Source organism: Salinispora vitiensis, assembly GCF_000378825.1.
Taxonomy (GTDB): Bacteria; Actinomycetota; Actinomycetes; order Mycobacteriales; family Micromonosporaceae; genus Micromonospora; species Micromonospora vitiensis.
Genome location: NZ_KB900388.1, coordinates 4,441,126 through 4,902,498, shown reverse-complemented (window position 1 = coordinate 4,902,498; position 461,373 = coordinate 4,441,126). Strand labels below are relative to the sequence as shown.

Genomic DNA, 461,373 nt, shown 5'->3' with positions numbered 1-461,373 from the left:
GCCGGTTGAGCAGCTCGTCCACGAGCACCGCGGTGGCCGCCGCCCCCGGCTCCACCAGATTGATCGCGCCGAAGCCGGGGTTCGACGCGTGGTGGTCGAGCACCAACGTGCTGCCGGCGGTCGTCAACCGGTCAGCCAGCTCCCCCAACCGGGACTCGCTCGCCGCGTCGAAGCTGATCAGAAGGTCCGGATCGGCAACCGCCTCCGCCGCCGGAACCAGCAGCTGCTCACCGGGCAGCCCGCGCAGCGGCTCCGGGAGCTGCGGCGGGCCGGGAAAGGCGGCCTGTACCTGTCGCAGACCAAGCCGGCGCAGGCCGAGAGCGAAGCCGAGCATGCTGCCGAGGGCATCGCCGTCCGGGTTCACATGACAGACCAGCAGCACCCGCCCTGCGGCCGGCACTGCCCGGACCGCGGCCACCGCCGCCGCCCAGTCGGCCTCCGTCGGCGCGGACCGCGCCCCGGCGGCGGAGTCGGTCACCGTTGCTCCCCGCCCGGCGGCGGCACCTCGTCCCCGGCCGCCTCGGACTCCTCCTCCAGCCGGTACGGCTGGGACTCACCCGCATACTCGGCCCGGGTGGCGAGGCGCTGCACCTCGGCATCCGCGTGGCGGGCCTGGGCGAGCAGGTCGTCAATGTGCTTGACCTGGTCCTGAACGTCATCCAGGACGAAGGTCAGCGTCGGCGAGTGGCGCAGCCCCAGCGCCTTCCCCACGGTGCTGCGTAACATGCCCTTGGCGCTCTCCAACGCCGCGGCGGTGCTCGCCTGGGCGGCCGCATCGCCGAGCACCGTGTAGAAAACTGTGGCGTCGCGGAGGTCGGCGGTGATCCGCGCATCCGTGATGGTGATCATGCCAAGCCGGGGATCCTTGATCTGGCTACGCACCACCGACGCCACCAGCTCACGCACCCGCTCCGCGTGCCGGCGCACCTTGGCCGGATCCGACATCTCGCCACCTCCAGGCGTACCGCTCCCGGCCGCCGGGCACCCGGAGTGCCCAAACCGCCGGCCATCACCACGAACACTACCCGCGCCGCCGGTCCGCCCGTACGTCGCCGGTGCGGTGACCGCCCACGGGGCAGCCCCGCAGCGACGCCAGTGGATCAGTCGTCCGCGCCGTACAGTCGCCGCCGCATCGACAACAGCTCCACCTCGGGACGGGAGGCAACCAGGCGCTCACACGAGTCGAGCACCTCGCGTACGTGCGCCGCCGTCGCGGCCACCACCGCGACGCCAATCTCCGCCCGCCCGTGCAGGTCGAGCGCCCCCACCTCGGCGGTGGAGACCTCGACGCGGCGCAGCGCCGCCACGATCGGCCGAACGTAGGACCTCTTGGCCTTCAGCGACCGGGAGTCGCCCGGCAGGAGAAGGTCGAATACCGCAGTTCCGGTGAACATCGTCCCGGAGACTACGGACGAAGCCGGACATGATCAAGGGGTTTACGCCGCCTGGCGTAAACCCCTTGACCTGTGTCCCTACCGGATCAGGCGCGCGCCTTCTCCCGCATCTCGAAGGTCTCGATCACATCGCCGACCTGGACGTTGTTGAAACCGGCCAGGGTCAGACCGCACTCGAAGCCCTCGCGCACCTCGGTCGCGTCGTCCTTGAACCGCTTGAGCGAGCTGATGGTGACGTTGTCCGCCACCACCGCGCCGTCGCGTAGCAGTCGGGCCTTGGCGTTGCGTCGGAGCAGACCCGACCGGACGATGCAACCGGAGATGTTGCCGACCTTGGACGAACGGAACACCTCGCGGACCTCCGCGGTGCCCAGCTCGACCTCCTCGTACTCCGGCTTGAGCAGGCCCTTGAGCGCCGCCTCGATCTCCTCGATGGCCTGGTAGATGACGGTGTAGTACCGCATCTCCACGCCCTCGCGGTCGGCCATCTCGCGGACCTTGTTGGCGGCCCGCACGTTGAAGCCGATGATCGTGACCGCCTCCGACGAGGCGCTCGCGAGCATGACGTCGCTCTCGGTGATCGCCCCAACGCCCCGGTGGATGATCCGTAGCTGGACCTCCTCGGGGATGTCGAGGTTGAACAGGGCATCCTCGAGCGCCTCCACGGAACCGGAGACGTCGCCCTTGAGCACCAGGTTGAGCGAGGTCTTCTCGCCCGCCTTGAGCTGCTCCATGAGCGTCTCGAGGGTGGCCCGACCGCGGGAGTTGGCGAACGCCGCCGCCCGCCGCCGCGCCTGCCGCTGCTCGGCGATCTGCCGTACGGTGCGGTCGTCCTCGGCGGCCAGGAACGTGTCGCCCGCCCCCGGCACCGCGGTCAGACCCAGCACCAGCACCGGACGAGACGGACCCGCCTCGGCGACCTGGTTACCGTTCTCGTCGAGCATCGCCCGAACCCGGCCGTGCGCCCCACCGGCGACGATCGAGTCGCCCGCCCGCAGGGTGCCCTTCTGCACCAGCACCGTCGCCACCGCGCCCCGGCCCTTGTCCAGGTGCGCCTCGATCGCCACACCCTGCGCCGGGCCGTCGGTCGGAGCGGTCAACTCCAGCGACGCGTCCGCGGTCAGCAGGACCGCCTCGAGCAGGCTGTCGATCCCGGTACCGGGCTTGGCCGCCACGTTGACGAACATGGTGTCGCCGCCGTACTCCTCGGCGACCAGTCCGTACTCGGTCAGCTGTTGGCGAACCTTGTCCGGGTTGGCGTCCGGCTTGTCGACCTTGTTGACCGCCACCACGATCGGCACGTCGGCCGCCTTGGCGTGGTTCAACGCCTCGATCGTCTGCGGCATCACCCCGTCGTCGGCCGCAACGACCAGGATCACGATGTCGGTGACCTGGGCGCCACGGGCACGCATGGCGGTGAACGCCTCGTGACCGGGGGTGTCGATGAAGGTGATCGCCCGGTCCTGGTCCTCGTGCGGTACGTGGACCTGGTAGGCGCCGATGTGCTGGGTGATGCCACCCGCCTCGCCGGCCACCACGTTCGCCTTCCGGATCGCGTCCAGAAGCTTCGTCTTACCGTGGTCGACGTGACCCATGACGGTCACCACCGGCGGCCGGCTGACCAGACGGTCCTCCGCCACCTCGGCGTCGAGGTCGATGTTGAACTGCGCGAGCAGCTCGCGGTCCTCGTCCTCCGGGCTGACGATCTGGACGACGAAGCCCAGGTGCTCACCCAACAGCAACAGGGTGTCGTCGGAGCAGGACTGGGTCGCGGTCACCATCTCGCCCAGGTTGAACATCTCCTGGACCAGCGAACCCGGGTTGGCGTTGATCTTGTCGGCGAAGTCCGACAGCGAGGCGCCGCGGGACAACCGGACGGTCTGACCCTGGCCCCGGGGCGCACCCGAGGACATGGTCGGGGCCGACAGGTTGTCGAACTCCTGTCTGCGCTGCTTCTTCGACTTGCGACCGCGAGTCGGCCGACCACCGGGACGCCCGAAGGCACCCGCGGCACCGCCACCGCGACCACGGCCACCGCCACCGGGACGACCGCCACCGGGGCCGCCGCGGAAACCGCCGCCGCCACCACCGGGGCCGCCGCGGTAACCACCACCGCCGCCGCCACCGCCGCCGGGGCCGCCGCGGTAACCACCACCGCCGCCACCGCCGCCGCCGCCGCGGTAACCACCACCGCCGCCGCCGGGACGACCGGCGCCGCCACCACCACCGGGACGACCGGAACCGGGACCGCCGGGGCGGCCGGGACGCTGGCTCGGCATGGAGGCCGGGCTCGGCCGCGGCGGCATGGAGGCCGGGCTCGGCCGCGGCGGCATGGAGGCCGGGCTCGGCCGCGGGCCACCCGCACCGGCGGCCGGGGGACGCTGCTGGCCGCCCTGGATGCCGAACGGGTTGTTACCGGCGCCACGCGCCGGCGGACGACCGCCGGACCGGGGCCCGGGGCCCGGAGTGGGCCCGCCGGAACGTCCGGCGGCCGGAGAGCCGGGCCGGGGCGGCATCGTGCCGGGACCGGGGCGGGGACCCGGGCGCGGACCACCCTCGGTGGGCGGCTCCCGCCGGACGTTCTCCCGCTGCTGCTGCCGGGCAGCCTGCGCGGCCTTGACCGCGGCCTCCTGCTCGGCCTTCAGCGCGGCGGCACGCGCCTCGGCGGCCGCCACCTCAATGTCGTGGGCGCTCGCCGGCTTGGCGGCCGGTGTCGCGGCCTGCGGCGGACCCGGAACCGGACCCTTGGGTTTCGGGCCGGGCGTCGGGGCACCCGGCCGCCGCGGCGGCATGGGCTTGGCCGTGACGCGGGATCCGCCCGGAGGCGGCGCCGGGGTCGGGGCCCGGGGAGGGGTTGGGGTTGGGGTCGGGGTCGGGGTCGGCGGGGTCGCCGCCGGCGGGGCTGCCGGCGCGGGCGAGCCGGCGTTGTTGACGAACGCGTTACGCAACCGTCGGGCGACCGGCGCCTCGACAGTGCTGGACGCGGACTTCACGAACTCGCCCATCTCCTTGAGCTTGGCGAGAACGGTCTTGCTTTCGACCCCGAGCTCCTTGGCGAGCTCGTGTACGCGGGCCTTTCCTGCCACTGCACTCCTCATTCCGAGGTCGTGCGGGCAGCACCCGCAGCGACCTCACTCGTGCACTTGAAGCCTGGTCATTTCTGCGACTTCATCGTGTGCTCATGTCGGTCGTCCTACCTTGCTAGCGACCCGCGTCCGGTCGGGTTGGCCGGACGTCGTGGTTGGCGCATCGAGATGCCTCGCAAGCTCACCGTGGTCGGGGACCCCGGTGACGCGCAGCGCCCGCCCGAAAGCACGACGCCGCACCGCCTGCGTGAAGCAGGCCGGGTCTGGGTGCACGTGCGCCCCCCGACCCGGCATTCTGCGGGCTGGGTCGGGACGGAGGCTGTGACCAGCCCCGGCACCCACCGCGACAACCCGCAGCAGTTCCTTGGTTGACGCTCGAGACCGGCAACCCACACAGGTGCGCTCCGGCAGCGCGCGTCGTACCACTGGGAAAGTCTACCCCTAGCCCCCGGAGATCGCGCGGCCCGGCTCCGGGACGTGATCGACATCGGCGTCGCCCGCCGGACGGGCCGGCTCGACGTCGGAGCGAATATCAATCCGCCAACCGGTCAACCGGGCGGCAAGCCGGGCGTTCTGCCCTTCTCGCCCAATAGCCAGTGAAAGTTGGAAATCCGGCACCGTCACCCGGGCGGTACGGGAGGCCAGGTCAACCACCTCCACCCGGAGGGCCTTGGCTGGCGAGAGCGCGTTGCCGACGAAGGCCGCCGGGTCCTCCGACCAGTCAATAATGTCGATCTTCTCCCCGTGCAGCTCGCCCATGACCGCCCGCACCCGCTGACCCATTGGCCCGATGCAGGCGCCCTTGGCGTTCACCCCCGCCGCGGTGGAGCGGACGGCGATCTTCGTGCGGTGGCCTGCCTCACGGGCGATCGCGGTGATCTCCACCGTGCCGTCGGCGATCTCCGGCACCTCGAGGGCGAAGAGCTTCTTCACCAACGCCGGGTGCGAGCGGGACAGGGTCACCTGCGGACCGCGTACGCCCTTGGCCACGTGCACCACGACGCAGCGCACCCGCTCGCCGTGCGCGTACTGCTCACCGGGGACCTGCTCGGACTGGGGCAGTACCCCCTCCAGCTTGCCCAGGTCCACGCTGACGATGCCCTTCTCGGCACGCGCCTCGTGCGCCTGGACCACCCCGGTCACCAGGTCCCCGTCCCGGCCCACGTACTCGCCGAAATGCACCTCGTCGGTGGCCTCCCGCAGCCGCTGAAGAATCACCTGCTTGGCGGTCATCGCCGCGATCCGACCGAAGTCGTGCGGGGTGTCGTCCCACTCCCGCACCACACCGCCGTCGGGCTCCACCTCCTGGGCGAAGACCAAGGCCGCGCCCGTCTTACGGTCGATCTCCACCCGGGCGTGCGGCTGCGCACCCTCGGTGTGCCGGTACGCCGTCAGCAGCGCGGTCTCAATCGCCGCGAGGATCGTGTCGAACGGGATTTCCCGCTCACGCTCCAGTGCGCGCAGCGCCGCGAGGTCGATGTTCACCTCTCCTCGCCCTCCACATCATCATCGTCGTCGTCGAAATCGCCGGCCTCGTCAGCGCCGTCAGCGCCATCCGCCTCGCCCGGGCGGGTGAACTCGATCTGCACCCGTCCTGGGCCCAACTCGGCGTAGCGCCACGCCGTCCGGCCGGCGTCGGTCTCCAACATCACCTGCTCATCGTCCGCCTCGACCACCCGGCCGGTAACCTGGCGGTCGCCGGCGTCCGGCCCACCCCGCACCAGGACCCGTACCAGCCGGCCGGCGTTCCGCCGCCAGTGCCGGGGGAGGGTGAGCGGGCGGGACACGCCCGGCGAGCTGACCTCGAGTTGGTACTCGCCGGCCACGAGGTCCCCGCGCTCCTCCTCGGCCGCGTCCAGGGCGGCGGAGACGGCCCGCGAGACGTCGGCGACGCCGTCCAGGTCGATACCACCGTCGGCGTCGACAATCACCTGCACCACGTGGCGCCGGCCGGCCCGGGAGATCGACAGCTCCTCCAGGTCGTATCCGGCCGCACCGATGACTGGTTCGACGACCTCGTGCAACCGAGCCCGCCGGCTGGCGAGATCACCGCCGCGGCCGACCCGACCGGCGCTGCGCTGGCCACCCGTACGCCGCGGTCGCGCCGTCGGCCCGGTGGGCCTGGTGGCCCGGCCACGCTGGCTCATCTAGCGCCCCTATCTGCTGTTGGCGGCGCCCGGTCGGTCGCCATAGCCACACGCCACCGGGGCGGACGCGCCGGTGGTTGCGCAGAGCGTAACGCGCTGCCCGTCAGTCGGATGGGCCGGCGCACCGACTCCTGCCAACGCGAGGGGGGCCAACATGGTGTTGACTTGGACGGTGATGGGCAAAACGACGCAGCCGGACCCACTTCCGGACCGAACAATGAGACATTCCCGACGAAAAGTGCTACGAGTAGGCGCCCTCCTGACCCTCGGTAGCGCCGTACCGTCGCTCACCGGCTGTGACCCGTTCAACCAGGAACCAACCCCACCTGACCCACTCGCCCCCATGGTGGATGAGGCGCTCGCGCTCGCCGCGACCTACCGGGACGCCGCCACGACGCACCCCACGCTGGCCGGCCGGCTGGCGCCGATCGCCGAAGCGCACGCCGCGCACGCGGCGGAGCTGGCCCGGATCACCAAGGTGGCCCTACCGTCGGCCACCCCGACCACCAGCACCCCCGCCGACGCCGACGCCGACGCGACCCTCACCGGGCTACGCGAACGCGAGCAGACAGCCGGCGACTCGGCCGCCCGGGCCTGCCTGGCCGCACCGGCCGGGCGGGCCGCGCTGCTCGCCAGCATCGCCGCCGCCCGCGCCAGCCACCTGGAGGCGCTGCAGTGAACACCCCCACCCCGGGCGCGAGTTCCGCCCACGCCGCGGCCCTGACCGCCGAATACGCCGCCATCTGGGCCTACGGCCCGATCGGCGTACGCCTGACCGGCCCCGCCCAGGAGGCGGCCCGCGATGCCGAGGCGACACACCGGCGCCGCCGAGACGACCTGGTGCTGCACCTCACCGACGCCGGTGCCAGCCTCCCGGCCGACCAGGCCGGCTACGCCCTGCCGTTCCCCGTCACCGACGAGGCGAGCGCCCTCCGGCTCGCCGTTGCCGTCGAGGAACGGACGGCGGGGTTCTGGCAGGCGGCGGTGGCCGCCACCAGCGGCGCCGAGCGAGAACGTGCGCTCGCGGCGCTGGTTGACTGTGCGGTGCGGGCCACCCGCTGGCGGCGAACCGCGGGGATCACCCCCCTGACCACGTCCTTCCCCGGAAGGACCGCCTGACCCCGTTCGGCGACGGTCACCGACCGCGGGCCCGGAGCATCGACGCGGGCCGCAGGTCGGCAGAATGCTCCCATGTCCATTCTGGGTTCCCTCACCCGCCGGGTCGGCCACCACCGCTGGTTCAGCACCGCCGCCCGGCTCCTCGTCCCAATCGACCGCGCGGTCGGGCGGCTCAGCCGCGGGCGGGTGGTCGCCCTCGGGCTTCTCCCGTCGCTGGTCATCACCACGACCGGCCGTCGCTCCGGCCAGCCCCGCAGCAACCCCCTGCTGTACGTGCCGGACGGAGACGGCTACGTGGTGGTCGGGTCGAACTGGGGACAGACCCACCAGCCCGCCTGGGCGTTGAACCTGCTCGCCAGCCCCCACGCCGAGGTGGACATCAAGGGGCGCCGCTTTCCGGTACGCGCCGACACGCCCGAGGGCGCCGAGCGGGACCGACTCTGGCAGCTACTGGTGACCGAGTGGCCGGCCTACCAGACCTACGTGCAGCGGGCCGGCGACCGCGAGATCCACCTCTTCCGGCTGGTACCCGTGGCCGGGTAGCCGCCTCCTCCTAAAGCCCGCCCTGAATACCGATCAGCGTGCCGATGCCGTAGGTCGCGGCGGCGGCGAGGCCACCCAGCAGCAGCTGACGCAGGCCCGCCGCCCACCAGCGCCGGCTGGTGAACCGGGCGACGATCGCGCCGGCCAGGAAGAGGCCGAGGCCGCCGACGCCGAGCGCCGGCCAGAGACTGGTGCTGCCGAGCAGATAGGGCAGCAGCGGCACCAGGGCGCCGACGGAGAAGCAGACAAACGACGAGAACGCCGCCGCCCACGGGCTCGGCTGGTCGTCCGGGTTGACGCCCAACTCCTCCCGGACGTGCACCCGCAACGCCTCCTCGGGGTTGCGCCGCACCGCCTCCGCGACCTGCGTCGCGAGCTCCCGGGGCAGGCCGCGGGCCACCCAGGTGTCCGCCAGTTCGCGCGCCTCGACCTCGGGGTGCCGTTCCAGCTCCCGCCGCTCCTTGGCCACCTCCGCGGCGACCTGTTCGTTGGCCGACCGGACGCTGGTGTATTCCCCCAGCCCCATCGAGATGGCGCCGGCAACCAGGCCGGCGGTGCCGGTGAGGAGCACGGCCCGCGCCGACACCCCACCGCCCCCCACCCCCGCGATCAGGGCGATGTTGGTGACCAGCCCGTCCATCGCCCCGAAGACCGCGGGGCGCAGCCAGCCTCCGGAGACGTCCGCGTGGTGTGCCTCCCGCAGCGCCGCCGGAGTCTCGGTCACGGCAGGGTGAGGATCTCGTAGCCGTCGTCGGTCACGAGAATCGTGTGCTCGAACTGGGCGGTCCACTTCCGGTCCTTGGTCACCACGGTCCAGCCGTCATCCCACATGTCGTACTGGTAGGTGCCGAGGGTGATCATCGGCTCGATGGTGAAGGTCATACCCGGCTCCATCACGTCGGTGGGCCGCGGGCTGTCGTAGTGCGGCACGTAGAGCCCGCTGTGGAACGCCTCGCCGATGCCGTGCCCGGTGAAGTCCCGCACCACGCCGTAGCCGAAGCGCTTCGCGTACGACTCGATCACCCGACCGATCACGTTGATCTGCCGACCGGGGGCGACCGCCCGGATGCCTCGCATCGTCGCCTTGTGGGTCCGCTCGACGAGCAACCGGACCTCCTCGCTCACCTCACCCACACAGAAGGTGGCATCGGTGTCGCCGTGCACCCCGTCGAGGAAGGCAGTGACATCGACGTTGATGATGTCACCGTCCTGGAGCACCGTCGAGTCGGGGATGCCGTGGCAGATAACCTCGTTCAGGCTGGTGCAGCAGGACTTGGGGAATCCCCGGTAGCCCAGCGTTGACGGGTAGGCGCCGTGGTCACAGAGGAACTCGTGCACCACCCTGTCGATCTCGTCGGTGGAGATCCCCGGCTTGCAGTGTTCGCCCGCGAGCACAATGGCCTGTGCCGCCAACCGTCCGGCGGCCCGCATCCGCTCGATGGTCTCCGGCGTCTGCACGTGTGATCCACGCCACTGCTTGGGCTCTTTCTTGCCCACGTACTCGGGTCGGGGAATGTGGGCGGGCACCTGTCGCCAGGGAGAGAGCGTGCCAGGGGTCAACGGCGCACGGACGGTCATGGCGCAAGCCTAACGCCGCGACCTCGACACCGCGTGGCGCCCATCGCGCTCCGGACCCTCCCGGACCGGCACTTGCCGCCCGAAATGATTTGCCCCACTGCCCGCCCCGGCCGCATCCTGACTGCGGTGACCAGGCCCGGTCCGGACGGGCCAGCGCCGGGCGCTCGGCAACGCCCGGCGGAGCGGTGGCGCGGGATCCGACCTCTCTCTCACGTACGGTGATCTGCCGTACCCGATGGGTTCCGCGCCACCGCTCCCCGCTCACGGAGCCGGGCCGTGATCTCACCCGCCGGCCCCGGCACACCAAACCAGTAGCCCTGCCCGGTGTCGCACCGCAGTGCCCGCAGCCGCTCGGCCTGCACCCCGGTCTCCACCGCCTCCGCGGTGACCGACAACCCGAGCGCCCGCGCCAGCCGCACCAGGGCGTCCACGATCTGCTCGTCCCGATGGCCGGCCGCCTGCTCCGTTCCGCCCTCGCGAAGTCCCTCCACGAACGGGCCCGCCAACTTCAGCGACCGGATCGGCAACCGGCGCAGGTACGCCAGATTCGAGTAGCCGGTGCCGAAGTCGTCGATGGCCAGCCCCACCCCCAGCCCGGCGAGCCGGTGCAACGCCCGCAGCGGCTCCCCCGCGGTACCCATCACGGCGCTCTCGGTCAGCTCCAGCTGCAGGAGCTCGGCGGGGAGCCCACTGTCGGTCAACGCCTCCGCCACCACGTCCACGATGCCGGGGTGTTCCACCTGACGCGCGGCGAGATTGACGCTGACGACCAGGCGGGTCTCCGGAACCTCGCGTCGCCAGGCGTCGGCGTCCCGGCACGCCCGGCGCAGCACCCACTCCCCCAGTTGGACGATCAACCCGGTCTCCTCGGCCAGCCCGATGAACCGGGCTGGGCCAAGCCGACCCAGCTTGGGATGCTGCCAGCGGACGAGCGCCTCCACCGCCAGCATCGAACCGTCCTGCAGGGAGACGATCGGCTGGTAGTCCAGCACGAACTCATCCCGCTCCAGGGCCGCCGGCAGTCCGGCGGCCAACGTGGATCGGGCGATCTCCCGCGCGCTTCGCTCCCGGTCCCAGACCGCCCACCGGCCACGCCCCTCGGCCTTGGCCCAGTACAGCGTGGTGTCGGCGGCCTTCATCAGCTCCGACGGGTCGGTCGTATGCACCGGGCACTCGACGATGCCGATGCTCGCCGACACCATGAGCTGATGGTCACCGATCCGGATCGGTGCGGCCACGGCCGCGAGTGCGGCCTCCGCGACGCTCACCACGTCGTCGAGGGACTCCCCGTCGTCGACCAGGATGACGAACTCGTCGCCTCCCATCCGGGCCACCAGATGCCCGAACCCGGCGACGCAGTCCGACAACCGGTCGGCGATCACCACGAGCAGCTGGTCGCCCAGATCGTGACCGAGGCTGTCGTTGACCGCCTTGAACCCGTCCAGATCCAGGAAGCAGACCCCGACCGGGTGACCGGCGCCGGCGTTGTCGAAGACCGTCCCGAGGGTGTCGAAGAAGAGGGTCCGGTTGGGCAGGCCGGTGAGCGGGTCGTGCAGTGCCTGAAACCGGAGCCGCTGCTGGAGCTCGTAGCGCTCGGTGATGTCCTCGACCACCGCGACGGTGAACCGGGGTCGGCCGTCGTCAAATCGAACCAGGGACACCGCCAAGTCGGTCCAGACGGTGGTGCCGTCCTTGCGGTAGTACCGCTTCTCGAGCCGGACGGTGTCCCGCTTGCCCTCGATGACCTCCTGGTACAGCTCCCAGATTCCGGCCGCGTCGTCGGGGTGGAACAGCGACGCCACGTTGCGCCGCCGCAACTCCTCGATCGGGTAGCCGAGCATGTCGGCGAAGGCCTGGTTGACGTCGATGATCTGGCCATCGACCAGACCGATGCCGATCCCGATGGCGGCACCGGAGAAGACCGCGCGGAACCGGGCCTCGCTGTCCCGCAACGCCTGTTCCACCTCGTCCCGCGCCTGCCAGGCCGAGCGGGCGATCCGCTCCTGCTGGGTGAAGGTGCGGTCCCGGAGCGCGCCGGCGAAACCGGCTGCCATCGCGCCCTGCAACGCCGCGACCCGGGTCGCCGCCTCCTCCGTACCGACCAAGTCGGGCAGCACCCGGGCGAGGAACCGGTCACCGAGCGCCCGGACCGACCAGTCGAGCACCCCCGGCTCGGTCAGGTGCGCCTCGGCCAGCGCCTGGCCGACCTGGGCCGCGGGCTGGGACGAGAACGGCTCGGCGCGCAGCGCCTGGGCCAGCCGGACGGTGTGCAGGTGCAGCAGCCGCTGGGTCTCCGCAGCACTGAACGGGACGAAGCCGAGCCGGCGTACGGCGCGGGCCCACTCGGCCGCGTACTCCTCGGCGCCGGCCCGGCTACGGTCACGCCCTCCCGACTCCAGGACGACGGCCACCGCGATCAGCCGCCCGGTTGGTCGTGCCGGGCAACCCCGCCGAAGGCACCGAACTGCGCCGGATTGTCATCCACGTCGGAGGCGGAGTCCGGCCGCCACAACGGCATGTGGACCACCCCCGGCTCCAGCAGGGTCCAGTCCCCGAAGAAGCCGGTGATCTCGGCACGGGACCGAAGGGTGATCTCGGTGTCGGTACGCGCCGACAACCGCTGGGCATCGAGCATCTCCTGGGGCTGGTCCTCGAAGGTGGAGTGTGAGAGCACCAGACAACTTCCGGGCGCGGCGGCGGCCCGGAGCGTGGCGAGGAGGTCGCCCGGGCGATCGTCGTCGCCGATGAAGTGCACCACCCCGGCGAGCAGAATGCCCATCGGCCGGTCAAAGTCCAGCAGCTTCAGCTCCCGGGCCTGCGCCAGGATCTGCTCGGGACCGCGCAAATCGGCGTGGATGACCCCGGTCCGGTCGTTGCCCAGCAGCAGCTCCCGACTGTGCGCCACCGCGACCGGGTCGATGTCGACGTAGACGATCCGGGCGTTCGGGTTGACCGCCTGGGCCACCTCGTGCACGTTACCGACGGTCGGGATACCGGAGCCGATGTCGAGGAACTGGTCGATGCCCTCGTGCAGCAGCACCCGGACCGCGCGGCGGAGAAACTCACGGCCTGCGCGCATGGTGCCGGCGAGGTTCGGCGTCATGCTGGCGATCTGCTCGGCGAGTTGCCGATCGATCTCGAAATTGTGGGCCCCGCCGAGAAAGTAGTCATACACCCGGGCCGCGCTCGGGCGAGAAAGGTCTATCTCAGCGGGAAGTCCATCCTGCTTCTGCACAGTGCTACACCCCAGTTCGTCGCCGCGGTGCGGGAGGGTACCGGTGTCGAGGGCGCGTGCGGACACGCGGAGGTCACCGGCCGACCCGCGGATCATCAGGTGCCCACAACTGTAGGCGTGCGTCAATGCGGGCGGGAGGGCGTGGGCGGGTCACCGGTCATCCCGCCGACTCCAACAGCAGCGAGATGCCCTGGCCCACCCCGACACACATGGTGGCCAGCGCCCGCCGGCCGCCCCGGCGCCGCAGCTCCAGGGCAGCGGTCAGCGCCAGCCGGGCCCCACTCGCGCCGAGCGGATGCCCCAACGCGATCGCGCCCCCGTTCGGGTTGACCTGCTCGGCGTCCGCCGGCAGACCCAGTTCCCGCAGGACCGCCACCGCCTGCGCCGCGAACGCCTCGTTCAGCTCGACCACGTCCAGGTCGCCCACCGCCAGGCCGAACCGGTCGAGGAGCCGGCGGGTGGCGGGCACCGGGCCGACGCCCATCACCCGCGGCGGTACACCGGCTGCGGCGGAGCCGACGACCCGGGCCAACGGGTTCAGGTCGTACCGGGTCAATGCCGCCTCGGAGGCCACCAGCAGCGCCACCGCGCCGTCGTTGACACCGGACGAGTTACCGGCGGTGATCGTGCCCCCCGCCCGGAACGGGGTGGGCAGCGCGGCCAGTTTCGCCAGCGACGTCTCCCGCGGATGTTCGTCGACCTCGATCAGCGTCGTCCCCCGCCGACCGGCCGGAGCCGACACCGGCACGATCTCCTCGGCGAGCCGACCGTCGGCCTGGGCCTTGGCCGCGCGCTGCTGGGAGCGGTACGCGAACTCGTCCTGGGTGGCCCGCGCGACACCGTACTCGGCGGCCACGTTCTCCGCGGTCTCCGGCATCGAGTCGATACCCCACCCCTGTTCCAGCAACGGGTTGACCAGCCGCCAGCCGATGGTGGTGTCGTAGACCTCCGCGTTACGGGAGAACGCGGTCTCGGCCTTGGGCAACACGAACGGCGCCCGGCTCATGCTCTCCACCCCGCCGGCCAGCACCAGGTCGGCCTCGCCAGCGACGATGGAACGGGCGGCGAGGGCGAGGGCGTCCAGGCCAGAGCCGCAGAGCCGGTTGACCGTGCTGCCGGGGACCTGCTCGGGCAGCCCGCCGAGCAGCGCCGCCATCCGGGCCACGTTGCGGTTGTCCTCGCCGGCCTGGTTCGCGCAGCCCAGGATCACGTCGTCGGTCCGGGCCCAGTCCACCGTCGGGTATCGCGTCACCAACTCCCGGATCACGTGGGCGGCTAGGTCGTCGGGGCGGACGCCGGCGAGCGCCCCGCCGTATCTCCCGATCGGGGTACGGACACCAGCCACCAGATATGCCACGGTCATCGCGAGTCCTTCGGGGGTGGGAAGGTCGGGGGATGGAACGGACCCGGATCCCGGGCAACGCTCCGGCGTCAGAATATCGACGCCCGGACCAGCGGGGTCGCAGGTACCCGAGCCACCCGGGTGGGGATGGTCACCGGTCAGCTACTCCCCGGATCACGGAGAACGGTGTATCGTCATCCGGCAATGACCAACGTCTGGAATCTCACCGTGCGCTTGTACGTCGACCTTCGACGGCAGGCCAGCGGTATCTGTCCGGCGCGGCCGCAGCTCTGACGCCGCCCGTACTTTCGTTCTTCCAGACTTGGACATTTTATGCGCAAAATCCCTTTTTCCGTGCAGATCCTGCTCGGCCTCGCCCTCGGCGTGGCCCTCGGCTACCTCGCCCGGGCCGGTGAGCTGAGCTGGCTGGCCACCGGCCTCGACACCGTCGGTGGCCTCTTCGTCCAGCTGCTCAAACTCGCCGTGCCACCCCTGGTCTTCACCGCCATCGTGATCAGCGTGGTCAGTCTGCGGGGCGTGGCCAACGCCGCCCGGCTGGCGCTGCGCACGCTGCTCTGGTTTGGTGCCACCGCGCTCATCGCGGTCAGCGTCGGCATCGGCCTCGGGCTCCTCACCAACCCCGGCCGCGGGGTCACCCTGGACCTGGCTGACGCCACCGCCCCGACCAGGACCGGCTCCTGGACCGACTTCCTCACCGGCATCATCCCGACCAACCCGGTCGGCGCGTTCGTCGAGGGCAACGTCCTCCAGATCGTCTTCCTCGCCCTCGTCATCGGCGCGGCGGCCCTGCTGGTCGGCCCGCCCGCCGAGCCGTTCGTCGAACTCAACCGGGCCCTCCTGACGATCGTCCAGAAGGCGCTGTGGTGGGTGATCCGGCTCGCCCCGATCGGGACCCTGGGCCTGATCGGTAACGCCGTCGCCACCTACGGCTGGGACCTGCTGGCCCCGCTGGCCCGCTTCACCACCGCCGTCTACGTCGGCTGCGCGATCGTGCTGTTCGTGGTCTACCCGCTGCTGCTGCTCGGCGCCGGCCGGCTCAACCCGCTGCGCTTCTTCGCTGGCGCCGCACCGGCGATCCAGCTGGCCTTCGTCTCCCGCTCCTCGGTCGGCACCATGCCGGTGACCCAGCGCGCGGTGGAGCGGCTGGGGGTCCCCCGCGAGTACGCCTCGTTCGCGGTCCCGTTCGGCGCCACCACGAAGATGGACGGCTGCGCGGCGATCTACCCGGCCCTGGCCGCGATCTTCGTGGCGCAGGTCTTCGGGGTGGAGCTGGGCGTCACCGACTACCTGCTGATCGCCTTCGTCTCCGTGGTCGGCTCGGCGGCGACCGCCGGCCTCACCGGCGCGATCGTCATGCTCACGCTGACGCTGAGCACACTCGGCCTGCCACTGGCCGGCGCGGGCCTGCTGCTGGCCATCGACCCCATCCTGGACATGGTCCGCACCGCGACCAACGTCGCCGGGCAGGCGCTCGTACCGACGATCGTGGCGGCCCGGGAGGGCACCCTGGACCGGACCGCGTACGACGCGGCCGGCCGCCGGAGCCTGATTGACGAGGACCCGGCCGAGCGCGACTCCGGGCCCGGCCAACACGAGGAACCGGCCCTGGCCCCCGCCTGAGCGGATCCCCACCCGGCTCCGCCCTGATGCTGGGGCGGAGCCGGCGTCGGTCCCGACGGGCTCGGCCGGCACCGCCCAGCACCGGGGCTTCCCGTCAGCCGGCCAGATGGGACCACTGATTCGCCAGTTCATCCCAACGCCCCTGGTCGGCCACCCGCCCGTCCTCCAACACCAGGACGTGGTCGGCGCGGAGCAACGCCGCCCGTTTCGAGGTCGACCCCAACACCGTGACCCCGTGCCGTCGCAGCGCCGCCCAGAGCGCCAGCTCCGTGGTGACATCCAGCGCGGAGGAGACGTCGTCGGCGACCAGCAACTCGCTTCCCGGGGCGAGCGCCCGGGCCAGTGCGAGCCGCTGCAGCTGCCCGCCCGACAGCCGGGTGCCCTTGTGCCCGATGACCAGCCCGAGACCGGCCCCGGTGGCCGCCAGGTCCGGCTCGAGCTGGGCGGTCGACGCCGCCGCGCCAGCGTCCACTGGGAAGCCGAGGGTGATGTTGTCGCCGACCGTCCCGGAGAGCACCCGGGGTTGCTGACCGACGTAGCTGACCTGGTGCGGGCGGAGAAACAGCTCCGGCTCCGTCACCGTTACGCCGTTCCACAGCAGCCGGCCGGTGTGCGGCACGATCCCGGCGAGGGCCCGCAGCAGCGACGACTTGCCCGACCCGACCGGACCGACCACCAAGACGAGCTGGCCGCGTTCGACCGTCAGGTCGACATCGCGGACCACCGTCACCCCATCCCGGTGGCGAACCCCGAACCCGGCCAACTCGAGCCGACGCAGCGGGTGCCGGGCCGGTGGCGACGGCGACGGAGCGCTACCGGCGGCCGGGTCGACCCCCGGCAGCCCCGCCGAGTACACCGGCGCCCCGGTCATCGCCACCGTCCGCTGGGTCCACACCCGAGCCGACGGCACCTGGGAGAGCAGCGACGCCGCGGTCCAGGCGATCCAGCGCGCCGCGACGAGGGTGGAGACGGCGACCAGGGTCGCGCCGGCCGACAGAACACCGGCCAGGAACAGCGCCCACGCGCCGATCGGTAGCAGCCCGCTGACCACCGACGGCGTGGAGCGGGACCACACCTGGGTGGATATCTCCCGACGCTGGCGCTCGCTGCGGACAGCGTCCAGGCCGGCGAGGTGGTCGAGCACCGGCCCGGTCGCGCCGGCCAGCTTCACCGTCCGCGCGGCGGAGAGCCCGGAGACCAACGCGGTCGCGTACGCGGCCCGCGCCGTCACCGTCGCCCGTGCGCTGCGCTCCAGGGCCGGGCCGAACAGGGCGGCGACCAGCGCGGACACCAGCATCGTCCCGAGGAAGAAGAGTCCGGGTACGACGCTGCCGGAGATAACGGTCATCGCCACCAGCAGGGCCAGGCCGAAGAGCTGGTCCACCATGTTGTCGGCCAGCTCCACGACCCGTTCGGTGTCACCGCCCTGGGCAACCACCTCGGCGGGGGTGTAGCCGCTGACCCGCCGGGGCCCGGTCTGCCCATGCACCAGCCGGAGGTTGATCCGCAGCATCTGCCGCACCCACCAGTACTGGAACCACAGCGTCGTGTACCAGTGGAAGGGCAGCGTGACCAGCAGCCCGGCCGCGATGCCGAGCGCCGGCAGCCACGGCTCGCCGACCCCGTCAACCACGTCCGCCCAGAGCCACGGCAGCACCGGGCCGTCCAGGCCGACCAACACCAGCACCACGAAGGGCACCATGGCCGCCAGCCCGTACCGTGGGTCGTTGCCGAGCAGCCGGAAGACCTCCCGCAGCGTTCGGCCGAGGGACGCCACCGCTGGCGGCGAGGTATCCCCCGCCGGCGGCCCGCCTTCTCCGGCGGTCGGCGAGCCATCCACGACGGACGGCGGGAGGTCCACGGGGGGCGGCGAGACGTCCACAGCTGGGGATGGGACGTCCACGGGGGGCGGCGAGGTGGGCTTCGCCGGGACGGTGACCGGGCCGAGTTCGGGTCGGGCGTCCGGCTTCGGGCCGTTCAGCAGCCCGACCCCGCTACCGCTGGCAGGGCCGGGGCCACCGCCGCCAACGCCGACCTGGACGGGCGTGTGGACGCCGGTGCTGACGGGAGTGATAGCCGGGGTGACGTCGTCGCTGGTGACGTCGTCGCTGATGACGGCGGCGGGCGTGACGGCGGCGGGGGTGACGGCGTCACTGATGGCCAGCAGTTCGGCGAAGCGCCCCGACTCCCGCAGCGGTCCGGCCTCCAGCACCGCGCCGTCCGCCAGCACCACCACCTCGTCGCAGTGCCGGACCGAGGAGAGCCGGTGCGCGATGACGATCCCGATCCGGTCGCGCAGCAGCCGTTCGGTGGCCGCCTGCACCCGCGACTCGGTGACCGGGTCGAGCCGGGCGGTCGCCTCGTCCAGGATCACCACCTGCGGGTCCCGCACCAAAATCCGGGCGAACGCGACCAGCTGCTCCTGACCGGCGGAGAGGACGTGCCCACCCTCGCCGAGCCGGGTCCGCAGCCCGTCGGGGAGTTCCGTGGCCCAGCCGTCCAGGCCCAGTTCGCGTAGGGCATCGGCGGCGGCGTCGATAAGATCCGGGTCGAAGAGGGCAATGTTCTCCGCGAGGGTGCCGGCCAGAATCTCGGTACGCTGCGGCACCACCGCCACCCAGCGACGCAGCTTCTCGACATCGATGTCGCGCAGATCCCGGCCACCGAGCAGGACCGTCCCAGCCGGTACGTCGACCGCCCGGGTGAGCACCTTCGCCAGCGTGGACTTACCCGAACCGGTCCGACCGACCAGGGCGTACGACCGGCCGCGGGTGAAGGTGAGGTGGATGTCGCGCAGGGCCGGCCCACCGCTGCCCTCGGCCACCGGGTACTCGAAGGTCAGACCCCGCACCGTCAGGTCGCCGTCAACCGGGGCCAGCCCGCCCACCGGCTCCTGCGGGGAACCCGCCAGCAGCCGTACGCGGCCCCAGGCACCGAGGGCGTACTGCAGCTCCGGCACCAGCCGGCTGACGTGCTCGACGGTCGCGCCGAAAGCGACGGCGAGCAGCCACACGGCGGTCAGCCGGGCGCCGTCCACCCGACCGCTGGCCAGCGCCCACGCTCCGGCGAGCACCACCGCGGCGATCCCGACGCTGGTGACACCGACCGCGGTGGTGGTGACCCGGGCCGACATCCGCCACACCGGCATCCCCCGGGCGAGCACGGCCGCCGCCCGCGTGGCCCAGAGCCGCAGCACGTACGGCTGGGCGAGGCTGGTCCGCACGTCATCCTGGCCGTGGACGGCCTCCTCCATCACCGCGGCCAGGTCGGACCAGGCCGCCTCCTCGGCCATCCGGGCTGGGACAATACGCGCGGTGGGCCGGCGCAGGCCGACGGCGAGGACACCGGCGAGCAGCAGCATGGTCAGCCCGGCCGGCCACCAGACGCCCAGTGCGACGACCGCGGAGAGCAGGCCCGCGGTCAGCATCTGGGCGATGCGGATACCCTGCGATCGGATTCCGGCGGCAACGTCATAGACGTCGCCGTCGATCCGGTCAAGCAGCTCGCCGACCGGCGTCGCCTCCAAGGTGGGCAGGTCCTGCCCGAAGGCGACCCGGCAGAGCCGGCGTCGGACGGCGGCGGACCAGTCGGCGGTCACCCCGGCCAGCACCAGATTGACCACGAGGGCGCTGACCACGGCGGCGACCAGCGCCACCGCGAGTAAGACGAAGGCGCCGACGGAGCGGTGCACCAGGACCGGTCCGGCCAAGGCGGCGGCAGCGGCCTGACCGCCGGCCCCGAGCAGGACCAGGATGCCCACGATCGTCATGCGGCGGGGCGCGGTGGCCCACAGGTCACGGAGCAGACGCACGGGAAGCCCTAACGACGAGCGGCGCTGGAACGCCCAGCCTCGCCCGGCGGGGACCCGTCGCTCAACGCATTTTGGGCCCCGTCAACGGGAGCCCCCGTCGGAAGCACCAGCCAAATTGACTGCGAGAGCCGGATCGGCAGCAGATCACGCTCCGCATTGTCTGGGGGCTCTTTAGCGCGAAATTTCCTGGTGTCTGGTTGATATCGGTCTGGGGTGTGACCGGGGGCATCGTGGTGGTGGAATCTCGGCGGGCGTCGCGGCGTTACACCTTGCGTACGGCCGTGGAGGTGGCCCGCTCGGGCGGGTGACACCGGGTGAGGTCGCCGGGAATGCTGGTGGCCGGTCGGTCGTTACATCTGGACCCGGCGCCGTGTGTGCCCCCTGTGCGGCCCGTGGTCGCCGACCCCCTCTTCTTTCTTTTCTTTGAGCGCCGGACGGTGCTTGCACCCCTCTTTTGCCGCCTGATCCCCCCTTTTTCGGGCGTGTGGGGTGTCGACCCCCGAATGGAGCAACCCCCATGAACACGATTCTGCGTCGTAGTGTCCTTGGTATCGCTGGTCTGGCCCTGTCCACCGGTGTCGTCGCCGGCCCCCTGGCCACCCTGACCGACACCACCCCCGCAGCGGCTGCTGGCGTGGTGCGGGCCGACAAGCCGGACATGGACACGCTGATCCCGCACGGCACCCAGGGTGAGCAGTCGCGCATCGACCTGGGCGACGAGCAGACCGGCAACGTGAAGGCCATCATCGAGGCCACGAAGAAGGCCGGCATGGACGAGCGCGCCGCCGTCGTGGCCATCGGTACCAGCTTGCAGGAGTCGAAGCTGGAGAACCTGGGACACCTAGGCGAGCGGAACGACCACGACTCGCAGGGCCTGTTCCAGCAGCGCCCCTCCTCCGGTTGGGGCAGCGTGGAGCAGATCACCGACCCCGAGTACTCCACCACCGCCTTCCTCAAGGGTTTGAAGCAGGTCGAGGGCTGGCAGGAACTACCCCTGACCGAAGCCGCCCAGAAGGTCCAGGTGTCGGCGTACCCGTTCCACTACGCCCAGTGGGAAACCCAGGCCGCCGACCTCGTCGCCGAGCACTGGACCAGCTGACCCCACCCCCACCCGAAGACCTGACCCACAAAGGGGGAAAGAAACTGTTGGCCGGCACCCGAAACCGGGTGCCGGCCAACAGCCGTCTCCGGATGTCCTGGACAGCTAGCTATTGCCCCCTGCGCCCATCGATGCACTCGCGAAGAAGGTCGGCGTGCCCTAGGTGGCGGGCGTACTCCTCGATCAGGTGGACCAGGACCACACGTAGCTCCACATCGTCTTTCCCCCGGGCGTCCAGCTCCGTTCGCGCGACGAACTCGTCGGCGGCATCGCACTGCCGTTGCCATTCCTGGAAGGCCGCCTCGACGTCGGAATCCGTGGGCATCGGAAAGCTGAACTCCTCGCTGTGCACCCCGTTGGGGCGGAAGGGGCGAGGGCCGCTGTCGCCCTGCATCACCCGCTGAAACCACCCGTGCTCGACCGCGGCCAGGTGCCGGACAAGCCCCAGCAGCGTCAGCTCCGACGGAGGCACCACGGGGCTCGCAAGCTGCTCCGGTGTCAGCCCCGCACATTTGAGCCGCACCGTCTGCCGCTGAAAACTCAGGTAGCGGAGGAGCACGTCTCGCTCGCCGTGGACGGTGTCTTGGTCCCGCGGGTCCTGCGCGGGCGGGACGAACATGTTCTGCCAACCGAAGCCCTTGCCTGCCCATTGATCAGTCATGAAGGGAGTCTGCCGACCGGTCAGGGGTGGTGCAACGCGGTTTGCCAAGCGCCCGTCCTCGGCTCGGCATGGCCCCGTGCGCCACCGGCGTCAAGGTCAGGAGGTAGCGCGCTCGATGAGGGTGGCGGCTCCGCCTCCGGTGAGCTCGTCGGGTGCGACCGGCCGACCGGAGACCGCGAGCAGGAGAGCGAGGGCCGTCCCACGCACCTCGGATCCGACTCCACTGTCTACTGAAGCGTCCGAGGTAACCAGTCGCAGCCCACTCGCGCGCTCCTTGCCGCCGCCCAGCTGCACCGTCGTCCGTAGTTGGAAGGTCAGTGCCGCCGCCACCTGCTCGACCGGGTAGTCGCCGCGAAGCCCCACTGCCCGTCGGATGTCCTCGCCGTGCACGAACGCCTCGACGAGGCGGGTGACGATCGCGGCCGGTGGGGTGCTGGTGCGGGTCACGACGGCGCGGAGGGCGGCGAGGGTGTCCACCGGGTCCGCGCGCCGCTCGCGGGCGAGACCCATCGCGTTCTGGCGGTCGAAGTCGAAGCGGGCGGTGACCATGTCCCGGACGAAGCGAAGCCGCGTCGTCTTCGCCGTGTCGACCAGGTGGGCCACGACGTCGTGGACGTCCCACCCGGGGCAGGCGGTCGGGGCAGCCCACTGCTCGGGCCCGAGGCTCTCCAGGCTGCGCGCAAGAGCTGCGCGCTCGTGGTGAACGACAGTCCACACCGCAGCATGCCGGCTGTTCATGCCGCTACCCAAGCAGCAGGGACTGACACTCCGGGCTGAGCTGGCGGTCCTGACAGCCGGCGAAGCGGAGGTGGTGAGCGCCGGCCACCCCGAGCTGCGGGGTGGCCGGCGGCGGGTCAGCGCCGGACGGTCACCTGCTCGCCGATGGCCACGACCTGATCCGGGGTCATGAAGAGCGGCGCCTGCAGGTTGAACACCGAGCCGTCGGGCAGCGGGACCTGGAGGAACCAGATCTCGTCGGCCCGGACGAGGTGAGCCTCTCGCCCGTTGACCTGGACCGTGCTCACCTCCTGGGCTCCCATAACGGTGTGCAGAAGGTCCGGCTGGGGCCGCTCTGCCAAATGAACGTTCATCGTGGCATCCGAGTTCTCGTCCTTCAGGGTGAGGATCCGGTCGTCCTTGAAGGCGAACACCTCCCAACCCGCCGGCGCGAGGCGGACCTGCAACGGCACCTCCTGTGGCCGCTCGACGATCGTGTCCGCGAGGGCTAGGACGGCCACCTCGGTGCCGAATCGCCCTCGGCCCGTGACCTCCACCCACTGGCCCGGCTCCCGCTCCCAGATCACGGACACATAGTTGGGCCCGTTCTGCGGACGGTCCTCCGACAATTCGCCGGGTTGGCCATGCACGGTCACCGGTCTGGTGCTCCCGTGCAACTCGGGTTGCCGGTCATAAACGCTCAGGTAGACATCGCTGTCCCCGGCCGTATCCTGGTGCACCGCGAGGAAACGGCTGTCGTGGAGGCTGAACGACGGGGCTTGCAGACCGGCCGGCACCGGATCGAGGGCGAGCGGGAAGACCGGCATCTCGAACGCGACCAGGGTGACAGCGACCGGCGGTTGGTCCGACGACTGCTCGGCGGAAATCACACCGCCGACCACGACCGAAAAGACGAAGAGCGCACTGGCCGCGATGACAGTCATGGCCAGTCGCCGGCCCCGCTGGAAGCCGTGCTGGCGGTGCAGTCCCGCCCACCCCTGCCGGGGTTCGGTCGACGCGTCGGCGATCTCGGTCAGCAGCCGGTGGCGGGCAGAGTTCAGCACGCTCTCGGTGGCGGGTGCCGAATCGGGACCGTGTTCCTGGAGCAGAGTGATCTCGTTCATGCGCGTTCCTCGCTGGTGATAGTGATGCTGAGGGCCGCACGAGTCACCCGTCGCGCCCGGTTCAGGCGGGACCGCACGGTGCCGACGGGGATGTCCAGCACCGCCGCGATCTCGTTGTACGACAGCTCCGCCCACGCGGACAGGAGCAGGACGTCCCGGTCGCCGCGCTTGAGTGCGGCCAGCGCGTCAGCCAGGTCCCGGCGCAGTGACTGGGCCTCCAGCCGCCCGAGCGCATCGTCGGTGGCGTACGCCTCCCCGCCGGGATCCGCTGGGACCCGGGCCAGGGCCCGGTACCGCCGCTTCTCCTGCCGCGCGTGTCGGCGCAGCACGTTGGTGGCGATACCGAACAGCCAGGGACGTACGTTGACGTGCAGCTTCCGGTACGTCGCCCGTTGCCGGAACGCGATCAGGAACGTCTCGGCCAACAGGTCGTCGGCATCCGCCCCGATCCGCCGGGCCAGATACCGGTGTACGGCGCTGGCGTGCCGGTCGAACAGCGGCCCGAACCGCTCCGCGACCAGCAGGGACTGCTGGATCAGCACCTCGTCGGGGGGCTGGTCGACCGGAGAACCGTCGAGCGCCCCGGTGGGGAGTTGGTCGGCCGGGGAACCGTCCAGCACCCGGTCGGGGACCTGGTCGGCCGGGGAACCGTCCAGCACCCGTTCGGGGACCTGGTCGGCCGGGGGTCCGTCGGCGGGCGACGGTCTACCAGCCGGGCTCCCCGGTTCACGTTGACGGGCTTGCAACCCTTGTTTGATGGTCACACTTCCTCATGCCCGATCGCCGTCCCGGGGTTCACGCCCACTCAGAACAGAACGGTGGCCAGGGTGCCCACTGGGCGGAAGCCGCAGCGCTCGTAGACCCGCCGGGCGGCCTGGTTGAAGTCGTTGACGTAGAGGCTCACCGTGGGCGCGAAGCGGTGCAGCGCGTCGCGGACGACGGCGGCCATCGCCGCAGCAGCGATCCCCCGGCCCCGCCACTCGGGGGCCACCCAGACCCCCTGCACCTGGGCGGTACGCCGGGTCACCACCGCCAGCTCGGCCTTGAAGACGACCTCGCCGTTGACGATGCGGACGTACGCCCGACCGGACCGAACCAGGTCCTGGACCCGACGGTAGTAGCCACGCCCGGCGTCCTCGGACAGCGGCGAGACCCCGACCTCCTCGGTGTACATGGCCACCGCGGCCGGGAAGAGCAGGTCCACCTCGCCGCGGCGTACGTGGCGCACCTGCGGGTCCGGGGCCACCGCGGGCACGGTGTCGGTGGCGAGCAACGGCTGGTTGGGGCGGACGTCGCGGGCCGGGCCCCAGGTCGAGGCGAGCCGCTCCCAGAGGCCGAGCACCGCGTCGGCCCGGCCGACGATGGACGAGCAGAGTCGCTCCTGCCCGGCGAGTAGGTCGGCGTAGGCGGCGATGGCCGGCTCGGTCGCGAGCACCGGAGTGAGGTTGCCGCCCAGCCAGCAGACAGATTCCAGACTTCGACGGGGGCCGTAGCCGAGGACCCGGCCCTCGGACCGCCACCAGCCGAGCCCGCGCGCGGCGACCCGCTCGGCGACCTGTGCGCCCGCGTACGGGTCGAGGTCGAGCAGCTGCTCAACTGCGCGACGCTCCGATTCCCCGAGTTGCCGTACCGGCGTCGTCAGCACGGTTTTCAGCCTGCCAGATCGGCGGAGTTGGCGTTGGCCGACCGGCCTACTCGGCGGCCGGCCTACTCGCTCCGGCGGTCCCGTGGTGTCCGGACTGTCGCCGGCCGGACGCCGGGGAACGCCCCGCGCCTGGCCGATCCCACCCGAATGGGTCAGTGCACGGTGACGGTGGCGCCGCCGGCCAGGCTCCGCAGCTCCTCGGGGAGCTCGGCGCCCATCTCCTCGGCGAGGCGGAGCGCCTCCTCGATGAGGGTCTCCACGATCTGGCCCTCCGGGACGGTCTTGATGACCTGGCCCTTGACGAAGATCTGGCCCTTGCCGTTGCCGGAGGCCACCCCCAAGTCGGCCTCCCGGGCCTCACCGGGGCCGTTGACGACACAGCCCATCACGGCGACCCGCAGCGGCACCGGCAGCCCTTCCAGGCCGGCGGTGACCTCCTCGGCGAGCTTGTACACGTCGACCTGGGCCCGACCGCAGGACGGGCAGGAGACGATCTCCAGGCCGCGCTCGCGCAGGCCGAGTGACTCCAGGATCGCGGCGCCGACCTTGATCTCCTCCACCGGTGGGGCGGAGAGCGACACCCGGATGGTGTCCCCGATCCCCTCGGCGAGCAGCGCGCCGAAGGCCACCGCCGACTTGATGGTGCCCTGGAACGCCGGCCCGGCCTCGGTGACCCCGAGGTGCAGCGGGTAGTCACACGCCTCGGCGAGCTGCCGGTAGGCACGGACCATCACCACCGGGTCGTTGTGCTTCACCGAGATCTTGATGTCCCGGAAGCCGTGCTCCTCGAAGAGCGAGCACTCCCAGAGCGCCGACTCGACCAGCGCCTCCGCGGTCGCCTTACCGTGCTTGGCCAGCAGCCGCTTGTCCAGCGAGCCGGCGTTAACGCCGATCCGGATCGGTACGCCCGCGTCGCCGGCGGCCTTCGCGATCTCCTTGACCTTGTCGTCGAACTGCCGGATGTTGCCCGGGTTCACCCGTACCGCCGCGCAGCCCGCCTCGATCGCGGCGAAGACGTACCGGGGCTGGAAGTGGATGTCGGCGATCACCGGGAGCTGCGACTTGCGGGCGATCGCCGGCAGGGCCTCGACGTCGTCCTGGCTGGGTACGGCGACCCGGACGATCTGACAGCCGGCGGCGGTCAGCTCGGCGATCTGCTGGAGCGTGGCGTTCACGTCGGCGGTGAGTGTGGTGGTCATCGACTGCACCGACACCGGTGCGCCCCCACCGACCGGCACCGGACCGACCATGATCTGACGGCTCGTGCGACGGGGCGCGAGCGGCGGCGGCGGTACGGCGGGGATACCGAGACTGACAGCGGTCACTTCAGGCACTCACCTTGTGAAGAGCGTGATCGGGTTGACGACGTCCGCGGTGACGGTCAGCAGCATGAACGCGCCGCCGATCAGGATCACCCCGTACGTCACGGGCATCAGCTTGAGATAGTCGACCCGGCCCGGGTCGGGGCGGCGCAGCCCGGCGTAGACCCAGGAGCGGGCCCGTTCGAACCAGGCGATGGCGATGTGGCCGCCGTCCAGCGGCAGCAGCGGCAGCAGGTTGAACACGCCGATGAAGAAGTTCAGCGAGACGAAGAGCATGAAGAAGAGCAACCAGGCGTTGTTCTCCACCGCCTCGCCACCGATCCGGCTCGCGCCGACCACGCTGATCGGGGTGTCGATGTCCCGCTCGCCACCGGTGATCGCCGTCCAGAGCGCCGGCACCTTCTGCGGGATCCGCTTCATCGCCTCGTACGTGTTCACCGCCATGGTGCCGGTGAACTCGGCGGTGCCGCCGATGGCGCCGATCGGGCCGTACTCGATCCGGCTGGGGGTGCTGGGGATGAGCCCGACGCCGAGCGCGGCGACCGGCCCGACGGTGCCCTCCGGGTCGTCCAGCGGCGGGCGTTGGGTTTGCCCGAGCGTCACGGTGGTGCTGCCCGGCTGGTCGTCCCGCAGGTACTCGACCTGCGCCGGCTGCCCCGGCTGCTGGGCGCGCAGGGCGACGAGCAGGTCACCGTAGCTGGTGACGGAGGTGCCGTTGACCGCGGTGATCTCGTCGCCGTCGCGCAGCTCGCCCTGGGCGGCCGGGCTGGCCGGGTCGGCGTCGGTGCAGGCCCGGGCCTCGTTCTCCGGGACGACGCAGTTGGCGAGCTGAATGACCGCCGGCTCCTGCCGGACCTGCGCCAGGGTGCTGGGGAAGTTCGGGTTGGGCAGACCGGCGGTGATCGCGATGATCCAGAGCGCGATCAGGGCCAGCGCGAAGTGCGTGATCGAACCGGCGGACATCACGATCGTCCGCTTCCAGACCGGGAACCGCCACATCGCCCGCGGCTGGTCGGCCGGGTCGACGTCGTCGTCCTGCGGGGTCATCCCGACGATCTTGCAGAAGCCGCCGAGCGGGATGCCCTTGAGGCCGTACTCCGTCTCGCCCCGCTTGAACGACCAGAGGGTCGGGCCGAAGCCGACGAAGTAGCGGGTCACCTTCATGCCGAAGGCCTTCGCCGTCAGCAGGTGCCCCGCTTCGTGCAGACTCACCGAGATCAGGATGGCGAGGGCGAAGAGCGTCACCCCGAGCAGGTAGGCCATCAAGTTCCTTCCACTGACTTCTCGATGATTGTCTGCGCGTGCCCGCGCGCCCACGACTCGGCCGCGAGCACGTCCTCGACGGTACCTGGTTCGCCGAAGTCAGGAGCCTCGGCCAGCACCTGCTCCAAGGTGTCGACGATGCCGAGGAAGGGCAGCCGTCCGGCGACGAACGCCGCCACACACTCCTCGTTGGCCGCGTTGTAGATCGCCGGTCGGCAGCACCCGGCCTCGCCGGCCGCCTTGGCGAGCGCGACCGCCGGGAACGCCTCGTCATCCAGCGGGGCGAACTCCCAGGTGTGGCTGGTCGTCCAGTCAACGGCGGGGGCGGCGTCGGCGACCCGGTCCGGCCAGCCGAGGCCGAGCGCGATCGGCAGCCGCATGTCCGGCGGGCTGGCCTGGGCGATGGTGGAGCCGTCCACGAACTCGACCATCGAGTGGATCACCGAGGTCGGGTGGACCAGCACGGTGATGTCGGCGTACGGCACGTCGAAGAGCTCGTGCGCCTCGATCACCTCCAGCGCCTTGTTGACCATCGTGGCGGAGTTGATCGTGACGACCGGCCCCATGTTCCAGGTCGGGTGGGCGAGCGCCTGCTCCGGGGTGACCTGGGTCAACTCGTCGCGCCGCCGCCCCCGGAACGGGCCGCCGCTGGCGGTGACGAGCAACCGGCGTACCTCGGGGCGGGACCCGGAGCGCAGACACTGGGCGAGCGCGGTGTGCTCGGAGTCGACCGGGACGATCTGCCCCGGCCGGGTCACCGCGGCCCGCACCAGGGGGCCGCCGGCGACCAGCGACTCCTTGTTGGCGAGGGCGAGGGTACGCCCGGCGCGCAGCGCGGCCAGGGTCGGCGCGAGCCCGAGCGAGCCGACCACCCCGTTGAGCACCACGTCGCTACGCCACTGGGCCAGCTCGGTCATCGCGTCCGGCCCGGCGATGATCTTCGGCAGCTTGACCTCGCCCCGGTCCCAGCCGCGGCGGCTCGCCTCCGCGTAGAAGGCGAGCTGGAGGTCCTGGGCGGCGGACGCCCGCGCCACGCCGACCGCCTCCACCCCGAGCTCCAGGGCCTGCGCGGCGAGCAGCCCGACGTTGCCGCCGCCGGCGCCGAGCGCCACCACTCGGAAGCGGTCCGGGTTACGGCGCACGATGTCGATGGCCTGGGTGCCGATCGAACCGGTGGAGCCGAGCAGCACGACGTCGCGGGGAGAAGTCACCCCGCCATTGTTCCCCAGCCGGTTGAGCGCCCGCCGGGAGCCTCAGCCGATCCGCCGAATGCCGGTGCCGACGCCCCGCCGGGAGCCTCAGTCGACGCGCCGAAGGCCGGTGCCGGCATCCCGCCGACACCGGCCAACCGCAGCTCAGAGCTGCTGGTCGCGCTCCCCGGCCGGGACGGCGGCGACGAACCGGGTCCAGGCCGCCGAGCCGAAGCTCAGCGCCGGACCGGGCCGGTCCTTGCTGTCCCGTACGCCGACAACGCCGTCTCCTGCGCCGACAGCACTGTTCCGTGCGCCGGCCAACGCCGCCACCTCGACGCAGTTACCCTCGCCACCGGACCGGGACGACTTACGCCACACCCCGTCACGCCTCATCGGTCATCTCCCTCGCAATCGCCATGATCAACTCACGGGACTCGGCAACACCCCGCGTCCGCTCACTGAGCGAGCGCCAGGCGTCCTCGTAGGTCTGGATCTCGTGGGCCTTGTCAAGGTAGACCGCCCCGCACGGCCCGTCCGTGTAGATGGTGGTCGGCTCTGACTCCCGCACGTCGGTCGGGAACTCCAGCATGGTGAAGGTGCCCGCCTGCGCCCAGCGGAACACCCCGGCACTCAGCGGCAGCACCCGGAGGCCGACGTTGTGCCGCTCCCCGGTGACGAGCAGCGCCTCGAGTTGGCGCACCATCGCCGACCGGTCGCGCAGTGGCCGTCGCAGCACCGCCTCGTTCAGGACCACCTCGAGCTGGGGTGCCCGCGGGATCGCCCGCGTTAACAACCGCTGCCGGTGCAGGCGGACCTCCACCTTCGCCTGGCGCTCCGCCGCGCTGAGCTGCGGATGATCGGTGGCGATCACCTCGGTCATGTACTCCACGGTCTGCAACAAGCCCGGTACCAGGTTGACCTCATAGTGTCGGATCCGGGTCGCGGCGGCTTCCAGGCCGACGTACAGCTTGAACCAGTCCTTGATCGCCGAGCCGTAGCTGTGCCACCAGCCGTGCGCCTTGGTCTCCCGGGCCAGCGCCCGCATCGTCTCGATCGTCTCCCGGGCCGCCCCGTAGACCCGGCACATGGCCTCCACGTCGTTGGGGTGCATGGGGACCTGGCCGGTCTCGTACCGCCAGATCCGGGGTGCAGACCACTCCAGTTCCTTCGCGGCGGCCGATACCGTGACATACGCGTTTTCTCGAAGCTCTCGCAGATATCTCCCGAGTTGCCTACGCGGAACGGTGCTCCCCGAGTCGTCCACGCTATCTCCTTTACTGTCGTCGCGTTAGGCACCTCATCCCTTGGCCCGCATCCTCCCGCGAGACATTGCATCAAGCCAGGGTTGCAATAAATCTTGTCTGGGACCGGCCACATATTGGCTCCGGTCACCCCCGGGGCGGGCGCTCCCCTCACCTCATCCAGGCGCCCGCCCCGGCCTCGACAGCAACCGGAAGGAGCACCCGTGGACGCCATCGACGACGGTTCGGCCACCCATCCGAAGGCGGCCCAATGATGATCTGTCCGAGCCCGGGAGCGGGCGCGAAAATGGACAAATCGAGGCAAAGCTTGCGACCCCGGAAACAACAATGCGTACACGAAACGCTTTGTGTCATTTGTTTCAAATTTGTTAACACATTCGGCTGGATCAGTCCTGCCACGGCCACGGCTAATGAAACAGTTAGGCGGGGCGAGAGCCTTCGACCACCAGTTTGCGCTACCCAGTTCGCCGGCTCGCTGTCGAGCTGCCCATAAGATGGGGCACGGCTCCACCCGGCCTCAGACCCACTGGTGGGGCAGCTCGAGAGCTCAAGGAGATGTCAAGCAGGGCCCACCCTCGGGGATCGGCAGACACCTTGGGGGCGGCAGACACCTTTGGGTCGGGCAGCACACCGCGAATCCGGCAGACACCCCACGGAACCGGCAGACACCCCGCGGATGCGGAGCGCGTCAGCGCACACTCCTGACGAAGACCGTGCGGGCCAGATCGTCGGGGGCGGCGCCCGCCTCGGCGAGCAGTTCCCCGGCGGCGGACCAGATGCCCGAGCGGCCGGACGTTTGGGCGAAGCCGCCACCGGTCGGCCCGGCGAAGGCCGCCGTGGCCACCCAGACGCCATGGTCCGCGGCGACCCGACGGGCCCGCTCGCCGTGCAGCTCGGCCTCGTCCTCGGCGTGCACGACCCCCGCCACGTAACCGTCGATCCCGAGCGCGGCCGTCTGCGCGGCGTGCTCGGGAATACCGGTGTCGCGGCAGACGGCGAGCCCCAGCCGCCACCCATCCACGTCGAGCACGGCCGGCTCGCCGGGGACGAAGTGGAGAGCTTCCCGACCGTGCAGGTGAACCTTCCGGTAGGCCACCCGCGCGCCCTCCCCGTCCACCGCCAGCACGCCGATGCCCGGCCCCGGCACCGGGGCGCCGACGAGTGCGAGCGCCCCGGTGTCGGCACAGGCGTTGACGATGGGGGTCAGCCGTTCATCGCTGGGGGCGACCGGCAGCGCGTCCAACTCGTAGCCGGTCAGCGACAGCTCGGGAAACACCACCACCCGTGCGTCCGCCGCCCGGACAGCCGCCGCGTGCGCCGCCGCGTTGGCCAGCACGTCGTACGCGATGCATCGTGGTTGTGCCACCGCGATGCGCAACGGCCGCCCCATCGTGTCTCCCCTCTCCGCCTCGCCTAGCTCTTGCGGGTGAGCGCGGCGAGTGCGCCCTGGATCGCGGCCTCCGTCCCTTCCTTGTCCAGGCCGAGGCCGGTTAGCACGCCGTCGCCGTCCTCCTCCTCGAGCAGGGCGAGCAGGATGTGCTCGGTACCGATGTAATTGTGGCCGAGCCGAAGCCCCTCGCGGAAGGTGAGCTCCAGCGCCTTCTTGCCTCGGGCGTCGTACGGGATCAGGTCCGGGATCTGCTCCACGCGCGGCGGCAGGGTCGCCGCGACCCCGTCCCGGAACCGATCCAGGGACACTCCGCGCGCCTTGATCAGTTGCGGGGCGAGCGCGTCCGGGTCGACCAGCAGACCCAACGCCAGGTGCGCCGGACCGATCTCGGCGTTTCCGGCGGCGCGCGCCTGCTCCTGGGAGGCGATGACGACGTTGCGGGCCCGGGTGGTGAACCGGCTGAAGCCGCCATCCGACTCCAGCGCCGCGGCCGTCGCCACCTTCGCCATCGAACGCTTCTGGGCGGCCTGCTTGCTGACGCCCATGCTGCGGCCGATCTCGGTCCACGAGGCGCCCGAGCGTCGGGCCTGGTCGACGAAGTGACCGATCAGGTGGTCGGCCACCTCGCCGAGGTGCTCGCCGGCCAGGACCGCGTCGGCGAGTTGGTCCAGCGCGCTGTTGCGCCCCTGCTTGATGTGGTCGATCAGCTCGTCGAGGCGTACCGGGTGGGTCATCATCAATGGTTCAGTCATGCGTCAACCATAGGTTGACGCGCTCGGATCGTCAACCAGAAGTTGACGCTGACTCCGGAATCCGGCGCCCGCCGCCCTTCGATGAACCACCAACCAGAGTGGATTGCGCGTGTAGATACCGCGTATATATAGTCCCGGACGTGGACAACACGACAACCCTCCTCGGCCTCCTCGGCACCGGTGCGAGCTACGGCTACGACCTGAAAAGCCGGTACGACCGCTGGTTCGGGCTGAAGAAACCACTGGCGTTCGGGCAGGTCTACACCACGCTGACCCGGCTGATGCGCAACGGCTGGATCGTGGCGATCGGCGCCGAGGCGGGCGCCGGCCCGGAGCGCAAGCGCTACGGGATCACCCCCGCCGGCCGGGCCCGGGTGCTGGAGTGGATCTTCACTCCCGAGGTGCCGTCGGAGACCCTGCAGAGCGACCTCTTCGCCAAGACAATCATCGCGCTGCTCCTCGGCGACGACGCCGGCCGACTGCTGGACCTGCAACGAAGCCGGCACATGGCGCGGATGCGGGAGTTGACCAACGAGAAGCGGGGAGCGGGCCTCGCCGTCGTTCTCGCCTGCGACCACGCCCTGTTCCACATCGAGGCGGACCTGCGCTGGATCGACCTGACCGCGGCCCGCCTGTCCCAGCTACAAGCCGAGGTAAAAAAGTGAACAAGGTAGAGACCATCAGCATGTCGGCGCGCGCCCCCGAGAACGGGTCGGCTCCCCTCCTCTCGGCGCGAGGGCTGCGGCTGGCGTTCGGGCTGACCGAAGCCCTACGCGGCATCGACCTGGACTGCCACGCCGGCGAGATCATCGCGGTGACCGGCCCCTCCGGGTCCGGAAAGTCCACCCTCCTGCACGTACTCGCCGGGGTCCTGGTCCCGGACGAGGGCACCGTGGACTACGACACCGTTCGCCTCACCGACCTCGACGAGGCGGGCAGGTCGCGGCTCCGCCTGGACAAATTCGGATTCGTCTTTCAATACGGGCAGCTCCTGCCCGACCTGAACGCGGTGGACAACGTGACGATTCCCCTCCTGCTTGCCGGCGTCAAACGCCGCGAAGCCCGCCGCCGGGCTGACGCCTGGCTCGACCGGCTCGGTCTGGGCGAGTGCTCCCGGAAACTGCCGGGGCAGCTCTCCGGCGGGCAGGCGCAGCGGGTCGCCATCGCCCGTGCCCTGGCCACCAAGCCGACCCTGCTCTTCACCGACGAGCCGACCGGATCGCTGGACTCACTCGCCGCCGAGACGGTGATGCTCGCCCTCACCGAGGCCGCCCGCGACGCCAACACCGCCGTCATCCTCACCACCCACGACCCACGTACGGCCGCCTACGCCGACCGGGAGGTCGTCGTCCGCGATGGACAGATCACGATCGGAGGGGCGTACGGATGAGGCTGTTCACCCTGACCAGACTCGTCACGGCGGAGGGCCGTAGGGCATCCGGGCGGCTGATCGGCATGGCCGGCGGCATCGCGGTCGGGGTCGCCCTACTGCTGTTGCTCCTGGGCGGCTACGACGGAGTCACCTCCCGCTCCGAACGCCTCAGCTGGCCCTCCCTGTCCCACGGAGAGTCGACCGAGCTCCGGGACCCCGCTGCCGCCGCGCCAACCGACGAGTCCGTGCTGGCGGCGACCAACCTGGAGCACTTCGACGGGCAAGAGATCATCCGGGTCGACATCGTCGCGACCCCGGACTCGACCGTGGTCGTACCCGGAGTCGGGAGGCCCCCGGCGGCCGGCACCTACCACGCCTCCCCCGCGCTGATCGCCCTCATCGAGGCGAACCCCACCGACACCCTCGGTTCCCGGTACGGCACCCGGGCCGGCGTCATTGACACCGCGGGCCTGGCGGGCCCGGACTCGCTGGTTGTCGTGACCGGGACGACGACCGAGAACCTACGGGGGCCATCGGTTGGCATGGTGGGAAGCGTCTTCCTCAGTGGAAACGTCTGGTCGGTCACGGAGTTCCGCGGGGTTTCCTATCCAAACAGCAACTACCGCGCCCTCACCATCATCGGCGCCATCGCGATTCTGCTGCCCGTCCTGATCCTGGTCGGCATCGTTACCCGCCTCGGCGCGGCCACCCGCGCCGAACGCTTCGCCGCCCTGCGCCTCATCGGCGCCACCCCCCGCCGGGTCGCCGCCATCGCCGCCACCGAGGCCGGGGTGACCAGCCTCGTGGGCGCCCTGACCGGAGTGGCCCTGGCATGGCTGCTCATCCCGGTCGCCGCCCTGGTCGAGATGGAAGACGGCCGGTTCTTCCGCGCCGACCTGACCGTGCCGCCGAGCACCGTGCTCATCGTCGTCGCGGGTGTCGTGGCCGGCTGCACCGCTGTCGCCGGGTGGCGCACCAGCCGGGCCAGAATCGGTCCCCTCGGTGGCAGCCGCGAGCGTACCGAGCGTCGCCCCTCCGCCCTCGGCGTGGTGCCGCTCATCGCCGGTGTGGTGGTGCTGCTGGGCGCCACGACCGCCGCCCTGCGGCACGGCCCGCTCCCCCGTACCGACCAGGTCCTCATCGCCGGATTCCTCCTGCTCCTGGTCGGGCTGATCGCCGCCGGGCCGGTGCTCACCTACTGGATCTCTCGGGTCGCGGCCCGCCGCGCGCACCGCACCGCCGGGGTGATCGCGATGAACCGCATCCAACAACACCCACGGGCCACGTTCCGCGCGGTCAGCGGCCTGGTCGCCGCCGTCTTCCTGGTCTCGTTCTTCTCCGCCGGGATCACCACCCTCGCCGAGGAACCCCCCACTGAAGACTCCGAGTATCTCTCATCCTCCACCCTGGTCGCCTGGTTCAGTCCACCACCGCCGGACGATGCCAACGCAGTGGCGTCCAATATCACCGCGGTCGCCGCCGCGGCAGCCCGGATCGCCCGCACCGACGGGGTCACCGCGACCGCGATTGGCTCCTCCCACCCCGAGACCGGAGCCGTCTTCACCGCCGCTGACGCCGCCCGCGTCGGCCTGTCCAATCACGACAGCGCCAGCCATATCCAGGTCACCGGCAGCGCCTTCGGCGACGGCTCGCTGGTCACCCGCCCAGCGACCGCACCGGGCACCACGCCGAGGACTCTGCTCGTCGCCACCGACGGCACGACGCACTCGGTCGAACGTGCCCGCACCGCCATCCTCGGCAGCGAACTGCGCCTGCAATCTCCGACCATGACCCAGGCCGATCACGAGAGCGCCCGGTCGCGAACCTGGGCCGACCGCTACGCCAACCTCGGCCACCTGGCCGTGCTCGTGGCCACCCTGATCTCCGCGGTCTCCCTCGCCGTCTCCAGCATCGCCGCCATCCTGGACCGCAAACGGGTACTCGGCCTGCTCCGCCTCATGGGAATGCCCGTATCGACGGTGCGTCGCGTCATCGTCGCCGAAGCAGCCCTGCCGCTCGCCACGGTCTTCGCACTCTGCGTCGGGCTCGGGATCCTCACCGCCTGGTTCATCGTCGCCGGCCTCACCGAAGGCCGACGAACGATCAACTGGCTACCTCCGTCGTACTACCTGATCCTCGCCACGAGCCTCGTGCTCGCCGCGACCGCGGTGCTCGCCACCTTCCGTACGGCGCGGACGAGCACCACCATCGAAGCGACCCGGATCGGATAGGTGCCCGCTGTCGTCCCCGCCCGGCCGGTAGGCAGACCAGCCTGGCCATCGACGGTCAGGCATGGACGGAGTGCCACCGTCGGGCTAGCCTGGGGCCGAGCGGGCGGGGACAACATCCACTTCTGCGAGGTGACGATCACCATGACAGAGACTGCCTCGATCACTACAGCGGGGGCTTCCTCGACTGCCACGTCAGGGCCGGGCTCCGGCGAGGTCACCGACGCCGAGTTTCCCGTCGAACGTGGATGCCCCTTCAGCACACCCGCCGAATACGAACAGATCAGGGAGCATGCCCCGCTCGCGAAGGTCCGCCTGACGACCGGCCGCGAAGCGTGGTGGATCGCCGGGCACGAGCTGGCCCGCGCTGTCCTGGCCGACCGGCGGTTCTCCTCCGACCGCCGCCGGGACAACTTCCCGTTCGTCAGCACCGACCCGGAGACCAGAAAACAGCTGCAGGACCAGCCCATCTCCATGCTCGGCATGGACGGCGCCGAGCACGCCCAGGCGCGGCGGGCCCTGATGGGTGAGTTCACCGTGCGGCGGATGGCCGGGCTGCGGCCACGGATCCAGCAGATCGTCGACCAGCACATCGACGAGATGCTGTCTTCCGAGCAACGCTCCGCCGACTTGGTCGAAGCGCTGTCGCTGCCGGTGCCATCGTTGGTCATCTGCGAGCTACTCGGCGTCCCCTACGCCGACCACGACTTCTTCCAGGCGCACACCGGCCCCCTGGTCCGGCACAACACACCATCGCAGGTCCGGGTCCGCATCCAGGAGGAGCTGAACACCTACCTCGGCGGGCTGATCGACCGCAAGGTCGCCGACCCCACCGACGACCTGCTCAGCCGGCAGATCGCCAAACAGCGCGCGGCCGGCACCTTCGATCGCACGAGCATGGTCAGTATGGCCTTCCTCCTGCTCATCGCCGGTCACGAGACCACTGCAAACATGATCTCCCTCGGCGTTGTGGGGCTGCTCCAACACCCCGACCAGCTCGCCAAGATCAAAGAGGACCCGGAGAAGACACCGCCGGCCGTTGAGGAGCTACTGCGCTACTTCAGCATCACCGACACGGTCACCGCCCGCGTGGCCACCGAGGACGTACAGCTCGGCGACACCACCATCAACGCCGGCGACGGAGTCGTCATCTCCGGGCTGGCCGCCGACCACGACCCCACGGTCTTCACCGACCCAACCCGGATCGACCTCGAACGCGGCGCGCGCCACCACGTCGCCTTCGGCTTCGGCCCACACCAGTGCATCGGCCAAACCCTGGCTCGCCTGGAGCTGCAAATCGTCTTCGACACCCTGTTCCGCCGCATCCCCACCCTCCGCCTGGCCGCACCGCTCGACGACATCCCGTTCAAGTCCGACGCCATCATCTACGGCGCCGAAGAACTCCCCGTCGCCTGGTAACGGAGGACCACATGCGAATCGAGGCGAACACCGACGTCTGCATCGGGGCCGGCCAGTGCGTCCTGACCGACCCAACCGTGTTCGACCAGCACGACGACGGCATCGTCATGCTCGTCACCAAACACCCCGAAGGCGAAGCCGCCCAACGAGCCCGCGACGCCGTCCAACTCTGCCCATCAGGCGCGCTCTCCCTGATCGAGGAGCCAAGCGAGGTTTAGTCCGTGTTTCGCCTCGTAAGAGCCTTCGGCTGGTGAGGTGGGACCGATGCATCGGTAATCGATAAAGGTTGGGGTCTTGGATAGATCGGTTAACGGCCCGCGCGCGCCCACCATGGGTTAGCCACGAGGCGCAACTACGGAAGGGATGACAGTAGGCCCATCCAAGCGTCGAAGTTTGTCGAACATATTCCGCGACGACCTCGATTCGCGTTTGACCCGACAGCAACCCACGGGTACGACCGTGACCGCCAGTGCACAGCGACGCCCCGGGACTACACTACGCAATCACGCAATTCCCTTGCTTAAGGTATCTACGGTCAATCGAATGTAGTCAAGAGTGAACGATATTCTTCACTTCCAGAATCTAGGGACATTTCGATTACGAAGTCCGACAGTGCACTCGTCGTTGGCTTCCCGTCTGGATCAGCAGTGCCGGGCTCAGCCTTCCAATCAATCAAGTGAATGGTGACGGCGTAACGCCCTGGATCCGTCGGCAGCACCAAGGGATCAATACCCGAGTATTGACCAACAGCCTCCAGACCACCCAGTGCAGTTTGCCCCCTAGCAATCAGCAAATACGGCTTCGATGAAACCAGCCGGTACCGGCCTTCACGCTCCGTCAAGCCACCAGCTTGGTCGCCGTACCGGACGGTGAATTGATAGGCACCACCCCCGCCAAAATTGATCGGGACGAAAACCCCAGCCTCAATGTTGCGGAGAAGCGCCGCGCCCTCGGACACCTCATCTTCCCACTCGTCCAGGCTGGTCACACCTGTGAAGCGCTCAGGCTGCCAGACGCCGAACATCCCAGCGTCGGTCCTGACAGCCCGAGTCAGCTCCCATCCCTCCGGAGGCACATCAGCTCCTAACATCGCGCCGAGATCGTGACTCTACAGACTATATCCCCAGGCTTCAGCCCCTGACCCTTCAGCTTTGCAGAGATCTGAGCGCCGAGGCTTCTGTTCACCGAGGAATCGAGTGGCCACATGTTATCGATGTGATCGGCACCGCCCAGCTGAAGATCAATCTTGTGATCGATGTCGGTGCCGGAGATGGTTTGCCTCCCATTTGCGCGCCATACAGCCGCCGCGCTCCCCGACCGTTGCACTTGAGTAACTACAAGCCGATCGGCAGAATTGAGTGCCGCCACCTTCGCATCGGCAGCCGCCCTCTGTCCGGCAGTCCAGCTGTCCTTGTACTTGAGGTCAAGCGTAGCCCCGTTGCAATTGTGTACGAGGACCGGGGTGGTGCCGGCTACCACATAGTAGGTGTGGATGTTGGCGACGGTGAGGTTGTGGACGGTGGCCTGCAGGACGTCCCAGCGGTCGATGGCCGTGATCTGCACGTACGTGCCGGAGCTGGTCCGCAGCCACTGGCCGGAGCGCAGGTCGGTGGCGTCGATCCACTCGCCTAGCTCCGGCACCCAGAACGGGTGGCCGTCGGTCGCGGTGATCTCGGCGGTCTCCGTACCACGGTCGCCGTCGGTGTCGATGGTGACCTTCACCAGCTTTTTGACGCCGTCGCCCTTGATCGCCGCGGTGACCGTCTCGGTCACGGTCTCGCCCGTCTCCGGGTCGGTGACCAGGACTTCGTCGCCCGGCTGCACATCCTCCACCGGCTTGGTGGAGCCATCCGCCATCAGGACCCTGGTGCCAGGAACGAAACTGTTGTTCTTGCAGTCTGCGCCGCTTGAGCCGCCGTTGCCGCGCGTCGTCGCGCCGGAGTCCCCGCCGCCCTTGGAGTCGCCCTTGCCGGAGCCGCCACCGGATTTGCCGGAGCCACCACTGGACTTGCCGGAGCCGCCACCGGATTTGCCGGATTTGCCGGCGCCGCTGGAGGCCGCTGAGGAGCCCTTCGGGTTGGATTTCGCCTGGGCGTTCTTTTGGGCTGAGTTGCCGGTCTTCTTTGTGGCGTTGGCTGCCTTGTTACTTGTTGTTTGGGCTTTTTGGGCGGCTTTTTTCTTCGCGGCTTGGGCGGCCTTCTTTGCCTTTTCGATGGCCAGCTTCTTGGCGTTGAGTGCCGCTGTCTCCGCTGCCTTGGCGGCGCGTAGCACCCCTTCGGCGACACGTTTCGCCGTACGCCATGCTTGGATCGCGGAGATTGTCCGTTTGACTGCCTTGAGTACGCCCGGGATCTTGGCGACCTTCGTCCAGGGAATCGCCCCGACGATGAGGCTGCCGCACGCCCACATGTCACCGCCGAAGCAGTTCATGGCGTCGTTGATGCCGATGAACTCCTTCAGCATGTACCAGGCTGAGTCGAGGATCACCGACATCAGCGAGCGGCCCATCGTGGCCTGGGCCTGGGCGACCTGCGCCGCCGACAGGCCAGCGCCCGCGAGCGCTGCCGCCTTCTCCGAGGGAGTCAACGACACCGACAGGCCCGTCGGATCGGAGTGGGTCACCGGGTTGTTGTGGGCGTACGCGTACCCGTTGGACTGCATCGGGTCGGCGATGTCCAGCACCGGGTCGGCGGAGAGGAACCGGCCTACCACCGGGTCGTAGAGCCGCGCGCCGAGCGGGATGAAGCCGGAGGCGTCGTCCCGCTGGGCACCGAGGAACCCGGTGTGGGTCTGCATGTTGACGCCGATGGGCGCGGCGCCACGTTGGTTGCCGAACGGGTCCTGCTTACGGACCCGCACCGGCATCTCGCCTTGGAGGCCGACCTCAGCGTACGGACTGCCCTGGTGGTCACCGGCGAGCGCGACAAGTCCGGTACTGCCGGTGGCGAGATGCAAGTACCGCATCACGACACCACCCGGTGCGGGGTAGGAACGCTGGGTGTTGACCAGCGTCCCGCCTCGCTGCACGGTCAGCACCGACTCGCCGAGGTACAGCGTCGCCTGCTGGTCCTGGAAGGTGAGCAGGCGGCTGCCGTCGGGTCCGTAGAGGTGCCGGGTCTCGTTCTGTGCCTCCCACTGCTGGGCGGCGGAGTCCGCGTCGCAGGTCGCGAGCACCAGCGGGGTGAGGTCGTCGGTGGCCTCGTCCTTGACCGCGAGGCACAGGCCGGAGGCGGGGTGCTTGAGCTGCCCGGTGGAGAGGCGCTCCAGGTGCTGATCGGTCGACCCGGAGCATTCCTGCGTTGTGAAGGCGGACCCGGCGGTGTTGCCGTCTGGCTGGACGCACCAGTCGTCATACACGGACAGGGTGCCCAGATTCGCATCAGCCTGGCCGGGTACGGGAGCGAACGTCCACTTCTGCGCGATCGTGCCGTTGCACGAGAACAGCTGCATTGGATTACCCGGGACGGCCAGGCTCAGGTCGATGCACTTGTCGGCCAACCCGACGTAGGCGGTCTTGCCCCGGCTGCCCGCGCCGGTGATCCGGTCGACCTTGCCGTCGTAGGTCCAGGAGAGCACCTGCTGGTCGCCGTTTTCCACGGAGGTGACGACCTTGGTTTCGCCGGTCATTTCATACAGGCGTTCGGCGACGGCGGTGATCTCCGCGCCGTCCGGGGTGACGTAGTCCTTGGTGACTTTGGTGAGGGTGCGCGGCTGCGTGCCGTCGGCCTTGCCGTAGTCGTAGCTGGTGGTGGCGTCCTTGTCGGTGTCGCCGGTGAGGTCTTTTTCGACCAGCTTCGTGCGGTTGCCGAGCAGGTCGTACTCGTACTCCTGCCAGTAGCCGGTGCCGTCGGTGCCGGCGGTGACGGTGTCGCCGGCGGGGCTGGCGGCGCAGGACTCCTGGTCGGTCGCCGTCCACGCTGTGCTCAGCTGGCCGATCGGGTCGTAGGTGAAGCACTGTCGTTCCTCGAGGCCGAGGGAGCGCTCGCGGATTGAGGTGACGTTGCCGGCGTCGTCGTAGCCGTAGGAGCGGTGCGACACCAGGTTGGCGGCGACGATGCTCTGGTCGTCGGTTTGTTCGCGGTGGACCTGCTGGTCGGTGAGGGCGCCGCTGGCGTTGTCGTAGGAGGCGGTGGTCCACACCCGGTAGGGCTGGGCGCCGAGGGTGGAGCGCAGCACCTGCCCGTACGGCGAGTAGACGGTTTCGGCGCCGTACCAGTCCTTACCCGACACCGACAGGGGCAGCCCGTCACTGGTGTAGCGGACCAGCAGCTTCTCGGCGGGGAGGGTCCCGACGGCCGGCAGCATGGTCGACTCGGGCAGACCGGTGTCGGTGTAGGTGTAGTCGTACCGGTAGGAGGTTTTCAGGCCCCAGGTGTCGGCGATGGACTCCGGTAGCGTCAGGGTGGTGGAGGTGGGCTGGTAGTCGTCGGTGTACCCGCCGATCTCCTGGGTGTAGGCCAGTTCGTCGGTGTAGCGGGTGGCCGTCGCTGGTAGCCCCTTGCCGCCTGGGACGCTGTCGTAGGTGTAGGCCGCCAGTAGGGTGCCGTCGCTGATGCCGAGCCGCTGCTCGGTGGGGCGGTGCAGCTTGTCGTAGCTGTTCCAGACGGTGATGTTGCGGCCGTTGGTGACGCTTTCCTGCCGGTCGAACCGGTCATACGTGAGCTGGGTGGTGCCGCTGTTGGGGTCCACGGCGGTGACGAGTCGCCCGCGCTGGTCGTAGGTCCAGGTCCACGGGTGGGTTTCGTCGGCGGAGTTGGTGGCCTGCACCAGGTGCCCGCGCGCGTCGTACTCGTACCGCATCGAGGTGAACTCGGTGTGGCCGCTGTCGGTGAAGGTGTCCAGCCGGGTGTTCCGGCCCATGGCGTCGCTGAAGATGCGGTAGGACGCGGCGCCGGCGGGGTTGACGACCGTGGAGTGGTCTTCTCCGTAGGTGTAGCTGGTGGCCCGTGCTGGTGTCTCGACGCCGTCTAGGACCGGCAGCTCCCGGGTGACCCGGCCGAGACCGTCGTAGGTGTAGCGGGTGGCGTTGGGCACGGCGGTGTCGGCCAGCGGCGTGAACAGCTGCCCGATCGGTGATCCGTCGGCGGGGTAGGCGTTGCGGGTCTGCCACACCTCGCCGGAGCTGTTGTAGAGCGTGTCGGTGATCAGACGGCCGCCGCCGACGGCCTCCGTCTGACTCTGCCGCTCCCGGCCCATGCCGTCGTAGAGCGTGACCGAGGTTTCGATGCGGCCCTCGTGCCCCCGCGCGAAGGTGGTGATGTATGGGGGTTTGCCTTCCGGGACGGCGTACTCGGCCCGGAAGTCCGCCACGGCCCCGGTGGAGGGGGTACGGCCGGGCGCCCACGCCTCGACGAGGCGGCCCAACGGGTCGTACCTGGCCTCGCTGACCAGTCCGTTGACGTCGGTGGTCTTGAGGGAGACGGCCCGGCCCGGCTCCACCTCCCGGGTCTGCCGGTGGCCCAGCGCGTTTTCCTCGGAGACGGCGAAGGCCTGACCGGTGGCGGGGGTGTAGGTGATCGTCGACGTTTCGCCGTCCACGTCGGTTCGGGTCACGACGCGGCCGATGGCGTCGAAGCCGGTGGTGCCGTCGGCCTGGAAGCCGGAGCCGTCGCCGTTGAGCGACCAGGTCTCGGTGGCGATTCCGCGGGTGCCGTCGCCGAGGTCGACGCCGTAGTCCGCGCTGTCGTAGGCGACCCGACTGGCCGAGCTCAGCGTCGTCAGGTCATCGAAGGTGGCCTCGGCGCAGGTGGTCGGGCTGGAACGGACCTGCTTGGTCAGCCCGATCAGGTTTTTGTCCAGCCGGTGGTGATACTCGAGGAAGGTGCACGACTCGTCGCCGGTCTGCTCGGTGTCACCGAGGGACTCCACGTGCGTGGGCAGCCCATGCGTCGTCTCGAAGGTGGTCTTCGTCTCGACGACCCGCTCGGTGCGGGTGTCGTCGCCGGTGCCCGAGGAGCGGGCATGGGCCACCTGCCGCGCCTCGGTGACCCGCCAGGCTTCCAACGGGCTGAGACCGTCGTCACGGTCACGGCTGGCGAGAAGCTGCGCGGCGGGATACGTGACGCTGCGGGTCAGCCACTGCTCATCGGCGTCCTCGGCGCTGGTGTAGGTCAGCTCCTCAGCGATTCGGCCGGCGAAAGGCTTGCGGTCCTTGGCGATCTCGGCGCCAGTGATGTCCTGCACCGAGACGGTGTCACCAAGACCCCGGAAGTAGCGGGTGACGGTCTTGGTCTTCGCGCTGCCGATATCGGGATCGTCGTCACCGGTGTAGACGGCGACCTGCGCGAAGCCGGCGAACTGGGAGTACGTGCGAGTCGACTTCTTGGTGAACTCCCGCTCGGCGAGCCGCCAGGCCGCAGTCCCGTAGTCGTAGCGGGTGACGGTGGCGACGGAAGCGCCGTCGATCGCGGGCAGCTCCTCAATACTGTCGACAACATACTTGTGGAACCAGTCGATGTCCTCGGCTTCCGGATCCGGATGCCAGTACGACGGATAACACAGCCGGGTATTGGCCTTCAGATCGGCGGTGTCGTCCTTGCCAGGCAGATCGGTGCCCGTGGCGCAGTCCCCGGTGGGCTCCTTGTAGCTGACGACCGTCTCGCCGCCGTACTCGTTGATGACCCGAGCGATACGCAGCCGCGAGAAGCCGGGGCGGTGATCCTGCTTGACCCGGTTCGGCATGTCCTCGACGTTGTGCTCGAAACGCACCGGGTTGAGGGTGACCTTCTCGTCGGAGGTGCCGTTACGGGCATACCCGGTACGAGTGATCGACTCCAACCACAGCGCGGTGTTCGGCCCGGTCAGCAGAATCGGGAAGGACTGCGTGAGCTGATACTCGTCCACCGCCTGCAGCGTGGTGTCACCACTGCGCCGCTGAGCCGACGTAGTGATCTTGTCAAGGCGCTTACGGGTGAAAAAGGACGGCCCCGCGTTCCAACACTTCTCGCCCGCGGCGCACCGCAGATTAGCCGGAGTGTCATACCAGATCCGGTAGTCCCCGGGGTTGGAACTGGTGAAGTTCTCCTCACTACAGGTCAACTCCCCCTCGTCGAAACAGCGCTCGGCGACGGTGAATCCAACCCGGGCCAAGGGCGCTGCACTGAAAAGGGTGTCCCGACGCTGCCCGTACTCGATGCGGGAGAGATAGCCGCCCCGGTCGTACTTGACCGGGTCCTTGAAGTTGAAGTTACGGGCGTAGTAGTTACTCTCCTTGCCCCACCACAGCGACATCGCGTTGCCGTTGATGTCCTCGACGTAGTCGAGACCCCATCGCCAGGCCTGGGTGCAGAACGAGCCCGCCCAGTTGCCCGCCTTGTAGCAGGGCTCCCCGGCGTGGTTGCCGTAGACCGGCACCGTGAGGACCGAGTTCGTCACCGGGTCGTCGGCATCCGAGCCGTTGTCAGACCACCCGGGCAGACGGTGCAGACCGAAGTGGTAGCGGGTGCCGTCGCGGGTGGTGACGACCCAGTACTCGCCGTCGGCGTCCCCGTTGGCCCGGCCGGTGTCCGTGCGCAACTCCACGGTGGAGCCATCACCGTTGGCGGTGAACCAGCGCTCCTTGTCCTCGTCCCACACCAACTCCGTGGTCATACCGCCAAGCGACAACGTCGCGTTCGGCGAGCCCCAGCACAGGTCAGCGGTCCGGTGCGTGGAGTTGTTCGACCCCGGCTTCTTCGAATCCTGCCGGCAGTTGGCGTAGCTGCGAGTGATCGCCCCCGCGTTGTAGTCCCAGCCGTCACCGATCCACGACGCCTGGTTGTTCGTGGCCGAGGTACGGCCGTCCACCGACTGCGAAGAGTAGGAAAGGTTCACCTTCGGCATCAGGCCACCGGCAGTCTCCGGCACCTGCACCTGATACCCGTAAGTAAACGCACCGGAAGAGGAACCCGCCGCCCAGGACCCCGAGGACAGCAGCGGCGTGGCAGTGAAATCACCAGCCGTGGAAGCACCAGTGTCCAACACACCCACCACACTCGAGCCCGCCGACGACGTGGCGGCGCCCGTCGCAGCAGCGGTCTCGGCGCCCGCCTCGGCGGCGGTGTCAGCGCCGAGCAGTGAGGCGACGGGAACCGTACCGGTAACCACCCGCCGCGTCGGCTCGTCCTCAGCCCCGGAGTTGTTGGTCGGCGCCTCGCCAGCCGGCACCAGCTCGACCTCACTCGGCACCACCGACGCGGCAGTGCCAGTCACGGCCTTCCGCGCCTGCCCACCATCGGTCGCACAATCCCCGCCGTCCGGGTCCTCATAGACACAGTCCGGCAGCAGCACAACCCCGAAACGGTCGGCCGCCTGCGGGCCATACAGGTCAGCGAAGGGTGTGTAGTCAACGCTGAGCGCAACTTCGGCCGCCGGATCCGCGGTCTCCGGCGGGGTCAACTTCATGATCAGGCCCGCGACCCCCGCGTCCTGCGACGCCTCAGGCGCGGCCAGGTCCACCGCCCACGTGCCGGCGAGATCGGCTGGATCGCCTTCCTCCGGCACGCCAAGAGCAATCGGAAGATCATCCACCGGTCGGCTGTCGCCCGCCGCCAGACCGGTCAGGTCCACCACGCCGCTGTCCTGCTGCCAAGGGTCAACCGCCTGCGGCACATACGGATCAATCGGCACCTCAGGAGCCGTAGTCAGATCCGTCTCGGCACCCTCGTCCCGGTCAACCCGCTCGATCTCCGGCAGATCGGGCAACTCGACCTGCTCTCGGGTCATGCCCGATCCGGGTACCGCGAACGCGACGGCGGGCAGGCTGGTCACCGCCAGGATCGCCGTGAGCGCCAAGACGAAGGCCCGGCGGGTCGGCCCCGCCAAACGGCCCAACTCCGTCGGAGTCCGCCGGCCAGACGGCCGTCGGAACAACAAACCGGTACCACGCATACCCGTCGACTCCCGCGAGGACGAAAGAGAAGGCACGGATTAAACCGCACAGAACACGCGTCGGGCGTGACACGTGCGTGTGCACTCTGCGGCATAAGCCCGCCCCACTCAAGGGCGGCAGTCAGACCAAGATCCAACCCAAGTGATCTTGACCACGGGATACTCCTGACACCAAGCTGGTAAAGCTCGAATAGCACCATAGAGGCGTGAATTAGACCAAACTCCGCATACAGCATGGACAAATCCCGTCATAACGGTTATTTATCCTGACCCCGCCTTTGAGCTACGACACTGGGTTACAGGTCAATAAAGTTCGCGGATCACCCGACTCGCTCGTTTCCGTGCGATCGTGTGCCCGCGTTCTGTCCCCGACCCACCCTTCGGGGCTGCTTGCCGCGCCTTTCTGTCCGCCCGGCCATCAAGGGAGTGGATCGCCGTGACCACGCCTCGCCTACTCAGCCCCTTCGTGCGTACACGCACCCGGCTGACCCTCACCCTCGGTCTCCTCCTGACCGCCGTCATCGCCGCCCTACTGCCGTGGTGGCCGGGAAGCGACGAATCCCCACAGGGGGTCCCCCGCATCGCGGCCGTCCCGCTGAAGGACGAGGCCGCCGCGATGGCACTAGCACTCCGCACCGGTGAGGAGGTGCTCGTCGAGACCGCCACCACCGCCACCGCACAGACCTGGGCACTGCCCAACGGGCAACTCCGCTCCGCCTTCAACGCCACGCCACAGCGAACAAAGAACGCCGCCGGCCGCTGGTCGCCGATCGACACCACGCTGACCCGTACCGATGCGACTCCCGACGGCCTAAACATCCGGCCGGTCAACGCCGCCTCCCCCGTCCGCTTCTCCGCGGGCAGCAGCGCAGCCGACAAACCCGACAGCTCCGACAGCTCCGGCGGCTCCGGCGGCTCCGGCGGGGGCCAGACGCAGGCTGGCGACAGCGAAACCATCCTGGCCGAGGCGGAGGTGGACGGCCACACCGTCGCCTTCACCTGGCCCGGCCAGCTACCAGAACCGGTCCTCGACGGCCCACGAGCGCTCTACCCCGACGTCCTACCCGGCGTTGACCTACTCATCGTCGCCCGCGACGTGGGCGGATTCAGCCAGCTGCTGGTCGTCAAGAACCGCGCGGCCGCAACAATCAAGGCCGCCAGCGCGGTGACCTACGGGCTGACGTCCCAGACCGCGCGCTTCCGCCACGACGCGGTCACCGGGGGGATCCAGATCCTGGACCAGACCGACCAGGAGGTCGGCTCAATCCCCACCCCGTTCGCCTGGGACTCCGCTGGCCAGGAGAGCCCGGATGCCGAGATCCGCACCGCGGTGGACACCCCCGCCGACGTACTGAACCTCAGCGGACTCACCGGCAACGAGGCCGGCGCCCAGAGCGCCCAACTCCCCACCCAGGTGGACGGCGACGGCACCGGCACGCTCCGCCTGCACCTGGATGCCGCTGCCACCGGACTCCTGACCAACCCGGAGACACTCTTCCCCGTCTTCCTGGACCCGACCCTCAACAGCGGGGTGGTCGACTGGGCGACCGTCTACGCACAGCACCCCAACACCAACACCTGGAACGGCACCAACTTCAACAAGGGAACGACCGTCGCGCGCGTGGGATACGACGAGTCCACTCCGCTCCGGACCCGCTCGTTCTGGCGGATGGGCTTCAGCAGCTCCCTGCGCGGCGCTACGGTCAGCTCGGCGACCTTCAAGGTGTACAACGAATACTCGTACAACTGCACCAAACGGGAGATGCAGCTGTGGCTCGTCGGCGCCATCTCCTCCGGCACCACCTGGAACGCCCAACCCAGCTACATGACCCTGCAGCAGAAGCTGGCGTTCGCCCACGGCTACAGCGGCTGCGCTGGGGACTTCGTAAAATTCGACGTGAAAAACGCGGCCCAACAGGGGGCCGACAACGGGTGGTCGAACATCAACCTGGGCATGCGGGCCACCAGTGAGTCCGACAAGTTGACCTGGCGCAAGTTCACGGCGAAGTCCGCGACGCTGTCGGTCACGTACAACCGCAAGCCCAACACCCCCACCAACCTCACCACCTCCCCCGGGGGCGCATGCGCCCCCGCAGGGGTCAGGGTCGCCAAAACCGACCTCACCCTGTCAGCGAAGGCCACCGACCCCGACGGCAACCTCAAGGGCCTGCGCTTCCGCTTCTGGAAGAGTGGCGCCACCGTTCCCACCGGCACCCTGGTCACCGCCGCCAGCGACGGCAAGGCCAGCCTGACGATCCCCAGCAGCACCCTGGTTGACGAGGACATCTACCTGTGGAACGTCCGGGCCGAGGACACCTCCAACGCGCCCTCCGACTGGAACCCGCCCAGCACACCCTGCCAGCTCATCATCGACGCCTCCGCGCCACCGGCGCCCGACGTCAACAGCGACGTCTTCCTGGAAGCCACCCCCGACGGCGCCACCTGGGCAACCGTCAAGTTCGGAGAAACCGGGCCGATCACCTTCACCGCCGCGGATGCAGCAAGATTCAGCTACGCCTTTGAGGCGATCGACGCCACGTACGTGGACGCCACCGACGGCACCGCGACCGTGCCGGATCTGAAACCCCGGCACGCCGGCCCCACCACCCTGCACGTCTACGCCTACGACGATGTCGGAAACAAGAGCGCCCGGACGGACTACAACTTCTACGTACCGCCCCGCGATACCGCCGACGGGCCCGGAGACACCGGTGGCGATGGGATCCCCGACCTACTCCTCATCGACTCCACCGGCAACCTCCGGAACTACGCGGGTGACGTGGACGGCGAACTGTACGCCTGGCAGGCCGCCTCCTACACCGGACCAGGAACGCTCAACCCGCCCGGCCACTGGTACGACCCGGAAACGGGCGAGTCCGCGCTGATCGCCAAACACTCCGACGTATACCCGGGCGACGGCTCCACCGACCTGTTCGCCCGAACCCCAGACGGCGGCTTCTGGCTCTACCCCGGCGACGGGTACGGCACCTTCAACGTTGACGACCGACTCCCTGTCCTACTTCCGCCAGACACACCCGACCCCACAACCTGGACCCAGATCAAGGCGCTCGGCGACATCACCGGCGATGGGCGGCCCGATCTGGCCCTGCGGGCCGGGACGGCGTTCTGGACGCTGAGCGGCTACACCGGCGCCAGCTTCCAGGAAGCCATCCTGATGAACGAGAACGCCTGGGAACGCCGGGACATCGTCAACGTCGCCGACATCGACCTCGACAGCACACCCGATCTGCTCTGGCGCAACCTGGACAACGGCAACATGTACGTCCGCCACGGGAAGCCGGGCGCAGTAGCCGGCAGCGTCGATCTGGATTCGATCAAACTCGCGGCGAACTCCCAGAATGGTGACGTCCTCTACGGCACCAACTGGACCGAAGCCAACATCAACGCGGTGATCGGTATCCCGGACGTGAACGGGGACAGCGTCCCGGACCTGTGGGCCCGTTTCGGGGAGGACGGCATGATGCGGATCTACCATCCGTCCACCACCGATGCCAAAGACCCAGTGAAGATCGTGCTGGGGGACGACTGGAACAGCGTCAAGGCCTTCGGCTGAACGCCTCGCGCGGGCCCGGCAGCTGACCGGGCCCGCGCCCCCATCCCCAACCCGCGCCCCACCACGCGCGGTGCTGGGGTAGCCCAGGGGCAGATCGACAGTTATCTTCGCTGCATGGATCGGCAGGCGACCTCAACGTCACGGGATCGACCGCAGACCAAGCTCCCGCGGCGGGTGGACGTCGCCGTCGTCGGCGCCGGGCACAACGGGCTGGTGTCGGCGATCCTGCTGGCCCGAGCCGGGCTGGACGTGCTGGTGCTGGAGGCGGCCGACGTGGTCGGCGGCGCGGCCCGCACCGAGACGCCGTTTCCCCGGGTGCCGGGGCTGCGCCACTCCACCGGGTCGTACCTGCTCGGGCTGATGCCCCCGGAGCTACTCGCCCGCCTCGACGTCCGCATCCCGGTGCTGCGGCGCGACCCGCACTACTTCCTGCCCACCCCGGGCGGACCCGGCTCGCCGTACCTGCTCTTCGGCGGTGACCCGGCCGCGACCCAGCGGCAGTTCGCCGAGTTCTTCTCCCCCGCCGATGTCGCCGCCGACGCCGCGCTTCAGGCCGAGCTGGCGGCGCTGCGCGCGGACCTGGCGCCGGCCTGGCTGGCCGAACCGCTGCCGGTCGAGGAGACCGCCGAACGGTACGTCCGGCCAGCGCTGCGCCAGATCTTCGTCGACCTGGTTCGCGGCTCGGTCGTCGACTACCTGGCCCGCTTCGACTTCCACTCCGAGCTGCTAATCAGCATGTATGCGGTGACCGACGGCCTCTCCGGGGTCAACGCCGGCCCGGACGACCCTGGCACCGGGCACAACTTCCTGGTGCACAACATGTGCCGCCTTCCCGGCTCCGACGGCACCTGGATGATCGCCAAGGGGGGCATGGGCACCGTCTCCCGGACCTTCGCCGACGCCGCGCGGGCCGCCGGCGCCACCATCCGCACCGGTACGCCGGTCGACGCGATCACCCTCGACGGGGGTGCCGCCTCCGGTGTCCGGCTCGCCGACGGGCAGAGCGTTGCCGCGTCCGTGGTGTTGGGGGCCTGCGACCCGTACCGGCTGGCGGAGCTGCTCCCCGACGGCGCGCTGCCGGCGTCGCTGACCGACCGGATGGCGACGGTCCGCCGCCCCGGCACCACGCTCAAGCTCAACCTGGCGCTGACCGGGTTGCCGCGCTTCTCCTGTCTGCCGGAAGACGCCCCCAGCCCGTTCGGGTCCACCATCCACCTGCTGCCCGGCTCCGACCCCGCCTCGGACACTCCGCTGGCGGGGCTGCGCGCGATGTGGGCCGACGTGCGGGCCGGGCGGCTGCCGCCGGAGCCGACGATCGAGTGGTACCTGCACACCACCGTCGACCCGACGCTCTCCGACGCCGCCGGGCACCACTCGTCGGCGCTCTTCGTGCAGTCGGTGCCGTACGAGTTGGCGGGCACCACCTGGGACGAGGCGCTACCCGGGTACGTGGCGCGGCTGGTCGCGATCTGCGAGCGATACGCCCCCGGCACCGGGGCCCTGATCGCCGACGCCGTACCGCTGGCCCCACCCGGCATCGAGGCGCACTTCGGCATCACCGGTGGGCACATCCACCACGTGGACAACACGGTCTCGTTCACCGACCGGATGCCGTACGCCACCGGGGTCGACGGCGTGTACGCGGGCAGCGCCGGCTGTCACCCCGCCGGGAGTGTCATCGGTGCCTCCGGGCACAACGCCGCCCGGCGCATCCTCACCGACCTCGGGCGGTGAGAATGCGCCGGGCCGAAGAGCCGCCGGGCCGGCGACCGCGGAACACTTCACTGGGGCGCAGCCGGAGCTGGGTGGGACCGGTGCTCTTCATCGAACGGGCCGCTGTGTGAGCGGTGATCAGGTCGTCGTCTCGATGACCGAGGCGGTGATCAGGTCGTCGTCTCGACGACCGGGGCGGGGGTCTGCTCGTCGGCGCGCTGGGCGCGGATCTTGTGGCCGACGCTGGTCAGGCACCGCCCACTGGCCAGGTCGAAACGCCAACCGTGTAGCTGGCAGGTGAGCTGGTCCTCCGCCACGACGCCGAACCGGCTCAGGTCCGCCTTGAGGTGCGGGCAACGCCGCTGCACCACCCAGTCGCCGAGGGTGATGTCCTCCGCGTCGACCGCGCGCTCGTGCTCGTCGTACCAGCCCTCGGCGTACTGCAACCGCTCCTGGGAGAGGCACTTGAAGAAGGCGTAGACGAACTCGTTGTACTGGCCGATCCGCGCCGCGGAGAACCGGCAGGACAGGAAGAGCGAGTTGACCCAGTCCACCTCGCCGATGTGCAGTAGGTGCTCGACCAGCGCCCGCTCGGTGCGGAACCGGTAGCGCACCTTCTCGTCGGCGTACGGGCGGACCTGCTTGCCGGGGAAGTCCACCACGATCGACTCGACGGTCTCCGTACCCGCGTCGTCAACATCGACCAGGTCGAAGCGGACCGGGCCGCCGACCCCCTCGGCCAGATAGATCGACTCGTTCAGCAACGGCTCGATGCGGCGCTGCAGCTCCCCCAGGACGTCCACCTCCGGGTGCCGCCAGGACGCCTTCTCCGCCGCGATGATCGGCCGCTTGCGCTCCCGCATCTCTTCGAGGTGGGCGACCTTGTCGGCGAAGAACTCCGCCACCGGCACCGGGTGGGTGGTCTCGCAACCGTCGGCGGTGACCTCGGCGACGCTGCCCGGCAGCAACACCACCCCGTTGGTGCCACCGACCTTGGCGTACTCGTCCAGGAACACCGACTGGTCGGGGAAGATGTTGCCCTCGTCGCCGTGGATGTCGTTGAACTGCCACAGCGTGTCGTCGAGGAAGCACGGCGGGCCGGCGATCGGGAAGACGTGGTCGGCCTTCAGGTCGTCGATGTAGCGCCAGGTTCGGTCGAACTGCCGGTCCCGCTTCTGCTTGCCGAACGCGGTCTTGGCGGCGTTCGGCAGCTCGTAGACCATGGGATACCAGATCGCACCGGAGAACTGGAGCATGTGCGCGTGCACGTGGCCCAGCTCGGTGAAGACGCTGAGGTCGGTGGGGCGGGCATCGTTCTGGTTGAGCAGCCGGACCCCGTCGTGCTCCACCCACAGCGACGAGTCCCCGATCGGACCGTCGGTCGGGCTGGTCAGCGCCTGGATCATGACCTTGAGGCCGCCGCCCAGGTCGACGACCTCCTCGTTCGGCGCCTTCAGGAACTGGGTGAAGCCCAGCTCCCGCAGTTCGTCTTCCATCTCCGAGGTCGGGAAGGCGGGCAGCAGTACGGTGGCCCGCTTCGACACGTACCGCTTCAGGTGCGCCGCATCGAAGTGGTCCCGGTGCAGGTGCGAGACGTAGAGGTAGTCAACGTCGCCCAGCGCCGCCCAGTCGAGTTGGGAGTTGTCGGGGAACGGAAACCACGAAGCGAAGTACGCCGGGTTGACCCAAGGGTCGCACAGGATGCTCCCCGCGGGAGTGTCGATCCGCATGCTGGCGTGCCCGGTACCGGTCACTCGCACCGCAGTTCCCCCCTTTAGCAGCCATAACAAGGTTCACGTCCGAACCTACCGGAGCCACTCTCACCATCACGCCATGACGCCGGTAGTGCCGTCCATGGGCGACAACGCCCTCCGTTCCGGCCGGCATGGGCTCCCGGCGTCCCAACGAGCCGGCCCGGGAGATGGTCGGACCCAGCGCCGGGGCCGGTACAAGGCGTGCCAGACTTGACCGCGGATCAGATCACGAGGGAAGGACCGACAGTGGCAGGAAGCGAGCCGGTTACGTCTCCGGACCAACACAAGCCCGGGCACCGCAGGTCCGGACGGATCGGCGCGGTGGTCGTTGCGCTGTCGCTGCTGGCAATGATCTGCGGTAACCACGAGGGCAGGGTCGAGGACCTCTGGCTGATCGGCCTCGCCGTTCTGCTGCTGGCCATCGTCGTCGGCGACATCGTGCTTCGGCGCAACGGGCTTCGCCCGTAGCGCGCACCGTCAGCCACAAGACTGTGGCCCGCTCCCCGGAATCAGGGAGCGGGCCACAGTCTTGTTCCGGGTCAACCCGGTGTTGTCCGGAGTCAACGACCGAGCAGAACGTCCTGCACATTCTTCAGGGCGGCGTCAACTTCCTCCTCGAAGTAGCCGCCCTGTACCAGGCCGAAGCGGAGCGTACCCAGGTCGTGCGGGTTCACCGGCATCGGATTCCGCCCCTGCATCCCGCCAAGCAGGCTGTCGAAGAAGCGGTCGACCTGGTCCGGGTCGTACCCGCTGCCGAAGCGGCGAACCTGGAAACTACGGCGAATCTGGTCAACCTGGTAGAGGTCGCTGCCCGGCGGCCCAGCCATAGGCGGCCCAGCCACCGGCGGCCCAGCCACAGGCGGCCCTCCCCTTGACGGATCAACCCCCCTGGGCGGAGCCGCCATCGGCGGCCCGGAGACCTCCGGTGAGCCGGCGAAGCCGGGCTGCGGCGCCGGCAGACCGTCCATCTCCCGCCCGCGCTCCGGCATCCGCATCTCGGTCGTCATGTCGGCACGCCCGTGTCGACCGGCCTCGAACCCGTCAAACCGCGGCTCGCCGGGGCCGTAGCCGCCGGTAGCTGGCTCCCTCGACGGGCCACCGGGACCGAGCGGACCACCGGGACCATGCGGGCCACCGGGGCCGTGCGGGGCGGCCGGACCGCGTGGCGGTTCATAGCCGCCGCGGGGGGCATCGTGGCCGCCGGAGAAAGACCCGGTGGTTTCGTCGTGCCGGCTGTACGGAGCACCGGGCGGCGCCGGCGCGAACCGGGGCGGCATCGGCTGCTGCTCCGGGGCGACGCCGCGCTCGTCGGGTGGACCCATCCGCCCCGGCGGGCCGAACTGTTCGGGCGGACCCATCCGATCCGGCGGACCCATCCGCCCCGGCGGACCGAACTGTTCGGGCGGACCCATCCGATCCGGCGGGCCCATCCGCCCCGGCGGACCGAACTGTTCGGGCGGACCCATCCGATCCGGCGGACCGAACTGTTCGGGCGGACCCATCCGATCCGGCGGACCCATCCGATCCGGCGGACCCATCCGCTCGGGCTGGTGGAGGTCAGCGGCCGGAGCCGGACGGCCGCCCTGTTCCTCCACGTCGGCGAGCTGCCGTTCGACCCGGTCGAGGTGAAGATCGACCTGCCACTCGTCATAGCCGTTGAATCGGACCCGGAAGACGACGTCGTGGACCTCCTGCGCGGCCACGGGCGCGCCCACCGGCTGCCCCTCCAGCGTGGCCTCGACCCGGTCGAGGAAGGCATCCACCTCGTCAACCTTGTATCCCCGGCGCAGCGACTTACGCCGGAAACGCTGACCCTGACTCGCCACTATGTCTCCTGGTCTCGTTCGCTCCGCCGGGTCGCTCTCCCCGGCCCCCACGCTCTCATTGCCCCTCGGCCGCGGCGAGCTGACCACACGCTCCGTCGATCTCACGTCCCCGGGTGTCCCGCACTGTCGTGGAGACCCCGGCGGCGCGCAACCGCCGGACGAACTCCCGCTCAACCGGCTTCGGGCTCGCATCCCAGCGGCTACCCGGAGTGGGGTTGAGCGGGATCAGGTTCACATGGGCCAACCGGCCGGCCAGCAACCGACCAAGCAGGTCGGCTCGCCACGGCTGGTCGTTCACGTCCTTGATCATTGCGTATTCGATCGACACGCGACGTCTCGTGTGGGCCGCGTACTCCCAGGCCGCCTCCAGCACCTCGGACACCTTCCAGCGCTGGTTCACGGGCACGAGTTCGTCGCGCAGCTCATCATCGGGCGCGTGCAGCGACAACGCAAGGGTCACAGGGAGGTCTTCGCTGGCCAGTCGACGGATAGCAGGGACCAGCCCCACCGTGGAAACGGTGATGTGCCGCTGGGACAGCCCCAACCCTTCTGGCGCGGGCGCCACTAGCCGGCGAATCGCCGCCACCACCCGGTTGTAGTTGGCCAGCGGCTCCCCCATCCCCATGAACACCACGCGAGACAGTCGCGGTGGGGACCCGGCGACAGCGCCAGAGGCGGCCACACCGGCCAGGTAGACCGCCTGGTCGACGATCTCAGCGGTGGAGAGGTTGCGGGTCAGGCCCGCCTGGCCGGTCGCGCAGAAGGGGCAGGCCATCCCGCACCCCGCCTGGCTGGAGAGACAGACCGTCACCCGGTCCGGATAGCCCATCAGCACACTCTCGACCAGCGAGCCGTCGTGCAGCCGCCAGAGCGCCTTGTGGGTGGCACCGTCGTCACACGCCAGCTCCCGCACCGGTGTCAACAGCGTGGGCAGCAGCTGGCCGGCCAGCTTCTCCCGGGTGGCCGACGGCAGATCAGTCATCTGCTCCGGATCGCGGACCAGACGGCCGAAATAGTGAGTCGAGACCTGCCGTGCCCGGAACCGCGGCTCGCCCAGTTCCTCGGCCAGAGCCTGACGGCCGGCGAGATCGAAGTCGGCGAGGTGCCGCGGGGGCATCGCCGCGCGGCGGGCGGGGGCGTCAGGGTTGACCGGGGTCAAGGGCAGGTTCGTCATGACCCATCCAGTCTGTCACGCCCGGCCCGGACCGCGCCGCTGTGGATCCGCCGGCCTCGTCCCGGACCCACCGGCAACGCTGGTGGCGGCGGGGCGTGCCCGGCGGTGGGCACCGGGTAACCCACGCCTCAGCCCGTCACCGGAACGAAGAGCGCAAGCAGCAGATACGCCGTCGGGAGGGCGAAGAGAACCGAGTCGAGCCGGTCCATCAGGCCGCCATGCCCCGGCAGCAAGTTACTCATGTCCTTCACCCCGAGGTCTCGTTTGATCATGGACTCGGCCAGATCGCCCAGGACGGCCGCGGCGGAGACGGCGACTCCGAAGAGCGCCCCCCACCAGGGCGCAACATCGAAGAGCAGCCAGATCAGCAGGGCACCGCCGAGGGCCGCCGCGCCAAGCGAACCCGCCAGCCCTTCCCAGGACTTCTTCGGACTGATTGTCGGAGCCATCGGATGCCGGCCGAAGTTGGCTCCGGCCGCGTACCCACCGGTGTCGGAGAGCACCACCGCGGCCAATGTCACCAACACCCGCAGCGCCCCGTCCTCCGGCGCCGCCAGTAACGCGGCGAACCCACCGAGAAACGGTACGTAGACAGCGATCAGGGTGGCCGCGAGGGCGTCCCGGCGGAATCCGGCCAGCCCGTCGCCCAGTCGCCACACCAGGGCACCGAGCACCGTGACGGCCACGCCGAGGGTCAACGCATCGGGCCCGACGAACCAGGCCAGCCCCACCACCAGCACACTGCCCCCGGCCAGCGGGATCAGCGGCGGGTGGAGGCCCGCACGACCGAACGCCCGGGTCATCTCCCAACAGCCGACCGCCAGCGCCCCCGCGACGACCACCACGAAGGCGAACGGGTAGAGAAAGAGAGGCACCAGGACGAGGGCGCCAAGGCCAACCCCTACGCCGATGGCCGCCGGCAGGTTACGGCCGGCCTTGCCGGACGACCGCGGTCGGGCAGCGGCGCCGGTGGCACGACGCCGTCCCGCCCGACGCCGCCCCCGCCCCCGCGGCTGCGTGGCCGGATCGTCGTCCCGGACCGGCTGGAGTTGGGCGGTCGGGTGCTCGGACCCGGCCGGGGCGTCCGGGACCGGGTTCTGTCGCGCGGTCGGGTAGTCCCGGTCTTCGGCGGGGGCTTGGTGGCCGTTACTCGGAATTCGGCTAGGCCCACCCGTCGACTCCGCTGGCGACCGGCCATTCCGGCTGGGATCGCGATGGTCGTAACCAGGGGTTTCTCGATGCCGAACCGTTGCACCGACGTCGCGGGGTACCGCACCGGAATCCGCCTGCGGAACGCCACGCGATTCGGCGGGCCGTTCCCAACCGTGCGGTTCAGGGCTGCGGTGAGGGTCAACGGGGGACATCACGCACCTGGAGGAAAGACGAAACCGACTACCAGACACACAACCACAACCATGTCCCCTACCCGAATGATGTTCCCTCTGGTTGACCGACGGGTCGGCCAGTCGATTCCCGCCATTCACCGCCGGGTGCCCGAGAATCGAGCCGAGCCTACTGCACCCGCTACCCCGGCATCCGAAACCGCCTCCGCCGGCCCGACCCAGCACCGTCAGGACGGCCGGTACGCGCTGGCGGGGCAGCGCCGGCGGACGCCCACCAGACAAGCCTTGCGTGCGGCCTTTGTGCGCCGGTACAGCCTTCGCGTGCGGCCTTTGTGCGCCGGTACGGCGACAAGCCGCGACAGAAAGGCGGCACCGGCGGCCCCGAAGGGCGTGTTCGCCGGTGCCGCGCGCGTCAGCAGTCGGACAGCGAGGTCAGACCTCGAGCAGCTCGGCTTCCTTATGCTTGATCAGCTCGTCCACGGTACCGACGAAGCGCTGAGTCAGATCGTCCAGCTCCTTCTCGGCACGGCGCCCGTCGTCCTCGCCGACCTCGCCAGCCTTGACCAGCCGATCCAGCTCCTCCTTGGCCTTGCGGCGGATGTTACGGACCGCCACCTTGGCCTCCTCCCCCTTGTGCCGAGCCACCTTGATCATCTCGCGGCGGCGCTCCTCGGTCATCTGCGGGAGCAGAATGCGCAGCTGGTTACCCTCATTGTTGGGGTTTACCCCAAGGTCGGAGTCGCGGATCGCCTTTTCCATGGCGTTGGTCTGCGAGGTGTCGTACGGCTTGATGATGACCATACGGGGCTCCGGTACCCCGATCGACGCCATCTGCGGCAACGGGGTCGGGCTGCCGTAGTAGTCGATTATGATCTTGGAGAACATGGCGGCGTTGGCGCGGCCCGTACGGATGGCCCCGAACTCCTCCTTGGCGTGCTCGATGGCACGCTCCATCTTCTCCTCGGCCTCGAGGAGGGTGTCGTCGATCACCGTTCTCCTCGCCTCCTTCTATGCTCGTCGTGGCTGGTCGTGTCGGAGGACCGTCGAGGTCGAACCGCTCAGGTGGTGATCAGGGTACCGATCTTGTCGCCACCCACGGCCCGAGTGATGGTGTCGTCGCCCTGGGCGCCGAAGACCAACATCGGCAGGCCGTTCTCCATGCAGAGGCTGAACGCGGCGGCGTCCGCGACCCGCAGATTTCGACGAAGCACCTCGGAGAAGGTGATCGAGTCGAACTTACTGGCGGTCGAGTCGATGCGCGGATCCGCCGTGTAGACGCCGTCCACGCCGTTCTTGCTCATCAGCACCACATCTGCCCGGATCTCCAGTGCACGCTGCGCGGCGACGGTGTCGGTGGAGAAGTAGGGCATGCCAGCACCGGCCCCGAAGATCACCACTCGCCCCTTCTCAAGGTGCCGGATGGCGCGCAGCGGAATGTAGGACTCGGCGACCTGGGCCATCGTGATGGCGCTCTGCACCCGGGTCTCGATGCCCTCCTTCTCCAGGAAGTCCTGGAGGGCGAGACAGTTCATTACCGTACCGAGCATGCCCATATAGTCGGCCCGGGCCCGGTCCATCCCCCGCTTCTGCAGCTCGGCGCCCCGGAAGAAGTTGCCTCCACCGACCACCACCGAGACCTGCACACCGCGCCGAACCACGGTCGCGATCTGCTGGGCGATGGCCTGAACCACATCGGGATCGACACCGATCGCGCCCCCGCCGAACACCTCGCCGGAGAGCTTCAGCACCACTCGCCGCGCCCGGCCAGGAGGCGGCGCCGTCGGATCCTCCGCCAGCAGACTCCGGTCACTCACAACCTGTGTCATCCTCCCCGCCCTTCACCATGCGTACGCCGCACACGCCGCAAATTTGCCGCCACCGACCCTATGTGACGAGGAGGCCGCGGTGCTTGACACGTACACCGGCGACCTCCTCGTCCACGTTCCCGTCCCGAGCGCCGGCAAGCGCTCAGGATCGGCTCAGGCCTGGCCGACCTCGAACCGAACGAAGCGGGTGACCTCAACGCCGGCCTCGGCCAGCACCTGCCGCACCGGCTTCTTGTTGTCGGTGACCGACGCCTGCTCCAGCAGGACGAAGTCCTTGAAGAAGGAGTTCACCCGGCCCTCAACGATCTTCGGCAGCGCCGCCTCGGGCTTGTTCTCCTCCCGGGCGGTCTGCTCGGCGATGCGCCGCTCGGACTCGACGACCTCCGCCGGCACCTCGTCCCGGCTCAGGTACTGCGGGCGCATCGCGGCGATCTGCATCGCCACACCGCGCGCGTCGGCGTCCCCGGCCTCGTCGGTCTTGCCGGTGTACTGCACCAGCACACCGACGGCCGGCGGCAGATCCTGCGCCTTACGGTGCAGGTAGACCGCGACGGTGCCGTCCAGCTTCGCGAACCGGTTCAGCACCAGCTTCTCGCCGATCTTGGCGGACTGCTCCTGGACCAGCTCGGCGACGCCCTTGCCGTCGATCGCACTGGCCAGCAGCTCCTCGGCGTTACTGACACCGGTGCGCTCGCCGTGCTCGACCAGCTGCTGGGCCAGCGCGACGAAGCTGTCGGTCTTGGCGACGAAGTCCGTCTCGCAGTTCAGCTCCAGCAGGGCCTTGCCGGAGTGTGCGACCAAGCCGTTGGCGGCGGTCCGGCCAGCCCGCTTGCCGACGTCCTTGGCGCCCTTGACGCGCAGAACCTCGACAGCCTTGTCGAAGTCGCCCTCGGCCTCGGTCAACGCCTTCTTGCTGTCCATCATGCCGGCGCCGGTGAGGTCGCGGAGCTTCTTGACATCCGCGGCGGTGAAGTTGGACATGACTCTCTCTTCAGTGGTGAGACTGCGGGTGGGTGGTCTGGATGGCGATGTACCCCGGAGCCCCGGCCATACGGCCGGGGCGGGCGGTCACTCCGCGGCGGCTGCCGCCGGCTGCTCTTCAGCCTTCGCCGGCTGCTCGTCGCTCTTCGCCGGCTGCTCTTCAGCCTTCGCCGGCTGCTCGTCGCTCTTCTTCGGCTCCTCGAGCAGCTCGCGCTCCCACTCGGCCAGCGGCTCGTCGGCGGCGACCCCCGCCTCCGGCTTCTCGTCGGTGCCCCGACGGCGGCCCGAACGGGCGATCAGGCCGTCGGCGACGGCGGCGGCCACAACCTTGGTCAGCAGCTCCGCCGAGCGGATCGCGTCGTCGTTACCCGGAATGGGGTAGTCGACCTCGTCCGGGTCACAGTTGGTGTCGAGCACCGCAATGACCGGAATGCCCAGCTTGCGGGCCTCGTCAACGGCGATGTGCTCCTTCTTCGTGTCGACCACCCAGATCGCGGCCGGGAGCTTCTGCATGTCCCGCAGACCCCCGAGGGTACGCGACAGCTTCCCCTTCTCCCGGTTGAGCTGCAGCGTCTCCTTCTTGGTGTAGCCGGCTGCGGTGCCACTCAGGTCACCGAGGGCCTCCAGCTCCTTCATCCGCTGGAGCCGCTTGTACACCGTCTGGAAGTTGGTCAGCATGCCGCCGAGCCAGCGGTGGTTGACGTACGGCTGACCGACCCGGGTCGCCTGCTCGGCGATCGCCTCCTGCGCCTGCTTCTTGGTCCCGACGAAGAGGATGCTGCCCCCCTCGGCGACCGTCCCGCGCACGAACTCGTACGCCTTCTCGATGTAGTCGAGAGTCTGGCGCAGGTCGATGATGTAGATACCGTTGCGCTCGGTGAAGATGAAGCGCTTCATCTTCGGGTTCCAGCGCCGGGTCTGGTGCCCGAAGTGGACACCACTCTCGAGCAGCTGGCGCATGGTCACGACGGCCATGGTTACTCCTTGCGTCCCTGGTTGTTCCGCCCGGCCGGCGGCTGGGCGGCCTGGCGCCCGGTCGTCGGCCGTGGTGGGCCCGACCCAGCGGTCGGGACCAGGGAGCCGCCGCCCCACAGCAAGCCGCGGGGAGGGCGCGCGAGGTCGACCGCGCAAGGCGGTCGCCAGTCGACCAGTGTACGCCACCTCCCACTAACCCCGCGTTCGGGAGCAAGAGCCGCAACACCGGGATTGTCGTGGGCCCCAACAGCCGCCGGACCGGAGTTGGCCGGCCGCCAGACCAGGGTTGGCTGACCGCCAGACCAGGGTTGGCTGACCGCCAGGCCGGGGTTGGCTGACCGCCAAACCGGGCGGATCAGCCGACCGCGAGCGCCGCCGCCACGAAGAGCACCAGGCCGGCGGTGAGGTAGGCCGTGGGCGGACGCAGCCAACCGCGACCATCCGGCAACGACAACCCACCGGCACGCAGCCCGTACAGGCCAACGGCGAAGATTGGCACTCCCCCGACGAGGAACATCCCGGCCAGCACGTTCGCCGCCGCCAACCCCCCGGTCAACCCGTCCAGCAGCACCCACAGCGCCGGCACCTCGAAGGCCAGCACCAGGACGGCGAAGATCACCGCCAGCGCTGGGCGGCGCGTCCGATACACACCGTCGCTCGCCGGGGGCGCCGACGACAGATCCTCACGTGGCCCGACCGGCGGCAGATCATCACGTGGCCCGACCGGCGGCATCGGTCCGGTCGGCAGCTCCAGCGGGTTCACCGCCTCCTCGGTGGGACGGTTCGACTCCACGATCGGGTACCCGCCCAGCGCGCCCGACCGCCCCGGCTCCGCGACCGGGCCGGCCGCGCCGAACACGTCCGCACCGGAGGCCGAGAGTTGGTCACGCGCCTCCCGTGAGCGCCGCCCCGGCCGGTCACCAGTGGAGTCACCGGTGCTCTCCGAGTCAGTCTCGGCCCACCGGGAGCGGCTCGCCCGGTAGCCCTCGGTCTCGGATCGAGCATCGCCGTACGCACCCGTGGCGCTGAAACGCCCGGAATCGTCCTCGCTGATCCGGAATGCACCGGAGTCCTCCGGTTTAACGGTCCCGCCCCGCCCGTCGCCAAAACCGTCGTACCGGTGTCCCCCACCCCCCTGCTCGGGGCCCCGGAGATCCTCCTCGCCGTAGCGGCTCTCCCCCCGCCATGTCGGCTCCCCGTAACCCCGCTCCCGGTCACCGGGGTACCAGCGCGACTCCTGATCTTCGGTGAAACTCCGTCGTCCGTCCACGTCGGCACCGTATGCGACCGACTGCGCGGACGCCATTCGCCGAGCAGTCCGGCCTCGGCCTGCACCAACCCACCAACCTCGGTTATCCGAACGTCACTCTCCGTGCTCAACGAGGTGCGCCAGTTCACCTGACGCCGGTGGGAGGCCACGATCGCGACGCCGAAGGTGATGTCCGCCGAAGGCGATGTCCTTAGCACGGCGAGAGCTTGATCGTCCGCTCGTCCACAGGTGGGCTCGTCGTCCACAGGTCCGCACCGCCGAACCACGCCCCGGAGCCAGCCCCGGCACCGTGCCGGGAATGAGCAGACACAACCAGTCGGTGGGTGCCTACGGGGAACGCTGCGCACTCCGACACCTGATCACTGCGGGGCTACGGCCGGTGGCCCGCAACTGGCGCTGCCAGCACGGCGAGATCGACATCATCGCCTGGGACGGCCCGGTCCTCGCCGTCTGCGAGGTCAAGACCCGGAGCACCGACACCTTCGGCACCCCCACCGCAGCCATAACCCGCACCAAGGCCCGCCGGTTGCGTCTCCTCACCGCCCGTTGGCTCGCCGAGACCGGCACCCGGGCCGACGAGGTCCGCTTCGACGTGCTCGCCATCCGCCTCACCGGTGGTCCGCCTCGCATCGAGCACCTGAAGGGTGCGTTTTGACATGGGAGCACACCGATGAGCTACGCCCGGGTCCGCTGCGTCGGCCTGGTCGGCGTTACCGGGCATGTGCTGCAGGTCGAAGCCGACCTCGCCCCCGGCCTGCCCACCGTGGCGATCACCGGCCTACCGGACACCGCCCTACACGAGGCGCGGGACCGCGTCCGCGCCGCAGTGGTCAACTCCGGTCGGGCCTGGCCCAACCGCCGGATCACCATCAACCTGCTCCCCGCCACCCTGCCTAAACACGGCTCCAGCCTCGACCTCGCGATCGCGGTAGCGGTGCTGGGCAGCGCCGGGGAGCTGCCCCTGGCCCCCCTGGATCGGGTGGTGCTTCTCGGCGAGTTGGGCCTGGACGGCACCGTCCGCCCCGTCCGCGGTGCCCTACCCATGGTCGCGGCGGCGGCCCGCGCCGGGCACCACCGGGTGGTCGTTCCCCTCGAAAATGCCACCGAGGCGGGCATGATCCCCAGCATCCAGGTCCACGCTGTCCGCAGCCTCCGCCAGTTGGCCGCTTTCCTCACCGACGGCACCCCGCTGCCGCAGCCGCCCCCGGCCACCCCGGCAGACCCCACCCCCACCCTCGACCTAGCCGACATCGCCGGCCAGAGCCTGGGCCGGCGGGCCCTGGAGATTGCCGCCGCCGGCGGACACCACCTCGCCTTACTCGGCCCACCCGGCGCTGGCAAGACCATGCTCGCCGAACGGCTGCCATCGGTCCTACCCGAGCTGCCCGACGACGCCGCGATGGAGGTGACCTCGCTGCACTCGATCGCCGGCCTGCTGCCCTCCGGTGGGCAGTTGATCCGACGACCACCGTTCCAGGCGCCGCACCACACCGCCACCGTCTCGGCGCTGGTCGGTGGTGGCTCCGGCCTCGCCCGCCCCGGCGCGGTGTCTCTGGCCCACCGGGGCGTACTGCTGCTAGATGAAGCTCCCGAGTTCCAACGGCGCGCTCTGGACGCCCTCCGGCAGCCGCTCGAGCACGGCCGGGTCCGGTTGGCCCGCTCCCACGGCACCGCCGAATACCCGGCCCAGGTGCAGCTTGTCCTAGCCGCCAATCCCTGCCCCTGCGCCAAACCAGCCGGCGACGTCTCCTGCGACTGCACCCCGCTCGCCCGACGCCGCTATCTCGGCCGCCTCTCCGGCCCGCTCCTGGACCGGGTCGACATCCAGGTGACCGTGCGACCGGTACGCGCCGCCGAGCTGGTGCAGGTTAGCTCCGGCGGCGAGCCCTCCAGCGTGGTGGCCGCCCGGGTCGCGACGGCCCGCGCGGCGGCCCGCGAGCGCTGGTCCCGCCTCGGCCAGCGGAGTAACGCCGAACTCCCCGGCCCGGTGCTGCGGCGGCCACCCTGGTGCCTGCCCGGCCCGGTCATCCGGGAGCTACGTGCCCGGCTCGACCGAGGATCGCTCTCGGCCCGGGGCTTCGACCGGGTCCTCCGGTTGGCGTGGACGATCGCCGACCTGGACGGTCGGCAGCGCCCCGACGCCGAGGACGTCCGAGAGGCGATCGGCCTGCGCACCGGGGAGGCACTGTGACCACCCGGGGAGAGGCCGGCGGGGGGTTCGGGCCAGCGGGAAGCCCGGAGCAGGCCGGGATGAGGCACCCCACCAGTGGCCCGCCAGCAGTGACAGCACTCGATGCCGACCGCCTCGCGCGGGTGGCGTTGACCTGGATTGCCGAACCGGGTAACCGGTCCGTCTCCAGTTTGGTCGAGCAGCATGGCGCGGTTGGCGCGCTGGCCCTGCTGCGGGAGGGCGGCGCCCCCGAGGAGGCACTGCGGCAAACCGTGACAGCCCGGCTGTCGGCCGGAGATCCGCTGGCAGTAGCCACGGAGGCGATGGAGCGTGCCGACCGCCTCGGTGCCCGGCTGGTAACACCAGCCGACGACGAGTGGCCACTGCCCGTCGACGACCTACACCGCCTCGTCCTGGCGAGTTCGACCCGCCGGGTCGACCGGGAGACCGCCCCACCGCTCTGCTTCTGGGTGCGGGGTGGGCACTCCCTGGCCGAGACGCTGGACCGGTCGGTCGCGCTGGTGGGCGCCCGGGCCGCGACCGGCTACGGCATCCACGTGGGCACCGAGCTGGCGTACGGACTGGCGGAGCGGGGTTGGACGATCGTCTCGGGCGGGGCGTTCGGCATCGACGCCGCCGCGCACCGGGGAGCGCTGACCGCCGGTGGGCTGACCGTCTCCGTGCTCGCCTGCGGCCTGGACCGGCCTTACCCGATGGGCAATGCCGCCCTCTTCGAGCGGATCGCCGACACCGGGCTGCTGATCAGCGAGTGGGTACCGGGGGCGGATCCGCTGCGGCCCCGATTCCTGATCCGCAACCGGGTGATCGCCGCGGCGACCCGGGGCAGTGTGCTGGTCGAGGCCGCCGCCCGCAGCGGAGCGACCCAGACGATGCACCGGGCCCTGGCGATCGCCCGGCCGGCGATGGTGGTGCCCGGCCCGGTCACCTCCACCATGTCTGTCGGAGCGCATGAGCTGCTCCGGCAGTACCCAGAAGCCCGGCTGGTCACCTCCCCCGCGCAGGTGCTCGAGGAGGTGGGTCGCATCGGTGGGGACCTGGCACCACAGGTACGTGGTCCGGCGCGGGTACGGGACCAACTAGACGACGAGTCCACGATGGTGTTGGAGGCGCTGCCCCGGCGAGGCGTACGCGGAGTTGACGACATCGCAGCCCGGTCCGGGGTGATGGCACGGACAGCGCTGCGCAAGCTGGCCCTCCTTGAGGAGCTGGGCCTGGTCAGCCGACGCGGCGACGGGTACGCGCTCTCGCCCCCGCTGACGCCGCAGAAGCCATCGACGCCGCAGGAGCCGTCGGGACCGTAGGAGCCGTCGGGACCGCAGGAGCAGGCAAGGCGCCCGTAGGCTGGTCGGGTGCAACGCCGACCAGCTGGTCACCATCGGTCCGCCGGACCGATGGGTGACCAGCTGACACGAGGCCCGGCAGTGAAGCGAGGTCAGGCAGTGAAGCGAGGCGAAGCGACCCGGGCCCGGCATGCGGCGCTCCCTGCGCCGCTACGCGAGGCGGCGGACGACTTCGCGACCCAGCTGGCCCAGGTCCAGAACCGCTCCGCCCACACCGTCCGGGCGTACGTCGCCGATGTCATCAGCCTGCTCGACCACGCCGTACGGGCGGGAGCCCAGGCCCCCGCTGGCCTCACGCTGACACAGATCCGCAGCTGGCTGGCCCGACACCGCACGACGGGAGCCGCTCGGTCCACACTGGCCCGAAGGTCCGCCGCGGCCCGCACCTTCAGCACCTGGGCGCACCGCGACGGCCGGCTACCGACCGACGTCGCCGCCGGCCTGGCCAGTCCCCGCGCCCACCGGGAGCTACCCGCCGTACTCCCGGTTGATCAGGCCGCTGCCCTGTTGGAGGCGGCGCACGCGGCGCCCCAAGACCAGCCGACCGATGACGTCCAGTCGGGTGCCGCCGACCCGGTCCGGCTGCGAGACCAACTGCTGCTGGAGCTGCTGTACGCGACCGGGGTCCGGGTCAGTGAGGCGTGCGGGCTGGACGTCGCCGACGTGGACCCGGGCCGGCGGGTGCTCCGGGTGCTCGGCAAAGGGGGCCGGGAACGCAGCGTGCCGTACGGAGTCCCGGCGCAACGGGCGTGCGACGCGTGGCTACGCGACGGCCGTCCCCGGCTGGTCGGCGCCCGATCAGGGACTGCGCTGCTGCTCGGGGCGCGGGGCGGCCGGCTCAACCCGACCACCGCGCGGAAGATCGTCGGGCGATACGCGACCGCGGCGGGCCTACCCCGGACCAGCCCGCACGGGCTACGGCACGCGGCGGCCACCCACCTGTTGGAGGGGGGCGCTGACCTGCGGGCGGTGCAGGAACTGCTCGGGCACTCCTCGCTGGCCAGTACCCAGATCTACACCCACGTCTCGGTCGAGCGGCTGCGGGCCGCATACCGGCAGGCCCACCCTCGGGCGTGAGCCGGCGGTCCCGCCGCGCTGTTCGCCTGCAGATCCTGCGGGTGCGCCAGAGCGGGCACCGGTCACGACCATCCCCGCGGGTCACAGCGATAGCCACGGAGGCGAACGGGCTACGCACCCACTCGGCGTGGGGACGTAGCCCGTGCTTGGCAGGTTCCCGTTACTCCGGGACAACACCCCCCTCATTCAAAGTGGCGCTCTCCTCGGTGGGAAGCGCCCACTCCTCAGTCCGCAGGAGCCCCTCCTCGGTCGGGAGCTCCCAGTCCTCGGTCCACAGTGGCCCAGTGCCGTTCGGCGCAGCCCACTCGTCGGTCCACAGCGGCCCGGTAGTCGACGCTGCCCAGTCCTCGGTCGACAGCGGCCCGGTGCCGTTCGGCGCAGCCCATTCGTCGGTCCACAGCGGCCCGGTAGTCGACGCTGCCCGGTCCTCGGTCCGCCGGGGCCCCTCCTCGTTCAGAAGGACATCCCGGTCGGTCCACCCATCTCCGCCAACGGCCTGAAGAATCGCATGCTGGTAGCGGCCCGCCGCCTCCCTACTCGTGAAACCCGTGCACGAGGTGACCTGCCGGGTTTCGGTGATCTCAGGCGAGAACCAGTCGTAGATATCTGTTTCCCCGGCCTCCGCTGTCGCTGGCGATCCGGTCTTCAGTCGATAGCCTGCCTGCTGACATACCTGGTCTTGCGGCCGAATCAGATGCCATACGGCGGCGGCGTCAAAAATCGGGTACGCGGGGCCGAATTCTATCTCCTTCAGCAACTCCAGGCGCGGCATCGACGACTCGCCGTAGAAACGCGCAAGCGGGTCCGTACTGGTGGCCAGCCGCTCCAACTCCGGGATCGGGATCGGCGCCAGCGAGGAGAGGTCGAAGGTGATGGCCGTGAAAGGAATGTTCGTTTCGTCCAGGAGGATCTGCTCGGCACGCGGGTCCATGATGTAGTTGAAGTCAACCAACGGGGTGCCGAAAATCTCGAACACTGTCGTCGGCTTACTGCCGACAAGGGCGACGATCCGGGAGATGAGGGCGGCCTCTTCCGGAAAGTTCATCGTCAGACATGCCACGTCAGTCAACGGACCGATCGCCAGGATCGTCAGCCCGCCGGTCTCCCGCAGCTGGTCAGCCATGAACCGGACGCCGTCGTTGACGCAGGTACTGGTCAGATCCGCGCCACCGGTCGTCTGCTGGGCCTCGACCGGCAACCAAACCTCCGCCCCCTGGACCACGGGTATATCCGCACCGAGGGCGTCAACCGTCGCCTGCGCCGTTACCACCGTCGATCCAGCCATCGAATTTCCCATGGTCACCACGACGCCTCGCACATCAACCCCGTGAGCCAACGCAAGGGCGAGCGCGTACGAGTCGTCAATATCCGGGGCCGAGGTGGACATACCGTTACGGGAACCCGTGGTCAGCCCCATCGACATATCGGTAGAGAAAATTACTGGCTCACGTTGCCGATCACCCCGATGCTGAGGCTCCACGGAAGGGGGAACCGACGGGACAAAACCGCTGCGATCGGGGGCACCCAAACCGTCATCGTGCACTGTCGGGGAGCTCTCCGGCGCTAACGGCGACGTGGGATCCGCGAGCGCGTGTGGCATACTGCCGACCACACCGGCAGCCACGGTACAGGCAAGCGCCCCGGCAGCGATCGTGGACGCGCGCCTTTTCGTCGGACGTACCATTTTCCACATCAGCATCACTTCCTGGGTGTAGAGATTTCGCGCTCGGACCTTGCTCCATCCGGCGCGAAGGATTCGAAGGTTCGCCGGCACCAAGCGATACCGTTAGTGCACACCGCACGAGAACGGGCCGGATAGGCAGCTGTGCGAGGTTTACCCACGAGCGCCGTCAGAGGTCACAGTATCCGAGCTTTTGGCGATATCGTGGGTTTCTCTCGGGTTTGCCCGGATCAGGCAAGCGTTCGGGGGGCACCGCCGAGGTTCCCGTCCGCCGTGACCGACCAGCACGGCATCGATGCATGTTGGCCTGCTTCGGAGGGCTGGGACACCCACTACCGAGGCGCGCCCTCGAGTGGCAGCAGCCGCATCGGCCCCCGACCGAGCAGCGCCAACGGGTCCAGGTAGGTGTCGCCGCGACGCAGACCCCAGTGCAGGCACGCCGCAGCAGCACAGCCCGGGTGGCCGGCCTGCAGCCGGCCGATCGCCACTCCGGCCAGGACCGGTGTGCCCACCTCGACATCGGAGTGCACCGGCTCATAGGTGGTCCGTAGGCCGGCGGCGTGCGTCACGGTGAGCACCGGGCGGCCAGCCACGGCACCGGCGAAGGTGACCACACCATCGCCCGCCGCCAACACTGGCGTGCCCGGGGCGGCTGCCAGGTCAACCCCGCGGTGGCCGGGCAGCCAGGGCTGCGGCGGCGGATCGAACCGTCGCACGACCGGCGGCTCCCCGGGCAACGGCCACTGGAAAGCCGGGACCGCCGTGGGCGACGAGGAGCCCGCCGCAACCGGCGTGGAACCAACCCCAAGCGCGGACCTCACCACCGGCGACGCGGGCCCCACCAACGGCGACATGGACTCCACCACCGGCGACGCGGGCCCCACCAACGGCGACCTGGACCCCACCGACGGCGGTGCGGGCACGGCGGGCATGGTGACCAGCTCGGCGCTGAGCAGGATGGCGAGGATCGGGGACGGCTCCATGGCCGCAGCCTGCCCGGACAGCCGGTCGACGGCCACCCTCACCCAGCGCACCTGTGGATAGCCACAACACTGTGGGCAAGAGCGCGGGAAGCGCTTCGATCTGCTATACCAAGGCCGGCCAGGGGATCAGGGTGACGTGCGGTCGGGACGTCAGGGGTGCGGTCAGGGCCGCAGGAGCTGGGCCCGCTGGGGAAACGGGAGGATCAGCGAGGTCCGGAGGTCAGTTGCCGAACCCTGAGTCGGCCGGCAGCGAGATATCCGGCTTCTCCAGCTCTTCCACATTGACGTCTTTAAACGTCATTACCCGGACGTTCTTGACGAACCGGGCAGGACGATACATGTCCCACACCCAGGCGTCATGCATCTCGACCTCGAAGTAGACCTCACCGTCCGAGTTACGCACGTGCAGGTCGACCTGGTTCGCCAGATAGAACCGACGCTCGGTCTCCACGACGTAGGAGAACTGGCGGACGATGTCGCGGTACTCCCGGTAGAGCTGCAGCTCCATCTCCGTCTCGTACTTTTCGAGATCTTCCGCGCTCATCCCATCCCGCCTTCCATGGCCACATCATTCCCCACCGACGCCGCAGCCCAGGGCCGGTCGCCCAACGCCACGCCGACGGTACCCTCTACCACCCCAGCGCGTTCCATCGCCTCGTCGGCCGCGGCGACCAGCGGTCGACGAGCCCGAGGCGGGGCCCCGTGCCGGCCGGAGACGGTCGCGACATTGACGTACGAAAACCGGTGTTCCGGGCATGGCCCGCGTTCCCGCAGCGCAGCCGAGTGCTCGGCGGTGATGTAACCCTTGTGCTCCGCGAACCCGTACCCGGGGAACTCCAGGTCCAGCTCCACCATGATCCGATCTCGGGTGACCTTGGCCAGCACGCTGGCTGCCGCGACGCAGGCCGCCACCCGGTCACCCTTCCAGACCGCCAACCCGGGCACGTCCAGCCCGTCCACCCCGAAGCCGTCGGTCAGCACGTACTCCGGCCGGGTGACCAGCGACGCCAGCGCACGACGCATCGCCGCCAGGTTGCACACGTGCAGTCCGCGCAGGTCCACCTCCGCCGCCGGGATCACCACCACCGCGTACGCCGACGCCCGAGCGACGACCTCCGCGTACACCCGTTCCCGGCTGGCCGGGGTGAGCAGCTTGGAGTCGGCGAGTCCGTCGATCTCCCCGCGCCGCCCCGGTGGCAGGATGGCGGCGGCGGCCACCAGAGGGCCGGCGCAGGCGCCCCGACCGGCCTCGTCGGCGCCGGCCACCTGCTGAAATCCGCGTCGTTGCAGGGCACGCTCCAGCGCGTAGAGCCCGCCGTCGCGGCGGACCACGGTACGCGGCGGCGTCAGCACGGCCCACCCCTGTCCGCGCTCATCCAGGGCTCGACGAGCAGCCGACGGCCGGGCACGGCGACGAGCAGCACCCGGGTGCGGCGACGGAGGGCGTGGGCGACGGTCACCTTCCCAGCCTGCCAGACGCCTTCGCCATCGCCTACCGGGCCTACCTGGCCCACCTGGCCCACCGGCTCACGTTCCGGGCCGGGGAATGGGGCCGTACTGCTCGGGCACACTCAGCCAGCGGGCCCGGTCCAGCGGCCAGAAGATCGTGAAGGCACGGCCGACGAGACGATCCTCCGGGACGGTCGCCTGGTGGACGTTCTCCCCCGACTGCTGCCAGTGCTGCAACGAGTCTCCCGAGGCCGACCGGTGATCGCCCATCACCCACAGCCGCCCCCGCGGGACGGTGATATCAAAGTCCTGGTCGGCGGGCTGGTCCCGCTCGCCGCCGACGGAGTAGAGGTACGGCTCGTCCAGGGCGACCCCGTTGATCGTGATCCGCCCCTGTTCGTCGCAGCAGACCACGTGGTCGCCGCCGGTGCCGATGACCCGCTTGATGAAGTCCTCCTCGTCTGAGCTCCACGAGGTCGGCGCCTTGAAGACGACCACCTCGCCGCGTTTCGGCGAACGGAAGTCGTACACCAGCTTGTTGACCAGCACCCGATCATCGATCTGGAGGGTGTTCTCCATCGACGGCGACGGGATGAAGAAGGTCTGCAGCACAAAGGCACGTACCAGCACCGCGACCAGAATCGCCACGCCCAGGAGAATCGGCAGCTCCTTCCAGAAGGAGTTGCGGGACTTGTCGGTCTGCTCGTCAATCACGGAATGGAGCCTACGTTGCCGAGCTGGGCGGCACCGGACGGAACGCGCGAGAACTGAGCCACGCGGCCGGGAGCGGAAGGAGCAGCAACGCGCCACCGTCAGGGCTCGGCCTAACCGGCGGCGGCGCACTGGTCGGGGAACCCGCCGGCACCGGAACGTTCTCGAAGACCTCCGGAGTGGAGAGTGCAGCCCACCGCGACGACGGCCACACCACGCCGACCGCCCGTCCGACCACATTGTCAATCGGCACCGGACCCTGACACCGGGCGTCCTGGGAGACCAGCCGGTTGTCACCCAGCACGAAGAGCTGCCCGGGTGGGACGATCACCTCGTCGAAGCGACGCGCACGGCACTCCCCCGGGTTCGGTGGGAGGTCCAGCGGCGAGTCGCGCCACACGTACGGCTCGTTGATGGCGATGCCGTTGACGAGCACTCGCCCCTGCTCGTCGCAGCAGCTCACCCGGTCGCCCGGCAGCCCGATCACCCGCTTGATGAAGTCCTGCTCGCCGGGGCCGCCGGCCCCCACCAGGTCAGCGAAGGTGGTGGTGAGCCGGCGCAGGAATCCCGGGTCGGGTTCCTCGTCGAGTTGGTCGGCCCACCGCTCGGGGCCGTGGAAGACCACCACCTCGCCCCGCACCGGGTCCCGTACGTCGTAGACGATCTTGTTGACCAGCACCCGGTCCCCGACGAGCAGCGTCTCGGTCATCGAGCCGGATGGGATGAAGAACACCTGAAGCAGGAAGGTCCGGATCAGCACCGCGAGGCAGAAGGTGACCGTCAGCAGCAGCGGCAGCTCCTGCCAGAGCGGCAACGGGCGGCGGCGTCGCCGGGCCCGACCACGGCGTGGATCGACCGCGCCGTCCTCATCGCGCCTCTGCACCACGCCTCCCCGGTCCGCCGCAACGACACTGCCGCCCGGGGGCCTGGTCGAGGCCTCCGGGCGGCAGTGGACACCTGCCCCGCCGCTGGGCGGGGGCATCCGGCTGCGCTGGTACGTCCCGGGTGGTGCCCTCCGGTTCGTACACCATACGTGCAGCTCAGGACGGGTGGTGCAGCACGATTCAGCTCGGCTGCTTCTCCCGCTTCTCCTTGATCTTCGCCTTCTTGCCACGCAGCTCGCGGAGGTAGTAGAGCTTGGCCCTCCGGACGTCACCGCGGGTCACGACCTCAATGCGGTCGATGGCCGGGCTGTTGATCGGGTAGGTGCGCTCGACCCCCACCCCAAAGCTGATCTTGCGAACCAGGAAGGTCTCCCGCAGACCGTCACCCTGACGACGGATGACGACGCCCTGGAAGATCTGGACCCGGGACCGGTTTCCCTCGACGACCCGTGCGTGCACCTTGACGGTGTCACCGGCGCGGAAATCGGGAACGTCGGTCCGCTTCGACTGGGCGTCAAGCGCGTCCAGGATGTTCATCGCTGCGTCCTCGCGAGGCTCACGGCGCATCGTCAGTCGATGCGCGAATGGGTGATTCTGACCCCCGGGTGGCCGCCGGCAACCGCCGGCCCCGGTCGAGGGTCCTCGCAGCCACCCGCGGCGCGGTCGACTGCGGCAACCCCTTATTTTGCCACACCCCCGGGGACGGCCGGAAACCCGGCCCGCTCCAACATCGCCCGGTCCTGCCGGTCCAGGTCCTCCGGAGCCAGCGCGGCGATCATGTCGGGCCGCCGGGCGACCGTCCGCGCCAGGGCCTCATCCCGGCGCCAACGCGCAATCTTCCCGTGGTCCCCCGAGCGAAGCACCGCCGGCACTTCCTGGCCCCGCCAGGCGGCCGGCTTGGTGTACATCGGCGCCTCCAGCAGCCCGTGGGCGTGCGACTCGTCCTCCAGCGAGCCAACGTTGCCGAGCACTCCGGGTAGCAGCCGGGTCACCGCCTCCAGGATCACCAGCACCGCCACCTCGCCGCCGAAGAGCACGTAGTCGCCGAGGGAGACCTCGGTGACCGGCATCCGGCTCGCGGCGTGCTCGAGCACCCGCTGGTCGATCCCCTCGTACCGACCACAGGCGAAGAGGAGGTGCGGCTCGGCGGCCAGTTCGTGGGCCAACGCCTGGGTGAACGGAACACCGGCCGGCGTGGGCACCAACAGCCGAGGCGGGTCACCTCCCGGCGGGGCGAGCGCGTCCAGCGCCTCCCCCCACGGCTCCGGCCGCATCACCATCCCCGGCCCCCCACCGTACGGGGTGTCGTCGACCGTCCGGTGCACGTCGTGGGTCCAGGTACGGAGGTCGTGCACGGCGAGCTGGAGGGTGCCACTGGCCCGGGCCCTGCCGATCAGCGACAGGTCCAGCGGACCGAAGTACTCCGGGAAGATCGACACGACGTCAACGCGCATTGCGGGGGCTCCAACAGCTGTGCGGTGCGGCAACCCGGGCCACCGGTCGACCAGGTTTCCGGGTCAGAGGTCAAGCAGACCGCTGGGCGGATCCACGACCACGCGACCGCCGGCGAGATCGACGTCGGGAACGATCGCCCGGACAAACGGAATCAACACGTCCCGGCGGCCGGGGCGGCGCAGCACCAACAGGTCCGCGGCGGGGGCGTGGTCGATCCGGGCGACCTCACCCAGCCGTTCCCCAGCCGGGGTGACCACGGCCAAGCCGACCAGCTGATGATCGTGGAACTCCTCAGGATCCGTCGGCGGGGCCACGTCAGCGAGGTCCACCCCGACCAGGGTGCCGCGGAGCGCCTCGGCGACATTGCGGTCGAGCACCCCCTCGAACGCCACCAGCAGCACCCGCCCTTGATGCCACCGCGCTGCCTCGACGGTCAGTTCACCCGGCACCCGGTACGCGCCGGGGTGGTCGGGCACGTTCGCCCTGGGCAGGTTCGCCCCGGGCTCGGTGCGCAGCACCGAGCCCGGGGCGAACCGCGTCTCAGGTTCGTCGGTCCGCACCTCCACGGTCACCTCACCGCGGATCCCGTGCGGTTTGCCGATCCTGCCGACGACGAGCATCAGTACGAGTCGACGATGTCGACGCGTACGCCGCGTCCACCGATGGAACCGATGACCTGGCGCAGCGCCTTGGCGGTCCGCCCGGACCGCCCGATCACCGTGCCGAGGTCCTCCGGGTGCACGCGGACTTCGAGCCGCTTGCCCCGCCGGGAGTCGACCAGCCGGACGCGGACATCGTCGGGGTTGTCGACGATGCCCTTGACCAGATGCTCCAGCGCCGGACGCAGTGCCATGTCAGCCCTGCTCGCCGGAGCCCGCACCGGCCTGCTCCTCGGTCTTCGGCGCCGCCTCGTCGGTCTTCGGCGCCGCCTCGGCCTTGGCAGCCTTCTTCGCCGGCTTGGTCGGAGCCTCCGCCAGACCAGCGGCGGCCTTCGCCTCAGCCTCGTAGGCCGCCTTGCGGTCGACCCGCTCGGGGGCGACCTTCAGCGGCTCGGGGGCCGGCAGGCCCTTGAACTTCTGCCAGTCGCCGGTCTTCTCCAGCAGGCGCTGCACCGCCTCGCTCGGCTGCGCGCCCACGGAGAGCCAGTACTGCACCCGGTCCGACTTGACCTCGATCACCGAAGGGTCGTGCTTCGGCTGGTAGATCCCGACGAACTCGATCGCCCGGCCGTCACGCTTGGTGCGCGAGTCGGCGATGACGATGCGGTACTGCGGGTTGCGGATCTTGCCCATCCGCAGGAGCCGGATCTTTACGGCCACAGTGTTTTCGCTCCTGTTGTTTCCACCACCCATGGACGGGCGGTGCACGGGTGAGCGCGCTCTCCGGCACAGTGGGGTTGGGCCGGAGACTGCTCGGGTGGACTGACGTGGTGCCCGGGTAGAGGGCGCCGGACCCACGTCGGATACCAGCCAGCCATTCTGCCAGATCGGACCGAGAAGCCTCACATCGGACCGCCCGACTCACCATTCGCCTATGACGAAGGGCACACTGGTTCGGTCGGATGGGCCGGCCGCGCTCCGGGAAGTCGGTTTCGGGCAGCCGGGTGGGCGCTGTCGGTTCCGGCAACCGGGTGGGCGCCGTCAGCGCGCCGGCGGCCGGTCCCACCCGGGCGGCAGGTCCAGCGGGGCCGCCCACTCGGCCGGCGGCACGAAGTCACACCAGGTGCCATCGAACGGGAACTCACCCGCCTCGGCCCGGGCGATCACCCGTTTCCCCTCGGCCCAGACCGCGTCCGGGTCGGGTACCCAGTAGTGCGCCGGGAAGTCGAGCCGCTCGGCGAACTCGTCCTCGTCCTTCCACGTCCAGCGGCGGTCCGCGTGGATCAACACGTCAAGATCCTGGTCCACCACGTCAACGCCAGCGAGCCCACCGTCGTCCCAGCGAACACCGTGCTCCTCGAGGTTGACGTACCAATGGGCGAATTGCCCTTGCTCGTCCTGGAAGAACCAGACCGAGTGCGCGGCCCCGGCGGGCAGGAACTTCAGCAGGGGTGGCCCCTGCCACCGCGCGGGTGTCAGCCGGTACGCGGAGACGATCCACTCGGCGAACGGAATCGCCCGCATCCCGACCCCGGCGTCGGTGGTCTCGCTTGCCACCTCGGAGCCCCGGGGGATCCAGAGCAGCAACCCCCGGTCGTCATCGCTGACCACACGCGCCGGACGAACCCAACCGATCCGCCCCCGCCGTACGTTGCGGTGCACCACCAACCGCCCAGGCTCGAACCTCACCTGGCCGACCCTACCGCCCGCCGATGACCGGTCGGAGCGCCGATGGCGGGGCGAGGACTCCGATGGCGGCGCGATGGCTCCCCGTGTCGGTGGGGTCGCCGGTTCGTTCCGCCTGCTGTCGAGCTGCCCCATCTGTGCGCCCGAGCCAGCTCCGGCCGGACCGGGTCGATGCGGTACCGGGCCGGTGACGTACCGACCGCCCGGGTCCGTGACGGTACCGACCGCGTGGACGCAGCTCAGTAGGCCCGGGACAGGATGGCGACCAGGTCCGGCTCGTCCTCGCTGTCCGGCACCGAGCCGTCGGCCCGGATCAGGCACCGCACGGTGACACCCTGGGCGTTCGCCTCTGCCTCGCCCTTGGTGCCGACCACCGACCACGGCACCCGGGCCCAGCCCGTCGCCGCCGCCTCGATCGCCTCGGTGAGCGTCCCCACCTCGTGGGTCCGCGCCTGCCGGCTGGCGAGCGCCTGGTCGTGCAGCGCCTGCTGGTCGGCGTCGAGCGCCGCGCGTACCACACCGACCACGTCCGCCACCGGAACCGGGGACTTCGAGCCATCCGTCCGCCGAACCACGACCGCGTTCCCCGCGGCCAAGTCGCGGGGGCCGATCTCGACGCGGATCGGGTAGCCGCGCAACTCCGCGTCGACCGCACGACGCCCGAAGGGAGTGTCGGTCCGGTCGTCGAGGGCGACCCGGACGCCGGCATCCCGCAGCGCGTCGTGCAGCCGCGTCGCGGCCTCGCCGACCCCCTCGCCATCCTTGACGACCATGACGTACGCCTGGACCGGCGCGAGCTTCGGCGGCACCCGCAGGCCGTTGTCGTCACCGTGACACATGATCAGACCACCCAGCATCCGGGTGGAGGTGCCCCACGAGGTGGTCCAGGCGTGTTCCCGTCCCCCCTCGGCCGAGGTGTAGCTGATGTCGAAGGCGCGGCCGAAGTTTTGCCCCAGCTCGTGGCTGGTGCCCAGCTGGAGCGCCTTGCCGTCACCCATCATGCCCTCGAGGGTGTAGGTGGCGGTCGCACCGGCGAACCGCTCCCGGGCGGTCTTGAGACCGACCTGCACCGGGATGGCGAGAACGTTGACCAGCAGGTCCTCGTACGCCTCGTGCAGAATCCGCCGCGCGTAGGCGCGGGCGTCCTCGCGGGTCGTGTGCGCGGTGTGCCCCTCCTGCCAGAGGAACTCGCTGGTCCGCAGGAAGATGCGGGGGCGTAGCTCCCAGCGGACCACGTTCGCCCACTGGTTAAGCAGCAACGGCAGGTCCCGGTACGAGTCGACCCACTTGGCCATGAACTCGCCGATGACGGTCTCGCTGGTCGGGCGGACCACGACCGGCTCGGCGAGCTGCTTGCCGCCACCGTGGGTGACCACCGCCAGCTCCGGCGAGAAGCCCTCGACGTGCTCGGCTTCCCGTTTGAGGTGGCCCTCGGGGATGAAGAGCGGGAAGTACGCGTTCTCCGCGCCGGCAGCCTTGATCCGGTTGTCCATCTCGGCCTGCATCCGCTCCCAGATGGCGTAGCCGGCTGGTCGGATCACCATGGTCCCGCGGACCGGGCCGTTGTCGGCCAGCTTCGCCTTGGCGATCAGGTCCTGGTACCAGCGGGGAAAGTCCTCCGCACGGGGAGTGAGCACGCGCGCCATGACCGCACATCCTATGTGCCGACGGGGCGGTCGCCGCCAGCGGGCGGTCGCTCCACCCCGGCCAACTGGCCGAGCCGGGGTGGATCAGCGCCAGACCCGGCCGCGGAGGACGACCCGGGTGGATCAGCGCCGGACCGGGGCCGCGGAGGACGACCCGGGTGGGTCAGTGCGGGACCGGGGCCGCGAAGGACGACCCGGGCGGGTCAGTGCAGGACCCGGCCGCGGAGGACGACCCGGGCGGGCGACCGGACGACGCGGAGGTCGCGCCGCGGGTCCTGCGGGTAGACGACCAGATCGGCCAGGCCCCCCTCGACCAGGCCGGGGAAGCCGAGCCACTCGCGGGCCCGCCAGGAGGCGGCGGCGAGGACGGCCTCGGCGGGCATCCCGGCCTTCTCGTGCAGCAGCAGCATCTCCTCGGCGGCCAGACCGTGCGCGATGCCACCGCCGGCATCCGTGCCGACGTAGATCGGCACGCCGGCCTGGTAGGCGGCGCGGACCACCTCGGGGAAGCGGTCTCGCAGGGCGAGCATATGGTCGGCGTAGCTGGGGAACTTCGCCCGCGCCTGGTCCGCGATGCCGCCGAAGGTACGTATGTTGATCATGGTGGGTACGAGCGCGGTGCCCTGCCGGGCCATCACGTCGATCAGGTCCAGGCTCAGGCCGGTGCCGTGTTCCACCGAGTCGACCCCGGCCCGCACCATGGTCTCCACGGCGGACTCGGAGAAGGTGTGCACCGCGGCGCGGACCCCGGCGGCGTGCGCGGCCCGAACCGCGGCGGTCATGGTCTCCGCGTCCCAGGCCGGGGCGAGGTCGCCGACGCCACGATCGATCCAGTCGCCGACCAGCTTGACCCAGCCGTTGCCGGCGTCGGCCTGCGCGGTGACGGTCGCGGCCACCTCTGCCGCGCCGACCTCCACCCCGACGCCGCGCAGGTAGCGCTTCGGTGGGGCGACGTGCCGTCCGGCCCGAGCCAGCCGCGGCAGGTCCGGGGCGTCGTCGAGCTCCGGGTACGGGTACGGGGAGCCGGCATCCCGGATGGCGAGCACCCCGGCGTCGCGGTTGACCTGGGCCAGCTCGCGGGCTTGGTCGAGCGAGGTGATCGGCGCCCCGCCCCGGGCGATGCCGAGGTGGCAGTGCGCGTCGGTCAGGCCGGGGAGCAGGAAGCCACCGTCGGCGATGGTCTCCGCGCCGGCCACCGGCTCGAAGGTCACCCGGTCACCGACCAGCCAGATATCCCGGACCTCGTCTTCGGGCAGGAGCACACCGCGCACGTGCAAAGCCATACGCTCAGTCCTACCGGATCGCCCGCCGGGGCGTGCGGGCAGCCCACCACCGACGGGACACGGCCGACGCCGGAACAACCACGGCCGAGACCGGATCAGCCACGGACGACGACGCCCGATCAGCCGCGGCCGACGCCCGATCAGCCGCGATCAGCACCGACCCGGCCCGCTTCGACCCGGGTCATCGGGGGCGCTGATCCCCCTTGCCGAGCTTGTTGAAGTCGATCTTCGGGAGCTTGAATCCCGGTGGGAGCCCCTGGCCGGCCAAGTCGTCGGGCCCCAGGCCGGGCGGCAGCTGCGGCATGCCAGCGGGGAAGCCGCCCCGCGCACCCGCGCCGGCCCGCGACCGACCGCCGCCCTTCCCGCCCTTGCGCTTGTTCTTCGGCGACTTGGTCGCCTTTCGGCCGCCACCGGGCAGGCCCATCATGCCGCCCATCTGCTTCATCATTTTCTGGGCGTCGGTGAAGCGGTTGAGTAGCTGGTTGACGTCCATCACGGTGACCCCGGAGCCGTTGGCGATGCGGGCCCGGCGCGAACCGTTAATGATCTTCGGATTGGTACGCTCGGCCGGGGTCATCGACCGGATGATGGCGGTGACCCGGTCGAAGTGCTTGTCGTCCACATCGGCGAGCTGATCCTTCATCTGCCCCATGCCGGGCATCATGGCCAGCACGTTGGCGATCGGACCCATCCGCCGAACCGCGATGAGCTGGTCGAGGAAGTCCTCCAGGGTGAACTTCTCACCGCCCATCAGCTTGGCGGTCATCTTCTCTTTCTGGTCGATGTCGAAGGCCTGTTCGGCCTGCTCGATCAGAGTGAGAACGTCCCCCATGCCGAGAATCCGGCTGGCCATCCGGTCCGGGTGGAAGACATCGAAGTCCTCCAGCTTCTCACCGGTGGAGGCGAAGAGAATCGGCTGGCCGGTGACCTCCCGGACCGACAGTGCGGCACCACCACGGGCGTCACCGTCGAGCTTGGAGAGGACCACCCCGGTGATGCCGACGCCGTCCCGGAACGCCTCCGCGGTGCGCACCGCGTCCTGGCCGACCATCGCGTCGATGACGAAGATGACCTCGTCCGGGTTGACCGCGTCCCGGATGTCGGCGGCCTGCTGCATCATCTCGGCGTCGATACCGAGGCGGCCGGCCGTGTCCACGATGACGATGTCCCGGGCAGCCCGACGGGCGTGCTCGATCGAGGCGCGAGCCACCTGCACCGGGTCGCCGACGCCGTTGCCGGGCTCCGGGGAGTAGACCTCGACGCCGGCGCGACCACCGAGCACCTGGAGCTGCCCGACGGCGTTGGGGCGCTGCAGGTCGGCGGCGACCAGCAGCGGCTGGTGGCCCTGGCCGCGCAGCCAGCTGGCCAGCTTGCCGGCGAGCGTGGTCTTGCCGGAGCCCTGTAGACCGGCCAGCATGATCACGGTCGGCGGCTGCTTGGCGAACTGAAGCCGCCGCGCCTCGCCACCGAGGACGTTGACCAACTCCTCGTTGACGATCTTGACGATCTGCTGGGCCGGGTTCAGCGCCTGGGAGACCTCGGCGCCCCGCGCCCGCTCCTTGACCCGCGCGATGAAGCCCTTGACCACCGGCAGCGCCACATCCGCCTCCAGCAACGCGAGGCGAATCTCGCGGGCGGTGGCGTCGATGTCGGCGTCGGTGAGCCGTCCCTTACCGCGGAGCTTGGTGAAGATCCCGGACAGGCGGTCACTCAAGGTGTCAAACACGCGAACATCCCGTTTGTCAGAGTCTGATGAGCACGAGCACGGCCAGACGAACTGTCCAGCCACCGCTAGGGTATCCGGCCCGGGATCCACCCGCTTCCGGCCGGCACACCCGACGCCGCCCGCGTACCCGCCGTCCGGCCGACGGCATTCGCCCCCTCATCGCGCCGCAGCCAGGACAGCGGCCGAAATCCGAGCCTGGTCCTCGACGTCCAGCCCGGCGCCGACCAGGTAAAACGCGTCTACAGCCGCAGCACCGAGGGTGGAGATCCGCGCCGCCCGTAGCTGCACTCCCACCTCGTCCAGCGCCGCACTGACCCGGTGGAGCAGACCGGCGGCGTCGGCCGCCCGCAGCTCCAACACCACCGCGTCGGTGGCCGCCTCCCGGTACCACCGCACCTGGGGCGCCGGCTCCGCACCATCGGCCGCGACGGCCCGCTCCCGCAGCCGCGGGATCACCGGCCCGTCGCCGGCTACGGCCCGGCGCAGGTCGGCGCCGAGCGCTACCGGATCCGGCGCGAGGCCGTACCGGGGTTGGACCCGGAACTCGACCAACGCCCGCCCGGACACCGTCGAGGCGTCCGCGGAGATCACATCGAGCCGGTGCCGGGCCAGGCAACCGGCCACCGTTGTGAGCAGGCCACGCCGGTGGGCCGCCGCCACCGCCACCTCGTCCCCCGTCAGCCGGACCACCGGCAGCGGGCCGGCGACCAACGCCGGATCCGGTACCGGCGGTTCGGGTAGCCGGCCGGTGTCCAGGGCGGTACGGACCCGAGCCACCAGATCGGCGACGAGCCGTTCCTTCCAGCGCGACCAGGCCGCCGGGCCGGTGGCCGCCGCGTCGGCCCGGACCAGGGCGTGCAGCAGCTCCAGAGTGCCGGTGTCGACGACCTTCGCCGCCACGCCGGCGACGGTCACCGGATCGGCGAGGTCGCGCCGGGTCGCCACCTCGGGCAGGAGCAGGTGCAGCCGGACCAGCCGCCCGATCAGCGCCACCTCGGCCGCGGGCAGGCCGACCCGGGCGGCGACCGCCTCCGCGATCGGCGCGCCGACCTGACTGTGGTCACCGGGTAGCCCCTTGCCCACGTCGTGCAGGAGGGCGCCGAGCAGCAGCAGGTCGGGCCGGTCCACCTCCCGGGTACGCCGGCTGGCCTCGTACGCGGTCTGCACCAGGTGCCGGTCGAGGGTGAACCGGTGCACCGGGTGGTGCTGTGGCAGGCTCCGGATCCGGGTCCACTCCGGCAGCCAGCCGTCCACCAGCCCGTACCGGTCGCACGTCTCCCACGCCGACACCAGCCCCGGCCCCGCGCCCAGGAGCGTGACCAGGGCGGTACGCGCCGCGGCCGGCCAGGGCGTCGGCAGCGGCGGGCAATACGCGGCCAACCACTCGCAGGTGGCCGCCGCGATCGGCAGACCGGTGGTCGCCGCCGCGGCGGCGACCCGCAGGGACAGGCTCGGCTCCGGGCGTACCCCGATCACCGCGCGGGCGAGCACCAGTTCACCGTCGTGCTCGACCACGTCCCGGGCCACCGGCCGACGGAGCGGTCGCCCGTCGGCGCCCCGGCGCCGGACGCGGAGCCGGCCGGCCGCCCGGAAGGCGTCGTCCAAGGCGTGACTGACGGTCCGGGCGTCGTTGGCGACCCGGCGCAGCAGCAGGTCCCCCTCGTCCACCGGCTCCGCCGCCGGGTCGGTCCGCGGCGCGCGCAGCCCGAGCAGGGCGGCGACCCCGTCGCGTTCCGGGGCGACCAGCCGGTCCACCCGCCGCCCGGCCCGCAGGTGCAGCGCGTCGCGGGTGTCCAGTAGCCGCAGGTGGGCGGCGCGGACCGCGGGCCGGAGCGCGGTGGTGACGCCGGCACGGGCGATCGCCCGGAGGAGCCCCGCGTCGCGAAGCCCACCGGCGGCCTCCTTGAGGTCCCCCTCGAGCAGGAAGGCCAGCTCCCCGTGGGCCGCCCACCGGGCCTCGGTCAGCTCGCGCAGCCCCGGTAGTCGGCGCACCGCGCTCCGTCGCCAGTGGTCGGCGGCCGAACGAACCAGCCGGTCGGCCAGCGCCTCGTCACCCGCGACGAGGCGGGCGTCGAGCAGGCCGAGCGCCACCCGGACATCATCCTGGGCGACCGCGAGGGCCTCGGGGACGGTTCGTACCGAGTGGTCGAGGCGCAGCCCGGCGTCCCAGACCGGATACCAGATGCCGGCGGCCAGCTCGTCCACCTCGGGTACGTCGGCGTGCAGCAGCAGCAGGTCGAGGTCCCCGTACGGGGCGCACTGACGACGGCCGAGCCCGCCCACCGCGACCAGCGCGACCCCGTCGGGCCGGGGCAGCAGCCCGGCGAGCCAGTTGTCGATGGACGCAGCCCGGGCCGCCCGCGCGGCGGCGTCGGTCCCGCCGGGAGCACCGGTGACCTCGTTGATCAGGAGGCCCGGTCCGGCCGTACGCCTCTTGCTCAACGAGGTCATCGGTACCTCCTCCCGCCGGTTGGGCGCCTACACGGCGTCGAGGCCGCGTTCACCCGTCCGGACCCGGACGACCTCCTCGACGGCGGTGACCCACACCTTGCCGTCACCGATCTTGCCGGTCCGGGCGGCGGCGACGACGGCATCGACGATCTTGGCGACATCCAGCTCGTCGGTGAGTACCTCCACCCGGATCTTGGGCAGAAACTCCACCGTGTACTCGGCACCCCGATACACCTCGGTGTGCCCCTTCTGGCGGCCGTAGCCCTGGACCTCGCTCACGGTCAGGCCAGCCACCCCGAGCGCGTGCAGGGCCTCCTTCACCGCGTCCAGCTGGTACGGCTTGATGACCGCGGTCACCAGCTTCATGTCCAACCCCTCCATTCCCGAAACGTTAACCAGCGACCTGCGCGACGGCGGGCCCGCCGCTCACCCTCGACCGCCCGCAGCCGGCGCCGACGCGACCTGCTCCGCGGCACCAGTCCCCCCGGCCGGCTTCCCACCGGCCAGGCCCGCCGCTGCGAACGCGCTGCCGCCGGCCGAACCGGCGGCGGGAGAGAGGTCGTAGCCGCTCTCGGCGTGCTCGGCGATGTCGATCCCCTCGACCTCGGCCTCCTTGCTGACCCGGAAGCCGATCGTCTTCTCTAGGACGAGGGCGAGGACGAGCGCCACCGCGAAGGAGTAGCCGGTGACGATCAACGCGCTGAGCGCCTGGACACCCAGCTGGGCCACCCCACCCCCGTAGAAGAGGCCCTCGTCGCTGACCAACGAGCTGACCGACGACGTGCCGAAGAGACCGATCCACAGACAGCCGATCCAGCCACCGACGAAGTGCACGCCGACGACGTCGAGCGAGTCGTCGAAGCCCAGCCGGTACTTCAGGCTCACCGCCAACGCACAGACCGCACCGGCGACTAGGCCGAGCAGCACCGCGGCCCACGGCGTGATGAACGCACAGGCCGGGGTGATCGCAACCAGCCCGGCGATGGCGCCGGAGGAGGCGCCGACCAGGGTGGGCCGGCCGTCCCGCGCCCGCTCCACCAGCAACCAGCCGAGTACGGCGGCGGCGGTCGCCACCTGGGTGTTGACGAAGGCCAGACCCGTGGTCAGGTCCGCGGTCAGCTCGGAGCCGGCGTTGAAGCCGAACCAGCCGAACCAGAGCAGGCCAGCGCCGAGCGCGACCATGGGGACGTTGTGCGGCTTCATTGTCTCCCGGGGCCAGCCGAGCCGCCGGCCCAGCACCAGCACCAGGGCCAGCGCGGCCGCCCCGGCGTTGATGTGCACCGCGGTGCCACCGGCGAAGTCGAGCGCACCGAGCTCCGCACCGATGAATCCGCCGCCCCACACCCAGTGGGCGACCGGGAAGTAGACCAGGCTCGCCCAGCCGACGACGAACAACAGCCAGCCGGAGAACTTGGCCCGGTCGGAGATCGCACCACTGATCAGGGCGACCGTGATGACCGCGAACATCATCTGGAACGCCATGAAGACGTAGAGCGGGATGCCGGTCTCACCCCACAGGTCGGTCTCTGCCATGAAGGTCTTGGTGCCGAGGTACTGGCCGAGGTCGCCGATGACCCCACCGCGGTCCGCGCCAAACGCGGCGGAGAAACCGTAGAACAACCAGAGAATGCTGACGAGCCCGATCGCGGAAAAGCTCATCATAATCATATTGAGGACACCCTTGGCCCGGTTCAGGCCGCCGTAGAACAGCGCCAGTCCGGGCGTCATGAGCAACACGATCGCGCTCGACACCAACAACCACGCGGTGTTGCCGGTGTCGATGGTCGGTGCTTCGGGCACGCTGGCCTCCTAAAGTGAAGTTCCCTCCCTGACGGCTTCCGCGGCAGCACTGCCCGTCCACCGGTTAGTCGGAAGCCTGCTCGCCCCCTGTTTCCTGCAACGTCACCCGTCGATTTCCAATCGATGACGACTTGTTTCGTATGTGTGAAGCAGGCCTCGACCAGCCGAACGGGGGATGCCGTGACCAGCCGATCGCCGGCCCGGTGCACCCCAGGGCCGGGCTCACGCTGGGCACCTGCCCTGTCGACCCAGCACAACAGCGGCCCCGTTCCCGCCGGAAAACCGGCGGGAACGGGGCCCCTGATAGATCCGACGCCTCCGGTCCGCTACCCGGAGCAGCCGGGTACGTTGACGCAGTTGTTCGGCCGGTTCTTCACCACGATGGTGCCGGTGGCGGTGTTCAGGTTCACCGTTCCACCCATCTCGTTGAAGATACCGCCGCCGTCGGTGACAGCGATGTTCTTGATTACCTTGGAGGTGAACAGGGTGGCCGTACCGGTGGCGGAGTTGAAGATTCCACCACCCTCCTCACCCGCCTGGTTGCCGGCGACCGACGTCCGCCGCAGTACCACCTGCCCGGCGTTGAGGATTCCCCCACCGTCGGTGGCAGCGGTGTTGCCCTCGATCCGGCTGTCCTCGAGGACCGCCACGGGCGGCACCGGAAGCCCCGGCGCGACGAAGAGCCCGCCCGCGGTGAACCCGGTCGCAGTGTTGTTGATGATGCCGACGCGTCGCATCGTGGTCTGACCGAATACCGCGACGCCTCCCGTCTCGCCGGCGGTGTTGTCCGCAATCTTCGAATCGGCGATGTAGCCGATCCCCTCCAGTTGGATGCCTCCGATACTGGTTTCGGCCTGGTTTCCCGTGATGGAGCTGTGTTCAATGCGGATCGCACCGCCAGGGGCACTTCCAATACCAGCCCCGTTGCTGGCCGTGTTCTTGTCCACCCGGGAGGACCTGACCGTGAGTTGACCGGTGGTGTAGACACCACCACCATTCACGGCGGCGATGTTGCGGCTGATGCCGGAGTGTTCGACAACAACCGTTCCACTGTTGGCCACACCGCCACCGTTCTGGTCGGACACGTTGTTCACGACCTCGACGTGCTTCAGGGTGGCGCGGCCGCCAGCGTTCACCAGGAGGCCACCACCGTCACCTCCGGCGGTCTGCCCGCCGGTGACGGTGAGGTGTTTGAGGGTGAGGTCACCACCGACGTCCACGGCGAGAATTCGGAACGGGTCCACCGCGGCGGCGCGTTTGATGATGGTGTGTTTTCCGCCGTTGAGGGTGATTGGGGTGGTGATGGTGGGGAGGCCGGCATCGTCGAGTTCGGCGGTGAGCAGATAGGTGCAATCCTTGGCGAGGTCGAGGACAGCACCGCCGCGGGCGTTGGCGAGGGTGATCGCGGCGATCAGCTTGTCCGCGTCGCAGGGGACGGGGATGCCCGTCGGGTGGTCTCCCTTGGTGGCACCGGGGCGCCCGTCCGCGCCAGCAGCGGAGGCGGCGATGCCAATGGTGGCGGTGAGGGCCAGGCCGGTCACACCGGCGAGGCCGAAGGCCCACCACCGTGATCTCGCCCGACCCCGTCCGGGGCGAGCAGGTGCATGGGTGCGGTGCTGATGGTTCATGTCGTTTCGGTGTCCCTTCCCCCGTCATGGACGAGGAACGCACCGCCCGGGTAGCCCGGTTGGCGTTCCTCGGCTACCAGGCAGGCAGTAGCAGCCACCACCGAGCAAAACCGACATCACGCCCAGATAAACATGAACCCGAAAAAACTCCCCATATGAACTAGCAGCCACTCTCCCGGCACACCTACCCCGGAGCCCGAAGCGCGTCCTCAAGGAGGTGCTGCTCGTAGTCGAGCAGGCGCAGGTCCCGCAGTGGGCGACGGAGGTGCCCACGGTTGACGATCCGCACGAAGGCCGGGTCACCGGCAGCGGCCATCCGCCGGATGCCCGCCACATGGTCGACGATCCGCTTGCGGATGGTACGGACCAGCCGATGCCGGTCGCGCGGAATGAGCCCGTACGCGTCGGCGAAGAGCCGCAGCCGCCGCGGCCGGTCCGGACGCTGCCAGCCGAGGGTGATCGAGTCCCGGTCGGCGAAGACCGGCACCCAGGTCCACGCCGCGTAGGCGACGTCGTAGATGCGGGAGCCCGGCGAGGCAAGATCGAAGTCGATCATTCCGAGGGTGCCGTCCGAGCGCCAGATCACATTGTGCGGTGCGGCGTCGTGGTGGCAGATCACCTCGCTCTCCGGCGACGGCCCGAAGGAACGCCACACCGCCCCTTCCGGCGGGACGAAGCCGTACTGCGCGTCGTGAAACATCCGCAGCATCGTGGCGACCGTCACCAGCGCCTCGTCGGTGACCCAGTGCGGGGCCAGCGGGTACTCCCCGCACTCCCCCTCCAGGTACGACAGCACCTCACGGTTACGCTCATCCATCCCCAGGGCCCGGGGCGCGCCGGTGAAGCCCACGAATTCCAGGTGCCGCAGCAGGGCGTGCACCGACGGGGTCCACGGGCCGGCGTTGCGCCGGACCGTGTCCCCGACCCGGACCACCGTGCTCACATTGCCGCCGTGCAGCGGGATCTCCCGGGCCGTCACATAGGGCCGCCCGAGGCGGGAGGTCGGGCGACGCGGGTCGCGCCAACCGGGGTGGGCGCGATCGTTGGTCATCACCGTGGCGTTACGCGTCCGACCCGGCCTCGGCGCCCAGCAACGCGTCCACGAACTGCGCGGGGTCGAAGGGAGCCAGATCGTCCTTCCCCTCGCCGAGACCGACCAGCTTCACCGGGATGCCCAGCTTGCGCTGCACGGAGATCACGATGCCGCCCTTGGCGGTGCCGTCGAGCTTGGTGAGCGCGACGCCGGTCACGTCCACCGCCTCGGTGAAGACCCGCGCCTGCTCCAGACCGTTCTGGCCGGTGGTGGCGTCGAGGATCAGCAGCGTCTCGTCGATCGGGCCATGCTTCTCCACCACCCGCTTGACCTTGCCCAGCTCGTCCATCAGGCCGACCTTGTTCTGCAGCCGGCCGGCGGTGTCGACCAACACCGTGTCCACCCCGGTCTCGATCCCGCGTTTGACCGCGTCAAAGGCGACGCTGGCCGGATCTGCCCCCTCCGGGCCCCGGACGGTCTCCGCCCCGACCCGGCCGGCCCAGGTCTCCAGCTGGTCCGCGGCGGCGGCGCGGAACGTGTCGGCCGCGCCGAGGATCACACTCCGGCCATCCGCCACCAGCACCCGAGCGACCTTGCCACAGGTGGTGGTCTTCCCGGCCCCGTTGACCCCCACCACCAACAGCACCGCCGGCACGCCGTCCTTCGGCGCCGTGTGCAGGGCCCGGTCCAGCTCCGGGTCGAGGGCGTTGACCAGCTCGGCGGCGAGCAGCGCACGCAGCTCGGCGACGGTGCGGGTGCCGAGCACCCGGGTCCGCTCGCGGAGCCGGTCCACGATCTCCCGGGTGGAGTCGATGCCGACGTCCGCGGTGATCAGGCTGTCCTCGATCTCCTCCCAGGTCTCCTCGTCGAGGCGATCCCGGCTGAGCAGGCCCAACAGCCCCTTGCCGAACACGCTCTGCGAGCGGGACAGCCGGGAGCGAAGCCGAACCAACCGGCCGGCGGTCGGCTCCGGGACCTCAACCGGGACCTCCGGCACCTGCACCGGGGGAGCCGGCGGCGGCTCGACCAGGATCCCGGCGGGCGGCTCCGCCTCGGCCGCCTCGGCCGCCTCGACCGGCGGTCCGGCAAGGTCCTCCTCGGCGCGGGTCTCGACCTCCGTCGTCGGCAACGGGGGCTCCCGACGGCGACGCAGCTTCGGTGCCACCAGCCCGACGGTGCCGAGAATCAGCACGCCGAGCAGGGCAAGTGCGATGAGGAGGTAATCCGTCATGCCCGAAATCCTGTCAGACGCGAGCGACCGCGTCTGCACCACCGCACCCCCACCGGAAACCGGTGGGCAATAGGCTCGTCCGCACCCACTGCTGCGCCCGCCGGCCGGACAGCAGGGACGACACGCTGATCGGGAGGACCACCATGCCCGCCGCAGACCTGCTCGTCGGCCCGCTGCTCCGCCGGGTGGTCGGCACGCAGGCCACCATCTGGGTGGAGACCAGCGCCCCGGCGACCGTCACCGTCCGTACCGCCGACGACGCCACCGGCACCGCACCCACCTTCTCCGCCTACCAGCACCACTACGCCCTGGTCGTGGTCTCCGGGCTGACCCCCGACACCGTCAGCAGCTACGAGGTACTGCTCGACGGGGAGCCCGTCTGGCCACTGCCCGGCCCGTACCGGCCCAGCGTCATCCGTACCCGGGCCGCCGACGACCAAGACCAGCCGGTACGCCTGGTGTTCGGCTCGTGCCGGGAAGCCACCCAGCACGCCACCGACCGCGAACTGCCCCCGGACGCGCTCGACGCGTACGCCCGCGGGCTGGCAGCCACCCCCGACCCGGCGGACCTGCCCGACCTGCTGGTGCTCCTCGGCGACCAGGTGTACGCCGACGAGACCTCACCGACCGTACGACGGCTGCTCCGGCGGCGCCGCCGGCGGCCGGTGGGCGCGCCGGTGGACCAGGTGGTCAGCTTCGACGAGTACACCAAGCTCTACCTGGAGTCGTGGCGCGCCCCGGAGACCCGCTGGCTGCTCTCCACCGTGCCGAGCGTCATGATCTTCGACGATCACGAGATCGTGGATGACTGGAACACCTCCGCCGCCTGGCGCGCCCACGCCCGGGCCCAGCCGTGGTGGGGCGAGCGCATCAGCAGTGGGCTGGCCTCCTACTGGGTCTACCAGCACCTCGGCAACCTCGCCCCGGCGGAGCTCGCGGCCGACCCGCTCTACGCGAAGGTGACCGCGGCCGAGGACGCCACCGACACGCTCCGCGAATTCGGTCACCAGGTCGACCGGGAATCCGGCCTCGCGCCCGACCCCGACCAGTGGCGGGCGGTGCGGTACCGGTGGAGCTTCGCGCTCGATGTCGGCCGGACCCGCTTGGTCATGCTCGACAACCGGTGCGGCCGGGTGCTGGAGCCGGGCCGGCGGGCGATGCTACCGCCGGGCGAGTGGTCCTGGCTGGTCGACCAGGCCCACGGTAGCTACGACCATCTGGTCGTGGGCTCGTCCCTGCCCTGGCTGCTGCCGCCCGCCATCCACCACGTGGAAGCGTGGAACGAGGTGCTCGCCGACTCGCACCGGCACTGGGTGGCCGACGCGGCGGAGAAGCTGCGCCGCGCCGTCGACCTCGAGCACTGGGCGGCGTTCCGGCGCTCCTTCGACGCGCTCGGCGCCCTCTTCGCCCGCATCGGTGGCGGCACACCGGACGGGGCGACCCGGCCTCGCCGTGAGCCGAGTGAGCCGAGTGAGCCAGGTGGGCCGAGTGGGCCGAGTGAGCCGAATGAGCCGGATGGGCCGAGTGAGCCGGGGCAGCCCGGGCCGCCCGGGCCGCCCGGTGAGCCGGGGCAGCCGGCCGAGCGTGCCCCAGGCACCGCGCCGGCGTCGATCAGTGTCCTCAGCGGCGACGTGCACCACTCGTACCTGGCCCGGGCCCGGTTCGCCGATCCCGCGATGGTCACCCCGGTGCACCAGCTCACCTGCTCCCCGCTGCACAACCAGGTGCCGGACGCGATGCGGCTACCGCTGCGGCTGGGCTGGTCACCTGCCCTGGCCATGGCCGCCCGAGCGCTGTACCGCACCGCCGGAACCGGCCGGCCGGCGCTGTGCTGGACGAAGCTGGCCGGCCCGTACTTCGGCAACGCCATCGGCACCCTGCGACACGACGGGCGGACGGCCGAGGTGACGATCGCGGGCACCACTAGCGCGGGTGCGCTGCAGGAGGTGATGCGCCACCAGCTCACCAGCGGCTGACGCGGAAGCCGCGGTCCCAGCTCGGCGGGAAATGCGCTCGCCCCGGACCCGGACCGGACGCGAGGATACGGGCATGACCTGGACAGCACCGCAGATCGACCGCCGGCACGAGCCCTTCCTCGGTACGGAACGTGCCCTGCTCACCGGCTGGCTCGATTACCACCGAGACACGTTGCTACACAAGTGCGCGGGCCTGACCGCCGACCAGCTACGCACCGCGAGCGTCGGACCGTCCCCGCTCTCCCTCCTCGGCCTGGTTCGGCACATGACCTACGTCGAGCGGGCGTGGTTCCGAAAGCGTTTCGCCGGACAGGACCTGCCCGACCCGTTCGACTTCAGCACTGATCCGGACGCGGAGTTCCGGGTGGAGACCGCCGACCCGGAGGCCGGTTTCGCGGCCTTCCGGGCCGAGATCGCGGCCGCCGACGCCGCCGCCGCCGGACGCGACCTCGACGAGGAGTTCACGCTGCGCCGACGGGACGGCAGCAGCGACCAGCTCAGCCTGCGCTGGGTCTACCTCCACATGATCGAGGAGTACGCCCGGCACAATGGCCACGCCGACCTGATCCGGGAACGCCTCGACGGCGTCACCGGAGACTGAACGTCAGCCGGCCGGGGCCAGGGCGGCGCGCAGGTAGCGCAGGTCGCCGGGGCCGCTCCAGCGGTGCGCCGACAGGCCGGCCACCCGCGCCCCCGCGACCACCCGGTCGTTGTCGTCAACGAGCAGCACCCGCGACGGCGAGGTGCGCAGCGCCTCGCAGGCCGCCTCGAAGTACTCCTTCGCCGGCTTGTGCGTGCCGACGACCGACGAGTTGATCACGACATCCAGCTCACCCTCGAGCCCGAGGGCGGCGAGGTCGGCATCGAGTACGTCGGTGGCGTTCGTGGCGAGCCCGACCGGGACCCCGGACGCCCGGACCTCCCGGACAAACGCCAGCACCTGCGGGTCGACCTCGCCCCGGTAGCGCTGCCACTCGTCCACGGCCGCCTGCGCCTGCTGCTCCCCCACCGACGGGGTCAGCGCCGCGACCACGCTGGCCATCCACTCGGCGTGGCTCACCCGGCCGGTCAGTACCGGCTGGAGCAACCCCCAGGACATCGCGATCTCGTCGAGGACACCTTCGGTGAGCCCGTACGCCCGCTCGACGCCGACGGCGACCGCCGGGTCCCAGCGGCGCAGCACCCCGTCGAAGTCCACCAACAACGCCGTCGCTCGTTCCCGACTCACTCGCTATCCTCCTGCCCGCCCCCGGCTCGGTCGAGCCGCTGGCTGATTACCTGGGTAACGCCGTTTCGCATGGTCACGCCGTAGAGCGCGTCCGCGACCTCCATCGTCCGTTTCTGGTGCGTGATGACGATCAGCTGGCTCTTCTCCCGCAGCTGCGTGAGCAGCGTGAGCAGGCGACCCAGGTTCACGTCATCGAGCGCCGCCTCCACCTCGTCCATGATGTAGAAGGGGCTGGGCCGGGCCCGGAAGATCGCCACCAGCATCGCCACCGCGGTCAGCGACCGCTCCCCGCCGGAGAGCAGCGACAACCGTTTGATCTTCTTGCTCGGTGGGCGGGCCTCCACCTCGACGCCGGTGGTGAGCAGGTCGTCCGGTTCGGTGAGGACCAGCCGCCCCGCGCCACCGGGGAAGAGCACGCCGAAGACCTGCTCAAACTCCCGGGCGGTGTCGGCGAAGGCGTCGGCGAAGACCGACAGGATCCGGTCGTCCACATCCTTGACCACGGTCAACAGGTCCCGCCGGGTCGCCTTCAGGTCCTCCAGCTGCTCGGTCAGGAACTTGTAGCGCTCCTCCAGCGCCGCGAACTCCTCCAGCGCGAGGGGATTGACCTTGCCGAGCAGGGTCAGCTCCCGCTCCGCCTTGGCGGCCCGCTTCTCCTGCACCGCCCGCTCGTACCCGACCGGCTCGGGCACGGGCTGGCCGTCCCGTTCGGCGGCGGCGACCTCGGCGTCGGTCGGCGGAACCGGCTGGTCCGGACCGTACTCGGCGATCAGGGTCGCCAGGTCCAGGCCGAAGTCCTCGGCCGCCTTCGCCTCCAGCTGCTCGATCCGCAGCCGTTGCTCGGCGCGGGCGACCTCGTCGCGATGCACCTGGCCGGTCAGCCGCTCCAGCTCCGCCCCGAGGCGCTTGGCGGCGCCGCGCACCTCGGCGAGCTCGGCCTCCCGGGCCGCGCGCTGGCTGGCGACGGCGTCCCGCTGCTGCGCCGCCTGGTCGATGGAGACCTCGAGCCGGGCCAGCGCCGTGTGCGCTGCGGCGGCCACCGCCCCGGCGACCGCGGCGCCCCGGGTACGTACCGCCCGCCGTGCCGCCGCCCGCTCCCGGGCGGCCCGCTCCGCCGTGGCCTGCCGGCGTAGCGAGTCGGCCCGGCCGGCGATCGAGGAGACCCGCTCCTCGGCGGTACGCACCGCCAGCCGTACCTCCATCTCGTTCTGCCGAGATCGGGGGAGGGCCGCGGCGAGCTCGTCGCGCTCCTCGGTGGAGGGTTCGGCGTCCACCGGCGCCTCCTCGGCCAGCCGCAGCCGCTCGGCTAGCTCGGTCAGGCTGGTGAGGTCCCGCTCGCGGGCCTCGACGGCGCGGGAACGGGCCGCACCGAGCCGTTCGGTCTCGGCCTGCGCCGAGCGGGCCGCGGCCCCCAGCTCGGCGAGGCGGCGAGCGGCGGCGTTGCGGTGCCCCTCAGCCTCCCGCTTCGCGGCGGCGGCCTGCTGCACCGCCTCTTTCGCCACCGTCACCTCGGCCCGGGCCTGCACCAGCTGCTCGCGCAGCTGCGCGGCGGTCTCCTCGGCGGCGGCGCGATGGGTCCGCGCCTCCTCCACGGCGGCCTGTACCTCGATGAAGCTCGGCGCCTTGGCCGACCCGCCGGCGGCGGCGTACGCCCCGAGCACGTCCCCCTCGGGGGTCACCGCCCGCAGCTCGGAGTTGTCGCCGATGACCTCGGCGGCGGTGGCGAGGTCGGGGACGAGGACGACGTCCCGCAGTGCCCGGTGTACGGCCGGACGGATCTGCGGGTCGCACTCCACCAGGTCCGGCGCCCACTGGGCCCGGTCCGGCAGCTTGGGGCGCAGCGCGTCGGCCGGGCCGGTCATGCCGGGGCCGGCCGGGCTGCCCACCAGCAGACCAGCGCGACCAGCATCGGAGATTTTCAGTAGCCGGATCGCTTCGGCCGCCTCGTCCACGCCGCTGACCACGACGGCGTCGGCGAGCCCGTCCAACGCAGCCGCGAGCGCGGCCTCGTGCCCGGGCGCGACGGTGAGCAGCCCGGCGAGGCCGCCGAGCAGCCCCGGCACCTCACCCGCGCGAGCCAGCAGGGCACCCGCGCCATCCTTTCGGCGCAGGCCCAGGGCGAGCGCCTCCTCGCGGGCCTTCCAGGTGGCGGCTTCCTTCTCCGCGGATCGCTCGGCGTCGCTGCACGACCGAACCCCCGCCTGTGCCTGCTCCTGGGCGGCGACCGCCTCCGCGTGGCGGGCGTCCAAGCCGGCGTTGTCCCGATCGGCCTCGGTGGACTGCTCCGCCACGGCGTCCAGCTCGGCCTGGGCCCGCTGGGCCCGGGCCAGGGCGTCGGCGTGCGCGGTGCTGAGACGCTCGATCTCCTCGCCGGCGGTGGCCGTACGGGCACGGGCGGAGTTGACCTGCCCCGCCAGCCGGGCCAGCCCCTCCCGCCGGTCGGCGATGGCCTTCGCCGCCGTCACCAGCGCCCGCTCGGCGGCGGCGAGCTGCCGCTCCAGCTCCTGGCGGTGCTCCACCGCCTCGGCCAGCCGGACCTGGTCGTCGGTGAGCGCCGCGCGGAGCTCCTCCTCCTGCTCGCGGACGTGCTCCGCCTCCGCCTCGAGCTGGTCCGGGTCCCGCCCCGGCCGCTCATCGTCCGGCGTGGCGCTCAGGTGACGCCGCCGCTCCCGGGCCAGCTGCTCCATCGACCGGAACCGCTCCTGCAGGGCCGAGAGCCGGTACCAGGTGTCCTGGGCGGCGGCGAGCAGCGGGGCGTCCTCGGCGAGCGCCGCCTCCAGCTCGCCGAGGCGGGCCTGCACCTCGGCATGCTCGGCCTCTGTTCGCTCGCGCCGCTCGCGCAGCGCGGTCTCATCCGCGATCTCCTTCGCCAGGGTGCTGCGTAGGGTGGCGAGGTCGTCGGCGAGCAGTCGGAGCCGGGAGTCCCGCAGGTTCGCCTGGATAACCGCGGCCCGGCGGGCCACCTCGGCCTGCCGGCCGAGTGGCTTGAGCTGGCGGCGCAGTTCGGCGGTGAGGTCGGTGAGCCGGTTGAGGTTGGTCTGCATCGCGTCGAGCTTCCGCAGCGCCTTCTCCTTGCGCTTGCGGTGTTTGAGGACGCCGGCCGCCTCCTCGATGAAGGCGCGCCGGTCTTCCGGCTTGGCATGCAGCATGCCGTCGAGCCGACCCTGCCCGACGATGATGTGCATCTCCCGGCCGATGCCGGAGTCGCTGAGCAGCTCCTGGATGTCGAGCAACCGGCAGGAGTCGCCGTTGATCTCGTACTCGCTCTCGCCGGAGCGGAACATCCGGCGGGTGATCGAAACCTCGGTGTACTCGATGGGCAGCGCGCCGTCGGTGTTGTCGATGGTGAGGGTCACCTCGGCCCGGCCCAGCGGTGCCCGACCGGCGGTGCCGGCGAAGATGACATCTTCCATCTTGCCGCCCCGCAGTGCCTTCGCGCCCTGCTCGCCGAGGACCCAGGCGATGGCGTCGACAACGTTGGACTTGCCGGAGCCGTTCGGACCCACCACGCAGGTGATGCCCGGCTCCAGCTTCAGCGTCGTCGCTGAGGCGAAGGACTTGAAGCCCTTGACCGTCAGGCTCTTGAGATACACCTTCTCGATCCTCGTCCGGTGGCCGCCGTACCGTCGCCCGGCCGCGCGGACCTGGTGAACCCGCAGACTATCCCGCAGTCGACAGCCACCGCGCACGCGACCCGCCTGCGACGCCGCCACCGGGCAGCTCCGATTCAGGTTTCCCGCCCGAGCCGAGCGAGGCGCGGTGACTCGGGTCCTTGATCGATGCCCTACACCGAGTCAGGTGACGGTTCACACAGGTGACGGGAGGCACAGGTAGCGGATACACCCTGAGGGTGGGCGCCGGGTGACGGGGAACACAGAACCGCGCGCCGGCACGGTCGTGTCGGCGCGCTTCTTGCCTGGTGCGATTCGGTTTTCTACGGACTGCGGACCAGTGCGGACCTGGGGATCAGGTCAGCGCGGGCTCAGCGAGACGGAGTAGGTCATCCGCCTCGGCCGCCGCCGCCGCGAGCCGATCGTTTTCGGCACGCAACCGCGTGATCTCGAACTCAAGTGCCTGAACCGTGGCACGCAGTCGGGTGACCTCGTCGAGCAGGCGCCGATCGGGCGCCGCACCTACGTGGCCGTACAGGGCCTTCGCCATGTTGACTCCTTGTAATGCGCTGCCGGAAGAGCCGGCCAACGCGCGCCCAGTTAGTACGCGACTGTCAATCCAGCAAATTCTGGGCATGACCGGGCGCGACTGGCGACACCTACATATTGAGCTGACACCCCCTCCTTCGTCAAGTTGCTACAGGCCGTGACCATCTCCACGTCGACCTGTCCACCTAACGGGGGCTGCCTCTCGGCGCGGACATGCACTGTCCGGACCACCCAACTGTACGCACTACTTCCGCCAACTCCCCACCCCGCGAGTCTGGTTCCCCTTAACTCTTTCTTAGCCACGTTGCCGCAGGCAGCGGCCGCGACGTAGCGTCGCCCCGGCCCGCACCTCAACCCGTGGAGGCGACCGTCGTGTACGGCTGGAACGACCCGAGGAACCCGGACGGTAGTCGTCGGCAACCAGAACCGCCGGCAGACGAACCAACGTGGCCGACGGATCGCCCGGAGCCGCGCTCCGCCTACCTGTTCGGTGACGAGCCGGACAACTCCTCCGGCGGCTGGGAGCAGCCCACCGAACGGTGGAACCGGCCCGCCGGTCAGTGGGAGCAGCCCACTGGCCAGTGGGACCAGCCCGCCGGCCAATGGGACCACTCCCCCGGCCAGTGGGACCAGCCCGCCAACGAGTGGGACCAGCAGCAGCCGACCGCGCGCTGGGGGCCCGACTCCGAACCCAACCGGGGCTGGGGAGCCGCAGAGCACCCGCACTACGGACGCGTCGGTGACCCACACCACGAGCAGCCGAGGCAGGGCTGGGAAGCCACCCCGAGTTGGCAGCACGAAGGGCCCACCCAGAGCTGGCAGCCCGACCAGCCGGGCGACTGGCGCGACCAGCGGTTCGCGGGCCGGCAGGACGAACCCACCGGTAGCTGGCACGGCGCGGCCACCCCCGCCGGAGGGCCCGAACCCACCGGCCAGTGGCCGGCCCCGAAGCCCACCGGCTGGTACGCCGACGAACCGACGAGCAGCATGCCGCCCGTCGCGGAGGCCACCGCACCAACCGGTGACCTGCCGGCCGGCGAGGATCGGCCCGGCCGGCGGAACCGGCGACCGCTACTCATCGGCGGAGCCGCGGCGGCAGCCACACTGGTGGTGAGCCTCGGGGTCGGCGCCGTCGCCCTCTCCGGTGGCGGTACGGCCAGCCCCACCTCGGCCGTCGACGACATCGTGGCGACCAGCCCGACCAAGGACAGTGGGTTCCCCTACGCATCACCGAACTCCGCCAGCCCAAGCGCCACACCGACCACGACGTCGCCCACGCCGTCGCCGTCGGTCTCCCCCAGCCGCAAGCCGAGCCCGACGGCGTCGCGCTCCACCGCCACCTCCCAGCCCGCCCCGACCCGCACCACCGCGCCCCCCAACAGCAGCACCGCCACCACGCCCGCCAACGGCGACGTCAGCGAAGACGCCGCCGAGGTGGTTCGCCTGGCCAATGTTGAGCGCGCGAAGGCCGGCTGCGCGGCGTTGAGCATCGACGACAAGCTGATGACCGCCGCCCAGCGACACAGCCAGGACCAAGCCGACAACAAGAAAATGTCACACGACGGCAGCAACGGCAGTGACCCCGGCGAACGAATCAACGATGCCGGCTACCAGTGGAGCACCTACGGAGAGAATGTCGCCTGGAACCAGCAGTCGCCGGCTGCGGTGATGCAGGCCTGGATGAACAGCGACGGCCACCGGAAGAACATTCTGAACTGCTCCTTCACCGAGATCGGTGTTGGCATCGCGGACAGTAACGGGCCGTACTGGACGCAGGTCTTCGCCGCGCCCCGTTGACCACGGGTCGTCGTCCGACCCCACCTGAGTGCCCGGTTGAGGTACGCCGCTCGGCGTACCTCAACCGGGCGCTTTCGGTTCAGCCGCACGGCCGCCGGGGAAGTAGCCGCGATGGCGCGGCGTTCACGCTGCCGACCCACGCGGCCGCGGCTGGCAGCGCGGGCAGCTGAACGACGACCGGTTCATGAACGCCTCGCGGCGCACCGGCGCACCGCACCGCCGGCACGGCTGGTCCGCCCGCCCGTAAACGTTCAGCGCCCGGTCGAAGTAACCACTCTCGCCGTTGACGTTGACGTACAGGGCGTCGAAGCTCGTTCCGCCCTCCTTGATCGCCTCGCCAAGCACGTCCCGGACGTGCCCGAGCAGGCGCAGGGCGGCCGGACCCGTCAAACCGTCGGCCGGCCGGGCGCCGTGCAGCTGAGCCCGCCAGAGCGCCTCGTCGGCGTAGATGTTGCCCACGCCGGAGAGCAGCGTCTGGTCCAGCAGCGCCCGCTTGATCTCGGAACGGCGGCGGCGTAACGCCGCGACGAAGGTGGCGTCGGAGAACTCCGGGTCCAACGGGTCCCGGGCGATGTGTGCGATCTCCGTGGGTAGTTCCGCGCCCCCGGCGCTGACCGACAACCCGCCGAACGTTCGCTGGTCGACGAAGCGCAACTCGGGTCCGTCATCCGCGAACCGGAACCGGACCCGCAGGTGGGTTTCGTCCGGCGCCCCGGAGGGCTGCAGGAGCAGCTGCCCCGACATACCGAGGTGCCCGACCACCGCATCGCCACTGTCCAGCGGTAGCCACAGGTACTTTCCGCGCCGCCGCACGTCCCGGACCGTCGTCCCGACGAGCACGTCGGCGAAGTGGGCGGCGCCCGCCGGGTGTCGGCGTACCGCACGCGGGTGCAGCACCCGCACCTCGGCGATCCGCCGGCCGATCACCCACTGCGCCAGCCCCTGCCGGACGGTTTCGACCTCCGGCAGCTCAGGCACTGCCGGCCGCCCCGCTGCCGGCGCTGGCCGGTTCCTGCTCCGCCTCCTCGGTCAGCGTCCGCCAGGCCGCTTCGGCGGCCCGCTGCTCGGCTTCCTTCTTGCTCCGCCCCTCCGCGCCGCCGTACCGCCGGCCCGCCACCACCACCCAGGCGGTGAAGGTCTTCAGGTGGTCCGGTCCGGTGCCCTCGATTCGGTACTCCGGGACGCCCAACCCCTGCGCGGCGGTCAGCTCCTGCAGGCTGGTCTTCCAGTCCAACGCCGCGCCCCGCCCGGCCGACTCGGCCATCAGCGGGTCGAAGAGCCGGTGGATGACGCCCGCCACGGTTTCCAGGCCGCTCTCCAGATAGATCGCGCCGAGCAGCGCCTCCAGCGTGTCGGCGAGGATGCTCGCCTTGTCCCGCCCGCCGGTGCTCTCCTCCCCCTTGCCGAGCAGCAGGTACGGGCCGAGGCCGGTGGGTCCCAGGCCGCGGGCCACCTCGGCGAGGGCCCGCATGTTGACCACGCTGGCGCGCAGCTTTGCCAGCTGCCCCTCGGGCAGGTCCGGGTGGTTGTGGAACAACGCGGTCGTGATCACCACGCCGAGCACCGAGTCGCCGAGAAACTCCAGCCGCTCGTTGGTGGGCAGACCGCCGTTCTCGTACGCGTACGAGCGGTGCGTCAACGCCCGCTCCAGCAACTCCGGGTCCAGCGCCACGCCGAACGCCGCCTCCAGGTGTCCGACGGCCGGTCGCCGACGCTTGTCGATGCTCATGATGTGCGTACCTCGGTGTCGGTGATGCGGTCGTTGCGGTCCGTGGGAGCTTCCGTGCCGAGATCGGTGAGAAGCCCACGGACCTGGTCGGTGGCCTCGCGCCGGGCCAGGTGGGCGGCCAGCGCGATACCCGAGGCGATGTCCCCTCCGTGGGCAGCACCATGGCACACCACCACCGTGCCGGCGACGCCGAGCAGGGCAGCGGCCCGGGGAGCCCGGCCGCCAGCCGCTGGGCCACCGGTCAACGCGTACGCGCCCTCGATCGCCTTGAGCAGCACGTTACCGGTGAATCCATCAGTGACCACCACATCGGCGCGCGCGCCGGACGCGACGTCGTACCCCTCGACCAGGCCGACGTAGCGAGCGGCGCACGGCAGCGGCACGGTGGCGAGGGCGGGATCGGCCAAGCGTCGCGCGCGGTCGCCCTTGCCGGGCTCGGTGCCGATCGAGAGCAGCCCGACCCGCGGCGACTCGAGCGCGTGCGTGACCACGGCGTAGGCGGCACCGAGCGCCGCGTGCCGGGCGAGGGTAGCCGGGCGGGGTTCCAACGAGCCGCCGACGTCTAGGAGGACCACCGGGCCGTTCACCCCGGGCAGGGTGGCGGCCAGAGCGGGCTGCCGGACGTGGGGCCAGCGGCCAAGCCCGAGGGCGGCAGCCGTGACGGTGGCACCGGTCGAACCAGCGGAGACGAGCGCGTCGGCGGCGCCGTCCCGGACGGCGTCCACCGCGGCGCCAACAGTGGAGTTGGCTCGGGACGTGGTGGTGTCTCCCCGCTCAGCGGGGTAAGCCTCGATCCGGACACGTTGCGCCGGATCGAGGGTGGCAGTCAGCTCGCCGACGGCCTCGGGCGGGCCGACGAGCAGGACGTGTAGATCGGGGTCGGCGCGGACGGCCCGCAGAACGCCGTCAACCACGACGGCGGGAGCGTCGTCCCCGCCGAGGAGGTCGACGGCGATCCGCACGATGCCCGGCTCCACCGGGACCTCGACCGGAACAGGCCGGCCGGTGGCGGTGGGAGCCGGGGCATCGGGCGAGCGCCGGGGCACACGCGCCGCCCGACCAGAGGTCGGGGGCGTCACTCGTCGTCCAGGTCAGACCTCAAGGACCTGGCGGCCGTTGTAGGTGCCGCAGACGGAGCAGGCGGCGTGCGGCAGCTTGGCGGACTTGCACTGCGGGCAGGCCACGGTCGCAACCGCCGCGGTCTTCCACTGCGCCCGACGGGACCGGGTGTTGCTGCGCGACATCTTGCGCTTGGGGACGGCCACGGTTCTTACTCCTCTTTACGGGTCAGTTGCGACAGGGCCGCCCAACGCGGGTCGACCTGCTGGTGGCTGTGATCGGCCGGCAGCTCGGCCCAGCCCACCCCGCAGTCGGGGCAGAGGCCTGGGCAGTCCTCCCGGCAGAGCGGGTTGGTCGGCAGCGTCAACACCACCGCGTCCCGCAGCACCGGCTCCAGGTCGATCAGATCGCCCTGCATCCGGCCCACCTCGTCCTCGCCGGCCGTCATGTCCGTGGTGCTGTTCTCGTACGCGTACAGCTCCTGGACCGGGACGGCCACGACGTCGTCGATCTCGCGCAGGCAGCGGCTGCACTCGCCCTTGATGGGAACCCTGATGGTCCCGGAGACGAGCACCCCCTCGGACACCGACTCCAGCCTCAGGTCGAGGTCGAGATCAGCACCCGCCGGCACGCCGATCAACTCCACGCCGAGGTCCGCCGGTGCCGCCGCTACCCGCCGGACCGTACGCAACGCGCCAGGTCGACGCGGCAGGTCCCTCGTGTCGAGGACCAGCGGCGACCTGGGGTCGAGTGGTGCAGGCGTGTGCTTGGGCATAGTTAGACTCCGGCCGGTAGGAGGGCCGACACCCGAGATTACCTGGGTGGTCGCCGCAGGGTCGAACCGGGGGCGTTTCCACCCCACGGCAGCGGCACACCGCGCCTGTTCGGCACGGCTCGACCCGCGGTCCTGACCGCCGGCCCTAGAAGTTCAACGGCCGCTCGGCCTCTTCTCCGCTGAACGTACCGATCTCCCGGAGCGCGTGCATCTTGTCCCGACCCCGCTCGATCGAGGCGAGGGCTCGGGTGAGGAACTGCTCGAAGTTGGCGAGCGCGGTGTCGACGTAGTCGTCCACCTCGTCCCGGAGCCGCTGCGCCTCGGCCCGCGCCTCGGCGACGATCCGCGCCCCCTCGTGCTCGGCCGAGACGGTGATCTCGTTCACCGACACGAGCCGGGCGTGCTCCGTCTCCCCCTCGGCGATGATCCGGTCGGCCTCCCGCTTCCCGGCCTCCATGATCTTGTCTCGCTCATCGAGCAACGCGGCGGCCCGACGCAGGTCCGCGGGCAACTCGACACGCAGTTCGTCGAGGACAGCGATCATCTCACCCCGGTCGAACATGCAGTTGTTGCGGGACATGGGCACGGAGCGGGCCTGCTCCACCATGGTGATCAGTTCGTCGATTCGATCGAGCGGGTCCACCGGTACCTCACTCCTGTTGTTCGTCGGCCGATCTCAATGATGCGGGTTGAACCCGGATTCGGCGCCCCCACACATGATGCGCCGTGCTGTCCACCGGCGCATCATGCCCCCTCCCGGCGCGTCGCCGGGACGGGTGACGGCGGCGGACCGGAACCGAGACACCGACCCCTGAACCGAGACACCGGCGACGAAACCGAGACACCGACTGGGGTCAGGGACGCGACGGCGGGTCGAGGCGGGCCAGCAGGGCTTCGCGGACCACCTCCGGCACGTGGGCGGAGATGTCACCACCCCACTTCGCCACATCCTTGACCAGGCTCGAGGAGAGGAACGAGTAGAGCGGGTTGGTCGGCATGAAGAGGGTCTCGACGCCGGCCAGGCCGATGTTCATCTGGGCCATCTGCAACTCGTAGTCGAAGTCACTGACCGCCCGGAGCCCTTTGATCAAAACACTGGCCCGCTGGGCGTGACAGAAGTCGACCAACAGGCCGCGGAACGACTCCACCCGGACGTTGTCGTACGACGAGATCACCTCGCGGAGCATGTCGATGCGCTCGTCAACGGTGAACAGACCGGTCTTCGACTGGTTGATCAGCACTCCGACGATCACTTCATCGAAGAGCCGACTGGCTCGGCCGATGATGTCGAGGTGACCGTTGGTGACCGGGTCGAACGAGCCGGGACAGACCGCACGCCTCATGATCGGCGACCGTACCAAAGAATGGTTTCGCCGTACCGGCGGCTGCGCTCACCGGTGACACCTGGCACCCAGCCGACCGGGCCGCTGCGACTCGACCGCTCCACCACGACGAGGGCCTCGGGCGCCAACCACCCGTTGCCGGCGAGCGCGGCGAGCATGGCCGAGACCTCCTCGTCCGACACCGGGTAGGGCGGGTCGGCGAAGACCACGTCGTACGGGTCGCCTTCGGGGCCGGCGGCGAGCACGGTGGCGACCTTCCCGGTTGCCAGGCGGGCAGCTGGACCGGCCTGCAGGGCGGCCAGGTTCGCCCGGATCGTCCGGGCGGCCCGCGGGTTCGACTCGACCAACAGCACGTGCGCGGCGCCCCGGGAGAGCGCCTCCAGCCCCACCGCCCCGGACCCGGCGTAGAGGTCGGCGAACCGGGCCCCCTCCAGTTCGGCTGCCGCCGCAACGGCGCTGAACAGCGCCTCCCGGACCCGGTCAGAGGTGGGCCGCGTGCCGGCGCCGGGCGGGGTGGCGATGCGGCGTCCACCGAGCGCACCCGCCACGATGCGCGTCAACGCCTACTCCTGGTCATGCTGCGACGCTACGTCACCTGCGCCCAGCCGAGCGCGTCCGGGCCGAATCGGGCTGAGGTTACTCGTCCGCACACATCGGATAGTCATCATCCGACAACCCTCCGCCGATCAATGATCACGAATCAACAACATCATGTGAGCCCTCTCATCCCGACTCCCGAGATAGATCAAAAGCCAGTACAGTCACCATTCGTGCGCCCGCTCTGGCGAGCGCAGCCTGTGCCCAGGCGAGCGCCGTGAGCCCGCGGTCCACGCCAACGTCGCCGCATCTCCCGTCCGCCCGGCACGTCGTCCGATCCCTCATTCAGGAGCAGACGTGAACCGTCTCCATGCCCTATTCCGGCGTGCCAGCGCCGTCGCCGCTGGCACCCTGCTCGGTCTCACCGGAGTGGCGATCTTCGCCGCCCCCGCCAGCGCCCACCACAGCGAAGTCACGGGTAAGGCCAAGTGCGACGTTGCCACCGGCGAGTGGATTGTCGACTGGTCCATCAAGAGCTACGCCCCCAAGGACGTCAAGAAGTACAAGCTGGTCGAGGTCGTGGCCAAGACCTACGTCGGCGGGAAAGCCACCGAGGTCACCATCCCCGAATTCACCGTCACCGACGGTGACACGTACCCGCACTTGGTCAAGGATGCGCTGACCGCCTCCCTGCGGGTGGACAGCGACGTCACGATGGCCTCACTGGCCATCCGGGCCGAGTGGGACAACGGTTTGATCGAGGACCGGGTGCGCACGGCCAAGGTCAAGTTCTGCGGCACCTGCGAGGCGCCGAAGCCGAAGCCGACTCCGACGAACCCCGAGCCGCCGACCCCGACGGTTCCCAACCCCTCGGCGAGCATCCAGTCTGACTGCGAGGGCATCGCCCACGTCACGCTCAACAACGCCGACGACGCGACCGCGCCGGCGAAGTTCACCGTCGAGGGCGGCGACGACTTCGTCGAGAATGTAAGCGTTCAGCCCGGCGAGAGCACCTCTGTGGAGGTTCCGGCGGAGCAGGCGACCACCATTAAGGTGACCGCCAAGGGTGTCGACGAGCCGCTCTTCGAAGGTACGCCGGAGCCGGCCGACAACTGCGTCAAGCCGGGCGAGCCGACCGGCGCCTACAAGTCCACCTGCGACGAGCTGATCTTCGAGATCAACAACCCCGAGGACGGCAAGACCGTCACCGCGACCTTCACCCCGAACAAGGGTGAGCCGCAGACGCTGACCGTCGAGCCGGGCATGAGCGGCACCGTGTCCTTCCCGGCCGAGGAGGGCCTGACCGTCACGCCGAGCGGCGAGGGCATCGAGAACCCCGAGCCGATCGCCTGGGAGAAGCCCGAGGACTGCACCCCCGGTGAGGGCGGCGGCGAGCCGAGCCTGCCGCTGACCGGTGCCGCGGCGGGCGGCATCGCTGCCGGCGCCGCCGTGCTGCTGGCCGTCGGTGGTGGCCTGTTCGTCATGGCCCGTCGTCGCAAGCTCCGGTTCACCGCCTGAGCTAAGGGTTACTGACCGCTGAGGGCGGGCCGACCAGCTGGTCGGCCCGCCCTTCGCCGTTGTCGGGACCCGATCCCGCGCGGGCCTGCCGGGCCGGACCCGATCCGGCGCGGGCCTGCCGGGCCGGACCCGATCCGGCGCGGGCCTGCCGGGCCGGACCCAATCCCGCCGGACCAGCTCTACCGGACCAATCCCGCTCTGGTCTGCGCCGCCGTCGCTGGCGCGGCTACCCCTTTTCCAGGTACTCGGCGCGGTCCGCGTCCACTAGGGCCGCCACCGACGCCGCCAACGCCGGATGGCGCACCAGCTCCGGATCCTCCTCGACCAGGTTGATCGCCTCGGTCCGGGCGTCGCGGATCAGGTCCGCGTCCCGCAGCAGCGACAGCAGCCGCAGATGCGAGCGACGACCGGACTGGGTGGCGCCGAGCACATCGCCCTCGCGGCGCTGCTCCAGATCGAGCTCGGCGAGCTTGAAACCATCCGTTGTCGACCCCACCGCGTCCAACCGCTCCCGCGCCGGACTGCCCTCCAGCGCCTCGGTCACCAGCAGACAGAGCCCCGCCGCGGCGCCACGGCCGACCCGACCGCGCAGCTGATGCAGCTGGGACACCCCGAACCGGTCGGCGTCCAGCACGATCATCACGGTGGCGTTCGGCACGTCCACTCCGACCTCGACCACGGTGGTGGCCACCAGCACATCGAGCTCACCAGCGGCGAAGGAACGCATCACCGCGTCCTTCTCCTCCGCGGGAAGCCGCCCGTGCAGCACCCCGATCCGCAGCCCGTGCAGCGGCCCCTCGGCGAGCAGCGGCGCCACCTCGGTCACCGCGAGCGGTGGCCGACGCGCGGTGTCGTCCGCCGGCGCCGCCTCCTCGTCGGCGGCGGGGCCGTCGCCGATGCGCGGGCAGACCACGTACGCCTGGTGGCCGGCGGCGACTTCCTCCCGCAGCCGGCGCCACGCCCGGTCCAGGAAAGCCGGCTTCTCCGCGGCCGGAACCACGTGCGACGCGATCGGCGACCGCCCCCGCGGCAGCTGCGACAGGGTGGAGACCTCCAGGTCTCCGTAGACGGTCATGGCCACCGTACGGGGGATCGGGGTGGCCGTCATGACCAGTACGTGTGGTGGCTGGTCCGCCTTCGCCCGCAGCGCGTCCCGCTGCTCGACGCCGAAGCGGTGCTGCTCGTCCACCACCACCAGCCCGAGGTCGGCGAAGTCGACGCCCTCGTACAGCAGGGCGTGCGTGCCCAGCACGATGCCGGCGGCGCCGCTGCGCACCTCGCCCAGGGCCCGGCGGCGGGCCGCGGCACCCAGCGACCCGGTGACCAGCTCCACCCGGGTGGCGTGCTCGGCGGCGCCCAGCTCGCCCGCCCGCCCCAGCGGTCCGAGCAGGTCGAGGATGCCGCGGTGGTGCTGGGCGGCGAGCACCTCGGTCGGGGCCAGCAGCGCGGCCTGCCCACCGGCGTCCACCACCTGCAGCATCGCGCGCAGCGCGACCACCGTCTTGCCGGAACCGACCTCGCCTTGGAGCAGCCGGTGCATCGGGTGGGCGGTGGCCAGGTCGGTGGCGATCTCGTTGCCGACCTCCCGCTGGCCGGCCGTCAGCTGATACGGCAGGCGGGCGTCGAAGGCGTCCCGCAGACCACCGTCCACCCCGGGTCGTGGTCGGGCCGGACGGTCGGCGGCCTGCCGCTTGCGTCGCACCAGGGTGAGCTGCACCGCGAAGGCCTCGTCCCACTTGAGCCGGCGGCGGGCCCGGTAGAGCGCCTCCTTACTGGCCGGCCGGTGCACCTCGCGCAGGGCGGTGCCGAGGCCGACCAGGTTACGAGCGCTCCGCACGGTAGCCGGCACCGGATCCGCCGGTGGGTCGACAGTGTCCAGTACGACCCGCACGCACCGGGCGATCACCCACGTCGGCACCGCCGCGGCGGCCGGGTAGACCGGGATCAACGCGCCCGCGAACTCCTCGACCTCCTCGCTGGCCGCCACCTCGCCCTCAGCACCGTCGCCGAGGAGCACGTACTCCGGGCCGTTGAGCTGCCGGCGGCCCCGAAACTCGGTGACCTTGCCGGCGAACAGCCCCCACCGGCCGGGGCGCAGGTCCCGCTCGCGCCAGACCTGGTTGCCGAAGAAGGTCAGGGTCAGCGCACCCCCCGAGCCGTCACCGACCGTCACCTCCAGCAGATTCCCGCGGCGCTGGCGCATCGGACGTACGGCGGTGCGCTGCACCTGGGCCAGGACGGTGACCTGCTCGCCGACATCCAGCGACCGAATGTCGGTGTGCTCACCGCGCTCGTCGTACCGGCGGGGGACGTGGTAGAGCAGGTCGCCCGCGGTGTACAGGTCGAGGTGGGTGGCGAGCGCCTTGGCCGTCTTCGCCCCGACCAGTTTGCCCAACGGAGTGTCGACGGTGGCCTGGTCGGAGGTCATTCGACCCCCACCAGAAGCGGGTGGTGCGGCTGCCCGCCCAGGTACACCTGCACCTCGACGAACGGCCAGGAGCGGACCACGTGCTCGCGTACCGCCTCGGTCAGGCCGGCGGGGGCGTCCGCCCCGACCAGCAGGGTCACCAGCTCACCACCGCCGCCGAGCATCCGGTCGACCACGGCGGTGCAGGTGTCGAGCAGGTCCGCCCCGATGAGGTGTACCTCACCGTCAACCAGGGCGAGCACGTCCCCCGGCCGGCAGGGGCCGGCGACGGTCAGGGCCGCCCGGCTGGCGTGGCAGACCTCCGCGTACCGGCAGGCACCGGCGGCCTCGGCCATCGCGATCACGTCGTCCTCGAAGGGTCGACCCGGGTCCCGGACGGCGAGCGCGGCGAGCGCCTGCACCGGCGACCGGGTCGGGACCACGCTGACCTTGACACCGAGTTCGGACGCCGCTCGGGCCACGTCGTTCGCCATCGCCCGGGTCTCCGGATCGTTGGGCAGCACCACGACGTGGGCCGCACCGGTGGCGCGGACGACGGTCAACAGCTCATCGGTGGAGGAGACGCCCTCCAGCACCGTCGCCTCCGCCGCGGTGCAGAGTTCGACGATGCCATCCCCGGTGGCCACCACCACCGCCGCCCGCGTCGCCGGTGCCGGCTCCGGCCCCGGCGACGTGGGCGGCCGGGGCGGGTCGGCGAAGCGGGTCACCACGATCCGGTGCGGACGACCAGCGACCACTCCCGCCTCGATCGCCGCGCCGACATCGTCCACGTGCACGTGCACGTTCCAGGTGCCGCCGGAGACCGCGCCGTCGCCGACGACCGCCAGCGAGTCGCCCAGAGCGCCGAGCTCCTCGCGCAGCCGGGCCACCGCCGCCGGTTCGGCGTCGAGCAGGTACTGCACCTCGTAGGCGTACGTTGACCCGCTGCGCTCGCGGGAATCGTCGGCCGGCGGGTGGGGCGAGCGGCCGGTGAGCTCCGCACGCGCCGGGCGCTCCCCGGTGACCACCTCGACCAGGGCGTCGAGTAGCAGACAGAGGCCCCGCCCACCGGCGTCAACCACCCTGGCGCGGGCCAGGGCCGGTAGCTGCTGGGGCGTTCGGCCGAGGGCTTGGGTGGCCTCGTCGGCGGCGGCCCGGGCCACGGCGCCCAACTCGTCCCGGCCGGCCCGCTCGGCGGCGCGCGCCGCGGCGGCGACCACGCTGAGCAGCGTCCCCTCGACCGGAGCGGCGACGGCGGCGTAGGCGGCGGTGGCGGCGGCGCGCAGGGCGGCGGCCAGCGCCCGGCCCCGCACCACCGGGACCGCGGCCAGCGCGTCCGCGAAGCCGCGCAGGATCTGCGCCAGGATCACTCCCGAGTTGCCCCGGGCTCCGAGCAGCGCACCCCGGGCCATCAGCCGGAGCGCCTGACCGTGCGGGGTGGGCCCGTCGTCAGGCAGCTTGTCCCGCTCCATCGCCAACGCCTGCTGCGCCGAGGTGAGGGTGAGGACCAGGTTGGTGCCGGTGTCACCGTCGGGCACCGGGTAGACATTGAGGTGGTCGATCTCGCCCTGGTGGCGTTTCAACGCGACCAGCCCACCCGCGCACCAACGGCGGACCGCGGCGGCATCGAGGGTGTCCAGCACGGTGAGTAGCCTACTGGCGCGCTCTGACCCGCGTCTGGCCCGGCGGCGCTGGCCGGGCGTGTCCACGCAACGCGGACGGGTCCGCGCGGGGCCGGGGCGGTGCACGCCGGGGCGAGGCGGAAGGGGCGGGGATGCGCAGGGCCGGGACGGGGCAGAGGGGGGTTGGGCACCGCGAGCAGGCATCGGGTAACCTGGCCGGGTTGCCCGGGCAGCGCCTGGTGACGACCTCATGAACGGATCAATCCCAGGAGTATCCCGTGGCTAGCGTGTGCGACGTCTGTGGCAAGGGGCCGGGCTTCGGCCACAACGTGTCCCACTCGCACCGGCGGACCAACCGCCGCTGGAACCCGAACATCCAGTCTGTGCGCACCCCGGCCGGTGGTGGCACCACCAAGAAGCTGAAGGCCTGCACGTCCTGCATCAAGGCCGGCAAGGTCACCCGCGCCTGACGCGGTAGCCCAGCCAGACCGCACCGGTGGACCCGTCAGGGTCCGCCGGTTTTGCGTTGGTGGGGCCGGGCGCTGGCTGGACAGAGCCGGGAGCGGGACGCCCGCCGAGCGGAGCGCGGATTCAGAGGGCCCGGCCGAACGAGACGCAGCCCGGGGCATCCTTGTAGAAGCCAAAGTTCGGGATCCGCGCATAGCCGGATGAATGGTACAGCGCGAGCGCCTCGGGTTGCCGATCGCCGCACTCCAGGACGATCCGCTGCCGGCCCTGCTCGCGCGCGGACTGTTCCACCGCCGCCAGGATGGCTCGGGCCACGCCCCGCCCCCGGACGTGCGGTGCCACGTACATCCGCTTCAGCTCGGCTGTCTCGACCGACCCGTCGTGGCTGCGCCAGCCGCCACAGGCCACGGACTCGCCGTCGAGCTCGGCGACGAGGAAGGTCCCAGCGGGCGGCTCGAACTCGGCCGCGTCCACCGGGGTGTCGTCGCCGCTGCCGCCATATCGCACGCCCAGCTCGGCGAGGGCCGCCTGGATCAGCCGCTGTGCCGTCGGCGAGTCGAATCGGGTGAGGTGGATCTGCAGGTTCCGCACCAGTGCAGGGTACGACCGGCGGGTGCGCCTACCGGAAGTGGTCCCAGCCGGCGGAGCCCTCCCACTGCCGCTGGTCAACGGTCACCCCGGAGCCGGCGGTCACCGCGCCGATCGGCTGCCAACCCGCCGGCAACACCGCCGTCGGGGGGAAGGTGGCCGCGAGGGCGTGATCGTCCCCGCCGGTCAACAGCCAGGTGTACGGATCGACGCCGAGCGCCTGGGCCGCGTCGCGCATCTGCCGGGGCACCGCGAAGGCATCCCGCCGCACGTCCACCGCCACCCCGCTCGCCTGGGCCACATGCCCCAGATCGGCGAGGAGCCCATCCGAAGCATCGATCATCGCGGTCGCACCGGCGGCGGCCGCGGCCGGTCCGGCCGGGTACGGCACCTCCGGTCGTCGGTACGCCTCGACCAGCAGCCGCGGGGTCCGGAAGCCTCGGGACAGGACGGTGAGGCCGGCTGCCGCGTACCCGGTCCGGCCGGCGAGCGCCAGGACGTCACCGGGCTGGGCCCCGGCCCGGGTCACCGGCGATCGGCCACCGAGATCACCGAGTGCGGTCACCGCGATGGTCAGGGTGGGACTCGCCGACATGTCCCCGCCCACCACGCTGGCCCCCACGATGGCGGCCTCCGCGGCTAGGCCGTCGGCCAGCTCCTCCGCCCACCCGGGCGACAGCTCCGGTGGCATGCAGAGGGCGACCAGCAGGGCGGTCGGTCGCGCACCCATCGCCGCGATGTCGGCGAGGTTCGCCGCAGCTGCCCGGTGGCCGATGTCCTGCGCTCCGGACCAGTCCCGCCGGAAATGCCGCCCCTCCACCAGCACATCGGTGGAGGCGACAACCCGGGCGTCGGCGGCGGCCACCACCGCCGCATCGTCCCCGGGGCCGAGCAGGACCGTCGGTCCGTAGGACAACCGAGCGGTAACCCGGTCGATCAGACCGAACTCACCCAGCCCCACGACGCCGTTGCCGCGTTCGCTCACCGCTTCTCCTTCTCCGCCGATCGGAATCCGGCCTGGTCGGTAGGGTATTTTCTCCCTTCAGGCCGCTCATCCGGCGGCGACGGAGGGAGGTCGAACGTGGTACAGGCGTACATACTCATCCAGACAGAGGTCGGCCAAGCGCGTGACGTGGCCGGTCAGATCGCGAAGATTACCGGGGTTGTCCGCGTCGACGCCGTGACCGGGCCCTACGACGTGGTGCTGCTCTGCGAAGCGCCGACCGTGGACGAGCTCGGCGACCTCATCGTCAGCAAGGTGCAGATGGTGCCGGGAATCACCCGTACGCTCACCTGTTCGGTGGTGCGTCTCTAAGTGAGCAGGCTGCCCGAATCCTCTGAAACCACCACCGCCCCCGACGCCGCACCCACCCTCGGGGACGACACCGCCGCCCGCCCGACGGCCGTCGACGGGCCTCCGGAGGGCGGCCGGGACCGCTCCAACCGCGGCGCGGCCCTGATCGCGACGGCGGTCGCGCTCCCGGCCACCGTGCTGGCCGGCGTCCTGGCGTTCAACCAGTTCGCCCCGGATCAGCCGGAATCCGAGCCGAGTGCGTCGGCGACGGCCCCCGGGCCGCTCTCCACCGCCCCGGTGGAGATGGCCGCTCCGGCTCTGGCCGAGCGCCCCGCCACCGTCTGCCGCGCCCTGCTCTCCCAGCTTCCACCGGCGATCCGGGAGCTGCCGCAGCGTCCGGTCACCGCCGGCCCCGAGCAGAATGCCGCGTACGGTGACCCCGCCCTCACCGTTGCCTGCGGCGGTGCCGCACCGACCTTCGCCGACACCGACAAGCTCTGGCTGGTCAACCGGGTCTGCTGGTACGGCAACGAGGCGGAGGGCGGCACCGTGCTGAGCACCGTCGACCGGGAGACGACAGTCACGGTCCGGGTGCCCGACGACTACGACCAGCCGCTCCAGTGGGTCTCCCCCGTCTCAGAGACGATCACCGCTACGGTTCCCTCCGTTGACGACGCCCCGACGGGCTGCCGCCCCGCGTAACCCCCGTCACCGGGCCGCCGCCGCGACCGGGCCTGCCGGCCCGCCGGCGGCGGCGAGGCCGTTCAGCGCAGCCCGGTCCCACGGTGCAGGGCGGTCCGGATGAGGCGGTTGACCAGCTTCGGGTACTCCAGGCCGGCGGCCGCCCACATCCGCGGGAACATCGACGACGGAGTGAAGCCGGGCATCGTGTTGATCTCGTTGAGGTAGACATCCAGCTCGGGGGTGACGAAGAAGTCAGCCCGAGCCAGCCCGGCGCAGTCGAGCGCGGTGAAGGCGCGGACCGCGTACTCCTGGACCTGACGGGTCACCCGCTCCGGCAGGTCGGCGGGGACGTCATACTCCGAGGCGAGATCAGCGTCGATATACTTCGCCTCGAAGTCGTAGAAGTCGTGCTCCCCGACCACCCGGATCTCGGCGAGCACGGACGCTTCCGGAGTCCCACCGGCCTCGCCCTCCAACACTCCACATTCGATCTCACGGCCGACGACCGCACCCTCGACGAGGACCTTGGAATCGATTTTCCGGGCGGTGGCGACCGCGTCGTCCAACTCCGCCCAGTCGCTGATCTTGGTGATCCCGAAGGATGAGCCGGCTCGGGAGGGCTTGACGAAGACCGGCAGGCCGAGGCGCTGCTTGTCCTGCTCGGTCAGGGTCATGCCGCTGCGCAGCACCGCGTACGGGCCAACCGGAATCCCCTCGGCGGCGCAGAGCTTCTTGGTGAACTCCTTGTCCATGGCGGCGGCGGAGGCGAAGACGTTCGCCCCGACGTACGGGATGCCGGCCATCTCCAGCATTCCCTGAATACTGCCGTCCTCCCCGTACGCTCCGTGCAGGACCGGAAACACCACGTCCACGTTGGCGAGGGCCCGGGGGCCTGCGGTGGCGTCGAGTACCAGCAGCCCCCGGTTACTCGGGTCGGCGTTCAGCATGATGGTGTCCCCGCACTCGGCGGTGATCTCCGGCAACTGCCGGGCATTGATCGCGAGCTGGTCCGGATCGCCCCCGGTCAACACCCACTGGCCGGCGCGGCTGATCCCCACCGGCACGACCTCGTATTCGTCGGGGTCAAGCGCCGCCAGCACGCTACCGGCGCTGACACAGGAAATGCCGTGCTCCGGGCTACGCCCGCCGAACACGACCGCCACGCGGGTCTTGCCTGGGGTGGTCACTGGCCCTCACCTCTTCGTCGGCTCGTCGCATCTGCCGGGGCGCTCACCTTGGTGACCTTACTGTGCGTGGTGAACGTCGGCGGGCGATACCCCGTTGAGAGCGCGAGGGCTCGGCAACTAGCCGCCCCACAATACGGTGGGTAATCGGATTTTGGGGATGTATCGGTTTAGCTCGGTAGGAAGGAGACGGCCCGCTTGTTTCCGGCAGCCCGATGAGCCGTCGCCTATCCGCGAGTATGCCGCCGGCCGATCGCGATCAGCTTGACCCGCTGCCGGCCCGCCCGCACCATCCCCAGCGCCATGAACGCTCCCGCGATGCGCTCGGCCGCCTCGCGACTACTCGCGCCCACCACCTGCCGGCGCCGCTCCGGGCTGGCCCGCTCGTCCCGGCCACGGTCCTGGGAGCGCACATCGGTGAGCACCACCAGGAATCGGGTCAGCGCCACCTGGCCGGGCTCGGTGGCGCCACGGCGCTGTCGGGGCAACCGGGCAGTTCGCATGTCGATCCCTCCGGACGGCGAGCCATCGGGGCAGCACGCGGCAATCGGATCCGGGGGAGGGAACCCGACCACCGCGCGCCTCATCCCTCCGAGTCGCTCGCCACCACCGTCGCCACGACAACCGCCAGCGAGGACCTGACAACAGAGTGACACCGCGACAGCCGTGAATGCAACTCTCACCCACGTTCTCTCATTTACCGCCTCCCAAAGATGTGCAAGGATCGATACATGGCCCCGAAAACCGCCCGCGCCCGCCGGCTGGGCATCGCCCTGCGCACGCACCGGGAGGCCGCCGGCCTCACCCTGGAGTCCGCAGCGGACGAAATCAGCAGCACCCGCAGCACCCTGTCCCGGTACGAGAACGCACAGACGCTGGTGAGCCCGGCGGTCGTCCGCGCGCTCCTGACCCTCTACGGTGTCGCGCCAGACGAGATCGCGGCAGCGGCACAGCTCGCCAAGGACGCGCGTAAGCCCGGTTGGTGGGTCTCCTACTCGTACCTTCTAGACCGGCGCACCATCGACTTCATCGCGCTGGAGGCCGAGGCCACCGGGATCGCCAACTTCGAGCCCTCTGTGGTGCCCGGCCTGCTCCAGACCGCCGACTACATCCGTGGCGTGATGCGGGGCGGCCCGCACACCCTGACTGATGACGAGGTCGAGCAGCGGGTCCAGCTTCGACTCGACCGGCAGCAGCGGCTCACCGCACCGCACCCGCCGATCCTCGACGCCATCATCGACGAAGGCGCCCTACTCCGACCGGTCGGCGACCGGACGGTGATGGCGGCGCAGCTGGTCCACCTGCTGAAGGCAAGCGAGCTGCCCAACGTCACCGTCCAGGTGATCCCACTGACCGCCGGCTACCACCGCGGCACCCGCGGCTCCCTGCACATCCTGGAGTTCGCGGACCCCGAAGACCCCGTCATCGCCTCGGTGGAGACGGTCGCCGGCCAGATGGTCCTCGACCGCCCCGGCGACCTCCGTACCTGCACCAAGATCATGGAGCACCTGCGGAGCGTGGCCCTCAGCCCGGCAGACAGCCGGGACCAGCTTCGGCACCTCATGGAGGGACGGTAGGACGATGACCCCAACGATCGGCTCGGAGCTGACCCGGGCCCACTGGCGCACCAGCAGCCACAGCGGAGACGAGGGGGCGTGCGTCGAGATCGCGACGCTGCCGCAGGTGGTGGGCGTGCGCGACTCGAAGGACCGCAACGGCCCGGCGCTGCTCTTCGCCCCCGCGGCCTGGACGGCCTTCACCGCCGCGCCACCACCCCGGTGACCGGTCGGGCGGCGGTACTGGTCCCACCGTCGCCCGACCACCGGAAGCCAGCTCCGGCCACCCGTTATCGCCCCGGTGCCGACCACCCCCGCAGCGCCGCCAGGGCCGCCCCCCGGGCCCCGGCCATGTCCCGCTCCGGCACCAGCGCGAAGTTCGCCACCGCCGCCTGCTCCTTCCGCAGCACGGTGTGCTCGCGGACAGTGGCGAGGAACCAGTCGCGGAACTCCGGGGCCGCCTCCACCACGCCCCCGCCGACGAAGTAGGCGTGCGGATCGGCCAGATTCGCCACGAGGGTGAACAGCCGGCCGATCGCCTTCGCCTGCTGGGTGAAGATCTCCCGGGCCAGTGGGTCGCCCCGCTCGCCAAGCCCACGGACCAGCTTCGCGGCCCGCACCAGCGGCTGCGCGGTCAGCGGATGCCCGGGGAATCGGGTCAGCCAGTACGGCAGCAGGTTCCGGGCGATCCCGGTCAGCGACGCGAGGCTCTCCGCGTCCCCGACGAACCCACAACCGCAGACCGGATCCGGCTGACCGGGGCCGAGCAGGCCGGTCAGCGGTAGCTGCACGTGCCCCAACTCACCCGCCATGCCGGCCGCACCGGCGATCACCCGCCCGCCGTCAACCAACCCGCCACCGAGACCGGTACCGACCACCACCGAGGCCGACGAGCGACGCGCCGCATCCGCACCAAAGTACGAGTGGTGCGCGTACAGGGCGGCGGCGTTGCCGTCGTTGAGATACACCACCGGCAGGCCGAGCCGCCGCTCAAGTGCACCCCGTACGTCGTAACCCCGCCACTGTGGCTGGGAGAAGTTGGTCGAACCACGCGAAGAGATCACCCCGGCGGCGCTGGCCGGACCGGGGGTGTCCAGCCCCACCGCCTGGACCAGATCCCGGGCTACCCCGGCCGACGACAATGCACCGGCAAAGGCGGCCGCGAGGGCCTCGATCGCCGCCTGCGGACCGGCCTGGACCTCGCTCGGGCTCTCCAGCAGCCCGTCCACAAGGAAGCGTCCATCCACCGTCAGAACGGTGGCGTTGTTGCTGGTGCCGCCGTTGTCCAAACCAACGACCACCGGCGTTGCCGCGCTGCCCACGTCTGCCCTCCCACTCCGGAGACGATGACGTGAGGCTAGTTCCCGCGCCGGTGACCCGCCATGGGGAACCGGCGGCGGTCAGCCGTTGACGGCCCGCAGCGCGGCGGCCACGTCGGCGACCAGGTCGGCGGTGTCCTCGACGCCGCAGGAGAGCCGGACGAAGCCGGGCGGGGTGTCGTCCCCCCACTGGGCCCGCCGGTCGGCCGTGGTGTGCAGCCCGCCGAACGAGGTGGCCGCCGCCACCAGCCGAGCCGCGGCGACGAAGCGGGCGACCCGGTCGGCGTCGCCGAGATCAAACGAGAGCACCCCCGGCATCCGGCGCAGCTGCGCCACGGCCACCGGGTAGGCCGGGTCCTCCGGTCGGCCCGGCCAGCGCAGCCCGGTCACTCCCGGTTGCTCCGCCAGCAACCCGGCGAGGGCCGCGGCGTTCGCGGTCTGCCGGGCCAGCCGCAGGTCGAGGGTGGCCAGGGATCGGTGCGCCAGCCAGGCGTCGAAGGCGCCCGGGACCGCACCGGTGTGGTCCCGCCACCGGGTCACCGCCGTGAGCAACTCGGCCGACCGGGTGCCGACATACCCGAGCAGCAGGTCCGAGTGGCCGGTGAGTGCCTTCGTGCCCGAGGCCACCACCAGGTCGGCGCCGAGGTCCAACGGACGCAGCCCGAGCGGGGTGGCGGTGGTGTTGTCCACCACCAACAGCGCCCCCGCCGCCCGCGCCCGCGCCGCCAACGCGGGCAGGTCCACGACGTCCAGGCCCGGGTTGGCCGGGGACTCCACCATCACCAGACGTACGCCGGTGAGCTCCGGATACGGCCCGGCGGTCGGCGCGAGGAGCACCCGTACCCCGAGGCCGGCCAGGGTCTCGGTGGCGAAAGCCCGCACCGAGAAGTAGCCGTCGGCGGGGAGCAGCACCGTGTCGCCGGAACGCAACACACTCAGCAGCAGCCCGGTGATCGCCGCCTGGCCGCTGGCGAAGACCCGGCAGTCGCCCCCCTCCAGCTCACCGATCGCCGCCTCCAGCCGCCGCCGGGTCGGGTTGTCCGTCCGACCGTAGCCGTTCGGCGCGCCCGCCGGCCCGGCCTCCGGATCGAGGTGGTACGGCGCGGCAAAGACCGGGCCGGGCAGGAACGGATCCCCGGGCACCGGCTCCGGCAGCCCGGCGCGGACACAGCGGGTTCCGTCGTTGTCGCCCGGCACCGACTCACTCCGGCTTCGTCGTACGGCTCATCAGCGCCGCGACCGCACGTCGCGGGTCCCCGCCCTCGTGGCAGACCAGCTCGACCTGCTCGGTGATCGGCATCTCGATCTCGTGTGCCCGGGCCAGATCCCGGATGGCCAGCGCGCTCTTGACCCCCTCGGCGGTCTGCCGGGTGGCGATCCGGGCCTCCTCCAGGGTTGCCCCCCGGCCGAGGTGCTCGCCGAAGGTGCGGTTGCGGGCCGACGGGGAGGAGCAGGACGCCACCAGATCACCCATGCCGGCGAGGCCGGCGAAGGTGAGCGGGTCGGCGCCGAGCGCCACCCCGAGCCGGGCGGTCTCGGCCAGCCCGCGGGTGACCAGCATCGCCCGGGTGTTGTGGCCGAAGCCCATCGCGGTCGCGATCCCGTAGGCGAGAGCGATGACGTTCTTGACCGCGCCCCCCAGCTCGCAGCCGATCACGTCGTCGTTGGTGTACGGGCGGAAGTACGGGGTGGTGATCGACCGCTGCACGAGGGTGGCCCGGTCCACGTCGGGGCAGGCGACCACCGTGGCGGCGGGCTGCTCGGCGACGATCTCGGGCGCCAGGTTCGGCCCGGAGACCACGACCACCCGGTCGGCGGGGACGCGGGCCGTCTCCATGACCACCTCGCTCATCCGCTTGGTGGTGCCGAGTTCGATCCCCTTCATCAGGGAGACCAGGGTGGCGTCGCCGTGCAGGTACGGGAGCCACTCGGCGAGATTGCCGCGCAGCGTCTGCGACGGGACCGCCAGCACCACCAGCTCAGCACCCGTGATCGCCTCCCCGGCGTCACCGGTGGCCGTCACCCGCTCTGGCAGGACCAGACCCGGCAGGTACTCCGGATTACTCCGCTCGGCCCGCAGCGCCGCCACGACCGACTGTCGTCGGGCCCAGAGGGTGACCTCCCGGCCCGCGTCACCGAGGATCTTGGCGAAGGCTGTCCCCCAGGACCCGGCCCCCAACACGGCGACGTGCCCGCTCATGTCGCCGCTCCCGGGCGTTCGGGGCGGCGGGGGCGTTCCCAGAGCGCCGGCGGGTCGGCCTGCCGGATCTCGGCCAGCAGATCGCGCAGACGCAGCATGATGACCTCGGTCATCTCCTCAAGCACCGCCTTCGTCGGAGGGACGCCGGCCCACCGGTCCAGGTCGACCGGGGGCCCGGCGACGACGGTCACCGGAATTCGGGGACGCGGGTTCAGCCGGGAGGTCCGGGGATCGAACATCCGCTCGGGCCCCCACATCGCCACCGGAATGACCGGGGCGCCAGTGGCCAGGGCGAGCCGCGCCGCTCCGGTCTTGGCCTTCATCGGCCACAGCTCGGGTTCCCGGGTTGTGGTCCCCTCCGGGTAGATCACCACCGCACCGCCGCTGTTCACCACCTCGACCAGGCGGTCCAACGACTGCACCGCGGCCGTGGTGCCGCGCTCGACCGGGATCTGCCAGCAGCGGCGCAGGATCCCGCCGACCAGCGGAATTCGGAACAAGCTGGCCTTGCCGAGGAAGCGCGGCCAACGTCCGGAGTCGTAGATGAAGTGCGCGGCGACCAGCGGGTCAGCGTGCGAGATGTGGTTCGGCACGAGGATCATCCCGCCGGAACGACGGAGGTGTTCCATGCCGCGCCAACTCCGCCGCGTCCAGATCGTCATCACGGATTTGATCAGCACCACAGCGAACCGTGGCCAGAACCCGCTCCTGCGCCGCGCCACCCAACGCCTCCTTCTACCGCCACCGTCCGGCCCGCCGGTACACCCCACCGGGTTCAACGCCCGCGAGGTGAAATCATGCCTGCTCGCCCCGGGTCCGGCCAGTGAGCGTACCGGCACCGGGCTGGCAGGATGGCGGGGTGACCCAGGTGTGGACCGTAGTGGTGCCGGTGAAGCGGCTGGACGCGGCGAAGAGCCGGCTCCGCGGCGCGCTGCCCGGCCAGCCCCACGAGGCGTTGGCGCTGGCGTTGGCGGTCGACACGATCGAGGCGGTACGGGCCTGTCCGGTGGTCGCCGGGGTGGTGGTGGTGACGGACGATCCGGCGGTGACGGCGGCGGCCGGGGCGGCCGGCGCCCGGGTGGTGCCCGACCACCCCACCGCCGGGCTCAACCCCGCCTTCCGGTACGGCGCGGCAGTCGCCGGGGTCGGCTGGGTCGCGGGCCTCACCGCGGACCTGCCCGCGCTACGCCCGGTCGAGCTGGCGGCCGCCCTGTCGGCGGCGCGGTCCGGCCCCACGACCCGCCGGTACGTACCCGACGCCCCCGGCACCGGCACCGTGCTGCTGGCCGCGCCGCCCGGCGTACCGCTGGATCCCCGCTTCGGGGGCGGCTCCGCGGCCGCGCACGCGGCCAGTGGTGCGCTTCCCCTGCTCGACGCCGGGCCGAGCCTGCGCCGGGATGTCGACACCGCCGCCGACCTGGCCGCGGCCACCCGGCTCGGGCTGGGGGCGCACACCGCGTCGTTGTGCGGCACGGCCGTCCCCACGGCTGGCCGGCCGGTGTAGCGTGCCGGTCATGCAGGGCACGGTGGCCACCTATGACGCGACGACCCGCAGCGGCGTGCTCCTCCTCGACGACGGCACCGAGCTGGCGTTTCCGGCGCCGGCCTTCGACGCCTCCGGCCTGCGGCTGCTCCGCCTCGGCCAACGGCTGCGGGTGGAGACCGACGGGGCGGGAACGGTGATTCGCGTGACGTTGCCGACGATGAGCTGAGCAACCCGACCAAGTTCATTTGGCGTTAACCGGGCTCAGGTCAAGATGGGCGGGTGAGCACCCCTGGCGAGCACCCCGCTGACTCCGCCGCCGGCCAACCGGCGGTTCCATCCCACAACGGGTCCCGCCCCCGCGGGGCCAACGGCCGCTTCCTGTCCGCCCGGGGCACCGATACCGCCGACTATCCGGCCGAGCCGACCAGCGCCGAACCGGCCGAGCCGACGGGCGCCGAACCGGCCGACGGCGCAGCCGGTCTGGAGGAAGTACTCGACCCGGTGCCGGACCAGCCGGCGCTGCCCGTCGAACCGCCCGCCGCGCAACCACTGCCCGACGACCGGTTCCTCAACCGCGAGCTCTCCTGGCTGGACTTCAATGCGCGGGTCCTCGCGCTCGCCGAGGACCCGCGCACCCCGCTGCTGGAACGGGCGAAGTTTCTCGCCATCTTCGCCAGCAACCTCGACGAGTTCTACATGGTGCGGGTCGCCGGCCTGAAGCGACGGCTCTCCGCGGGGCTGCCGGTCCGCGGTGGCGACCGGATGCCGCTGCGCACCCAACTCGAGCTGATCGCGGAGAAGACCGCCACCCTGGTTTCCCGGCAGGCTGCCTGCTTCGTCGACGACCTCCTGCCGAAGCTGGCCGCCACCGGCCTGCACATCCTCCGCTGGGGTGAGCTGACCGACGCCGAGCAGACCCGGTTGTGCACCTACTTCGGTGAGCACATCTTTCCCGTACTCACCCCGCTCGCGGTTGACCCGGCTCACCCGTTCCCGTACATCTCCGGGCGTTCCCTCAACCTGGCGGTCTCCGTCTGCGCCCCGGACGGCGGACCGGAGCTGTTCGCGCGGGTCAAGGTGCCCAACAACGTGCCCCGGTTCGTCCGCGTCCACCGCGACCAGCCCGGCCTCCAGGTGCTGCCGGTGGAGGATCTGATCTCGGTGCACCTGGGCCAGCTCTTCTCCGGGATGCAGGTGGTGGAGTGCCACCTGTTCCGGGTGACCCGCAACGCCGAGGTGGAGGTTGACGAGGACCGGGACGAGGACCTGTTGCAGGCCCTCGAACGGGAACTCGCCCGGCGTCGGTTCGGCCCATCGGTACGCCTGGAGGTGGCCGCCTCGATCTCCGAGCACATGTTGGAGCTCCTCGTCCGCGAACTGGACATGGATATCCAGGACGTCCAGCGGGTCAACGGACTGCTCGACCTGTCGGCGCTGTGGCAGCTCTACGGCGAGGCGGATCGGCCGGACCTGAAGGATCCGCCGTTCGTGCCGGCCACCCACCCACGGCTCGCCGAGGGCGAGGTGCCACGCAGTGTCTTCGCCACCCTGCGCGACGGTGACGTGCTGGTACACCACCCGTACCGCTCCTTCGCCACCAGCGTGCAGCGCTTCGTCGAGCAGGCCGCCGCCGATCCGAACGTGCTGGCCATCAAGCAGACCCTCTACCGCACCAGCGGCGACTCCCCCATCGTGGACGCCTTGGTGGACGCGGCGGAGGCCGGCAAGCAGGTGGTGGTGCTGGTCGAGTTGAAGGCCCGCTTCGACGAGATCGCCAACATCGGCTGGGCGCGGACGCTCGAGCGCGCCGGCTGCCACGTCGTCTACGGCCTGGTGGGCCTCAAGACGCACTGCAAGACGGCACTGGTGGTCCGGCAGGAGGGCAACCAGATCCGCCGCTACTGCCATATCGGCACCGGCAACTACCATCCCAAGACCGCCCGGCTCTACGAGGACTTCGGTCTACTCACCGCCGACCCGGAGGTCGGTGCCGACCTGACCGACCTGTTCAACGTGCTGACCGGCTACAGCCGGCAGACGACGTACCGGCAGCTGCTGGTGGCGCCGCAGGGAATCCGTAGCGGCCTGGTCGAGCGGATCGAGCGGGAGGTCGCCAACGTTCGGCTCGGCCAGTCGGGACTGGTCCAGTTCAAGGTGAACTCGCTGGTCGACGAGGAGATAACCGACGCGCTCTACCGGGCCTCCCAGGCCGGCGTCCACGTCGACCTGCTGATTCGGGGCATGTGCACGCTCCGCCCCGGCGTTCCGGGCCTGTCGGAGAACATCCGGGTCCGATCGGTCCTCGGCCGGTTCCTGGAGCATTCGCGGGTCTTCCGGTTCGGCAACGACGGCGACGCCGAGTTCTGGATGGGCTCGGCCGATCTGATGCACCGCAACCTGGACCGGCGGGTCGAAGCCCTGGTGCGGGTCAATGACCCGGTGGCCCGGGCCGAGCTGGATCACGTGCTGACCGCCGCGTTCAGCCCCGACGTGGAGGCGTTCGAGCTGGACGCGGAGGGCAGCTGGCACCGGCGCGTGGGCACCGGGGACGCCCCCCGGGCACACCTGCAGGAGTTGCTGCTACGCCGAGTTGCCGGCACGGCCGTACGCTGACCGGATGGTGAGCGGGATCCGGTCGGCCGGCGGTGTCCTCTGGCGGCCGGGCGAGGGCGGTATCGAGGTCTGCCTGGTGCACCGCCCCCGCTACGGCGACTGGTCGCTGCCGAAGGGAAAGCTCGAGCCGGGCGAGCACCCGCTCCGCGCCGCCCTCCGGGAGGTCGCCGAGGAGACCGGCGTACCGGCAGTGCCGCAGGCCCGGCTGCCGAGCGTGCGCTACCGCAGCCAGGGCCGGCCGAAGGTGGTCGACTACTGGTCGATGCGGGCGGTCGCGCCCGGTGGCCTTCCGGCCGACAACGAGGTTGACGAGGTGCACTGGCTCCCAGTGGACCAAGCGGTGCAGCTGGTCAGTTACCCACACGACGCGGCGGTGGTCCGCGCGTTCGCGGCCCTGCCACCGGTGACCGCGACGGTCATGCTGGTGCGGCCGGCGCACACGGTTGGGCGGAGCAGTTGGGCGGGGTCCCGGAGCGGCCGGCCGCTCTCCGTTGCCGGCTGGGCCCAGGCCCGACGGCTCGCGCCGCTGGTGGCCGTGGTGGCGCCGGTACGCCTGCTCGCCGCGTCGGCCCGGTGCTGCGTCCAGACCCTCGGCCCGGTGGCGGACCTGCTCGACCTGCCCGTTGAGGTAACGGAAGAACTGGACGAGCCGCGGGCGGGCCAGAGCCAGGACGAGTGCGCGTTGGCCGCTGCCGCCCGCCTAGCCGCCTTCGGCACCGCCGCTACGTCGGCGGTGGTGTGTAGCCAGCGCCCGGTCATTTCGGGGGCGCTGGAGCGCCTCTCCGGCCGCTGCGTGGACCTCACCACCTCGCACACCGGCGGTTGGCTGCTCGCCTTCGCCGGCGCGACTCTCCTCGCTCCCGACCCCTTGTAGCGCATCGGGGGCGCCCACCGTGTTGGTGGACGCCCCCGATGGTGCCGGCTCAGCGCGTGGTCGCCCGCTTCGCCGGCGCCTTCCGTGCGGTGGCCTTCGTGGCCGCCGCGCTCTTCCGGGCCGCCGTGGACTTCGTGGCGGGCGCCGCCTTCTTCGTCGCGGACTTCCGCGCCACGGTGGCCCTCGTCGCGGTGGCGCGCTTCGCCGGAGCGGTCTTGGCCGCAGCGGTCCGCTTCGCCGCGGTCCTCTTCGCCGGAGTGGCCTTGACCGCGGCGGTCTTCTTCGCCGCGGTCTTCTTCGCCGGAGTGGCCTTGGCCGCGCTGGCGCGCTTCGCCGGAGTGGCCTTGGCCGCGGCGGTCTTCTTCGCCGCGGTGGCCTTCGCGGCAGTCGTCTTCTTGGCGGCGGTGGTCTTCGTCGCCTTCGCCGCGGTGGTCTTCTTGGCCGCGGCGCCAGTGGTTCTGGCCCCGGCCGCCTTGGCGGCGGTGGTCTTCTTCGCCGCTGTGGCCTTCGGCGCCTTGCCGCTGGCCACCATCTCCTTGAACCCGGTACCCGGGCGGAACGTCGGGACGGAGGTCTTCTTGACCTTCACCGCCTCGCCGGTCCGTGGATTGCGCGCTGTTCGGGCGCCCCGGACACGCTTCTCGAACGCTCCGAAGCCGGTGATCGATACCTTCTCACCCTTGGTAACCGCCGCCTGGACCTCAGTGAGGACCGCGTCGAGCGCGGCCGTCGCCGTCTTCCGGTCCCCCAGGCGAACGGCGAGCGTCTCGATTAGCTCGGCCTTGTTCACGACTTCCTCCCGATTGTGCAACTGACTCGACGCGAGCCATTCTGCGCGCACGTTATGCCCTGTGCTGGCGCTACACAAACATTCGACAGAAAAAGACCCTTGTGTCGCAACAGATTCGCCCCCACCAGCGACGCCGGTGGGGGCGACTTTCCCTCGCGGGGCGGGGCGGGCGGCTATGTGATGGTCGGTAGGAACGGCCGCCGAGACGCCTCGAAGGCACCGATCAGGGGTTCGTGCCGAAGCGTGAGTCCAATGTCGTCCATACCCTCCATCAGCCGCCAGCGGCTGAACTCGTCCAGCGGGAACGCCCAGGTCGCATCCGCGACCTGGACCCGGCGGGCGGCGAGGTCGACGGTGATCGGCGTGCGCGGATCGGCCTCGACGCGATCCCAGATCTCTTCGACCACGTCCAATTCCAACTCGACCGGCAGCAGCCCGCCCTTGAGCGCGTTGCCCCGGAAGATGTCGCCGAAGCGCGGGGACAGCACGACCCGGAAGCCCCAGTCCCGCAAGGCCCAGACGGCATGCTCCCGGGACGAGCCGGTGCCAAACTCGGGACCAGCAACAAGAATCGAGGCACCAGAATATGATTCATTGTTGAGGACGAACGCCCGATCCTCCCGCCAGGCACTGAACAAGGCATCCGCGAAACCTGTTCGCGTTACCCGCTTCAAATGCACGGCCGGAATGATCTGGTCGGTATCCACATTCGAATGACGCAGTGGCACGGCAGTGCCGGTGTGGATGGTGAACTTCTCCATCAGCGGTGTCCCTTGCTACAGATCGGCGGGGGCCGCCAGCCGGCCCGCCACCGCGGTGGCCGCGGCGACCGGCGGGGAGACCAGGTGGGTACGTCCGCCCCGGCCCTGGCGGCCCTCGAAGTTACGGTTCGAGGTCGAGGCGGCGCGCTGGCCCGGCCGGAGCGTGTCCGGGTTCATCCCCAGACACATCGAGCAGCCCGCGAAGCGCCATTCAGCACCGGCTTCGGCGAAGACCTTGTCCAGCCCTTCCGCCTCGGCGCTCTCCCGCACCGCGGCGGAGCCCGGCACGACGAGCATCCGCACGCCCGGGGCCACCCGGCGCCCGCGTAGCACGTCGGCAGTCGCACGCAGGTCCTCGAGGCGGCCATTGGTGCAGGAGCCGACGAAGACCACGTCAACGGTGAGGTCCCGGAGCGGGGTGCCCACGGCGAGGTCCATGTACTCCAACGCCCGGCGGGCGGCGGCCCGCTCCGGCTCGGTGCCGAACTCCTCCGGGTCTGGCACCCGGGCGTCCAACGGCGCCCCTTGCCCCGGGTTGGTGCCCCAGGTCACGAACGGTGTGACCCGGCTCGCGTCCAGGGTGACCTCGGAGTCGAACGTCGCACCCGCGTCGGTGGGTAGCGTCCGCCAGTGCGCGACCGCCGCCTCCCAGTCGGCGCCGGAGGGGGCGTTCGGCCTCCCCCGGAGGTAGTCGAACGTCGTCTCGTCCGGGGCGATCAGCCCCGCCTTGGCACCCCACTCGATGGACATGTTGGCGACGGTCATCCGCCCCTCCATGGACAGCTTCCGGATCGCCTCGCCTCGATACTCCACCACATGGCCACGGCCACCACCGGTACCGACCTGGGCGATCAGCGCGAGCACCAGATCCTTCGCGGTAACACCCGGCGCGAGGTCACCGACGACGTTTACCGCCATCGTCTTCGGTCGGGCCTGCGGCAGCGTCTGGGTGGCGAGCACGTGCTCGACCTCACTGGTGCCGATTCCGAAGGCCAGCGCACCGAAGGCCCCGTGGGTGGCGGTGTGCGAGTCACCGCAGACGATCGTCATCCCGGGTTGGGTCAGGCCCAACTGCGGGCCGATGACGTGGACGATTCCCTGGTTCCGGTCGCCCAACGGATGCAGCCGCACCCCGAACTCGGCACAGTTGCGGCGCAGCGTCTCGAGCTGCGTCCGAGAGGTGGGATCGGTGATTGTCAACAGGTCGCCGCGGCGGGACTGGTACGACGGGTCCGCGTACCCGGTGGGGGTGTTGTGATCCTCGGTCGCGATCGTCAGATCGGTGCGGCGGACGCGGCGGCCGGCGAGGCGCAGCCCGTCGAAGGCTTGCGGGCTGGTCACCTCGTGGAGCAGGTGCAGGTCGATGAAGAGCAGGTCGGGCTCGCCCTCGGCGGATCGGACGACGTGCGAGGCCCAGACCTTCTCGGCCAGGGTCCTCGGCTCAGGAGTGACTCCCACCATCTGGACATCCTAAATTCTGGGAGGTAGGTTTCGGTTTGTGGGACACAGTATGAGCGGTGTTGGCGTTCTCGACAAGGCGGTGGTCATCCTGGCCGCCTGCGTGGACGGCGCCAGCCTGGCCGAACTCGTTGAACGCACCAAGCTGCCCCGGGCAACCGCACACCGGTTGGCGCAGGCACTGGAGATCCACCGAATGTTGGTACGCGACACCCAGGGACGGTGGCGCCCCGGACCTCGCCTAGGTGAGCTGGCCAACGCCGCGCCCGACGTGCTGCTGACCGCGGCCGAGCCCCTGCTCAGCGCGCTCCGGGACGCCACCGGGGAGAGCGCGCAGCTCTACCTGCGCCGGGCCGACGAGCGGGTCTGCGTCGCCGCCGCCGAGCGGGCCAGCGGCCTGCGGGACACCGTGCCGGTCGGCTCGGTACTACCCATGACCGCCGGCTCCGCGGCGCAGATCCTGCTGGCCTGGGAGCCACCGGAGGCGGTCATGCCGCTCCTGCCCCGCTCGAAGTTCACCGGCCGAGCGCTCGCCGAGGTCCGGCGCCGCGGCTGGGCGCAGAGCGTGGCGGAGCGGGAGGCGGGGGTGGCGAGCGTCTCCGCGCCGATCCGGGATCGCACCGGACGAGTCATCGCCGCCGTCAGCGTCAGCGGCCCCATCGAACGGCTCGGCCGCCGTCCCGGCGAACGCCACGCGATGGCGGTGGTCCGAGCCGGCCAGCGGCTCTCCGGCCTGTAGCCCACCGCTCTGGTAACCGAAGCAACAGGCCCGGCTCGCGATGGCGAGCCGGGCCTGTTGCGAATGAGTAGCCCCGACCGGATTCGAACCGGCGCTACCGCCTTGAGAGGGCGGCGTCCTGGGCCGCTAGACGACGGGGCCAGGAATTTTCCCAAACGACCACTCAACTGAGCGGTACGGAGATAGTCTACCGGCACCGGCCGGACCACCCACGCCCGGGGCCGGATAACCCACGCCCGGGGGCGGCCCACCCCGGATGGGACGGTGCACCACGCCGGGCAACACACCCCGGAACGGGACGAAGACCGGTCCGGGACACTGGGACGAACCCGGTCCGAGGGGAATCAGTCAACCCGGTTGGAAAACGGAAAAGCCCGCCCCGACAACGGGACGGGCTCACACCGCTTCTGTAGCCCCGACCGGATTCGAACCGGCGCTACCGCCTTGAGAGGGCGGCGTCCTGGGCCGCTAGACGACGGGGCCAGAACCTAATGCTTCCCACCCGCTTGGGTGGGAAGCATTACACCGGAGGCGAAAACCTCCGCTGCAAACCAGCGGTAACGACTCAACCGAGCCGAGACAGCGCTGGGGTACCAGGACTCGAACCTAGACTAACTGAACCAGAATCAGTCGGGCTGCCAATTACCCCATACCCCATCGGCGCCTCGCAGCGCCGGGCACAAACATTACCCTCCCCCCGCCGCAGGGCCAAATCGCCCCCGACAGAACGTCCTTGAGCTGCAGAAACCTCGCACCGGATCAGCTGGCCGGCAGCACCGGGTTGGTCAGCTCACCGACCCCCTCGATCCGTACGGTGACCGTATCCCCGTCCGCGAGCGGACTAACCCCGGCCGGCGTGCCGGTCAGGATCACATCACCGGGAAGCAGCGTCATCACATGTGAGACGTACGACACCAGGGCCGGCACGTCGAAGACCATGTCCCGGGTCCGGCCCAGCTGGCGGACCTCCATCTCCTCCGGATCGCGACCCACCTCACACCGGATCTCCAGATCGGCGACGTCAAGGCCGGTGGTGATCCAGGGACCGATCGGGCAGAACGAGTCGAAGCCCTTGGCCCGGGTCCACTGCCCGTCCGCCCGCTGCAGGTCCCGCGCGGTGACATCGTTGGCGCAGGTGTAGCCGAAGACCGCGCGGGCGGCGGCGGCCCGATCGGCCCGCCGGGCACCGGGTGCTCCGATCACCACGGCCAACTCGGCCTCGTGCTCGACCTGCTTCGACAGCGCCGGCAGCCGGATCGCGTCTCGCGGCCCGATCACCGAGGTGGACGGCTTGAGAAAGAGCAACGGTTCCTGGGGCACCTCGGCGCCGTGCTCCGCCGCGTGCTCGGCGTAGTTACGGCCGACGCAGACGACTTTGCTCGGCAGGATCGGCGAGAGCAGACGGACGTCAGAGAGGGCCCACCGGGCGCCGGAGAAGGTGATCCGTCCGAACGGATGCCCCTCGACCTCGGCGATGGTCAGCCCCTGCGGACCCGCCTCCGGCTCCCCCTCCACAACTCCGAACGACATTCCCTTGGTATGAGCGAAACGAGCGATACGCACCGGAACAATCTATCCCCGTCCCGGTGCACGGGCGCAGCCGCAGGTCGGATGCCGCGTGGCGCGCCGCGCACCCTACGCCATCAGCACCCGCCGGGGGCCGGCTTCGCCACTTCTTACCGCCCGGCGTGACACCGCCCTAACGTCGGCTCCGGAGGTTCGTTCGTATGCCTGCATCGACACGACACCACAGGGCCCTCGCAGTGTTCATCTACTGCCTCGGCATCCTCGCCGCCGTGCCGGCGCTACCCGGCCCGGCCGCCGCACAGCCGCCGGTCGCCGCACAGCCGCCGGTCGCCCGACCGCCGGCCCCGGCCGCGGCAGCCACGGCGCCGGCCGGCCAGCCGTCCGCGGAGCCCTCCGCGGGGCCGGACCGGCCATCCGCGCCGCCGGCGCTGCCGGTCCCGACCCGGGCGGCGGTCCCACCACCGAAGCCGCCGGTCACCGTACAGGTCGCGTCGGAGAACACCGCCGCGCCGAAGTACCGGATCCAGGTCCGCAACGACGGGAACCGCCCGATCTCCACCACCGTCCGGCAGGAGCTCCCGCCGGGCACCTCGGCGACCTCGATCACCGACGGCGGCCGTCCCAGCCACCACGGCGGTACGGCCGGAACAGAGGTCACCTGGGACCTGCGGCTGCCCGCCCGCAGCACCACCACGCTCCGTACCGAGCTCTCCGCGCCAGCGGGTGCGCCCCTGACGGCGCCCGCCTGCGCCTTCGCCGCCGACGGCGAACGCCCGTACGACTGCGCGACCGCGACCTGGCAGTCCGGGTCAACGCCGGCGGCGGCCGAGCCGGAACCACCGCTGTGGCAGCGGCCGGCCGCACTGCTCACCGGCTTCGGTGGGCTCGCCGCGCTCGCTGTCGGCGGCTGGTGGACCTGGCAGCGGCGGCGGCGCCCAACGCAGGTCCCGCTGCCGGACCCGGAAAGTCGCGGAAGTATCTATCCGCGACCGGCGGCACCGACCGCTCCGGCACGCCGCCGGCGGCCCTCGACCTGGCTGCTCATCCCGGTCGCCGCGGTGGTGCTGGTCGGCACCGGGGGCGCAGCGGCCTGGACAGCCACCCGGAAGGCCGCCGCCGTCGACACCGACTCCAATCCCAGCAGCGGCGCCTGGATCGGCACCGCGGCCGCGGGCGCGGTCGGGGAGCCGCTCCGCGAGGCCGCGTTCGAGTTCACTGTCTACCGGATCAGCTGCCAGCGGGCCTCGGCGGCACACACCTGCGCCGCGACCGTCGGGGTCCACAACCGCACCCCGGAACAGCAGAGCTGGCACGGTCAACTCCAGCGGGCCTACCTCGCCGACGGCAACTTCGTCAACACCGACGAGCCGGCGACCCGTCGGGTGAACCAGGGCCGGGACGTGTTCGCCAAGCCACTGGCCGGCGGCAGCCGAATGGTCCTCCCGCTGGTCTTCCGGGTGCCCGGCCAGCAACCACCGACCCAACTCGAGCTACGCAGTGGGGTGTTCTCCGCTGGCGTTCGGGTGGACGTGCCCTGACGCCGGCGCGGCCCACGGTCGTGACGTTCGGGCCGTTCAGCTGGCCGCAGCCGATGGCTCCGGCAGGTACGTCTGGTACTTCTTCTTGATCAACGAATTGTAGGCGTAACCCCAGATCCGGGTCCCCCGGAAGGTCCAGACCCGGCCGGCCCGGACATCCACGACGGCCGGCTGGGCCATCGCCCCGAAGCCGGACAGATTCAGCCGGTACGCCTGCTGGGTCAACGCCGTCGCCGCGGGGTCGGCGGCCTCCGTGACCAGGACCGGCAGCACGAGGACGCCCGACTGCACGCCGCGCCACTGGCCCTTGCGGTCCAGTCCGAGCCGCACCACGTCATCAACGAAGGTCCGCAGATCGCGCTCCTGCACCCGGTCCATCTTCGCGACGACCGTGAAGACGTGGATCCTGGCCAGCAGCCGAACCTGGGACCGGTAGCCGACCACGACCGGCGAGGCGCCGAGGCACTCATCGGTCACCGCGCAGCCGTCGGCCACCAGCCGTTGCCGAACCGTCGCCACGTAAGCATTTCGCGCTACCATCGCACGCTGGCCCCCTTACCGACTCGCCATCGATCGAGCATAGAAAGGTCGGCACCCGAAGGGCCGGTGTCTGCCCTTTCTCGCACTTCTTGGGGACCGCCTGCCGACCGGTCCCGGGCTGACGTGCCCGAACCGGAGGGCGAAAGCAGCCGTACCCTGGGCGGGTGACCGCCGCCGCCTCGCCCCCACCGGAGACCGTACTTGACCTGCCGACCTGGCAGGCCCGACGCCGGGCGCACCAGGAGCGGATCGACGGGTGGCTGGCCCCCCACCTGGCCCGCCGCCGCCGGGGCGAGAAGCATCCGGTGCAGGACTTCCTCTTCACCTACTACTCGCACCGGCCAGCCCGGCTCCGCCGCTGGCACCCCGGCGCGGGAGTGGTGCTGCGCGACGCGGACCCGGCCGACTTCGGGCCGGACTACCGCGCCGACGCCGCCGGCGCCACCCTCGACACCCCGGCGGTACGCGCCCGACGGGCCGAATCGATCACCTGGATCCGGGCCCTGTTGGCGGCCACGGCCGGCCGACCGGCACAGTTCGGCTGCTTCGGCATGCACGAGTGGGCGATGGTTTACCGGCAGACCCAGGACGAGGTCCGGCACAACGCTTGGCCGCTGCGGATGAGCCCGGCGCAGGTCGCCACGGTCGTCGAGGAGCGGGGAGTGCGGTGCAGCCACTTCGACGCGTACCGCTTCTTCACCGCGCCGGCCCGACCGCTGAACCTCCTCCAGCCGACCCGGGACAGCCAGCATGACCTGGAGCAGCCCGGCTGCCTGCACGCCAACATGGATCTCTACAAGTGGGCGTACAAACTCTCCCCGCTGGTGCCGTCCGAGTTGGTGGCGGAGTGCTTCGAACTGGCAGGGCAGATCCGCACCCTCGACATGCGTGCCTCGCCGTACGACCTGGCCGCCTTGGGCTACCCCCCGGTTGCGGTCGAGACCGCACCGGGACGGGTGGAGTACGCCTCCGCCCAGCGCGGTTTCGCCGAACGGGCCGCCCGGCTGCGCACCCGGCTACTGGACTCGATTGACCGGTGCGACATGTAGTGACGGAGGTGATACCTTTACCGCCGCCGTGCATGACCACTGCCTGAGGAGGTGAGTCCGATCAACGCTGTGACAGGTCGGGACTCCCTCCCCCGCATGGCCTAGGGAGCGCCCGCACAAGGCACCCTCGAAAGGCCCATATCGGCATGTCCATTCGCGAGGAATTCTTCTCCGTCAACGGCGTTCCCGCAGTCCGGTGGACCGCGGAGACTGACCCCACCACCGCCGGCCGCCCCCTGATCCTCATTGGCCACGGCGGTGGTCACCACAAAACCCACCCCGCCGTCCGCCACCGTGCCCACCACTTCGTACGCAACGGCTTCGCGGTCGTCTCGGTTGATGTCCCGAACCACGGCGACCGCCCGACCGACGACCACTACCAGCGCATGGCCACCGAGATTCGGACCCGCACCGAGTCCGGGGCAGAGCTGGCCCCGCTGCTCACCGCCTTCCATGCCCGAGTCGCCAAGCAGACCGTTGGGGAGTGGCAGGCCGTCCTGGACCACCTCGAATGCGGACCCGTCGGCTACTGGGGAGTCTCGCTGGGCTGCGGGCTCGGCGTGCCGTTCGTCGCCGCCGAGCCCCGGGTCCGCGCGGCGGTCCTCGGCCTGGGTGGAGCCACGGCCCCGGCGCTCCGGGAAGCCGCCGCCCAGATCACCGTACCGATCGAGTTTCTGGTCCAGTGGGACGACGAGCGAGTGCCCCGCGAGCAGAGTGTGGCCCTCTTCGACGCGTTCGGCTCCGCCGACAAAACCCTGCACGCCAATCCGGGGCGGCACGGCGACCGGCTCCCCGAACACGAGCTGGACAGCGCGGTCCGGTTCTTCACCCGGCACCTGACGCCGCCGGTGACCGGCGCCGCCGAAGCGGCGCCACCCGCTGGCTGACCCGGCTGATCCGGTCAGTCGCCGTCGACGCGGCGGTCCCGCTTGCGTTGGGACCGCCGCTTCTTCTCGGCCAGTCGACGCTCCTTGGCGGCGCGGGAGGGCCGGGTCGGGCGACGACGCTTCGGTGGCGGTGCGATCGCCGCACGGAGCAGCGCGGCCATCCGCTCCCGGGCGGCCTCCCGGTTGGCGAGTTGGGCGCGGTGCTCGCTGGCGGTCACGGTGAGAACGCCGTTGACGAGTCGCCCGGCGAGGCGGTCGAGGGCCCGGGCCCGCAGCGGGTCCGGGAGCCCCGGTGAGGCAGCCAGATCGAAACTCAGCTCCACCCGGGAGTCGGTCGTGTTGACCCCCTGGCCGCCGGGCCCGGACGACCGGGAGAAGCGTTCCCGCAGCTCGGCCTCGGGCACCACCCAGCGATCGTGCACCCGCAGCCCACTGTCCACGCTTCCGAGGCTAGCGCCTGGGCCCCGGTACGCACCGGGCAGGCGGGTGCACCGGGCAGGCGGGGGCGTTCCGGGTCCGGCCCCGCCTGACCTCAGCCCCCCTTACCGATGATCGTGTCGGCGGTCTGCTGCACCTGATCGATCGGGATGGCGAACCCGATCCCGATCGAGCCGTTACCGTCGATCGTGGCGATCGCCGTGTTCACCCCGACCACCTCACCGCGGGCGTTCACCAGCGGCCCGCCGGAGTTCCCCGGGTTGATCGAGGCATCGGTCTGTACCGCCGTGTGCCGGTTGTCACCGAGGCGCACCTGCCGGTCCACCGCGCTCACGATGCCGGCGGTCACCGTACCGGCGAGACCGAGGGGCGAGCCCACCGCCAGCACCGGCTCACCGACCCGGGTCGTCCCCGGCTTGGCCAGCGGCAACGCCGTCAGCCCCGCGGACGACGGGATCCGCAGTACCGCGAGGTCGCTGCCGGGCTCCCGGCCCGCCACCTCGGCGGCGAACCGTCGCCCGTCCGGCAACTCCACCGTCACCGAACCAGTTCCCCCCTTGGCCAGGATGTGGTCGTTGGTGATGATGTGCTGCTCGTCGTCGACGGCGAAGCCGGAGCCGGTCGCGGAGGCGCCGTCGTCGCCAGCGGCCAACACCGAGACCACTCCCGGGACGGTCTGCTCGGCGGCGGTCACCAGCTCCGCGGGGACCGCCGCGGCCGAGGCGGCTTCCGCACCGGGTGACCCGTCCTGGCTCGCCACCAGGCCACCGGCCGCGGCGCCGGAGACGCTGGAGATGGCCACCAGCGCCAACCCGAGCAGCAGCCGGTGCTGCCAGCGGCGCGCCCCGCCCGCCCGGGCCCAGCCGGACTCGTCCGGCCAGGGCCGCCCCTCCGGGCCCAGTTCGGGCGAGATGAACCAGGGGCCACGCGGTTCGCCCAGCCCGCTCTGCACTGCCATACCCACGCTCCTCGTGTCGATCGGCCACCTGCACCCAGCCACCCGGCGGGGCTCAGGGCAGGCGGGAGAACCAACGCATTGAGCCGGCCGCCGCTCCGAGCGCGAAGACCAGGCTGAGGCCGATGAACCGGGCCGAGACGTCCTGCCGCTTGGTGCGGTACCCCACCGAGCTGCCGATGTCGTCGTATACCGCGCGCAACTCCTCGACGCTGACCGCCTCGTGGAACTGTCCGCCGGTCTCCCGGGCGACCGCGTCGAGGGTCTGCCCGTCGACCGGCACCTGGATCGGCCGGCCGCCCCGGTCCACGTAGCCGGAGGCGGTGCCGAAGGCGATGGTGTGCACGGGGACCTCCATCTCCACCGCGTCGGCCGCCGCCTCCATCGGGTCCATACCGGAGGTGTTGGCCCCGTCGGAGAGCAGCACGATTCGGGCCGGCGGCGGGTCCGTCGCCGCCTCCCCGTCCAGCGCCTTCACCGCTCCGAGCGAGGTGTTGATCGCCTCTCCGATCGCGGTGCCCTGCACCCCGGTCGCCCCCTCGAGCAGCCGATCGATCCCCTCGTCCAGCGCCTCCCGGTCGGTGTCCGGCGGCACCAGGACAGCGGCGCTGCCGGCGAAGGCGACCAGGCCCACGTTGAACTCGTCGGGGAGACCGTCCACGAAGCGACGGGCCGACTCCTTGGCGGCGCTGAGCCGGTCCGGCTCCACGTCCCCGGCGAGCATCGAGGTGGAGACGTCCACCGCCACCATCACGGTCGCCCGTTCCCGGGGAACCCGCACCTCGGCGGTGGGCCGGGCGAAGCCGACCACCAGTAACGCCAGCATCGCCAGGAAGAGCCCGGCCGGCACGTGCCGGCGCCAGGCCGGTCGCTGTGGTGCCACCCGGTCCAGCAGCCGCAGGTTCGTGAACCGCACCGCGTACTGGCTCCGGCGACGCTGTAGCAGGACGTAGCCGGCGACCAGTCCGAGCACGGCGAGCAGCAGCCACAGCCGGGTCGGCGACAGCCAGATCACCCGCCACCTCCCCTCCCGGCGGGGACCCCGACGGTCGCCAGCCGGCGTTGTTGGTGCACGTGCCGCACGATGTCGGCGACCCAGTCCCGGTCGGTCCGCAGCGGCAGGTGCGCCGCACCGCCACGGCGGAGCGCCTGGCGTACCTGGTCCCGCTGGGCGGCGGCCGCCGCGGCGTACCGCTGGCGCAGCCCGGGGTCGCCGGTCCAGACCTCCCGCCGCCGGCCGCTCTCCGGGTCCACCAGGGTGACCAGGCCAACGTCGGGCAGCTCCCACTCCCGCGGGTCGGTCACCTCCACGGCGAGCACCTGATGCCGAACGGCGAGCCGCCGCAGGAGCTGCTCCCAGGGGGCGGGCTGCCCGGGCGATTCGGGGAGGCCGTCCAGGAAGTCCGAGATCACCACCACCAGCCCGCGGCGGGTCGCCACCCGGCGTAGGCCGTCCAGCGCGGTGGCCAGGTCGGGGGGCGCGAGCGGTGCGGTGTCCTGGTCGTACCCGCCGTGCCGGGGAGCGGCCAGCAGCATTCGAAGCAGCCCGAAGAGATGGGTACGGCCGCTGCCGGGAGCGTGGCGGCGGAGTCCGGTCGGAGTGAGCACCGACGCGCCGAGCCGGTTGCCCACTCCGGCGGTGAGGAAGCCCACCGCCGCGACGGCGGCTACCGCGAGTTCCCGCTTGTCCAGCTCGGCCGTGCCGTACTCCATACTGACGCTGGCGTCTACCAGGAGCCAGGTGGTGAGTTCCCGGTCGGCGTCGAGCTGACGCACGTGCGGCACGGTGGTCCGCGCGGTCACCGCCCAGTCCATCCGGCGGACCTCGTCCTCACCGGGCCGGTACTCCCGACTGCCGGCCGGTTCGCTGCCCGGCCCGGGGAGCAGCCCTTGGTACTGGCCGTGCAGCAGGCCGTCGAGCCGCCGGGTCACGGCCAGCTCGAGCCGGCGGAGCCGCCGGTCCCCGGCCAGGTCGGTCAGGCCGGGGTCCGGCGGCACCGGGCCAGCGGGCCGACCGCGCCACTTCACGCCGCCGCCAGGTTGGGCGCGGCCTCGGTTACCCCGGCGACCCGGGGCGGCGGTACCGCGTTGACCAGCCGCCGGATGACCGACTCGGCCGACACTCCGTCGGCGACCGCGTCGAAGGAGAGGACCAGCCGGTGGGCGAGCACGTCGGGGGCCAACTCGCGGACATCTTCGGGCAGCACGTACTCCCGGCCACGCAGCAGGGCCTGGGCTCGGGCGGCGGCGACCAGGCCGAGGGTGGCGCGGGGACTCGCCCCGTAGGTGAGCAGCGGGGCGACGTCGGGCAGGCCGAACCGGACCGGGTCCCGGGTGGCCAGGATCAGCCGGACCACGTACTCGGCGAGCGCGTGGTGCACGAAGACCCGACTCGCCCGGGCCTGGAGGTCGAGCAGCCGTTGCGGGTCGAGCACCGGCTGGGCTGTCGGCCGGTCGCTGCTCATCCGGTAGAGGATGGCGAGTTCGTCGGCGTCGCTCGGGTAGTCCACCGTCACCTTCATCAGGAACCGGTCTCGCTGCGCCTCCGGCAGCTGGTACACCCCCTCGGACTCGATCGGGTTCTGGGTGGCCAACACCAGGAACGGCGCCGGGACCTCCCAGCTCCGCCCGCCGATCGAGACCTGGCGTTCGGCCATCGCCTCCAGCAGCGCGGACTGCACCTTCGCCGGAGCGCGATTGATCTCGTCGGCGAGGACCAGGTTGGCCATGACCGGACCCAGCTCGACATCGAACGTCTCCCGGGACGCCCGATAGACACGGGTGCCGACGATGTCGGAGGGAACCAGGTCGGGAGTGAACTGGATGCGGGAGAAGCTGCCGCCGACGACGGTGGCGAGGGTCTGCGCGGCAAGCGTCTTCGCGACGCCGGGCACCCCTTCCAGGAGGCAGTGTCCGTCGGCGATCAGTGCGGTGAGTAGGCGTTCCACGAGCCGGTCCTGCCCAACGATCACGCGCTGGACCTCGGCGAGAGTCTGTCGTAGCTCGGTGCCAGCTGCGTCGGGATCGACCGAGCTGGGCTCGGGGGCCAAGGTGTCCGAGATGTCCGTCACGGTGCTTGCTTCCCGCGCCAACCGCCGGCAAACCTCGGACTTAACGCACTGGATGGCCTAATTCCCCTCGATACTGGACAAAGAACCTATTGAACGCCGAATACCTGCACCAGCTGCGGCCCAGGGGTTGGGCAGGCCGGTGTGCCCTAGGCTGCGGGCGTGACGGAGACAGGTACCCCCCTTCGGCGGCCGACAGCTTTGACCGTGGCCGGTTGGCTGGCCGTCACACCGGGTGCCGCCTGGGCGGCCGTCCGCCTGCTCGGCCTCGACCACGGGCCCCTCGTCCAGCTACTGGCCTTCACCCCGTACGCCGCCGCGGCCAGCCTGCTGCCCCTGATCCTGCTCCTCGCGTTGCGCCGCTGGCGGCCGGCGGCCGTGGCGGCGGTGACGACCGTGGCGCTGGTCGCCGTGGTGGCACCGCGGACGTTCGCATCCACCCCGCCGGCCGCCACCGGCCCGCCGGTACGGCTGCTGACCGCCAACCTGCTGGCCGGCGCCGCCGACGCCGAGGCACTGGTTGACCTCGTCCGCCGGCACTCGGTGGAGGTCTTGGCAGTACAGGAGTTCACCCCGGCCACCGCGGCCGAGTTGGACCGGTTGGGGCTCGACCAGCTCCTGCCGTACCGGGAACTACACCCCGCCGAGGGGACCCCCGGCTCCGGGCTGTACGCGCGCTACCCGATCAGCGGGGGCGGCGTCCGGCACAGCAGCAACGGCTGGGGCTTCCGCCAGACCTACGGAACGATCCTCGTCCCGGCGGCACCGCCGGTCCAGGTCGAGTCGGTGCACCCCTCCGCCCCGTACGCGCTCGACCAAGTCGGAAACTGGCGCCGGGACCTCGCCGCCCAACCCCCCGCCACCCCGGACGGACAGCTACGCATCCTCGCCGGCGACTTCAACGCCACCCTCGACCACGCCCCGCTGCGCGCCCTGCTGGACACCGGGTACGTGGACGCGGCGGACGCTGCCGGGACCGGGCTCACCGGCACCTGGGGGCCGTACGACGGTGACCTGATTCCGCCGGTGACCATCGACCACGTACTGGTGGACCGACGGATCGCGGTCGCGTCCACCGCGGTCTACGCGATCCCGGGCAGCGACCACCGCGCGGTCTTCACCGACCTCCGTCTCCCGCCGGCCGGTTGAGTCAGGACCGCCCGCCCTGGGCCTGGTCCAGCCCGTAGGTCAAGGCGTCGACCAACGCGTCCCAACTCGCCTCCACCACGTTCGGGTGCACGCCCACCGTGGTCCAGTCCCGACCGTTGCGATCCGACGTCTGCACCAGCACCCGGGTCACCGCCCCGGTGCCGTGGCTGCCCGCCAGAATCCCCACCTTGTAGTCGGCCAACTCGAAGCCGCGCAGCTCGGGGTAGTGCCCGACCAGACCAGTGCGCAGCGCCTCGTCGAGCGCGTTGACCGGGCCGTTCCCCTCCGCGGTGGCGATCACCCGCTCGCCGCGTACCCGGATCTTGACGGTCGCCTCGGAGACCACCGCGCCGTCCTCGCGGTGCTCGACCAGGATCCGGTAGGACTCCAGGGTGAACGGTCGGGGCGGCGCCGCGTCCGGCAGCTCGGAGCGGACCAGCAGCTCGAACGAGGCGTCGGCGGCCTCGAACGACCAGCCCTCGGCCTCCAACTCCTTGACCCGCTTGGTGACCCGGTCCAGCGTCTCCGGGTGGTCGGCCAGGTCGAGGCCCAGCTCCCGGCTCTTGAGTTCGATGCTGGCCCGACCGGCCATCTCGGTGACGAGGATGCGCATCCGGTTCCCCACCAGCTGCGGCTCGATGTGGTTGTAGAACAACGGATCCACCTTGATCGCACTCGCGTGCAGCCCCGCCTTGTGGGCGAAGGCTGCCGCCCCGACGTACGCCTGGTGGTCGTCGGGGACGATGGTGGCGAGTTCGGCGATGCCGCGGGACACCCGCACCATCTGCTCCAGGCAACCCTCGGGTAGGACTGGCAGCCCGAGCTTGAGTTGCAGGTTCGCCACCACGGCGAAGAGGTCGGCGTTGCCGGGTCGCTCGCCGTACCCGTTGGCGGTGCCCTGCACGTGCCGCACGCCCGCCTCCACCGCGGCGATGGTGTTGGCGACCGCGCAGGCGGTGTCGTCCTGGGTGTGGATGCCGAGTTGCTCGGCCGCCACCTCCAGCCGGGCGGTGAGGTCGGCGATCACGGCGGTGACCTGGGATGGAAGCATGCCACCGTTGGTGTCACAGAGCACGAACCGCTCGGCACCGGCGGCGAGTGCGGCCCCGACCACCGACGAGGTGTACCCGGGGTCGTCGCGGTAGCCGTCGAAGAAGTGCTCCCCGTCGACGAAGACCCGCCGCCCCTGCGCCACCAGGTGCGTCACGGTGTCGTGGACCATCGCCAGGTTCTCGTCGGCGGTGGTGCGTAAGGCCCCCCGCACGTGCCGCAGGTCGGCCTTGGCGACCAGCGTGACGGCAGGGGTCTCGGCGGCGAGCAGGCTGCGCACCTGCGGGTCGTCGTCGGCCTGTCGGCCGGCGCGCCGGGTGGCGCCGAAGGCCACCAGCACCGCATGGCGCAGGTCGAGTTCGGTACGGGCCCGGCGGAAGAACTCGGTGTCCTTCGGTACCGCGCCCGGCCACCCTCCCTCGATGAAGCCCACCCCGAACTCGTCGAGGAGCCGGGCCACCGCGAGCTTGTCGGCCACCGTGTAGCTGAGCCCCTCGCGCTGGGCGCCGTCACGCAAGGTCGTGTCGTAGACCTGGAAGGTCATCAGGATCCTCTCTGCGGCAACAAAAAGACCCCCCACGAACGTGGGAGGTCTGCGCGCTCGGCGGACGGGAGGCCGGCGCGCTAACGGCGAATAATCAGGACGGTGTGGTGCACAGAGCTCACTGTGCCAGTCACGGGCCCGGTGGGGCAGCCGAATCCGCATTCCGGGACGACTTTCGGAGGTCGTCGGCGTCGATGGCGGTCGGTTCCGCGGCACCGTCCTCCCCGTCGTGGCGGCGGTGTACCCAGCCCGACACCGGGTACCAACCCCGCGTTGGCCTGACGCCGGCCCCAGGGGGAAGGAGGCGCCATGGCACGGCGCGACGCACATCCGGCCCGTCCGGCGCCGAGCCCACCCGGCACCGGCGGTCCGAGCAGCGGCTCCGACGGCCAGCCCGGCAACGCCTTCGACCCGTGGCGCTACCGCGCCGACACCGCCGTGACCGACCTCGACCTGGCGGGCTACCAGGTCGAGGCGAGTGACGGTGGAATCGGGAAGGTGGACCAGGCCAGCCACGCGGTCAACTCCAGCTACCTCGTGGTGGACACCGGCCCGTGGTTCTTCGGCCGCCGGGTCATGCTCCCCGCCGGCACCGTAAACCACGTCGACCACAACAAGCGGAAGGTCCACGTCGACCGGAGCAAGGACCAGATCAGGGCCGCGCCGGAGTACGACGAGACCGCGGACACCGATCCGGCGTACCGGGACCGGCTCGGTGGCTACTACAGCGACACGTACTCGGCCATCCCACCGGGCACGGCCCGAAAGGGGTGATCGATGGGACACCTTCGGCACGCACGCTTCAGCGCGGAGCCGCAGCGACCGACGCCGGTTGCGCCGGACCGGACGGGAGTACCCGCATCGTGCGCAGCGGCGAGAAAAAGATCGGGACCCAGGCCACGGCCATCCCGATCGTGCCGCACCACAACGCCGCACGCAGCGACCCGTACTCCCCGACGAAACCGGCGAGCACCGAACCGATCGGCAGCGCGCCGGAGAGTACGAAACGCATCGTGGCGTTCATCCGGCCCAGCATCCGGTCCGGGGTGATGGCCTGCCGGAAGCTCACCAACAGCACGTTGTCGATCGACGCCTTCGCCATCATCAACAGGTAGGCCAGCGCGGCGAGCCACAGCCAGACACCCCGATCGGCGAAGGGCAGCAGAAGGTAGACGGGTGCTATGCCGGCCGCGGCGACGGTGAGGGTCCGCCCGTAGCCGAAACGCGACGCGAGGCGCCGGGCAGCCATCGTGCCCAGGACCGCGCCGACCCCGCCCACGGCGAAGAAGACGCCGACCAGCCCTTCCGGCAGCCGCAACTCCCGGACGATCAGCAACGGAACGATGACGAGAACTACCGTGGCCGCCAGGTTCACCAGCGCTCCGGCCGCGGCGACGGCGCGCAGTGCGGGCTGCCCGGCGACGAAACGCAGGCCCTCACCGATCTCCCTTCCCAGCTGCCCGGAACCACCGGAGAGGCGAGGTGCCGGCTCGGGAGTACGGATCAGCCACAGGCAGAGGAACGACCACAGGTACGTGACCGCGTCGATGGCGATCGCGACCGGCGCTGTCAACACCTGCACGAGCGCACCACCGGCTCCTCTGCCGGCGATCCGGGAGACTGCTTCGGTGCCGGCGAGGCGGGCGTTACCGGCGACTAGGCCTTCGCGCCCCACCACGGTCGGGAGATAGCTCTGCGCCGCCACGTCCGAGAAGACCCGACCTATCCCTACCAGGAAGGCGACGACGAAAAGCTGCGCCAGCGTGAGGATCCCCCACCACCACGCCAACGGCACCCAGGCCAGCAGGAGGAAGCGAACGAGGTCAACGCCGAGTAGGACCGGACGTCTACGCATCCGATCAATCCACACTCCGGCGGGCAGGCCGATCAGCAGGAAGGCGGCGGTGGTGGCCGCGTTGAGCAGGCCGACCTGCTCTGCACCGGCGTCCAGGGCCACGATCGCCGCCAGCGGGAAGGCAACGTAGCTGATCTCGCTGCCGAGCCGGCTCACCGCCGTGCTCGCGAAGAGCAGTTCGAAGTCTCGGTTCGCCATGTCGAGAGCATGGTGCGAATGGGCCGCCAGCTCGATAGATTCAGCTGGACCTAAATCCAGGAGTGCGATGCTGACCATTGGGTTCTCCGCACATGACCTCGCGGTGATGCGGTTCGCGTTCTCGCCGATGCAGGAGATCGTGGCGAGCGTCCGGGTGCTGAAGGACCCGGCGGCACACGCCCTGCACCTGCCATGGGTCAACCGGGTCGCACCCCGGGTGGCAGCGGCGGCGGGGGCATTCGACCTGCTGTTCGCCCTGGTACCAGTACCGAGCTGGTATATCCCCGACTTCGTCACGCCTCCCCCGACCACGCCGGTTCCCGACCTGGAGACCGAGCTGGCGAACCTGCGCCGGACCAGCGGAGAGCGGGTGCGCACGGACCTGAAAAGGTTGGAGACACTGCTGGATTCGGTGCCACCGGGCACGTTGACCAGTTCGGACCTCGCTCGGGAAGAAACGGGCAACGCCGAGCTGGGCGCCTTCTGCCGGGACCCGGCGGCGGGCCTGGCCCGCCTCGCCGACCAAATGCGCGGCTACTGGGAACTGGCCGTCAGCCAGTACTGGCCCCGGCTCCGCAGCCTGCTGGCGGCCGACGTGGTCCACCGAGCCCGAAGTCTGGCCAACGGGGGCGCGGTAAGCCTCTTCGCCGACCTGGCGCCCTCCGTGAGCTGGCGCGACAACCTACTCTCGGTCGCCCACCCGCGGTTCACCGGTCACCGCCAACTCGACGGCGAGGGCTTGTTGCTCGTCCCGTCGGCGTTCGTGTGGCCGACCGTCTTCTCCAGCACCCTGCCACCTTGGCAGCCGACCCTGACCTATCCCGTGCGGGGCGTGGCGACCCTGTGGGAGAAACGGACAGCCGCGACCGTCCCCGCACTCGCGCACGTGCTCGGCCGGTCGCGGACCCGACTACTGCTGGAGCTGGAGGTGCCGGCCTCCACGACGGAGTTGGCCTACCGCACCGGGCTGAGCCCGGGGGCCGTGTCGCAGCACCTGAGCCGATTGCGTTCCGCCGGCCTGGTGAACGCCGCGCGCAGTGGTCGCCTGGTGCTGTACTTCCGGACCGATGCGAGCGAGATCCTGCTGACCGGAGTACCCACCTGACGCCTAATTGGTAGGACCACAGGCGCCGGGTCTACCGCTACCGTGTCAGGGTGGATCCCCTCGAAGTAAATCAATTCGACAGTCTGTTCAACTTCCGCGACGTCGGCGGGCCCACCGGCCACGACGGGCGCATCGTCCGAAGTGGCCGGCTCTTCCGCTCGGACACCCCGCACCGACTAGCCGGCGCCGACCGGACGGCGTTCGCCGCGTTCGGCGTCCGCACCGTGCTCGACCTACGCCGACCACACGAAGTGGACCGAGACGGCCGGATCCCGGACTTTGCGGGGCTGACCTGGCGGCACATCCACCCAGAACACGCCGAATGGGCCAACACCCCGTACCAGCCCGGTGTCGACCTCGCCCGCTACCTCGCCGACCGGTACGCCGACCTGGCCTCGACCGGCACCGCGGGCCTGGCCGCCGCGATCGGGCTGATCGCGGACGAGACCAACGCCCCGCTCCTGGTGCACTGCGTCGCCGGCAAGGATCGAACCGGCGTTGTCTGCGGTCTCACCCTGGCCGTGTTGGGCGTCTCCGACGCTGACATCGCCACCGACTACGCGTTGAGCACCGCGGCCGGCGAGCGCTTCCGGGCCTGGTTCGCCACGACGGGCGAGACGTTGCACCCTGCGCTGCCGCCGCTGGGCTGCCCCGAGGAGGCGATGCTGCTGTTCCTCGCCGAACTGCGCGACCGCTACGGCACGGTCGAGGGATACCTGCGCCACGCGGGCGTCACCGACGCCCAGGTGGCCGCGCTCCGCGACCACCTGCTGGAGTAGCCGCACACCTCAGAGCACGTGGTGGACCCAGTTCTGCGGATCCGCGGCCTTGCCCCGCTGAATGTCGACGAGTTGCTGGCGCAGGGCCATGGTGACCGGGCCGGTTTCACCGCCACCGATGCGGAACTCACCATCGGGAGAGCGGACCGCGCCGACCGGATTGATCACCGCGGCCGTGCCGCAGGCGAAGACCTCGCGGAGTCGACCGCTCGCCGCGTCGGCCTGCCAGTCGGCGAAGGCCACCGGCTGCTCCGCCACCCGGTGGCCGGCGGCGGCGGCGAGCGTGAGCACCGACTCCCGGGTGATGCCGGGCAGGATGGTCCCGGTCAGCGGCGGGGTGACCAGGGTGCCGTCGTCGTAGACGAAGAAGAGGTTCATCCCGCCCAGTTCCTCGACGAAGCGGCGCTCCACCGCGTCCAGGAAGACGACCTGGTCGCAGCCGTGCTCGATCGCCTCCGCCTGGGCCACCAGCGAGCTGGCGTAGTTGCCGCCGCACTTGGCCGCGCCGGTACCCCCGGGCGCGGCCCGGGTGTAGTCCGGCGAGGCCCAGACGGTCACCGGCTTCACCCCACCGGAGAAGTACGCACCGACCGGGGAGGCGATCACCGCGTAGAGGTATTCGTTGGCGGGCCGCACACCGAGGAAGACCTCGCTGGCGAACATGAACGGCCGCAGGTAGAGGCTGCCGTCCTCCCCCTCGGGGATCCAGTCCCGGTCCACCTCGATCAGCCGCTGCAGCGAGTCGACGAAGGCCTGCTCGGGGAGGGGGGGCATCGCCATCCGCCGGGCGGACGCGGCGAACCGGGCGGCGTTGGCGTACGGCCGGAACATCGTCACGCCGCCGCTGGCGGTGCGGTACGCCTTCATACCCTCGAAGATTTCCTGGGCGTAGTGCAGGACCGCGGCGGCCGGGTCCATCGGGATCGGCGCCCGTGCCTCGACCCGGGCGTCGTACCAGCCCTTCCCGGCGGCGTAGCGGATAGTAACCATGTGGTCGGTGAAGACCCGTCCGAAGCCGGGGTTGGCCAGCAGCGCGCCCCGGTCCGCCGCGGATACCGGCGCGGAATTCGGACGGATCTCGAACTCGAGCTTGTCACCACCGCTCATCGCGCTGACCTCCCTGGAATGGATGATGACGGCATGCGGCCCCGCGTGCCGAGCTGGTGCGAGCAAACTTACCCCGAACGGTCGTTCAGCGGGTAGCGGCATCCGCAGCGGCCCGCTCCGACGGGCGCACCGGCCGCCGGATCGCGGTACGGGTGGCTCGTCCCGGCCGCCCACCGGGAGGGCTGGGTTGTCGACCACCTACCCACCGTGACCGAACGCGGGCCGCGGCGGTGGCTGACGGTTCAGCCGGCCGCGTAACCTGCCAGCCGATCGCCGACCTCGGCGGTGCGGATCGGCGCACCCGGCGCCCGCCCGGCCAGCTCTGCCGCCACCGCGGCGGTGATCCGGGCTGCCGGCTCGGCGTGACCGAGTTGGTCGAGCAGGAGCGCGGCGGAGAGGACCGCTGCCACCGGGTCGGCCAGATCGCGACCGGCGATGTCCGGCGCGGAGCCGTGCACCGGCTCGAACATCGACGGGTACGCGCGCTCCGGGTTGATGCTGCCGCTGGCCGCGAGCCCGATTCCGCCGGTGGCGGCGGCGGCGATGTCGGTGAGGATGTCACCGAAGAGGTTGTCGGTGACCAGCACGTCGTATCGCTGGGGCTGGGTCACCAGGAACATCGCTGCGGCGTCGACATGCTGGTATTCGGTGGTCACGTCCGGGTGCTCGGCGGCGACGTCGGCGAAGGCACGGGCCCAGAGCGAGCCGGCGTGGGTGAGCACGTTGGTCTTGTGTACGAGGGTGACCTTGCGCTGTTCCCGCCGTTCCGCCCGGTGGAACGCGTCTCGGATCACCCGCTCGACGCCGTGCCGGGTGTTCAGGCTCTCCTCGGTGGCGATCTCGGCCGCGGTACCGCGGTGCAGTGCGCCGCCCGCGCCGGCGTACAGCCCCTCGGTGCCTTCGCGGACCACCACCAGGTCGACCTCGCCGGCTTTGACGCCGCCGAGGGGGCTGCTCGTGCCGGCCCAGAGCCGGGCGGGGCGTAGGTTGACGTACTGGTCGAAGGCGAACCGCAGCCGCAGCAGCAGGCCCCGCTCCAACACGCCGGGCGGGACGCTCGGGTCACCGACGGCACCCAGCAGAATGGCGTCATGCCCGGCCAGTTCCGCGAGGACCGAGTCGGGCAGCACCTCGCCGGTGCGGTGGTACCGCGCGGCGCCCAGGTCGTACTCGGTGGCCTGCACCTTCGGGAGCACCGCATCGATGACCTTGCGGGCCTGCGCGACCACCTCGGGGCCGATTCCGTCCCCGGCGACCACCGCGATCCGTGCCACGTCAACTCCTCCGCCTAGCTTGCTCGGCTCCGACCGTACGCCCTGGTCCCGAGCATCGGTACGACTCTTCCACTATTCGGGAAAACGGATGTACAGGAGGCTTCCAGGTGACATTCATTCAGCGGTGATCTCCGCTGCCTATCCTGATCAGCAGCGGGGGCGACGGGCCACATACCAGGGCCCACACCAAGACCGCGGCGCAACGGGGCCGTCGGCCGGGAGGCGGGATGAGAATGAGGATCGACGAACAGCAACGCAGCCACTGGAGCGGCTCGTCGCTACTCCGCCCACAGCCGCGTCCGGACCTTCGCCTCGGCGGCAACCAGCGGCGGGTCGACGGAGCAGGTCCGGCAACCGGGGAACGGATCGCCGTCGCACACACCGTCCGCACCACCATCGCCGAATACACGTTGCTGTTCAACGCACCGGACTGGCTGGGCCGCCGGGGCGTCAGCGCGGCGCTTCGAGACGCCGTCGCGGAGCTACGCGCGATCGACCTGGCCTACGGACCGAACCGGCCGGAGAGCCTGGTCTCCCGGTTACGGCGGGGGGAGGTCAGCCCCGAGTCGTACCCGCCGCTGACCGACCTGGTAGACCGCTGCACCGCGATGCGGGCCGCGACCGACGGCTGGTTCGACGCCTGGGCGGTGCCCGGCGGCTTCGACCCGGGAGGACTCCTGGGTGGCTGGGCAGTAGAACAGGCCGCTACCCGGTTGCGGGCCGGGGGCATCAACGACTACGCCGTGCTCACCGGCGCCGACCTCGTCGTACGTGGGCACGCCGCGCACGGGGGACCGTGGCGGGTGGCCGTACACCACCCCACCAACCGGCGCCACGCACCGCTGGTGTTGGAGATGACCGCCGGCGCGATCGGCACCTCCGGGGTGACCGGACGACGGGGACACGTGGTGGATCCGCACACCGGGGAACCCGCCGACCAGTTCATCGCCGCCACCGTCGTCGGACCGGACCTCGCCGTCGCCGACGCCTACGCCACCGCGCTCTACGCCGCCGGCCCGGTCGGCCTAGCCTGGTTCCACAGCGGAACGGACTATCGAGTCCTGCACGCTCACCGCCACTGATTGCCACTCCGGGGCGCCATCCGTGCCCCGGCCGCAGCGGGGGTCACGATCGGCCCCCACGGTTTCGGCAACTACCGTGAGGGCCGGTCAGCGACGATTGCGCGTGGCTCGCGCATCCGAGGGGTGCGGACCAGCAGGGCCGGACGTCAACCTCGTCACCCGAAGACGGGACCACGTCACGGAATCAACCAGTAACCGCATCAGTACGCTAGCGAATTGCCACAACTCCACGCAAGAGGCTCCACTGCCGACTCTCCTGAAAGGAGAATCGGCAGTTCGGGGAAGGGCGATTTCGACACGGCAACCGACAACTGGCACGCTGTCCGCCGTGAGTTTCGATCTAAGCGTGTGGGCCCTGATACCCGGGGCAACGCCCGAGGACGTACGAACAGCCGTACAGCGGTGCCGGGTAGGCCAGCACACCGATCGCCAACCTGATCCCCGGGTCGTCGGCTTCTATCGGGCGATCACCGCCGCGTACCCGGAGCGACCGGACCTGACGGACACCCCCTGGGCGTCGACACCGCTACACACCGCCAGCGACCACATCGAACTGAACCTGCATCCGACCTGCGCGGACCAGGTGCTGCTGGACATCGAGCGACTGGCCGGCGAACACCAACTGATGCTCTTCGACGTCCAGGACGGCTCGGTCTATCCACCGCCCCAACACACCGACGGCTGACCAGACCGGCACGCGGCCCGTGCCCGGTACCGCCCACGCCACGGAGGGCCCGCCGGGCAGGCCGAGCCCTCCGTGGCTCGCGATCACTCCTCCCGCAGGTCAGCAGCGCTGGCCGAGGTCGCACCGACCGAACCGGCGACCGAGGTGAGCAGATCGGCGCCGAGCGCCTGGTCAACGGTGAGGGTCATCAGCGTCTCCCCACCAGCCTCCCGGCGGGCCACCTGCATTGCGGCGATATTGACGCCGGCCTCCCCGAGCAGGGTGCCGACCGCACCGACCACACCGGGCCGGTCGGCGTAACGGAGAAAGACCAGGATGCCCTCCGCCCCGATCTCCACGTCGAAGCCGTCCACCTCGGTCAGCTTGTTGACGTCCCGGGCACCGGTGACGCTGGTGCCGGAGACGCTCACGGTCCGGCCGTCCGGCAGGGCACCACGGATGGTGACCAGCAGCGCCTCCTCAGCCGTCTCGGGCCTGGTGACCAGCGACACCTCCACCCCGCGCTCGGCCGCCAGGTGCGGGGCGTTGACGTAGGTGACCTGCTCCTCCACCACCGAGCTGAACAGCCCCTTGGTCGCCGCGAGCTTGAGCACCGAGACGTCGTTGCTGACCACCTCGCCCCGCACGTCCACGGTCACGCTCGCGGCGATCCCACCGGCCACCGCGGTGAAGGCCCGGCCGAGCTTCTCGGCCAGCGGCAGCAACGGCCGGACGTCCTCGGCGACCACGCCACCGGTCTGTACGTTCACCGCGTCCGGCACGAACTCGCCCTGCAACGCCAGCTTCACACTGCGCGCCACGGCGAGGCCCGCCTTGTCCTGCGCCTCGTGCGTGGAGGCGCCCAGGTGTGGGGTCGCCACCACGTTGTCGAAGGCGAACAGCGGCGATGAGGTGCAGGGCTCCTTGGCGTACACGTCAACGCCGGCCCCGGCGACCCGCCCCTCGGCGATGGCGTCCGCGAGGGCCTGCTCGTCCACGAGGCCACCCCGCGCGGCGTTGACGATCCGCACCCCGGGCTTGACGATCGCCAGCTCCTTCTCCCCGATCAAACCCACCGTCTCCGCCGTCTTCGGCAGGTGGATGGAGATGAAGTCGCTCTGGCGCAGCAGCTCATCCAGGCCGACGAGGCGGACGCCGAGCTGCGCCGCCCGCGCCGGCTGGATGTAGGGGTCGTAGGCGATCAGCCGGGTACCGAACGCGGCGATCCGCTGTGCGAAGAGGACACCGATGCGCCCCAGGCCGACCACCCCGACGGTCTTGCCCTGCACCTCCACCCCGGTGTACTTCGACCGCTTCCACTCCCCCACCTTCAGCGCCGTGCTGGCGCTGGCGGTGTTCCGCGCGACCGCCAGCAGGAGGGCGACCGCCTGCTCGGCCGCGGAGACGATGTTGGAGGTGGGGGCGTTGACGACCATGACGCCGCGGGTGGTGGCCGCCGGCACCTCGACGTTGTCCAGGCCGACGCCGGCCCGGGCGACCACCTTGAGTCGTGGTGCCGCGGCGATCGCCTCGGCGTCGATTCGGGTCGCACTGCGGACAATGACCGCGTCCGCCTCGGAGAGCGCCGAGAGCAGGGCCGGACGGTCGGTGCCATCCACATGTCGGACGTCGAAGTCGTGGGCGAGCACCTCGATGGCGGCGGGAGCGAGTTCTTCGGCGATCAGTACGACGGGATTCATTGGTCCTCTAAATGTCGTCTAAAGCGGTCGGCCGGGCGGCGGGGGCAGCACTGCGCCCCGCCGGCAGTCCAGCCATGGCCGTCAGGTGCCGGCTACGGGCACCTAACAGGGATCGTAGGGGGCCGATCGGGGCCGGCGCTCCGGTGATCAGGGTGAGTGCCCTCACAGCGACCGCCCGGCACGGCCAACTGCACATCCGTCGTCGGTGCCGGAGCGCAACCGCCGGACGCCCGGGACCCGACGCCGGGGAGGGAGAGCGTCAGGTCACGGGCGCACGCGGTCCCCGGAGAGTCCCGCACCGGGGCGCCCGGGAGCTTCCTGGGTCAGGCGGTCTCGGTGATGGGCCGGTCCACCCAGCTCATCATGGCCCGCAGCTTGCCGCCGGTCTCCTCGATCGGATGTGCCGCGCCCTCCGCCCGCCACTTGGCGAAGTTGGGGCGGCCGGCCTCGTCCTCGGCAACCCACTCCCGGGCGAACTCACCGGACTGAATCTCGCCCAGGATCGCCCGCATCCGCTCCTTGACCCGGGAGTCGATGACGCGGGGGCCACGGGAGAGGTCGCCGTACTCGGCCGTGTCCGAGATGCTGTACCGCATCCGGGCGATGCCGCCCTCGTACATGAGGTCCACGATGAGCTTCAGCTCGTGCAGGCACTCGAAGTAGGCCACCTCGGGGGCGTAGCCGGCCTCGGTGAGCACCTCGAAGCCGGTCTGCACCAGCGCCGCCGCACCGCCACAGAGCACCGCCTGCTCGCCGAAGAGGTCGGTCTCGGTCTCCTCGGTGAAGGTGGTCCTGATGGCGCCGGCCCGAGTACCGCCGATGGCCTTGGCGTACGCCAGGGCCAGGCCGAACGCGCTACCGCTGGCGTCCTGCTCGACGGCGACCAGGCAGGGCACGCCCTTGCCGTCGACGTACTGCCGACGGACCAGGTGGCCGGGGCCCTTCGGGGCGATCATCGCCACGTCCACCTCGGCCGGCGGCGTGATCAGCCCGTACCGGATGTTGAATCCGTGCCCGAACAGGAGCGCCTTACCCGCGGTGAGGTGCGGCGCGATCGACTCGGTGTAGAGGGTGCGCTGGGCCGTGTCCGGCGCCAGGATCATGATGATGTCGGCCTCGGCCGCCGCCTCGGCCGGGGTCTGCACCCGTAGCCCCTGCTCCTCCGCCTTCGGCCGGCTCTTCGACCCGGCGGGCAGACCGATCACCACCGCGACACCGGAGTCGCGCAGCGACAGCGCGTGGGCGTGGCCCTGACTGCCGTACCCGATCACGGCGACCGTGCGGCCCTGGATCAGACCCAGGTCGGCGTCGTCGTCGTAGAACACCTCAATGCTCATGGAACTTCCCTTTCGTACGGCCGCGCCCGGCGGCCGATCGGAGATCTGGTGGGGTACGGATCAGGCGGCCCGAAGCGCCGGGCCGGCGGTGATGGAGCGGGACCCACGGCCGATGGCGACCGTGCCGGACTGCACCATCTCCTTGATCCCGAAGGCCTCGAGGTCCCGGAGCAGGGCGGCCAGCTTGTCCGGGGTGCCGGTCGCCTCGACGGTCAGCGTTTCCGGGGCGACGTCCACGACCCGGGCGCGGAACAGGTTCACCGTCTCCAGCACCTGACCGCGCGCGCTGCGGTCCGCGCGGACCTTCACCAGCAGCAGTTCCCGGGCCACCGACACCTGGGGGTCCAGCTCAACGATCTTGATTATGTTCACCAACTTGTTGAGCTGCTTGGTGACCTGCTCCAGCGGGGAGGAGTCGGCGTTGACCACAATGGTGATCCGGGAGACATCCGGGTTCTCGGTCTCCCCCACGGCCAGACTGCCGATGTTGAAGCCACGCCGGGAGAAGAGCCCGGACACCCGGGCCAGGACCCCGGGCTTATTCTCCACGAGTACGGAGAGCGTATGCATGGTCACGGTGATGCCTTCCTCGTCTGGTTCTCCCGACCCCTGCGGTGCCCGGTGTGGTGGGCCATGACTACACCTCGTCCTCATCGAAGACCGGCCGGACCCCGCGGGCAAACATGATCTCGTCGTTGCTGGTGCCGGCGGCGACCATCGGCCACACCATGGCGTCCTTGCCGACCACGAAGTCGATGACCACCGGGGCGTCGTTGATGGACATCGCGGCCTCGATCGTCCGGTCGACGTCCTCCGCTGTCTCACAGCGCAGCCCGACGCAGCCGAGCGCCTCGGCGAGCTTGACGAAGTCCGGAATGCGATGCTTGTGGGTACCGAGATCGGTGTTGGAGTAGCGCTCCCCGTAGAAGAGGGCCTGCCACTGCCGCACCATGCCGAGATTGCCGTTGTTGATCACGGCGATCTTGACAGGTATCCCTTCCAGGGCACAGGTCGCCAGCTCCTGGCTGGTCATCTGGAAGCAGCCGTCGCCGTCGATCCCCCAGACCACCGTCTCCGGCCGACCAACCTTGGCGCCCATCGCCGCCGGCACCGCGTACCCCATGGTGCCGAGGCCGCCGGAGTTCAACCAGGTGCGGGGCTTCTCGTACGAGATGAACTGGGAAGCCCACATCTGGTGCTGGCCCACACCCGCCACGTACACCGCCTCCGGGCCGACGATCTCGCCGAGCCGGCGGAGCACGTACTGCGGGGAGAGCGTGCCGTCGGCCGGATCGTCGTACCCCAGCGGGTAACGCCTGCGCAGCTCCTGCAGCTGGGACCACCAGTCGTCGAGGTCAGGCCGGTGACCGGCCGACTGCTCGACGGTGACCGCGCCGACCAGTTCGTCGATGACGTGCCGGGCATCCCCCACGATCGGGACGTCCGCGTGCCGGTTCTTGCCGATCTCGGCCGGGTCGATGTCGGCGTGCACCACGGCCGCGTCGGGAGCGAACGAGTCCAGCTGGCCGGTCACCCGGTCATCGAACCTCGCCCCCAGCGCGACGATCAGATCCGCCTTCTGCAGACCGTGGACCGCCGCGACCGTACCGTGCATGCCGGGCATGCCCAGGTGCTGCGGGTGCGAGTCGGGGAACGCCCCGAGCGCCATCAGGGTGGTGACCACCGGAATTCCGGTCAGCTCGGCGAGCTGGCGCAGCCCGTCGGTCGCGCCGGCCTTGAGCACCCCGCCACCGACGTAGAGCACCGGCCGGCGGGCGATGGCCATCAGCCGGGCCGCCTCCCGGATCTGCTTTCCGTGCGGGTGCAGCGTCGGCCGATAGCCGGGTAGATCTAGCGTCGGTGGCCAGGCGAAGACGGTTGACGCCTGGAGGACGTCCTTGGGGATGTCCACCAGCACCGGGCCGGGCCGGCCGGTCGCGGCGAGGTGGAACGCCTCGGCGAGCACCCGCGGCAGCTCCTCGGCGCTCTGGACCAGGAAGTTGTGCTTGGTGATCGGCAGCGTGATGCCCTGGATGTCCGCCTCCTGGAAGGCGTCCGTCCCGATCGACGGCCGGGCGACCTGGCCGGTGATCGCCACCAGCGGCACCGAATCCATGTACGCGTCGGCGATCGGCGTCACCAGGTTGGTCGCGCCGGGCCCGGAGGTGGCGACACAGACGCCGACCCGCCCGGTCGCCTGCGCGTACCCGGTCGCCGCGTGTCCAGCACCCTGCTCGTGCCGGACCAGGATGTGCCGGACGGTGGAGTCGTACAACGGGTCGTAGGCCGGCAGGATCGCGCCGCCGGGGATGCCGAAGATGACCTCGACGCCGAGCGCTTCGAGAGAACGCACGAGGGACCCGGCACCGGAGACCTGGGCGGGGGCGGAAACGGGAGTGCGTACCGCCGGGACGGTCGGCGTGGCCGTCCCGCGGGGCCGGTCGGCGTCGCGGGCCTGCTCGACGGCCGCGCGGGCCCGCCGGGCGGAGTTGGCGAGGGTCTCGGGTGTGGGTCTCGTCATGGCGGTTCAGGCCTTCGGCTGGAGGGTGCGGTGGGTTCTGCGGTGGAACGCCGGCGGGGTGCCCGACGGGATCTGACGGCAACAAAAAAAGCCCGCGTGCGGGATGCACGGGGCCAGCGCACTCTCAGTGGGAGAGTGCGCTCAGGTAAGTACTCGCAGCGACCGATACGACGACATGGGGAACAGCATGACGGATCTCAAGCAATGAGTCAACCAGTCCCATATGCTGGTTAACGGATCGGTCGGAATTCCCCACCTCGGGACAGTCGACGCCACCGACCCGGTCCCCGTGCCGACCCAACCCCGCTCCGGCCCAGCCAGTTCGACCCAGCCAGTTCGACCCGACCCGCCCGACCTGGCCAGACGAAGCTCAGGCTGCTCCGACCGGCACCGGCTACTTCGACCGGGCTACTCCGGCACCGGCTGTCCGGGCCCGGGCCGGGGCAACGGCCGCCGGGGCGGCGGCGGGCCGGAGGCCAGCACGGGCGGCACCGACATGGCGACCGGCGGGGCGTGCGACGAGGTGGCCGCCTCCAACATCGCCTCCAGGTGCTCGGCCGGCACCCCCCAGCCGAGGAGCGCGCCCTGGCCGAAGTGGCAGCCCGCGGCGACCACTTCGGCCAGCTCGGTCGGAGTCGTAACCCCCTCGGCGATAACCCCCAGACCCAACTGATGGCCAAGCCGCATGACAATGTCGACCATCGGGGCGAACGCCGGGCCGTCGGCATCCACCGGACGAACCGGCTCATGCCCGGCGACGAGACTGTGGTCGATCTTGAGAATGTCGAGCGGAAGCCGCCGAAGCTGGCCGAGGGAGGAGTAGCCGGCGCCGAAGTCGTCCAACGCGATCCGAACCCCGGTACGGCGCAGCGCGGTCAACCGCCGGATCAGCTCGTCCAAGTCGGTGGCGACGGCGTGCTCGGTGACCTCCAGCACCAGGCGCTGCGGCGGAACCCGATGTGCGCGCAGTGCGTCAGCGACCTGAACAACGTAGGCCGGGGCGTGTAGCTCTCGAGGAGAGACGTTGACCGACACCCACACGTCGTGCCCGTCGGCAAGCCAACGGGCGAGCTGCTGGCAGGCCTCGTCCAACACCCACGCCCCCAGCTTGGCGATCATGCCGCACTCCTCGGCGAGCGGGATGAACTCATCCGGGCGGACCGCACCCAGCTCCGGATGGCGCCATCGGAGCAACGCCTCGGCACCGACCGGGCGCACCGACGGCAGCGACGCCACCGGTTGGAACACCAGCCGCAGCTCGTCGCGTTCGATCGCCCCCCGCAGCTCGTGCTCAAGCGTGGCCCGTCGGCTCAACAGCTGGTCGTAGGAGACGTCGTACCGCTCGATCCGGTTCTTGCCGCGCTGCTTGGCGTAGCGCAGGGCTAGGTCGGCGTGGCGCAGCAGCAGCTCGACGTCGGGTTGGCGGGCCCAACCGGCGATGCCGATGCTCGCTGAGAGGAAGACGGGCCCCTCGGGCAGTTCGTACGCGGCCGCCACCGCCCCGAGGAGTTGCTCCCCCCGCTGATCGAGGGCGGCCGGCGAGCCGGGCAGCAGGACGGCGAACTCGTCCCCGCCGAGTCGGGCCGCCAACTCGCCGGAGCCCAGGGCGGCGCGTAGCCGCCGGCCCACCTCGGCTAGGACGGCGTCCCCGGCGTCGTGACCGCGCACATCGTTGACGTTTTTGAAGCCGTCCAGGTCGAGCAGGAGCAGGACGCACGGGGTGCCCTGCTCCGCGCATCGGTGCAGGGCCCGCAGCAGTCCCCGCCGGTTCGCCAGGCCGGTCAGGGCGTCGGTGTGCGCCAACTCCCGGAAGTGCGCCTCCCCCTCGACCAGCCGGCGCGCGTACCGGCGGACATCGTGCAGGGTCAGGTACTGCCGGGCGACCAGGGCGAAGACCTCGATGCTGACAGCGGCCACGCCGCACGGGTCGAAGCTGCCATCCTGGAGAAAGTGGTACGCCGCCGCGCCCGCCATCACCAGGATCGGCAGGACGGCGTGCTCACCTTCGCGACGGGTCGGGTCGATGTCCGACCGGCAGGGACGATCGCACCCATGAAGCATCAGGGCCACGGTCAGCAGGCCGGCGACGGCCACTGTCGCGCCACCGAACGCCAACCCCGCCTCAGCCTTCAGCAGCCCGGCGGCAACGCCGAGCCCACCGAGGGCCGTCGCGGCGGAACCCGCGCCGAACGCGGCGAGGCGGCGCCGCGGCGACGAGACCCGAAACACCACGACGGTGGCGAGGCCCGCGATCAGCGCCGCGCTGGCGGTGGCGAGCAGGATCGGCGCACCGACCGCCGGAGCGGATCCGAGTAGGCGGGTCGGCTCGACGAGGAGCACCCAACCCACGAACCAGAGCGCGGTAGCGATGATCACACCATCCAGCAACAGCCGGGTGGCCACGCCGATGGTCGGGGCCATGCCGGGGAGCCGGAGCAGCCCGGCCCCGAAGAGCAGCCCGCTGGTCGCGGCGACCAGGGCGACCACCTCGGCCCAGCCGACCGAAGGGACCAGCTCGGGCCGCCCGGCAGCGGTCAGCAGCACCGCCACGCCGGCCACGACCGCGACCAGTCCGATGACGGCGGCCACGGCGAGGAGGAGGAACGCTGCGGGCCGGCGGGCACCGCCCACCGCCGGGATGGCAGCCGGCTTGCGGGTGAACCCGCTGCGCACCGCGCCGCGAAACCGACTCGTGGGTAACAACACAGCCCAACTCTGCCGGATGAACGCGGGGTACGGGGGGTCGGGTTGCGCATCTGTTGGGACACGTCCGGCGCGGGCTCCGGTAACCCCCACGACGGTGCCAGACTGGTACGCATGCCTGAGCTGCGGTCGAGGACCTCCACCCACGGTCGGACGATGGCCGGCGCCCGAGCCCTCTGGCGGGCCACCGGGATGACCGACGACGACTTCGGCAAGCCGATCGTCGCCATCGCCAACAGCTTCACCCAGTTCGTTCCGGGGCATGTCCACCTCAAGGACCTCGGTGGCCTGGTGGCCGAGGCGGTAGCCGAGTCCGGCGGGGTGGGCCGGGAGTTCAACACCATCGCCGTGGACGACGGCATCGCGATGGGCCACGGCGGCATGCTCTACTCGCTGCCCAGCCGGGAGCTGATCGCTGACGCCGTCGAGTACATGGTCAATGCCCACTGCGCCGACGCTCTGGTCTGCATCTCCAACTGCGACAAGATCACTCCTGGGATGCTGCTGGCCGCGCTGCGGCTGAACATCCCGACCGTCTTCGTCTCCGGCGGCCCGATGGAGGCCGGCAAGACCGTCGCGATCGAGGGCGTCGTGCACTCCAAAATCGACCTGATCGACGCGATGATCGCCGCGTCCAACGAGGCGGTCACCGACGACCAGCTCGACCAGATCGAACGCTCGGCCTGCCCCACCTGTGGCTCCTGCTCCGGGATGTTCACCGCCAACTCGATGAACTGCCTCACCGAGGCGATCGGCCTGGCCCTGCCCGGCAACGGGTCAACACTGGCGACCCACGCCGCCCGCCGGTCACTCTTCGTCGAGGCCGGCCGCACCGTCGTCCAGATCGCCAGGCGCTGGTACGACGGGGACGACGCCACGGTGCTGCCCCGCGCGGTCGCCAGCCGCGCCGCCTTCGACAACGCGGTCGCCCTCGACGTCGCGATGGGTGGTTCGACGAACACCATCCTGCACCTGCTCGCCGCCGCCCGCGAGGCCGAGCTGGATTTCGGGGTGCTGGACATCGACGCCATCTCCCGGCGGGTGCCCTGCCTGGCCAAGGTCGCACCGAACTCCCCCAACTACCACATGGAGGACGTCCACCGGGCGGGCGGAATCCCGGCCATCCTCGGCGAGCTGGACCGGGCCGGCCTGCTCAACCGGGAGGTCCACGCGGTGCACTCCCCCTCGCTGGAGCGCTGGCTCGCCGACTGGGACGTTCGCGGCGGCGCCGCGACACCGAAGGCGATCGAGCTGTTCCACGCCGCGCCGGGCGGGGTACGCACCACCGAGCCGTTCTCCACCACCAACCGCTGGTCCACGTTGGATACCGATGCGGTCGGTGGCTGCATACGGGACCGGGCGCACGCGTACACCGCGGACGGGGGACTGGCCATCCTGCACGGCAACCTGGCACCGGAGGGCTGCGTGGTGAAGACCGCCGGGGTGCCCGAGGAGTGCCTGACCTTCCGCGGCCCGGCCCGGGTCTACGAGTCCCAGGACGACGCGGTCACCGCCATCCTGGCCAAGGAGGTCACCGCGGGGGACGTGGTGGTGATCCGCTACGAAGGCCCCCGGGGCGGGCCCGGAATGCAGGAGATGCTCTACCCCACCTCGTTCCTCAAGGGCCGGGGGTTGGGGCGGGCCTGCGCACTGCTCACCGATGGCCGGTTCTCCGGCGGCACCTCCGGGTTGTCGGTTGGGCACGTCTCACCGGAGGCGGCGGCCGGTGGGCTGATCGCCCTGGTCGAATCAGGCGACGAGATCGTCGTCGACATCCCGAACCGGGCCATCGAGTTGGCCGTACCGGCCGAGGTGTTGGACGCCCGCCGGGTCGCGCAGGAGAAACGAGACCGGCCGTACACGCCAGCGGAGCGGCAGCGCCCCGTCTCGGCGGCGCTGCGCGCATACGCCGTCATGGCGACGTCCGCCAGCGACGGCGCCTACCGCCGCGTCCCCGAGTAGCCGGAGTTCGGGGCGCGACCTCGAGGGCCGCGCCCCGAGATAGCCCGGGAACGGAGCTAGACCCGAGATTCACCGGTGGCGGTGGAGGTCTTTTCTTGCCGCTCAGTCCCTGGATCGGTTGGATTGGCGAACCCCGTCACGGCAATTACAACAACAGCGACCAGTCTTACGACCTTTTGAATCGTCACGTCGTCCTCCTCGTCTGCCGGTCGGCAATGCCGCGGCGGAGAAGCCGGAACTCGCCTCCGCCGCACCGATGTTGACTCTACCGACCACTCCCCCACATTCACAGACATCTAGCTATAGGCCAGCCCCAGAATCACCTTAATAACTCTTAAATTCGAACACTCGGCAGTTAATCGAGCACTTTACGTTACGCCAATCGAGACCGCCTTTCTGAAATGACTTCGCGCCGCACGCAGCCGCAGACCCAGCGTCACCCAACCAACGTCTCCGTCCGACGCCAACAGCCTGAGCCGCCTGGCGGCCCCTCCGGGCGCGCGGCGGGCGCCCACCGCGTCGGCCAGCCCTTGGACGAGGCGGGCGGGAGCGGCCGACCCGCAGGAGCAGTTGTCTGTTTTGGGCATGTTTTTCGGGTTCATGTTCATTTGGCTTGTTTGTCGGTTTAGCGTCCGGGGTGGCCGCTACCGCCCGCTCGGTAGCCGAGGAACCCACCCGGTCCGGCACCACCGGGCGGACGGCTCCTCGTCGTTCACGGGGGAAGGACACCGACACCGCGATGAACCAGCAGGAACACATCCAGACACCCGAACCGGAGGACCGCCCCGGCGGGCACCGGGCGAGGTCACGGCGGCGCTGGTGGGCCGCCGGGCTGGCCGGGGTGACCGGCCTGGCCCTCACCGCCGCCGGCATCACCGTCACCCCAATCGGGGATGCGGTCGGACGCGCCATCAGCAGTAGCGACGACCGACCCGGGGGAGATCGGGGCACCCCCTCCACCGGAGGTGACTACCACGACGAGCGAGCCAAGGGGGACGGGAGCGCCCACGACGGCAGGGGCAAGAAATCGAAGGGCATCCCGGTCCCCTGCGACACGGACAAGCTAATCGCCGCGATCACCCTCGCCAACGCCCGCGGCGGCGCCACCCTCGACCTCGCCAGCAAGTGCACCTACCTACTCACCGCAATCATCGACGACGCCGGCCTCCCCGCCATCACCACCCCCATCACCCTCAACGGCGGCAAACACACCGTCATCGAACGTGCCGCCGCCGTCGAACAGTTCAGAATCCTCACCGTCGATGTCGGTGGCGACCTCACCCTCAACCACCTCACCATCACCGGCGGATACGCCGACACCGACGGCGGCGGCATCCTCGTCAACACCGGTGGCGCACTCACCACCAACCACAGCACCATCACCCGCAACATCGCCAACGGAAACGGTGGCGGTATTTACAGCGCCGGCGTCACCACCGTGCGACACACCACCGTGAGTCGTAATACCGCCATCGCCACCGGGGGCGGTATCGCTAACTCCGGGGGGCGGGTGACTCTGGAGAAAGCAGCGGTGAAGGCAAATACCGCAGGCGCCGTGGGCGGTGTGTTGAGCATCGGTTCCTCCGCCGTCGTGACGATCCGGCACAGCCTTATCGCCGACAACAACTCCGGGGGAGCCGGCGGCCTGCTGATCCTCAACGACGGAATCGGCACAGTCGTCGACAGCACGATCACCGGTAACCGCTCGAGCAATTTTGCCGGGATCCAGGTTGACGGACAGCTCACCCTCAAGCGGGTGAAGATCACCAACAACACCGCCTCCACCGGGTTTGCCGGTGGCCTGTTCGTCGGCCCCGACTCCACCGCTGTGGTCGAGGAAGGCCTAATCCAGGACAACACCTCCCTCTCGAACTTCGGCGGCGGCGTGTACAACTTCAGCGTGCTGGTGATGCGCAACACGAAGGTCATCGGCAACCAGGCCGAGGAGGGCGGCGGCATCTACAACGCCGGGGGCATGGTGACGCTGTACAACACGCAGGTGGTGAAGAACATCGCCACGGTCGATGGCGGCGGCATCGTCAACGACGGTGGGACGGTTGACCTGAACACCGCCACCGGCACCATCGTGATCAAGAACCGGCCCAACAACTGCGTCGGCGACGTTCCCGACTGCCCAGCCTGAACCGGCACCCACGCGGGGCTCCGACCCGCCGCAAAAGCGGCGGGTCGGAGCCCCGCACTCCTGGCGGTGATCGACCGTGCCACGACCCGCGGCGCACGGGACCACCCCGTCCCGACACCGCTGGGGACCAGGTGGGATCATCACAGGGTGAGCCGCTCCGACACCCTCCGCTTCCGGCACAACCAAGCCCTGCTGGTGGCCGCGGTGGTCGCCTTCTTCGGCGCCCTGCCCCTGGCCGCCGCCCGGTGGTACCTGTTGCCGGTGCTCCTCGTACCGCTCCTGGTCGGCGGGTGGGCCTGGCGGGCCGGCACCGACGTCACCGCACAGGGGCTGTGCCTGCGGGCGCTCGCCGGCCAGCACCGAATCCGCTGGGACCAGATCGTCGAGCTGGGCGCGGACCCAGCGGGCCGGGCGGTCGCTCGGCTCATCGGCGGTCAGACCGTCCCGCTGCCCGCCGTCCGCCCGGACGACCTGCCCCGGCTCGTCGCGGTCACCGAGCGGCCCGAACCCGGTTCGGCCGACCAGTCGACTCAGTAACCCGCCACCACCACGTTGGTCGGCGGCTCGCCCGCGGCGCAGCGGCGAATCTGATCGCCCACCAGCCGGTACGCCCGCGGAAGCAGACCCTGTACCGAGCCCGCGACATGCGGGGTGAGTAGCACGTTCGGCATCGCCCACAGCGGGTTGTCGGCGGGCAGCGGCTCGGGGTCGGTTACGTCCAGTACGGCCGAGATCCGGCCGGTGCCGAGCTCGGCGACGAGCGCCTCGGTCTGCGCCACCGGCCCCCGCGCGGCGTTGACCAGCAGGGCGCCGTCGCACATCGCCGCGAGGAAGCCCTCGTCCACGAGGCCACGGGTCTGCTCGGTCAACGGCACCAGCAGCACCACCACATCCGCCTCCGGCAGCAGCCGGGGCAGTTCCGCGACGGCGTGTACGCCGGGCCGCGCGGTCCGGGCCACCCGGGTGAGGCGTACCTCGAACGGGGCGAGGCGTGCCTCGAGCGCCGTGCCGATCGAGCCGGCGCCGACGATCAGCACCCGCTTGCCGGCCAGTTCGTCGGTGGGCGCCACCTCGCGGTAGGCCCACTCCCGACGGTCCTGTGCCCGGACCAGGGTGGGAAAGGAGCGCAGGTGCGCCAGGATCGCGGCGACGACCCACTCCGAGGTGGCCTGGTCGTGCACTCCGCGCGCGTCACAGAGCGTCACGCCCGGCGGCATCCGGCCAGCCCACGCGTCCGCACCGGCGGTCAACAGCTGCACCACTTCCAGATCCGGGAGTTCCCGCAACAGGTCGGTGGTGTCCGCCTCGGCCAGGAACGGCGGAACCCAGAACCGGACGTCGGTCACCGGGGACGGGAGCCGGTCCGGCTCCGCCACCTCCACCGTGACACCCGCCGGCAGGTCACCGAGGAGGGACGTGCCGTCCTCATGGGGGATCCACACCTTCACACCCGCCGACGATAGAGCCTCGGGCCGGCCCGCCCGTTTCCGGGGCCCGCACCGGCCCACCGGCCGCTACCCTGGTCCCGGTGAGCGCCCGTCCCGCGCACCCGCGCACCCGCCGCTTTCGGGCTACCCTCGCGGCGTCGTGCGCGGCGCTGCTGATCACCACCGGTTGCAGCTTCGGCGAGCCCGGGCCCGACCCGGCCGGCGAACCCCCCACCTTCCCCACCCCGACCATCTCCGACCCGGGAAGCACCGGGCCGGAGGTGGTGGCCACCGTGTTAGCGAAGGGCCTACGAGTCCCGTGGGGCATCGCCTTCCTCCCGGACGGGGGCGCGCTGGTGACCGAGCGGGACTCCGGCCGGATCCTCCAGGTCGGGCCGGAGTCCGACCCCGACGGGCTGCGGGTGACCGTGGTCCAGACCCTCGCCGAGGTGACGGCAGGTGGCGAGGGCGGGCTGATGGGGATCGCCGTCTCCCCGGACTACCAGCGGGACCAGACGGTCTTCGTCTACTACACCGCCGAGCAGGACAACCGGGTCGCCCGGCTGGCCCTCGGCGAGCCGCCGCGTCCGATCCTGACCGGCATCCCGAAGGCGCGCACCCACAACGGCGGTGGCCTCGCCTTCGGCCCGGACGGGCAGCTCTACGCCAGCACCGGCGACGCCGGCGATCGGGAGCAGGCGCAGGATGGCGACCGGCTCGGCGGAAAGATCTTGCGAATCACCACCGACGGCGAGCCGGCACCGGACAACCCCTTCCCCGACTCGCCCGTCTGGTCGCTGGGACACCGGAACGTGCAGGGCTTCACCTGGGCCGCCGACGGTCGGATGTACGCCGTCGAGTTCGGCCAGAACACCTGGGACGAGATCAACGAGATCGAGCCGGGCGGCAACTACGGATGGCCGGAGGTCGAGGGCCGCTCCGACGACAGTCGGTACGTCAACCCGATCGTCTGGTGGCCGCCGGCGGAAGCCTCCTGCTCCGGGCTGGCCCGGACCGAGCAGCTCCTCGTTACGGCCTGCCTGCGCGGACAACGGCTCTGGCTGGTCGAGTTGACCGATACCGCAACGCTCGGCCAGCCGCGCGACCTGCTCACTAAGCAGTACGGCCGGTTGCGGGCAGTCGCCACGGCACCGGACGGCTCGCTCTGGGTGGGCACCTCGAACCACGACGGGCGCGGAGCTCCGGTGGCGGAGGACGACCGTCTCCTGCGACTGGTGTTCGCGGACGGCGAAGCCGGACGAAGCTGACCGCGAACCCAGGTAAACCTGACCGCGAGACCCGGACGAAGCTGACCACAAGACCAGGTAGACCTGACCGCGAGACCAGGTAAAGCTGACCGGGAAGCCGGTTGACGTCGACGGCGAGACCGGACAAAGCCGGCAGCGAAGCCGGATTAAGTCGACGACGGGCAACACCCGGCCCAGATTTTCCCGAGCCTTTCGACTCAGCGAGTCAGAATTTCAGCATGGACGGTCAGGAGAACGAGCAGCAGGACAGCCGAGGCGGCCAGCCGCCGGAGACTGGCTGGGGTCGGCGGCTCCAGCGACGGCACCGGCGAACCGGCGGCCGTTCGAACCGCTGGCGGGCGCTGCGAGCCGTCGGGGTGACCCTGGCCGTACTCGCCGTAACCCTGGCCGGGGTGTTGATCGGCACGCTGGCCGGCGGCCGGGTCAGCACCGAGGTCGGGCCGTTCCAGGCGAACCTGACGGTGACGCCGGCGCTGCACGGCGGCACCACCATCGACATCCCGCCGCTGGGCGCGCTGCTGCTGGACAGCCACGACGGGCCGACCGAACTGACCGTGCAGTTCGGCGCCCTCGATCAGGACCGCACCGAGGCGTTGCTGCACGACCCGGAGAGCCTCGACCGGGCGAGCCAGAGCGCCGTCGACGACATTCGGGAAGGCGTCCTGCGCCTCGGTGCCCGTACGGTCGCCGCCACGGTGCTGGTCACCCTGCTGCTGGCTCTGCTGGTGTTCCGCGACACCCGCCGTACGGCCTGGGCGGGGGTGCTCGCGCTCGCGATCACCGCGGGCAGCCTGGGCACCGCGGCGGCCACCCTGCGACCGCAGGCGATCGAAGAACCCCGCTACGAGGGGCTGCTGGTCAACGCGCCGGCGCTCGTCGGCGACGTCCAGCGGATCGCCAACGACTACACCCGCTACGCGGAGCAGCTCCAGCGCCTGGTCGGCAACGTCAGCCAGCTCTACTCCACCGTCTCGGAGCTGCCGGTCTTCGAGCCGCAGCCCGGCACCACCCGGGTGCTGCACATCTCCGACCTGCACCTGAACCCGGCCGCCTGGCAGGTCATCCAGACGGTGGTGGAGCAGTTCGGGATCGATGTCGTGGTCGACACCGGCGACATCACCGACTGGGGCAGCGAGCCGGAGGCGAACTACGTCGACTCGATCGGGCTCCTCCGCAAGCCCTACGTCTACATCCGCGGCAACCACGACTCGGGGGGCACGACCGCGGCCGTGGCCCAGCAGCGCAACGCCATCGTGTTGGACAACACGACCACCGTGGTCGCCGGGCTGACCATCGCCGGCATCGGGGACCCGCGCTTCACGCCGGACAAGAGCACCTCACCGGCGGGCAGCAACCTGACCGGGGAGACAGCCGACCAGCTCATCGACACCGGCGAACAGTTGGCGGCCACCGCCCGTAGCGCACCCCGGCCGGTGGACATGGCACTGGTGCACGACCCCGCCTCGGCGGGGCCCCTCTCCGGCGCCACCCCGCTGGTACTCGCCGGACACACCCACAACCGCGAGGTGTACCGGCTGCCCCAGCAGCCGGACCAAACCCCCACCCTGTTGATGGTGCAGGGCTCGACCGGTGGCGCCGGCCTGCGCGGCCTGGAGGGCGAGGAGCCCACCCCGCTGTCGATGACCGTCCTCTACTTCGACGAGGAGAAACTGCTCCAGGCGTACGACGACATCACGGTCGGCGGCACCGGCCAAGCCCAGGTGAACCTCGAACGGCACATCGTGCCGGACCCGAAGGCCGGGGCTCCCGCCCCGGTCACCCCCACCCCGACCCGCTGACCGGACCGCCGGACGAGCCGACGGTCACCGACCGGTCAGCGCAGGGCGAGCGCGGCGAGGGCGGCGTTCACGATGCTGCCCGGCAACAGGTCGTGGAGCTCGTACAGCTCGGCGACACTGCCGGACTGCCCGAACTCGTCCACGCCGAGAGGCACCGCCGGAGCGCCCACCGCCGAGCCGAGCCACGCCATCGCGTGTGACGCGGCGTCGTGCACGGTGACCACCGGCACCCGGTCGACGAAGGCCGACCGCAGCGCCCCCGGAACGCTCGGCACGGTGGCGGTGCGGACCCCCTGGCGCAGGGTGCGCTGCCAGGCCCGGTAGAGGCGGTCCAGGCTCGTCACGTCCACGACGTGCGCGGCGATCCCCTCCTCGGCCAGCTCGGCCGCGGCGGCGAGCACCTCGGGCAGGACGGCACCGGAGGCGGCGAGCTGCACGACCGGGGCGTCGGCGAGCTGCGGGTACGCCTGGTGGGCGTCGACCAGCCGGTAGGCGCCGGCGAGCACCTGCCGACGCAGTACCGCGTCGCCGAGCCGGCTCCGGGCCGCCGCGAACGGAGCCTGGTCAACCGGGCGGGTACTGAGTCGGAAGTAGTAGCCGCCGTCCTCCCCGGGCGCGGCGGTCGCGGCCGGCGCCGTACCCCCGGCGATCTGCCCCAACGCGTCACAGAGCAGCCAGTCCAGGGTGGTGGCGTAGGCGGGCTCGACGAAGGTGACCCCGGGCAGCTCCAAGCCGACGCTGGCGGTGAGCGTCGACTGGTGTGCGCCCCCCTCCGGCGCCAGGGTGACCCCCGAGGGGGTGCCCGCGACCACGAACCGGGCGCCGGAGTAGGTGCCGTGAAGGAAGGCGTCCAGGCCCCGCAGCACGAACGGGTCGTAGACGGTGCCGACCGGCAGCAGCGGCTGCCCGGAGTGATCCCAGGCCAGGCCGAGCTGGCCGAGCAGCAGGAACAGGTTCATCTCCGAGATGCCCAGCTCGATGTGCTGACCGGCCGGGCTCTCCGTCCACCGCAGCATCCGGTCCTCGGACCACTCGCGCTGCGAGGTGGGCGCGAACACCCCGGACCGGTTGATGAACCCGGCCAGGTTGGTCGAGGTGGCCACATCCGGTGCGGTGGTGACGAGGTAACGCCCGACCTGCGGGTCACGGGACAGGTCGACCAGGACCCGACCGAAGACCTCCTGGGTGGAGACCGGCTTGTTCGCGCGTACCCGGGTCGTCTCCGGGACGCTGACGCCCAGTGCCCGCGTGCGTGGTGCCCGGGACAGCGCCTCCCGGCGCTCCCCGGCCCGGACGCCGGCCGCCGACGCCGGGTCGAGCCGGTCCCACTCGGTGTCCCGGGTGTGGCCGTGCGCGGTCCGCAACGCGTCCACCTGCGCGGTGGTGAGCAGCGCCGAGTGGTTGCGGGGGTTACCGGCGATCGGCAGCCCCCAGCCCTTCACCGTGTACGCGAAGACCACGCTGGGCCGGTCGGTGACCGCGTCGCACTGGGCGTAGGCGTCCAGCATCGCCGCCAGGTCGTGCCCGCCGAGGTCGGTGACGAGCGGGCCCAGCTCGTCGTCGGGGATGTCGGCGATGAACTCCGCGACTCCCGCCGGCGCGCCGTCGAGGAACTGCTTGCGCAGCAGCGGCCCGGCGAGGCCGAAGAGCGACTGGTACTGCTCGTTCGGCATCCGGTCGATCCAGTCCCGCAGCGCCGCCCCGCCTGGACGGGCGTACGCGGCGGCGAGCCGGCGACCGTACTTGACCTCCACGACGTGCCAGCCGGCGGCCTCGAACTGGCCCCGCCACTGATCGATCCGGATGCCCGGTACGACCCGGTCCAGCGACTGGCGGTTGAAGTCGACCAGCCACATCACATTGCCCAGCCCGGCGGTGGCCGGGTCGGCGACCGCCTCCCAGATGTTGCCCTCGTCCAGTTCGGCGTCACCGATGAGGGCGACGAACCGGGACCGGGGACGGGCGCCGAAGTGCGCGTCCACGTAGCGGCGGGTGACCGCCGCGAAGAGCGGCGCCGCCGCGCCCAGACCCACCGAGCCGGTGGAGAAGTCGACCTCGTCCGGGTCCTTCGTCCGGGACGGGTACGACTGGAGGCCACCCCGGGCACGCAGCCGGGTCAGGTACGACCGGTCCAGGTTGCCGAGCAGGTACTGGATGGCGTGGAACACCGGGGAGGCGTGCGGCTTCACCGCGACCCGGTCCTCGGCGTCGAGGTGCGCGAACCACAGCGCCGTCATCGCGGTGACCAGCGAGGCGCTGGACGCCTGGTGCCCGCCGACCTTCACGCCGTCGCCGGTGTCCCGGTCGTGGTTGGCCGCGTCCACGATGCGGGTGGCGAGCCACAGCACCCGGCGTTGGATCTCGTCGAGGACAGCAAGGTCGTGCTGGTTCACGGGGGGACTCCATCCGGGCGCCGCCGTTGGCGCCCTCCGAGGGGTGGGCAGGAAGGGCCCGTCGAGGGGTGGCAGCGGAGGGCCCGCCGAGGGTGGCAGCGGAGGGCCCGCCGAGGGGTGGGCAGGAAGGGCCCGCCGGCAGCCAGCCGGCGGGCCCTTCTCGGATGTCAGCCCTGGACGCCGAGGCGCTCCAGGATCAGCTCACGCACGGTCTTGGCGTCAGCCTGGCCACGGGTGGTCTTCATGACCGCGCCGACCAGGGCACCGGCCGCGGCCACCTTGCCGCCGCGGACCTTGTCGGCGATGGCGGGGTTGGCGGCGATCGCCTCGTCCACCGCCGCGGTCAGCGCGCCGGTGTCGGAGACCACCTCCAGCTTGCGGTCGGCCATGATCTTGGCCGGCGAACCCTCGCCCGCGACCACGTGCTCCAGCACCGTACGGGCCAGCTTGTCGGTGAGCTTGCCGGCGTCAACCAGGCCCTGCAACTCGGCGACCTGCTGCGGGGTGGCACCGATGTCGGCCAGCTCCACCCCGGTCTCGTTGGCCCGGCGGGACAGCTCGCCCAGCCACCACTTGCGGGCGGCGGTCGGGGTGGTGCCCGCCGCGATGGTCGCCTCGATCAGCTCGACCGCGCCCGCGTTCAGGATCGACTGCATGTCCAGGTCGGACAGGCCCCACTCCTGCTGGAGGCGGCGCCGGTGCAACCGCGGCAGCTCCGGCAGCGCGGCCTTCAACTCGGCCACCCAGGTCGGGTCCGGGGCGACCGGCACCAGGTCCGGCTCCGGGAAGTACCGGTAGTCGGTCGCGGTCTCCTTGGACCGGCCGGAGGTGGTGTCCCCGGTGTCCTCGTGGAAGTGTCGGGTCTCCTGGGTGATCCGGCTGCCCGCGGTGAGCACCGACGCCTGCCGGATGATCTCGGAGCGCACCGCGCGCTCCACCGACCGCAGTGAGTTGACGTTCTTCGTCTCGGTCCGGGTGCCCCACTGCTCACCCGGGAGGTTGAGGGAGGTGTTGACGTCGCAGCGCAGCGACCCCTCCTCCATCCGGACGTCGGAGACGCCGAGCGAGCGGAGCACGTCGCGCAGCTCGGTGACGTACGCCCGGGCCACCTCCGGCGCCATCGCGCCAGCGCCGGGGATCGGCTTGGTGACGATCTCGACCAGCGGGATGCCGGCCCGGTTGTAGTCGACCAGCGACTCGGTCGCGCCGTGGATGCGGCCGGTGGCCCCGCCCACGTGCAGGGACTTGCCGGTGTCCTCCTCCATGTGCACCCGTTCGATGCTGATCCGCACCGGTTCGCCGTTCACCTCGACATCCAGGTAGCCGTCCACGCAGAGCGGCTCGTCGTACTGGCTGATCTGGTAGTTCTTCGGCATGTCCGGGTAGTAGTAGTTCTTCCGGGCAAACCGGCACCACTGCGCGATCGAGCAGTTCAGCGCGAGCCCGATCCGGATGGTCGCCTCCACGGCCGCCCGGTTGGCCACCGGAAGCGAGCCGGGCAGCCCCAGGCAGACCGGGCAGACCCGGGTGTTCGGCGCCCCACCGAAGTCGGTCGGGCAGCCACAGAACATCTTGGTGTTCGTACCCAGCTCGACGTGGGTCTCCAGGCCGATCACCGGTTCGTAGCGCGCGACGACCTCGTCGTACGCGGGCAGTGTCGTCGTCATCGGTGCTCCTGCCTCACAGTGCCGGTGGGGTGAACGGGCCGACAGCGCTCTCCAGCGCGGCCGCGACCCGGTACATCCGGTCGTCGGCCATCGTCGGTGCCATGACCTGCAGGCCGACCGGGAGCCCGTCGGCGAGGCCACAGGGCACCGAGATGCCCGGCCCGCCGTACAGGTTGCTCGGAATGGTGAACAGGTCGGCCAGGTACATCTGGTACGGGTCGGCGGTGCGCGCCCCGACCGGGAACGCGACGAACGGCGTCGTCGGCGAGATCAGGGCGTCGACCTGCTCGAAGGCGGTGGTGAAGTCCCGGCTGATCAGGGTGCGCACCTTCTGCGCCTGACCGTAGTACGCGTCGTAGTAGCCCGACGAGAGGGCGTACGTGCCGAGCATGACCCGCCGCTTGACCTCGGGGCCGAAACCGGCCTCCCGGGTCGCCGACATGACCTCCTCCAGCGACCGGACGCCGTCGTCACCGACCCGCAGGCCGAACCGGACCCCGTCGAAGCGGGCCAGGTTCGACGAGCACTCGCTCGGGGCGATCAGGTAGTAGGCCGGCAGCGCGTACTGGAAGTGCGGGCAGGAGACCTCGACGACCTCGGCGCCCAGCTTGGTGAGCGTCTCCACCGCCGCCCGGAAGGCCGCCAGCACACCCGGCTCGGCGCCCTCCCCGGCGAACTCCCGGACCACACCCAGCCGCACCCCGGTCAGGTCGCCGCTGGCACCGAGCCGGGCCGCAGCCGCCACGTCCGGCACCGGCGCGGGGATCGAGGTCGAGTCGAGCGGGTCGTGGCCACCGATCGCCTCGTGCAGCAGCGCGGCGTCGAGCACCGTACGGGCGCAGGGGCCGGGGGTGTCCAGCGAAGACGAGAAGGCCACCAGGCCGTACCGGGAGGTCCCCCCGTAGGTGGGCTTGACGCCGACGGTGCCGGTGACGGCCCCGGGCTGCCGGATCGAGCCGCCGGTGTCCGAACCGATCGACAGGGGCGTCTCGTACGCGGCCAGGGCGGCCGAGCTGCCGCCGCCGGAGCCGCCCGGGATCCGGCTCAGGTCCCACGGGTTGTGGGTCGGCCCGAAGGCCGAGTACTCGGTGGAGGAGCCCATTGCGAACTCGTCCATGTTGGTCTTGCCCAACATCACCGTGCCGGCCGCCCGCAGCCGCCGCACGATCGTGGAGTCGTAGGGCGGGCGCCAGTCGGCCAGGATCTTCGACCCGGCGGTGGTCGGTACGCCCTTCGTGGTGAGCACATCCTTGACCGCCACCGGCACACCGGCCAGCGGGCCGAGCGGCTCACCGGCGGCGCGGCGCGAATCCACGTCGCGGGCGGCGGCGAGGGCACCCTCCGTGTCGACGTGCAGAAAGGCGTGCACCCGGTCGTCAACGGCCGAGATCCGGTCCAGGTGCGCCTGGGTGACCTCGACCGCCGAGGACTCGCCGCGCGCCACCAGGCCGGCGAGTTCGGCGGCGGAGAAGCTGGTCAGGTCGGTCATGAAGCCACATCCTCGTCCAGAATCCGCGGTACGCGGAACCGCTGCTCGGCGGCGTCGGGCGCGCCCGACAGCGCCTCCTCGGGCGTCAGGCACGACGCCACCACGTCGTCGCGCAGCACGTTGGTCAGCGGCACGGAGTGCGACGTCGGCGGGATGTCCGCCGCGGTCACCTCGCCGACCTGGGCGACTGCTTGGAGGATCACGTCGAGTTGGCCGGCGAGGGTGGCCAGCTCCTCCTCGGTCACGGCGAGCCGCGACAGTCGCGCCAGGTGCGCGACCTCCTCGCGGGAGATGGCGGCCATCGGTGCCCCCTTCGTGGCTGTCCTGCTGATCTGTCCGCGCCGACCACGGGCGGTGCTGCACTACCCGCGGTGACCGCAGCGAGTCTATTGCTCCCGCCCGGCGCCGCTGCCTCGACTCCCCCCTCGGCGGCGAGGCCGGCAGGTGGGTTGAGGGTCAACGGGCCGGGTGCTGCCGGACGGCGGCCTCCGGGGCCGTCGCCGTCGGGCGGACCGGACGATGCCGGGTCAGCCAGGCGACAAGCTCCTCGGCCGGCATCGGCCGGGCATAGAACCAGCCCTGCGCGGCGTCGCAGCCGATCGCGTGCAGCATCCGCCAGGTCCGTTCGTCCTCCACCCCTTCGGCGACCGCCCGTAGCCCGAGCGCCCGGGCCAACTCGACCACCGAGGTGACGATCGCCGCGTCGTCGGCGTCCTCGGTCATCCCGAGCACGAAGGAGCGGTCCACCTTCACCTCGGTGAGCGGTAGCCGCCGCAGGTGTTGCAGGGAGGAGAAGCCGGTGCCGAAGTCGTCCAGGGCGATCCCCACGCCGAGCCGGTGCAGCCGGGTGATGGTGGCGAGCACCCGCCGCGGGTCGGCCATCAACGCCCCCTCGGTGATCTCCAGCTGGAGGCGCTGCGGCGGTACGTCGTGCCGGGTGAGTCGCTCCGCGATCCGGTCGGCGATCTCCCCGGTGTGTAGGTCCCGGACGCTGACGTTCAGGGCGGCCCGGAGGACCACACCCGCCGCCTGCCACCGTCCCAGCTGTGCCACCACGTCGTCGATGACCCGGAAGGTGAGCAGGCGCATCACCGCGCTCTGCTCGGCCACCCGGATCAGCTCCTCCGGGTCGACCATCCCGCGCCGGGGGTGCCGCCAGCGCAGCAGCGCCTCGACCCCGACCACCTCCCCGGTCGCGATGGCGACCTGCGGCTGGTAGTACATGGTGATCTCACCCGCGCCGGCCGGGTCAGCCAGACCACCGGCGCGCCCCACCGCTGCGGCGAGCTCCCGCCCCCCGGCTCCGTCGGTGGCGGCGGCGACCGGTGCAACGGTCTCGCCAGGGGCCGGCAGGCCGGCCGGGCCGACGATCGTACGGCGGCGAATCGGGTCGGCCGCGGTGACGATCCGCTGGATCAGCTCGTCGGAGTGGACCAGGTGTACGCGCTGCCGTCGGCCCCACCGCGACCACCGGCCCGGGCTCGTCCCGCTGGTGCCCGGCAGCACCGCGCCGGCGCCGAGCATCGGACGCGCCGAACCGTTGCGCCCCGGGTCCGCCCCACCGCCGTCCGCATCGGGGCGGAGCCCGGAGGCGAGGACCCGACGCAGGTCGGCCAGGAGACCCAGCCGCTCGGGCGAATTGTGGTCGGACTCGGCCACGTAGACGGCGACCGTGTCGTTGCGCTGCTTCGCGTCGTACATGGCCACATCGGCGTGGCGCATCAGGGTGGTGAAATCCATGCCGTGGTCGGGGAAGAGCGCAACCCCGATCGACCCGCCGACATCCAGCGGCAGCCCGTCCAGCGTGACCGGCTCGGCCAGCGCGGCCACCACCCGGCCCGCCCGGTCACGTGCCTCGGCGACGTCGGTCAGCCCGGTCAGCACGATGGCGAACTCGTCCCCGCCGAGCCGGGCCACCAGGTCCCCGTCGGCGACCTCGGTCAGCCGGGCGCTCACCTCGACCAGCAGCCGATCACCGACGGCGTGCCCGAGCGCGTCGTTGACGTGCTTGAACCGGTCCAGGTCAAGCAGCAGCAGCGCAATTCGGGCCGGCGCCGAGCCATCCGCGGCCAGCTCCGCGTGCCGGTGCAGCCGCGCGCCGACCTCGGCGACCAGCGCCTTCCGGTTGGGCAGGCCGGTGAGGGGGTCGAGGGAGGCGAGCTGCTGCTGCTCGGCGCTGAGCCGGGCCATCTGGTAGACCGCGAACAGCGGCGCCAGCACCAGCGGGACCAGCGCCGCGCTCGCCTGGGCCGCGGTGACCAGGACCGGCGCGAGCAGCAGCAGCGAAGCGGTGGAGAGCAGCTCGAAACCCATCCCCGGCCGCCAAGGTGCCCCGAAGCGCAGCCACACCGCCGCGCTGACCAGCCCGTAGTTGACGGTGAACCAGGCGAGCATCGCGCCACCGACCGCGATCACGTCGGTCCCGCTCAGCTGCCCGCCGCCGAGCAGGTCGCCCGGGCCGAGGCCGATCAGGACATGGGCGGCGGCGAGGGCACCGGCGTACTGACCGGCGTTGAAGGCGATACGCCAGCTGGCGTGCCCCATGCGGACTCCGGCCACCACGACCGCCACCGCCTGCACGGCGACCGCCGGGCCGAGCCCCCAGCCGAGCAGGATGGCGAAGGTGAAGCAGATTGACGGAAACATGACCGAGGACCGCCGCCGCCCCGGCGGGACGAACGGCCACGCGTCTCCGGCGACCGCCAGCACCGCCATGGTCCAGAACGCGGCGGGCAGCCGGAACACCTGGTCGGGAAGGGCCAGCAACGGAGCCGCCGACGTCAGCGCGGCCACGGCGAGGACCACCGCCACGAAGGCGAAGAACGGCGCGCTCCGTCCTGGTGGGACGAAGTTGCGCGGGTCGGCCGTCGCCATCAATCCTCCCGCGGGTCAGGTCGGCGCACCCAGGTGTACGCCGTGTCCCCCATGTAACGCCCCAGGAGCCGGAATTCCCCGTACGACAGTCACGAATCGGTCGTAGTCGTAATTAAGTTGGTATACGCGCCCACGGCCGCCGGTCAGCCCTCGACCCGGGCCGCCGCCTGAGCCGCCTCGGGGCCCGCGTCGAGCAACACCGCGAAACCTGCTTCGTCCAGCACCGGCACCTTCAGGCTCGCCGCCTTCTCCGCCTTCGTCCCCGGGTTGTCACCGACCACCACAAAGGCGGTCTTCTTCGAGACCGAGCCGGTGACCTTGCCGCCGCGCGACTTGATCGCCTCGGCCGCCTGGTCCCGGGAAAAGCCGGCGAGTGTCCCGGTCACCACCACGGTCACCCCCTCCAGCGGACGCGGCCCCTGCTCGACGGCCTCCTCCGCCATCCGCACCCCGGCCTCGGCCCACTTCCGCACCACCTCGCGGTGCCAGCCCACGGCGAACCACTCCCGCACGCTCGCCGCGATGGTCGGCCCGACCCCGTCCACCGCCGACAGCTCCTCCTCCCCGGCCTGGTCAATCGCCTCGACCGACCGGAAGTGCCGGGCCAGTGCCTGCGCCGCGGTCGGGCCGACGTGCCGGATGGAGAGCGCCACCAGCACCCGCCAGAGCTCACGCTCCCTGGCCACGGCCAGGTTCTCCAGCAACTTGACCGCGTTGCTGCCGAGGCTGCCGTCCTTGTTGACGAAGAACGGGGACCGCGCCAACTGCGCGGTGTCGAGAGTGAACAGATCACCCTCGTCGGTGATGATCTGGGCGTCGAGCAACGCGGCGGCCCCCTTGTAGCCCAGGACCTCGATGTCGAAGGCCCCCCGCCCAGCGAGGTGGAAGACCCGCTCCCGGAGCTGGGCCGGGCAGCTACGCGTGTTGGGGCAACGGATGTCGATGTCGCCCTCCTTCGCCGGCGCCAGCGGGGTGTCGCAGCACGGGCACCGGCTCGGCATCACGAACGGCCGAGCCTCCGGTGGGCGCAGCTCGACCACCGGGCCGAGCACCTCTGGAATGACGTCACCGGCCTTCCGGATCACCACCGTGTCGCCGATCAACACCCCCTTGCGCTCCACCTCGCGGGCGTTGTGCAGGGTGGCCAGCGCCACCGTCGACCCGGCCACCCGGACCGGCTCCAGGACCGCGAACGGAGTGACCCGGCCGGTGCGCCCGACGTTCACGTCGATGTCGAGCAGCCGGGTGTTGACCTCCTCCGGCGGATACTTGAACGCGATCGCCCAACGCGGTGCCCGGCTGGTCGAACCCAGCCGGCCCTGAATCGCCACCGGGTCAACCTTCACCACCACGCCATCAATCTCGTGCTCGACGTCGTGCCGGTGCGCGGCGTAGTGCGCGATGTACTCCGCGACGCCGGCCAGCCCCGGCACCACCCGCCACCGATCGCTGGTCGGCAGCCCCCAGGCCCGCAACGCCGCGTACGACTCGGACTGGGTGCTCGGCGCCCAGCCCCGGCGGGCCCCGAAGCCGTGCACGACCAGCCGCAGCGGCCGGGACGCGGTGACCCGTGGATCCTTCTGCCGCAGGCTGCCGGCGGCCGCGTTACGCGGGTTGGCGAAGGGCGCCCGCCCCTGCTCGACCAGCCCGGCGTTCAGATCCGCGAAGCTGGCGACCGGAAAGTAAATCTCACCGCGAACCTCGAGGAAAGCGGGAAGCTCCGGAAACTCGGCCGACGGCGTCAGCTCCCCCGGCACGTCCCGAATGCTGCGGACATTCGCCGTCACGTCCTCGCCGGTGCGGCCGTCGCCGCGGGTGGCCGCCCGGACCAGGCGCCCCTGCTCGTAGGTCAGGTTGATCGCGAGGCCGTCCACCTTCAGCTCGCAGAGGTAGGGCACCGGGCCACCGGCATCCCGCTCGACCCGCTCGGCCCAGGCCGCCAGCTCCTCGTCGGAGAAGGCGTTGTCGAGCGACATCATCCGCTCGGCGTGCGCCACCGGGGTGAAGTCGGTGGAGAAGGCGCCCCCCACCCGCTGCGTCGGCGAGTCCGGCGTGCGCAAGGCCGGGAACTCCGCCTCCAGCGCCGCCAGCTCCCGCAGCTGCTCGTCGAAGGCCGCGTCGGAGATGGTCGGCGCGTCGAGCACGTAGTAGCGGTATTGGTGCTCGGTCAGCTCCCGGCTAAGCGTCGCATGCCGCTCGCGCGCCGCAGGGGTCGGCTCCGCGCCGGCCGCCGCCTCCTGCGCCGCAGGAACCTGCTGGCCGATGGCATCCTCGGACATCGCCCTGACCTCCCAATCTTCCCACTACCCCGGGAACGGTATCGAGGCGGTGAGACATTGCGCCGGGCACCCGCCCGCGCCGGTCACCCCTGCTCGCTCAACCGCCGTCCCGCGTCCCGGCAGGCGGTGAGGACCGCTCGGGTGTGCCCTCCGGTGGCATTCGCCAACCCACACGCCGGCGTGATGACAACCTGCTCGGCGAGCTGCCGACGGGGGAACCCGAGGCGGTCCCAGAGCCGGCGGACCCGCTCGGCGAGCTGCGCCGACGTCGGTGCGTCGCCGGCCGACGCCGCTCGCGTGGGCGCGGCACCGGCCAGGAGGCCCAACCCGGCGTCGATCGCCTCACCCAGCGGATCCAGGTCGGTGACCAGGTCGAGATCGAGGGCCGCGCCGACCGCGCCGACCTCCCGAATCAGCTCCAGCGGCACGTCCGGAGCGCAGCAGTGCACCACGACCGGTACCGCGGCGGCGGCGACGACCTCGCGCAGCAGACTGCGGGCCCGGCCCGGCTCCACCGGCCGGTACGTCCCGAACCCACTCTCGGTCGGCACCCGCCCGGCGAGCACCGCCGGCAACGACGGCTCGTCCAGCTGCAGCAGCACCGAGGCCCGCGGTAGCCGACGCGCGACGGCGGCGACGTGCTCCCGTACCCCCTCGGCCAGGGAGCCGGCCAGGTCCCGCACCGCGCCGGGGTCGCGTACCAACCGGCCGCCCACCGGCAGCTCCACCGACGCGGCCAGGGTCAGCGGCCCGGCGACCTGGACCTTGACCGGCCCGGCGTACGCCTCGGCCTGCGCGGCGAGTTGGTCCAGATCCCGCTCCATCAGGTCCCGGGCCCGGCGCCGGTCCCGACCCGGACGGGAGGCGACGCGCCACCGGGCGGCGTAGAGCTCGACCGGCAGCTCCACCAGCAACCCGGCGGTCCGGCCGATCAGCTCCGCGCCCGGGCCGCGGGCGGGTAACTCGGGCAGGTGCGGAAGGAGGGGCAGCTCACCGAGGACGACCCGCTGGGCCTCCGCGATGTCGGTGCCGGGGAGCGACCCGACGCCGGTCGCCGCACCCGCGGGCCACGGCCACGGCTGATCACTCACGGTCGAAGACTATCGGATTCGCGGACGGCCGCCGCCGGGCCACCGGGTGGCTCAGCCAGCGATGGTGGCGGAGCCGAGCACGATGTCGCCCGCCGGGTCCGGTCGGTAGGCCACGATCGCCTGACCGGCCGCCACCCCGCGGACCGGCTGATGCAGCTCGGCCCGGAGCCCGTCGCCGGTCACCGCCACGGTCGCCGGCACCACGGCACCGTGCGCGCGCAACTGCACCTCGCACTCGACCGGGTCGGCCGGCCGGGGCCCGCCGATCCACACCGGGCTCTCCGCCTGCACCTGGGACACCGCCAGCGCCTCGGCCGGGCCCACCGTCACCGTGTTGGTCTTCGGGGTGATCGACAGGACGTAGCGGGGGCGACCGTCCGGGGCCGGGCGGTCCAGGTGCAGCCCGCGCCGCTGCCCGACGGTGTAGGCGTACGCCCCGGTGTGCCGGCCCACCACCTCGCCGGTGGCACCGTCAACGACATCGCCGGGCGCCGCACCCAGCCGCTGGGCGAGGAAACCACGGGTGTCCCCGTCGGCGATGAAGCAGATGTCGTGCGAGTCCGGCTTGTCGGCCACGGCTAGGCCGCGCCGGGTCGCCTCCGCTCGGACCTGCGTCTTCGTCGAATCCCCCAGTGGGAACATCGACCGGCCCAGCTGCTCGCGGGTGAGCACGCCGAGCACGTAGGACTGGTCCTTCGCGAGATCGACGCTCCGGCGTAGCAAACCGTCGGCGCCGAGGCGCGCGTGGTGGCCGGTGACCACGGCGTCGAAGCCCAGGGCCACCGCCCGGTCCAGCACCGCGGCAAACTTGATCTTCTCGTTGCAGCGAAGGCAGGGATTCGGGGTACGGCCGGCCGCGTACTCGGCGACGAAGTCATCCACCACGTCGGCCTGGAACCGCTCGGCCATGTCCCACACATAGAACGGGATGCCGAGCATGTCGGCGGCCCGCCGGGCGTCCCGGGAATCCTCCAGCGTGCAGCAGCCCCGGGCGCCGGTGCGATAGGTCTTCGGGTTCCGGGCCAGCGCCAGGTGCACCCCGGTCACGTCATGCCCCGCCTCGGCGGCCCGCGCCGCCGCGACCGCGGAGTCCACGCCGCCCGACATCGCCGCCAGCACCCGCACCCCGACCACCTTCTCCGCACCGTCCGGCACCGCGGTGGTGCCCGGACGAGCGTAACCACCCTGGCCGCCGCCCCCAAACCCAGCGCGCCCCGCTCTCCGCCGAGGGTGCCCACGGAGCGAACCGCTGCCGCCGGGCGGCTACGGAGTCAGCGCGAAGCGCGGAGGCTGCCGGCCCGCCGGGCCCGGTCGACCGCCTCCGGCAGGGCCGCGATCAGCGCGTCAACCTCCTCCGGTGTGCTGGTGTGACCGAGCGTGAAGCGCAGCGAAGAGCCGGCACGGGCGCTGTCGGCGCCCATCGCGAGCAGCACATGACTCGGCTGGGCGACCCCCGCCGAGCAGGCCGAGCCGGTGGAGCAGGCGATGCCCTGCGCATCGAGCAGGAGCAGCAACGCATCGCCGGCACAGCCGGGAAAGGAGAAGTGGGCGTTGCCGGGCAGGCGATCGCTCGGGTCCCCGTTGAGCACCGCCTCCGGCACCGCCTGCCGCACCCGCGCCACGAGGTCGTCCCGGAGCGCGGCGACCCGGGCCGCGTACTCCTGCTGGTGTCGGACCGCCGTCTCTAGGGCGACCGCGAAAGCGACGATTCCGGCCGTGTCCAAGGTCCCCGAGCGGACGTCCCGCTCTTGGCCGCCGCCGTGCAGCAGCGGGGTCACCGCGACGTCCCGGGCGAGCACCAGGGCGCCCACCCCGGCCGGCCCGCCGAGCTTGTGCCCGGTCACGGTCAGCGCCGAGACGCCGCTGGCGGCGAAGTCCACCGGCACCTGACCGACCGCCTGGATCGCGTCGGTGTGCAGCGGCACCCCGTGCTCGGCGGCCACCGCGGCCAACTCGGCGACCGGCTGGACCGTACCCACCTCGTTACTGGCCCACATCGTCGTGATCACCGCCACCTGGTCGGCGGCGGTGGCCAACTCGGCACGCAGCCGCTGCGGGGTGACCCGGCCGAGGGCATCGACCGGAAGCCAGCTCACCTCGGCGCCCTCCTGCGCGGCCAGCCAGTCGACGGCGTCGAGCACCGCGTGGTGCTCGACCGCGCTGGACACCACCCGGGTCCGTCGGCGATCGGCGGACCGGCGGGCCCAGAAGATGCCCTTGACCGCGAGGTTGTCACTCTCGGTGCCGCCCCCCGTGAAGATCACCTCGGCGGGGCGGGCACCCAACGCGGCGGCCACCCGCTCGCGCGACTCCTCCACTCGGCGGCGGGCCTGGCGACCCGCCCCGTGCAGGGCGGAGGCGTTGCCGACCTCGCGCGCGGTGGCGACGTACGCCTCCAACGCCACGTCGAGCATCGGAGTGGTCGCCGCATGATCCAAATAAGCCATCAGGTTCAGCCTAACGACCGGATCGGGGTCAACCGGAAGCCGGAGGGCTTCCGGGAAGTGCCGCGCCGGACCGGGTGGGCAAGCTGCGGCAGCTCAACCGAGTCGGCGGCCGAACCAACCGAACCGCTTGTCGAGTGCCACGACGGCACCGGCCACGAGGGCGACACCCAGGATCCGCAGCCACGTTCCGGCGCCGATGGGCGCCGTCCGGAACAACGTGTTCAACACCGGCAGGTAGGTGAGCGCCACCTGGCCGAGGGCCTGCAGCAGCACCCCACCGATCAGCCAGCGGTTGGAGAACAACCCCAACCGCCACGCCGAGTGGCGCAACGACCGGCAGCTGAACAGATAGAAAATCTGCACGGCGACGACGAGGTTCACCGCCGCGGTACGGGCCTCCGCCAGCTCCGCGCCACCGCTGCGCTCCCACTCGAACACCCACCAGGCGCCGGCCACGACCAGGGCGGAGACGAGCAGAATCCGCACCACCAGAGCGCCGGTCAGCAGCGGCTGGGCCGGATCCCGGGGCGGCCGGGACATGATTCCGCTCTCCTTCGGCTCGAATGCGAGCGTCAGCCCGAGCAGCACCGCCGAGGTCATGTTGATCCAGAGGATCTGGCTGGGCAGGATGGGCAGCGCGGTGCCGAGCACGATGGCGACGAGGACCAGCATGCCCTCCGCCGCGTTGGTGGGCAGCGTCCAGGTGATGAACTTGGTGAGGTTGGCGAAGACGCCCCGCCCCTCCTCGACGGCCGCCTCGATCGTGGTGAAGTCGTCATCGGTGAGGATGATGTCCGACGCCTCCTTCGCCACCTCGGTGCCGCTGCGTCCCATCGCCACCCCGATGTCGGCCTGCCGCAGGGCCGGCGCGTCGTTCACGCCGTCCCCGGTCATGGCCACCACCTGCCCATCGGCCTGCAACGCCTCCACCAGTCGCAGCTTCTGCTCCGGCGACACCCGGGCGAAGACCGCCGCCCGGTCCACCGCCGCCGGGCTGTCAGCGGGCGAGAGCCGCGCGAGGTCGGCGCCGGAGAGCACCGCGCCGGGACCCGGCTCCGCAGCCAGCAGTCCGAGGCGACCGGCGATGGCGCGCGCGGTGTGCTGGTGGTCGCCGGTGATCATCTTCACCGAGATTCCGGCTCGCTGGCTGGCGGCGACCGCGTCGGCGACCGCCGCCCGGGGCGGATCAAGCATGGCGTGCAGACCGGTGAGGACCAGGCTGCCCGGCAACTCCTGCTCCGCCAGCTCGGCCGCGCCGTCCAGCCGCACCTGCGCCGTGGCCAGTACCCGTAGCCCCTCGCCGGCGAGCGCACCGGCGGCGGCCAGCATCTCGTCCCGGTCCAGTGGCACCGGTCGCCCCTGCTCGTCCAGCGCCGCGACGCTCCACTCCACCAGCCGCTCGACCGCGCCCTTGACCAGCACCACCCGTCCGCCGTCCCCGGTGTCGTGCAGAGTCGCCATAAAACGCCGCTCCGAGGTGAACGGAATCGACGCGACCCGGGGCAGCTCCTCGGCCACCGCGGCGGCCCACAGGCCACCCTTGGCCGCCACCACCAGCATCGCGCCCTCGGTCGGGTCGCCGAGCACCACGTACTCCTCGTCCCGCTCGACCAGCCGGGCGTCGTTGCAGGCCACCCCGGCGAGCAGCGACCAGCGCAGCGCCCCGGCACCCGAGATCCGGGCGGCCTCGCCGTCGGGACCCCGGAGCTCACCCGCGGGCCGGTATCCGCTGCCGGTGACCTCGTACCGGCCGGCGACTGTCCAGAGCGCCCGTACCGTCATCTGGTTCTCGGTCAGGGTGCCGGTCTTGTCCGTACAGATCACCGTCGTGCTGCCCAGCGTCTCCACCGCCGGCAGCCGCCGGATCACCGCTCGCCGGCGGGCCATCCGCCCCACCCCGATCGCCAGCGTGATCGTCACCGCCGCCGGCAGCCCTTCGGGAATGGCCCCCACCGCCAACGCCACGGCGGCGGTGAACATCTCGCTGCCGCTCTCCCCCCGGAGGATGCCGACTCCGAAGGCCAACCCGGCGAGCACCAGGATCACGACGGTGAGCAGCCGGCTGAATCGGGCCAGCTTGGTCGTGAGCGGGGTGTCCAGCACTTGGGCGCTGCCGACCAGGCGATGAATCCGACCCAGCTCCGTCTCGGCCCCGGTGGCCGTGACCAGACCGGCCGCCGAGCCGCTGGTGACGAGCGTGCCGGAGTAGAGCACGTTGCGACGATCGGCCACCGGCGTCCCGTCCGGGACGACGGTCTCGTCCTTGCGGACGGGCTGCGACTCACCGGTCAGGGTCGACTCGTCGACCCTGACCTCGTCGGCCCGGGCCAGGCGCAGGTCGGCGGGGACCTTCTCCCCCGCCTCGACCAGCACCAGGTCCCCGGGGACCACCTCCGCCGACGGCACCCGCCGCGATTGGCCGTCCCGGACCACCCGGGTCTCGGTCCGCACCATCGACCGCAACGCGTCCAGCGCGGCCTCGGCCTTGGACTCCTGCAGGAACCCGACCAGGGCGTTGACCAGAACCACACCGAAGATCACGACCGAGTCGACGTACTCGGCGAGCAGCAGCGTGACCAGGCCGGCGCCCACCAACACGTACACGAGGGGGTTCTGGAACTGGCGAAGCAGCCGGCGGGGCAGGCCGCCGCGACTGGCGGCCGGTAGGACGTTGGCTCCGAAGTGCTCCCGGCGGTCGGCCGCCGCCGCGTCGCTCAGGCCACGCTCGGTGTCGGTCTCGAGCCGCTGCACGACCTCGGGCAGGGCCAACGCGTGGTGACCCCGGTCGGGCGTCCTCGGCATCCGCGCTCCTCGTTCCCTGCCTCGGCCGCGGTGCGTACGGGGCACGCAGGCCATCCTCGCAGGTTGGCGCGGCGGCGGTGCGCGGACGCCGATACGACCAGCGCCGGGAACCCCACGGGTTCCCGGCGCTGGTCGTGGCCGACGCGTCAACTCACCGGCGCTTGCGGATCTCCTCGGCGGTCTGCGGTACGACCTTGAACAGGTCGCCCACCACGCCGAAGTCGGCGAGCTCAAAGATCGGCGCCTCACCGTCCTTGTTGACCGCGACGATCGTCTTCGAGGTCTGCATGCCGGCCCGGTGCTGGATCGCACCGGAGATACCGAGCGCGATGTAGAGCTGCGGGGAGACCGTCTTGCCGGTCTGACCCACCTGGAACTGGTGCGGGTAGTAGCCCGAGTCAACGGCGGCGCGAGATGCGCCGACAGCCCCACCGAGCAGGTCCGCCAGCTCCTCGACGAGCTTGAAGTTGTCGGCGGTGCCGACCCCACGGCCGCCGGAGACCACGACCGAAGCCTCGGTCAGCTCCGGACGGCTGCCCTTCTGCTCGGCGACCCGGTTGACGACCCGGGCGAGCTTGTCGGCGGCCGGGACCGAGACGGTGAGCTGCTCGACGGCCGGGGTGGCCGCGGCCGGTTCCGGGGTGACCGAGTTCGGCCGGACGGTGACCAGCGGCAGGCCCCGGGTGACCTTGGACTTCACGATGGTGGAGCCGGCGAAGACGACCTGCGTCGCGGTGCCGTCGGCGTCCAGCCCGACCACGTCGGTCAGGATGCCGTTGTCGAGCTTCACCGCGAGCCGGGCGGCGATCTCCTTGCCCTCCTGGGCGGAGGCGAGCAGCACCGCGGCGGGCTGCACCCGCGTAACCAACTCGGCCAGGACGGTGGCCTTGGGCGCGACCAGGTAGCCGTCGATCTCCGCACTCTCGGCGGCGTAGATCTTCGCTGCCCCGTACTCACCCAGCTTCGCGCTCAGCGCCTCGGCTGCGCCGGGGCCGCCGAGCACGACCGCGCTCGGCGTACCCAGGCCACGGGCGAGGGTGAGCATCTCCAGGGTGACCTTCTTGACGCCGAACTCCTGGGTGGCTTCGACGACGACGAGAACCTCAGACATGTCCAGACCTGCTCTCACACGAACTTCTCGGTGGCGAGGAACTCGACCAGCTGCGTGCCGCCGGCGCCCTCGTCGGTGACCTTCGTGCCGCTGGAGCGCGGCGGGCGCTTGCTGTGCTCCAGCACGGCGCTGGTCGCGCCGGCGTGGCCCACCTCGGCCGGGGCGACACCGAGGTCGGCCAGGGGCAGGGTCTGCACCGGCTTCTTCTTGGCGGCCATGATGCCCTTGAAGGAGGGGTAGCGCGGCTCGTTGATGGTGTCCCAGACGGAGACCACGGCGGGGGCCTCGGCGGTGACCACCTCGTAGCCCTCCTCGGTCTGCCGCTCGATGGTGAGCGTGCCGCCGTCGACGGTGAGCTTCCGAGCACCGGTCAGCGCGGCGACGCCGAGCCGCTCGGCGATCATGTGCGGCAGGACCTGGACCCGGCCGTCGGTGGACTCGGCACCGCAGAGCACCAGATCGGCGTTCAGCTGCCCGAGCGCGGTGCTGAGCACCTTGGAGGTGGTCACCGCGCAGGACCCGGCCAGGGCGTCGTCCAGGACGTGTACGGCCTTGTCCGGCCCCATGGAGAGCGCCTTGCGGATCGACTCGGTCGCCTGGTCGGGCCCCATGGTCAGGATGGTGACCTCGCCGCCGTGCGCCTCCTTGATCTTCAACGCCTCCTCGATGGCGTACTCGTCCATCTCGTTGATGACGTTGTTCGCCGAACCGCGGTCGACGGTGTTGTCGTCAGTACGCAGGTTGCGGTCCGCGCCCGAATCGGGCACCTGCTTGACGAGTACGACGATATTCATCGCGCTTCGACGACCCTCCTGTGGTTGATGCGATTCGCTCGCCCGGTATGGGGCGCAGCCTCCCGCGTAACTCAACGCGCGGTCAACCGCGGACGCTGTGCGGTTGACCACGACGTCATGTTACCCACAAGTAGCTTCCACCCCCGGGGCCCGTATGGTGACACAGCTCACCAAAGGCGACTCAGACCGGCTCCACCAGCGCACCCCGGATGCGCTCGATCATCGCTGTCTCCCGCGGGGTGACCCCCCGGTGCGCCCCGGCCGCCTGGTCGGCGGCGGCCAACACCACCTCCCGGTAGGTCCGCACGTCCGGTGGCGACTTCTCCCGCAGAATCGCCACCGCCCGGGTCAGCGCCGGCAGCACCACAGACTCGATCTCGAGCTCCGAATCGCGCGGCAGCCGGGGCAGGGGACCACTGGTCAGCACGGCCTTGACCATCCCACTGGAGTCAGCCAGCGCGGCGGAGGCGGCGAAGCTCTCCCGTACCAGCGCCAGCACACCGGGCTCCACATTTGACACGAGGACGACCGCGCCGAAGGCGCCCGTCTTGAGGGTCAGCCGCTCCTCGGCCGTCAACCGCTGCTCCATGATCACGGAGTGTAGATGTCGCCCCCGCCGTGGGGTGTGGCAACAACCACCGGTACGTCATGATGGTCTCATGGCTCGGCTGTACGTTCTCCTCTTCCTCGCGCAGGTCATCCTCGCCGTCATCGCGTTGATCAGCTGTCTCTCGGCCGAGGAGGGCGACATCCGCACCCTGCCCCGGATCGCCTGGGTGCTGATCATCCTTCTCTTCCCGCTGGTCGGCTCGATCGCTTGGTTCGTCGCCGGCCGCGAGACCAGAGCCGGTCAGCCCGGGGCCGGCCGGCCAGCCGGCTACGGTCTCACCGGGCGCCGGCACCGCCCGATCGCACCGGACGACGACCCGGAGTTTCTCCGTTCGGTCGAGGAACGCACCGAGAGCCAGGCCGACCGGGAGCTCTTCCGCCGCTGGGAGGAAGACCTGCGCCGCCGCGAGGACGATCTGCGCCGCGGGGACGGTGAGCAGAAGCGACCCGAGGGCTGACCCGCTCAGGCGAGATTCGACGACCGGGGGTACGCGTCAGCCGGGTCGGTCACCACGTTGACCAGATACGGCACCCCGGCCGCGAAGGCCCGTCGCAGCGCCGGCCCAAGGTCGGCGGCCCTCGTCACGGTCTCGCCCGCACCGCCCAACGCCTGGACCACCTGGTCGTAACGGAGCTCCGGCTGGAGGTCGGCGGCCACGTCGTAGCCGTACAGCGCGCGCATCGGATGCTTCTCCAGCCCCCAGATGCCGTTGTTGCCGACGACGATCACCACCGGCAACCGCTGCCGGACCAACGACTCCACGTCCAGCAGGGAGAAGCCGGCCGCGCCGTCCCCCATCAAGACGCAGATCTGCCGGTCGGGGTGGGTGACCCGGGCACCCATGGCGTAGCCCATCCCGGTGCCGAGGCAGCCGTACGGACCGGGGTCGAGCCAGGTGCCGGGCTGGGCGGGCTCCAGGTACCGGCCCGCGTACGAGACGAAGTCGCCACCGTCGCCGATGGTGACCGCGTCCCGGGCCAGTACCCGGCGCAGTTCGCCGTAGACCCGGGCGGGCCGAATCGGGTCGGTCTCCGCGCCCATCTCCGCGGCGTCGCGGGTCCGGGCGGCATCCTCGGCGGCCCGCAACTCGGCGACCCACTCCGTGTGGTCGACGCGGTCGCCGGGGTGGTCGGCGAAGGCGGACAGGATCAGTCGCAGGTCGCCGGCGGGTGCGGCGGCCGGCCGGCGGTGCCCGGCACGCTCACCCGGCGCGTCCACGACGTGCACCACCGCCGCGGCGCCGAAGTCGCCGAAGTTGAGCCGGAAGTCCAACGGCGTGCCGACGACCACCACCACGTCGGCCTGCTGCAACGCCACCCGGCGGGACTTGGTGAAGGCGAGCGGGTGGTCCGGCGGCAGCGCGCCCCGGCCCATGCCGTTGGTGAAGACCGGCACCGCGAAGGCCTCGGCCGCCGCGCGCAGCGCGGCAACGGCGTCGCCGGCGTAGACGTCGGAGCCGGCGATGAGCACGGGTCGCTGACCGCGGGCGATCAGGTCGGCGGCCTTCGCCACCTCCGCCGGGTCCGCCTCGATCGCCTCGATCGCAGCGACGGCCGGCAGGGCGGCGGCGGCCACCGAGAAGGCCACCTCTAGGGGGAGGTCCACAAAGACCGGGCCACGATGCGGGGTCAGCGCCGTGGTCAACGCGCCGCTCACCACGTGTGGGATGTCCTCGGGGCGCAGGACCGTCTCGGCGTGCTTTGTCACCGGGGTGACCAACGGCAGGTGATCCAGCTCCTGGAGACTGCCCGCCCCCCACCGAAACTGTGGTGCTCGCCCACCGAGCACCAGGATCGGTGACGCGTTGAAGAAGGCGCTGGTCAGCCCGGAGATGCCGTTGGTGACGCCCGGCCCGGCGGTCAGTACGGCGAGGCCGGGGCGGCGCTGCAGCTTTGCGACCGCCTCGGCGGCGAAGACCGCCGACTGCTCGTGCCGGACGTCATAGATCGGAAACCCGAGCTGGTGCGCGGCGTCGTAGAGCGGGAAGACGTGCCCTCCGGAGAGGGTGAACATCTCCCGCACCCCGTGTGCCCGCAGCGCCGCCAGTGCTAGCGCCCCGCCGTGCCCCTCGATCCGCTCCGACATGACCAGCTCCCCTGATCGCGGAAGATCCGGGCATACGCTACCCAGCGGTAGCCGGAAAGGGAACGCCCCGGATCAACGTCCGGTGAAGTCCGGCTTGCGTTTCTCCACGAAGGCCGCCATGCCCTCCCGCCGGTCGTCGGTGGCGAACAGCGCCGCGAAGAGCTGGCTCTCCCAGGCGAGGCCGGAGGTCAGGTCCATCTCCAGGCCACCGTCGACCGCCAGCTTCGCCGCGCGCAGGGCCTGCACCGGGCCGGTCAGGTACGGCTGCACCAGGGCCACCGCAGCGGCATAGACCTCGGCGGCGGGGGCCACCCGGTCGGCCAGCCCGATCCGGAGCGCCTCCGCCGCGTCCACCATCCGGCCCGACATGATCAGATCCTTGGCTCGGGCCGGGCCGACCAGGCGGGCCAGCCGCTGGGTGCCACCGGCGCCGGGAATGACGCCGAGCTTGATCTCCGGCTGGCCGAGCTTGGCGTCCTCGGCCACCACCCGCCAGTCGCAGGCGAGGGCCAGCTCGCAGCCGCCACCGAGGGCGTACCCGGTGATCGCGGCGACTACCGGCTTGGGGATCTGGGCGATCGCACCCAGCGCACTGGAGAGGGCGGCTGCCCGCTCGGACATGTCCACGTAGGACATGTCGGCCATCTCCTTGATGTCCGCCCCGGCGGCGAAGACCCGGTCCCCGCCGTACACGATGACCGCGCGGACGGCCGGGTCGCCCCCCGCCTGGGTCGCCGCGGCGCGCAGCTCCTCCTGCACCTGGGTGTTCAGCGCATTCATCGGCGGCCGCTCCAACCGAATGGTGCCGATCCCGTCCTTGATCTCCAGCCGCACGAACTCGCCCACGCCGTCCCTCACTTCCTCGTCGAAGTAGCGTGCCAACCTTACGGCCCGGCCGCTGGGGCCGTAGTCTGGCGCCAGCCCCGTAACCGGGAGTTTGGAAATGGTCACGCATTACCACGATAAATCGATACAAGTAACATCAACGACTATCCAGGTGCTGCACCAGACCTTCCCGCTGGCCGAGATCAGCGCCGTGTGGCACCACCGCGGCAGCCGCTCCTGGCGCGTGCTCGTCGGCCGCGGCGCGATCGGCGCGGCCCTGGCCGGTCCGCTGGTCGCCGCGGTGGCGGGCATCGCGCTCGCGCTCTGGCTCGGCCGCTCCCCCACCGTCACCATCGCCATCATCGGCACCTCGGTGCTGGTCGGGCTCGCGGTCGGGCCGGTCGCCGACTTCCTCTTCGAACACCTAGACCGCTCGTACGCCCGGGGCAGCCGCCGGCTGGAGATCTGGGTCCGCTGGCAGGGCCGGCCAACGCTGCTGCTGGCGACCGCGGACGCGGTGCGGTTCGGGCAGATCTACCGAGCCCTGCAGCGCGCCATTGAAAACAGCCAACCAGCCCTCCAACCGCCGCACCCGGCAGCGAGAGCGGCCCACTCCCGGGCCAGCAGCCGGAGCGGCCCGGCACCGAAGTAGGGCCCGGTACCCGACCCGATCAGGCCGACCCGCACCGATCGACCCCGGTTAGAGTTAATGATGACCCTCTATTACCGGGACGACGCGGTGCAGGTGACCTCCGAGGCGATCCGGTCGGGTGGGCTCCGGGTACCGATAGCCGAGATCAGGTACGTCTGGCACGCGAAGGGGCGAACCACCCTCGCCGTCCGCGGGCGGCTACTCAGCCGCGGTGTCCTGGTGCTGCTGTTGTCGCTGCCGCCACTGGCGGCAGTGCTCTGTGCACTCGCGCTGGTCTGGTCAGCGCCGGAGCGAGGGTGGCTGCCGGTGCTGCTCACCCTCGCCGGGTGCCTGCTGCTCGCGTTGGCCGTGGCGCCCTTCCTGGAGCTCCCGCTCAGCTGGCTGGACCGCTCCTACGAGCGGGGCAACCGGGTGCACGAGCTGTGGGTGCAGGCACAGGGCCGCGAGTTACTGCTCCTGCGCACGCCGGACGCGCTCCGGTTCGGCCAGATCTACCGCGCCGTACAACGCGCTGTCGAACAGCAGACCTACGACCGGTGACTCGGCCGACCCGCCGTCGCGGCCGCCACCGCCGCCCTGGCGTGCGGCGCGGGAAGAGTCAGCCCGGCTGGTACAGCTCGTCGATCTCGTCCCGGCTGGGCAACGCCACCGAAGCGCCGAGCCGCCGGACACACGCCGCGCCGGCGCCCGTCGCCCACCGCACCGCGTCCACCAGGTCGCGCCCCTCACCCCAGGCGACCGCGAGCGCGGCCGAGAACGCGTCGCCGGCCGCCGTCGAGTCAACGGTCTCGACCGGCACCGCCGGGACACACGCCCGGCCGCCATCCCGGTCGCCGTACCAGGCGCCGGAGACGCCGAGCGTGAGCACCGCCCGGGGGGTCAACTCCAGCAGGGCCGCCGGGGTGTCCCGACCGTGACCGGTGAACGTCTGCGCCTCGCTCTCGTTGACCACCAGCACATCGGTGGCGGCGAAGAGCTCCGGCGGCACGGTCCGGGCGGGGGCGGCGTTGAGCACCACTCGGGTACCGGCGGCACGCGCCGCCACCGCCGCCTCGGTGACGGTCTCCACCGGGATCTCCAACTGGGCGACCAGCACATCCGCTTCGCGGATGGCGGCCAGTTCCGGCTCGGTCAGCCCGGTCATCGTGGCGTTGGCGCCGGGACTGACCACGATGGCGTTCTCCCCCTCGGCGTTCACCATCACCAGGGCGACCCCGGAGGCACCGTACGCGACCCGCAGCTGACTGGTGTCCACTCCGGCCGCGGTGATGCGGGCGCGCAGGGTGACGCCGAAGGCGTCGGAGCCGATGGCACCGAGGAACGTGCAGGCCGCGCCGGCCCGGGCTGCCCCGATGGCCTGGTTGGCACCCTTGCCGCCCGGCACCATGACGAAGTCCGCGCCGAGCAGCGTCTCCCCCGGCCGTGGCAGCGCCGCAGCGGTCGCCACGAGGTCCATGTTGGCGCTACCCAGGACGACCACCCGGGTCTGTGGCATCGAGCACCTCCGGTTGTGCGGGTTGGGGGCTGCGGGATCCCTACCCGGTCCGGGCGTGGGCCACGCCGTGCCTCAACCGGCACGGGCGGTGTAGCGGTCGCCGTGCCGCTCCACCACCAGGGACAGCCCGAACGTCTTGCTGAGATTGTCCCCGGTGAGGACATCGGTCAGCAGGCCCTGCGCCATCACGTCCCCGTCGCGCAGTAGCAGCGCGTGGGTGAAGCCGGGCGGGATCTCCTCCACGTGGTGGGTGACCAGCACCAACGCCGGGGCATCCGGGTCCGACGCCAGCTCCGCGAGCCGAGCCACCAGCTCTTCGCGGCCCCCCAGGTCAAGCCCGGCCGCGGGCTCATCGAGCAGCAACAACTCCGGGTCGGTCATCAGCGCCCGGGCGATCTGTACCCGCTTACGTTCCCCCTCGGAGAGGGTGCCGTACCGGCGGTCGGCGAGATCTCCGACGCCGAGCTGGCCGAGCAGGGCTCGGGCCCGGGTCTCGTCGCCGCTGTCGTACTCCTCCCGCCAGCGGCCCACCACGGACCAGGACGCGGTCACCACCACGTCCACGACCCGCTCCTCGGTCGGGATCCGCTCGGCGAGGGCCGCGGTGGAGAGCCCGATCCGCGTGCGCAGCTCGGTCAGGTCGGTCCGGCCGATCTGCTCGCCCAACACGTGGGCGAGCCCGGCGGTCGGATGCAGTCGACCACCGGCCAGGTTGAGCAGCGTGGTCTTGCCGGCGCCGTTGGGACCGAGCACAACCCAGCGCTCGTCCAGCTCGACCCGCCAGTCCACGTCGTGTAGCAGGGCCGCACCAGCGCGGCGCACGGTCACGCCGTCGAGGCTGACCACCAGATCCGCGTCCACGGAGGCGGGGGCGGGGGCGGCACCGGCGGGGCCGGGGATCAAGGCACCAGTCACGACCCCATCCAACCACGCACCGGTCAGCCACACCCGAGCCCCCGAAGGAGCTACCGGAGCGAAGCGCGGTGGACCGGCGGAGCGTCGGCCGACCACACCACCACACCGCCCCGCCGGTCAGCTCGTCGTGGAGCCGAACACCTCGTCCCGGACCGCCGCCAGGGCGGTGTGCAGCGCGCCGCGCAGAATCGGCTCCTCGGTCAGGCCGGTCGGCACCACCCGTGGCCGGACCAGAGCGATCGCCGCCACCTCTCGCTGCACTCGTTCGGCCAACGCCGCCCCGCCGGCCCCGCCGACCGCACCAGCCAGAACCACCAGCGGTGGATCCAACACCACACAGGTGCTCGTCACCCCGAGTGCGAGCCGACGGGCCAGTTCGTCCAGCATCGGGGCACCCGCCGCGCCGTCGGCGACCGCCGCGGAGACCCCGCCGGCCGCCGTGGCGTCGGGGTACCCGTGCTCCCGGGCGAGCGCGCGAACCGCCTCCGCGCCGACGAGCTGCTGGAAAGCGGGCTTGGTACGAAGGGCAGCGGCACGCGGAATCGGCACCCCGGGCACCGGCAGCCAGCCGATCTCGCCGGCGGCGCCGGTGCTGCCGTGGTGCAGCCGCCCGCCAATTACGATCGCCAGGCCGATGCCGGCGTCCACCCAGGCCAAGACGAAGTCGGCCACGCCCTGCGCCGCTCCCGACCGCGCCTCCGCCATCGCCGCCAGGTTGACGTCGTTCTCGAAGACCAGGGGGGTACGCAGGTCGTCCCGGAGCGCACCGAGCAGGCCGGCGTGCCACCGCGGCAGGTTGAACGCGAAGGTGATGTCACCACTGGCCGGATCCACCAGACCAGGGGCGCCCAGGACGACCCGGCGTACGGTCGCCAGTGGCGCCCCGGCGCTGCTCGCGGCTTCGACGACGGCGTCGTGCACCACACCGACCGGGTCCTCGGTATCGCCAGTTGCCTGCTCGGAGCGGCCGACCACCGTCCCGGTGATGTCCGCGCAGGCGGCGACCACCCGGTCGGCCCCGAAATCGACCCCGACCACGTGAGCGCTGCCCGGGCGGACGGCATAGAGCTGGGCGTTCGGACCCCGCCCGCCCGCCTGCTCACCAACCCGAGTGACGAGCCCTCGTTCCTCGAGGCGCTCGACCAGCTGAGACGCGGTTACCTTGGACAGGCCGGTCAGCTCGCCCAGCCGCGCCCGGGTCAGCGGACCCTGCTCCAGTAGCAGCTCCAGCGCCGCGCGGTCGTTGAGCGCCCGCAACAGGCGAGGAGTGCCGGGGAGCCGGGTCATAGACATGCCAGTCCTCGAGGATTCATGAAACCAGCCACACGCAACGATGAAAGAGGTGAGCGTAGCGTAACGACCACCGATCGAGCGGGTAACTGGCCGTACCGACAGAGACAGGGGAGCAGATGAGGCCGGATCCAGGAATTCGCCGCCTCGCGCTGGGCACGCTGCTCGCCGCGTACCCGGGGCCGGTCCCACCACAGTGGGCCGTTGACCTGGTCGGCGACGGACTCGCCGGACACACGCTCTTCGGCACCAACGTGCACGACCCCGAACAGGTGGCGGCGAGCACCGCCGCGTTGCGTACCGCCCGCTCCGACGTTCTGATCGCGATCGACGAGGAGGGTGGCGACATCACCCGCCTCGCGCACGCGACCGGAAGCCCGTACCCCGGCAACGCCGCGCTCGGCGCGATCGGCGACGTGGCGCTGACCCGACAGGTCCACGAGGCCATCGGGGCGGAGTTAGCCGCCCTCGGCATCACCGTCAACCTCGCCCCGGTCGTCGATGTCAACAGCGCCGACGAGAACCCGGTGATCGGCACCCGTTCCTTCGGTCGCGACCCGGATCGGGTGGCCGCACACGCCGCCGCCGCGGTGGCCGGCCTGCAAGACGGCGGCGTCGCCGCCTGCGCCAAGCACTTCCCCGGCCACGGCGCCTCGGTCACCGACTCCCACCACGAACTGCCCACGGTCGACGTCCCGCTGGCGCTCCTCCGCCAGCGGGACCTACCGCCGTTCGCGGCCGTCGTCGACGCCGGCACCCGGGCGGTGATGACCGCGCACATCCGGATCCCGGCCCTGACCGGGGCTGGCCCGGCGACCTTCAGCCGGGCGGCCCTGGTTGACCTACTACGCCACCAGTACGGCTTCACCGGGGCGGTCGTCACCGATGCCCTCGAGATGAGGGGCGCCGTGTTGGCCGCGGGCGGGGTGGGCCCGGCCGCGGTCGCGGCGCTCGCCGCCGGGGCGGACCTACTCTGCCTCGGCGCGCGGGTCGACGCCGGCCGGGTCGAACAGGTGGCCGGCGAGATCGGGACGGCGCTCACCGACGGCCGGCTGAAGCGGGCCCGGGTCGAGGAGGCGGCCGGCCGTACCGCCGAACTCGCCGCCTGGACCCGGACCACCGACGCCGCCAGCCCCCTGCCCACCCAGCTCGGGTACGCCGCCGCCCGCCGGGCCGTCCGGGTGGAGGGCACCCTGGCCGGGCTCGGCCGCCCCCTGGTGGTGCAGCTGCAGGCCAGCTCGACAGTCGCCGAGGCACGGGTGCCGTGGGGACTCGGCCCACACCTCAGCGGCGTCGAGCAGCTGCGGGTCGTCGCCACCGCCACGGACCCGGCGACCCTGCGCCGGATCGCCGGCACGCGGACGATCGTCCTGGTCGGCCGGCGGCTACACCTGCTCCCCGGCGCCGCCGACCTGGTGACCGCGCTCGCCGCCCAGCACCCGGTGGCGGTGGTCGAGATGGGCTGGCCCGGGTCGTGGCGGCCGCCAGGAGTCGACGCCTTCGTCACCACGTACGGTGCCAGCCACGCCAACGGCCGCGCCGCCGCCGAACTCCTCGGGCTGACCGCCGGACGCGCCTAGTACGCTCCGTCACCGTCCACGCCAGTCGGCCGTACAGCTTCTTACTGCAGTTCAGAGTCCAGTTTTCGACACACCAACACCTCCGATCACCCCTTGCCCACCCGCCACTAAATACGTAGCGTCACAACTGCATCCAGCGATCCGCCCCCGGGCGGCCAGCGGGGGCCTGGGGGAAGGACGCGGACCGGGGTTCCGGCCCGGGAGCTCCGGTCCGCGCCCTACCCACTTCGCCCGACCCACTTCGCCCTACCCACTTCCGGCGGCACGCGCCGGCCGCCGCTGCACCTCTGCCCCGATGCGGGTCGCGCTCCAATTCAGCCCGGGTAGACCCCGAACGACCGCCAGCCCCGGTCGGGGAACCCGGCCGCCTCAGCCACCCGGGCCGACGCCCGGTTCCGCCGACTGTGCAGGTACGTCGGCACCGCCCCCTCGGCGAGGACCCGGCGGGCCGCCTGGGCGACCAGCTGACGGGCCAGCCCTTGCCCCCGGGCTGCCGGGACGGTGCCCACCGCCAGCTCCCGGCCGTACGCGTCATGCCGCTTGACGCCGACCCCGGCCTGGTACTCGCCGCGGTCGTCGCGCACCACCAGCACCGGCCGATCGAACAGTCGGAGCCAGGACGGTAGGCCGGGCGAGGTCGGCGGGATCCACTCACCGACCTCCGGCAGCGGTGCGGGATCCTCGGTCCACCGAAACACATCGTCGTGCACCACCCAGTCGGGGTGACCGACAGCTGCCGGCAGGTCGGCGAGGAGCCGCCGGGACGAGCCCCGGGCCAGTTCCCGGACGGCTGCGACCCGTTCCGGCGCTACGGAGAGCACCTGGTGCTCCCCAGCGGAGACGGCGATCGCCGGCCGGAGCCGACCGTCCCAGGCGGGTTCGGCCCGGCGCCGCGCGGCGACCACGTGCTGCCCCGGGCCAGCCGGCCACTGCCCCAGCCAGGTGGCCAGGTGCAGGTGAAGCCGCCGGCTGCCCATCGCACTCCTTCAAGGTCTACTCGTCGCGCTCCGCCTACCCGGTCCCCCTCGAGTCGCGGACCACCGTCACTGTCGACGACCGTAACCGGCTCGCAAGATCTTAAGCTGATCACCGCGGCTACGCTGGGCAACGACGAGGGAGGCCCGGTGACGCAACGGGTACTGGTCGTTGACGACGACCGAACAGTCAGTGACGTGGTCTGTCGCTACCTGGTGCACGCCGGCTACCAGGTGCGGCATGTCGGCGACGGCGATTCGGTGCTCGCCGCGGTCGCCGCCGAACCACCGGACCTGGTCGTGCTGGATCTGATGCTGCCCGGGCTCGACGGCCTGGAGGTGTGCCGGCGGTTACGCGCCAAGCCGGGCGGGGTGCCCATCATCATGCTCACCGCGCGCGGTGACGAGGCGGACCGCGTCCTCGGCCTGCAGCTTGGTGCCGATGACTACCTCAGCAAGCCGTTCTCGCCCCGGGAGTTGGTGCTGCGGGTCGGATCGGTGCTGCGGCGCAGCGGTGAGCCGCGGACAGCACCGGCCACCGTGCTCCGCGACGGCGCGCTCGTGGTCGAGACCGGCCCCCGGGTGGCCCGGCTGCACGGCCACGAACTGACCCTCACCGTACGCGAGTTCGACCTGCTGGCGTACCTGATGCGACACCCCGACCGGGCGTTGGGCCGGGCCGAGCTGCTGGAGCGGGTGTGGGGCTGGAACTTCGGTGACCAGTCAACGGTGACCGTCCATGTTCGCCGGCTACGGGAGAAGGTGGAGGCCGATCCCGCGAACCCACGCCGGATCGTGACGGTCTGGGGCATCGGCTACCGATACGAGCCGACCGATGGGTGAACTGGCGCTGATCTTCGCGTTCGCGCTCGGTCCGGCGCTCTGTGTCGGCGCGTTCGGCGCCCTCGCCCTGCGCCTGCTGCGCGGACGCTCGGTGACGGTACACATCGTCACCCTGCTGGTCGTCGCGGTGACCGCGATGGTCGCCGCGGTGGCGATGGTCGCCGACCAGATGTTCCTCTCCCCGCACGACCGGAACGTGGTGCTGATCACGGTGGCGGCGGCGGCCCTGGTGGTTCTCACGGTCGGCTGGCTCTTCGGGCGCCGCCTGGCCGCCGCCGCGGTCTGGGCCGACCAGGCCCGGCAACGGGAACGCCAGATCGAACAGGGTCGGCGGGACCTCGTCGCCTGGGTGTCGCACGATCTGCGAACCCCACTGGCCGGGCTGCGCGCGATGGCTGAGGCGCTGGAGGACCGGGTGGTCGACGATCCCGCGACGGTGAGCGAGTACCACCGCCGGATCCGGGTGGAGACCGATCGGATGACCCGGCTGGTCGACGACCTCTTCGAGCTCTCCCGAATCAACGCCGGCGCCCTGCGCCTGACCCTGTCGGCGGTGCCCCTGGGCGATGTCGTGTCGGACGCCGTGGCCAGCACCGCACCGCTGGCCGCGGCCTGCCGGGTCCGGCTGCTGGCACCCGACTCGGGCTGGCCCACCGTACTGGCCAGTGAGCCCGAGCTGGCCCGGGTGGTGGGGAACCTCCTACTCAACGCCGTCCGCTACACCCCGTCGGAGGGGACCGTCCGGGTCGAGGCCGGGGCGGAGACCGACTGCGCCTGGTTGGCGGTCGCGGACACCTGCGGCGGCATCCCCGAGGCGGATCTACCCCGCGTCTTCGAGGTCGCCTTCCGCGGGGAGCGAGCCCGCACCCCCTGCCCCAGCACCGGGGAACTGGCCAGCTCCGGAGGGCTGGGACTGGCGATCGTACGAGGGCTGGTGGAGGCGCACGGCGGCCGGGTGCAGGTTCGCAACACCACCGGTGGGTGTCGGTTCGAGGTCCGGCTACCTCTTCCGGGAGCCGCCTAGCCCATCGACTGTTACCGCTATATTTAATAGACGTACACCATTCTCTGGGATGGTGGGGTCATGTCGAACCCGCCGCAGCACCGCCGCCACGACTCCAGCGCACTCTGGCCAACCGCCTGGGTTGCCGGGGAGCGCTTTCCGGCCCAGCCACCACACCGCGGCATCCGCGCCTCGCCGCTGCTCACCTGGGTTGAGCTGAACCACCGTCCCACCCGCCGCCCCAACACCCACTGACCTCCGTCGGGCCCCGGGGCGGCACCCGGGGATCAACGCCACCACCGCAGCGACCGGCGAGCCGGCGCCGACATTCGCACACCTGTCGGGTAACGTCTGCTGGTCCTCCAGACCGGGCTACGACAGGAGAAGTTCCGCGCATGGGCAAGAAGACGATCCGCGTCTCCGACTTCAGCGGCCGGGTGCTCCAGCCCGACGACGAGGCCACCCGGGTGGTCGTCCTGGAGCACCCGGACCTGGTTGCCGGGCCCGTACAGTTGGACGCCACCCCGGCCGAGGTGGAGAACATCGACGACGCGGCCCTGGACGTCGCGATCGTGGAGATCCACGACAGCCACGGTGGGGGCGAGCCGCGCCGGGTGGTGCTGACCGCCAGTGAGTTCGACGCGATGGCCACCGACACCCCGATGGCGCAGCTGCTGCGGACCGCCGAGCGGGTTCGTCCGCCGAAGAGCCGCCGCGCCGCCGAGAAGGTCGACTACGGCACCATCGAGCACGCGGGCCGGCCGCACCGGGGCCGGGTCACCGAGGAGGAGGCCCGGCTGGTGCGGGAGCGGCTGGACGAGGTCAACAAGCGTCTCGCCGACTCCGGCGTACGCCAGATCGACCCGGCCGATCCGGAGCACGCCGCCCGGTACGGCTTCCCCACTCCGGACTGACCTGCTCGCTTCCGGCGGGTGGGACCGGCGAAGGGATACCGCGTGCGGCTCCAGGTGGGATGCGCGATGTGGACGCACAAGGCGTGGCAAGGGCGCCTGGTGGCGCACCCGCTACCGGCGCCCGAACGCCTGCGGCACTACGCCGGGTGGTGCAACGCGGTGGAGGGGAACACCACCTTCTACGCGACCCCCGCCCGGGAGACGGTGTCCGGCTGGGCGCAGCAGACCGACCCGAGTTTCGGCTTTGTGCTCAAGCTGCCCCGGGTTGTCACGCACGAGCGACGCCTCGGTGCGGTGGACGAACCGCTGCGTGCCTTCCTCGACGCGATCGAGCCCCTGGGCCCTCGGGCCCAGGCTCTCTGGATCCAGCTGCCCGGTTCCTTCGCTCCCGGCGATGTGGCCACCCTCGCCCGATTCCTACGGCGCCTTCCCCCGACCTACCGGTACGCGGTCGAGGTGCGCCACCCCGCGTTCTTCGTCGACTCCGGCGCGACCCAGCTGTTGGTCCGGACCCTGGCCGCCACCGGCACCGAGTGGATTCCCTTCGACACCACCACGTTCTTCGCCCACCCCCCGACCAGCGACGCGGAGCGGGATGCCTGGACGAAGAAGCCACGGCTGCCGCTCCGCTCGGCGGCGCTGACCGACCGGCCGGTTGTCCGTTACCTCGGCCGGGACGACCCCGACCAGACCGGTGCGGGTTGGCGGCGCTGGGTCGACACCGTCGCCGGCTGGCTCCACGAGGGCCGCTCGCCCACTTTCTTCGTCCACACTCCAGATAACGCCGACGCCCCGGTGCTCGCCCGCCGTTTCCACGACGAGGTACGCCTCCGCGTCCCGGCGCTCGAGCCGCTGCCCCGGCCGGCTCCGGTGCAGCCGCTGACGCTCTTCTGAGCGCCGCCGCCGCGAAGCGCAGCCCTTCCTGAGCGCCGCCGCTGCCGGCACTGACCCACGTCGCGGAAGCCGAGTCAATCGTCCTTTTGCCCGGACCGACACCCTTAACGCCCGGCGTGCGTTGATCCTGGCGGTAGAGACATTTCTCCCCGCGCAGGGTTATAGGTGGCTAAAGGTGGCTGCTGCCCTATTAGCGGTCATTTGTCGGCTCGGAGGTATGCACGATGCAAGGAATCGGTCAACGGCTCAGCCGAGGCGTTGGAGGGCAACAGACTAGGCGCACCGCCGCCAGCTGGCTCTCCCTCGCGCTGGCCGTGACGGTCACGCAGGCGCTCGTCGTGTCACCCGCGTTCGCGCAGAACAAGCCACCGACGACCGCCGCCGTGACAGACGCCGCCCTGTCCTGGGGAGACAACAAGGCGGGGCAGCTGGGCAACGGGAACAACGAGAACAGCACCGTGCCGGGCGAGGTCAGCCTCCCCGCAGGCACCCTGGTCACCGCCATCGCCGGCGGCGGCGCCCACAGCCTGGCGTTGACCAACACCGGCACCCTGCTCGCCTGGGGCGACAACTCCTCCGGCCAGCTCGGCGACGGCACCACGACCAGCAGCAACACCCCCGTCGCGGTCGACCTACCCGCCGGAACCGAAGTCACCGCCATCGCCGCCGGCGGCGCCCACAGCTTGGCGTTGACCTCCAGTGGCACCGTCTTCGCCTGGGGCGGCAACTCCTCCGGCCAGCTCGGTGACGGGAGCACCGACAACACCAGCACCCCCGTCGCCGTCGGCCTGCCCACGAACACCACGGCCACCGCCATCGCCGCCGGCGACAGTCACAGCCTGTCGCTGACCGCCACTGGCAGCGCCTTCGCCTGGGGGGACAACGCCCAGGGCCAGCTCGGGGACGAGAGCACCAACAGCACCAGCAAACCGAGTAACGTCGCGCTGGTGCCGGGCACCACGCTCACCGCGATCGCCGGCGGCGCCGCCCACAGCCTCGCGTTGACCTCCGAAAACACCGCCCTCGCCTGGGGGGACAACTCCCAGGGCCAGCTCGGCGACGGGAGCAAAGACGACGCCCTAGCGCCGGTCAACGTCGCCCTGGCACCGGGCACCGAGGTCACCGCCGTCGCCGCCGGCAACCGCCACAGTGTGGCGCTGCTCGGCAACGGCACCGCCGCCGCCTGGGGTAACAACTCCCAGGGGCAGCTGGGCAACGGAAACAACGTCAGCAGCGGCACCCCGGTCCCGGTCGTCCTGCCCAACGACACCACACTCACCGCCATCGCCGCCAACAACAGCAACCACACCGTGGCGATAACCGACGCCGAAACCGCCCTCGCCTGGGGCGACAACTCCTACGGTCAGCTCGGCGCCGAGACCGACGACCCGCCCGACCCCGAAGGCCCCAGCATCGCCAGCAGCAGCAACACCCCGATCCCGGTCAACCTGCCCACCGGTACCACCGTGACCACCGCCGCCGTCGGCAGCAGCCATAGCCTGGCCCTGCCCACGCTCCAGGCGACCTCCGCCACGGGCCTGCAGGTCTCGCCGCCGGACCCGACCACGGATCAGGACGTCACCCTCACCGCCACCGTCACCTGCGACCCCGGACCCGCGACCGGCAGCGTCACCTTCCGCAACAACAACACCGACCTCGCCACCGTGCCCCTGGACAGCACCAGCACCGCCACCCACACCCTCCGGCTCCCCGCCGGCACCAACACCTTCACCGCCGACTACACAAGCGACACCGTTGTCTGCCCCAACAGTCAGTCCGAGGCCGTCACCGTCACGGTCACGGACCCGACCGATCCCGACCTACCCATCACCGGGGCCAGCCTGCCCAGCCTGCTCGGCACCGCCACCCTGCTCCTCCTCGTCGGCGCCAGCTTCATCTTCCTCACCCGCCGGAACCGGTCCACCCACCACCAGAAGTAGCAGGTAGCACACAGCCGGCCGGGGCTGCTCGTCGCCGACAGCGACGAGCAGCCCCGGCCGGAGCGTCAGTGCCGGTGGTAGTTGTCCGGCTGGTTCGGGTCGCCCGGGTGCTCCAGCCCCTGCACCAGCCGAAGCCGGTGCGCGCGGGCGTGGTCGAGCCACCGGACAAAGGCGATCCGACGCGCGGAGTCGTTGATCCGATCAGTCGGATCAAGAGCCGGATCGACCAACTCCCGGCGCCCCCGAAGCACCACCGTCCACGAGTCGACGGTGACCGTCTCCCCCGGCGCGGCCGAGCGCAGCGCCTCCGCCAACGCCACCGGCAACGAATCCGGGGTCGCCTCGAAGTCGCCATCCGCGGAGGACAACTGCCAGACGACTCCGGCCGACCGTGCCGCGGTCGCCGCCCGATAGGCGGCGATCTGCTCGGCTGGCGCGGTGACCTCAGCGGTCAGCGCCGCATACAGGGACCGGACCGCGGCGCAGCCCTCGAACGCCGCCGCGGTGATGGATCCGAACTCGACGGCGGCCAGCTGGTCCAACCGGACCAGTGGCGCATCCGTCACGTCGAGACCACGGGACTCGGCCTCCGCGATGCAGAGCTGCTCAGTCAGGATCACCTGCGCCACCCAGCGGGTCAGCTGCCGGTCCTCCGCGCTCCCGGGCACCGGCAGTGCGGAGGACCGCAGCCCGCCGCGCAGGGCGGCGAGCCGGCGGTCGAGTTCCGTACGGTCCAGTGGCCGTCCGTCGAGCCAGCCCAGCACCGACTCGTCGAGCTGCGCGGTGGTCATGGCTCCAGCACCAGTTCAACCGTCGGGGCGTACTGGCAACGGCCGAACCACATCACCTTCACCAGGGCCCAGAAGCGGCCCGGGTCGACGTCCCGCGGGGGAACGACGTCGAAGGTGATCGTGTTGGACTCGCCCGCGGCCAACGCGACGCCGCGGATCGGCTCGGCGATGGCGTCCCAGGTGCCCCAGGGCGAGACGAGCTGGAGCTCAGCCCGAATCTCCCCCCGGGTGCGGTTGTGCATCGACACGCCGATGGTCGCCCGCCCGCCGGGAGCGACGGTGACCGAGGTGGTGGTGACGTCCACCGTGAGCCCGGTGTCGCGTCCCGTCTCGGCCGTCGTGCCCTGCATCGCGTCCGCGTCCTCCGGAATGTCTCCGGGCACCGGCAGCAGCGCGGGCAGCTCGCCGACCGCGACCGTGGCGACATCCTCGATCGTCTGCCCGAGGTGCTCGGTCCGCGCCGTGATGAAGTACAGCCCGGACTCCACCCCGGCCGGCGGCGTCACCGTGACGTCGAAGCGGAGCTGACCATCGGGGTCGAGCCGGTACGGGCGGCTGCCCAGCGAGGCCGTCCACCCCTCCGGTACGAGGACGTTGACGGTCCCCTCGACGGCCGCGTCCCGCAGGTGCGAGGCGAGCACCACGGAGACCTCGACCGGCTCGTTGACGGTCCGCAGCAGCCCCGGTGAGACGCCCACGGAGACCGGTAGGTAGCCCATCGGCGCCGGACCCCGGTTGTGCAACCAGTACCGGGAGTGCACCGGCTGGGCGATCTCGACCTCGGGTCCGAGCGGCTCCTCGCTGCGCGGGGCCGCGGCCGGTACCCCGACGACCGTGGTGACCTGCGAACCCGCCAACTCGATCGAGTCCGCGAGCGGCGCACCACGACGTTCCAACAGGTCGGCCTGGTGCTTGTCGGACAGGGCCAGCGCGCCGGTCAGGGTCGCGGAGCGGCCGAGCCCGGTGGACTCCAGCAGCCGCAGGCTGACCGCGTCCGCCGGGTCCGAGGAGGCGGCGGCGCCGTGCGCGATCGGGTTACCGGTCGGCTTGAGCGTGCCGATCAGCACCTCCCGGGCGGGCTCCACGCCCAGGTAGGAGTGCGTCGCCGGCTTCGTGCCCGGGTGGTTCTCCACGACCCGGCCGTACAGCGGGTGGTTGAACTCCTGGCCCTGTGCGGGCAGGGTGAGCGCCCGCCAGTCACCGTCGCCACTGGTCACCGCGTAGTTGAACTCGTGGGTCCAGTGCTGCAGCTGGAACGAGGCGCCGTCGGGCAGGGTCCGCTTCGGCGGGTCAATCCAGACGCCGGACGGCCAGCCGGTGCAGGAACGCATCAGCGACAGGTGCAGCGCGCCGGTCGGGTCGACGGCGAAGCCGGGCAGCCCGTAGGTGAGCATCGCCACGGTGTGGTTGACCAGCAGCTCCGAGGCCGGCACCGAACCCGGGCAGGGCGCCTGGATCTGGGCGTCCGCGACATCCTCGGTGAGCGCGGCGACGTCGGTGACCACGAGCGCCGGCAGCGCCCGCAGGTCCCGCAGGTCGGCGTTGGGCTGCCACACCTCGTGCAGCGCCTTCTCCGCGGGAATCCAGACCCGGCCGTGCTGCTCCAGCGCCTCGACGTACTCCGGGCCCGCCCGCTCCAGCAGCTCCCGGGTGGCGTCGTTGGTCTGCGCCCCACCGATGAGAATGCGGAAGTCCGGCAGGTTCGAGTCGACGTCGAGCCAGCCGTACCGTGCCCAGTCAGCGCTGGCGGTCGTCACCGTGACACCAACCGCGGCCAGCGCGACGACCAGGTCGCGGGCGTCGGCCGCCTCCTCGAGGGTGGGGGTGACCACCTCGGCGACACCGAGGGCGCGGTCCCCCACCGGGGCACCGGCGGCGTCGGTGAGCGAGACCCGCGCGGTGGAGCCGAGCCCGAACCAGGTGTTGGCCGGGTTGTCCAGCGTCCAGGGCGCGGTCGCGGCGTCCACGTCCGGTAGCGCGAACCCACGGCCGACGACCGCGGCGGCAACCTCGGAGACCGGCAGGGCACCGGGCAGGTCGACCGGGAAACGCACCCGAACCAGCCGGTCGGCGCCGGCGAAGTCGACGATGCGGGTACGGCAGTCCACCCGCCGCACACCGTGCCAGAGCGTGATCGTCTGCTCGTAGCCGATCTCCTCCACGACGCCGGTGACCACCAGGCGGGTGCCGATCGGGCTGGTCTCGACGCGGACCGTCGCCCCCGCCGCCGAGCTGCCCACGACCGGGCCCTTCGGGAGCAGGTGCCACGGACCCTCGCCGAAGTCGGGGTGGGTCGGGTACTCCTCGTAGATCCGCAGCTCGTTACCGAGGTGGTCGGTGCGGATCAGTTCGCGGTCCGAGATCTTGTCGTAGATGCTGTCGAGCCCGCCACCGCGCTCGGCGTCGGCGGTGACCCGGTAGTAGGCGTTCTCGATCGCGGCACCGTCGGCGGGTGTCCAGGCCGGCTCGGCGCTGGAGACGCCCGGCAGCAGCCGCCAGGTCCGCCAGCCCAGGGCGGGGACGTCGGCGGCGTGGAAGCGCACCGTGCCCCGGTCCACGACTGCCGGCACCTCGGCGCCGGTGTCGTCGATCACCCGGCCACCGTCGTGGCCCTCGGGAAGCCGGACCGACACCAGGTCGGAGCGGACGAAGGAGAGGGTGTTCGTGACGACGATCGGGGTTCCGTCACCGGTGGTGTCGACCGTCCCGACGAGCGCCTCCAACGACCGGTCCCGGACGGTGGCCGCCAGGTCGTACGCCTCCCGCCAGCCGGAGAGCAGGTCGATGTAGACCTGGTCGGACTCCGACCCGGTGATGGCGTCGTGGTGGGCGCCGTAGGCGAGCTGCCGCCAGACCTTGTCCAGCGCGGCGTCGGGGTACCGACCGAGCCCTTCCAGCGCGGCCAGCGTCGCCAGCTTCTCGGCGTCCACGGCGGCGACCTCGCCGGCCCGCTGCGCCTGCTTGGTGTCGATGTAGGAGACGTCCTTGCCCGTGTAGACCGGGTTCATGTCCCGCGTCTGTGGGCTGGGGCGGCGTCCGGCTTCGGCCAGCTCCGCGCGGACGGCCGAGAGGAAGTCCCGGGGGTTACCGCAGACGAAGCGGGGCCAGACGTACTTCTCGGCCCACGAGCGGTGGATCTCGGTGACCCACTTGTTCGGCGGGGTGTAGTCGGTGCCCACCGGCAGCAGCAGGTTCTTCGTCGCGCCGACCGGCTTGAGGCGCTGGTACAGCTCGTAGACGGCCTTCTCGGCGCTGGCCAGGTCCGGCGAGGAGTCCATCCACCAGCCGGCCGAGTAGTGGTGCGGCATGAAGTGGGTGAGGACACCGAGCCCCGACGGCGAGATCCACTCGAACTCGCTCGGGAACTGCATCACCGTCGCGTCGTTCTTGGCCTCGCGGAAGTTCTTCTGGATCGGCCCCCACTGGTGGAACGGGCCGCGGGCCCAGGCCGAACCGGTCAGCCCGGCGTCGGCGAGGTAGCCCGGGAACTGCGGGTCGTGCCCGAACACGTCGAGCTGCCAGGCCGTCTGCGGGTCACCGCCGAGGATGTCCCGCTGGTAGCCGACACCGTAGATGATGTTCCGGATGGTGGTCTCGGCGCCGGTGAGGTTGGTGTTGGGCTCGTTGTAGGTGCCGCCGATCAGCTCCACCTGGCCGCGCTCGATCAGCAGACGCAGGTCCGCCCGACGCTCGGGGTGCAGATCGAAGTACGGCTTCAGGTAGTCGATCTCGGCGAGAACGAAGGTGTACACCGGGTCGCGCAGGGCGAGGTCCATGTGCGCGTCCACCAGCGCGAAGCCGTTGCGCTCCCAGAGCGGCCGGGTGGTGGCGTCACCGGAGAGCAGCTCCCACGGCGAGGTGTACGCGGCCTGGGTGTTCCACCACACCGGGTCGTAGTGGAAGTGTGAGACGAGGAACATCGTCCAGCCCGGCTCGGCGACCACGACCGTTGCTTCGGCGGTCGCGTCGCCGGCCGTGACGGTTACCGGCAGCTTCGTGCCGGGGGTTCGGTCGTCGATGTCCAGGGGGACCTCGACGACGCCCGTGCCGGTCGCGTTACCGGAGACACCGGGCCCGGTGACGGTGACCGGGCCGGAGGGACCGTCAAGTGTCACGCGGAGCACCTGACGCGGGTTGTCTTCGGTACCGACGAACAGGTCGGTGGACTCGACGGCGGTAATCATGACCGACACGGGGTCATCCTTTCTTGTTGGTACGCCCACCAGCGCAAACACGTCGCGCCGGTGAAAATTTGGGGAGGCTATTCGCCGCTGGCCACAGGCTCGTGGGCGCAGGGGGCGAGGTCGTCGTTTTGGGGCAGGGTGGTGACAACCAGCCGCACGTACCGGGTGTTGACGTTCACTGGATGTGTCGTCAACTCGGCGGGTTCGCCGACCGGTCGAGCACCGGGTTGGTCGTGCTGGGGGCGGTGCCGGACCAGGTGACCGTGGTGGTCGCCGCCGTGGAGCGGCCGTACTCGGTCGAGACCGCCTCGACCTCGATGGTCACGCTGGTCTCGGTGCCGACCCGGTCGAGCTGCGGCACGAAGTACGCGTCGTTCGGCGTGGCACCCAGGAGGGTACGGCTGCCGTCCGGGTTGCGACGGTACACCTCGTAGTGGTGCACCGTCCCCTTGGCCGAGGGGGTCCAGGCCAGCCGCAGCGTCTGCTCGCTCGCGGAGACGTCGGTGCTGCCCAGGACGGTCAGTTCGGTCGGCGGGGCGACCTGGTCCACCTTGCCGTCGTAGACGGCGAGCTGGCCGACCTTGATGTCGTAGGACGGGACCACCTCGGCGGCCGACGCCCGCAACCCGATCTGGGCGATCGTCTTGCCGGCGTACCCGGACAGGTCCAGGACGCGACGCTCCCAGCCGGTGCCGGAGGTCGAGCCCAGGTCGAGGGGGATGAAGGTGTCGGGGGCGTCGGTGAACGCCACCGCCGCGCTCAGGTGGGTCGCGCCGGCCTGCGGGGTCTTGACGACCGCCGACAGCTTGGTGTCCTTGGCGACCTTCAGCTGGGTCTGGTAGAGGCGCACGGTGTTCGTGGCGTCCAGCGTGCCGTTGAGGCGCAGCGTCGAGCCGCCCTCGTAGGCGTCGGTGAAGTCCAGCGACGGCGTCAACTTTGTGCCGGTCGAGGAGACAACCCACTGGTACGTCGGCGGCACGTCCTGCAGGGACAGGTTGTTCCAGCCGCCGGTGTGCACCCGCTCACCCAAGACGTGGTAGGCATCACCGTTTCCGGTGTTGAAGCTGGTCACGAAAGGCTTCTGGGTCACCGGGGTGGACTCGGCAACGTAGTTGGCGAGCCCCTTCCAGGGCGAGGAGGTCGCGGTGTTCGAGGGGTCCCCGTTGGCACCGACCCAGTAGCGAGAATCACGCTCCCGGAAGTCGGCAGGCCCACTCGACGACTTCCAGGTCCACTCCGGGCGGTAGATGCCCAGCGAGGTGACGTGCGACTCGTCGGCCGGGAACAGGGCGTCCCAGTCGACGTTGGTGTGGTACCCGTTGGCCTCGGTGTCGATGCCGGCGTGCAGGTCGTACTCGCTGCGCCGGAGCGACTGCGCGTGATCCCGCGACTCCGCGAGCCGCTGGCTGTTGGACCACCAGAAGTTCAGGAACATCGAGTCGGCGACCGGCTTCCGGCCACCGCCCAGGAACGCGTCGTTGGCGTCGGTGAGCGCGTTCTGCCAGGAGATGGCGCCGGATTCGGTCATCGCGTCGTACCACATGAACTCCAGGCCCTGCTTACGGCCGTGGGTCATGGCGTTACGCAGCTCGGTGGCGAGGGCGGCGTCGCCACCCGTCGTCTCCTGGTTGATGAACCAGCCCTCGAAGCCGTAGTACTCGGCCACCTCGGCGAGCTTGTCCACGACCGGATAGGTCGAGCCCGACCTGGCGACGAAGTCGTGCACCCAGTCGATCTTCCCGCCGTACGCGACCGGTGGGAAGAAGACGGTGCCGTACACCTTGACGCCGTTGCGGTGCGCCGCGTCGATCACCGTGGGGTTCGGCGCCAGGATCAGGCCCTCGACGGACGATCCGCCCCAGAAGACCAGCGTGTCGATGTACTGCCAGTGACCGAACGCATAGTAGTCCTCGTCGAGCGAGCCCTGGGACGGGTTGTCCGACGTCGGGGCGAACGACACCAGGGACGCCACCTCGCCCTCGCCGGCCCGCGCGTTCGGGTTGGCCTTCAGCGCGGGGTCGGAGGCCCGCTTCTGGAGCGGAACAGTCGCTCGGTTGAAGCGGGCGTCGGGGTCGGTCTCCGGGTCCCAGTCGAGGATCTCGTTCGGGAACCAGTACGAGGCGTACGGCTGACTGCCGTCCTGCGGGTTGGTGTTGGCTGCCGCGGTGGGGGCCGCGTTGAGGGTGCTGCCAGCCACGACTGTGGCACCAACCAGCAGGGACAGAAGCAGGCGTCGCATCCAGGATCACCTCCATTGGGGGTGGGGGGGTGGGGGTGGGGCGAGGGTTACCCCTTGATCGCCCCCTCCTCGACGCCGCGGAAGAAGAACCGTTGCAGCGTCGCGAAGACAATGACGATCGGAATGAACGCGATCATCGTGCCGGCCGCGATGACCCGCGGGTTCGCGGTGAACGCCCCGCTGAGGTATTGCAGGCCGACGGTGAGGGTGTAGTTCTGCGGGTCGGTCAGCACGATCAACGGCCACAGGAAGTCATCCCAGGCGCCGATGAAGGCGAAGATCGTGATCACGCTGAGCATGCCCCGAACGTTGGGGAGCCCGATATGGATCAGCCGTTGCCAGGCCGAGGCACCGTCGATCACCGCCGCCTCGTCCATCTCGTCGGGGATCGCCATGAACGCCGCACGCATCAACAGCACGTTCAGCATGGCGACGGCGGTGGGCAGCGCCACACCGACCAAGGTGTCGGCCAGACCGAGGCTGCGGACCGTCACGTACTGCGAGACGATCGTCACCTCGACCGGCAGCACCAGGGTGCCGAGTACCAGCGCGAGGAACAGCGTCCGACCCCGGAAGCGCAGCTTGGCGAGGGCGAACCCGGCCAGGGTGCAGCCCACTGCGTTACCGGCCACCGCCATGGCCGCCACGATCAGCGAGTTCTTCGCGTACGACAGGACGGGGATCGTCTCGGCCACCCGCAGGTAGTTCTCGAACGTCGGACTGGAGGGAATGAACTGCGGGGTCGAGGTGTAGATGTTCTCGCCGGCGCCCTTCAGGGAGGTGGACAGCTGCCACACGAACGGCCCGACGGTCACCACCAGCGCCAGCAGCAGCAACACGTACCGGAGCACCTTCTCGCGCCGCCGCATGGTGCCGAAACCCGAGCCCCGACGCTGTCGCCTCGGCGAGGAGGCGGGCTTCTTCGCCGGAGCGTCGGCGGGAGGGGTGGTTAGCTGGGTCATGGCTAGGCCGCCTTCCGGTTCAGGCGCAGGAGGAGAAGCATGGGGCCGACGGTGATCACGAACAACAACAGGCTGAGCGCCGAGGCGTAGCCGAGGTGCCCGGTGAAGCCCCGGCTGTACATCTGGATGAGCATGACCAGGGACATCGTCCGGCCGCCGGGCCCACCGGTGCCGTTGGTGAGGACGAACAGCTCGGTGAAGACCCGCAGTGCGGAGACGGTTACCAGGACGCTGACCAGCAACATCGTCGTGCGTACCCCGGGCACGGTGACCGACCAGAACCGGCGGATCGGACCGGCGCCGTCAACTGCGGCCGCCTCGTGTAGCTGGCGCGAGACGTTCCCCAACGCCGACAAGTAGATGATCATGTAGTAACCCAGCCCCTTCCACACGGTGAGGCTGATCGCACTGAACAGCAGCAGCCAGCGTCCGCTGAGGAAAGGCAACGGTTCGGTGAGGAAGCCGAGCTGCTGGGCCAGCCCGTTGACCAGGCCACGGTCCTCCAGCAACCAGGTCCAGATCAGCGCCACGACCACCGCGGAGGCGATCACCGGGGTGTAGAAGGCGGTACGGAAGAACGTGATGCCCGGCAGCTTCTTCTCCAGCAACACCGCGAGCAGCAGCGGCAGGAAGAGTAACAGGGGTAAACAGACCAGCATATAGACGATGCTGTTGACCAGCGCATAGACGAGTTGATCGTCGTTGAGCATGCGCTCGAAGTTGGCCAGTCCAGTGAAGCTTCCACCGCCGAGTGGCTTGGCGTTGGTGAACGCGAGGACCACGGTGTTGATCGCTGGCCAGAGGTTGAACACCAGCAGCCATACGACCGCAGGCCCGAGCAACAGCCAGGGGGTGAACCAACGCTGAGTTTTCATTACGTCCCGCTCTGCTTTTCCGGTTGGGTGGCGTGGCGATGCGGTAAGTCGCGCAACGACAGGTGACGGCAGTGGTGGCGCCGCGGTGTGGGCGGCGCCGGTGCTCGGCCGGCCGGGTTCCGGTCCGGCCGAGCACCGCTGGTCAACGCAGGACCGGCCCGACTCGGCCGATCAGTTGTTGAGCAGTTCGTTGCACTTTTCGACTGCCTTGTCCAGCGCCTGCTGGGAGGTGATCTCTCCGCTGATCGCCAGGGAGAACTGCTGCTTGAGGAAGTCGTCCATCGCCTGGTCGACGATGACTGGCTTCAACAGCTCCGCCTCAGCCAGCGAGGTGAAGGCGATCTTCTTCGCGTCCCCGACGTTGGTGCCGTCGCTCTGGCTGAACTGCGGATCCTCAGCGGAGGCAACTGTACTCGGGAAGATTCCGGGCACGACCTCGGCGAAGGCCGCCTGGTTCTCCGTGTTGGTCACCCAACGCGCGAGGGCGACCGCCGCGGGCAGGTTGTCGCTGTTCTTGGCCACCGACAGCCCCTGGGTGTACAGCGACGGGGTGCCGATCGACGGCGACGCGATGACCTTCTCGGCCAGCGACGGGTTGTCCACCGCGATGTCGGTGATCGAGTTACCGCCGCCGGTGGTCCAGGCGACCTGCTCCTTCTTGAACAGGTCCATGTTGCCGAGGTACGCGTCGGTGAGCACGTTGCGCGGCAGGAGCCCTTCGGCGAAGGCCTCCCGGTACAGGTCCAGGACCGCCACGGCCTCGGGGGTGTTGAAGATGAACTCCGTGCCGTCCGCCGAGACGAGCTCGACGCCGGCCTGGTTGAGATCCTCGATGCCGGGCTTACGGCTCAGCAGGTGCACCGCGCCGTCGGACTTCTCCTTGAGGATCCGGGCCTGATCGACCATCTCCTCCATCGTCGTCGGCAGCTTGGTCTCGTCCAGGCCGTACTTGGCCAGCAGCTCCGTGTTCCAGAAGTTCACGTCGGTGTTCAGGTACCACGGGTAGCCGAAGACCCCGGTCTGACCGGCGAACTCGTAGGAGGCGACGGCGCCCTCGACGTACTCCTCACGGAGCTTGTCGTCGGCCTGGTCGATGTCGAGCAACAGTCCCTGCTTGGCCAGCGGCAGGGCGAAGTCCGGTGGGAGATTCGTCACGTCGGGCAGCTCGTTGCTGGCCGCCTGGCTGAGCACCTTCTCCGAGTAACCGTCACCGGGCTGGTCCAGCCACTTGACGGTCGTTCCCGGGTACTCCGCCTCGAAGCTGTCGATAACACCCTGCATGTAGTCGGTGAACTTGGGCTTCAGGGCCCAGGTCTGCAGGGTCACAGTGCCTTTGACCTCACCGGTGATGTCGACCTGGTCATCACTGGTGTCCGCGCCGGACAGCCCACATCCCGCTACGGCCGTCAGCACAGCCGACGACAGGGCAAGCCCGACCAAGCGTGTTCGCATCTCTCTCCGCCCCTAACTTTTAGTCAGCCGGCCACCCCGTCGGATCGGGCGTGTCCGGTGCTCACAGGCGATCCGCCGGCAATGATAAACCGGTCTAGTGAACGGACTATCCCCCCGGTTAGAATCACGTGTCAAGAGCGGCCTACCGACCGTCGCTTCTCGGTAGCCGCGTGGAGGGAGATCGTCGCCAGATGCAGCGACCGACAATCGCCGACATCGCCCGGCGGGCCGGGGTCTCCAAGGGCGCCGTCTCGTTCGCGCTTAACGGCCGGCCCGGCGTCAGCGAGGCCACCCGGGCGCGCATCCTCCGCGTGGCTGAGGAGATCAACTGGCGTCCGCACAGCGCGGCGCGAGCCCTCGGCGGAGCCCGGGCCGACGCCGTCGGGCTGGTTATCGCGCGCCCCGCGCGGACCCTCGGCGTGGAGCCCTTCTTCGCCCGCCTCCTCTCCGGCCTGCAGGCGGAGTTCTCCAGCCAGTCGATCGCGCTACACCTGATGATCGTCGAGGACACCCAGGCGGAGATCGAGGTCTACCGGAGCTGGGTCTCCGAACGCCGGGTGGACGGTCTGGTACTGATCGACCTGAAGGTTCGTGACCCCCGCATCGCCGCGGTGGAGGAGCTCAAGATCCCGGCCGTCGTGGTCGGCGGGCCCGGCCGGCACGGGCGCGTCTCCTCGGTCTGGGCCGACGACCGAGCGGCGATGCTCTCGGCGGTGGAGTACCTCGCGGTGCTCGGCCACACCCGGATCGCCCACGTGTCGGGGCTACCTGAGTTTCAGCACACCCAGCGCCGTTCCCGAGCACTGCGGGACGCCGCCACCCGGCTAACGCTCCCCCGCGCCCGGTCACTGCACACCGACTTCAGCGACGCCCAGGGCGCGGCCGCGACGCGCAAGCTGCTCGCCGGAGCCGACCGCCCAACGGCGATCATCTACGACAGTGACCTGATGGCGGTCGCCGGGTTGGGCGTCGCACTGGAGATGGGGGTCACCGTCCCACACGAGTTATCGATCATCTCCTTCGACGACTCGGTGTTGGCCCAGCTCACCCACCCCTCCCTCACCGCGTTGTCCCGCGACACCTACCGCTTCGGCGTGCAGGCGGCCCAGACCATGATGGCGGTCCTGGCCAACCCCGCGAAGACGAAGAACCACAAGACCGAGACCCCCCGGTTGATCACGCGGGAGAGCACCTCGCCGACCCGCAACTAAGTACTCCCGGGTCGATGCTCGCGTGTCGAGTAATACTCGTGGTGTGAAATAAATCGGTTTAGCACCCCATCTGTGCCTGGCTATCCATATGGAGGACCTTTTGAACACCAATGCCCGTACGCAGAGCACCCGAAGGTTCCGCCTCGGCGCCAACTACGTACCGTCCGACGGCTGGTTCTACAGCTGGCTCGACTTCTCGGCTGACGCGGCCCGCCGCGACCTCGAGGACCTGGCGAGCATCGGCCTGGACCACGTACGCGTCTTCCCGATCTGGCCGTGGATCCAACCCAACCGCGCGCTCCTACGCCAACGGCCGATCGACGACCTGCTCTCGTTGATCGACGTAGCGGCGGAGTTCGACCTCGGGGTCTCGGTCGACCTACTCCAGGGGCATCTGTCCAGCTTCGACTTCCTGCCCTCCTGGGTGCTCACCTGGCACCAGAGCAGCATCTTCACCGACCGGGCGGCCCGCGACGGCATCAACGAGTACGTCCGGCGGCTCAGCACCGAGGTCGCGACGCGCCCCAACGTCTTCGCCATCACCCTCGGCAACGAGGTCAACAACCTCTGGCCGGCCAACCCCACCACCCCGGAGGCCTCCCACCAGTGGGCGGCGGAACTACTCGAGGTGGTCCGCACCGCGGCGCCCGACACGCTCCGCCTGCACTCCATCTTCGACGACGCGTGGTACGCCCCCGATCACCCCTTCCACCCCGCCGAGGCGGTCGAGCTGGGCGACCTGACCACGGTGCACTCCTGGGTGTTCAACGGCACCTCGCGCATCGACGGGCCGCTCGGACCGGCCACCACGTCACACGCCGACTACCTGCTGGAGCTCGCCGCCTCGAGCGCCCCGGACCCGACCCGCCCGGTGTGGCTGCAGGAGGTCGGGGTGCCCCGGCCGGACGTACCGGCGGAGCAGGCCGGCGAATTCGTCGCGCGCACCCTGGCGACGGTGGCCGCCAACCCGGCACTGTGGGGTGTCACCTGGTGGTCCTCGCACGACATCGATCGTCGCCTCTCCGACTTCCCGGACCGGGAATACGATCTGGGCCTGTTCACCGTGGACCACCGGCCGAAGCCGGCCGCGCTCGCCCTGGCCGAGTTCGCCCGCGACACCGCGGCCCACGCGGCAGCCCCGGCTCGACCAGCGCTGGTGGCGCCGATCAACCCGCTCCAGGAGCCCGCACGGCGGGCGGAGGTCGCGCCGGGAAGCGCGTTCCACCAGGAATGGGTGAAGGCCCGGCAGACCGAACCCACGGCGATCGTCACCCCGGACCGGGTGACCGACGAGGGCTACCTCGCCGCCCGCGGCCTCGGCCCGATCCGCTAACCGCTGACCCGACCGGCACGGGCCGGGTCAGCGCCACCGGCGGTTGCGTCCGTCGGCGCTGACCCGGCCGGCCGCTCAGGTACGACGCCAGGCGAGCAGGCCGAAGAGCAGCCCAGCCGCCCCCGCCACCGACACCATCCGGTGCCGGGATAGCCACGCCTGTGGACTGTGCCGCAGCGACCGATCGGTGAACGCGCCGTGCGCACCGAAGTCGTGGCCGCCCGGCCCATCGGCCGGCTGCCACAGGTTCACCGGCTGGTCCGGCCCGACCGGCTGGTCGGTCTGCTGCGAGTCGTAGCCCGTCCGGCCCAGGTAGCGATCCAGCAGCCCCGGTACCAGCCGGTTAGCCAGGATCGTCAGGACGGTGGGCGTACCCACCCAGTACGCCCGCCGCCCCGGCCGGGCGGCAGCGGCGACGATGGTGCGGGCGGCGACCTCCGGCTCGTAGATCGGCGGCACCGGCTGGGCGTGCCGCGGCAACCGGGACAGCAGCCACGAGAACTGCGGGGTGTTCATCGCCGGCAGGTGCACCATGGTGACCTTGACGTTGCTCTTGTCGTGCAACAACTCACAACGGAGCGACTCGGTGAACCCGACGATGGCGTGTTTAGCCCCACAGTAGGCGGCCTGCAGCGGAATCCCCCGGTACGCCAGCGCCGAGCCCACCTGCACGATCGCGCCCCGGTCCCGCGGGATCATGTGATCCAGGGCCACCCGGGTGCCGTAGACGTAGCCGAGGTAGGCGACCTCGGTGGTCCGGCGGAACTCCTCGGGCCGGATCTGCTGGAAGGGCGCGAAGACCGAGCTGAACGCCACGTTGATCCACACGTCGATCGGCCCCAGCTCGTCCTCGACCCGCTGGCCGGCGGCGGCGACCTGGTGGTAGTCGGCCATGTCGACCTCGATCGGCACGGCGTGGCCGCCGGCGGCGCGGACATCGTCGGCCGCGGCGTCGAGACCGGCACGACCGCGGGCCAACAGGGCGATCGTGACCCCCGGGCGCGCCAGCTGCCGCACGGTGGCCCGCCCGACCCCGCCGCTGGCACCCGTGACCACCGCCACCTGAATCTCCCGCCGCCCGTGCCCCATCCGCGCCACCTCCCGTAACGGGTTGACCCTGCTTCGGTTCCACACCTCGGCACGCTGTCTACCCGGGGCGTTTCGAGTTAGTCGAGCCGGCTCGCGAGCCGCCGGGGTGGGAGCCGGCTGCCCGGCCGCCACGGGTGTCGGAGACCGCCGGATCGGGTACGGGGGGCGGGGAGGTGCTGCCGTGGCCCGCAACAAACGTACGAACAGCCCCGAAGCGCGCCACCTGGACTCGCCGAACGTGCTCCGGGAGTACGCGCTACTCGCCGACGGGCAGCGGGCGGCGTTGGTCGGCCCGAACGGGAACATCGTCTGGCTCTGCGCCCCCCGGTGGGCCGACCCGCCGCTGTTCAGCGGCCTCCTCGGTGGCCGGGGCAGCTACCTGGTGACCCCGACGGAGCGGCGCTTCGTCTGGGGCGGCCAGTACGAGCCCGACTCGCTGATCTGGATCAACAGATGGGTGACCACCGACGGAATCATCGAAACCCGGGAGGCCCTGGCCTTCCCCGGCGACGCCCAACGGGTGGTCCTGCTCCGCCAGATACGCGCGGTGGACCAGGAAGCGAAGGTCCGGGTACGGCTCGCCCCCCGGGCGAACTTCGGTCGAGAGCCGCTCCGCCAGGTACGGCAGGACGGGGGGCTGTGGCACGCTCGCTCCGGTGACCTGCACCTCCGCCACACCTGCGGCCACCCCCTCAAACCCAGCGCCGAGGGGCCACTCGACGGCGAGCTGCGGGTGCCCGCCGGTGGGCAGGTTGACCTGGTGCTGGAGATCGCCACCCAGCCCCTGGAGGGGAAGCCACCCGACGCCGCGGAGCTGTGGCGGATCACCGAGAAGTCCTGGCAGGACGTGCTGCGCCCGCTGTCCCGCGGCACCGCGGGACGGGATGCGATCTTCGCCTACACGGTGCTGCGCGGGCTGACCCAGCCCGGCGGCGGGATGGTCGCCGCGGTGACCACGGGGCTGCCGGAGCGCGCGCTCGCCGGACGCAACTACGACTACCGCTACGCCTGGATCCGCGACCAGTCGTTCGCCGGACAGGCCGCCGCCCTGATCGGTCGGCACGACCTCCTCGATGACGCGGTGCGGTTCCTCACCGACCGGGTCCTCGCCGACGGTGATCGGCTCGCTCCCGCTTACACCATCGATGGTGGCACCGTACCGTCGGAAGAGGAGCTGACCTTCCTACCCGGATATCCGGGGGCCAAGGCCCGAACCGGTAACTGGGTTGGCGGGCAGTTCCAACTGGACGCCTACGGTGACGTGCTGCTGGTCCTGGCGGCCGCCGCCGAACGGGGACGGCTGGAGGCCACCTCCTGGCATGCGCTAACCGTCGCTGCCCAGGCCATCGAGAAGCGTTGGCGGTCGCCCGACTCGGGCATCTGGGAGCTCCCGGCCCAGCAGTGGACCCACTCGAAGCTGACCTGTGTGGCCGGGTTGCGCGCGGCGGCCCGGATCGCGCCGGGCGGCCTGGCCGGCCGCTGGGCCTCCCTCGCCGACACGATTCTCGCCGACACCACGACGCATGCGCTGCACCCCTCCGGGCGCTGGCAGCGCGCCTACGACGACCCCCGCGTCGACTCGGCGTTGCTGCTGCCGGGAATCCGTGGCGCGCTCCCCGAAGGCGATCCCCGGACCGAGGCGACCCGTCGGGCCGTGCTGACCGAACTCCAGAAGGACGGCTACCTGTACCGGTTTCGACCCGACCGCCGCCCGCTGGGGGACGCCGAGGGGGCCTTCCTGCTCTGCGGTTTCGCCGCGGCACTCGCCGAGTGGCAGGCCGGCGACGCCGTCGCCGCGAACCGGTGGTTCGAACGCAACCGGGCGGGGTGCGGCCCACCGGGCCTCTTCACCGAGGAGCTCGACGTGGCGCAGCGGCAGCTACGGGGCAACCTACCGCAGGCCTTCGTGCACGCGCTGATGCTCGAAACCGCCGTACGCCTCGGCCACGCCGCTCCCTGCGCCGACTGATGCCGGGACCACCGAGGTTCGCGGTGCGCCCCACGAAAGGTTGCCGGGTTGCGCCGCTGGAGGAGCTCAGTTGTCCAGCCGTACGGTGACCCAAACCCGGCCCCGGTCGTCGCGGGTGGAAACCGCGTGACCCCGTCCGCGTCACCGTCGGCCGGCGCCCGCCCGGCTCGCGGCGGCACCGTCGTGGATGGTCCACCCGGTGGCGATGGCGGCGTCAGTCAACGCGACCCGACGCCATCGCCGGTCAGCGATGAGCGCCACCGCGGTCAGCGCGTGCAGCCCGTCGGCGACCGCGCCGAGCCGGAACGCCTCCGGCGTCGGCCACCGGAGCAGCACCGCGGCCTGCACCAGGTGCCGGACTCCGAGCACCCGCAGGATCGCCGACGGGGTCGAACCCGGTTGGCCGCCCATCACCCGCAGCACCCGGTCGGGCGCGGCCAGGAGCAGCCCGCCCCACACCAACCGGGTCAGCTCCCCCGCCGCCGTCGGGGTCAGCTCCCCCCGGCCCGCGATCCGGGCAGGCGCCTGTTTCGCCATCATCGCTTCCGCCCTCCATCCGATGCCGAACCCGCCTCACCAGAGTCGCCGTGGCCGTGACCTTCCCCACCACCGTGCCTTCGACTCGACCAGGGCGACCACCGGCGCGAGTACGGCCAGGCCGACCAGCCCGACCGCGGCCAGCCGCGCCCGCCGGGACGGCGACTGCGGCCGGCGCCCCCAGCGCTGTTCCGGCCGGGGCAGCACCGACTCACCGTGCAACCCGGCACGCAGTAGCTCGGCCAGGTGAATCGCCGTGCGACCGCCGGACGCGCTCTGTTCGACCTGGGTGCGGCAGCTGAACCCGTCGGCGAGAATCACATCGGTGTCGCTGGCGTCCCGAACGGCCGGCAGGAGCACCCGTTCGGCGCAGGCCTCGGAGACCTCGTAGTGCCCTTGCTCGAAGCCGAAGTTGCCGGCGAGGCCGCAGCAGCCCGAATCGAGAAAGTCGGCTCGCACCCCAGCGGCGGTGAGCACCGCCTGGTCGGCGGCGGTACCCAGGACGGCGTGCTGGTGGCAGTGGGTCTGGATCAGCGCGTGCGCCGGCAGCCGCGGCGGCTGCCAGCCGGGGCTGTGCTCCTGCAGAAGTTCGGCCAGGGTGACCGTCTGCTGGCGGAGCCGGATGACATCCTCGTCGTCCGGGAAGAGCTCGTAGGCGTCGCTACGGAAGACGGCCGTACAGCTCGGTTCCAGACCAACCACCCGGGTACCCGCCCGCAGGTGGGGCCGGAGGGCAGCGACCGTACGCCGCAGTACCCGCTTGGCGACGCCGAGTTGACCGGTGGAGAGCCAGGTCAACCCGCAGCACACCGGCCCCTCCGGCACCCGGACCCGCCATCCGGCGGACTCCAGCACCTCCACGGCGGCCTGGGCCACCCCGGGATGGAGCCGGTTGGTGAAGGTGTCCGGCCAGAGCAGCACCTCGCCGCGGTGGCCGTCCCCGGTCGGGGTCCGGTGCGCGAACCACCGCTGGAAACTCTCCGCGGCGAAGGTCGGGATGTCGCGCCGCTGGTCGATGCCGCCCGCCGCCTTCGCCAGCCGGCCCAGACCGGGCGCGTGGGTGAGGGCGTTCACCACCCCCGGCACGGTTCCGGCCACCGCCGCCAGCACCGGCAGCCACCCCATCGAATAGTGCGCGCGGGGACGGAGGCGCCCGGCGTAGTGGTGGGACAGGAACTCCGCCTTGTAGGTCGCCATGTCCACGTTCACCGGACAGTCCGCCTTGCAGCCCTTGCAGGCCAGGCAGAGGTCGAGGGCGTCGCGGACGGCGGTGGAGCGCCACCCGTCCTCGATGCTGCCGCCCCGGGCGCCGCCGTCGAGCATCTCGAAGAGCAGCCGGGAGCGACCCCGCGTGGAGTGCTCCTCCTCCCGCGTGACCATGTAGGAGGGGCACATCACCGCACCGTCGTGCCGGCGGCACTGGCCCACCCCGACGCAGCGAAGCACGGCGTTGGCGAAACTACCCTCGTCGTTGGGGTAGGCGAAGGTGGTCCGCACCGGGCCGTGGTCATAGTCGACGCCCAACCGCAGGTGGCTGTCGAGCGGGTAGGGCGACACGGTCTTGCCCGGATTCATCCGGTCGTCCGGGTCAAAAATCGCCTTGAGCTGGCCGAACGCCCGCATCAGCCGGCCACCGTACATCTTCGGCAGCAGCTCGCCCCGGGCCTGGCCGTCCCCGTGCTCACCGGAGCAGGATCCTCCGTAGGAGGTGACCAGGTCAGCCGCCCGCTCCAGGAACGATCGGAACCGCCGCACCCCGTCGGGGGTGTTCAACTCGAACGGAATGCGGGTGTGCACACACCCCTGCCCGAAGTGGCCGTACAGTGACGCCTGGTCCAGGCCGTACTCCTCGAGGAGCTGTCGCAGGTCCCGCAGGTAGTCGCCGAGCTTCTCCGGGGCGACGGCCGAATCCTCCCAGCCCGGCCAGGTGCGCTCGGAGCCCCGTACCTGTGCGGTCGCTCCCAAGGACGACTCCCGAACCTGCCACATCTGCCGCTCGTGGGCCGGGTCGTTGAATTCGTGCACGGTTCCCGCACCGCCACCACGGACGGCGGCGATCAGTCGGCTGGCGGCGGCACGGGCCTGTCCTGGCGTCTCCCCGCCCATCTGGATCATCAACCAGGCGCCGCCCTCGGGGATTTCCCGAAGCCCCGCGGGCCGTTCGCGTCTGCGCCGCTCGTCGTCGACCAGCCGATGGTCGATCCCCTCCAGGGTGACCGGTTTGTGCGCCAGCACCCGCATGACGTCGTCACCCGCTGCGGCGATGTCCGGATAGTTGACAAAGACCAGGGCGGACGCCTTCACCACGGGCACCAACCGCAACCGCGCCCGCAGAATGGTGACCAGCGTGCCCTCGGAGCCGACCAGGGTCTGCGCGACGTGGAAGCCCTTCTCCGGCAGGAGGCTGTCGAGGTTGTACCCGGAGACCCGGCGCGGAATGTGTGGGTAGCGGGTACGGATGTCGGCGAGGTACTCCTCGCGCAGCGCCCGCAGCTGCCGGTAGATCTCGGCCGGTCGGCCACCACGGAGCTGGATCTCGGCGTACTGCTCGTCGCTGGTCTCCCCCACCCAGATCCGGGTGCCGTCGTAGAGCAGTACCTCCAGCTCGACGACGTTGTCGACCACCTTGCCGGTCCGCTGGGCGGTTGCGCCGCAGGAGTTGTTGCCGAGCATGCCGCCCAGCGTGCAGCGGCTGTGGGTGGACGGGCGGGGGCCGTACTCCAGCCCGGTCGGCGCGAGTTGGGCGTTGAGTGAGTCCAGCACGATGCCGGGCTCCACCAGGCAGGTCCGCGCCTGCGGATCGACTTCCAGCAGGAGGTTGCAGTACTTCGACCAGTCCAGCACGACCGCGGTGTTGGTGCACTGTCCGGCCAGGCTGGTGCCACCGCCTCGGGAGACCAGCGGCGCCCGGTGCCGACGGCACACCGCGACCGCCGCCACCCCCGCCTCGATCGTCCGGGGCAGGACCACCCCGAGCGGCACCTGCCGGTAGTTGGAGGAGTCGGTGGAGTAGGCGGCCCGGGAACCGGCATCGAACCGGACCTCACCGTCCACCTCCGCCCGGAGGTCGGCGGCGAGGGCGGCCAGGTCGACCTCCAGCGCCGGTCCGGGTGCGCGCACGACCGGTTGGGGCAGCATGACCTCACTCACGGCCGCCGCTCCCGCCGCACGTGAACTCGCCGCTCCCCTACCCCCCACACCACGCTCCCGCCCGATTCATACCACTAGTCCCTGTCCTACCGACTTGACGTAAATCTCGGGCCGGGTACCCGCGCCGCGCGCCGATAAACCCCTCCCGGCGTTCTCCGATCAGCCGGGGGGGGGGAGCCCGGGAGTGTGGCGTTTTCCGTGTTTGGCCGTTGGGTGTGATCGAGGTTGTTAGATGGTGATCCGGTCGCCGTAGGCGAGGATCAGGGCGTTGAGGGCCTTGGCCCAACCGTAGACCCGGCCGGTGATACTGCCGCCGCCCTTACGTTTCTGCTGGACGACGAGATAGAGCACCTTCATCGCGGCCTGCTCGGTCGGGAAGTGCCCCCGCCGGCGGGCGGCCTGCCGGAACCGGGCGTTCAGGCTCTCGATGATGTTGGTGGTGTAGAGGACCTTGCGGACCTCGTGGTCGTAGTCCAAGAACGGCACGAACTGCGGCCAGGAGGTGCGCCAGAGCCGGATCACGGCCGGGTAGCGGTCGCCGAACTCGACGGCGAACGCCTCGAACCGGGCCTCAGCGGCCGCGACGGTCGGGGCGGTGTAGATCTCCCGCAACGCCGGGGTGATCTTCTGCCAGTCCTTTCGATTCGTGTACCGCAGTGACGCCCGTACGAGGTGCACGACGCATTGCTGGTGCACCGCCTGCGGCCAGACCTGCTCAATGGCGTCGGTCATGCCCTTGAGGCCGTCGGAGCAGACCATGAACACGTCGGCGACACCCCGGTTACGTAGCTCGGTGAGGTAGCCGGCCCACTGCTTGGCGCCCTCACCGCCGGTGCCGGCCCACATACCCAGAACGTCGCGTTCCCCGTCGAGGCTGATTCCGACCACGACGTAGACGGGCCGGTTCGCGACCTGCCCCTGGCGAATCTTCATCACGAGGGCGTCGATGAACACCACCGGATAGACCCGGTCCAGGGGCCGTTGCCGCCACGCTTCCATCTCCTCCAGCACGCTGTCGGTGACCCGGCTGATCAACTCCCGGGACACGTCGGCGTCATACACATCCGCCAGATGCGCGGAGATCTCCCCGGTCGTCAGGCCTTTGGCATACAGCGACAGGATCGCCTCGTTGAACCCGTCCAACCTGCGGACGTGCTTCGGGACGATCCGCGGGGCGAACGACCCCGCCCGGTCCCGAGGGACCTGGATCCGTACCGGCCCGACCTCGGTCCGCACCGTCTTCGCCCCATGCCCGTTACGCACGTTGGCCCGCCGGCCCGACGCCTCGTCGACGCCGACCTCGTCGAGGTGGGCATCCAGTTCGGCGTCGAGCGCTGATTCAAGGACGGTGCGGGTGATCCCCGCGAGGAGCCCACCCGGACCGACCAACGACACTCCATCGGCCTTGGCCCGCTCAACCAGCTGCTGCGCGAACTCCACCTCCGCCGCCGACGGCTGCGGAAGCTGAACAACGCTCTTCTTGTCTGCCATGACGTGGTCCTTCCTGGACAGGATCAACGTCCTGTCCAACGGACCACACCCAGGTCAAACACGGAAATCTACGCAGTCCCGGGAGCCCACGGGGACTCAAGGTCAACCGGGAGTTGGGGTTCCGCTGCTGGTCCCGGCAGGACCAGCAGCGAAAGGCCAGGGTGTTCTAGTACCGGTGGCCGGTGGGCCGACGCGTGCGGGCGAGGTGGATGAGGGCGGCGCCGCTGAGGATGAGCAGGGCTGCCACACCGAACGCGGTGGGCAGGTTGGGACCGGTAGTGGGCAGTTCGGAAAGCTCGGCGATGGTGATGGTGATGGCCGCGGACTGACTGTTGGGGCAGGCGCTGGTGGTGCTGGTGTAGTCGGCGGTGAGGGTGTTGGCGCCGATCGGGAGCCGGGTGGTGTGGGTGGCGGTGTTGGTGCTGTCCAGCGGCACGGTGGCGAGGTCGGTGTTGTCGCTGCGGAAGGTGACACTGCCGGCCGGGTCTCCGGCGTCGCAGGTGACCATGGCGGTCAGCGTGACGTCCTGATCCGCGGTCGGGTCCGGCGGCGAGACCTGCAAGACCGTGGCCGAGGCCGCCTGGAGGGTGGGCAGGGCCAGATTGTGGTCGTTGCCGACGGCGATCATCTCCAGCGTGGTGCCGGTGGGCAGACTGACCGCCACCGGGGTGGCGCTGTCGGTGGTGGTCCCGTCCCCCAGGTGCCCCTGCGAGTTGAGGCCCCAGGCCAGGGCGCTGCCGTCACCGGCTATCGCCACGTTGTGGTCGCTGTCGCCGCTGGCGATGGCGGTGAGCCGCATGCCGATCGGAAGAATGACCGAGACCGGTTCGCTGCTGTCGGAGGTGGCGCCGTTCCCCAACTGCCCCCGCTGGTTGCCACCCCAGGCGAGGGCGGTTCCCTCGGAGGTCAACACCGCACTGTGCGTACGACCGGCGGCGACGGCGGTGGCCTCGGTGCCGACGGACAGGGCGACGGTGACGGGTACGAGGCGGCCCGTGGTGGTGCCGTCGCCGAGTTGACCACGGGAATTGCTGCCCCAGGCCAGGGCGGTGCCGTCGACGGTCAACGCCAGGCTGTGGTCGCCTCCGCCGGCGATGGCGGTGACCGTGGGGCCGGCCGGCAGCGCAACGGCGACCGGGACGCTGCGTGCGGACCTGGTTCCGTCGCCCAGCTGGCCTTCGCTGTTCGCCCCCCAGGCGAGCAGGGCCGCCGGCCCGGTCGCGGTCAGGACCAGGTTGTGGTCCCGGCCCGCGGAGACCGCGGCGACCACGGTACCCGCCGGCAGGCGCACCGTGACGGGGGCGCTGCTGCTGGTAACCGTGCCGTTGCCGAGCTGGCCGGAGTTGTTGGCACCCCAGGCGAGCAGCGAGCCGGTGGAGGTCAACGCCACACTGTGGTTGGCACCGACGGCGACGGCGACGACCCGGATACCCGCGGGCAGGCGCACCGGGACGGGCTCGCTGCTGCTGACGGTGGTCCCGTTACCAAGCTGGCCGTCGTCGTTGCTGCCCCAGGCGAGGATGGTGCCAGCGGAGGTCAAGGCCAGACTGTGGCGTTCACCGGCGGCGACGGCGGCGACCGCGGTATCCGCGGGCAGGCGCACCGCGAGCGGCTCACTGCTGTTGTCCGTGGTCCCGTCGCCCAGCTGCCCCCCGGCGTTCCCACCCCAGGCGAAGATCGCGTCGGAGCTGGCGGAGGTCGAGATGAGTTGGTGTTGCGCCGATCCGGGTTGGTGGTGCGCCGACGCGGACGTTCCGCCGATCACCGGCGAGAACGCCACCACCAGCGCGAGGGAGAACCAACCGGCGCCCGCACGTCGCACCGGCTGCACTCCGCCGCCCCGGCCACGCCGCTGGCAGAATCCCTGCATCGCACCCACCTCCGAGCGGACAGTCCTCCACTAATAGGACAGAAGTCATTATTAGCGGCCTTTACCGGATCGATGCGCAGAAACGCCCACTACATGACCCTGGTCGATCCGCTGATCGAAATCCCAGCCCAGCGGTGTTCCATGGCCGAAACCAGCTCGCCCGCCGAACCTGGACCACCCCGCCAGCAGCTGAGGACCCCAGGGATGACACCGAGGGGCGGCATGCGGATTGTCGGACCAAAGTACGGCTGGAGTTAACAGTGGGTTGGGCAACCGGCCGCCGGCAGCGCCTAGCATCTGCGTCGTTTGAGCATTACAAACCTTCGGAGGTTGATTCATGCTTCGCCGGTTGTCGGTGGCCCTGGGCCTGGGCCTGGTGGCGACGATGCTGCTGGGTGCAGCAGCACCCGCCTGGGGGGCTGGCAGTAGCTGCCCACTAGCACAGGCGCACGCGCACAACGACTATGAGCATGAGCGGCCACTGCTGGACGCTCTTGATCACGGTTTCACCAGCGTCGAGGCCGACATCTACCTGGTCGGCGACGAACTGCTGGTCGGTCACGATTTCTGGGACCTGCGACCGGGCCGGACCTTGCAGAGTCTTTACCTGGACCCGCTCGCGGCCCGGGTGGCCAGCAACAACGGCCAGGTGTATCCGGGTAGCCCGCAGCCGCTGCAATTGCTGGTCGACATCAAGAACAGCGGTACGAAGACGTACACCGAACTCGACCAGGTCCTGCAGTCGTACCGAGAGATGCTCACCCGGTACGACTTCGGCCAGGTCCACACCAGCGCGGTGACGGTCGTGATCAGCGGGGACCGGCCCCGGGACCTGATGGAAGACCAGTCAGTTCGGTATGCCTTCTACGACGGCCGGATGTCCGATCTCGACACCGGTGCCACTTCGGCGTTCATGCCGCTGATCAGCGACAACTGGAACAGTCTTTTCACCTGGCAGGGAGTCGGTCCGATGCCGACCGAGCAACAAACCCAGCTGCGCGACATCATCGACGTCGCGCACCAGAACGGGCAGCGGGTGCGCTTTTGGGCCACCCCTGACGAGCCCGGAGCGCAACGAGAGGCCGTCTGGCACGAGCTGCGCGCGGCCGGGGTGGACCACATCAATACCGACGACCTGGCTGGCTTGGAGAACTTCCTACGTGAGCCGACCCGGTGACGACCGCACCACGCTGACGCGAAGTTCCGACCAGTAAGGGCGGCTCCGTGACGGGCGCGCACCTACCTGCCCACGTCCCTACGCGTCAACACGGAAGATCTCGGACCTGGTCAACGGCTGATCTTGGTTGTTGAGGTGATCAGTCGTTGACCAGGGCGAGCCGATCCTCGAAGGCGGCCTAATAAGTTAGGCCGGTAGGGGCAAGGAACGTACGGGCACCGCGAAGCTGGGTGGTCAATTTTGACTGGGTTTCGGTGCAGTCGAGGCGGACCCGGATCGGACCAGGAACGGTGGTGTCGGCCCGGCGGCCGGCGGGCAGGACCGTCTCGTCGAGACCGTCACGGCGGGCGATGAGCAGGCCGAGTTCGTAGCGGCTGACCGCGTCGGCGCCAGCGACGTGGTGGATTCCGGCGTAATCGGAATTGGCCAGTTCCAGCAGCGCCGCGGCCAAGTCCGTGACGTAGATCGGGCAGCGCCGTTCGTCGGTGAAGAGAACACCACGGGTGGGATCGGCGGCGAGGGTGTGCACCAACCGCTCCTGGCGAGAGCTACCACCGGCTCCAACGATCAACGAGGTGCGAGCGATGACGGCACTCGGAGCCAGGCCCCTGGTCGCCGTCTCGACCGCCGCCTTGGCCGCACCGTACGCGCTGATCGGGTCGGGGCTGTCCGTCTCGTCGTAACGTTCCGCCGTGCCGGAGAAGACAGCGTCACTGGAGACCTGCACCAGGCGAGCCCCATTGGCGGCGGCTGCGGCAGCCACGTGCATGCCGCCGTCGGCGGTGGTGACCCAGTCGTCCTGCTGGTACGCCGCGTTGATGATCGCATCGGGTCGGAGCTGGTGCACCAGGGCGGCGACCTCGTCGCGGCGTCGGATGTCGAGCTTGCACCAGCGCACCCCCGCTACCGCCGCCACCTGACGGTGGAAGGTCGCCGCCACCTGACGTCCGGTCCGCCGCGCCTGGCGAACGATTTCTCGGCCCAGCAGCCCACTACCACCCACTACGAGAAGGTCCATGGGCCGTAATGGTGCCCGATGCCGTTACCTGGCCACCTCAGTGGTGGGCCGACCGGTGTCGGCGGGTGAGGTAGATGAAGCTGACACCGGCGAGGATGAGCAGGGTGGCGGTGCCGAGCAGGCCGGGCAGGCTGGCCCCGGTGATCGGCAGATCAGGGTCGGTGGGGTCGGTGGGATCGCCCGGGTCGGCGATGGTGATGGTGGTGGCCGCGGACTGACTGTTCGGGCAGACGGTGGTGGTGCTGGTGTAGTCGGCGGTGAGGGTGTTGGCGCCGACCGGGAGCCGGGTGGTGTGGGTGGCGGTGTTGGTGGTGTCCAGGGGCACGGTGGCGAGGTCGGTGTTGTTGTTGCGGAAGGTGACACTGCCGGCCGGGTCCCCGAGGTCGCAGGTGACCGTGGCGGTCAGTGTGACGTCCTGATCCGCGGTCGGGTCCGGCGGCGAGACCTGCAAGGTCGTAGCGGAGCCCACCTGCTGAGCCGGCAGGGCCAGGCTGTGGTTGTCGCCGACGGCGGTGGCGGTCAGGCTGATACCGGCGGGCAGGGTGACGGCCACCGGGGTGTTGGAGTCGTTGACGGTGCCATCACCAAGCTGGCCAAAGACATTGCTCCCCCAGGCAAGCGCGGTGCCGTCGGTGGCTATCACCACCGTGTGGTCGCTGTCGCGGGAGGCTATGGTAGTGAACGTCGTGCCCGTGGGCAGGCTGACGTCGAGGGGTTCGCTGCTGCTGCTGTTACCCCCGTTTCCGAGCTGCCCGGCACTGTTGTCCCCCCAGGCGAAGACGGTGCCGGCCGAGGTCAGGGCGGCGCTGTGGCCGCGGCCGGCCACCACGGCGGCAACGTCGGCACCGGGGGGCAGCGCGACGCCGACCGGCGCACTCCGGTGGGTGGTCGTCCCGTCCCCGAGCTGGCCGAAAGCGTTGTACCCCCAGGCCAGGGCGGTGCCGGTGGAGATGACCGCCAGGCTGTGGCGGTTGCCGGCCGCGATCGCGGTGACCTCGGCGCCGGGGGGCAGGGCGACACTGGCCGGCGTGCTCCGATCGTCGGTGCTCCCGTCGCCCAGCTGACCAAGGTTGTTCAGCCCCCAGCCGAACGCGGCGCCCGCGGAGGTCACCGCGAGGCTGTGGCTTTCGGCGGCGGCGACAGCGGTGACCGTGGTACCGGACGGCAGGCTCGCCTCGACGGGAGTGGTACGCCGGGTCGTGGTCCCGTCCCCGAGCTGGCCGAAGCCGTTGTCGCCCCAGGCGAGGACGGTGCCGGCCGAGGTCAGCGCCAGGCTGTGATGCCGACCGGCGGCGACAGCGGTGACCGTGACGCCCAGCGGCAGGCTCACCGCGATCGGCTCGTTGCTTCCGGTGGTACTCCCGTTGCCAAGCTGCCCATCGTCGTTGTTCCCCCAGGCCAGCAGGAACGCCGACGCGGTGGTCGATCCCGGCTGGTGCCGCGCCGACGCGGGTGACACCCCGATCGCCGACGTTCCCGTCACCGCCAGCACGAGGGCGAACCATCCGACGACAGTGCGTCCCGCTCGGCGCCCTCCGGCACCCCGACCCAGCCGCTGACAGAACCCCTGCATCGCGTACGCCTCCGCGCAATGAAGTACCGCAAGAAGGACAACTGCTACTAATAGTTCGCTATCCCTCAATACGGGCAGAAACACCTCTACCGCCAGGATCAACGCCCGGTGGTACGTCAAGGTTGTTGGTCACCGCGGAAAGCCTGCCCACCTCGGCCAGCGGACGGGGGTCGGCCTCACCCAGCTCTGAGGTAGGTGCACTCCCGCTTGTGCCCTCCGCCCGACTGCGGTGCCGCGGCGAGCGGGTCACCCGAAGGCCCGCCCCGGCCCCCGACAACGCCAGCACAGCAGCCACCCCGACCGCGGCCAGCGGCGCCCACCGCTCGAAAGCGGCGGCGGCGGCCGCAGCGCCAATGGCGGCGCCGAGCTGGATGGCGGCCCCAGTCCAGGACTGCGTCTCCGCCTCGGTACCCGACGGCGCCAGATCACCCGCACCGCTGTACAGGGAAACGAAGGTGGGCCCGATGAAGAGACCGACCAGGAGGCACCCGGCCACCAACAGCCCCAGCGGCAGCCGACCGACCACCACCAGGGCCACACACGCGAGGGCAAGCCCCAGAAGCAGGACGGGCAGCCGCGGTACCCACCGCCCACGCAGCGCCCCAACAGCCAGGCCACCGAGGATGCTGCCCACCGACAGGGTGCTGATCAGAGCCGCGCCAGCCGACCGACCAGCCACCTCGGGGAGTGCGATCTGCACGGCGTGCAACGCTGCGGAGAAGAGACAGGCGACGAGCAGCAGCCAGCGTAGGGGCGCCAGCACAAGCGGCCCAACCCAGTGCCGCGCGCCGCCGGCGCCCCGTTCCGGCTCCTGGCCGGCGCCCCCCGCGGCCGACTCCCGAAGGGTGCCCGCGGCCGACTCCCGAAGGGTGCCCGCGGCCGGCTCCCGAACGGTGCCCCCCAACGGCTGCCGACGGAGGCCCCCGACCTGATCGCGGTTGACGCTCCGGGCTGGTTCCCGGCCGGCCAGCGCCCGCAGGAGCAGGACCGTCGCCAGCGCACTCGAGCCGCTGGAAACCACCAACCCGACCATCGGCGACACGGTTTCGGTCAGCAGACCTACCAGGGCGGGTCCGAGGACGAAGGCGAGGTCCGTGAGCACCGCGTCGAGCGCCAACGCGCTCCGCAGATTCTCCGGCTGCGACATCCGGCGCCACATGACCCGCGACAGCACCCCGACCGGAGGCATCGACACGTTCGCCACGAGCGCCGGCCCAAAGGTGGCCAGCACCGGCCCATGTAGACCCTCGTTGACCAACAATGCCGCCACGGAGACCACATGCACGGCCAGGATGGGCCACAGGACCCGCTTGTCGCCGAACCGGTCGAGCAGCCGCCCACGGAAGGGCGCCGCGATACCGCCGAGCGCGGCGACCGCGACCACCAGCGCGGCGACACCATAGGAGCGACCGGCGGAAACCGCGTAGAGCAGCGCGAAGGAGAACATGCCGGCTTGCAGCTTGCTGGCGGCGGCGCCCGCCAACCGGACCCGGAAGCCGGATTCGGCCCCGAGGCTGCGGTAGCCGTACCGGGCCGGCGGTCGCGGATCAGCCATCACACCAACAATTCTGCCGGCGCTGTCCCGCCGCCCGCCGCCCCGCCCGCTCGTACCGCCCCGTGGCCCGCCGGCTACCCCGCCGCGCTCGGCTCCCGCAGAGCGGGAGCGAGTTCGGTGGCTGGGTTACCCGGGGCAGTCACGGTCCAGTATCGAGCCAGCGTCGTTGCGGCGAGAAAGCCCGCCAGGACGATCGCCACCTCGACCCCGATCACGAGCGGGTTGAACGAATAGCCGAGCACCCAGCCGACCGCAGACGCGGCTGCGCTGGACACCACGAGCGCCGGCGGCAGGAGTAGGGCCATCCGCGCCGCGGTGTGTTGGACCCGGGGCACGTCGCGCTGGGCAACCCGCACGGCGAGGATAGCCCCGGCCACCGCGGCCGCTACGACGAGGCCATACAAAGCGGCGGGACCGAGCCAGACTGGCATGCGTTCGCGCGCCTCGGGCGACAGATCGAATGCCGTCGTGAACACATCGTGCAGGCCGAGAACAAGGGCCCAGCCCAGGACGAAGGAGACCACCCCGCCCACAGTCGCCGCGCCGAGGATCTGGCCGTACCGGGGCGGGGTCCGCTCCACGCCGGCTTCCTCGGCGATCCGGTGGGCGAATCCGGCCGGGTCAGAGCCGAGTAACTCCGCCGGATCGAACCCGTCGGCGGCGGCCGCCTCGAGCTCGCCCCGCAGGTCGGCCGCGAGCGTCACCCGGTCGCGACGGTTGATCCCGAGAGTGCGCCACTCTCGGTCGGCGGTGGCGAGGAGGCCGTCAACGGCTGGGGTCAACGTGCTCATGGTCATCTCCTGGTTCCGGTGAACGGATGGCGAGGGTCGTGTTCACCACGTCGGCGAAGTGAGCCCACTGCTCGCGCCAGACCTGCAGCCGATCGCGGCCGGTGTCGGTGAGGCGATAGACCTTGCGGGGTGGCCCACTGGAACTGGGCTGCAGCGCGTTGGCGACAAGACCCAAGCGGTGCAGGCGAGTGATCAATGGGTAGACGGTGCCGTAGCTGACCGTTCCGAATCCGGCGGTGTCCAGCCGGCGGACGAGTTCGTAGCCGTGGGCCGGCTCGGCCGCAAGCAGCGCGAGCAGGCACATGTCCAGGCAGCCACGCAGTAGCTGGGCCTGCCGCTCGGCCACATCATCCGATCGATCTGCCGCTATCATGCACCACATAATACAGCCGGTACTATGCGGTGTCTACTAATGGGTCACCGGACGCCGGTTGCCCACCCCTCACTCCCGGCGCCGAGGTGGATCGTGACGCAGCCCGAGGCTCGCTACCGGGAGCACGAACGCCGGAAGGCCCTGACACGTGACGTGGCACGCGCAGGGCCTTCCGGTACGGCCAGGGGGTGGGTCAGTCGTACAGCTCGGCCACCTCGTCGGCGAAGTCAGTCATGATTACCTTGCGACGCATCTTCAGCGAGGGCGTCAGGTGGCCGGACTCCACGGTGAACTCGCTGGGGAGCACGCGGAAACGACGTACCGCCTCGGCCGTGGACACCGCCGCGTTGCCCGCGTCCACGGCGCGCTGCAGCTCCTGCAGGAGGTCGGGATCATTGGCCAGCTCGGCGGAGGTGGCCTCGGCCGGCTTTCCCGCGCTGGCCTTCCAGTGCTCCAGGTACTCCGAGTCGATGGTGATGAGCGCGGCGATGTACTTCTGCCCATCCCCCACCACGAGCGCCTGGGCGACCAGCGGGGAGGAGGCGATGCGATCCTCGATCAAGACGGGGGATACGTTCTTGCCCCCGCTGGTTACCAGGATCTCCTTCTTCCGACCCGTGATCCGCAGGTGACCGTGGTCGTCGAACTCTCCGATGTCGCCGGTGCGGAACCAGCCATCCTCGGTAAAGGCCTCGGCGTTGGCCGCCTCGTTGTTCCAGTAGCCCGCGAACACCGGGTCGCCGGTGCACTGCACCTCACCATCCTCGCCGATGCGCATCTGCACGCTCGGCAGGACCCGGCCCACCGTCCCCGGCCGGAAGGACTCCAGCGAGTTGACCGTGACCGCCGCGCTGGTTTCGGTGAGCCCATAGCCCTCGAACACGGTGATGCCGCAGCCCCGGTAAAAGTGCGTGAGGCGCTCCCCCAGCGCCGCGCCCCCGGAGATGACGTAGCGCAGGTTTCCGCCCAGCGCGGCACGGAACTTGCTGTAGACCAGCCGATCGAAGAGCGCATGACGGAGGCGCAGCCCCAGACCGGGTTGCTGTGCTTCCGAGTAGGCGATCGCCGTCGCTGCCGCACGGTCGAAGATTTTGCCCTTGCCACCCTCGTACGCCTTGCGTCGGGCGCTGTTGTACGCCTTCTCCAACACGTACGGGACCGAGAGCAGGAAGGTCGGCTTGTAGTTGGCCAGTTCCACGGGAACCTGCTTCACATCGGAGCAGTGCGCCAGCGGCGTCCGCGCCACCGCGGCACCGACCTGCACCATCCGGCCGAAGACGTGGGCAAGGGGCAGGAAGAGCAGAGTCGAGGCGGGAAGGTCGCCCACCGGCCCGAACATGGTGCGGAGCAGGGCGACCGAGTTGCCGGAGCCGGCGAGCAGGTTGGCGTGGCTGAGGGTGCAACCCTTGGGCATCCCGGTGGTGCCCGAGGTGTAGATGATTGTGGCGGTGTCCCCCGGGTGTACGGCCTTCCGACGCTCCTCCACCACAGCCGGCTCGACCGCGGCACCCGCGCCCCGGAGTTCCTCCACGGCACCGGCGTCGAGCTGCCAGACATGCTGCAGGGCGGGTAGCTTCCCCCGCAATCCCTGGACCACCTCCTCGTGCGTCGCGTTCTCCACCACGACCGCCACCGAGCCCGAGTCGCCGAGAATCCATTCGATCTGCTCAGGCGAGGAGGTCAGGTAGATCGGGACGGGCGCCGCACCGATCGTCCAGAGAGCGAAGTCCATGAGCGACCACTCGTACCGATTACTGGAGAGCAGGCCGACCCGGTCCCCGTGCTCGACCCCCTTGGCGATTAACCCACGGGCCAGATCGGTGACCTCGGTGAAGAATGTCGCGGCGCTGACCGGCTCCCAACGGTCCCCAACCTTGCGGTGGAACACCGGTGCATCCGGCTCCTCGACGGCGTTGCCCGCGGCGAGGTCAGCGACCCCGCCCTTCTCCGGCACCACGTATAGCGGCGGCGATGTCGACTCCCGCACCCGATCCTCCAATATTCAGTGGCGGCGGTCGCCGCTGCTGTTATCAGGGGAACCGGCCGCCCAGCCTGTTGAGAGATTTCAGAGCTCCGACAGTGGCGCGTTACCGGACTCAACGCAGACAGCCCGGCTTTACTGGGAAGACCACAAACAGCCGGCGGGAACGATCTGCTGCGCCCCACCAACCGCGCATTCACGTTAACCGAATTCTTGGCTAACGGGAAGGTCTGTTCGGTGCCACTCTCCGCCCACCAGGCCAGTCCGCACACCGGTAGGTCACCTCGGCCGGCCCTTCCGGTGCGGCCACCCACTCCCACCCCGGAGCCCGCTAGGGCAAGACCATCCTCACCAGGGACAACTCATCAAGCGCCCGCCACCGCCAAGCCAAACCCGCCGTCGGCGACGCCCCGCCGGCGAGGTGCACTCGACCGGCCACAGGTCATCACCACTGCAGCACTGCTCGCCGGCGACGGCACCAGCGAGCAGTCGATGAGCTGCACGATGATGGCCGCGACCCATCGGGCGTGCGCGTTCTGCGCCTTCGGCTTGCGAGCGACGACCTCCCGGAACCACTCCGAAGCTTGAAGCAGCCCGTTCCGGTGGCGTACAGGTCGTGGATAAATCGCCGCCAGGCGGCCAGGACCGCCAGCACAATGAACGGAATCTGGGAAGCGCGAGTTCGACGTCCTTTAAGAGCCTTTGCTCAGGTGCGGCATTCAGACCAAGGCCACACCGCAGTACGCTCCGCAGTGGCTTGGGCGAGGCTGGCGAACCTCTCGGATGGAGGGGGATTCTCGGCGACACGACGCCACGCCAGCGGTCGAACCTGCGCCGCGGCGTCCGCGTCGATGTGGACGTCCCGGTCGGCGCGCCGCGGTGATCGCCGGCTGGGCATCGACCGCGCTACTCGACAGCTACCAGGCCGAACGGATCGGACGACAGGTCGTCCGCTCACCCACCTCGGCGCGGCACCGCTGCGGCGACCGGCCGCATATGCGGTCTGCACGGTGGGGACCGCCTGCACGACCAACTCGCCACCGACCGCCACACCCTCCTGCTGGCCACGCCGAAGCCCGACCCGACCCTGACCACACAGATCGACCGGCTGGGTCGACACGTTGGCCCGCCACTGCCCGGCGCGGTGGAGCTGCGGCTACTGACCCCCGCCTGGCAGGTGCCCCAGGCCGTACGTGCCCGGTTCCGGTCCTCCGAACCGAATCGAGCGACACCCTGTCGGGCGGGTCAGACTCCGGGTTGCACCGCGAGCCGATAGAACCAGTCAAGATGCGCGATCAACGCCTCGCGAGCCTTGGCGTCCGCGAGGACCTCCAGGGGAAAGCCGGGGCGAAGGGCGAGCTTCGCGGCGGCGATCCTGACCCCCGGCAGCTCGTTCAACCGCTGGCGGAACGCCTCGCGAAGCGCGAGGTCGTCGAAGGGTGTCCTCGTGCTCATGTACTGATACACGACCTCGAACTTCCCACTCGGGTAGATCGCCGCGGGCCAGATGTTGCCCAGTTCGTGGTCCTTTCCGCGGGCCATGAGGAAACACGAGGTCTCGCCGCCCGAGCCGTAGAGCGCCCTGCCACCCAGCTTGACCCAGCCCTCGATGACCCCCAGCGTTCCGGCCACAACCCGCGCATCCTGCAGGTCGGTCAGTTGCTCGACGAACCGGTCATCGAGCTCGTCCCTACGGCGGGACCGGGGACGGAGAAACTTCCGCGACACATCCTGCTGTGGCAGACCGGCGAGCTGGGCCAGCTCCTCGACACCGAAGCGCTGCGCCTGGCTGGCCCGCCCGTACTTGTCAAACTCGATACCCTCGGCGTGCAGCAGGTCGCACGGGTTGTCCGTCCGGACGGGGTCTAACCATCGGAAGTTGGGCGACACCGTGCCTTCCGCCTGAAGCACCCGGTGCGCGTTCGGAGCCGGATGGTTGGCCAGTCGGGTCCCGACCGGCACGGGATGGCTGCCGATCAGCGCGGCGACATCGCCGTACGCCGTCCAGGAGCCGGCGGGCAGCGCGGCGAGCGCCTTGTTCATGACATCCCAGGGCACCTCGGAGCGGTTGCCCGCCTCCGCGGTGGGCCCCGGCCAGTGGGCGATGATCCGCTCGGCGAGGGCGTCGGCGCGGGCGTAGATCTCGGGGCGACCCCAGCGCTTCTGCGCGGCGATCTCCCCGTTGAGCGAGATCCCACTCTTGCCCAGCTGTGCCCGCTTGACCAGGAAGGAGCTGTTGCTCAGCTCGGCGTTGTAGCCGGTGAGGGTGAGGTTCCCCAGCGTGTGGACCAGAGCCTCGTGCACCTCGGCGAAGGTCTCCTCGCCCTGCAGATCCTCGCTCAGCGTCCGTCGCCACTCTGTGGTGGGGCTCTGCGGCATGACGTGTTCAATGGTCAGCAGGTCCGGCGCCACCGGCTCCTTGCTGGCGTACGACTCCTCCAGCCACCGAAGCACGAGCTTGCGCTGGCTGGCGCGGCCGTTGAGATAGAACGGGATGGACCGCACCGCCTCCCGAACGCTGGCATCGGTGGCGTAGTACTTCCGGCCGACCGACAGGTACGCCCGCAGCGCCTCGTCAACCGGCAGGTCCGTACGCATATCAGTCACGACGCGCAGCAGGATCCGGTTGATGTTCGCGGTCGCCCGGCCGATCAGCAGACGCCGGACGAAGAAGCTCTCCACGTACCGCATCGCCGACGCGACCTGCTCAGAGGTTGCCGTCCCCTGCTCGCGGCTGTCCAACAGGTGCAACAGCAGCGGGTACACGGTGGTCGTGTCCCACGCGTTGAGCCGGGCCAGCCGCCGCCGTACCTCCGGATCGTCTTCCTCTTCGGGGTGCAGGATGATCCGCAGGAGGGCACCGAGCCGGCAGAACCGACGCACCTCGGCCTCGATCTCCGCCTCGGTGTGCAGGCCGTTCAGCCGCTTCTGCTGGCCGGTGTAGGTGTCGGTCTGCTTGACCCCGGGATCTCGATGCACCAGGTCGAGCCAGAACAACTGCTCAAGCTCCCCGGAGTCCAGCTGCTGCTGAAGCGGGAACCACAGCGAGCGGTAGACCTCCTCACCACGGTTCGGCAGCCGCATGAAGAGGTAGTTGCGCAGCAGGTCGGCCTGGGTGAGCTTGAGACCGGTGTTGTTCAGCGACTCAAAGATCCGGTAGACGTTGTCGCCGGCCTGGGCGACGACCGAGACCAGTGCCATCCCCGAGATGACCGCATCCTCGAGACGCTGGATGTCCAACGGGACTTCCGGGTCGTCCACGGCGGCGAGTTGGGCCACGAAGAACCGGTACGCCGCACCGACGCGGTCAGATCCGCCCGCCTGCGGAGTGGCGTCCAGACACGCCTCGTACGCGGGTCGATCGGCCTGGGTGGGGACAACCTTCAACCGGTGTGTGGGCTTCCATTTGTTGATCAGGTATTCCTGGTCGATCCGGTCCCGGTGGCCCGGGTCCTCGTGCTGGGCCCGGTGGTCCCGAAGGGCGCAGAGCAGGATGGACAGGGTGGTAAGCCGCTGCTGGCCGTCTACGACCAGAAACTCGGAGACACCCGCCGGCCCGTTAGTCGGGCTGGGCGCGAGCACCAGCGAGCCGATGAAGTGCGTCAGGTCCGGATCCTCGACCCGCTCGTCGGCCAGCTTGCGGATGTCTCCCCACAGGCGGCCAAGCTGAGGTTCCGTCCACGAGTACGTCCGCTGGTACAGCGGTACCCGATACTGCTTCGCGCCCTCCAGCAGCTCCCGCAGCGTCGTCTCGTGTGCCGCGACCATGCGCTCAGCTCCTCACTCACGGTGACACGCTCTGAGCCGGCTACACAACCAGAGCACCAATCAATGAAGCAACCCGCAGACCCAATCGATAGCTGTCTAAAACCCGACAACGATTTAGGTCCTCCGGGGCGCAGCAACCTGCAATATCCACACTGACGAACGGTCTGCGGTTGCGGTGGGCCCCTCCGAGGTCGGGCCCGCAGTCGACGCTCTTCCGAGCTCGGTTCACTGCCCCGGCACGTTGGCTCAGGTGGGTTAGCGTGATCCGAAACGGCGGCGTACGGCGGAAGCGGAAATGGCCCACCACCACGCGTACCGGCCGCACTGTCCTGGCGAGCTGACGAACGAGGGCTGGGTGAGGGGAACACCGGATGGGTGACGTACGGATGGCCGAAGAGCGTCCGGTCGGGGCGGGAGCAGAAAGGCAGCCGGACACCGTCGAGGAACAGTTCGATCCCGCTGGCTTGAAGGCGCTGCTGAGGTTTGCCCGGCCCTATCGGAGAACGCTCGTCGTCGGTGCCAGCCTGGGTTTGTTCGGTTCGGGCGCTGCGCTGGCCCAGCCGCTGGCCGCACGGGAGGTGCTGGAGCGGGTTGGTCAGGACGCAGACCTGCTGCGGCCCATCTTGTTTCTCGTCGCCCTGGTGCTGGGCGGCGCCGCACTGTCCGGGATCCAGTTGTTCATCCTGGAGCGTTCGGGCGAACGGATGGTTCTGGGACTGCGACTGACCCTGGTGCACCGGCTGCTGCGGCTGCGCATGAAGGAGTACGACCGTCGTTCGACCGGCGACCTGCTGTCCACGGCCGGAGCCGACACCACCCTGCTGCGGTCGGTCATCACGGCCAACGTGCTGGACTCGGTGTCCGCCGTGGTGACACTCGTCGGGGCGATCGCGTTGATGGCCTACCTGGACTGGGTTCAACTGGTGTCGGTGCTGGCGGTTCTGCTGGTCGTCGGCGTTGGTGTGGTGCCCGCGCTGAAGCGGATCAAGACCGCCACGGAGCGGGCACAGGAAGGGCTGGGGCAGATGACCGCCGGCCTCGAGCGAGCCCTGGGTGCCATCCGTACGGTGAAGTCCAGCGTCTCCGAGGAGCGCGAGTCCGAACGGATCAGTGCGTGGGCCCGTACGTCGTACGCGGCGGGCGTCCGGTCGATCAAACTGGACGCGGTCGTCGGCGTCGCCAGCGGCCTCGCGGTCCAGCTGTCGTTCCTGATTGTCCTCGGCGTCGGTGGGGTACGTGTGGCCAACGGGAGCATCTCGGCCGCCGACCTGGTGGCCTTTCTGCTCTACATCCTGTACCTGGCCTCCCCGATCATCCACATCGTCAATGCGGTCACCCAGTTACAGAAGGCCTCAGCCGCCACCACGCGCATCGTGACGGTGAACGATATGGAGGTCGAGCCGATACCCGGTAGCGCGGTGCCCGTGGTCGGCGAAGCCGTCCCGCTCACCGGGGGGCCGACCGCACCGTTCACTGGGACAAGCGCATCGTCCGGCGGGCCGCCCTCGTCGGTGACGTTCGAAAAGGTTAGCTTCGGCTACCGCGAGGACGTCCCCGTGCTCCGTGAGGTGTCCTTCCACATACCGGCCGGTGCGCAGGCGGCTCTGGTGGGCCCTTCCGGCGTCGGAAAGACCACCGTCCTGGGCCTGCTCGAACGCTTCTACGAACCCGAGGCGGGCCGTGTCCTACTCGGCGACCGCGACGTGGCGGACATCCCGCTCAACGAGCTGCGCCGCCAGATCGGCTACGTGGAGCAGGAGGCGCCGGCGCTGGCCGGTACGCTGCGCGAGAACCTGCTCTACACCGCGCCGGCCACCAACGACGACCAGCTGAACGCGGTCGTGGAGGCCAGCCGCCTCAGCGCCCTGGTCCGCCGGCTTCCCGACGGCCTAGACACCGAGATCGGTGACCGCGGAACGCAGCTGTCCGGTGGCGAGCGCCAACGGCTGGCCATCGGCCGCCTGCTGCTGAGCCGGCCCCGGCTGGTGCTGCTGGATGAGGCCACGTCCCAGCTCGACTCGGTCAACGAGGCGGCACTGCGCGAAGCTGTCGAGGAACTCGCCGTTGGCTGCACGATGCTGGTGATCGCCCACCGGCTGTCCACCGTTGCGGCCTCCGATGTGATCGTCCTGATGGACAACGGCGGCGTCCGCAGGACCGGCACCCACGACCAACTCATGGCCGAGGACGAGCTCTACCGGGAGCTGGCGCGGGGGCAGCTACTCAGCGGCGACCGTACCGTCGCCGTCGGGTCGGCAGTGCCCACGGAGGTAAACGGGTGAGCGCCATGCCGCACCAGGGCAACGCACTCCCTCCGCTAGATTTGCGGCGCGGCGGCCTTTTGACTCCACTGCTGCATTCCTTCAGGCACATCCGCCGGGTCGACCATCACCTCGATGAGGATCAACCGGTTCGGGCGATCTTCGATACCAGCTAAGATCTCGGCCAGCTCGGCCTCGGTGCGGACGATATGCACCGAGAAGGTTCCCTCCTCAGCGAACACCGCTGGTAGATCACGGTATCGCCAATCAGGTATCTCCTCCCCGTAGCCTCTCCCAACCTCTTTTCCGATTGCTCGCTCGGAGGTGTAGCCACGGTTGTTGATCACGAATATGATCGGGCATTGACCACAGTTGAGCATCCGGCTAATTTCCTGCGAGGACATCTGTAGGCCCCCGTCGCCGGTAATCGACACCACTCGCCGCTCGGGCATCGCAACTCCAGCACCGAAAGACGCGGGAACAACATAACCGACCGCCCCCCAGTTGGGCGCCATCAAAACGGTCACCCCGGCCGGCAATCGCATCGTTGCCAAACCAAAGAATGATGTCCCAACCTCCCCGGCCAAGATATCCCCCGGACGAAGAACCTCTTGGAGGGCCGGCCACAGCCGCTCATGACAGATTGGCCTGGCGCCCGCCTGACCCAGGTCGGACGACTTAGTCGATGGAGCAATGCTACTCGGCCAACCACTCGCACGACTGGGGGCGATCTCGTGCAGTTGACCCAGCGCCGCAGCCATGGAGATCGGGCCGAACCGGGTGCCGGTAACCTCTGCGGAGTCCCGCTCCAAGCTTATAATCCGATCAGGATCACGGTCTACGGCGAAAAGTCCGTTCCATGCGAAGAAGGTGACACCCATGCAGACCAGGACGTCGGCACCTTCAACCACCTCCCGGATTGAATCACGACTCCCACTGCCACTATAAACCCCGACGAAACGACGGTCCGACTCGTCAAACAGCCCCCGACCGGGCGCCTGCGTGGCGACTGGCCAATTGTGCTCGGCTGCAAACGCAGCGACAGCAGGCCCGAGACCTAGGCGGATCGGAATATTTCCCACCAGCAACGCTGGCCGCTCCGCGTCTGCGAGTCGCCGTTGAGCAGCGACGGCAAACGCGTCCAGTTGCGCGGAGTTCGAGATCGGATCCGGGCGGGTGAGACGTCGCGACGGCTGCGGGACGGGCGTTCGAGCTACATCCGCAGGAACCCGGATGTACACGGGACGTTGCTGTGACCAACACTCGGCCAGAACTCGGTCGATCTCCCTCAGCGCACACTCCGGGGTCAACGAGGTTTGGGCGACGGTCACCTGTCGGGCCACCTGAACCCAATGGTCCGGAAAACCATCCACAAGCGAATGACGGATCAGGGCACGCTCCCGCAGAACCTCCGTCGAGGGGGCAATCACGATCGACACGATCGGCACCGACTCAACCATCGCGGTAGCCATTGCATTGACGCTCGACAGCTCACCCGCACCGAACTGTGAAACAATCACTCCCAGACCAGCAACCCGCGCATAACCATCAGCGCTGAAGCAGGCGTTCACTTCGCTGGAACTACCGACCCAGTCGATGCCATCGAAGGCCAAAACCTGCCCGGTGAATCCCATTGTGAATTCACCGGGCACTCCGAACACATGCCGCACGCCCAGGTCATGGAGGCGACCAAGCAAAAGGTCACCGACTGTTACCAACCCTCCATTCACCCCCAACATTCCCCCAATGTAAACACTCTTCGTATACGTGCGGTGGAACAGCCTCACCCTAACCTCGATGTTTCGCGCTTGAGGTCGGCTTCTCTAACTCGGTGGCGCCGGATCAGGTGGTGCAGCATCGGCCGGACCTTCGGCCTGCCAGTGGCGCTGACCTGTCCGGTGGCCGCGAGGGTGCGCGGCAGCGCGGGCCGGTGTCGAGTTGCTGCCACGCCCGCAGGTTGTCGAGCTGCCGCAACGCCGGCCGCAGCTAACCGAACACCGCCTCGGTGGACTCGGATATGCCGCGTGCGGGGCAGGTCACTGAGCTGCGGCCCGAACGGCTCAGCTCTTGGGCCCCGGATCGACTCGATCGCCGATTCACTCGCCGCTCCGCCGCCAATGGTTGATAATTTCCCTAAACATCACGATGGCCTCCGACCACCGCTACTGCTGCGCTTGCTGCGCCCGGAGCGAGCCGGGGGCCGCGGGTGCCCGCTTCATGACGCGATGACGGCGCGGACAGCCGTAGGGGCGGCAGGATCAGGCCGGGGCCTACGGCGGCGGGTCGGGGGCTAGGCAGACAGCCCCAACCGTGTCCCGGTAGGTGCTGTCGCAGGATCAGGCGGTGAGGATGTCCCGGTCGAATGTTCCGGTAGCGGCCGCCTACGCTCGGCCGTGGCGGTTCCTCAACATTGCGCTGACCGTCTCGTTCATCACCTGGATCGACCTCGGTGCCGTCACCGTGATGCTGCCATCGATCGACCGCACGCTGGGGACCGACAACAACATTCTCCAATGGGTCTTCTCCGGCTACTCGCTAATGTTCGCGCTCGTCCTCATCCCCGCCGGCCGGCTCGGCGATGCCAAGGGACGACGGTTTACCCTGCTCCTCGGTCTCGCCTTGTTCGTCACAGCCAACATGATGGCTGGACTCGCCAACTCCGGCATCATCTTGGTGGTCGCCCGGCTCCTGCAGGGCGCCGCCGCCGGTATCCTCACCCCCCAGATCAACGCTTTGGCGGAGGAGCTGTTCCGCCCCGGGGAACGAGGCCGCCCTTTCGGAGCAATCGGTGCCACCTCCCACGCGGGCGCCGCCCTAGGCCCACTGCTCGGCGGAATAGTCATCGCTGTGGGCGGGGCGGACGATGGCTGGCGACTGGTCTTTCTCGTCAACGCCCCGATCGGGTTCGCGGCGGCGGTGCTCATCTGGCGGTACTTCCCGAGCAGACCGACACGCCGGACTAATCACCAACACGATCTGGTCGGTACGCTACTGCTGGCCGTCGGGATCATGTTGGTAATCCTGCCCGCCCTGCAACAGGGACAGTGGAAAGGGCTGCTGCCGTGGCTGTTGGTACCGGTCGGAATCGGTGTCCTCGTCGCCTTCCGATCCTGGGAAACCGCGGCGGCGCGACGCCACCCGCCGGTCTTCGACTTCCGTCTGTTCACCCAACGGACGTACCGCCGAGGGCTACTGATCGGATTCCTCATCGGCGCCGGGTTTGCCCCACTGCCGGCAATTTTCAGCTTCTACCTGCAGTACGGTCTCGACCGCAGTGCACTGATCACCGGTCTCACAATCGCACCGTTCGCGATCGGTTCGGTCCTCGGGGCCGTGCTCGGTGGACGGAAGGTTGACCGTTACGGCCGTCCACTGCTGGCCATTGGACTCATCGTCCTCGTGGCGAGTCTCGCCATGGCGATAGCCTTCGCCGGCCTGCACGGGATGACCTTCTTGATCGTGAACGGGTTCACGCTACTAGTCGTCGGGGTCGGCGGCGGCCTCGTGATCACACCGAACAACACGCTGACTCTCCAGGAGGTGCCCCGGCCTGACGTCGGCAGCGCCGCTGGCATGTACCGCACCATGCGGCAGGTCGGATCCGCGATGGGGCTGGCGATCATCACCGCGACCCTGTTCGCGGCGGTCGGGGCCAACGACGGACGCTGGTCAACCGCGCTTCGGTACGCACTCGCCGTGGCGCTCGGTATCGTCGTCGCCGCCCTGCTCACCAGCCTGGTCGAGATCCTCGGCAGCCGCCGCCACGGACGTAGTCGGGCATCCTGAGCCACCCGTTACCTCGTCGGGCACCTGTCCGAAACGGAGCCCCGGGCCAGGCGCGACAGCGACCCCGGGGGCCATGCACGCGCCTCGGCGGCGAGGCACTTGGCCATGAGCGCTCCCGCCGCCGCACCCGTGCAAGACCCGCCACCGCCTGCCCCGCGCAACACCGCCCAGTCGACTGGGCCCACGCGTGTTATCCAACGCCGCGAACGTTCATGGTCACGGCACCCTAGGTACGCGGGGGCTGACAGGATGGCGGCAGTAATGGATCATGGACGGCGATTCACACCATGAGTAGTGGAGCATCGTCAGTGAGTGAGCCACGATGTCGACCCGAGGCTTGGACCGACCGGAATGAGGTCAGTCCTGTTCCGGGCAGCCCGGACAACAGGGAATCAAGGAATGAGGCAAAGAAGGCGATGAGGGGTTGGCGGGAACGTCGGCGATGGACGTTATTCGTCGAAGGGCTGCAGATCTCGACGAAAGCCGATGGTCCCGCGGCGCTGTGCGCAGCGGTTGCCGAGCATCTTGACCGGCCGGTCGCACTGCTCCCCATGCCGTTACCTCCGCAAGCCCCTTGTGGTGTCGTGCTGTCGATGCCGAACCGCTACTACATTGCCTACGATGCGCAAACAAGCCCGTTGCATCAACGACACATCGTTGCCCACGAGTTAGGTCACCTCCTCGCGGGCCATCTCGCCGGAGCACTGAGCAACAGCGAACTCGCGCGCCTACTGGCTCCGGAGCTTGACCCCAAGCTGGTCGCTGCGATACTCGGCCGCTCCGGCTATGACGAGCGCACCGAGTGGGAAGCGGAGTTCATCGCCGGCCTGCTGCGCCGGCAGATAGACACATACAAGGGTCCGCCTGGGTCCAACGACCCGACTTCGGAAGCCACCGTGGCCCGTATCTGGCAATCCCTGGGAGAAGGTGAGAAGTGAACGAGATCTTCTACCCCACGTTGGCTGTGGTCGCCTGGGTGGCAGCGGTGGTCCGGCTGTCATCCGCGCTACGGAAGGGCGCCGCCACTCCCTCCCGCAATGCGGTTACCGCTGCCCTCATATTGCTCGCGACGACATTCACCATGTCGACTCCCGTCGTTTGGGGGTTTGCCGATCGGATTACCGGCATCGACAACATCACCGCGCTGATTGCACACCTGTGCGTGGTCGGGTTCTCCGTCACGATCCAAGTGCTGCTGCTGGGGTGGACAAACCCGGCAGCGGTGGCTCGCCGTCGGAGTAGACGCCGCATCGTGTCGCTGTTCGTGGTCGTGACAGTGCTGGGCGTTTTGTTTACCCAACTCGGCCCAACCGAGACACGAACGACCGACTTTGTAGCCAGCTACGCCCACCGGCCACAGCTGGCCGCCTATCTGATCATCTATGTTTCGGCATTCGCTATGGGACTGATCGATATCGTCCGTATCTGTTGGCCCTACGCCGAAATCCTCGACTCGGGGTGGCTGCGCCGAGGGTTACGAACTACCGCCGTCGGTGCCTCGGTCGGACTGGTCTACTGCGTGGCACGCCTACTCGACGCATCGACCACTTTGGGATGGAGCCCACCTCGTTGGGAAGGCATCATCCCGATTTCGTCCAGCACCGGCGCACTGCTCGTTGTGGTCGGCCTGACCATGCCAGTGTGGGGACCCAGGGTCAGCCGTGTCAGAAAAATGTTTCGCACCCTGCGTCGATACCAGCAGCTCCACCCGCTGTGGAGCGCCCTTACCGACGCCGTACCAGGGATCAAGCTACCTGCCGGCCCGGAATGGTGGAAACCGGGAGACCGGCTACACCGCCGGGTGGTCGAAATCTACGACGCTTACCTGGCACTGCGGCCGTACGTCAGCGAGGAAATCAGCGACGAAGCCCGCCGGCAGGCACACGCCACAGGCGTCGTCGGTGACGATCTCGCGGCCATGGTCGAGGCCGCGCGGATCCACGCAGGGCTGACGGCGATGGCATCTGGTGCAGCACCATCACAGCCGGCGCGACCAACCCCGCCTGATCCGACCCTCGACGAGGAGAGCGAGATTCGCCACCTGATCCGGACCACCCGCGCCTTCACACAGATACGGCTGGTTGCCGCCCCAGCGGAGTCCGTTCATGAACGCTGAAGCCCCGATTCCCGTTCCGGCGCGCGACTCGGGCAGGAGTACGACCAGCTTCGAAAGACCGGCGACGTGCGTCAGGTGCTGCTGCCGGATACCGAACCGATCAGCAAGCCGGACTCGGTGCTGGTGCTGACCGAGGCCGTCGGAGCGGTTGGCCTTTGCCCCGCGGGGAGGTGACACGCGGGGTGGATCCTCCGGCGGGTCCGCCCCTAATCTGTATTCGCGTTCCGCACCGTCTTCGGATAGCTCGGAAGTGATACTAAAATGCGCTTGCACAGCTTGCACACGAGGATCTTCCGGTCGGCCGCCTGCCTGGTCGCCCTACTCGGCATCGGTTCCTGCGCCGCGCTGCTGTCCGGCGCCGAACCACGCTCCGAAGGGCTCGACCCGGATACGCTACGCACTTCACTTATCGGGGCGCTGGCGGTTTTCGGCGTGCTCATTCCCGGGGCGCTGGCCCTGTTGCGCACATCGGCGCGGCCGACCCGGTGGGGGCCGGCCGTCCTCTTCCTGGCGGGCGCGACGAACGCGGCCGTGCTGGGTGCGATCGACGCCGAGCTCCCGCCCAGCCTGACGCTCGGCCTCGCGATCGCCGTCAGCCTATTGGCTAGCACAATTGGGCTGGTCGGCTTCGGCGAGCACCAGGCGGACCAGCCCACCAGAAGCAGGTTCTGAGCCGGTGGCTGGCATCCCGAGCAGGCCGCCAGCATCGAGGGACTGAGTCCCGAGAAGGGGTACGAGGCTACGGGCGCCAGTCACGAGGCCGCAACGAGCTGCATCAGCTGAGCTTCTGCCCGGCTTTGGCGAAGTGCTGCTTCGTCTGGCTCCCGGTGAAGATGGCGAAGTCGTACCGCTCGGCGAGGGTGTGATAGCTGAGGTTTTCAACAACCACCGCGGCCTTCTGCTCGTTGATCAGCCGGACGCACTCGGTGATGAACCGTCCGGGGTTCTGGCGGTACTGCGCGAAGGTCGTCGGCCTGATGCGACCCAGGATCGCGGCGGCTGTTCGGCGGGTGAACTGGGTCCGCTCCGTGATCTCGCCAAGCAGGTCATCGGGTACCCGCGACGATGCCGAGACCGGGTCCGTCCGCGTGCTCGTCGAGTTGACCGTGAAGCCAGCGCCGCTGGCCAGTTCGCCGGTGTCGAGGGCCGCACGCTGCTGGCCGGACTGCACGACGTACTGCATGGCCGCGACGTTGAGCTGGGCATCGAGCGCGGTGACGCACTTGTCGATCAGTTCGACGGAGTCGAACTCCACCTGGTAGACGACCTTGTGATTAATCCGATCCCAGAGTTCTCCGAACTCCTCCTTGGCGAAGTTCTCCTCATTCAGGGGAATTCGCTTGGGCTTGCGGGCGTCGGTGATGGGCGTGGTATCCAGGTTGAGGGCATCGACCAGCGGCCAGATGCAGTCCGCGACCGAGTTCCGCAGCCCCGAGTCCGAGAACTCCAGCGCTGGTCGAGCGGAATTGGCCGGACGCCCCGGGTCGATTCGATGCGACACCCCTTCGCCACGAGGCTGCCCGGCGAAGCAGTCCACCACCGCATCCACCGCATCGGTCTGGTACCGCTGGACCTTGAACCGAAGTTTCATCGGTCAGATCGCCCTTACCGCGGTCGCGGGCGAGACCTCGGCGAACACCTGCTCGGCGTTGATCCGACCGGCGTCCGTGGCGAAGCCCGAGTCCCGGAATACGGCACGCAGCGGCTGCCTGCGCGCCATCTCGCGCACCACGGCAGGACCCACCTTCGCCTCGAAGCAGGCGATCAGGACGCCGTTCTCGACGACGAACACCTCGTGGTCATCAATGAGCGTCAGCGCGATAGGCATCGTCAGCTCCAGGCCCCAGTCGAGGAGGACCTGAAAGAGAAGATCTTCGCCGGTCCGGTCGGGCTGCACGCTCTCCGCGAAGAGGTCGAGTTCGTCCTGGCCAAGCTCGTCCGGGGTGCGCAGCAGGTCGGAGAGGTTCGTCGAGTCAACCCTGAGGACGCGGAAGCCCAGGTCGAGGTTTCTGGAGGTGTCTTCCAGGCTCCCGATCTCCGCCGCGAGGTTCCTGACCCGGGTGAGTCCCATCTCGAAAATCGAACCGAAGGCGGGCTCCGCGACCGGCAGCGGCTCGTGGATCTGGACGCTGATGAAGCGCCTGTTGCCACCGTCGGCCAGGTTCTGCTGGAGGACGGCGTGAGCGGTGGTCGCGCTTCCGCCGAAGAAGTCCAGGACGATATCGCCGTCATGCGGCCGGCCCGCGAGCTGCAGGATCCGCTGGATCAGCTCGACCGGCTTGACAGAATTGAGCACATTCGCCGTATTCTCGAACGGGACGTACTTCAGCAGGGCCTTCTTGGCATCCTGGGTGTGCCCCACCTCCGCATAGGACCACAGCGTCCGGGGGGTCCGGCCGGCTGCGACCTCGGAGAGGAACCGCTTCACCGCCGGGGTGTTGTTCCCGTCCGCGCCCCACCAGATTCGGTTGTCCGCGTCGAGCTCGGCGAACTTCTGCCTGGATATTCGCCAGTAACTGCCCCGCGGAGGGCCTTCGATAAGGCGCCCCGACGGGGCCGTGATTGGGTAGACGCCTGCGTTATACCTGTTCCGCGCCGACATGTTCTCGGCCTTCCACGGACCCCTTGGATCGCTGTCGGGGTTCTTGTACCGCGCCTCCATATCCCCGGTGCGCGCGAGCTGCTGGGGCTGCCAGAGCTCCTTGTTACGGGCGAATACCACGATGTAGTCGTGGTCCGCGGAGAACCACCGCGCCGAGTTCTTCAACGCGTACACCTTCTGCCAGATGATCTGCGCGACGAAGTTCTGCTGCCCGAAGATCTCCGAGCCGATCTTCTTGAGGTTGTCGACCTCGTTGTCGTCGATCGACATGAAGATCACCCCGTCGTCGGTCAGCAGGTTCCGCGCGAGCTTGAGGCGCGGGTACATCATGCTGAGCCAGTCGGAGTGGAACCGTCCATTCGACTCGGTGTTCGCGATCAGACGGTTTCCGGCGGCGTCGACCTGCCCGGATTTCGCGAGGTACTCCGCGGAGCTCTCCGTAAAGTCGTCGTCGTAGATGAAGTCGTTTCCCGTGTTGTACGGCGGGTCGATGTAGATGATCTTGATCTTGCCGAGGTACTAATCCTGAAGCAACTTGAGCACGTCAAGGTTGTCACCCTCGATGAAGATGTTCCGCGTGGTATCAAAGTCGGCCGACTCGCCCCGGACCGGACGCAGCGTCTTGGCGACCGGCGCGTTCGCGGCGAGGAGCGCTTCTCGCTTACCCGGCCAGTTGAGCTGGTAGCGCTCCTGCGGACCCTCGACCGCATGGCCCGACAGCTCCTGACGGAGCAGGTCGAAATCGATCATCCGCGTGCCATCGCGCCCCTCGGTGACGACCGCTGGGAACAGCTCGACGATCTTGTCGATGTTCTGGTCGGTCAGGAACGGCGACTGCATCCTCAGCTCGTCCACGGGGCTTTCCTCGGTCGTCGGTGTCGCAGGGTCGGTTTCAGCGCCGCGAGCGCTGCGGCCCGGTCGCGAAGTAACCGCCGCACCTCGACCCTGCGGTTGGCACGGCTCGGACCGGAGGCTCTTCCCGAGATTAATGATCTCGCATTCGAGCTCGCATGTGGGACACCACGCCACCGGCGACCACGACGCCGGCTCCGACCTGGGCGCGGGTCCGCGTACCGGAAATCGAGAGTCTCATCGTCGGTCCCGCGCCACTTCCTGCGGACGCGCACGAGACGTTCGCATCAGGGCGACATAGCCGTCCTCCAAGCTCGGCGCCACCGCCTCCGCCCCGACGGGCGGAGTCTCGGTGACGAAGCGGTAAAGCATGCCACCCGACGCGGCCTGCGCATTGACCACCGTCAGGTCACCGGCCGGCGGGGCGCCGGTGGTGTGCAGGCTGAACGTCCTGCCATCAGCGGCTTCGACCAGACCGTTGGTGCTTCCGTGGTAAGCCAGGCGGCCGGCGTTGAGCACCGCCACCGCCGGACAGGTCTGTGCCACGTCATCGAGAATGTGGGTGGACAAGATGACCGTCCGGTCGCCCCCGAGGCCGGCGAGCAGGGTGCGGAACCGCATCCGCTCCTCCGGGTCCAGGCCGGCGGTGGGCTCGTCGACGATGATCAGCTTTGGGTCGCCGAGCAGAGCCTGCGCAATGCCGAGGCGACGTCGCATGCCTCCGGAGAAGCCGCGTACCCGGCGGTTGGCGTGCTCGGTCAGCGCCACCCGTTCGAGCAGTGACCCGACCTGGCTGCGGCGGACCCGCTTGTCGTCGATGCCCTTGAGCAGGGCCACGTAGTCGAGGAACTCACGCGCGTTCAGGTCGGGATACAGGTCCAGGTCCTGTGGCAGGTAGCCGAGCACTCGGCGGACCGCCTGCCGGCCCGGCCCGGTGGCCACGTCGTGGCCACCCACGATCACCCGGCCGGACGTCGGGCTGATCAAGCCCGTGATGATGCGCATCAGAGTGGTCTTGCCGGCCCCATTGGCACCGAGCAGCCCGATCATGCCGGGTGCCAGCGACAGGGAAAGTTGGTCCAGGGCGCGCGCGTCGCCCTTAAAGGTCTTGGTCAGATCCGTGATCTCGATGTCCATCAGGTCTCCGGTCGGCGTCAAAGGCGGCGTCGGGCGAGCGCGCACGACGCGGTGAACAGCACTGCGCTCATCGCCACCACGAGGAGGAGGTTGACGGCGGCGGTGGTGAAGGAGGGGGCGGGAGCGGCGAAGGCGCCCTCGCCGGCCCAGAGGGTCGGGGTGTGCAGCCAACCACCCGCGACATAGTCGCCCAGTGGGGACAGCAGCGTTCCGGTGATGGTGGGGATGGGCACGATGCTGGTGCTGAGCAGGGTGGCCCAGAACCAGCCGGCCACGGCGGTCATCCGGACCACCGCCATCGGCAGCACCAGTCCCAGCGTCGCCGCGAAAGTGGTCAGTAGCAGGGCGCTGGGCACGTTGACCGTGCAGAAGGCGATCACGGCCCACCCGAGGGTGGAGACGTCACCACTGGTGAGGGTGAACACGACCCCCACCACGACCATGGTTACGGCCACGGGCGCGAGCGCCGCGGCGAGGCTGCCGGCAAGCGAGCCGAGCATGCGCGCCGCCAGTCTCGACGGGGTCGCGAGCAGCAACTCGTTGAGACCCCTCCGGGTGGTGCCCGTGAACCGGTCGGCCAGAGCGACGCCCAGCCCGACCACCACCAACAGGTTCATGGTCAGTGACCAGGCACCGACGCGGGCAGCCGCGGTGTGCGGCTCGGCCGACTCCGGCGACAGCATCTGGAGGAGCAGTCCGATCGCGAGCAGCGGCAGCACCGCCAGCCACACCACCTTGCGGCGCGCCGCCATCAGGAACTCGTACCTGATCGCGCCGGTCCACGCCGAGCCCAGCAGGCGGCTCATTCCCGGCTCCCGGTGATGAGCCGCTCGGAGACGCCGAGCCTGCGCAGGGCCAGGACCGCGAGCGCGACACCGGCGACGGAGAGCAGCGCCCGGTTGACCTGCCACACCCCGATGAAGCGGTCGAGGTAGAAGATCTGCAGGAACCAAAAGCCGATCACCACCGCCGAGGCGCCACCAACCGAGCGCAACCTGGCGGTGGCCCAGGCGCCGGCGCCGATGAACAGCAGCGCGGGGCCGAGCGGCACCAGGATGGCCGCGACACCGTGCGCCGGATGATTCCACTGGCCTCGCGCGATCAGCACGACGATCAGCGCGGCAGCGGCCAGCAGAGTCACGGCGGTCACCACGACGAGGCGACGCAGCACCGTCCGTGGATAGGGGGTGGGCATAGTGGACTGCAGCTCCGGCATGCGCTCCCGCCCGACGGCGGCGACGGCGGCGATTCCCGCCGTGATCGGAAAGGCCATCGCCACCAGCCTGACCATTCCCAGACCGACCGCGTCGGCCGTACCGGCCTTCGCGGCGGCCGCGGATATGGAGGCGGCGATGATTCCACCGGTGGCCAGCCAGGGCAGCGTGAGGCCGGCGACGCCGCAGCGCCTGGCCTCGAATCCCCAGATCTCTACTCCTGTCACAACAGGTACGTAGCGGCCGGGGGCCACGTGGTTCACCGATCCTAGATGGAAATCCGGCGTGGCTCCGGAACCAGCCGGACGGCCAGCGCCAGGAGGAGCACGGACACGACGGCCGGGAAAGTTGAACCGGACCAGACCGCATCAAGAATCGCGCCAACCCCCACATTGGGCACACGTCGTGCCGGCAGATCGGCCACCACAGCGGAGAACCACACCAGTGCCCCGGCCAAACTCCCGAGCCAGTAGGCACGCCAGATCGTCAACAGCACCGCCACCGAGGCACTCAGCAACGACGGCCCAAGCCAGCCGGAAATCAGCACCAGGCTGTCGACGGAGTGGTCGAGCAGGGCCGCCAGCCCGGTGGCGAGGAGTGCCGCTGTCAGATCGACCGCCAACACCAGCACCAGCCGGGCCAGGAACACGGCACGTGGAGTGACGGGCAGCACCATGAGCAGCTCCCACCTCGGGTCGGTCCGCGGACCGCTGACGGCCAGCCCGCCGGCGAGCAGGAGCAGGCTGACCAGAGCGCCGAAGGCGGCGCCCCGCCAGCCGGGGTCGGGCACGACCACCGCGAGGCAGACCGCCAGGGCGAATCCAACCGCGGTGAGTGGGAGTAGGTAGCCGGGGACTAGTTTGTACTGGGCCGCCACCAACTGCCGAGCCACCCGCGACGACCGCCGCAGGCCGGGTCGCGGAACGGCTTCCGGCGGCGCGGTGTCGGCGACCGCACCGGCCTGGATCGACCGACGTCCGGCGGGCAGCGCCGGTACGATCAGCGTGTCGAACGAGGGCACGTCGGCCGGGCCGGTGAGCATCTGGTCGGCGGTCCGGGCCGCGGCCGCCAGCCGCGCGGTGGCGGTGACGCGCTCGGCGCAGGCCGCGCACTCGGCCAGATGGGAGCGCACCTGCGGCGTCAGGGCCGCGGTGGGATCTGCGGCCGATAGCAGCTCTTCATCGTCGAGATGGACCATGGCTAGGCATCCCCTGTTCCCACGGCGGCGGCCAGCCGGACCCGCGCGTGCGCCATCCTGCTTTTCACCGTGCCGACAGGGACGCCGAGAACAGCGGCCACGTCCCGATACGGCAATTCGTCGACGACCGCCAGGATCACCACCTCCCGCAGATGGCCCGGCAGCGCTGCCACGGCCTCTGCAAGAGCCATCAGATCCGCCTTGACCAGCGCCTGGGCCTCGATGTCGACGGTGGGGTCGGCCACCGCCAGCGCTTCAGAGAGCTCCGTCGTCGGTGGCGACAGCCGGCGCAGCCGGTTGTGGGCCTGACGTCGCGCGACGCCCAGCAACCAGCCGCGCACCGACGAGTCGCCCCGGAACGAGCCGGCCGCCTGCCACACTGCCAACCAGGCTTCCTGCATGATCTCCTCCGCCACCGACCGGTCCGAGCCCAGCCGCCGCAGCATCCGCAACATCGTGGCGGCGTGCCGCCGGTAGAGCTCCCGTAGCGCTTCCTCGCTGCCCTTGGCCAGCGCGTTCATCAACTGCTCGTCCGAATCCACTGCCATGTACGTAGCCGCTCCCGTCCGCACGGTTCACGCCGCAGCCCGGCAACGTCCGTCACATCTCCGGCACGGGCAGAAATTCGCGCATAACGATAGCAATCAACCGTGATGCCACTACTCTCCACAGCGGTGGGAGGGATCCTCCACAAGAACCCCACCTACGAGCCATCTCCAGGATCGCCTCCGTCGTCGCGGGTCCTGGGCGCCGTGGCCGTCCAAGTCCAGGGTGACGAGGTCGTGCGTAGCTGTTCTCCGGAGGGTCCAGCGCGGCGGTGCGCCACTCCCAGTCGGGTCGACATCGAATCGAGGCTCGCCGAACACTCGACGTCGGGCGCGTCCTGCACGAGGATCGCCCGGCGCGCCCTCCACCACAAGATCGACAAAGCGAACCGGCGCTAGGCCACCATGCCGGCCGATTTCCTGTCCAGCGCCTTCGATCCGGACGGATGACCGGCACGCTGTCAGTTGGGCCGCACTCCGTCCAGTTGGGCCGCACTCCGTCGATGCCCCGCTGTCACTGGTCACGGGGTGACCAGAACATCATGAGGAAGTTGACCGGCACGTCTGCCTCGTCGACGGAGTCGGGCCGGTTGAACTCCGTCATGAGCGCGTCGAGCCGGGCGCGGAACTCCACCGCCCGCTCGCGGCTCACCACCTTGTCGACCATCACCACCATCGGCCCCGGCGGCTCTGTGCCAGTGGCGGCTGTCGGTTCGGGACCGAGCCGCCCGGCCAGGATGTCGTTGATCAACCGTCCCCGGAAGTCGTCAAGTGTCGCGGCGAAGGCCCTGGCCACCTCGCTGGCATTGCCCGGTTCTACCAGCAGTTCGCGGCTGAGCCGCAGCGCGAGCTGCGCAACCTGGTACTGGCTCTCCTGAATGCCGGAGACGAGGCGGGTGCTGGCGACCCGGATCAACCCGGCTGCCTCCAGGACCTTGATGTGCCGATAGAGCCGGGTCGGTGGCTGCCCAAGCGAGTGGGCCAGCTGTTTCACGGTCATCGAGGTCCGCACGTCTGCCATCAAGGCACGCATGATGCTCAGGCGCAGCGAATCCGAGAGCGCTTTGAGGGTCTCGACGTCATCAACCTGGCGCACCATCTCGGGCACCTCGACCCGATCGGCGCTCGCAGGTAGCTCTTCAGACACGGCTATCGGCACCTTCCCCTTTACGGTCTGGTCCAATGCTAGCGCCAACGTTACCATTCACGAATGAGTGAACATGTAAAGGAGCGAGAAAAGGGTACCGACCACCCGGCACCACTCCGGCGTAACTGGCGCTTCCAGACACTCTGGATCGGTGCGGGCGCCGCCAACCTGGGCCTCGAGGCGGTTGAGGTGGCCTACCCCCTCCTCATCCTGGCGCTCACCGACTCTCCCGCCCTCGCCGGCCTCTTCGGCTTCATCCAGGTTGGCACCATCGTCCTCGTCGGACTCCCGGCCGGGGTGCTGGTTGACCGTTGGGATCGGCGGCGGGTCCTGCTGGTCGCCGAGGCCACCCGCGCACTGGCGCTGAGCTCGGTGATCGTGGCCCTCGCCCTTGACCAGATCACCGTCGCCCACCTGATGGCTGCCGCCGTCGTCCTGGGCACCGGTACCGCGTTCGGCGCCACCGCCCGGATGTTGCTGATCCGCGCGGTCGTCCCGCCGCAGCAGCTCACCCTCGCACTCAGCCAGGACGAGGCGCGTGGTGGAGTCGCGGCCCTCGCCGGCCCGCCGCTCGGCGGCGCACTGTTCGTCGCCGCACGGGCCTACCCGTTCGTCGCAGCGGCGATCGGCTTCGTGATCTCGTTCGGGTGCGCGCTCGTCGTACGGGCCCCGAAGCTGGAGCGCCCGAGCCCGGCCAGCGCTCCGACCGCGACGACCAGCGCGTGGGGCCCCCTCGCCACGGTCCCCTCCGGACTGCGTGCGGTGCTCGGCAGCAAACTCCTGCGAGTAGCGCTGCTGCTGATCTGCGTCTTCTACCTCAGCCTCACCGCCGCGATCCTCGTGGTCGTCGTCAGCCTGCGTGAGCAGGGCACCTCCGCCGCGATGATCGGTGTCGCCCTGAGCGGCAGCGCCGTCGGCATGCTCGTCGGCGCCGCCCTCGTACCGCGGCTCAACACGCACCTCTCCCCCGGCGCACTCCTGCTCTGCGCGTCCGCGCTGGCCACCGGCGCCGCCGGCCTGCTGGCCCTGCGCCTCGGCCCCTGGTGGGTCTTCGCGATGCTCATGGTGGCCGCTTTGGGCCTGCCCGCGCTCAAGATCCTGGTGGACATCCTGATCTTCCGCCAGACCCCGGACGAGCGTCGTGGCCAGGCCGTCTCCGCCACGATCACCCTCATCGGGGCCGGCTCCTCCCTCGGCTCCCTCGTCGGCGGTCTGGCCCTGCAGTACCTCGAAGTGACCCGTGCCGTGCTCCTGATCGCTGGCATCCAGGGACTCGTCACCCTCGCCGGTTTCGCCAACCAAAACGTCCGCGGCGCGCGGTGGCCCGAGGAGGCCTGACACCAGCGGCCGGCTCCGGGCCGCGCGGGCGACCCGACCAGAACGTCCAAGCCGCTGAGTCGACTCACTCGATTCGGACGGTCAGGTTAAGAGCATCGACGGCCAGCTGAGTTAAGTCTCGAAGTTGATCCTCACCGAAGGTGAGGCCGCACAGATTGTCCAACGGCGTCCTCAGCCCGTGGAGGCGGCTTTCCCGAAGGTCGGCACCATCGAGGTGGCAGGCATCCAACTCCAGACCGACAAGGTCACCGAACCGCAGCGCGATACGCGGCAGCCGACAGGAAGACCAGTCACCGCTGCCTACCCCTCAACTTGAGGCAAGCTCATAAATGATTTCCAAGCCGTCTTCGTTGTCCCACTGCTGTCCGACCTCGATGAAGCCGTACTGTGACGCCAGCTCGTAGGAGGCCAGGTTGTCGGGGCTGATGGAGACCCGAACCGTACGGACCTGCGGTTCCTCAGCGGCGCGACGCAGCAGGGCTTCCAGCGCCGCGCGGGCGTAGCCACGTCGCCGGAGCGCCGGGTCAACGGCGTAACCGATCTCCACCATCCCCGCCGGGTCCGGCGGCCCGTGATAGCCGGCCCGCCCCACGGCCAGGTGCCGCTGCTCGTCCCAAATCACTCCGGTGACCCATGCCGCGCTGGCCGGGTCCTCCTCGACCTGTCTGCTGCGCATCTGCCACACGCCTCGCCAGTCCGGGCCGGCAAAGTAGGCCGACATGGGAACAGGGCTGGACACGTTCGCCGCTGCCAGGTCACCCCGGGCAAGGGCGTGAAATGTCGGGCCGTTCAGATGCACAATGCGGACGGACCTGGGCGGTAGCCGTCGCATCGCTTCCTGACCGAGACGGCGGCCATCCGCACCCTGTTGATCGAGCCCTTTCATCACGACGCGAGACTCTACCTCGTCTGCAGGCTGCCCATCCAGCCTTGTCGTGGACCTCCGACAGCCTCCAGAAGGATGGACTCCCACCAGGAATCTGCTTGTCGCGCTGCCCGGCAAATGGACCACCGCCTGGCACTGCGCCGACCAGGTGATCGACGCGCTCACCTGACCGGCGGGGGCCAAGCTATCCGATGCCGATGGCGTCTCTCACCCGCTCCAGCAACGGCCTGGTCTGCTTCCGGGCCTTGTCCGCGCCGTGGGCAAGTAGGTCGTCCAGCTCACTACCCTGCGCCATCAACGCCTCGTAGCGCTCCCGAAGCGGCGCGAACTCCGCGACAAGCGCGTCGGCGAGCTGCGCCTTCACCTCTCCCCAGCCCATCCCACCGGCCGACAGCCGCGCCCGTGTCTCAGTGACCACATCAGCCGCGCCGAACCGCTCGAGCAGCTTGAAAACGGCAGCCGAGTCGGGGTCCTTCGGTTCCTCCACCGGCACGCTGTCAGTCGGGATACGCCGGACCAGTTTCCGCAGGCCGGGCTCTGGCGCGAACAGCGGGATCGTGTTGCCGTACGACTTGCTCATCTTGCGACCGTCGGTCCCGGGCAGCGTGTGCGCCGATCCCGCATCCGGAATCACCGCAGCGGGGATCTTGAACTTGAACCGGTCCCCGTACACGGCGTTGAAACTGCCCGCGATGTCCGCGGCGTACTCGACATGCTGTAACTGGTCGCGACCGACGGGCACGACATCGGCGTCCATGATGAGGATGTCGATCGCCATCAACACCGGGTAGTTGAACAGGCCCATGTTCACGCCGGCGTCAAGATCCTCCTTGCCGGCTTCCCGGTTGCGGTCCCGCGACGCCTTGTAGGCGTGCGCCCGGTTCATCAGGCCCTTGCTGGCCATGCACGCCAGGATCCAGTTCAGCTCGAAGATCTCCGGGATGTCCGACTGGCGGTAGAACGTGGTGCGATCCGGGTCGAGCCCGGCCGCCAACCAGGTGGCCGCCACAGAGCGGGTGTAGTGCCGCAACTGATCACGGTCGCGAATCGTCGTCAGTGCGTGATAGTCCGCGATGAAATACAGCGACTCGTAACTGTCGGCCAATCGCAGCGCCGGCAGGATCGCGCCGATGTAGTTGCCCAGATGCGGCTCACCGGTCGGCTTAATGCCGGTCAGCGATACCCTTCGCGCCGTCGAACCCATGGGCATGATATTACCGTGATCAGCCAGCGATCTTCCGTCCTCATTGGCAATCGGGGCGTACCGAGATGCTCCTGTTGCCGTTGGCAAGGTCGAGCAGCGACGGCAACTCCGCCATGCTCCTGAAGGCTCGAACAGGCTCCGGCGCGCAGCCGTCGGGCGCGTACCGCAGCACGCGCATTCCCGCGTTACGTGCAGCTGCCACCCCGGCCTCACTGTCCTCGACAACAACGCAGCGGGCCGGTGGGACGCCCATCCTGGACGCGGCCAACAGAAACAGGTCGGGAGCCGGTTTGCCACGGGCGACCTCGGCGGCCGTGAAGATCCGGCCTTCGAAGTACGCCGCCAGGCCGCAGCTGCCCAGGGTCAACGCGACCTTCTCGGGCCGCCCGTTCGACGCCACGCAGGCGGGGACACGAAGCTGCTGCAACACCGGCACGATGCCGGACACCGGCGTCACCTGGGCGCGCAGCGCGGCATCAACCGCGACGGTCAACGCGTCGAACCAACCGGGTGGGACAGCAGCACCAAGACGATCGGTGATCAACTGGGTCGCCGCCGCCTGATCGAGACCGGCGAACGCGCGAGTGCACTCCTGGTCGGTGATCTGAATACCCAGCTGCCGCATCCGGTCGGCGAGTACCCGGCTGAAGATCGGCTCGCTGTCCACCAGCACCCCGTCACAGTCGAAGATGACGAGATCGACCGGGCCCTGATCGCCCATCGGTGATCGCCTCCCTTCCGGCCGCGTCGCACCAGTCACCGCCGGTCCCAGCATCGCCGGCCCGGTCCAACGGCTCCCGAGCACCCTCCGAGCGACCAGCCACCACCGCCGTACGGGAAAAGGCCCCGACCGGCACAGAAGTACCAGGTCAGGGCCTTGCTCGTTGGTGCGCCGCCAGGGACTCGAACCCCGAACCCGCGGATTAAGAGTCCGCTGCTCTGCCAGTTGAGCTAGCGGCGCTCGTTGGCAACGGGGAGAACCCTAGCACGCCAGTTCAGCCGGCTTCTAATCCGCTCCCCGCTCCCCTCTTTCGGTCGAGTTTTCGGGACAGACACCACCAAAACCACCGGGGTGACCTTGGGCGGGTGAGTGCGAGGGGCGTGGTTGCGGCACGATGTGCGCCAGTTCCGCGCCGAAGGCGTGGGAGACAACTCCGCAGACGGTCGACGACCGGCTGTGTCCGGGCTTCCGCCTGACCGATTGCGCCAGCGTTGGCACCCCGGTCCACCGCTTCGACGACCAGAAGTAAGGAAGAGCACATGCGAGCTGTTCCGCACCCGCCGCTCCGGCACGGGAGAGGCCGTCTCGGTCTGCGCCGTCCCGGTCTGCGTCGGTCCGCACTCGTGGCCGGGCTACTCACCGGCGTTCTGACCCTCACCGCCGCCTGCGCCTCCGGGGACCAACCGGCCGACGGCACCCCCGACTCGACACCGCCCCCGCTGGCCTCCGCCGTGATCGTCGAGCCGGCCGCGGAGGCCCAGGACGTACCCGCGTCAACGGGCATCACCTTCACGGCGGAGGAGTCCCGGGAGACCACCGTCGCGCTGGTGGACTCGGCCGGTGCTGCGGTCGAGGGCGGGCTCACCGCCGACGGCGCGAGTTGGCTGCCCGCCGGTGCGCTCGAGTACGGCGAGACGTACACGGCGACGGTCACCGCCACCGGAGACGATGACCGTCCGGTAACCGCGACCAGCACCTTCACCACGATGGCCAAGCCGGATCAGCAGGTGCGGATCAGCAGCTTCCTCGGCGATGGACAGGTGGTCGGGGTCGGGATGCCGCTCATCGTGAAATTCGGACGGGACATCCCGGAGGAGTACCGGGACGACGTGCAGCGGCGGATGACGGTGACCGCGACACCCGCGCAGGAGGGGACGTGGCACTGGGTCAGCCCGGCCGAGGTGCGGTACCGCCCACGGGAGTTCTGGCAGGCGGACAGCACCGTCTCGTACCGGGTGCAGGCTGGTGGCCTGCCGCTCGGCGACGGCTGGTACGGCCGGGCCGACCTCACCGTCGACGTCAAGATCGGCGCAGCGCTGATCATGACGGTGGAGAACGAGACGAAGCAGATGGTGGTCACCAAGGACGGCGAGAAGGTGCGCACTATCCCGGTGAGCCTCGGCAAGACGTCTACGCCCTCGTCGAGCGGGACCATGGTGGTGATCGAGAAGCTCCGCGAGACGGTTTTCGACACCTACGATGAGCTTGGGCCGGACGAGGGCTACCGGACGGACATCGAGTACGCGCAGCGGCTCACCTGGGGCGGGGAGTTCATCCACGCCGCGCCCTGGTCGGAGGGGCAGCAGGGCTCGGTGAATGTCTCCCACGGCTGCGTCAACGTGTCGATGGCCGATGGCGCCTGGCTCTTCGAAAACACCCGGATCGGGGACCCGGTCCAGGTGAAGGGCACCGAACGGAAGCTGCAGAACGGCAACGGCTGGACCGACTGGAACCTGAGCTGGGAGGAGTACGTTAAGGGCAGCGCCCTGCCGGTGGAGTCGGGAGCATCTCCCTCCGCTGGCACCTGAACCGGTCAGCCAGCATCAGCTCGAGGCCAGCCCCAGAGTCAGCTCGAGGCCAGCCCGGAGTCAGCCCGAGCAGCCGGGAACGTTGACGCAGTTGTTGGGTCGGTTCTTGACCACAATGGTGCCGGTGGCGGTGTTCAACTCGACCGTACCGTCGTTGAAGATGCCCCCACCGTCGGTGACGGCGATGTTCTTGACGACCTTGGTCGCGTCGAGGGTGAGCGTGCCGGTGCCGGTATTGAAGATCCCGCCGCCCAGAAGAGCGTGGTTGTCGGTGATCTTCGTGCGCCGCGCCACCGTCTGGCCCGCGTTGAAGACTCCGCCAGCGATGTTGGCCGTGGAGACGTTCTTCTCGATGACGCTGTCCGCGACAACAGCGGTAGTGCCGCTGACCCCGCCCCCTTGGACGAACAAACCGCCGACGACGTTGGCCGTATTCTCCACGAGCTTTACGTGCTGCAGCGTCAGCTCGCCGTTCCCGGTAACCGCGGCGCCGCCGACGATGATGGCGGTGTTCCCGGCGATCCGGGTGCCAACAACCGTGCTGACACCGCCCTGGACGAACAGCCCGCCGACCGCTGAAGTTGCATGATTTCCAGAAATACTCCCCGCTCGGATCGTGACGCCCGGGGCGAAGACCCCACCGGCGAGGAGGGCCGAGTTGTCGTCAACCTGCGACTTGACAAGCTCCAACCGACCGGTGCTTTCGATTCCGCCGCCGAGTTGGTTGGCGGTGTTACGGCTGACGTGGGAGCGGGTGACGGCGGTGGTTCCCGCGTTGCGGATACCGCCGCCGTTGCCGACGGTGACGTTGCGGGTGACGGTGCTGTCGTTGGCGGCGAGGGTTCCACCGGCGTTGACGAGGATTCCCCCTCCCCCCGCGCCGTTGGTGTGGCCACCGGTGATGGTCAGGTGGTTGAGGGTCAGGTCACCGCCGGCGTTGACGGTGAGGATGCGGAACTGATCGGCGGCGGCGGCGCGTTCGATGGTGGTGTTCTTGCCGCCGTTGAGGGTGATCGGGGTGGTGATGGCGGGCAGCCCGCTGCCGTCGAGGTCGGCGGTGAGCAGGTAGGTGCAGTCTCGTTCCAGGTCGAGCACGGCCCCGCCGCGGGCGTTCGCCTGCGTGATCTCGGCAATCAGCCGGTCCGCGTCACAGGGGACCGGCGTGCCGCCCGGCTTGCCCTCGCCCCGGTTGTTCCTGCCGTCCTGGCCCGCACCATCTCCGTCCGCGCGCAACTCCCAGCCCGGGGGCCGGTCGTTGGCGGATCTGCTGGACCGGTCGGTGGTGGGTCTGCTGGGCCGGTCGGTGGTGGGCACGGTGGCGACCGGTGTGCCGGCCGCGGTGAGGGCCAGGCCGGTCATCCCGGCCACCCCGATGGCCCACCACCGTCGCCGTGGCCGCGCCCGGTTCTCCCCCGGGTCGTCCAGCTCGGGTCCGTGGGTGTGCTCCTGCTGGTTCATCGCGGCGTCGGCGTCCTTCCCCGTGAGCGGCAAGGAGGCACCAGCCCACGCGGACGGCCGGGTTGGTGTTCCTCGGCTACCGAGCCGGCCGGTAGCCGCCACCCGCAACGCTAAGCCGGCATAAGTCACCCGAGGCTAGGAACACGAAAAAGGGTCTACAAACCGTACAAATCACGCGCCCGGGTTGGCTACCGGTACAGCACGATCCCGTCGCGTCTGACGTACAGCTGGCGACGCCGTACCGCAGTACCCGCGTCGTTCAGCTCGTAGCCCTCCAGCCACAGCCAGCCGTCGTAGGTCGGCCGATCAAGGACCCGGATCATCCGAACCGTGATCGGGCGAACGAACTGCGGAGAGGCACGGCGGTCGAGACGGATCGCGTCCCCCGGCCGCGGCCCGCGGACCGGCGCCACCGGCCTGGCCGCGGTCTGGCCGCTGGCCGGCATCAGGGCCGGCTCCCCGTGCGCCCCGGAGGTGCCCAATTGCCCTGACCGACCGAGGTCAGGTAGTCGTAGGCGGTATCGGTAGGTGGGCACGGCCACCCGCAACCGCAGACCGGGCACCGGTCCACCCGTGGCCAGTGCTCGGTGATGATCCGCCGGGCGGACACGATCATCCGGTTCCGTAGCTGGACCGCCGACAGGCTCGGGCGGGGCCGGGGCTGAGTGGCCATCACCGCTGGCAGTCCCGCTGCCGGGCCAGCCGGGTCAGCAACGGCCGGCTATCAAAGATCACCGTCGACTGGTCACACAGTGGGCGGTACGCGCCGGCTCGCGCCGCGTATCGGGTAGCGGGGCCGACCGCGTCCAGCTGGACGGAACGGCGGAAAAGTCCTGGGACCACGGTACGTAACTTGCACAACCACGCGTGCATCTACTGCCTCCCAAAGGAATGCCGCGGCGCAGGTAGCGCCATTGCACGCACGGTAGGGCGACAATCACCCTTACCTATTACTGGTGGTTATACCTCCACCGCGATGGACAGACGGCGGGCGAGAATCCGAAGCTCTTTCGACATCGCGCGACGGCGGGCACGACGAATCATCGCCGCTACGGCATCCCGAGCCAGCGGGTTTAACACGAACAGACTCGGTGCGATCTGATCAGCTCGGCTGAACGCGGCCAGCGCCTGCGTATCGGTTCGACCCGAGTGCGCCAACGCCCTACCGAGATCCATCCAGTAAGCCTGACGGCGGTTCGCAATCGGCAAGGCATCGACTGAGACAGCGCGGGAAAGTTCAATGACCCGCCCGTACTCGCCGGCCTCAGCGGCGATAGCCATTTGCCACAGCACGACGTTGGTGGGACCGAAACACATGGCGTTGAAGCCACCACCAGGACCTGGATCTCCCAGAGTGGCGGCTTCCCGCTCGGCCTCGACCAAGTGTCCACGCGCGTCTGTGGTCCGACCATCACTTGTCGCTCGTAGGGCGGCAGCCAAATGCAGTTGTCCAAGGACCTGCCGAACCTGGGGGTTGGCGGCCTGCTGTTGTAGATCATCCATCGCTCGCCCCGCGACCCGGGATGCCACGCCAGCCGCCTCCACGGGTAGAGCCTGCACGTACCCGAACCGGGCCGCTCCCCGCCACGCGTGGTGATCGACATCCTCCGCCGCCGTCTGCGCAATCCGAGCGGCGTCAACGGCAAGATGCCGTTGCCCGAGATGCCGCAGACAGGTGGTCGCCTGGTAAGCGGCTTCAGCGAGGATTGCCCCGCCGTGGCGGGCGGCCTCATCGAGCAGCGGCGGTAGCCCGCGGGCCACGGCCGGGTAGTCACCGGCCAAGCGCTTCTGATTGCTGTGCCGCAACACTGCGGTGACCTGCTCGCTCGGCATAGTCGGAGCACCCCGGTCACCATCACTGATCTCAAGGAGAGCAGCCCAGATAGCGGGTACCGCGTCGGCGGCGCCATTGAGGGCCGGATCGGTGGGGTCACCGGGCTGCTCGAGCAGGTCAGCGACGGTCACCTGTAACGCTGCGGCGATGGCGATGAGCGTGGACCGGCGATCGATACTACGGCGCCCCGACTCCACCTGGGAAATGAATGGCTGCGAGAGCCCAGCCAGCCCGGCGAGCACGGTCTGACTCATGCCGCCACGGCGAAGCCGCCAGTATCTGATGCGTGCGCCAATCGTGTCGGCCGGCATGCCGAAACCTTCCCCCCAGGTAGAGGACTGGGCGGCGGGCCGCCCGGCCGCTACCCGGCGGGCCGCCGACATCGACGATACGCCCCGCCCACCGGCCACACCGTCACTGCCAGCGCGCTACGGCTCGCCGAACTGCCATCGGGCTAGGGTGTCGCACGTGGACGGCTTGACGTACACGATCACCGACGCGGCTGCCGCCCGTCAGCTCACCGAGGACGTGCGGGACCTGTACGCCGCCGTTTATGCCGAGGCCCCGTACCACGAGGGGCCGGAGCATGTTCGGCAGTTCCGTCGCTGGTGGTCGGATCACCTCCGGCGACCTGGCTTCGCCTTCGCCTACGCTAGCGACGCCAGCCGGCTGGTAGGGGTTAGCTACGGCTACACCATGCCCGGCGGCGATTGGATCGAGCCGAACGCGGACGAGCCACCCGCGCTCCTGCGGGCCGCGGAGAAGCTGCTCGTGCCGGAATGGATGGTGGCGGGAGCCTACCGCGGGTCCGGGGTAGGCCGACGACTGCTGTCGATGCTGCTCGACGGGCGATCCGAACCGTACGCGGTGCTGGCCGCGAACCCGCACGCGCCGGCGCGCCGGTTGTACGAACGGATGGGCTGGCGACAGTACGGGCAGATCAGACCCAGATCGATCCCGGACATGGACGTGCTGGTGCTGCGGTTACCGGGCGCACCGCCACGCCCCCCAACGACGCCGCAGGCGCCGACGGACCCGCAGGCGCCAACGGACCCGCTCTAGGCCCCGACGCCACCCTTACAACGACTCAAGCCCCCTCCGTGGAGGGGGCCTGAGCTGCGGTGGAGTAGATCCACCTCTGGGGTGACTGATGGGAATTGAACCCACGACAACCGGGACCACAACCCGGTGCTCTGCCAACTGAGCTACAGCCACCATCCGCCGCACCAGGCAACGCCCTGGCGGCGCGACCAATGATAGCCACAACCGGCACGGCCGCGTCCAGCGGGTTCGGGCCTGCGGGCTACAGCTTCGCGGCGACCGCCTTGGCGCTCTCCACGTCCGGCCCCGGCAGCGGCACGAAGAGTGTCCGTCGGTAGTACTCGAGCTCCCGGATGCTCTCCCGCACATCGGCCAGTGCCCGGTGCGCCAGGCCCTTCTTCGGCTGGCTGAAGTACACCCGGGGATACCAGCGTCGGCAGAGCTCCTTGATCGAGGAGACGTCGATCATCCGGTAGTGCAGGTGGTTGTCCAGCCGGGGCATGTCCCGGGCGAGGAATCCGCGGTCGGTGGCGATCGAGTTGCCACAGAGCGGGGCGGTACGTGGGTCCTTCACGTGACTGGTGATGTAGTCGAGGACCAGCTCCTCCGCCTCGGCGAGCCCGATCGTGGAGCGGCGGACCTCCTCGGTGAGCCCGGACTTGGCGTGCATGGTCGCCACGATCTCGGGCATTTTGTCCAGCGCCGCCTCGTCGGTGTGGATCACCACGTCGACGCCCTCGCCGAGTACGTTGAGCTCTGGGTCGGTGACGAGCGCGGCGACTTCGATCAGCTTGTCGCCGCGGAGGTCCAGGCCGGTCATTTCACAGTCGATCCAGACGAGTAGATCTGCCACCGGCCCAGCCTACGCGCAGCCCAGCGGCCCGCGCGCCGCGCGTCTGTCGGTGCTGCGACCGTTAGGGTTCTCTCGTGCCAGCCGAACCCGTCTCTCCGCCCGTCGTGGTTCAGGACGACACCAGCGGGCGGACGGCGCGTCGGATCGTCGCTGTTCTGGCTATCGCCGCCGTGCTGCCCGCGTTCTACCTAAATGGGTGGAGGGGGCACGACTTCTTCGACCTGAAGATCTACATGTCGGCGATGAAGTGGTGGACCTCGGGCAATCCGCTCTACGACTACGTCCAGTCGGACGTGGTGCAGGGCGAGCTGCACTTCACCTATCCGCCGCTCGGCGCGCTGCTGCTGTCGCCGTTCGCGCTGCTCGAGTTGGGCGCCACGGTGACGATCTTCACGGTGCTGACCGTGCTGGCGGTGGTGGTGACCACCCGGTGGCTGGTCGACCCGGTGATCGCCCGGCACCACCTGCCCCGAGTCTTCACCCTCGCCGTGGCGGTGCTGCTCGTACTCGCCGTGGAGAGCACCCGGGAGACCATCACCTTCGGGCAGATCAACATGCTGCTGGTGGTGCTGATCCTGGCGGACCTGTTGTTCGCCGTACCGCGGAACCGGCGCTGGGCCGGCGTGGGCGTGGGGCTGGCGACGGCGCTCAAGTTGTACCCGGGCATCTTCATCATCTATCTGCTGGCCGGCCGGCAGTGGCGGGCGGCAGCGGTGGCGAGCGGGACGGCGGCGGGTGCGACGCTGCTCGCCGGGGCGCTCCTGCCGCTCGAATCGTGGCGCTACTGGACGCACGAGCTGTGGGCGACCGACCGGGTCGGCCGCACCGACTACACCGGCAACCAGTCGCTGCTCGGTCTGATCCACCGCCTCACGGTGCCGCAGGAACCCAACCAGCTGCTGTGGCTCGCCCTGGTCGCGGTGGTCGCCGGGTACGGGCTATGGCGGGCGGCCCGGGCGGCCCGGGCCGGCGACGCGTTGGCCGGCCTCACCCTCACCGGCCTGGTTGGTGCGCTGATCAGCCCGATCACCTGGCCTCATCACATCTACTGGTTCGTGCCGGCCGTCGTGGTGCTGGTGGATGCGGCGCTCGGCGCGAGGACGGGCGGCCGGCGCTGCTGGCTCTGGCTGCTCGCCGTCGGCGTCGCCGTGATCACCGTGTACGGCGTGGTGACGTTCCAGGATTGGGGCACCGCCCCGGTGCCCACCGACACGGTCGCGGACTTCGTGGAGCGCAACGTCTACGTGCTGCTGGGGCTGGCGCTGCTGGCGGCCCTACCGATCCGCAGCAGAGCGAATCAACCGGACACTCTTCACGAGACGCCCACAGGGCGCTAACCTGACTTCAGGGAAAGTAAGTGACGTTTCAGTAGCACCGATCCCCCGGTGCGGGACGGCCCTCCGTGTCGGCAGCACGGAGGGCCGTCCTCGGGTTCTCCCCCGCTACCGACACGAGTTGCCGGCCCGGCCGAACGACCTGGCGGCCGGCTCGCGCGCCGACAGGATGATCTCCCGCCCGGGCAGCGGGTGCACCGAGCCCGCTGAGCGAGGTCACCCCCAGCCGCCCGGCCAGCAGCGGCACCTGATCCGGCTCGACCACGAAGACCACCTCCCGGGGGCGAACCGGTCGCAGCAGCAGCGCCAGGGCCCCCGACACCAGCAGCATCCCGCCGGCCAGCAGACCAGCGGTAACCGGTGCTACCCAGCTCTCCCGCAGCTCCGCACGAAGGTCCAGGGTCAGGTCAGCGCCGAGGGCGGCCCCACCGAGCAGCACCGGAATCCCGGCGACCAACAACAACACCCCGGTGATCACCCGCACGAAACGCACCGACTCAACCCCTCTCCGTAGCCGAACACCCGGCCGACCTTACCGACCCCAAGCGACGGATCAGGGGATATCCACAGCCATCGCCGCGGCAAGCACCGGCCCCGGCGGGAGTGGGTCAGGCCTTCGGCGCCGGCTCGCGCCGGGACCGGGTGAAGGCCAACCCACCCAGCACCAGACCGCCCAGGCCGGCGACCAGGCCGGCGACGCCGAGACCGACGGCCAGCCCGTCCCCCGCCGCCGCGCCATCCGCCGCGGGCGGCGTCCCGTCCTGGTCTGCCACCGCATCGGCGGCCTCGGCGGCGGCCAAATCCAGCACCGGGGCCGGCGCCGCCGGCTCCACGCCGTCGGCGGTCGGCGGCTCGATCCACCGCACGACCGCGCCATCCGAGTACGTCTGCAGCGCCTTGAAGACCATCGTGTCAACCGTGGGCAGCGGCCCCACCGAGACCGGGAACTCCTGGAACGTGCCCGGCCCGATCCCGGCCTCGGGCTGCGCCGTCCAGGTGATCTTCGATACCGCCTCGGTGAGCTGGCTGCCGTGTACCTCCACCGGCGCCTCGAGCGTGCGCTTCTCCACCTCCGCCGTCCAGCCCGGGACCAGCATCGTCGAGACCGATCCGAGCGGAGCGTCCTCCGGCAGGAAGATCTCCACCTTGGTGGTCGACTCGGTGTCACTCTCGTTCGGCACCCGGAAGGCGAACCGGCCGTACCCGCCCTGGGTCGCCTCCTTCGGGTCGACCGTGATGTGCGCCGAGGCGGCCCCGGCGGAGCCGAACACGGCAGCGGTGACCGCGCCGAGCGCGAGGAGGGCGGTGGCGGAGGTGCGCCGGAGACGGATCATGAAATGGAAACCCTTTCCTATTTGACGGCCACGGTGGTCGCCACCGTGGCCTGGTCGATCTCAGACGTGCGGACGGTCACCCGCAGCTGCCAATCCCCGGACGCGGGCAGGTTGATCTCGCCGGTCGCATGGTTGTCGGTCAGTGGCAGCAACGGCACCTCGATCGGTTCGATTCCCGCCGCCGGCAGCGCGACGGTGGCCCGCCACTCCGCCACCGGCTGGGGTCGGTTGTCCGGGGTGTAGGCGTAGAAGTGGACCGAGTTGTTGCCGCGCCTGGCCGGGTCCACCTCGACCTGCAACGAATACAACGAACTGGTCAGGGTCGTCGAGAAGTAGCCGCTGCTGGACTGGGCGGTGTCCGCGACCGCGGTCCGCGCCGGGGTGGTCTGGACCAGCGCCGCCGCCAGCCCGAGCAGCACGGCGGTGATCGCCAACTCGACCATGATCGCCCGCCGTACCGGCGCGGGCCGCTCGGCCGCCGTGCGCCGACGCACCAGGGTCCGGGAGTACGCGGCCACCGCGACCACCAAAACGAAGAGCCCGACCTTGCCCAGCAGCAGCCGACCGTACGGGGTGTCGACGAGAGCCGAGAAGGAGGCGACCTCGATCAGCGCCTGTACGACCCCAGCGACGAGCAGCGCGGAGACGGAGAGCGTCGCCCAACGGGACCAGATCGGCAGGATCGCGGCCAACTCCCCCACGTCGGCCCGGCGCAGCAGGAAGCCGACGAGCATCACCAGCCCGCCGAGCCAGACCGCCATCCCGCCCAGGTGCACCGCGTCGAGCACGACCGAGACCACCGGGGCCGGGGAGACCGCCGGATGACCGGACAGCGGCCAGGTCAGCAGGGCCGCGCCGCCGAGGACGCCCAGGATCACCAAATCGGTCCGGCCGAACCGGCCGGCCAGCACCGGCCGGAGCACGAACGCCGCCGCCGCGAGCAGACCCAGCCGGACCAGATGCGCCGCGCCGAAGGCGCTACCCAGCACCGTGCTCAGGCCCGCACCGGTGACGTCGAGGACGCCGCCGCCGTTGGTGTAGGGAATCTGGAGCCAGCCCGTCGCCAGGGTGGCGAACGCCACTAGGCCCAGGCCGATCCACGCCAGCCGGGCCGGGCCGCGACGGGGCAGCCGGCGGGGCCAGAGCAGGGCGAGGACCAGCACCGGGCCGACCAGGAGCAGCAGGCCGACGTAGCCGAGATACTTGCCGACCTTGATTCCGGCGCTCACCACCGGGTCGGCGCGGCTGTCGCTGCCGGTGTCGACCGGGGGTGTCGACGGGGCACCGACGGAGTAGGTGAACGCACCGGAGACCGGGTGGCTGTCGGCCGAGATCACCCGAAAACTGACCAGGTAGGTGCCGCGACCGGAGTTCGGGTCGACCGGGATCACGACGACCGCCCCGTCGAAGCTGGGCTCGCCCCGATCGGCCCGCGACCCGTCCGGGGCGATCACCCGGGTTTTGCCAGGCACCTTGCGGACCGACTCGCTGAAGGTGAGGACCACCTCGGTGGGTGCGTCCGGCACCACCGCCGACGAGGCCGGGCTGCTACTTACCAGCACCGCGTGGGCGCTGGCCGGGCCGGCCGGGGCGAGCAGCAGGGCAACGAGGGTGATCAGGAGGCCACCAACGGCGGCGAGCCGGGCGCTCCAACGGCGGAGGACGACAGTCATGCCGGTCATGCTCACCCAGAACGCTCCCTGATGCCCAACCGGATCCGGGCCGGCGACCCAGGACCGGGCCGCGCCTCCAGCCCGCGATTGGGTGGTCGGAGCGCGCCGGCGGAAAGTTCCCGAGGTGGCACCGCTCATCTAGGGGCAAAGGTCCCTACCGGTACATCCAGCTCCGCGTAGCCTGGATTGTCATGATCCTGGCCCCGCGCGACACCGCATCCGCTGCTCCCGCCGTCGGCCTGACGTGGCTGATCGGCTGAGGGCGGGAACTTGCCGGCGGCGAGGAGCGACCACATGAACGTGACCACATCGAGCAGCCGTGTTGCCCGCTGGCCTACCGTCCGCCCCTGGATCGGCCTCGCCGCCCGGCTCGGCCTGGCCGCGGTCTGGATCCTGGCCGGCGCCGCCAAGGTCGGGGACCTCGCCGCCTCCGGCCGGGCGGTGAACGCGTACCAGATCTTCCCGTACGACGTGGCGACCGTGATCGGCGCCGCGCTGCCCTTCCTCGAGCTGGCCCTCGGCGTACTCGTGCTGCTCGGGTTGGCGACCCGGCTGACCGCCGGGGTGTCCGTGGCGCTGCTGCTGGTCTTCATCGCCGGCATCGTCTCGGCCTGGACCCGCGGGTTGAACATCGACTGCGGCTGTTTCGGCGTCGGCGGCGAGCTGGCCCCGGGGCAGGCCCCGAGCTACCTCCCGGAGATCCTCCGGGACCTGGGATTCCTGGCGTTGGCCGGGTTCCTGTTGATCTGGCCCCGCACCCCGTTCTCAGTGGATGGCTGGTTGCTGGGCGAACGTGCAGTGGAGGACAAGGATGAGTAGTCGCAAGGGCCGCAAGGAGGCCGCCCGGGTGGTCCGGGAGCAGCTGGCCCAGGAGCGGCGGCGCAAGCGGACGCTGTGGGTGTCGGTGACCGCCGTCTTCGTGCTGGTGATCGCCGGCTTCGTCGGCTGGGCCGTCTACTCCGAACAGCGGGCCGGCGAGTTCACCCCGCCGCCGGGCGCCAACGAGGCCGGCACCGGCATCGCGTACGGCTCCGGCCCGGTCACCATCGACCTGTACGAGGACTACCTCTGCCCGGCCTGCAAGCGGTTCCAGGAGATCAGCGGCGAGACCGTTGACCAGCTCGCGGACGAGGGCAAGGCGCAGGTGGTCTTCCACCCGGTGGCGATCCTGGACCATCTCTCCACCACCCAGTACTCGACCCGCTCCTCCGCCGCCGCGGGCTGCGCCTCGGCCGACGGGAAGTTCCGCGAGTTCAGCGAGGCGCTCTTCGTGCAGCAGCCGGCCGAGAACGGCGCCCAGTTCAGCAACGACGAACTGATCGACCTCGGCGTCGAGGTCGGACTGGACCGGGACAGCTTCGGCTCCTGCGTCAAGGACGGCACCTATCTGTCCTGGACCAAACACGTGACCGAGGAATCCGGCCGGGCGGACGTCTCTAGTACGCCGACGGTCCTGGTCAACGGCGAGCCGGTCGGCGAATGGACGCCGGAGAACATCCGGGCCGCGGTGGAGGCCGCCAGCTGATCCGCCCGCCGGTCAGCGGGGCGTCGGACGGGGCGTAAATCCATAGGGCAGTTCGAGGCGGTGCCGGGCGAGCAGCGCCTCGTCTGCCAGGAGCTCCCCGGTGGGGCCGTCGGCGACGAGCCGACCGGCGTCCAGGATGACCGAGCGTTCGCAGAGCTCCAACGCGTACGGCAGGTCGTGGGTGACCATCAGCAGGGTCACCGGCAGAGCCCGCAGGATCTCGGCCAGTTCGCGCCGGGCGGCCGGGTCGAGGTTGGACGACGGCTCGTCCAGCACCAGGATCTCCGGGTGCATGGCGAGCACCGTCGCCACCGCGACCCGGCGGCGCTGCCCGAACGACAGGTGGTGCGGGGCGCGGTCCCGGTGCTCGCCCATCCCGACCGCGGCGAGCGCCTCGTCCACCCGGGTCGTCAGCTCGGCGCCGCGCAACCCCAGGTTGGCCGGGCCGAACGCCACGTCCTCGGCGACGGTGGGCAGGAAGAGCTGGTCGTCCGGGTCTTGGAAGACGATGCCCACCCGCCGTCGTACCTCGGCCAGGGTCGACCGGTCCGGGCGGACGGTGAGCCCGCCGACGGTCACACTCCCCGCGGTGGGGGTGAGGATGCCGTTGAGGTGCAGCACCAGGGTGGTCTTCCCGGCGCCGTTCGGCCCGAGCAGTGCCACCCGGTCGCCGCGGGGCACGGTCAGCTCCACACCGCGCAACGCCTCGTGCCCGTCCGGGTAGGCGTAGCGCACGTCGCGCACGTCGAGGCTGGGGGGCGTCATCGGCTGCACGCCTCCGATCATGTCAGGACAGGACCAGGGCGGTGGCGGCGACGCCGGCCGCCACGGCGGGGACGGTCGAGGCGGCCAGCCACTGCCCGACGGTCGCCGCCTGCGCGCCCTGCCACACCTGCGGCATCCGCCCGGTGTAGCCGCGGGACAGCATCGCCAGGTACACCCGCTCCCCCCGCTCGTAGGCGCGCAGGAACAGCGCCCCGACCCCGGTCGCGAAGCCCCGCAGCTGCCACATGAAGCGCGGATCGTCTCCCCGGGACAGCCGGGCCACCCGCATCCGCCGGGCCTCGCCGACCAGCACTTCCAGGTAGCGCAGCATGAAGGCGGCGATCTGGGTGAGCAGCTGCGGGCAGCGCAGCCGGTCCAACCCGATGATCAGATCCCGGGTGGTGGTGGTCGCGGCCAGCAGCAGCGACGCCAGGACGCCCAGGGTGCCCTTGGCGAGGATGTTCCACGCCCCGTACAGCCCGTCCACGGAGACCGACAGGCCGAGGAATTCGGTCCGCTCGCCCGCGCCGAGGAACGGCAGGGCGAACGCGAACAGTACGAACGGCAGCTCGATCAGCGAACGGCGTAGCAGCCAGCCGGGCCGGACCCGGGCCACCGCCGCGACCGCCACCACCAGCACGGCGTAGCCGCCGAAGGCCCAGAGCGCCTCCCGGGGGGTGGCGACCACGGCGAGGGTGAAGGCCACCATCGCCGCGATCTTCACCTCGGGGGGCAGCCGGTGCACCGGCGAGTCGGAGCGGTGGTAGAGCAGCTCGGTGTGCCCGGCGCCCACGGCCCGCTCCTCAGCCCACTCCGGCGGCGGAGCTCGGCTGCGCCGCGTCCCCGTCCCCGTCCCCGTCCGATTGCTGCCCGGCGCGGCGCCGGACCAGCCAGAACCCGCCGCCGGCCAGGGCGAAGGTCAGCAGTACGCCGACGACGCCGGAGAGCCCGGTGGCGAGGGCGTCGTCGGCGATGCCGGTGACGCCGTAGTCGGCCAGCGGACCGCCGATCTCGTGCTCCGCTTCCCGCTGCGCGGGACAGTCACCGCCGGTGACAGCGCCCGCCGCGTCGACGGCGCAGCCCTCCCGCAGCGCGGACTCCAGCCCGTCCGGGTCGGCCGACGCGAAGCTGCTCACCACCCCGGCCAGCAGCAGGGAGACCAACAGCCCGCTGACGATGAAGCCCCAGGTCCGTTTCCTCACCGGGCACCTCCAACAGCCGGGACGGGGGACGACGCGACCGGTCGGCGGGCGCGCAGCGCGTACACCAGATCGGGTCGGGTCTTCGCGACGGTCAGCACCGTCATCGCGGTGATCAGGCCCTCGCCGACGCCGATCAGCAGGTGGGTGCCGGCGATCGTGCCGGCCAGGCCGGTGATGTTGGCACCGAGGTCGACGGCGCCACCGAGTTTGTACTGGAGGACGAAGCCCAGCGCCGCCGCCACGACGCTGACCAGCGCCGAGACGAACGCCGTGACGGCGAGCCCGGCCGGTGTGCGTGGCAGGACCCGCAGCAGCGCGACGATCAGCAGGTACGCGGCGGCGGTGCCGATAATCGCCAGGTTGGTGATGTTGAGACCGAGCATCGCCACGCCGCCGTCGCCGAAGACCAGCGCCTGCACGGTCAGCACAACGGCCACGCAGAGCGCGCCGACCCACGGCCCCACCAGCAGCGCGGCGAGCGCACCACCGAGCAGGTGGCCGCTGACCCCGGCGGTGAAGATCGGGAAGTTAATCATCTGCACGGCGAAGATGAAGGCGGCGACCAGGCCGGCCATCGGTGCCAGCCGGTCGTCCAGGTGTTGCCGGCCGCGTTGGACGCAGAGCGCCATCGCCGCCAGTGCGATCACCGCGAAGATCGCGGCGACGGGACCATTGATGATCCCGTTGGAGATGTGCATCGCCAGGTGCTCCACGCGACCTCCCCACGTGTCCGGCGGGCCTGTCCACGCCACCGCACCAGGCTATTAGGAGATCTGAGCTATTGCCAATCCTTGGCAACAAGAGATGACGTCGGTCACGTCACCGCGCGGCCAGGGCAACGAGGCGTGCCGGCCGGGCGCCACCGAACGAGCGCCACCGCCCGGGCGCCACGCCACCGAAGCGGACCGGGAGCTGACCCGGCGGTATGGTCGCAGCCATGACCGCGCCTGCCCGCCTCTCCCCCGGCGACACCGCCCCCGACTTCACCCTCCCCACCGACAGCGGCGACCAGCTCGCGCTGGCCGACCTCCGCGGTCGCAAGGTGTTGCTCTACGCCTACCCGGCCGCGATGACCCCCGGCTGCACCAAACAGGCCTGCGACTTCCGCGATTCCCTCGCCTCGCTCCAGGCCGCCGGCTACGAGGTCGTCGGCATCTCCCCGGACAAGCCGGAGAAGCTGGCCAAGTTCCGCGAGCGGGACGCCATCACGTTCCCGCTCGTCGCCGACACCGACCGCGCGGTGCTGGCCGCGTACGGGGCGTACGGCGAGAAGCAGTCGTACGGCAGGACGGTCACCGGAGTCATCCGCTCGACGTTCGTCATCGACGCCGACGGACGCATCGAACGGGCGTTCTACAACGTCCGGGCGACCGGCCACGTCGCCAAGCTCCGTCGCGATCTCGGCCTGGACTGACGACGCCCGCCGGGCCGCGCCCCCACGTCCCGGGCTGGCTATCCGGCGACGCGCCGGAATGACCACCCGGGCGGGGCGCGGGCCCGCAGGGGAAGGCTCTAGACTCTTCCCGGCAAGCGGGAGTGGCGTAATTGGCAGCCGCGCAGGTCTTAGGAGCCTGTGTCCGAGAGGACGTGGGGGTTCGAGTCCCCCCTCCCGCACCACAGGTTCCGTTGCCCGAACCACAGCAGACGAGCCGGTCGAGATGTCGACCGGCTCTGTTGCTTCTTCCGGGATCTTGAAGACCGGAATGAGTCGGTTGCCCTCGAAGTGGATCTCAGCGATGTTGGCCTCGATCAGCGCCTTGCGCTGGCCGGGGCCCCGGGTCGGAAGACGTGGGCAAGGTCGCGCCGTAGCTGGCCGATCGCCTTCTGGCTCGGCGGCGAGTTCTGCTCTGTGTGACTCAGCTGGCCGGCGCGGTTCGGTCGCTCGGCGCGGATGGCGCCGGCGCTGAGGTTGGTGTCGCTGTAAAGGTCGAGCAATGCGGCGAGGACTGCCTGGTAGATCGCTTCGGCGGGCAGGCGGGGCACGTCGCAGCCGTGGCTGCCGTGGCGGATGTGGGAGGAGCAGGTGTAGTAGCGGTAGGTGCGGCTGCGGCCTTGTGCGAAGGTGCCGATGTACTTCAGCCCGCCGGTCGAGCAGGTGATCAGCCCGGTCAGGTCGTAGTCGGGCCCCAAGGTTTGCAGGGTTGAATCATCGCAGAATGGCCGATACCGTAACGGCGTTCGCGGGCGAGCTGGAAGGCTGCTGCCGCCACGCGAGATCCGTGCGGCAAACGGTGGAACGGACGCGACGTGATGGGGGTGCGAAAAGACCAAGCCGCGAGCCAAAACGATGTGAAGCAACCGAACGAAGACAATAAGGTGGAAGCAACCTTCACCATGGGCTAATGGCGGTCATGCCATTGTCCAGGCGAGATCCTCCGTGGCGCTCTGCAGGGCGCGAGGCTTGGGTCTCTCCCGGGCTCAACCGGTAGGAGACGGACCAACCACCGTCCCGATGCATTGGACCGGCCGAGGCCGGAGCGGACGGCCCGGACGTTGAAACCTGGAGTGGCGTCCTACCGTTCAGCGAGTGAGTCGCCTTACGAAGCGCGAACGAGAAGTCTTCCTATGGCTGGCCGCAGGGCTCACCAATGAACAGCTTGCCAGCGTCTTGGGCATCACCGACGCGTACGATCCGTGCGCATCTTGGTCAGACCCTTGGCGAACTTTGGCTGGCGTGACAATGCACAGTCGGGCGCACGCCCAAGAATTGCGCGTGAGCACATCGCAGACCGGAACAGCTTCTTCGTTGGTTGACCGTGAATCAAATCGATCCTTGCTGTCGAATCGTTCGAGGTTATACAACCTGGAGGTCGTGAGCGACATCCGAAACAGGCCTTATCGGATCGGACGCCATCCACTACGGGGCTGATCTCTGGCTAGCCAAAAGCCCGGCTTTTGGGGAGCTAGGAAGTGTACATCCTCTTCGTGAAGCCCTTTCGGGTACACCCAGATCAGGCATTATCGGAACCGAGGAAGATTAGGCAGGGTTACACAGTGGAAACCGTTGATCCTTTGCGGGTTGAGGACGTCTCGTTCTCCTATCGGCGTGGAGTCCCAGCACTCCGAAACGTCTCGCTCGCACTAAGGCCTGCCGAGATTGTAGGCCTAGTTGGTGCCAACGGCTCGGGAAAATCGACCCTGATAAAGACTATTTTTGATCTTGTAAAGACTAGTTCAGGGACAATTGAGCTTGCCGGTGTCGGTCATCGTCTCGCTGCCGCCAAGCAACATGGGCTGCTGCTTCCAAGCGAGGACTACCTTCCCGAATTTCTAACTGGAAGTGAATATCTAGCCCACCTACATCAGCTGTACGACCTCCCGTTGTCCGTCACTGAAATCGAAGAACTCTTCGATCGATTTTCTATGCCCCATCGGGAGTACGACCTTATCGAGGATTACTCCCACGGCATGCGGAAAAAGGTGCAGCTCATTGCGGCCTTCATGCTCCGCAGGCCATTCACGGCAATTGACGAAACTCTAAATGGCATTGATTTCGATGGACTGCGGATTAGCGAGCGGCATATTCGACAGATGCGAGCTGATGGCCTCACGATTCTGCTGTGCAGTCATGACTTCTCGCTGTTGGAGCGCTCCGCCGATCGGATCATATTAATGTCATCCGGCGAGATTCTAGGAAGTTTTGCCACTGCCGAGATCCTTGCTGAGCACCGCACTCTGTATTCATTCGTCGACCAAAAGCTCCCGATCAGGGAGCCGGCATGAGAATCAGACAGACCCTGGTGGTCACAAAGCTACTTGCCCGATTCTTCTGGAGGAGGGTTCTCTCGGTCGGCATCTTGAGGTCTCGCTTCGCACGCTTCGCCATCGGAGCGTTTGCGTTGCTCAGCATACTCGGGCTCACCGCAATTGCGACGCTCTACCTTCAAGACCTGCTCGCCGACATTGCGATCGTTCAGCTAATATTTCAGTTCGCGTCGGTGTCAGTGGCATTCTGGACGATCGTTGCGTTCATATTCGTGAAGATCCTTTTCATGAAGTCACACGAGTTCCTCCGTCTGACTTTTCAGTTACCCATCACTAATCACGAACGCTCAGCGGCGATGCTGCTTTATGAGATGACCTTCGCGTCTGCTGTGGCACTCGTGTTGTTCATACCTGTATCGCTTGCCGTGATTATTCAGCATGGGTTCCCGGCTCTTATGCTGGTCCTGGGTGGCGTCGTCTTTCCGGCTCTGACGCTTTATCCATTTCTCGCACTGACATACAACGCAATTTTTCGCTTGGCGGAGATGTTGCGGATGGTGCGACTGTCACAGCTGATTGCCAGTGCCATCTTTGCAGTAGCTGTTTTCTTCTACAACTCTCAAACTACGGCGATCATATCGCAGATGTCGGATGACTACCTGAGCGAGCGCGAAGCGTTCTATCCGACTGCGACCTACATTACCGTCCTGGACAAGTTTGGGCCGTTGGCCATGATGGCACTTTTCCTCGCGTGTGCAGCTGTGCTCGTTACGCTGGCCCTCTGGTCGGCGCCGAGGGTGCCCCCGATCATCCGACAGTTTGTCAAATTCCCACTCGTCGGCTTCGCGCGCTACCGTGTCGTTGCCTTTGTTGCCGCAGTGGCACGGCGGTGGGAGCTTTGGCTCGCCGCGATAATAACATCCTTGTTCTTCCTTTCCCTGGTTACGTCGGATTCACCAGCGCAAGCACCTTTCGCGCTGCTTATTCTCCTCGTGCAAAGCATTTATGCTTATGTCGGCGTGGCGCCGCTGAGGCGCCTTGCCGGGCCGAGAACTACGGCCTGGGAAGAGTATCTTCTGATCGTGTCTTCACAGCTGCTCGTGCTTTTCCTGCTCGCCTTGCCGGTAATACTCGGATCCCAGATCGCGCAGATCCCACTGGCAACCATTGGCTGGGCTCTGCTGGCATGCGTCAGCTCCGTACTCAGCGCCACGCTCATCGGGATCATCTTCCCCCCGGAAAAGGACAACCCGTTCACCGTATTGGTCGGTCTAGGTGCACTTTTTGCGGTAGTCGGAATATTCAGCGTTATGGTGGGCGTTCTTAGGCTGCCTACAGCGGCAACGATAGCAATCTTGGTTGGTGCGCACGGGATGGTCGTCGCTTACGGCGTCACAGGTATTCAATCACTTCGAAGGAAGGCCCGTTATGAAGCAAGCAATGGCGGTAGTTAATTGCGCAATGGGTGCTCTGATATTGACGTCTAGTGTGGCAACAGTAACGATCTTGACCATAATGTTCTCGACCAAGGAGGAGAATGTACGCAAAGAAGGATTATTCGGGAGCGTGTTCTTCGAATCCAGAACTACGCCCCAAGATAGTGTAATGGTCTCAATGGGACTGAATAATTGGATACCTCTAGCCGTGATCTGGGTTGCAGCGTTTGCGTTCCTGGTCCTGGTGTGGCGGATCAGTACTAAGCACATGGAACGCCGGAGGGCTTTGCTCGACGCGCACGTCGGCGAAGGTGCGCACTGAACCGTGGAGTGCCTGTCGTTGCGTGTGTCGCTCGGCGCATGTCGGTGGTGTGGGCGCGGCTGTTGGCGGCGCCCCTGCGGTGCTGATCGCGATAGTCGCTCACGCCATCACATCGGGTGAGCCCTCTTCCTGCGCCCTCCCTTTGGAGACTCCGTCGGTCTTGGCCCGCTCGACCAGTTGCTGGGCGAACTCCCGCTCCGCTGCCGACGGCTCCGAAAACTGAACCGGGTTCTTCTTGTCTGCCATGACGTGGTCCTTCCTCGACAGCATCGATGCCTGTCCAGGAAGGACCACTCAGGCCAAACACGAAAAATCTATGCAGTCCCAGTTAAAGGAGGAACCGCGTCGGTGGATCGAGGCTCAGAGGGTCTCCACCAGCCGAAACCGCTCCAGCACGGCGAGCGTGTCGTCGTCCACGGTGAAGTCCGGATCGCCGATCCACCCGCGGTAGTCCGCCCCGTGCCAGTACTTCTCGTGCCCCGCTCGCCAGGCGGCGACCGAGTCGTCCCCCTCCCCCTCGTCCCGGGCGTGGTCCAGGTCCACGTCGCCGAGCCGACTGACCCGCACCTCGGTCAGCTCGATCACGGCCACCCGGCGACCAGCAGAATCGATCACCGCCGCCCGGGTACCCGCCACCGGTAGCGCTTCCCCTTCGATCTCGTAGTCCTGGCGCAGGCCGGTCGTGGTGGTCTTGTCCCCCGCAAGCACCAGGGCGACCAGCCGGTCCCGTAACGGACCGGGGAAGGCGAACTCGAACGGTGGCAGGTCTGCGATCATGCGGGGACCCTACCGAGGTGCGACGTGTCGGGCTCCTCACTTTCTCGGGCGGCGGTCTGCTCGGCCGGTCAGGATGAGCAGCGTGGCCCTGCGGTTCGTGCTCGACCCCGACCTGACGCCCGAGCTCCGCGCGGAGATCATCGCGCTCTGGGTTGACGTCACCAACGCCGGTGGGGCCGTCGGCTTCGTCGCGCCGGTCACCGCCGCCGACGTGCGGACCATCGCCGACCCGACCCTCGCGGCGATCGCCGACGGCCCGGACCGGCTGCTCCTCGGCTACGCCGGCGACCGGCTCGCCGCGATGGCGATCTTCACCGACAACCGGTTTCACCTGAAGACCCACTATCGGGTCCTGACCCGGGTCATGGTCCACCCCGGCTGTCAGGGCGAGGGCTACGGCCTGGAGCTGATGCGCGCGGCGGAGCGGATCGGCCGCCGGTGGGGGCTCGCCGCGCTCCAGATCACCGTCCGGGACGGATTGGGGCTGGACCGCTTCTACCGGCACCTCGGCTACCGCGAGGTGGGGCGGTTGCCGGGTGCGCTGCGGGTGGCAACGGGCGATGATCGGGACGAGCTCCACATGTGGCTCGACCTGAGCGCGGACCGGTCTGGGTGATGAGCGTAGCCCCAGGGTGAGCTGCGGCTCGGGCGATCGGCGGCGGTCCGGGTGATCAGCGATCCGGGCCCGACCCGCTGCGGTCAGTGGGCGGGCACGACCTCGTCCCCGACGGCGACCCGACCGGCCTCGACGGGCACCAGGTGCAGCCCGAATAGGAGCTTCTGCCGCACGTTGCGGTAGCGGCCGAGGGTGACCAGCGGCTCCTTCCCCCGGACCCCGGTCTCCTGGTCGGTGGTGGTGACCACGCAGCGACCAGCCGGGCCGGCGGCGCGGAAGGTGACACCACCGATGCGCACCGGGCGGGCGACCCAGTCGTCCTCCGCCCAGGCCGGCGCTCCGGTGACCACGAGGTTCGGGCGGAAACGGGTCATCGACATCGGCGGCTCGCCGGCCTCAGCCAGCCACCCGTTGAGCGCGCCGAGCGAGGCGGTGCTGGCCAGCAGGATCGGGGCCTCGTCGGCAAAGCTGACCTGGTCACCTGGGTCATGCTCGCGGTCAGCGGCGGGGATGTGGCGGGCCGGCCGGGCCAACCACACCAGGCGGGCCGGACGGCCGAGGAACCGGCTGACCCAGGTCTCGGCGGCCGCGCCGGCGGCGTGCGCCCACACGTCCAGCTTGCGGCTGCGGAAGGTACGCACGGCGATCGGGGCACCGTCCACCGGCTCCGCGACCTCCAGGTCGGGGTGGCCGGCGGCGCGCAGGGTGAGACCCCCGGCTCGGGCCACCGCGCGCAGCGCGACGAGGCTGCTGACCTCGCGTTGGGTGATGCCGATGCCCGCCGCGTCGACGAGCATCCAGCGCCGGTCGCCGGCCAGGCCCCAAGGCAGCACCGGGGCGGCGTCGTGGTCCCGCCGCCGACACCCTTTGACGGGGTAGGTGTGAATAGCACTCAGCCGCATCGGCTCACCCTGCCACCAGCACCCCGCCCGGCACCGGCCGCAGCGGCCCGGTTGCCGATGAAAGTTTCTATGCATAAGGTCGAAACATGAATGAAGGATCCGTCGTCCCCCCGGGTGACCGGGTGCTGGACCTGTTCCGAGGGGTTCGGCTCACCCCGACCCAGCGACGGATCGCGCACTGCCTCGTCCAGCAGGGCCCAGCGGTGGCGTACCTGTCGGCAGCGGAGGTCGCCGAATTAGCCGGGGTGAGTCAACCCTCGGTCACCCGCTTCGCGATGACCCTCGGCCACGACGGCTACCCCGCCCTGCGCCGCCACCTGCGGGAGCTGACCGCGACACCCCGCGGCGAACGACCGAACTCGGACAACGAACTCCAGCAGGCGGTCCGCGCCGAGATCGAGAACCTGGACCGGCTCGCCGACCAGTTCGCCGACCGGGACCGGATCGCCGCCGCCGGACGGCTCCTCGCCGCCAGCCACCCGCTGCCGGTGCTCGGCCTCCGCGCCGCCGCGCCGCTGGCCGCCTACTTCGCCTACTTCGCGGCCAAGGTGCTCCCGGACGTACGGGTCCTCGACGACGGTGGCAGCCTGCTCACCGACCGGATCGAACAGGCCGCCGAGGCCGGCGCGACCGCCCTGCTCGCCCTAGTCCTGCCCCGCTATCCCCGGGAAGCCCTCGACGCCCTGCGGGAGGCCCGGACGGCGGGCCTGACCGTCGTCGCCATCACCGACTCGCCGGTCAGCCCGGCCCGCGAACACGCCGACGTGGTGCTCCCCGCCGCCGTCGGCGCACAGCTCGTGTTCGACCTACACACCGCACCGATGACCCTCGCCATGGTGCTACTCCAGGCGATCTGCGACGCCGCACCCGTACAAACCCAACGGCGGCTGGAGGCCTTCGAAGCCTCCGCCGCCCGCCGTCAGTTGTTCCTCGGTTAGGAGGTTCCCCTATGACCCAGCCGATCCGCGCCGCGCGCGGTACCACCCTCACCGCCCGAAGCTGGCCCCAGGAAGCCGCACGGCGGATGCTGATGAACAACCTCGACCCGGAGGTGGCCGAACGCCCCGAAGACCTGGTCGTCTACGGCGGCACCGGGAAGGCCGCGCGGGACTGGCCGTCGTACCGCGCGCTGTTGAACACCCTCACCGACCTGCGCGACGACGAGACGATGCTGGTGCAGTCCGGCCGGCCGGTCGCGGTGATGCGGACCCACGAGTGGGCGCCGCGGGTGCTGCTGGCCAACTCCAACCTGGTCGGCGACTGGGCCACCTGGCCGGAGTTCCGCCGGCTGGAGCAGCTCGGCCTGACCATGTACGGGCAGATGACCGCCGGGTCGTGGATCTACATCGGCACCCAGGGCATCCTCCAGGGCACCTACGAGACGTTCGCCGCCGTCGCCGCGAAGCGGTTCGGCGGGTCGCTGGCCGGCACGCTGACGCTGACCGCCGGCTGCGGCGGGATGGGCGGGGCACAACCGCTCGCCGTGACCATGAACGACGGCGCCTGCCTGATCGTGGACGTCGACCGCTCCCGCCTCGAACGCCGGGTACGCGAACGCTACCTGGACGAGGTCGCCGACTCGCTCGACGACGCGGTGCAGCGGGCGACCGCCGCCCGCGACGAACGGCGGGCGCGCAGCATCGGCGTGGTCGGCAACGCGGCCACCATCTTCCCCGAGCTGCTGCGCCGCGGCGTCCCGGTGGACGTGGTCACCGACCAGACCAGCGCGCACGACCCGCTGTCGTACCTGCCGGAGGGGGTTGAGCTGGCCGACGCCCGCGACTACGCGGCGGCCAAGCCGACCGAGTTCACCGACCGGGCCCGCGCGTCGATGGCCCGCCACGTCGAGGCGATGGTGGGCTTCCTCGACGCGGGCGCCGAGGTCTTCGACTACGGCAACTCGATCCGCGGCGAGGCGCAGCTCGGTGGCTACTCGCGCGCCTTCGACTTCCCGGGTTTCGTGCCCGCCTACATCCGGCCGCTGTTCTGTGAGGGCAAGGGCCCGTTCCGGTGGGCGGCGCTCTCCGGCGACCCGGCCGACATCGCCGCCACCGACCGGGCCATCCTCGAACTCTTCCCAGAGAACGAGCAGCTGGCCCGCTGGATCCGGATGGCCGGCGACCGGGTGGCGTTCCAGGGGCTGCCGGCCCGGATCTGCTGGCTCGGCTACGGCGAACGGGACCGGGCCGGGGTACGGTTCAACGAGATGGTCGCGGCCGGAGAGCTCTCCGCGCCGGTGGTCATCGGCCGGGACCATCTGGACTGCGGTAGCGTCGCCAGCCCGTACCGGGAGACCGAGGCGATGGCCGACGGCTCCGACGCGATCGCCGACTGGCCGCTGCTCAACGCCCTGGTAAACACCGCCAGCGGGGCCTCCTGGGTCTCCCTCCACCACGGTGGCGGGGTCGGGATCGGCCGCTCCATCCACGCCGGCCAGGTCTGCGTCGCCGACGGCAGCGCCCTCGCCGGGCAGAAGATCGAACGAGTCCTCACCAACGATCCGGCGATGGGCGTCGTACGGCACGTTGACGCCGGTTACGACGACGCCCGGCAGGTCGCCGAGCAGACCGGCCTGCAGATCCCGATGGCGACGGCGTAAGGAGAGCTTCGTGTTGACGCATCCGGTGGTGGAGGGCTCCCTTCCGCGCAGGTTCCGGCGGCTCTGGGACGAGATCGCGCCGATCGGCCGGGACGACCGTAGCGGCGGGTACCTGCGGTACGCGCTGACCGACCCGGAGCTGCGGCTGCGGGAGTGGTTCCGGGCCCAGGCCGACCAGCGCGACATGCCGGTGACCGAGGACGGCAACGGGAACCTGTTCGCCTGGTGGGGCGCCCCGGAGGCGGGGAACGCGGTGCTCACCGGCAGCCACTTCGACTCGGTACCGCACGGCGGGGCGTACGACGGGCCGCTCGGCATCGTCAGCTCCTTCCTCGCCGTGGACGAGCTCCGTGCCGCCGGCACCACCCCCACCCGGCCGATCGCGGTCGCCGCCTTCGTGGAGGAGGAGGGCGCCCGGTTCGGCGTACCGTGTCTGGGGTCTCGGCTGCTCACCGGGGCGCTGCCGGTCGAGCAGGCGGCCGAGCTGCGCGACCCGTCCGGGGTGAGCTTCGCCGAGGCGCTGGGCGGCCTGCCGGCCGGCGCCCGGCCGGAGCTGCTCGGCCGCTTCGCCGCCTTCGTCGAGCTCCACGTCGAGCAGGGCCGGGCCCTGGTCGAGCAGGACGCGCCGGTCGCCGTCGCCAGCGCGATCTGGCCGCACGGCCGGTGGCGTTTCGACTTCACCGGCGAGGGAAACCACGCGGGTACGACCCGGATGATGGACCGCCGCGACCCGATGCTCACGTACGCGTTCACGGTGCTCGCCGCGAACAAGGAGGCCCGGCGGCTCGGCGCCCATGCCACGGTCGGCCGGGTACGGGTGGAGCCGAACGCCACGAACGCCATCCCGTCTGCGGTCACCGGCTGGCTGGACGCCCGCGCGGCCGAGCCGGAGACCCTCGCCGGGCTGGTCGAGGCGGTCCACGACCGGGCCGCCGAGCGGGCCCGGCGCGACGGCACCGGGCTGCGGTTGACCGAGGAGTCGGCCACGCCCCTCGTCGCGTTCGACGGCGGGTTGGCCGACCGGCTCGCCCGGCTGCTGGACGCGCCGGTGCTGCCGACCGGGGCCGGGCACGACGCCGGTGTGCTGGCCGGACACCTGCCCACCGCGATGCTCTTCGTCCGCAACCCCACCGGGGTGTCGCACTCCCCCGCGGAGTCGGCGAACGACGACGACTGCGCGGCCGGGGTGCAAGCCCTCGCCGCCGCGCTGGAGGAGCTGACATGACCCGCTGGCTGGCCGAGTACGCGTGGCTACCCGAGCAGCCCGAGCCGACCCCGGACGTGCTGATCGAGACCGCCGCCGGCCGGATCACCGGGGTTACCCCGCTGACCACCGAGGGCCGGCCGACAACCGGGGTCGAGGTCCTCGCCGACGCGGTCCGCCTGCCCGGGCTGACCCTGCCGGGGCTGGCCAACGCGCACTCGCACGCCTTTCACCGCGCGTTGCGCGGCCGCACCCACGGCGGTCGCGGCGACTTCTGGACCTGGCGGGACCGGATGTACGAGGTGGCCGCCCGGCTGGACCCGGAGAGCTACCTCGCGCTCGCCCGGGCCGGGTACGCGGAGATGGCGCTGGCCGGAATCACCTGCGTCGGCGAGTTCCACTACCTGCACCACGGCCCGGACGGCACCCCGTACGCCGACCCGAACGCGATGGGCGCCGCCCTGGTCGAGGCGGCGGCGCACGCCGGGATCCGGCTGACCCTGCTGGACGCCTGCTACCTGACCGCCAGCGTGGCCGGTGAGCCGCTGGCCGGGCCGCAGCGACGCTTCGGCGACGGTGACGCCCTGCGCTGGGCGAAGCGGGCGGCGGCGTTCGACCCCACCGACGCCCACGTACGGGTGGGCGCGGCGATCCACTCGGTGCGCGCCGTGCCCGCCGACCAGCTGGCGACGGTGGCCGACGCGGCACGGGAGCGGGGCGTCCCGCTGCACCTGCACCTCTCCGAGCAGCCGGCCGAGAACGATGCCTGCCGGGCCGCGCACGGCTGCACCCCCACCCGGCTGCTGGCCGACCGGGGAGTACTCGACCAGCACACCACCGCCGTGCACGCCACCCACCCCACCAGCTCGGACGTGGCCCTGCTCGGGGAGAGCCGCACCGGGGTCTGCCTCTGCCCCACCACCGAGCGGGACCTCGCCGACGGGATCGGACCGGCCCGCCGGCTGGCCAACGCCGGCAGCCCGCTGAGTCTCGGCAGCGACAGCCACGCGGTGGTGGACCTCTTCGAGGAGGCGCGCGCGGTGGAGCTGGACGAGCGGCTTCGCACCCGGCAGCGCGGCCACTTCACCGTCGGCGAGCTGGTCACCGCGGCCACCTCCGCCGGGCACGCCGCCCTCGGCTGGGGCGATGCCGGCCGGCTGGCCGTGGGCGACCGGGCCGACCTGGTCACCGTCCGGCTGGACAGCCCGCGGACCGCGGGGGTACCGGCGGCCGGTGCGTTCTTCGCCGCCACCGCGGGGGATGTGCACCAGGTGGTGGTGGATGGCGAGGTGGTGGTGCAGGACGGACGGCACCGCAGCGTCGACGTCCCCACCGAGCTGGCCACGTCGATCGGGGAGGTGACCGGAGCGCATGGGTAGCCTGCTGCTGGACAACATCGGAGAGCTGGTCACCAACACGGCCGCCGGAGAGGGGCCGCTGGGCATCCGCCGCGACGCCGCCCTGCTCGTCGAGGACGGCGTGGTGGCCTGGGTCGGGCCGAGCGGGGAGGCGCCCGCCGCCGACCAACGTATCGACGCCGACTCGGCGGCCGTGCTGCCCGGCTTCGTGGACAGCCACGCCCACCTGGTCTTCGCCGGGGACCGGGCGGTCGAGTTCGCCGCCCGGATGGCCGGCGAGCCGTACACCGGCGGCGGCATCCGCACCACGGTCGGCGCGACCCGGGCCGCCACCGACGACGAGCTACGCGCAAACGCCCGCCGGCTGCACGCGGAGGCGCTGCGGCAGGGCACCACCACCATCGAGATCAAGAGCGGGTACGGCCTCACCGTCGCCGACGAGGCTCGCTCGCTGCGGATCGCCGCCGAGGTGAGCTCGGAGACCACCTTCCTCGGGGCGCACCTCGTCCCCGCCGAGTACGCCGACCGGCCCGACGACTACGTCGACCTGGTCTGCGGCCCGATGCTCGCCGCCGCCGCGCCGTACGCCCGCTGGGTGGATGTCTTCTGCGAGCGGGGCGCCTTCGACGCCGACCACACCCGCGCGATCCTGACCCGTGGCCGGGCCGCCGGGCTGGGCACCCGGCTACACGCCAACCAGCTTGGTCCGGGCCCGGGGGTCCAGCTCGGGGTGGAGCTGGGGGTGGCCAGCGTCGACCACTGCACCCACCTCACCGACGCCGACGTTGACGCGCTCGTCGGGGCCGACGGAACGACCGTGGCCACCCTGTTGCCGGGGGCGGAGTTCTCCACCCGCTCGCCCTACCCGGACGCCCGGCGGCTACTCGACGCGGGCGTGACCGTGGCGCTGGCCACCGACTGCAACCCCGGGTCGTCGTACACCTCGTCGGTGCCGTTCTGCATCGCGCTGGCCGTCCGGGAAATGCGGATGAGCCCCTCCGAGGCGGTCTGGGCGGCGACCGCCGGCGGCGCCGCGGCGCTGCGCCGAACCGACGTGGGTCGGCTGGCGCCGGGCGCCCGGGCCGACCTGATGATCCTCGACGCCCCGTCCCACCTGCACCTGGCCTACCGGCCGGGGGTTCCACTGATCCGCCAGGTCCTGCACAACGGAGTACCGCAATGTCGACCGTAGTCATTCAGCCAACCGGGGTCACCCCCGCCGACGTACTCGCCGTCGCCCGCGGCAACGCCAAGGTCGTCCTCGACCCGACGGCGATCGACGCGATGGCCAACAGCCGGTCCGTCGTGGACGGGATCGAGGCCGCCGGCCAGCCGGTGTACGGCGTGAGCACCGGCTTCGGGGCGCTCGCCAACACCTTCGTCGCCCCGCAGCGGCGGGCCGAGCTACAGCACGCGCTGATCCGTTCGCACGCCGCCGGGGTGGGGACCCCCATGCCCCGCGAGGTGGTGCGGGCGATGATGCTGCTGCGCGTCCGTTCCCTCGCGTTCGGCCGCTCCGGGGTCCGGCCGCTGGTCGCCACCGCCCTGGTTGACCTGCTCAACCACGATGTCACCCCGTGGGTGCCCGAGCACGGTTCGCTGGGGGCCTCCGGGGACCTGGCGCCGCTGGCGCACTGCGCGCTGGCGCTACTCGGCGAGGGCTGGGTGCTGGGCGCGACCGGTGACCGGATCCCGGCCGCCGATGCGCTGCGCCGGGCCGGTATCACGCCGATCGAGCTGGCCGCCAAGGAAGGGCTGGCGCTGATCAACGGCACCGACGGCATGCTCGGCATGCTGCTGATGGCCAACGACGACGCCGCGCACCTGTTCACCCTGGCCGACGTGACGGCCGCCCTGGCCATCGAGGCGATGCTCGGCACCGACCGGCCGTTCCAGCCCGAGCTGCACACCATCCGGCCGCACCCGGGGCAGGCCACCTCGGCGGCGAACATCCACCGCCTGCTCCAGGACTCGGCGGTAATGGCGTCGCACCGCGACGACGTGGTGCACGCGGTGCAGGACGCGTACTCGATGCGGTGCGCGCCGCAGGTCGCCGGCGCGGCACGGGACACCCTGGACTTCGCCCGACAGGTGGCGGGCCGGGAACTGGTCTCGGTGGTGGACAACCCGGTGGTCCTGCCGGACGGCCGGGTCGAGTCCACCGGGAACTTCCACGGCGCGCCGCTCGGTTTCGCCGCGGACTTCCTCGCCGTCGCCGCCGCCGAGGTCGGCGCGATCGCCGAGCGGCGGGTGGACCGGCTGCTCGACGTGACCCGCTCCCGGGACCTGCCGGCGTTCCTCTCCCCCGACGCCGGAGTCAACTCCGGGCTGATGATCGCCCAGTACACGGCGGCCGGCATCGTCGCGGAGAACCGCCGACTCGCCGCCCCCGCCTCGGTGGACTCCCTGCCCACCAGCGGTATGCAGGAAGACCACGTGTCGATGGGCTGGGCGGCGACCAAGAAGCTGCGGACCGTCCTGGACAACCTGACCAGTCTGCTCGCGGTCGAGCTTCTCGCCGCGGTCCGCGGGCTCCAGCTCCGGGCGCCGCTACAGCCGTCGCCGGCCGGACGGGCCGCCATCGCCGCGTTGGCCGGGGCCGCCGGTGAGCCCGGCCCGGATATCTTCCTCGCCCCGGTGCTGGAGGCCGCCCGTACGGTGATCGCCGGCCCCGAGCTTCGGGCGGCCATCGAACGTGAGGTCGGGAAGCTGGCCTGACCCTCCTGCGCAGCCGGGCAGCGGCTGCCGAGTTCGGTAGCCGCTGCCCGAGTACGGCCGGTCAGGCCGGCGGCAACACCTTGGCGACCAGCTTCGCCAGTTCGCGCAGCGCCTTGCCGCGGTGGCTGATCGCGTCCTTCTCCGCCGGCGTCAGCTCGGCGTTCGTCCGATCCTGCCCGTCGCCGCGAAAGATCGGGTCGTAGCCGAAGCCACCGTCGCCGTGCGGCTCCCGCAGCAGGCGACCGGGCTGCCGACCGTCCACCAGGTGCTCCTTGCCGCCCGGCAGCGCCAGGGCCACCGTGCAGACGAAGGACGCGCCCCGATACTCGTCCGGCACGTCGGCGATCTGGTTCAGCACCAGCTGCAGGTTGGCGTGGTCATCACCGTGCTGGCCGGCCCAGCGGGCACTGAAGACACCGGGCATGCCGTTGAGCGCCTCCACCGCCAGGCCGGAGTCGTCGGCGATGGTGGGCAACCCGGTGCGCCGGCAGCCCTCCCGGGCCTTGATCAGCGCGTTCTCACCGAAGGTCAGGCCGGTCTCCGGCAGCTCCGGGTAGGCCTCGACGTCGTCCAGGCCAACCAGGGCGATCCGGTGCGCGCCCAGGGCCCCGTCGAGGATGCGTTGCAGCTCGATGAGCTTCTTCCGGTTCCGGGTGGCGAGCAGGACCTTGTTCATGCGGTGTCACCTTCGTTCACGACCACGGGAGCCAGCAGCGGAGCCGCCTTCACGAGAGCGCCTTCCGCTGGGCTTCGGCCAACTCCACACAGCCGGCGACGGCCAGGTCGAGCAGGGCGTCGAGCTGTCCCCGGCTGAAGACGCCGGCCTCACCGGTGCCCTGCACCTCAACGAAGTCACCGGCGCCGGTACAGACCACGTTCAGGTCGACCTCGGCGGTCGCGTCCTCGGCGTAGTTGAGGTCCAGTCGCGGCTCACCGGCGACGACGCCGACGCTCACCGCCGCCACCGAGCGGTGCATCACCGTCTCCGGCCGGCCGGCGAGGGAGCGGCGGGTGGCGAGCCAGGTCACCGCGTCGTGCAGCGCCACGTACGCGCCGGTGATCGCGGCGGTACGGGTGCCGCCGTCGGCCTGGAGCACGTCGCAGTCGAGCACGATGGAGTTCTCGCCCAGCGCCTTCAGGTCGATCGACGCGCGCAGGCTGCGGCCGATCAGCCGGGAAATCTCGTGGGTACGCCCACCGACCCGCCCCTTGACACTCTCCCGGTCGGAGCGGGTGTTGGTGGCGCGGGGCAGCATGGCGTACTCGGCGGTGACCCAGCCGAGCCCGGAGCCCTTGCGCCAGCGGGGCACCCCCTCGGTGACGCTCGCGGTGCAGAGCACCCGGGTGGCGCCGAACTCCACCAGCACCGAGCCCTCGGGGTGGGTGCTCCAGCCGCGGGTCAGGGTCACCGGTCGGAGGTGGTCGGGCAGCCGCCCGTCAGGTCGCGCCATGTCTGCACCCTATGTGGTGGCGAGGGCGGCCCGCCCCGGGGTGTCCCCGGTCGGCTCGGCCCGCCGAGCCGCGGGCCGGTCCGCGCCGGTCAGACCTCGTAGCGCGCGCCCGGCCGGACCACCTCGAGCGGGCCGGCGTAGGCGGTGGCGGCGGAGGTGACGGTCTGCGCCTCGCTGCCCCAGGCCGCCACGAGGTGGGTCAGCAGCAGCCGCCCGACGCCGGCCTTGGTGGCGACCTCGCCGGCCTCCCCGCCGGTCAGGTGCAGATCCGGCGGGTTGTCCACCCCGTCGAGGTAGCTCGCCTCGCAGAGGAACACGTCGGCACCCTGGGCCAGCTGCAGCAGCGCCTCGCAGGGGGCGGTGTCGGCGGAGTAGCAGAGCACCCGACCGTTGTGTTCCAGCCGAACCCCGTACGTCTCGATCGGATGGTTGACCCGGTCGACGGTGACGGTCAGCGGGCCGATCGGGAAGGTCCCCGGGGTCAGGGCGGAGAACTGGTACACATCCTCGACGGTGTCGTCCGGCGCTCCGGCGAGGGCGGCGAGCCGCTCCGGGGTGCCGGCCGGGCCGTAGACCGGCAGCGGCGGGTAGGGGCCGTCCGGGGCGTACCGGCGAACCACCACGTAGAGCGCGGCGTCGAGGAAGTGGTCACCGTGCAGGTGGGTGAGGAGAACCGCGTCGGGGGCGTGGAGCCCCACGTAACGCTGGAGGGTCGACAGCGACCCGGAGCCGAAGTCGACCAGGAGCCGGAAGCCCGCGGCCTCGACCAGGTAGGCCGAGCAGGGGGAGTCCGGGCCGGGGAAACTCCCGGCGCAACCCAACACCGTCAGTCGCATTGAGTCGTCTCGCTGTCACATTCTGTAGTGTCCGGGCCGGTTGCCTCTCCACGGAGCATTGTCCCAACCGCCGTGTACGCCACGCTGCGCAGCCTACGCTCGGCTCCCCGAACGCATGAATCATCCCCGGAAAGGTGTCACGAACGTGACACCGTCCCAATTGGTGGGTCAGGCCCAGAGCTGCCCCTCCAGCGCCTCCTCCGCCTCGGCCAGAGTGCCGTCGTACGCTCCGGTCGAGAGGTACTTCCAGCCGGCGTCGGCGACCACGAAGGCCACGTCGGCGCGGTGCCCCTCCCGAACCGCCTCGTGCGCCGCCGCCAGCGCCGCGTGCAGGATCGCACCGGTGGAGAGGCCGGCGAAGAGCCCCTCCACCTCGACCAGCTGGCGGGTCCGCAGCACGGCATCCCGGGTACCGACCGAGAAGCGCCGGGTGAGCACCGAGGCGTCGTACAGCTCCGGTACGTACCCCTCGTCGATATTGCGCAACCCGTACACCAGCTCGCCGTAGCGCGGCTCGGCGGCCACGACCTGGACCCCCGGCACCTTTTCGCGCAGGTAGCGGCCGGTGCCCATCAGCGTGCCCGTGGTGCCGAGCCCGGCCACGAAATGGGTGATCGTGGGCAGGTCCTGGAGCAGCTCCGGGCCGGTGGTCAGGTAGTGCGCCCTCGCGTTGGCCTCGTTTCCGTACTGGTAGAGCAAGACCCAGTCGGGGTGCTCGGCAGCGATCTGCTTGGCGGTGGCGACGGCCTGGTTCGAGCCACCCGCCGCCGGCGAGAAGATGATCTCCGCCCCGTACATCCGCAGCAGCTGCACCCGTTCGGTGGAGACGTTCTCCGGCATCACACACACCAGCCGGTACCCGCGCAGCTTCGCCACCATGGCCAGTGCGATACCGGTGTTCCCGCTGGTGGGCTCGAAGATCGTGGCACCCGGCCGGAGCCGGCCCGCCTCCTCGGCCGCGCGGACCATGAACAGCGCGGTCCGATCCTTGACGCTGCCGGTCGGGTTGCGGTCCTCCAGCTTCGCCCAGAGCCGCACCGGCGGCGCCCCGGCCGGCACCGCCGGCGCGAGCCGGGGCAGCCCGACCAGGGGCGTTCCGCCACCGGCGTCCAGCAGACTGTCGTAGCGCGCCACGGGGGCCGCGCCCTCAGCGGCCGGCTGGCGGCTCGGCGCGCAGGCCACGGGGACCGGCCACCGCGGCGAAGCCGAGGGCCCCACCCGCGACGGCCGGCAGGATGGTCACGCTGTCGCCGTCGTTGAGCTTGGCCTCCAGCGCACCCAGGAAGCGGACATCCTCGTCGTTGATGTAGACGTTCACGAACCGGTGCAGCGCGCCGGTGTCGGTCACCAGGCGGCCCTTCAGCCCGTCGTGCCGGCTGTCCAGGTCGGTGAAGAGGTCGCCCAGCGTGTCGCCGGCCCCCTCGACGATCTTCGCACCGCCGGTGTGGCTGCGCAGGATGGTGGGGATACGAACTTCGATGGCCATGATGCGGTGCTCCTCGATCGGGAAATGCCGAAATGGTGACGGGACTTGGTGGGGTGTTACCGCGCTGGAGTCAGCGGCCAGAACACTCGTAGTCGACCGTCGCCGGGCTCTGCCCGAACATGTAGGACTGCACGGCGTGCGGGTCCACCCCGGCGTCCAGGATGCAGACCTTCTCCTCAGTCACCACGCCAGCCACGATCCGGAAGGAGCGGATCTCCTCGGAGTCGGGCTCACGGGTAGAGACGAGCAGGTAGTGCGCGTCGGGCTCACCGGCGAAGGAGACGTCGGTGCGCGATGGGTACGCCTCGGTCGCGGTGTGCGAGTGGTAGATGACGACGGGCGCCTCGTCCCGGTCGTCCATCTCCCGCCACACCCGCAGCTGCTCCATCGAGTCGAACTCGTAGAACGTCATGGAACGGGCGGCGTTCTCCATCGGGATGTGCCGAGTGGCAAGGTCGCTACCGGCGGGACCGGCGACCACGCCACACGCCTCGTCCGGGTGGTCCCGGCGGGCATGGGCGACGATCGCATCCACGATCGCCCGGTCGATGCTCAGCACGCCGACCAGCGTAGCGTCTGCCGGTGCCGGCCGGCGAGGTGGCAGCGGTCACGAATCAGTCGACCAATGCGCTGAGCAGGGACTCCTGCAAATAGCCCAGGTACGCGTAGACCGACAGTTGGAACATCCGGCTGGAGCCCGGGTCGGTGGCGACCGCGTCATCGAGCTCCGCGCCGAGATCGGTGCCGTCCCGGATCTCCAACCGGACGCCCATCGCCAGCCGGGCGTCGTTGAGCGCCCGCAGCCACGCCTCGGCCGCCTCGCCGTCGAGCCGGACCTCGCCACCGGCGTCATCGGGGAGCGCCGCGAGGATCGCACCGGCCTGGTCGATCTTCGCCGTCTTCAGGTCGCCCTCGGTGTATCGACGAAACTCGGCGGCGTCCGCCGCGTCGTCCGGGTAGACCTCCGGGAAGAGCCGCACGACCACCGGGTCAGCGTGGTCGAACGCGTCGGTGAGCAGGCCGACCACCTCGGTGGCGACCTTGCGCAGGACCCGGACCTCGTCTACCGCGAAGGTGGCCACGTAGTGCCCACTACAGCGCTGGAACATGCTCACGCCCGATCCACCGTCGCCCACAGCCCGTACGCGTGCAGCTGCGACGCGTCGTGCTCCATCCGCTCCCGGGTGCCGCTGGAGACGACCGCCTTGCCCTTGTGGTGAACGTCCAGCATGAGCTGCTCGGCCCGCCCTCGGCTGTAGCCGAACAACTTCTGAAAGACCCAGGTCACGTACGCCATCAGGTTGACCGGGTCATCCCAAACGATCGTCACCCACGGTCGGTCGGGCGCCGGCACCTGGTCGGTGTCCGGCGTCTCGAGTGGTGCAACCTGTGGAGCCGCCATGCCCCCATCGTGCCACCGGATCCGCCGAATCGAGGAACCGGAACACCGACCGGTCACCGAGCGGCGCCATCGCGGGCGCCCCGCCCCGCGAGAGGGTGACGGCCGGCACTGCGGATGTTCCTGGGCTGGGAGGCCATGGACCGCGCGGGAACTCTAGGCTGAGCCGGGTGAGCACCCTGGGCCCCGCGCTGCTGACCGACCACTACGAGCTGACCATGGTTCGCGCCGCGCTGCGGGACGGCACCGCCGACCGCCGCTGCGTGTTCGAGGTGTTCAGCCGGCGGCTACCGGCCGGTCGCCGCTACGGTGTGGTGGCGGGGACCGGCCGACTGGTGGAACTGATCCGGAATTTCCGCTTCGACGCGGACGAGGTGGATTTCCTGCGGCGAACCGGGGTGGTGGACGACGCCACCGCCCAGTGGCTCACCGCCTACCGCTTCACCGGCGACATCGACGGCTACGCCGAGGGGGAGCTCTTCTTCCCCGGATCGCCGATCCTCACCGTCTCGGGCACGTTCGCCGAATGCGTCGTACTGGAGACACTGGTGCTTTCGGTGCTCAACCACGACTGCGCCACCGCGGCTGCAGCCACCCGGATGGTCACCGCCGCCCGCGGACGCGCCCTGATCGAGATGGGCTCCCGCCGCACCCACGAGGAGGCGGCGGTGGCGACGGCCCGCGCGGCCTACCTGGCCGGCTTCCGGTTCACCTCCAACCTGGCCGCCGGCGAGCGCTACGGCATCCCCACCGCCGGCACCGCCGCGCACGCGTTCACCCTGCTGCACGAGGACGAGCGGACGGCGTTCGCCTCCCAGGTGGCGACGCTGGGCAAGGACACCACCCTGCTGGTCGACACGTACGACATCGGCCAGGGCATCCGCAACGCGATCGCGGTGGTCGGACCGGACCTGCGGGCGATCCGGATCGACTCCGGCGACCTAGCGGTCATGGCGCAGCAGTCCCGGGACCTGCTCGACTCGCTCGGCGCCACCGAAACGAAGATCATCGTCTCTGGCGACCTCGATGAGTACGCCATCGCCGCGCTGGCCGCCGAACCAGTGGACATGTACGGCGCGGGTACCGCCGTCGTCACCGGCTCCGGCGCACCGACCGCCAGCCTGGTGTACAAGCTGGTCGAGGTCGAGGGGCGCCCGGTGGTCAAGCGCTCCGAGCGGAAGGCCACCATCGGCGGCCGCAAGGTGGCGGTCCGCCGGCACAAGCCGACCGGCACCGCCACCGAGGAGGTGATCGTGCCGCAGGGCGTACCGGAGCGGCAGCCCAACGACCGGCTGCTGCAACGCACCTACCTGGCGGGGGGTGCGGTGGCGGCGCAGCCGACGCTGGACGAGTCGCGGGAGCACCTGCGGCAGTGCCTGATCTCGATCCCCTGGGAAGGGTTGAAACTCTCCGCCGGCGATCCGGCCATTCCGGTCACGGTCATACCGGCCGACTGAAGGAGCAGCACATGGGCAACGCGCTAATCATCGTGGATGTGCAGAACGACTTCTGCGAGGGCGGCTCGCTCGCCGTCGGCGGCGGCGGCAGCGTCGCGGCCGGGGTCAGCCAGCTCCTCGCCGCCGCGCCGGACCGTTGGGACCACGTGGTGGCGACGAAGGACTACCACATCGATCCCGGGGCGCACTTCGGCGATCCGCCGGACTTCGTCGACTCGTGGCCCCCGCACTGCGTGGTGGGCACGCCCGGCTCGGAATTCCACCCCGACCTGGTCACCGACCGCATCGAGGTGATCTTCCACAAGGGCGAGCACGCCGCCGCGTACTCCGGTTTCGAAGGGCACACCGACCAGGGCGAGTGCCTGGCCGACTGGCTCCGGCGGCACGGGGTCGACCAGGTGGAGATCGTCGGGCTCGCCACCGACTTCTGCGTCCGGGCCACCGCCCTGGACGCGGCCGCGGAGGGGTTCCGGACCACCGTCCGACTGGACCTGACCGCCGCCATCGGCCCCGATACGGCCGACGCGGCACTACGGGCTTTCACCGACGCCGGGATCAACACCGAGGGAACGCCTGTGATCAGGGCCGCATGAGCCCAACAACACGTTGGTGAACGCCGGACCCACGGGCCAGGATGTCCCCCGGAGGTACGGACCGACGTGAACTTGAAGCCTTACCGGGCGGCGCTCGCCCTGCCCGGTCTCCGGGCCCTACTGATCGTGGCGGTGCTCGCCCGGATCCCGCTCACCACGATCGGTCTGACCCTGACGTTCTACGTCGTCCAGGACCTCGACCGGGGGTACGCCGCCGCCGGGCTGGTCGGTGCCGCGATCACCGTCGGCGCGGCTCTCGGCGGCCCACTGCTGGGTCGCCTGATCGACCGGCGGGGCCTGCGGCCGGTGCTGGTGTTGACCGCCGTCGCCGAGGCGGTGTTCTGGTCCACCGCGCCGCTGCTGCCGTACGCGCTGCTGCTGCCCGCCGCCTTCCTCGCCGGCTCGCTGGCGCTGCCGATCTTCGCGGTGGTCCGCCAGTCCATCGCGGCCATCGTGCCGGCCGAGGAGCGCCGGCCCGCGTACGCGCTGGACTCGGTGTCGGTGGAGATGGCCTTCATGATCGGGCCGGTCCTGGCCACCCTCGCGGTCACCACCATCTCCGCCCGGACCACGCTGTACCTGGTGGGCGCCACCATCGTCGCCGCCGGCATCGGGCTGTTCCTGCTCAACCCGCCGGTCCGGGGCGCCAGCGAAGCGGCCGGCCCGCGACGAAAGGTGCCGCGGCGGGAGTGGCTCACCGCCCGAATGGTCGCCGTGCTGGCAGTCAGCGCCGCCGCCACCGTGGTGCTGGGCGGCACCGACGTGGCCGTGATCGCGGCCCTGCGCGACAACGGCGACGTGGGCTTCACCGGCGTCGTGCTGGGCGTCTGGGCGCTCGCCTCGCTGATCGGCGGCTTCGCCTACGGGGCGATCACCCGGTCCCCGTCTCCGCTGGTGCTGCTGGCGGCGCTGGGCATCGCCACGATCCCGGTCGGGCTGGCCGGAGCGAACTGGTGGCTACTCAGCCTGGTGCTGATCCCCGCCGGCCTGCTCTGCGCCCCCACCATCGCCGCCACCTCGGACGCGGCCAGTCGACTGGCCCCCGCGGACGCCCGCGGTGAGGCGATGGGGCTACACGGCTCCGCCATCACCGTCGGTGTCGCGGTCGGCGCCCCGCTGGCCGGAGCCGTCATCGACGCGTCCGCGCCGGCCTGGGGCTTCGCCGTGACCGGCGCGGTCGGCGCCCTGGTCGCCCTGGCGGTGCTCCCGGTGCGGCTGCGCCGCCGCCGGGACACCGAGGCACCGGCCCCCGTTCCCACGCCCGAGCTGACCCACGCTGCGTGAGCCGTTGCCGCACCGGTGGGGCTAGGGGCGTCCCCGCGGGGCATCCCGGCTGTGTTTGGTCAGGAAGGTGGTCACCGCTGCACGGAAGTCGTCGGGGTTCTCGACCCACGGCAAGTGACCGGAGCGGGCGAGTTTCATGCGTTGGCTGTTGGTCAGCGCTTGGTGCAGCGAGTCGACGGCCCAGCGGGGGCGGATGTCCTCAATGCCGTCGATGATCAGCACGGGCAGGTCGAGCGCTCGGCACTGCACAGCTATTTCGGAGTCGCTGAGCTCGTGCTTGACCTCGGCGTTCGTATGGTCCGCGCCGCTGGGAGCGTCCACAGCCGCGCTGGTCCCATCGGATGGTGCGGGCATGCTCTTCGAGCAGCCGGGCGAGCGGGTCGAGGTAGTCCCACAGGCCCGGACCGCCGTGACAGAACACCAACGGCGGCCCGGCACCGGACTGTTCGGCCCACAGGTGGCAGTTGTCGTCGCTGCGCACGTCCAGGCTCATGGGCGACAGTATGGCGACTTGTGCGAGTCGCTCTGCGACGACGGGCGCCGGCCCGGGTGTTCCCCGGAGCGGCGCCCGTCGTCGGTGCGTACGGCGAAGCGTCAGTTGCGGTCCTGGTCGCCCGCCACGTCCTGGCTGGCGCCACCGTCGGCTTCCCTGGTCAGGGGCTTGACCCCACCCTCGGCCGGGCCGGCCGGCAGGGTCTGCCCGGTGGCCAACTCGGGGAACTTGTGGTCGAACGCGGGCCGCTCGGAGCGGATCCGTGGCATCCGGTCGAAGTTGCGCAACGGCGGCGGCGAGCTGGTCGCCCACTCCAACGAGTTGCCGTGCCCCCACGGGTCCTCGACCTCAACCACCGGACCCGACTTGTACGACTTCCAGCAGTTGTAGAGGAACGGCAAGGTCGAGATGCCGGTGATGAACGCACCCACCGTGGAGATCATATTCAGCGTCGTGAAGCCGTCGATGGCCTGGTAGTCGGCGTACCGCCGGGGGAAGCCCTCGTTACCGAGCCAGTGCTGCACCAGGAAGGTGGTGTGGAAGCCGACCATGGTCAGCCAGAAGTGCACCCGGGCCAGCCGCTCGTCGAGCATCCGGCCGAACATCTTCGGGAACCAGAAGTAGATGCCGGCGAAGACGGCGAAGACGATCGTGCCGAAGAGCACGTAGTGGAAGTGGGCCACCACGAAGTACGAGTCGGAGACGTGGAAGTCCAGCGGCGGGCTGGCCAGCAGCACCCCGGTGAGGCCACCGAAGAGGAAGGTGACCAGGAAGCCGACCGCGAAGAGCATCGGTGACTCGAAGCTGATCTGCCCCCGCCACATGGTGCCGATCCAGTTGAAGAACTTCATGCCGGTGGGGACGGCGATGAGGAAGCTCAGGAAGCTGAAGAAGGGCAGCAGCACCTGACCGGTGGCGAACATGTGGTGCGCCCAGACGCTCATCGACAGGGCGGCGATGGCGACGGTCGCGGCGACCAGACCCTTGTAGCCGAAGATCGGCTTGCGGGAAAAGACCGGAATGATCTCGGAGATGATGCCGAAGAACGGCAACGCGATGATGTACACCTCGGGGTGCCCGAAGAACCAGAAGAGGTGCTGCCAGAGCAGCGGCCCGCCGGTCGCCGGGTCGTACACGTGGGCACCGAGGATGCGGTCGGCGGCGAGCGCGAAGAGCGCGGCGGCCAGCAGCGGGAAGATCAGCAGCGCCAGCAGGCTGGTGACCAGCATGTTCCAGGTGAAGATCGGCATCCGGAACATGGTCATGCCGGGCGCGCGGAGGGTCAGGATCGTGGTGATCATGTTGACCGAGCCGAGGATCGTGCCCAGACCGGAGATCGCCAGACCGACGACCCACATGTTGGCGCCCACGCCCGGCGAGTGCTCCACGCTACTCAGCGGGGTGTAGGCGAACCAGCCGAAGTCAGCAGCGCCACCCGGGGTGATGAAGCCGGCGGTGGTCAGGGTGCCGCCGAAGAGGAAGAGCCAGTAGGCGAAGCTGTTCAGCCGCGGGAAGGAGACATCCGGGGCGCCGATCTGGATCGGCACCAGGTAGTTGCCGAAGGCGAAGACGATCGGCGTCGCGAAGAACAACAGCATGATCGTGCCATGCATCGTGAACAGCTGGTTGAACTGCTCGGGCGACAGGAACTGCAGCCCGGGCCGCGCCAGCTCCGCCCGCATGATCAGGGCCATCAGCCCGCCGATCATGAAGAACGCGAACGCGGTGACCATATACATGATCCCGATCTGCTTCGCGTCCGTGGTGCGCAGCAGCCGCGCGAGGGCCGAGCCCTGAACCGGCTCTCGGACCGGCCAGGGCCGGGTCTCGACCGGTTTGGGTGCGACGGTGGTCACGAGTGGCCTCCGGTTCTCGGTTGTCCCGCTCGGCGCGCTGTGCGGTAAGCGGCCGTCATCCGCAAGGAGGATAGTCCCCGACAGGTCGCCCGGCCGCGTGGGGTGGCCGGGTACTCTGCCCGGACCCGGGCCGCATGTCCGCTATCCGCCCCGGGGAGGGCACCCGAATGGACTCACAGTGGTCCCAGGAGCAGTCGGTAGTGCTCGCCGAAAATACGGCCACCCCGCCCACGCAACAACGGGTCCCGCAACGCCGGTGCGACGTCCCGGGTCCGGTTGCGGTCCCGGGTCCGGTCCCGCACCCAGCGGGTCCGCGGACGGCGGCGGCTCTCGTACGCCGTCAGGGCCGCGTCGACGTCACCGGTCGACTTCCGCAGCGACTCGGCGAACACGACGGCGTCCTCGAGCGCCATCGCGGCCCCCTGCGACAGGGTCGGCGCGGTGGCGTGCGCGGCGTCCCCGACCAGCAGCACCCGACCCCGGTGCCAACGGCCCAGCTCGACCTCCTCCGCCACGGTGGCATGCACCTGGTCCAGACAGTCCAGCACCTCGGGGACCGGTCCACCGTAGTCGCCGAACAACTCATCGAGCCGGGTCAGCGGGTCAGCCGGCGCGACGGCGCCGGTCTCGTCGGCGTAGCAGTACAGCCGACCGGGGCCGACCGGAACGATCAGGAAGCCGGCCCGATGGCCGAGCAACGCGGTCCACTCCGCCACCGGTGGTCCGTCGCGCACCACGGCCCGGTAGACCACCTGGCCGGTGGGGCGGGGCGGGCCGCCCAGCGCGGCGAGAGCGCGGACCTCGGACCGCGGACCGTCGGCACCGATCACCAGGTCGTACTCGGCGGTGACACCGTCGGCGAAGGTGATGCCGACAGTCGTCGGGAAGAGGTCAACGGCGTCGAGCCCGACTCCGTACCGCACGGCTCCGCCGGCGGCGCTGAGCAGGACGCGATGCAGTTCGCTGCGGAGCAACGCCCGGCACTGGCCGACGCCGGCCCAGAGCGCGTCGAGGTCAACCTCGCAGAGCGGCGCGCTGGTGGCGTCGCGGAAATACTGCCGATGGATCACCTGACCAAGCGGGCGGACCGGGCCGTCCAGGTCGAGCTGGCGCAGCGCCCGGTCCGCGTTGCCCGGCAGGTACAGGCCGCTGTCCACCAGGTAATCGGGGCTGAACTTGTCGATCAGATCCGGTCGAAAACCCGCCATCCGTAGCGCCCTGGCCACCGCAAGACCGGCGAGACCCGCACCGACGACGAGAATGCGCAGGGGGAAGCCACCCATGGTGGTGTACGCCTCCGGGAGGGGTCGGGGGCACGCGTTGGAGGCAAGACATTACTTGGAGCGATCGACCCGCACCAGGGTTCGGCCGTCATCACCCTCGGCAGAAGCCCGGCAACTCGTCGGAAGCCCGGCAACTCGGCGGGTGGCCGGCAACTCAGCGGGTGGCCGGCAACTCGCCCGGACCGCCCTAGTCGGTGGTCGGGTCGGTCAGCCGCCAGGCAGCATTGATCAAACCGATGTGGGACAGGGCCTGCGGGGTGTTGCCGAGCTGCGCGCCGGTATCCGGGTCGATCTGCTCACTGAGCAGCCCGACATCGTTGGCGTACCCGGCCACCCGCTCGAACAGCGCCGCAGCCCGCTCCCGCTCCCCGGCCAGCACCAGACACTCGACCAGGAGGAAGCTGCAGAGCAGAAAACCGGCCGGGTCGGTCTCCCACCGCCGGATCAGCCCACCCCCGGCACCCAGGACCCGCTCCACCGCGTCGATCGTGGCCCGCATCCGCGGGTCGGTGGCCGGAAGGAACCCCACCACCGGCAGGAACAACACAGAGGCGTCCAGCTCGTCGGAGCCGAACGCCCCGGTGTACGCGCCGGCCCGCGCACTCCACCCCGACCGCAGCACGGTATCCCGGACCTCGTCCCGGATCGTCGCCCAACGACGGGGGTCGGCGCGCTCACCGAGCCGGGGCGCCAACGCCACCGCCCGGTCCAACGCCACCCAGCAGAGCACCTTCGACGACAGGTGGTGCCGGTCGACGTCCCGGCTCTCCCACATGCCCCGGTCCGGCAACCGCCAGGTCTCGGCGACCTGCTCGGTCAGCCCGCACACCATCTCGCGCACCTCATGGTCGAGCGGGTCGCCGAGTAGGTGGTGCAGGCGCCACACCGCCGCCACCACCTCACCGGGTACGTCGAGCTGCCGCTGCCGCCAAGCGTCGTTGCCGAACCGCACCGGGCGGCTGTCCGCGTACCCGCGCAGGTGCTCCGCGACCCGCTCGGAGACGTCCCGCTCCCCCGCCAGCCCAAACAGCACCGGCACCGGATCGGCACCGACTTGGCCGATCGAATGCGCCGCCCAGGTGAACAGCCGGGACGCCTCCGCCGGGCAGGCCGCCACCCAGAGGGCACGCAGCGTCATCGAGAAGTCACGCAGCCAGGCGTACCGGTAGTCGTAGTTGCGGTCTCCGCCGAGCTGCTCCGGCAGGGAGGTGGTGAGCGCCGCGGCCACCGCCCCACTGCGGGCATAGGTGAGCCCCGTGAGTACGACCGCGCTGTGCCGGACCAGCTCCGGGTAACACCCCTGGTACTGGTGGGTCTCCCGGAAGGCCTCCCACGCCTGCACCGTCTCGGCCAGCATGGCCGACGGGTCCAGCCGCACCGACGGCGCACCGTACGCCGCCCGGTAGCCAGCCGCGAAGCTGACCGTCTCCCCGGCGGCGACCTCGAACTCGGTGTGCACCCGGTCCGTCCCGGCGCACAGCGTCAGCGAATCCGAGCAGAGCTCCACCACCGTCGCTCCGGCCACGGCCCGCACCGTCCCGCCTGGTTGGTCATGCAGGTACGGGGTGAGCAGTCCGTGGTCCGGACGGGGCGCGAAGTCCGACGCCAGCCGTACCCGCCCGGAGAGCCCTTCGACGCACCGCAGCAACACCGCGGGCGAGTTCAGGCCAAGCTGGTGCCCCCGCGCCCCACGTTCGGCGGCGAGCGCGTCGGTGACCGCGACGCTCCCCTGCGGCGTGTGGTGGACGGTACGCAGCACCAGGGTCTCCGGCCGGTACGCGCGTTCCACGCGGCACCCCGGACGGTCCGCCCCGACCGGAGCCAGCTGCCAGTGACCCGCCGCGGGATCGAGGAGCCGCCCGAAGACCGCGGGCGAGTCGAACCGGTCCGGGCACCACCAGTCGATGGAGCCGTTCCGGCCGACCAGCGCGCCGGAGCGGCAGTCGGACAGGAACCCATAGTCGGAGATCGACGGCTGATCCACCCACCGCGGATACCCCGAACCCGCCCGGTCAGGCCGGCTCGACGCTGCCCGCGCCCCGAACGGTCAGGCCACGCCGGCACTGCCCGCGCCCCGAACGGTCAGCCGGCTCGATGCTGCCCCGCGATTCGCGGCTGTCCCGCAATTCGCCGCTGTCCCGCCGTTTGCGCCCAGGCTGGGCGGGAAGAGTCTGTTGACCGGCCCTTCGGCCTTCCAATCCGGCCGCATCGATCCGGTCTCGCCAAGTCCCCGCTGGTGTACCGCCGTACGGCTGCGCTGGTGGGAGACGGCCAGGGCGCGGCAACGTACCGACTGGACTGGCGCCGTGCGCTCGTTGCCCCACCGCCGCCTGCGCAGCGGTGGGGCGCTCGGGTCACGGCTGCTCGGTAAAGCCGAACTGCACAATGCCCTCCTCGTCAACGGTCACGTCCACGGCGGCGTCCCCGAGCAACTCGGCCGCGTCCGAGTCGAGGAAGATCCGGGCGCCCTGGTTGTCCACCACCTGGTCACCGGCGGCGGGGCCCTCGACCAGCTGCACCGTGAGCGAGCCCTCCTCCGGATCGGCGGCGATCCGGACCCCGCCGTCATTCGCGACGTCCTGCTGATTGGCGAGGTCTCGGATCACCAACACGGCGTTGTCGGTCATGGTCAGCATGGCGGAGCTCCTCGTGGTCCTGGGATACGCCACCGGCCGCAGATGGGGCCGGGGAACCGGCGGCGATCGCCGCCGTGGCTCGGGACCGCGATGGTCCCGCACGCCAACGGTGCCCCCTGACAAGGCCTGCGTCCTCCCGGGCCGCCAGCTTCGTACCTGATCGGGTGAAAACCAGTGCTCCGTCCCACTGATCCTGGCCACCGTGCTATCGCGGGGAGCGGACGCCGGGCTGCCCGGGCCCGACGACGCCCCCGCTCTCCGTGATAGGCGGCAAGCTGACGGTCAGCTCCGCTCGAGGACCACCACCGGGATCTCCCGGTCGGTCCGGGCCTGGTAGTCGTCGTAATCCGGCCAGATCGCCGCCATCGTGGCCCACATTCGCGGCTTCTCCGCCGGGCTCGCAACCCGCGCCCGGGCGGTGAATCGCTCCGCACCGACCTGCACCTCGACCTGCGGATTGTCGCGCAGGTTGAGGTACCAGGAAGGATGCTTCGGCGCGCCCCCCTGAGAGGCGACCAGCAGGTACGCGTCGCCGTCGCGGCCGTAGATGAGCGCGGTACGCCGCTGTGAACCGCTCCGTCGCCCCCGGGTGGTCAGCAGCAGTGTGAACACGCCGGGCCGCCATTCGTGCCCGTCCGCGCCGTCGGTTCGTTCGTACCGGGCGATGTGGTCGGCCACCCAGTCCGTGGGGCTGTCCTGCACCTGCTCGGCCATCCGCAACTCCCATCCTCTGTGATCGATCTATCGCTCTCACGCTATCTCGCCCCGCGGCCACCCGACCGGTTCGGCCGGTCCACGCAGCGGTAGCCGGCACGCTTCCGTCAGCGCCGGCACGGCCACCGGGCGGCTCCGCTCGAGGGCGACGCGGTGCGGCTGCTCGAGGGCGACGCGGTGCGGCTGCCGGGAGTCCCGGGTCAGCCGATCTGAAAACCGAGCGCCTGGGCAAGCACCACCGCCTGCTCAGTGCTGACGATCGCCCCGGTCCGCTCGACCTCGACCGGATCAAGGTCGGTGAGGTCACTGCCGCGCAGGTCGGCGCGGGACAGTTTCGCCTGCCGCAGCTGCGCCCCGGACAGGTCGACTCCGGTGACGGTCGCACCGCGCAGATCCGCCCGGATCAGGTCGGCCTCGCGCATCCGGACGTCAACGATGCGCGCACCACGCAGGTCCGCGCCCGGAAGCGCGACGAACGACCAGTCGCCGCCGACGATCGTCAACGGCCGCAGGTCACACTGGTCGAAGGTGCTGCCGACCAGCTTGCAGCCGGTGAACTCGGCGGCGAAGAAGTTGCAGCGGCGGAAGACGCAGCGCGTGAAGGCTGTGTCCACGTGTCGGGAACCGTTGAAGCTGACGTTGCCGAACGTGCACCCGGTGAAGAGCGTTCCGCGGGTGTTCGCCTCAGTGAGGTCGACCCGCTCGAAATGGCAGCCGATGTAGTGCCGGTCGGCGATCTCCTCGCCATACCAGTCCTCGTCGCGGAGGGTTAACCCATCGTGCTGATCCGGCATCGCGCCAGGCTACTGACCGGCACCGACAACAACCGAAGCGGCGAAGGCGACGACGGCGACGAGAAGGGCGACGGCGCTTGGCGCTTGGCGCGGCGGCGGGGCCGGGATGGGCATTCCCCGGCGGCGGGCCGCTCGGCATCCCTAGCCTGAATTCGTGGGCAACATCGTCGTCTTCGGGGCGGGCGGAACCGCCGGCTCCCAGATCGCCCAGGAGGCGTTCCAGCGCGGGCACCGGGTCACCGCTGCGGTACGTCGGCCGGAGGCCACCACCTCCTACCTACCGGCAGGGGTGCAGGTGGTGACCGGGGACGCGACCAGCGAACGGAGCGTACGAGAGTTGGCCCCGGAGGCGGACGCGCTGGTGGTGGCGATCGGTGGCGGGGAACGCGGCCTCTGGCTCGACGCGGCGCGGACCCTGGTCAGTGCCCTGCGCGAGACACCGAACCCGCCGCGGATCATCCACCTGGGTGGCGGGGCCACGCTCTGCACCCCGCAGGGCGACCGGTTCCTGGACGAGCCCGACTTTCCCCAGGAGTACCGGGACGCGGCGCTGGGCCAGGCCGACGCCCTGGCGTACTACCGCTCCGAAGCCGACGGGGTGCGCTGGACATATGTGTCACCTCCGCCGCTGGAGTTCCACCCCGGTGCCCGGACCGGGCACTACCGTACCGGCGGGGACCATCCGGTAACCGATCACGAGGGCCGGTCGGTCCTCAGCTACCAGGACATGGCCGTCGCGATCGTTGACGAGATCGAGAACCCACGACACGAAAACACCCGCTTCACCGCCGCCTACTGACCCGGTACCGCCGGCCTGGCGTTCGGCGGGCGCGGCGGCCGGGCGGGCTGAACCGGCACCCGGGGGCGGACCGACGGGCGCCAGGCACGGCCGTTTGCGTAGATCACCCGGAAGCCGAGGTACGAGGCGAGCGGCGCCCAGTGCGCCGAGCCCATTCGCAACTCGGCCGCGTTGTGCCGCTGCCCGTTGGCGAGCACGTCGAGCAGAACGGTCTCGAAGGCGGCGGACTCCACCCAGTCGACCTCTCGGGTGAAGCCGCAGATCAGGGCCGCGCCGGTGGACTCCAGGAAGGCTCGCAGCACGGCGTCGTTGGCGCGCAGCACCGAGCAGCTGCCGAAGTAGAGACGCCGCCCCTCGCAGCGGCCGGCCATCAGCTCGGCCACGTCGGCGAGGGGGACCGACTCCCAGTCGGTCAGGCGCAGCCGGCTGGGCTCCCCATGGGTGGCGAAGAAGCCGACCCGGTAGTCGGCGTACTGCTTGAGCAGCCACCGGTCAACGAAGTAGAACAGTTCATCCCGGGTCGCCGCGTCCTTGTGGATGAACCGAATCCGGCTCAGTCGCTCCAGCAGTTCCAGGGTGGGTAGGACGGAACCGCGCTCGTTGAGGTCACGGTGCCACTGGCCCTCGACACAGAAGACGCCACCGCGCGCCACCTGGCACCTCCCCTCGTCGGCGGCGCCGACGTTACCGGCTGGCCGGGGGTGGGCCCGGTTAGCACCACCTGGTGTGGCGCGCACGAGCCGTGGCCCACGCGGGGCGGATGTGATGATCAAACCCGTGAACCCGGCGATGCCCTGGTGTCGGGGTCGCCGCGGCGACCCCGACACCGGAGGTTCAGTGGACAACCACCGGCGTGCTCGGCTCGCCCGGCTGGCTACCCGGCTGGTCGTCGCGGGACCGCGACCGTTCCCGCCGCCGAGGCAGGAACGCGGCCGGGACGAAGGTGAGCAGCACCAGCGCGAAGGCCACCCAGTACGTGGTGGCGAAGGAGTCGGCGGCGAAGGCGAGGCCCCGCTCGATGAGCGTCGGGTCGGGGACCTGCTGGGCCAGTTCCGGCTGCCGCTGGGCGGCGATCGCCAGGCCCGCCTCGGTGACCGGCTCACCGTTCGGAGCGGTCAGGCCGGGGATCGGCCGGGATCCGTTCAGCTCGTTGGTGAGGATCACCGACATCACCGCCGCGCCGACCGAACCACCGATCTGCTGGATGATGTTCAACAGGGTGGAGCCGCGGGCAACCTCCGGCCCGGCCAGCGTCTGCAGCGCGGAGGTCATGATCGGCATCATCGTGCCGCCCATGCCCAGGCCCATGACGAACAACGAGCCACAGATCAACAGGTACGAGGTCTCCGGGCCGACCTGCGTGAAGGTGAAGAACCCGGCGGCGATCAGCACCAACGCGAACGGCACCGTTCGTCCCACCGGCATCCGGTCGGCGAGCATCCCGGCGATCGGCATCGTCACCATCGCACCGATGCCCTGCGGCGCGATGAGGAGGCCGGCGTGCAGGGTCGACTCCCCGCGTACCTGCAGGAAGTAGCTCGGGAAGAGCAGACCGGCGCCCATGAACGCGACAATGAACACGAACATGGTCACCGACGCGATGGCCAGCCTGCGGTTCCGGAACAGCCGCAGGTCCAGGAGCGGGTGCCGGGGCTTGAACGAGTAGCAGACGAAGGAGACCACCAGCGCGGCGCCGAGCAGCATCGGCACCCACACCTCGGAGTCGGTGAAAGTGCCCGCCTCGGGCAGCGTGGAGACGCCGTAGAGGAAGAGCGCCAGCCCCGGGGAGAGCATCAGCATGCCGAGGAAGTCGAACGACTCGGACGGCTCCGGGGCGTCCTTCGGCAGCGCCAGCTGCGCGTAGGCCAGGGCGAGCAGCCCGATCGGCAGGTTGATCAGGAAGATCCAGTGCCAGCTCGCCACGTCGATCAGCCAGCCACCGAGGATTGGACCACCGATCGGTCCGAGCAGCATCGGGATGCCCAGGACCGCCATCAGCCGGCCGATCCGGTGCGGACCGGCCGCCCGGGTCATGATCGTCATGCCGATCGGCATCAACATGCCGCCGCCGAGACCCTGCAGTACCCGGTACGCGATCAACTCGCCGATCGTGTCGGCGGTGGCGCAGAGACCAGACCCGATGGTGAACAGGGCCAGGGCGATCATGTAGAGGCGTTTGGTGCCGAACCGGTTGGCCGCCCACCCACTCAGCGGGATCACCGTGGCCAGGGCGAGGGTGTAGCCGGTCATCGTCCACGCGACCCGGGCGTAGGACGCGTCGAACTCGCTCTGGAAGGTCGGTAGCGCGACGCTGACCACCGTCACGTCGAGGATCGACATGATCGCGCCAAGCACGACCACACCGGCCACCTTGAACACCGCGGCGTCAAGCTTGTCCGATGTCGCGCCCGGCTGGGGGGACGCGACCGATTGTTGTGTCACGGATTCTCCTGATGTCGGATCGACCGAGGGAGGCGGTGCAGGCACGCCACGGCACCCGCCATCGGCAGCGGGTGGCCAGGAAGTTGCGGAACCGCAGGAAGACTAGCCCTCTCCACCGACAGTCCGCCGTCGAATTTGCCGCTTGCCGGAGCCCGTCAACAGGTGTTCCTCGTCACGGCAGGGCCGCCCCGGACAGCGATGTCGAAACCCCCGCCCCCGCTCCGTCCCACCCATGAGACCCCGACGACCGCGCGGAGGGCGAGGGCCCAGCGGCGCCCCCTCCCGGCCGTCGCAGCACAAGCACCGAAAGGGAACGGAATGCGAACACTCAGCGTGGTCAGTGCCGTGTCGATGGACGGCTTCTACGACGGCCCCGGAAACGGCGTGACAGTGCCGATGGAGAACTGTTTCGGCACGTACAACCTCGAACGGATCCAGGCAGCCGACACCGTACTGCTCGGCGCGAACTCCTACGCGATGTTCTCCAGCTACTGGCCCGGCGTCGCCGGCGACAGCTCCGCCTTCGAGGCCGACCGCGAATTCTCAAAAATCTACAACGTGATCGACAAGGTGGTCGTCTCCGACCACGCCTCCCCGCCGCCGGCCGACCACCCCTGGGCCGACAACACCCGCATCATCAGCCGCGCCGACGCCCCCGCCGAGATCGCCAAGCTCAAGGAGCAGGACGGCAGGGAGATCGTCACCTGGGCCAGCCGGACCACCTGGAACGGGCTCCTCCAGCACGGCCTGATCGACGAAATCCACGTACTCCTCGGCCCAGCCGCCCTCGCCGGCGGCACCCCGCTGTTCGAACACCCGGTCTCGCTCCGCCGCCTGGGCGTACGCACCTTCGACAACTTCGACACCGTCCTGGTCCGGTACGGCGTACAACGGCCAGCCGCACCGCGGTGACCCACCCGGCGTACGACAGGGCGGCCCGCACCCATGGTTGTCCGGGACCGAAGGCCCAACCGTGAGTTGGTGCCCTCCGCCGCCACCCGGTCCGCGAACGGCCAGGTGGCCGAGGCGTAACCGGGTGGCGAGCGGGTACCACCTTCCCGGGCCGCGGGAGCCCGGGAAGGTGGTGCGGGCGTGGCGAAATATCTCTTCCAGGCGACCTATACCGCCCAGGGAATGGCGGGGCTGAGTGAGCAGGGTGGAACGGAACGGGCAGAGGTGGTCCGGGCGCTGATCGAGAACGCCGGCGGACGGGTGGAGTCGTTGTACTTCGCGGTCGGCAAGCACGACCTCTTCGTCTCCTGCGAGGTGCCGGACAACATGACCACCGCCGCGCTCGGCATCGCCGCCCAGGCGACGGGGGGAGCACGGGCCGAGGTCATCCCGCTGCTGACGCCAGAGGAGATCGACGAAGCAGCGCAGACGCCGGTCACCTACCAGGCACCGGGTCAGGCTTAAGCCACCTCGTCCGTCGGTAGGCCGAGCATGCCGCGCACCCGATGACGGAGTAGCGCGGCCTGCTGGACGCAGCGGCGTAGCGGCCCCAGCGGCAGCACGGCCGGCTCCTGCACGATCTCGTCCACCGTGAACTGCTCCCGGGTCAGGTCGACCTCCACCCCGCCGGGGAGGTGATTCCAAAGGTGCATGCCCTGCCGGGACCCATCCCGCCGCAGCACCACTGCGCACAGCAGCTCGCCACCGATCAGCTCACGCAGCACGAGCGCCGTCACGCCGCAGTGCCCACGGGACGGGTTCGTCGCCGCCCAGGGCAGATCAACCGGATCGCAGGTCTCGGCCGACCAGGAAGCCCGGAACGCGCGGTCGATGTCGGTCAGCAGCGCCGGGTCGAACTCGGCCAGTGCGACGCGGTCGGCTTCGGCCAGGGAGGCTTGATCAATTTCGGCCAGCGAAGTCAACAGCATGCTCGGACCCTGCCAGCGGCCTACGACAGATTTCTCGCCCGCTCCGGGCGACCGTCGCCCCGGTCTACCGCCGCGTCCCACCGGTGCGGTCGCGACCTGGCTCCCACCGGCTGGAACGACCGTCCGGACCGGCCGACGAAGACCGGCCGTGCGAGCGTTTCGGGCCACAGTGCCCCCAGCTGGCGTCCCGCCCGTCCCCGGCGCGCTGCGGCCGCTCGGCGCGCTGCGGCGGCTCGGCGCGCTGCGGCGGCTCGGCGCGCTGCGGCGGCTCGGCGCGCTGCGGTGCCGGTGGATCAACGGAGTTCGGCGCGGGCAACGCCGCGACGGCGGTCGGCACCGCCCCAGCGAGCGGCGGCACCACGGTGGGTGGATCGGGCTGCGGCGACGCGGGGGGCACCGGGCGGCTGCGCGGTCCGGTGCTGGTTGGGCCGGACGCGTCGCTGGGGTGGGACCGGTCGAGCCCCGCCATCGGTGCCGGCGGCAGCGTCACCCCGGCGCTGACGACGAAAGCGGCCGCCACCGAGGCGGCGACCGCCCCAACCGCGCTGACGTACTGGCCACTACTCAGCCGGGCCCGCACCGGGGCCTGCTCCGGCCGGGCGATCGGGGGCACCGTCGGCCGGGCCCGCTGGTGCCGGGCGACCAGCTCATCCAGGCAGGCGGCGACCGCATCCCGATTGCCGAGGCCGTCGGCGAAGGCGAGGGTGAGGTGAAACCGGAAGCTCAGGGTCACCGGACGCGACACCAGCAGTCCGGCCATCGGGGACCCGTGGACGAGGGGCAGCAGGGTCAGCGGCGACCGGCGATGGTGGGCCGGCGCGACCAGCTCCGCAAACCACCAGTCCCGCTGTCGGTACCGGCCGAGGAAGACCACCCGCCGGTTGGTCACCACGCCACTGCCAACCTCCACCGCCCGGATCCCCGGTGGCAGCGGACGTGGCGGCTCGTCGGTGCCGGCCAGCTCCATCGCCAGCCCGGGCACGGGTAGTCGGCCGACGTTCCCGGTAACCGCCTCGACCAGCTCCACGACCGGGAACACACGGTGGACCACCTCACCGGGAAGCAGTCGCACCGGTGCGTCCCTCGGCGGGCCCGAGCCACGCAGGCCGACCTCGACCCGCAGCCGGGTCAGCTCTTCGGCACGGCGGCGCCAGGCATCAGCCTCGGCCACGTGAAGGCGCTGTCGCCGGTCGTTCTCCTGGTCGGCCCAGCGGGAACGCCAGGACGGTCGGGGCACGCAGCGGGGTGAGGTCGCCATCACATACAGAACAACGTTTCACATCCTGATGGGATACGGCCTTGCCTACTCGACGGTAAGCAACGCCGCAGTAGGTAACCGAATCAGGTCCCTGGCGGGCTCACCCCGGCTGTGGGGCCCGGTGCACGGAAGGCGCGCTGCACTCCGCCGTGCTGGCCACAGGCGCGCGGGCTGCCGCCAGCGAGACTGACCGAGCTGTTCCCACACTGCACCAGATACCCGCGGCCGGCCCAGAATCCGGGCACACAGTCGAACCAGTCACACACCTCGGCGGCGGGCTTGCGGACCGGGTCACCGGCGCAGAAGCCGTACCCCAGCGGGTTGGTCGGGGCGCCGCACAGGTGGGGTGCCCCGATCGGCGTCGGTGCTGGCGACCCCGCCATGGCGGCAGCCGCCCTGGTGGCCGCGGCAGAGGTCGCAGAGATAGCAGAGGTGGCTGCGGTGGCCGCCGCCACCTCCGTCCGAATCGAATCGGACGGGGCCGACGGGGCAGCGAGGATCAACGCCGTCGGGACCAGCAGGGCGATCCCGGCGGCGACCGCCACCGCCCGGGCACCACCGCGGACGAACCCGGTGAGCCGCGCCTGCGCGGGCGTGAGGACGGCGGGGCGAAGCGGCTTGCGCTGGGCGTGCTCGGCGAGGGCCTCGTCGAGTTGGGCGAGCACCGCCTCCCGCTGCTCGATCGCGTCCGCGAAGGCCACGCTCAGCTTGAACCGGAAGTCGGCGGCCGCCTCCGCCGGCAGCAGCAGGCCGGAGGCGCGCCGCCGGTCCAACACCTGGATCAACGTCACCGGCGCGCGGGAGTCGTGTGCCAGACCCGTCATCTTGCCGTAGGCCCAGTCGCGTCGGCCGCGTCCACCGAGCAGCACCAGTCGACGGTTGGTGATCACGGCGATGCCGGTGTCGGCGATCCGGATGCCGTCGGGGCGCCGGTTGCGGAGCGGCCCGGGTCGCAGGGCAACCGTGAGCTCGGGTGCGGGGAGCACCGTCGCCCGCCGGACCTCGACCAGCTGGGCGGCGGGCAACACCCAACAGACCGTCTCTCCCGGGTCGAGTTCGATCGGGAGACCGGCACCCGCGTCAGCCGAGCCACCGAAGTCCTCGGCGAGGGTCCGCAGGCGCCGCAGCTCCTCGTCCCGCCACCGCCACGCCTCGTCGGCCGCACGAAACACCCGCTGTCGCCGTTCGTTCTGCCGGTACGCCCACCGGTACCGCCACGTCGAACCAGTCATCGCCACGCCGACCCCTCCGCCGCGTAGGCCACCATTCGGGGGTGTCACCAGGAACAACTCTGGGAAACCCCGCGGGGGACGGCTTACGGCGAGCAATGTGTCCGATCGACGGAGTGATTCAGACGATAGGCGGAGCGGCCGCGTCAGGGCGTCTCGACGGCAGAGATCTCGTACCGGAAGATTTTCGCGTCCCGAATCGCCACCTGCTGCTCCTCGGTCGGGCCGGCACCACGAAAGGTCAGCAGCTGCTCCTCGGTCTCCCAACGCTCGTAGACATTGATCCGGCCGGGCTCGACCAGGTCCCCGCTGATCGTGAAGTCGAGACAGCCGGACGCGCCACGGGCGGCCGTCACAACCTCAAGACACCCGGCGAGGTAGGTTTCTCGATCCTCCGGGTCGACGTACATGCTTCCGGCGACGATGAGCACCTGCCGGACCTCCCGCACTCGTGATCCACTGGTGAGATCCCACCCGCCGGTCCTCGACGGCCTGGGCCGGCGCGAACCCCACCAGCCCAGCCTACGACCGGCGGAGCCCGCTCCCGGTCTCCTCGCCCAAGCCCGGCTGATCACGTTGGCGTGAGCGCTTTGCCCCGGGGACGCTGCCGGTCACGGCGGACCAGCACCGCGACGGTCAGCGCGGCAACCGCCGCCACCCCGGCCATCGCCCAGAGCACGGTCCGCAGCCCGCTGGTGAAGCCGGGATCAGCGAGTTGGCCCGCAGTGGTGGTCGCCAGCACCGCCCCGACGACCGCGATGGCCACGGTCTCGCTCGCCAGCCGAGCAGTATTGATCATGCCGGCGCCGGTGCCGGCCCGGTGTGGCGGGACACTACCGATGGCGAGCGCGTCGAGCAGCCCGATGGACAACCCGATGCCGGTACCGATGACGAGCAACGGGCCGGCCAGATCAGCCGGGCCGCTGGTCGGGGTGATCACCGTCGCCCACGCCGCCCCCGACGCGACCGTCAGGACGGCGGCGACGATCACCGCCGACGCCGACACCCACCGGGTCAGCGCTCCGGCGAGCAGCGGCAACACCACCGTCGGCGCGGTGAGCAGCACCAGGGTCAGGCCGGCGGAACTGGGCGTCAGGCCGACCACCGTGGTGAGGTACGACGGCAGATACACCAGCAGCGGCACCAGGACCGCGACGACGGTGGCCGCCGCCAGGCAGATGCCGACGAAGCGCGGACTGGCCAAGAGGGCCAGGTCGAACATCGGCTCGGGGTGGGACCGCTCCACCCGGACGAAGACCACGAGCAGCGCCACCGTCGCCGCGAAGGCGGCCACGATCCTCGGGTCTCCCCAGCCGTACGCCGGCCCTTGCACGAAACCAAAGATCAACAACAGCAGCGCGGCGGTGAAGGAGACGGTCCCGCCCCAGTCGAGCCGGCCCGCGTGCGGTTGACGCGACTCCGGCAGCCACGGAACCAGCAGCAGCACCGCCACCGCCACCAACGCGGGCACGGCGAACACCGCCCGCCACCCCAGAGAGTCGATCAGGAGCCCCGCGATCGTCGGGCCGAAAGCGAGGCCAGCGCCGATGGCCATCCCGAAAACGCTGAACGCGCGCGTCCGGGCCGACCCCTGAAAGGTGTTGGCCAACAACGCCCCCGCGCTGGTCGCGGCGGCAGCCGCACCGACACCGGCGAGCGCGCGCAGCCCATTCAGCAGGAGAACTTCGCCGACGGCGCTCGCCAGCAGCCCCGCCCCAGCGAAGATCACAAGCCCGATGGTGAAGACCCGCCGCCGACCGAACAGGTCGGCCAGGGCGCCCGTGGCGAGCATGAAACTCGCGAAGGTGGCGTTGTAGCCGTTGACCACCCACTGCACCCCAGCCAGGTCGGCGCCGAGATCCCGCCCGATCTCCGGCAACGCCACCGAGGCCCCGGTCAGCGAGAGCGGCAGCGCGAAGGTGGAAACCAGGACGGCGACCAGCACCAGGACGCGTCGGTTCTGCACAACTCCCCCGTTCCGTTCGAGCCGCTCCAGGCTAGTGGCCGCGGTCCGGGCAGCCATCAGGCCCGGTGGAGCGCCGGGCGGGTACGGGAGGCTGCCGGCGGTCGCCCTTCGGCGACCGCCGGCAGCACCGGGTCAGGGCAGCCAGTCCGGCCGCAGCGGGTAGCTCGTCACCCCCGCGGCGCTGGTCCGCGTCGCCAGCACCTGGTGGAGTTGGATGGCGTTGCGCTCGAACGACATCCGGGAACCGGCCATGTAAAGACCCCACACCCGAGCAGTTCCCGTGCCCACCTCGCCGACGCAGAAGTCCCAGTTCGCCACGAGGTTTCGGCACCAGGCCGCGAGCGTCAGCGCGTAGTGGCGGCGCAGGTTCTCCTCGTGCTGCACCTCCAAGCCCACATCGTGGATCTCGGAGAGCACCCGGCCCGGCCCGGCCAACTCGCCGTCCGGAAAGACGTACCGGTCGATGAAAGCGCCGGAGCGGTGCGGCGCGCGGTTGTCGGCGCGGGTGATGCAGTGGTTGAGCAGCCGACCGTCGGGCCGCAGCCGGTCCCGGAGCGAGCCGAAGTACTCCGGATAGTTGCGTACCCCGATGTGCTCGGTCAATCCGATCGAGGAGACCACGTCGAACTGCTCCGGCGGCGTGTCCCGGTAGTCGAGGTACCGCACCTCGGCCAGCCCGGTCAGCCCCTCCCGCTCGATCGCGGCCTGCGCCCACTCGGCCTGCGATCGGGAGAGGGTCACCCCGAGCGCCTGGACGCCGTACTCGCGGGCCACGTGCCGGACCATGCCGCCCCACCCGCAGCCCACATCCAGCAGCCGCATCCCGGACTTGACCGCCAGCTTCTGCGCCACCAGGTCGTACTTGGCCGCCTGCGCCGTCTCCAACGAGTCCTGCGGCGAGCGGAACAGCGCGCAGGTGTACGTCATCGACTCCCCGAGCACCTTCTCGTAGAAGGCGTTCGACACGTCGTAGTGGTGCGAGATGGCGCTGCTGTCCCGGATCCGGGAGTGGCGCAACCCGCTCAACACCCGCTTCCACCGGGGCACCGCCTCCTGGGGCGGCGGTGGCGGCGGCAGCAGCCGCTCCCAGCCCAGGCCCCGGACCAGGGCCAAGGCCTCGGGCACCGGCGGGATCCGCAACCGCACCTCGTCCTTGAGGACCCGCAGCGCCTCGTACGGGTCACCCGGATGCACCCCGGACAGGCCCAGGTCGCCGCTGACATACGCCCGGGCCATCCCCAGGTCGCCCGGGGCGGTCAACAGGTACGACAGGCCGCGCGGGGAGCGGATGGTGAGGGTGATGCCGGCGTCGGCCGGGCCGACGGAACTACCGTCGTACCCGGTGATCCGCACTGGCAGGGGCTCGGTGGTCAGGGCTCGAATGACGTCGGCCATGGTGCGGCCCCGATTGCCGGCCGCCTTCGGCGTGGCCGCGGAGACGCCCGCCGACTCCTGCTGTCGATCAATCAGACTCATGCTCGTGCTACCGCCTTCTCGTACAGTCCGGTTAGCCGGTGGGCCGGGTCGTAGCGGTCCTTGACCGCCCGCCAGGTGTCGCCGCCGTAGAGCCGGTCAAACACCTCCCGGTCGTAGTACGCGTCGGAGTAGAGCGACTTGTGCCCGCCTAGCTCCGACACCCTGCGTTCGATCGCCCGGTTCATGTCGCCGTCGGCGGCGCCCCCGGCGATCGGCACGCTTCCCCAGAACCCAATGTTCACGTAGTCCTGCCCGGGCCGCAGCGGATACAGCGGCCAGGACCGGGCCGATCCCGGCCCGGTCGGTTCCCGCAGCCGCAACGGGCAGAGCCAGACCGGGGTCATTCGCACGGCGTCGGCGAACCAGCGCAGGAACTCGGCGGTACGCCCCAGCGGGATCTCCACGTCCTGCACCACCCGTTCCCGCGCCGGCTGGCCGCGCCACCGGTCGATCCGCGCGGCCACCTGATGCCGGTGCTCCAACCGGACCAGCCGGTGGTAGAAATCGCTGCGCCGCCAGCGCGCCGGCCAGACCCGGCGCAGCACCGGGTGCTGCGCCCCGAACGCCGCGGAGCACCAGAACCAGTCGGTGTCCCAGCGCCACAGGTAGTCGTGCCCGGTCAGCGCATCCTGGGTACGTTGCTGCAGCGACCGGTAGTAGATCTCCTGACCGGTGTAGTCGCTGACCGGCCCGGCGTCGTCGGTGAAGGTGGCGAGCAACAGGTACGCCTCGTCCGGGCTGAACATCACCCCGTCCATCGCGTCCACCGCCGCACCGGCCCACGACCGGGTGACGATGACCTCGCCGATGGCCTCGGCGAGCTCCTCCAGCCGGTTGAACCGCACATTGTGCAGCGCGACCCGCCGGCCGATCGGTTGCAGCTCGATCCGCAGTCGGGTCGCGTAGCCGAGGCTGCCCAACGAGTTGGGGAAGGCGGCGAACAGGTCGGCGTGCTCTCCCTCCGGCCGGGCGGTGATGACCTCCCCGGCCCCGGTGAGCACGTCCAACTCGGTCACCGACTCGTGCGGCAGCCCGTTGCGGAACGACGTGGACTCGATCCCCAGGCCGGTCACCGCCCCGCCGAGCGTGATGGTGCGCAGCTGCGGCACCACCAGCGGCATCAGGCCGTGCGGCAGGGTCGCGGCAACCAGGTCCTCGTACGTGCACATGCCCTGCACGTCGGCGGTGCGGGCCGCCGGGTCAACGTGGAGGACACCGCCGAGGCCACTGACATCAAGGCCGGGCGCGCGCGGTGCCGCGCGCGGGCGGAACAGGTTGGATGTGCGCTTGGCGAGCCGAACCGGCTGTCCCGGCCGCACGGCCGCATACGAGCGCCGGAGCTGGACCACCGCCTGATCATGATCACGCACGGCATTCATCAGATCACTTTAAGCCCAACCGGGGTCGCAACGCTGTACGTTCATGGTGGTCGATGGTGGAAATGTCAACCTGACCAGCCGGCGGCGGCCTAGCGTAGGGTCATGCCGAAGGCCGTTTGGAACGACCTCGTGGTCGCGGAGAGCAACGACACCGTGCTGGTCGAGGGAAACCACTACTTCCCGCGCTCGACGCTGCGCGACGACCTGATCCGGGAGTCCGACACGCAGTCGGTCTGCCCGTGGAAGGGAACCGCGTCCTACTACGCGTTAGAACACGACGGCAGGATCAGCCCGGACGCGGTCTGGTACTACCCGAATCCGGGGCCGGAGGCGGGGATGGTCCGCCACCGGATCGCCTTCTCGGATGACGTCCAAGTCGTCGACTGAACGGCGACGCGGCCGGGGCGGCTAGCCGCGCCCCCCGGTGGTGGGTCAGGATGCCGGCATGTCCGCCTCCACCCAACGCCCCGACCCGGCCGGCACCGTCTACCGCCGAACCGGCGCCACCGGCCCTCGGCTGCCCCGCGATCCGCTGACGTGGGTGGCGGTGTTCGTCGGCGCGGCCGGCCTCCTAATCGGGGGCTTCTTCGTCCTCGGCGGCCCGGGGGCTGACGGCACGCCAGCCGTCCCGGCGGTGGCCGCGACTCCGTCCACCGGTGCAGCGACACCGGCGGGGCAGGAGCCGCCCGCCCCGCCCACCGTGACAGTCAGCTCCCCGACGTCCACTCCGTCCACCGAGGCGGCCAGCTCCCCGCCGGCCATCCCCACCGGCCCGACAGCGTTTCGCCAGGTGGCGTCGGGCCGGTGTCTGGGCGTCGACGGAGACGGCGCACGGGCGCCCGCGAGGCTCCTCGACTGCCGCGGCGACGACCCGCGGCAGCGATGGCTGCCCAACGCCACCGGTTCGGGGCTGGTGAGCCTGGTCAACCAGGCCTCGAACATGTGCCTCGACGTGGAGGGCGCCAACGACGCCGACGGGGCGCGGCTGCAGCAGCATCCGTGCCACGGCGAGGCCAACCAGCAGTGGCAGCTCGTACCCGGCGCCGGTGGGCAGGTGTTGATCGCGGCGCTACACAGCGGCCGGTGCGCGTACCCGGACGGCGGCCGGCTCGACGCCGGCACCGAGATCCGGCAGATCACCTGCGTTGACGTACCCGACCAGCAGTGGCAGTTCGGCTGACCGGCTACTCGGCCACCCGAAGCATTCTGAGCTGGGCCCGGTGTTTGGGAAGGTGGACCCGGGCGTGCAGGTCCAGCACCCGCCCCCAGGGCAGTGGGCCGTCCACGACGAGGTCGTAGCCCTCTCGCAGGTGGGTGTCGACCGCGGTACCGGCCGCCGGTCCGAGCCGGTCAACCAGGGCCACCAGCCGGCTACTGGTGGTGCGCAGCCGGGCGTCCAACGCGTCGAGGTCCCCGAACTCGGCGACCAGGGCATCGACCTGGGGCCGGTGCATCGTCTCCAGGTCGTAGTAGGCGTACGGCGAGCCAGCGAGGACCGCCTCGGTCGCCTCGATCATCAGCTCGTCGTTCGCGACGAGATGGGCCACGATCTGTTCGGCACCGAGCCGCCCCGGCGGCGCCGGGCCGAACCCGCCCGCGGCCACCTCTGCGAGCAGCTCGTCGTAGGCCCGCCCCAGCCCTGCGCTGTCCACGCCTGCCAGTCAAACCCGCGACGCGCCGGTCCGCGTCGCGTTCCGGTGCGGTGTTCACCCGGACGGGTGCCCAGCGGCAGCCGGCCCAAGCCGGGCGAGCGCAGCGTCGAGGGCGGCACGCTGCGCCGCCCCGGAGTAGGTGGCCGGGTCGACGGCGGTCAGCGTGTTCAGCCCTTCGACCAGGGCCACCAGCCCGGTGGCGGTGGACGAGCAGTCGGCCGCGGGCCAGTCGGGCCGGACCGCGGCGACCAGTCCCCGCACCCGATCCACAAACCGGCGGTTGTAGCCCCGGTGTAGCTCGGCGAGGACCGGGTCGGCCAACGAGGCGGCCAGGAACCCCACCCATACCCGCGCCTCCTCCTGACGCTCCGTGGTCGGGGCGGCGGCCTGGAACAGCACGGCGCGCAGCGCCGTGCCGGGTGTTTCGGCGGCGGCCTGCAGGGCGTCGGCCCGCTGCCCGGTGCGCTGGTGCAGCAGCTCACGCGCGTGCACCAGCAGGGCCTGCTTGTCGGCGAAGGTGTGCAGCACCATCCCGGTGGTGCAGCCGGCCCGCTCCGCGACGGCGCGCAGGGTGAGACCGGGCAGGCCACGTTCGGCGAGCACTGACCAGGTGGCCGCCGACAGGCGTTGCCGCTGGTCAACCCGGTCACGTCGGCTGGCCATCCACCCTCCTGCGGTCCGGCTCTTCCTTCCGGCAGGCCCGCGCCCACCCCTATCTCGTAACGTACGTTACGGTAACGCTTGTTACGAGCGGTCCCCCGCTGGGGTGCGACCGGCACGAACTAAGGAGGACCTGTGATCTCCGTCCGCCCCGAGCCGTGGGAGTCCACCGACAGCACCCGACTGCGCGCCGCGCAACGCGCCGAGTTGGACGCGCGCTACCGCAGCGACAACCACGAGCCGGGCGCCCCGCCCACCGCCGACAGCATCCCCGTCTTCCTCGTCGCCCGCGACCACGGGGGCGCCCCGCTCGGCTGCGGTGGCCTCCGCTTCCTCTCCACCGAATCCGCCGAGATCAAACGGATGTACGTCGAGCCGGACGCCCGCGGCACCGGCGTGGCGACCGCCATCCTGCAGGCCCTGGAGGATGCCGCCCGCACCGCCGGCGTACGGACCCTGCTGTTGGAGACCGGCCCCGCCCAGCCCGACGCGATCCGCTTCTACGAACGCGAGGGCTACCACCGCATCGCCAACTTCGGCCCGTACCAGGACGAGTCGCTCTCCGTCTGCTACGCCCGCGAACTCGCCTGACCGGATCGGCGGCTACGCTCCTGATCGTGACCTACCAGGCCGCCGCCACCCGCTACGACCAGATGACCTACCGGCGCAGCGGGGCCAGTGGCCTCCGCCTACCGGCGATCTCGCTCGGCCTGTGGCACAACTTCGGGCCCGACCGCCCCTTCGATCGGCAGCGGGACATCGTCCGCCGGGCCTTCGACCTCGGAGTCACCCACTTCGACCTCGCCAACAACTACGGCCCGCCGCCGGGTGCCGCCGAGGAGAACTTCGGTCGGATGCTCGCCACCGACCTGAAGCCGTACCGCGATGAACTGGTCATCTCCAGCAAAGCCGGCTACCTGATGTGGCCCGGCCCGTACGGCGAGTGGGGATCCCGCAAGTACCTCGTCGCCTCGCTGGACCAGTCGCTCCGCCGCCTCGGGCTCGACTACGTCGACATCTTCTACAGCCACCGGTACGACCCGAACACCCCGCTGGAAGAGACGATGGGCGCCCTCGACGCCGTCGTCCGGGCCGGCAAGGCGCTCTACGTCGGCATCTCCAACTACACCGCCGAACAGACCCGGCGGGCCGCGGCGATCCTGCGCGACCTGGGCACCCCGCTGCTGATCAACCAGCCGTCGTACTCGATGCTGAACCGCTGGACCGAGGAAGACAGCCTGCTCGGCACCCTCGCGGAGGTCGGCGCGGGCTGCATCTCCTTCAGCCCCCTGGCCCAGGGCCTGCTCACCGACCGCTACCTCGACGGCATCCCGGCCGACTCCCGGGTCCGCACCAGCGTCCACCTCTCCGAGCGGGACGTGAGCCCGGAGCGGCTGGTCACCATCCGCGGCCTCGCCGCCATCGCCCAACGTCGCCGCCAGTCCCTCGCGCAGCTCGCACTCGCCTGGGCCCTGCGCGATCCCCGGATGACCAGTCTGATCATCGGCGCCAGTAGTGTCGCCCAACTCGAGGCCAACCTCGCCACGTTGGACAACCTCGAGCTGACCACCGAGGAACTGGCCGAAATCGACCGCCAGCTCGACTGACGTCGGCCCGAGGTCTCTACTACTTTCACCACTCTCTCGGCAATCGCGGAAGCTAACCTGCCGCTTTGCCTGAGACCGTCGGTGCCATGCACGAGAACAACGCGCTCACCCCATTTCGCATCGACATCCCACCGGCCGACCTCGACGACCTGCGTAACCGGCTGGCCCACACCCGCTGGCCCCACCCGACGCCCGGCCGCGACGACCCCAGCGACTTCAGCCGCGGCATCCCGCTGGTGTACCTGAAGGAACTCGCCGAGTACTGGCACGACGGGTTCGACTGGCGGGCACAGGAGGCCAACCTCAACGAGTACGAACAGGTCACCACGGTCGTCAACGGCCAGACGTTCCACATCGTCCACGTACGATCGACGAACCCGCAGGCCACCCCGCTGATGCTGAACCACGGCTGGCCCGGCTCATTCGTCGAATACCAGCACCTCATCCCGCTGCTGACCGACGAGTTCCACCTGGTCATCCCGTCGCTGCCCGGCTTCGGCTTCTCCACCCCGCTGTCCGGGACCGGCTGGGAGTTGGCGCGGACCGCGGCCGCCTACGCCGAGATCATGACGCGTCTCGGCTACGAGCGGTTCGCCGCCCACGGCACCGACATCGGCTCGGGCACCACCGGCCGCCTCGCCGCCGAATACCCGGAGCGGGTCATCGGTACGCACCTCGGCATCGACCCCCACCTGCTCGGGCTGGTCGGCGACAAGTTCCCCTACCCCGACGGCCTCTCCGCGGACGAAGTCGCCCAGATCGAAGCCGTACGCACCGAGGACGCGGCCGACCGCGGGTACCTGCTGATGCACAACCACCGCCCCGACACCATCGGTGCGGCCCTCACCGACTCGCCGGTCGGCCAGCTCGCGTGGATCGCCGAAAAGTTCAAGAACAAGGCCAACGGCACCTACCAGACCCCGGACGAGTCGGTCGACCGCGACCAGCTCCTCACCAACATCAGCCTCTACTGGTTCACCCGCAGCGGCGCGTCCAGCGCCCAGTTCTACTACGAGGCCGAGCACTCCGGCCTCGACCTGGTCATGGCCGCCCCCGTGCCGACCGGATGGGCCGTGTTCAACACCCACCCACTCGTACGCCGCGCGATGGACCCGGGGCAGGCAATCAGCCACTGGAGCGAATTCACCGAAGGCGGCCACTTCCCCGCGATGGACGCCACCAAACTGCTGGCGAACGACATCCGCGCCTTCTTTCGCACCATCACCTGACCCCGCGGGCCCACGTTTCGAGGATGGCCCGGCGACAGCCGGGCCATCCAGCTACTTTGGCGAGGCTCCTTCCGGTCACGGCTTCCGGTCACGTTTGCCAGCCCCCGGCGTCGGCACCACTGCCATCGATATCATCGAGCCAACCGACCGCGGAAGGAAACTCACTTGTATCGACCACACGCCTATCCGGTGTCCATCAAAGGCGTCTGCCTCCGCGACAACCGTGTTCTGCTGCTCCGCAACGAGCGCGAAGAGTGGGAACTGCCCGGCGGCAAGCTCGAACCCGGCGAGGACCCGGCCGCCTGCGTCGGCCGAGAGATCAGCGAGGAGACGGGCTGGACGGTACGGGTCGGCCCGATCCTCGACTCCTGGCAGTACCACATCCGCGACGGCGTCAACGTGCTGATCGTGACCTACGGCTGCTTCGCCGACGACGACTCCCCGATCACGGTGAGCTTCGAACACAAGGAAGGCCGCCTGTTCGCCGCCGACGAGATCGCGGACCTGCCCATGCCCGACGGGTACCGGCGCTCGATCGACGACTGGTTCACCCGGCTCGAGTCAGATAGCGGAAGCGAAAGGGGCTTGTGCTAGGGTCGCGCCCGTGGTAAGCCTCGATGTCATCACCGAACGGTCGGATCCGGCCGTGCAGCGGATCAGCGACGTCGTCAAGCACTCGCGATCCGCCGTCCGCACCGTGCTCATCGAGGATGCCGAGCCGCTCGTGGAGTGCATCCGCGCGGGATTGGACTTCGTCGAGGTCTACGGCGTCGAGAGCAGCCCCTTCCCCGACGAGGTGCTCGCCGCGTGCCGGCAGCGAAACATTCCCGTTCGCCTAGTCGCGGTCCCGATCATGAGCAACCTGTTCAAGGTCGACAAGAAGCCCAAGGTGTTCGGTGTGGCACGCACGCCGCGGCCGTGGAGCTTCAACGATCTGTCCCGTACGACCGGTGACATCATCGTCCTAGACGGCGTGAAGATCGTCGGCAACATCGGCGCCATCGTGCGCACCTCCTTCGCGCTCGGCGCCGCCGGCATCGTGCTCGTGGACAGCGACCTGACCACCGTCGCCGACCGACGCCTCGTCCGGGCCAGCCGAGGCTACGTCTTCTCACTGCCGATCGTGCTCGCGTCCCGGGCCGAGGCGATCGACCACTTCCGGCACAGCAGAGTCCCGCTGATCGCCTTCGACACGGACGGCGATCTGGCGGTCAGCGATCTGCGCGACGCCGACGAGCCGCTCGCCCTCCTGCTCGGCGCGGAGAAGACGGGCACGTCGCAGTCATTCGAGAGCATCGCCAGCAGCACCGTGTCGATCCCCCTCAATCCGGACGCGGAGTCGCTGAACGTCTCGGTCTGCGCCGGGATCGCCCTGTACGAGCGGTCCTCCTGGAACCTCCCCGCACGAAGCCCCTCGCCGCGCCCGGCGGGGAACGGCCGGCAGGGCGCTCCCCGGCGCAGCGGCAGACCCGTACGGTCGGGACACCGAGGCCGCCCCGGCCGGTAACCGGGGAGCGGCCGCGCCCTGATCAGTGATCCGGCGGCCCACCCTCGAACGCACCGGCCGACGCCTTGAACGACTCGGTGGCGCTGTCTCCTTCGGCAGCCCGCTTCGAACGGACGTATCTCACGACGGCCGCCTGGTGACCGGACCCGCGTCGCGCCAGCCGGGCCGCACCAAGCCCCATTCGTAGGCCAACACCACGAGCTGCACACGGTCCCGGGCGCCCAGTTTCGTCATCACGCGACTCACGTGGGTCTTTGCGGTCGCGACACTGCAGCTCATCCGCTCGGCGAGTTCCTGGTTGGTCAGGCCACCGGCGACCAGTACCAGCACCTCCCGTTCCCGGGCGGTGAGCTGGTCGAGGTCGGGCGCCGCTGGCGGCTCGTGGCTGCGCGCCGCGTACTCCTCGATCAGCCGGCGCGTCACCGACGGCGCGAGCAGGGCCTCGCCAGCGGCGACCACGCGCACCGCCTGCAGTAGCGCGGCCGGCTCGATGTCCTTCACCAGGAAGCCGCTCGCCCCGGCCCGCAGGCTACGGAAGATGTACTGGTCGTGCTCGAATGTGGTGAGGATGACGATACGGATGCCGGACAGCGCGGGCTGAGCGGCGATCCGCCGGGTCGCCTCGATGCCGTCCATCCGGGGCATGCGGATGTCCATCAGCAGCACGTCCGGTCGCGCCTGCGCAGCGACCCGCAGGGTCTGCTCGCCGTCGGCGGCCTCACCGACGAGCTCAATGTCCGGCTCGGACTGCAGCAGCGAACGCAGACCAGCCCGGACCAGGGTCTGGTCGTCGGCCAGCATCACCCGGATCATCGGGAATCGCCGCCCAGCGGCATCCGGGCGCTGACCACAAAGCCGCCGTCGTCGGCACCGCGCGCCTCGAAGGTCCCGTTGACCGCGGCCACCCGCTCCCGCATGCCGAGCAGGCCGTTACCCTGCGGGAACGGCTCGGGCGGCGCACCGCGGCCGTCGTCCCGGACCTCGACCGCCACCTCGCCGCGCTCGTGAACGATCCGGACCCGGGCACGGACGGCACCAGAGTGCCGGATCACGTTGGTCAACGACTCCTGCACGATGCGGTAGACCGCGAGGTCGAGGCTGGCCGGCAGGACGGCCCGCACGTCGGCCACGTCGGCCACGTCGAGCGCGACGTCGACCCCATTGGCCTCCGCGTCCCGGACGAGACTGTCGAGGTCGGCCATGCCGGGCACCGGATCGGTGGGCAACTCGTCCTCGTCAACCCGGCGCAGCATGCCGAGCGTCGACCGCATTTCGACGAGCACACCACGGCTGGTCTCCCGGATGGCCAGCAGCGCCGCACGCGCCTGGTCGACGTCGCGGTCGATCAGGTGGGCCGCGACCCCGGCCTGGATCGTCACGGTCGAGATGCGGTGGGCCAGCACGTCGTGTAGCTCGCGGGCGATCCGCATCCGCTCCTCCACCGCGCGACGCCGGGCTTCTTCCTCGCGGGTGGCCTCGGCCAGCGCTGCCCGCTCCTGCACCTGACGCAGCCGCTCCTGGTGGCTGCGGGCCGCCTCCCCCACCGCCATGATCAGCGAAAGCCAGGCGACCAGCCAGACCGCGCCCTGCGTGTTGGGCTCACGGTCGTGTAGCGGTCCGAACAGGAATACCCCGGCCAGGAAAGCGAGGGCGGTCATCCCGGCCGCAAGCCGGTGCCGCGACACGACGGCGAAGTAGATCGCCACGGCGGGCGGGATGGTGAACGCACCACCGGGAAAGTTCAGACCGTGGTACGTAAGGGACAGCGCGAGCGTGCCGGCGAGCATGACCAACGGCCAGCGGCGGCGCAGTGCGATCAGGGCGGCGTCGGCGGCCAACAGCAGATAGCCGAACGCCAGCGGGGGGCGGGGCGCGCCGTCCCCCCAGCCGATGACGGCCGTGGCCGACAGGCTCACCGCAAGCACGATGAGCGCCGGCCCGACCTCCCCAGCAAGGCCGTGCCGTGCCGCCCGGCCCCAGCGGGCCACCGGGCCTGGTGAGCCCGTCCCGCCTCGGCCGGGGGAATCCCGGTGGGGCGGCAGCCGGTCAGCGAGCACCCACCCAGGTTAGTCGCCCGGTCGTGGCCCGTCGCCCGACCGGCAGTGGACTCGTGCGTACATCCGGAGGCCAGCCGTTGCCCGCGAAGCTGGCCGCAGGATGTAGCCGAAGCGTCGTCCGTGGCCCGACGCCCCATCGAGCACGCTTCGGCAGACTCGTGGCCAGGGACGCCGTCGAGATCAGCAGGCTGCAGATCGCCGGGGGACGGAGGCATCCATGTCGGACAGCGTAGGAACGGATGATCCGGCCATTCTCGTGCCCGGCTCGTGCATCCAGGTAGGGCATCGAACGGGGAGGAACGCGAGGGAATGCGGGCGAACGAGACAACGGCGAGCGGTGCGGCCGTCACCGCACAAGACCTGAGGCGGGTGTACGGCAGCGGCGAAGGGGCGGTCCGCGCGTTGGACGGCGTGTCGGTGTCCTTTGCCCGGAACCGTTTCACGGCGGTCATGGGCCCGTCCGGCTCGGGCAAGTCGACGTTCCTGCACTGCCTGGCCGGCCTCGACCGGCCGACGTCCGGTGCGGTGGTGGTCGCCGGTCAGCAACTCGCCCGGTTGAACCGGACCGCGCTGGCCAAGCTCCGCCGGGAGCGGATGGGCTTCGTGTTCCAGGCGTTCAACCTGCTGCCGGTCCTCACGGCGGAGGAGAACATCACCATGATCGCTCATCTCGCCGGCCGCCGGGTCGACCGCGCCTGGATGGCCCAGTTGGTGGCCCGGCTCGGCCTCGCCGACCGGCTGGACCACCGGCCGGCCCAACTCTCCGGCGGTCAGCAGCAGCGGGTGGCGATCGCCCGAGCGTTACTCACCCGGCCGGACGTGGTCTTCGCCGACGAGCCGACCGGCAACCTCGACTCCCGTTCCGGCTCGGAGGTGCTGCGGTTCCTGCGCGAGGCGGTCGAGACGGAGAACGCGAGCATCGTGATGGTCACACACGATCCGACCGCCGCGGCCTACGCCGACGAGGTGCTGTTCCTCGCCGACGGTCGGACCGTCGACACCCTCGCCGAGCCGACCGTCGACGAGGTCCTGGCGCGGCTGCGCCGGATCCCGGAACCGAGCTGATGGCCGGCGCGCGGCTCCTCTGGCTGATCACCCGCCGCACGGTGGCCGAGCGGTGGCCCCGGCTCGTCGGCACCATCGCAGCCGGTGCGCTCGCCACCGGTCTGCTCGCGGGGTCGTCGCAGTTCATCCTCCAGTTCGCCACCGCGACGGACGACGTCGGCGGCAGCGAGTACGCCACCGTCTCCCTGGTCGCCCGGCCCGGTGACGCGCCCGTGCGGGGTCCGGAGAGCGGTTCCGGCGCTCGGGTGTCCGCGGCGACGGTCGAACGGGTCGCCGCGTTGCCGGGCGTCGCCGCGGCGGCCGGTGACGCGGCGGTGCCGGCCGACATCGTCGGTGCCGAAGGCCGGGTCGTCGCCCCGCCGGTCGGCGGTGGCAGCCACCTGCGGCCGTGGATCGCCGCCCCGCAACTGTCGCCGTACGCGCTCGTGGCGGGCCGGGCGCCGGAGGCGGCCGACGAGGTCGTCATCGACCGGCAGACCGCGCGCGGCGGCGAACTTCGGCCGGGTGATGTCACCGTCCTGATGCTGCCGGACGAGGCGGTCCGGGTGACGGTCGTCGGCGTGGTGACGGTCGGCGACGGTGACGGGTCGCTGAGCGGCCTCACCGTACTCACCGAGCCCGCCCGGGTACGCCGGGCCGCCGGGCTCGGCGACGACTGGCAGGCGCTCTGGGTTGCCGCCGCACCCGGGACCGGCCAGGCGGCGCTGGCGACACGCGTCGGGGACGTGGTCGCCGACGCCAACCCCGATGCGCAGGTGTGGGTGGGTACCGGCGCGGAGGTGCGGGCGTCCCAACGGCGCACGCTCGCTGAGCGGGCCGCCCAGATCACCACCAACCTCGGCATGCTGGCCCTGGTCGGTGCGTTCGTCGGGGTGTTCGTGCTAGCGGGAACGTTCGGCACGCTCGCCCGCCAGCGCTCGCGGGAGCTGGCGTTGTTGCTGACCGTTGGCATGACGCCGCGCCAGGTGCGGCTGCTGCTGCGCGCCGAGGCAGTCGTCGTCGGCCTCGCCGCGGGTCTGCTCGGCCTCCTCGTCGGTCTCGGCGTCGCGCGCCTGCTGGCCGCGTCGCTGGCCGGCACCGGCCTGGACACCGGTGGCGTCGGTCCACAACTCGGCCTTGCCTATCTGCTGCCGCCGCTTGCCGCAGGTCTGCTGATTTCTTGGTCGGCGTCCGCCCGCCCGGCGTGGCGGGCGTCGCTGGCGCCTCCGGTCGAGTCGCTCGCTGCGTCGTCGGCCGATCCGTCGGGCCGGTCCCGGCGGCGCCTCGTCGCTGCCCTGCCGGTGCTCGCCATGGCCGGCATGTTCGTGGCCCTCAGCTTCCTGGCTCGGCGGGAGGATCCGACGCCGGAGGGCGTGACGTCGGCCGGCGCGGCCGCCATCCTGGCCGGCCTGCTGCTGCTCTCCGCGCTGGCCGTGCTCGGGCCGTACGCGGTGCCGCCGCTCGGCCGGCTGGTCGGCGCACTCGCCGTCATGCTGCGCCCGGACGTCGGCCGGATGGCGCGTGCCTTCATCGTGCGCAGCCCGCGCCGAGTGGCCGCGGCCGCATCCCTGTTGATGCTGACCGTGGCCCTGGCGACGGTGACCTGGGCCTTGGTCACCTCGATCACCGAAGGCCGGGCGGACCGGGGCACGGTCGCTGTTCGGGCCGACCTGGTGGTGAGCACCGACGGAGGGAGTGGGCTGCCCGCCTCGGTTGCGGCCGACGTTGCCGCGGTAGCCGGGGTGCGGGAGTCCGCCGATCTGGTGCGGGCTCGTACCACGGTCACCGATCCGATTCCGCCGCCGAGGGTCCGTGGCCGGCCGACCGTCGTGCCGCCGCTCGCCGTCACCGGCGGGCGGGGGGCTGCGGTGGCCACGCTCGTCGACCTCGGGGCCGCCGACCCGCCTGTGTCCCGGCTCACCGACGGGCAGATCGCCGTCGCCGCGGACCTCGCCGAGGCGTACGACTGGCCGGTGGGTACCCGGTTGACCGTGCAGGCCACGGCGGGCGTCCAGAGCCTGGAGGTTGTCGCGACGTACTCACCCGAAGCGCGGGTGATGCTCGGGGACGCGCTCGTCACCCCGGCCACGATCCGGGCGATCGATCCGGTGGCGTTCGTCTCCGCGGTCCTGATCACCGGGGCCGAACCGGTCGCCGACGGGCTTCGGGAGGCGGTGGCAGACGTCCCCACCGCACGGATCGACCCGCCCCGCGCCTACCTGACCGGGCCGGGCGGCGGGCTGGTCTTCGATCCCATGCTGCTCTACGTCTTCCTGGGCGTCGCCATCGTCACGGCGCTGTTCGGTGTCGCGACGACGCTGTCCCTGTCGGTCGCCGAGCGCAGTCACGAGTTCCGCGTCCTCGGCGCGGTCGGCGCCACGGAACGGCAGATCCAGGCGCTGGTCCGGTGGGAGGCGGCGACGGTCGTCGTGCTGGGCACGGGGCTCGGCGTGACGACCGCGCTGGGCGTGGTGCGCCTGGCGCAGTTCGTCACGGAGAGCGATCTGATCGCGGCCCGGCTGCCCGGCTACGCGCTACCGGTGATCGTCCTCGGCGCCGTCGCCGTGACCGTCCTGGCGTCGGTGCTGCCCGGTCGCCGGGCGGCGCGGGCGCTGAGAAACCACGGGTCAACGAACAATCGGCCCGGTTCTCCCTCTCCGCCGGGATTGGACCAGCCACCGCCGTCGCGTTACCCGGCTACACCGGTCTGGGTGGAAGCACGTGCGGACAGGCGTTGACGCTCGGCTGCCACGACCTGCCGAACGAGCTCCGCCTCGGACAGGTCCACGGCCTCCGGACTAGAGTCAGCCATCTCGCTGACCCGGGCGAACTCGTCGAAGATCCGCCTCTTCCTCGCCAGCAGTTCGGTGATTCGCTGGTCCACGCCGTCCTCGGACAGCAGCCGGTGGACCTGCACGGAGCGCACCTGTCCCATCCGGTGCGCGCGGGCGACGGCTTGCGCCTCAGTCGTCGGCTTGAGCTGCGGTTCACAAATGACGACGACAGACGCGGACTGGATGTTGAGCCCGACACCGCCGGCGACGATCTGGGCCACGAGGACGGCGCCGTGCCTGGCGGAGGAGAGCTGGTCCACCATCTGCTGGCGTTGGCCGGCTGGTACAGAGCCGGTGAGTGGCCCGAACACCGGCCCGGGCAACGACCGGGCGACGAGGCCGAGGACCTCCCTGAAGTGGGAGAACACGATGACCCGGCGCCCGTTCTCCTCCGCTTCGCGGACGATCTCGATCAAGCGCTGCATCTTGGTGGACTGCGGTCCTTCGAGCATCGCCGCCTGGCGCATTTCCATGAAGTTCCCGCGCTCGACCGCGCCCCGATACCGTGAGCTGTCCGCCCCGGAGAGGGGCAGCCAATCCTCGACCTCGATCAACTCCGGAAGTTCGGTCAGCACGTCCTCCTGATTCCGGCGCAGGTAGGCCGGCGCGATCTGCCTGCGGAACATCCGCGGCGACAGGTCGCTGGCGTCCACGGTGAGGTCCGGACGTACGTGGGAGGCCAGGTTGCGAAACTCGTCGACCCGGTTCTCCAGCGGCGTGCCGGTAAGCAGGATCGCGCGTTCCGATCTCTCCACAAGCCGCTTGGTTCGGACCGTCCGCTGCGCTTGAGGGTTCTTGATGTAGTGGGCCTCGTCAACGACGACACACGCGAGGTCGTGGAGCTCCCGCAGCACGCGTTCCCACCACGCCAGGGTCTCGTACGTGGTCACGGCAACCCCGCCGTCACGCATCCACACTCGGGCTGCGCGTTCGCGCTCCGGTCCGTGGACTCGGCATGCTCGCAGCTTCGACTTGGCGGAGACCTCACGGACCCAGTTGGTCACCACTGCGGCCGGACAAACGACGAGGAAGTGTGTCTTACCTCTGCTTCGCAGGTGCGCGAGGACGGCGATCGCCTCGACGGTTTTGCCGAGTCCCATCTCGTCCCCGATGATGACCTTGCGCTGTACCAGGGCGAAGCGGGCACCGAAGCTCTGGTAGCCGCGCAGCGACGCCGTCAGGTGTTCGCCGTTGAGCGCTTGGTCGCGGACCGCCTGGATGATCTCTTCGGGTAGATCACCATGCGAGGCGTTCTCGTCTTCGGTGACGAACCCCAGTTCGGCGAGCATGGCGAAGTAGTCGGCGGGCCGAGCGAGGAAGTCGTCCCACGGGTCTCCGGCGACGTTCCTGCGGCGCGATCCGGACGACATGCCCAGTAGTTCGGCTCGCCGTTTGACGATCTGGATGCTCTCGGAAAGTCCAGCTGCCGGGAGTTGCCTGGTCGGGATCACAAGCAGGTGAGTGGTCTCGCTGTCGATCGCGGCTCGCAGCGGTGCGAGTTCCGATGCACGTTCGAGGTCCGCAGCCGCGCCTCGGGTCTGCCGGCACGAGTCCCAATCGGCGAGGCAACGCAGCAGCTGGGTGGTTTCGGGGTGACGGTGGTTGAGGTCGATGCGGACTGGCACCTCGTCGTAGGTCGCCTGCCGGAGGGTCTGCGCTGCGCCGAGCATGCGCCGCGCGGAGGTCTCGCCGACGCCCGGTAGCGCTTGGAGGGACCAGCCACAGTCCAGTACCCCCTGCACCGTGCTGACCCCCGCCCCGGCGAGTGGCCCAAGCCGGAGGCGATCCCGGGTAGCGGTCTTCAGCGCATCCACAGGCATCTCATTCAGGATCCGTTGGACCTCGGCCCGTCTCACCTTCTCACCCGCGTCGTGGGCAACCGATCTGTACGAGGCTTCGCTGGCGACGACCTTCGCGATGGCACCCAGCGCTTCCGGCAGCCCGTCGATGACTGGCCGGTCCAGGATCTCGGGTACCGGGCCCGTCCGCCCAGAGACAAGGTCGAAGCGGAGGGCGGGGTCAAGCAGTGTCTGGAACCCGAGCCGTCGGGGGTCGACGGGCGCAGTGAAGGCACCAAGCCGTTCAAGTCGACCGGGGCCGTCGCTGCGGAGAAGCGCCGCATGGTGAGCACGTAACAACTCGCCGGCCGCCTCCGCCGACTGCTTCTTTGCCGACCCGGCGAAGAAGCGGCGCACCCCGAGCATCGGCGCGACCTCGGAGACGGCGCGGGGTACGTCCGCCGCGAGGAGATGCAGCAGCGTGCGGTCAGCAGCGGTCAGCACGGGAAGCGTCGCGCGCTCCCAGAGGCGAGTGACAACTCCGGCGTCACTCCTCTGGAGTGTGAGTACGCGCCAAGCGGCCTGCCCGGCTCGACCCACCATGACGCTCCGCGCCCGCAGGGTCTTTTCGTCGCGGCTGGCCGCCTCTACGACAGCCTGGCGCCAGTCCTGCACGTCCTCGGCGCGGTGGCTCCACTGGCTGAAGTCCGCCGCGAAGCGACGAATCTCCTCACGCTCCGTCTTATTCATGCTCACCGCTGAGATCGATGGGATCTAGGCACGGTATCGTAGTGGACCGTTACCCCAACGGGGCCTCCGAAGACACAGTGCAGATCGCACACTGCCGCTACCGCGACGAATGAGGTAGCGGACCAAAGACCAACGAGCTGACCCGCTTCCGGCCGCTGGTCCGCCATCACCGTCTACTCGATCACGAACCTGACCACCGCCCAAGCCATCCCGACCACTACAACTACTCGGAATAACCTGAGACGGACAAAGAACTACCTCGCCTGAGCCCTGCCTACGCGGGCGTCCGGAAGCGGACCGCTGCACTGCATTGCCTCAGAGCTGGCATGTTATGTCACGCTTTTTTCGTCACGGCGATGCTGGATCAGGGCTTCGATACCGTCGAGCACGGTTCGCAGGCCGAACTCGAAAGAATCCTCCGGCTCGTCGAAGCCGCCCGCCTCCCAGAGCGACGAGAGTGTCGGATAGCCACCGAGCCGGGCATAGAGTGCGTCGCGGGCACCCCACCAGTCCTGCTCCGAGACGCCGCTGCGCTGCTCGGTGTACGCCACCTCGACCAGGCGTGTGGCCTCGGCGTCGACGAACCGGCTGACGAGGCCGACGACGGCGATGGTTTCAGCGGGCGTGAGGCCGGTGTCGGCGACTGCGCTGAGTAGATGTTCGTAGTGGGTCACACCGTTGGGGCCCGGTATACGCCGCGTGCCGCGCACCTGTGTCAGCCAGGGATGCCGCCGACGTAGCTCCCAGCCCGCACGAGCCAGTGCCGCCAACCGATCCCGCCACCCGCCGGCGGTCAGCACGGCGTCGGCAACCTGTCCGAGGACGGCGTCACACATGAGGTCCACGAGCTGGTTCCGGCCGGGCACGTGGCGATAGAGGGACATGCTGGTGAATCCGAGCCGCGCGCCGACCTTGCGCATGGACAGCCCTTCGAGCCCGTCGGCGTCGGCCACGGCGACGGCCGCCCGCACGATGCGGTCCACGGTCAACCCAGGTCGCGGCGGTGCCGGCTCCTCGGGTCGCCACAGCAGCTCGATCGTGTGGTCGGAGTCGCCCATATCCGCGCTCGCCATTCGCATCCTCCCGCAACACCCAACGCTGTTTACACTATAAACTTTGAGAGAAAGGGGATACGTCATGGTGGAGTTCCATGTCGCCCCATCGGGCGACGACGCCTCCGCGGGCACCGCGAAGCGACCGTTCGCCACGATGAGCCAGGCCCGAGACGCGGCCAGGCAGGTAGACGGTGACGTCGTGGTCCTGCTCCGAGCGGGCACCCACGTGCTGACCGAGCCGCTGACGCTCACCGCGGCCGACTCCGGCATCACCTTTCAGGCGTACGGATATGGCACCGACGCTCAGGAGAAGGTCATCATCAGCGGTGGCCGCGAGGTCACCGGTTGGCGCGTCACCGACGACGTCTGGCTGGCGGAGGTGGGGGAGCTGAACGCTCGTCAACTGCACGTCGATGGCCGCAGAGCCGAACGCGCCGGAATCGACCGCCTGCCCGGCGAGGTGACGACAACCTCCACCGGGTACGTCGTGGACGCACTGGCCTGGCAGAGTCCAGCCGACGTCGAGTTCGTCTACCGGGGGGTGTATCCCTGGACCGAGGCCCGCTGCCCGGTCGCCACGGTGACGGGCGACGGCCCCGTCAGGATCACGATGGTTCAACCCGCCTTCGCTTGGGCCAACGACCTGTACAACTCCTCGTATGAAGGACAAAACTCCCACGGACCGGGCTTGCCGACTCGGCTGGAGAACGACGCCTCGTTCCTCACCGAGCCCGGCACCTTCGTCCTGGACCGCTCCCGGGTCGGCCGCCACCTCCTGCACTACCTGCCCCGGGAGGGCGAGCATCCACAGCACACCACTGCGGTCGTCCCGGTCCTCGAAACGCTGCTGGTGGCCAGCGGTACGACCGAGGTCAACCTCCGCGGCTTGACGTTCGCCGATGCGACGTGGCTGCGGCCCGGCGACCAGCGGGGATTCCTGCACTACCACGGCAACGGCTTCTACGAGGGCGGCCCGATCAACAAGATCACGTTCGGCGAAGGCGCGTGGGTCATGGTCCCGGCCGAATCGTCGCTCATTCCGGCCTGCCTCCAGTTCGACGACTGCGCCCGCGTGGAGATCGAAGGGTGCCGGTTCACCCGGATGGGCGCGGCCGGTGTCGGGTTCTCGCGCGGTTCCGATCTGGCGGTGCGAGGCTGCGGCTTCGACACCCTGTCGGCCTCGGCGATCACCGTAACCGACGCCAGCACGGTCCTGATCGCGGACAACCGAGTCCACCACGTCGGACTGGAATACTCCGGTTCTCCCGGCATCTCCATCATGGGAACCCACGGCTGCACCGTCGCGCACAACGAAATCACCGACGTGCCGCACTGTGGCATCGTCGCCGGCACCGGCGAGGGCACCCGCATCCTACGCAACCACACCGCGCGCACCATGGGTGTGCTGGCCGACGGGGGCGGTGTCTACCTCTCTGGACCACAGGGCACCTCGGCCGAGAACAGCGCGGTGGTCGGTGGCAATCTCATCGTCGATACGCGTACGCCATACAACTTCGGGCTGTATACCGACTACGGCGCGGCGTGGGTCACCGTCGAGGAGAACGTCGTGCTCCGCGCGGACAACACCGCGGTCCTGACCGTCTCGCCACCGCTGGAGCATGTCGTCTACCGCAACAACTACTGGGATGCCGATCCAGTGGGCGCCGCTGACCCACCTGCCGGGGTCACCTACGAAGGCAACGCCACTCTCCCCGACGAGGACGAACTGAACGCCGTGACGGCAACCCTCCAGGCTAAGGCCGGACCACGCAGGACGTCACCATGAGGCGGAAGGGACGCCATGCACTGCAGCGAGGCCCAGGGTATCGGCTTTACGCCGCGGCCCTACGGCCCGCAAACCCCTCCGTTTGGGTATCCGGTTCGGTGGGCCGGAGGCACCACCATACGAACCACAGTGCGACGATGGTCGGTGAGCCGCTTCCACTCAGGATGGCCGGTCCAAGGGCGTCGGGCCGATGATCCTCGGGCGGCCGCCGTCAGGACGCGGTGAGCAGTCGGATCTCGCAGCGGATACCGCTGGCCTTGGCGAGCCGACCATCACCAGTCACGAGTGGGCAGGCCATCAACTCCGCCGCCGCGACGTAAGCCGCGTCGTACGCCGTGACATTGCCGCGCATCTGCCACATCCGGTCGACCAGCATCGCGACGCCAACCTCGTCGATGACCAACGAAGGCAGGGCGTCGATCACTTCCTGAGCCCGGGCAAGGCCGAGCTTCCCACCGAGGACCTTGCCTCTGATCACGGACATGACCTCGACCAGAAGATGACTCGGCGCGGCCCAGTGCGGATCTCCGATCAGTTCCGCCCGCGCCGCGTCCCCGACCGGCCCATCATCGACCAGAGCGTCGGCCAGAACCGACGCATCCACGACGATCACGCGGCGCTTCCCCACGATCCGCGCTGCTCCCGCTGGTCGTTCAACTCTGCGGCGCTCTCCCCCGGCAGAGAGCGAGCACCGTCGGATCGGCCGGCGAAGCGATCAAGGGCCGCCGTGTTGCGCAGCCGTCGAGCCTGCGTCTCCACCAGTTCCAGCAGATATGACTGGAGTGACTGCCCGCGCGCCCTGGCCTGGGCTGCCAGGGCGTCTCGCACTTCTTCCGGCACGTCCCGAATCTGGAGAGCAACCATGCATTCATTATGCATGCAGCATCGCTCGCTCGCCGGGAAAGACTCGGACCCCTCGATCAACTGGTTCGCATGACGACTGTGGTACGGCCAAGAGCCGCAGGTCAGAGAAGTGTGTGGGCCGCCAGGGACTCGAACCCTGAACGTCGCAAGCCAGCTTGAGATCATCCGGAATCGGACGGATCTGGCCTCTGAGCAGGGCGGGAGCTGTTGACACCTCGCGGCGTTTTACAGCCGTTTTTGGGCTCGGTTGTGCCGGATCTATGCCTGATGATCATGAGGTGGACGACGGAGTAGCAGCGAGATCTGAGCCCTGATCGCTCTGGCCGCTTAGCGCTCCTTGACGAAGGTTCCCTTGCCGGGCACCACGTAGACCAGGCCCTCATCGACCAACACTCGAACGGTGTGCAGGATGGTGCCGCGGGCCAGTCCGTACTCCTGCTGGAGCCGGGCCACGCTCGGGATCGGCCGGTTGGGCGGGAGCTCTCCGCGCTCGATCCGCTCACGCAGGATCGCCGCCAACTGCTGGTAGACCGGCACCGGACCCTCAGGGTCGATCATGCTCCGACACTATGCCGGGGGAAACTACCCTGGTCAGGCTTGGTAGACCATGGACCACCATGTGCCACCGCCACAGTGGCGCAGTTGACCTCAACCGCACCACCGCCGGACTCGGCCCCTGGAGGGTTTACCTGGTGCACGACGGCCACCTCCTCCCTCCCAGGTGCCATGTTTTGACCTCAACCTTGACCAACGGCGTGCTCGGCTCCTGGAGGGTTTACCTGCTCCACGACGGACGCCGCCCTCTTGCCAGGTTTCTTGCTCGTGGCTCGCTGACGCGGCCCTCCGGGGCTGTACCGCGATGGTGCCTGCCCCGGCGTCGTAGGGTGACGCTTCCGGTCGACAGTGTCTGTTTATGGTGCGTCGAGCTGCATGTGTGCGTCTGGGCGGTTGTGGCGGCGGTTAGGTGGTGCGCCGCGTGCGCCGGGACGTGACCGGCCGCCAGGCCGCACGCGCGGCCCGGCGCTGACGAGGCGGCGGGCCGAAGGCCCGCCCTTGACCAAGTAAAGAAACTCTGAACACACACGCTTCAGTCGTGGTGTCCGGTCTCGGGACCTGCGTGACAGACCCGTATCAGGACCTGCATGACACTTCGCCGAGTGCAAGCGACCGTGTCTGTCCTGAATGGAGGAGGGCGAGGGCGCATGTGAATGCCGAGCAGGCTCTATCATCGGCCCGGTGACGATCAAGTCAGTTGAGGCCAAACCAAGGCGCTTTGCGTGGCTGAGCCCGTTCCTCGTCGTGTTGCTCGGTACGGTCGTAGTCGCGTTTCTGCTGGCCGCACCAATCCGTATCGGGCCCGGGGATCACGAGAAGTACGCGAGCTGCGGCAACGCCCTTGACATGGACTTGGGACCGTGGGAACCCCGCCCGACCCTGAGGGACGGGGAGTATCACTGGGACCACTTGGAGGAGATGAGGTACTACCATGTAAAGGCGTACCGCGCTTGCACCGGCCATCGCATCGACCGGATCGCACAAGCGGTCGGCGCGATTTCCGTGACCCTCCTGATCTCGGCCGTCTTCACGCTACGAGGCGAGCTACGACGGCGTTCGTTGAGCAAGCTAGGCCCTGATGACCTATAAAAGTGTCTAGCCTGACGCAGGATCAACATGATCGCCTAGCCGGACGTGTCACGCACGTCCCGAGAGTGATCTGTCACGCGGGTCCTGAGGCCCGATATCGCCGGCAGCCGGCTGGCATCTCCTCGGTGGGTGCGCGCCCGGTCGACTCAGCCGAGCGCCGAGACTCCCCTAGCTACCCGACCCGCGTTCAACTTCCTGCTTACCTCTGGCCAGTCCTCGGCGGTGACGCTGTAGTAGATCAAGTGCCGGATGTGGCCGTCTCGCAGAATGCGGTGGTTCCGAAAGGTTCCTTCCTCCGTTGCGCCGAGTCCCTTGACGTTCCTGGCAGGCCGTCACCCCGACCTTCTCTCAACTCGTAGAGGTCCTCCGGCTTGTCTAACCCCACACACGGAGTCGCCCGGCCAGACACGCCCCGCCGCGCCATACCATCGATGCCAACAACCAGATCACGACCAGTATCCGATCATGACCCGGTGTCAAACATCCTGCGACGCCGTTTCGTCAACCATCATGCGAGACCAGGCAACGCTTCAGTCGTGGTGTCCTGCGCCGGTTGAAGGAGTTACCCAACCGAAGAAAGTCGGAGTAGGACAACTAGCCCAACCGTCAAGCATGCGGTGGGCTGCAACCATACGGCTACGGCATAGCCTTGTAAATCTGACGGGCCACCTCCTCCGGTTCACTTTTTCCGGTGTCAACCGTGAGATTTGCGTTCGTCAGCGGCGGCGTTTCATCCCAGGCGCGTAGCCGAGCTTCGGTATCGCTTGGAGTGGGCCGCCAGGGACTCGAACCCTGAACCTAAGGATTGCCGGCGAGCCGGCCGGATCGGGCGCGGTGCGAGGTCATCCGGCCTGCTGGCGTGCGTCGTGGCCGAGTTCGGTTGCCACGGTTGCTGTACTTCGCTGCTGTACTGCTGGCGCGGTTCCTTCCGCTTCCCGGGTCCAGCCAAGGAACCTGCGGTGCAGGGCGCCGGCTGGCACCCACGTCAGGTCTTCGGCGGCCTGGACGAGATAGGAGCCGAGGTAGAGGGCGAGGGAGACTGGGCGTCGGCGAACTCGGCCCGCAGTTCCCGTCGACAGGTCGGGCAGGGCCAGGCGGCGTTGCAGCCGGCACAGTTCCAGATCGGCATGACGGGGCCGTGGGTGGTCACCGCACACCGCCGAGGAAGCGGGCCGTGATCGTCCGGGCCTGCCGGCTGGTCGCCCAGTCCACCTGCCAGCACGGGTACGGGGCCAGGCGCGACCACCAGGTGCGGCAGCCGACGCACATGCCGTCGAGCCCTCGGACGTGTACGGCCAGGATCGCGTGCTCCTGGTCGGCGTTCACTGCGTCTCCTCTCCGGGCCAGTGGCCGCGATTGATGGGGATGCGGTGCCGGGTATGGCAGGGCAGGTCGGCTCCGCAGCGGCAGATCCGCCGCCACTTCCGCCAGGACCAGACCGGCCGGTGCCGACGGGCGAGGGTGAGGGCGACGGCTACCAGGTACTCCTCATACGAGACGCGCTGCACCGGATCTCCCGTCGGGCATGGATCGACGGCACGGCGGCCGGGCCTGAGCTGGTCATCCGACCGCCGCACCTACCCTGTCACCGACGTAGGACTGTAGATACAATAAGATGTAGAACTGTTGGACACGTAGCGTCACTTTCGTGATCGACCCGAGTGCGGATCGTGCCGTGTTCCGGCAGCTCGCAGACCTGCTGCGAGACCGGATCACGTCTGGCGACCTCGCACCTGGGGCTTCACTGCCCAGCGAGCTGCGGATGGCTCAGGAGTACGGGCTGAGCCGCACGAGCGTCCGACAGGCGGTAGCGCTGCTCCGGTCGGAAGGGCTCGTGATCGTGGAACCGCCGCGCGGCACGTTCGTTCGCGCCGTCGAACCGACCGAGACGGTGACTCTCCTCAAGGGCGACACCGCCACCGCCCGGATGCCCACTCCTGTCGAGCGGCGCGAGCTGGAGATGGGCGAGGGCATTCCGGTCATCGTGATCTTCCGGGCCGACGGATCCCGCGAGCTGTACGCGGCCGATCGCATCCGCGTCGGTCGGTAGCAGCGGCTGATGACCCCTCGCTTGTAAGTTCTGGGCGCATCGTCCGGCGGGGTCCATCCACGTCTGCGACCTCGGGTGACCGTCCGCGCCCGGCTAAGGTCGGCTGTTCTCGTCCTAACCAGTTGCTGTCACCGTTGCTGTCGGCAGCTACTACCCCGACCAGGAGTCTGCGACGATACGACCGTGGCTGATCCTGCTGTGACGACTGCCATTACGACCATCGCGGTCGGCGTCCTTACCGGAGTAGCCGCCCTGACCGGGCAGTGGCTAACGCAACGGACGACGGTCCGCCAAGCAGAGGTAGCGCGCCGGGTGGCGTTGAGGATCGAGCGCAAGGATGCCTACCTGGAGTTCCTAGAGATCGTCCAAGAGGTATCCCACGTCATCGAGCAGCGACGCAGCGCCGACCCTTTCGACCACGGCCAAGCGATCATGCGGACTCACCGCATGTGGCTTTCTACAGAAGAAGATCGCCCTGCTTGCAGATCCAGACGTCGCTACTGCTGCCACCCACCTGGCCCGCAAGTTCAACGATGCCGTGTGGGACGGCCTCGCCGAGGGTACCGACCCGTGGGTGTACATGGACGATGCCGCGCTGCCCTTCCTCAACGCCACAAGAAACGACCTGCAACGGTATTGAATCTCGACCGCAGGTATCAGACGTTGAAGCGGAACTTAGACCGTCTCGCCCGCGACCTGGGGCGGCCCGGTCGACGTGCTGCTTACGCTCGCTCCTGGGCTCACGTCGTTGACGGCTGGTTGCCGACGTTTGACGCTGTCTTGTGCCCCATGTGTGCCCCGGAGGACTCCTTGACCCCCAGGCAACGATCACGGCTCGTTGACCGGCGTCGCCAGGGGCATTGAGGTGCAGGAACCTTCCGCGTGCGTCCGTGGTCGTCCGTCGCTGCTCGTACCCGTCGTCACTCGGTTAGTCACCCACCACGTGGCATCTGCGGCATCAGTGCCGCAGTAGTTTGCGAGTCATGGCGACTCAGGGCCCGCACTGAGTACTCGGACGGATGCTTGACGACGGAATCGGGGATGTACTGGCATCATGTTGCGACACATCATCGATAGTCGACGGGTGCTTGATCCGGCTCGCTGGGGGCGGACAGGCGTCGGCGCGCTGCTGGCCTGCCTCGTCGTGCTGCCTTCCGCTGGATGCGCCCCCTCGGGCCACCACAGCGCTCGGGATAGGGTCTTGGAGAGGGCCGAACAGGTCGCCCACGAAACCGAGCCCTGGGCGACCGACTCACTCAGTCTGAAGGGCTGGAAAAGCAACCGGTCCGTACTCAACCGGCTTGTCGCCGAAACCGAAGGCGAGCAGCTCACCTCCTCGGTCCACGATCCTAACGAGCGTGGGGTGGGCCTGCTGGCCACGGTAGAGGTAATGATGGTGGGCCGCGCCTCTGAGGGCTGGCTGGCCGACGACGACGAGGTGTACTACAACATTTGCGTGCGCTTCGACGTTCGCCGGGAGACCAGTGGGCCCCGCGAGATCACCCCCGTGCCCGTCGACTGCCCACAGGAAATTCCGGCCACCCGGGCACCTCAGTAACGTCGCGGCAATCGGTCCCGTGATGGCGAGGTTCTGGCCCGTTGGTGTTAGCTAGCTTGAAGCCATCGTGGTCGGGCCGCCGACCGGTCCGCCACGTCAAGACGGCCTTGACGCCTGCCGCGCAGACCGCCGCCCGGGACGCCGCCGGCCCGGCCTGGCAGCCGTCCGACCTGATCTTCACCACCCGCTACGGCCGGCCGGTCGAACCGCGCAACTTCAACCGCTTCTGGGACCGGCGCTGCGACACGGCAGGCGTCCGGCGGATCACCGTTCGGGATGCCAGGCGGACCTGTGCCTCGCTCCTGGCCGACCTGGACGTGCACCCCCGCGTGGCAATGCAGATCCTTCGGCACGCGCAGTTCGCGATCACCATGGAGATCTATACGGTGGTCTCCTCGGCGGCCACCCGCGACGCGCTCAAGCGGCTCGGCCAAGCGCTGGATCGGTGAAGAGCCCCTCATCGATCCGCTGTCGGCGTTCCGTCGGTCCTCCTGGTTAGGGTGCTGCCGTGGATCACGATGGTCGTACGTTGCCGACTCCGCTGTCCGAAGCTCATGAGGTCGGCTTCGACTACAGGGATGGGGCCGGCGTCGACTTCGAGCCGTACTCCCACTTCCTCGACTCGGGCGAGATTGCCGAGTGGTGGCGGGCGTGGACGGGAAATGGGGAGCTGGACGGGTCCGAGTTCCGGGTCTTCGGGCAAGACGGCACTGGTGGTCTTGCCGCCTTTTGGGTCGCGCGCCGTGGCGAGCCGATCGAGCAGCAGCCGATGGTGTTTCTCGGCTCGGAGGGCGAGATGGGCGTCGTGGCGCAGAACCTGTGGGACTACCTGTGGCTTCTCGCCGACGGCTTCGGTCCGTGGGAAGCGACGGCTTACCCCGATCACGAACATGAGCCGCGCACGGACATCCGCCTCGCGGAGATCGCCCAACGCTGGGCACCCTCGCACCGCAGGTCGGCGAATGAGGTCATCACCGCAGCGCGGGAAGAGTTCCCCAACTTCGAGGAGTTGATCGGCTCACTCTGCCGGTAGCTGGCGTGCGGCATGGGCAGCGGCTCGGCAGCGCGCTGGATCGGTGAGGCGGCTACTGCTGTACTTCGCTGCTGTACGAGCCGTGCTGACAAAGACAGCGACCCCACAAAGGGCTGCTGAGCTGGAACGGAGTGGGCCGCCAGGGACTCGAACCCTGAACCTAAGGATTAAAAGTCCTCAGCTCTACCATTGAGCTAACGGCCCGCTGGGGCACCAGGCTACCCGATTGCCGGCTCCGCTCAGGGGCCGCCCAGGTGGTACGGGTGTACGGCCTAGCTCCGGTTGCTAACGTTCGGTGCTCGACCTCGCGGACCCGAAGGATACCGATGGGCAAGAACAGTCGTGAGCGCCACAAGGCCAAGCGGAAGGCCGCCACGGCGGCTCAGCGCCGACGGGCCGCAGCGACTGGGCAGGACGACCCGCTGGGCAGGTACGGCGGGTCGAGCGTACCGACGCAGCGGCAACTCGCGGACCAGTTCATCAACGAGGCGATGGTTGCCCGGCAGCACGACGACGAAGCCGAGCTCGACGACTGCCTCCGCCTGCTGATCAACGGGCCCGGCGGCGCCGCCGGGCTCCAGGTTGTCAACCGGGCGCTGCTGACCTACCTGCTCCACGAGGTCGAGCAGGCCTGGCGGCGCGGTTGGCAGCCGGCCGAGCTGGTACGGGTGGCCCGCCGTGAACACGCCGCGCGGCACGGGCGGCTCATGATCGATGTTATTGCGGCGCAGATGCGCGGCTACGCCGCGGCGACCGTCGATCCACGATGGCAGTCGCAGTTGACGTCCCTCGACGCGACGGTGTGGTGGGAGCACGACGACCACTATCCGACTGTGTGGGGCGAGCGACAGGGCCTGGACCGCAGCGCGGTCATCGCCACCATGATCGACATGTGCTATCTGCTCGCGACGCTACCGCCGATCGAGCAGGTCGGGCCGATGCCGGGCACCGCCCAGCCCTCCAGGACGGCACCACCGGCCGACCTGGATCAGCGAATCCTCGACCGGGTTCGGGCCCTGCTGGCCAAGGCGGAGTCCACCGACTTCCCGGAGGAGGCGGAGGCGTTCACCGCCAAGGCCCAGGAACTGATGGCCCGGCACCGCATCGACCACGCCCTACTCATCGCCGCGACCGGTGAACGCGAGCAGCCGGTCACCCGCCGGGTGGGCATCGACAATCCGTACGAGGCGCCGAAGACCCTGCTGTTGCAGGTCGTTGCCGCGGCCAACAGCTGCCGTGCGGTGTGGAGCAAACGCTTCGGGTTCAGTAGTGTTGTCGGTTTCCCGGCCGACCTGGAGTCCACCGAGCTGCTGTTCACCTCGCTGCTGGTGCAGGCGACGCGAGCGATGACCCAGGCCAAGCCCAGCACCGACCGGTACGGGCGTAACACGACCCGTTCGTTCCGCCAGTCGTTCCTTACCGCGTACGCGTCGCGGATCGGCGAACGGCTCGAGGCCGCGACCGGCGGAGTGGACCAGGAGATGGCCGACTCGGCGCAGGCCGCCCACTTCCTCCCGGTCCTCGCCGCCCGCGACGACGCCGTACGCGATCTCTTCAACCAGCAGTTTCCCGAGTTGACCCAGCAGACAACGACCATCAACAACCGGGCCGGCTGGGCGTCCGGCCGGGCCGCGGCCGACCAGGCTTCGCTGCACGGGCGCGAGTCCGTCACGCACCGCTGACCAGCTACCACCTGGCGCCGCCGCCGCCGTCACCTCCCGCTACGAGCAGCCGGAGGCCCAGCTCGGCCGTGTCGAGGGCGACGAGGTCGCGGTTCCGCTCGGCCCACCGGCCGGACGACAGGTCTTCGTGGAGCGACCTGACTGCCCGCTCCTCCGCCTGCGCTCCCACTCTGGTCCAGACCGACGTCGCCCGGCGGACATGTTCGTCCAGGTACGCCTCGGGCTGGCGCCAGTAGGCCTCGAAGAAGCCGTCAGCGCAGTCCCATGGGACGAGCACCGGTTCGGCACGTCCGCCGATCGCACGGGTTAGGTCGGCGAGGGACGGCCAGCCCACCAGCAGATCCGCGAACTCGGGTAGGTAGTCGCGGGTGAGCCAGAACCGCTGCCCCCAGCCGGTGCCCTCAGCGTCATAGGTGAACACCACCACCCGGCGCGCAACCCGCCGCAACTCCCGCAGCCCGGCGACCGGGTCCCGCCAGTGATGCACGGTGCTGACCGCCATCGCGGCGTCGAAGGACTGGTCCTCGAAGGGCAGACTCTCCGCAGCGGCGGCCACGCACGGCGCGGCGCCCGGGGGACGCTGCGCGCGCATGACCGCCGACGGTTCTACCGCCGTGACCTCACGGTCGTACGGTTCGTAGGAGCCGGTGCCCGCCCCAACGTTCAGCACCGTACGGGCATCTCCCAGCGCGTCCCAGATCCGGGCGGCGATCCGTGGCTCGGTGCGCCGCGTCGCCGGGTAGGCGGACCCGATCTCGTCGTACAGCTGCGCGCCGAACACTCTCAGCTGCTCCGCTGGTGTCGTCCTGATTCCCATTGCCCGTGCCTCCAACTCCCGGTCGATGGCCGTCACCATGGCGGCGGCGCGGTCCCGCTGGTCCAGCAGCAACCCGCGCAGCCGACGCAGGTGCGCGACCGTGTCGGTGGTCGGATCGTTGACCAGGTCCGCGATCTCCCGCAGCCCGAAACCAAGCCGCCGGTACGCGAGCACCTCCCGCAGCCGCTCCACATCACCCGCCGAGTAGGCCCGGTGTCCCGCAACGGTTCGGGTGGACGGCCGCAGGAGGCCGATCTCGTCGTAGTGATGCAGCGTGCGGACGGTTACGCCGGCCAGCTCGGCCGCTTGCCCCACAGTCAGGTGATCCTCCACGGCGTTGACTATGTGACATGCCGCTACGTGAGGGGCAAGCAGAAATGCTGAGCCACCCACCGTGGGCTGTCCGGTACCAGCGCTAGCCGCCCGCCCCAGCCGGTCCCTACCTATCCTTTGGTCGAAGGGTGGCCTCGGAGCCAGGTTCCTTTCGGTCCCGATGCCCTCGTCAGCAGCCGCGACGGCCTGGGCTGCCACAGCGGGAGGGATCGATGATGCCGGGTGTTGAGGTCAATATTCTCGGCGGCGTCGAAGTGATCGGACCACGCGGCCGGACCGAGCTGGCGGGACGGCGACATCGTGCGTTGGTGGCCGCCCTGGCCCTGCGGCCCGGCGCGGTGCTGCCGCTGTGGCGGCTCGTCGAGGCGCTGTGGGGGGAGCGTCCACCACGAACCGCCGTCCGATCGCTGCACAGTCACGTGGCGCGGCTGCGCCTCGCGCTCGACGCGAGCGGGTTGGGCGGAATACTGCAGACCCGGGAGCCGGGCTACCTACTGGCCATCGACGCGACGGCGGTGGACGCGTACCGGTTCGAACAGCAGACCAGGGCGGCGCGGGACGGCGTGGCCGCCGGAATGGCCGGTTGGGCTGCCGACGTCCTGGCACAGGCCTTGGAGTTGTGGCGTGGCGAGGCACTGGCCGACGCCGATCCGGTCGGGTGGACAGCGGCCGAGGCGGCGCGCCTGGCGGACCTGCGGCTCGCCGCGCAGATGGACCGCTGCGAGGTACTGACCTGCCTCGGCAGGCCGGATGAGGCGCTCGGCGACATTGAGCGGCTGTTGGCCGCGGATCCGACCCGGGAACGGCTGGTGGGCCTGCGCATGCTCGCCCTGACGGCGTCCGGGCGGCCGACCGAGGCACTGAACGCCTACCAACGGCTACGCGTTCGGCTCGCGGAGGAACTCGGGGTAGATCCGTCGCCCGAGCTGGCAGACTTGCACACCGCGCTGCTACGCGGCGCCGCGCCGGGTGAGCTGCGGGCGCCGGGTACCGTTCTCGGCCGGAACTCCGTCGCGGCGACGGGCCGGAACCCGGTCGCGGCGAGGCCGCCCCGACCAGCGCAGCTGCCGGCACCGGTGGGGTACTTCACCGGCCGCGGCACCGAGCTTGGTGAGCTGAGCAGTGTCATCGAGACAGGGCACGATGACGTCCGACCCGTGGTGTTGATCAGCGGCCAAGGCGGGATCGGCAAGACGTCGCTCGCGGTGCAGTGGGCCGTCAGCGTCACCGATCGGTTTCCGGACGGTCAGCTCTTCGTCAATCTCCGTGGCCACGACCGAGCCGATGCGCTTGCCCCGGCTGAGGTGGTGGCAGTCCTGCTGAGGTGCCTCGGGGTACCGGATGACCGGCTTCCTACCGGGCTGGCCGAGCGGGTCGCCCTGTACCGCACGATCCTCGCCGACCAGCGCATGCTCGTCGTGCTTGATGATGTCGGTTCCACCGAGCAGGTGTTGCCGGTGATCCCGGGCAGCGCCGCGAGCCTGCTCGTGCTGACAAGCCGGAACAGCCTCGTCGCCCTGGTGACGCACACCCGGGTGCACACCATCCTCCCTGACCTGTTCAGCCAGGACGAGGCGACCGACCTGATGGCAAAGATGCTCGGCGCCGAGCGGGTAGGCCGAGAGCGCGACGCGGTGGCCGGGCTCACCGAGCTGTGTGGCCGGCTTCCGCTCGCCTTACGGATCGCGGCGGCAAAGCTGGCGATGCGCCCTACTGAGCCCATCGCGGTACTCGTCGAGGAGTTGTCCGACGGCGACCGGTTGGCCCACCTGTCCATCGAGAACGGCAGCCGCGACGTCAGCGTGGTGTTCGCGAGCGCGTACCGGTCGCTGTCGCTACCCGCGATGCGGCTGTTCCGGCTGCTCGGCTTGCATCCCGGGCCGCACCTCGGTGCACCACTGGCCGCTGCGCTCTGCGGCCTACCCGCCGACGTGCGGCGACCCGCGTTGGCCGAACTCATCGCGGCGCATCTGATTGCCGAGCCACAGCCCGGCCGGTACCAGTTCCACGATCTGGTCCGGCTCTTCGCGCGGCGGTGTGCGCTGACCGACGAGCCCGCGCGTGCGCGTGCCGAGGTGGCCGAGAAGTTGCTCGACTGGTATCTGGTCGGCGCCGAAGCGGCCACCCGGGTGCTCGACAGCCACCTTGACCGGGTGACGGCGGTGCTGCGTCATCCGGCTCCGGAGCTGCCCTTTCCCGCCGTGCGCGAGTACGCGATCGCGTTTCTGGAGTCCGAACGCGAGAACCTACTGCCGATCGTGCGGTACGCGGAGGAGCACGACCAGCCTGCTGCGGCATGCCAGCTGACCTACCTGCTGACCAGCTACTTCGACGTGCGGGGCGACTGGTCCGAACGGGTGGAGATGTGCCAACACGGAGTCCGGGCCGCCCGTCAGCTCGGCGATCCGGTCCTCGAGGCCGAGATGCATCGCGTACTCGGCGTGGCCTACCGTACGACCCACCAGCTCGACCGGGCACTCGACAGCCACAACGAGGCGTTGGCGCTGTTGCGGCCGCTCGGGGACGAGGCTGGCTTGGCGTACGTCTACAACAACATCGGCGGGGCTTTCGTCGAAATGCGCCGGTTCACCGCCGCGATCGAGGCGTACGAGACCGCACTGCGGCTGCACGACCGCTGCGGCAACCAGGCCGGCGCGGCGACCGCCCAGCGCAACCTCGGGTACGTCCACGTCCGGATGGGCCGTGCCGATCTCAGCTTCGCCCCACTGCACGCGGCTTTGGCCACCAGCCGATCCGTCGGTCTGCACCGGCTCGAGGCGAGCACGTTGAACAGCCTCGGCGAGGCGCACCTGCAGCAGCTGCGGCACGATCCGGCGCTCGACTGCCTCCACGAAGCCCTCGCCGTGAGCCGCAAGGCCGGCGATCGCCGCTACCAGATGGTCGCGTTGGGTGACCTCGGGCGCACCTACCTGGCTCGCGGCGACCCGGCGTCCGCGGTGGGCCATCTCGATCGGGCACTGCAGATGAGCCGGAGACTGGGTCATCGGCACATCGAGGCCCGCACTCTCAACCAGCTTGGCGAGGCACAGCTACGTCTGGCGAACCTCGACGAGGCCCGCCGATGCCTGACGGCGAGCGCCAGCCTTCGGCGGACCGTGCCAGACCGGTACGAGCAGGCGTGCGTGCACCGTAACCTCGGCGACCTCGCGGAGCTGACCGGCAGCCGAGGTGACGCCCAGCGCCACTGGTCAACGGCGGTGCGCCTTTACCGCGAGGCGAACGCGACCGAGGAGGCGGAGCAGCTCGCCGGCAAGCTGACCGGCGAAACGCCGCTCAGCTCACCCGCCGCCGTGCCCGCCGCGCCGCCAACCGACATCAGCGCCGTCCACGTTTGCCCACGACCAGGTCAGTCGTCGTCGACGATGCCCATGGCTACCTGATCCTCAGTGATCTTTCCGTTTGAGGGTGCGTGGAGGTAAACGTAGAAGTACTCGTCCCGCTCCGCCGCCTGGTCGTCGTGGACTGGAATGTTCAGCTCCGCCGCTGACGTCCCCGCCGGTACGGTGAGCACCCCGTTGGAGATGCCGGTGTAGTCCGATCCGGCCGTCGCACCACCATCTTGGGTGACGAAGTGGATGGTCAGGTCGACCGGGGCCGGTTCGGATGTGATCACGCTCAGCCGGCAGGCTACACACGATTCCAGGCAGTGCGGCTTGCCAAGGGGCGTGATCGTGACGTCGTCGTTGTGAATCGTGCCCAGGCCGACCGGGTCGGCAAGTACCAGCCCGACCGGGTTGAACAGTTCTAGCGTGAACACCTCGTCCGGCTCGATTGCGTAGTCACCTACAAGGTCCACGACGACCGTGCGGTTGGTGGTGTCACCCGGCGCCCAGGACAATTCACCAGATACCGGCGTGTAGTCGAGTCCGGGCTCAGCCATTGGCGTCGCGCCGCCCGGGTCAGCCCCCGTCGCATACTGAACGGTTCCCCCCGCACAGCCCGCGGATGTCACCGTGAACGTCATCGTCTCGGCGAAGAACCCACCCTCGAACTGGGTGGCGTCGCTGACGCCAATGCTGCGCGGCGCACAGATGTCGTCCGCGACAGCTGGACCAACCGGAGTGGCGGTCACCGCCAGCACCAGTATTGCGCTGGCAGTAACCAGCCGTCTCATGCCCTTCATAAAGTCCACCTCCCTGGCACCCGATCGGCGCTGACCGAACGGGTCGTCTCCAGGATTAGCCGCTGCCTGTTGTGGCGCGGTTGTGGTCCCGTCTCGCCTCCGCGAGGCGCCGCCGCCGGGAAGGACAGGCCGCCGCACAACAGCGCCACAACCTCCGCACAACAGCGGTGCCGTTGGTTGGGCACATCGAGAGCCGGGCCCGGAACGGAACAGCAAGAAACGGAATGGCACGGCACGGCACACGTGCCAGGAAAGGAGAACTCATGCGCAGGCGACAAACGAGAGTGCGTGCGATCACCGCGATGCTGGGGCTTCTCGGTGCGACGTTCGCGTCCCTGGCGGTGGCTCCCAGCGCCGCACAGGCACGGTGCGACGGCGTGGGCACCGGCATCACCAGCACCCTGAACATCGGCACCGCCGTCGCCGTCCGCGAGACCCCGGTCGCCGGCACCTGCAACGACAACAACTACTACCAGGGCTCCTTCAGGAGCAGCTATGCCGGCTGGCGGGCATCCGTCTGGTTCGAGCGAGACGGGTGGCAGAGCCGCTTCGGCCCATACGGTACGGCCGTTCAGTACTACTCCTACTCCGACACCAGCACCCCGCTTCCAGGAGTCACCGCCATGCACTTCTGTCTGGACAACGGAGTGACCTGGTACTGCGGCTGGGGAAACAACTACACCATCGCCGCCGGCGTCACCCACAACTTCACCGGAATCAATCACGGCTTCTGATCTCAACCCAGGGCTCCCGGGACGCCGCTGACCGGCGTTCCGGGGGCCGGCGCGCGTCTGGTCGCTCCTCGCCCGTGACGGGACGGGACGACAGCCGAAAACGAGTGTCGATGGAGGCCATAGCTGAGGGCGACGTGGGGGCTGACTCGGAGTGGCCACTTTGGGTAGGGTCGGCGCGAGTAGCCGTGGTCGGTGAGCTGGGGGCGTGCGTTGGAGTCGGTGGCGTCAGCGTTCGGTCGGGCGGTGGCGGCGCACCGGGATGCCGTCTCTCACATTGAGGCCGCTCGGGCCCGGTTACGCGACCACACTGCGAAAGCTGGCGTCTCGGCGCAGGCCCGCGAGGAAGCGCAACGTCTCACCGCCCGGATGCAGCGGCTCGCCGAGGGGCTGACGCCCGGTTGGCTGGGTTGCCGACTGGACGGTTCGGCCGCGGATCTTCCCACCGGCGTGGACGCGGCGCTGGGGCGTCCAATGCCGGTACGGCTGGGCGACACGACACCGGTGGCGGGAAGCGGGTTCAGTGTCGTGGCGCCGTTCGTGGGCGCCGGTCACCTCTCGGTCGACAGTGACGCCCGTGATCCGGCGGTGGCGCGCTGGCTGCGCGGCGTACTGCTGCGGGTGTTGGCGGCGTTGCCGGACGGCGTGCTTCAGGTCGCGGCGGTGGATGGGGCGACCCTCGGGACCGTCTTCGGGCCGTTCCGCGAGATGGTGGAGGCGGAGGCGTGGCCGCGTCCGGCGATCGACCTGCCGGGGTTCCAGCAGGTGCTGGCCGAGGCGGAGGAGCGGATTGAGCGCGCCCAGGGCGGCGAGTCGGACCCTTCGGTGCTGCTGGTGTGTGTGGCGGCGATGCCGGAGGGCGCCGGGCGTAGGGAGTGGTCCCGGTTGTCGGCGATCGCGCACGCGGGCCCGGCGGCCGGGGTGTTCCTGCTGCTCGCCGGCTACCCGCCCCCGCAGCATCCGGGCGGGCTGAACGCGGCGCCGCGCCTGGAGGGCACCACCGCGTTGACGGCGTCCAGCGGTGGGGTGTTCGCGGTTTCCGACCCGCCGGGGCAGCACCGGTTCAGCTCGGACGACTCGGGGTTGGCGGTCCCGGTACGGCTGGACGCCGGCCCGCCGGACACGCTGGTGGAGGCGGTCTGCCGCCGGTTGGCGAAGTCGGCTCGGGTGCAGACGGCGACGGACTTCACGATGCTGATGCCGGAGCAGATCTGGCAGCAGTCGTCGATCGACGGCCTGCGGACGGTGGTGGGCCGGGAGGGGCGTACCGAGTGTGTGCTGGCGTTGGACGACGCGACGCCGCACTGGTTGGTGGGGGGTCGCACCGGGTCGGGGAAGACGGTGTTTCTCCTCGACGTGCTCTACGGCCTGGCTTCGCGCTACTCGCCGGACGAGTTGTCGCTCTACCTGCTGGACTTCAAGGAAGGCGTGTCGTTCGCGGAGTTCACGCCGACGGTAGTGGACCCGTCGTGGATTCCGCACGCCCACACGGTCGGCATCGAGTCCGACCGAGAGTACGGGTTGGCGGTGCTGCGGACGCTGTCGCGGGAGATGACCCGCCGGGCGACCGAGCTGAAGCGGGCCGGCGTGACGAAGCTGGCCGATCTGCGGACCGGTCGACCGGATGTGGCGATGCCCCGGCTGCTGGCGGTGATCGACGAGTTCCATGTGCTCTTCGAGGGCAACGACGCGGTGGCCCAGCAGGCGGTGGCGCTCCTTGAGGAGTTGGCGCGCAAGGGCCGCTCGTACGGCGTCCACCTGATCCTGGCGTCGCAGACGATCTCCGGGGTGGAGGCGCTCTTCACCAAGACAGACTCCATTTTTGGGCAGTTTCCGCTGCGGGTCGCCCTCGCCGGTGGCGGTGGTGTCCTCGACCAGCTCAACGACGGTGCGGACAATCTGCCCCTCGGCGGAGCGGTGATCAACTCGGCGGCCGGGATTCCGGGGGCGAACCGGGTCATCCGCTTCCCGAACGCCGACGCGGGATCGGTGGCCACCCAGCGGCACCTGCTGTGGAGTGCCCGCCGCCCGGGTGGCGCCCCGCCGACGGTCTTCGCCGGCTACGCCGAGCAACATCCCGACGAGGATCCCACCTTCGTCGCCCTGACCCCCGACGTACGGCGGCGGCGAGCCCTGGTCGGCCGGACCGTGGCCGTCGGCCTGCCCACCGCGGGCTTCACCCTCGACGCGACCCCGGGCAGCCACCTGGCGGTCCTGGGTACCTCCCCGGTCGGAGCCGACGTGCTCTACGCGGCCACGGCCAGTCTGGCCCGCCAGTACGCGCCCGGCACCGCCCGGTTCCTCATCGCGCCGCTGGTCGCCGCCGCCGACGATGCCTCCGACGCCACCGTGGAGGCGGTCGCCGCCGCCGGGCACCCGTACGAGACGCTCAGCGCGGCCCAGCTTCGGGCGCGGCTCGCGGAGTTCGCCCAGCCGACCGTTTCCGACGATGGGCCGACCACCCACCTGGTGATCTTCGGTGCGGATGTCGCCAGCAGCCTGCTGACCACCAGCGACCCCACCACCTACCGCTCGGGGCACGACGAGCTGCGGGATGTGTTGGCCAACGGGCCCACCCACGGTGTCCACCTGCTCGGCTGGTGGCGCTCGGTGAGCCGGTACAGCAGCGACCTCGGGCCCACCGGGGGCAACGAGGTCGCCTGCCTCGTCGCCCTCAACCTGCCCGGCAACGAGGTCAGCTCCCTACTCGGCGACTACGCCTCGGAGTGGCAGTCCCGCCCTAACCGCGCGCTGCTGATCGACCGGCACGACAACCGCCGCGCCCTCATCGTCCCCTACGTGCGCCCCGGCACCCTAGACCAGATCGATGAGTACGCATGACTGAGCAACCGGACACTCCGCTGCCCCGCGACGGTGGCTGGGCCGCCTACACGGATCACGCCCGCCGCCTGTCCGCCCTGCTGAAGGAGGAACGCTCCCGGGGCGAGCAGCAGGCCGCCGCGAGCCGCGACGGGCAGGCCGCGGTGGATCAGCTCACCCACCGGGTGGCGGCGCAACGGCAGCACCTGCACCACCTCGCCGCCACCCTGCGCCTGCCCGCCCCGCAGTTCGGCCAGATCGCGCCCGGCCCCATCCCGGACCCGGGCGAGGCGCTGCGGCGGGCGACAACCGCCGCGAACGCCGCCGACGCCGCCGCCGAGAACGCCCACCGGCGAGCAGCCCAGCCGCCGTTGTTGCCGGGGTTCACCCCGCTGGCCCGCAATGCCCTCGTCTACTCCATCGCGGCGATAGTCGGCACCTTCGCATCGCTGCTGATGTTTGCCCTCAGCCCGGACAAGGACCTCGGTCGCATCCCATTGCACCTGGTGCCCTGGTCCCTGTGTGGGCTGCCCGCGCTCGCCTTCTTCGCCGGTTATCTCACCATCAGCCTCGTCGGGCAGCCCCGCCTCGGGGGTGGCGGTACCCGGTCCAGGAAGGTCGGCGGAGTGATCTGTTTTGTCGGCATGCCGATCTTGTGGTTCATCTTCATCGCCGCGACCCGCGGCTGACACCAGGCGCACCTGCGACCGACGGCAGGGCGTTGGACCCCACAACCCAGGGAGGAAAGTCAATGGCCACCATCGGAGACATCAAGGCGGGCCTGGCCCACGGCAAGACCGAAGCGGACAAGGCCCTCGCCCAGCTCGCGGGCGTCAACGCCCAGGTCGACAAGGCCATCGCCGTACTCCAGGCCCTCGCGGCCGGCACCCAGCAGCCCGCCGTCATGGGCGCCATCGGCAAGCTCACCGCCGCCAAGCAGAAGTTCGGTGAGGGCGCCGGCCTGATCCAGGCCGCCGTCGCGCAGACCGAGAAGTACAACGCCGTCCTCTGACACCGAGCTCGACGAACACCGAAACTCCCTCGAGGGAGGCGTAGACGACCTCCGGCAGCCCGAGGACTTCGTCGGAAAGCACCTCGTGGGGGTCGCGAACCGGTGGCTGACCACTGCCAGCCACCGGCATCGCCCCGGCCAGTTGGACGATCAACAGGGTGGCTTTACCGGCTGGCCTCCTCAGCCAGGGCGCGCTCCGGGTCATCGACTCGACTGGTCGAATGAGGATAGACGCTGGTTGCGTCGACGGTTGGGTCTGTCGCCTCGCTCGTCAGGAGACGGCTCGGGTTTTCGCTCACCATCGGCGGGCTGCTGCGGAAGGCAGACGCCGATTACGCGGACGCACTCGGTGAGGCTTCCGCCGGCCTGGGCGAGGAGCCACGCTCCGGCGCGGAGCTTGATCCCCCGGGCGCAGTTTCCCAGAGCACGGTTGACCAGGGGGTTAATGACCCCCACCGTCAGGGAGCGAAATTCGGCTCGGACCTTCTCAGGGTCGTGGATGACAGCCTTGGCCATTTCCTGCTGTTGTTGGACGGAGATATGCAGGCATCTCAACACAGCAGCGACGTTGGGCAGGCTCACGTTGTTACCTCCGGGCGCGTTCGGACACGGGATCTGGTCGGGCTTGGGAGCTGGTCGGTGCGTTGGTCACCACCCGCTCGTCCATCGGGTTCAGCCCGGGTGGGGGGCGTGACCTGCGGCTGCCGCAGTCGGGGCAGTTCAGTGCCGAGCCGTACCGTCGACACCAGCGTGACTTGACCTTGAAAGGAACAGCCCGGCGGCGAACCCGAGCACTGCTACCGCGGCCAGGACAAGGGACGGAACCACTGCGTTGCCTCCCTGACTCGGCCTCCCGCAGGATGCAGCTCGCTTCGGGTGACGGGCTGCGTTCCGCCGAGAGGCGTCCGAGGCCGATCCGACGACGGGCCCCTGGGAGCGCGAACCCATCGCCGATTACGCGGCTTCCATCGACCGCCTCAGCCTGAGATGCTGATGCATATATTGCCTACGTAGCAGCAGGAATGCAAGGGTTGCTTCCGCATTCAGGTCACCTACAGAGCACGGGTGGACATTGCATGCGCATCACAGGCACACTCTGAGCTACGACAGGAGTGAAGGGACATGGAGTTGTCAGCTCGACGACAGCCACCCACCGTGCGTCTCCGGCGGCTCGCGGCAGAACTACGCCGACTCCGCACCGAAGCTGACCTCACTCGCGAAGAGGTCAGCGAACAGACCAGCATCAACCCCGCCACCCTCTACCGCATCGAGACGGCCCGGGTCCGCCCGCAACGGCGCACCCTGATGGCGATGCTCGACACGTACGGCATCACCGATGAAGACCAGCGCGGCGAACTCATCGCCCTGTCCCAGCAGGCCACCCAACTGGGCTGGCTCCAGACGTACGAGTCGGAGCTGCCCGAGCTGTACACCACCTACATCAGCTTCGAGACTGAAGCCCGCTCGGTCCACAACTACGAGTCCCTGTTCGTACCGGGCCTGCTCCAGACCCAGGACTACGCCCGCGCGGTCATCAAAGCCGGCCTGCCACTGGCGACCGAAGAGGACATCCACGCCCGGATTGAGGCACGGATCCGGCGCCAGGAGTCGCTACGCAAGAAGGACTCGATCCGGCTCTGGACGATCGTCGATGAAGCGGTGCTACACCGTCAGGTAGGTAGCGCCAAGGTCACCGCCGAACAACTGGAGGTGTTGGCGGAGGCGGCAACCCAGCCGCACATCACCCTCCAGGTCATCCCATTCGACAGCGGTGCGCATGCCGGCATGCCGGGGTCATTCGTGATCATGGACTTTCCCAACCCAGCCGATCCCGCCCTGGTGTACATCGACAGCATGGCCGGCGACCTGTTCCTTGAACACGAAGCCGATGTTCGTCGCTTCACCACGACCTTCGAGCATCTGCAAGCCACAGCACTCGACCCAACCAGCTCAATCAAGGCGATCGAGGCCCAGATTCACAAGATCAAAGAGAAAGGTGGTGCGGGGTGATCCGCCGCTACCTCAACAACGCAACCTGGAAGAAGAGCAGCCGTTCCAGCGCCAATGGTCAGTGTGTCGAAGTCGCTGCGCTCGATGCTGCGGTGGCGTGCCGGGACAGTAAGGACCCGAAGGGTCCGGCCCTCGTCTTCGGCCGTTCCGCCTGGACGAACTTCCTGGCAGAGACGAAAGCTGGTTTCCCGCAGCGGTGAATGGTGTCGCACCGGCCATGCCCTGGTGCGCTATCACCCTGCGACTCGCGCGGCCCAGCGGTAACCGGGTCACGTCCTTGCTCTCGCCGAATGCCGATCCTACGCTCGCCAGACGGCGGCTGGCCGTCGACCTCCTCCGTCTACCTCCTTTTCAGGTAGTTACCGGAAGCCGGCTGCTGTGGCGCGCATTAGGCGAAGGTTCTGAGTGAATCTTCGAGGGGTTCGTATTCGCGACAGGGAGTGGCCACGTGTGGAGCTGGAACCATCTTGCGCCAGGTTGGCTCATTTTCCTCATATTCTTGGCAGTATTCTGCCTTGTTGGCGTGCTGGGCATCTGGCTCCTGCGAGGCCGAGCCAAGCGCTTGTCCGGTGCTGAACCGAAGTGGTTGGACCTCATCACCCACACGACCTCGGTCACCGGCACCCTCTACGCGCTCCTGCTCGTCCTGACCGCCCTGACCGTGTACGGGACGTACTCGCAGGCTGGCGCGGCGGTCGCAACGGAGGCGGCGGACCTGAAGGCGCTACACAACGTGGTGTCCGAGTACCCGGAGCCCACCCGAGGCGAGCTGCAGGGCCTGTTGAACGAGTACGTCGACTACATGGTCAACGATGCGTGGCCGACCTACCAACGCGGCGACGAGGTGGACGGAGACCGCGAACTCGAGGAGCGGATCTGGCGCACCCTGCTGGATTTCAACCCGAGTTCTGACAAGGAGCAGGAGTTGAGTGACCTCGCCCAGTCGGAGTTCGAGGGTTGGAGCAAATCCCGCCAGATCCGAAGCACCTTCAGCACCGCCGCTCTCCCCCCGACGCTCTGGTTCACGCTCCTGGTCGGCGGTGTGTTCATCATCTTCCTGTCCTGCCTCATCCCGACCCGGACCCGGCACGCCTCCCTGGTGTTGGTCTCCGCGACCGCGGCCATGATTTCCCTGCTGATATTCGTTGTCGAGCGGGTGGACGACCCCTTCCGAGGGTCGATGAGCGTTTCTTCCGATCCTTATGCACGGGTCGCCAAGACTTTCGACTGATTCCGATGAGGTCGCTGTGGCGCTATCCCAGAGGCGGCGCCGCAGTCGCGCACCGATAGCTCGTCCTGAGCGGCGGACCCGGGCGGTGGCGGGACCCTGCCATAGTTTCGATATGGCCTCACCGGACGTCCGCGTGCTGACAGATCCCCGACGAGGAGCCTGGGGTACGAACGGCCCACGGCCAGTCGTGACCTACGTGTGGCCGGCAGCCGCAGCGGCGACCGGTGGCGCCGTCCTGCTCTCGCACGGAACCGGCGGTTGCGCACTCGACCTGTCTTGGCTGGCCGAGCCACTGGCCTCGGCTGGCCTGCGGGTGATCGGCGTCGACCATCACGGCAACAGCCATCGTGGTGGCTACCATGCCGAAGCCTTCGCGAGGTGGTGGGACCGTCCCCTGGACCTTTCGGTGGTGCTGGACCACTTCGCCGACGGTGGTCCCGTTGGCGTCGCCGGCTTCTCGCTCGGCGGCTACACCGCTGCCGCGGTGCTTGGCGCACGAATCGACGGCGACAAGTTCGGCGCTATCGCCACCAGACGAGTGACGGTGCCGCCACCGCCGGAGTACCCGACGCTGGTCGACGAATTGACCGACCGGGTCAGTACCGATGACATCGCCGAGTGGATCGCCGAATCCGGCGAGGACTACGTCACGGCGTGACGTCGTCCGTGGCATCCACTTCCGCCGCACCCCGCCCGGGTCGGCGAAGTACACCTGCTGCGTCCGGGGCCGTGCCCTCGACATCGTGGTCGACCTGCGCGTGGGATCGCCCACGTTCGGACGCTGGGACAGCGTGATCATCGATCCGCAGACGTTCCGCTCGATGTACCTGCCGGTCGGTGTCGGCCACGGGTTCGTGGCGCTGGAGGACGACACGGTCGTGTCCTACCTGCTCTCCCAGCCGTACTCGCCGACCGAGGAACTCGCGGCCAACGTCGGTGATCCCTCGCTCGGCCTTCCGCTGCCCGAGGGGTACGAGGCACTGCTGTCCGAACGCGACCGTGCCGCTCCGGACCTGGCGCAGCTCCGGGCCGCCGGCCTGCTGCCCGACTACCGGGTGTGCCGGGAGATCGAGGTGGGCTCCGTCGGCCCGGGGGCGCGTTGACGATGTCCCGGTCCGGCCTCCGGGTCGTTCAGTGCAGCGAACGCCAGTACTGCCGTGCCTTCTGGTCGCGCACGACGTAGCCCTTCTTCACCAGTTCCGCGCGCAGGTCGTCGGCATCCTCGGTGTCGTTCTCGCGCAACGCCTTCTCCCGGGCCACGAAGATCGTGTCGACCGCGCCGGGCAGGTCCGGTGTGCCGGGCACCCAGCGCTGGAAGGCGTCGGCGTACGGATCGTCCTTCTGCCACGGATACTCGTGCTGCCGGAAGGCCTGCTCGATCCGGTCGCGCTTGGCGTCCACCTCGTCGCGGACGATCTCCCGCGAGGCGTTGTCGATGACCACGAGACGCTTGCCGTCGAGGAACACCGCGCTCACCGCCGGCCGCGCGACCTGCCGCGACGTGCCGCTCTTCTCGATGGTCACCGCGTCGGAGGCAACCGTCACCCGCAGGGCGTCGCGGACCGTCACGACGGCGAGCGCGACACCGATGCCGAGCCCCGCGACCAGACCGATCAACGCACCCCATCGGAGGTCCAACGACGCGACGATCTTGAGCGGACCCTGGAACGGGGCCCACGGCAGATCGGCGGCCCACCTGGCGATCCAGGGCAGTCCCAGCCCGAGGGCCATGCACACGACCGGCGCGAGGATGAAGAGCGAAACCAGGTCGCCGGTGGTCGGGCCGAGCATCACCGGCTGGTGTCCGGGTGTGTCGTTCGTGCCACCGGTCCGACTACTCATCGACAAAATACTCCGTTCGTGAGACCTGCGCTGGCTCATCACCTTAACGAGAGAGCCAGCCCGGGTATCCGCCCGAGGTGGAACCGGCCGTCACGGACACCCGATCTCGCCGATGGACTCGGCACCGGCCAACCGGTAGAACGTGCGTGACGTGTGCCGCTCGGGAGGGAGCAGATCGTGCGGGTGCTGTGCGTGACGGGTCCATACAGGACCCACTTCCTGCTGATGGCCCCGCTGGCCTGGGCACTGCGGGCGGCCGGCCACGAGGTGCGGGTGGCGAGCCATCCGGAGTTCGCCGAGGAGGTGGCGCGGTCCGGGCTGACCGCCGTGCCGGCGGGCCGGACGGTCGTCTTCGGGTCGGCGGCGGACGGCCAGGATCACCCCGGCGCCCAGGCGGAACCCGACTACGTGGCGAACCTGCCGGACCCGCCTCGTACCGTCGCCTGGGACGACCTGCGCGACGGCATGGAATACATGGTCCGGCAGTACTACCGGGTGGTCAACTTCTCCCTCTTCCGCGATCTCGTCGGGTATGCCCGGTCCTGGCAACCGCAGCTGGTGCTCTGGGAGGCGTCGGTCCATGCCGGTGGGATCGCCGCGAAGGCGTGCGGCGCGGCGCACGTGCGGATGCTCGTCGGGTACGAGGACTTCGGGGTGTCCCGGGTGCAGTACCTGCGGCGCATGATGGAGCAGGAGCCGGCCGACCGTGCCGACCCGATGGGCGACTGGCTCGCCGGCTACGCGCGGATGCACGGTGTGCCGCACACGGAGGACCTGGCGACCGGGGACCTGACCGTCGACCAGTTCCCGGCGTCGCTGAGCCTGGATTCCGAGCTGCCCCGGCTGCCGATGCGGTTCGCGCCCTTCGGAGGCGGCTCCGAGCTGCCCCGGTGGTTGCGCGCCGCTCCCGAGCGGCCACGGGTGGCGATCACGATGGGTTTCAGCGACGAGTCGCTCGACGGGCTGGCCGTCGGGTCACAGGGTGTCTTCGACGCGCTCGCCGACCTCGACGTCGAGGTCGTCGCCACGATGCCCGACCGGGACCGCGCACGGCGCATCCGGGTGCCCGCCAACATGCGGCTGGTCAGTCGGGAGTGTGGCGTTTTCCGTGTTTGGCCGTTGGGTGTGATCGAGGTTGTTAGATGGTGATCCGGTCGCCGTAGGCGAGGATCAGGGCGTTGAGGGCCTTGGCCCAACCGTAGACCCGGCCGGTGATACTGCCGCCGCCCTTACGTTTCTGCTGGACGACGAGATAGAGCACCTTCATCGCGGCCTGCTCGGTCGGGAAGTGCCCCCGCCGGCGGGCGGCCTGCCGGAACCGGGCGTTCAGGCTCTCGATGATGTTGGTGGTGTAGAGGACCTTGCGGACCTCGTGGTCGTAGTCCAAGAACGGCACGAACTGCGGCCAGGAGGTGCGCCAGAGCCGGATCACGGCCGGGTAGCGGTCGCCGAACTCGACGGCGAACGCCTCGAACCGGGCCTCAGCGGCCGCGACGGTCGGGGCGGTGTAGATCTCCCGCAACGCCGGGGTGATCTTCTGCCAGTCCTTTCGATTCGTGTACCGCAGTGACGCCCGTACGAGGTGCACGACGCATTGCTGGTGCACCGCCTGCGGCCAGACCTGCTCAATGGCGTCGGTCATGCCCTTGAGGCCGTCGGAGCAGACCATGAACACGTCGGCGACACCCCGGTTACGTAGCTCGGTGAGGTAGCCGGCCCACTGCTTGGCGCCCTCACCGCCGGTGCCGGCCCACATACCCAGAACGTCGCGTTCCCCGTCGAGGCTGATTCCGACCACGACGTAGACGGGCCGGTTCGCGACCTGCCCCTGGCGAATCTTCATCACGAGGGCGTCGATGAACACCACCGGATAGACCCGGTCCAGGGGCCGTTGCCGCCACGCTTCCATCTCCTCCAGCACGCTGTCGGTGACCCGGCTGATCAACTCCCGGGACACGTCGGCGTCATACACATCCGCCAGATGCGCGGAGATCTCCCCGGTCGTCAGGCCTTTGGCATACAGCGACAGGATCGCCTCGTTGAACCCGTCCAACCTGCGGACGTGCTTCGGGACGATCCGCGGGGCGAACGACCCCGCCCGGTCCCGAGGGACCTGGATCCGTACCGGCCCGACCTCGGTCCGCACCGTCTTCGCCCCATGCCCGTTACGCACGTTGGCCCGCCGGCCCGACGCCTCGTCGACGCCGACCTCGTCGAGGTGGGCATCCAGTTCGGCGTCGAGCGCTGATTCAAGGACGGTGCGGGTGATCCCCGCGAGGAGCCCACCCGGACCGACCAACGACACTCCATCGGCCTTGGCCCGCTCAACCAGCTGCTGCGCGAACTCCACCTCCGCCGCCGACGGCTGCGGAAGCTGAACAACGCTCTTCTTGTCTGCCATGACGTGGTCCTTCCTGGACAGGATCAACGTCCTGTCCAACGGACCACACCCAGGTCAAACACGGAAATCTACGCAGTCCCAGGCCCGGCATACCGAACTCGATGCCGGTTTGGCGTCGCAGCCCGCGCCCCCGCCGCCTGGCACCGTCGCCCGCATCCGCGACCACCTGGCCACCATCATGGCCAGCGGCACCACCACCGAGCGCAAGGCCGCCATCGAGGCTCTCATCGCCGAAGTCCAACTCACCGACCAGGGAGTCGTACCCGTGTTCAAGATCCCCAACGACACGACAATGCCCCCGCCCGAAACGGACGAGGGCACCTCGAAAGAACCACCGGTTCGCACAATGGTGCGGTCGGTGGAGCCGAGGGGACTCGAACCCCTGACCCCCACACTGCCAGTGTGGTGCGCTACCAGCTGCGCCACGGCCCCCTGTGCACTACCCGGTCGCCCGGGCACGGGAGAACTATACACACGCCGGCCGGCGCGGTCATCGCGCGGGGTGCCGGCCCAACGCGCCGGGTCAGTTGAGCGCCACGTCCGCCGGGAAGTGCGCCACCGCCGCCATCATGCCGCCCTGCCGGCGCAGCACCATCGGCCACAGGTCGTCCGGACGATCGACGAAGGCGTCGCCGGGCAGCGCGTCCAGGACGAACCAGGAGCCCTCTGCGATCTCCTGCTCCAGCTGGCCCGACTCCCACCCGGAGTAGCCGGCGAAGACCCGGATGCCCGCGATGCTCTCCCGCAGCTGCGCCGGGTCCGCCGTCAGGTCGAGCGTGCCGACCGCACCGGCGATCTGCTGGAAACTCTTCAACGGGCGCAGCGGGTGGCGCATGCGGGCGAGGCAGATCGCCGAATCCGGCTGCACCGGACCCCCTTCGAAGACCACGGCCGGGTCGCGGGCCAACTCGCCCCAGTCGCCGAGCACCTCCGCCACCGGAATCTCGGTGGCCCGGTTGAGCACGACGCCCAGCGCCCCGCCCGGCTCGTGGGCGACCAGCAGCACCACGGTCCGGTCGAAGTTCGGATCCTTCAACGTCGGTGCCGCGACCAGCAACCGCCCGGCCATCGACTCCGTCGCCTGCCCGCCGATCGCCCGCCCCTCTTCCTGCATGTCGGACATCCCGTCAGTCCGACCGTGCCCGGACCACCGGGGACACCGGTGCCAGCCACCCCGTCAACGCCATGCCTGGCACCATAGCCTGCTGCTGGGTCGCTGGCTAAGGTCTGACGCGACAGAGACGAGGGAGGTTCGGTGAGTCCCACGGCAGAACTCGCGGTGATCGGCGGGTCGGGGCTGTACGCCCTGCTCGACGGTGCCACCGAGCATGTAGTCGACACCCCGTACGGGCCGCCGTCCGACGCGATCACCATCGCGGAGGTGGCGGGCCGCCGGTTGGCGTTCCTGCCCCGGCACGGCCGGGATCACCGGCATCCGCCGCACCAGATCCCCTACCGGGCCAACCTGTGGGCGCTGCGCTCGCTCGGGGTCCGCCAGGTGCTCGCCCCCTGCGCGGTCGGCGGCCTGCGCCCGGAGCTGGGCCCGGGCACGTTCGTCGTGCCCGACCAGCTGATAGACCGCACCAGTGGTCGGGCACAGACCTACTACGACCGGGGCGCGGTGCACGTCTCCTTCGCCGACCCGTACTGCCCGGTCGGCCGGCGTACGCTGCTCGCCGCCGGCGCCGAGCGGGGCGTGCCGGCGGTGGACGGTGGGACGGTGGTGGTCGTCGAGGGCCCCCGCTTCTCCACCCGCGCCGAGTCGCGTTGGTTCACCGCCATCGGCGGAACGGTGGTCAACATGACCGGCCACCCGGAGGCGGTGCTCGCCCGGGAGTTGGCTCTCTGCTACTCGTCGATCGCGCTGGTCACCGACCATGATGCGGGCGTGCCGGGCGGCGGATCGGTGACCCAGGAGGAGGTGTTCCGGGTCTTCGGCGAGAACACCGCCCGCCTGCGGGAGCTGCTCTTCACCGCGGTGGCCCAGCTGCCGACGGATCGGGACTGCGCCTGCGGGGAAGCCCTGGACGGCATCACGCTTCCCTTCGCGCTGCCCTGAGCCGGGCGGCCGGGCCATCGCCGGTCAGCCGGTGGTGAGCCGTAGCGGCCCACCGCCGAGCACGTCGAGGACGGTCCGCTCCCCCAGCGGGGCGGTGAGCTGCACGGTCACCGGTTCGAGCAGGAGCTGCTCGGTGCAGACCCCGGTGCTGCGGGTCACCGCGCCGCCGACCACCACGACGTCATCCTGTTCGTAGACCAGTGGGGTGAGGCCGGTGTCGCACGCACCGATGCCGACCCGCACGGTCAGCGTGGCGTCGTCCACGGCGCGCAGGTCCAGCGCCCCGACCAGCTCCTGGGGCAGTGGCGCGGTGGGTGCGGTCGGCTCCGGCGGCTCTCCGACGGCGGTCGGGGCGACCGCGAGCCGGGCCACCGGGGCGGTCAGTTCGTCGATGGTGAACAGCCAGGCCGGGACCGCCGCCTCGCCGCGGCTGGTCCGCACCGGCACGCTGTCGAGCTCGACGGCGGTGACGGTGAGCGGGATGCAGGCGGTCTGCGGCGCGGTGCTCACCCCGGTGTCCGGCCCATCTGCCGGGGCTGGTGGGGTGGCCGGGTTCGTCGGCCGCCCGTCGCAGGCCGGTGGGTCGCCCCGGTCAAGTTCCCGGTACGCCTCGGCGGCGCTGACCAGCGGCACGGTGAGGGTGCCGGAGGGGAACTGGATGGTGCCGTCTTCGGGCTGGTCCGTCGGGAGAGGGATCTGGTCCCGGTACCAGCCGGCCCGGAAGGCGGCCTGGGTGTCCGGGGTGAAGCCGGGGTCTCCGACGGTCATGGCGGGCTCCTGGAGTGGGATGTACCCGTCCCTCCAGGTCGGGCCGGGCTGCCAGGCGGCGGCGATCTGGGTGGCCCGCTCTTCGAACGCCGCCTGCCGGCCGTCCGGCGGGGGGGCGTCGGCCGGCTCCGGGTCGGCCGGGGCGCAACCGGCGACCAGCAGCAGGGGCACGCACAGGGTGACGAATACTCGACGCATACTCTTCCGACGCCGGCCACCGCGCACTGGTTCCAGCCCACCGGTGGCACTCGTCGCCGGGAGCGACGCCGGGCCTGGTGGCAGCGGAGTTTTCGAGGCCGGAAACGCCGATGCGCCCCGGTCCGGTGGACTGGGGCGCATCGGTCAGGTGGTGGAGGTGCCGGGAATCGAACCCGGGTCCTTCGCCGCCTTGCCAGGGCTTCTCCGAGCGCAGCTCGCTGTGCCTCTACTCGGCCCCTCCGATCACGCGAGCGAGTCGGTGTGACGGGCCCAGTCGCTGATTAATCTCGCCGCACGGCCCCCGCGACCGGGGCCGATTGGCCAGCCTCCTAGCTGATGCCGGCTAACTGGGTCGAAGGCACTCCCAGGCCGACAGACTTGCTACTCGCCTCAGGCGGCGAGAGCGAAGTCAGCGCGATTCTGCTTGGCGCTTATTGGTTTCCAACGAACGATTTCCGAGACGACGTTGGCTTCCTCGGCTCGCTTCCCCTGCCGCAACGTACGAAGTCGAAACCAGTCACCCCCTCGACGGGCCGCCCTGTTGGCGGCACCGACAAGCCTAACGCCTGACGCAACGGGTTTCATCCCGCCCCAGCCGGACGCCGGCTCAGTCTGTCATCCCCTTGCCCCGCCGGCCGGCGGCCCGGGCGATCTCCCGTTGCGCGTCCCGCTTGGCGAGGTCCTGCCGCTTGTCGTACGACTTCTTGCCCTTGGCGATGCCGATCTCGACCTTGGCCCAGCCGTCGGAGAAGTAGACCTGCAGTGGGACGATCGTGAGCCCACTCTCCCGGGTCTTGCCGATCAGCCGGTCAATCTCGAGGCGGTTGAGCAGCAGTTTGCGGGTGCGTCGGGGCTCGTGGTTGGTCCAGGTGCCCTGCACGTACTCCGGGATGTGCATCCCGTGCAGATAGAGCTCGCCGTTGCGTTCCTGGGCGAAGGCGTCCACCAGTGACGCCCGCCCGGCCCGCAGCGACTTGACCTCGGTGCCGGTCAACGCCATCCCCGCCTCGTAGGTGTCGAGGATCGAGTAGTCGTGGTGGGCCTTCCGGTTGGAGGCGACGACCTTCCGCCCCTTCTCCCGTGGCATCGGCGCCACCTCCCTTCCTGGTTGCTGCGTCCCGTGGGTCGAACAGCCCGGTCGCTGCGTCCCGTGGGTCGAACAGCCTGGTCGCTGCGCCCCTCGGGTCGACAGCGGCGATCATCTTACCGGAGCACAAGGGCTCCCCCGCGCCGATTATTTCCGGTGCGGGAGAGCCCTGGCCCGACGGGGTGCGCGGGCGGCCCCAGCGGCCGCCCGGCGGGCGCTAGACCCGCAGGTAGAAGCGGAGCGTGACCCAGGCGGTGATCGCGCTGATCACGCCTCCGACAGCGGCCATCAGGGGGAAGGCCAGCAGCACCTCGCCCCAGCTGACCGGCGCGAAGAGCCCCTGGAGGGCGCTCAGCGCGCCGTCGAAGAGGAATTTCTTCAGGCCGGCGAGGGCGCCGAGGCCGAGCAGGGATCCGATCAGGCCGGCGACCACGGCTTCCAGGACGAAGGGGGCCTGGATGAACCAGTTCGACGCGCCGACGAGCTTCATCACCGCGACCTCGCGCCGCTTGCTGTAGGCGGCGACCTGGATCGTGTTGGCGACCAGGAGCAGGGCGGCGACAGCCATCGCGACCGCCGCGACGAGGGCGATCTTCTGACCCGCGGAGAAGAGATTGAAAATCTTGTCGAGTACGCCGGACCTGTCGACCACCTGGTCGACGCCCTCAATCTCGGCGTACTGCTCCCCGATCGCCTCGTACTCCTGCGGGTTCACCAGCTTCAGCCGGTACGACTCCGGCAGCACTTCTGGATCGATCGCACTGAGCAGGTCCGGGGAGTCCCGGAACATCTCCTCGAAAACCTCGTACGCCTCTTCTTTGTTGACGTACGTGACGCTATCGATCAGCGGGTCGGCATCCAGGCTGGCCTTGATCGCGGTCTTCTGCTCCTCGGTGACCTCGGTCTCGAGGAAGATCGAGACCTCGATGTTCTCGAAGTACAGCTCCTTCATCTCGGCGACCTTGACGTAGATCAGACCGCTCGCGCCGAGCATGGTCAGCGAGACCGCCATCGTAATGATCATTGCGATGGTCATGGTCACGTTGCGCCACAGACCGACCATGACCTCGGACAGGACGTATTTCAAGCGCATCGAAGATTCCTCCGCGTCTCCGGCAGGTGGTGGTCGTCAGTCGGGGTGGAGCGCCGGCTCACCCGTAGACGCCGCGAGCCTGGTCGCGGACGATCCGGCCGCTCTCGATCTCGATGACCCGGCGGCGCATCTGATTCACGATGTTCGAGTCGTGGGTAACCATCACGACGGTCGTACCGGTGCGGTTGATCCGGTCCAGCAGACGCATGATCTCGATGGAGGTGTCCGGGTCGAGGTTTCCGGTCGGCTCGTCCGCGAGCAGGATCAGCGGACGGTTCACGAACGCTCGCGCGACCGCTACCCGCTGCTGCTCACCACCGGAGAGCTCCTGCGGGTAACGGTGCTCCTTGCCACCCAGCCCGACCAGCTCCAGCACCTCCGGCACCACCCGGCGGGCAACCGCCTTGGTCTTGCCGATCACCTCGAGGGCGAACGCCACGTTCTCGTAGGCGGTGCGGTTCGGCAGCAGCCGGAAGTCCTGGAAGACGCAGCCGATCGAGCGCCGGAAGGCGGGCCGCTTCCAGGAACGCATCGACGTAACATCCTTGCCGTTCACGACGATCCGCCCCTTACTGGGCGCAACCTCGTGGAGCAGCATCTTGATGATGGTGGACTTGCCGGAGCCGGATGGGCCGATGAAGAAGACGAACTCGCCCTTCTCGATCGCGACGGACACGTTGTCGAGCGAAGGCCGGGACGCCTTCGGGTACGTCTTCGTCACTTGCTCAAGCTGAATCACGGGTCGTGAGTCTACGCGGTGTAACCGATGTGCCAAATCCCGCGCCCCTCAATTTCGGGACACGTCATCAATCTGCCAGCACTCACGATTTTCGATTGTGCGCTGCGCCCACGATCGGTCACGCTTTGTCATCAGCAAGCTGCTGCTGCTTTCGCCACCGGATACCGGCCTCGATGAAGGCGTCCAACTCGCCATCGAAGACCGCGGAGGGAGTCCCGGTCTCCTGCTCCGTTCGGAGGTCCTTCACCATCTGGTACGGGTGCAGGACGTACGAACGCATCTGGTCACCCCAGGAGCCGGCGGCGTCGGTCTTCAGGCCCTGAAGTTTGGCCTGCTCCTCCTGACGCTTCCGCTCCAACAGGCGGGCTTGGAGGACGCGCAGCGCGGACGCCTTGTTCTGCAGCTGGGACTTCTCGTTCTGACAGGTGACCACGATACCGGTCGGGATGTGGGTGATCCGAACCGCCGAGTCGGTCGTGTTCACGCTCTGCCCGCCGGGGCCGGACGACCGGTAGACATCAAAGCGCATCTCGTTCTCGGGAATGTCGATGTGATCGGTCTGTTCCACCACCGGGAGCACCTCAACCCCGGCGAAGCTGGTCTGCCGCCGCCCCTGGTTGTCGAAGGGGCTGATCCGGACCAGCCGGTGGGTACCCGACTCGACACTGAGCGTGCCGTACGCGTACGGCACTTTGACCGTGAAGGTCGCCGACTTGAGCCCGGCCTCCTCGGCGTAGGAGGTCTCGTAGACCTCGGTGGGGTAGCCGTGCCGCTCGGCCCAGCGCAGGTACATCCGCAGCAGCATCTCGGCGAAGTCCGCCGCGTCCACGCCGCCGGCTCCGGCGCGGATCGCCACCAGCGCCTCCCGGGAGTCGTACTCGCCGGAGAGCAGGGTGCGGACCTCCATCTCGTCGATGGCCTTGGTCAGCCCGGCGACCTCCGTCTCGACCTCGGCGAAGGCACCCGGGTCGGACTCCGCCTCGGCCAACTCCAGCAGCACCTTGGCGTCATCGAGGCGAGAACGAAGCTCCGCGAGCTTGTTGATCTCCCCATTCACGTACGACAGCTGAGAGGTGACCTGTTGCGCCCGGGCCTGGTCGTCCCAGAGGTCGGGGGCGGAGGCGGCCTCCTCCAGACGGGCCTTGTCCGCCCGCAGCCGGTCGATGTCGAGCACCGACTCGATGTTGCGAAGAGTGGCGTCGAGTTCCTTGAGCTGTTCGGCGTAGTCGGCATCGGTCACGACAGACAAGACTACTGCGCGGGCGAGGAGTGAGCTTGCGAGCCCCGCAGCCCACGCCCAACAAACCCAGCGCGGGCGAGGAGTGCGCCTGCGGAGCGGCGGAGCAGGAGCGGGCCGGCGAAGCCGGCGCGAGCTTGCGAGCCCCGCAGCCCACGCCGCAGACACCCCGCGGTCGAGGCGGGGTTCACCAGGGCCGGTCAGATCCGGGGCAGGGTTCTCCGGACCTGGGGCTTCGTGCGCCCAGGCCCGGGGGTTACCGCCGGGTCAGTTGACCTGGGCGGATTTCAGCCAGGACAGGGCGGCCTTGTGGTAGGCGACCGCGAACTCCAAGGCGCTGGCGTCGTACGTCTCGCCTTCCTTCTTCGCATTCTTCACCTGCTCCCGAACTCGGGCCAGGGCCTCCGTGTGGTACTCGTTCGCAGCCGTCTGAAGGTTCTTGAGCTGGCTGGCCGAGTGCAGGTTCCCGAAGGCGAACCGCAGCGCGATCGGGTTTCGAATGGTGTCCCGACCGGGCTCCTCGGTCAGCCATCGGGAGAAGGTCCGTTTACCCGCAGCGGTGATCGCATACGGCTGACTCATCCGCGGTCCCGGTTTACCGAGCCGCACCAGCCCTTTCTCGGCCAGCACGGGCAGCTCTCGGTAGACCTGACTGCGGGTCATTGACCAGTACGGCGCCAACCGGCGCTCAGCGGCGGCCATCAGTTGACCACCTGTCATCGGGCCCTCGTGAAGCAGCCCGAGCAGGGCTGCCGCCGTGGGATTGACTCCGGAATCCGCCATGCCTCTCACGCTGCCACTTTGCAGTCGCGACGTCCAGGATTTCACGTTTTCGCCACCCAACAGGGCTTCCTATGTGCACTGTCTATCCATATGGAGTGGATGAAAGGACCCCTCCCCCAAGCCGGGCGGTCGACCTGGCGAAGGGGTCCTTCTGGTTAGCGCATGTGCGGATAGGTGTGGTCGGTCGGCGGGACGAAGGTTTCTTTGATGGTCCGGGGAGACATCCATCGGACCAGGTTCTGCCAGGATCCGGCCTTGTCGTTGGTGCCACTGGCACGGGCACCGCCGAACGGCTGCTGACCGACCACCGCACCGGTGGGCTTGTCGTTGATGTAGAAGTTGCCGGCCGCGTACCGCATCCGCTCGGCGACCCGGTCGACCACCTGCCGGTCGGTGGCGAAAATGGCGCCGGTCAACGCGTACGGCGCAATGGACTCGGCCTGGGTGACCACCTCGTCGAAGCGGGCGTCGTCGAAGACGTGCACGCCGAGGATCGGGCCGAAGTACTCGGTGGTGAAGGTCTCGTGGGCGGCGTCGGTGCACTCGAAGAGTGTCGGCCGGACGAAGTAGCCGACCGAGTCGTCGGCGGTGCCGCCAGCGACGACCTGGCACGAGTCGTCACCGGAGATCAACTTCAGGGCGGCGGTGTGCCGCGCGTACGCCTTGGCGTCGATGACGGCGCCACCGAAGTTACTGAAGTCGGTGACGTCACCGTAGCTGAGCGCCTCCGCGGTGGCGGCGAGCCGGTCCCGCAGCCCACCTGCCCACAACGACCGTGGAATGTACGCGCGGGAGGCCGCGGAGCACTTCTGACCCTGGAACTCGTACGCGCCCCGGATCAGGGCGGTGTGCAGCGCGTCCACGTCAGCGCTGGGGTGGGCGACCACGAAGTCCTTGCCGCCGGTCTCGCCGACCAGGCGCGGGTAGGTCCGGTAGTGGGCGATCTCCTCACCGACGGTTCGCCAGAGCTGCTGGAAGACCTTGGTGGAGCCGGTGAAGTGGATGCCGGCCAGGTCGGGATCGGTCAGCACCACGTCGGACACCTCCGCGCCCCGCCCGGTGACCATGTTGATCACGCCGGGGGGCAGGCCCGCCGCTTCGAAGAGCCGCATCGTGAAGTGCGCGGCGAACTGCTGGGTGGGGGCCGGCTTCCAGACCACCGTGTTGCCGAGCAGGGCCGGTGCCGAGGGTAGGTTGCCGGCGATCGCGGTGAAGTTGAACGGGGTGATCGCGTAGACGAAGCCCTCGAGCGGACGGTGGTCGAACCGGTTCCAGGTGCCCGACGAGGAGAGGGGCTGTTCGGCGAGGAGCCGACGAGCGAAGTGGACGTTGAACCGAAGGAAGTCGATGAACTCGCAGGCCGCGTCGATCTCCGCCTGGAACGCGGTTTTCGACTGGCCGAGCATCGTGGCGGCGTTGAGCGTGTCCCGCCAGGGCCCGGCGAGCAGGTCAGCGGCGCGCAGGAAAATCGCCGCCCGCTCCGCGAACGGCAACGCCCTCCAGCCGGGCGCCGCATCCTTGGCGGCCTGCACCGCGGCGCGTGCGTCGTCGTGGGTGGCGTGGGCGGTGACGCCCAGCACGTGTGCGTGTCGGTGGGGCTGCACCACGTCGATCGAGGGGCCGCCGGCCATCCGTTGCTCGCCCGCGATGGTCATCGGCAGGTCGATGCGGTCACTGGCCAGTTCGACCAGCCGCCGTTGCAGCCGGTCCCGGTCGGTGTCCCCCGGCTCGTAGGGGCGTACCGGCTCGTTGTGGGGCTCGGGCACGGAGAAGACGGCGTCCATCACAAGGCTCCTGGGGGTTCGGGGCAATGGGGGTAGCGGACCCGCGGAGCGTCGGCCGGGTGGCCGGACGCCAAACACCGGGGCCGCAGGGGCCAGACACGGCGGCGGGACCTCGACTGATACTCCCACGTTTGGGCCCTTTTCCCCACCACTCAACTCAGCGCGCACCGGCCGACGCGACTCCCGGGCCAACCACGACGGACGCGTACCCTGGTGGGCCGGTGAACCACGGCCGCGCCGCCGGCCGAATGCCGGTCGAAGGGACAACGATGACGAAGCAGCCCGGCGACTCCGCCACCACGGAGCCGACGCAGGCGAGCCCGGACCCGGACGAAGCGAGCCCGGACGCGACAAACCCGGGCGCGGACGAAGCGGGCCCGGAGCACCCGGGCGCAGCGAGCCCGCTCGCGACCGGCACGCCATCGGCGCAGACAAGGACCGGCCTGCTCGCCCCCGGCGCGCCGCTGCTCGGCCTGCTGGCGCTCGGCTGGCTGACCGCCATGCTCTGGTCGACCCGCGCGGTGATCGACTCGGCGGCGGCCGGAGTCACCGCGATCAGCCTCTCCGCCTTCGCCCTACCCGGAGTGATCTCTGCCGCGCTCGTCGCCGGCACCGCCTTCGCACTGTTCGGAGCGGAGTTGCTCGCCCAGCAGGGTCGAAACCGGGCCACCCTGCGCTTTGTCGTGGCGGTCGCCAGCGGGCTGCTGATCGGGCTCGCCGCCGCCTTCGCCATCAACCTGACCTACGCCGACACGGCCACCACCAACGTGATCGCCGGCACCACCGCCGCCGCCGCCATCATCGGCGGGGGCATCGCCGCGGCGCGGACCGCCCCGGTTATCGGCGCGGTGGTGGCCGCCGGGCTCGGCACGCTCCTCTTCGTCGTGGCGTTCAGCTGGGCGCGGGACCCACTCTTCGAGCTCTTCGGCGCCGGCGAAACCCAGGAGTCGCTGCTCAACGCCGCGAAGTGGGTCTCCCGTACCGAATCCCTGCTCGCCGGCCTGATGGCGGGGCTGTTGGCCTTCGGCTACCTGACCTGGTCCCGGCGCCGAGCGGCGACCCACCGCAACGATCCGCCCGCCCTGCGCTGGCCGGCCTACCTGGTCGCCGGGGCCGGGCCCGGCCTGCTGCTGCTCGTCGCCGAGGTGATCCTGCGCGTCGGCGGGCGGCGGCTGCTCGACCTGGCTGGCGCGCTCAGCGAGGCGGACGCCGTGGCACAGACCTCGCTCGGCACCTCACGGGTGGACAACGGGATCTGGGTGCTCTTCGTCGGCGCGCTGACCGCGATGATTGCCTTCGGCCGCACCCTCGGACCGGCTCCGCTGGACGAGGAGGACCCGGACGAGGCGTAGCCCGCTCCGACCGGAAGTCGTTCGGAGTCAGCCCGGAGCAGACCGGGTACGGCCAACCAGGTCGAGCGGCTGGGCTAGCCCAACCCGAGGAGCTGGTCCAGCTCCGTGCTGTCGTACCACTCCAGCTCATGGTCTTCGGCGCCGTCAACGGTGAACTGCGCGTCCGGGTCACCGCCGAGCGCATCGGTCACCGCCCGAACCGCGGCGCCGACATCCTTGACCGCGTCCACCCCGTCCACGTGAATGGCGGCCACCGCCCCCACCGGTACCGGGCCGGCTAGTTCGACCGTGCTGGACCCCAGGTCCGCGTCACCCGGTCCGACCGTCGCCGCGGGCAGATCAGCCGAGACGACGACCCGGCGGTGTGGCGCCGCCTCGTCGGCGTGCAGGAGCTGGAGCGCGTCCTGGGCAGCTCGGGTGAACGCGACGTACTCCAGCTCCTCCTCGTCCCCCTCGGCGTACCACTCGCGCAGCGCCGGGGTGACCGCGTGCGCGGAGGCCGCGGGGAGCCCGGCGGTCCGCAGCAGGGTCAGCATCGGCACGGTCGCCGGGACATACACCCGGACATGCTCATTGGTCACCGGTTCTCCCTGGGTTCAGCTCCACCGGCGGTTGCCGGTCTGGGGCGCCGGTCATGCCGTACGCCGTGACCGTCATACACCCCGGGCTGGCTCGACGAAAGTTGGGCTCCCAGAGTGTTCCCGAGCGCACTCGCGGTGGCATGGGTCGACCCCACTGCCCTCGGGACGCTGCTGGTGGCAAACTAAGTCAAACGCAGCCAACTCAGGGGAGTTTGCGTGGCGGAGCCGAGGTTCCTGCTGCTGTCCGAGGTCGCCGCCGAGCTGAACGTGTCGGACTCGCAGGTTTACCACATGGTGCGCGGTGGCGAGCTGCCGGCGATCAAGATCGGCGGACGTGGTCAGTGGCGGGTGGAGCGCACGCGGCTGGAGGAATACATCAACCAGAAGTACGCGGAGACCGCCGAGTGGGTTCGTGACAACCCGCTCGCCGAACGGGAGCCGGAGTAGCCGCCCGCCGCCCCGCATCCACAGGCATTGACCACCCCCTCTTTCTTCCTCCAGAATCGTGGCTGCCGTAGGCAAACGAAGGTAAACACAAGAATCTGGAGGGCCGGGATGCCTGCTGTCCGCCGCCCCGAGCCGACTCGTCCCCCTGTCCGGCTTCGCCCGGCCCCATCCATCGACCCGCCCTGCGTCGAGGACGACCCCGCCCACTGGCCAATCGACGGCCAACTCGCCCTCGACCTGTTCCGGCTGGGCCCGGGCCCGCTGCCCCGCTCACCCGACCAGCGTCGCGGGGCCGGACCGGGCCCAGCCCGGCCCCGGCGCGCACCGACCCGATTGCCCGCCACCGCGCTAGCCACCGCCACCCCCGAGGCGACCCGGGTTGCGCATCGGTTCGTCACCACCTGCCTGGAGGTGATCAACGGCTATCGACCCCACAGCCAACTACGCCGGCTACTCGACCCGAGCCGGGCGGCCGAGCTGGCGGCCGAGTTGACCCGCGCCACCGCCCGGGCGGGGCCGGCGCGCCGCCGCTCCACCCGGCCCGGCACGCGCCTACGTCGGTTACGGGTATGCGAGCCGCGAGCCGCGGTCGTCGAGGCAGCCGCCGTGCTGGCCGGCCCGGCCGGCAGAACGTGGGCGATGGCGATCCGCCTCGAACAGCGTCGCGGCAGCTGGCACTGCACTGCCCTTAACGTTCTGTGAGGAGGTGCGCACGCAACACGTGCACACCTCCTGCACAGGTCGGTCAGGCGCCGCCGTTGGGCGAGCCGTGGCAGCGCTTGTACTTACGGCCCGAGCCGCACGGACACGGCGCGTTTCGCGACGGACCGTTGCCGCCCTCGGCCTGCCCCGGTGCCGCTCGGCGGGCGGTTCCGGCGGCCACGGCGTGGCCAGGCGCACCGCTGCCCGGCCGTTGCGGGGCGGTCGGCGCGCTCTGCCCGGGGGCGGCCGGAGCGGTCCGGGCGGGCCGACCCTTCCGCGGCGCCGGCTCGTCGGCCTGCTCGACGGCGACCGAGCCGCGCCCGGCCTCCCCGTCGATGGTCGGCGCGGAGTATTGCAGGCCCTGCTGCTGTGGCGTACGACCGAGGCCCTTGGCCCGGACCTCGACCGGCTTCTCCAGGAGCTTGACCTCGTCGGCCGCCGGCTCCGGCTCCTGGACCTGCACCTCCAGGTTGTAGAGGAAGCCGACCGTCTCCTCCTTGATGCCGTCCATCATGGTGGCGAACATGTCGAAGCCCTCGCGCTGGTACTCCACCACCGGGTCCCGCTGGGCGTAGGCCCGAAGACTGATGCCCTCCTGGAGGTAGTCCATCTCGTAGAGGTGCTCACGCCACTTGCGGTCGATCACCTGGAGCAGGACCATCCGCTCGAGCTGCCGGACACCCTCCGTGCCGAGCTGCTCCTCGCGGCGGCCGTACGCGGCGTGCGCGTCCTCCTTGAGCCGGCTGAGCAGGAAGTCGACATCGATGCTCGCCCGGCTTCCGCCCGCCTCCTCCTCCAACTCCTCGATGGTGATGCCCACCGGGTAGAGCTGCTTGAGGCTGGACCAGAGCTGCTCGAAATCCCAGTCCTCGGCGTAGCCCTCGGCGGTGGCACCCCGGACGTACGCCTCGACGACATCGTCGATCATGTTCCGGACCTGGTCCGACAGGTCCTCGCCGTTGAGCACCCGAAGCCGCTCAGCGTAGATAACCTGCCGCTGCTTGTTCATGACCTCGTCGTACTTGAGGACGTTCTTGCGGATCTCGGCGTTCTGGGACTCGATCTGCGCCTGCGCGGTCTTGATCTGGCGGGTGACCATCTTGGACTCGATGGGCACGTCCTCCGGGATGTTGAAGCGCTCCATGACCGCCTCGACGGCACCGGAACGGAAACGCTTCATCAACTCGTCCTGCAGCGACAGGTAGAAACGGGACTCACCCGGGTCACCCTGGCGACCCGATCGACCGCGCAGCTGGTTGTCGATGCGCCGCGACTCGTGCCGCTCAGTGCCCAACACGTAGAGGCCGCCGACGGCGGAGACCTCTTCCGCCTCGGCGTCGCAGGCCTGCTTCCAGGTGGGCAGGACCTCCTCCATCGCCTTGGCGTACTCCTCCTCGTGCTCGGCCGGGTCGAGCCCACGCTGGCGCAGGTCGTTGGCGGCGAGGAATTCCGGGTTACCGCCGAGCAGGATGTCGGTGCCGCGGCCGGCCATGTTGGTGGCGACGGTGACCGCACCCTTCCGCCCCGCCTGGGCCACGATCTCCGCCTCGCGCGCGTGGAACTTCGCGTTCAGCACCGAATGGGGAATGCCGCGACGGCGCAGGAGCTGCGAGAGAATCTCGGAATTCTCCACCGAGACCGTGCCGACGAGCACCGGCTGGCCGGCCTGGTGCCGTTCGACGATGTCTTCGATAACCGCGTTGAACTTGGCCTTCTCGGTCTTGTAGATGACGTCGGAGCGGTCCTCCCGGACCATCGGCCGGTGCGTGGGGATGGTCACCACCCCGACCTTGTAGACCTTGTTGAACTCACCCGCCTCGGTCTGGGCGGTACCGGTCATCCCGGCGAGCTTGCCGTAGAGACGGAAGTAGTTCTGGAGGGTGATGGTGGCCAGGGTCTGGTTCTCCTGCTTGATCTCCACCCCCTCCTTGGCCTCGATCGCCTGGTGCATGCCCTCGTTGTAGCGGCGCCCGTGCAGGATGCGGCCGGTGAACTCGTCAACGATCAGGACCTCGCCCTCGCTGACGATGTAGTCCTTGTCCCGCTTGAAGAGCTCCTTCGCCTTGATCGCGTTGTTGAGGTAACCGACCAGCGGCGTGTTGACCGACTCGTAGAGGTTGTCGATGCCGAGCCGGTCCTCGACCTTGCCGACCCCTCGCTCGGTCACCGCGACCGTGCGCTTGGCCCGGTCGACCTCGTAGTCGCCCTCACCATCCTTGCCGGCCTGGAGGCGGGCGACCACCGCGGCGAACTCGCCGTACCAGCGGGCGGAGTGTTCGGCCGGGCCGGAGATGATCAGCGGGGTGCGGGCCTCGTCGATCAGGATCGAGTCGACCTCGTCCACGACGGCGAAGTTGTGGCCCCGCTGGACCAGGTCCTCCTTCGACCACGCCATGTTGTCGCGCAGGTAGTCGAAGCCGAACTCGTTGTTGGTGCCGTAGGTGATGTCGCACTCGTAGGCGGCGCGGTGTTCGGCGGCGGGCCGGTTGGGCAGCACGACGCCGACGGTGAGCCCGAGGAACTCGTGCACCCGGCCCATCCAGGCGGCGTCCCGCTCGGCCAGGTAGTCGTTGACGGTGATCACGTGTACGCCGTCGCCGGAGAGCGCGTTGAGGTAGACCGGCATGACCGAGGTGAGGGTCTTCCCCTCACCGGTCTTCATCTCGGCGATATTGCCGAAGTGCAGCGCCGCGCCACCCATCACCTGGACGTCGTACGGGCGCTGGCCAAGCACCCGGGCGGCGCCCTCGCGACAGACCGCGAACGCCTCGGGCAACAGGTCATCGAGGGTCTCGCCGTCCGCCAGCCGCTCCCGGAACTGCGCGGTCATCTCCCGCAGCTCGTCGTCGGTGAGGTTGACGTAGTCGTCCTCGATGGAGTTGACGGCGGCGGCGATCGCCTTGAGCCGGCGCACCAGGCGCCCCTCGCCCGCACGGAGGACCTTTTCCAGAATCGACACGGATCAACGCTCCCCTAGACAGTCTCGAACCATCGTAGGCGCTCCATCACGGCGATGGTCACTGGTGGCGGGGTCCGCTCCGCCGAAGCGGACATAACGCACCCGGTCCGAGCGGGCGGGGCTAATCCGGTTACGCCGTGGGCGAACAATCCGGCACGATGGCTCGGGTGAGACGAATCGAGATCAATGAGCTAGACGGAGACCTCCCCGCGGAGCGGCCGGCCGGAACCGAGACGAGGCCAGGGCGGACCGAGACCGAGGCCGGACCGATCGACACCGCGCCCCGGGCCGGCGGCGGCATGACGCCGGAGACCATCGACGGGCCCGGGATCCGGCTGCGCCTGTCCCGCCTCGAGGACATCCCCGACACGATGGCCGCCTGCTCCGACCCGCTGGTCCAGCGCTTCCTGCCGGCGCTGCCGTCGCCGTACACCGAGGCGGACGCCCGGTGGTGGATCACCGAAGGGGCGCCCGCGGCCTGGGCCAGCGGTGGGGCCGTGTACACCATCGCGGATCGCGAGACGGACCGGCTCCTCGGCACGGTCGGGCTGAACGACCCGGCCCCCAGCCGCCAGGAGGCGGGGATCGGCTACTGGGTCGCCCCGTGGGCGCGGGGGCGCGGCGTCGCCACGGCGGCGACCCAAACCCTCGCCGACCGGGCGTTCGCCAACGGAATTCGCCGGCTGGAGCTCCTCACCGTCCCGGAGAACATCGCCAGCCAGCGGGTGGCGCTGGCCGCCGGCTTCCGCCCCGAGGGCGTACGCCGGTTGGCCAGCCGCGGCCGAGACGGCGAACGGGCTGATCTCCTCACCTGGGCGCGGCTCGCCGACGACCCCCCGGGACCGGCTCCGCGGTTGCTGCCGGACCTACCCGACGGCCGGCTCACCGACGGCGTGGTGGAGCTCCGGCCACGCGGCCCGCAGCACACGGAGGCCATGTACCACCTGCAGACCCAGCCCGAGTTAGTCGCCGTCCTGGTGCCGCCGGAGCCGCCCCGGCGGGCCGACGTCGAACGGAACTGCCGGGAGGTGCAGTCCCGCTGGCTGCGGGACCAGGTCGCGAACCTGGTCATCATCGACGCGCGCAGTGGGGTCACCGCCGGCTTCTGCCAACTGGTCCTCGACAGTCCGCAGTTCCAACAGGGCATGATCGGCTACGGCCTGCTGCCGGCCTGGCGCGGACTCGGGTACGCCACCCGTGCGGTCCGATTGCTCGCCGAGTGGGGATTCACCGAGGTCCGGCTCGGCCGGATCTGGGCGGATACCCACGCCGGCAACATCGCCTCGGAGCGGGTGTTGGGACGGGCCGGCTTCCGCCGGGAGGGACGGGTACGCGGGCGTTTCCCCGCCGGCGACGGGCACCGCACGGACAGCACGCTCTTCGGCCTGCTCCCGGGCGACCTGACCGAGGCACCCGGAACACGCTGAGCCCGCTGACCAGGCCCGGCCCCAGGCCGGTCAGCGAAGCACTGCTCGGCCTGGAGCCCAACCCCGACAGGACCGTGTCCGGGGGCCGGCCCGGTCTGCTCGGCCCGGACCTGGGGCGTCAGACGGCCAGGGAGATGATCCCGTAGTCGTAGGCATGCCGCCGATAGACGACGCTGGGCCGACCGGACTCCTTGTCCTGGAACAGGTAGAAGTCGTGCCCGACCAGCTCCATCTGGAACAGGGCGTCGTCGATGGTCATCGGCTCGGCCGGGTGGACCTTCTCCCGGGCGATGTGCCACGGCTGGTCGTCGCGTTCTTCCTCGGCCCGCTCGGCGACCGCCGTCGACGTGGCAGCGTCGGCGGACAGCGGCCCGGCGACGAGGTCGGTCACCGGAAGCCCGGCGGTGGCGGCGGCGACGGAGATGGGGGCATGCCGGCCGTGGTGAACCCGACGGCGGTCGGCCGCCCGGCGCATCCGGGCGTCCAGCCGGGTGATGGCCGCGTCGAGCGCGCTGTAGAAGTCGCTCGTGCCCGCCTCGGCCCGCATCACCGGGCCCCGCGAAACGCAGGTGATCTCCACCCGCTGGCAGTGGTCCGCCTGACGCGGATTGCGCTCATGGAACAGCTCGACATCAACCCGGATGATCTTGTGGTCGTAGCGTTCGATCTTGGCTAGCTTCTCCGCTACGTGCACCCGGAAATGATCTGGAACTTCGACATTCCGGCCCTTGACCACGATGTCCACGTGACCTCCCTCGTTCGGATGGTCGTTACTGCGGTACCCCGGTCGCGCTCTCGGGACGGTCCCACCCAGCCGTCGACCGGTCAGTGCGGCTACGCCTCCCTTCACCGCCGGGAGGTGGGAGAACTCCTACTTCCCCCGACAGCAGAACGCTAACTCCTGTTCGGCCGACCGTCACCCCTGGTTTTCAGGACAGTCCAGTATTTTTCCTGAATCGTTCACCAAGGGGAGAAAGAAATTACGGTCCGTTACCGGCGCCTCCGCTCGGTCGCCGCCAGCACCGCCGCGACCGAAGGCACCCGGTCGGTCGCGGCTAGGACCCGACTCACCGCGGCGAGCGTCGAGCCGGTGGTGACGATGTCGTCCACGACAACCAGCGCCGCATCCGTCGGAATCGGCCGCCACCGGCGCCGGGCCCGAAACGCCGCGGCGGCCGACGCCGCCCGGCCCGCGCTGTCCAACGTCACCGAGTCCGGCCGGGGCAGCGCCCGCACCGCGGAACGGACCTCGACTGGCCAGCCGGCCCGCCGCAACCGGTCCGCGCAGTGCCGGGCCAGCCGGCTGAGGTGGTCGCCGTACCGGGCCCGCGCCGCAGCCGGGGTGTCCGGCACCGGCACCAACGACACCGGGCGCACCGGGCCGACCGCGACCGCCACCGCCTCGGCGAGGAGCGCGCCCAGCGGCCGAGCTAGCCCGTGCCGGCCATGGTCCTTGTACGCGAGCAGCACCTCGCGCAACGGGCCCGTGTAGGGGCCGAGCGCCACGCAGGGCGGCAGCCCCTCCGGAGCCGGCGTCGGACGTACCGGCCGCGGACGCAGGTCGCCCAGCGCCGCGACGCACTCCGGGCAGACACCGTGCCGCAGCCCCGGTCGCCGGTCCCGACATCCGGCGCACTCCACCGGCAGCACCAGTGCGCCGAGATCCTGGACGACTCGACCGAGGCCCCGCATAGCTGATCAGAAAAGCAGGAAGGGCGCGGACGGGTCGCTGGTCTGGGCGTCGTTCGGCGCGAGGTCCCGTACCTGGTCGGGGGTGATCCGCTCGAACGGAAAGCCCTGGTAGGCCACATCGTTGGCCTCATACATGACGATGCCGTACGGGGCCTCCGGATGCGCCGGGTACGCCGCCAGATGCGTCACGACAGCGCCGGTGACATGCAGCTTGGTCTCCCGGGACCCATCCACATCGACCTCGTAGAGCACTCGTTTGCCGCCCTTCGAACCGGCCACCACCAGACTGTTCTCGCCGTACCAGTCGACCGCGGTGAGCCCGCTGAGGGAGGTGTGGGTCCGGCGGGGCGGCCCGACGGCGAGGGTGTCCCCATCGTGGCTCACCGCGGCCAGGTAGAGCTCGCCATCACTGACGATCGCGAGTCGATGTCCGTCCAGGGAACCGGCCACCGCGGTCACGCCCCCGAGGCTCAGCTGCACCGGCTCCAGCTTGGCCGCCTCATCGAAGCGGTACAGCCGGTCGTCGGCGGCGACTAAGCCGACCGGCTGCTGCGGATGCGCCGAACGCAGCCAGACCGGACGACCCACCGTCTGGAACGTCTCCTGACTCGCGGTGAACGAGGTGAGGGGGGCGGAACCGGCCTCGACCGCGAGTCGCTGCCGCCCGTCCCCGGCCTCAACCGCAAGCGCCGCGAGGGTACGTTGCCCGGAGTAGCTGATACCGGCCGAGAGCACCTTGTGGTTCTCGGCCGTCGTCATCGGCGCGGCTGTCGGGCCGAGGGAACGGATCGCCCCCTCGTAGACGCAGAAGGGCTGCGGGATGGTGTCGACCCGATAGACCGGATTCAGCCTCCGGTGCTCCCCCACATCCTTGATGGTCACCTGCGACTGGTTACGGATCTTCAGCTCAAGCTGCCCGGTCAACTCCGGCAGCGACCACACAAGCTGGGTGGCGAGCAGATTCAGCCGGGTGCTGTCCGCACCGGCCATGTCCAGGTTGACCTCCCAGCGGTCGTCCGTCCGGGTGGCGTTGTTGATCAGATTGGTACCGTCCGGCAACCCGCTGATCGCCCGCTTCAGCCAGGCGGAGTGGCCACCTACCAGCCACCGAACCACCTCGCTGACCAGCCGGTCCTCGGGCACGGCGAGCGCGAGGTAGCGCTGGTCCGGCACTAGGCGCAGCCGGTCTGAACTCCAGTAGTAGATCGTCCGGGACTTGTAGTACTCCTGCAGCGCCTCGACGTTGAGCAGGAGCACGTTCGGTGGATTCGTCACATACCACTCGATGTCGTCCCCTCCCTCCGGCGCGTACGGCCGCAGGCCGAATTCGTACGTGGCCGGGGTGGCCTCCGGCGGCGCCAGCACCCCGTCGGCGGTCAGCTGCCCGACCTGCTGCACCGTGAGGGTTACCTGGATCTCCTCCGGCCCGGGGACGATGACCGGCTCCGCGAGCAGCCGCACCACGGTCAGCGCGACCTCGCTCCCCTCTTTCCGCGGCAACCGGGCTCGGTCCTCGGGAACGACGAACTCGCTAACCCGGTCGTACGCCCCACCCGGCTCCCCGGCCGCGGCGGCGAGGAAGTTGTCGACGAACTCCTCCCGGCTGTCCGCCGCGGTACGAGACGGCGGCTCCGACCTGCCCCCGCTACTCGTACCCGTCTCGGCCGCCGGGCCGGGGCCCTCGACGCGTACCTCGGTCTGTCCCGGGATCCCGCAACCGGCCGCGGTGACGAGGAGAACGCCACCGAGCAGGCCGGCGAGCACCTGGCGGCTCACGGCCGGGCCTCTGCGCCATCGGTCGGTGCGGGACCGACCGTCAGCGCCCCCGCGCTGCCCGGACCGATGGCGAGCAGGCCGCCCTCGCGTGGGCCGCCACACGGCAGCCGCACGTCGGCGGGAACCAGCCGCAGCGGCGAGGAGGTCAGCCGGTCGCCGGCCCGCGCCGGCAGGGTCAGCCGGAACTGGGCCCCCTGCCCTGGTGCGCCCCACGCCTCCAGCCACCCGCGGTGCAGCCGGGCGTCCTCAAGGCTGATCGACAGGCCCAACCCGGTGCCCCCGGTCTGTCGGGCCCGCGACGGGTCAGCCCGCCAGAACCGGTTGAAAATCAACTTCTCCTCCCCCGGTTTGAGCCCCAACCCACGGTCGCGCACCGTGACCGCCACCGCGGTCTCGTCCGCCCCCAGGGTGATGTGCACCGGCCTGCCCTCGCCGTGCTCGACGGCGTTGCCGACCAGGTTCCGCAGCACCCGCTCGACGCGACGCGGATCGACCTCGGCGATGACCGGGCCGCCCGGCAGATCCAGCTCGACGGTGACCCCGACCCGCTCGGCGAGGCAGGCCAACCGACCCACCACCCGGTGCACGACCGGTACCAGATCGGTGGGTTCGGCATCCAGCGCGGCGAAGCCGGCGTCGAATCGACTGATCTCCAGCAGGTCGGTCAGCAGTTCCTCGAACCGGTCCAGCTCCGTCTGGAGTAACTCGGCGCTCCGGGCCACGGCCGGATCGAACTCATCCCGCTCGGCGAAGATCAGATCTGCGGCCATCCGGACCGTGGTCAACGGAGTCCGCAGCTCGTGCGAGACATCCGAGGTGAAGCGGCGCTGCAGCCGCGACATCTCCTCCAACCGGAGGATCTGCCGTTGCAGGTTGGTCGCCATCTGGTTGAAGGACTCGGCGAGCAGCGCCAGATCGTCCTCGCCGTTGACCGCCATCCGCTGGTCGAGCAGGCCGGCGGAGAGACGTTGCGCGGTCCGGGCAGCCACCCGGACCGGCAGCACCACCAGCCGGGTCACCAGGGCGGCGAGCAGCCCGAGCAGCACCACCAGGGCGATACCGGTCCCGACCACGGTCGCCCGGGCGTCGGCGGCGGTGGCATCCTGCCGGGTCAAGGGAACAAGGTAATAGAGCTCTACCTGACCGAACTGGGTCGGTACCGGCGAGCCGTAGGTCAGATACTTCGTATCGGTCTCACCGAGCCGGCCGGTGCTGATCTGACTGGCGACCTCGCCCGCGGCGACGGTGGCGCGCAACTCCGGGCTGATCAACGAACCGAAGTTGTCCACCGCCGGGGCGGTTCGGGGCTGGATTACCCCCTCGGCGTTGTCCGCGATCAGGGCGACCACCACCCCGGTCGCCTGCTGGGGGCCGCCGCCAGCCAGGTAGTTCACGGTTCCGTCAACGGTCTCCTGGAACTGCGCCTCTTCTGGCTTGTGGTAGAGCCCGAGCTGTTTGGCCGCGTACGCCGCACCGCTGTTCAGCCGGTCCTGCACATCGGCTTCGGCGTTCTCCAGCAGGATGCTGGTGATCTTGTCTGCGATGAGGTAAGCGAAGCCACCAACCAGCAGGCTGGAGGCCAGCAGCGTGATGGTTACCACCCGCACCTGCAACGAGCGCCGCCAGCCCTGGTGCAGCCCGGCGACCAGCCGAGCGCCCCACCCGCCGACGGCACGCCACAGCTCCCCGGCGCCGAGGCGGCGCGGGGAGCCGTTCGTGGTGGAGTCGGGAACCAGAGAGTTGGCCACAGTGTGGCCAGGTTATCCGGTACCGGCCTTGTAGCCCACGCCGCGCACGGTGAGGATGATTTCCGGGCGTTCCGGATCTGGCTCGATCTTGGCCCGGAGCCGCTGGACGTGCACGTTGACCAGGCGGGTGTCGGCGGCGTGCCGGTACCCCCAGACCTGCTCCAACAAGACCTCCCGGGTGAAGACCTGCCGTGGCTTGCGGGCGAGCGCGACCAGTAGGTCGAACTCCAACGGCGTCAGCTTCACCTCCTCGCCGTTCCGGCTGACCGTATGCGCCGGCACGTCGATGGTGATCTGGTTGCCCGGGGGACCAATGGTGAGCAGTTCGGGGGCGGCATCCTCGCCCCGGCGTAGCCGGGCCCGCATCCGGGCCACCAGTTCCTTCGGCTTGAAGGGCTTCACCACGTAGTCGTCCGCCCCGGACTCCAGCCCTAGGACGACATCCACCGTGTCGCTCTTGGCAGTCAGCATGACGATCGGCACACCCGACTCGCCCCGGATCGACCGGGCCACGTCAATGCCACTCATGCCCGGCAGCATCAGATCGAGCAGCACGATGTCCGGCCGGTTCTCCCGGAACGCGGCCAGGGCACGTTCGCCGTCAGCCACGAACGAAGGCAGGAAGCCCTCGCTGCGCAGGACAATGCCCAGCATCTCGGCGAGTGCGGGGTCATCGTCAACCACCAGTACCCGAGCTCTCATGGGATTAATCTTCCATCCCCATCTCCGTCATGGGATCCACGTCCGCCTCCGTGGCGGGATCCACGTCCGCTGGCACCGATGCCGTCGGCCGCCGTTACCCAGCACCCCGCGGCCCGGACGTCACCGTCGGCCGCACGGTCGGCTGGTCGGACCAGCCTGCCACCATGATCCCTGGGTACGCCCACCGGCGCCAGTACCGAAGGTGGGATCCGGTGCTCACCCGGGCTAGCGGCGGACAGCAGCGGCCGCCCGGGAGGCGGCGGCAGCGGCCAGCCCCGGGGCTGGCCGGCCCCGCCCGGTCGGGCGGCGCCGGCCAGCACACGAGATAGCCAACCGTGCTGGGCGTCGCGCCTCAGTAGCGGTAGTGGTCCGGCTTGAACGGACCCTCCTGCTCCACCCCGAGGTACGCCGCCTGCTCCTTCGTCAGCGTTGACAGCCGCGCACCCAGCGCGTCCAGGTGCAGCCGCGCGACCTTCTCGTCCAGGTGCTTCGGCAGCACGTACACGCCCGTCGGGTACTCGTCGGTCTTCGTGAACAGCTCGATCTGAGCGATCGTCTGGTCGGCGAAGCTGTTGGACATCACGAACGACGGGTGGCCGGTCGCGTTGCCCAGGTTCAGCAACCGCCCCTCCGAGAGCACGATCACCGCGTGCCCGTCATCGAACCGCCACACATCCACCTGCGGCTTGATGTTCTCCCGCGTCACATCCGTCCGACGCGCCAGCCCTGCCATGTCGATCTCATTGTCGAAGTGCCCGATGTTACCGACGATCGCCTGGTGCTTCATCCGCGCCATGTGCTCGTTGGTAATCACATCGAAGCAACCGGTCGCCGTGATGAAGATATCGGCGGTCTCCACCACGTCTTCCACCGTGGCGACCTGGTAGCCATCCATCGCCGCCTGGAGCGCACAGATCGGGTCGACCTCGGCCACCACCACGCGGGCTCCCTGGCCACGCAGCGATTCCGCGCACCCCTTGCCCACGTCGCCGTAGCCGATGACCACCGCCACCTTGCCACCGATCAACACGTCGGTGGCCCGGTTGATCCCGTCGACCAACGAGTGCCGACACCCGTACCGGTTGTCGAACTTGCTCTTCGTTACCGCGTCATTAACATTGATCGCCGGGAACAGCAGCGAGCCCGCCCGGTGCATCTCATACAAGCGGTGCACACCCGTGGTCGTCTCCTCCGTCACGCCACGGATGCCGCTCGCCAACCGGGTCCACTTTCCGCCGTCGCGCTCCAGCGACTGACGCAGCAGGTCAAGGAAGACCGTGAATTCTTCGCTGTCGCTGGCCTCCGCCGCCGGCACCGCACCGGCCCGCTCGAACTCGACGCCCTTGTGCACCAGCATTGTGGCGTCGCCACCGTCGTCGAGGATCATGTTCAGACCCTCGTCACCCGGCCAGGTCAGCGCCTGCTCGGTGCACCACCAGTACTCCTCCAGCGACTCGCCCTTCCAGGCGAAGACCGGCACACCCGCCGGCGCCTCCGGGGAGCCCTCCGGACCCACCACCACGGCGGCAGCGGCATGGTCCTGGGTGGAGAAGATGTTGCAGGACGCCCACCGGACCTGCGCTCCCAACACCACCAACGTCTCGATCAACACGGCCGTCTGCACGGTCATGTGCAGTGAACCCGAAATCCGCGCACCAGCCAACGGCCGCGACTGCCCAAACTCCTGCCGAAGCGCCATCAAGCCCGGCATCTCATGCTCCGGGAGCCGAATCTCCTTGCGCCCAAACGCAGCAAGCGACAGATCCGCAACCTTGTAGTCACCGTCGGAGACGGTGGTGGGCTGGGACGTCCCGCTGGCGGACGCCGGAAGGGTGCTGGTCATGAAGTACTCCTGTCGACGATGTGCAGCGCGATAAACACCTTACGCGCGCGAACCGGCCGACCGCGCCCCTCCCCGGACAGCGCACGGGGCGGCCGGCACCGGAACGAACGCTTCGCCCCTGGTCCGACCGCCCCGCACATCCCCCCGGTTTGGTTCCCCACACGCCGCCGCAACCGTCGTCACGACAACGCTGTACCCAAAGAGTCACATTGCTATCCCGGCAAGTCAAGCTATTCCGGAAAAATCGGACTTACGGGTTGCGGGGCGTCCGGCTCAGCGCAGCCCAGAGCTCGCCACGTACGCCTCACCCGTACCCGCGATCCGCAGCTCGCTGGCGGCAGCCGGGCTCACCGCGGCCTGCCCCGGCCCCAGCTCCACCGACCCGGCACCGTCGTCCACGGTGAGGGCGCCGGCACTGCAGAGCACCACCCGCGGCCCGACCAGCGGCACCGTCACCTCCGCCCGATCCGAGCCCACCTGGACCTGATGCAACGCGAAGTCATCCACCGGCACCGGCCAGCAGACCACCCCCGGCGCGACCGGCACCGCCCGCACCACCGGATCGTCCAACACCTCGAACCGCAGCACCCGCAACAGTTCGTCGACGTCGATCCGCTTCGGCGTCAACCCCCCGCGCAGCACGTTGTCGCTCGCCGCCATGATCTCCACGCCGGTTCCGCGCAGGTATGCGTGCAGGTTTCCGGCCGGCATCCAGATCGCCTCCCCCGGCGCGATCCGCACCCAGTTGAGCAGCAGCGCCACCAACACACCGGGATCGCCCGGGTAGCTGTCGGCGAGCGACCGGGCCAGCCGCGCATCCGGAGTGTCCAACGCCGCCGACGCCACCGCCGCCACCAACCCCGCACGCTGATCGGCGGGGAAGGTCAGCAGGAGACGTACCGCGTCGGCGAGACCCGCCGGGCCCGTCCGCAGGGCGGCCACCACCGGCTCCAGCGACGGTACGCCGAAGGCGGCGAGCACCTCCGCGGACTCCGCCGGAGCGCGGAACCCGCAGAGCGCCTCCATCGGGGTCAGCGCCACCAGCAGCTCCGGCTTGTGGAACGGATCAACGTAGTTGCGCTGCCCCGCCTCCCGCGCCGCATCAGCGGCGTGGCCGGCGCGGGCCTGCTCCGGATCGGGATGGGCCTGAAGACTGAGCGGCGCGTCGGCGGCCAGGACCTTGAGCAGGAACGGCAGCCGAACGCCGAACCGGTCAACGACCTGCTGGCCCAGCCAGTGCCCCGGCTCGGCCGACAACAACTCGACCAGACTGACCCGGGCCCCGTCCCGGTCCACGCTGGCCGGTGCGCCCGGATGCGCACCCAACCACAGCTCCGCCTCCGGCTCCGGACTCGGCGTGGGTCGCCCCTGAAGGGTGGCGATCGCCGAGCGAGAGCCCCAGGCGTAGTTCCGGATCGGCCCGTACAACAATTCCATGGGTCAACCCCCAGACAGCCCGGCGTTCTCGCCGGGTTCACTTACGGTCCGCTCAGCACCAGACGCGACAAAGACGTCCGGCTCCAGATAGATCACCCGAGCAATCGGCACGGCGGCGCGGACCCTTGCCTCCACCGCGTTGATATCCCGGGCCAGCTCCTCGGCGCTCCCAACCGCGGTAACGGCGATCTTCGCCGCCACCATGAGCTCCTCGGGGCCGAGGTAGAGCGTCTTCATGTGAATGATTCGCTCCACCTCGCCGCCGGCCGTCATCGCCCGCTCGATTGCCTGGATCTCATGCTCCTCGGCACCCTCACCGAGGAGCAGACTCTTGGTCTCGATGGCGAGGATGACCGCGATCACCACCAGCAGGACACCGATCATCGCGGTACCGGCGGCGTCCCACCGGCCATCGTTGGTTACCAGGGTCATGCCGACCCCGAAGAGCGCGAAGATCAGACCGACCAGCGCACCCAGGTCCTCCAGGAGCACCACCGGCAGCTCGGGAGCCTTGGCCCGCCGGACGAACCGCACCCAGGACTGCTTTCCCCGGACGCGATTCGACTCCTGGATCGCGGTCCGGAAGGAAAACGCCTCCATCACGATGGCGCTCACCAGAACCACGACCGGCACCCACTGCCAGCTTTCGATACCCTCCGGGTGCGACCACTTGTGGTACGCCTCGTACAGGGCGAAGAGGCCACCGACGCTGAACAGCACGATGGCCACGATGAACGCGTAGATGTAGCGTTCCCGGCCGTACCCGAACGGGTGCTGTGGGGTGGCGGCACGCTTCGCCCGCCGCCCGCCGAGCAGCAGCAGGCCCTGATTGCCGGCGTCTGCGACCGAGTGGATCGATTCGGCCAACATCGACGACGAGCCGGTCAGCAAGAATGCGACGAACTTTGTTACCGCGATACCTGTGTTGGCCAACAGCGCGGCCATGATTGCCCGCGTCCCACCACCGGCGCTCACGTCCCCGCCCCGCTTCGCTGGGTCGCGCCGACCCTACCTGCGCTCACTGATTGGCCAACTCCTTCATCTCGGTGACTGCGGGAACGGCCATCGGATCCAGGCCGTGTGCCAGGGCAAGATAGATCGAGGCGAAGTCTGGCACCGCGACCAGCGAGGCGAGCCGCTCCAGCGCCGAGCCGCCTTCGGCGGTGACCACGTCCACCCGCACCCCCCGCCGCTCGGCGAGGGTCTGGACCGCGTCGGCACGCCGCTCCTCAACCGCGAGCGGCTCGTCGGCGTCGTCCTCCGGGTTGAGGCCGCCGTCGCGCAGCAGCACCAGCCGCAGCCGAGTCCCCACCGCCGCCGTGAGGTCAGGATCGGCGAAGATGTCCCGCTCCCCCTCGGCCAACCCGCCGAAGACCCCGTCGAGCAGGCCGACCCGGCCGCGCCCGGCCTCGCCGAGCGCCCCGGAGACAACCGGGTACCGGGCATTCGCCGAGAGCGTGTCGCCGAAGCGGCGGGCCGCGACGGTTGCCAGCGGGGACGACCCCCAGACGATCGGAATCGAGCCGGCCAGACCCAGCGCGAGGGACTTGGCCGGATTGACGAAGGACTCGGCGGACGACCGACACCGGTCAGCCTCGGCGTCCAGGCGGGCGGCGGTCTCCGCCAGATCCGCCTCGTTGACCTTGACCAGACCGAGCATCCGGGCGGCCAGCAGCACCGGCACGGTCAGCGCCCAGAGACTCGCTCGCGCCGGGGCCCGTCGGGGTACCGGGATGAACGGCGCCCGGGCCCGCTCCGCGACCGACTGTAGCCGGGAATCCGGGGCACCGACCGCGACCAGGCGGGCGCCCCGCCGGTGGGCCGCCTCGGCCGCCCCGAGCGCCTCCGGGCTACGGCCGGAGGCGCTGACCGCGATCACCACGTCGGCGGCGCCCACCCAGCCGGGCACACCGGCACTGCGATGGGGGATCACCGGCACCGGGCAGCGCGGCCCGGCGACCGTCGCCAGCACGTCACCGGTCCGCCCGGCCGTGCCGATTCCCGCGATAACCACCGCGCGCGGACGACCCTCGTCGGCCAGCACCGACAGGTTGGCCTCGGCGGCGAGGGCGGCCGACTCGCGGACCTGCGCCCCGCCGGACGCGGTGTGCCGCAGCATCCCACCGGGGTCCCGCTCGGCGAGCGCGGCCAGATCGTCTAGCCGGGCCTCGTCGACGTCCCGGTGGCCGCTGACGCCAGCCGTGCCGTCGATCACGACCGCTCCGCCGGGCCGCCGCGCGCCTCATCGAGTAGGAGCACCGGCACATCGTCGCGGACCTCGAAGATCCGGCCGCACTCGGTGCAGGTGAGCGTCTGCGCGTCGGCGTCATAGTCGAGTGGGGCGTGGTGTGTGTCCGGGCAGGCGAGAATCTCCAGCAACTGCGGATCCAGGGCCACGGCGCGGCTCCTTCCACCTCTGGGTTACCGGTCGGGGGCGCCGACCGGCGCACGGGATCTTATCGGCGAACCCGGTCGAGCACCGCATCGCGGAGCGAGGCCATGCGTTCCCGGGTCGGGGCTTCGACGTTGAGCCGCAGCAACGGCTCGGTGTTGGAGGCCCGTAGGTTGAACCAGGCGCGGTCGGCGAAACGCAGGGTGAGGCCGTCGGTCTCGTCAACCTCCGCGTCCGGGTACGCGGCCCGCACCTCGGCCACCCGCGCCGCCTGGTCTTCGACGGTCGAGTTGATCTCACCGGAGGCGACGTACCGCTCGTACTCTCCGGCCAGCACCGACAACGGCAACGACTGCTCGCCCAGCGCTGCCAGGGTGTGCATCGCGGCGAGCATCCCGGTGTCGGCGAACCAGAAGTCCCGGAAGTAGTAGTGCGCGGAGTGCTCGCCGCCGAAGATGGCGTTGGTCCGGGCCATCTCGGCCTTGATGAACGAGTGCCCGACCCGGGACCGGACGGGTTGCCCACCGTTCTCCCGGATGATCTCCGGTACGGCAGCCGAGGTGATCAGATTGTGGATCACCGTCGAGCCGGGGTGCTTGGCCAGTTCCCGCGCGGCGACCAGCGCGGTGATCGCCGACGGCGACACCGGCTCCCCACGCTCGTCGACCACGAAGCAGCGGTCCGCGTCGCCGTCGAAGGCCAAGCCGATGTCCGCCCCGCCGGCCCGCACGGCCCGTTGCAGGTCGACCAGGTTCTTCGGGTCCAGCGGGTTCGCCTCGTGGTTGGGGAAGGTGCCGTCCAGCTCGAAGTAGAGCGGCACAATCTCGAGCGGCAACGCGGCCAGCGCGGCATCGCCGAGCACCGTCGGGACCGTGTAACCGCCCATGCCGTTACCGGCATCCACCACGACCTTCAGCGGTCGAATCCGGGTCAGGTCAACCAGCTTGCGCAGGTACGCCGCGTAGTCAGCGAGTAGGTCGCGCTGCTGGACCGGCGCGCTCGCCCCACCCGCCGGCGGGGCCGCACCCTCGTCCAGCAGCGCCTGGGCCCGCGCCCGGATCTCGGCCAGACCGCTGTCCTGCCCGATCGGACGCGCTCCCGAGCGGCACATCTTTATGCCGTTGTACCCGGCCGGGTTGTGGCTCGCCGTGAACATCGCCCCCGGCAGGTCAAGCGATCCGGAGGCGTAATACAGCATGTCGGTCGAGGCCAGGCCCAGCTCGATGACCGCACGACCGGCGGCCCGGACGCCGGTGGCGAAGGCCGCCGCGAGCCCGGGGCCGCTGTCCCGCATGTCGTGCGCGATCAGCACCGCGTCACCGGGTTCCCCGCCAGTGTTGAGAACCTGGGCGAAGGCGGCGCCAAGCGCCTCCGCGACCTGTTCGTCCCACTGTTGCGGCACCACCCCACGCACGTCGTAGGCCTTCACGATCTGGGACAGGTCAGTCACCGTGCTCCGCTCCTCGCGCTGGCGTCGTCAACGGCCTGAGCGTATCGGAGCACGGACGATTGCTCCGGCCCAGCCGAAGAGCTGGCAGTACCCGGCTCAGTCCGGCAGCCGGGGGATGAACCGGGTACGGTCGTCCGGCGCCGGCGCGCCCGGCCCGCGCTGGCCGGGAATTGGGGGCACCGGCGGGGTGCCCGGCGGCTGACCGGGGCCGGCATATCCGAACCCAGCAGGGGGGTGGGTGCCGCCGACGGGGACCGACCGGTCCTCCCGGAACCGCCGGACCAGCAGGATGATCAGGACGACGCCGACCGCGAACATGGCCAGGCCGGCGTAGAGAAAGCCCGAACCGCCGGACGACCGCGCCGGTGCCGCGCTGTCCGCGTCACCCCCCGGATCGGATACCGCGTCAACGGCCGTTGACGCCGCCGTAGTTGCGGCCTCCGTCGCCACGACGGTCGGCACCGGCGCGGCGCTGGGCGTCGGGGCCGCGGCGGGGCTACCGCCGGTCACCTTGGCGTCGTCGGAATCTCGACCGATCACCTGGCCGTCCGGGCTGACGGCCTCACCGACGACGGTGAGCTGCCCGTCCACCGTGTCCGCCGCGAATGCCACCTCGTACCGCAGCTTGACGCGCTTGCCCTTGCAGAGCTGTGGGTTCTCTGGTGTCGTCGCGGCGGTGGCCACCCCGCCCCGGCCGGCGGAGAGCTCCACCGGAAGCCACCTACCCCCGGCATTGACCTGCACCCGTACCTGATCCGTCCGGAGGCCGTCGAGGTATAGGGTGAGCGCGGCCTGCGGCTGCACGCAGCCCTCGGTGCGCTTGTGCACCTCGACCACGACCTCCTCCGCCGAATCACCGGCCTTGAACTTCCCGGCCGCGCTGACCCGCACCGAGTCCTCGGCGGCCAGCGCGGGCGACACGCCGAGCGCCAGCAGGGTGCCGGCACCCACGAAGACCGCCGCGAGCCGTGCCGTGGACTGCCAAACCGCCATGATCACCTCGCCGTTCGTCCCTGCCCTGGGTCGCCGGTCAGGCTACTACCGCGAACAATTGACGCGTGGCCCGCCGGCGTCCCGCGGCGTCGGGCCGCCGGCCGACGCGGCAGCACGACCAAGCTGTCGCAGACCTAACCGGCGATCCCGGTGAGGACCAGGACCCGGGGTTCGGTGTAATCGTCCATCGCACTGCGAACCCCCTCCCGCCCGACGCCAGAGCCCTTCACCCCGCCGTACGGCATCTGGTCGGCCCGGAACGACGGCACGTCGCCGACGATCACCCCACCCATCTCCAGCACCTGCCCAGCCCGGAACGCGGTGTCCAGCCGGTGGGTGAAAACGCCCGCCTGCAACCCGTACGCCGAGTCGTTGACCGCGGCGAACGCGGCGTCGTCGGTGCTCGCCCGGGCGATCACCAACACCGGCCCGAACACCTCCTCCACACTGACCTTGGCGTCCCTCGGCACGCCGGACAGCACCGTCGGCGGGAACGCGGCCCCGACCCGGCGCCCACCGACCTCGACGGTGGCGCCCGCCGCGACCGCCTCGTCCACCCACTCCTCGACCCGGCGGGCGGCTGACTCCGAGACCAGCGGACCGACCTCGGTCAGCTCGGACGAGGGATCACCCGTGCGCAGCGCGCGCACCGCCGCGACGAGGCGGGGTAGGAATCCGTCGTAGAGCCACTCGTGCACGTAGACCCGCTGCACCGCGATACAGGACTGGCCGGCCTGGTAATTCGAGAACGTCGCGATCCGCTGCGCGGCGTAGGTCAGATCCTCCTCCGTGCTCCAGTCCTCGCAGATCACCACGGCCGCGTTGCCGCCCAGCTCCAGGGTGACGTGTTTCTCCGGTACCGAACGGCGGATCGCCGCGCCGACCGGGCCGGAGCCGGTGAACGACACCACCGGCAGCCGCGGGTCGGCGACGAGGCCGGCGGCCTGCTCGTTGGGGAGCGGCAGGACCGAGAACATCCCCTCCGGCAGGTCGGTCTCGGCCAGCAGCTCACCGAGGAGCAGTGCGGACAGCGGAGTGGCCGGTGCCGGTTTGACGACGATCGGTGCGCCGACCGCGATCGCCGGTGCGACCTTGTGCGCCACCAGGTTCAGCGGAAAATTGAACGGGGAGATCCCCAGCACGGGGCCCCGTGGTGCCCGCCGGACCAGCGCCAGCCGGCCGGCGGCGGCCGGCTCGGTGTCCAGGCGCTGCAGCTCACCGGAGAAGCGCCGGGCCTCCTCGGCGGCCCACCGGAACGTCTCGACCGCCCGTCCCAGCTCGGCGCGCGCCCACTTCACCGGCTTGCCGTTCTCGGCGGTGATCAGTGCCGCCACCTCGTCGGCCCGCTCGGCGAGCCGCCGGGAGACATGCTCCAGAGCCGCCGCGCGCCGGTAGGCGGGGAGGGCCGCGGCGGTCGGGGCCACCGCGGCTGCCGCCGCGACGGCGGCCTCGACCTGGTCACCGGTGGCGAAGGTCGTTCGCCCGACAACACGGCCATCGTACGGATGGCGCACGGTCAGCTCCTGCGCCCCGTGGGCGGGGCGGGAGGCGACATAGAAGGCTGCGGACTCCACATCTCGCAGCGTAGACGACACACCACTTGGCGATCCGGGGTGAGCTGGGTCACGATGGGCGCCAGGAGGTCGCCGATGGCTGACCCGTGGCTCGCCCTGCAAATCGGCGTCGATCCGGCGGAGCGGATCGCGCAGGTGGGTGCCGCCCACGCGGCCTTTCTCACCGGAGCGACGCCGCAGCGGGTCCGGGAGGTGGTACGCCGGTCGTGGGAACGGTCGATGCCACTGGACCCGGAGGGCACCCCGCCGGTTGACCTCGTTGACGACATGCTGGAGAGCTACCGGTCCGGGCACCCGCTAGCCCCGGTGCTGCCGATCTTCCGAGACCTGCTCGGTGGGATCGCCCAGGACGGCGCACACCTGATGGCGGTCTGCGACACCCACGGCCGGCTGCTCTGGGTGGAGGGGCATCCGGGGGTACTGCGCCGGGCCGAACAGATGAACTTCGTGCCCGGTGCCCGCTGGGACGAGACGCACGCGGGCACCAACGCACCCGGCACCGCGCTCGCCATGGACCACAGCGTGCAAATCTTCGCCACCGAACACTTCAGCCGCCGCGCCCAGCGCTGGACCTGTGCCGCCGCGCCGATCCATGATCCGGCCACCGGTCGAATACTCGGGGCGGTCGACATCACCGGTGGCGATCACCTCGCCACTCCTCATAGCCTGGCCCTAGTCCGGGCCACCGCCCGGGCCGCCGAGGCGTTCCTGGCCGGGATACCCCAGGTCGAGCCGGACGTGGTTCAGGTGGCCGCGCTCGGCCGGGACGAGGCCCAGCTACGGGTCGGTGGCCGCCGGATTCGGCTGGGCCGGCGGCACAGCGAACTGCTGGTGTTGCTGGTGGACCACCCGGAGGGGCGCACCGGGGAACAACTCGCCCTCGACCTGTACGGCGAGGACCGGCTGCACCCCGTCACCCTCCGGGCCGAGCTGTCCCGGCTACGCCGCGTACTCGGCCCGGAGTTGCTCGACTCCCGCCCGTACCGACTGCGCTGCCGGGTACGGGCCGACTTCCGTACCGTCACCGACCGGCTGGAACGCGGCGACCCGGCGGGTGGGATCGACGCGTACTCCGGGAGCCTGTTGCCCGGCTCGGATGCGCCGGGAGTGGCCCGACTGCGCCGGCTGGTCGACGGACAACTCCGGGCGGCCGTGTTGGCGGCCGCGGATCCGGCACTGCTCGTCTCCTGGACCGCGACCCCCGCCGGCACGGACGACCTGACCGCCTGGGAGGCCTTGGCGCGGGCACTGCCGCCGGGCGCCCCGCGTCGGCCGCTCGCCCTGGCGCGGGCCCGCCAGCTCGCCCGGGAGTACGGCGTCCCGCGTGCAACGTCGCTGCAACGTCGAGAAACATAGGTTCGATGCCGTCCACTCCTCGTCGACGGCGGAGGTACTCATGACGCGTTACGACGCGCCCACCCACTGGCAGTCCCGCTACGACCACTTCATCGGCGGCGAGTACGTCAAGCCGCATGGCGGGCGGTACTTCGAGAACCCGACCCCGGTGACCGGGCAGCCCTTCTGCGAGGTGGCCCGGGGTACCGCCGAGGACGTGGAGCGGGCAATCGACGCCGCGCACGGCGCCGCCGCGGCCTGGGGCCGTACCCCGGCCGCCGACCGCGCCCTGGTGCTCAACCGGGTCGCCGATCGGATGCAGGAGCACCTGCAGGCCCTGGCAATCGCGGAGACCTGGGAGAACGGCAAGCCGATCCGCGAGACACTCGCCGCCGACATCCCGCTCGCAATCGACCACTTCCGCTACTTCGCCGGCGTGATCCGGGCCCAGGAGGGCTCCCTCGCCGAGATCGACGATGACACCGTCGCGTACCACTTCCACGAGCCGCTCGGTGTGGTCGGGCAGATCATCCCGTGGAATTTCCCGCTGCTCATGGCGACCTGGAAGCTCGCCCCGGCACTCGCCGCCGGCAACGCGGTGGTACTCAAGCCCGCCGAGCAGACGCCCGCGTCGATCCACTACCTGCTGTCCTTGGTGGCTGACCTGCTGCCGCCGGGTGTGGTCAACGTGGTCAACGGTTTCGGGGTCGAGGCGGGCCGACCGCTGGCCTCCTCGCCGCGGGTGGCCAAGGTGGCCTTCACCGGCGAGACCACCACCGGGCGGCTGATCATGCAGTACGCCAGTGAGAACATCAAGCCGGTCACCCTGGAGCTGGGTGGCAAGAGTCCGAACATCTTCTTCGACGATGTCAGCGCCGCGTCGGACGACTTCCGCGACAAGGCGCTCGAGGGTTTCACCATGTTCGCCCTGAACCAGGGCGAGGTCTGCACCTGCCCGTCGCGGGCGCTGATCCAGCAGGGCCACTACGCCGACTTCCTGGCGGCGGCCGTCGCGCGGACCCGGGAGATCCGGCCGGGGCACCCGTTGGACAGCGCGACCATGGTCGGCGCGCAGGCGTCCAACGACCAACTCGAGAAAATTCTTTCCTACCTGGACATCGGCCGGCAGGAGGGCGCCCGGGTGCTGACCGGTGGCGCACGGGCGCAGCTGGACGGTGAGCTCTCCGGTGGGTATTACGTCGAACCAACGATTTTCGAGGGCAGCAACTCGATGCGGATCTTCCAGGAGGAGATCTTCGGCCCGGTGGTGTCGGTGACCTCCTTCGCCGACCTTGACGACGCGGTAAAGATCGCCAACGACACCCTGTACGGGCTCGGTGCGGGCGTCTGGACTCGGGACATCAACACGGCCTACCGGGCAGGACGGGCTATCCAGGCAGGCCGCGTCTGGACAAACTGCTACCACGCGTACCCCGCACACGCCGCGTTCGGCGGGTACAAGCAGTCCGGAATCGGCCGGGAAAACCACAAAATGATGCTGGACCACTACCAGCAGACCAAGAACCTGCTGGTCAGCTACGCCCCGAAGAAGTTGGGCTTCTTCTGATGAGCGACCTGGTAGCCGTGACCCCCGCAGCGGCCGAGCTGATCCGGTCGCTGCGGGGGCAGCACGGACCGTTGATGTTCCACCAGTCCGGTGGCTGCTGCGACGGCAGCGCGCCGATGTGCTACCCCGCCGGCGAGTTCCGCACCGGCTCGTCGGACATTCGGCTGGCCGCGCTGACGGTGGCGGGCGTGCCAGAGCCAGTCGAGTTCTGGATCTCGCGCGCCCAGTGGGACCTCTGGCAGCACACGACGCTCACGATCGATGTCGTCCCCGGCCGTGGCAGCGGTTTCTCCCTGGAGGCCCCGGAGGGCCTGCGTTTCCTCCTTCGCTCCACCCTTGCCCGCCGCGCTAGCGACTCCTCGGGCGAGCCACGTCAACCACGCCAGACCGCTGGATCGCCGTCTCCGCCGACCGCCGGTGGCGGTGGCGGTGGCGGTGGTCAGTGACTGGGGGGAATCACGCGGAGGTGACCGCGACGCCCGGTGGTTGGCGCCCCGGCCCCGGGGTCGGTGTCGTCCTCCGGGGGGCGCGGGGCTACCGGGCGGGCTGCCTCGCGGACCGCCTCGGCGAGCGCGACCAGGTCGTCGGTCGTCGGCGGCGGCGGCTCGAACTCCCCCTCGTGCCGGACCACATCCCAGCCCCGCGGCGCGGTCAGACTGCGCGCGTGCGGCTCACAGAGGTCGTACGTGTGCGGCTCGGCGAAAGCAGCCAACGGCCCCACCACGGCGGTGGACTCGTGGTAGACATAGGTCAATGTGGCGACTGCTTGCCGGGGGCAGCCGTTTCGGGTGCAGCGCCGTGGTGACCTCACCGCGGCAGGGTATCTCCATTACCGGCTCCGGCGCACCGGTTCGCGACCCGACACGCCCGTCTTGGTGATCACATTTCAGCCATTCGGATCCGGCGCGCCAGTGCGCCCCGGCTGCCGTGGGACAGCGCTTGCCGGAGACTACCCTGGGCGCATGGGAAGCCCGGAACACCGCCGCCCCGGCACCGGCCGGCGCAACCGCCGCGACCGTCATGGACGTGGCCTGCGCGGTCGTCTGGTACCGGCGACGGTACCGCTGGCCCGAACAAAGGCCGAGGTCTTCGATGAACTGGTGCTGGACACGGTGGAGACCCTCGAACGGCGATTCGCCAAGGAACTCGCCGGCGTCGAGTTCGCGGTGGAGGATGTGCCGCCGGAGCTGAATGTCTACGACTCGGACGTGCTCGAGGACGGCGCTGTGCCCCTCGCCCGCCTGCTGCCGGGGCGACCGGGCCGGCAGGAGATGCCGCCGCGAATCGTCCTTTACCGCCGGCCGCTCGAGTTTCGGGCGATGGACCGTGAGGACCTGGCCGACTTGGTCCACGACGTGATCATCGAACAGGTGGCGAACCTACTCGGAGCCGACCCGGACGAGTTGGCCTGAGCTCGGCCGCAGTGGCTGGACCGCGCGGGGCCACGGCGGCGGTCCGGGGCAGCCCCCACTACCCCGGATCCACCCTGTTGTCAGGCGGCACGCCGCTTGAGCCGGCGGCGCTCCCGCTCCGAGAGACCGCCCCAGATACCGAACCGCTCGTCGTGACCAAGCGCGTATTCAAGGCACTCGGTCTTGACCTCGCAGCGCGAGCAGATCCGCTTTGCCTCACGGGTCGAGCCGCCCTTCTCGGGGAAGAACGCCTCCGGATCGGTCTGCGAGCAGAGTGCCCGCTCCTGCCACTCCGGCTCGTTTCCGAGCAGGTCGGCCGCTTCGAGCTGGCCGTCCATCCAAATGCCTCCTTGTCGCGCACCGGCGTCATCGCCGCTGCAACCCCCCACGCGAAAGGCGTGTTGTCCGTCCGGTACCGAAATGCAGTGTTTCGCGAACAACCCCAGTCAAATTACACGCGCGTCATTCGTGCGCCGTCAAGCCAAACTTGATATTGGGGTTGCCCTCCAAACCTCACCCGGTCCGGCCCATCCGGTCTCCCGGCCTCGCAACCTGCCATACCGATTCAGACCCCCGCTGGGTAACGCCCGCCCCGGCGAGTTGCCAGATTTTTCTCCGTGGCGCGACATCGAACACCCGTCCAGCCAACCCACCGAACCAACTCGTTGATCTTGATGCCGCCAAGGCTATCCCGCCGGCACCTTGCCCGCGGTCCAGGGTGACCGAGGGGTGCAACCAGAATCCACCTGATGGACAGTCGATGAGACTGGGAGTGAGCATGACCCCTAGCCAGGCCACCGAAACCTCGACCAGGCACGAAAAGGCGGAACTCGTCCACTAAGGACGTACATCGTGGACGCCTGGCTCGACTCCCAACAAGCGGAACGGCGACCTACGGAAGTCCCCCGGCGGGCCACCGCCGGCCCCGGTTCCACGGCCGGCGGTGGGGAAGGTCCGGCGCTACCCGGCCCGGTGGCCGTACGCGGTTGTTCGCTTGCTCGCTGGCCGCCCGGCCGCTGCCGCAATCGCGACCAACTGTTCCTCGGTCCGGGCCGACCCGTTGCCGGAGCCCGCCATCCGGGAGATCGTCTCCTCCATCAGGGTGCCGCCCAGATCGTTACAGCCGCCGCGGAGCAGCTCGGCACTCCCCTCGTCACCCAACTTCACCCACGAGCACTGAATGTTGTGGATCCGACCGTGCAGCAGCAGCCGAGACATCGCGTGTACCACCCGATTCTCCCGCCAGGTAGGCCCCGGACGGGCGATCCCCGCCAGGTAGATCGGGGCGTTGGTGTGTACGAAGGGCAGCGCGACAAACTCGGTGAAGCCACCCGTACGGTCCTGCGTTTCGGCCAACACGCGGAAATGGGTAAGCCACTGCGCGGGATGGTCAACATGCCCGTACATCATCGTGGAGCTGGACCGAATCCCCAGCTCGTGGGCGGTGGTGACCACCTCGACCCAAGCGGCCGTCGGTAGCTTGCCCTTGGTGAGAACCCAGCGCACCTCATCGTCGAGGATCTCGGCGGCGGTACCCGGGATGGTGTCCAGCCCAGCCGCCCGCAACTCGGTCAGCCACTCCCGGATGGACACACCCGCCTTACCGGCCGCGGTCACGACCTCCATCGGGGAGAAGGCGTGCACATGCAGCCCCGGCACCCGGGTCTTGATCGCCCGCACCAGGTCGGCGTAGGCCGTCACCGGCAGCTTCGGGTCGATACCCCCCTGGAGGCACACCTCGCTGGCTCCGGCCTGCCACGCCTGCTCGGCCCGGTCCGCGATCTGGTCAACCGAGAGCCGGTACGCGTCGGCGTCCCGCTCGCGCTGCGCGAAGGCGCAGAAGCGGCAGCCCACGTAGCAGACATTGGTGAAGTTGATGTTTCGGTTGACCACGTAGGTGACCTCGTCGCCGACCGCGTCGTGGCGTACCTCGTCGGCGATTCGGCACAGCTGGTCCAACGCCGGGCCGTCCGCCGCGAAGAGCGCCAGCGCCGCAGCGGTCTGCTCGGGCTCCAGCAGCGCCGCCGGATCGTCGGCGGCGAGGCGCAGACCGGCCCGCAGGTCGTGGTCGCCGACCCCGACGGTCGCTCCGGCGCCCACCCGGTCGGCCACCATCGACCAGTCGCCGTAGACCTCGTCGAAGTCGCCCCGCCGATCGGCGGTACGGCCGGTGGTGTCGATGGTGGTGTGCAGGTCCACCCGCCCGCCGTAGACCTCGTCCGGCTCCTGCCACGGCCGCCCCGTCAGACGGGCGGTGGGCACCGCCAGCCCGGTCGCCGGGTCCGCCAGGGCCGCAACGTGCGGCAGCAGTCGCGGATCGAGCCACGGGTCACCGGCGCGGATGTACTCCGGGTAGATCGTCAACCGTTCCCGCAGCGCGAATCCGGACTGCTCGGTGCGGCGGGACAGCTCGTCGAGCTGCGGCCAGGGCCGCTCCGGGTTGACGTGGTCCGGGGTCAACGGCGAAACGCCGCCCCAGTCGTCGATGCCGGCGCGCAGCAGCAGGTCGTACTCGCCGGCGATGAGGTTCGGTGGCGCCTGGAGGCGGGCCCGAGGACCGAGCAGCACCCGGGCCACCGCCACGGTGGCGGCGAGATCGTGCAGCTCCGCGTCGGGTATCCCGCGCATCGCGGTGTCCGGCTTGGCCCGGAAGTTCTGCACGATCACCTCCTGGAGGTGGCCGTACTCCCGGTGGGACCGACGGATCGCGAAGAGCGCCTCGACCCGCTCAGCCGGGGTCTCCCCGATCCCGATGAGGACACCGGTGGTGAAGGGAACATTCACCCGACCGGCGTCGGCAAGCACCCGCAGTCGAACCGCCGGCTCCTTGTCCGGCGAGCCGTAGTGCGGGCCTTTCGGGGAGGACCACAGCCGGGTGGCGGTGGTCTCCAACATCATGCCCATGCTCGGCGCGACCGGCTTGAGCCGCTGCAGTTCGGACCAGCTCAGCACCCCCGGGTTGAGGTGTGGCAGCAGGCCCGTCTCCTCCAGCACGGCCACCGCGCAGGAGCGCAGGTAGTCCAGGGTCGAGTCGTAGCCACGCTCGTCCAACCACTGGCGCGCCGCCGGCCAGCGCTCCTCCGGGCGGTCACCAAGGGTGAACAACGCCTCCTTGCAGCCGAGCTCCGCGCCCTGCCGGGCGATCGCCAGCACCTCGTCGCGGTCGAGGAACGCCGCCGGCAGCCGGTGCGGCACCGTGGCGAAGGTGCAGTAGTGACACCGGTCCCGGCAGAGTCGGGTGAGCGGAATGAAAACCTTCTTCGAGTACGTCACCACTCCGGGCCGCCCGGCCGCGCGCAGCCCCGCGTCCCGGATCGCCCCGGCGACCCGCAGCAACTCGTCCAGCGCGGCACCCCGGGCGCTCAGCAGTGCCGTCGCCTCGTCGGCGTCCAGCGCCCGCCCGGACGCCGCTCGACGTAGGGCCCGCCGCACACTCGCCTCGGTGGGGGCCGGCTCCGTGCGATCAACCATCCGCTCAGCGTAGGCGCTCCACCCGCCTCCCCGCCCTGCCGGTTTGATCACTGGGCGCCCCGGACCGCCGCGGGCCGGGGCCGACGTGGTCAGTCGGGGCTGTCGGACGGATTGATCCGCCGGGTGCGGTCCTCGTCGTGCGACGGCGCCGGGGGCTCAACGGACTGGCGGGGGATGCCCTGGTTCGGCTCCGCCGCTGGCGGTTGCCCGAACGGTGGGGACGTCCCGGCGTGCGGCGCAGCCGGCTGGCCGTAGACCACACCGGGCTGGGGCGGAGCGGGCTGGGGCGGAGCGGGCCAACCAGCGCCCTGGCTCGGGCCGGGCCAACCAGCCCCCTGGCCGGCACCGGGCCAACCAGCGCCCTGGGCCGGGCCGGGCCAACCAGCCCCCTGGCCGGGCCAACCGGGCTGCCCGCCCGGCTGCCCACCGGGGGGCGGAGCCGGCCAGCCGGGCTGGGGAGCACCGTAAACCCCGGGCTGGGGCTTGGGCTTGGGCACGTAGTAGAGCCGCCGCCAGATCCGATACACCATGAACCCGGCGACCAGCAGCAGCCCCAGCCCGGCCAGCTGGCTCAGGAACCCGAGGAAGGCCTCGAGCAACACCGCCGAAACAAGCCGGTCAACGGACCAGATCAGGAAGGTCAGGGTGCCGAAGAACGCGCTGAAGGCGTACTGGCCCAACGCCACCTGGGTGATCAGCTTCGCTCGAGGAAGCACCGGGTGCAGGTGGGTGGCGAGCAGGACCGCCAGCAACGGCAGGACGACCACCTCGATGCTCGTGAACGTGGCGGCCGCGCTGCCGGCCCGCCCGGCGGCGGAGGTGGCCGAGGTCAGGAGCCGAAGCAGGCCGACAAAGAGGAGCAGGGCGTTCGCGCCGAGGAGCACGAGCGCCGCCGGCTCACGCAACGGCTGGGTCAGTTGACGGGCCGGCGTCGGCTCGGTGGACGCCGGTTCGACAGGGCTGGTCACGGTATCCCCCTACGAGCGGAAGCGGGCAACTGCCGAAGTGAGCCTAGTCTCTTGGATGGCCCAGCGCCCGAAGGCGGCGGGTAGGCGAGGATGGACGGCATGCGCATCGTGGTTCTGACCGGAGGAATCGGCGGCGCCCGTTTCCTGCTCGGGGTGCGGGCTTACGCCCGGACGATCGGCGCCGAGGTGACCGCAGTGGTCAACGTCGGCGACGACCTGTATTTACACGGTCTGAAGGTCTGCCCGGACCTGGACAGTGTCATGTACACGTTGGGTGGGGGTGCCGACCCGGAACGTGGTTGGGGACGCGTCGCGGAGAGTTGGACGGTGCGGGAGGAACTAGCCGCGTACGGGGCAGAACCGGCCTGGTTCGGATTGGGCGACCGAGATCTCGCCACCCACCTGGTCCGCACCACCAAGATCAACGCTGGCTACCCGCTGCACCAGGTCACCGCCGCGCTGGCCACCCGCTGGGAGCCCGGCGTACACCTGCTGCCGGCGACCGACGACCGCCTGGAGACCCACGCGGTGGTCGACCTCGACGGCGGCCAGCGGGCGCTCCACTTCCAGGAGTGGTGGGTACGGCACCGGGCCGAGCTGCCCACGCACCGGTTCGTCTTCGTCGGCGCGGAGGACGCGAAGCCGGCGCCGGGAGTGACCGAGGCGATCGCCGCGGCGGACCTGGTGCTGGTCGCACCGAGCAACCCCGTGGTGAGCATCGCCCCGATCCTGGCCGTGCCCGGGGTGCGGGACGCCGTCGCGGCGGGTCCGGCCCCGGTGGTCGGCGTGTCCCCGATCATCGGCACCGCCCCGGTCCGCGGGATGGCCGACCGATGTCTGGCCGTGCTCGGGGTCGAGTGCAGCGCCGCCGGAGTGGGCGGCCTCTATGGTGGACGGGCCAGCGGCGGTCTGCTCGACGGCTGGCTGGTGGCCGAGGAGGACGCGGCGACGGCGGTGCCGGGGGTGACGGTCCACGCGGCGCCGTTGTGGATGACGGACGAGGCGGCGACCACGACGATGGTCCAGGCCGCGGTGGGGTTGATGTGAACCTGGAGATCATGCCGGTGCGCGGCATCGGCCACGTGTCCGAAGGCGACGACCTGGCCGCCATGATCGTCACGGCGGCGCCGTGGCTACGCGACGGCGACATCCTGGTGGTGACGAGCAAAATCGTCTCGAAGGCGGAGGGACGACTGGTGGACGTCCCGGCCGACGGGCCGGAGCGGCTCGCGGCCCGCGCGGAGGTGCTGGCGGCGGAGACCGCGCGGGTGGTCGCCGCCCGCGGCGCGACCCGGATCGTCCAAACCCACCACGGTTTCGTGATGGCCGCCGCGGGTATCGACGCCTCCAACGTAGACAAGACCCGGCTGGTGCTGCTCCCGGTTGACCCGGACGCCTCCGCCCGGGCACTACGCGCCGCGCTCCGACAGCGGTACGGCCTCGATCTGCGGGTCATCATCAGTGACACCATGGGCCGACCGTGGCGCAACGGGCTCACCGATGTCGCGCTCGGCGTCGCCGGCCTCGACGCCGTCCACGACCACCGGGGTGAGGTCGACCCGTACGGCAACGAGTTGGAACTCACCCAGATGGCGGTGGTTGACGAATTGGCCGGCGCCGGCGAACTGGTCAAGGGCAAGTGCGACCAGGTGCCGGTCGCGGTCGTACGCGGCTACCCAGCCACCCCGCGGGCCGACGACGGCCTCGGGGCCCGGGCCCTGATCCGGGACTCGTCGTTGGATCTGTTCTCGCTCGGCACCGCCGAGGCGCGGGCCACCGGGCTGACCGAGGCCGCCACCCTGCCGAACCGCACCGGCGCGACGTCACCCGACCCGGCGGCGATCGACCGGGCGATCGCCACCGTCGGCACGACGGCGGCCCCCGGCACCGTCTTCACCCACGTCACCGACCCGGCGGCCCGCGACCAACTGGCCGGGACGATACCGGGCTGGCCGGTCGCGGCGAACACCCTGCTCCTCGCCGCCCCGCCGACCCCGGTGGACCCGTTCGGGCTGGTCCGGTTCGGCGCAGACGTACACCGCCTGCGCGCCGCCCTCGCCGCCGAGGGCCTGCCGTCGACCCTGCTGCCGCCCCCACCCGGGACCTCCGCCACCGCGGCCCTGGCGCTCTAGGGCCGATGGCGTCGGGTCGCGGGGCGCCTGCCCCGCGACCCGGCCGGGGTCAGCCCACCCAGAGCGCGACCCGGTGGTCCTCGTCCGTGACGTAGTACCGGCTCCCGTCGAGCTCGGCAAGCCCTTCGACGTGATGAAACGGCGCGAGGTCGGCGACCAGCTCACCGGTGATCCGGTGCCCCTGACCCGGAAGCCGGAAGCGGACGTGTCGGGAGGTCACCTCTCCACCGGCCGGGTGGTCGGCGAGCAGCACCGAGCCCTTCCCGAGCGCGTCGATCGAACCGATCACCGCCGCGTAACCGCCGTCCGAGGTGGGCGCCATCGCCCGGAAACCGGCCAGCGCGCCGGGCGGGGTCACCCCGGTCAGCACGTATCCGCCCAGCGCCTCCGGCCAGGTCGGACTGGGCGCGAAGAGCTGGGGTACGCCGGCCAACTCGACCAGGATCGGGTCGCCCTCGGCGGTGACCGGGAACCGAAGCCCGAGCAGCGCCGTGCCGGCCGGGGTGAAGGCGACCGCCTCCACGTTCAGCGGCAGGTCGTCGGCGCTCAGCCGCTCGACCCAGCCCTTGGACCGGGCGGTCCCCCGCGCCACGGTGGCGCCGATGAACCGGGAACGGACCTGATCTCCTGGCGGCAGCGACGCGAACGGGGCCTTGCGCAGGGCGTCGTTTACCGCCCGATGCAGCCGGAACCGGTTGCGTACCACCTGCACCGGCAGCGGGCCGTGGGCTGCCTCCTGCTCGCGGAACCGGGCCACAAACGCCCGCCGCGGACGCAGCGGACCGGCCTTCGACCCGAAGTGCGACCCGAAGACATACACCCAGCCGTCGTGGTGGGCCAGCGCCTCACCGTCCTCGGTACGGCCGTTCTCGGCTCCGGCGTCGGCGGTCACGTGCTGGGCCGTCCAGGTGCCGTCGGCACGCTCTAGGAGCAACGCGAGGCACCGCTCGACCGGGCCCTCGTCCAGCACCGTCCAGAACCCACGCCGGGCGCCGTGGGCGCGCAGCAGCACCGGCGAACGCACCGGGAGTAGGTCACTGGCCTCGTTGTCGCCCACCACGAATTCCAGGAGTCGCAGAGTCACCGGCCCAGGGTACGAACACCGCACCGTAGGGTTGCGGGCGCACCCGAAACGTAGGAGGCCCCTTGTCAACGCCGGATCTCCACGCCGACGCGCCGCCCAGTCCCACCCTGCACGCCGACGCTCTCACCGTGCTGCGTGGCTGGACACCCACCTCGGTGGCCGCCGCCGAAGCCCGCGACCGGACGCTGGACCTCCTCGCCGCCGGGCCGGAAGCGATGAGTCGGACGCACCGGGCCGGCCACGTCACCGCCAGCGCGCTGGTGCTCGACGCCACCGGTTCCCGGGTGCTGCTCTGCCTGCACGGCAAGCTCCACCGGTGGGTGCAGCTCGGCGGGCACTGCGAGCCCGCCGATTCGACGCTGGCCGGCGCGGCGCTGCGGGAGGCGACCGAGGAGTCCGGCGTGACCGGCCTGCGGATCGATCCGGTACCGATCGACGTGGACATTCACCCGGTCTCCTGCCAGGGCGGGTCATTCCACCACGACGTACGCTTCGCCGTCCTCGCCCCGCCGGACGCACGGATCCAGGTCAGCGAGGAGTCCGAGGAGCTGGGCTGGTTCCCGCCACACCAGCTTCCGACTCCGTTGGCCGGCGGGACCGCCCAGCTGATCACGCCGGCCCTGGCGACACTCAGACGAGCCCCACTTCACCCCGCTCCTTGAGCTCGTCTACGAGTTGTTTCACGTCCTGGGCGCGGTCACGCGGGCAGACCAGCAACGCGTCCGGGGTGTCGACCACGATCAGATCGTGCACTCCGACCGTCGCGACGAGCCGGCCCGAGTGCGGGACAACCACCAGGTTCGTGCTGTCCCGCAACAGGACACTCGGCTTCGCCTCCCCGCCCAGGATCATGTTGCCGGCCGCATCCGCCGGCAGGACCTCGCCGAGGGTGTGGAAGTCACCGACGTCGTTCCAGCCGAAGTCGCCGGGGACGGTCGCCACCCGGCCCGCGGTCGCCGCCCCCTCCATCACCGCGTAGTCAACCGAGATCTTCGGCAGCGCCGGCCAGACCGTGCCGAGCACCTCGTCCTGCTCCTCCGTGCCCCACGCGGCGGCGATCTCGAGAACACCCGCATGCAGTGCCGGCTGCTGTCGGGCCAACTCGGCGAGGAAGACATCCACCCGCCACACGAACATGCTGGCGTTCCAGAGGTGCCGTCCGGAACGGAGGTACGCCTCCGCCACCTCGGCGTCCGGCTTCTCCTTGAACTCGACCACCGGCCGCGGCGATCCGGCCTCGGTCGGCTCCCCGGTCTCCAGGTAGCCGTAGCCGGTCTCCGCCCAGGCCGGGGTGATCCCCACGGTCATCAGCAGCCCCTGCTCGGCACCCTGGGCGGCCTGGCGAACGGTCTCCCGCCACCCAGCCGGGTCACCGATCAGATGGTCCGCCGCGAACGAGCCCATCACCGCGGTCGGCTCCTGCCGGGCGATCACGGCGGCCGCCAGTGCGATCGCCGCGCACGAGTCCCGCGGCGACGGCTCGACCAGGATGTTCTGCTCCGGCATCCCGGCCAGCTGGCGGGCCACCGCGGTGGCGTGTGCCAGGCCAGTGACTACGAAGGTGTGTTCCGGCGTTGCCAGCGGACCGAGCCGCTCCACAGTCGCCTGCAGCAGCGACACGGCGGACCCGGTAAGCGGGTGAAGAAACTTTGGATGCCCGGCGCGGGACAACGGCCACAGCCTGGTGCCGCTGCCACCCGCCGGGATGACGGCGTAAATCACTCGCACATTCTCCCTGAACCGATCGACTGGGGCCGCAGGGTCAGCCGAACCGGCGCCCCGTTCACGCCCGGGCCCGCGACCAGGCGGCGAGGTGCACCTCGGCGCTGGACTGCCAGGTGAACTCCTTGGCCCGGTCGAAACCAGCCTGGGCCAGCGCCAGCCGGCGGTGCTCGTCGTCCAGCAACGCGACGAGGTCGGCGGCGATCTGATCCGGTGCCTCGCTGGTGTAGGCGACCGCCTCGCCGCCCACCTCGGGCAGGGAGAGCCGGGGCGTCGTCAGTACCGGGGCCGCACAGGCCATCGCCTCCAGGATCGGCAGGCCGAACCCCTCGCCGTACGACGGGTAGGCGGAGACCAACGCCCCACCGAGGAAACCGGGCAGGTCGGCGTAGCGCAGGTAGCCGGGGCGGAGCAGGCGCAGGTGTGACGGCACCTCGGCGACCGCGCGATCGATCTCGTCGTCGTGTCCCTGCCCCCCGGCGACCACTAGGGCCGGCGGCTGGTGCCGGTCCGCCACGGCCCGCGCCCAGCCCCGAATCAGGTTGGGGACGTTCTTGCGGGGCTCCTTGGCACCGAGGAACGCGATGTAGCTCTGGCTGCCGAGCCCCAGCCGAGCCCGGACCCGGGCTTTCTCCTCGGCGCTCGGGGCGTGGAACGCGGCATGATCAACGCCGTGGTACGCGACGTCGATCCGGGTCGGGTCGGCGTCCAGCAGCCGAATCAGCTCGTCCCGGGTGGCTTTGCTGGGCACGATCACCCGGTCGGCACGGCGCAGCGACGTCCGGATGGCGCTGCGGAAGAAGGTGCGACGTGACTTGTCGTAGTGCTCCGGCTCGGTGAAGAAGGTGGCGTCGTGCACGGTCACCGTGACCGGACAGCCCGCCCGCAGCGGGCAGGTGTAGAAAGGCGAATGCAGCACCTGGGCGCCGACCTGCTGCGCGAGCAGGGGCAGGCCGGTCTGTTCCCAGGCAAGCCGCGCGGGGCGGTGCGCCACCGCCGCCGGGGCGGGGATGACCTCCGCTCCGGGCAGCATCCGGGAGTAGCGCTCAAGGTCCGTCCGAAGGCTTACCACGACCAGGTCGACGCTGGTGCCGCAGACCTTTCCGAGCGCACCGAGCAGGCCATCAACGTATCTACCGACGCCGCCACGATCGGCGGGAACACTCGTGGCGTCAATGAGCACACGGGGCGGGCTGCCGGCGGTCAAGGGGCGACTCCTTGCACTCGGGGGTGTGGGGTACAACACTTTCGCCGTAAGCCTACGCCGCGTCCCCGCCCCGGCGGTGACTGCGACCCGGCGCCGAACCAGGTCGTCGTCGCCGCGACTCCGGGCGGCGGAGCGTATCGTTCGCGCTGATGGCCGACAACCTTGCCCGGGTCCTCGCCGACGCGATCGCACCCGACCCGACCCGACCGCTGCTCACCTGGTACGACGACGCCACCGGCGAACGCACCGAACTCTCCGGCGCGACCTGCGCGAACTGGGTGGCCAAGACCGCCAACCTGCTGGTCGACGGGGTGGGACTCGCACCAGGCGACACCGCCGGGGTGCTCCTGCCCCCGCACTGGCAGACCGCCGCCGTGCTGCTCGGATGCTGGTCGGCCGGCGTCGCGGTGACCGACCCGCCGGACGATGTGGACGTTCTCTTTGTCGGCACCGGCCGGCTGGCCGAGGCGGAGGGCGCCGGCGCCGGGGACCGCTACCTGCTCGCGCTGGACCCGTTCGCCCGGCCACTGCGGGAGGTGCCACCGGGGTACGCCGACTTCGCCTCCGAGGTACGGACGCACGGCGACCACTTCGGGGCGCCGCCGCCCGGCGGGCCGGACCAGGCTGACCTGGCCGCCCGGGCCGCGGCGCGCGCCGCGGACCTCGGGCTCACTCCCGGCACCCGGGTCCTGATCGACGTTGACCGCTACCCGGACCCGGTCGACTGGCTCCTGGCCCCGCTGACCGCGAGCGCCTCCACGGTCCTGGTCGCACACGCCGACGCCAGTCGTCTCGGCGCCCGCGCCGTCGCCGAGCGGACCACCCTCACCCTGCCCTGACCCCGCGGTCGGTGTCATCCGGTCCGCAGTCGTCCAGGCCCCGCCGTCATCGGGTGCGCCGGTCGGCGGTGTCGTCGTGGGCGGCTCGGCGCTGGGCCAGACCGGCGAAGGCGGTCAGCGACTCCGGGTTGGCCAGCGCGCCCCGGGCCGCCGCCGAGTCGACCGGGGTACCGGTCAGGATCTTCTTGACCGGCACCTCCAGCTTCTTCGCCGACAGGGTCCGCGGTACAGCTCCGACCGGATGGATCTCGTCGGGCACGTGCCGGGGCGACAGGGCGGTACGCAGTTCCCGGCAGATCCGCCCCCGCAGCGCGTCATCCCACTCCACGCCCCCGGCGAGCACCACGAACAGGAGCAGCTCACCGGCGCCGCCCTCGGCGTCCTCCAGGTGCACGACGAGGGAGTCGACCACCTCGTCCAGCCCTTCCACGACTGAATAGAACTCGGCGGTGCCGAGGCGAACCCCACCCCGGTTCAACGTCGCGTCGGAACGGCCGGTGATGACGCAGCCGCCCCGCGGGTTGATCGTGATCCAGTCGCCGTGTCGCCAGACGCCCGGGTAGCGGTCGAAGTACGCCTCCCGGTAGCGGCTGCCGTTGGCGTCGCCCCAGAACCCGACCGGCATGCTCGGCATCGGTTCGGTGATCACCAGCTCGCCCAACGCACCGATGACCGGGGTGCCGTCGCCGGAGCGCGCCTCCACCTTCGCCCCGAGCGCCCGGCAGGCGATCTCGCCCGCGTGCACGGGCAGCAGCGGAGTTCCGCCGACGAAGCCGGTGCAGACATCGGTTCCGCCGGAGAGCGACTGGAGTTGGAGGGTGTCGCCGACGTTCCGGTAGACCCAGTGAAAGCCCTCCGGGGGCAGGGGCGCCCCGGTGGAGCCGACCCCGCGCAGGGCGGACAGGTCGGCGAACTCGGTGGGGACCAGCCCGGCCTTGCGGCAGGCCAGCAGGAACGGCGCCGAGGTACCGAGATAGGTGGTGCCGGTGCGCTCCGCCAGTCGCCACAGCGTACCCAGGTCGGGATAGCCCGGGTCGCCGTCGAAGAGCACGATCGCCGCCCCCACGACCGGCCCGGAGACGAGGAAGTTCCACATCATCCAGCCGGTCGTGGTGAACCAGAAGAACCGGTCCGCCGGGCCCAGGTCGTGGTGCAGGGCGAGCATTTTCAGGTGCTCGAGCAGGATGCCGCCGTGGCCGTGCACGATCGGCTTGGGCAGGCCGGTCGTGCCGGAGGAGTAGAGCACGTAGAGCGGGTGGTCGAAGGGCACCGGTGCGAAGGTGAGCGGCTCGTCGGTGGCCGCGGCGACGTCGGCCCAGGCGATCGTGTCCGGTGGCGGAGGACCGGCCGGGTCGAGGTACGCGATGCCGACGGTATGCGACAGCGACGGCAGGGCGGCGCGGATGGCGGCCACCTCGGCTCGCCGGTCAATCGGCTTCTGGCCGTAGCGGTAGCCGTCGACGGCGACCAGGACCTTCGGCTCGATCTGCTGCCAGCGGTCGGTCACGCTCCGGGTGCCGAACTCCGGCGCACAGGAGGAGAAGATCGCGCCGAGGCTGGCGGTGGCCAGCAACAGCACGTACGTCTCGGGGATGTTCGGCGCGTACGCGGCCACCCGATCGCCCGCGCCGACACCGAGCCGGCGTAGCCCGGCGGCGACCCGGCGGACCTGCTCCCGCAGCTCGGCGGCGGAGAGGGTGACCGGTGGCCGGGTCTGACCGTGGGCGATCACCACCGGGTCGGCGTCGGCGCGGCCCGGCATCCGCAGCACGTTCTCCGCGTAGTTCAGGGTGGCGCCGGGGAACCAGCGGGCACCGGGCATGCTCCGCTCGGCGAGCACGGCCGTGGCCGGGGCGTGCGACACGACCTCGAAGTGGTCCCAGATCGACTGCCAGAAGGCGGGCAGGTCGGTGACCGACCAGCGCCACAGTTCGTCGTAGTCGGCGAAGTCCAGCCCGCGGTGCGTGCTCAGCCAACGCAGGTAGGCCCCGATCCGGGACCGCTCACGCACGTCCGCCGGCGGCGTCCACAGCACCTCACCCATCGCTCCACCCTCCCTCGGCCCGGCACAACGCTGTCCGGCCGTGGCGCCATCTTGCCCTACCTCGAGGCGCCGTAGCTCGCACCTGCTCGGGACGATCGGGGTGCGGGGCGTCGGCGCCGTACCGCGCCGCCGGCTTCCACCGGTCGGCACCGCCGGCTTCCACCGGTCTGGAACGGCGACGACTCAGCCGCGCCGGTGTGCCTGGATCGCCCGCCGACGGGCGAGTCGGTGCGCCCGCCGGATCTCCGCCTCCCGGAAGCGCCGCTGGTCCGCGACGGTCTCCGGGGATAGCGGTGGGACCGGACGCGGACTGCCGTCGGCGTCAACGCCGACGAAGACGAGGTACGCGGTGGCGACCCGCACCGGCTCCCCCTCGGCGGAGTCCCACCGTTCGGCGGTGACCCGCACCCCGACCTCCATCGAGGTCTGCCCGGCCCAGTTGACCTGGGCGTAGGCGTGCACCAGGTCGCCGACCCGCACCGCCTCGGAGAAGACGATCTCGTCGATCGCCGCGGTCACCGCCGTCCCGCCACTGTGCCGGGCGGCGGCGGCCCCGGCGACGTCGTCCACGAACTTCATCAACACCCCGCCGTGCACGGTGCCGTAAAGATTCACATCGACCGCAGTCATTATTTTACTCAGCGTGACCCGGGAGTATGCGGTCGGTCGACCCGGTGCGGTGGTGGCGGGGTACTCGCTCATATCGGAGACGGTACGGTGCGCGGATGCGACATCTTTGGAGCTTCCTAGCGGGTCTCGTGGTGGCACCCGTCACGTGGATCCTGGTTACTCTCGGTCAAGATGGATCGACGCGTACCGTCAACCGCTGGGTGGATATCGATCAGTTCAACTCGGCCAACCTGATCGAGCCAGCGGTCTGGCTGCTCGTCGGCGGCGTCCTGCTCGGACTCCTCGGCACGCTGCGCGTCTCGCCGATCGGCCCGATCGTCGCCGGGCTACTGCTCGCCACCCCCTACCTGGGGATGGCTATCCGTCCCTTCGCTGTCCGCGACCGCATCCCAGCGGACTGGGAGGTCCTCGGCGATCCGCTGCCGCTACGGCTGCCGCTGGAGAACGGGACGCTCTTCCTGATCGGCCTCCTGCTGCTGGTCGCCGGTTTCAGCGGGCAACGCTGGCGGCGGTGGCCGACGACCCAGGCGGAGCCGAACGCGGCGGAGAGCCCGGAGCCGTCGGAGACCCCGCTCGATGACTGGCCGCCCGCACCGGAGCGGGACAGCACCGAGCCGATCCTGGGCCGCCGAAACGCCGACCCGACCGAAGCGCTACCGCAACACACCGGCGGCGTGGACCCCTGGTCCACCCCGCCGCCGGGCAGCCACCGGCAGACAACCCCCACGGGGCTTCGCTGACCTGCCGACCGAGCCCCGCGTCCGGCCCGTTGCCGGCGGGCCGGACGCGGGACACCCGGGGGGTACGCATCGTCAGGGACGGTAGTCGTCGTGGAGCACGACGCGGGAGAGCTCATAGCCACCCGGGGTACGCCAGTAGTGCAGCCGGCGAGCGGCGGCCGACTCCCGCTGCAGGGCCACCCGCCAACAGGTCGCACCGTCAGCCCGACGCACATAGCCGCTGCCGGCCCGGCCGGTGCGAAGCTGATGCGGGTAACGCCCGGCGAGGTGCTGGACCTGGCCGGTGAGCACCTCGACCACGACCGTCACGACCTTCGCCCGACTGATGCCCTCCAGCTGTTCCAGGGAGTCCAGGAAGCCGGCGCCCAGGATGTACGGGGCGAGTGGCCGGTCGGCCTTCTCGGCAGCGGGAACGCGCTGCGCCCACTCGCAGGTGACCTCATGGCGGAACTGTTCCTCGGGATCGAGGAAGAGCATCGCCTCCCCAGCTGCTGGCTGACCGGCGCGGTCCTGGGCGCTCCGGAGCTGCTTGACCAGCCGCTGCCGAGCCAGATCGGCGCCGCGGTAGCGGGTCTGTAGCTGCTCGACGGCGCCGACCGCCTGCGCGAGCTCGGCCTCCAGCTCCGCCGCCCGGAATCGCAGATCCGCCAACTCGTCGGCGAGGGCCTTGCGGGTCGCCTGCTCGGCTGCCAACTCATTACGCAGCTGTACGACCTGGGCCTGCTCCCCTGCTGGCGCCGTGCCGGCAGGACGCGCCAGCACCGGATGCAGGGCCGAGGGAAGGCGTCGGGCCAGATCCAACGGCGTCGGCTGCCGCGCCGGCACCCGCCGTACGACCTGCTGCGGTGGCGTGGCGGGCGGCAGCGGGGGCGCTGATGGTCGAGGCGTCGATGTCGGTGCGGGCCGCAGGTCGGGCGGACGTAGCCAGGGAGGCCCGCCGGGGAGCAGACTCAGCGCGGGTTTCACCTGTTCCGTGTCGTCAACGTCGTCAAACCGCAGCGCCGGCGGGGTGAGCGTGACGAGGCGACCGGCGACGGTCTCCCCAACACTGAACAGGCCGCTCAGTCGGTCTCTCCGGTTGGAGGTGACCGCGTCCAGGCCGACCTCGACGGTGAGCCCGGGCAGAAGTCGTACGGTGACAGCTTCGTCGGCCACCGCCACCACCTCGGCCAGCACCACCTCACCGACCTGGTACGCCTCGTTGACGGCCGCCAGGGCGCTAGGGACGTCACCGAAGCGCAGCGCCGCCCGCAGGTCCAAACAGCGCGAGACCCGGTCATAGCTGCCGGTAACCGCCTGCCCCTTGGTGAGCAGCTGATCCAGGGCAACGCCGGGGAGTGTCAACTCCTCCCATACGGTCGCCACCGCCTGGTCATCCAACGTCACGAGCGCTCGGGACCCGATCAGGCCCTGCACCCGTCCCGTTCGACGTTGAGCCTCGGGACGAGCCCGGGGTTCGACCAGCCCGGCCGACAGCGCCGCCTGCAGCGCATCGCTGATCAGCTGTTCGGTGATGCGGCGACGGTCCTGGCGGGAGTAGGCGAACCGCAACCTACTGCGGGTCGGGTCGTGCACCCAACCGTGGTCGACCGGGTACACCCGCCCCGCCCCGCCGTAGACCTGGGTCATCGACGGCATCACCCGCGAGAATGCCCAGGAGACATCGCTCGTGGGCATCAGTACCACCTCAGCCAGATCCCCCACCGCCGCTTTGAGCTCATCGGGATCGCCGAACGGCTCGTCATACCCGGTGGGCAGGGTGAGTACCGCGACCGGCCACGGCCGCCCCGGCGTCAGCAACCGGTGGGCGAGTTCGCTGGCCTCAGCCGCGGAGGTGATCCGCTGTACCGCCAGCGGCGGGGCGGCAGCGCCGACGGTCACCTCCGGTATGGGCACCCCCATCAGTTCCGACCTCCTACCTCATCGGAATCGACGAGGGGTCGGGGCAGCCGACGCCAGGGGGTCGACGACGGTATCACGAAGGACGGTGACGTATTCGATGATCGGGGCGCTCGAATGATCTCCTTTACCTCGATCTCTGGTGCACCGCGTTTGGAGTCGAGCGAAACGGCGTGCCGGGCCGGCACCGAAGCGCATCCCCGGTCCCGGAGAAAACCGGACCCAAACACGTACTTCCCCCTTGAGAAACCGAGCTAAACCGTAGGGCGACTATGCAAGGGGACAGTGGACGGCACAAGCCTAGGAGCACGTCGAAGGCCCTGCCTTACCCGTTTGGCCGACCGCTGCCGCCGAAATTGTTGACACTGCCGCCCGATTGGGGGAACGACAAAACCTTGTCGCCATGTCAGCTCCCACAACCGGCGACTTTAAAGCACCGATTTGGGCCACCGGGAGCGTACTCGTAGCTGGCCGAGGAGAGGTCCCGGGACAGTTCCAGCTGCTTGGCGTGGTGGGCGTCGGCGAATGCCGGCCGTAGTTCGACGGTGTCGACGGAAAGCCGTACTTGGGCAGGACATTCCGCGGTTGGCCGGTAGCCCAACATGTGAGCAGCCACCGTCCGAGCGGTTCGAGCTCCTATCCCGGACGCACCCGATCCGCCGGAACTGGTCGGCCGCACTCTGTCGGCATGGCCGCGCGTTCAACCTCATCCATTAGCGCCTCCCCGCCGAGGGACTGCGTTGGTGAGCGTGAAAACTTGGTTAGTGGTTCTTTCGGAGTGCTTGCCACGCTGCGCTGAGCAACGCGGAGATCCGGTACAGCGCGTATAGCGCCCAGATGAGGGTCAGCGGCACACCGAGGATGAGGAGGACCGCGCCGCCCAGATACTCACTGCTCTCCAGCAACCAGCCACCAGCCAGCAGGACGGAACCCACGACCACGGCCCATGCCAGGATGCGACCGGCCTTGGTCAGCGACATCCAGAGGCGGGCGATTTCGGCACCGTCTCGCTTTGTCGGGCCACGAACCTGGGACTGCAGGGCAAGTTTGTCGATTTCCTGAGCGGCGGCCCGGTCGGCCACATGGGGCGACTCACCCAGCACTGCCGACAGAGCGTGGAGGTCGTCCCGGTTGCGGAGCCGTCCGGTCCGTGGATCGCCGAGTAGCGCCACGACGTTCGGGAATCCGAGCAGCCATGCCTTGCCGTAGCCGCGTTTGGCCCCCGGTGCCAGCACCACAGCTTTGCCGCCATGCATGTCTTCGTGGAAGATGCGGTGCCCGACCACCTGCACGAGTCCCGTGCCAGCGATCGCCCACTCGGCGTTGAGGGTTTTATGGCCGAACAGCGTGACGAACTGGGTGTACGCGGCGACAACCGCGAATAGGCCCAGTACCGCGACCGCGGCGCCGAGCAGCTCGTGCAGTTGGGCCATGAAGCCGGTGAGTAGCAGCGTGGGGATGACGGCGATCAAGTACCAGGCGACGAAGATTGGGAAGCGCCGCCGGTTCAGCCAGCGCTGCGTCCGCACGCCCTGCGCGCCCGGTGGAAAAGCCGGGAGAAGTCTCCTGCCGTTCCGCCCTTGCCGGGCGTCCTCGCACAGCATCTCCATGTTGAGGAGGTGGACCCTAACCTCGAGGCGGTCACCGGCCAGACTCGCCAGGTCGTGGACGAACTGCATTTCCTCGATCTTCGGCTCGGACAGGTCGAACAGCCGAACCGCCGGTCGCCCGTCCACGGTAGCCCGCAGGCGACGCGGAACATCCATGCTGACGCCCGGGTTAAGCACGAGGTACAGCGCGGAAGCCGGCCGCTGGCGACCCTGCCCCTCGATTTCCCGGCTTTTGATCACCACCGCTGATATCTCGGCCCATCGCAGTTCACGTCGGTACTGTCCTATTAGCACCGTCCAGCCGCGTCGGTCAACATCGACCTGAAACGCCTGCACCGCGTAACGGAGCAGACTGGGCACCATTACCAGGGCGGTCAGGGAGGCCACACCGGCGAAGAGCCACACGGGCACCGAAGCGCGGATAGCGAACATCAGGTACACCAGATAACCGACAAATCCCACGAGCGACGCCGCGGTAACAACCGCGAGCACGCGGGGGCCGGTTGGACGGCGCAGATTCACCCACACATCATCAACGAACCATGCAAACGCAGCTCCCGATCACTCCCATGCGTCGCCGGAGTGGGGATAACCCGACAAAGCGGGCTCGAATAGCCCCCTTGCTGGCCGCTCGTAACCGCTGCGAAGCTGTCCCGGTGCCGCAGCCTGTTCCAGCGGTCACTGTGCGACCGGAAGGATGTGAACGTGGAGCCGGCGTCACCTCCGGAACTCGGCACGGAACTCGACCCGCCACCGCCGAGGACGTCCGGCCGGCAGCGCCGACAGCGCCGTGGGCCGCAGGAACTCCGCTATGTGCTCGGCAACCTGGTGGTCGCCGTGTTCGGGCCGCTGTACGTACTGGCTGTCCTGATCGTCGGGGTGGGCCTCGCCGTGGTCCTCGCCGGCATTCCCCTCCTGGCGCTCGGGCTCGCCGGCGCCCGCCGGTGGGGCGCGGCCGAGGCACGGAGAGCCGGGCTGCTCGACGTCTGGCTGGACCGCATTCCCCCGCCTCCGGTACGCCCCGGCCTCAGCGGATGGACCATCGCTCATCTGACCGACGCCAGTGCCTGGCGCGTGCTGCTCTACCTAGTGGCCAAACTGCCCACCGCAGCTACTGCCTTCATCACCGCCCGTTCAGCACCGTACTCGGTCTCGGACGGGCGCCCGTCCGAGACCGAGACCCGCGCCGGGGGCAGATGTTGTCCTGGCCACCGGCCCGGCCGAAGGGACTTTCGGCGGCGTGATGGCTCCTCCGCCAGTCGCCTCGGCATTCGCCGCGTTCGACGGCCAGGATTCTGCCGAACAGCCCCGAGTCAGCCCTTCAACAGCTGCCGCGCCATGACGATGCGCTGCACCTGGTTGGTGCCCTCGTAGATCTGGGTGATCTTCGCGTCGCGCATCATCCGCTCGACCGGGTAGTCCCGGGTGTAGCCGTAGCCGCCGAGCAGCTGCACGGCATCGGTGGTGATCTCCATGGCGGCGTCGGAGGCGAAGCACTTGGCCGCGGCGCCGAAGTAGGTCAGGTCCGCGTCCCCCCGCTCGGATCTGCTGGCTGCGGCGTAGGTCAGCTGCCGGGCCGCCTCCAGCTTCATGCCCATGTCCGCGAGCATGAACTGGATGCCCTGGAAGTCGGCGATCGGCTTGCCGAACTGCCGACGCTCCTGCACGTACCCCTTGGCGTAGTCGAGCGCACCCTGCGCGATGCCCACCGCCTGTGCGGCGATGGTGACCCGGGTGTGGTCCAGGGTCTGCATCGCGGTGGCGAAGCCGGTGCCCTCCGCGCCGATCATGCGGTCGGCGGGGACCCGGACGCCGTCCAGGTAAACCTCACGGGTCGGCGAGCCCTTGATCCCCAACTTCTTCTCCGGTGCGCCGAAACTCACCCCCGGGTCGGACTTCTCGACCACGAAGGCCGAGATGCCCCGGCTCCGGGCGGTCGGGTCGGTCACGGCGAAGACCGTGTAGAACTCGGACACCCCGGCGTTGGTGATCCAGCGCTTGACGCCGTTGAGCACCCAGTCGTCGCCGTCCCGGACGGCCCGGGTGGTCATCGCGGCGGCGTCGCTGCCCGCCTCCGGCTCGGACAGGCAGTACGAGAACATCGCGTCGCCGGCCGCCACCGGGGTCAGGTACTTCCGCTGGAGCTCCGCGGACCCGGCCAGAATCAGCGGCATGGTACCCAGCTTGTTGACCGCCGGAATCAGCGAGGAGGCGGCACAGGCCCGCGCCACCTCCTCGATCACGATAGCGGTGGCGAGGGCATCCGCACCGGCGCCGCCGTACTCGACGGGGATGTGCGGGGCGTGAAAGTCAGCCGCCCGCAACGCGTCGAAGGACATCTTCGGGAACTCGCTGGTCTCGTCCGCCTCAGCGGCGTGCGGTGCCACCTTCGCCGCGCAGACCTCCCGGACCGCCTCCCGGACCGCCTGCTGCTCACCCGTCAAGCGATAGCCGTCGAATTCCTGCTCTGCGGCCATGTCGGCCCCTCCTCTTCACCGCTATCATGCGCAGTCTGTAGCGTCGTTCTGAGCGCGGACCGCGCAGACTGAAGGATAGCGACCCCGGAGTCCGGCGATGTTACCGCCGCGTAGGCTACGAAGTGTCGCACTGACCGGCCCGCGCGGGAGCATGGTCAAACAAACGAACAACCCCACCTTCGGCGCCCCTGGCAGGCGCCGCGGTCGACAGCGACGCCACGAGCGGCGCCAGTGCGAGCGGAGAAGACAGGCGTGACGATCCCGTACCCGAACACCCAGCCAGTGCCTCCGATCGGGGCGGTAACCCCCCCATCCGGCGCACCTCGCCCCCGAGTGACCTTCCTCGGCACCGGCTACCTCGGCGCGACGTACGCCATCTGCTACGCCGAGCTGGGCTACGAGGTACTCGGCTTCGACGTGGACGCCGACAAGATCGCCATGCTCAACGCGGGCGAGGTGCCGATCCACGAGCCCGGCCTGGACGAGCTACTGAAGCGCAACCTCGCCGCCGGGCGGCTGCGGTTCAGCACCGACATGGCCGAGGTCGCCGAGTTCGGGGACGTGCACTTCATCTGCGTCGGCACCCCGCAGCGGGCCGACGCGCTGGGGGCGGACCTGTCGTACGTCGAGGCAGCCGTCACCAGCCTGGCGCAGCAGCTCACCCGTCCGGCGCTGATCGTCGGCAAGTCCACCGTGCCGGTCGGCACCGCGGAGTGGGTCGAGCAGCTGGTGAGCAAACACACACCGGCCGACCTGGGCATTGAGGTCGCCTGGAGCCCCGAGTTCCTCCAGGAGGGCTTCGCCGTCGACGACGTACTCCGCCCGAACCGGATCGTGGTCGGCGTCAAGAGCGAATGGGCCAACGGGATGCTCTACGCCGCGCACAAGGGCGTCTTCGACCTGGCTGCCACGGAGGACCGCGAGGTGCCGATGGTGGTCACCGACTTCGCCACCGCGGAGCTGGTGAAGGTCGCAGCGAACGCCTTCCTGGCCACCAAGATTTCGTTTATCAACGCGATGGCGGAGGTCTGCGAGGCCGCTGGCGGCGACGTGACCCACCTGGCCCGGGCGGTCGGCTTCGACCCCCGGATCGGCAACCGGTTCCTCCAGGCCGGCCTGGGCTTCGGCGGGGCCTGCCTACCCAAGGACATCCGTGCTTTCCAGGCCCGGGCCCAGGAACTGGGCGCCGGCGAGGCGCTGCGTTTCCTGCACGAGGTTGACCTGATCAACCTGCGCCGCCGGACCCGGGTGGTCCAACTCGCCGCCGACCTACTCGGCCGGCGCACCGGCCCGGCCGGCCCCGACCTCTCCGGCACCCGAATCGGCGTGCTCGGTGCGACCTTCAAGCCCAACACCGACGACGTCCGCGACGCCCCCGCCCTCGCCGTGGCATCGCTGCTCCACAAGGCCGGCGCTGACGTGCACGTCTACGACCCGGAAGGGATGGAGCGCGCCCGCGCCGTGGCGCCCGAGCTCACCTACGAGTCGGGCATCAACGAGGCGGTGACCGGTGCCGACCTGGTCTGCGTCCTGACCGAATGGGCTGACTTCCGCAACGCCGACCCGGTCATGCTCGGCGCCCTGGTCGCCGGGCGCCGGGTGGTGGACGGCCGCAACTGCCTCGACCCAACGTTGTGGACGCAGGCTGGCTGGGAGTACCGCGGCATGGGCCGCCCGTGACCCGTCGCCGGCCGTACTCCGCGGAGTAGGGCGCCACGCCCCCTGGACCCGCCGGCAACTGTCGAAATCCGCGCCAGCATTGGGCATGCTGCGACAGTGAGGTCCGCCGTCCGCGCTGGAGGGGTGTCGTGGTGAGCTTTCAGTGCTCCTCGTGCGGCCGGGAGTTGAAGCCGGCCGCCCGCTGCCCACACTGCGGCGCGAAACAGCCGCAGCGGCTCGAACACCTGGCGGAGGTCGAGCGGTCGATCGCGGAGATGAAGGCGCGGGACGCCGAGATCTCCGGAGAACAGCGGAAGATCGCCGCCCGGATGCAGGCTGCGCTCTTCCAGCGGGACATCCTCGCGCATGCCGGTGAGGAGAACGTCAAACAGGCCAACCGTCCCCGGCGCGTGCTCCGTCGCCGGCCAGACCGGCGGCCACCGGCTCCCCCCGGCACACCGCCCCGGGTACCCCGGCAGGGCACCTCGTCGGGGCCGGCGGAACCGCCGCCGACCGCCGGCTGGCTTGACGCCGACAACCCCGAGCATCCGCCGGAGGCGTCCAGCCGCGAGGTGCAGAACATTCCCCTCGGGCTCGGCGCGCTGCTGCTCGGCGTCGCCGCGGTGGTCTTCGCCGCGGTCGCCACCAGTTCCCTGGACGCCCTCGCCCGGCTGGGCGTGCTCTGCCTGGCGACGGTCCTGATGCTGCTCGCCCCGCCGGTGCTGGCCCGTCGCGGGCTCACCGCCACCGCCGAGACCATCTCCGCCGTCGGCCTGCTCCTGGTGCCGTTGGCCGGGTACGCCCTCTGGTCCGTAACCAGCGTCGGCGGCGCGTCCCGGGCGGTATTCGCCGCGGCCGTCTTCGCGGTCACCGCCGGGGTTGCCCTGGCGTACGGCGGCTGGACCGGACTCCGCGCACCACGGTTCGCGACGGTGCTGGCCCTCCAGCCGATCCTGCCGCTGCTCGCGTACGACCGAACCAGCGCTCTGGCGGGCTGGGCCGCCGTGCTGGCCCTCGTGGCCGTCCTGAACTTCTCGCTGGCCGGCTCCGCCGTCACCCGGTCCCGACCGGTCCGCCAGGACCTACCCGAAGCGTCCCCGACCCCACTGGCGACGGCGGGGGGCCAGACCGGCCCGGAGCGGCCCCGGGACACCCCCGTCGCCCCGCGCCAGCGGTCGGGGGCCGGCCAACGTACCGAGGACGGGGCCGAGACTGGCCAGGTGCCCGGTGGGGACGGGGCCGAGACTGGCCAGGTGCCCGGTGGGGACGGCGCCGCCGTCCGCCCAGTGCCCGGGCTCCGCGAGTTGATCTTCGGCCTTTACAGCGTCGCCGCGCTGGCGGCCCTCGGCTACGCCGGCACCGCGCTGCTGCGGGTGACCACCGTGCCCGCGACGGTCGGAGCGGGAGCCGCACTCCTGCTCACCGCCACGGTGGCCGGTGCGGGGATGGTGGCGGCCCGCCGCGCCCCATTCCCCGACATCGGCACCGGCCTGCTCACCCTCGCCGTGATCAGCGCCGCGAGCCGGCTTGCCTGGGTGGCCGCACCCGACCAGGCACTACTTCTGATCACCGCCGGTATCGCGCTCACCGGGCTGGTCGTCCGCGCAGTGCCGACTGTCCTGCGGCGCGGCCCGCAGTTCGCCTCCGCCATCGCGTTGACCGTCAGTGGCGTCGTCGTCGCCACCGGCGCCCTGCGCGCCGGAGTGACCCCGGTCCGGGCTGCCCTCCCGGCGTGGACCGCCGACCTCGACCGTTACCCATCCCAGCTGGCCGCGGTGGGCGCCCCCGCCGCCAGCCAGCTCGCCGTCAGCGCACTGCTGCTGACCGTGGCCGCCATGGTCGCCCTGCCACCGAAGATCCGCCGGGAGTTCGCGGTGGTGGGCGCCGCGCTGACCGCGCTCGCCGTGCCCGCCTCGTTCGGACTCGGCTGGGCGGCCGCGCCGTGGCCGATGGTGGTGGCGGCGGTCGGGATCGGGGTGGCCGGGTTGTCGGCGCGGAGCAGACGCGCGGCGCGAGCACACGGCGTAGCCGCCGCTGGGGTGGGGCTCTTCGGTGCCGGAGCCGGCCTGACCCGGCCGTCGTTGACCGCCGCCGTCCTACTCACCCTCTGTGTGGCGGGCGTGCTGGTGGCGGTGCTACCCCGGCTCCGGGCCACCTCCGTCGGAGCGGAGCTCCTCTCCGGCTGGGCCGCAGGCGGGGCGGCCTTCGCCCTGCCCGGCACGGTGGCCGCGATCGTCGCCGCCGGTCCGGCGGCGTCCGGCACCGCGCTGCGGGAGCTGACCGTCGCGCTACTGGCGGCGAGCTTCCTCGCGGTCTGCGTCACGCTCGGTTACGCCGCGCTCGTGCAGGTTTCCCACCGGCACCTCCCGATGCCGCTGGCGACGGGGGCGGTACTGGGTGCCCTGGCCGTCGCCGCGGCCTCGTTCGTGGCGCCCGCCACCACCGCCGCCGACGCCTGGGTGGGCGCGCTGCTGGTGATCGCCGCGGTGCTCCTGTTCTTCGCGCCTTCCGTTGACGCCCGGCGCCGCTCCGACCTCCGCCTGGACGGCTCCGACCTGGCCTGCGCCGGGGTAACCGCCGCGCTGGTCGCCACCCTGGTTCGGATCGCCACTGTCCTCGCGCCCGGCGCGCAGCTGGCTGTCGCGGCCGGGCTGCTGCTGGTCGTGGCCGTGGCGGCCCGCGCACTGCCACCGCAGTGGCGGCGAGGCCCCGTCCTCGGCTTGGCCCTGGGGGGCGGGCTGGTCGGGCTGCTGGCCGCCGGGATGGCGCTCCGCGGGGGCATCGGCGTCCTGCTCACCGCCGGCCCGATCTGGGCCGGTGACCTGAACACGTGGCCGGCCGCCCCGATCGGCGGCTCGACCTGGCAGGCACCGGTCGCGCTGGCGTTGCTGGCGCTGGCCGCCGCGGTCCTGTTGCCGCCGCCCTGGCAGCACGATGTCTCCGGCGCGGCCGTGGTCCTGGCCACCATCGGCGCACCGGCCGCGTTCGCGCTGCCCTGGTGGTCGCCGGTGCTGGTGGGTTCGCTGGTCGCCACCGGGTACGGCCTGGCGTCGGTGGCGTCGATGGAGGCCCGAGCCGCGTTCTCCCGGGCCGTCGTGGCCGGCGTACTAGCGCTGCATGTCGCCGGCGCCGGGCTGGTCCGGCCGTGGACGACCGCACTGGCCCTCGGCAGCATCGCGCTGATCGGTGCCGCCGTGGCGGCCTTCGCTCGCGCCCTTTCCCCGCCGCTGGGCACCGATGTGGACGCCGAGGGACCGCCACCGTATCCGACGCAGATCGGTGGGGCCGCGACCGGGGCTATGCTCTTCGCGCTACCCGGTGCGGTGGCCGCCCTGACTGCCGAGCTCGGGCACTCGTCGCGGGTGGTGCTGATCGCCGCCCTGGCCACCTCCGGCCTCGGCCTGGCCACCGTGCTGGCTGCCCGGCACCGGGTTCCGCAGTACCTGCCCTGGGCCAGCGCCGCGCTGGTCGGCGGCGCCACGGTAAGTGCCCTCGCCGCCATCCCCGCCGGCCTGCAGGTCGGGGTGTTTGCCGCCGCGGCCGCCCTGATCGGTGTCCTCGCCGAGCTGAGCCGCGGCGCCACCGAACCGCCGGCCGGGCTCGCGGCACCGACTCGCCGGTGGCGAGTAACCCTCGGGGGTGCCCTGGGCCGCTCCGCCGGGCCCGGTACCCGCCGGTGGCGGGTAGACCCGGCCACCGGGGCGCTCGCCGCGGCGACCCTGCCCACGGTGCTGGCCCTGGTCTCGCTCGCACCGGCGCTGCACGTGGCGCTGGTCGAGCCACACCGAACGCTCAGCCGCACCTGGCAGGGCCCGCCGCCGGAGTTACTCCTGCCCGCACCCGCGGCGGCGGACCCGACGCACGTGCTCACCGCGCTGCTGCTGACCGCCGCCGCCGCACTGGCCGCGGTCGCTTTCAGTGGCGGCCGGCGCAGTCGGGCGGTGCCGGTCATCCTGCCGGGTACGGCGGTGACCCTGCTGATCACGCCGGTGGCGCTGGATCTCGCTTGGCCGGCGAGCACCTTCGCCGGGCTCACCGTGTTCACTCTGGCCATGCTCGGGCTTGCGCTCACACCGCCGCCCGCCCTGGTGGAGCGGGCCCGCTCGCTCCGGCTGGCCCGGATACTCGTCTTCGGCATCGGCCTCACCGCCGGCGGCGCGGGGCTGGCCGGCAGCCTGGCCACGGAGGACCTGACCCTGGTCACGCTCGGCGGCGCGGTGGGCGTCGGTACGGTGGCGGCGCTCTTCGGTGCCACCGGGCACGCGCGCATCCTCGGCTGGCTGTTCGCCGCCCTGATGGCGCAGCTCTTCGTACTCACCACCGGTCTGGTCGCCGGTCTGAGCGCGCGCTGGTCGGCGTTCGGCGTCCTAGCCGTTGGGGCGGCCCTCCAGGTCTTCGCGGCCACCCTGCCACGCCTGCGTCGCCCGGAGGCGGGGCGGGAGACGGCCACGGTGGAGTGGAGTGGCTTCGCCGCCACACTGATCGCCCTGGCGCTGGCCTACGACTCACCCCGGCACATCGCGGCCCTGCTCGCCGCCGCGGGCGCCATCCTCGGAGTGGCGGCGGCCCGACCGGGCCGGCGCGACATCGAGCGGCGAATCCTCTTCTGGGCGGTGGTGAGCTGCGAGATCACCGCGTGGTGGATTCTGATGTGGGTGGCGGACGTGGCCCTGCCCGAGGCCTACACCCTGCCGTTCGCGGTGCTGGCGCTGCTCGTCGGCGTACTGGAGCTGCGCCAACGCGCCGAGATCAGCAGCTGGGTGGCGTACGGGCCAGCGCTGGTGACCGCCTTCGCTCCGACCCTGGCGATCGTGCTGGTCACCGAGAGCAGCATGCTGCGCCAGGTGCTGCTGCTACTCGGGGCGGCGGCGGTACTGGTCTTCGGCTCGCTGCGGCAGCAGCAGGCGCCGGTGATCGTCGGGGCCACGGCCACTGCGATCACGGCGATCCACGCGCTGTTCAGTCTCGGGCCGTGGCTGCTGCTGATCCCCGTCGGTCTCCTCCTGCTGGTCCTCGGGGCCAGCAACGAGCGTCGCCGTCGGGCCCAGGAACGCCTCCAGGCCGCCCTGCGCGGCATGCGCTAGCCCGCTGCGGCGACCATCCGCCAGAGGTCAGTTCAGCGAGGCGCGCAGGGCCGCGTTCTTCTCCGCGACCACCTGCTCCAGATCGGATTGGTACGCCGCCATCCGATCGAGCAGCGCCCGGTCCTCGACACCGAGGATCCGGACCGCGAGCAGACCGGCGTTGCGGGCGTTACCGATCGAGACGGTGGCCACCGGCACGCCAGCGGGCATCTGCACGATGGAGAGCAGCGAATCCATCCCGTCCAGATACTTCAGGGGCACCGGCACGCCGATCACCGGCAGCGGGGTGACCGCGGCGACCATGCCCGGCAGGTGTGCCGCACCCCCCGCCCCGGCGATGATCACCCTTAGGCCGCGGTCGGCGGCGTCCCGGCCGTACTCGATCATGCGAACCGGTGTCCGGTGCGCCGAGACCACCTCGACCTCGTACCCGACCCCGAACTCGTCCAGCGTCTCGGCGGCGGCCCGCATCGTCGGCCAGTCCGAATCGCTGCCCATGATCAGCCCGACCGTGCTCATCCGTGCCCCTCCCGCAGCCAACGGGCCGCCCGTGCCGCCCGGTCGCGTACCTCGTCCAGGTTGTCGCCGAGTACGGTGACATGGCCGATCTTGCGGCCTGGGCGTACCTGCTTGCCGTACAGGTGCACCTTCGCGCCCGGCTCGGCGGCGAAGAGGTGGTGCAGGCGCTCGTCGATGGAGATGCCGCCCGGTTCACCGCCCAGCACGTTCGCCATCACCACCACCGGCGCGGCCAACGAGGTGTCCCCCATCGGGTAGTCGAGCACCGCCCGTAGGTGCTGCTCGAACTGCGAGGTCCGGGCCCCCTCGATGGTCCAGTGCCCGGAGTTGTGCGGCCGCATCGCCAGCTCGTTGACCACGAGGCGGCTGCCCGTCGGCTCGGCCGGGTCGGTTACCTCGAACAACTCGACGGCCAGCAGACCCACCACGCCGAGCTCGGTGGCGAGGTCGATGGCGAGCTGCTGCGCACCGACCGCCAGCTCCTGAGGCAGCTCCGGTGCGGGGGCCAAGACCTCGACGCAGATCCCGTCCCGCTGCACGGTCTCGACCACCGGGTAGGCGGCGACCTGCCCGAACGGGGAACGGGCCACCTGCACAGCCAGCTCCCGGCGTAGCGCCACCCGCTCCTCGGCGATCAGGCTCATCCCGGTGGCCAACAACGTGGCCGACAGCTCGGCCGCCTCAGCGGCGTCCTGAACCAGCCACACGCCCCGGCCGTCATAGCCGCCCCGGGCCGCCTTGAGCACCACCGGCCAGCCCACGGCGTCGCCGAAGGATCCGAGCTCGGCCGGGGTCTCGACCGGCTGCCAGACCGGGTTCGGCAGGCCCAACGCCGCGAGACGTTCCCGCATGACCCGCTTGTCCTGGGCGTGCACCAGCGCCTCGGCCGGCGGAAAGAGCTTGACGCCCTCGCCGGCGAGGGCCTCGATGTGCTCGGTGGGAACATGCTCGTGGTCGAAGGTGACCACGTCGCAGCCCTTGGCGAAGGTACGCAGCGCCGCGAGATCAGTGTGCTCGCCGTACTGCACGTCGGCGGCCACCAAGGCGGCGCCATCGTCGGGAGCGAGCGCGAGCAGGCGCAGCGACTGGCCGAGGGCGATCGCGGCCTGATGGGTCATCCGGGCCAATTGGCCGCCACCCACCATGCCGACAACGGGCAGACCGGTGTGGGAGTCCATAGCCAGCTCAGCGTATCCGGCCAGCGGAGCCAGCCGGTGATCCGGGTCGACCGGCCGCCTACCGGCCCGTCAGCTGCGCCACCAGGTCATCAACCCTGGTTACCGGCCGGTCGCAGACAAAGCCCCGACAGACGTACGCGGTGGCCTGCCCGTCAACCAGCTGCCGGCCGGCGAGCAGCGGCACCCCGGGCTGGTCCGGCCGCCCCGCCACCACCACAGCACCCGGCGGGGCGTACCGGTGCGCCGCACGCACCAGCGGCTCACCGACCGGATCGGAGGTCACCACCGCGATCTCGTACGGGCCGGCGAGCAGCGCCGCGCCGGCGGTGGCCGCGTACCCGGTGAAGCGGGCGTGCGCGGCGACGATCGGCGCCACGGTGGCCAGCGCCGCCTCCGCCGCCTCCCGGTAGCGGGTCTCGCCGGTCAACGCCGCGTACGTGACCAGGGCGGCGACGATCGCCGACCGGCCGGACGGGGTGGCGTTGTCGGTGGGGTCCGCGGGCCGGCTAACCAGCCGCTCCGCGTCATCAGCGGTGTCGTAGAAGCTGCCCTGCGGTGCGGCGAACCGCTCCAGCGCCACGTCGAGGAGCTGCCCCGCCAGGGTCAGCCACCGCCCCTCGCCGGTCAGCTGGTGCATCGCGCAGAACGCCTCGGCCACGCAGCCGTAGTCCTCCAGGACGCCGGCGGCCTCCCCGACCCGGCCGTCCCGTGAGGTGCGCCGCAGCCGCCCGGCCACGAGGTGCACTTGTGCCAGGTGCTCGGCCGCGTCCCGCATGGCGCCGTCGGCGACGATCGTCACGCCCTCCATCAGGTTGGCGTCCGGCCCCGGAGCATCCTCCGCGAAGCTGGCTACGACCTGCTGGAACTCGGCAATCGCGGTGATCGCGAGCCCGTTCCAGGCGGCTACCACCTTGTCGTCGCGGGCCGGCTGCGGGCGGGTGTCGCGGACCATCAGCAACCGGTGCGCGATCTCCTGCCAGCGGGACTGCACCTCCGGCGCCGCATCGTCAACGTCCCGGGCCAGCCGGAGCACGCTGGCCGACTGCGCGGCGGCCGCCGCCGGGGTCGCGGCGGCGGCGTGGGGGGTGAACGAGCCCTGCTCGGTGACCGCGAACAGGTCGGCGGCCCACCGGCCGTCCGCCTCGCCGAGGGCCGCGACAAGCTGGGCGGGGGTCCAGACGTAGGTCAACCCCTCGACCCCGGCCGCGTCGGCGTCCAGCGCGGAGGCGAACCCCTCGCCCGGCCGGTGCAGCTCGTCGGCGAGGAAACGGGCCGTGTCCCGGGCCACGCGACGGGCCATCGGGTCACCGGTCAGCCGCCACAGGTGCGTGTAGACCCGCAGCAGCAGGGCGTTGTCGTAGAGCATCTTCTCGAAGTGCGGCACCAACCACTGCCCGTCCACGCAGTAGCGGGCGAAGCCCCCGGCGAGTTGGTCGTACAGGCCGCCCCGGGCCATCGCCTCCGCGGTGTGTCGGACAATCTCCAGGCTCCGCTGGTCGCCGGTGCGCTGGTACTGCCGCAGCAGGAAGAGCAGGCTCAGGTGCGGCGGGAACTTCGGCGCCCCGCCGAACCCACCGTTCGTCTCGTCGTACTCCGCACCGAGCCGGTCGGCGGCGGCGTCGAGCAGGTCGGCGGTGAGCGGGGCGGCCGGGCCCCCGACCGCCTGGGCACCGCCGATCGCCTCGACGACCGCGGCACCCTGCTGGAGCACGGCGTCGCGCTGGTCCCGCCAGGCGGTGGTGACCGACTGGAGCAGCCGGAGGAAGTTGGGCTTCGGGAAGTAGGTGCCGCAGAAGAACGGGGTTCCGTCCGGGGCGGCGAAGACGGTCATGGGCCAGCCACCCTGCCCGGTCATGGCCTGGGTCGCGGTCATGTAGACGGCGTCAACGTCCGGACGCTCCTCGCGGTCCACTTTGATCGCCACGAAGCCCTCGTTCAGCAGCGCGGCCACCTGCTCGTCGGCGAAGGACTCGTGCGCCATGACGTGACACCAGTGACAGGCGGCATACCCGACCGAAATCATGATCGGTACGTCTCGCCGGCGGGCCTCGGCGAACGCCTCCGCGCACCACGGCCACCAGTCGACCGGGTTGTCCTTGTGCTGGAGCAGGTACGGGCTGGTGGCGTCGGCGAGTCGGTTCACGGCACGACCCTATCGGCGCGGACGGTCAGGAGGCGCCATCGGCCCGGAGCGGAACAACCCGGGAGCGCGCCCCGTTGACCAGACCGCCGAGGACCGCGCCAATCTTGTCGGCCGGCATGGGTTTGAAGAAGTGGTAGCCCTGTGCGGCCGTGCAGCCGAGTTCGGCCAGCGCGCTGCGCTGCTCGGCGGTCTCCACCCCCTCAGCGACCACCCGTAGCCCCAACTGCTGGCCCAGCCCCACCGTGGTACGCACGATCGCCGCCGCCTCCGGCGAGTCGGCCATCCGGAGCACGAAGGAACGGTCCACCTTCAACTCGTCCACGGCGACCCGGGTGAGGAAGGTCAGCGACGAGAATCCGGTGCCGAAGTCGTCCACGGCCAACTGCACCCCCATGGTGCGCAGCGCGCCGAGCACCTCGTCGATCACCTCCAACTCGCTCATCACCACCGTCTCGGTGATCTCCAGGACGAGCCGCCGCGCCGGCACCCGGTGGCGGCGCAGCGCGTCCGCGATCTCGGTCGGCAGCCGCCGGTCGAGCAGGCTGCGGGCGGAGAGGTTCACCGAGATCGGCAGGTCCAGCCCGTCCCGGGCCCACTGCGCCGCAACGCCGAGCGCTTTGTCCAGCACGTACCGGGTGAAGGTGCCCAGCTGCTCGCTGTTTTCCACCGGACGGATGAACTCGTGCGGGTTGAGCCAGCCGCGTCGGGGGTGCCGCCAGCGGATCAGTGCCTCCACCCCGGTGGGCGCCCCGGTGGCCAGGTCCACCGCCGGTTGCAGGACCAGCACCAGCTGGTCGTCGGCGGCCAACGCCTCGCGCAGCTCGGCTAGGAGCGCGAGCCGGTCGGTGCTGGTGGCGTCCCGCGCGGAGTCGTACGCGGCGACGCAGCCATTGCCCTCCTTCGCCTGGTACATCGCGATGTCCGCCCGGCGCAGCAGCTCCGCCATGTCGGCGGTGCCGGCGTCGGCGACCACCACCCCGACGGCGGCCTCCACGGACATTCGGACCCCCGCCACCTCGGTGGGGGCGGCGAGCCGTTCGGTGATCTCCCGGGCCTGGCGCAGCGTGTACGCCATCGGGGCGGCGCTGTCGCCGGGCACCGGCACCGAGGTCAACAGGAGGGCGAACTCGTCGCCGCCGAGCCGGCCCAGCAGGTCCCCGCCGCGGGCCAGCCCGCCCAGCCGGTCGGCGGTCAGCCGGAGGAGCTGGTCACCGGCCGCGTGCCCGAGCGTGTCGTTGACCTCCTTGAACCGGTTGATGTCCAGTAGCAGCAACGCCACCGGCCGGTCCCGGGCCAGCTGCCGCAGCACCTGGTCTCCCTGGCTGAGCATGGCCGTCCGGTTGGCCAGGCCGGTCAGCGCGTCACTCGCCGCCGCCGTCGCGACCCCCCGCTCGTCGCGGTGATCGAGCGCGGCGGTCGCCTCGGCGAAGGCCCGCCAGGCACGTCGATTCCGATCGACGCGGAGCTGGTGGCGGTAGGTCTGCTGGAGCAGCCAGAGCGGCAGCGGAAGGATCAACAACCAACGTGGGTCGACCTCGATGAGGGCTACCACGACCAGGCCCACCACCACGTTCCCGACGAACATCATCAGTTTGCCGCGCAGCGCCTCCCCCCGCAGGACACCTGCTGGGACGCCGTGGTGGAGGTTGAGGGTGACCGCATCCAGCCCGACACACACGATCAGGTAGGTGACCGCACCGGCGAGCAGCGCGAACGCGAGCGGTGGGGTCGGTGTCGCCAGCAGCGGCCGCCCCAGCAGGGTGGTGACGAACCCGGCCAACGCCGTCGCCACGGTCAGCGACGATGCGATCCGGGCGATCTCCACCGGCCGCCGGCGGGTACCGAGCAACGACATCCCCGACCAGGCCAGACCGGCGCCGAGCAGGGTGGCCGCCGGAATCCAGCCGGCGGGCACCTGGTGCAGACAGATGACGAGCGCGGCCTCGCCCCAGGTGAGGCTGACCGCTCCCGCCGCAGCCCGGAACTGGAGTTGGGCGAGTTGCGCGAATGCGAACACCGTGACCGCGAGCCCGAAGCGTGCGGGGCCGCCGAGCGGGTCGTTGCTGGGCAGACCGCTCGGCGCGGTGACCGCCGCCACGGCTGCCACCAAGGCCGTCACCAGCAATGCCGCCGTGAGCGCGCGGGCCCGCTGGGACCGGCCGGAGGGACCTGCCCGCGACTGGCCGGGCAGCGCGGTGGTCACCACCCCGCTCCGGCCCCGAGCTCTCCGACAGTACGGCGGGCAGCCTCAGCTGCGCTGATCATCGGCGCCCCCTCCTGCCCAGGCCGACGAAACTTTCCGTCCCCGGCGGGAAGGCTAGGCCAATACCGGTTACCGCAACAGGGGGCTCGGGTGCCGATAGTCGTGAATCATGCGGCCAGGACCCGTTCAGAGCTGCTGGGGCCCGGTGCCGGATTTCGGCGATGAATCCCGCGCCGGGGCGCCACCGGTCGCCTCACTGACTGCCGCAGCCGGACCGGCGCCGGACGCAACGGAGCCAGCCGCGGCGGAGTCGGAGGCGGACGGAAACTGGTCGGGCAGTCGGCGCAGTCGGGCGTTCATGTTGCGGATCAGCAGAACGGTGGCGGTCGCCAGCACGAGAATCAGGAACAGGCCCATCGGGCCGGCCAGCCCACCCGTGCGGGTGTTCCCGAAGTTGTTTTGGGCGAGCACCTCAGCGGCGGTAAGCATGGCGTCCTCCGTTGCGCGAGTGGTGACCAGCCTAGCCCGCCCCCGGGGCAGGGCCGATGGACCCCCTCATCGCGGTACGCCGGGCTCGGCAATGCCAGCGAAGAGGTCCGACTCGGGCAGGGGGCTGTCGACCAGGGACCGGACGAGTTGGAAGTCCTCCGTGGGCCAGGCGCGCTGTTGCACCTCCATCGGCACCTGGAACCAAAATCCGTCCGGGTCGATCTGGGTCGCGTGGGCGCGCAACGCGTCGTCGCGGACCGGGAAGTACTCGGCGCACCCCACCCGGGTGGTGATTCTGGGGCCCTTGTCGGTCCGGCCCTCCCAACGCGTGAGCCACTCCCCGTACGGCGACTCGAAGCCGGCGGCGAGCAGCGCCTCGTGCAGCACCAGGATCTTGCCCTTGGAGAAAACGATGTCGTAGTAGAGCTTGAGCGGCTGCCAGGGCTCGCCGAGCTCGGGGTAACGCTCGGCGTCACCGGCGGCGTCGAAGGCCTCGATGCTGATCTTGTGAGTCATGATGTGGTCGGGGTGCGGGTAGCCGCCCTCCTCGTCGTAGGTGGTGACGACGTGCGGACGGAACTCACGCATCAGGCGCACCAGCGGGCCGGCGGCCTCGGCCACGTCCTGCAGGGCGAAGCAGCCCTCCGGCAACGGTGGCAGCGGGTCCCCCTCCGGCAGCCCCGAGTCCACGAAGCCGAGCCAGGCCTGCTCGATACCGAGAATGGCCCGCGCGGCGTCCATCTCGGCGCGGCGGATGTCGGCGATGTTGGCCCAGACGTCGGGCCGGTCCATCTTGGGATTGAGCACGCTTCCCCGCTCGCCGCCGGTGCACGTCACTACCAGGACGTCCACCCCCTCGGCCACGTACTTCGCGGTGGTCGCGGCACCCTTGCTCGACTCGTCGTCCGGGTGTGCGTGGACGGCCATGAGTCGCAGTCGCTCTGCCAAGGTAGGCGCTCCTCATCTCTGCCCCGGCGGTCCTGCCCAGGCCGCTCGGCTACGAACCTTCCCCGCCGTGGTGCCGCCCACCGCGTACACCCGCACCCCTGGACACTCCACCGGCGCTGACCTGCGATGCTTACGGCGCTGCTGGAGCCCTCACGGTGCCGGACGTGTCCATGATGCGTGACGTGTCGGCCGGCTGGGAGAATGAACCTGCCACTCTTACCAAACCATTCTTGCTGATGGCCCCGACAACGATGCCAGGAGATGCCCGCCGGTGAGCGAGACGCACGCCACACATTCAGCCGGCGCGCCGGTGTTCCCACCCGGCCGGTACGGCCGGCGGCGGGAACGCCGTCGGCGCCGTCCAGTGCTGACCGCGCTGGTGGGGCTCGCCCTGGTGGCGGCCCTCGGCACGATCGTGGTCCGGCTCTACCAGCAGTACGGCGGGCTGGAGTACGACGCGACCGTGATCACCTATACCGAGATCACCGACTCCCAGGTGCTGATCGACTTCCGGGTCACCGTACCTCCGGGCGGGTCGGCGGTCTGCGTGTTGCGGGCCCGGGACCGCGACGGCGCCCAGGTCGCCCGGGAGCAGGTCACGGTGACCGCCCGGCCCGACGAGCGGGAGGTACGCGCACAGCACCGCCTGGTGACCGAGGGACGCCCTTTCATCGGCGAGGTACTTCGCTGTCGGCGCCCGGCCTGACCTGCTCGGACGACCGTGGCGGGGCGGCCTGCGAGGGGCTGGACGTTGATCGTCGGGCCGACGACGTCGGCGGGCACTGGTAACTTGGAATTTCACCTGCCGCCAGCACGACTGAGGAGATCGCCTGTGTCCACTGGCAACGAGGCGCCCGCCACCTGGCTGTCCCAGGAGGCGCACGACCGCCTCCAGGCGGAGCTCGATGCGTTGATCGCCAATCGGCCGGTCATCGCCGCCGAGATCAACGCCCGGCGTGAGGAGGGTGACCTGCGGGAGAACGGCGGCTACCACGCCGCCCGCGAGGAACAGGGCAAGGCCGAGGGACGGATCGTCTACCTGAAGGAGCTACTCCGCACCGCTCAGGTGGGCGAGGCACCGACTGCCGACACGGTCGCGCCGGGCATGGTAGTAACGATCTACTTCGATGATGACAAGGACGACACCGAGCGTTTCCTGCTCGGTTCCCGCGAGATCTCGTCGACCACCGAGCTGACGGTCTACAGCCCCGAGTCCGCCATCGGGCAGGCGATCCTGGGCTGCCGCCCGGGCCAGACCTGCACCTACACCGCGCCCAGCGGCGCGGATATCAAGGTGACCGTGGTCGCCTTCGAGCCCTTCGGCGGCTGAGGGCAGCGGCTGAACCACCCGTTTCGACGTGCCGGTGGCCCGGGGCCACCGGCACGTCGAGCTTTTCGGGCTCCGGCAGAGCTCGGGCTGGGCGGCCTCACGCCTCGCCGGCGAAAACCACCTGGTAGCCACTCGCCCGCAGCACGCTGATCAGCGTGTCCGAATGTTCGGTGCCGCGGGTCTCCACCGACAGCGCCACCTCGACCTCGCCGAGCCGCAGGTGCGGGTTGGCCCGCTGGTGCTCGACGTCCACGACGTTCGCCCGCTGCTCGGCGATCTCATTGAGCAACAGGGCGAGCTGGCCCGGTCGGTCCGAGCAGCGGACGGTGACCCGCAGGTAGCGCCCGGCCGCCGCGAGCCCGTGCTCGATCACCCGCAGCATCAGTAGCGGATCGATGTTGCCACCGGAGAGCACCGTCACCACCGGCGCCTCGACGTCAACCGCACCGGCCAGCAGCGCCGCCGCCCCCACCGCACCGGCCGGCTCGACCACCTGCTTGCCCCGCTCCAACAACATCAGCAACGCCCGGGAGATGTCCTCCTCGCGCACGGTCACGACCTCGTCGACCAACGCGCGGACGTGCTGGAAGGTCAGCTCACCGGGGCGGCCGACGGCGATTCCGTCCGCGATCGTGCCGAACGACGGCAGCCGCACCGGCTCACCCGCGGCCAGCGAGGGCGGGAAGGCGGCGGCGCTGGCCGCCTGCACCCCGACGACCCGCACGTCCGGACGCAGCGCCTTAACCGCGACCCCGATACCGGAGACCAGTCCGCCGCCCCCCACCCCGGTGACGATCGTGCGGACCTCCGGGCACTGTTCGAGGATCTCCAGCGCCACTGTGCCCTGCCCGGCGATCACATCGGGGTGGTCGAACGGGTGGATCAGCGTTGCCCCGGTGCGCTCGGCGTAGGTCTGGGCGGCCACCAACGTCTCGTCAACCGTGTTGCCGGCGAGTTCTACCTGCGCGCCGTACCCCTTGGTGGCCTCCACCTTCGGCAACGGTGCGTTCACCGGCATGAACACGGTGGCGTCCGTGCCGACCAGGCCGGCAGCGAGCGCCACCCCCTGGGCGTGGTTGCCGGCACTGGCCGCGACCACACCGTTGGCGCGCTCCGCCGCCGACAGCCGGGAGATCCGCACGATGGCCCCCCGCACCTTGTACGAACCAGCTCGCTGGAGGTGCTCGCATTTGAGCCACACCGGCCCGCCGAGCGCCGCGCTGAGGGGACGGGACGGTTCCAACGGGGTGGTCCGTACGACACCGGCAAGCAACTCCCGCGCGGCCCGTACGTCGTCCAGGCTGACCAATTTCGTCATGCCCTGATCGTGCCACCCGGCCCGACCAGCGCCGGGCCTGGCCACCGCCCTCACTTCCCGCTGTCGTGCTCCGGCGCCGGGACGCCTCAACCGGCAGCCGGGGAGGGCATCGCGCCCCGTGGATAGCCGGTGGCGTGCCGGGCCCAGGGGGCCTGCATCTCGAACTGGCCGGCCACGCCGAGCAGCAGGAGCTCGGACCCGGGCGGACCGACCAGCTGGACCGCCACCGGCAGCCCGTCCGGGCGCCGACCGACCGGCACCACCAGCGCGGGCAGTCCAGCGACGTTCCACGGCGCGGTGTACGGGGCGTAACGAAGGTTGGCCAGCACGTTCGCCGGCCAGGAGCGAGCCGACCAGCTGATCGCCGCCGGGGGGATGCTCGCCAGGGCCGGGGTGAGCAGCAGGTCGATCGAGTGGTCGGTGAAGAGCCCGATCGAGCGCTCCCGCCAGTCCGCCCGGGCGGACGGGTGGACGTACCCCCGGCGCTGCACCCACTCCCCGAGCCGGACGTGCCGGCGGTTGCGCTTCTGCAGACTCCGCCGGTCCAGGCCGGCGGCCTGGACATCCGCGGCAGCCGCGGCGAACCAGGTGGCGAGGCCCTGCAGGCCGAGCGCCGTCGAGTAGCTCGGGTCGGCGGGCACGGTGTCGTGCCCGGCGGCGGCGAGCAGTCGGCCGGCGGCGGCGACCGCGTCCCGGTTCGACGCGTCCGGCGAGATGCCCCGCACCGGGGAGCGCAGGGACACGCCGACCCGGAGCCGGGCCGGCGGGACGAGCTTCTCCTGCCGCCGGCCGGCGAGCGTCTGAAAGCCGACCGCCGCGTCGGCGACGGTGGTGGTCAGCATCCCGTGCTCGGTGAGGCCGAACCAGTCGTCCGCGCCGAGTTGGCAGGGCACCACCCCACGTCCGGGCTTGAGGCCGACCAAACCGCAGCAGGCCGCCGGAATCCGGATCGACCCGAGCCCGTCGTTGCCGTGGGCGATCGGCACCAGCCCCGCGGCCACCGCCGCGGCCGACCCCCCGGACGAGCCGCCGGGGGTACGGCCACGGTCCCACGGGTTTCGGGTCACCGCGGTCGAGTCGTCGGTCACCCCCCACAGGCCCAGCTCCGGCATCCGGGTGACGCCCAGAATCACCGCCCCCGCACCGCGCAGCCGCCGGACCACCTCGTGGTCGGCCTCCGCCACCGGGGTCTGTGCGGCGGCCGAACCGTTCCAGGTGGGCAGTCCGGCGACGGCGGTGTTCTCCTTGACCGCCACCGGCACCCCGGCCAGCGGAAGGTCAGCCAGGTCCTCCAGCTCGTCGACTTTCTCCGCCTCGGTGACCGCCGCACCGGCGCGTACCCGCCGGAACGCCGCCAGGTCGGGGTCGACCCGGGCGAGGTGGTCGAGATGGTCGGCGACGACCTGGGTGGCGGAGATGTCACCGCGGCGCACGCCGCGGGCGATCTGCTTGGCAGTCGCCCCCACCCAGGTCGGCTCGATGTCCTGCACGGCCACCCTCCCCCAGCCCCTGCGATCAGCCCAGCGCCTGCTCCAGATCAGCCAGCAGGTCGTCTACCGTCTCAATGCCGACAGACAGTCGCACGAGATCGCCGGGAACTTCAAGCGGCGAGCCGGCCGCACCGGCGTGGGTCATCCGACCTGGATGCTCGATCAGGGACTCCACCCCGCCGAGCGACTCGGCGAGCACGAACAGCTTCGCCCGGTTACAGATCTCCACGGCCCGCTCCTCGCCGCCGACCGCGCGGAAGGAGACCATCCCGCCGAAGCGCCGCATCTGCTTCACGGCTACCTCGTACCCGGGGTGGGTGGGCAGGCCGGGGTAGCTGACCGAGGCGACCGACGGGTGCCCGTCCAGGAAGGTGGCGATCCGCTCGGCGTTGTCGCAGTGCCGATCCATGCGTACGCCGAGGGTCTTGATCCCGCGCAGGGTGAGCCAGGCGTCGAACGGCCCGTTGATCGCACCCATGGCGTTCTGGTGATAACCCAGCTCGGCACCGAGCTCGGGGTCGGCGACGACCAGCGCCCCACCGACCACGTCGGAGTGTCCACCGATGTACTTGGTGGTCGAGTGCACGACGACGTCCGCGCCGAAGGTGATGGGCTGCTGCAGGTACGGGGAGGCGAAGGTGTTGTCCACCACGAGCAACGCCCCCGCCTCGTGGGCGATCGCCGCGAGGGCGGCGATGTCGGCGATGCCGAGCAATGGGTTGGTGGGGGTCTCCACCCAGACGATCTTCGTCTGGCCCGGCCGGATCGCGGCCCGTACCGCGTCGGGGTCGGAGACCCGGGCCGGGGTGTAGGACAGGCCCCAGCGCTCGGTGACCCGGGCGAAGAGCCGGTAGGTGCCGCCGTAGGCGTCGTCCGGGATGACCACGTGGTCACCGGGGGTGCAGACCGCCCGCAGCAGCGTGTCCTCGGCGGCGAGGCCACTGGCGAAGGCGAGACCGACGGTGCCGCCTTCGAGCGCGGCCAGGCACTCCTGCAGGGCGTCCCGGGTCGGGTTGCCGGAGCGGCTGTACTCGTAGCCCTGGCGCGGCGCGCCGACGGCGTCCTGCGCGTACGTGCTGGTCTGGTAAATCGGGGGGATCACCGCACCGGTGCGGGCCTCCGGGGCCTGGCCGGCGTGGATGGCGAGCGTCTCGAAGCCGTTACTCATGACCGGAACGTTAGTCGGGCCCGGTCTGGGCTACCCTGCCGAGGGATGAGCGGATGCGTGTTCTGCGAGATCGTGGCGGGCGAGGTGCCGGCGTTCCGGGTCGTGGACGAGCCCGGTGGGGTGGCCTTCCTGGACACCCGGCCGGTGTTCAAGGGGCACCTGCTCGTGGTGCCGCGTCCCCACCTGGTCACGCTGGCGGACCTGCCGGCGGAGGCGCTGCCGGGCTACTTCGGGTTGGTCCGCCGACTCGCCGTCGCGGTTGAGGCCGGGCTGGGCGCGGGCGGCACGTTCGTGGCGATGAACAACAAGGTGTCGCAATCGGTTCCGCACCTGCACACCCATGTGGTGCCGCGGACGAGGGGCGACGGGCTGCGCGGCTTCTTCTGGCCCCGCACCCGCTACCGGGATGACGCCGAGGCGGCCGATCACGCCGACCGGATCCGCGCAGCGCTGCCGGATTCCGCCTGAGCGCCACCATCGCGGGGGTAGGGCAGCCGTCGGCGCGGGTAAGGAAGCCGGGCCGGCCGGTGTTACAGCCGGGGAAGGGTATGAGAGGAGTCCCATCGTGTTCCTGCGCCGTACGAAGGCCCAGCTGATCACCCCGGAGGAGGCCCTGCCCGGCCGCCCGGTCGCGACACCCGTCACCGACCCGCACGAGGTGTTGGGCACCCCGCTGACGGGCCCGTTCCCCGAGGGAACCGAGATCGCCGTATTCGGGATGGGTTGTTTCTGGGGCGCCGAGCGGCTGTTCTGGACGCTGCCGGGCGTGCGCACCACCTCGGTGGGCTACGCGGGCGGCTACACGCCGAACCCGTCGTACGACGAGGTCTGCTCCGGCCGGACCGGGCACGCCGAGGTCGTCCAGGTCAACTACGACCCGACGAAGATCACATACGAGGACCTGTTGAAGGTCTTCTGGGAGAACCATGACCCGACCCAGGGCATGCGGCAGGGCAACGACATGGGCAGCCAGTACCGATCGGCGATCTACACGACCACCGAGGAGCAGCTGACCACCGCGCTGGCGTCCCGCGACGCGTTCGCACCGGTTGTGGCCCGCGCCGGCAAGGGCGAGATCACCACGGAGATCAGCCCCCTCGGCAACTACTACCTCGCCGAGAGCTACCACCAGCAGTACCTCGCTCCGACCAAGAATCCCGGCGGCTACTGCAACCACGGCCCGACCGGGCTCAGCTTCTGCGCCCCTTCCGAGCAACCGGCGAACCGGGACTGACCAGGTAAGAATGCAGGCGGGGCCGCGGCGGCCACCCGGCCCCGCCTGCATTCCAACTGTGCGTCCCTGAGGTTGCCCAACTCCGTGGCAACGGCATGAACGGTCTGGCGAGAGCGCCGTTGTGACCGAACCCGGGCAGCGCGAACGGCGGCCGGCGGATACGTTAAGGCGCGTTGTCACGACGAGTGGGGGGTACGTCGGTGAGCGACCAGCGGCAGCAGGGCTACCGGTTGAACGGGCTGCACCACACGCAGTTGGCCATCCCGCCGGAGTCGGAGCCGACCGTGCGAGAGTTCTACGGCGGTGTGCTGGGCATGGCCGAGCTAGCCAAGCCGCCAGTCCTCGCCACCCGCGGTGGTTGCTGGTTCCGCTCCGGCGGGCTCGAGATCCACCTCGGCGTGGAGTTGGATTTCCGGCCGGCCCGCAAGGCGCACCCGGGAATCCTGGTGAATGACATCGACGCCTTGGCCAAGCGCCTCGGCGAGCATGGGATCGAGGTCGACTGGGACGACAACTTCCCCGGGCACCGTCGGTTCTACGCCCACGACCCGCTGGGCAACCGGCTCGAGTTCCTGGAGCCGGAGCAGCCCGCCTAGCCTGGAACCGGCGCTGCGACCGCGGCCACTAGGTCCCCGTGGTACCGGCCTAGCGCGATCCGGCGACGCGTGCCCAGTCGGCGATGAGCGTGACCAGGCCCGCTACCCGCTTGACCACCAGTTCGGCGGACTCGTCCTGGCTGTAGTTCGACGACCCGACGTCGTTGCTGACCGCCCGGCCGAGCACGGCGGGACCAAACCAGCTGAACTTCGCGGCGCCACACGCGCCGACCGCGACGCGGACCGCGTCCTCGGAGCCCGACCAGCCACCGTCCCGCAAGCCCTTGAGGTAGCCGTCGACACAGCCCTCCGCGATCTCCGGTAGCAGGTCCGGATCCATCAGGCCGTCGGTGAAGCTGTCCTGGCCCGCGCCGAGTTCGTAGGCGAACCGGGCGATACGGCTGGGAGCCCATTCGAAACCACCGCTGCCGGGGACGTACTCCAGCCAGAGTTCGACCATGCCGTCGGCGCGTACGTTGGTCTCCAGCATTTCCGGCCCGCTGACGCCGGCCTCGGCATAGACAGTCGAGGTCAGGCCTTCCGCATAGGCCAGCGGCTCCCGCCGCCAGTAGTTCCAGTGCGTCGGCTCGGTGGAGGTTGGCCAGCAGCCGGCGTACCCGGGCGCACCCGGCCGGTAGATCTTCAACACGGCTTGACCGGCCGCCCCCCGCACCCGCCAGATCCCGTAGGTCGAGGCGTTTCCCTTGTTGTGCCGCAGCTCCTCGACCTCTAGGACCGGCAGACCGACCCGGGAGGGGATGTGGTGGACAGCGAGCGACTGTCCCGCACCAACGTCCAACTTTCGCCTGGATTGCCCAGCATGGTCCATCGACGGCCTCCCCAGGTCGGATCGTGACGGCTCTGGCGGAGGAGCCCAATCTTTCCAACTTCAGCCACCACTGCCGCCAGCCGAGGCGAGCACGGGGGGTCACTTATGCCGACGACCCGCCCGGGTGTATCGGATTCCATAAATGGGTCGATCATCACATCGGGTGACGACGACAGATCCTCGCAGAGTGACCGCGCGTGACACGAACTGCCACCCTCGCCCCCATGAACCGTCACTCTGCGCAGTGGAGGACGGGAATTCTAGCAACCCTTTTACACGACCGTCATGGTCTCAACAGGCTAATCGCAATATCCTCTGGCAGCATGGGCTGACATGTGCGGACTTGCGGGAGAGTTTCGCCGTGATGGTTCCCGGGCCGACGTGGCCACGGTGGAGCGCATGGCGGCCACGATGAGTGACCGAGGCCCGGACGACAGCGGGGTGTGGGCACAGGGAGCGATCGCCCTGGGACACCGCCGCCTTAAGATCATCGACCTCTCGGCCGCCAGCGGCCAACCCGTCGTGGACGCCGCCGCCGGCCTGACCGGCGTCTTCAACGGCTGCATCTACAACTACCGGGAACTACGGACGGAACTGCAGGCCAAGGGGCACCACTTCTTCTCCTCCGGAGACAGCGAGGTGGTGATCAAGGCGTACGCCGAATGGGGCCTTGACTTCGTTGACCACCTCGTCGGCATGTTCGCCGTGGCGATCACCGAGCGGGACACCGGCCGGCTCGTGCTGGCCCGGGACCGGCTCGGCATCAAGCCGCTCTACCTGGCCGAGTCGCCGGGCGTGGTCCGCTTCGCCAGCACCCTGCCGGCGCTACTGGCCGGCGGCGGCGTCAACACCGAGATCGACCCGGTCGCGCTGGCGCACTACCTGAGCTTCCACAGCATCGTGCCGCCCCCGCGCACCATCCTGCGCGGGGTGGCCAAGCTCCCCCCGGCCACCATCCGGGTCTACGAGCCGGACGGCCGCAGCCACGAGCGGGTCTACTGGAATCCGTCCTTCACCCGGAACCCCGAACGCGCCGGCTGGTCGGCCCAGGACTGGCAGGACGCCCTGCTGGGCTCGCTGACCACCGCCGTACGGCGACGGATGGTCGCCGACGTACCGGTCGGCGTGCTGCTCTCCGGCGGCCTGGACTCGAGCCTGGTGGTGGCCCTACTCGCCGGGGAGGGCCAGCGCGGCCTCTCCACCTTCTCCATCGGCTTCGACTCGGTTGGGGGCCGGGAGGGCGACGAATTCCGCTACTCGGACCTGGTGGCGAAGACCTTCGACACTGACCACCACCAGATCCGCGTCCCGTCGCAGGACCTGGTGCCGCCGCTGGAGGCGGCGGTCGCCGCGATGAGCGAGCCGATGGTCAGCCATGACTGCGTCGCGTTCTACCTGCTCAGCCAGGAGGTGGCCCGACACGTCAAGGTCGTCCAGTCCGGTCAGGGCGCGGACGAGATCCTGGGCGGCTACCACTGGTACCCGCCGCTGGCGCAGGTCGCGCGGGAGGAGGCGCTCGAGACGTACGCCCGGGCGTTCTTCGACCGGGACGCGGCCGGGCTGGCGCGCGTACTCGACCCGGCCTGGCTGGCCGACGGGGACCCGGCACGCGAGTTCGTCGCCGCCCACCTGGCCCAGGCCGGGGCGCAGACCGCGGTCGACGCCGGCCTGCGGATCGACACGCAGATCATGCTGACCGACGACCCGGTGAAGCGGGTCGACAACATGACCATGGCACACGGGCTGGAGGCCCGGGTCCCGTTCCTCGACCACGAGTTCGTGGAGCTCGCGGCGACCTGCCCGCCGGAGCTGAAGCTGGCCCAAGGCGGCAAGGGCGTGCTCAAGGAGATCGGCCGGCGGGTCCTGCCGCACGAGGTCATCGACCGGCCGAAGGGCTACTTCCCGGTTCCGGGCCTCACCCACCTGGAGGGCAAGCTCCTCGACCGGGTCCGCGACGCGCTCTCCGCGCCGGAGGCTCGGCGGCGAGGGCTGTACCGCACCGACTACGTCAACGCGCTGCTCGACGACCCGAACGCCGAACTGACCCCGTTGAACGGAAACAAACTGTGGCAACTCGGACTCCTGGAAATGTGGCTCCAGAACCACGGAATCGGTTGACCATGTCGGGGAGCCTCGCGACCGGGGTAGCACTGGCAGATCAGGTACGGGGCCGGAGCCGTCGGTTCGAGCGGGTCGGCCCCGGCGGCGACCCGGTCGCCGCCGCGGCCACCTCAGCCAGCCCGGCCGTCGTACCCGCGGCGGAACACGTCGACGACACGCCCGCCGCGGGCGTCGTGCTCGACTGCGGCTGGGGCCGGTTGGTGTTCGGCCAGACCTACGCCGACCAGGCCGACGTCGCCGACGTGCTGCGCTCGGAGGCGGCCGGCGCCCGGGACATCTGCATCTACCTGGACGATCCGCACGTACTCGTCTCCCGGCTGCCGGACGAGCTGTTCATCGACCCGTCGCTGACCTTCCGGCTGCCGCTGCACGGCGAAGGGCTCGCCGCCCCGGAAATCCCCGGCCTGCGGATCCGGCCGCTGCGGGACGCGCAGGACGCCGAGGACGTCAATCGGATCTACGCGGCCAACAGCATGGTGACCGCGCCGGTGGAGGTACTCGTCGCCAACGCCGCCACCGACAGTTTCCTGCACCTGGTCGCCGAGAACGCGACCGGCGAGATCGTCGGCACCATCACCGGGGTGGACCATGTCGCCGTCTTCGACGACCCGGACGGCGGTTCCAGCCTCTGGTGCCTGACCGTGGACTTCAACGCCGCACCGCCCGGCACCGGCCAGGCGCTCATCACTGAGCTGGCGGCCCGGTTGGTCAACCGGGGGCGGGCGTACGTGGACCTGTCGGTGCTCGCCGAGAACGAGGGCGCGATCCGGCTCTACGAACGGCTCGGTTTCTACCGCGTCACCGCACTCTGTGTGAAGCGGAAGAACCCGATCAACGAGCGGCTCTTCCTTCCCGCCATGCCGGAGGGGTACGACGAGCTCAACCCGTACGCGCAGATCGTCGCGGACGAGGCGATGCGCCGGGGCATCCGGGTGGAGGTGACCGACCCGAACTGGGGTGAGCTGCGGCTGACCAGCGGCGGCCGGACGATCCTCACCCGCGAGTCGCTCTCCGAGCTGACCTCGGCGGTGGCGATGAGCCGCTGTGACGACAAGCGGGTCACCCGCCGGATCTTCGCCCAGGCCGGGCTCGCCGTGCCGCGGGGCCGGACGGCCACCGGGGACGCGGCCGACACCGCGTTCCTGGCCGAGGTCGGTGCGTTGGTCGTGAAGCCGGCCCGGGGCGAGCAGGGCAAGGGAATCACCGTCGGCGTACGCACCGCCGAAGCCCTGCGGACGGCCGTCGAGCTGGCCGCCCGGTACTGCCCGGAGGTGCTGCTCGAGGAGTTGTGCGCCGGTGAGGATCTGCGCGTCGTCATGATCGATCATGAGGTGGTGGCGGCCGCGGTACGACGGCCAGCGTCGATCATCGGCGACGGGGTGCACGACATCGCCGAGCTGATCAGGCGACAGAGCCGCCGTCGGGCCGCCGCGACCGGCGGCGAGTCCCGCATTCCACTGGACGAGATGACCCGCGAGGTGGTCGCTGAAGCCGGCTACGCCTTGACCGGCATCCTGCCGGAGGGCGAGCTGCTGGTCGTCCGCCGGACCGCCAACCTGCACACCGGTGGCACGATCCACGACGTCACCGCGGAGCTGCACCCGGAGATCGCCGAGGCGTGCGTGACCGCGAGTAGGGCACTGGACATTCCGGTGACCGGGCTGGACCTGTTGGTACCCGCAGCGGAAAACGCCGAGCACGTCTTCATCGAGGCGAACGAGCGACCCGGCCTGGCCAACCACGAGCCGCAGCCGACCGCCGAACGCTTCGTCGATCTACTCTTCCCCGGGACCCGCGCCCCGCAACGCCTCTGGTCCCCGGCGGGTGCGGCAAGCTCTGGAGTATGACCCCGAGCCAGCCCGCACCCCTCCCACTCGACCTCGACTACCTACGCCACGTCTTGGTGGAGCTACTGGAGATCCCGAGCCCGGCCGGCCGCACCGACCACGTACAGCAGTACGTGGGCGAGCGGTTGGCGGCGCTCGGGATCCCGTCCACGCTGACCCGACGCGGCGCGCTCAGCGCCTACCTGCCGGGCCCGCGGACGACCGGGGCCGACCGGGCGATCGTGGTGCACACCGATGTCATCGGCGGGATGGTGAAGCGGCTCAAGGAGAACGGGCGGCTGGAGCTGCAGCCGATCGGGACGCACAGCGCACGTTTCGCCGAGGGCGCCCACGTACGGGTCTTCACCGATCACCTGGATCGGGTGGTCACCGGTCAGGTTCTGCCGTTGAAGGCCAGTGGGCACCGTTACAACGACGCGGTGGACTCCCAGGGCATCGGCTGGGAGCTGGTCGAGGTCCGGGTGGACGAACCGGTGTACGACACCGCCGGCCTCCGCGCGCTGGGGATCGACGTGGGTGACTTCGTGGCGCTCCTACCGAACCCGCAGGTCACCCCCGCCGGGTACGTGAAGTCCCGCCACCTGGACGACAAGGCGGGCGTGGCGGCGGTGCTGACCGCCTGCAAGGCGTTGGTGGACGCCGGGGTCACCCCGGCGGTCAGCGCGCACCTGTTGATCACGGTCACCGAGGAGATCGGCCACGGCGCCTCCCACGGGCTGGATCCGGATGTGGCCGAGATCGTCTCGGTGGACGCGGCCGTGGTCGCCCCCGGCCAGCAATCCCGGGAGGACGCGGCGACCCTGGCGATGGGCGACGGGGTGGGCCCGTTCGACTACCACCTGACCCGCAACCTGGCGGCGATCGCCCGCGAGAACGACGTCGACCTGGTCCGCGACGTCTTCGACAACTACCGTTCGGATGTCGCGGCGGCGGTCGAGGCCGGTGCGCACGCCCGGGTGGCGCTGCTCGGGTTCGGGGTGGACGCCACCCACGGCCATGAGCGCACCCACCTGGACGGGCTGCGCCACCTGACCCAGCTGCTCTGTCTCTACCTCCAGAGCGAACTGGTCTTCCCGGAGTGGGATGCGGAGCCCGCGGGTGAACTCGCGAAGTTCCCGTCGCTGGCCGTGCAGCCCGCGCAGGAGGACGGACCGCGCGAGGGCCCGATCGGCCTGCCCGACCTCCGCTGAGCACGCCCGACGCCCGGCGTCCCCGCAGCCGGACGGCCCCCGACCCGGACGGCCCCGGACCTGGACGCCCCCGACCCGGACGGCCCCGGACCTGGACGCCCCCGGACCCGGCGGCTACCGCGAACTCGATCCGCCTTCCGGCCGCTTGTGATCGAAATCCGTTGCCCCGGGCACAGCGCTGTGGATAGCGTGACGCTACACGGGAAAGGAGGTGGTCCAGACTTGTATAGCAATCGGACTCGTGAGGTGGCTGCCCGCTAGCCGCTGTCCTCGACAGTCGTCCACCCCACCGGGTGGGCAGGAAAGATCGTCGAGACCGTGTGGCAGCGGTGCGGCGAATCCATGACAGCCACCCGACCCCCGGGGTGCCGGCCCAGTCCAGCCGGCCCGCGCGTCAGCGCGGAAGCCCCGGGGGTCGTTCTTTCCCCAGCAGCGGCCAGGGCGGCAGGAGGGCGGCATGTCGATGCGGGAACTGGTGGTACTCGGGACGGCCAGCCAGACGCCGACCCGCACCCGAAACCACAACGGGTACGTCCTGCGCTGGGACGACGAGGTGATCCTCTTCGATCCGGGGGAGGGCAGCCAGCGGCAGCTGCTGCACAGCACGGTCACCGCCACCGACCTGACCCGGATCTGTGTCACGCACTTCCACGGCGACCACTGTCTCGGGCTCCCCGGCACCATTCAGCGGCTCTCCCTGGACCGGGTGCCGCACCCGGTCGCGGTCCACTTTCCGGCCGGCGGTGCAGAGTACTTCGCCCGGCTGCGGCACGCGTCGAGTTTCTACGAGACCGCCGAGCTGGCCGTCGTACCGATCGCCACCGACGGGCAGCAGATCGAGATCCGCGGCGGCACGCTGGAGGCCCGCCGGCTCCGGCACCCGGTCGAGACGTACGGATATCGGCTGGTCGAGCCGGACGGGCACCGGATGCTGCCGGAGCGGCTGGCCGCCCACGGCATCGCCGGCCCGGCCATCGGCGAGCTGCTCCGCGTCGGCCACCTCGACGTGGCGGGACGGCGGGTCACCCGGGAGCAGATGAGCGCGCCGCGGCCGGGCCAGCGGTTCGCGTTCGTGATGGACACCGGCCTCTGTGACGCGGTGTACGACCTCGCCGACAACGCCGACCTCCTGGTCATCGAGGCCACCTTCCTGGCCTCGGAGGCCGCGCTCGCCGCCGAGGTTGGGCACCTGACCGCGGGGCAGGCGGCGCAGGTCGCCACCGAGTGCGGGGTACGCCGCCTCGTGCTCACCCACTTCTCCCAGCGCTACCCGGACCTGGACCGCTTTGCCGGCGAGGCCCGGGAGCACTTCGCGGGTGATCTGGTGGTCGCCGAGGACCTGACAACCGTGCCGGTCCCGCCTCGACGGGTACCCTCAGCCAAGTGACCGTCACGCTCCGCCCAGGAACGGTAGACGACCTGATCGCGGTCGGGGCGCTGCACCAACGTTCCCGAGTCGCCGCCTACGCGCCCTTCGTGAGCACCGAGACGCTGGCCGAGCCGACCCCGGCGGCACTGGGACAGTACTGGCGAGAACGCTGGAGTCACGAGCGCGCCGACCACGTGCTGACCGTGGCGGAACGGGATGGCCAGCTAGTCGGCTTCAGTTACCTCGGCCCGGACGACCAGGGTGACCCCGCCACCGGGCTACTCCACGCGGTCTACCTGGAGCCGGCGGAGCGGGGCCGCGGGCTGGGCCGGATGCTGACGGCCGACGCCCTGGCCGAGATGCGCTCCCGTGGCTGGCGGGTCGCGGCCCTCTGGGTGTTGCGGCAGAACGGACCGGCCCGCCGCTTCTACGAGCGGGACGGGTGGCGGCCAACCGGCGCCACCCAGGAGGAAATGATCGGCTCGACCCCCGCCGTGCTGCTCCGCTACCGGCGGGAGTTGTAGCTCCGGCCGGGCGAGGTGCCCGGCAGGGCCCCGCCCACGCCCAAGTCGGCGGGGGCCCTGCCGGTTGATCCAGCGTCCGTCAGCGGGAACCGAGGTGGGCGAGCAGGTCCTGCCGGGTGAGAACCCCCTTCGGTTTGCCGTCGATCAGCACCAGAGCGGCGTCGGACTTCTCCAGCAGGGCCACCGCCTCGCTGACCGGCTGCCCACCGCCGATCATCGGCAGTGGCGCGGCCATGTGCCGCTCGATGGTGTCGTGCAGCTGCGCCTGGCCGGTGAAGAGCGCGTCGAGCAGGTCCCGCTCCGCGACCGACCCGGCCACCTCGCCGGTCACCACCGGCGGTTCAGCCTTCAGCACCGGCAGCTGGGAGACGCCGTACTCGCGCAGGTAGTCGATCGCGTCCCGCACCGTCTCGGTCGGGTGCACGTGCACCAGCTCCGGCAACCCACCCGGCTTGCCGGCGAGGGTCTCGGCGATGGTCGGCTCGTTGCCGGAGTTGTCCAGGAAGCCGTACCGGGCCATCCACGAGTCGTTGAAGATCTTGGACAGGTAGCCGCGCCCCCCGTCCGGCAGCAGCACCACGACCACGTCGTCCGGACCGGCCGCGCGGGCCACCTCCAGCCCCGCGACGACCGCCATCCCGCAGGAGCCACCGACCAGCAGCCCCTCGGTCCGGGCCAGCCGGCGGGTCATCTCGAACGAGGCCTTGTCGGAGACCTCAACGATCCCGTCGGCGATCTCCCGGTCGTAGGTCTCCGGCCAGAAGTCCTCACCGACCCCCTCGACCAGGTACGGCCGCCCGGTACCGCCGGAGTAGACCGACCCCTCCGGGTCAGCGCCGATCACCTTGACCCGCCCCGCCGACGCCTCCTTCAGGTAGCGGCCGATACCGGAGATCGTGCCACCGGTGCCGACCCCCGTGACGAAGTGGGTGATCCGACCCTCGGTCTGCGCCCACAGCTCCGGACCGGTGGTCTCGTAGTGGGAACGGGGGTTCGCCGGGTGGGCGTACTGGTTGGGCTTCCAGGCGCCAGGGATCTCCTGGGCCAGACGATCGGAGACGTTGTAGTAGGAGCGCGGATCGGCGGGCGCGACCGCGGTCGGACAGACGACCACCTCGGCGCCGTAGGCGCGCAGCACGTCCTGCTTGTCCTGGCTGACCTTGTCCGGGCAGACGAAGACGCACCGATAGCCCTTGAGCTGGGCCACCAGCGCCAGCCCGACCCCGGTGTTGCCACTGGTCGGCTCGACGATCGTGCCGCCCGGGCGGAGGATCCCCGCCTGCTCGGCGTCCTCCACCATGCGCAGGGCGATCCGATCCTTGACCGACCCGCCGGGGTTCAGGTACTCCACCTTCACTAGGACGGTGGCCTGGATGCCCTCAGTCACGTTGCGCAGGCGTACCAGCGGGGTGTTGCCGATCAACTCGACGACGTTGTCGTAGTACTGCACCTGGTTGTGCCCTTCTCCTCCGGTGCCGCCGGATGGGCGGCCGGCCAGACGAATACGGATGTCGCGCTCAGCCTACGTCCCGTCAGCCCGCCACCTCGCCCGGGACGACCGAAGCCCGGCGCGCCTCCCACTCCAGAAACCGCTCGGTCTCGGCGAGTACGCTCCCGGCGAGCCAGGTGACCACGACCGCGTCGTCGGCCAGCCCGAGCAGCGCCAGCCCAAGCTCCGGCAGCAGGTCGACCGGCGAGACGATGTAGGCCGCGGCGACGGTCATCAGCGCCAGCCGCAGGCCCCCGTCATACCGTCCCCGGACGGTCGCCAGGATCATCCGGGGCAGCGCCGCCACCCGCGCCCCGAGCCCCGGCCCGCCTCGTACGCCGGCCACGAGCGCCCGGGCCAACGCGAGGAACGCCGCCCGCCGGTGCAGTGTCTTCCCCATCTGCTCACTCCTTCCCCACACCAGCGTGCCGCCCCGGCACAAGTCGGGCCGGGCCTGTCCCGGCAGCGGGGAGCCGTCTCGGGCGACGGCGTCCGGTGGCGGGTTCGCGTAATGTCGGTGCATGGGGGTCGCTGATTCCGTTGTCCCGGCCGGTCCACGCTGGCAGGTCGCCTGGCGTGTCACCCGGCTGGTGGTGCTCGGCGCGGTCGCCACGGCCGCCGCCGCGGCGACCGCCGGTGGTGTCCTGATCGGCCAGGCCCGGCAGGCACGACGAAGCATCCCCCCGGCCGAGGCGCCGCCGCCACGCTGCGATGGAGTCTACGGGGCGAAGCTGCCCGGACCACCGGTCACCATGGTCGTACTGGGCGACTCCTGCGCCGCCGGCTACGGCGTGCACCGCCGCCGCGAAACACCGGGGGCGCTGCTCGCCACCGGGGTTTCCCGCCGGCTACACCGACCGGTCCGGCTGCACCGGTTCGCCGTGGTGGGGGCGCTCTCCGCCGTCCTGCGCCACCAGGTCGAGGCGGCGCTCGAAGCCCGTCCCGATGTCGCCGTCATCCTGATCGGCGGTAACGACGTCACCAACCGCACCCCGCCCGCCGTGGCCGTGCGCTACCTGATCGAGGCGGTGACCACGCTTCGCGGCGCTGGCTGCGCGGTGGTCGTCGGCACCTGCCCGGACCTGGGGGCGATTCGCCCCATCCAGCCGCCACTGCGCTGGCTGGCCCGCCGCTGGAGTCGCCAGCTCGCCGCCGCCCAGACGGTGGCCGTGGTCGAGGCTGGTGGCGCGACGGTCTCCCTCGGCGACCTGCTCGGTCCCCGGTTCACGGCCGAGCCGACCCGGTTGTTCGCCTGGGACCGGTTCCACCCGTCGGCGGAGGGCTACGCGATGGCTGCCGCCGCGCTGCTGCCGACCGTCCTCTCCGCCCTCGGGGCGGGGCCGGAGCGGGGGGCTGCGCCATCGCGGGTCCGGGGCGTACGGTCGCTGCCGGAGGCCGCCCAGGAGGCGGCGCGGCACGCGGGGACCGAGGTCAGCGGTGCCCAGGTTCGGGGCCACGACCGCGGTCCGGCAGGTCGGTGGGCGCAGCTGCGCCGACGGGCCTTCTTCGGTGCCGTGACCCAATCCGACCCGGCCGTGGACCCGCCCCACGATGGAGGGGATGGCATGCAGGAGCGCAGCATTGAGCGCGGGGCGGTAGCACCGTGACGGGCCACTTCCGCCCGGGCTTATCCCGCCGGCTCGGGCGGGCCACGGCCGGCTGCTTCGCCGCCGCGGCGGTGGGGGGTGCCGCTCTCCTGGCTGGACAGGCCGTCGCCGCCCACCATCGGCGTTATGCCCAACCCGAGCTGGGGCTGGCCCTGCGGGCCACGATCGGCCAGGCCGACGCTCCCCCGTTGCGGCTCGTGCTGCTCGGGGACTCGTCCGCACTCGGGGTCGGCGTCAGCCGGCTGGCGGATACCGTCGGTGGGCAGCTCGCCCACCTGCTCGCTGAGGGGCCGGCCGGGCAGCTGGTCCACCTCTCCAGCGTGGCCGTATCGGGCTCCCGCTCCACCGATCTGGCCACCCAGGTCGCTCGGGCACTGCTCGGGGAACGACCCGATGTGGCGGTGATCCTGATTGGCGCGAACGACGCCACCTCCCTGCGTCGGTCGACCGCCGTCGCGGCCTGCCTCGGGGCCACAGTGCACCGGCTCCGTGAGGCCCGGGTGGAGGTCGTGGTCGGGACCTGCCCCGACCTCGGGGCGGTACGCGCGATCGCGCCCCCGCTACGGCACCTGGTCGGCTGGTCCGGACGGCGGACGGCGCGGGCCCAGACCCTCGCGGTACTCACCGCCGGTGGGACGGTGGTGGACCTCGCCACCGAGGCCGGTCCGGTCTTCCGGGCCGACGCCGGCACGTTCTGCCACGACGGCTTCCACCCGTCTGCCGACGGGTACCGGGTGTGGGCGCACGCTCTCTTCCCGGCGGTGGCCGCTGCCGCAACGATGGCGGCTCGGCACAGCCCACGGTGACATTTCCCGGGCCCGGCACGGCTTCCGCCAGATGTTACTGACCGGTTAGGTTTGGTCCATGCCGATTGAGTCGTCCCGCGACGCTGTCATCGTCGCCACCGCCCGCTCCCCCATCGGCCGGGCCCGTAAGGGGTCCCTGCGCGAGTTCCGCCCGGATGACCTCACCGCCACCATCGTGCAGGCCGCCCTCGACAAGCTCCCCCAGCTCGACCGGAGCGAGATCGACGATCTGTACCTGGGCTGTGGTCTGCCCGGCGGTGAGCAGGGCTTCAACCTGGCCCGCGTGGTCGCCACCCTGATGGGCCACGACGACCTGCCCGGAGCCACGCTGACCCGCTACTGCGCCTCGTCCCTGCAGACCACCCGGATGGCGATGCATGCGATTCGGGCCGGCGAGGGTGACATCTTCGTCTCCGCCGGCGTCGAGACCGTCTCCCGGTACGCCCGGGGCACCTCCGACAGTCTGCCGCCGGAGGCACAGGCGCTGGTCGGTGGGGGCTGGGAGAACCCCCGCTTCAGCGCCGCCCGGGAGCGTTCGACGGCACGTGCCAAGGGCGGGGCCGAGGTGTGGACGGATCCGCGGGACACCGGCGACCTGCCCGACATCTACCTGGCCATGGGGCAGACCGCGGAGAACCTGGCCCAGGTCCACGGCGTCACCCGGGCCGAGATGGACGAGTTCGGCGTACGCAGTCAGAACCGCGCCGAGCAGGCGATCGCCGCCGGGTTCTGGGCTCGGGAAATCACCCCGGTGACCACCCCGGACGGCACCGTGGTCAGCGCCGACGACGGTCCCCGACCCGGTGTCACGCTCTCCGCCGTCGCCCAGCTGGATCCGGTCTTCCGACCCGACGGCCGGATCACCGCCGGCAACTGCTGCCCCCTCAACGACGGCGCCGCCGCCGTAGTGATCATGAGCGCTCAGCGGGCGAGTGAACTCGGCGTCACCCCGCTGGCGCGAATCGTCTCGACCGGCGTAACCGCGCTCTCGCCGGAGATCATGGGGCTCGGCCCGGTCGAGGCGTCGAAGCAGGCCCTGAAGCGGGCTGGGATGACCATTGACGACGTGGACCTGGTGGAGATCAACGAGGCCTTCGCCGCACAGGTGATCCCCTCCTACCGGCAGCTGGGCATAGCGGAGGAGAAGCTGAACGTGATGGGCGGCGCCATCGCGGTCGGCCACCCGTTCGGCATGACCGGCGCGCGGATCACCGGCACCCTGCTCAACGCCCTGCAGTGGCACGACGCGACGATCGGCCTGGAGACGATGTGTGTCGGCGGCGGCCAGGGCATGGCCATGGTGATCGAACGTCTGACCTGAGGGTTTGGGGAGCCGGCCCGGTGCGGGCCGGCTCCGCGGTTGCCCGCAGCGGGCCGCGCGGGTCGCGCTCGGCGGGGCCGCGCGGGTCCCCGGTAGCCGCGCGGGTGGTGCTCAGAGGGCCGCGCGGGTGGCGCTCAGAGAGCCGCGCGGGTGGCCGTGGCCGCGCTGGCGGCCTGCGCCAGCGCCGCCTCCGATGCCCGCGCGGCAAGCAGATCGGCCGCCACCACCCGCAGCTGGTCCGGCAGGGCAACATCGTGGTCAAGTCGGGGCACCGGCCGGCGCGGCCGCCCCTCGGCGTCGGCGGCCAGATCCGCGAGCTCCTGCACGAGCCGGTGCACGAGCTCGGCCCGGGAGACATCTCCGCCGGCAACGCTGGCGGACCACCGTGGCTGTTGCCAGTGCCCCACCTGCCGCACGATCAGCTCCACCGTCCGCCTCAAGTCCCCGGCCCGCTCCACCCGGCCGAGTCTACGCCGGGCACCTCGGCCGCCTGCTCGTCGATCTCACTGACCAGCCCGTCGCCATCGGGCTGCGAACCACCGCGGAGCAGCCAGCCACGATCATTGAAAACGGCGATGCCCGGCCGCGTGAGCGGGCCGGGCATCGCCGTTGGTCGGAGCCGATCAGTCGTCGCCCTGGAAGTAGCTCAACAGTCGAAGGATCTCGATGTAGAGCCAGATGAGGCTCACCAGGATGCCGAAGGCGGCGACCCAGGAGTAGCGCTGCGGCAGCCCCATCCGGACGCCGTCCTCGACCTCCTTGAAGCTCAGCACGAAGCTGAGCGCCGCCACGACGATGACGACGAGGCTGAACCCGATCGCCAGCGGGCTGCCGTCGCGGAGCCCGGTGTTGATGCCGAAGAGCGACAACACCAGGTTGATCATGATGACCGCGAAGAGGCCGGCCATCGCCGCGACCATGCCCTTGACGAACTTCGGGGTGGCCCGGATGGCCTTGGCCCGGTAGAGCATCGCCATCAGGAAGAAGACGCCGAAGGTGGCAACCACCGCTTGGAGCACGATGCCGTCATAGAGCGTCTCGAAGTACTTGCTGACGGCACCGACAAGCACGCCTTCGACGACGGCGTACGCGACGACCAGCGCCGGGTTCGCCATCTTCGAGAACGAAATGATCAGGCCGAGCACCAGGCCGACCATCGCGGCGCCAATCCACGCAACGCCGAGCAGCGCCTCCGGGATCATGATCCACGAGGCAGCGGCGACCACGCCGAGGATGCCGAGTAGGCTGACCGTCTTCACCACCACGTCGTCAACCGTCATGGTGTTGACGGTCGGCGGCGCAGCCGGGTAACCGGCCTGCGTCGGGTACTGCTGGGGGTAGCCGGGCTGTCCGTACGGCCCGGTCGGGGCGTACCCGGTGGCCCGCTCACGCTCGGCCGCCTGGCCGAGCCGGGCGAGCACCGGGTTCGAGGTCTTCACTGTCAGGCCTCCCTCAGGGGGTTGGTGCACGTCAACGTGCAGCATCAAGGATAAACGGCCAACAGGATTCGTGGAGATCGCACAGGGGCGGCGTTGAACGACGCTCCGACGACGGCTGACCGCAGGTGCCCGGGGCGGGGATCGAACCCGCACGCCTTGCGGCAGCCGCTTTTAAGGCGGCCGTGTCTGCCATTCCACCACCCGGGCGGGCGACACCGGCACGTCGACACGCGACGGTGCAGTGCCACCGTAGCCGGTCTTTGGCCAGCAGGCGTACCCGCAGTCCCAGGTGCCCGGGCGTCGCCGGGGCCCGCCAGCATCCCCGCCAGGGCCCGGGGCGAGCCCCGCGCCCCCGGCTATCGGGGATTGACCGGCTGGGACGCCTCGGCGAACTCCTCACGCGGATCATGTAGCTGACCGAGGGCGACCACCTCACGCCGGAGAAAGAACGCCAACGTCCAGTCGGCGACCACCCGGACCTTTCGGTTCAGCGAGGGAATCCGGCTCATGTGATACGTCCGATGCATGAACCAGGCGGGCAGGCCCCTCATCTTGATGCCATAGACCTGCGCGACGCCCTGGTAGAGGCCGAGGCTGGCGACACTGCCGGCGTGCCGGTGCTGGTAGGGCACCGGCGCCCGGCCCCGGATGACGTTGACGATGTTTTCGGCCATCCGGTTCGCCTGACGTACCGCGTGTTGGGCGCTCGGTGAGCAGAAGCTGCCGGGCTCCCCCGTCAGATCCGGCACCGCGGCGCAGTCCCCGGCGCTCCAGGCGTCCGCCACCACCTGATCACCGTCGACGACCTGCAGCGTGGGCTGACAGGTGATCCGCCCCCGCTCGTCGCGGGGGAAATCCGTCGCGTCCAGCATCGGCGAGGGCTTCACGCCCGCCGTCCAGACGATCGTGTCGGCCGGAAAGCTGTCGCCGTCGGAGAGCTTCACCAGCCCGTCGACGCAGGACTCCAGCCGGGTACCCAGCCGAATGTCCATCCGGCGCCGGAGGAGCTGCCGCACCGTGTAGGCACCCATGTCCGGGTCGACCTCGGGCAGCACCCGCTGCGTCGCCTCGACGAGCACCCACCGCATGTCGTCCGGGTTCAGCTCCGGGTAGTACCGCAGCGCGCTCCGGGACATGTCCTCCATCTCGGCGAGCGCCTCGATGCCGGCGTAACCCCCGCCGACGAAGACGAACGTCAGAGCCCGCTGGCGCAGCGCCGGATCCGGCGTGGCCGCGGCGACATCGAGCCGATCCAGCACATGGTTGCGCAGGTAGATCGCCTCGCCAATGGTCTTGAACCCGATGCCATGCTCGTGCAGCCCGGGAATCGGCAGGGTCCGGGAGACCGAACCGGGGGCGATGACCACCTGGTCGTACCGGATCTCGCGGGTCGGACCGGCGATCGGCTGGACCGAGGCGGTCTTGGCGGCGTGGTCGATCCGGGTGACCGCGCCCACGACGACCGTGCAGCGGCGCAGCTCCCGCCGCAGCGGCACCACGGAGTGCCGGGGCGAGATGCTGCCCGCCGCCGCCTCCGGGAGGAATGGTTGATAGGTCATGTGGGGCTGCGGGTCGACCACGACAACCTCGGCCTCCCGCGGGCCGAGCTTCTTCGACAACCGCAGCGCCGCGTAGAGCCCGACGTGTCCGGCACCCACCACAAGGATCCGCTTCGGATTCACACCTCTATCTTTCCTCGGTGACCCGGCAAATCCCCGGCTACGGAGCCGGTTGTGACCCAACACAACCAGTGACCCCACCTAACCCGGACATACCACCGTCAGCGCCGACGGAGTAGCCACCCCAGCAGCGCGGTCACCAGCACCGCCACCACCAGGCCGGCCACCGTCACCACCTGCAGCCCCTGCGCTCCGCCGACGCCGGCCAGCTCAACCAGGAGCACGCCCAGCACCGCCGTACCGAGCAGCACGGCGACCGCCCGGAGCAGCCAGCGCAGCACCAGGGCCGGATCCACCACCGCGTCGTACGGCAGCACGGCCACCAGCGCGCACAGGGTATGGCTGAGATAGAGCGCCGCCGCCACGGCAAACAACCGCCAGAGCGCGACCGGCCGGTTGTAGCCATCGATTGCCAACACCCACCCGCCCACGGTGAGCAGGGCGACGACGGTCGGCCAGATCCGCCGCGGCCACATCGCCGGCAGCAGCGCCACCACCGGCACCACCACCAGCAGCTGCCCCCGCAGGACCTCCGCCGGTAACGCGAGCAACAACCCGACCAACGCACTGCAGAAGATGCCCGCCCGGAGCAGCAACGGCGCCAGCGCGATCCGGGTCACCGCGCGCCGGGCCGCGCGGGCCCGGGCGACGACGGCGCTCATCGCCGCCCGCCCTCAGCCCGGGCAACCACGGCGCTCATCGCCGCCCGGCCTCCGCCCGGGCCGGCCCGGTTCACCGGACACCCGCTCTCGGCGCGGTCGCCAGCCGAGCCACGTCCCGCAGCACCTCGTCCAGGCTGCCCGCGCCCGCCCACTGCACCACCGGCACACCGTGCTCCCGCAGCTGGCGCTGCATCGTGTCCCGATCCAGCCGCCACAGCCGGTGTGCCGCCTCCGACCACCGCCGCTCCCGCGACGGGGTCAGATCAACCGGGAGGGTGTCCACCGCCACGACAAAACGCCCCGACCAGGCCAGCCGGGCCAGCATCTGCGCGGACCGTTCATCCAGCAACGGCGTAAGCACCACCACCAACGCGTCCGAGGAGAGCAGCTGCGGTCCGAAGCCCGCGTCGTGCAGCTCATCTGGGGAGGACTGCGGATGCACGTCGAGCAACCACTCCAGCACTGTCAGATAGTGGCGGCGTCCGGTGGCGGCACGTAGCCGACGGCCGGCCGGACCGTACTCCAGCAACGACACCCGGTCGCCCCGGTGCAGATAGTGTTCCGCGATCGCCGCGGCGGCCCGAACCGTCGTGTCCAGCACCGAGGCGGTGCCCCCGACTCCACCGGAGCGGCCCGCCTCGGCGAGCACGTCGAGCAGCAGCACCACCTCGGCGTCCCGGTCGGAGAGGGTGGCCGCGACGTGCAGCTGTCGGGCCCGCAGCGAGACCCGCCAGTCCACCCGCCGCAGCCGGTCACCGGGGCCGAAGACCCGTACGCCGGCCAGCTCACCGCCTTCGCCGGGGCGACGCGAGTGGTGCGCACCGACCAGGCCCGCCGCGCGGGGCATCGCCTCCACCGCATCGAAGGGGTCAGTCACCGGGTAGGTACTGACCGGGACCGCCTCGGCCACCACCGCGTGGGAGACCAGTAGGCCGAGCGCGGCGTAGGCCTGGACCCCGACGGGCCCCAGCGGGTGCCGTCCCCAGCGACGCACGGTGCCGGCGAGCTCCACCTCGACCAGGGCACCAGCCGGTACGGCGGTCGCCAGGGGACGGTCAACGACGGACTGCCCGCCGCGCGACGCCGCGTGGCTCGCCGCCGTACCGGCGACGGTCACCCGATCGACCCGCAACCAGCGCGACGCTCGGCTCCGCAGCAACGCGAGGTCATAGTCGACCGGGTCCGGATTCCCAACGGTGATCTGCCCGGAGAGCTCGCCCCCCTCCACCTGGTTTCCCTCGGCGGCGACCTGGACCAGCGGCGACGCCGCGGGCCGGCGCCGCAGGGCGTACGCGGTGCCGATCGCGAACGGAGCGGCCAACACGACCAGGTCCACCCGCCCGAGCAGCACGCCAGCGATCAGAAGCAGACCGGTCAGGAGTACCGCCCGGCCGAACGCCCAGGTCGGCGTCCAGCCACCGGTCTGCTCCGGTGGTGCCGGCACGGTGGGCGAGGTCATCAGCGGACGGGTAGGCCGGTGGCGTAGCTGGGCAGCGCGCCGCTGGCCGGAGCCGGGGTGTCCGCCAGCACCTCGTCAACGATGACTGCCGGAGCGACCCGACGCAGCCACAGCTCCGGACGGAGCGTGATCCGGTGCGCCAGCGCCGGTACCGCCACCTCCTTGACGTCCTCCGGCACCACGTAGTCCCGGCCGGCCATCACGGCCCGGACCCGGGACAGCAGCAGCAGCGCCAGCGAGCCGCGCGGGGAGGCACCGACCAGCACCGAGGGGTGCTCCCGGGTAGCCGCGGTCAGCGCCACCAGGTATTGACCGATCGAGTCCTCCACCACCACGTCCTCCAGCGCGGCCTGCATCGCGCGCAGGGTCGCGGCGTTCACCACCGGCTTGATCTCCGCCTCCTCGCGACGGCGGGAAATCCGGCGGCGCAGCACCTCCCACTCCTCGCCGGGCTCGGGATATCCGAAGGAGACCCGGAGCAGAAAGCGGTCCAACTGGGCCTCGGGCAACGGGTACGTGCCTTCGTACTCGACCGGGTTGGCGGTGGCGAGCACATGGAACGGCTCATCCAGCCGGTAGGTGACGCCCTCCACCGAGACCTGTTTCTCCTGCATCGCCTCCAGCAGCGCGGACTGGGTCTTCGGCGGAGTGCGGTTGATCTCGTCGGCGAGGAGCAGGTTGGTGAAGACCGGCCCGGCGCGGAACGCGAAGTCCCCGCTGCGCTGGTTGTAGAGAAAGGAGCCGGTGACGTCGGCGGGCAGCAGGTCCGGCGTGAACTGGAGCCGCCGGAAATCAAGCCCGAGGGCCTGGGCGAAGGACCGGGCGGTCAGCGTCTTACCCAGCCCGGGCAGGTCTTCGAGCAACACGTGCCCGCCGGCCAGAATCCCGGCGAGGACCAGCTCCAGCGCCTCCCGTTTTCCGACCACGACCTCGCCCACCGCGTCCAGCACCGCGTGGGCAAGGTGGCCGACCTCCGTGGCGGGTAGCTTCCGGTCCACGTCGTTCATCACAGTTTCTCCAGTTCGGCGACGATCGCCGCGAGCTCGCGCGGCGACGGCGGGCGGCGAGGCGGGTGCTCCAGGAAGGTAGCTAGCCGATCACCGAGCAGTACGCGGGCGCGGGCGGGATCCGACTCGCGGGTCACCCCGTGCCGCAGCCGGATCCGTTCGTCGGCCAGCTCGCCGAGTCGGGGCAGGATGGTGCCGTTGAACCGCTTGGCCCGGGTGGCCGCCCAGTCCAGCGGACTCTCCCAACTGTTGATCGCCGCACCCAGCGCGTCGTGTTGGTCGCCGCGATTCCCACGGAGCTCGGCCGGGTCGGACAGGGCCAGGTCAACGGCCGGCGACGCAGGTGGTGGACGGAGCACCCGAACAACGTGGCGGACCAGGAAGAGCGCGAGTACGCCCGCGACCAATACCGGCAACGACACTTGGAACCCGACCGCCCGTAGACCGGCGATCACAACGACCAGCACGGCCCCGGCGCCGGCCAGGTTACGCAGCAACAGCCGCAGCGGTCGGTCGCGAGCCGAACCCCGGCGTGGGCGCTGCCGCGGGCCCTGCTCCTCCGCGCCGCTGAGTAGGTCGTCGATGCTGGTGCCGCTCACCGCGACACCTCCTCGTACCCGGTCGGGAGCCCTCGGTTGATCACTCCGGCCCCTCCCCGCTCGCGCCGGCCAGCGCGGTCAGCTCCCCGCGGAGCCGACGCAACGCGGCCCGGGCCTGGTCCCGGGTACGCTCGTCCACTGGCCGGGTAGCGTAACGCGCCTCCCGGTAGACATGTGCGAAATCGGCCAGCACGTCGGCGCTGGCGATCGCGGGCACCCCGGCGGCCGGGTCACCCCGCAGGAGGCGCACCACCAGCTCGGTGGAGGTGTCACCGGCCAGTTGCCGCACCCCGGCGCTGGCGGCGGCTTCCTCGAGGCGTACCCAGCAGGCGATGACCACCGTACGCGGATCGGTGCCGGTGTCGTCGAGGTCGACCAGGCCGGCGTCGAGCGCGGCGACCACCTCCCGGGCCGTGCCTTCGGCAGTGCGTGGGACCCGGCGCTGGGGTCGGCGCCGAGTGCTTCGCCGCAGCACACTGCGCAGGAGCGTCCCGACGAGGACGCCGGCAACGGCCAACCCGACCAGCCCGAGCAGCGCAAGAAGCGCGGTTCGCAGCCAGTCGGGGCGCCGCTGGCTGTTCAACTCACCCGCGTCGCGCGGTTCTACCGGTATCGATGCTACCGGCTCGGCCGTCGGGTATTCCGGGACGAGCGGCAGCTGCTCGGCCGCGGGCGGGATGCGGCTGGCCCCGAGCGACGAATGCGCGGCCGCTGCAGTGGCGGCGGCCAACAGGAGCAACACCGCTGCGAGCGGCCACCACCGCCGCAGCACACCACTGTCGGCGGGAACCGAGGATGCGGATCGGCGCTTCCGGTCCGTCATCCCAATGCCCCGCAGCCCCTACTCCACCCCGGCCAGTCGTTTCGCCCGGGCGAACACGTCGTCCAGCATCTCTGGTGTCAGCCGCCCGGTGAAGGTGTTCTGCTGGCTGACGTGGTAGCAGCCGAGCAGATCCGGTGCGCCGTTCCCGGACCAGTGTGCCCCATGCGTGAAAGCGGGTCGCGGGCTGGGCGGGGACATCCCGTACGCCCGGTGCAGAGTCGGCCACCACGCGGCCCAGGCGAAGGCGCCCAGCGCGACCACCACCCGCAGGTTCGGCCGGAGCAACGCGACCTCGCGGTGCAGCCAGGGCCGGCAGGTGTCACGCTCGCCCGGGGTGGGCTTGTTAGCCGGGGGCGCGCAACGCACCGCCGCGAAGACCCGGGTGTGGCGCAGGGTCAACCCGTCGTCGGCGGCGACGCTGGTCGCCTGGTTGGCCAACCCGGCCCGGTGCAGGGCGGCGAAGAGGACATCGCCGGAGCGGTCGCCGGTGAAGACCCGGCCGGTCCGGTTGCCACCGTGCGCGGCCGGGGCGAGGCCAAGAAGGGCGATGCGGGCCCTCGGGTCGCCGAAGCCGGGCACCGGGCGCCCCCAGTACTCCTGCTCCCGGAAGGCCGCGCGTCGCGTGCGGGCCACCTCTTCCCGCCAGTCGACCAGGCGGGGGCAGGCGAAGCAGTCGCTGATCGCCGCATCGAGTGCGGCGAGGCTGGTCGCCCCGGCTGCGGCCCCGGTTACCTCCTCGGCGGTGCGTGGCCGGGCCGCGACCGCGGGTACCCGCGGCACGCGCCGATTCCCGGCGGGAGTTCCGCCGGGAGTCACCGATCCGTGGTCAGCCAAGCTTCGCCCGGAAGAGTTCCAGGGTGCGGGCCCACGCCGTGGCGGCAGCCCGTTGGTCAAAGTTCTCCGGCCGGTCCTCGTTGAAGAAGGCGTGCGCGGTGCCCGGGTAGTCGTAGGTCTGACAGGTGCCGCCGCCAGCCTCGATGGCCCGACGAACGAGCTGCACTCCCGGGTCGGCCGAGGTGCCGTCGGCCTCGCAGCAGTGGATGGCCGCGGCCTTGCCCGCGTACTCCGACCCCTCCGGGCGCATCCCCTCTCCGGGCAGCCGCGGGTAGAAGGCCGAGGTCGCGACGATCCGCTCGGTGCGGGCAACGGACCAGAGCGCCAGACTGGCCCCCGCGCAGAAGCCGACGCAACCAATCTTGCCGGCAACCTCCGGCCGGCCCGCGAGGTAGTCGGCCGCGGCGGCGACATCCGCCGCCGCGGCGTCCAACTGCCCGCTGTT

399 protein-coding genes, 9 tRNA genes, 1 other RNA gene and 9 pseudogenes (2 of these 418 cut by a window edge) are annotated in these 461,373 nt (G+C 70.4%); 147 read left to right on the top strand and 271 right to left on the bottom strand.

Translation table 11 applies throughout. The features are described from left to right. The 7 genes from SALPAC2_RS0123190 to rimP form a co-directional block, all read right to left on the bottom strand. Positions 1 to 478, bottom strand: partial view of a DHH family phosphoesterase gene (locus tag SALPAC2_RS0123190; RefSeq protein WP_018219012.1) — the start only. 569 nt of this gene lie to the left of the window's left edge; only the first 478 of its 1,047 coding nucleotides appear in the window; it begins with the start codon at positions 476 to 478; its stop codon lies off the left edge, out of view. After that, complete coding sequence (gene rbfA / locus SALPAC2_RS0123185) at positions 475 to 945, bottom strand: 30S ribosome-binding factor RbfA (RefSeq protein WP_018219011.1); 471 nt, start codon at positions 943 to 945, stop codon at positions 475 to 477. The genes SALPAC2_RS0123190 and rbfA overlap by 4 nt, the downstream gene beginning before the upstream one ends. 155 nt (positions 946 to 1,100) lie before the next feature. Continuing rightward, positions 1,101 to 1,394 carry a DUF503 domain-containing protein gene (locus SALPAC2_RS0123180; RefSeq protein ID WP_018219010.1) on the bottom strand — a complete coding sequence of 98 codons (294 nt, stop codon included), beginning with the start codon at positions 1,392 to 1,394 and terminating at the stop codon, positions 1,101 to 1,103. An 86-nt stretch (positions 1,395 to 1,480) separates the two neighbouring features. Beyond that, a complete protein-coding gene (infB, locus tag SALPAC2_RS0123175; protein WP_018219009.1) occupies positions 1,481 to 4,480 on the bottom strand; it encodes a translation initiation factor IF-2 in 3,000 nt (999 codons plus the stop codon). Between the two features lie 93 nt (positions 4,481 to 4,573). Then, entirely contained in the window at positions 4,574 to 4,906 is a 333-nt protein-coding gene (locus tag SALPAC2_RS26600; protein ID WP_026185061.1) for a YlxR family protein, read from the bottom strand. 15 nt (positions 4,907 to 4,921) lie between these two features. Then, the gene (nusA, locus tag SALPAC2_RS0123165; protein ID WP_018219008.1) at positions 4,922 to 5,965 is read right to left on the bottom strand and encodes a transcription termination factor NusA; all 1,044 of its coding nucleotides are present in this window, start codon (positions 5,963 to 5,965) and stop codon (positions 4,922 to 4,924) included. Continuing rightward, the gene (gene rimP / locus SALPAC2_RS0123160; RefSeq protein ID WP_018219007.1) at positions 5,962 to 6,627 is read right to left on the bottom strand and encodes a ribosome maturation factor RimP; all 666 of its coding nucleotides are present in this window, start codon (positions 6,625 to 6,627) and stop codon (positions 5,962 to 5,964) included. The genes nusA and rimP overlap by 4 nt, the downstream gene beginning before the upstream one ends. 238 nt (positions 6,628 to 6,865) lie before the next feature. Between rimP and SALPAC2_RS0123155 the strand changes: the two genes are divergently transcribed. The 3 genes from SALPAC2_RS0123155 to SALPAC2_RS0123145 all read left to right on the top strand — a co-directional run bounded on the left by SALPAC2_RS0123155 (position 6,866) and on the right by SALPAC2_RS0123145 (position 8,289). After that, positions 6,866 to 7,306, top strand: coding sequence for a hypothetical protein (locus tag SALPAC2_RS0123155; protein ID WP_018219006.1), 441 nt, complete (start codon positions 6,866 to 6,868; stop codon positions 7,304 to 7,306). Beyond that, a complete protein-coding gene (locus SALPAC2_RS0123150) occupies positions 7,303 to 7,746 on the top strand; it encodes a ferritin-like domain-containing protein (protein WP_018219005.1) in 444 nt (147 codons plus the stop codon). The genes SALPAC2_RS0123155 and SALPAC2_RS0123150 overlap by 4 nt, the downstream gene beginning before the upstream one ends. A 72-nt stretch (positions 7,747 to 7,818) precedes the next feature. Next, positions 7,819 to 8,289: a nitroreductase family deazaflavin-dependent oxidoreductase gene (locus tag SALPAC2_RS0123145; protein ID WP_018219004.1), complete on the top strand. Its 471-nt coding sequence runs from the start codon at positions 7,819 to 7,821 to the stop codon at positions 8,287 to 8,289. 10 nt (positions 8,290 to 8,299) lie between these two features. On the opposite strand, the gene SALPAC2_RS0123140 is transcribed toward SALPAC2_RS0123145, so the two are convergent. From SALPAC2_RS0123140 to pcaF, 5 genes are all read right to left on the bottom strand, one after another. Further along, entirely contained in the window at positions 8,300 to 9,013 is a 714-nt protein-coding gene (locus SALPAC2_RS0123140; RefSeq protein WP_018219003.1) for a VIT1/CCC1 transporter family protein, read from the bottom strand. Next, complete coding sequence (gene map, locus SALPAC2_RS0123135; protein ID WP_026185059.1) at positions 9,010 to 9,867, bottom strand: type I methionyl aminopeptidase; 858 nt, start codon at positions 9,865 to 9,867, stop codon at positions 9,010 to 9,012. Before map ends, SALPAC2_RS0123140 begins: the two co-directional genes overlap by 4 nt. 209 nt (positions 9,868 to 10,076) lie before the next feature. Then, positions 10,077 to 12,278 (bottom strand): putative bifunctional diguanylate cyclase/phosphodiesterase, encoded by a 2,202-nt coding sequence (locus SALPAC2_RS0123130; protein ID WP_018219001.1) that lies wholly within the window; start codon positions 12,276 to 12,278, stop codon positions 10,077 to 10,079. Between the two features lie 5 nt (positions 12,279 to 12,283). Further along, positions 12,284 to 13,102, bottom strand: a complete 819-nt coding sequence (locus SALPAC2_RS0123125; protein ID WP_026185058.1) for an SAM-dependent methyltransferase — start codon at positions 13,100 to 13,102, stop codon at positions 12,284 to 12,286. 157 nt (positions 13,103 to 13,259) lie between these two features. Further along, complete coding sequence (gene pcaF, locus SALPAC2_RS0123120; protein WP_018218999.1) at positions 13,260 to 14,465, bottom strand: 3-oxoadipyl-CoA thiolase; 1,206 nt, start codon at positions 14,463 to 14,465, stop codon at positions 13,260 to 13,262. Between the two features lie 312 nt (positions 14,466 to 14,777). Between pcaF and SALPAC2_RS0123110 the strand changes: the two genes are divergently transcribed. Next, positions 14,778 to 16,085 (top strand): dicarboxylate/amino acid:cation symporter, encoded by a 1,308-nt coding sequence (locus SALPAC2_RS0123110; RefSeq protein ID WP_026185057.1) that lies wholly within the window; start codon positions 14,778 to 14,780, stop codon positions 16,083 to 16,085. Between the two features lie 94 nt (positions 16,086 to 16,179). Here SALPAC2_RS0123110 and SALPAC2_RS0123105 read toward each other — a convergent pair whose 3' ends face one another. Further along, the gene (locus tag SALPAC2_RS0123105; protein WP_018218996.1) at positions 16,180 to 19,896 is read right to left on the bottom strand and encodes an ATP-binding cassette domain-containing protein; all 3,717 of its coding nucleotides are present in this window, start codon (positions 19,894 to 19,896) and stop codon (positions 16,180 to 16,182) included. Positions 19,897 to 20,413: 517 nt separating this feature from the next. Between SALPAC2_RS0123105 and SALPAC2_RS0123100 the strand changes: the two genes are divergently transcribed. Then, positions 20,414 to 20,995, top strand: a complete 582-nt coding sequence (locus SALPAC2_RS0123100) for a hypothetical protein (RefSeq protein WP_018218995.1) — start codon at positions 20,414 to 20,416, stop codon at positions 20,993 to 20,995. A 109-nt stretch (positions 20,996 to 21,104) separates the two neighbouring features. Here the strand turns inward: SALPAC2_RS0123100 and SALPAC2_RS0123095 are convergent, their stop codons facing one another. The 12 genes from SALPAC2_RS0123095 to SALPAC2_RS0123040 all read right to left on the bottom strand — a co-directional run bounded on the left by SALPAC2_RS0123095 (position 21,105) and on the right by SALPAC2_RS0123040 (position 32,324). Beyond that, a complete protein-coding gene (locus SALPAC2_RS0123095) occupies positions 21,105 to 21,656 on the bottom strand; it encodes a DinB family protein (protein ID WP_033661870.1) in 552 nt (183 codons plus the stop codon). A gap of 96 nt (positions 21,657 to 21,752) precedes the next feature. Further along, on the bottom strand, positions 21,753 to 22,394 hold the full coding sequence (locus SALPAC2_RS0123090) for a maleylpyruvate isomerase family mycothiol-dependent enzyme (RefSeq protein WP_026185055.1): 642 nt from the start codon (positions 22,392 to 22,394) through the stop codon (positions 21,753 to 21,755). Between the two features lie 116 nt (positions 22,395 to 22,510). After that, positions 22,511 to 23,497, bottom strand: coding sequence for a hypothetical protein (locus SALPAC2_RS0123085; RefSeq protein WP_018218992.1), 987 nt, complete (start codon positions 23,495 to 23,497; stop codon positions 22,511 to 22,513). Next, positions 23,494 to 24,117: an RNA polymerase sigma factor gene (locus SALPAC2_RS0123080; protein WP_026185054.1), complete on the bottom strand. Its 624-nt coding sequence runs from the start codon at positions 24,115 to 24,117 to the stop codon at positions 23,494 to 23,496. Before SALPAC2_RS0123080 ends, SALPAC2_RS0123085 begins: the two co-directional genes overlap by 4 nt. A 185-nt stretch (positions 24,118 to 24,302) precedes the next feature. Beyond that, on the bottom strand, positions 24,303 to 25,142 hold the full coding sequence (locus tag SALPAC2_RS0123075) for a GNAT family N-acetyltransferase (RefSeq protein ID WP_018218990.1): 840 nt from the start codon (positions 25,140 to 25,142) through the stop codon (positions 24,303 to 24,305). Positions 25,143 to 25,294: 152 nt separating this feature from the next. Further along, positions 25,295 to 26,467, bottom strand: coding sequence for a flavodoxin-dependent (E)-4-hydroxy-3-methylbut-2-enyl-diphosphate synthase (gene ispG, locus SALPAC2_RS0123070; protein ID WP_018218989.1), 1,173 nt, complete (start codon positions 26,465 to 26,467; stop codon positions 25,295 to 25,297). A gap of 9 nt (positions 26,468 to 26,476) precedes the next feature. Beyond that, positions 26,477 to 27,727, bottom strand: coding sequence for a M50 family metallopeptidase (locus SALPAC2_RS0123065; protein ID WP_018218988.1), 1,251 nt, complete (start codon positions 27,725 to 27,727; stop codon positions 26,477 to 26,479). Then, positions 27,727 to 28,938: a 1-deoxy-D-xylulose-5-phosphate reductoisomerase gene (dxr, locus tag SALPAC2_RS0123060; RefSeq protein WP_026185053.1), complete on the bottom strand. Its 1,212-nt coding sequence runs from the start codon at positions 28,936 to 28,938 to the stop codon at positions 27,727 to 27,729. The genes SALPAC2_RS0123065 and dxr overlap by 1 nt, the downstream gene beginning before the upstream one ends. Before the next feature lie 144 nt (positions 28,939 to 29,082). Beyond that, positions 29,083 to 29,298, bottom strand: a complete 216-nt coding sequence (locus SALPAC2_RS0123055) for a DUF397 domain-containing protein (protein WP_018218986.1) — start codon at positions 29,296 to 29,298, stop codon at positions 29,083 to 29,085. Positions 29,299 to 29,302: 4 nt separating this feature from the next. Continuing rightward, the gene (locus SALPAC2_RS0123050) at positions 29,303 to 30,184 is read right to left on the bottom strand and encodes a helix-turn-helix domain-containing protein (RefSeq protein WP_026185052.1); all 882 of its coding nucleotides are present in this window, start codon (positions 30,182 to 30,184) and stop codon (positions 29,303 to 29,305) included. 686 nt (positions 30,185 to 30,870) lie between these two features. Continuing rightward, on the bottom strand, positions 30,871 to 31,572 hold the full coding sequence (locus SALPAC2_RS0123045) for a carbon-nitrogen hydrolase family protein (protein ID WP_018218984.1): 702 nt from the start codon (positions 31,570 to 31,572) through the stop codon (positions 30,871 to 30,873). A 23-nt stretch (positions 31,573 to 31,595) separates the two neighbouring features. Further along, positions 31,596 to 32,324 (bottom strand): Clp protease N-terminal domain-containing protein, encoded by a 729-nt coding sequence (locus tag SALPAC2_RS0123040; RefSeq protein ID WP_018218983.1) that lies wholly within the window; start codon positions 32,322 to 32,324, stop codon positions 31,596 to 31,598. Between the two features lie 140 nt (positions 32,325 to 32,464). On the opposite strand from SALPAC2_RS0123040, the gene SALPAC2_RS0123035 reads away from it, so the two are divergent. The 5 genes from SALPAC2_RS0123035 (at position 32,465) to SALPAC2_RS0123015 (ending at position 37,561) form a co-directional block, all read left to right on the top strand. Further along, positions 32,465 to 32,989, top strand: coding sequence for a PadR family transcriptional regulator (locus SALPAC2_RS0123035; RefSeq protein WP_018218982.1), 525 nt, complete (start codon positions 32,465 to 32,467; stop codon positions 32,987 to 32,989). Then, positions 32,986 to 33,714, top strand: a complete 729-nt coding sequence (locus SALPAC2_RS0123030; RefSeq protein WP_018218981.1) for an ABC transporter ATP-binding protein — start codon at positions 32,986 to 32,988, stop codon at positions 33,712 to 33,714. Before SALPAC2_RS0123035 ends, SALPAC2_RS0123030 begins: the two co-directional genes overlap by 4 nt. Next, positions 33,711 to 35,927 carry an ABC transporter permease gene (locus tag SALPAC2_RS0123025; protein ID WP_018218980.1) on the top strand — a complete coding sequence of 739 codons (2,217 nt, stop codon included), beginning with the start codon at positions 33,711 to 33,713 and terminating at the stop codon, positions 35,925 to 35,927. The genes SALPAC2_RS0123030 and SALPAC2_RS0123025 overlap by 4 nt, the downstream gene beginning before the upstream one ends. Before the next feature lie 141 nt (positions 35,928 to 36,068). Continuing rightward, complete coding sequence (locus SALPAC2_RS0123020; protein WP_018218979.1) at positions 36,069 to 37,343, top strand: cytochrome P450; 1,275 nt, start codon at positions 36,069 to 36,071, stop codon at positions 37,341 to 37,343. An 11-nt stretch (positions 37,344 to 37,354) separates the two neighbouring features. Then, on the top strand, positions 37,355 to 37,561 hold the full coding sequence (locus tag SALPAC2_RS0123015; protein WP_018218978.1) for a (4Fe-4S)-binding protein: 207 nt from the start codon (positions 37,355 to 37,357) through the stop codon (positions 37,559 to 37,561). A 317-nt stretch (positions 37,562 to 37,878) separates the two neighbouring features. Here SALPAC2_RS0123015 and SALPAC2_RS27400 read toward each other — a convergent pair whose 3' ends face one another. Continuing rightward, a complete protein-coding gene (locus SALPAC2_RS27400) occupies positions 37,879 to 38,367 on the bottom strand; it encodes a hypothetical protein (RefSeq protein WP_162561387.1) in 489 nt (162 codons plus the stop codon). Positions 38,368 to 38,426: 59 nt separating this feature from the next. Beyond that, a complete protein-coding gene (locus SALPAC2_RS0123010) occupies positions 38,427 to 46,211 on the bottom strand; it encodes an RHS repeat-associated core domain-containing protein (protein ID WP_026185051.1) in 7,785 nt (2,594 codons plus the stop codon). 436 nt (positions 46,212 to 46,647) lie between these two features. On the opposite strand from SALPAC2_RS0123010, the gene SALPAC2_RS0123005 reads away from it, so the two are divergent. Together SALPAC2_RS0123005 and SALPAC2_RS0123000 are read left to right on the top strand one after the other, a co-directional pair. Then, positions 46,648 to 49,785 carry a DNRLRE domain-containing protein gene (locus SALPAC2_RS0123005; protein ID WP_026185050.1) on the top strand — a complete coding sequence of 1,046 codons (3,138 nt, stop codon included), beginning with the start codon at positions 46,648 to 46,650 and terminating at the stop codon, positions 49,783 to 49,785. Positions 49,786 to 49,899: 114 nt separating this feature from the next. After that, positions 49,900 to 51,519, top strand: a complete 1,620-nt coding sequence (locus tag SALPAC2_RS0123000; protein ID WP_018218975.1) for a phytoene desaturase family protein — start codon at positions 49,900 to 49,902, stop codon at positions 51,517 to 51,519. A gap of 149 nt (positions 51,520 to 51,668) precedes the next feature. On the opposite strand, the gene SALPAC2_RS0122995 is transcribed toward SALPAC2_RS0123000, so the two are convergent. Beyond that, the gene (locus tag SALPAC2_RS0122995; RefSeq protein WP_018218974.1) at positions 51,669 to 53,258 is read right to left on the bottom strand and encodes a Rieske 2Fe-2S domain-containing protein; all 1,590 of its coding nucleotides are present in this window, start codon (positions 53,256 to 53,258) and stop codon (positions 51,669 to 51,671) included. Between the two features lie 195 nt (positions 53,259 to 53,453). On the opposite strand from SALPAC2_RS0122995, the gene SALPAC2_RS26595 reads away from it, so the two are divergent. Further along, a complete protein-coding gene (locus SALPAC2_RS26595) occupies positions 53,454 to 53,720 on the top strand; it encodes a DUF2631 domain-containing protein (protein ID WP_026185049.1) in 267 nt (88 codons plus the stop codon). 92 nt (positions 53,721 to 53,812) lie between these two features. Here SALPAC2_RS26595 and SALPAC2_RS0122985 read toward each other — a convergent pair whose 3' ends face one another. The 8 genes from SALPAC2_RS0122985 to SALPAC2_RS0122950 form a co-directional block, all read right to left on the bottom strand. After that, positions 53,813 to 55,078 carry a DivIVA domain-containing protein gene (locus SALPAC2_RS0122985; protein WP_018218972.1) on the bottom strand — a complete coding sequence of 422 codons (1,266 nt, stop codon included), beginning with the start codon at positions 55,076 to 55,078 and terminating at the stop codon, positions 53,813 to 53,815. A 55-nt stretch (positions 55,079 to 55,133) separates the two neighbouring features. Beyond that, the gene (gene rlmN / locus SALPAC2_RS0122980; RefSeq protein ID WP_018218971.1) at positions 55,134 to 56,252 is read right to left on the bottom strand and encodes a 23S rRNA (adenine(2503)-C(2))-methyltransferase RlmN; all 1,119 of its coding nucleotides are present in this window, start codon (positions 56,250 to 56,252) and stop codon (positions 55,134 to 55,136) included. 128 nt (positions 56,253 to 56,380) lie between these two features. Then, positions 56,381 to 57,616, bottom strand: coding sequence for a phosphatidate cytidylyltransferase (locus SALPAC2_RS0122975; protein WP_026185048.1), 1,236 nt, complete (start codon positions 57,614 to 57,616; stop codon positions 56,381 to 56,383). Positions 57,617 to 58,027: 411 nt separating this feature from the next. Then, positions 58,028 to 58,585 carry a ribosome recycling factor gene (gene frr, locus SALPAC2_RS0122970; protein ID WP_018218969.1) on the bottom strand — a complete coding sequence of 186 codons (558 nt, stop codon included), beginning with the start codon at positions 58,583 to 58,585 and terminating at the stop codon, positions 58,028 to 58,030. A 68-nt stretch (positions 58,586 to 58,653) separates the two neighbouring features. Further along, the gene (gene pyrH, locus SALPAC2_RS0122965; RefSeq protein WP_033661872.1) at positions 58,654 to 59,421 is read right to left on the bottom strand and encodes a UMP kinase; all 768 of its coding nucleotides are present in this window, start codon (positions 59,419 to 59,421) and stop codon (positions 58,654 to 58,656) included. A 153-nt stretch (positions 59,422 to 59,574) separates the two neighbouring features. Further along, on the bottom strand, positions 59,575 to 60,402 hold the full coding sequence (tsf, locus tag SALPAC2_RS0122960) for a translation elongation factor Ts (RefSeq protein WP_018218967.1): 828 nt from the start codon (positions 60,400 to 60,402) through the stop codon (positions 59,575 to 59,577). 87 nt (positions 60,403 to 60,489) lie between these two features. After that, positions 60,490 to 61,377, bottom strand: a complete 888-nt coding sequence (gene rpsB, locus SALPAC2_RS0122955) for a 30S ribosomal protein S2 (protein WP_018218966.1) — start codon at positions 61,375 to 61,377, stop codon at positions 60,490 to 60,492. Between the two features lie 355 nt (positions 61,378 to 61,732). Then, positions 61,733 to 62,683, bottom strand: coding sequence for a hypothetical protein (locus SALPAC2_RS0122950; RefSeq protein ID WP_018218965.1), 951 nt, complete (start codon positions 62,681 to 62,683; stop codon positions 61,733 to 61,735). Between the two features lie 262 nt (positions 62,684 to 62,945). Between SALPAC2_RS0122950 and SALPAC2_RS0122945 the strand changes: the two genes are divergently transcribed. The 4 genes from SALPAC2_RS0122945 to SALPAC2_RS0122930 all read left to right on the top strand — a co-directional run bounded on the left by SALPAC2_RS0122945 (position 62,946) and on the right by SALPAC2_RS0122930 (position 67,255). Further along, the gene (locus SALPAC2_RS0122945; protein WP_018218964.1) at positions 62,946 to 63,302 is read left to right on the top strand and encodes a YraN family protein; all 357 of its coding nucleotides are present in this window, start codon (positions 62,946 to 62,948) and stop codon (positions 63,300 to 63,302) included. A 15-nt stretch (positions 63,303 to 63,317) separates the two neighbouring features. After that, positions 63,318 to 64,838 (top strand): YifB family Mg chelatase-like AAA ATPase, encoded by a 1,521-nt coding sequence (locus tag SALPAC2_RS0122940; RefSeq protein WP_018218963.1) that lies wholly within the window; start codon positions 63,318 to 63,320, stop codon positions 64,836 to 64,838. Then, the gene (locus SALPAC2_RS0122935; protein WP_026185047.1) at positions 64,835 to 66,139 is read left to right on the top strand and encodes a DNA-processing protein DprA; all 1,305 of its coding nucleotides are present in this window, start codon (positions 64,835 to 64,837) and stop codon (positions 66,137 to 66,139) included. Before SALPAC2_RS0122940 ends, SALPAC2_RS0122935 begins: the two co-directional genes overlap by 4 nt. A gap of 138 nt (positions 66,140 to 66,277) precedes the next feature. After that, the gene (locus tag SALPAC2_RS0122930) at positions 66,278 to 67,255 is read left to right on the top strand and encodes a tyrosine recombinase XerC (RefSeq protein WP_018218961.1); all 978 of its coding nucleotides are present in this window, start codon (positions 66,278 to 66,280) and stop codon (positions 67,253 to 67,255) included. Between the two features lie 160 nt (positions 67,256 to 67,415). Here the strand turns inward: SALPAC2_RS0122930 and SALPAC2_RS0122925 are convergent, their stop codons facing one another. From SALPAC2_RS0122925 to ftsY, 21 genes are all read right to left on the bottom strand, one after another. After that, positions 67,416 to 68,678 (bottom strand): nucleoside hydrolase, encoded by a 1,263-nt coding sequence (locus SALPAC2_RS0122925; protein WP_018218960.1) that lies wholly within the window; start codon positions 68,676 to 68,678, stop codon positions 67,416 to 67,418. Positions 68,679 to 69,268: 590 nt separating this feature from the next. Beyond that, on the bottom strand, positions 69,269 to 69,919 hold the full coding sequence (locus SALPAC2_RS0122920) for a M23 family metallopeptidase (RefSeq protein ID WP_050563207.1): 651 nt from the start codon (positions 69,917 to 69,919) through the stop codon (positions 69,269 to 69,271). 220 nt (positions 69,920 to 70,139) lie between these two features. Further along, positions 70,140 to 70,463 carry a DUF2469 domain-containing protein gene (locus SALPAC2_RS0122915; protein WP_018218957.1) on the bottom strand — a complete coding sequence of 108 codons (324 nt, stop codon included), beginning with the start codon at positions 70,461 to 70,463 and terminating at the stop codon, positions 70,140 to 70,142. Beyond that, positions 70,460 to 71,272 (bottom strand): ribonuclease HII, encoded by an 813-nt coding sequence (locus tag SALPAC2_RS0122910; protein ID WP_018218956.1) that lies wholly within the window; start codon positions 71,270 to 71,272, stop codon positions 70,460 to 70,462. The genes SALPAC2_RS0122915 and SALPAC2_RS0122910 overlap by 4 nt, the downstream gene beginning before the upstream one ends. A gap of 174 nt (positions 71,273 to 71,446) precedes the next feature. After that, positions 71,447 to 72,082, bottom strand: a complete 636-nt coding sequence (gene lepB / locus SALPAC2_RS0122900) for a signal peptidase I (RefSeq protein ID WP_018218954.1) — start codon at positions 72,080 to 72,082, stop codon at positions 71,447 to 71,449. 10 nt (positions 72,083 to 72,092) lie between these two features. Beyond that, positions 72,093 to 72,965 (bottom strand): signal peptidase I, encoded by an 873-nt coding sequence (gene lepB, locus SALPAC2_RS0122895; protein ID WP_018218953.1) that lies wholly within the window; start codon positions 72,963 to 72,965, stop codon positions 72,093 to 72,095. Between the two features lie 178 nt (positions 72,966 to 73,143). Further along, positions 73,144 to 73,500: a 50S ribosomal protein L19 gene (gene rplS, locus SALPAC2_RS0122890; protein WP_018218952.1), complete on the bottom strand. Its 357-nt coding sequence runs from the start codon at positions 73,498 to 73,500 to the stop codon at positions 73,144 to 73,146. A 143-nt stretch (positions 73,501 to 73,643) separates the two neighbouring features. Then, the gene (gene trmD, locus SALPAC2_RS0122885) at positions 73,644 to 74,417 is read right to left on the bottom strand and encodes a tRNA (guanosine(37)-N1)-methyltransferase TrmD (protein WP_018218951.1); all 774 of its coding nucleotides are present in this window, start codon (positions 74,415 to 74,417) and stop codon (positions 73,644 to 73,646) included. A gap of 63 nt (positions 74,418 to 74,480) precedes the next feature. Next, positions 74,481 to 75,038 (bottom strand): ribosome maturation factor RimM, encoded by a 558-nt coding sequence (gene rimM / locus SALPAC2_RS0122880; protein ID WP_018218950.1) that lies wholly within the window; start codon positions 75,036 to 75,038, stop codon positions 74,481 to 74,483. Further along, complete coding sequence (locus SALPAC2_RS0122875; RefSeq protein ID WP_026185045.1) at positions 75,038 to 75,298, bottom strand: RNA-binding protein; 261 nt, start codon at positions 75,296 to 75,298, stop codon at positions 75,038 to 75,040. Before SALPAC2_RS0122875 ends, rimM begins: the two co-directional genes overlap by 1 nt. Beyond that, positions 75,273 to 75,737 (bottom strand): 30S ribosomal protein S16, encoded by a 465-nt coding sequence (gene rpsP, locus SALPAC2_RS0122870; RefSeq protein WP_011905207.1) that lies wholly within the window; start codon positions 75,735 to 75,737, stop codon positions 75,273 to 75,275. The genes SALPAC2_RS0122875 and rpsP overlap by 26 nt, the downstream gene beginning before the upstream one ends. Before the next feature lie 321 nt (positions 75,738 to 76,058). Next, complete coding sequence (locus SALPAC2_RS0122865; RefSeq protein ID WP_026185044.1) at positions 76,059 to 76,706, bottom strand: DUF402 domain-containing protein; 648 nt, start codon at positions 76,704 to 76,706, stop codon at positions 76,059 to 76,061. Positions 76,707 to 76,942: 236 nt separating this feature from the next. Then, the gene (gene proS / locus SALPAC2_RS0122860) at positions 76,943 to 78,349 is read right to left on the bottom strand and encodes a proline--tRNA ligase (RefSeq protein ID WP_018218947.1); all 1,407 of its coding nucleotides are present in this window, start codon (positions 78,347 to 78,349) and stop codon (positions 76,943 to 76,945) included. 203 nt (positions 78,350 to 78,552) lie between these two features. Then, the gene (locus SALPAC2_RS0122855; protein ID WP_018218946.1) at positions 78,553 to 79,632 is read right to left on the bottom strand and encodes an amidohydrolase family protein; all 1,080 of its coding nucleotides are present in this window, start codon (positions 79,630 to 79,632) and stop codon (positions 78,553 to 78,555) included. Positions 79,633 to 79,813: 181 nt separating this feature from the next. Then, on the bottom strand, positions 79,814 to 81,358 hold the full coding sequence (gene ffh / locus SALPAC2_RS0122845) for a signal recognition particle protein (RefSeq protein ID WP_018218944.1): 1,545 nt from the start codon (positions 81,356 to 81,358) through the stop codon (positions 79,814 to 79,816). A 156-nt stretch (positions 81,359 to 81,514) separates the two neighbouring features. Beyond that, positions 81,515 to 83,809 (bottom strand): [protein-PII] uridylyltransferase, encoded by a 2,295-nt coding sequence (locus SALPAC2_RS0122840; protein ID WP_018218943.1) that lies wholly within the window; start codon positions 83,807 to 83,809, stop codon positions 81,515 to 81,517. A gap of 27 nt (positions 83,810 to 83,836) precedes the next feature. Further along, positions 83,837 to 84,175: a P-II family nitrogen regulator gene (locus SALPAC2_RS0122835; protein WP_018218942.1), complete on the bottom strand. Its 339-nt coding sequence runs from the start codon at positions 84,173 to 84,175 to the stop codon at positions 83,837 to 83,839. 60 nt (positions 84,176 to 84,235) lie between these two features. Next, positions 84,236 to 85,609, bottom strand: coding sequence for an ammonium transporter (locus SALPAC2_RS0122830; RefSeq protein ID WP_018218941.1), 1,374 nt, complete (start codon positions 85,607 to 85,609; stop codon positions 84,236 to 84,238). A gap of 326 nt (positions 85,610 to 85,935) precedes the next feature. Next, positions 85,936 to 87,150, bottom strand: coding sequence for a right-handed parallel beta-helix repeat-containing protein (locus tag SALPAC2_RS0122825; protein WP_018218940.1), 1,215 nt, complete (start codon positions 87,148 to 87,150; stop codon positions 85,936 to 85,938). A gap of 271 nt (positions 87,151 to 87,421) precedes the next feature. Beyond that, positions 87,422 to 88,288 carry an aminoglycoside phosphotransferase family protein gene (locus SALPAC2_RS0122820; protein WP_018218939.1) on the bottom strand — a complete coding sequence of 289 codons (867 nt, stop codon included), beginning with the start codon at positions 88,286 to 88,288 and terminating at the stop codon, positions 87,422 to 87,424. Between the two features lie 10 nt (positions 88,289 to 88,298). Then, positions 88,299 to 89,501, bottom strand: a complete 1,203-nt coding sequence (gene ftsY / locus SALPAC2_RS0122815; protein WP_018218938.1) for a signal recognition particle-docking protein FtsY — start codon at positions 89,499 to 89,501, stop codon at positions 88,299 to 88,301. Positions 89,502 to 89,644: 143 nt separating this feature from the next. Here ftsY and SALPAC2_RS0122810 point away from each other — a divergent pair, with 143 nt between their 5' ends. Together SALPAC2_RS0122810 and SALPAC2_RS0122805 are read left to right on the top strand one after the other, a co-directional pair. After that, positions 89,645 to 91,477, top strand: a complete 1,833-nt coding sequence (locus SALPAC2_RS0122810; RefSeq protein ID WP_018218937.1) for an alkaline phosphatase D family protein — start codon at positions 89,645 to 89,647, stop codon at positions 91,475 to 91,477. Positions 91,478 to 91,550: 73 nt separating this feature from the next. Beyond that, positions 91,551 to 92,078, top strand: coding sequence for a DinB family protein (locus SALPAC2_RS0122805; protein ID WP_018218936.1), 528 nt, complete (start codon positions 91,551 to 91,553; stop codon positions 92,076 to 92,078). A 3-nt stretch (positions 92,079 to 92,081) separates the two neighbouring features. Here SALPAC2_RS0122805 and SALPAC2_RS0122800 read toward each other — a convergent pair whose 3' ends face one another. The 3 genes from SALPAC2_RS0122800 to SALPAC2_RS0122790 form a co-directional block, all read right to left on the bottom strand. After that, positions 92,082 to 92,705, bottom strand: coding sequence for an HAD family hydrolase (locus tag SALPAC2_RS0122800; RefSeq protein ID WP_018218935.1), 624 nt, complete (start codon positions 92,703 to 92,705; stop codon positions 92,082 to 92,084). Beyond that, complete coding sequence (gene smc, locus SALPAC2_RS0122795; protein ID WP_026185043.1) at positions 92,702 to 96,298, bottom strand: chromosome segregation protein SMC; 3,597 nt, start codon at positions 96,296 to 96,298, stop codon at positions 92,702 to 92,704. The genes SALPAC2_RS0122800 and smc overlap by 4 nt, the downstream gene beginning before the upstream one ends. Positions 96,299 to 96,671: 373 nt before the next feature. Beyond that, a complete protein-coding gene (locus SALPAC2_RS0122790) occupies positions 96,672 to 96,866 on the bottom strand; it encodes a hypothetical protein (protein WP_012181397.1) in 195 nt (64 codons plus the stop codon). Between the two features lie 356 nt (positions 96,867 to 97,222). On the opposite strand from SALPAC2_RS0122790, the gene SALPAC2_RS0122785 reads away from it, so the two are divergent. Beyond that, on the top strand, positions 97,223 to 98,662 hold the full coding sequence (locus SALPAC2_RS0122785) for a CAP domain-containing protein (protein WP_018218933.1): 1,440 nt from the start codon (positions 97,223 to 97,225) through the stop codon (positions 98,660 to 98,662). A gap of 123 nt (positions 98,663 to 98,785) precedes the next feature. Here the strand turns inward: SALPAC2_RS0122785 and mutM are convergent, their stop codons facing one another. The 8 genes from mutM to rsmD form a co-directional block, all read right to left on the bottom strand. After that, positions 98,786 to 99,640, bottom strand: coding sequence for a bifunctional DNA-formamidopyrimidine glycosylase/DNA-(apurinic or apyrimidinic site) lyase (gene mutM / locus SALPAC2_RS0122780; RefSeq protein WP_018218932.1), 855 nt, complete (start codon positions 99,638 to 99,640; stop codon positions 98,786 to 98,788). After that, positions 99,633 to 100,391, bottom strand: a complete 759-nt coding sequence (gene rnc, locus SALPAC2_RS0122775; protein ID WP_018218931.1) for a ribonuclease III — start codon at positions 100,389 to 100,391, stop codon at positions 99,633 to 99,635. The genes mutM and rnc overlap by 8 nt, the downstream gene beginning before the upstream one ends. Then, complete coding sequence (locus SALPAC2_RS0122770; RefSeq protein WP_026185042.1) at positions 100,388 to 101,368, bottom strand: fatty acid synthesis plsX protein; 981 nt, start codon at positions 101,366 to 101,368, stop codon at positions 100,388 to 100,390. The genes rnc and SALPAC2_RS0122770 overlap by 4 nt, the downstream gene beginning before the upstream one ends. 114 nt (positions 101,369 to 101,482) lie before the next feature. Further along, positions 101,483 to 101,656 carry a 50S ribosomal protein L32 gene (gene rpmF, locus SALPAC2_RS0122765; protein ID WP_012181392.1) on the bottom strand — a complete coding sequence of 58 codons (174 nt, stop codon included), beginning with the start codon at positions 101,654 to 101,656 and terminating at the stop codon, positions 101,483 to 101,485. Positions 101,657 to 101,661: 5 nt separating this feature from the next. Continuing rightward, the gene (locus tag SALPAC2_RS0122760; RefSeq protein ID WP_026185041.1) at positions 101,662 to 102,225 is read right to left on the bottom strand and encodes a YceD family protein; all 564 of its coding nucleotides are present in this window, start codon (positions 102,223 to 102,225) and stop codon (positions 101,662 to 101,664) included. A gap of 145 nt (positions 102,226 to 102,370) precedes the next feature. Beyond that, positions 102,371 to 102,868 carry an SPFH domain-containing protein gene (locus SALPAC2_RS0122755; RefSeq protein ID WP_018218928.1) on the bottom strand — a complete coding sequence of 166 codons (498 nt, stop codon included), beginning with the start codon at positions 102,866 to 102,868 and terminating at the stop codon, positions 102,371 to 102,373. 211 nt (positions 102,869 to 103,079) lie between these two features. After that, on the bottom strand, positions 103,080 to 103,568 hold the full coding sequence (gene coaD, locus SALPAC2_RS0122750) for a pantetheine-phosphate adenylyltransferase (RefSeq protein WP_018218927.1): 489 nt from the start codon (positions 103,566 to 103,568) through the stop codon (positions 103,080 to 103,082). Beyond that, positions 103,565 to 104,128 carry a 16S rRNA (guanine(966)-N(2))-methyltransferase RsmD gene (rsmD, locus tag SALPAC2_RS0122745; RefSeq protein WP_018218926.1) on the bottom strand — a complete coding sequence of 188 codons (564 nt, stop codon included), beginning with the start codon at positions 104,126 to 104,128 and terminating at the stop codon, positions 103,565 to 103,567. The genes coaD and rsmD overlap by 4 nt, the downstream gene beginning before the upstream one ends. Positions 104,129 to 104,462: 334 nt before the next feature. Between rsmD and SALPAC2_RS0122740 the strand changes: the two genes are divergently transcribed. Next, a complete protein-coding gene (locus SALPAC2_RS0122740; RefSeq protein WP_018218925.1) occupies positions 104,463 to 105,623 on the top strand; it encodes a hypothetical protein in 1,161 nt (386 codons plus the stop codon). 226 nt (positions 105,624 to 105,849) lie between these two features. Here the strand turns inward: SALPAC2_RS0122740 and recG are convergent, their stop codons facing one another. Beyond that, positions 105,850 to 108,051, bottom strand: coding sequence for an ATP-dependent DNA helicase RecG (recG, locus tag SALPAC2_RS0122735; RefSeq protein WP_018218924.1), 2,202 nt, complete (start codon positions 108,049 to 108,051; stop codon positions 105,850 to 105,852). Beyond that, complete coding sequence (locus SALPAC2_RS0122730) at positions 108,048 to 109,673, bottom strand: DAK2 domain-containing protein (protein WP_018218923.1); 1,626 nt, start codon at positions 109,671 to 109,673, stop codon at positions 108,048 to 108,050. The genes recG and SALPAC2_RS0122730 overlap by 4 nt, the downstream gene beginning before the upstream one ends. Before the next feature lie 257 nt (positions 109,674 to 109,930). On the opposite strand from SALPAC2_RS0122730, the gene rpmB reads away from it, so the two are divergent. Continuing rightward, a complete protein-coding gene (gene rpmB, locus SALPAC2_RS0122725; RefSeq protein WP_026185040.1) occupies positions 109,931 to 110,122 on the top strand; it encodes a 50S ribosomal protein L28 in 192 nt (63 codons plus the stop codon). A 121-nt stretch (positions 110,123 to 110,243) separates the two neighbouring features. Here the strand turns inward: rpmB and SALPAC2_RS0122720 are convergent, their stop codons facing one another. Continuing rightward, complete coding sequence (locus SALPAC2_RS0122720) at positions 110,244 to 110,711, bottom strand: GNAT family N-acetyltransferase (protein WP_018218921.1); 468 nt, start codon at positions 110,709 to 110,711, stop codon at positions 110,244 to 110,246. 28 nt (positions 110,712 to 110,739) lie between these two features. Continuing rightward, a complete protein-coding gene (locus SALPAC2_RS0122715; protein ID WP_018218920.1) occupies positions 110,740 to 111,693 on the bottom strand; it encodes a thiamine-phosphate kinase in 954 nt (317 codons plus the stop codon). A gap of 96 nt (positions 111,694 to 111,789) precedes the next feature. On the opposite strand from SALPAC2_RS0122715, the gene SALPAC2_RS0122710 reads away from it, so the two are divergent. Together SALPAC2_RS0122710 and SALPAC2_RS0122705 are read left to right on the top strand one after the other, a co-directional pair. Beyond that, on the top strand, positions 111,790 to 112,023 hold the full coding sequence (locus SALPAC2_RS0122710; RefSeq protein ID WP_018218919.1) for an Lrp/AsnC ligand binding domain-containing protein: 234 nt from the start codon (positions 111,790 to 111,792) through the stop codon (positions 112,021 to 112,023). After that, positions 112,024 to 112,704, top strand: coding sequence for a DUF3515 family protein (locus SALPAC2_RS0122705; RefSeq protein ID WP_018218918.1), 681 nt, complete (start codon positions 112,024 to 112,026; stop codon positions 112,702 to 112,704). A 62-nt stretch (positions 112,705 to 112,766) separates the two neighbouring features. Here SALPAC2_RS0122705 and SALPAC2_RS0122700 read toward each other — a convergent pair whose 3' ends face one another. Beyond that, a complete protein-coding gene (locus SALPAC2_RS0122700) occupies positions 112,767 to 113,873 on the bottom strand; it encodes a D-alanine--D-alanine ligase family protein (RefSeq protein ID WP_018218917.1) in 1,107 nt (368 codons plus the stop codon). Positions 113,874 to 114,097: 224 nt separating this feature from the next. After that, positions 114,098 to 114,373 (bottom strand): hypothetical protein, encoded by a 276-nt coding sequence (locus tag SALPAC2_RS0122695; RefSeq protein ID WP_018218916.1) that lies wholly within the window; start codon positions 114,371 to 114,373, stop codon positions 114,098 to 114,100. 228 nt (positions 114,374 to 114,601) lie between these two features. Between SALPAC2_RS0122695 and SALPAC2_RS0122690 the strand changes: the two genes are divergently transcribed. Together SALPAC2_RS0122690 and SALPAC2_RS0122685 are read left to right on the top strand one after the other, a co-directional pair. Then, positions 114,602 to 115,447 (top strand): helix-turn-helix domain-containing protein, encoded by an 846-nt coding sequence (locus SALPAC2_RS0122690; protein WP_018218915.1) that lies wholly within the window; start codon positions 114,602 to 114,604, stop codon positions 115,445 to 115,447. A gap of 4 nt (positions 115,448 to 115,451) precedes the next feature. Next, positions 115,452 to 115,652, top strand: a complete 201-nt coding sequence (locus SALPAC2_RS0122685; RefSeq protein WP_018218914.1) for a DUF397 domain-containing protein — start codon at positions 115,452 to 115,454, stop codon at positions 115,650 to 115,652. Positions 115,653 to 115,716: 64 nt separating this feature from the next. Here SALPAC2_RS0122685 and SALPAC2_RS0122680 read toward each other — a convergent pair whose 3' ends face one another. From SALPAC2_RS0122680 to SALPAC2_RS0122665, 4 genes are all read right to left on the bottom strand, one after another. Beyond that, positions 115,717 to 116,748, bottom strand: coding sequence for an ROK family protein (locus SALPAC2_RS0122680; RefSeq protein WP_018218913.1), 1,032 nt, complete (start codon positions 116,746 to 116,748; stop codon positions 115,717 to 115,719). A 78-nt stretch (positions 116,749 to 116,826) separates the two neighbouring features. Next, complete coding sequence (locus SALPAC2_RS0122675) at positions 116,827 to 117,942, bottom strand: cystathionine gamma-lyase (RefSeq protein ID WP_018218912.1); 1,116 nt, start codon at positions 117,940 to 117,942, stop codon at positions 116,827 to 116,829. A 4-nt stretch (positions 117,943 to 117,946) separates the two neighbouring features. Next, on the bottom strand, positions 117,947 to 118,945 hold the full coding sequence (locus tag SALPAC2_RS0122670) for an NAD(P)H-dependent glycerol-3-phosphate dehydrogenase (protein WP_018218911.1): 999 nt from the start codon (positions 118,943 to 118,945) through the stop codon (positions 117,947 to 117,949). Further along, a complete protein-coding gene (locus tag SALPAC2_RS0122665) occupies positions 118,942 to 119,667 on the bottom strand; it encodes a lysophospholipid acyltransferase family protein (protein ID WP_018218910.1) in 726 nt (241 codons plus the stop codon). Before SALPAC2_RS0122665 ends, SALPAC2_RS0122670 begins: the two co-directional genes overlap by 4 nt. 137 nt (positions 119,668 to 119,804) lie before the next feature. On the opposite strand from SALPAC2_RS0122665, the gene cofC reads away from it, so the two are divergent. The 4 genes from cofC to SALPAC2_RS0122645 are packed head-to-tail and all read left to right on the top strand — an operon-like array spanning position 119,805 to position 123,918. Beyond that, positions 119,805 to 120,449 (top strand): 2-phospho-L-lactate guanylyltransferase, encoded by a 645-nt coding sequence (gene cofC / locus SALPAC2_RS0122660; RefSeq protein WP_026185038.1) that lies wholly within the window; start codon positions 119,805 to 119,807, stop codon positions 120,447 to 120,449. Positions 120,450 to 120,459: 10 nt separating this feature from the next. Continuing rightward, entirely contained in the window at positions 120,460 to 120,657 is a 198-nt protein-coding gene (locus SALPAC2_RS27640) for a hypothetical protein (RefSeq protein WP_018740399.1), read from the top strand. Positions 120,658 to 120,710: 53 nt separating this feature from the next. Beyond that, positions 120,711 to 123,044 (top strand): RNA degradosome polyphosphate kinase, encoded by a 2,334-nt coding sequence (locus SALPAC2_RS0122650; protein ID WP_018218907.1) that lies wholly within the window; start codon positions 120,711 to 120,713, stop codon positions 123,042 to 123,044. 4 nt (positions 123,045 to 123,048) lie between these two features. After that, positions 123,049 to 123,918: a bifunctional NUDIX hydrolase/histidine phosphatase family protein gene (locus SALPAC2_RS0122645; protein ID WP_026185037.1), complete on the top strand. Its 870-nt coding sequence runs from the start codon at positions 123,049 to 123,051 to the stop codon at positions 123,916 to 123,918. A gap of 49 nt (positions 123,919 to 123,967) precedes the next feature. Here the strand turns inward: SALPAC2_RS0122645 and SALPAC2_RS26590 are convergent, their stop codons facing one another. The 3 genes from SALPAC2_RS26590 to leuC form a co-directional block, all read right to left on the bottom strand. Then, a complete protein-coding gene (locus tag SALPAC2_RS26590) occupies positions 123,968 to 124,708 on the bottom strand; it encodes an HU family DNA-binding protein (RefSeq protein WP_018218905.1) in 741 nt (246 codons plus the stop codon). Between the two features lie 173 nt (positions 124,709 to 124,881). After that, a complete protein-coding gene (gene leuD, locus SALPAC2_RS0122635; protein ID WP_018218904.1) occupies positions 124,882 to 125,469 on the bottom strand; it encodes a 3-isopropylmalate dehydratase small subunit in 588 nt (195 codons plus the stop codon). Positions 125,470 to 125,484: 15 nt separating this feature from the next. Next, positions 125,485 to 126,930: a 3-isopropylmalate dehydratase large subunit gene (leuC, locus tag SALPAC2_RS0122630; RefSeq protein ID WP_018218903.1), complete on the bottom strand. Its 1,446-nt coding sequence runs from the start codon at positions 126,928 to 126,930 to the stop codon at positions 125,485 to 125,487. Between the two features lie 49 nt (positions 126,931 to 126,979). On the opposite strand from leuC, the gene SALPAC2_RS0122625 reads away from it, so the two are divergent. Continuing rightward, on the top strand, positions 126,980 to 127,666 hold the full coding sequence (locus SALPAC2_RS0122625; protein ID WP_018218902.1) for an IclR family transcriptional regulator: 687 nt from the start codon (positions 126,980 to 126,982) through the stop codon (positions 127,664 to 127,666). Positions 127,667 to 127,734: 68 nt separating this feature from the next. Here SALPAC2_RS0122625 and SALPAC2_RS0122620 read toward each other — a convergent pair. The 4 genes from SALPAC2_RS0122620 to SALPAC2_RS0122605 form a co-directional block, all read right to left on the bottom strand. Beyond that, a tRNA-Glu gene (locus SALPAC2_RS0122620) sits at positions 127,735 to 127,807 on the bottom strand. A 269-nt stretch (positions 127,808 to 128,076) separates the two neighbouring features. After that, a tRNA-Glu gene (locus SALPAC2_RS0122615) sits at positions 128,077 to 128,149 on the bottom strand. 102 nt (positions 128,150 to 128,251) lie between these two features. Continuing rightward, a tRNA-Gln gene (locus SALPAC2_RS0122610) sits at positions 128,252 to 128,323 on the bottom strand. A 102-nt stretch (positions 128,324 to 128,425) separates the two neighbouring features. Further along, positions 128,426 to 129,229, bottom strand: coding sequence for a fumarylacetoacetate hydrolase family protein (locus SALPAC2_RS0122605; RefSeq protein WP_080636981.1), 804 nt, complete (start codon positions 129,227 to 129,229; stop codon positions 128,426 to 128,428). Between the two features lie 164 nt (positions 129,230 to 129,393). Here SALPAC2_RS0122605 and SALPAC2_RS0122600 point away from each other — a divergent pair, with 164 nt between their 5' ends. Then, positions 129,394 to 130,731, top strand: a complete 1,338-nt coding sequence (locus SALPAC2_RS0122600; protein ID WP_026185036.1) for a hypothetical protein — start codon at positions 129,394 to 129,396, stop codon at positions 130,729 to 130,731. A 36-nt stretch (positions 130,732 to 130,767) separates the two neighbouring features. Here SALPAC2_RS0122600 and SALPAC2_RS0122595 read toward each other — a convergent pair whose 3' ends face one another. Then, positions 130,768 to 131,271 (bottom strand): hypothetical protein, encoded by a 504-nt coding sequence (locus SALPAC2_RS0122595; protein WP_026185035.1) that lies wholly within the window; start codon positions 131,269 to 131,271, stop codon positions 130,768 to 130,770. Between the two features lie 164 nt (positions 131,272 to 131,435). Here SALPAC2_RS0122595 and SALPAC2_RS0122590 point away from each other — a divergent pair, with 164 nt between their 5' ends. Both SALPAC2_RS0122590 and SALPAC2_RS0122585 read left to right on the top strand, forming a co-directional pair. Next, positions 131,436 to 132,320 carry a hypothetical protein gene (locus SALPAC2_RS0122590; protein WP_018218898.1) on the top strand — a complete coding sequence of 295 codons (885 nt, stop codon included), beginning with the start codon at positions 131,436 to 131,438 and terminating at the stop codon, positions 132,318 to 132,320. Positions 132,321 to 132,466: 146 nt separating this feature from the next. Then, positions 132,467 to 133,207, top strand: coding sequence for an alpha/beta hydrolase family protein (locus SALPAC2_RS0122585; RefSeq protein WP_018218897.1), 741 nt, complete (start codon positions 132,467 to 132,469; stop codon positions 133,205 to 133,207). A 14-nt stretch (positions 133,208 to 133,221) separates the two neighbouring features. Here SALPAC2_RS0122585 and arfB read toward each other — a convergent pair whose 3' ends face one another. From arfB to SALPAC2_RS0122560, 5 genes are all read right to left on the bottom strand, one after another. Further along, positions 133,222 to 133,647, bottom strand: a complete 426-nt coding sequence (gene arfB / locus SALPAC2_RS0122580) for an alternative ribosome rescue aminoacyl-tRNA hydrolase ArfB (RefSeq protein WP_018218896.1) — start codon at positions 133,645 to 133,647, stop codon at positions 133,222 to 133,224. A gap of 92 nt (positions 133,648 to 133,739) precedes the next feature. Beyond that, the gene (locus SALPAC2_RS0122575) at positions 133,740 to 134,603 is read right to left on the bottom strand and encodes a S1C family serine protease (RefSeq protein ID WP_018218895.1); all 864 of its coding nucleotides are present in this window, start codon (positions 134,601 to 134,603) and stop codon (positions 133,740 to 133,742) included. A 52-nt stretch (positions 134,604 to 134,655) separates the two neighbouring features. Further along, a complete protein-coding gene (locus SALPAC2_RS0122570; protein WP_018218894.1) occupies positions 134,656 to 135,615 on the bottom strand; it encodes a VWA domain-containing protein in 960 nt (319 codons plus the stop codon). Then, the gene (locus SALPAC2_RS0122565) at positions 135,612 to 136,598 is read right to left on the bottom strand and encodes a DUF58 domain-containing protein (protein WP_018218893.1); all 987 of its coding nucleotides are present in this window, start codon (positions 136,596 to 136,598) and stop codon (positions 135,612 to 135,614) included. Before SALPAC2_RS0122565 ends, SALPAC2_RS0122570 begins: the two co-directional genes overlap by 4 nt. Positions 136,599 to 136,624: 26 nt before the next feature. Further along, positions 136,625 to 137,671, bottom strand: coding sequence for an AAA family ATPase (locus SALPAC2_RS0122560; RefSeq protein ID WP_018218892.1), 1,047 nt, complete (start codon positions 137,669 to 137,671; stop codon positions 136,625 to 136,627). A 204-nt stretch (positions 137,672 to 137,875) separates the two neighbouring features. On the opposite strand from SALPAC2_RS0122560, the gene SALPAC2_RS0122555 reads away from it, so the two are divergent. Next, a complete protein-coding gene (locus SALPAC2_RS0122555; protein ID WP_026185033.1) occupies positions 137,876 to 138,817 on the top strand; it encodes an endonuclease/exonuclease/phosphatase family protein in 942 nt (313 codons plus the stop codon). Between the two features lies 1 nt (position 138,818). On the opposite strand, the gene cimA is transcribed toward SALPAC2_RS0122555, so the two are convergent. Continuing rightward, a complete protein-coding gene (gene cimA, locus SALPAC2_RS0122550) occupies positions 138,819 to 140,411 on the bottom strand; it encodes a citramalate synthase (RefSeq protein WP_018218890.1) in 1,593 nt (530 codons plus the stop codon). A gap of 309 nt (positions 140,412 to 140,720) precedes the next feature. Here cimA and SALPAC2_RS0122540 point away from each other — a divergent pair, with 309 nt between their 5' ends. Then, positions 140,721 to 141,185: a PRC-barrel domain-containing protein gene (locus SALPAC2_RS0122540; RefSeq protein WP_018218888.1), complete on the top strand. Its 465-nt coding sequence runs from the start codon at positions 140,721 to 140,723 to the stop codon at positions 141,183 to 141,185. A gap of 28 nt (positions 141,186 to 141,213) precedes the next feature. Here the strand turns inward: SALPAC2_RS0122540 and SALPAC2_RS0122535 are convergent, their stop codons facing one another. Beyond that, positions 141,214 to 142,464, bottom strand: a complete 1,251-nt coding sequence (locus tag SALPAC2_RS0122535; RefSeq protein WP_018218887.1) for an MFS transporter — start codon at positions 142,462 to 142,464, stop codon at positions 141,214 to 141,216. 67 nt (positions 142,465 to 142,531) lie between these two features. On the opposite strand from SALPAC2_RS0122535, the gene SALPAC2_RS0122530 reads away from it, so the two are divergent. Together SALPAC2_RS0122530 and SALPAC2_RS0122525 are read left to right on the top strand one after the other, a co-directional pair. Beyond that, complete coding sequence (locus tag SALPAC2_RS0122530; RefSeq protein WP_018218886.1) at positions 142,532 to 143,569, top strand: ArsR/SmtB family transcription factor; 1,038 nt, start codon at positions 142,532 to 142,534, stop codon at positions 143,567 to 143,569. Positions 143,570 to 143,619: 50 nt separating this feature from the next. Next, positions 143,620 to 144,348 (top strand): tyrosine-protein phosphatase, encoded by a 729-nt coding sequence (locus tag SALPAC2_RS0122525; RefSeq protein WP_018218885.1) that lies wholly within the window; start codon positions 143,620 to 143,622, stop codon positions 144,346 to 144,348. Positions 144,349 to 144,357: 9 nt separating this feature from the next. Here SALPAC2_RS0122525 and SALPAC2_RS0122520 read toward each other — a convergent pair whose 3' ends face one another. Together SALPAC2_RS0122520 and SALPAC2_RS0122515 are read right to left on the bottom strand one after the other, a co-directional pair. Continuing rightward, the gene (locus SALPAC2_RS0122520) at positions 144,358 to 145,455 is read right to left on the bottom strand and encodes a branched-chain amino acid aminotransferase (RefSeq protein ID WP_018218884.1); all 1,098 of its coding nucleotides are present in this window, start codon (positions 145,453 to 145,455) and stop codon (positions 144,358 to 144,360) included. 242 nt (positions 145,456 to 145,697) lie between these two features. Continuing rightward, entirely contained in the window at positions 145,698 to 146,729 is a 1,032-nt protein-coding gene (locus SALPAC2_RS0122515; RefSeq protein WP_018218883.1) for a 3-isopropylmalate dehydrogenase, read from the bottom strand. 227 nt (positions 146,730 to 146,956) lie between these two features. Between SALPAC2_RS0122515 and SALPAC2_RS0122510 the strand changes: the two genes are divergently transcribed. Continuing rightward, complete coding sequence (locus SALPAC2_RS0122510) at positions 146,957 to 147,811, top strand: FAD:protein FMN transferase (RefSeq protein WP_026185032.1); 855 nt, start codon at positions 146,957 to 146,959, stop codon at positions 147,809 to 147,811. Positions 147,812 to 148,139: 328 nt separating this feature from the next. After that, positions 148,140 to 148,496: a hypothetical protein gene (locus tag SALPAC2_RS0122505; RefSeq protein ID WP_223874097.1), complete on the top strand. Its 357-nt coding sequence runs from the start codon at positions 148,140 to 148,142 to the stop codon at positions 148,494 to 148,496. A gap of 83 nt (positions 148,497 to 148,579) precedes the next feature. Here the strand turns inward: SALPAC2_RS0122505 and serA are convergent, their stop codons facing one another. From serA to SALPAC2_RS0122480, 5 genes are all read right to left on the bottom strand, one after another. Next, positions 148,580 to 150,175: a phosphoglycerate dehydrogenase gene (serA, locus tag SALPAC2_RS0122500; RefSeq protein ID WP_018218880.1), complete on the bottom strand. Its 1,596-nt coding sequence runs from the start codon at positions 150,173 to 150,175 to the stop codon at positions 148,580 to 148,582. Positions 150,176 to 150,498: 323 nt separating this feature from the next. After that, positions 150,499 to 151,512: a ketol-acid reductoisomerase gene (gene ilvC, locus SALPAC2_RS0122495; protein WP_018218879.1), complete on the bottom strand. Its 1,014-nt coding sequence runs from the start codon at positions 151,510 to 151,512 to the stop codon at positions 150,499 to 150,501. A 60-nt stretch (positions 151,513 to 151,572) separates the two neighbouring features. Then, on the bottom strand, positions 151,573 to 152,088 hold the full coding sequence (gene ilvN, locus SALPAC2_RS0122490; RefSeq protein WP_018218878.1) for an acetolactate synthase small subunit: 516 nt from the start codon (positions 152,086 to 152,088) through the stop codon (positions 151,573 to 151,575). Between the two features lie 61 nt (positions 152,089 to 152,149). Then, a complete protein-coding gene (locus tag SALPAC2_RS0122485; protein WP_018218877.1) occupies positions 152,150 to 154,033 on the bottom strand; it encodes an acetolactate synthase large subunit in 1,884 nt (627 codons plus the stop codon). 408 nt (positions 154,034 to 154,441) lie between these two features. Continuing rightward, entirely contained in the window at positions 154,442 to 156,706 is a 2,265-nt protein-coding gene (locus SALPAC2_RS0122480) for a putative bifunctional diguanylate cyclase/phosphodiesterase (RefSeq protein WP_018218876.1), read from the bottom strand. 144 nt (positions 156,707 to 156,850) lie between these two features. Between SALPAC2_RS0122480 and ilvD the strand changes: the two genes are divergently transcribed. The 3 genes from ilvD (at position 156,851) to SALPAC2_RS0122465 (ending at position 161,378) form a co-directional block, all read left to right on the top strand. Further along, positions 156,851 to 158,698: a dihydroxy-acid dehydratase gene (gene ilvD / locus SALPAC2_RS0122475; protein WP_026185030.1), complete on the top strand. Its 1,848-nt coding sequence runs from the start codon at positions 156,851 to 156,853 to the stop codon at positions 158,696 to 158,698. A 739-nt stretch (positions 158,699 to 159,437) separates the two neighbouring features. After that, positions 159,438 to 160,841 carry a right-handed parallel beta-helix repeat-containing protein gene (locus tag SALPAC2_RS27635; RefSeq protein ID WP_018218874.1) on the top strand — a complete coding sequence of 468 codons (1,404 nt, stop codon included), beginning with the start codon at positions 159,438 to 159,440 and terminating at the stop codon, positions 160,839 to 160,841. A gap of 147 nt (positions 160,842 to 160,988) precedes the next feature. After that, positions 160,989 to 161,378 carry a PH domain-containing protein gene (locus SALPAC2_RS0122465; RefSeq protein ID WP_018218873.1) on the top strand — a complete coding sequence of 130 codons (390 nt, stop codon included), beginning with the start codon at positions 160,989 to 160,991 and terminating at the stop codon, positions 161,376 to 161,378. Here SALPAC2_RS0122465 and SALPAC2_RS0122460 read toward each other — a convergent pair. Further along, positions 161,372 to 162,289, bottom strand: coding sequence for a 2-hydroxyacid dehydrogenase (locus tag SALPAC2_RS0122460; protein WP_018218872.1), 918 nt, complete (start codon positions 162,287 to 162,289; stop codon positions 161,372 to 161,374). The two genes, SALPAC2_RS0122465 and SALPAC2_RS0122460, sit on opposite strands and share 7 nt — an antisense overlap. An 80-nt stretch (positions 162,290 to 162,369) precedes the next feature. Here SALPAC2_RS0122460 and SALPAC2_RS0122455 point away from each other — a divergent pair, with 80 nt between their 5' ends. Both SALPAC2_RS0122455 and SALPAC2_RS0122450 read left to right on the top strand, forming a co-directional pair. Then, a complete protein-coding gene (locus SALPAC2_RS0122455) occupies positions 162,370 to 163,536 on the top strand; it encodes a PQQ-dependent sugar dehydrogenase (RefSeq protein WP_018218871.1) in 1,167 nt (388 codons plus the stop codon). 218 nt (positions 163,537 to 163,754) lie between these two features. Then, positions 163,755 to 165,335 (top strand): metallophosphoesterase, encoded by a 1,581-nt coding sequence (locus SALPAC2_RS0122450; protein WP_018218870.1) that lies wholly within the window; start codon positions 163,755 to 163,757, stop codon positions 165,333 to 165,335. A 35-nt stretch (positions 165,336 to 165,370) separates the two neighbouring features. On the opposite strand, the gene SALPAC2_RS0122445 is transcribed toward SALPAC2_RS0122450, so the two are convergent. From SALPAC2_RS0122445 to SALPAC2_RS0122385, 13 genes are all read right to left on the bottom strand, one after another. Then, entirely contained in the window at positions 165,371 to 167,728 is a 2,358-nt protein-coding gene (locus SALPAC2_RS0122445) for a transketolase-like TK C-terminal-containing protein (protein WP_018218869.1), read from the bottom strand. Between the two features lie 167 nt (positions 167,729 to 167,895). Continuing rightward, entirely contained in the window at positions 167,896 to 169,395 is a 1,500-nt protein-coding gene (gene gatB / locus SALPAC2_RS0122440) for an Asp-tRNA(Asn)/Glu-tRNA(Gln) amidotransferase subunit GatB (protein WP_018218868.1), read from the bottom strand. Between the two features lie 13 nt (positions 169,396 to 169,408). Next, a complete protein-coding gene (gene gatA, locus SALPAC2_RS0122435) occupies positions 169,409 to 170,884 on the bottom strand; it encodes an Asp-tRNA(Asn)/Glu-tRNA(Gln) amidotransferase subunit GatA (protein ID WP_018218867.1) in 1,476 nt (491 codons plus the stop codon). Beyond that, positions 170,881 to 171,186: an Asp-tRNA(Asn)/Glu-tRNA(Gln) amidotransferase subunit GatC gene (gene gatC / locus SALPAC2_RS0122430; protein ID WP_018218866.1), complete on the bottom strand. Its 306-nt coding sequence runs from the start codon at positions 171,184 to 171,186 to the stop codon at positions 170,881 to 170,883. The genes gatA and gatC overlap by 4 nt, the downstream gene beginning before the upstream one ends. A gap of 154 nt (positions 171,187 to 171,340) precedes the next feature. After that, positions 171,341 to 173,758, bottom strand: coding sequence for a putative bifunctional diguanylate cyclase/phosphodiesterase (locus SALPAC2_RS0122425; RefSeq protein WP_018218865.1), 2,418 nt, complete (start codon positions 173,756 to 173,758; stop codon positions 171,341 to 171,343). A gap of 143 nt (positions 173,759 to 173,901) precedes the next feature. Next, on the bottom strand, positions 173,902 to 176,037 hold the full coding sequence (gene ligA, locus SALPAC2_RS0122420) for an NAD-dependent DNA ligase LigA (RefSeq protein WP_018218864.1): 2,136 nt from the start codon (positions 176,035 to 176,037) through the stop codon (positions 173,902 to 173,904). An 83-nt stretch (positions 176,038 to 176,120) separates the two neighbouring features. After that, positions 176,121 to 177,128: a uroporphyrinogen decarboxylase/cobalamine-independent methonine synthase family protein gene (locus SALPAC2_RS0122415; RefSeq protein WP_018218863.1), complete on the bottom strand. Its 1,008-nt coding sequence runs from the start codon at positions 177,126 to 177,128 to the stop codon at positions 176,121 to 176,123. A gap of 51 nt (positions 177,129 to 177,179) precedes the next feature. Further along, complete coding sequence (gene mnmA, locus SALPAC2_RS0122410) at positions 177,180 to 178,253, bottom strand: tRNA 2-thiouridine(34) synthase MnmA (RefSeq protein WP_188115894.1); 1,074 nt, start codon at positions 178,251 to 178,253, stop codon at positions 177,180 to 177,182. Between the two features lie 146 nt (positions 178,254 to 178,399). Then, positions 178,400 to 179,575: a cysteine desulfurase family protein gene (locus SALPAC2_RS0122405; RefSeq protein WP_026185028.1), complete on the bottom strand. Its 1,176-nt coding sequence runs from the start codon at positions 179,573 to 179,575 to the stop codon at positions 178,400 to 178,402. A gap of 93 nt (positions 179,576 to 179,668) precedes the next feature. Continuing rightward, a complete protein-coding gene (locus SALPAC2_RS0122400; protein ID WP_018218860.1) occupies positions 179,669 to 182,377 on the bottom strand; it encodes a cation-translocating P-type ATPase in 2,709 nt (902 codons plus the stop codon). A gap of 151 nt (positions 182,378 to 182,528) precedes the next feature. Further along, complete coding sequence (locus SALPAC2_RS0122395) at positions 182,529 to 183,488, bottom strand: electron transfer flavoprotein subunit alpha/FixB family protein (RefSeq protein ID WP_018218859.1); 960 nt, start codon at positions 183,486 to 183,488, stop codon at positions 182,529 to 182,531. 14 nt (positions 183,489 to 183,502) lie between these two features. Further along, positions 183,503 to 184,282 (bottom strand): electron transfer flavoprotein subunit beta/FixA family protein, encoded by a 780-nt coding sequence (locus SALPAC2_RS0122390; protein ID WP_018218858.1) that lies wholly within the window; start codon positions 184,280 to 184,282, stop codon positions 183,503 to 183,505. 181 nt (positions 184,283 to 184,463) lie between these two features. Further along, positions 184,464 to 184,877 carry a hypothetical protein gene (locus SALPAC2_RS0122385; RefSeq protein ID WP_026185027.1) on the bottom strand — a complete coding sequence of 138 codons (414 nt, stop codon included), beginning with the start codon at positions 184,875 to 184,877 and terminating at the stop codon, positions 184,464 to 184,466. A gap of 64 nt (positions 184,878 to 184,941) precedes the next feature. Between SALPAC2_RS0122385 and SALPAC2_RS0122380 the strand changes: the two genes are divergently transcribed. After that, a complete protein-coding gene (locus SALPAC2_RS0122380) occupies positions 184,942 to 185,349 on the top strand; it encodes a PLD nuclease N-terminal domain-containing protein (protein ID WP_018218856.1) in 408 nt (135 codons plus the stop codon). Between the two features lie 5 nt (positions 185,350 to 185,354). Here SALPAC2_RS0122380 and SALPAC2_RS0122375 read toward each other — a convergent pair whose 3' ends face one another. Both SALPAC2_RS0122375 and SALPAC2_RS0122370 read right to left on the bottom strand, forming a co-directional pair. Next, positions 185,355 to 186,977 carry an acetolactate synthase gene (locus tag SALPAC2_RS0122375; RefSeq protein ID WP_018218855.1) on the bottom strand — a complete coding sequence of 541 codons (1,623 nt, stop codon included), beginning with the start codon at positions 186,975 to 186,977 and terminating at the stop codon, positions 185,355 to 185,357. A gap of 72 nt (positions 186,978 to 187,049) precedes the next feature. Then, a complete protein-coding gene (locus SALPAC2_RS0122370; protein ID WP_018218854.1) occupies positions 187,050 to 187,823 on the bottom strand; it encodes an enoyl-CoA hydratase/isomerase family protein in 774 nt (257 codons plus the stop codon). Between the two features lie 97 nt (positions 187,824 to 187,920). On the opposite strand from SALPAC2_RS0122370, the gene SALPAC2_RS0122365 reads away from it, so the two are divergent. Next, on the top strand, positions 187,921 to 188,454 hold the full coding sequence (locus SALPAC2_RS0122365; protein WP_026185026.1) for a DUF6232 family protein: 534 nt from the start codon (positions 187,921 to 187,923) through the stop codon (positions 188,452 to 188,454). 60 nt (positions 188,455 to 188,514) lie between these two features. After that, positions 188,515 to 188,994, top strand: coding sequence for a DUF6232 family protein (locus SALPAC2_RS0122360; RefSeq protein ID WP_026185025.1), 480 nt, complete (start codon positions 188,515 to 188,517; stop codon positions 188,992 to 188,994). Between the two features lie 58 nt (positions 188,995 to 189,052). On the opposite strand, the gene SALPAC2_RS0122355 is transcribed toward SALPAC2_RS0122360, so the two are convergent. The 3 genes from SALPAC2_RS0122355 to SALPAC2_RS0122345 all read right to left on the bottom strand — a co-directional run bounded on the left by SALPAC2_RS0122355 (position 189,053) and on the right by SALPAC2_RS0122345 (position 192,157). Then, on the bottom strand, positions 189,053 to 189,949 hold the full coding sequence (locus SALPAC2_RS0122355; protein ID WP_018218851.1) for a ribokinase: 897 nt from the start codon (positions 189,947 to 189,949) through the stop codon (positions 189,053 to 189,055). Between the two features lie 72 nt (positions 189,950 to 190,021). Further along, positions 190,022 to 190,897, bottom strand: a complete 876-nt coding sequence (locus SALPAC2_RS0122350; RefSeq protein ID WP_018218850.1) for an ABC transporter ATP-binding protein — start codon at positions 190,895 to 190,897, stop codon at positions 190,022 to 190,024. An 84-nt stretch (positions 190,898 to 190,981) separates the two neighbouring features. Further along, positions 190,982 to 192,157 carry an ROK family transcriptional regulator gene (locus tag SALPAC2_RS0122345; RefSeq protein WP_026185024.1) on the bottom strand — a complete coding sequence of 392 codons (1,176 nt, stop codon included), beginning with the start codon at positions 192,155 to 192,157 and terminating at the stop codon, positions 190,982 to 190,984. A gap of 116 nt (positions 192,158 to 192,273) precedes the next feature. Between SALPAC2_RS0122345 and SALPAC2_RS0122340 the strand changes: the two genes are divergently transcribed. After that, entirely contained in the window at positions 192,274 to 193,734 is a 1,461-nt protein-coding gene (locus tag SALPAC2_RS0122340) for a glycoside hydrolase family 3 N-terminal domain-containing protein (protein ID WP_018218848.1), read from the top strand. A gap of 314 nt (positions 193,735 to 194,048) precedes the next feature. Here the strand turns inward: SALPAC2_RS0122340 and SALPAC2_RS0122335 are convergent, their stop codons facing one another. Further along, entirely contained in the window at positions 194,049 to 194,711 is a 663-nt protein-coding gene (locus SALPAC2_RS0122335) for a GNAT family N-acetyltransferase (protein WP_018218847.1), read from the bottom strand. A 147-nt stretch (positions 194,712 to 194,858) separates the two neighbouring features. On the opposite strand from SALPAC2_RS0122335, the gene SALPAC2_RS0122330 reads away from it, so the two are divergent. The 6 genes from SALPAC2_RS0122330 to SALPAC2_RS0122305 all read left to right on the top strand — a co-directional run bounded on the left by SALPAC2_RS0122330 (position 194,859) and on the right by SALPAC2_RS0122305 (position 200,302). Beyond that, entirely contained in the window at positions 194,859 to 195,551 is a 693-nt protein-coding gene (locus tag SALPAC2_RS0122330) for a response regulator transcription factor (RefSeq protein ID WP_018218846.1), read from the top strand. Beyond that, positions 195,544 to 196,575: a sensor histidine kinase gene (locus tag SALPAC2_RS0122325; protein WP_018218845.1), complete on the top strand. Its 1,032-nt coding sequence runs from the start codon at positions 195,544 to 195,546 to the stop codon at positions 196,573 to 196,575. The genes SALPAC2_RS0122330 and SALPAC2_RS0122325 overlap by 8 nt, the downstream gene beginning before the upstream one ends. 60 nt (positions 196,576 to 196,635) lie before the next feature. Beyond that, on the top strand, positions 196,636 to 196,809 hold the full coding sequence (locus SALPAC2_RS27630) for a hypothetical protein (RefSeq protein ID WP_018218844.1): 174 nt from the start codon (positions 196,636 to 196,638) through the stop codon (positions 196,807 to 196,809). Between the two features lie 140 nt (positions 196,810 to 196,949). Next, the gene (locus SALPAC2_RS0122315; protein WP_018218843.1) at positions 196,950 to 197,468 is read left to right on the top strand and encodes a hypothetical protein; all 519 of its coding nucleotides are present in this window, start codon (positions 196,950 to 196,952) and stop codon (positions 197,466 to 197,468) included. 66 nt (positions 197,469 to 197,534) lie between these two features. Further along, positions 197,535 to 198,362, top strand: a complete 828-nt coding sequence (locus tag SALPAC2_RS0122310; protein ID WP_018218842.1) for a DUF72 domain-containing protein — start codon at positions 197,535 to 197,537, stop codon at positions 198,360 to 198,362. 224 nt (positions 198,363 to 198,586) lie between these two features. Continuing rightward, positions 198,587 to 200,302, top strand: a complete 1,716-nt coding sequence (locus tag SALPAC2_RS0122305) for an RCC1 domain-containing protein (RefSeq protein WP_018218841.1) — start codon at positions 198,587 to 198,589, stop codon at positions 200,300 to 200,302. Positions 200,303 to 200,367: 65 nt separating this feature from the next. On the opposite strand, the gene SALPAC2_RS0122300 is transcribed toward SALPAC2_RS0122305, so the two are convergent. The 6 genes from SALPAC2_RS0122300 to SALPAC2_RS0122275 all read right to left on the bottom strand — a co-directional run bounded on the left by SALPAC2_RS0122300 (position 200,368) and on the right by SALPAC2_RS0122275 (position 210,805). Further along, positions 200,368 to 201,093: a DUF7158 domain-containing protein gene (locus tag SALPAC2_RS0122300; protein ID WP_018218840.1), complete on the bottom strand. Its 726-nt coding sequence runs from the start codon at positions 201,091 to 201,093 to the stop codon at positions 200,368 to 200,370. Continuing rightward, on the bottom strand, positions 201,090 to 205,286 hold the full coding sequence (locus SALPAC2_RS0122295) for a glycoside hydrolase family 38 N-terminal domain-containing protein (protein ID WP_018218839.1): 4,197 nt from the start codon (positions 205,284 to 205,286) through the stop codon (positions 201,090 to 201,092). The genes SALPAC2_RS0122300 and SALPAC2_RS0122295 overlap by 4 nt, the downstream gene beginning before the upstream one ends. Before the next feature lie 181 nt (positions 205,287 to 205,467). Further along, positions 205,468 to 207,516 (bottom strand): endo-beta-N-acetylglucosaminidase, encoded by a 2,049-nt coding sequence (locus SALPAC2_RS25300; RefSeq protein WP_018218837.1) that lies wholly within the window; start codon positions 207,514 to 207,516, stop codon positions 205,468 to 205,470. Positions 207,517 to 207,563: 47 nt separating this feature from the next. Then, complete coding sequence (locus tag SALPAC2_RS0122285; protein WP_026185023.1) at positions 207,564 to 208,478, bottom strand: carbohydrate ABC transporter permease; 915 nt, start codon at positions 208,476 to 208,478, stop codon at positions 207,564 to 207,566. A gap of 2 nt (positions 208,479 to 208,480) precedes the next feature. Continuing rightward, on the bottom strand, positions 208,481 to 209,353 hold the full coding sequence (locus SALPAC2_RS0122280) for a carbohydrate ABC transporter permease (RefSeq protein WP_018218835.1): 873 nt from the start codon (positions 209,351 to 209,353) through the stop codon (positions 208,481 to 208,483). Positions 209,354 to 209,524: 171 nt separating this feature from the next. Then, on the bottom strand, positions 209,525 to 210,805 hold the full coding sequence (locus SALPAC2_RS0122275) for an ABC transporter substrate-binding protein (protein ID WP_018218834.1): 1,281 nt from the start codon (positions 210,803 to 210,805) through the stop codon (positions 209,525 to 209,527). A gap of 191 nt (positions 210,806 to 210,996) precedes the next feature. Between SALPAC2_RS0122275 and SALPAC2_RS0122270 the strand changes: the two genes are divergently transcribed. Together SALPAC2_RS0122270 and SALPAC2_RS0122265 are read left to right on the top strand one after the other, a co-directional pair. Then, a complete protein-coding gene (locus tag SALPAC2_RS0122270; protein WP_018218833.1) occupies positions 210,997 to 212,016 on the top strand; it encodes a LacI family DNA-binding transcriptional regulator in 1,020 nt (339 codons plus the stop codon). Between the two features lie 100 nt (positions 212,017 to 212,116). Then, positions 212,117 to 213,349 (top strand): glycoside hydrolase 5 family protein, encoded by a 1,233-nt coding sequence (locus SALPAC2_RS0122265; RefSeq protein ID WP_026185022.1) that lies wholly within the window; start codon positions 212,117 to 212,119, stop codon positions 213,347 to 213,349. Positions 213,350 to 213,424: 75 nt separating this feature from the next. Here SALPAC2_RS0122265 and SALPAC2_RS0122260 read toward each other — a convergent pair whose 3' ends face one another. Then, positions 213,425 to 214,438 (bottom strand): SDR family oxidoreductase, encoded by a 1,014-nt coding sequence (locus tag SALPAC2_RS0122260; protein WP_018218831.1) that lies wholly within the window; start codon positions 214,436 to 214,438, stop codon positions 213,425 to 213,427. Between the two features lie 181 nt (positions 214,439 to 214,619). Here SALPAC2_RS0122260 and SALPAC2_RS0122255 point away from each other — a divergent pair, with 181 nt between their 5' ends. After that, entirely contained in the window at positions 214,620 to 216,407 is a 1,788-nt protein-coding gene (locus SALPAC2_RS0122255) for a glycoside hydrolase family 15 protein (protein ID WP_018218830.1), read from the top strand. A 141-nt stretch (positions 216,408 to 216,548) separates the two neighbouring features. On the opposite strand, the gene SALPAC2_RS0122250 is transcribed toward SALPAC2_RS0122255, so the two are convergent. The 4 genes from SALPAC2_RS0122250 to SALPAC2_RS0122235 form a co-directional block, all read right to left on the bottom strand. Continuing rightward, on the bottom strand, positions 216,549 to 216,947 hold the full coding sequence (locus tag SALPAC2_RS0122250) for a hypothetical protein (RefSeq protein ID WP_018218829.1): 399 nt from the start codon (positions 216,945 to 216,947) through the stop codon (positions 216,549 to 216,551). 33 nt (positions 216,948 to 216,980) lie between these two features. After that, entirely contained in the window at positions 216,981 to 220,082 is a 3,102-nt protein-coding gene (locus tag SALPAC2_RS0122245) for an FAD-binding and (Fe-S)-binding domain-containing protein (protein ID WP_188115895.1), read from the bottom strand. 240 nt (positions 220,083 to 220,322) lie between these two features. Next, entirely contained in the window at positions 220,323 to 221,585 is a 1,263-nt protein-coding gene (locus SALPAC2_RS0122240) for an IS256 family transposase (RefSeq protein ID WP_018215093.1), read from the bottom strand. 166 nt (positions 221,586 to 221,751) lie between these two features. Continuing rightward, positions 221,752 to 223,455: an RCC1 domain-containing protein gene (locus SALPAC2_RS0122235; protein WP_018218827.1), complete on the bottom strand. Its 1,704-nt coding sequence runs from the start codon at positions 223,453 to 223,455 to the stop codon at positions 221,752 to 221,754. Positions 223,456 to 223,792: 337 nt separating this feature from the next. Between SALPAC2_RS0122235 and SALPAC2_RS0122230 the strand changes: the two genes are divergently transcribed. Further along, complete coding sequence (locus tag SALPAC2_RS0122230) at positions 223,793 to 224,632, top strand: phosphatidylinositol-specific phospholipase C/glycerophosphodiester phosphodiesterase family protein (RefSeq protein ID WP_018218826.1); 840 nt, start codon at positions 223,793 to 223,795, stop codon at positions 224,630 to 224,632. 187 nt (positions 224,633 to 224,819) lie between these two features. Here the strand turns inward: SALPAC2_RS0122230 and SALPAC2_RS0122225 are convergent. From SALPAC2_RS0122225 to SALPAC2_RS0122200, 6 genes and pseudogenes are all read right to left on the bottom strand, one after another. Beyond that, a pseudogene (locus SALPAC2_RS0122225) lies at positions 224,820 to 225,650 on the bottom strand (SDR family oxidoreductase); the annotation flags it as partial. A gap of 37 nt (positions 225,651 to 225,687) precedes the next feature. Continuing rightward, positions 225,688 to 227,223: an RCC1 domain-containing protein gene (locus SALPAC2_RS0122220; protein ID WP_026185021.1), complete on the bottom strand. Its 1,536-nt coding sequence runs from the start codon at positions 227,221 to 227,223 to the stop codon at positions 225,688 to 225,690. A 58-nt stretch (positions 227,224 to 227,281) separates the two neighbouring features. Next, a complete protein-coding gene (locus tag SALPAC2_RS0122215; protein WP_018218823.1) occupies positions 227,282 to 228,778 on the bottom strand; it encodes an MFS transporter in 1,497 nt (498 codons plus the stop codon). Positions 228,779 to 228,852: 74 nt separating this feature from the next. Next, complete coding sequence (locus SALPAC2_RS0122210; RefSeq protein ID WP_018218822.1) at positions 228,853 to 229,569, bottom strand: hypothetical protein; 717 nt, start codon at positions 229,567 to 229,569, stop codon at positions 228,853 to 228,855. Beyond that, positions 229,544 to 229,915 (bottom strand): PadR family transcriptional regulator, encoded by a 372-nt coding sequence (locus SALPAC2_RS0122205; RefSeq protein ID WP_018218821.1) that lies wholly within the window; start codon positions 229,913 to 229,915, stop codon positions 229,544 to 229,546. The genes SALPAC2_RS0122210 and SALPAC2_RS0122205 overlap by 26 nt, the downstream gene beginning before the upstream one ends. Before the next feature lie 220 nt (positions 229,916 to 230,135). Then, complete coding sequence (locus tag SALPAC2_RS0122200) at positions 230,136 to 231,929, bottom strand: AMP-dependent synthetase/ligase (RefSeq protein WP_018218820.1); 1,794 nt, start codon at positions 231,927 to 231,929, stop codon at positions 230,136 to 230,138. Between the two features lie 867 nt (positions 231,930 to 232,796). Here SALPAC2_RS0122200 and SALPAC2_RS28115 point away from each other — a divergent pair. Then, a pseudogene (locus SALPAC2_RS28115) lies at positions 232,797 to 233,124 on the top strand (FAD-dependent monooxygenase); the annotation flags it as partial. 44 nt (positions 233,125 to 233,168) lie between these two features. Here SALPAC2_RS28115 and SALPAC2_RS0122195 read toward each other — a convergent pair. Then, positions 233,169 to 235,691, bottom strand: a complete 2,523-nt coding sequence (locus tag SALPAC2_RS0122195) for a GmrSD restriction endonuclease domain-containing protein (protein ID WP_018218819.1) — start codon at positions 235,689 to 235,691, stop codon at positions 233,169 to 233,171. A gap of 371 nt (positions 235,692 to 236,062) precedes the next feature. Here SALPAC2_RS0122195 and SALPAC2_RS0122190 point away from each other — a divergent pair, with 371 nt between their 5' ends. Then, the gene (locus SALPAC2_RS0122190) at positions 236,063 to 237,973 is read left to right on the top strand and encodes an ABC transporter ATP-binding protein (RefSeq protein WP_018218818.1); all 1,911 of its coding nucleotides are present in this window, start codon (positions 236,063 to 236,065) and stop codon (positions 237,971 to 237,973) included. Positions 237,974 to 238,008: 35 nt separating this feature from the next. On the opposite strand, the gene SALPAC2_RS25295 is transcribed toward SALPAC2_RS0122190, so the two are convergent. Continuing rightward, positions 238,009 to 239,691 carry an alpha-keto acid decarboxylase family protein gene (locus tag SALPAC2_RS25295; protein ID WP_080637018.1) on the bottom strand — a complete coding sequence of 561 codons (1,683 nt, stop codon included), beginning with the start codon at positions 239,689 to 239,691 and terminating at the stop codon, positions 238,009 to 238,011. Between the two features lie 610 nt (positions 239,692 to 240,301). On the opposite strand from SALPAC2_RS25295, the gene SALPAC2_RS0122175 reads away from it, so the two are divergent. The 4 genes from SALPAC2_RS0122175 to SALPAC2_RS0122155 all read left to right on the top strand — a co-directional run bounded on the left by SALPAC2_RS0122175 (position 240,302) and on the right by SALPAC2_RS0122155 (position 244,526). Continuing rightward, positions 240,302 to 241,738 (top strand): MFS transporter, encoded by a 1,437-nt coding sequence (locus SALPAC2_RS0122175; protein WP_018218816.1) that lies wholly within the window; start codon positions 240,302 to 240,304, stop codon positions 241,736 to 241,738. A gap of 416 nt (positions 241,739 to 242,154) precedes the next feature. Beyond that, on the top strand, positions 242,155 to 242,676 hold the full coding sequence (locus tag SALPAC2_RS27110; RefSeq protein ID WP_223874904.1) for an ImmA/IrrE family metallo-endopeptidase: 522 nt from the start codon (positions 242,155 to 242,157) through the stop codon (positions 242,674 to 242,676). After that, positions 242,673 to 243,854, top strand: coding sequence for an MAB_1171c family putative transporter (locus SALPAC2_RS0122165; protein WP_018218814.1), 1,182 nt, complete (start codon positions 242,673 to 242,675; stop codon positions 243,852 to 243,854). Before SALPAC2_RS27110 ends, SALPAC2_RS0122165 begins: the two co-directional genes overlap by 4 nt. A gap of 261 nt (positions 243,855 to 244,115) precedes the next feature. Next, positions 244,116 to 244,526 carry a hypothetical protein gene (locus SALPAC2_RS0122155; RefSeq protein ID WP_018218812.1) on the top strand — a complete coding sequence of 137 codons (411 nt, stop codon included), beginning with the start codon at positions 244,116 to 244,118 and terminating at the stop codon, positions 244,524 to 244,526. A gap of 103 nt (positions 244,527 to 244,629) precedes the next feature. Here the strand turns inward: SALPAC2_RS0122155 and SALPAC2_RS0122150 are convergent, their stop codons facing one another. The 9 genes from SALPAC2_RS0122150 to SALPAC2_RS0122115 form a co-directional block, all read right to left on the bottom strand. Next, complete coding sequence (locus tag SALPAC2_RS0122150; RefSeq protein WP_018218811.1) at positions 244,630 to 245,445, bottom strand: hypothetical protein; 816 nt, start codon at positions 245,443 to 245,445, stop codon at positions 244,630 to 244,632. A gap of 3 nt (positions 245,446 to 245,448) precedes the next feature. Further along, on the bottom strand, positions 245,449 to 246,954 hold the full coding sequence (locus SALPAC2_RS25290) for a site-specific DNA-methyltransferase (protein ID WP_263404668.1): 1,506 nt from the start codon (positions 246,952 to 246,954) through the stop codon (positions 245,449 to 245,451). 21 nt (positions 246,955 to 246,975) lie between these two features. Continuing rightward, positions 246,976 to 247,311: a hypothetical protein gene (locus tag SALPAC2_RS28110; RefSeq protein ID WP_018218809.1), complete on the bottom strand. Its 336-nt coding sequence runs from the start codon at positions 247,309 to 247,311 to the stop codon at positions 246,976 to 246,978. A gap of 234 nt (positions 247,312 to 247,545) precedes the next feature. Continuing rightward, the gene (locus SALPAC2_RS0122140; protein WP_018218808.1) at positions 247,546 to 248,445 is read right to left on the bottom strand and encodes an ABC transporter ATP-binding protein; all 900 of its coding nucleotides are present in this window, start codon (positions 248,443 to 248,445) and stop codon (positions 247,546 to 247,548) included. Positions 248,446 to 248,462: 17 nt separating this feature from the next. After that, positions 248,463 to 249,251: a hypothetical protein gene (locus SALPAC2_RS25285; protein WP_018218807.1), complete on the bottom strand. Its 789-nt coding sequence runs from the start codon at positions 249,249 to 249,251 to the stop codon at positions 248,463 to 248,465. Next, positions 249,248 to 249,886: a hypothetical protein gene (locus tag SALPAC2_RS25505; RefSeq protein ID WP_018218806.1), complete on the bottom strand. Its 639-nt coding sequence runs from the start codon at positions 249,884 to 249,886 to the stop codon at positions 249,248 to 249,250. Before SALPAC2_RS25505 ends, SALPAC2_RS25285 begins: the two co-directional genes overlap by 4 nt. A gap of 41 nt (positions 249,887 to 249,927) precedes the next feature. Further along, entirely contained in the window at positions 249,928 to 250,857 is a 930-nt protein-coding gene (locus tag SALPAC2_RS0122125; RefSeq protein WP_018218805.1) for a hypothetical protein, read from the bottom strand. Positions 250,858 to 250,859: 2 nt separating this feature from the next. Beyond that, positions 250,860 to 251,405, bottom strand: coding sequence for an RNA polymerase sigma factor (locus SALPAC2_RS0122120; RefSeq protein WP_397540889.1), 546 nt, complete (start codon positions 251,403 to 251,405; stop codon positions 250,860 to 250,862). A 511-nt stretch (positions 251,406 to 251,916) separates the two neighbouring features. Further along, positions 251,917 to 252,501: an ArsR/SmtB family transcription factor gene (locus SALPAC2_RS0122115; RefSeq protein WP_050563205.1), complete on the bottom strand. Its 585-nt coding sequence runs from the start codon at positions 252,499 to 252,501 to the stop codon at positions 251,917 to 251,919. 111 nt (positions 252,502 to 252,612) lie between these two features. Here SALPAC2_RS0122115 and SALPAC2_RS0122110 point away from each other — a divergent pair, with 111 nt between their 5' ends. Then, entirely contained in the window at positions 252,613 to 253,887 is a 1,275-nt protein-coding gene (locus SALPAC2_RS0122110; RefSeq protein ID WP_018218802.1) for an MFS transporter, read from the top strand. A 64-nt stretch (positions 253,888 to 253,951) separates the two neighbouring features. Here SALPAC2_RS0122110 and SALPAC2_RS28105 read toward each other — a convergent pair. The 5 genes and pseudogenes from SALPAC2_RS28105 to SALPAC2_RS0122090 form a co-directional block, all read right to left on the bottom strand. Further along, positions 253,952 to 254,191: pseudogene (locus SALPAC2_RS28105) on the bottom strand (pentapeptide repeat-containing protein); the annotation flags it as partial. Positions 254,192 to 254,194: 3 nt separating this feature from the next. After that, positions 254,195 to 254,719: a GNAT family N-acetyltransferase gene (locus tag SALPAC2_RS0122105; protein ID WP_026185016.1), complete on the bottom strand. Its 525-nt coding sequence runs from the start codon at positions 254,717 to 254,719 to the stop codon at positions 254,195 to 254,197. A gap of 238 nt (positions 254,720 to 254,957) precedes the next feature. Next, positions 254,958 to 256,064 carry a tryptophan--tRNA ligase gene (locus tag SALPAC2_RS0122100; protein ID WP_223874902.1) on the bottom strand — a complete coding sequence of 369 codons (1,107 nt, stop codon included), beginning with the start codon at positions 256,062 to 256,064 and terminating at the stop codon, positions 254,958 to 254,960. Next, complete coding sequence (locus SALPAC2_RS0122095) at positions 256,018 to 256,698, bottom strand: HAD family hydrolase (RefSeq protein WP_018218799.1); 681 nt, start codon at positions 256,696 to 256,698, stop codon at positions 256,018 to 256,020. The genes SALPAC2_RS0122100 and SALPAC2_RS0122095 overlap by 47 nt, the downstream gene beginning before the upstream one ends. A gap of 164 nt (positions 256,699 to 256,862) precedes the next feature. After that, positions 256,863 to 256,938: transfer RNA gene (locus SALPAC2_RS0122090), tRNA-Lys, on the bottom strand. A 383-nt stretch (positions 256,939 to 257,321) separates the two neighbouring features. Between SALPAC2_RS0122090 and SALPAC2_RS0122085 the strand changes: the two genes are divergently transcribed. Beyond that, positions 257,322 to 258,506 (top strand): L,D-transpeptidase, encoded by a 1,185-nt coding sequence (locus SALPAC2_RS0122085; protein WP_018218797.1) that lies wholly within the window; start codon positions 257,322 to 257,324, stop codon positions 258,504 to 258,506. Between the two features lie 60 nt (positions 258,507 to 258,566). Here the strand turns inward: SALPAC2_RS0122085 and SALPAC2_RS0122080 are convergent, their stop codons facing one another. The 5 genes from SALPAC2_RS0122080 to SALPAC2_RS0122060 all read right to left on the bottom strand — a co-directional run bounded on the left by SALPAC2_RS0122080 (position 258,567) and on the right by SALPAC2_RS0122060 (position 262,109). Next, positions 258,567 to 259,964: a hypothetical protein gene (locus SALPAC2_RS0122080; RefSeq protein ID WP_018218796.1), complete on the bottom strand. Its 1,398-nt coding sequence runs from the start codon at positions 259,962 to 259,964 to the stop codon at positions 258,567 to 258,569. Between the two features lie 188 nt (positions 259,965 to 260,152). Beyond that, a complete protein-coding gene (locus SALPAC2_RS25275; RefSeq protein WP_050563204.1) occupies positions 260,153 to 260,410 on the bottom strand; it encodes a hypothetical protein in 258 nt (85 codons plus the stop codon). Then, entirely contained in the window at positions 260,410 to 260,637 is a 228-nt protein-coding gene (locus tag SALPAC2_RS28100) for a hypothetical protein (protein ID WP_026185014.1), read from the bottom strand. Before SALPAC2_RS28100 ends, SALPAC2_RS25275 begins: the two co-directional genes overlap by 1 nt. Further along, the gene (locus SALPAC2_RS26565) at positions 260,637 to 260,837 is read right to left on the bottom strand and encodes a hypothetical protein (RefSeq protein WP_080636978.1); all 201 of its coding nucleotides are present in this window, start codon (positions 260,835 to 260,837) and stop codon (positions 260,637 to 260,639) included. Before SALPAC2_RS26565 ends, SALPAC2_RS28100 begins: the two co-directional genes overlap by 1 nt. Positions 260,838 to 260,924: 87 nt before the next feature. Next, positions 260,925 to 262,109, bottom strand: a complete 1,185-nt coding sequence (locus tag SALPAC2_RS0122060; protein ID WP_018218794.1) for a helix-turn-helix domain-containing protein — start codon at positions 262,107 to 262,109, stop codon at positions 260,925 to 260,927. 157 nt (positions 262,110 to 262,266) lie between these two features. Between SALPAC2_RS0122060 and SALPAC2_RS0122055 the strand changes: the two genes are divergently transcribed. Next, positions 262,267 to 262,860, top strand: coding sequence for a GNAT family N-acetyltransferase (locus SALPAC2_RS0122055; protein ID WP_018218793.1), 594 nt, complete (start codon positions 262,267 to 262,269; stop codon positions 262,858 to 262,860). Between the two features lie 77 nt (positions 262,861 to 262,937). Here SALPAC2_RS0122055 and SALPAC2_RS0122050 read toward each other — a convergent pair. Continuing rightward, positions 262,938 to 263,013: transfer RNA gene (locus tag SALPAC2_RS0122050), tRNA-His, on the bottom strand. 88 nt (positions 263,014 to 263,101) lie between these two features. Further along, positions 263,102 to 263,692 (bottom strand): oligoribonuclease, encoded by a 591-nt coding sequence (gene orn / locus SALPAC2_RS0122045; RefSeq protein ID WP_026185013.1) that lies wholly within the window; start codon positions 263,690 to 263,692, stop codon positions 263,102 to 263,104. Between the two features lie 74 nt (positions 263,693 to 263,766). Here orn and SALPAC2_RS0122040 point away from each other — a divergent pair, with 74 nt between their 5' ends. Beyond that, a complete protein-coding gene (locus SALPAC2_RS0122040) occupies positions 263,767 to 265,029 on the top strand; it encodes a glycosyltransferase 87 family protein (RefSeq protein WP_018218791.1) in 1,263 nt (420 codons plus the stop codon). A gap of 85 nt (positions 265,030 to 265,114) precedes the next feature. Here SALPAC2_RS0122040 and SALPAC2_RS0122035 read toward each other — a convergent pair. The 3 genes and pseudogenes from SALPAC2_RS0122035 to SALPAC2_RS0122025 all read right to left on the bottom strand — a co-directional run. Next, positions 265,115 to 265,519 (bottom strand): annotated as a pseudogene (locus SALPAC2_RS0122035) (hypothetical protein); the annotation flags it as partial. 115 nt (positions 265,520 to 265,634) lie between these two features. Continuing rightward, positions 265,635 to 266,360, bottom strand: coding sequence for a YcnI family copper-binding membrane protein (locus SALPAC2_RS0122030; protein WP_018218789.1), 726 nt, complete (start codon positions 266,358 to 266,360; stop codon positions 265,635 to 265,637). A gap of 17 nt (positions 266,361 to 266,377) precedes the next feature. After that, positions 266,378 to 268,042, bottom strand: coding sequence for a copper resistance CopC/CopD family protein (locus SALPAC2_RS0122025; RefSeq protein ID WP_018218788.1), 1,665 nt, complete (start codon positions 268,040 to 268,042; stop codon positions 266,378 to 266,380). Between the two features lie 285 nt (positions 268,043 to 268,327). Between SALPAC2_RS0122025 and SALPAC2_RS0122020 the strand changes: the two genes are divergently transcribed. Both SALPAC2_RS0122020 and SALPAC2_RS0122015 read left to right on the top strand, forming a co-directional pair. Then, positions 268,328 to 268,852: a MauE/DoxX family redox-associated membrane protein gene (locus SALPAC2_RS0122020; RefSeq protein ID WP_018218787.1), complete on the top strand. Its 525-nt coding sequence runs from the start codon at positions 268,328 to 268,330 to the stop codon at positions 268,850 to 268,852. Further along, positions 268,845 to 269,558, top strand: coding sequence for a DsbA family protein (locus tag SALPAC2_RS0122015; RefSeq protein WP_018218786.1), 714 nt, complete (start codon positions 268,845 to 268,847; stop codon positions 269,556 to 269,558). Before SALPAC2_RS0122020 ends, SALPAC2_RS0122015 begins: the two co-directional genes overlap by 8 nt. A 12-nt stretch (positions 269,559 to 269,570) precedes the next feature. Here SALPAC2_RS0122015 and SALPAC2_RS0122010 read toward each other — a convergent pair whose 3' ends face one another. The 4 genes from SALPAC2_RS0122010 to SALPAC2_RS0121995 are packed head-to-tail and all read right to left on the bottom strand — an operon-like array spanning position 269,571 to position 272,238. Then, positions 269,571 to 270,344, bottom strand: coding sequence for an energy-coupling factor ABC transporter ATP-binding protein (locus SALPAC2_RS0122010; RefSeq protein ID WP_026185012.1), 774 nt, complete (start codon positions 270,342 to 270,344; stop codon positions 269,571 to 269,573). Position 270,345: 1 nt separating this feature from the next. After that, the gene (gene cbiQ / locus SALPAC2_RS0122005) at positions 270,346 to 271,116 is read right to left on the bottom strand and encodes a cobalt ECF transporter T component CbiQ (protein ID WP_018218784.1); all 771 of its coding nucleotides are present in this window, start codon (positions 271,114 to 271,116) and stop codon (positions 270,346 to 270,348) included. Between the two features lie 10 nt (positions 271,117 to 271,126). Beyond that, positions 271,127 to 271,525 carry a PDGLE domain-containing protein gene (locus SALPAC2_RS0122000; protein ID WP_018218783.1) on the bottom strand — a complete coding sequence of 133 codons (399 nt, stop codon included), beginning with the start codon at positions 271,523 to 271,525 and terminating at the stop codon, positions 271,127 to 271,129. Then, complete coding sequence (locus SALPAC2_RS0121995) at positions 271,522 to 272,238, bottom strand: energy-coupling factor ABC transporter permease (RefSeq protein WP_018218782.1); 717 nt, start codon at positions 272,236 to 272,238, stop codon at positions 271,522 to 271,524. Before SALPAC2_RS0121995 ends, SALPAC2_RS0122000 begins: the two co-directional genes overlap by 4 nt. Positions 272,239 to 272,462: 224 nt before the next feature. On the opposite strand from SALPAC2_RS0121995, the gene bcp reads away from it, so the two are divergent. Together bcp and SALPAC2_RS0121985 are read left to right on the top strand one after the other, a co-directional pair. Continuing rightward, positions 272,463 to 272,939, top strand: coding sequence for a thioredoxin-dependent thiol peroxidase (bcp, locus tag SALPAC2_RS0121990; RefSeq protein ID WP_018218781.1), 477 nt, complete (start codon positions 272,463 to 272,465; stop codon positions 272,937 to 272,939). Positions 272,940 to 273,055: 116 nt separating this feature from the next. After that, positions 273,056 to 273,142, top strand: a tRNA-Leu gene (locus SALPAC2_RS0121985). A 132-nt stretch (positions 273,143 to 273,274) separates the two neighbouring features. Here SALPAC2_RS0121985 and SALPAC2_RS0121980 read toward each other — a convergent pair. Then, positions 273,275 to 273,655 (bottom strand): zinc ribbon domain-containing protein, encoded by a 381-nt coding sequence (locus SALPAC2_RS0121980; protein WP_018218780.1) that lies wholly within the window; start codon positions 273,653 to 273,655, stop codon positions 273,275 to 273,277. 397 nt (positions 273,656 to 274,052) lie between these two features. Between SALPAC2_RS0121980 and SALPAC2_RS28595 the strand changes: the two genes are divergently transcribed. Genes SALPAC2_RS28595 through SALPAC2_RS0121970 form a run of 3 tightly spaced genes read left to right on the top strand, consistent with a single transcriptional unit; the run spans position 274,053 to position 276,684 of the window. Then, entirely contained in the window at positions 274,053 to 274,394 is a 342-nt protein-coding gene (locus SALPAC2_RS28595) for a LuxR C-terminal-related transcriptional regulator (RefSeq protein WP_223874110.1), read from the top strand. 41 nt (positions 274,395 to 274,435) lie between these two features. Beyond that, entirely contained in the window at positions 274,436 to 275,248 is an 813-nt protein-coding gene (locus SALPAC2_RS26555) for an ATP-binding cassette domain-containing protein (protein WP_080636975.1), read from the top strand. Then, positions 275,245 to 276,684: a hypothetical protein gene (locus SALPAC2_RS0121970; protein WP_018218778.1), complete on the top strand. Its 1,440-nt coding sequence runs from the start codon at positions 275,245 to 275,247 to the stop codon at positions 276,682 to 276,684. The genes SALPAC2_RS26555 and SALPAC2_RS0121970 overlap by 4 nt, the downstream gene beginning before the upstream one ends. A 403-nt stretch (positions 276,685 to 277,087) precedes the next feature. Here the strand turns inward: SALPAC2_RS0121970 and SALPAC2_RS27625 are convergent, their stop codons facing one another. Together SALPAC2_RS27625 and SALPAC2_RS0121960 are read right to left on the bottom strand one after the other, a co-directional pair. Beyond that, positions 277,088 to 277,234, bottom strand: coding sequence for a hypothetical protein (locus SALPAC2_RS27625; RefSeq protein ID WP_188115898.1), 147 nt, complete (start codon positions 277,232 to 277,234; stop codon positions 277,088 to 277,090). Between the two features lie 114 nt (positions 277,235 to 277,348). Continuing rightward, positions 277,349 to 277,765, bottom strand: coding sequence for an ASCH domain-containing protein (locus SALPAC2_RS0121960; protein WP_018218775.1), 417 nt, complete (start codon positions 277,763 to 277,765; stop codon positions 277,349 to 277,351). A 73-nt stretch (positions 277,766 to 277,838) separates the two neighbouring features. On the opposite strand from SALPAC2_RS0121960, the gene SALPAC2_RS0121955 reads away from it, so the two are divergent. Next, positions 277,839 to 278,381, top strand: a complete 543-nt coding sequence (locus SALPAC2_RS0121955) for a GNAT family N-acetyltransferase (protein WP_033661922.1) — start codon at positions 277,839 to 277,841, stop codon at positions 278,379 to 278,381. An 83-nt stretch (positions 278,382 to 278,464) separates the two neighbouring features. Here SALPAC2_RS0121955 and SALPAC2_RS0121950 read toward each other — a convergent pair whose 3' ends face one another. After that, complete coding sequence (locus tag SALPAC2_RS0121950; protein ID WP_018218773.1) at positions 278,465 to 279,283, bottom strand: MOSC domain-containing protein; 819 nt, start codon at positions 279,281 to 279,283, stop codon at positions 278,465 to 278,467. An 86-nt stretch (positions 279,284 to 279,369) separates the two neighbouring features. Here SALPAC2_RS0121950 and SALPAC2_RS0121945 point away from each other — a divergent pair, with 86 nt between their 5' ends. From SALPAC2_RS0121945 to hutH, 6 genes are read left to right on the top strand one after another with little or no spacing between them, the layout of a single operon-like run. Next, positions 279,370 to 280,221, top strand: coding sequence for a MurR/RpiR family transcriptional regulator (locus tag SALPAC2_RS0121945; protein ID WP_018218772.1), 852 nt, complete (start codon positions 279,370 to 279,372; stop codon positions 280,219 to 280,221). An 11-nt stretch (positions 280,222 to 280,232) separates the two neighbouring features. Next, the gene (hutU, locus tag SALPAC2_RS0121940; protein WP_018218771.1) at positions 280,233 to 281,882 is read left to right on the top strand and encodes a urocanate hydratase; all 1,650 of its coding nucleotides are present in this window, start codon (positions 280,233 to 280,235) and stop codon (positions 281,880 to 281,882) included. 10 nt (positions 281,883 to 281,892) lie between these two features. Next, a complete protein-coding gene (locus SALPAC2_RS0121935) occupies positions 281,893 to 283,107 on the top strand; it encodes an allantoate amidohydrolase (protein WP_018218770.1) in 1,215 nt (404 codons plus the stop codon). Then, positions 283,104 to 284,465, top strand: coding sequence for a formimidoylglutamate deiminase (locus SALPAC2_RS0121930; RefSeq protein ID WP_018218769.1), 1,362 nt, complete (start codon positions 283,104 to 283,106; stop codon positions 284,463 to 284,465). Before SALPAC2_RS0121935 ends, SALPAC2_RS0121930 begins: the two co-directional genes overlap by 4 nt. Beyond that, positions 284,458 to 285,636, top strand: a complete 1,179-nt coding sequence (gene hutI, locus SALPAC2_RS0121925) for an imidazolonepropionase (protein ID WP_018218768.1) — start codon at positions 284,458 to 284,460, stop codon at positions 285,634 to 285,636. Before SALPAC2_RS0121930 ends, hutI begins: the two co-directional genes overlap by 8 nt. Beyond that, positions 285,624 to 287,162 carry a histidine ammonia-lyase gene (gene hutH, locus SALPAC2_RS0121920; protein WP_018218767.1) on the top strand — a complete coding sequence of 513 codons (1,539 nt, stop codon included), beginning with the start codon at positions 285,624 to 285,626 and terminating at the stop codon, positions 287,160 to 287,162. Before hutI ends, hutH begins: the two co-directional genes overlap by 13 nt. 61 nt (positions 287,163 to 287,223) lie before the next feature. On the opposite strand, the gene rdgB is transcribed toward hutH, so the two are convergent. From rdgB to clpS, 8 genes are all read right to left on the bottom strand, one after another. Then, positions 287,224 to 287,838, bottom strand: coding sequence for an RdgB/HAM1 family non-canonical purine NTP pyrophosphatase (gene rdgB, locus SALPAC2_RS0121915; protein WP_018218766.1), 615 nt, complete (start codon positions 287,836 to 287,838; stop codon positions 287,224 to 287,226). Positions 287,839 to 287,887: 49 nt separating this feature from the next. After that, entirely contained in the window at positions 287,888 to 288,613 is a 726-nt protein-coding gene (rph, locus tag SALPAC2_RS0121910; protein WP_018218765.1) for a ribonuclease PH, read from the bottom strand. An 89-nt stretch (positions 288,614 to 288,702) separates the two neighbouring features. Further along, the gene (locus SALPAC2_RS0121905) at positions 288,703 to 289,449 is read right to left on the bottom strand and encodes an MBL fold metallo-hydrolase (RefSeq protein WP_018218764.1); all 747 of its coding nucleotides are present in this window, start codon (positions 289,447 to 289,449) and stop codon (positions 288,703 to 288,705) included. A gap of 168 nt (positions 289,450 to 289,617) precedes the next feature. Further along, entirely contained in the window at positions 289,618 to 290,583 is a 966-nt protein-coding gene (locus SALPAC2_RS0121900) for a PLP-dependent cysteine synthase family protein (protein ID WP_026185010.1), read from the bottom strand. Between the two features lie 13 nt (positions 290,584 to 290,596). After that, positions 290,597 to 290,935: a MoaD/ThiS family protein gene (locus SALPAC2_RS0121895; RefSeq protein WP_018218762.1), complete on the bottom strand. Its 339-nt coding sequence runs from the start codon at positions 290,933 to 290,935 to the stop codon at positions 290,597 to 290,599. Positions 290,936 to 291,005: 70 nt separating this feature from the next. Then, positions 291,006 to 291,494 (bottom strand): Mov34/MPN/PAD-1 family protein, encoded by a 489-nt coding sequence (locus SALPAC2_RS0121890; protein WP_018218761.1) that lies wholly within the window; start codon positions 291,492 to 291,494, stop codon positions 291,006 to 291,008. 55 nt (positions 291,495 to 291,549) lie between these two features. Then, on the bottom strand, positions 291,550 to 292,044 hold the full coding sequence (locus tag SALPAC2_RS0121885; protein ID WP_188115899.1) for a DUF2017 domain-containing protein: 495 nt from the start codon (positions 292,042 to 292,044) through the stop codon (positions 291,550 to 291,552). 2 nt (positions 292,045 to 292,046) lie between these two features. Then, positions 292,047 to 292,337, bottom strand: coding sequence for an ATP-dependent Clp protease adapter ClpS (clpS, locus tag SALPAC2_RS0121880; protein ID WP_018218759.1), 291 nt, complete (start codon positions 292,335 to 292,337; stop codon positions 292,047 to 292,049). 167 nt (positions 292,338 to 292,504) lie between these two features. Between clpS and SALPAC2_RS0121875 the strand changes: the two genes are divergently transcribed. From SALPAC2_RS0121875 to SALPAC2_RS0121865, 3 genes are all read left to right on the top strand, one after another. Next, on the top strand, positions 292,505 to 293,791 hold the full coding sequence (locus SALPAC2_RS0121875) for a nicotinate phosphoribosyltransferase (protein ID WP_018218758.1): 1,287 nt from the start codon (positions 292,505 to 292,507) through the stop codon (positions 293,789 to 293,791). Positions 293,792 to 293,802: 11 nt separating this feature from the next. Further along, positions 293,803 to 294,384 carry an isochorismatase family protein gene (locus tag SALPAC2_RS0121870; protein WP_018218757.1) on the top strand — a complete coding sequence of 194 codons (582 nt, stop codon included), beginning with the start codon at positions 293,803 to 293,805 and terminating at the stop codon, positions 294,382 to 294,384. A gap of 66 nt (positions 294,385 to 294,450) precedes the next feature. Beyond that, positions 294,451 to 295,668, top strand: coding sequence for an MFS transporter (locus tag SALPAC2_RS0121865; protein ID WP_018218756.1), 1,218 nt, complete (start codon positions 294,451 to 294,453; stop codon positions 295,666 to 295,668). Between the two features lie 21 nt (positions 295,669 to 295,689). Here the strand turns inward: SALPAC2_RS0121865 and SALPAC2_RS27620 are convergent, their stop codons facing one another. The 8 genes and pseudogenes from SALPAC2_RS27620 to SALPAC2_RS0121830 all read right to left on the bottom strand — a co-directional run bounded on the left by SALPAC2_RS27620 (position 295,690) and on the right by SALPAC2_RS0121830 (position 303,444). Next, a complete protein-coding gene (locus SALPAC2_RS27620) occupies positions 295,690 to 296,022 on the bottom strand; it encodes an alpha/beta fold hydrolase (protein WP_223874114.1) in 333 nt (110 codons plus the stop codon). A gap of 1 nt (position 296,023) precedes the next feature. Continuing rightward, positions 296,024 to 296,161, bottom strand: a pseudogene (locus SALPAC2_RS28095) (alpha/beta fold hydrolase); the annotation flags it as partial. A gap of 101 nt (positions 296,162 to 296,262) precedes the next feature. Further along, entirely contained in the window at positions 296,263 to 298,017 is a 1,755-nt protein-coding gene (ctaD, locus tag SALPAC2_RS0121855) for an aa3-type cytochrome oxidase subunit I (RefSeq protein ID WP_018218754.1), read from the bottom strand. Positions 298,018 to 298,190: 173 nt separating this feature from the next. Then, positions 298,191 to 299,300, bottom strand: coding sequence for an FAD-dependent monooxygenase (locus SALPAC2_RS0121850; protein WP_018218753.1), 1,110 nt, complete (start codon positions 299,298 to 299,300; stop codon positions 298,191 to 298,193). A gap of 187 nt (positions 299,301 to 299,487) precedes the next feature. Then, on the bottom strand, positions 299,488 to 301,284 hold the full coding sequence (locus tag SALPAC2_RS0121845) for a glycoside hydrolase family 15 protein (RefSeq protein ID WP_018218752.1): 1,797 nt from the start codon (positions 301,282 to 301,284) through the stop codon (positions 299,488 to 299,490). Between the two features lie 370 nt (positions 301,285 to 301,654). After that, positions 301,655 to 301,936 (bottom strand): adhesin, encoded by a 282-nt coding sequence (locus tag SALPAC2_RS0121840; protein ID WP_018218751.1) that lies wholly within the window; start codon positions 301,934 to 301,936, stop codon positions 301,655 to 301,657. 282 nt (positions 301,937 to 302,218) lie between these two features. Beyond that, entirely contained in the window at positions 302,219 to 302,650 is a 432-nt protein-coding gene (locus SALPAC2_RS0121835) for a nitroreductase family deazaflavin-dependent oxidoreductase (protein WP_018218750.1), read from the bottom strand. Between the two features lie 200 nt (positions 302,651 to 302,850). Continuing rightward, positions 302,851 to 303,444, bottom strand: coding sequence for a pentapeptide repeat-containing protein (locus SALPAC2_RS0121830; RefSeq protein WP_018218749.1), 594 nt, complete (start codon positions 303,442 to 303,444; stop codon positions 302,851 to 302,853). A gap of 154 nt (positions 303,445 to 303,598) precedes the next feature. On the opposite strand from SALPAC2_RS0121830, the gene SALPAC2_RS0121825 reads away from it, so the two are divergent. Beyond that, on the top strand, positions 303,599 to 304,243 hold the full coding sequence (locus tag SALPAC2_RS0121825) for an NAD(P)-dependent oxidoreductase (RefSeq protein ID WP_018218748.1): 645 nt from the start codon (positions 303,599 to 303,601) through the stop codon (positions 304,241 to 304,243). On the opposite strand, the gene SALPAC2_RS0121820 is transcribed toward SALPAC2_RS0121825, so the two are convergent. Then, positions 304,237 to 304,896 (bottom strand): DUF6642 family protein, encoded by a 660-nt coding sequence (locus SALPAC2_RS0121820; RefSeq protein WP_018218747.1) that lies wholly within the window; start codon positions 304,894 to 304,896, stop codon positions 304,237 to 304,239. The two genes, SALPAC2_RS0121825 and SALPAC2_RS0121820, sit on opposite strands and share 7 nt — an antisense overlap. Before the next feature lie 181 nt (positions 304,897 to 305,077). Further along, entirely contained in the window at positions 305,078 to 306,685 is a 1,608-nt protein-coding gene (locus SALPAC2_RS0121815; RefSeq protein WP_018218746.1) for a DHA2 family efflux MFS transporter permease subunit, read from the bottom strand. 318 nt (positions 306,686 to 307,003) lie between these two features. On the opposite strand from SALPAC2_RS0121815, the gene SALPAC2_RS0121810 reads away from it, so the two are divergent. Then, entirely contained in the window at positions 307,004 to 307,597 is a 594-nt protein-coding gene (locus SALPAC2_RS0121810; protein ID WP_018218745.1) for a dihydrofolate reductase family protein, read from the top strand. 180 nt (positions 307,598 to 307,777) lie between these two features. Then, entirely contained in the window at positions 307,778 to 308,101 is a 324-nt protein-coding gene (locus SALPAC2_RS0121800; RefSeq protein ID WP_018218744.1) for a GYD domain-containing protein, read from the top strand. Here SALPAC2_RS0121800 and SALPAC2_RS0121795 read toward each other — a convergent pair. From SALPAC2_RS0121795 to SALPAC2_RS0121765, 7 genes and pseudogenes are all read right to left on the bottom strand, one after another. Continuing rightward, the gene (locus SALPAC2_RS0121795) at positions 308,098 to 308,565 is read right to left on the bottom strand and encodes a YunG family protein (RefSeq protein ID WP_018218743.1); all 468 of its coding nucleotides are present in this window, start codon (positions 308,563 to 308,565) and stop codon (positions 308,098 to 308,100) included. The two genes, SALPAC2_RS0121800 and SALPAC2_RS0121795, sit on opposite strands and share 4 nt — an antisense overlap. Positions 308,566 to 308,585: 20 nt before the next feature. Then, positions 308,586 to 309,826, bottom strand: a pseudogene (locus tag SALPAC2_RS25265) (hypothetical protein). A gap of 80 nt (positions 309,827 to 309,906) precedes the next feature. Continuing rightward, on the bottom strand, positions 309,907 to 311,055 hold the full coding sequence (locus tag SALPAC2_RS0121785; protein WP_397540878.1) for a hypothetical protein: 1,149 nt from the start codon (positions 311,053 to 311,055) through the stop codon (positions 309,907 to 309,909). Positions 311,056 to 311,198: 143 nt separating this feature from the next. Beyond that, a complete protein-coding gene (locus SALPAC2_RS0121780) occupies positions 311,199 to 311,501 on the bottom strand; it encodes a putative quinol monooxygenase (protein ID WP_018218740.1) in 303 nt (100 codons plus the stop codon). Positions 311,502 to 311,623: 122 nt separating this feature from the next. Then, positions 311,624 to 313,018, bottom strand: coding sequence for an MFS transporter (locus SALPAC2_RS0121775; protein WP_018218739.1), 1,395 nt, complete (start codon positions 313,016 to 313,018; stop codon positions 311,624 to 311,626). Positions 313,019 to 313,150: 132 nt separating this feature from the next. Beyond that, complete coding sequence (locus SALPAC2_RS0121770; protein WP_018218738.1) at positions 313,151 to 314,494, bottom strand: SAM-dependent methyltransferase; 1,344 nt, start codon at positions 314,492 to 314,494, stop codon at positions 313,151 to 313,153. Continuing rightward, complete coding sequence (locus SALPAC2_RS0121765) at positions 314,491 to 315,873, bottom strand: FAD-binding oxidoreductase (protein WP_018218737.1); 1,383 nt, start codon at positions 315,871 to 315,873, stop codon at positions 314,491 to 314,493. The genes SALPAC2_RS0121770 and SALPAC2_RS0121765 overlap by 4 nt, the downstream gene beginning before the upstream one ends. A 102-nt stretch (positions 315,874 to 315,975) precedes the next feature. On the opposite strand from SALPAC2_RS0121765, the gene SALPAC2_RS0121760 reads away from it, so the two are divergent. Next, positions 315,976 to 316,260, top strand: coding sequence for a DUF427 domain-containing protein (locus SALPAC2_RS0121760; protein WP_018218736.1), 285 nt, complete (start codon positions 315,976 to 315,978; stop codon positions 316,258 to 316,260). Positions 316,261 to 316,318: 58 nt separating this feature from the next. Then, positions 316,319 to 317,053, top strand: coding sequence for an RICIN domain-containing protein (locus SALPAC2_RS0121755; protein WP_018218735.1), 735 nt, complete (start codon positions 316,319 to 316,321; stop codon positions 317,051 to 317,053). 4 nt (positions 317,054 to 317,057) lie between these two features. Here SALPAC2_RS0121755 and SALPAC2_RS0121750 read toward each other — a convergent pair whose 3' ends face one another. Continuing rightward, the gene (locus SALPAC2_RS0121750) at positions 317,058 to 317,525 is read right to left on the bottom strand and encodes a hypothetical protein (RefSeq protein WP_018218734.1); all 468 of its coding nucleotides are present in this window, start codon (positions 317,523 to 317,525) and stop codon (positions 317,058 to 317,060) included. 54 nt (positions 317,526 to 317,579) lie between these two features. After that, a complete protein-coding gene (locus SALPAC2_RS0121745) occupies positions 317,580 to 318,188 on the bottom strand; it encodes a TetR/AcrR family transcriptional regulator (protein WP_018218733.1) in 609 nt (202 codons plus the stop codon). Between the two features lie 132 nt (positions 318,189 to 318,320). Between SALPAC2_RS0121745 and SALPAC2_RS0121740 the strand changes: the two genes are divergently transcribed. The 5 genes from SALPAC2_RS0121740 (at position 318,321) to nshR (ending at position 322,528) form a co-directional block, all read left to right on the top strand. Further along, positions 318,321 to 318,776, top strand: a complete 456-nt coding sequence (locus SALPAC2_RS0121740; protein ID WP_018218732.1) for a GNAT family N-acetyltransferase — start codon at positions 318,321 to 318,323, stop codon at positions 318,774 to 318,776. A 20-nt stretch (positions 318,777 to 318,796) separates the two neighbouring features. Then, positions 318,797 to 319,792, top strand: a complete 996-nt coding sequence (mgrA, locus tag SALPAC2_RS0121735; RefSeq protein WP_026185008.1) for an L-glyceraldehyde 3-phosphate reductase — start codon at positions 318,797 to 318,799, stop codon at positions 319,790 to 319,792. Between the two features lie 86 nt (positions 319,793 to 319,878). Beyond that, the gene (locus SALPAC2_RS0121730; protein WP_018218730.1) at positions 319,879 to 321,021 is read left to right on the top strand and encodes an epoxide hydrolase family protein; all 1,143 of its coding nucleotides are present in this window, start codon (positions 319,879 to 319,881) and stop codon (positions 321,019 to 321,021) included. A gap of 189 nt (positions 321,022 to 321,210) precedes the next feature. Further along, entirely contained in the window at positions 321,211 to 321,615 is a 405-nt protein-coding gene (locus SALPAC2_RS0121725) for an NUDIX hydrolase (protein ID WP_018218729.1), read from the top strand. A gap of 10 nt (positions 321,616 to 321,625) precedes the next feature. After that, positions 321,626 to 322,528 (top strand): NshR/TsnR family 23S rRNA methyltransferase, encoded by a 903-nt coding sequence (nshR, locus tag SALPAC2_RS0121720; RefSeq protein WP_018218728.1) that lies wholly within the window; start codon positions 321,626 to 321,628, stop codon positions 322,526 to 322,528. 120 nt (positions 322,529 to 322,648) lie between these two features. On the opposite strand, the gene SALPAC2_RS0121715 is transcribed toward nshR, so the two are convergent. Both SALPAC2_RS0121715 and SALPAC2_RS0121710 read right to left on the bottom strand, forming a co-directional pair. After that, positions 322,649 to 323,341, bottom strand: coding sequence for a response regulator (locus tag SALPAC2_RS0121715; RefSeq protein WP_018218727.1), 693 nt, complete (start codon positions 323,339 to 323,341; stop codon positions 322,649 to 322,651). Further along, positions 323,338 to 324,444: a sensor histidine kinase gene (locus SALPAC2_RS0121710; protein ID WP_223874111.1), complete on the bottom strand. Its 1,107-nt coding sequence runs from the start codon at positions 324,442 to 324,444 to the stop codon at positions 323,338 to 323,340. Before SALPAC2_RS0121710 ends, SALPAC2_RS0121715 begins: the two co-directional genes overlap by 4 nt. A gap of 450 nt (positions 324,445 to 324,894) precedes the next feature. Here SALPAC2_RS0121710 and SALPAC2_RS0121705 point away from each other — a divergent pair, with 450 nt between their 5' ends. Next, positions 324,895 to 325,650 (top strand): ABC transporter ATP-binding protein, encoded by a 756-nt coding sequence (locus SALPAC2_RS0121705; RefSeq protein ID WP_018218725.1) that lies wholly within the window; start codon positions 324,895 to 324,897, stop codon positions 325,648 to 325,650. Further along, positions 325,650 to 328,367, top strand: a complete 2,718-nt coding sequence (locus tag SALPAC2_RS0121700; protein WP_018218724.1) for an ABC transporter permease — start codon at positions 325,650 to 325,652, stop codon at positions 328,365 to 328,367. Before SALPAC2_RS0121705 ends, SALPAC2_RS0121700 begins: the two co-directional genes overlap by 1 nt. Here the strand turns inward: SALPAC2_RS0121700 and SALPAC2_RS0121695 are convergent. Beyond that, positions 328,319 to 330,991: a DEAD/DEAH box helicase gene (locus tag SALPAC2_RS0121695; RefSeq protein ID WP_018218723.1), complete on the bottom strand. Its 2,673-nt coding sequence runs from the start codon at positions 330,989 to 330,991 to the stop codon at positions 328,319 to 328,321. The two genes, SALPAC2_RS0121700 and SALPAC2_RS0121695, sit on opposite strands and share 49 nt — an antisense overlap. Before the next feature lie 329 nt (positions 330,992 to 331,320). Then, complete coding sequence (locus tag SALPAC2_RS0121690) at positions 331,321 to 332,064, bottom strand: TetR/AcrR family transcriptional regulator (RefSeq protein ID WP_223874112.1); 744 nt, start codon at positions 332,062 to 332,064, stop codon at positions 331,321 to 331,323. Between the two features lie 64 nt (positions 332,065 to 332,128). Here SALPAC2_RS0121690 and SALPAC2_RS0121685 point away from each other — a divergent pair, with 64 nt between their 5' ends. Further along, positions 332,129 to 333,832 carry a right-handed parallel beta-helix repeat-containing protein gene (locus SALPAC2_RS0121685; protein WP_018218721.1) on the top strand — a complete coding sequence of 568 codons (1,704 nt, stop codon included), beginning with the start codon at positions 332,129 to 332,131 and terminating at the stop codon, positions 333,830 to 333,832. 211 nt (positions 333,833 to 334,043) lie between these two features. On the opposite strand, the gene SALPAC2_RS0121680 is transcribed toward SALPAC2_RS0121685, so the two are convergent. The 3 genes from SALPAC2_RS0121680 to SALPAC2_RS0121670 form a co-directional block, all read right to left on the bottom strand. After that, the gene (locus SALPAC2_RS0121680; protein ID WP_026185007.1) at positions 334,044 to 334,460 is read right to left on the bottom strand and encodes a type II toxin-antitoxin system VapC family toxin; all 417 of its coding nucleotides are present in this window, start codon (positions 334,458 to 334,460) and stop codon (positions 334,044 to 334,046) included. Next, positions 334,442 to 334,696 carry a FitA-like ribbon-helix-helix domain-containing protein gene (locus SALPAC2_RS0121675; RefSeq protein ID WP_026185006.1) on the bottom strand — a complete coding sequence of 85 codons (255 nt, stop codon included), beginning with the start codon at positions 334,694 to 334,696 and terminating at the stop codon, positions 334,442 to 334,444. The genes SALPAC2_RS0121680 and SALPAC2_RS0121675 overlap by 19 nt, the downstream gene beginning before the upstream one ends. 327 nt (positions 334,697 to 335,023) lie before the next feature. Continuing rightward, positions 335,024 to 335,254: a GntR family transcriptional regulator gene (locus SALPAC2_RS0121670; RefSeq protein ID WP_018218719.1), complete on the bottom strand. Its 231-nt coding sequence runs from the start codon at positions 335,252 to 335,254 to the stop codon at positions 335,024 to 335,026. A gap of 678 nt (positions 335,255 to 335,932) precedes the next feature. Here SALPAC2_RS0121670 and SALPAC2_RS0121665 point away from each other — a divergent pair. Together SALPAC2_RS0121665 and SALPAC2_RS28590 are read left to right on the top strand one after the other, a co-directional pair. Next, a complete protein-coding gene (locus SALPAC2_RS0121665) occupies positions 335,933 to 336,340 on the top strand; it encodes a hypothetical protein (protein ID WP_018218718.1) in 408 nt (135 codons plus the stop codon). A gap of 959 nt (positions 336,341 to 337,299) precedes the next feature. After that, a complete protein-coding gene (locus tag SALPAC2_RS28590) occupies positions 337,300 to 337,518 on the top strand; it encodes a hypothetical protein (protein ID WP_027657320.1) in 219 nt (72 codons plus the stop codon). On the opposite strand, the pseudogene SALPAC2_RS28395 reads toward SALPAC2_RS28590, so the two are convergent. Then, positions 337,487 to 337,822: pseudogene (locus SALPAC2_RS28395) on the bottom strand (hypothetical protein); the annotation flags it as partial. The gene SALPAC2_RS28590 and the pseudogene SALPAC2_RS28395 overlap by 32 nt on opposite strands. Before the next feature lie 166 nt (positions 337,823 to 337,988). Between SALPAC2_RS28395 and SALPAC2_RS0121650 the strand changes: the two are divergent. The 4 genes and pseudogenes from SALPAC2_RS0121650 (at position 337,989) to SALPAC2_RS0121630 (ending at position 340,981) form a co-directional block, all read left to right on the top strand. Continuing rightward, positions 337,989 to 338,390 carry a GntR family transcriptional regulator gene (locus tag SALPAC2_RS0121650; RefSeq protein ID WP_018218715.1) on the top strand — a complete coding sequence of 134 codons (402 nt, stop codon included), beginning with the start codon at positions 337,989 to 337,991 and terminating at the stop codon, positions 338,388 to 338,390. Between the two features lie 1,201 nt (positions 338,391 to 339,591). Next, positions 339,592 to 339,948: a hypothetical protein gene (locus tag SALPAC2_RS0121640; RefSeq protein WP_018218713.1), complete on the top strand. Its 357-nt coding sequence runs from the start codon at positions 339,592 to 339,594 to the stop codon at positions 339,946 to 339,948. Between the two features lie 125 nt (positions 339,949 to 340,073). Then, a pseudogene (locus SALPAC2_RS0121635) lies at positions 340,074 to 340,397 on the top strand (tyrosine-type recombinase/integrase); the annotation flags it as partial. Positions 340,398 to 340,456: 59 nt separating this feature from the next. Beyond that, entirely contained in the window at positions 340,457 to 340,981 is a 525-nt protein-coding gene (locus SALPAC2_RS0121630; protein ID WP_018218711.1) for a hypothetical protein, read from the top strand. A 132-nt stretch (positions 340,982 to 341,113) separates the two neighbouring features. Here SALPAC2_RS0121630 and SALPAC2_RS0121625 read toward each other — a convergent pair. Continuing rightward, positions 341,114 to 341,185: transfer RNA gene (locus SALPAC2_RS0121625), tRNA-Lys, on the bottom strand. 122 nt (positions 341,186 to 341,307) lie between these two features. Here SALPAC2_RS0121625 and SALPAC2_RS0121620 point away from each other — a divergent pair. Then, positions 341,308 to 342,663, top strand: a complete 1,356-nt coding sequence (locus SALPAC2_RS0121620; RefSeq protein WP_018218710.1) for a DUF2786 domain-containing protein — start codon at positions 341,308 to 341,310, stop codon at positions 342,661 to 342,663. A 4-nt stretch (positions 342,664 to 342,667) separates the two neighbouring features. Here SALPAC2_RS0121620 and SALPAC2_RS0121615 read toward each other — a convergent pair whose 3' ends face one another. Then, complete coding sequence (locus SALPAC2_RS0121615) at positions 342,668 to 343,813, bottom strand: MerR family transcriptional regulator (RefSeq protein WP_026185004.1); 1,146 nt, start codon at positions 343,811 to 343,813, stop codon at positions 342,668 to 342,670. A gap of 215 nt (positions 343,814 to 344,028) precedes the next feature. Here SALPAC2_RS0121615 and SALPAC2_RS0121610 point away from each other — a divergent pair, with 215 nt between their 5' ends. Continuing rightward, complete coding sequence (locus SALPAC2_RS0121610; RefSeq protein WP_026185003.1) at positions 344,029 to 347,214, top strand: AfsR/SARP family transcriptional regulator; 3,186 nt, start codon at positions 344,029 to 344,031, stop codon at positions 347,212 to 347,214. Here the strand turns inward: SALPAC2_RS0121610 and SALPAC2_RS0121605 are convergent. Beyond that, positions 347,181 to 347,948: a Calx-beta domain-containing protein gene (locus tag SALPAC2_RS0121605; RefSeq protein WP_026185002.1), complete on the bottom strand. Its 768-nt coding sequence runs from the start codon at positions 347,946 to 347,948 to the stop codon at positions 347,181 to 347,183. The two genes, SALPAC2_RS0121610 and SALPAC2_RS0121605, sit on opposite strands and share 34 nt — an antisense overlap. A gap of 272 nt (positions 347,949 to 348,220) precedes the next feature. On the opposite strand from SALPAC2_RS0121605, the gene SALPAC2_RS0121600 reads away from it, so the two are divergent. The 9 genes and pseudogenes from SALPAC2_RS0121600 to SALPAC2_RS25250 all read left to right on the top strand — a co-directional run bounded on the left by SALPAC2_RS0121600 (position 348,221) and on the right by SALPAC2_RS25250 (position 356,864). Further along, complete coding sequence (locus SALPAC2_RS0121600) at positions 348,221 to 348,691, top strand: hypothetical protein (protein WP_026185001.1); 471 nt, start codon at positions 348,221 to 348,223, stop codon at positions 348,689 to 348,691. 366 nt (positions 348,692 to 349,057) lie between these two features. Then, positions 349,058 to 351,529, top strand: a complete 2,472-nt coding sequence (locus SALPAC2_RS0121595) for an FtsK/SpoIIIE domain-containing protein (protein ID WP_026185000.1) — start codon at positions 349,058 to 349,060, stop codon at positions 351,527 to 351,529. Then, positions 351,526 to 352,197, top strand: a complete 672-nt coding sequence (locus tag SALPAC2_RS0121590; protein WP_018218704.1) for a hypothetical protein — start codon at positions 351,526 to 351,528, stop codon at positions 352,195 to 352,197. Before SALPAC2_RS0121595 ends, SALPAC2_RS0121590 begins: the two co-directional genes overlap by 4 nt. A 62-nt stretch (positions 352,198 to 352,259) precedes the next feature. Next, positions 352,260 to 352,520, top strand: coding sequence for a hypothetical protein (locus SALPAC2_RS0121585; RefSeq protein ID WP_018218703.1), 261 nt, complete (start codon positions 352,260 to 352,262; stop codon positions 352,518 to 352,520). A 1,122-nt stretch (positions 352,521 to 353,642) separates the two neighbouring features. Further along, entirely contained in the window at positions 353,643 to 354,530 is an 888-nt protein-coding gene (locus SALPAC2_RS0121580; RefSeq protein WP_026184999.1) for a helix-turn-helix domain-containing protein, read from the top strand. Next, positions 354,527 to 354,730: a DUF397 domain-containing protein gene (locus tag SALPAC2_RS0121575; protein WP_018218701.1), complete on the top strand. Its 204-nt coding sequence runs from the start codon at positions 354,527 to 354,529 to the stop codon at positions 354,728 to 354,730. The genes SALPAC2_RS0121580 and SALPAC2_RS0121575 overlap by 4 nt, the downstream gene beginning before the upstream one ends. Positions 354,731 to 354,978: 248 nt before the next feature. Continuing rightward, positions 354,979 to 355,761: a bestrophin-like domain gene (locus tag SALPAC2_RS0121570; protein ID WP_026184998.1), complete on the top strand. Its 783-nt coding sequence runs from the start codon at positions 354,979 to 354,981 to the stop codon at positions 355,759 to 355,761. A 187-nt stretch (positions 355,762 to 355,948) separates the two neighbouring features. Then, positions 355,949 to 356,407 (top strand): annotated as a pseudogene (locus tag SALPAC2_RS25495) (alpha/beta hydrolase family protein); the annotation flags it as partial. Continuing rightward, positions 356,367 to 356,864: a dTDP-4-dehydrorhamnose 3,5-epimerase family protein gene (locus SALPAC2_RS25250; RefSeq protein WP_080636973.1), complete on the top strand. Its 498-nt coding sequence runs from the start codon at positions 356,367 to 356,369 to the stop codon at positions 356,862 to 356,864. The pseudogene SALPAC2_RS25495 and the gene SALPAC2_RS25250, both read left to right, overlap by 41 nt. Positions 356,865 to 356,892: 28 nt before the next feature. Here the strand turns inward: SALPAC2_RS25250 and SALPAC2_RS0121555 are convergent, their stop codons facing one another. Next, the gene (locus SALPAC2_RS0121555) at positions 356,893 to 357,603 is read right to left on the bottom strand and encodes a YqeB family protein (RefSeq protein ID WP_018218697.1); all 711 of its coding nucleotides are present in this window, start codon (positions 357,601 to 357,603) and stop codon (positions 356,893 to 356,895) included. A gap of 192 nt (positions 357,604 to 357,795) precedes the next feature. Between SALPAC2_RS0121555 and SALPAC2_RS25245 the strand changes: the two genes are divergently transcribed. Continuing rightward, positions 357,796 to 358,752, top strand: a complete 957-nt coding sequence (locus SALPAC2_RS25245; RefSeq protein WP_162561382.1) for a glycosyltransferase family protein — start codon at positions 357,796 to 357,798, stop codon at positions 358,750 to 358,752. Here SALPAC2_RS25245 and SALPAC2_RS0121545 read toward each other — a convergent pair. From SALPAC2_RS0121545 to SALPAC2_RS0121535, 3 genes are all read right to left on the bottom strand, one after another. Next, positions 358,742 to 360,004 carry an IS256 family transposase gene (locus tag SALPAC2_RS0121545; RefSeq protein WP_018215093.1) on the bottom strand — a complete coding sequence of 421 codons (1,263 nt, stop codon included), beginning with the start codon at positions 360,002 to 360,004 and terminating at the stop codon, positions 358,742 to 358,744. The two genes, SALPAC2_RS25245 and SALPAC2_RS0121545, sit on opposite strands and share 11 nt — an antisense overlap. A 359-nt stretch (positions 360,005 to 360,363) precedes the next feature. Then, positions 360,364 to 360,436, bottom strand: a tRNA-Ala gene (locus tag SALPAC2_RS0121540). A 91-nt stretch (positions 360,437 to 360,527) separates the two neighbouring features. Then, positions 360,528 to 361,127, bottom strand: a complete 600-nt coding sequence (locus SALPAC2_RS0121535; protein WP_018218695.1) for a YqgE/AlgH family protein — start codon at positions 361,125 to 361,127, stop codon at positions 360,528 to 360,530. Positions 361,128 to 361,259: 132 nt separating this feature from the next. On the opposite strand from SALPAC2_RS0121535, the gene SALPAC2_RS0121530 reads away from it, so the two are divergent. Then, positions 361,260 to 362,063, top strand: a complete 804-nt coding sequence (locus SALPAC2_RS0121530) for an S-methyl-5'-thioadenosine phosphorylase (protein ID WP_018218694.1) — start codon at positions 361,260 to 361,262, stop codon at positions 362,061 to 362,063. Positions 362,064 to 362,087: 24 nt separating this feature from the next. Here the strand turns inward: SALPAC2_RS0121530 and SALPAC2_RS0121525 are convergent, their stop codons facing one another. The 8 genes from SALPAC2_RS0121525 to pruA form a co-directional block, all read right to left on the bottom strand. Further along, positions 362,088 to 363,029 (bottom strand): hypothetical protein, encoded by a 942-nt coding sequence (locus SALPAC2_RS0121525; protein WP_026184995.1) that lies wholly within the window; start codon positions 363,027 to 363,029, stop codon positions 362,088 to 362,090. A 149-nt stretch (positions 363,030 to 363,178) separates the two neighbouring features. Continuing rightward, positions 363,179 to 363,554, bottom strand: a transfer-messenger RNA (tmRNA) gene (gene ssrA, locus SALPAC2_RS26525). An 82-nt stretch (positions 363,555 to 363,636) separates the two neighbouring features. Further along, on the bottom strand, positions 363,637 to 364,116 hold the full coding sequence (gene smpB / locus SALPAC2_RS0121515; protein WP_018218692.1) for an SsrA-binding protein SmpB: 480 nt from the start codon (positions 364,114 to 364,116) through the stop codon (positions 363,637 to 363,639). A gap of 217 nt (positions 364,117 to 364,333) precedes the next feature. Then, positions 364,334 to 365,209, bottom strand: a complete 876-nt coding sequence (gene ftsX / locus SALPAC2_RS0121510) for a permease-like cell division protein FtsX (protein WP_018218691.1) — start codon at positions 365,207 to 365,209, stop codon at positions 364,334 to 364,336. Between the two features lie 58 nt (positions 365,210 to 365,267). Beyond that, positions 365,268 to 365,948: a cell division ATP-binding protein FtsE gene (ftsE, locus tag SALPAC2_RS0121505; RefSeq protein ID WP_012181145.1), complete on the bottom strand. Its 681-nt coding sequence runs from the start codon at positions 365,946 to 365,948 to the stop codon at positions 365,268 to 365,270. Between the two features lie 118 nt (positions 365,949 to 366,066). Beyond that, the gene (gene prfB / locus SALPAC2_RS0121500) at positions 366,067 to 367,188 is read right to left on the bottom strand and encodes a peptide chain release factor 2 (protein WP_018218690.1); all 1,122 of its coding nucleotides are present in this window, start codon (positions 367,186 to 367,188) and stop codon (positions 366,067 to 366,069) included. Positions 367,189 to 367,452: 264 nt separating this feature from the next. Continuing rightward, complete coding sequence (locus tag SALPAC2_RS0121495) at positions 367,453 to 367,968, bottom strand: PadR family transcriptional regulator (RefSeq protein ID WP_018218689.1); 516 nt, start codon at positions 367,966 to 367,968, stop codon at positions 367,453 to 367,455. 155 nt (positions 367,969 to 368,123) lie between these two features. Further along, entirely contained in the window at positions 368,124 to 369,752 is a 1,629-nt protein-coding gene (pruA, locus tag SALPAC2_RS0121490) for an L-glutamate gamma-semialdehyde dehydrogenase (RefSeq protein WP_018218688.1), read from the bottom strand. A 269-nt stretch (positions 369,753 to 370,021) separates the two neighbouring features. Between pruA and SALPAC2_RS0121485 the strand changes: the two genes are divergently transcribed. Continuing rightward, complete coding sequence (locus tag SALPAC2_RS0121485) at positions 370,022 to 371,104, top strand: hypothetical protein (RefSeq protein ID WP_018218687.1); 1,083 nt, start codon at positions 370,022 to 370,024, stop codon at positions 371,102 to 371,104. A 74-nt stretch (positions 371,105 to 371,178) separates the two neighbouring features. Here SALPAC2_RS0121485 and SALPAC2_RS0121480 read toward each other — a convergent pair whose 3' ends face one another. Continuing rightward, entirely contained in the window at positions 371,179 to 371,685 is a 507-nt protein-coding gene (locus SALPAC2_RS0121480; RefSeq protein ID WP_018218686.1) for a DUF6912 family protein, read from the bottom strand. A gap of 216 nt (positions 371,686 to 371,901) precedes the next feature. Here SALPAC2_RS0121480 and SALPAC2_RS0121475 point away from each other — a divergent pair, with 216 nt between their 5' ends. Together SALPAC2_RS0121475 and SALPAC2_RS0121470 are read left to right on the top strand one after the other, a co-directional pair. Beyond that, positions 371,902 to 372,132, top strand: coding sequence for a helix-turn-helix domain-containing protein (locus SALPAC2_RS0121475; protein ID WP_018218685.1), 231 nt, complete (start codon positions 371,902 to 371,904; stop codon positions 372,130 to 372,132). Between the two features lie 108 nt (positions 372,133 to 372,240). After that, positions 372,241 to 372,834 carry an Rv3235 family protein gene (locus SALPAC2_RS0121470; protein ID WP_018218684.1) on the top strand — a complete coding sequence of 198 codons (594 nt, stop codon included), beginning with the start codon at positions 372,241 to 372,243 and terminating at the stop codon, positions 372,832 to 372,834. A 43-nt stretch (positions 372,835 to 372,877) separates the two neighbouring features. Here the strand turns inward: SALPAC2_RS0121470 and secA are convergent, their stop codons facing one another. Then, positions 372,878 to 375,793, bottom strand: a complete 2,916-nt coding sequence (secA, locus tag SALPAC2_RS0121465) for a preprotein translocase subunit SecA (RefSeq protein WP_018218683.1) — start codon at positions 375,791 to 375,793, stop codon at positions 372,878 to 372,880. Between the two features lie 299 nt (positions 375,794 to 376,092). On the opposite strand from secA, the gene SALPAC2_RS0121460 reads away from it, so the two are divergent. After that, positions 376,093 to 377,220 carry a GNAT family N-acetyltransferase gene (locus tag SALPAC2_RS0121460; RefSeq protein ID WP_026184993.1) on the top strand — a complete coding sequence of 376 codons (1,128 nt, stop codon included), beginning with the start codon at positions 376,093 to 376,095 and terminating at the stop codon, positions 377,218 to 377,220. 118 nt (positions 377,221 to 377,338) lie between these two features. Here the strand turns inward: SALPAC2_RS0121460 and hpf are convergent, their stop codons facing one another. From hpf to SALPAC2_RS0121395, 13 genes are all read right to left on the bottom strand, one after another. Further along, positions 377,339 to 377,965: a ribosome hibernation-promoting factor, HPF/YfiA family gene (hpf, locus tag SALPAC2_RS0121455; RefSeq protein ID WP_018218681.1), complete on the bottom strand. Its 627-nt coding sequence runs from the start codon at positions 377,963 to 377,965 to the stop codon at positions 377,339 to 377,341. 245 nt (positions 377,966 to 378,210) lie between these two features. Next, entirely contained in the window at positions 378,211 to 378,912 is a 702-nt protein-coding gene (locus SALPAC2_RS0121450; protein WP_018218680.1) for a ComF family protein, read from the bottom strand. A 6-nt stretch (positions 378,913 to 378,918) separates the two neighbouring features. Next, complete coding sequence (locus tag SALPAC2_RS0121445; RefSeq protein ID WP_018218679.1) at positions 378,919 to 380,688, bottom strand: LpqB family beta-propeller domain-containing protein; 1,770 nt, start codon at positions 380,686 to 380,688, stop codon at positions 378,919 to 378,921. Further along, entirely contained in the window at positions 380,685 to 382,436 is a 1,752-nt protein-coding gene (mtrB, locus tag SALPAC2_RS0121440; protein WP_018218678.1) for an MtrAB system histidine kinase MtrB, read from the bottom strand. The genes SALPAC2_RS0121445 and mtrB overlap by 4 nt, the downstream gene beginning before the upstream one ends. Before the next feature lie 12 nt (positions 382,437 to 382,448). Next, on the bottom strand, positions 382,449 to 383,138 hold the full coding sequence (mtrA, locus tag SALPAC2_RS0121435; protein WP_011904877.1) for an MtrAB system response regulator MtrA: 690 nt from the start codon (positions 383,136 to 383,138) through the stop codon (positions 382,449 to 382,451). A 352-nt stretch (positions 383,139 to 383,490) separates the two neighbouring features. After that, positions 383,491 to 384,981, bottom strand: coding sequence for an adenosylhomocysteinase (ahcY, locus tag SALPAC2_RS0121430; RefSeq protein WP_018218677.1), 1,491 nt, complete (start codon positions 384,979 to 384,981; stop codon positions 383,491 to 383,493). A 273-nt stretch (positions 384,982 to 385,254) separates the two neighbouring features. Then, a complete protein-coding gene (manA, locus tag SALPAC2_RS0121425; protein WP_018218676.1) occupies positions 385,255 to 386,418 on the bottom strand; it encodes a mannose-6-phosphate isomerase, class I in 1,164 nt (387 codons plus the stop codon). Between the two features lie 3 nt (positions 386,419 to 386,421). After that, positions 386,422 to 387,393 (bottom strand): cation diffusion facilitator family transporter, encoded by a 972-nt coding sequence (locus SALPAC2_RS0121420; RefSeq protein WP_026184991.1) that lies wholly within the window; start codon positions 387,391 to 387,393, stop codon positions 386,422 to 386,424. Between the two features lie 43 nt (positions 387,394 to 387,436). Further along, complete coding sequence (locus SALPAC2_RS0121415; protein ID WP_018218674.1) at positions 387,437 to 388,633, bottom strand: SIS domain-containing protein; 1,197 nt, start codon at positions 388,631 to 388,633, stop codon at positions 387,437 to 387,439. Next, positions 388,630 to 388,815 (bottom strand): Trm112 family protein, encoded by a 186-nt coding sequence (locus SALPAC2_RS0121410; RefSeq protein ID WP_018218673.1) that lies wholly within the window; start codon positions 388,813 to 388,815, stop codon positions 388,630 to 388,632. Before SALPAC2_RS0121410 ends, SALPAC2_RS0121415 begins: the two co-directional genes overlap by 4 nt. A gap of 59 nt (positions 388,816 to 388,874) precedes the next feature. Beyond that, entirely contained in the window at positions 388,875 to 390,260 is a 1,386-nt protein-coding gene (locus tag SALPAC2_RS0121405; RefSeq protein WP_018218672.1) for a phosphomannomutase/phosphoglucomutase, read from the bottom strand. Between the two features lie 96 nt (positions 390,261 to 390,356). Continuing rightward, a complete protein-coding gene (locus SALPAC2_RS0121400; protein WP_018218671.1) occupies positions 390,357 to 391,259 on the bottom strand; it encodes a hypothetical protein in 903 nt (300 codons plus the stop codon). Positions 391,260 to 391,387: 128 nt separating this feature from the next. Continuing rightward, entirely contained in the window at positions 391,388 to 392,827 is a 1,440-nt protein-coding gene (locus tag SALPAC2_RS0121395) for an aldehyde dehydrogenase family protein (protein WP_018218670.1), read from the bottom strand. Positions 392,828 to 392,902: 75 nt separating this feature from the next. Here SALPAC2_RS0121395 and SALPAC2_RS0121390 point away from each other — a divergent pair, with 75 nt between their 5' ends. From SALPAC2_RS0121390 to SALPAC2_RS25240, 3 genes are read left to right on the top strand one after another with little or no spacing between them, the layout of a single operon-like run. Next, positions 392,903 to 394,183: a GAF domain-containing protein gene (locus SALPAC2_RS0121390; protein WP_018218669.1), complete on the top strand. Its 1,281-nt coding sequence runs from the start codon at positions 392,903 to 392,905 to the stop codon at positions 394,181 to 394,183. 40 nt (positions 394,184 to 394,223) lie between these two features. Next, positions 394,224 to 395,729 carry an acetaldehyde dehydrogenase ExaC gene (gene exaC / locus SALPAC2_RS0121385; protein ID WP_018218668.1) on the top strand — a complete coding sequence of 502 codons (1,506 nt, stop codon included), beginning with the start codon at positions 394,224 to 394,226 and terminating at the stop codon, positions 395,727 to 395,729. Then, positions 395,729 to 396,175, top strand: a complete 447-nt coding sequence (locus SALPAC2_RS25240; protein WP_018218667.1) for a DUF779 domain-containing protein — start codon at positions 395,729 to 395,731, stop codon at positions 396,173 to 396,175. The genes exaC and SALPAC2_RS25240 overlap by 1 nt, the downstream gene beginning before the upstream one ends. Here the strand turns inward: SALPAC2_RS25240 and SALPAC2_RS0121375 are convergent. After that, positions 396,169 to 396,540, bottom strand: a complete 372-nt coding sequence (locus SALPAC2_RS0121375) for a DUF3499 domain-containing protein (protein ID WP_026184990.1) — start codon at positions 396,538 to 396,540, stop codon at positions 396,169 to 396,171. The genes SALPAC2_RS25240 and SALPAC2_RS0121375 overlap by 7 nt on opposite strands. Positions 396,541 to 396,691: 151 nt before the next feature. Here SALPAC2_RS0121375 and SALPAC2_RS0121370 point away from each other — a divergent pair, with 151 nt between their 5' ends. Further along, positions 396,692 to 397,141, top strand: coding sequence for a metallopeptidase family protein (locus SALPAC2_RS0121370; protein ID WP_018218665.1), 450 nt, complete (start codon positions 396,692 to 396,694; stop codon positions 397,139 to 397,141). 80 nt (positions 397,142 to 397,221) lie between these two features. On the opposite strand, the gene SALPAC2_RS0121365 is transcribed toward SALPAC2_RS0121370, so the two are convergent. The 3 genes from SALPAC2_RS0121365 to SALPAC2_RS0121355 form a co-directional block, all read right to left on the bottom strand. After that, the gene (locus tag SALPAC2_RS0121365) at positions 397,222 to 397,479 is read right to left on the bottom strand and encodes a WhiB family transcriptional regulator (RefSeq protein ID WP_018218664.1); all 258 of its coding nucleotides are present in this window, start codon (positions 397,477 to 397,479) and stop codon (positions 397,222 to 397,224) included. Between the two features lie 622 nt (positions 397,480 to 398,101). Further along, on the bottom strand, positions 398,102 to 400,612 hold the full coding sequence (locus tag SALPAC2_RS0121360; RefSeq protein ID WP_018218663.1) for a bifunctional FO biosynthesis protein CofGH: 2,511 nt from the start codon (positions 400,610 to 400,612) through the stop codon (positions 398,102 to 398,104). Positions 400,613 to 400,701: 89 nt separating this feature from the next. After that, positions 400,702 to 401,580 (bottom strand): hypothetical protein, encoded by an 879-nt coding sequence (locus SALPAC2_RS0121355; RefSeq protein WP_018218662.1) that lies wholly within the window; start codon positions 401,578 to 401,580, stop codon positions 400,702 to 400,704. Positions 401,581 to 401,679: 99 nt separating this feature from the next. On the opposite strand from SALPAC2_RS0121355, the gene cofD reads away from it, so the two are divergent. Then, on the top strand, positions 401,680 to 402,627 hold the full coding sequence (gene cofD, locus SALPAC2_RS0121350; protein WP_026184989.1) for a 2-phospho-L-lactate transferase: 948 nt from the start codon (positions 401,680 to 401,682) through the stop codon (positions 402,625 to 402,627). Next, positions 402,624 to 403,712, top strand: a complete 1,089-nt coding sequence (locus tag SALPAC2_RS0121345; RefSeq protein WP_018218660.1) for a coenzyme F420-0:L-glutamate ligase — start codon at positions 402,624 to 402,626, stop codon at positions 403,710 to 403,712. The genes cofD and SALPAC2_RS0121345 overlap by 4 nt, the downstream gene beginning before the upstream one ends. 49 nt (positions 403,713 to 403,761) lie before the next feature. Here the strand turns inward: SALPAC2_RS0121345 and SALPAC2_RS0121340 are convergent, their stop codons facing one another. Continuing rightward, positions 403,762 to 404,796, bottom strand: coding sequence for a hypothetical protein (locus SALPAC2_RS0121340; RefSeq protein ID WP_018218659.1), 1,035 nt, complete (start codon positions 404,794 to 404,796; stop codon positions 403,762 to 403,764). 62 nt (positions 404,797 to 404,858) lie between these two features. Between SALPAC2_RS0121340 and SALPAC2_RS0121335 the strand changes: the two genes are divergently transcribed. Further along, positions 404,859 to 405,458, top strand: coding sequence for an NUDIX hydrolase (locus SALPAC2_RS0121335; protein ID WP_018218658.1), 600 nt, complete (start codon positions 404,859 to 404,861; stop codon positions 405,456 to 405,458). Here the strand turns inward: SALPAC2_RS0121335 and SALPAC2_RS0121330 are convergent. Next, the gene (locus SALPAC2_RS0121330) at positions 405,427 to 406,524 is read right to left on the bottom strand and encodes a mannose-1-phosphate guanylyltransferase (protein ID WP_026184988.1); all 1,098 of its coding nucleotides are present in this window, start codon (positions 406,522 to 406,524) and stop codon (positions 405,427 to 405,429) included. The two genes, SALPAC2_RS0121335 and SALPAC2_RS0121330, sit on opposite strands and share 32 nt — an antisense overlap. 55 nt (positions 406,525 to 406,579) lie before the next feature. Next, positions 406,580 to 407,725, bottom strand: coding sequence for a glycosyltransferase family 4 protein (locus SALPAC2_RS0121325; protein ID WP_026184987.1), 1,146 nt, complete (start codon positions 407,723 to 407,725; stop codon positions 406,580 to 406,582). A gap of 149 nt (positions 407,726 to 407,874) precedes the next feature. Between SALPAC2_RS0121325 and SALPAC2_RS0121320 the strand changes: the two genes are divergently transcribed. Continuing rightward, positions 407,875 to 408,564, top strand: a complete 690-nt coding sequence (locus tag SALPAC2_RS0121320; protein ID WP_018218655.1) for a TIGR03089 family protein — start codon at positions 407,875 to 407,877, stop codon at positions 408,562 to 408,564. Positions 408,565 to 408,610: 46 nt separating this feature from the next. Here the strand turns inward: SALPAC2_RS0121320 and SALPAC2_RS0121315 are convergent, their stop codons facing one another. Both SALPAC2_RS0121315 and SALPAC2_RS0121310 read right to left on the bottom strand, forming a co-directional pair. Then, a complete protein-coding gene (locus SALPAC2_RS0121315; protein ID WP_018218654.1) occupies positions 408,611 to 410,608 on the bottom strand; it encodes an acetoacetate--CoA ligase in 1,998 nt (665 codons plus the stop codon). A 183-nt stretch (positions 410,609 to 410,791) separates the two neighbouring features. Then, positions 410,792 to 411,310: an acyl-CoA thioesterase gene (locus SALPAC2_RS0121310; protein ID WP_018218653.1), complete on the bottom strand. Its 519-nt coding sequence runs from the start codon at positions 411,308 to 411,310 to the stop codon at positions 410,792 to 410,794. A gap of 56 nt (positions 411,311 to 411,366) precedes the next feature. Here SALPAC2_RS0121310 and SALPAC2_RS0121305 point away from each other — a divergent pair, with 56 nt between their 5' ends. Next, complete coding sequence (locus SALPAC2_RS0121305) at positions 411,367 to 411,978, top strand: hypothetical protein (protein WP_018218652.1); 612 nt, start codon at positions 411,367 to 411,369, stop codon at positions 411,976 to 411,978. A gap of 72 nt (positions 411,979 to 412,050) precedes the next feature. Here SALPAC2_RS0121305 and SALPAC2_RS0121300 read toward each other — a convergent pair whose 3' ends face one another. Beyond that, the gene (locus SALPAC2_RS0121300) at positions 412,051 to 413,880 is read right to left on the bottom strand and encodes a hypothetical protein (RefSeq protein WP_026184986.1); all 1,830 of its coding nucleotides are present in this window, start codon (positions 413,878 to 413,880) and stop codon (positions 412,051 to 412,053) included. Positions 413,881 to 414,638: 758 nt separating this feature from the next. Continuing rightward, entirely contained in the window at positions 414,639 to 416,009 is a 1,371-nt protein-coding gene (locus tag SALPAC2_RS0121295; protein ID WP_223874107.1) for a hypothetical protein, read from the bottom strand. 183 nt (positions 416,010 to 416,192) lie between these two features. On the opposite strand from SALPAC2_RS0121295, the gene SALPAC2_RS26520 reads away from it, so the two are divergent. Then, the gene (locus SALPAC2_RS26520; RefSeq protein ID WP_162561380.1) at positions 416,193 to 416,861 is read left to right on the top strand and encodes a sensor domain-containing protein; all 669 of its coding nucleotides are present in this window, start codon (positions 416,193 to 416,195) and stop codon (positions 416,859 to 416,861) included. On the opposite strand, the gene SALPAC2_RS0121285 is transcribed toward SALPAC2_RS26520, so the two are convergent. Beyond that, complete coding sequence (locus tag SALPAC2_RS0121285; protein WP_018218649.1) at positions 416,801 to 417,964, bottom strand: acyl-CoA dehydrogenase family protein; 1,164 nt, start codon at positions 417,962 to 417,964, stop codon at positions 416,801 to 416,803. The two genes, SALPAC2_RS26520 and SALPAC2_RS0121285, sit on opposite strands and share 61 nt — an antisense overlap. Positions 417,965 to 418,216: 252 nt before the next feature. Between SALPAC2_RS0121285 and SALPAC2_RS0121280 the strand changes: the two genes are divergently transcribed. Continuing rightward, entirely contained in the window at positions 418,217 to 419,644 is a 1,428-nt protein-coding gene (locus SALPAC2_RS0121280; RefSeq protein ID WP_026184985.1) for a UDP-glucose dehydrogenase family protein, read from the top strand. Positions 419,645 to 419,772: 128 nt separating this feature from the next. Next, a complete protein-coding gene (locus SALPAC2_RS0121275; RefSeq protein ID WP_018218647.1) occupies positions 419,773 to 424,707 on the top strand; it encodes an SCO7613 C-terminal domain-containing membrane protein in 4,935 nt (1,644 codons plus the stop codon). Between the two features lie 27 nt (positions 424,708 to 424,734). On the opposite strand, the gene purE is transcribed toward SALPAC2_RS0121275, so the two are convergent. The 6 genes from purE to mca all read right to left on the bottom strand — a co-directional run bounded on the left by purE (position 424,735) and on the right by mca (position 432,166). Then, positions 424,735 to 425,226 carry a 5-(carboxyamino)imidazole ribonucleotide mutase gene (gene purE / locus SALPAC2_RS0121270; RefSeq protein WP_018218646.1) on the bottom strand — a complete coding sequence of 164 codons (492 nt, stop codon included), beginning with the start codon at positions 425,224 to 425,226 and terminating at the stop codon, positions 424,735 to 424,737. Further along, positions 425,223 to 426,404, bottom strand: coding sequence for a 5-(carboxyamino)imidazole ribonucleotide synthase (locus SALPAC2_RS0121265; protein WP_018218645.1), 1,182 nt, complete (start codon positions 426,402 to 426,404; stop codon positions 425,223 to 425,225). The genes purE and SALPAC2_RS0121265 overlap by 4 nt, the downstream gene beginning before the upstream one ends. A gap of 58 nt (positions 426,405 to 426,462) precedes the next feature. Next, a complete protein-coding gene (locus SALPAC2_RS0121260; protein WP_018218644.1) occupies positions 426,463 to 428,547 on the bottom strand; it encodes a thioredoxin domain-containing protein in 2,085 nt (694 codons plus the stop codon). 25 nt (positions 428,548 to 428,572) lie between these two features. Then, positions 428,573 to 430,750: a putative bifunctional diguanylate cyclase/phosphodiesterase gene (locus SALPAC2_RS0121255; protein WP_026184984.1), complete on the bottom strand. Its 2,178-nt coding sequence runs from the start codon at positions 430,748 to 430,750 to the stop codon at positions 428,573 to 428,575. Positions 430,751 to 430,936: 186 nt separating this feature from the next. Continuing rightward, positions 430,937 to 431,239, bottom strand: coding sequence for a hypothetical protein (locus SALPAC2_RS0121250; protein WP_018218642.1), 303 nt, complete (start codon positions 431,237 to 431,239; stop codon positions 430,937 to 430,939). A 66-nt stretch (positions 431,240 to 431,305) separates the two neighbouring features. Further along, positions 431,306 to 432,166: a mycothiol conjugate amidase Mca gene (gene mca, locus SALPAC2_RS0121245; RefSeq protein WP_018218641.1), complete on the bottom strand. Its 861-nt coding sequence runs from the start codon at positions 432,164 to 432,166 to the stop codon at positions 431,306 to 431,308. A 292-nt stretch (positions 432,167 to 432,458) separates the two neighbouring features. Here mca and SALPAC2_RS25235 point away from each other — a divergent pair, with 292 nt between their 5' ends. Next, positions 432,459 to 432,893 carry a DUF4307 domain-containing protein gene (locus SALPAC2_RS25235; protein WP_018218640.1) on the top strand — a complete coding sequence of 145 codons (435 nt, stop codon included), beginning with the start codon at positions 432,459 to 432,461 and terminating at the stop codon, positions 432,891 to 432,893. 126 nt (positions 432,894 to 433,019) lie between these two features. Further along, positions 433,020 to 433,517, top strand: coding sequence for a transcription elongation factor GreA (greA, locus tag SALPAC2_RS0121235; RefSeq protein WP_018218639.1), 498 nt, complete (start codon positions 433,020 to 433,022; stop codon positions 433,515 to 433,517). Between the two features lie 97 nt (positions 433,518 to 433,614). Here the strand turns inward: greA and ilvA are convergent, their stop codons facing one another. The 3 genes from ilvA to SALPAC2_RS0121220 all read right to left on the bottom strand — a co-directional run bounded on the left by ilvA (position 433,615) and on the right by SALPAC2_RS0121220 (position 437,493). Next, positions 433,615 to 434,835: a threonine ammonia-lyase gene (ilvA, locus tag SALPAC2_RS0121230; RefSeq protein ID WP_018218638.1), complete on the bottom strand. Its 1,221-nt coding sequence runs from the start codon at positions 434,833 to 434,835 to the stop codon at positions 433,615 to 433,617. 86 nt (positions 434,836 to 434,921) lie between these two features. Beyond that, positions 434,922 to 436,331, bottom strand: a complete 1,410-nt coding sequence (locus SALPAC2_RS0121225) for an amidase (protein ID WP_026184981.1) — start codon at positions 436,329 to 436,331, stop codon at positions 434,922 to 434,924. 19 nt (positions 436,332 to 436,350) lie between these two features. Then, a complete protein-coding gene (locus SALPAC2_RS0121220; RefSeq protein ID WP_018218636.1) occupies positions 436,351 to 437,493 on the bottom strand; it encodes a cystathionine gamma-synthase in 1,143 nt (380 codons plus the stop codon). 57 nt (positions 437,494 to 437,550) lie between these two features. Here SALPAC2_RS0121220 and SALPAC2_RS0121215 point away from each other — a divergent pair, with 57 nt between their 5' ends. From SALPAC2_RS0121215 to SALPAC2_RS0121205, 3 genes are all read left to right on the top strand, one after another. Beyond that, positions 437,551 to 437,961 carry an HIT family protein gene (locus SALPAC2_RS0121215; protein ID WP_018218635.1) on the top strand — a complete coding sequence of 137 codons (411 nt, stop codon included), beginning with the start codon at positions 437,551 to 437,553 and terminating at the stop codon, positions 437,959 to 437,961. 97 nt (positions 437,962 to 438,058) lie between these two features. Further along, positions 438,059 to 438,727, top strand: a complete 669-nt coding sequence (gene msrA / locus SALPAC2_RS0121210) for a peptide-methionine (S)-S-oxide reductase MsrA (protein ID WP_018218634.1) — start codon at positions 438,059 to 438,061, stop codon at positions 438,725 to 438,727. Positions 438,728 to 438,927: 200 nt separating this feature from the next. After that, entirely contained in the window at positions 438,928 to 439,323 is a 396-nt protein-coding gene (locus SALPAC2_RS0121205; protein WP_026184980.1) for a VOC family protein, read from the top strand. Positions 439,324 to 439,372: 49 nt separating this feature from the next. Here the strand turns inward: SALPAC2_RS0121205 and SALPAC2_RS0121200 are convergent, their stop codons facing one another. Then, positions 439,373 to 440,122: a hypothetical protein gene (locus SALPAC2_RS0121200; protein WP_018218632.1), complete on the bottom strand. Its 750-nt coding sequence runs from the start codon at positions 440,120 to 440,122 to the stop codon at positions 439,373 to 439,375. 363 nt (positions 440,123 to 440,485) lie between these two features. On the opposite strand from SALPAC2_RS0121200, the gene SALPAC2_RS0121195 reads away from it, so the two are divergent. The 5 genes from SALPAC2_RS0121195 to SALPAC2_RS0121175 all read left to right on the top strand — a co-directional run bounded on the left by SALPAC2_RS0121195 (position 440,486) and on the right by SALPAC2_RS0121175 (position 447,203). Continuing rightward, complete coding sequence (locus SALPAC2_RS0121195) at positions 440,486 to 442,270, top strand: N-acetylglutaminylglutamine amidotransferase (RefSeq protein WP_026184979.1); 1,785 nt, start codon at positions 440,486 to 440,488, stop codon at positions 442,268 to 442,270. A 2-nt stretch (positions 442,271 to 442,272) separates the two neighbouring features. Beyond that, positions 442,273 to 444,120 carry an N-acetylglutaminylglutamine synthetase gene (gene ngg, locus SALPAC2_RS0121190; protein ID WP_018218630.1) on the top strand — a complete coding sequence of 616 codons (1,848 nt, stop codon included), beginning with the start codon at positions 442,273 to 442,275 and terminating at the stop codon, positions 444,118 to 444,120. Further along, complete coding sequence (locus SALPAC2_RS0121185; RefSeq protein WP_018218629.1) at positions 444,117 to 445,310, top strand: osmoprotectant NAGGN system M42 family peptidase; 1,194 nt, start codon at positions 444,117 to 444,119, stop codon at positions 445,308 to 445,310. The genes ngg and SALPAC2_RS0121185 overlap by 4 nt, the downstream gene beginning before the upstream one ends. Before the next feature lie 457 nt (positions 445,311 to 445,767). Continuing rightward, entirely contained in the window at positions 445,768 to 446,697 is a 930-nt protein-coding gene (locus SALPAC2_RS0121180) for a ribonuclease Z (RefSeq protein WP_018218628.1), read from the top strand. Next, the gene (locus tag SALPAC2_RS0121175) at positions 446,694 to 447,203 is read left to right on the top strand and encodes a GNAT family N-acetyltransferase (protein ID WP_018218627.1); all 510 of its coding nucleotides are present in this window, start codon (positions 446,694 to 446,696) and stop codon (positions 447,201 to 447,203) included. The genes SALPAC2_RS0121180 and SALPAC2_RS0121175 overlap by 4 nt, the downstream gene beginning before the upstream one ends. Positions 447,204 to 447,282: 79 nt before the next feature. On the opposite strand, the gene SALPAC2_RS0121170 is transcribed toward SALPAC2_RS0121175, so the two are convergent. Together SALPAC2_RS0121170 and SALPAC2_RS0121165 are read right to left on the bottom strand one after the other, a co-directional pair. Further along, positions 447,283 to 448,653, bottom strand: coding sequence for a cystathionine beta-synthase (locus SALPAC2_RS0121170; RefSeq protein WP_018218626.1), 1,371 nt, complete (start codon positions 448,651 to 448,653; stop codon positions 447,283 to 447,285). A gap of 82 nt (positions 448,654 to 448,735) precedes the next feature. Continuing rightward, positions 448,736 to 449,092, bottom strand: a complete 357-nt coding sequence (locus tag SALPAC2_RS0121165) for a DUF1232 domain-containing protein (RefSeq protein WP_018218625.1) — start codon at positions 449,090 to 449,092, stop codon at positions 448,736 to 448,738. 121 nt (positions 449,093 to 449,213) lie between these two features. Here SALPAC2_RS0121165 and SALPAC2_RS0121155 point away from each other — a divergent pair, with 121 nt between their 5' ends. From SALPAC2_RS0121155 to SALPAC2_RS0121145, 3 genes are read left to right on the top strand one after another with little or no spacing between them, the layout of a single operon-like run. Continuing rightward, positions 449,214 to 450,299: an SGNH/GDSL hydrolase family protein gene (locus SALPAC2_RS0121155; RefSeq protein WP_018218624.1), complete on the top strand. Its 1,086-nt coding sequence runs from the start codon at positions 449,214 to 449,216 to the stop codon at positions 450,297 to 450,299. After that, on the top strand, positions 450,296 to 451,105 hold the full coding sequence (locus SALPAC2_RS0121150) for an SGNH/GDSL hydrolase family protein (RefSeq protein ID WP_018218623.1): 810 nt from the start codon (positions 450,296 to 450,298) through the stop codon (positions 451,103 to 451,105). The genes SALPAC2_RS0121155 and SALPAC2_RS0121150 overlap by 4 nt, the downstream gene beginning before the upstream one ends. 58 nt (positions 451,106 to 451,163) lie before the next feature. Continuing rightward, positions 451,164 to 452,426: an acetyl-CoA C-acetyltransferase gene (locus SALPAC2_RS0121145; RefSeq protein ID WP_018218622.1), complete on the top strand. Its 1,263-nt coding sequence runs from the start codon at positions 451,164 to 451,166 to the stop codon at positions 452,424 to 452,426. A gap of 134 nt (positions 452,427 to 452,560) precedes the next feature. Here SALPAC2_RS0121145 and SALPAC2_RS0121140 read toward each other — a convergent pair whose 3' ends face one another. The 11 genes from SALPAC2_RS0121140 to SALPAC2_RS0121085 all read right to left on the bottom strand — a co-directional run. Next, the gene (locus tag SALPAC2_RS0121140; RefSeq protein WP_223874105.1) at positions 452,561 to 452,884 is read right to left on the bottom strand and encodes a hypothetical protein; all 324 of its coding nucleotides are present in this window, start codon (positions 452,882 to 452,884) and stop codon (positions 452,561 to 452,563) included. Between the two features lie 165 nt (positions 452,885 to 453,049). Next, the gene (locus SALPAC2_RS0121130; protein ID WP_018218619.1) at positions 453,050 to 453,865 is read right to left on the bottom strand and encodes a Bax inhibitor-1/YccA family protein; all 816 of its coding nucleotides are present in this window, start codon (positions 453,863 to 453,865) and stop codon (positions 453,050 to 453,052) included. A 126-nt stretch (positions 453,866 to 453,991) separates the two neighbouring features. Further along, positions 453,992 to 454,072: transfer RNA gene (locus tag SALPAC2_RS0121125), tRNA-Leu, on the bottom strand. 149 nt (positions 454,073 to 454,221) lie between these two features. Continuing rightward, positions 454,222 to 455,547, bottom strand: coding sequence for an NAD(P)/FAD-dependent oxidoreductase (locus SALPAC2_RS0121120; protein WP_018218618.1), 1,326 nt, complete (start codon positions 455,545 to 455,547; stop codon positions 454,222 to 454,224). Positions 455,548 to 455,645: 98 nt separating this feature from the next. Beyond that, complete coding sequence (locus SALPAC2_RS0121115) at positions 455,646 to 456,206, bottom strand: hypothetical protein (RefSeq protein ID WP_018218617.1); 561 nt, start codon at positions 456,204 to 456,206, stop codon at positions 455,646 to 455,648. 70 nt (positions 456,207 to 456,276) lie between these two features. Next, positions 456,277 to 457,665 (bottom strand): DUF58 domain-containing protein, encoded by a 1,389-nt coding sequence (locus tag SALPAC2_RS0121110; protein WP_018218616.1) that lies wholly within the window; start codon positions 457,663 to 457,665, stop codon positions 456,277 to 456,279. Beyond that, positions 457,665 to 458,672 carry an AAA family ATPase gene (locus SALPAC2_RS0121105; RefSeq protein WP_018218615.1) on the bottom strand — a complete coding sequence of 336 codons (1,008 nt, stop codon included), beginning with the start codon at positions 458,670 to 458,672 and terminating at the stop codon, positions 457,665 to 457,667. The genes SALPAC2_RS0121110 and SALPAC2_RS0121105 overlap by 1 nt, the downstream gene beginning before the upstream one ends. Beyond that, entirely contained in the window at positions 458,672 to 459,271 is a 600-nt protein-coding gene (locus tag SALPAC2_RS0121100) for a hypothetical protein (RefSeq protein WP_018218614.1), read from the bottom strand. The genes SALPAC2_RS0121105 and SALPAC2_RS0121100 overlap by 1 nt, the downstream gene beginning before the upstream one ends. 40 nt (positions 459,272 to 459,311) lie before the next feature. Further along, complete coding sequence (locus tag SALPAC2_RS0121095; protein WP_018218613.1) at positions 459,312 to 460,094, bottom strand: DUF4129 domain-containing protein; 783 nt, start codon at positions 460,092 to 460,094, stop codon at positions 459,312 to 459,314. A gap of 18 nt (positions 460,095 to 460,112) precedes the next feature. Further along, positions 460,113 to 460,874, bottom strand: a complete 762-nt coding sequence (locus SALPAC2_RS0121090) for a uracil-DNA glycosylase (RefSeq protein ID WP_018218612.1) — start codon at positions 460,872 to 460,874, stop codon at positions 460,113 to 460,115. A 46-nt stretch (positions 460,875 to 460,920) separates the two neighbouring features. Next, on the bottom strand, positions 460,921 to 461,373 hold the 3' portion of the coding sequence (locus SALPAC2_RS0121085) for a dienelactone hydrolase family protein (protein WP_018218611.1). The gene runs 234 nt beyond the window's last position; 453 of the gene's 687 nt are visible here — the last part of the coding sequence; its start codon lies off the right edge, out of view; its stop codon occupies positions 460,921 to 460,923.

Bases quoted from the DNA above. Each gene is read 5' to 3' on its own strand.
- mca (WP_018218641.1), bottom strand. From the start codon at position 432,166: ATGGCCGTCCACGCACACCCGGACGACGAGTCGAGCAAGGGTGCCGCG.
- SALPAC2_RS0122305 (WP_018218841.1), top strand. From the start codon at position 198,587: ATGCAAGGAATCGGTCAACGGCTCAGCCGAGGCGTTGGAGGGCAACAG.
- SALPAC2_RS0121195 (WP_026184979.1), top strand. From the start codon at position 440,486: ATGTGCGGACTTGCGGGAGAGTTTCGCCGTGATGGTTCCCGGGCCGAC.
- SALPAC2_RS0122240 (WP_018215093.1), bottom strand. From the start codon at position 221,585: ATGGCAGACAAGAAGAGCGTTGTTCAGCTTCCGCAGCCGTCGGCGGCG.
- SALPAC2_RS0121365 (WP_018218664.1), bottom strand. From the start codon at position 397,479: ATGGACGGCCAGCTCGAAGCGGCCGACCTGCTCGGAAACGAGCCGGAG.
- SALPAC2_RS0121180 (WP_018218628.1), top strand. From the start codon at position 445,768: ATGTCGATGCGGGAACTGGTGGTACTCGGGACGGCCAGCCAGACGCCG.
- ilvA (WP_018218638.1), bottom strand. From the start codon at position 434,835: ATGACGAAATTGGTCAGCCTGGACGACGTACGGGCCGCGCGGGAGTTG.
- SALPAC2_RS0122915 (WP_018218957.1), bottom strand. From the start codon at position 70,463: ATGAGCGCGGAAGATCTCGAAAAGTACGAGACGGAGATGGAGCTGCAG.
- leuD (WP_018218904.1), bottom strand. From the start codon at position 125,469: ATGGAGAAGTTCACCATCCACACCGGCACTGCCGTGCCACTGCGTCAT.
- gatB (WP_018218868.1), bottom strand. From the start codon at position 169,395: ATGACGACGACACTGCCCGCGTACGACGAGGTCGTCGCGCGCTACGAA.
- proS (WP_018218947.1), bottom strand. From the start codon at position 78,349: ATGGCGCGCGTGCTCACTCCCCGTGCGGAGGACTTTCCCCGCTGGTAC.
- SALPAC2_RS0122535 (WP_018218887.1), bottom strand. From the start codon at position 142,464: ATGGCGAACCGAGACTTCGAACTGCTCTTCGCGAGCACGGCGGTGAGC.
- SALPAC2_RS0123110 (WP_026185057.1), top strand. From the start codon at position 14,778: ATGCGCAAAATCCCTTTTTCCGTGCAGATCCTGCTCGGCCTCGCCCTC.
- ftsX (WP_018218691.1), bottom strand. From the start codon at position 365,209: ATGCGCTTGAAATACGTCCTGTCCGAGGTCATGGTCGGTCTGTGGCGC.
- SALPAC2_RS0123090 (WP_026185055.1), bottom strand. From the start codon at position 22,394: ATGAACAGCCGGCATGCTGCGGTGTGGACTGTCGTTCACCACGAGCGC.
- SALPAC2_RS0121555 (WP_018218697.1), bottom strand. From the start codon at position 357,603: ATGAGTAGTCGGACCGGTGGCACGAACGACACACCCGGACACCAGCCG.
- clpS (WP_018218759.1), bottom strand. From the start codon at position 292,337: ATGGCGGCTCCACAGGTTGCACCACTCGAGACGCCGGACACCGACCAG.
- manA (WP_018218676.1), bottom strand. From the start codon at position 386,418: ATGGAATTGTTGTACGGGCCGATCCGGAACTACGCCTGGGGCTCTCGC.
- SALPAC2_RS27620 (WP_223874114.1), bottom strand. From the start codon at position 296,022: ATGCCCGCACCATCCGATGGGACCAGCGCGGCTGTGGACGCTCCCAGC.
- ilvD (WP_026185030.1), top strand. From the start codon at position 156,851: ATGCCTGAGCTGCGGTCGAGGACCTCCACCCACGGTCGGACGATGGCC.
- SALPAC2_RS0122230 (WP_018218826.1), top strand. From the start codon at position 223,793: ATGCTTCGCCGGTTGTCGGTGGCCCTGGGCCTGGGCCTGGTGGCGACG.
- ftsY (WP_018218938.1), bottom strand. From the start codon at position 89,501: ATGACGGATTACCTCCTCATCGCACTTGCCCTGCTCGGCGTGCTGATT.
- SALPAC2_RS0122975 (WP_026185048.1), bottom strand. From the start codon at position 57,616: ATGTCCCCCGTTGACCCTCACCGCAGCCCTGAACCGCACGGTTGGGAA.
- ahcY (WP_018218677.1), bottom strand. From the start codon at position 384,981: ATGACCAGCACCCTTCCGGCGTCCGCCAGCGGGACGTCCCAGCCCACC.
- hutH (WP_018218767.1), top strand. From the start codon at position 285,624: ATGTCGACCGTAGTCATTCAGCCAACCGGGGTCACCCCCGCCGACGTA.
- SALPAC2_RS0122110 (WP_018218802.1), top strand. From the start codon at position 252,613: ATGAGTGAACATGTAAAGGAGCGAGAAAAGGGTACCGACCACCCGGCA.
- SALPAC2_RS0122695 (WP_018218916.1), bottom strand. From the start codon at position 114,373: ATGCGAACTGCCCGGTTGCCCCGACAGCGCCGTGGCGCCACCGAGCCC.
- SALPAC2_RS0121605 (WP_026185002.1), bottom strand. From the start codon at position 347,948: ATGAGACGGCTGGTTACTGCCAGCGCAATACTGGTGCTGGCGGTGACC.
- SALPAC2_RS0121610 (WP_026185003.1), top strand. From the start codon at position 344,029: ATGCCGGGTGTTGAGGTCAATATTCTCGGCGGCGTCGAAGTGATCGGA.
- mtrA (WP_011904877.1), bottom strand. From the start codon at position 383,138: ATGAGAGCTCGGGTACTGGTGGTTGACGATGACCCCGCACTCGCCGAG.
- SALPAC2_RS0122805 (WP_018218936.1), top strand. From the start codon at position 91,551: ATGACCTGGACAGCACCGCAGATCGACCGCCGGCACGAGCCCTTCCTC.
- SALPAC2_RS0121545 (WP_018215093.1), bottom strand. From the start codon at position 360,004: ATGGCAGACAAGAAGAGCGTTGTTCAGCTTCCGCAGCCGTCGGCGGCG.
- SALPAC2_RS0122210 (WP_018218822.1), bottom strand. From the start codon at position 229,569: ATGAGCACGTTGACCCCAGCCGTTGACGGCCTCCTCGCCACCGCCGAC.
- recG (WP_018218924.1), bottom strand. From the start codon at position 108,051: ATGACCTCCGACCAGGCCACCGTCGACACTCCGTTGGGCAAACTGGTC.
- SALPAC2_RS0122510 (WP_026185032.1), top strand. From the start codon at position 146,957: ATGAGAATGAGGATCGACGAACAGCAACGCAGCCACTGGAGCGGCTCG.
- SALPAC2_RS0121690 (WP_223874112.1), bottom strand. From the start codon at position 332,064: ATGGCGAGCGCGGATATGGGCGACTCCGACCACACGATCGAGCTGCTG.
- SALPAC2_RS0122080 (WP_018218796.1), bottom strand. From the start codon at position 259,964: ATGAACCAGCAGGAGCACACCCACGGACCCGAGCTGGACGACCCGGGG.
- SALPAC2_RS0121960 (WP_018218775.1), bottom strand. From the start codon at position 277,765: ATGATCGCAGACCTGCCACCGTTCGAGTTCGCCTTCCCCGGTCCGTTA.
- SALPAC2_RS0122690 (WP_018218915.1), top strand. From the start codon at position 114,602: ATGGCCCCGAAAACCGCCCGCGCCCGCCGGCTGGGCATCGCCCTGCGC.
- gatC (WP_018218866.1), bottom strand. From the start codon at position 171,186: ATGGCCGCCATCTCCCGCGAGGAGGTCGCGCACCTGGCGCGACTGTCG.
- SALPAC2_RS0121810 (WP_018218745.1), top strand. From the start codon at position 307,004: ATGCGAACACTCAGCGTGGTCAGTGCCGTGTCGATGGACGGCTTCTAC.
- SALPAC2_RS25275 (WP_050563204.1), bottom strand. From the start codon at position 260,410: ATGCCGGCCAGCGGCCAGACCGCGGCCAGGCCGGTGGCGCCGGTCCGC.
- SALPAC2_RS0123000 (WP_018218975.1), top strand. From the start codon at position 49,900: ATGGATCGGCAGGCGACCTCAACGTCACGGGATCGACCGCAGACCAAG.
- SALPAC2_RS0121670 (WP_018218719.1), bottom strand. From the start codon at position 335,254: ATGATCGACCCTGAGGGTCCGGTGCCGGTCTACCAGCAGTTGGCGGCG.
- SALPAC2_RS0123100 (WP_018218995.1), top strand. From the start codon at position 20,414: ATGAACACGATTCTGCGTCGTAGTGTCCTTGGTATCGCTGGTCTGGCC.
- SALPAC2_RS25285 (WP_018218807.1), bottom strand. From the start codon at position 249,251: ATGAGCCGCCTGCTGGGCTCGGCGTGGACCGGCGCGATCAGGTACGAG.
- SALPAC2_RS0122925 (WP_018218960.1), bottom strand. From the start codon at position 68,678: ATGTCGATGGGGCTGACCACGGGTTCCCGTAACGGTATGTCCACCTCG.
- SALPAC2_RS0122760 (WP_026185041.1), bottom strand. From the start codon at position 102,225: ATGCCCAAGCACACGCCTGCACCACTCGACCCCAGGTCGCCGCTGGTC.
- SALPAC2_RS0122300 (WP_018218840.1), bottom strand. From the start codon at position 201,093: ATGACCACCGCGCAGCTCGACGAGTCGGTGCTGGGCTGGCTCGACGGA.
- SALPAC2_RS25300 (WP_018218837.1), bottom strand. From the start codon at position 207,516: ATGCGACGCCTGCTTCTGTCCCTGCTGGTTGGTGCCACAGTCGTGGCT.
- pyrH (WP_033661872.1), bottom strand. From the start codon at position 59,421: ATGACACAGGTTGTGAGTGACCGGAGTCTGCTGGCGGAGGATCCGACG.
- SALPAC2_RS0122190 (WP_018218818.1), top strand. From the start codon at position 236,063: ATGGGTGACGTACGGATGGCCGAAGAGCGTCCGGTCGGGGCGGGAGCA.
- SALPAC2_RS0121830 (WP_018218749.1), bottom strand. From the start codon at position 303,444: ATGCCGGATCAGCACGATGGGTTAACCCTCCGCGACGAGGACTGGTAT.
- SALPAC2_RS0123065 (WP_018218988.1), bottom strand. From the start codon at position 27,727: ATGGCCTACCTGCTCGGGGTGACGCTCTTCGCCCTCGCCATCCTGATC.
- SALPAC2_RS0122125 (WP_018218805.1), bottom strand. From the start codon at position 250,857: ATGGTCCATCTCGACGATGAAGAGCTGCTATCGGCCGCAGATCCCACC.
- SALPAC2_RS0121370 (WP_018218665.1), top strand. From the start codon at position 396,692: ATGGGAAGCCCGGAACACCGCCGCCCCGGCACCGGCCGGCGCAACCGC.
- serA (WP_018218880.1), bottom strand. From the start codon at position 150,175: ATGAATCCCGTCGTACTGATCGCCGAAGAACTCGCTCCCGCCGCCATC.
- SALPAC2_RS0122345 (WP_026185024.1), bottom strand. From the start codon at position 192,157: ATGTCTATGACCCGGCTCCCCGGCACTCCTCGCCTGTTGCGGGCGCTC.
- SALPAC2_RS0122670 (WP_018218911.1), bottom strand. From the start codon at position 118,945: ATGAGCGGGCACGTCGCCGTGTTGGGGGCCGGGTCCTGGGGGACAGCC.
- gatA (WP_018218867.1), bottom strand. From the start codon at position 170,884: ATGACCGACCTGACCAGCTTCTCCGCCGCCGAACTCGCCGGCCTGGTG.
- SALPAC2_RS0122025 (WP_018218788.1), bottom strand. From the start codon at position 268,042: ATGACCGGCATGACTGTCGTCCTCCGCCGTTGGAGCGCCCGGCTCGCC.
- ngg (WP_018218630.1), top strand. From the start codon at position 442,273: ATGTCGGGGAGCCTCGCGACCGGGGTAGCACTGGCAGATCAGGTACGG.
- SALPAC2_RS0122150 (WP_018218811.1), bottom strand. From the start codon at position 245,445: ATGAAACTTCGGTTCAAGGTCCAGCGGTACCAGACCGATGCGGTGGAT.
- SALPAC2_RS28100 (WP_026185014.1), bottom strand. From the start codon at position 260,637: ATGGCCACTCAGCCCCGGCCCCGCCCGAGCCTGTCGGCGGTCCAGCTA.
- SALPAC2_RS27625 (WP_188115898.1), bottom strand. From the start codon at position 277,234: ATGGCAGACAAGAAGAACCCGGTTCAGTTTTCGGAGCCGTCGGCAGCG.
- SALPAC2_RS0121850 (WP_018218753.1), bottom strand. From the start codon at position 299,300: ATGGGTGGCTTCCCCCTGCGCATTCTCGTCGTCGGTGCGGGTCTCGCC.
- SALPAC2_RS0123085 (WP_018218992.1), bottom strand. From the start codon at position 23,497: ATGAACGAGATCACTCTGCTCCAGGAACACGGTCCCGATTCGGCACCC.
- coaD (WP_018218927.1), bottom strand. From the start codon at position 103,568: ATGAGGCGTGCGGTCTGTCCCGGCTCGTTCGACCCGGTCACCAACGGT.
- SALPAC2_RS0122920 (WP_050563207.1), bottom strand. From the start codon at position 69,919: ATGGAGCCGTCCCCGATCCTCGCCATCCTGCTCAGCGCCGAGCTGGTC.
- SALPAC2_RS0121450 (WP_018218680.1), bottom strand. From the start codon at position 378,912: ATGCGGGGCCTCGGTCGAGTCGTCCAGGATCTCGGCGCACTGGTGCTG.
- leuC (WP_018218903.1), bottom strand. From the start codon at position 126,930: ATGGTGGGAGTCACTCCTGAGCCGAGGACCCTGGCCGAGAAGGTCTGG.
- SALPAC2_RS0121285 (WP_018218649.1), bottom strand. From the start codon at position 417,964: ATGGCCGCAGAGCAGGAATTCGACGGCTATCGCTTGACGGGTGAGCAG.
- trmD (WP_018218951.1), bottom strand. From the start codon at position 74,417: ATGCGCGTTGACGTCGTGTCGATCTTCCCGGAGTACTTCGGTCCGCTG.
- SALPAC2_RS0122140 (WP_018218808.1), bottom strand. From the start codon at position 248,445: ATGGACATCGAGATCACGGATCTGACCAAGACCTTTAAGGGCGACGCG.
- tsf (WP_018218967.1), bottom strand. From the start codon at position 60,402: ATGTCCAACTTCACCGCCGCGGATGTCAAGAAGCTCCGCGACCTCACC.
- SALPAC2_RS0121525 (WP_026184995.1), bottom strand. From the start codon at position 363,029: ATGCGTCGAGTATTCGTCACCCTGTGCGTGCCCCTGCTGCTGGTCGCC.
- SALPAC2_RS0122105 (WP_026185016.1), bottom strand. From the start codon at position 254,719: ATGCGACGGCTACCGCCCAGGTCCGTCCGCATTGTGCATCTGAACGGC.
- SALPAC2_RS0122840 (WP_018218943.1), bottom strand. From the start codon at position 83,809: ATGACCTCGTTGAGCAAGAGGCGTACGGCCGGACCGGGCCTCCTGATC.
- SALPAC2_RS0122275 (WP_018218834.1), bottom strand. From the start codon at position 210,805: ATGCGAACACGCTTGGTCGGGCTTGCCCTGTCGTCGGCTGTGCTGACG.
- SALPAC2_RS0121320 (WP_018218655.1), top strand. From the start codon at position 407,875: ATGGCCGACAACCTTGCCCGGGTCCTCGCCGACGCGATCGCACCCGAC.
- exaC (WP_018218668.1), top strand. From the start codon at position 394,224: ATGACGCGTTACGACGCGCCCACCCACTGGCAGTCCCGCTACGACCAC.
- ilvC (WP_018218879.1), bottom strand. From the start codon at position 151,512: ATGAGCATTGAGGTGTTCTACGACGACGACGCCGACCTGGGTCTGATC.
- SALPAC2_RS0121970 (WP_018218778.1), top strand. From the start codon at position 275,245: ATGAGAATCAGACAGACCCTGGTGGTCACAAAGCTACTTGCCCGATTC.
- SALPAC2_RS0121955 (WP_033661922.1), top strand. From the start codon at position 277,839: ATGAGCAGCGTGGCCCTGCGGTTCGTGCTCGACCCCGACCTGACGCCC.
- SALPAC2_RS0122360 (WP_026185025.1), top strand. From the start codon at position 188,515: ATGACCCTCTATTACCGGGACGACGCGGTGCAGGTGACCTCCGAGGCG.
- SALPAC2_RS0122120 (WP_397540889.1), bottom strand. From the start codon at position 251,405: ATGGCAGTGGATTCGGACGAGCAGTTGATGAACGCGCTGGCCAAGGGC.
- pcaF (WP_018218999.1), bottom strand. From the start codon at position 14,465: ATGACCGTGGCATATCTGGTGGCTGGTGTCCGTACCCCGATCGGGAGA.
- SALPAC2_RS0122810 (WP_018218937.1), top strand. From the start codon at position 89,645: ATGCCCGCCGCAGACCTGCTCGTCGGCCCGCTGCTCCGCCGGGTGGTC.
- SALPAC2_RS0121185 (WP_018218629.1), top strand. From the start codon at position 444,117: ATGACCCCGAGCCAGCCCGCACCCCTCCCACTCGACCTCGACTACCTA.
- rpsB (WP_018218966.1), bottom strand. From the start codon at position 61,377: ATGGCCGTCGTGACCATGCGCCAGCTGCTCGAGAGTGGTGTCCACTTC.
- SALPAC2_RS0122820 (WP_018218939.1), bottom strand. From the start codon at position 88,288: ATGACCAACGATCGCGCCCACCCCGGTTGGCGCGACCCGCGTCGCCCG.
- SALPAC2_RS0121470 (WP_018218684.1), top strand. From the start codon at position 372,241: ATGCCTGCTGTCCGCCGCCCCGAGCCGACTCGTCCCCCTGTCCGGCTT.
- SALPAC2_RS0121115 (WP_018218617.1), bottom strand. From the start codon at position 456,206: ATGAGCGCCGTCGTCGCCCGGGCCCGCGCGGCCCGGCGCGCGGTGACC.
- cofD (WP_026184989.1), top strand. From the start codon at position 401,680: ATGCGCATCGTGGTTCTGACCGGAGGAATCGGCGGCGCCCGTTTCCTG.
- SALPAC2_RS0121485 (WP_018218687.1), top strand. From the start codon at position 370,022: ATGACGAAGCAGCCCGGCGACTCCGCCACCACGGAGCCGACGCAGGCG.
- SALPAC2_RS0121755 (WP_018218735.1), top strand. From the start codon at position 316,319: ATGTCCGCCTCCACCCAACGCCCCGACCCGGCCGGCACCGTCTACCGC.
- SALPAC2_RS0122380 (WP_018218856.1), top strand. From the start codon at position 184,942: ATGGCTCGGCTGTACGTTCTCCTCTTCCTCGCGCAGGTCATCCTCGCC.
- SALPAC2_RS0123025 (WP_018218980.1), top strand. From the start codon at position 33,711: ATGAGGCTGTTCACCCTGACCAGACTCGTCACGGCGGAGGGCCGTAGG.
- SALPAC2_RS0121360 (WP_018218663.1), bottom strand. From the start codon at position 400,612: ATGGTTGATCGCACGGAGCCGGCCCCCACCGAGGCGAGTGTGCGGCGG.
- SALPAC2_RS0122355 (WP_018218851.1), bottom strand. From the start codon at position 189,949: ATGCCACAGACCCGGGTGGTCGTCCTGGGTAGCGCCAACATGGACCTC.
- SALPAC2_RS0121095 (WP_018218613.1), bottom strand. From the start codon at position 460,094: ATGACGGACCGGAAGCGCCGATCCGCATCCTCGGTTCCCGCCGACAGT.
- SALPAC2_RS0122600 (WP_026185036.1), top strand. From the start codon at position 129,394: ATGCCTGCATCGACACGACACCACAGGGCCCTCGCAGTGTTCATCTAC.
- SALPAC2_RS0123095 (WP_033661870.1), bottom strand. From the start codon at position 21,656: ATGACTGATCAATGGGCAGGCAAGGGCTTCGGTTGGCAGAACATGTTC.
- SALPAC2_RS0121580 (WP_026184999.1), top strand. From the start codon at position 353,643: ATGGAGTTGTCAGCTCGACGACAGCCACCCACCGTGCGTCTCCGGCGG.
- SALPAC2_RS0122220 (WP_026185021.1), bottom strand. From the start codon at position 227,223: ATGCAGGGGTTCTGTCAGCGGCTGGGTCGGGGTGCCGGAGGGCGCCGA.
- SALPAC2_RS0121250 (WP_018218642.1), bottom strand. From the start codon at position 431,239: ATGCTTACCGCCGCTGAGGTGCTCGCCCAAAACAACTTCGGGAACACC.
- SALPAC2_RS0121675 (WP_026185006.1), bottom strand. From the start codon at position 334,696: ATGGTTGCTCTCCAGATTCGGGACGTGCCGGAAGAAGTGCGAGACGCC.
- SALPAC2_RS0122060 (WP_018218794.1), bottom strand. From the start codon at position 262,109: ATGCCGGCCGACACGATTGGCGCACGCATCAGATACTGGCGGCTTCGC.
- hutU (WP_018218771.1), top strand. From the start codon at position 280,233: ATGACCCAGCCGATCCGCGCCGCGCGCGGTACCACCCTCACCGCCCGA.
- SALPAC2_RS0121595 (WP_026185000.1), top strand. From the start codon at position 349,058: ATGCAGCGGCTCGCCGAGGGGCTGACGCCCGGTTGGCTGGGTTGCCGA.
- rimP (WP_018219007.1), bottom strand. From the start codon at position 6,627: ATGAGCCAGCGTGGCCGGGCCACCAGGCCCACCGGGCCGACGGCGCGA.
- SALPAC2_RS25295 (WP_080637018.1), bottom strand. From the start codon at position 239,691: ATGTTGGGGGTGAATGGAGGGTTGGTAACAGTCGGTGACCTTTTGCTT.
- SALPAC2_RS0123015 (WP_018218978.1), top strand. From the start codon at position 37,355: ATGCGAATCGAGGCGAACACCGACGTCTGCATCGGGGCCGGCCAGTGC.
- cimA (WP_018218890.1), bottom strand. From the start codon at position 140,411: ATGACCTTCCAGGTCTACGACACGACCTTGCGTGACGGCGCCCAGCGC.
- SALPAC2_RS0121145 (WP_018218622.1), top strand. From the start codon at position 451,164: ATGCCGATTGAGTCGTCCCGCGACGCTGTCATCGTCGCCACCGCCCGC.
- SALPAC2_RS0121840 (WP_018218751.1), bottom strand. From the start codon at position 301,936: ATGCTGACCATGACCGACAACGCCGTGTTGGTGATCCGAGACCTCGCC.
- SALPAC2_RS0121105 (WP_018218615.1), bottom strand. From the start codon at position 458,672: ATGAACGACGTGGACCGGAAGCTACCCGCCACGGAGGTCGGCCACCTT.
- SALPAC2_RS0121770 (WP_018218738.1), bottom strand. From the start codon at position 314,494: ATGAGTCTGATTGATCGACAGCAGGAGTCGGCGGGCGTCTCCGCGGCC.
- SALPAC2_RS0122940 (WP_018218963.1), top strand. From the start codon at position 63,318: ATGAGCTACGCCCGGGTCCGCTGCGTCGGCCTGGTCGGCGTTACCGGG.
- SALPAC2_RS0122315 (WP_018218843.1), top strand. From the start codon at position 196,950: ATGGGCAAGAAGACGATCCGCGTCTCCGACTTCAGCGGCCGGGTGCTC.
- SALPAC2_RS0122950 (WP_018218965.1), bottom strand. From the start codon at position 62,683: ATGGCGTCCGCGCAGTCGGTCGCATACGGTGCCGACGTGGACGGACGA.
- SALPAC2_RS0121895 (WP_018218762.1), bottom strand. From the start codon at position 290,935: ATGGCCATCGAAGTTCGTATCCCCACCATCCTGCGCAGCCACACCGGC.
- SALPAC2_RS25250 (WP_080636973.1), top strand. From the start codon at position 356,367: ATGACATCGCCGAGTGGATCGCCGAATCCGGCGAGGACTACGTCACGG.
- rimM (WP_018218950.1), bottom strand. From the start codon at position 75,038: ATGCTCGTCGTCGGCAGGATCGGCAAACCGCACGGGATCCGCGGTGAG.
- SALPAC2_RS0122335 (WP_018218847.1), bottom strand. From the start codon at position 194,711: ATGGGCAGCCGGCGGCTTCACCTGCACCTGGCCACCTGGCTGGGGCAG.
- SALPAC2_RS0122835 (WP_018218942.1), bottom strand. From the start codon at position 84,175: ATGAAGCTGGTGACCGCGGTCATCAAGCCGTACCAGCTGGACGCGGTG.
- SALPAC2_RS0122195 (WP_018218819.1), bottom strand. From the start codon at position 235,691: ATGGTCGCGGCACACGAGACGACGCTGCGGGAGCTGCTGGAGGGCGCG.
- SALPAC2_RS0121155 (WP_018218624.1), top strand. From the start codon at position 449,214: ATGGGGGTCGCTGATTCCGTTGTCCCGGCCGGTCCACGCTGGCAGGTC.
- SALPAC2_RS0122520 (WP_018218884.1), bottom strand. From the start codon at position 145,455: ATGAGCGGTGGTGACAAGCTCGAGTTCGAGATCCGTCCGAATTCCGCG.
- SALPAC2_RS0121585 (WP_018218703.1), top strand. From the start codon at position 352,260: ATGGCCACCATCGGAGACATCAAGGCGGGCCTGGCCCACGGCAAGACC.
- SALPAC2_RS0122175 (WP_018218816.1), top strand. From the start codon at position 240,302: ATGTCCCGGTCGAATGTTCCGGTAGCGGCCGCCTACGCTCGGCCGTGG.
- ligA (WP_018218864.1), bottom strand. From the start codon at position 176,037: ATGTCCGAGGATGCCATCGGCCAGCAGGTTCCTGCGGCGCAGGAGGCG.
- SALPAC2_RS0122280 (WP_018218835.1), bottom strand. From the start codon at position 209,353: ATGAAAACTCAGCGTTGGTTCACCCCCTGGCTGTTGCTCGGGCCTGCG.
- SALPAC2_RS0121700 (WP_018218724.1), top strand. From the start codon at position 325,650: ATGGCCGGCGCGCGGCTCCTCTGGCTGATCACCCGCCGCACGGTGGCC.
- SALPAC2_RS0122215 (WP_018218823.1), bottom strand. From the start codon at position 228,778: ATGGCTGATCCGCGACCGCCGGCCCGGTACGGCTACCGCAGCCTCGGG.
- SALPAC2_RS0122575 (WP_018218895.1), bottom strand. From the start codon at position 134,603: ATGGCAGTGCAGAGCGGGCTGGGCGAACCGCGTGGCCCCTGGTTCATC.
- SALPAC2_RS0123145 (WP_018219004.1), top strand. From the start codon at position 7,819: ATGTCCATTCTGGGTTCCCTCACCCGCCGGGTCGGCCACCACCGCTGG.
- SALPAC2_RS0122625 (WP_018218902.1), top strand. From the start codon at position 126,980: ATGAGCGGTGTTGGCGTTCTCGACAAGGCGGTGGTCATCCTGGCCGCC.
- SALPAC2_RS0122340 (WP_018218848.1), top strand. From the start codon at position 192,274: ATGAGGCCGGATCCAGGAATTCGCCGCCTCGCGCTGGGCACGCTGCTC.
- SALPAC2_RS26565 (WP_080636978.1), bottom strand. From the start codon at position 260,837: ATGCACGCGTGGTTGTGCAAGTTACGTACCGTGGTCCCAGGACTTTTC.
- SALPAC2_RS0121760 (WP_018218736.1), top strand. From the start codon at position 315,976: ATGCCGAAGGCCGTTTGGAACGACCTCGTGGTCGCGGAGAGCAACGAC.
- SALPAC2_RS0121930 (WP_018218769.1), top strand. From the start codon at position 283,104: ATGACCCGCTGGCTGGCCGAGTACGCGTGGCTACCCGAGCAGCCCGAG.
- SALPAC2_RS0122010 (WP_026185012.1), bottom strand. From the start codon at position 270,344: ATGATCGGAGGCGTGCAGCCGATGACGCCCCCCAGCCTCGACGTGCGC.
- SALPAC2_RS0121945 (WP_018218772.1), top strand. From the start codon at position 279,370: ATGAATGAAGGATCCGTCGTCCCCCCGGGTGACCGGGTGCTGGACCTG.
- SALPAC2_RS0122250 (WP_018218829.1), bottom strand. From the start codon at position 216,947: ATGATGGCGAAACAGGCGCCTGCCCGGATCGCGGGCCGGGGGGAGCTG.
- SALPAC2_RS0121495 (WP_018218689.1), bottom strand. From the start codon at position 367,968: ATGGCGGATTCCGGAGTCAATCCCACGGCGGCAGCCCTGCTCGGGCTG.
- SALPAC2_RS0122115 (WP_050563205.1), bottom strand. From the start codon at position 252,501: ATGGTGCGCCAGGTTGATGACGTCGAGACCCTCAAAGCGCTCTCGGAT.
- SALPAC2_RS0122645 (WP_026185037.1), top strand. From the start codon at position 123,049: ATGGTGAGCGGGATCCGGTCGGCCGGCGGTGTCCTCTGGCGGCCGGGC.
- SALPAC2_RS0122390 (WP_018218858.1), bottom strand. From the start codon at position 184,282: ATGAATATCGTCGTACTCGTCAAGCAGGTGCCCGATTCGGGCGCGGAC.
- bcp (WP_018218781.1), top strand. From the start codon at position 272,463: ATGACCGCGCCTGCCCGCCTCTCCCCCGGCGACACCGCCCCCGACTTC.
- rph (WP_018218765.1), bottom strand. From the start codon at position 288,613: ATGGCGCGACCTGACGGGCGGCTGCCCGACCACCTCCGACCGGTGACC.
- SALPAC2_RS0121300 (WP_026184986.1), bottom strand. From the start codon at position 413,880: ATGGGGGTGCCCATACCGGAGGTGACCGTCGGCGCTGCCGCCCCGCCG.
- SALPAC2_RS0123020 (WP_018218979.1), top strand. From the start codon at position 36,069: ATGACAGAGACTGCCTCGATCACTACAGCGGGGGCTTCCTCGACTGCC.
- pruA (WP_018218688.1), bottom strand. From the start codon at position 369,752: ATGGACGCCGTCTTCTCCGTGCCCGAGCCCCACAACGAGCCGGTACGC.
- SALPAC2_RS0122155 (WP_018218812.1), top strand. From the start codon at position 244,116: ATGCGCTTGCACAGCTTGCACACGAGGATCTTCCGGTCGGCCGCCTGC.
- SALPAC2_RS0121685 (WP_018218721.1), top strand. From the start codon at position 332,129: ATGGTGGAGTTCCATGTCGCCCCATCGGGCGACGACGCCTCCGCGGGC.
- SALPAC2_RS0122405 (WP_026185028.1), bottom strand. From the start codon at position 179,575: ATGGCTTATTTGGATCATGCGGCGACCACTCCGATGCTCGACGTGGCG.
- SALPAC2_RS0121620 (WP_018218710.1), top strand. From the start codon at position 341,308: ATGGGCAAGAACAGTCGTGAGCGCCACAAGGCCAAGCGGAAGGCCGCC.
- SALPAC2_RS0121835 (WP_018218750.1), bottom strand. From the start codon at position 302,650: ATGGCCGAGCAGGTGCAGGACAGCCCCACGGACTGGGTGGCCGACCAC.
- SALPAC2_RS0121220 (WP_018218636.1), bottom strand. From the start codon at position 437,493: ATGAGTAACGGCTTCGAGACGCTCGCCATCCACGCCGGCCAGGCCCCG.
- SALPAC2_RS0121165 (WP_018218625.1), bottom strand. From the start codon at position 449,092: ATGGGGAAGACACTGCACCGGCGGGCGGCGTTCCTCGCGTTGGCCCGG.
- SALPAC2_RS0122425 (WP_018218865.1), bottom strand. From the start codon at position 173,758: ATGGCGACGGCCGACCCGCGCAACTTCGTCCCACCAGGACGGAGCGCG.
- purE (WP_018218646.1), bottom strand. From the start codon at position 425,226: ATGAGCACGGTCGGGCTGATCATGGGCAGCGATTCGGACTGGCCGACG.
- SALPAC2_RS0122270 (WP_018218833.1), top strand. From the start codon at position 210,997: ATGCAGCGACCGACAATCGCCGACATCGCCCGGCGGGCCGGGGTCTCC.
- SALPAC2_RS0121870 (WP_018218757.1), top strand. From the start codon at position 293,803: ATGGGCAACGCGCTAATCATCGTGGATGTGCAGAACGACTTCTGCGAG.
- SALPAC2_RS0122260 (WP_018218831.1), bottom strand. From the start codon at position 214,438: ATGGGGCACGGGCGGCGGGAGATTCAGGTGGCGGTGGTCACGGGTGCC.
- SALPAC2_RS0121265 (WP_018218645.1), bottom strand. From the start codon at position 426,404: ATGGACTCCCACACCGGTCTGCCCGTTGTCGGCATGGTGGGTGGCGGC.
- SALPAC2_RS0121705 (WP_018218725.1), top strand. From the start codon at position 324,895: ATGCGGGCGAACGAGACAACGGCGAGCGGTGCGGCCGTCACCGCACAA.
- SALPAC2_RS0121795 (WP_018218743.1), bottom strand. From the start codon at position 308,565: ATGCTGTTGACTTCGCTGGCCGAAATTGATCAAGCCTCCCTGGCCGAA.
- rbfA (WP_018219011.1), bottom strand. From the start codon at position 945: ATGTCGGATCCGGCCAAGGTGCGCCGGCACGCGGAGCGGGTGCGTGAG.
- SALPAC2_RS27400 (WP_162561387.1), bottom strand. From the start codon at position 38,367: ATGTTCGGCGTCTGGCAGCCTGAGCGCTTCACAGGTGTGACCAGCCTG.
- SALPAC2_RS0122855 (WP_018218946.1), bottom strand. From the start codon at position 79,632: ATGGCTTTGCACGTGCGCGGTGTGCTCCTGCCCGAAGACGAGGTCCGG.
- SALPAC2_RS0122365 (WP_026185026.1), top strand. From the start codon at position 187,921: ATGGTCACGCATTACCACGATAAATCGATACAAGTAACATCAACGACT.
- rplS (WP_018218952.1), bottom strand. From the start codon at position 73,500: ATGAACATCCTGGACGCGCTTGACGCCCAGTCGAAGCGGACCGACGTT.
- SALPAC2_RS0123180 (WP_018219010.1), bottom strand. From the start codon at position 1,394: ATGTTCACCGGAACTGCGGTATTCGACCTTCTCCTGCCGGGCGACTCC.
- SALPAC2_RS0121695 (WP_018218723.1), bottom strand. From the start codon at position 330,991: ATGAATAAGACGGAGCGTGAGGAGATTCGTCGCTTCGCGGCGGACTTC.
- SALPAC2_RS0121715 (WP_018218727.1), bottom strand. From the start codon at position 323,341: ATGATCCGGGTGATGCTGGCCGACGACCAGACCCTGGTCCGGGCTGGT.
- SALPAC2_RS0122235 (WP_018218827.1), bottom strand. From the start codon at position 223,455: ATGCAGGGATTCTGCCAGCGGCGTGGCCGGGGCGGCGGAGTGCAGCCG.
- SALPAC2_RS0122015 (WP_018218786.1), top strand. From the start codon at position 268,845: ATGAGTAGTCGCAAGGGCCGCAAGGAGGCCGCCCGGGTGGTCCGGGAG.
- smpB (WP_018218692.1), bottom strand. From the start codon at position 364,116: ATGCCACGGGAGAAGGGGCGGAAGGTCGTCGCCTCCAACCGGAAGGCC.
- SALPAC2_RS0122285 (WP_026185023.1), bottom strand. From the start codon at position 208,478: ATGACCCAGCTAACCACCCCTCCCGCCGACGCTCCGGCGAAGAAGCCC.
- SALPAC2_RS27640 (WP_018740399.1), top strand. From the start codon at position 120,460: ATGCAGGGCACGGTGGCCACCTATGACGCGACGACCCGCAGCGGCGTG.
- rnc (WP_018218931.1), bottom strand. From the start codon at position 100,391: ATGAGCATCGACAAGCGTCGGCGACCGGCCGTCGGACACCTGGAGGCG.
- SALPAC2_RS0121390 (WP_018218669.1), top strand. From the start codon at position 392,903: ATGGCTGACCCGTGGCTCGCCCTGCAAATCGGCGTCGATCCGGCGGAG.
- SALPAC2_RS0122310 (WP_018218842.1), top strand. From the start codon at position 197,535: ATGTGGACGCACAAGGCGTGGCAAGGGCGCCTGGTGGCGCACCCGCTA.
- SALPAC2_RS0123010 (WP_026185051.1), bottom strand. From the start codon at position 46,211: ATGCGTGGTACCGGTTTGTTGTTCCGACGGCCGTCTGGCCGGCGGACT.
- SALPAC2_RS0122375 (WP_018218855.1), bottom strand. From the start codon at position 186,977: ATGTCGGAGCGGATCGAGGGGCACGGCGGGGCGCTAGCACTGGCGGCG.
- SALPAC2_RS0121905 (WP_018218764.1), bottom strand. From the start codon at position 289,449: ATGCGACTGACGGTGTTGGGTTGCGCCGGGAGTTTCCCCGGCCCGGAC.
- SALPAC2_RS0121785 (WP_397540878.1), bottom strand. From the start codon at position 311,055: ATGACTGGTTCGACGTGGCGGTACCGGTGGGCGTACCGGCAGAACGAA.
- SALPAC2_RS0122400 (WP_018218860.1), bottom strand. From the start codon at position 182,377: ATGCCGAGGACGCCCGACCGGGGTCACCACGCGTTGGCCCTGCCCGAG.
- SALPAC2_RS0122395 (WP_018218859.1), bottom strand. From the start codon at position 183,488: ATGTCTGAGGTTCTCGTCGTCGTCGAAGCCACCCAGGAGTTCGGCGTC.
- rdgB (WP_018218766.1), bottom strand. From the start codon at position 287,838: ATGAACAAGGTCCTGCTCGCCACCCGGAACCGGAAGAAGCTCATCGAG.
- SALPAC2_RS0122245 (WP_188115895.1), bottom strand. From the start codon at position 220,082: ATGCTGCCCCAACCGGTCGTGCGCGCACCCGGACCGGCGCTGGAGGTC.
- SALPAC2_RS27110 (WP_223874904.1), top strand. From the start codon at position 242,155: ATGAGGGGTTGGCGGGAACGTCGGCGATGGACGTTATTCGTCGAAGGG.
- SALPAC2_RS0122485 (WP_018218877.1), bottom strand. From the start codon at position 154,033: ATGACGAGACCCACACCCGAGACCCTCGCCAACTCCGCCCGGCGGGCC.
- SALPAC2_RS0121765 (WP_018218737.1), bottom strand. From the start codon at position 315,873: ATGAATGCCGTGCGTGATCATGATCAGGCGGTGGTCCAGCTCCGGCGC.
- SALPAC2_RS0121315 (WP_018218654.1), bottom strand. From the start codon at position 410,608: ATGGGTGAGGTGCTGTGGACGCCGCCGGCGGACGTGCGTGAGCGGTCC.
- SALPAC2_RS0122450 (WP_018218870.1), top strand. From the start codon at position 163,755: ATGGACGGTCAGGAGAACGAGCAGCAGGACAGCCGAGGCGGCCAGCCG.
- SALPAC2_RS0121885 (WP_188115899.1), bottom strand. From the start codon at position 292,044: ATGTTCCAGCGCTGTAGTGGGCACTACGTGGCCACCTTCGCGGTAGAC.
- SALPAC2_RS0121745 (WP_018218733.1), bottom strand. From the start codon at position 318,188: ATGGCCAGCCGACGTGACCGGGTTGACCAGCGGCAACGCCTGTCGGCG.
- SALPAC2_RS0122020 (WP_018218787.1), top strand. From the start codon at position 268,328: ATGAACGTGACCACATCGAGCAGCCGTGTTGCCCGCTGGCCTACCGTC.
- SALPAC2_RS0122595 (WP_026185035.1), bottom strand. From the start codon at position 131,271: ATGGTAGCGCGAAATGCTTACGTGGCGACGGTTCGGCAACGGCTGGTG.
- SALPAC2_RS0121730 (WP_018218730.1), top strand. From the start codon at position 319,879: ATGCACGAGAACAACGCGCTCACCCCATTTCGCATCGACATCCCACCG.
- SALPAC2_RS0122095 (WP_018218799.1), bottom strand. From the start codon at position 256,698: ATGGGCGATCAGGGCCCGGTCGATCTCGTCATCTTCGACTGTGACGGG.
- rlmN (WP_018218971.1), bottom strand. From the start codon at position 56,252: ATGACGAACCTGCCCTTGACCCCGGTCAACCCTGACGCCCCCGCCCGC.
- SALPAC2_RS0122585 (WP_018218897.1), top strand. From the start codon at position 132,467: ATGTCCATTCGCGAGGAATTCTTCTCCGTCAACGGCGTTCCCGCAGTC.
- SALPAC2_RS0121310 (WP_018218653.1), bottom strand. From the start codon at position 411,310: ATGAGCGAGTACCCCGCCACCACCGCACCGGGTCGACCGACCGCATAC.
- SALPAC2_RS0122530 (WP_018218886.1), top strand. From the start codon at position 142,532: ATGCTGACCATTGGGTTCTCCGCACATGACCTCGCGGTGATGCGGTTC.
- SALPAC2_RS0121110 (WP_018218616.1), bottom strand. From the start codon at position 457,665: ATGACCTCGCCCACCGTGCCGGCACCACCGGAGCAGACCGGTGGCTGG.
- SALPAC2_RS25240 (WP_018218667.1), top strand. From the start codon at position 395,729: ATGAGCGACCTGGTAGCCGTGACCCCCGCAGCGGCCGAGCTGATCCGG.
- SALPAC2_RS0122325 (WP_018218845.1), top strand. From the start codon at position 195,544: ATGGGTGAACTGGCGCTGATCTTCGCGTTCGCGCTCGGTCCGGCGCTC.
- SALPAC2_RS0123045 (WP_018218984.1), bottom strand. From the start codon at position 31,572: ATGGGGCGGCCGTTGCGCATCGCGGTGGCACAACCACGATGCATCGCG.
- SALPAC2_RS0122945 (WP_018218964.1), top strand. From the start codon at position 62,946: ATGAGCAGACACAACCAGTCGGTGGGTGCCTACGGGGAACGCTGCGCA.
- SALPAC2_RS0121460 (WP_026184993.1), top strand. From the start codon at position 376,093: ATGACGCCGGAGACCATCGACGGGCCCGGGATCCGGCTGCGCCTGTCC.
- SALPAC2_RS0122685 (WP_018218914.1), top strand. From the start codon at position 115,452: ATGACCCCAACGATCGGCTCGGAGCTGACCCGGGCCCACTGGCGCACC.
- SALPAC2_RS0122790 (WP_012181397.1), bottom strand. From the start codon at position 96,866: ATGGCGAAGGCCCTGTACGGCCACGTAGGTGCGGCGCCCGATCGGCGC.
- hutI (WP_018218768.1), top strand. From the start codon at position 284,458: ATGGGTAGCCTGCTGCTGGACAACATCGGAGAGCTGGTCACCAACACG.
- SALPAC2_RS0121590 (WP_018218704.1), top strand. From the start codon at position 351,526: ATGACTGAGCAACCGGACACTCCGCTGCCCCGCGACGGTGGCTGGGCC.
- SALPAC2_RS0123040 (WP_018218983.1), bottom strand. From the start codon at position 32,324: ATGACTGAACCATTGATGATGACCCACCCGGTACGCCTCGACGAGCTG.
- SALPAC2_RS0121600 (WP_026185001.1), top strand. From the start codon at position 348,221: ATGCGCAGGCGACAAACGAGAGTGCGTGCGATCACCGCGATGCTGGGG.
- SALPAC2_RS0121950 (WP_018218773.1), bottom strand. From the start codon at position 279,283: ATGCGGCTGAGTGCTATTCACACCTACCCCGTCAAAGGGTGTCGGCGG.
- SALPAC2_RS27630 (WP_018218844.1), top strand. From the start codon at position 196,636: ATGTCGAACCCGCCGCAGCACCGCCGCCACGACTCCAGCGCACTCTGG.
- map (WP_026185059.1), bottom strand. From the start codon at position 9,867: ATGACCGTCCGTGCGCCGTTGACCCCTGGCACGCTCTCTCCCTGGCGA.
- SALPAC2_RS0122030 (WP_018218789.1), bottom strand. From the start codon at position 266,360: ATGATCCGTCTCCGGCGCACCTCCGCCACCGCCCTCCTCGCGCTCGGC.
- SALPAC2_RS0121535 (WP_018218695.1), bottom strand. From the start codon at position 361,127: ATGTCCGACATGCAGGAAGAGGGGCGGGCGATCGGCGGGCAGGCGACG.
- SALPAC2_RS27635 (WP_018218874.1), top strand. From the start codon at position 159,438: ATGAACCAGCAGGAACACATCCAGACACCCGAACCGGAGGACCGCCCC.
- SALPAC2_RS0122540 (WP_018218888.1), top strand. From the start codon at position 140,721: ATGGCACGGCGCGACGCACATCCGGCCCGTCCGGCGCCGAGCCCACCC.